This window comes from Ruegeria sp. K3 (assembly GCF_056531845.1).
In genome coordinates this window covers 57,672-514,551 of record NZ_JBQFMM010000001.1, presented here as the reverse complement: position 1 = coordinate 514,551, position 456,880 = coordinate 57,672, and the positions used below count along the sequence as shown (strand labels likewise).

The following is a 456,880-nucleotide window of genomic DNA, read 5'->3' as shown; positions in this document are numbered from 1 at the left end:
GTCAGGATGCGCTCGTAATTCCTGAACCCGACATCTTTGACCTCGCGCCCGATCCGGTTGGCCTTGTAGTTGGTAAAGCTCAGTTGGATGGTCCAGATCAAAGGGAAGATATTGATCGCCAGCAGTAGAAATATCGTTGGGGAGATGAATATCCAGGCGATCGCGCGGTCGGATAACCCCCGAATTTTTCGCGCAACTCGCTCGGGCGTTGCCTGCGCAACGCGATCTACGGTCCTGTCAGACATCTCTTTGCCAGTTCTTGTTGGTTTAGGACTCACGGGTGAAGGTAGAGCGGGTTTGCACCCGCTCCTGCCTGTGTCCGGACTAAAGCTTGCCTTCGTCTTCGAAGACTTCCGTCCAATCTTCGATCAGAAGATCAAGCGCTTCTTGAGCTGTGCCTTGGTCGGCAACCACGTAGTCGTGGATGCGCTTCTGCATTGCCAGCAGCAGTTCCGCGTAGGCAGGCTCTTGCCAGAAATCCTGCACCCCGGCCATTGCTTCCAGGAAGTCACCGGCGAACGGTTGGCTGTCTACGAAACCAGGATCTTCCAGCACTGAATTATGTGCTGAGTAGCCGCCTAGTTCCCACCATTTGGCCTGAACTTCTGGCTGCGCGAACCACTTAATGTACTCAAGCGCGGCGTCCTGTTTGTCAGAGTAGCTGACAACAGAGATACCTTGTCCGCCCAGTGTCGAGCCTGCCTGATTTTGTGGTGGGTTCACGAAGAAGTCGATCTTGTCACCACCGGTATTGGGATCGGCATAGAGACCTGGGAAGAACGCGAACCAGTTCATAGCCATGGCGACCTGACCGGACTTAAAGGCGTCCAAGCTCTCTCCCATGTAGGAGTTTGTGTATCCTGGGGGTGTCGCTGTTTTGTAGAATTCTTTGTAAAACTCTAGCGCTTCGACTGCTTCGGGCGAGTTTACGGCACCCTCCATATCGTAGGATCCTGGTGTGTTTTCATATTTGAAGCCCCACGGATAGAGTGCTCCGGTCACACCCATGGTGATCCCTTCGGAACCACGCTCAGTAAAGATCGCCGCACCGTAAACCGTCTTTCCATCGATCTCACGACCCTGGAAAAACTGCGCGATTTGCAGCAATTCTTTCTGAGACTGAGGTTCACGCAAATCTTGCCCTGTTGCTTCCTTGTACGCAGCTTGGATGTCCGGATTCTCGAACCAGTCCTTGCGATAGAACCAGCCGTTTGCATCCCCCATTGCGGGCAATGCGTAGTAGTTCGGAGTACCTTTAGGCCATGTCGAATAGGCGTAAACCGTTGCCGGCGCGAAATCGTCCATGCTGATGCTCTCGGCATCGAAGAAATCATTCAGTTTTACATAATGACCGTTTTCAGCGCCCCCGCCGATCCACTGACTATCTCCGATCAACAGGTCGCAGAGCTTCCCGCCGGAGTTCAGCTCGTTCAGCATCCGGTCGGCAAAGTTTGGCCAGGGAACAAATTCGAAGTTCATCGTGTGGCCGGATTCTGCTTCGAATTCTTTTGATAGCTCAACAAGCGCGTTGGCCGGGTCCCATGCAGCCCAACAGAGCGTCAGGTCTTCAGCATTTGCCTTGGTAGAAAGAGTAGTAGCGGCAAGGACTATTGCGCTGGCCGAAGCCAGTTTTGTGTAAGTCATCCATTCCTCCCTTTTTTGCGCCGTCATTCGAGGATGTGCGAATCGCGGCATGTCTATAAGGCTATTTGAGGTACGCACCTCAAGTCCAGAAAATTTTGAGGTTCGTACCTCAAAATCACCGCCAACACATCAACGTATCCCAGTAATAATATGCTTTTACTATATTTTTCTTCTTCTCGATCACTCAGGACCATCAAGCGCAAAGGAAGAAGGAATTCGAAATCAAACGCGCCAATTCTTCAAATCAAGGCACCGACGGTATTGCATTGCCAACCCGAGTCTATCCATGATTGTGCCGAAGCCCAATTCTTGCCGTTCGACCAAGATTCCAATGTAGGATCGCTAGGAGGGCGCTTGCTAGCCCCACCACCCGGATATCTCGACAAGCCAGGACCCCAATTATGAGTAAACTCACCATTGTCCGGATGAACCGCTACCCGATCAAAGGTTTGAGCCCGGAACCACTAAGCACCATAAACCTGCGAGCGGGTGAAGGCATTCCTGGTGACCGCCTATTCGGCTTTGCCCGCTACAACTCCGGTTTCGACCCTCGAGATCCAAAACCATTGAGAAAAGACCGCTTTGTTGTGCTTTTGAACGAAGCAAGACTGGCTGGACTGCAAACCAAATTCGACGCTCAAACTCAATTGCTGGAAATTAAGCACGGAAGGAAAACTCTCCACTTCGATATGAGTGAGCCAAACGGGCAATTGGACGCGGCGAGTTTCCTCAATACCACACTCGACTTAAGAGACCCCGAACCGCCAGTGTTTGTCTCTTCCCATCCGCATCGATTCACAGACGTTTCGGTCGTGTCGCCAAAAATGATGAACGCAATTTCCGTTCTCAACCTAGCGTCTGTTGATGCACTTAGTAGAGAGCTCAATGTGGAAATACACCCGGCAAGGTTTCGTGCAAATATTGAATTGGACGGACCACCTCCATTTTCCGAGTTAGACTCTGTCGGCTCAACCTTGGCCTTTGGCGATGTGAAGCTAAAGATAATTTCGCGAACAAAAAGATGTGCCGCTACCGAAGTTAACCCTCAAACAGCCGAACGAGACCTGAAAATCCCGTTCCTTATTCGAAAACACTTGGGCCACATGGATATGGGCGTGTACGCAGAGGTGCAGGAGAAGGGAACCCTAAACGTGGGCCAACATGGAAAGATAACGCAGTAGAACAAATATGAACCAATCTCAGCTAGGCTCTGGACCCATTGATTTGGATGCAGGTGCTGTCAGACGAATTTTAACCAGTCTCAATTTGACGCAAAATCGTGAACCTATCCGGAACAAAGTTGACGCCACTCGTCAAGAGCGGCGGTTCGCGTCAGCTTGAAGGAGTCTCGGCTGGTGAGGGATCTTTCCTGGTTAAAGTGGTTGTATACGGAGGAATGGTCGGAAGCGAAATTCTGTAAACTTCGAATGCGCCTTAAACCCTGCATCGCGCGCTCGCATTGTTGATACGGCAGGTGCGAGTTCTCGACCCGGTTGTTGAGCCATCTACCCGTCGGTTGTTTTTCGAGCGTGCCCAGCTCTCTGACCGCGACTCTGTATCCGGCGAAGCGATCCGTGACGACGGCTTCCGCTTGGCCGTGTCGATTCATCAATTTCTTTAGAAATTTCAATGCTGCAGCTTTGCTTCGACGTTTGGTGACAACGGCTTCCAGCACTTCGCCCTCATGATCTACGGCCCGCCAGAGGTAATGTTTCTTGCCAATCACCTTCACGAAAACCTCGTCCACCTGCCACCTCCAATTCGAGAATTCACGCAGTTGTTGCACCCGCTTTTGTCTGATCTCAGAGGCGAAGATCGGACCGAACCTGTTCCACCCATATCGGACAGTTTCGTGGCTCACGTCGATGCCTCGCTCGTGCAGCAGATCTTCGACATTCCGAAGCGAGAGCGGGAATCGGATGTATAGCATCACCGCAAGGCGGATGATCTCTGGGCTGGTTTTGAAGTACTTGAAGAGGCAGGTCTGGTCATGCGCAAAAGCTACGCAACACCCCTACCCCGCTTAAGCAAACTTCTTCTGACAAGACCAAACAGAATGCCTTATGAGCTAGCGATGAATAGTCTAATTTCGAGCTTGCCGTAGACTACCTCTTCAGCTTTTTACCCGATGGAAGAAAAGCTGAGCGACGATGATAACACTTGTAAGTCCACCAGTTTTCGCGCTTCAGGTCGGCTTTTGGGTCGAAATAAAATTGGTTCTGAGCTTGCGAAGGGAACCATTACACTCCGGCGAAGAGTATTTGTTTCTTGCGGTCTGCATCCCTTTGACACAAAACGAAATCGTGCTCATGCAAAAAGCCCTGAGGGGAGGACGCAAGTAAAAAATGCCCAAAATCATCTCGCCCTGCGACTAGCGCAACCAAAGTTTTCACGCCATTCTGCTGTTTCATTGAAGGCTTTATGAAACGCAACGCCGCACCAATGCGTCTATCGTCTGTGTTATTGGGCCCGGATGCGTGAAAGAGATGCCCGTGATGCATGGATGCCTGCCCCGCACGCAATTCGGCAGCAACTGCATCTTTTTCGTTCACATCGACTGCGATTTCCTGCCCACGTGATAACAGATTGTTTTCGCTGAAAGTGTCCACGTGAGGCACGATACGGCTTTTGTGGCTGCCAGGAACAAACTTCATACACCCGCTTTGCTCAGACGCTTCTGAAATCGCAACCCAACAGGTAACCTCTTCAGCATCATCCAATCCCCAATAGGTCAAGTCTTGGTGCCACGAGACTATCTTCGATGATCGCGCTTCTTTTACGAAAAGTGCACCGCTCCAAACCATGAGGTCCGGCCCTAACACCGTTGAAGCAGCCTCAATCAGCTTCGGATGGCGAAGTAGTGCATCGAATGATGGTATCAGCCTGTCCGGATAAGAATATAGAAGCTTGAGTTTATCTGGGTCGTCTCTGAGAATGCGCTCAGCTTTCTCAAAATCATTGCGCAGCGCTTGGACCTCAGAAGCTGTCAGGATATCCAGCGGAGCTACGAAACCGTCTCTTTCATAAGTCTTTGCAATATCACTCATTCGTCTATCCATCGTCATTTTCTGGAAACGTTAACTGCACCTTCATTGATTGGGTTCGATCAGACGCGACCTCGAAAGCAGTGATGGCCTCGCCTACCTCGAAGGAATGCGTCACCAACTGGTCGACGTTTATTAGTCCGCTTCGCATCATCTCGACCGCGACTGAGAACTCGGAATGGAAACGGAAAGACCCGCGAAGCACTATCTCTTTTGCAGTCAACGCCTGCATCGGCACAGTCATATCTCCGCCCAGACCAAGCTGAACCAATGTTCCACCCGGTCGCAAGCATGCGACGCCAGAAGCCAGAGCCGATTGAGCCCCGGAACACTCCAGTTGTACATCAACCTGACCCTTGTCGTTTTCAAACTGCTCCAGTTTTTGCGGATCGGTGTAGGTGTTGATGACATCGTCTGCCCCGCATTCACGCGCCAGAGCGAGGGTCTGGTCCGAGATATCCGTCGCCACTATTCTGGCCGCCCCAGAACGACGCGCCGCCAAGATCGTGAGGCAGCCGATTGGACCGCATCCCGTGATAAGAACCGTTTTACCTAAGAGGCTCCCAGCTTGTTTAATCGCGTGCAAACAGACCGCCAAAGGTTCGGCCATAGCGGCCTGCGCAGGACTTAACCCATCTGCTGGAACGCATTGACTGGCTTTCGCTACGAGTTTGCTTTGAAAAGCGCCTTGGATATGCGGGAACGGCATCGCGCTGCCATAGAACTTCATATCAAGACAGTGGTTTTGCTGCCCGTTCAGACAATAACTGCAGGATTGGCAAGGTCGGGATGGAGAAACTGCAACCAGCTGACCTAGGTGTAGCCCCTGCACACTTGATCCAACTTTCACTATTTCCCCGGCGATTTCGTGTCCAAGCACCATCGGCTGACGCAACTTGATCGCACCAAAACCTCCGTGGTTGTAATAATGCAGGTCAGAGCCGCAAATCCCTCCCGCGCGCATGGCAATCAAGACTTCGTCTGGCCCCACGTCGTGCACATCCCGGTTTTCCAACCTCAGATCTTTTGCGGCATGGATAACAACAGCAACACTGGCCGAAGACATTGCACGGACTCCCTATACAGATTGCCAAAAGATACGGATAGTCGGTGCTGTCAACCAAGGGATTTTTGCATGACGCTTGAAATGTTTAGCCTAGAGGGAACACGCGCGCTCGTAACAGGCTCTAGCCAAGGCATCGGATTTGCGTTGGCTCGTGGTTTGGCTGCCGCCGGTGCGCAGGTCGTTTTGAACGGGCGCGATGCCACTAAACTAGCGTCAGCAGCATCCGAGCTGAGCGAAACAGGTGCCTCGGTACGCGAACTTTCGTTCGATGCAACCGATCATGAAGGTGTCCGATCTGCTGTGGACGACTTCGAAGAAAAAGTCGGCCCAATAGACATCCTGATAAACAACGCCGGAATGCAACATAGGACGGAGTTACAGGATTTCCCCGCTGATGCCTTCGAGCGCCTGCTACAGACAAATGTAGCGTCCGTCTTTCACGTCGGTCAGGCTGTGGCACGGCACATGATTGAAAGAAAGTCTGGTAAGATCATTAACATTGCGTCGGTTCAATCCGCATTAGCAAGACCGGGTATTGCGCCTTACACGGCGACAAAAGGCGCCGTGACCAATCTTACAAAAGGAATGGCAACTGATTGGGCTAAGTATGGTCTAAACTGCAATGCCATTGCACCTGGATATTTCGATACACCTTTGAACGCCGCCTTGGTTGCCGACCCAGAGTTTAGCTCATGGCTTGAGAAACGTACCCCGGCCGGTCGCTGGGGCAATGTAGAAGAACTTGTCGGCGCCGCCATTTTCCTTGCCTCCCCTGCATCCAGTTTCGTCAATGGTCATACTCTCTATGTCGATGGTGGAATAACGGCGTCACTTTGATCTGCAGCTTCCAATCGTCTGCTAAGTAAGACTGACTTAGATATCGTTCATAGCGCCGACGCCAAGGCAATTACCACAACAACCATTAATGAAGCGGCCATCGCAATATTGATCCTTTGATGCGATCTCTCGCTTAAATCAAGGCTACCCAGCTTTGCGCCAGCACCCAGCCAGATCATGTGCACTGGCACCCAAATCATATTGAATACTACGATTTTTATGACGACCTCCCAAACGGGCGCATCGGGCAAAAAGGCAAACCCTGAAAACAATGCTGTGCCGACCACGTAAGCCTTGGGATTGATGAACTGAAGTGTCAGACCGTTCGCAAAACCAAGCGGCGAAACCGCAGGGGAAAATCCGACCTTTGAGCCGGCGCTGGCAATACGCCAGGCGAGAAATACCAAATACCCGACAGAGGCGAATAGCAACAAAGTTCTAAGCACCGGTACAGCCAAAGCAACCGCAGCGACTCCAGAGACAACTAACATCATGTTGATGAAACCGCCCAGCATCAGACCAGCCACAAAGGCGAGTCCAGCTCGAAAACCAAATGCTGATCCAATACCCGCGGTTGTTAGAACACCCGGGCCCGGCGTAATCAGCAGAAAGAAAACCGCGACAGCAAACTCAAACACTTTTCAGATTGGCCTATTACAGATCTCTGCATTCCGGCACAGCTGTGATCACCGATCCGTCCTTATGGTGTTGCAGCAGATTGTCGACAGTCAGGTCACCCATTGCTGCACGCGTCTCAAAAGTCGCGCTACCAGCGTGAGGGAGCAGAACGACATTGGACAACTCGCGCAATGCTTCTGGAACGCGCGGTTCGTCCTCAAAAACATCAAGCCCTGCCCACCCGAGCTCACCATTTTGCAATGCACTAATTAAGGCAGTTTCGTCGACAACCGAACCTCGACTAACGTTTATCAGAGTGCCGCCTGCCCCCAACGCGCGCAACACCTCAGCGTTGACCAGCCTATTGGTCGACGGGCCGCCGGGCGTGATGCATATGAGGACGTCCACATGCTCTGCCATTTCAAACAAATTGTCGAAATATCGGTACGGGACATCCTTTTGATTGCGGGTGTGATATGAGATTTCGGGTGCCCACGGCTCCAACTTATCAACAATCGCCTGACCAATGCGACCAAGACCAAGAATGCCTATTTTTTGATTGTCCGCTGATCGCGTCAGAGGGGCATTACCTTCAACTTCCCATCGCCCGGACCGGACGTAATCATCGTCACGTATGAGCTCTCGATAACATGACAGCAACAGCAGAACGGCGGTGGTTGCGACTTCTTTGTTCAACACATTGGGCGTGTGCGTCACAACAATCCCGCGCTCAGCCGCAGCATTAGCGTCGACGGCGTCGTAGCCGACTCCATAGACGCTGATCATCTTCAGATTACTGAGTGAAATCATTAGGTCATGCGGAACGCCATCATGCCCGTTCGTTACGATATGCGTAATACTTTCCGCTTTGAAATCGTCCAATTGATGAATATTGAACACTGAAGACAGGCGTTCTCGCATCCGTTCAGTGATCCCTCCGATTTGCAACAAGTCAGTCATCTTGGCCGACCTTTTGCCGCTGAACACCAAGCCCATCGATACGAAGCTCCATGACGTCGCCTTTTTTCAGATAAACTGGTTCCGGTTTGATCCCCATTCCAACACCGGGCGGTGTTCCGGTTGAAATGACGTCACCGGGGTGCAGCGTAAAAAGTTGGCTTAGATGCTCAATGATCTCGGCAACGGAAAAGATCATCGTGGCGGTATTCCCGGTTTGCATGCGCTGACCGTTTACATCCAGTGACATACCAAGATTCTGGGGATCCGGCACCTCATCCCGGGTCACTAACCACGGGCCGGTAGGGCCAAATGTGTCGCAGGATTTTCCTTTGGTCCATTGACCTGTCAGTTGCGTTTGAAAATGCCTTTCCGACACGTCGTTTACGATGCAATAGCCCGCAACATATTCGAGTGCGTCGGCCTTGGGAACGTATTTGGCTGTCTTACCAATGACGACGCCCAGTTCGCATTCCCAGTCGGTACGGGTGGATCCCCGCGGCATGACAACATCTTCATAGGCACCAATGACGGCTGAGTTCGCCTTGAAAAAAAGTATCGGATGCTCGGGAATATCTGCGCCGGTTTCTGCAGCATGGTCTGAGTAGTTCAAACCGATGCAAAGAAATTTGCCGATGTCACCGACACACGGCGCGATACGAGGGTCACCCTCTACAATTGGCAGGTTGTTCGGATCCAATGACCGCAGGTTATCAAGCGTTCCGTCATCCAACATATCCCCCGTGATATCATTGATATGAGCGGACAGATCCCGCAATTGACCCTCAGAGTCGACCAGGGCTGGCTTTTCCGAGCCCTTGGCTCCGTAACGAACAAGTTTCATTTCTGTTCCTTTTAGTGGTTATCGCGTGGCATGAAGCCTCGCGCGATATCGCGGTAGTTTTCTGCACCCTTGAGCGTCATACCGCGATCCAACCGATCTACTTTTTCGCGGAATAATTCCTGCCAGGGGGATTGGTTGGGCGGGGTTGAATAACCACCCTTTGCCTCCAGATCGCGGGCGCGTTCATGCAGTTCTTCAAGCGAAACCAGCATATCTGCTGTGCCTTTTCCAAGATCGATGCGCAGTCGGTCGCCATTTCGCACCAAGGCCAACCCACCACCCTCTGCAGCTTCGGGTGAGGCATTCAGGATAGACGGACTTCCTGATGTACCGGATTGCCGTCCATCACCGATGCAAGGAAGGGCTTCTATGCCCTGTTTCAACAAATGTGCGGGCGGCCGCATGTTCACGACCTCTGCAGCACCAGGGTATCCTTTTGGTCCCGCTCCGCGCATAATCAGTATACAGTTTGCGTCGATGTTTTCTGCAGGATCATCGATCCGATGGTGAAAGTCCTCAGGCCCATCAAACACAACCGCCCTGCCCTCAAATGCATCAGGATCATCCGGGTTCGACAGGTAGGTCTCTCGAAATGCCTTTGAGATCACAGATGTTTTCATAATCGCACTCTCGAACAGGTTGCCCGAGAGATTGATGAACCCCGCCTGTTGCTTAACCGGGCTACTGACAGGCTTGATTACGTCGCTATTCTGAGACCGGCGCGTCGAGCAGTTATCGCCCATCGTCTTACCGTTCACCGTTATCGCATCGGGATGCGGCAGCAATCCAGCATCAAGAAGCTCTCCGACAACGGCGGGTACACCTCCGGCCTGTTGGTAATCTTCGCCCAAATACTCACCCGCAGGCTGCATGTTAACCAACAGTGGAACGTCGTGGCCAAGTTTCTGCCAGTCATCGTTGGTCAACGGAACACCAAGATGCCGAGCGATTGCATTCAGGTGGATCGGCGCATTCGTCGATCCACCAATCGCAGAGTTGATAACAATCGCATTCTCAAAAGCCTGACGTGTCATCACATCGCTGGGGCGTAGATCCTCCCAGACCATGTCCACAATGCGTTTACCCGTTTCATAACTGATTTGACCGCGCTCTCTATACGGGGCTGGAATGGCTGCTGATCCGGGCAATTGCATACCCAAGGCCTCAGCAAGCGAATTCATGGTCGTTGCTGTTCCCATCGTATTGCAATAACCCACCGAAGGTGCTGCGGCGGCTGCGATTTCCATGAACTCATCGGTGTCAATTTCGTCAGCCGCAAGGTCTTCGCGCGCTTTCCAAATAACCGTTCCCGATCCAGCGCGCTCACCTTTCCACCAGCCGTTGAGCATGGGACCGACCGACAGGGCGATCGCTGGGATGTTGACGGTCGCAGCGGCCATAAGAAGCGCGGGCGTGGTCTTGTCGCAACCAATGTTCAGAACAACGCCATCAATCGGATACCCGAATAGACTTTCAACCAAGGACAGATAAGCCAGGTTGCGGTCGAGTGACGCCGTTGGCCGTTTACCTGTCTCTTGTATCGGGTGGACCGGTATTTCAATGCACGTTCCCCCGGCGGCGATGATTCCATCGCGAACACGTTTGGACAATTCGATATGATGCCGATTACAGGGGCTCAAATCACTGCCGGTCTGAGCAATGCCAATGATCGGTTTGCCTGATTGCAGTTCCTCACGGGTCAATCCGTAATTCAGGTATCTTTCCAGATACAATGCAGTCATCTCAAGGTTCTCAGAATTCATGAACCACTTGCGAGATCGCAAATCGTTTTTTGATACTTTTGTCATTGGCCTGACCAACCCCCGTCAATTATGTGCGTGTGTCCTGTGGTGAATGCACTTTCATCGCTCGCCAGATAGACGACCAATGCAGCAATCTCTTCTGCTTTCGCTACACGCCCCATAGGCTGACGCGCCACAAATTGTGCAAGGGCCTCTTCTCTGCTGCCCAATTGCTCTCCCAACGCATCTACGCGGTCACGCCAACTGGGACTGTCGACTGTTCCCGGACAAATGCAATTGCACCGGATTCCTTTTGTTATGAAGTCCACGGCCACCGATTTCGTCAGCCCGACAACAGCGGCTTTTGTCGTTCCATATACAAAACGATTTGGCGCACCGATTATGGAACCCAGCGCGGAAGACATATTGATTATCGAGCCTCCTCCGCGCTCTAGCATTCCCGGCAATACAGCCTTTGTCGTGCGCACCATTGAGCGCACATTAAGGTCCATGGCAAAATCCCACTCTTCATCGGTTGCATCCAGAATAGTTCCGTGATGCACGAACCCTGCGCAGTTGAACAAAACGTCCGGCTTCGCTCGCGCGACCCCATGATGAATGCTGTCATTATTCGTCACATCCATCTCGAAAATTTCGAGATTTTCGAGATTCTGACCGCGAATCAAATTTAGTTTTTTGGGGCTAATATCCGTCGCATAGACTTTTGCACCCTCTCTTGCCATTGCAATTGCGCTTGCAAGTCCGATCCCCTGTGCGGCGGCTGTGACCAGGACGCTTTTTCCCTTAAGTCTTTCTGACATATAAATATTCCGACCTCAAAAGTGGCGACTGGACAAGTGTTACGTCGTCCCACAGATCAACCGAGAAGCAAAGAAACCTTGGCGGATTTGCAACGACTTCTGGCATGTGGGCCCAGAGCCGTTAGCGTATGACAGAGATTTTGGTTTGGCCATAACCATGCGTGGCGCACCTTCGGAAGGACAGTAGATGATGAGCAAGCAGTTCAAAGTGGCTCTGTTGGGAACCGGCCTGATGGGAGCTCCTATGGCGCGGAATATTTTGCGCGCCGAGTTTCCGCTCACTGTATGGAACCGCAGCTTGAAAAAGGCAAAACCGTTGACAGCAGAAGGCGCGACATTGGTGGAAACTGCCCCGCTGGCGGTTTCGGGTGCAGACGTAATAATAACCATGCTCTCGGATGGATACGCGACCGGCGCGCTACTTGCTGACGAGGCTTTCCGCGAGCAACTCAATCCGGGGATGATATGGATTGATATGTCGAGCGCCAAACCCGAACACGCAAGAGAGCAATCCGCGCAGCTTTCCTCGATGGGGGTGCTGCATCTGGACGCCCCGGTTTCCGGTGGCACCAAAGGTGCCGAAGCTGGCACCCTTGCGATCATGGTCGGTGGCGATCAGGACGTTATGGAGCGCGTGCGACCGGTTCTGACAGCAATGGGCCGGCCTGTACATGTTGGCCCAAGTGGTTCTGGTCAATTGTGCAAATTGGCCAATCAAACAATTGTCGCTGTAACAATATCGGCAGTCGCCGAGGCGACTCTACTGGCTCAGCAAGGTGGTGCGGACCCCACCGCGTTGAGGGCCGCACTGAAGGGGGGCTTTGCGGATAGTATTATCTTGCAACAACATGGCGAACGCATGTCTGATGGAAATTTTGCACCCGGAGGTTTGTCTAAGTTTCAACTAAAGGATTTGGACAACACGCTGGAGGAAGCACGAAGCCTTGGCGTTGAGCTACCTAGCACCCGATCTGTGCGCGACCGTTTCGAATATCTGATAGACGAAATGGATGGGGCCGAACTGGATCATTCAGCTTTGTATCTAGAACTCAAAAAACGGAACGGAATGCTGTGACGCGGATCCTGATTATAGGCGGCGGAGGAATGCTGGGCCAGAAACTGGCCCATCGCGTGTCGACCCAAGAAACCTTTGGAGCCGATGCCCAAGTCTCACTGTTCGATCTCTCGTTCCCGCCCGACAGTGCGGCAGGTAATCAAATTGTGGGGAACTTGACTGCGTCAGGCATAGCTAAGTCTTTTGCTACGCAGCGGCCAGACGTCATTTTTCATCTTGCAGCTATCGTTTCAGGCCAAGCTGAAACAGACTTTGCGTTGGGTTGGGATGTAAACCTTATGGCAACGTGGGCACTGCTGAACGCACTTAAGGATGAACACGAGGCATCAGGAAACGAGTACACACCTCGTCTGGTTTTTGCCTCGTCCATAGCAGTTTTTGGGTCACCATTCCCCGAAAAGATAAGCGATGAGTTCCTCTCGGCACCTTTGACAAGTTACGGAGCGCAGAAAGCGGCGGCTGAATTGATGATCACGGATTTCAGCAGGAAAGGATATATCGACGGTATTTCCTTGCGCTTGCCCACTTTGTGTGTGCGCCCGGGCAAAGCCAACGCTGCTGCTTCGTCCTTCTTTTCAGGTATAATCCGAGAGCCATTGAATGGGGATGAGGCTGTCTTGCCAGTTGCCGAAACTGTTCGTCACTGGCACGCCAGCCCCCGCGCCGCTGCGACTTTTTTGACCCACGCAGCAACAATGGACACGCAGCTTTTGAATGACAGACGCGCATTGAACATGCCTGGCGTAAGTTGCACCGTCGCCGAACAAATCGAAGCTCTGCGCAACGTGGCAGGTCAAGAAGCGGTTGGCCTAATCAGGCGAGAACCCGACGAGGCAATCGAACGAATAGTCAAGAATTGGCCGCGCGACTTTCAAACAGATCGCGCTCTGGAGTTGGGGTTCGAAGCGGAATCAAGCTTCGACGATATAATTCAGGTGTATTTGGAAGACGATTTTCGGCTTTAGTCGCCCATCGTCTTTCCAGTTAGATGGCGTTCCAGATGGTCGTGAATTTTCTCTCGTGTTAACTGCTCATCCCCTGACAATGCTGCTTCAAGTATATCGGCATGGTGTCTTATGTTCTGAGAAATGAATTCAAAGTTCCGGTCTGCCACCATCAACTGCTGTCTGAATTGCGCATAAACTCGGCTATGCATTTGTTTTAAGGTTTCCGAGCCACAGGCAGAAATAAGTGTTTGGTGAAATTCCTTTTCCGAGGCAAACCATATCTCGATAAGGCCGCTCGGGTCGTCTGTGGCGTGAATGCGTTTTTCGATATGGCTGAGTTTGTGATGTGCGGCCGTCAATCTTGCTTCCCAATCCACCCCGCCCTTACGGATCGACATTGCGGTGCCTTCGGCCTCCAACAGAACACGGACATGCGTCAATTCGATAAGCTTCTGCGGCGAACGCATTGGCACGCGGAAACCTTTTTGTTCCTGAAAGTCCACCAAACCAACAGCGGCCAAACGAAAAAGGACTTCACGAACGGCGCTCGCAGAACAGCCATACACTTTACGAAGTTCTTCAGCCCGCACCTTCGCTCCATGCTCGAATCCATTAGAGATCAGGCGCATCTTAAGATCTTGATAAATATCTATTTCGTCGTTCATTCCAGTATGCACCTTCAAGTTTTGTCCAAGTAGCGTCCTAACCTTATTTTCGAATTATCGCAAGAATCTCGAAATTTTTAGAAATTTCAATTTTTTCTTGTTGCATTCGATTCGTCGGCTTAACGTTTACCTGCGCGACAGCAAAGGAGGCGGCAAGATCTTCCACACCGCGCACGCTCAACGTCTGGGAGGACAATATGAAAATAGTCAAGACAGCGGCCCTGGCGGCCGTAGCCACGACAATGGCAGCCGGTTTCGCGATGGCTGAAACAACGAAGCTTAGAATTCAAACCCATTTTTCGCCCGAAACTCTGTCAGGCCAGATGGCTGCAAAATTCGTTGAAGACATTCAGGAAATGTCGAACGGCGAAATCGAAGTCGAAATGTTCTATTCCTCTTCGGTGGTCAAATCAGTTGAAACCTTCGATGCCGCAGCTACAGGAATTCTGGATTGCGACATGACGGGCGGCGGCTATCAGACCGGTAAAAACCCGGCCTTCCAGTTTGCGGGCGACCTGCTCGGCGGATATCAGAACCCATATCAGCAAATGGCTTGGCTTCTTCATGGCGGCGGAAGAGAAGCTGTAAATGATCTATACAACGGCTACGACATGGAATTCATCGGATGGTGGATTCCCGGGCCAGAGTCGCTGTCTTCGACCAAGCCGATTGCAAAAGTGGAAGACTTCAAAGATTGGAAGTTCCGCTCGCCTCCAGGCCTTGCTACCAAGGTGTTCGCGGAACTTGGTGCTTCTCCGATCGTGATGGACTTCAACGAAATCTTCACGGCTTTGGAAACCGGTATCATTGATGGTGCGGATGCTGCGAACCTGACGAACAATGTGGGCCTCGGTCTGTACGAGATCGCAGGCCACACAAACTATCCCGGTTTCCACTCGATGCCTGCAGATCACCTAGCTTGTCGCAAAGACGTCTGGGAAGCGATGCCCGCGCATCACAAGAAGATCATGGAAGTCGCAATGGATAGCCTGGCATTGCACAATGCCACAATCAATGAAGTGCAGAACGCTCAGACTGCAAAAGACCTGAAGGCAAAAGGCGTTCAGTTGTACGAATGGTCGCCTGAAGACCTGGCAGCGTATCGCGCGGCCGTTCAGGTCGGTTGGACGGAGTTCGCAACGACACCTGAAGCACAGGCGCTTTTGGAAAGCCACATCAACTTCCTGCGTGACCTGGGCGCAATGCAGTAATCAGGCTTCGATCGAACTACGACACACGGAAAGGCCGCACTTGCGGCCTCTCCGGATCGGCGCCGGGATCCAGAACTTCATGAAAATCACCAGAATAATAAGTCATGTACTGCAGTACGACATGCCGGAAGTTCTGGGCTACTCGCAACAGTATTATGACAAGCGTACAACCCATCTGGTCGAGATTCAGACAGATGAAGGGGTAACCGGTTGGGGGGAGTGCTTTGGTCCCGGAAACGTAGCCATTGCGAACAAATCCATCGTGGAAAAGGTAATCCAACCAATGGTCCTTGGCATGGACCCTTTGGACAAAGACGTGATCTGGCACAAGGTGTACAATCTTTTGCGAGACCATGGCCAAAGCGGAATGCCAATACAGGCTTTGTCTGGGGTGGACATCGCACTTTGGGACATCTCCGGCAAAATCTCTGGCCTCCCCCTCCATAAGCTTGTCGGCGGGGCTCATCGCGCAAGCGTTCCTTGCTACGGCTACGGCATGATGCTCCGGGATGAACCGATTTCTAGTCTTGCAAGCCGTTTTGAGGATGAAGCCGCAAAGATCAAGTCAATGGGATTTACCGCCACCAAAATGAAAACGGGCTTTGGCCCGAAGCCTGATGTGAAACTGTGCGAAGCAGTAAGACGCGGAGTTGGTGACGACTTTCCTTTTATGGTCGATGCAAACCATGCCTATACGACTTCAGACGCGTTCTTTGTCGGTCGGGCGCTGGAAGAACTGGACGCATATTGGTACGAAGAACCGGTCGCGCCAGAAGACATTGACGGATACCGCGAACTGCGCACTTCGCTTAAAGTAAACATCTCGGGCGGAGAGGCGGTATTCAATCGCTGGGCATGGCGCAATCTTCTTGAAAACCGTGGCATCGATATCGCGCAGCCAGAGGTTTGTGCTTTGGGCGGTGTTTCAGAGTATCTCAGGGTACTGTCTCTATGCCACGCACATTTCACTCCGGTCGTAAATCACGTCTGGGGTAGCGCCATCGCCGTCGCAACTAATCTGCATTTACTAGCGGCCATGCCCGCAATTCCAGGCGGCTTGCATCCATGGGAGCCGATGCTGGAGTTCGACACAACGGACAACAAGTTTCGGGACGATCTGCTGACCGAACCGCTGGAAATTCAAAATCAGGTCAAGGCCAACAACGGCCGTGTCACGATCCCGACTGGCCCCGGATTGGGTGTCGAGCCGGACCGAGACTTTATCGATCACTACAGGATCGAAGGATAGGGACGAGGGTTACGCGATGCACAAGAACTCAGGCGGACTAATTGAATGGCTCATACCGTTGGCCTTCGTCGCAACAGCCAGCTGGCTTGTTTGGCATCTTCCCGCATTCCTATTGGACTGGCTGCCTTACACCTCTGAATCCCTCAAAAGTCAGGTAACTGAAATATATCTGCGCAGCGACGTTACGCCCGAATTGTCTGGCGCATTCGGGGGGTATGTCGACATCATCGACATGGCCGCGCTCGTCCTTCTACCGTTTCTTGCAGTGATTGGTACCAAGACCGTGCGCCCGGCGACGATGGAGTTCGAAGGCTCGACGGTTATGGACCGTTTCGCCCTGTTCATAGGTCGAGTGACGATGATGATGATAGCAATCATGACTGTCGTCATGCTCTACGAAGTCTTCATGCGTTATATCCTGGAGAAGCCGACCGAGTGGGCCAACGAAATGACACTCTGGTTCGCCAGCTTTGTGTTTTTAATGTCTGGCTACTACGCCATGCAGCAACGCAGTCACATTCGAATATTCCTGATGTACGACGCAGTTCCACGTTGGCTTCAGCGCGTTTTTGATACGGTTTCGACTATACTGATCGTGCTATTTGCCTTCTTTCTTGTCTACGGCAGCTACAAACAGGTGTTCGTCAATAAGCTCTACAAATGGGAGCTTTATGGCTCTGCCTTCAATCCTCCGATCCCGGCGACGTTGCAGCCGATGGTGCTGATAGTGATTACGCTCGTCGCAATGCAAGCAATTTTGAACTTGGTCGCGGATTGGAACAAAGAACCGGAAATCCACACAGATGAACCGGACGAAGACGAAATTGAAATGATCAAACGGGCGGTGGGACAAGACTGATGGACATTGGAACAATCTCACTCATCCTGATGGTCGCCCTGATTGTGCTTCTGGCGATCGGGATGCCCTTGGGTCTGGCCTCGGCTTCGCTTGCGGTTCTGGTTCTTGTGCTCAAGTTCGAACCGACACTGCTTTTAAACCCGTTTTCATTCGGCGACGGGATTCTCACCGGTCGGCCAGGGACTGGGCCGCTCTATATCCTGGCGCAGAAGATATACGGGCTCTTAACGGACTACGTGCTCATATCCGTGCCATTGTTTATCTTCATGGCGTCGCTGCTAGAGCGGTCCGGGATCGCGCGCGACATGTATTCGTCGCTGAATGTCTGGCTGTCCAGAACACGCGGCGGCATCGCGATCGTGACCTCGATCATGGCGGTGATCATGGCTGCCATGTCCGGCATCATCGGCGGTGAGGTTGTCCTGCTGGGCCTTATCGCCCTGCCCCAGATGCTGCGCCTGGGCTACGATCAGAATCTCGCGATCGGCGTCATCTGCGCCTCAGGGTCTCTGGGCACCATGATCCCTCCTTCGATCGTTCTGATCATCTATGGGCTGATCACCGAAACCTCGATCAAGTCGCTGTTCACCGCGTCTTTCATTCCCGGCTTCATGCTGGCCTCGATGATCATCCTGTACATCATCATCCGCACGCGGTTGAATCCTCATCACGCTCCGCTGCCGGAACCGGACCCAAACGACCCAGAACCGGCCGAAAAACGCAAATTGTTTGGGGCCTTCATGAGCATCGTTGTCGCCGGATTTTCCACCGTTCTGTTTATCCGGGCCGCGTTTTTCGAGCTCTCAGGCTCGAACGCTGCCAGCCAGGGTGAGCCCGCGAGGCTGGGAACGGCTGACTACCTGCCCTGGTTTGCCGGCATCACGATCGTCGCCCTTCTGCTGATTTTCTTCGTCTTTGGCAGACAGCGCGCAAAAATCGGTTGGGAAATGGGCAAGGGTCTCGTCGCGCCGCTGGTTGTAATCGGCGTCGTGCTCGGCTCGATCTATGGCGGGATCACAGGGATCACTGAGGCTGCTGGCATGGGCGCCTTCGCCGTCCTGATCATCGCCATCCTACGAGGCGAAGGATCGTTCGAGCTGGTTTGGGACAGCTTGATGCGGACACTAAAATCCACAGGCACCATCATCTGGGTTACGATCGGGGCCGCCGCGCTGGCGGGTGCCTACACCATTGCTGGAGGGCCCCAATACGTGGCCGACCTGATCGTCGGCCAGGAGCTGCCGACCATGTTGGTCATTCTGGTAATGATGCTGATCTTGCTGTTCATGGGCGCATTCATGGATTGGGTCGGCATCGTACTGTTGATCATTCCGGTCTTTCTGCCGATCGTCCTGCGCCTTCCTATCGAGGAAATCGGAGTCTTTGGCCAGTTGGAGCCGAGTCATGTCGCCATCTGGTTCGGCGTCGTGTTCTGTATGAACATGCAGGTCAGCTTCCTCTCGCCCCCTTTCGGCCCGGCCGCGTTCTACCTGAAGTCAGTGGCCCCGCCGCATATCAGCCTAACGGATATCTTCCGCGGCTTCCTGCCATTCATCGGGATCCAGTTGCTGGCGCTTTCCGTTCTTCTGATCTGGCCTGGCATCATCGCGCTGCTGTTGTGAGGTTGCACCCATGCTGACACAAGATCAGATTGGCAAGTTCCAGACCGATGGATACCTCGTGGTTGAGGATGTAATTCCCGGCGATGTCCTGGGTCGGGTGCAAGCGGAATACTCGGATGTCCTGAACCGGCTCTATGACTGTTGGTACGAAAAAGGGCTGGTCAAGGACGAGCCGTCCGGAATGACCTTCTGGGACAAACTTCTGTCCGCCTATCAGGCCGGATGCGACTATTTCCAGCCGCTGGACATCTCGCTGCCCGGCGATCGGATCATGGCGGACACACCGTTCCATATTGGGCCCGCAGTGTTCGACTTGCTGACGGCCCGTCCCATGCTTGACATCGTCGAGCAGCTGATCGGGCCAGAGTTGGTGAGCAATCCAATCCAGCACGTTCGGCTGAAGCCCCCTGCCCTGAAGCTGTCCAAGGACGAGGTGCGCGCGCACATCACCGCAACGGACTGGCATCAGGATCGAGCGGTTGCGCTGGAGGATGCTGATCAGACCGACATGGTCACGGTGTGGATTGCCGTCAACGATGCAACCGTCGAAAACGGCTGCCTGCAAGTGCTGCCGAAGGCACCGGACCAAACCATCCTGCCGCATTGTGCCCGGACGCAGACAGGCATTGCTGACGGGTTCATTGATGAAGGCCGCGCCGTACCCCTTCCTGTCAAGGCCGGCGGGATAATCCTGTTTCACCCTTTGACGCCACACGCTTCGCTGATCAATAAAACGGACCGGTTCCGCTGGTCGTTCGACATCCGCTTTAGTGCAGCAGGCCAACCGACCGGTCGAGATCATTTCCCCAGCTTCATCGCGAGGTCCAGATCGCGCCCCGAAACCGAGCTGCGAGATTGGCGCGTCTGCAAGTCCAATTGGGAGGCGGCACGAGCAAGACTGTCTGGCAAGCCGCATATAGATATTCACCGGTGGTCATCGGACTCACCGTTCTGCGCCTAGCTGCTGCCGCCAGGAAAGCTGATTATGACTTTTGTACGTTTAGATCGAACGGATAGCGTGGTGGTTGCAACTCGGCACCTGGAGGCCGGCAGTATGGTCGAGGATGTCACGACCAATGCGCGCATCCCCTCGGGGCACAAGGTCGCCACGCGGAATCTTGCACTCGGCGATCCGGTCAGAAAGTACGCCCAGATCATCGGCTACGCCACCCAACCGATTGAACCCGGCGACCATGTGCACACCCACAATGTCGAGTTCCGCAACACCAGCGTGAACTACGAGTTTGCGACGGATCACAGACCCACGAAACCCGCCAACTCGGTCGATACGTTTATGGGCTACCACCGGGATAGCGGTCGGGTCGGCACGCGCAACTACATCGCGGTTCTGACCACCGTGAACTGTTCGGCAACTGCGGCCCGCATGATCGCCAATCACTTCACGCCGGACAAGCTGGCCGAGTTTCCGAACGTCGACGGCGTGGTGGCCTTTGTCCACGGAACGGGCTGCGGAATGGCCGATTCCGGCGACGGTTTTGAAGCCCTTCAACGGGTCATGTGGGGGTTTGCAAAACACCCCAACCACGCTGCCGTTCTGATGGTCGGTCTAGGCTGCGAGATGAACCAGATCGACTGGCTGCTGGACGCGTATGGGCTGAAGCAAAGTCCCACCTTCCAGACGATGAACATCCAGAACGTCGCCGGATTGCGTCGGACCGTGGAAATGGGCATCAACAAGATCAAAAAGATGCTTCCCATTGCCAATGAGGCGAGGCGCAGCGAAGCCCCGGCGTCCGAACTGATGGTTGCGCTGCAATGCGGTGGCTCGGACGCTTGGTCCGGCGTGACCGCGAACCCGGCGCTCGGACATGCCTGCGACCTGTTGGTTGCGCAAGGCGGCACAGGTGTCCTTGCGGAAACACCCGAAATTTACGGAGCCGAACACCTTTTGACCCGCCGCGCCCTTAGTCGCACAACTGGGGAAAAACTGATCGGACTGATCGATTGGTGGCAGGACTATACCGCTCGCAATCACGGTTCGATGGACAACAACCCAAGCCCCGGCAACAAGCAAGGGGGTCTGACGACCATCCTAGAGAAGTCGCTGGGGGCAGCGGCGAAGGGCGGCACCACCCCTTTGACCGGTGTATTCAAATACGCCGAACCCATCACCGCCAAAGGCTTCACCTTCATGGACAGCCCCGGATATGACCCGGCCTCGGTGACCGGGCAGATCGCGGCTGGGTGCAACCTTGTGTGCTTCACCACGGGACGCGGCTCTGCATTTGGGTCCAAACCGGCACCCACGCTGAAAATCGCTACCAACTCTGAATTGGCAGCACGCATGCCCGAAGACATGGACGTGGATGCGGGCGACATTCTGACCAAAGGCGCCAGCGTCGAAGAAAAAGGACAGGAAATATACCGACGGCTGCTCCAAGTCGCCTCTGGCGCGCGGACCAAGTCCGAGGCGCAGGGCTTGGGTGACTACGAATTTGTTCCCTGGCAAATCGGAGCGGTGATGTGAAACGGATCCTTGTAGCCGGCGGCGGATTAATCGGTATCCGCCACGTCCGCGCCGTGATTGAGCATCCCGGCTGCATGTTGGTCGGGTTGGCCGATCCAGATGGCTCGATCCAGATCGACGCGCCGCGTTTTGCTAGTATGGACGAGGTGCAGGACCCGGTAGATGGCGTCATCATCGCCACTCCGACCCGCCTGCATGCCGAACATGGCATTCTGGCCGCATCCCGCGGTTGGCACATGCTGATCGAAAAGCCGGTTGCCGCGTCGGTCGATGATGCACTGCGCCTGAAGACGGCCGTTCGCCAGGCCAATGTCCGCAGTCTTGTAGGCCACCATCGGCGGTATCATACAATCTTGCAACACCTGAAGGAGGTGATCGCGCAAGGTACGATCGGACAAGTCATCAATGTCTCGTTGCTGTGGGCCATGCGCAAACCCGACAGCTATTTTGAACAGAACTGGCGGACTTCCGATGGCAGCCCAGTCATGATCAATCTGGTGCATGATATCGATGTCCTGCGCTTTGTGATCGGAGAAATCTCGGATGTCGTCGCCCTGCCCGGAGCGCCCATCCGCGGATCGGAACGGATAGAAAGCGGGGCTGTCGCGATCGCATTCGAAAACGGCGCGACGGGCACTATCAGCTTTGCCGATACCGCACCCAGCCCCTGGGGGTTTGAGGCCGGAACCGGCGAAAACCCGAACATCGGCACGACCCATCAGGACATGATCTGGATCACGGGAACCAGTGGCGCTGTGAGCTTTCCCTCCATGACCCTGTGGCGCGGACAGGATTGGGGCACTGCGGCCCAAAAAGACCAACTTACACGACCAGAACAACAACGCGCACCGCTGGAGGTGCAGCTGGATCACTTCCTTGACGTGATCGATGGCGCTCCTCCACTGATTGACGTCGAGGATGCAGCCCGAACGCTCGAGGTCACATCACGGATTGAACAGGGGCTAAAGGCGCGAACGACTCGAGCGCAGGCGCCGGCCTGATGGACATGCGGCCCGGCCAAATGCCGGACCACCCAAAAACCAATGATTATCCACCGGGCAATATGAGCATAAAAAAAGCAAAGCCGCCCGCAACAAACACAAGAATAAAAACCAGACACATTCACGGAAAGGGAAACCAATGAGCAAACCATCAATCGGGTTTATCGGCTTGGGATTAATGGGCGGAGCCATGGTGAGCCGACTGTTGGACCAAGGATATTCGGTCGCTGTATTGGGAAACCGCGACCGCACGTACCTGGACGCCGCGATTGACCGAGGCGCCCGCGAGATGCGAAACGCCCAAGAACTGGCTCAGGCCAGCGACATCGTGATGCTGTGCATGGGCACCTCCGAACAGGTCGAGAGCCGAATGCACGGTGCAGATGGAGTGATTGCGGGATTGAAGTCCGGCGCGATTGTCATCGACTTTGGCACCTCGCTTCCTGGCAGCACACGCGCCTTGGCCGAGGAGGTTGCCGCAGCTGACGGAAGCTATCTTGATGCACCGCTTGGCCGGACACCTTCACACGCGCTAGAAGGCAAGCTCAACATTATGACGTCTGGCGACAAGGCTGCCTTTGACAAGGCCGAGCCGACACTGAAAGATTTGGGCGAAAACGTTTTTTACCTTGGCCCCGTTGGGTCCGGGCACACGATCAAGCTGATCAACAACTTCTTCGGAATGACCGTTGCGAACGCGATGGCCGAAGCCTTTGCCATGGCTGACATCACCGGTGTTGACCGCAAGCAGCTGTATGATGTGATGGCCGCAGGGCCGCTGCATTCCGGAATGATGGATTTCGTCAAAGCCTATGGCGTTGAGAGCGACCCAAATCAGCTGGCATTTGCCATCAAGAACGCGGCAAAAGACCTCGGGTATTATGACCGAATGGCGCGCGAGGCGGGCGTTACCAGCGTGATGTCGCAGGGCGCGCTTTCGGCGCTGAATGACGCCCGCGACCACGGTCAGGCGGATGACATGGTAAGCCAGATGGTTGACTACTACGTTAAGCGTTTCAACACTTGATCGATGGCCGTCTCCGCCAACCCCACCGCTGACCTGCCGCGCCTTGGCATTGTGCTGATGTTGATGGCGTGGCTGTTCTTTTCGTTGGTTGACCTTGGGGCCAAGTGGTTGGCGTTGGCCGGAGTGCCGGCATTTCAGTTGGCGTTCATGCGCTATGCGGGGCACTTCGTGATCTCAGTGGGCGTGATCGCCAAGGGCGGGATAGAGGCCGGTCGGTTCAAGACTGACCATCCATGGCAGGTGATAAGCCGGGCCTTGCTGCTGATCTCGGCGACCGTTTTCAATTTTTATGCCCTACGGTTTTTGCCACTGACCGTTGTGTCGGCAATCATGTTCTCAAGCCCGGTCATCGTGTGCTTTCTGTCCGTCTTTGTATTGAAAGAAAGCGTGGGCCCATGGCGTTGGGCGGCTATCATCCTGGGCTTTCTGGGGGTGTTGGTTGTCGTACGGCCGTTTGGTTCGGCCTTTCATCCGACCATGCTGCTGATCGTATATAATGCCACCGCTTTGGCCTTGTACTCGATCATGACGCGCAGGCTGTCCGGGGTCGTTGCCGTGGACACTATGCAGTTCTACCTCGGGCTTACCGGTACGGTGGTCCTGTTGCCGTTCGCCATCTGGTTTTGGGTCCAGCCAGAAAACACGTGGAGCCTGATTGTACTGATCGGCCTTGGTGTGTTTGGCTGGTGCGGGCATCAACTGCTGACGAACGCGCATCGGTTTGGAACGGCGAACCAGTTGATGCCATTCACCTATTCGTTCCTAATCTACGTGGCAATCTGGGGTTATCTGTTCTTTGACACGGTACCGGACGCATTCACGTTGGCGGGGGCTGCGCTGATCATGGCTGCCGGTCTCATCATCTGGAAAAGAGAAAAGAAATGACGCGAATTGCCTGCATCGGCGAAGCAATGATCGAATTGTCCATGCTGGAAACCGGCGCGAAGGTGGGCGTCGCGGGGGATACGCTGAACACTGCCATCTACATGCACCGTGCCGCGCCTGACCTGCAGGTGGAGTATGTGACATGTCTAGGCGACGATCCGTTCTCAAGGCGTATCGTGGACTTCATCGCCAGTCATGGCATCGGAACATCAGGCATCCGTATCATTCCGGACGCCTCTCCGGGACTATACGCGATCACGACATCTGCGGACGGTGAACGCAGCTTTACCTATTGGCGCAGCGAGGCAGCCGCCCGTCAGCTTTTTGCCGATCACGACTTCAGCCCGCTGAACGGTTACGACGTGCTGTACTTGTCAGGGATTTCCGTGGCCATTCTTCCGCATGCAGTCAGGCTTGCGCTTCTGGACTGGCTCGAAGGCTCTTCCGTCCGGTTGGTATATGACAGCAACTTTCGTCCGCGTCTTTGGGACAGCTTCCAACACGCTCGGCAGATTAACCAACGGCTTTGGCAACGTGCAGACATTGCCCTGCCGTCCATTGACGACGAGATGGCATTGTTCGGGGAAAGCGCGGACCAGGTGGCTGCACGCTTTGCCGATCATCACGGTGTTGGTGCGTTGAAACGCGGAGAGAATGGCCCTTTATCCATCGGGCAGAACACTGACCAAACCTATGAACCTGCCGAAAACGTGCTGGATACGACAGCGGCGGGCGACAGTTTCAACGGTGGGTACCTCGCGGCCTTGCTGATGGGAAAATCACAGGCCGAGGCCCTGATGGCTGGACACAATCTGGCTTCCACCGTTGTTCAGTTCCGCGGCGCGATCATTCCCGGATAAGTGGCGCGAGATCCTCAGCACCAACGAGACCCAAAAGCGGCACTACCGGGTCCGGCTGCTTGACGGCCTTGGCAATTTCCGACGCGCAAGGATCGTTCAGCGCCCTGCCCTTTGCGATCTCGGACATGCAATAGGAGATCCAGGCCCGCATCCCTGCAATCACCGCCTGAGAGCCGGTCTCACGGAGTGTGGGAACAAACCGATACGGCAGCTTCTGGCTGCCATCCATCGCGATTTGGTCCAGACGATGCGCCAGCTCGGGGTTTTCAAAGCGGCGCAACAAAGCCTCGGCATAATCCGGAACCTGTGCTTGCAGTGCAGCGGGCAGCGTTGCGCCCGCATCCTTCATCAACTCAGAAACCAGCGGGCGCAAAACCGGGTCTCGAACCGCTTCGTGGACGTAGGTCATGCCCCGCTCCAACCCGGCATAAGCCAACAGGGAATGGGCACCGTTCAACATGCGCAGCTTTCGCATCTCGTGCGGGGCTACGTCATCGACCAGTTGCACTCCCGGCCAATCCGGGTGCGGACCGGAGAAACTGTCTTCGATCACCCACTCCGAGAACGCCTCGGTCGGAACAGCCATAGGATCGCCGCTGATTGCGCGAACGGCGTCCGTGGTAGCCGGGGTGATCCGGTCGACCATCGCGTTGGGAAAGCGAACAGAGTCCCAATTCACGTCCAGACCGGCTGCTTCCGCAAAATCGGCAACTGCCGTTTCGAGCGTCTTGCCGTTTTCCATGCGATTGTCACAACTTAGTACCGTTACTGGCTTGCGCCGTTCCGCAAGGCCATAAGCTAAAAACCCGATCAGCGTCGCAGGCTCTTGCCCTGCCAGATCGGCGGCAATCGCCGGGTCCTGAAGGTTCAGCTTGCCCGCGGCGTCCAAGTGATAACCTTTCTCGGTTACGGTTGCCGAAATGATCTCGGCATCCGCCATCACATCGAATATCTCTGCGCGATCCTTGGGCGCGACCAGAACCTCACGCAGAGCTTTGATGCGCCGGACTCCCTGCCCCTGTACGCACAAATCGTACTCGAAACCCTGTCGGGCCAATCCATCCCGAACCGAGGATGAACGCAGGCTGACGCCGACAACGTCCCATCCGCCCGCTTGATCCGTGTAATCCAGCAAATGCGCCCGGGCAAAGTTTCCAAGGCCGAAATGAAGAATTGTACCCATTTACCTTTGCAACCCGTAAACCTGTTTCGCCAGATCGACCGCCAGCAATCGCGCCAGATGCTCGGCACTGTCCCGATCGAAATAGCCGCGCGCAACTTGCTCGGCCAGATGAATCGCCACACCCCGTCGCCACAGGTCGTGACGTGCAGGAATGGACAGGAAAGCCCGCGTGTCGTCATTGAAACCGGCCAGATTGTAATATCCGGCCGTTTCAACGACCTGATCGAAATACCGCGCAATCCCGGCTGGGCTGTCGTAGAACCACCAAGGCGGCCCGATCCGAAGGCACGGCCAATGTCCCGCCATCGGGGCCAGTTCGCGGGCATAGGTGCTTTCGTCCAGTGTGAACAGAATGATGCGCAGTTCCGCCGAGTTACCGACCCGGTTCAACAGCGCCTCAAGGCCCGTGACCCAATCCATCGCGATTGGAATGTCGGCCCCCTTGTCCCGTCCAAAGTCCCGCAGTACCGCGTGGTTCGTGTTGCGCTTGCTGCCAGCATGTATCTGCATTGTCAGACCATCATCGACAGACATCTGCGCCATTTCGATCAGCATATGCCCATAGAACCGGCGAGCATCCTGTTCGGTACCTTCCCGCCGTCTCAGCCGCTGGTACAGCGCATCCGGGTCGTCCAGCCACTCGGTCATTATGCGTTCGATACCGTGGTCGGTGGCAGTACATCCCAGCTGGATGAAATAAGCCCGCCGCATTCGCAGCGCGTTGAGGTAGCCAACATAGCTGTCCAGATCGCAGTCTGTCAGCTCGGCCAACTTATTCAGGTTCTGTACGAACTCCGGGTCCGCCCCATCCAAAACCCCGTCTGGGCGGAACGTCGGAACAACCCGCCCGCCCCAACCGCTTGTTCGAATCTCCCGATGCTCAGCCAGGCCGTCGAGAGCCGAATCTGTGGTGGCCAGAACCTCGATCCCAAACCTGTCGAACAAAGCCCTCGGGCGAAATTCGGGACGCGTCAGCTTTTCTGAGATCTCATCATAAATCAGGTCAGCCGTGCGAGAAGACAACGCCTCAGACACGCCCAGCGTTTCGTGCAGCACGTAGCTTATCCAGATCCGGGATGGCGTTCCCAGAAACAGATGCCAGTGTTCGGCAAAGGTGCGAAAAACGGCGCGGGGATCCTTCTTTCGCCCCTCTTCCCCAACGCCAAGTTCGGACAAGGGAACGCCCTGCGAATAGAGCATACGGAATACGTAATGGTCGGGAACCACAAGCAGCTCTGCCGGGTTGGGAAACGGCTCATCGGTTGCAAACCACCCCGGATCGCAGTGACCATGCGGAGACACGATTGGCAGGTCCTTGATGCCCAAGTACAGGTTTTCTGCCATGCCATTCAAATTGCCAGTCAATTCTGCCTCCGATACTGCTGCCCGCAATTGTTAACACAGTTTTTAATGGTTGCATCTTTCCCGTTCGAACCCGCAGACTGACCGTGTGATCCGGGGGAATGAATGAATATTGCGCTGATTGGTTTGGGGATGGTTTCGGGCACGCATGTCGCTGCCATTCAAGCATCGGATCAAGGCCTCAGTCTTGCCGGCGTCCTCGGGCGCAACTCTGAAAAAGCAGCTGGGTTCGCGCGGCGAAACGGCACCCGCGCATTCGGCTCGATCGAGGAAATCGCAGACGACCCAAACGTCGACTTTGCGATCATCGCAACACCGCCCGATCAGCGCTCAGAGTTGGTTCGGGTTCTTTCGAGCGCTTCGAAACCGATCCTGATGGAAAAGCCCATCGAGAGAACGCTGGGCGCCGCGACGGCCATCGTCGAGCAGTGCGAGGTATCCGGTGTGCCGCTGGGCATAGTCTTTCAGCACCGCGCCCGCGCCGCCTCGCAGGCGCTGAAATCAGCCATTGAACAGGGTGAGCTGGGCGCGATCGCCACGGTGGAGATCCGTGTCCCCTGGTGGCGCGATCAGAGCTACTATGACGAGCCGGGTCGCGGCACTTATGCGCGCGACGGAGGCGGTGTCATGATCTCGCAGGCAATCCACACGCTTGACCTTGCGATGTGGCTGCTGGGGCCGATCTCGGACATTCAAGCCATGATGAGAAAAACTCCGTTACACGATCTCGAAGCTGAGGATTGGGCAGGTACAATCTTTGAAATGGATAACGGCGCAGTGGGCACTATGATGGCGACTACTGCCGAATATCCCGGGGCCGCTGAGTCCATTACCATCCAAGGCACACGCGCCAAAGCGCATCTGGAGTCAGGTGTCCTGACCTTAACGACTTTCGATGGTCATAAATCCACGGTTGGCGAAACGTCCGCCACAGGCGGAGGGGCCGATCCCATGGCGTTCACCCATGCTTGGCATCAGGCGGTCATCGAGGATTTCGCCAAGGCTGTTGCCGATGGCACGCTGCCCATGGCCACCGGACGCAGTGCCCTTTTGACCCACGCCGTCATAGACGCGATGCAGATCGCCAATCGAACCGGCCAGAAAACACGAGTCATCTCATGAGCCTGACCTGCGTCGCCCTTGGCCTGGACCACCGCCATATCTATGGCATGACGGAAAACATGCGTAAAATCGGCGTGGACTGCGTTGGCTACTGGACACAAGGCGATCCGGAAACGCTTCCGGGCTACGTCAAAAGGTTTCCCGATATTCCGCGGCTGGCCCGACTGGAAGACGCCCTAACCAGTGGGGCGGATCTGGCGCTGATTTCGGCGATACCGGCAGATAGGGCCGCGTTGACGATCCGCGCCATGCAAAACGGCATGGATGTCATGAGCGACAAGCCGGGCTGCACGACGTTCGAGCAACTCGACCAGATCAAGCGAGCGGTCGCCGACACCGGTCGAATCTGGTCGGTGAATTTTTCCGAACGATTTGAAACGCCCGTCAGCACCCGGGCGACCGAGTTGGTCGAGTCCGGTGCCATCGGGCGCGTGATCCAGACGGTTGGGCTTGGCCCGCACCGATTGAACCGGACAACCCGGCCGGATTGGTTTTTTCAGCGTGACCGCTATGGCGGCATTCTGACCGACATCGCCTCGCATCAAATCGATCAGTTCTTGCATTACACAGGTTCGAAAACCGCAGAAATCACGAACGCTTATGTGGCGAACTACGCAAACCCCAAAGATCCCGGATTGCAGGATTTCGGAGAACTCAATCTAAGAAGCGAGAATGGCACCGGGTACATCCGGGTTGACTGGTTCACGCCGGATGCCTTGCCAAACTGGGGGGATGGTCGTCTGACGATCCTCGGAACCGAAGGATATATCGAGTTGCGGAAATACGTCGATGTGGGTGGGGCCTCAGGGACAGACCATCTGATCCTCGTCAATGGTGAAACCTGCCAAAAGATCGACGCAGCCGACGCCAGCCTTCCCTACTTCGCGCGCCTGGCCGATGACATCCGCAACCGGACCGAAACCGCGATGACACAGACCCACTGCTTTACGGTCATGGAACTGGCACTGCACGCGCAGGAAGTGGCGGAACGCAGATGATCAACGTTGCGATCCTTGGCGCAGGTATCGGTGCGCAACATCTGGACGCTCTGGAACGGCTTGACCGCACCTTCCGCGTAGCCGCCGTGGTCGACCAGAATACGGACCGGATCGAACAGATACGGCAGAACTCGGATTTTCGAGCACTAACCAACATTCAGGACGCTCTGGATGATCCGGCGATTGATGTCATCGACATCTGCCTACCGCCGCATCTGCATGTACCAACCACGCTTGCGGCACTGGCCGCAGGAAAACACGTTGTCTGCGAAAAGCCTCTTGCGACCTCGATGCAAGATGTGGATCGGATCACGGCAGCCACACGCAGCGCGGGCAAGCAGGTGTTTCCGGTGTTTCAATACCGGTGGGGGCCGTCACTGGCCCAACTGCGCCACCTGCAACGCGCAGGCCTGACCGGAGCGGTCCAAACTGCCGCGCTTGAGACCCATTGGTCCCGCGGGGCAGACTATTACGCGGTGCCGTGGCGGGGAACATGGGCCGGTGAACGCGGCGGCGCAGTGCTGGGCCATGCCATCCACAACCATGATCTGCTGACTCATATCGCGGGTGATATCGCCTGGGTGTCTGCAATGGCCACAACGCGGGTAAACCCGATCGAGACCGAAGACTGTGCCGCGATCTGCTTTGGCATGACTTCCGGAGCTTTGTGCACAAGCAATATCACCCTGGGCGCCGCCACGGACGAAACCCGCCTGCGGCTCGTCTTTGAAAAGGTGACCGCCACCTCTGGCAACGAACCCTATGCCCCAGGTCAAACGCCCTGGACATTCGTCGCGCGGGACCCTGTGTATCAAGCCGCTATCGACGAGGCCCTTGCAGCCGCCACTGACGAGCCAACAGGTTTCGAAGGGTTCTTTACCGAAGTCGGCAGGGCGCTGCGGTCCGAGGCAAATTCGGCCGTTACGCTGAAGGATGGCGCTGCATCCATCGGCCTTGTGACAGCGATTTATCACGCGGCGCGCACCGGGCAGCGCGTTGCTCTTCCCATCAGTTCCGATCACCCGCTGTATGAAGGATGGCTGCCATGAAACAATGCTGGCGTTGGTTCGGACCCGATGATCCGATCGCCCTTGCCGCTCTCCATCAAGTCGGGGTTCAGGGCATCGTCACCGCGCTGCATCACATCCCGCCGGGACAGCCCTGGGACGAACCAAGCATCGCCGATCGGCAAGCAGTTCTGGCTACTGCCGGGTACAGTTGGGACGTTGTCGAAAGCCTGCCCGTTTCCGAGGCGATCAAAACACAGTCCGCAGACATGGCTGAACATCTGCAGGCGTATAAGTCCAGCCTCAGGTCCCTGTCCGCCCGTGGCATCAAAATCGTTTGCTACAACTTCATGCCAATCCTGGATTGGACGCGCACCGCCCTTCGCGCACCGCAGCCGCACGGCGGAACGGCCATGCTGTTCGACCTGACCGATTTTGCTGCTTTCGACATACATATTCTTGAACGTCCGGGCGCGTCCGAAGACTATTCCAGCGTCGTCCAGCAAACGGCCAAGGATCGCTTCTTGCGCATGTCGGATGAATCCAAGGCCCAGTTGCAACACAATGTCACTGCGGGGTTGCCCGGCGCCAACGATCAGTGGAGCGTGCAGGACGTGCGCGCTTTGTTGCAGACCTATGCACATATCGACCGTGACCGGCTTCGCGCAAACCTGATCGACTTCCTGTCAGAAGTCGCCCCAGTCGCCCAAGAACTGGAACTACGCTTGTGCTGTCATCCAGATGATCCGCCGTTCTCGTTGCTTGGTCTGCCGCGGATCATGTCCAGTACCGATGACTACGGCGCCGTTCTGGATGCGGTTGATTTGTTGGCGAACGGCGCAACGTTGTGTACCGGATCGCTGGGAGTGTCTCCCGAATTTGATGGGCCGGACTTCGTGCGCAGGCATGGCGACCGAATTCACTTTGTCCATCTGCGGAATACCCAACGCATCGCCGGGTCAGACAGCCAGAAGCCGGACTTCTTTGAGGCCTCGCATCTGGAGGGCGACACCGACATGGTCGGCACAATTCGCGAAATGATGAACGAACAGCGCCGCCGCAAATCCCAAGGGCGTCGCGACTGGCAAATTCCGATGCGGCCCGACCACGGACAAGAACTGCTGAGCGATCTGGGCGGACACAGTACTCCCGGCTATCCGTTGATCGGGCGTATGCGCGGGCTTGCGGAACTGCGCGGCATCATGGCGGCGTTCTCGTAACGCGTCGGATCAGGCGGTTTCTTTTCGCCCGCAACACTTCTTTGCTTGCCTGAGCGCCGCATTCTTCGTTTACTTACGTTACGTAAACGGGCAGCGGGGTGTCTTCCGGACTCGCCCGACGTCTGTTCAAGACGCGTGAAACTCCCGCGAAAACCGATGCGATTAGGCATCATTTTTAGAAACGCCTGCCATACAGCAACGGCGAAATATCGGGAGGAGCCCAAATGAATACTGTAGGCGTAATAGGTCTTGGCGACATGGGCAGCGGCCTTGCCAAGAACCTGATCAAGAATGGCTTCGAAACATCAGGTTTCGACCTGAGCGAGACGCGCATGACGGCATTTGCTGACATGGGCGGCCGGCCCAAGGACAGCGTGGGACAGGTCGGTCGACACGCCTCCAGTGTGTTTGTCATGGTGATGAACGGAGATCAGGCCCGCGATGTCATTCTGGGTGAAAACGGGCTGGTTGCGAACATGGCCAAAGGCGGAACGGTCGTCCTGTCGGCGACCATTACCCCGGCCGAAGCCCGCGCCATCGGGCAGGATATGGAAGGCTCGGGGATTAACTTAATCGACACGCCGGTCTCAGGTGGGTTTCCCGGCGCGCAGAACGGCACATTGACGATGATGGCTGCCGGTGCTGCGGATGTGCTGGACCGAAATGCAGAAGTCATGCAGGCAGTGTCGGCAACAATTCATCGGGTCGGCGAAAACGTCGGCGACGGGCAAACCGTGAAAGCCTGCCTGCAATCCCTGATCGGATCGATCTTTTCCGCCACATTCGAGGCTGCAGCCCTGGCGGCCAAAGCCGGTGTCAGCGGTCAGGCATTACTTGATGTGTTCTCCTCATCCAGCGCGGGGTGCGGCGTCGTGAATTCCGCCCTTGAAAACATCATTGATCGCAAGTTCGAGGCCACCGGCAGCCATATCGCAACCATGCACAAGGACATGACGATCTCGCTGGCACTGGCCGGTGCGTTGGGCGTTCCAATGCACACAGCATCATCCGCTATGCAGATCTTTCACGCAGGAAAAACCAAATACCCGAATGGTGACAACTGGGTGTGTACTCGCGTCATCGAAGAAATCGTTGACGCAGAATTGCATCGCTGAGGGGACCGGACATGAAACTAGGTGTGATTTGCGACGGCATTTCCCGCGATTTGCTGCATGCCGTTGACGTGATGGACGAATTCGGTCTGGACTATGCAGAGCTTCAATTCGTTGGCGATGCGGAGGTCGGGGATCATTCCCCGCAGCAAATTGCCGAGATCGACGCGCTTTTGCGCGACCGGGGCAAGCCTGTGTCATGTCTGTCGCGCCATATCTTTGCGGGGATGACAGCTGCCAATAGGCCCGGCGACGACCTCCACACTCGGCATATGGACGCCTTGAAACGCGTAATCGACATGGCGCATGTTGTTGGGTCTCCGCTGGTTCGGATCATGACCCAACGAAAAGAGCAGATACTGTGGGGAAAAAACGGCGCCGAGAAGTGGAACGTAGCGCATGGGGTATGGGACTCGATGCCGCCGCTGATCGCGCCGGCGGTTGAACTGGCAAGAGCTGAGGGCGTGACGCTTGTCGTGGAAACCGGAAACGGCACGCTGGTCAATTCCAACTATACAGCCCGCAAGCTGATTGACGAGTTGGACGCAAAAGACTCTTTGAAAGTGCTGTGGGACCCCGGAAACAACTGCTGGTGCCATGAACTGGCATATCCGGACGGTTATGAAGAACTGCGCGGCGGCTATCTGGGTCACATTCACATCAAGGACGTGAAGGTCGACACGCCACGGGCAACGCTGGAAGTGCGCCGCATGGGGGAAGGTCAGCTTGCGCCTTTGTTCCAACCCATCGCGGACGCGCTTAGATCCGACGGCTATGATGGCGTCATTTCTTTCGAAAGCGTTTATCACCCCGACAACGGGAATTTCGAAGATGGTTTTCGTCTGTGTGTGGACCAGTTCAAAAGCCTGTTTGCATAAAAATGTAGTCAATATGCGTTCAAAATCAAAATCTTGACCCCCATTGCTGAATGCCAAGTGAGATGTAGAAAGCTGGGCGCGCTCGCGTGAAATCAAGGAAAGGGCCTGCTGGATGAAACAACAGTTTTTTGACCTGTCCATTGAAACGCCGGGCAAATCCCTCATCGACATCAGCGGGATCGTTCAGCGTGCGGTGTCCGAACACGAATTTGTCTCGGGCCTGCTGACCCTTTGGTGCGTCCACACCGGTGCCGCGCTATTGGTGCAGGCCAATGCCGATCCCGATGTGCTCAAGGATATCGAGACGTTCTTCGAGAAACTCGTACCCAAGTCACCAGGCAAGTATCACCACCGCCCGACCGAGGACGACAACGCTCCATCGCATCTGCGGGCGCTGTTGACGCAAACTCAGGTATCGATCCCGGTCGAACACGGGCAGCTTCCGCTGGGTCGCGTACAAAGCCTGTACCTGTTCGAACATCGGGAAGCACCCAAGGCACGCCGATTGAAGGTGCACTACATCGGGACGTGATGCCTTGGATCACATGGAGCGTTGGCAGTGCTAACGCCCCATCCAGCCCCCGTCGACTACAACGATTTCACCGTTGACGAAGTCCGACGCAGCGGAGGCCAGAAAGACCACCGGTCCCGCAAAATCAACAGGCGTACCCCAACGGCCTTGGGGTGTTCGTTCCAGGATCGACTTCGACCGGACCGGATCATCCCGCAGGGCTTGGGTGTTGTCGGTCGCGATGTAGCCAGGCGCGATCGCATTCACGTTTACGCCCTGCCCGGCCCATTCGTTGGCCAAGGCTTTGGTCAGCTGTCCAATCCCGCCTTTCGAGGCCGCATAGCCCGGAACGGTGATGCCGCCCTGAAAAGTAAGCAGCGATGCCGTGAAAATGATCTTCCCCGAGCCGCGCGCCAGCATGTCCTTGCCGATCTCGCGTGACAGAACGAACTGCGAGGACAGGTTCACCTCCATCACTTCGTCCCACCAGTCGTCCGGGTGTTCGGCGGCGGGTTTGCGTTTGATCGTGCCGGCATTGTTGACAAGTATATCAGGGGTTTGTCCGTCGGCCCTCAACTGATCAATGAACCCATGCAGCGCGGCGCGATCCGAAAAGTCGCATTGGTAGGCCCGGAAATTGCGTCCCATCGCCGTCACGGCTTTTTCGACATCCGAGCCAGACAGCTCGAGCGAGGCGGACACTCCGATGATATTGGCTCCGGCCGATGCCAATGCTTCGGCCATACCGCGCCCGATACCGCGTTTGCACCCGGTCACAAGGGCCGTCTTTCCCGTCAGGTCGAAACTTTGCAAAACACTCATGAACGCGGTCCTACTTCGATCAGGCTTTTCATTGCGGTTGGGCTGCGATCCAGTGCTTCGAACGCGGCCTGGATGTCTGCCAGAGGGCTGACGTCCGTGATCACAACATCCGCGTCCACTCCGCCCGAAGCGACAACTGCAATGGCTTTCTCGTAATCCTCTGGCTCATAGACCCGAGCACCGATCAGTCGCAGCTCTCGCCAGAAGAACTGGAACAGGTCGATCTGGGGCTTTTGAGCATGGATCGCGACCATTACGATCCGGGCCCGAGTCGCGGCAACGGCGGTCATTGCATCGACACCGGGCTGCGTTCCTGACACCTCGAAAACCACATCTGCCCCTTTGTCGCCCGTGCGCGCGTTGATTGTGGACACCAGATCGGTTTCGATTGGGTTGATCGTGTCAAAGCCAAGTTTTTCAGCAATCGCAAGACGGTTCGGATTCACTTCGGAAATCACGACATTTCCACCCGCGTCCCGCGCAACCATGGCAACCAGGATGCCAATCGGGCCGCCGCCGATAACGACAACGTCCTCTCCAGGTTGCAGGTCAGACAGCCGCACATCGTGGCAGGCAACGGCAACCGGCTCGATCAGCGCCGCGTGATCCATGCGCAAGTCATCCGGCAGAACGTGCAACGTGTGGGCCGGAACAGTCCAGATCTCTTGCATCGCGCCATCGGTGTCGAGGCCGAGAAACTTGAGATTCTGACAGATATGCTGATGCCCCCGCTTGCAAGCTGGGCATTCTCCGCAGTGATCAAGCGGTCGGACAACGACCTTCTGGCCGGGTTCGACCGTATCGACGCCCTCGCCCACCGCTTCGACCACACCTGACATCTCATGCCCAATAACCCGGTTCAGGCCGACGCGGGCATCCATGTTGCCGTGGTAGACGTGCATATCCGTCCCACAAATCCCACAATAGGCAACACGAATGGCAGCCTCGCCGGGACCCGGATCTGTCGCTTGGGCTTGCTCTACTGCAAAGCTCTTATCGCCCCTGTAGTATGCGGCAGTGATCGTCTGGGTCGTCATCTATGCATCTCCTTGTGTTCCGCATTCAATTTGTCCCAGTCGAATTCCACTCCGGTTCCCGGGGTATCCGGGGCCACGGCCAGACAGTCTTCGACAACTAGTGGACGGGTCGTGTACTGGTCTATCGGGAATGAGTGTACTTCTAGCCAGCCTGCGTTGGGTTGCGCAGAAACAAGGCTGACGTGCAGCTCCTGCATCCCATGACTGCAAACCGGAATGCCGTGCTGTGCGCTTAGCGCGGCCACGCGCAGCCAGCCGGTGATTCCACCGCAGTTTGAGGCATCGGGCTGGATAAAACTCAGTTTCGCGTCATCAAAGGCGTATTCAAATTCGTGTATGGTGTGCAGGTTTTCACCCATGGCAAGGGGAACGCCCGTCGCTTCGACAATTCGGCCATAACCTTTGTAGTCGTCTGGAATTGTCGGTTCCTCGAACCACAGGATATCGCAGTCGGCGAACCCTCTGGCAGCGACGATGGCCTGTTCGACACTCATAGAGTAATTCGCATCGACCATGAAGAACCGGTCCGGCCCCAGCATCTCGCGCACCGCCCGGGCACGTGCAAGATCGTAGGCCAGGTCTGGTTGACCGACCTTGATCTTGACTGCGTTGAACCCACGCGCAAGGTACCCTTCGGTCTGACGCAGCAGTTTCTCCAACGAGAAATTCAGGTCGATCCCGCCGGCATAGGCCTTGCACCTTTTCGACGCTCCACCGGCCATCTGCCACAAAGGCGCATTCTGCGTTCTGCCGCGAATATCCCACAGTGCAATATCTACGGCCGAGATGGCAAACGAGGCGATCCCGCCCCGTGCGACGTAGTGCACGTGCCACTGCATGGTATCGTACAGGCTTTCGATCTGTTCGGCGTCTTGTCCAACAAGGAACGGTGCCAGGTCATGCTGGATCATCGCCAAGATGGCATGGCCACCCTTGCCCCCGGTATAGGTATACCCGACCCCCTCGACCCCATCCGAGGTTTGAATGGTGACAGTGATCAATTGAAAAAACGTGTGATCCCCATGTTTGGCATCGACTAGGACTTCGGCGAGCGGAACGTTGAACAGCCGCGCTGATACACTTTCTATGCGATTCATTAACCTAAGACCTTCTGCTGCCTGGCAATAACCCGAGACTGTAGAAGGATGACCGCAAATAGAAAGCCTCCACGTATGACCATTTGCCAATAGGCACTGAAACTGATGGTGCCCTGACCGTTTTCAAAGTTTAGAACGTTGAAGACCAGCCCCAGCAACAGCGCGCCAGCGACCGTCGCAGGGATCGATCCCATCCCACCCGTCAACAAAGTGCCGCCTACAACCACAGAAGCGATGGCTGACAATTCCCATCCGATGCCTTCAAGGGGTTGCCCAGCTCCAAAACCCGAGGCCAGAAAGACTCCAGCTAGCCCCGCACAGCCACCCGACAGCAGGTAGACAAAAGCCTTGGCGCGATTGACCTTCAGACCCATGAGGTTCGAGGCATCCTCGCTGCCACCGATCGCCAAGACGGTCCGCCCGATGGTTGTTCTTTCCAGCACCAGCCAAAGTGCCAGAGTCAGTCCGGCCACGATGACGATCGCCCATGGAAACAGACCAAAGGCCTGCCCCATGCCAAGCTTGGTGAAGTTCGACCCCCAATCGACCGAAATTGTCTGGGCGCCCGAAATCACCAATGCGCCGCCTTTTGCGGCCAGCATGGTGGCCAGCGTGGCGATGAAGGGCGGGATCCGAAGGATGATTATGCAAAAGGCGTTGATCGCCCCGAAACCAACCCCGGCAAGAACGGCCCCCGGCAACGCAACCTGAATCCCATACGGGCTGAGATAGGCCGCAACAACCGAGGTAAACGCCGCCACGGATCCGACCGACAGATCAATCCCGCCGGTCATGATCACAAAACACATGCCCAGCGCAATCGCGATGAACATCGCGTTGTAATTCAGGAAAGACGAGAAATTGTAGGCGCTGCCAAAGTTGTCATAGCGCATCAGCCCGAACAGAATCAAAGCCAGCAGTGCGATCCACACCGTCACCGAGGCCGAATTACGTCGAAGGTATTTTCGAAGGTCAAAAGCCGTTTCATCCAACATCGATTAAACCCTCCGAAACTGCTGGACCCAAACGGCCAGGATAATGATGACGGCCTTGGCGATCAGTGCAACTTCGTCCTCTACCCCGTTGGCCAACAATGTATATTTGACCAACTGGATGATGACGGCACCCAGTATGGCACCAAAGATCGGCGCTCGCCCGCCTTGCAAAAGAGCCCCGCCAACAACCGCGGCCGCGATGGCATCAAGCTCCATCAGATTGCCGTTGCGCGCGGCGTCCGAGGCCGAGTTGATTGCAACCACGATCAAACCGGCTAGGCCCGCAAGCACCGCGCAGATGACATAGGCCCCGATCTTGACCCGTCGGACGGGACCACCCGACAGATAGGCCGCACGTTCATTGCCCCCTATGGCCAACAGGTAACGGCCCCATGTGGTTCTGGTGATCACCCAAAACAGCACACAGGCAATGGCCAGCGCCAGCCAGCCCTGGAACGGCAAACCAAGCACTTTACCAGTTCCAAGATAACTGAATGATGGGTTTGAAAACGTCTGCAGGTTCCCGTTCGTCAAGACTTGGGCAATACCGCGACCAGAGATGAAGAGAATGAGCGTCGCAACAATGGGCTGCACGTTCAACACGGCAACCATCACGCCGTTGAATACCCCGCATAGCCCCGCAATGAACAGCGGCAGGACAATGGCCAAAGTGACGCCTAGCATCGGATTGGCAGCGCCCAGATCCGACAGAAAGATCAGCGGAGCAAGCGCCCCCGCCAGCGCCATGACCGCCCCAACCGACAGATCGATCCCACCCGTGGCGATTACCAGCGTCATCCCCATGGCCACGATGGCGATCGTAGCGACCTGGCTGATATTTACGAACAGGGTTTGCAGTTGCAGGAAATTAGGTGTGAAAAACGCGTTGAATACTAATAGGGCGACCAACGCGGCGATGCCGCCGTGAAAGCGGAAGGGCATTGATGCGACCCGTTGCGGCAACTTCATTGCGCGGTCCATGAACCAGTTCCTTCTTCATGATGCGCAAGCGCGCGCACCAGTATGTTCTCGGTGACCCCGGGGTTGGTCAGTTCCTTGACCGAGCGTCCCTCGTGCATGACAACGATGCGGTCAGCGCCTTCCACCAGTTCTTCGAATTCCGAACTGATGAGGACGACACCAAACCCCTTCTCGACATAAGACCGAATGAACGATTGGATCTCTCGCTTGGCGCCAACATCCACGCCTCGGGTCGGCTCGTCGAGTATCAGGATGTCGGGCTGCGTCGCCAGCCAACGGGCAAGCAGCACCTTTTGCTGGTTGCCACCGGACAGTTCTCGAATGGGTTGGTCCATATGCGCCGCCTTGATGCCCAGATCGTCGATAAAGGCCTGAACGATCTCGCGCTCGCGGGCAAAGTCGATCTGACCACGGCTGGCCAGTTTCGGCAGCAGGGCCAGCGTCATGTTCTCGCGCACAGACATGTCTGGAACGATCCCTTCGGCCTTGCGATCTTCGGTCAGAAAGCCGACGCCGTTTGCGATCGCGTCACCCGGTCCGGACGGTTGACCGACCGTGCCATGCAACTCGATTGCGCCGCTGCGTTTCCCGTCCACTCCGAACAAAGCGCGCGCCGCCTCGGTCCGGCCAGAGCCCAGCAATCCGCCCAGCCCAACGATTTCCCCGCGGTGGAGCGTGAGGTCGAAATGCGTCAGCCGCGGGCCTGTTGAAACAGAGTCCGCCCGCAAAACGATATCGCCTTTCTTGGCCTTGGCACCTGCGAAGTCCGTCAAACCGTCTGCCGCGATCTCATCCTTGTTGCGGCCCAGCATGTCCGCGATCATTTCCAGTTTGGTCGTGTCCTGGACGTTACGCGTGCTGACGGTGCGCCCATCTCGCATCGTTGTGACTCGATCGCATATTTGGAACAGCTCATCGATGAAATGCGAAACATAAAGAACAGACACGCCCTGTTTCTTCAACTCGCGCACAACACCGAACAGCACCTCGACTTCGCTGGCATCCAGCGACGACGTAGGTTCGTCCATGATGACAAGTTTCGCATCCAGCGAAACAGCCCGCGCAATTGCAACCAACTGCTGGATCGCTGTCGAGAAATTTCCTAGCGGCTCGGTCACGTCGATATCTATGCCAAAGCGCGTAAGCACCTCGCGTGCGCGCCTGTTGCCCTCGCGCCAGTCGACCAGAAAGCCGAGACGTTTGGGCTCGTACCCCATGATGATGTTTTCAGTCACTGACCGCAGCGGTACCAGGTTGAGCTCTTGATAGATGGTGGCAATTCCGGATTCCTGCGCTTCGCGCGGAGTGGAGATGCGGCTCGGCACACCCGCCAGATGAACGTCGCCGGCATCCCGATCGTAAACTCCGGTCAGAACCTTGATCATCGTCGATTTTCCGGCACCGTTCTGGCCGATCAGCGCATGAACCTCGCCGGGCGCGATTTCCAGGTTGGCCTGGCTAAGTGCCGGTACGCCGGCAAACGACTTTTCAATTCCCGACATCGAGACGAGCGCATTCATGAGATGTCTTCCTCCGATTGCTTGCAGGCGGCGCCGACCACAGGCCAGCACCACCCACCAGGGAGAATCAATAGGCTTCGTCGATGTGATCGGCCGCATTGTCCTTGGTAAAGATGCGATCTTCGACTTTCACCCATTCCGGGATCGTCTCGCCAGCTGCGTATTTATTCATGACTTCACAAGCCAGAGGTCCGAAGAAGGGCGAGCTTTCCACCGTCACCCCCATCTTGCCATCGATAATAGCCTGAAGTGCATCGCGTGTCCCGTCGATCGAAACGATGGTCACGTCCTCGCCGGGCTTGCGGCCGGCCAGTTCCAGAGCCTGGATCGCACCGATCGCCATCTCGTCATTGTGGGCGTAGACCACGTTCACATCGGGGTGCGCCTGCAGCAGGGTTTCCATCACCTGACGACCCAGGTCGCGCGCAAAGTCACCGGTCTGAGAAGCCACGATCTCAAAGCGGTCATCCGCTGCAATCGCGTCGTCGAAACCTTTTTTGCGGTCATTTGCAGGTGAAGAACCAGTCGTGCCCTCCAACTGGACGATGACGCCATTGTCGCCGTCGAAATTCTCCATCAGCCACTGTGCGGCCCGGTTGCCTTGATCAATGAAATCCGACCCAAGGAACGCCACAAAATGCTCGCCCGGCTTGGCAACGGCCGGATCAACCGAGCGGTCCACCAAAAAGGTCGGGATTCCCGCTGCACGGGCCTTCATAACGGCTGGGATCAACGGCTTTTCTTCCCGCGGGGGCAGGAACAGAACGTCGATGCCTTGGGCGATCATGCTGTCCACATCCGCAACCTGCTTTGCCGCAGATCCGGCTGCATCCGTCGCGATAAGGTCCCAGCCGCAGGCCTCGGCCGTATCATGGAATGATTTTGTCTCGGCAATGCGCCACGGATTGTTCGACTCCATCTGCGCAAAGCCGACCTTGTAGCGATCTTTCTGCTCAAGCGGTGGCAGATCCTGCGCTATCGCAGTCGTGCCCAACAGCGCACCCGCGACAACCGTCGAGATCAAAAGAGTTCTGCGTTTCATGGTTATTCCTCCTCCATTGGTGCGGTCGCCTCCGTTTTGACCGCGAGTTTTAGGTCATGCCCAATTCATGTAAGTCGTCTGTTTCCTCAGATAGCCATCGAAGCCATATGCGCCGTCTTCGCCCCCAACCCCGGATAAACCCCAACCGGTGTGAAATCCCTGTACGGCCTCACCATTGGAGCGGTTCAGGTACAATTCGCCGAACTTCAAACGGCTCGGGGCCTCCATCAATCGCCGGTGCGATGCCGTAAAGAGATAGGCAGACAGCCCGAATGATGTGTCATTCGCTACGTCTATCGCCTGATCAAAATCATCGACTCGCATGGCTGTCGCCACAGGGCCAAATACCTCCTCTTGCATCGCGGCATTGCCGTTGTCGGAGACCTCGAGAACCGTCGGGGACATCCAGTGTCCTTTGCGGTGCGCGCTGTCCAACAGGGGCCCGCCTTCCAGATGGACCGTGGCACCTTCCGTGATGCTGCGCTTAATGATTTCGTCGACCTTGGACATCTCGGCCTTGCTGACTTTGGGACCCAGATCGCAGTCCTCCATCGGATCTCCGATCGACAATGCGCGGGCTGCTGTCACGAATTTTTCCAAGAACTGATCCGCAATACCGCGATGCAGATACATACGCTCGTTGCAGGTGCAAATCTGGCCGCAATTGGCAAACCGGGCGGAAATGGCGGCCGAAACAGCAGCGTCAATATCCGCATCCTCCATCACGATGAACGGAGCCTTACCGCCAAGCTCGAGCCGAACAACCTTGATCCGGTCGGCCGCGGCGCGAAAAATCTCTTTACCGGCTCGCGTGCTGCCGGTCATTGTGATCAGTGAGGTATCGGGGTGTTCGACCAACCGCTGCCCTACCACCGGCCCCTTGCCTGTCAGAACATTCAGAACACCGGGCGGAAACCCGACCTTTTCGGCAAGCTCGGCGATCGCGAGACCGGACAGCGGCGTGATTTCGTGCCCCAACAGAACAACAGTATTGCCCGCGACCAGCGCAGGCCCGACTTTCCTGGCGGCCAATGCCAACGGATAGTTCCAGGCCGTCAACGCAACAACAACGCCATAAGGATGACGCCGGATCTGGATTTCCTCGGACTTGTTGTCCGATGCCACTATGTCACCTGAAATCCTCCGGGCCTCCTCAGCCGCATGGCAAAGAAAGGTAACAGCGGCATCAACTTCACTTCGGGCCTGCGTGATCGGCTTGCCCTGCTCGACCGTGATCAGAGCGGCCAGACGCCCGGCGTCAATCCGGATGGCTTCGGCCAACCGCTGAACCAGTCGCGCCCGCTCGATCGCCGGGCGCGAGGACCACGAGCCAAAAGCACGATGGGCCGCCTCGACGGCCGCATCCGCATGAGCGGCACCGCCATCTGGAACTTGCGCAACGATCTCTTCATTTGCAGGGTTCTCGACACCAACCGTGTCCGCGTCAGAGTCGGTAAAGCGGCCATCGATGAACATCGAATGCCGAACCACTTGACCCAACTCCCCCACCACAGACCGCAATTTCGCCTCCCGCGTTTGCTCGGTCAGACCACATTGGCGACCGCACTGCCGATCAAAACACTAATAATATTATTTCGTCAACACTAATATTAATTACTATTCACTAATATTAGTTGCGTGTCCTCCGCATAGTCGATAAAAAGGAAGCGAACAAAAAGGTTGAGCAATGAACGATCAAGCGAACAAGGCCGGGCAGCACAGGGGCGTGGGACGAGTCGCGGGCCGGCAGCGCATAACGATGCATGATATTGCACGCGTCGCCGGGTGCTCACAGACGACAGTATCGCTGGTTCTAAACAAGAACGATTCCGTCAAAATCTCCGAGGACACAAAGCAAAGAGTCCTGGATGCCGCCAACACGCTTGGATACGCCATGCCCTCTCAACTCAGGAAACCCCAGGACAGCGCGCCTCGACCCTCGGCGTTAGACGGCACCATCGCTTTTGTCGTGGACGATCTGGCGTCGAGCCCCGAAATGGTAAACGCGTTTAATGGCGTGAAACAGGCCGTTCGGGACACGGGAAATCTTGTATTGCTGGCAGAAACCCAAAACGACCCCGAGGTCGAACCCAGAACGCTTAGGTATTTCCTCGACCAACAGGTTGCGGGCATCATTTACGCAACCGTTTTCACCCGGCGGGTGGTCGTTCCGGAAATACTCAGGCAGACCGCAACCCCGGTTCTGCTGCTGAACTGCTTTTGCGACGACCTCTCTTTTCCTGCGGTGATCCCCGGCGAAGTCGCTGCTGGACATACGGCGACCAACGCCCTGATCAAGGCGGGGCACAAACGAATTGCCACCATCACCGGCGAGCCGTTCATGGAATGCGCCGCAGGGCGAACGACCGGGTACAGAAACGCCCTTGCTTCCGCCGACATCCCATTTGACGAGGATTTGGTCATCGAGGGCAACTGGCTGCCCAGCGCAGGCTATGCTGCCACGCGCGAATTGATGGACCTGCCCTCTCCGCCAACCGCCATTTTCTGTCAGAATGACCGAATGGCAATCGGCTGCTATGAGGCGCTCAAGGAACTTGGCCTATCCATCCCCGAAGACATCTCGGTCATCGGATTTGACGATGACGAAACCGCGCGACACCTGTCGCCCCCCCTGACCTCGATGATCCTTCCAACTAGGGCGATGGGACGCTGGGTCATCGAACAGTTGTTCCACGGTCCGACGGATGGTCAGCGACACCCTCTCGTGAAGCTTGAATGCGAACTGGTGGAGCGCGACTCGATCAGCGAACCCAAACGCCGGGCCTGAAGGCGAACTCATGACGGAAACCTTCGATCATATCGTCATCGGCGGCGGCTCTGCCGGCGCAGCCGCTGCAGCGAGACTGGTCAACCAGGGCAAGTGCAGGGTTCTGGTGCTGGAGGCCGGGCATTCGCACCGCCATCCGTTGCTGGACATGCCGCCGGGTATCTTCAAGATGATCAACGGGTCCAAGTTCATGACCTACCACCAGACCGAACCGCAGGACCACCTGGACGGCCGCGTGCATGACATTCCGCAGGCCAACGTACTGGGTGGCGGGTCGTCTGTGAATGCCCAGGTCTATATGCGTGGCCGCCCTTCTGATTATGACGCGTGGGACGACCTGCTACGAGAGACCAACGACAGAGTCGGCTGGGGATGGGATGATGTGCTGCCCTACTTCCGTAGAATGGAAGACAATAACAGGCTTCACAATGACCTGCATGGCAGCAACGGTCCGGTGCAGGTCTCGGATCCGGGGCATATCGACGACATGTCACGTTGGTTCGTTCAGTCGGTCCAGGCCCTTGGCGAACCATTCAACACGGATTTCAACGGCGCAACGCAGCGCGGTGTCGGTTTCTATCAGTTCACCAATCGCGCCGGCAAGCGCAGTTCGTCAGCCTATGCGTTTCTCGCCCCTCTCGAGACGAACCCGAACTTGACCATCCAGCTTGGCGCAACGGTCAGCAAAGTCATCATCGAAAACGACAAGGCCGTCGGCGTGCAGTATCGAGACAAAAGCGGAGCCCACACGGTCCGGTGCGATGGTGAAGTTATCGTTGCGGCGGGCGCTCTGGTGACGCCAAAAATCCTAATGCTATCAGGCATCGGACCTGATGCACATCTTGCCGATCACGGTATTCCCGTGATCTGCCCATTGCCTGGGGTTGGCCAGAACCTGATCGACCACCCCGAAGTTCCAATTACCGCCTTTGCCAACGGTCCCTACGGATACTTCAAACAAGGTGAGGGCTGGCGGATGCTTCGCAACGGCATCCAGTTCAAACTGTTCGGCAGCGGACCGGTGACTTCCGCCGGCGTCGAAGCCGGCGCGTTTGTCAATCCGTCGTCTCCTGATGGAGAACCAACCATTCAAGCTTTTTGCGTGCCAATTGTTTATCTGGATCGCGACGCTCTGGACGAGGTGCAGGATGACTTTGGCCTGACCGTTACGACCGTCGTAGTCAAACCGAAATCACGCGGAGAGGTCCGGCTTCGCTCGGCCGATCCTCACACCATGCCATTGGTCTCGCCCAACCTTCTGAAGCATGAAGACGACATGCAGGAGATGATCCGGGGGCAGCGGTTCTTTCGCCGGGCATTCACGTCGGGCCCGCTTGCTCAAAGGGTTCGCGAAATCGTCATTCCCACGGCGGACGACGACCAGACGCTACGAGCACATTGCAAGCGATTCGTAAAAACCAACTATCACCCGGCGGGCACTGCCAAAATGGGCCGGGACGGCGACGGAATGGCCGTGCTGGACGCCAGAATGCGCGTGCGCGGAATCGAGAGCTTGCGGGTGTGCGACATGTCAGCCGTGCCCGACATCAACGCCGGCAATACAAACGCACCTGCCATGATGCTGGGCGAACGATGCGCCGACCTGATCCTCGGCATCGGATCAGCCCGCGAGATACGCAATTCCTAACCTGAGCTGCGGCGTCGCCCGTCATTGATCCTATTTCTAACGCAGAATATGGCGTCGCCCTGCCCGACCCACCGAAAATAGACTACCCTGCCTCAATGCGCAGAACGTGGCCAAAGGTCATGGCGCGGACGGAAAACGCCTTACAGAAAATCGTCCCGCCTGGGCGTGAAGCAATCGATCAACTCTCCGGCAGCCAGGCAAACACAACCATGGCTTACACCGGACGGAATGATCAGGCTGTCACCGGGTTCCAACGCTCGCTCCTGATCTCCGATGACAAAGTTGAACCGCCCGGACCGCACAAATGTCGACTGCACATGCGGATGGTCGTGCAACACGCCTTCGGCACCTTCTTCAAACCGGAATGAAACCATCATGAGGTCTTCATTATCCGCCAAAACCTGGCGCGTGACACCTGATGCAGGTGATACAATCGGATAGCTCTTGGTCATAATGCGAGGTCCTTAGTCAGTTGGCGGCGTTCAATTTACTCGAAATACTCGGCATGTTTCGAGTGAACCTCCTCGATGGTCTTGTCGATGCGGCCCAAATGACGGCGTATCGTCTCGGTCGCAGTCGCCTCGTCGCGGTCTGCTAGCGCTTTTGCCAGCTCAACATGATCCCGAACCAGAATGTCGGCCTCGCTCTCGCGCCCTAGGCTCAAAACGCACAGGCGATCGATCTTTCTTTTGCATTCCTGAATCGTATTGAAGGCCAGCGGGTTGCCGCTCAACTCACAAATCAGCCGGTGAAAGTCATAGTCGAGCTGATGGAACTTTTCGGCTTCGTTCCTTGAAACGACGTCTTTCTGCTGCTTGAGATTGTCCTCCAGCAGCTTCGAATATTCGGGCTTCCAGTTCCGACATGCAGCGCGCACCACTTCCAACTCGACCGAGAGGCGAACAAAGCGCGCATGACCGATCCGTTCCATGGAAAAACTACGTACCCGCGTGGCTTTCTGTGGTCGGATCAGCAGCAAATCCTGCGCCTCAAGCCTGTTGAAAGCATCGCGGACCGGCTGCCTCGACACTTCGAACTTTTTTGCAATATCTGCTTCGGACAGTTTTGTTCCCGGCAGAATTTCCAGTGAAACGATCGCCTCGTACAAACTCTCATATACGATGTCAGTGGTTGTGCGCCGCTCGATTTTATCCGTAATACTTTGCATTTCCTGCCTTTTTCTGCGCGTAACCAACACCGGCGGCATTCTGGGCCACTAGACCTCTCCCTCCGATACTCCTCAATGTATCTCCAGCCAATCCATTTAGCACGGGCCGTGCGAAGCCTTTTGTGGCTCCCAAACAAATTTGTTGACAATACTAGTATCCTAGTCGACTACAATAGGCAACACCGCTGAATGCTCGTTAAGGCTCAAGGACCAAAACGGGCACACTGACTGGATGACCGGGGACCCAAGGGGACAAGAAAATGACCGAATTGAACGCTGAACAGATTGGCCCGAACTTGGAACTGGCAGGGAAGGTTGCGATCGTGACCGGCGGCGGACGGGACATTGGCCGTGCCTGCGTCATGAAACTGGCCAAGGCTGGAGCGTCGATCGCGATCAACTATCACAGCTCATCTTCGGGTGCGGAATCGGCGGTTCAGAAAATAACGGCTGCCGGAGGTAAGGCGATTGCCATACAGGGCGACATGACCTCCGGTGCGGATGTGGAAAGGCTGATCTCGGAGACTATTGCGACATTCGGACCTCGGATCGACATTCTTGCCCACGTGACCGGCGGATTGCTGGCCCGGAAGACCCTGTCTGAGATGGATATGGAACATTGGCGCCATGTCATGGACCTGAACACCACTTCTTTTGCCCGCACTGTTCAGGCCGTGTTGCCGCATATGAAAAAAGGCGGCGCGATCATCGGGTTTGCGAGTCAGGCGGGGCGTGACGGGGGTGGCCCAGGCGCGGTCGCCTATGCGGCCTCGAAGGGTGCGGTCATGACGATGACGCGTGGATTGGCCAAAGAACTGGGGCCGGACATCCGGGTAAATTCGGTTTGCCCGGGCATGATCGACACCGATTTTCACAATGTCTTCACAAAAAGCGAAGTGCGGACCAACGTGGCCGGCGCCACGCCGCTTAAACGCGAAGGCACATCTGAGGATGTCGCCAATCTGGTCGCCTATCTGGCCTCAGACGCCGCTGCTTTCATTACGGGCGCGAACATCGACATCAACGGAGGCCTGCTCTTTTCATAACCGGCCTTCGCCGGGCATCGAGTCAACTGTCTGTTTTCTAGGGAGGAAAATATGAATATCAAACTGACTAAAACGCTGATGAGTGCCGCGACCGTGGTCGCAATTACCGGGAGCGCATCCTTCGCAGAGGATTGGCGCGGGTGGAATATCCACGTGGATGGTTACCCAAACACCATCGCGATGGACAAATTCGCAGAACTCATTACGGAAAAAACTGGCGGTGAAATCAGCCTTCAAATGTTCCATGGGGGCACGCTGGGCAGTCAGCCCGACGCTGTTGAACAGGTCCGCGCAGGCGCATTGGAAGTCGGCAACTTTAACCTGGGCCCAATTGGCCCGATTGTCGCCGAGGCCAATGTTGTATCGTTGCCCTTTATATTCAAGGACGTCCCGCACATGTTCCGCGTCTTGGACAGTGAGGGTGGCGAGGCAATTGCGGCGGGCATGGCAGCCAAAGGCTTGACACCTCTTGCGTGGTATGACGCTGGCGCTCGCTCCTTCTACAACGGAACAAAGGCAATCAACGCACCTGCCGATGTTGAGGGAATGAAAGTTCGGGTCATGAATAATGACCTCTTTACAGGCATGATTTCTGAGCTTGGTGGCAACCCATCACCAATGGCGTTTGCCGAAGTTTATCAGGCCCTGAAAACCGGTGTCGTCGATGGTGCCGAAAACAACTGGCCATCATACGAGTCAACTGGCCACTTCGAAGTTGCCGGTTTCTATTCGCTGTCTCAGCACCTGATCATACCCGAATGTATCTGCATTAATACCGACACGTTCAACGCACTGTCACCTGAGATGCAGGCCGCGGTTCGAGAGGCAGCTCAGGAATCTGCAGAACTTCAGCGGCAATTGTGGGCCGAGCGCGAAGCAGCCAGCCGTACAGCCGTCGAAGAAGCTGGTGTGGTCGTGAATGAAGTGGCAGACAAAGCCCCGTTCCAAGCGGCTATGGGCCCGGTTTACGAAGCCTACTTTGCTACGAACCCCGATTTACGCCCGCTTGTCGAGACTATCCAGGCGACGGACTGATTTAGCTACATTGGGTCTGATATTGTCCGGTCCCGCACATGCGGGTCCGGACGCCTGATCAAGAGTTGTGAGCCAATGAGTTATACTTCCCTGCCCCCGACATCTGTGCGCAAGATGATCCAGATCCTGGACTGGATCGCCGACTTGTGCCGGGTTTTGACCGGTGTCGCACTGGTTGTCATCACGGTCATATTCGGATGGCTAGTATTTGGTCGCTATGTTCTGAATGCGACGCCGACCTGGGTCGAGCAAGTCGCCTTGCTTCTCGTCATGACAATTGCGTTTCTCGGTGCGGCAGTAGGCGTACACGATAACACGCACTTGTCCGTGTCTCTCGTGCGTTCCGCAGTTCCTCCACGTGTGAGGACCATTTTGGTTATCTGCTCAGACGTGCTTATGGCTGGGTTCGGCGCCTTGATGCTGTGGTTCGGAGCTCGACTTACGATCTTTAAGTGGGGATCGCTAATCCCATTGATTCAAGTCCCCGAAGGCTTGCGTTCATTGCCTCTCACAATTGGCGGAGGACTCATATTACTCTTTTCCGTTGGTCATCTAATCCGCCTCTATGTCGGTTTTGACGAGCGCAATGACAGCATCGAATAGAGGCGAATGATGGGAATACTTCTGTTGCTTGGCGTGTTCGCCCTCTGCGTTCTGATCGGAACGCCTGTAGCATTCGCGCTTGGAATAGCGGCCATTTCGGCATTTTGGTTCGAAGGCTTACCCTTGATGATCGGATTTCAGCGGATCGTCTCCGGGATCAATGTATTCTCGTTGATGGCGATCCCGTTCTTCATTTTTGCAGGTGAACTGATGTTCCACGGCGGGATAGCCATGCGTCTAGTCAGGTTTGCTTCAGCCGCTGTCGGGGCCGTGCGCGGCGGCTTAGGAATTGTGAACGTGTTTTCTTCGATGCTTTTTGGGGGGATTTCAGGATCGGCCATCGCAGACATTTCCGCACTGGGGTCTATCTTGGTTCCTGTGATGAAAGAGAAAGGTTACGATACAGATTACGCCGTAAACGTGACCGTCACGTCCTCGATTGCCGGTATAATTATTCCACCCAGTCACAATATGATCATTTTCGCGATCGCAGCCGGGGGTGGAATATCGATCTCGAAGCTGTTTCTTGCAGGCGTTGTTCCAGGAGTTTTAATGTGCCTTTGCCTTGCTGTGGCGGCGTACCTTGTAGCGGTGCGCAGAGGTTATCAAGCTGAGACTTTCCCGGGTTGGCCAGCGCTCGTAGTGAGCTTCTTCAGTGCAATTCCAGGACTTTTGACGGCTGTGATTATCGTCGGCGGTGTGTTGTCGGGTATTTTCACCGTTACGGAGTCCGGAGCTTTTGGGGCCATTTACGCATTCGTGGTCACACTGATCGTCTACAGAAGCATAACGTGGGAAAACTTTTGTATTGCCGTCGCTTCTGCTGTGCGCACGACGGCGATGGTAATGATATTAATCGCATGCGCTGGTGCGTTTGCCTACATGCTGACCTTTTACAGAGTTCCGGACAGAACCGTAGATCTGCTTACTGGGTTGACAGAAAATCCGATACTCATCCTGCTGATGGTAAATGCGGTTTTGTTGTTGCTTGGAATGATTATGGATATGGCAGCGCTAATTCTGATCTGCACACCCATTTTTCTACCCGTTGCCAACAGCCTTGGGATTGATCCGCTGCAATTCGGGATGATCTTGCTCGTGAATTTGGGATTAGGATTGTGCACACCACCGGTCGGATCGTGCCTGTTTGTCGGTTGCGCCGTGGGTAAATTGCCAATGGAGAAAGCCGTGCGAACAATATGGCCCTTCTACTTGGCAATTCTCTTCGCATTAATGCTTATCACTTTTGTACCCGCGATTTCACTAACACTGCCAAGCTTGGTTGGGTGAATAAAGTACATTCAAGTTTAAAGGCAGACACTTGAAGCTAAGCTTGTGTTCGAGTTTCTTTCTTAATGAAAAAAGGAAGCTGACATGTCGCAAAAACCCAAAGTGAATGCTCCCGTCGAGCAGATCAGTGTTTTTGATGTCTGCGGTGGCGAAATAGAGATTGGTCGGCCCAAAGATCGATGGACGATGCTTTTCGTCTATCGCGGGCGTCACTGTCCCAGATGCAAGCGATTTCTCAATAAATTGAACACCATGCTGGCTGATTGGAGCAGCGTCATGGATGTGGTGGTCGTTTCTGCCGACTCTAAAGAAAAGGCTTTGGCCGACAAGGAAGAGTTCGGTTGGACATTTAATTTGGGCTTTGGATTGACCGAAACGCAGATGCGATCACTTGGCCTCTACGTGTCGGCCCCTCTTTCAGAGGCTGAGACAACGACACTGTTTGCAGAGCCCGGCGCATTCGGAATTCGGCCAGATGGCAGTTTGATGTTGGTCGACATTTCGAATGCCCCTGCTGCGCGCCCGGATCTTGAAGAATTGCTAGACGGAATGAAGTTCAATATCGAAAACAACCGCCCGACTCGGGGAACAGTTTTATAACTGCAATTACCTACTTTGATGCAGGACTGTTCCCAGAAAGCTCTCCGGACGCCACCCGATCGCATCCAACCCCTCCTGCATTTTTGAACTGTTAACCACAAGTGGTGGGCGAAGTACTGTCAACAAAATTTGAACCAGTCTCAGCTTATCCAATAAAGTCGCCCTTTTGGTCATGGGCAAAAGGGACTGATGCTACCGCCTGGTCTGAGCTTCAATGCTGTAATTGACCGGGCGTTGGAGCAATCAAATTCCGGGACCATGCCGCGAAGCTATTGGGATTGGGGGATATGGTCGAGCCAAACCAAAAAGGACTCTTCCCTTATACTCCCGGCACAAACCTTCTCTATGGACTGAATGAAGCCATCGACATGTTGCACGAGGAAGGGCTGGAGAACGTATTCGCTCGGCATTCGCGCCACGGAGCCGCGACTCGGGCTGCCGTGCAAGCATGGGGTCTCGAGGTGCTGTGTGCTCGCCAAGGTCAGGGATCGGGCATCCTGACCGTTGTCAAAGTCCCGGAAGGGCACTCTGCGGACGCCTTCCGCGCGACGGCGCTGGAGCACTATGACATCTCACTTGGAAATGGCCTGTCTAAAGTGGCCGACAAGGTTTTCCGCATAGGTCACCTGGGCGATTTCAACGACCTGATGTTGATGGCCACCCTCTCAGGCGTATAAATGGGGCTCGCCAAGAGTGGCGTGCCGCGCAATAAAGGCGGTACTCAGGCTGCATTGGAATATCTCAAGGCCGCATAGCGCTGGACAACGTCTCTAAAAACGCCACAAGGTCCGTGATCTCCTGTTTCGTCAAATTCAGTTCAGAAAGTATCGCCTCGCCATCGGCGTGAAGCCTTTCCGTATCGATTTCGCTGTAGTGCCGGACCACGGCGTCCAGATCATCCATGCTGCCGTCATGCATGTAGGGGGCGGTTTCGCCCAAACCTCGCAGGCTGGGCGTCCGAAAGATTCCAAAATCAGAATGGCTCCTGCGTACATTTCGCACGGCCCAGGCACCTTTCTTTTCCGGATCGTCGTTCCAGTCGCCGTCCAATGTGTAGGGGCTGGAGAGTAAAATGTTCAATCCTCCGAACCGACCTTGGTCAACCTCGGTTTCATTCAGAAAATATGGCACACCTGCGTCATGGAACTCGTTGTTGGAAAACCTCGGACCGTTGTGGCAAAATACGCATTTTCCGCGCCCTAAAAAGAGCTGAAGACCTCGCTGAGCTGCTTCGGGGTATTCCTTAGCCGCTGCAATATCTCGGCGCTCCAAAGCATCGCGAAAATCGTCAAATATCGTCCGGTCGGTGGCTAAGGTCTCCAAGTAAGCAGAAAGAGCTTTTGCAGTATTTACCAGAAAAAGTTCAGGGCTTTGATCCTGGAGGTGACCAAATATGGCTTCAAAATCATCAATGTAGGTACTTTCAGAGATAGCTATCTTTAGGCTTTCGGCACTATGCGCCATCTCTTGTTCTTCGATGATCGGATGCAGGCTAGCTGCCCAAAGATTATCGCTTTTGCCGCCCCAACCATACCAGCGCAGCCCGGCAAGGTTTCGCAGTGATGGTGTGTTTCGATTTAACAAATCACGACCGAGTGCCCGCGCCTCCGGCGTCGTAAATGCCTGATCAGGATCATGACAACTTGCACAGGAAAATGCACCATCGACTGATAACACCGGATCGTTGAATAAAGCCTGTCCGAGCTTGATTGCCGTGGCGTCTTTGGAAAACCTATTGCTTGGATCCGACTGGAAGGATGGTGGCCACGGCCCAAAGGACAACGTCTGTTCAATTTCGTCTTCGGTCAACAAGACATCTGCACGTACTGCCCCGGTCAGAAAAATTAGCGCAGCTGTCATCCACAGCTTCATTTCAGCGCAATTTCTGACGTGTAGAAAACCGATTGGCCACTGACGTCGACATCGATTTGCAGCTCCCACAAACCCGGCATGTGAAACAACATATCATCAATTCGGAACACTCCGCCGTCCAATGCGGTAACCTTGGGAGTATAGTTCATACCATGTTGATGAGCGGGCATGATTGCATCCACACCCATTTGGCCCACAGCAGTTTCACTACAAACTGAAACCAACACCGAAAACGGTTGGGCCAACGGAAATTCGTCGACCGTCAGATAAACCTTGGGTGCGTTTTGAACTTCCGAATTCATGCGTTGCCCCGTCGCTTCACAAGCAACCGCCGCGCTGGACCATATAAGAAACCAAGCAGCGCAGTGGGTCATTCTGATACCAGCAAACGTTCTGCGTTAGCAAAGGCAATGTTGTCTGCGATCTGGTCCGGCAGCAAATCCAACCATTCACGCGAAAAATCGGCATGAGGGCCTACGTAGTACCAACGTTCAGGTGCGAACGTATCCGTACCGACCATGAACCTATCGGGATGGGCTTGGAACGCAGCCCTCCAATCCGGGTCGACACGGCCTCGCGAAACCATGTCCGAACGAAATGCCAGATCGGCCCATAGCCCGGGATAGATGTCTAGCGCATCGACCACACTGGCTGGATCGTCAAACCCAGAATGGGCCCACAATACCCGAGCTTCCGGCCATGTTTCGAAGATCAAATCAACGGCCTCGCGATCACCATGGTGGTGCAGGATTAGGTTCCGCTCTTTCGCCAGTGCAATCATACGCTGGATGACCGGCGTCTTGATGTCATCTCCGTAAGCGTGAAACTCGCCGATGGCCTCGTAGTTGTTTTTTGCCAGGTTTGTTTCCAGATACTCGATTACAGTTTCATCGTGCATCCAGGTGTTGATCTCACCGCGACGACGATAAGGGCGAAGCGCCGGAACAACGATGTCCGGTGCCACGGCCAACAATAGCTGAGTGCCATTGTCATCCGAGCTGGAAATCAGCGCTTTACGCACGCCTGCATCTCGAAGGATTTCGGCCACCTGTTCAGGCGGAACCAGTTTGACGGCATCGTGGCTGTAGTGAATATGTGCGTCAAAGATCGGTCGCTGTTCTGCGACGGCGGTACTGCAAAATAACGCTGCACTTAAAATGGAGATATGTTTCAGCACCTCAAGCCTCCTCAATATCATTCAGACCCTGGCAAGCGTCACGTCGAAATTCACGTGCAAGAAAGGTTCGGCAATCTTACCAGAAAGCTCCATGCCATCGGGAAATTCTGATGCAGGTCGTTCAACATATGTCATTACCAGATCGTCCCGAACGCCAAAGACAGTATCCTGATCTAAATAGGGATCATTGTCCGGAAAAATCTCCGTCACAAGTGAGCGATACCCGGGGGCTTTGACGATAAAGTGCAAGTGTGAGGGCCTCCATGGATGGCGGCCACAAGCGCGCAGAATATCACCAACTGGCCCGTCAGACGGCACGGTGTATTCAACTGGCTTAACTGTGGTGAACGCATATCTGCCATCATCGCCAACTGACATCAGCCCGTGGAAAGAATAGGTGTCCTGTTCTTCATCCTGACTGGCGTAGAGGCCGTTGGGTGCCGTTTGCCAGATATCCAGTTCTGCCCCGGCAATCGGATGACCTTCGGTATCGCGGATCACGCCCTCTGCAAGTAGAACCGGCCCGCCGTAGTGACGCTTCATATCGCCACCGATTGGCAGCGGGGGGGCGCCCGAGACGTGAAATGGACCTAAAACGGACGAACTGGTCGCATCGGCACTGGAATGCAGCATATCAACCAATGACGACAGGCCCAACACGTCCGAGGCTAGCACGAATTCATGCCTATCCTCGGTTTCCACCGCAGCGCAGCCTTCCAGAAACGCAATCCCGGCCCGCCACTCGTCATGCGTCAGGTTGGTTTCCCGCGCAAAGTCGTGGAGGTGTTTGACCAGGGAGCCCATGATTTCACGCATCCGTGGATCAGTATCTTTTGACAGGTACCCCATGAAGACGTCGGTGATATTGTCTTTGGTGACAGAGCGCATCTTGTCCTCCTTAAATCAGGGCAAGGCTGAGGATCGGGAACTCGATCAGAATGAACAGAACGATCAGCATCACGAACGCAAAGGGAAGTGCGCCCATGAACACGTCCTTAAGTGATATGCGGTCATCGTTAATCGTGGATTTGATAACGAAGCAGGATATACCCAAAGGTGGTGTCAAAAGACCGATTTCAGCCCCGACCACGGTGATAATGCCAAACCAGATCAGCGACATATCAAGCGCTTCGGCCATGGGCAGGAACAGCGGTACCACAATCAGAATGATCGACGCGGTGTCGAGCAATGTTCCCAGAAATAGCATCAACAGAACATAGAGCAGCATGATCGACCAGAAAGATGCGGAATTCCCCGCAAGCAGATCCTGTAGTTGATTGGGCAGCCCGGCCAGCCCCAGCATGCGGCTGTAGATTGAAGCGGCCGTGATCAGGAACAGGATCGCGGCTGTGATGTGACCGGTTTCCAGCAACGCGTCCCAGAATGCGCGTGGAGACATCGACTTACGGGCAACCGCGATGATTAGCGCAACGAGAGCTCCGGCGGCCCCTGCTTCTACGGCAGTCAACCAACCTGTGTAGATACCACCAAGGACGATGGTAATGATGAACAGTGTCGGCAGTGTTTTGGAGGCTATCTCGCGCCCTGACATCCACTCGGTGTCTTCGACAACGCGGCCACCGACGAATGCTGGGGTGAAACGACCCATAACCCAAATCGCGCCTACATAAGCGATCGCCAGCATGATCCCCGGAATAACCCCCGCAAGGAACATGTCCCCTACAGATTGCTCGGCGACAAAGGAATAGATGATCAGCATCGCCGAGGGCGGGATGATCATCCCCAAAACCGAAGACCCGGCGACCACGCCAACAGCAAACCGTGGGTTATAAGCCTGCGCCATCATCTGCGGGACCGAGACCTTGGTGAACACGGATGCGGAGGCTATTGACGACCCAGTCACTGCGGCAAAGACGGCGTTGGCTCCAACGGTTGCCATACCGATACCGCCTTTGACCTTGCGAAATCGCATGGTCATGACTTCGTAGATGTCCCTGCCCAACCCGGCTTTTGAGACAATTAGCCCCATGAAAGTAAACAATGGGATGGTTGCAAAGCTGTATTCCATCGCGCTGTCGCCAACCGCCACTTTCAGCAGGTTGAGCGCCAGCGTGAAATTGTCCCGCATCAGCCAGATCGACACGAACGAGACCACGCCCAATGCGATCGGAATGTAGACGCCTGCGTAAATCAGAAAGACGATGGCAACGACCGAGATCAGGCCAATCTCAATCGGCGTCATTCTGCGGCCTCGTCATGTTCAGGTGCACGAATTAGATGCGGGCGGTCCTGCGCCGTGACAACCTTGAGCAGGAAGATCACGCAGGCAAGCGCAGTACCGCACGCGATGACCAGTTTGACCGGCCACCATGGCAGAGTGAAAAGACCCGGAACTCCGAAGTAGTCCTGTGTCTCCCACATATGCAGGAACTCGGGAAAGGTTACATAAGCAATCAGACCCATGAAGATTGCGGAGATGGCATTGATAATGCGCCTCAAGTTGGCCGTTAGCCCAGGACGGCGGTGGTGTAGCAGGTTCAGAAACCCGTCCGAGCGCGTCAGCCGATCCACTCTGACTACGTCGGCCAGCTGCAAAAAAACGATCATCACGACCGAAAATTGCACTATTTCATATGTGCCACGCAGAGGTGCCGAAAACAGACCGCGCGCAATGACGTCGACATTCAGAATGACCACCAACGCAAGGACGACAAGCGTACCCAATGCGTTGGCGGCGATAGCAAGCGAATTGGCGACCCGCGACAAGCCAGCAACTGCGGTCTTCAGCATGAAAGGCCCCTTTCGTGGATCGCCAGACTGTTACTCGGCCGTCCAGTCACGCACTCCGGTAAAACCGGCGTCCTGCAGCTTGCCGAGATAAGCGGCCAGTATCGCGTCGCCTTGTTCACCGTTCTCATTCAGTGTGGCTGCCCATTCCTGTGCTACATTTGGCATTGCGTTGGCCCAGGCCGCTCGGTCTTCGTCCGAAACTTCGACAATCGTCCCGCCGGCTTCGGTGTATGCGTCCCTTGAGGCCGCAGCCCGGTCCATAGCGATGCCGGCCACATGATCACGGTAGTCAATTGCGACGGCCTGCAGAACGCCTTTGACTTCATCCGGCAACTTTGCCCAATAGTCAGAATTCACCGTGATCGTCTTGGAGTTCACGGCACCCAAGTCAGCTTTGAGCATGTAGGGAGCCACTTCGGCGATCTTGAAGGTCTTGGCTGCTTCAGGCCACAGCATCGCACAATCAACAAGGCCGGTTTGCAGCATATTGTAGAAATCGGTCAGGCCACCACGAACCCCCGCTGCATCTTTGATACCTTCGAGATATCGGAGGTTCAGTCCCGCCCCTGCCACTTTTCGGCCTTCCAGATCAGAAACAGCCGAGACCGGCTCTGTACAAAAAACCTGATAGGTATCGAGTACTACGCCGGTCGCCAGATAGACTTGGTTCTGTGCAGCGAACTCATTTTGCATCGCTGGGTATTCGCGCGCGATCTCATCCACGGCTTTGGCTACCGCGCGAGAGTCCGATGACACGAAGGGGGTCGACCCCGATATCCCCTGACTGGGCAACTTGGACGAATGGAAGATAGTTGTGACAATGCCGATGTCGCCAAGGCCAAGCTGGATCCCTTCCAGGACGCCCTTCGGCTTTACGATCGAGCCACCGTAGTTCTCTTGCCAGTTCATCTTGTAGTTGCCAGAATCGGCCAGCCGCTTGTCCACTTCCGGAATGAAGAAGTTGGTGAATTCTTTCACCCACAACGCACGGTCGGGATAGCCATCAATTACGACGGCTGAGATGGTCTCTTCTGCCGCGAGGGGCATCGCCATGACGCCTGCCAGAGCAGCGCCCACTAGGCTGCGTTTGGTCCAATTTTTCATTTCTCTCCTCCCAGAAAGTCGGGTCCTGTCGATTTTTATTTGTTGGTTTTGACCCAGTTTACGGTCAGGTCCGTGCCTGCCGCTTTGAACAGTTTTGCGATGGCGCAATATTTGGCTGTCTCCTCGCCCACGCGTGTCAGCTCCTCCTGACTGGCGGGCGTATCGCAATTCACAGTGAGTCCGATTTCGGGAAACGGAACATCGATCTCCTCCTCCATCAGGACACCGCGTCGATCCAGCCTGCATTTCGCGTCGATTGTCACGGTGCCAAGATCAATTCCCAAACGGTGCGCATTCTTGTGCCCGATGACATTCGTACAGGCGATCAAAGCAGCCATTGCGGTTTCGGTCGGAGACGGGCCAAGATTTGTTCCGCCTCGCTCCACGGGCTCGTCGATAATCACGTCCAGATCGCGAATTGGGATCTCGGTCCGCGCGTGTGTCGGGCATTGAGCTGTCGTACGGTAGGTTACGACAGGTTTGACTTTCATCGCCACAGGGTCACCTCCTCATGCATAAGAGCAAACCTTTTCGAATGAGAAGCGAGGCAGCTTGTGAAACAATCCTGTTTCGTCTGCGTAGCCCAGATTGCAAAGAAAGTTCGACTTGAGCGTCGTACCCGCGAAGAATTCCTCGTCGACGATCTTGTTTGAAAAGCCAGACATGGCGCCGACGTCCAACCCGACAGCCCGGGCCGCGATCATAAAGTAAGCGCCCTGAAGCGTTCCATTGCGAAACGCTGTATCGGCTACATATTCGGGATTATTTTCGAAAAGTGACCGTCGATCTTCGTGCGGGAAAAGAAAAGGTAATTCCTTCCAGAAGTCCATGTCATAAGCAATGATCGCAGTGACCGGCGCATCCATCATCTTTGGCACGTTCTTCGGCTTTAACGACTTGGCTAGGCGCTGTTTACCTTCCGCGCTTTTAACGAAAACGAAGCGGGCGGGCAGCGTGTTCATGCTGGTCGCGCCGTTGATCGTGATGTCGTAGATCTCTTCAAGCAATTCGTTAGAAACAGCCTTGTCGGTCCAGGCGTAATGAGATCTGGATTCGCGGAGGATCAGGGCAATTGCGTCGTCTGAAAGACGTGAGATGCGCTCGCGCAGATCGCGATGATCTTGCTGCGCCTTTGCGCGAAGTGCCTCCAGCTCTGCCCCGGCTGGTGCGCTCATGCCGCGGCCACCTTAGTCTCGGCGTCCTTTTCGTCGATGACGGGGCTGGCGCATATGCCGATGCCCTCAATTTCGACCTCGACGGTTTCACCCGGCTTCAACCAACGTGGATTGGGCTTTTTGGCGTGACCAACACCCGGCGGCGTACCCAACGCAATCAGATCACCGGGTTCGAGAGTGGTATATTCCGAGATCGTGGCGATGACCTGAGGGACCCCCCAGATCATGTTGGCGGTGTTCGAGCTTTGCAGGATTTCGTCCCCCACTCGGCTTTCGATTTTCAGGCCGGATGCTCCCTCCGGCAAGTCTTCCGGCGTTACGGTGAAAGGGCCGATCGCGCCTGTGTCATCGAAGTTTTTGCCGGGCGTCCATTGAACGGTTTTACGCTGATAATCCCGCAGCGACCCGTCGTTAAACACGGTGTAGCCGAAGACATAATCCAGTGCGTCCTCTTCCGAGATATGACGGCCGCGTTTTCCAACGATCAGCATAAGCTCGGCTTCGTAGTCGAGTTTCTCGGAACAGGTCGGCCGCACCATAGGGTGCCCTGCCGCCATGATCGAATTCTTCCCGCGCATAAACAGCGTCGGATACTCCGGGATATCATACCCGCCTTCTTTGATGTGGTCCGTGTAGTTCAACCCCATGCAAATGATCGTTCCGGGAGCGGCAACGGGCAATGCAGGAGTGATGGAAGACACGGGCACACTGTCTGCGGCGTCAATTTTGCCGGAAAGTGAGTCGGCCAGTTCAGGCTCGGCTATCAAACCCATCAAATCCGAACCGATTGCAGGATGTAAAGCCGTTAGATTCACTGCATTTTCGCCGTTTACAGCAAAAACCGCTGTGCCATCCAAAGTCTCTCCCACCAGGTATTTCATTTTCACCATCCATGTCAGTTCACTTGATTTTTGCCGACTATTTTGCAATATGTCAAATAATATCGATATTTTTGGAGGCAGCAAATGGTTGCTTGGGCAGACTACAAATCAGAAGCAAAAAGCCGCGGTGCTCTTGCTTTGGAGCTTTACGTCGCGCTGAGCACGCCAGCCAAATCGCCCGAAGATGTAAAGGCGTCACTGCCAGATCACTTGGCGTATCAGACGCAGCTGGAACGTCTGGGGCAGCTGGCTTTTGCAGGCCCCATGTCGGATGAAACTGGCGAGCATATGCAGGGGATGGGACTGATCATCTATCGCGCCGACAGCCTTGAAGCCGCCCGGAAGCTGGCCGAAGACGATCCTATACACAAAAGTGGCGCACGTAGTTTTGTACTTCGGCGCTGGATGATCAACGAAGGCTCGCTGAACCTTTCGGTTGGCCTATCGACTGGAACGAGTGCCCTCAGTTAAGAGCACTCAAGAGTATTTGCCGCGAAATAGGAACAGTCGGATATGGACGCCATGCTTGATACTGAGGGCAAAGAGACATCAGCCACTCATGGAGCGTATCGAAGGCTACGCGAAATGATCCTGACCGGAGAATTACCTCCGGGCCAAAAACTCAAGATCGAGCAACTTCGCGGGCTTTTGGACACTGGCGCTAGTCCGGTTCGCGAAGCGCTTAGCCTTTTGACTTCGGACATGTTGGTCGAGCGGATTGATCAGCGCGGATTTCGGGCAGCGCCAGTCAGCAAGTGTAACTTCGAAGAAATACTCCTGTTGCGATGCAACCTCGAGGAAACAGCGCTGCGCGCTTCCATCGTCAATGCAGACGGAGCTTGGGAGGACAGGCTAGTCTTGCGTCATCACCATATGAAAAAGGCCAGTCAAAAAGGTGCGCCTGACTTCGAAGACGCCCACAAAGCGTTTCATATGGCCTTGTTGGAAAATGCAAAACTGCCGTTGCTGCTACGGTATTGCTCGCAGCTTTATGACCTCAACATTCGCTACCGTTATCTGGCAGCGGGAGGGTCGAGTTACAAAAAGCGCGATATCGCTGCCGAACACCAGCAAATCCTAGATGCCGCACTCGATCACGACGCAGACAGCGCGACCCAGCACTTGCTCAACCACTACCGCCGAACGGGTGAGTACCTGAGCAGTCAGATGGAGTCCTGAAATGCAGCGGAACTGGTTTCTGGGCGATCTGTTAAATCAGTTGTTCGACCGTCCCGGCAAAAGGCGCGGCAATGACGACAATCGATCTATTGTAGAGCTTTGTGAGGCCTTGTTGTCTGCAGAAGGCGAAGTATCGGGCTTTACCCTCGCTTCCACGATCCTTGATCGCTACCAGACTTTAAACGATTCCGAGAAATTTCAATTTTTTGCCTATTTGAATGATCAACTTGAGCTGGACGCGGATCAGCTTGCCGAAACGGCAAGTCTCTACGCCAAGGAGCGAAGTGCCGATTTATATCAAAAGCTTAGTGAAGTCGCGGAACCCAAACGGCAAGAGTTTTTGCGCCGATTAAACCAACCATCAGGTGCGACTCAAGAACTCGTAGCAATGCGCGTTGACCTGTTGCGCTTTCTCAGATCCAACCCCGAGTTCAAGCGAACAGATATTGATTTCGTCCATTTGCTGCGAAGCTGGTTCAATCGGGGGTTTCTTGTCCTCAAACAAATCAGTTGGGATACCCCTGCCCGCGTTCTAGACAAGATCGTTGCCTACGAGGCGGTTCATCAGATCAACGATCTGGACGATCTGCGACGCAGGCTCTACCCGCCTGATCGTCGTTGCTTTGCGTTCTTCCATCCTTCGATGCCAGATGAACCTCTGATTTTTGTCGAAGTTGCTCTGACGGCTGAAGTTCCAGACGCTATTGATGCGCTTTTGTCCGAAGGTCGAGAACCGATCCAAGCTGAACAGGCAAAGGTCGCGGCGTTCTATTCCATTTCAAATTGCCAAAAGGGTTTAATGGGTATCAGCTTTGGGAATCTGTTGATCAAACAGGTTGTGACCGAGCTGTCGAGAGAGCTCCAGGGGATTGATACTTTTGTGACCTTATCACCAATACCGGGGCTTAATCGTTGGTTGGCGGGCGAGACAGAACACCCTGAGCACGGCTATGCCGCCGAGGCCGTGCTTGCGGCAACAACATCGCCACAAGATTTGCGCGCGATGGCCGCGCGATATTTGATGTTCGCCAAGCGTGAAGATGGGATGCCGCTTGATCCCGTGGCCCGCTTTCACCTCGGCAATGGTGCCGAGTTGCACGAACTGCACGCCGAAGCCGATTTGTCGCCGAACGGACGATCACAATCCGGCGGTGCGATGGTCAACTATCTTTACGATTTGAACAAGACAGAACGTCATCACGAAGAATTCGCAACACATGCGACAATCGAAGCCTCGCGTTCAGTTCGTGCGGCCTCAACCGCCGCGATTGCGGCCAAGCCAAGGGAACATACAGAGTGACCAATACCCTCTACGATAGTTTGTTTGCCCAACATGAGGGTAACGAGGCTCCGTTCCTGCAGCTCGATGATGGCCAAGTGGTGTCCTATGACTCGTTTTTGAAGCGCGCGGCGCAGATCGCACGTGTTTTGCAAAGCAACGGAGTTTCACCTGGCGATCGCATCGTTGTGCAAGCGCCAAAGCTCGCCGATACGATTGCGCTCTACGCGGCGGCGGTTCAGGCAGGTGCTGTTTACCTGCCGCTGAATACGGCTTACACGTTGGCAGAGTTGGACTATTTCATTTCTGATGCCCAACCAGCGATGATCGTTTGCGACAGCAAAGACGAACTTGAAATCGGAAAACGGGCGGCTCGGTCTGGGGCAAAGCTGCGGACACTCGGCGGCGTTTCCGCTAGCCTGAGCAGCGAGGCCGACGCACAACCTTGTGTATTCGAGACCTTGGATCGCGCTCCGGACGATCTTGCCGCATTGCTTTATACATCAGGCACCACAGGCCGTTCCAAAGGCGCAATGCTGAGCCATCAAAACCTGTTGTCCAACGCCCAAGTTCTTGTTGATCTGTGGGGCATCACAAACGACGATCGCTTGATTCACGCGCTGCCGATCTTTCACACGCACGGGCTTTTCGTGGCAATGAATACGTCACTACTCGCCGGTTCCAGAGTTCGACTGATGGAAAAGTTCGACCTCGGCGCCATCCTGGATGAGTTGCCTCAGTCGACCCTTTTGATGGGGGTCCCCACTTTTTATACCAGACTATTGGCAGACGACCGGTTCACCGAAGAAATCACCGGGAACATGCGCCTGTTCGTTTCCGGCTCCGCCCCCCTGCTTGCCGAAACCCATCAAGCATTCGAAACGCGCACTAGCCACCAGATCCTTGAGCGCTACGGAATGACCGAGACGAACATGAACAGCTCTAATCCTTATAGTGGCGAACGACGTGCGGGAACTGTTGGTATGGCGTTGCCTGGCATCGAAGTGATCGTGACAAACCCGGATACCGGGGAACCGCTGCCTCAGGGCGAGGTTGGAATGATCGAAGTACGCGGCCCCAACGTGTTCAAAGGTTATTGGCAGATGCCCGACAAAACCGCTGAAGAGTTGCGGGACAATGGATTCTTCATCACCGGCGATCTGGGTCAATATAGTAAGGATAGCTACCTGTCGATTGTAGGTCGGTCAAAAGACCTGATCATCACCGGCGGTTACAACGTCTACCCAAAAGAAATTGAAGATGTCCTGAACGACATTGATGGTATTTTGGAATCGGCGGTGTTCGGCACTCCCGACAACGATTTCGGCGAAGCAATCATCGCCGCACTGGTGGCTGAGCCCGGCGCACAACCGGACATGGAACAGATAGCGAGGACCGTCGAAGACAGGCTGTCACGCTTCAAACATCCACGCCGCTACGAGCTCGTCTCGGAACTGCCGCGCAATACAATGGGAAAAGTTCAAAAAAATGTGCTGCGCGAACGGCACGCGCAAAAGGAGCCATTGGAAGTGTCTCAAAAGACGTACCGCGAACCTCAATCAAAAAAGGACTCCTTAATCGGATAGTACCCCACCCTTCGGACGACCAAACTCAACAGGAGATTTACTATGACCCGCATGACGGCCAGAGATTTCGACCAGGAGCTTTTGGACCTGTACGACTTTTACGCGCACGGCAAAATCACCAAGCGCCAATTCCTGGATCGTGCTGGCAAATTTGCAGTTGGCGGCTTATCCGCCGTCGCGTTGCTCAACATGCTTAGCCCAAACTATGCCCTTGCTCAGCAGGTATCCTTCAACGATCCCGATATCCAAGCGGACTATATTACTTACCCTTCACCTAATGGAACCGGCGATGTCCGGGGCTATCTGGTTCGGCCTGCGGGCGTGGAAGATCCCCTACCCGCAGTTCTGGTGATTCACGAAAACCGCGGCTTGAATCCCTACATCGAGGACGTGGCGCGCAGATTGGCGAAAGCTGGATTTATGGCGCTGGCCCCCGACGGGTTGACCTCGGTCGGTGGATACCCGGGCAACGACACCGATGGGCGCGAACTGCAAAAGACAGTGGACCGAGTCGAGTTGATGAACGATTTCTTCAACGGGTTCGAATACCTGATGAATCGGGAAGATTGCACAGGCAAGGTCGGCGCGGTAGGCTTTTGCTATGGCGGCGGCGTCGTCAGTGCAATAGCCGTGGCCTACCCCGAACTTGCTGCAGGTGTGCCGTTCTATGGTCGTCAGCCAGCAGCAGAGGATGTGGCCAAAATTCAGGCACCGTTATTGATCCAGATGGGAGAGCTTGATGAACGTATCAACGCAGGCTGGCCAGATTTTGAGTCCGCTCTGCAGGCCAATGAAAAAGTATACGAGGCCTATATCTACGAAAATGCCAATCACGGCTTTCACAACGACAGCACGCCACGCTATGACGAGGAGATGGCGAACCTAGCCTGGGACCGAACAATTGATTGGTTCAACACATATCTGAAGTAGTACGAACCCCGCGCAGCCAACGTCGCCAGCCAGCGACACGCAGGCTGGACGCTGCTGCCCGTGCCATACAACGATAATGGTGTGGGTACTGCCAGACAAACTCGGACCAGTTTCAGCAAGGTCAGAAGAGCGGCGCTTTGTCCGGCACTAAGATCACAGGGTCGGGCGGGGTCTTGCTTGCGCTCCACGGGCCTTGCAAAGTCTGGTTGCGAATATCCGCTATGGGCCTTTAGTTCGAACCCCATTTTCAGCTTTGCTTGTGATCTCTCCGAATGATTTTGACCTTGCTAGCGTGAAGAACCCCTTTTTCCAGATGGTTAAGAACCGGTCATTTTGTCGCTTTCGACATCACGAAACTGTTGCACCAGGTAATCCACGAATGCTCGGGTTTTCGGGGCTAGATTGCGCCTGTCAGCAAACATCACCACGATATCAGTGCTCGGTGGTGCGTATTCCGGCATAACATGGACGAGTTCGCCGGACTGAAACTTGCAGTTCGCGATGTAAAAGGGTAGCCGCGCTATCCCTATACCAGCCAGTACCGCTCGAAAAACGACATCGGTGCTGTTTCCCTCAAAACTGCCCGTTGCTTCAAATTTTTCGCCGACCTTTGGTTCGATACTGTTCCAAGCGTTCCGTTGGCTTCTTCCAGCAACTCTCAGGCAATTGTGTTCAGCCAACTCGGCAAAACTCGTCGGGGTTCCTGAACGCTCAAGGTATTCAGGTGAGGCGCATAGCACCCTGCGACTCTGCATAATGCGTCTGATGACCATATCTGGGTTCTTGCGTTGTTCAGCAAAGCAGATCGCCGCATCGAACCCTTCGCTCCGAAGATCAATCTCTCGGTCGGTCAAATCCAAGGACACATTAACTTCAGGGTTCTCTTCCATGAATTTCGGCAGAGCAGGGATCAGCTGTGCCTTACCAAAGGCAACCGTGGATGCGATTCTGAGCACTCCGCGTGGGATACCATCAAAGTTATGGATCATCGCCTCGGCTTCTTTGAATTTGTCAGCCATCGCTTTGCATTTTTCGTAGAACGCTTGGCCTTCCAACGTCGGGGAGATACCTGTTCTGGTGCGATTCAGTAGGCGGTAGTGCACCTGATCTTCAAGCAATCCGATCTGCTTGCTTACAGCCGAGGGGGTCTGCCCCATTGATCGTGCAGCCGCAGATATGCTTCCCTGCTCGACAACTGTCGTAAAGATTAGCATTTGCGCAGAAATATCCATGTCATGACCCTTGCTGTTCCAATCTGACATGGGGCCTATGCCAAATTGCCAAATTGTGAGCGCTACCAAACACACGTATCTCTGCATTGCAGCATAAATACTGCATTGCAGCAACGGACGAGGCAATATCATGACAATTACTCGATCAAACAGCGGGCTGGATGTCATTTTCGAAGCTGGCCGCACGTTCTTTCATCAAAAAATAGACACGATGCGAAAGGCACAGGCCAATCGCAGGGTTTACCGCGCGACGTATTATGAGCTCTCGGTGCTATCTGACCGCGACTTAACAGATCTGGGTATTCCGCGCAGTAGCATCAAAAAACTTGCTATGGAGGCTGCGTATGGCTGCTAACACTCAAGCTGCTGGTGCAGATCGCGGTCACGTTATCGCCTTATCAATCAGCTTCTTGGGGTGGGTTGGATCCACTACAAATGCTGCCTTGAAGGCACTGCAAATGGCTCGGATGCTCTCCACGCTTTCGAGTATGAACGACCATCAGCTCGCTCAGATCGGAATTTCGCGATCCGATATCCCGGAATATGCCGCGAAATTGATGGCTGATTAATAGAGCGGAGGCCCTCAGGGCAGAAGCTCACACGAAATTTGCTGGTTCTCGCTCCTCCCAGAGTTAGCCAGCATAAGCGGCGGCGAAAAAGCCAACAGGGAGCGCCAACGCAAAGGGCCAGCATTTTCACCTCCTCCCGAAAATGCTGGCCCAAACCACCCTGCCAAGCAGGAGCCGCGAAAGATGAGAGGCAGGAGAACATCACGAGATCCGCTCGTCCGTCATCTCCGTTTTGGCGACAAAATTTACATTTGTGACCAATACATAAATTAGCTGTCCAGATGCGATGGGCTCGGTTTTGCGGAGCTGTAAACGGAAGTGGCAGCTTGAACTCCGCATAGAACGTTCCGGGTTAAGACAAAATCGCATATGGGCCGTGTTTTGCAGGCAGGTAAGGGGCCTTGCGGAGCTACGCGGTGTCTTTCATACATAAATGTGGAAGATCTAGGCAGCGACCGCTGTTAAAGCTGAACGACCGAGCCCCTGGGATTTGCAGTGCTTTGTTTAGAGATATGTTCGCAATGGCGGAAAAAAGAGATTTCAGCACTACCCGGATAAGGTTAACTGCGGCGGCCAAACAGTCCCGCAGGTCGCCCGGAACATCATCTGCGTCAACTTGAAACTTGAGTGCGGGGGTTGCGGTTGATCCCCCAACCCGATGACGCGTGATCGAAATCAAAACGTGTGCTCATGCTATAACTGGGCATGGGCTATTTGCATCGCGATCTGCTCGTTGCTTGAGAGCCGAACCTGGGACAAAACGGTCAAGATTGAAATGAGTGCGGAAGCGAGCAAACTTAACCCTTTCTAGCCGACTTGACACTTCGGGTCCTTCATCTCTAAATTTACTACAAGTTTCCGCGCGACATGTTGAAAATTGGTGTGAGGCAAGAATTGAAACGCAAAATCCGAAACATGGAAGAATTTGCGGCCATCAGCGGGATCTCCCGACCTACCGTTTCAAAATACTTCAACGATCCAGAAAGCGTGCGTGTTTCCACAAGAGACAAGATCGAAGCAGCACTGGAAGAGTATGAGTATCATCCGAATGTATTCGCGATGAACCAAAACCGGCGCACGACCAAGAACATTGGAGTTGTAGTCCCCAATCTGGCTGACCCATTCTTTTCCGAGATCGGCAGACGCGTAGAGCTTGCGTGCATAGAGGCCGGCTACAGCCCGATTTTACTTAGTTCACACGGCAATCCTGAAATGGAGCGAGACAACCTTAATTCACTCAAATCCCTGAAACCTGCTGGCGTCTTATTGGCACCTTTTGGCAGGCTGTCAGACAAAGACGCCGTTAAAGCATTTGATGCCGAGATTCCAGTCGTCTTGTTTGATGCCAACATGCAAAATGTAGGACGAGCATTTGTTGGCACCGATCACTTTCAGAGCGTCAATTTGATGGTCGAGTACCTTTGCCGCAGCGGTGAACCTCCCTGTTTTTTCGAAATGAAAAAACCGCTCAACCCCAACGCCAATAAGCATAGGCAAGCCTATATCGAAAGTATGGAGCGGCACGGTCAGACACCGAATATATTTCAAGTGAACGGAGAAGGCTGGGACTTCGAAGAAATTGGGAAAGTCCAGGGTGGCCGGCTCTTGTCTGAGGGGGCATTCAAGACCAACACGATCCTATGTAGCAATGATCGCTTTGCCATCGGTCTTTTGTCAGCGGCTTATGGCCTTGGCTTTAAAGTTGGTCATGGTCCGGAATGCAATCTCCGGATTGCAGGCCACGACGATCACCCGTTTTCAAGGTTCACATGCCCCCCTCTGACAACGATCGCACAGGATTATGAAGGTATCGCGAATTGGTCGGTGTCCACATTGTTTGCATTGTTTGAAAAGGGAGAAGTCCCGCCGGAAAGACAGGAAAAACTGTTCGAGGGCCGTCTGATCATGCGGGAGTCGGCATAAGAAACCACTAATCTCGCAGTCAGCCTAAAATTTACGCGCGTAAATTTATAATTGACTTCGCGTTGTGATTTTGACTAAGGTCGAAGTCATCATCCAACGAGGAGGAGAATTAGGATGTCATTCAAACAAGCTCTATATGCGGCGACGGCAATGACACTCGTCACTGCAAGTGGCGCACTAGCAGAGAATCTTGTCATCGCCACCGTGAACAATGGCGACATGATTCGCATGCAGGGGTTGACTCAGGACTTCACTGATAAGACTGGCCACACGGTCGAGTGGGTCACATTGGAAGAAAACGTATTGCGCCAGCGTGTCACCACGGACATCGCCGCCAAGGGTGGTTCTTTCGACATCATGACCATCGGCATGTACGAGACTCCGATCTGGGGTGCCAATGGATGGCTGGTCTCGCTTGACGACCTTTCAGCTGAGTATGACGCTGATGATATCCTGCCAGCCATGCGAGCCGGTCTGAGCCACGATGGTACCCTATATGCAGCGCCATTTTATGGCGAGAGTTCGATGATCATGTACCGCACCGACCTGATGGAGAAGGCCGGTCTGGAAATGCCTGAGGCACCAACCTGGCAATTCATTCGCGAAGCTGCCGCAGCAATGACCGACCGTGACAATGACATCAATGGTATCTGCCTGCGCGGAAAGGCGGGCTGGGGTGAAGGTGGTGCGTTTATCACCGTAACCGGCAACTCCTTCGGTGCGCGCTGGTTTGACGAAGACTGGAATGCCCAGTTCGATCAGCCAGAGTGGAAAGAGGCGCTGACCTTCTTTGTCGAAATGATGCAGGAATCCGGCCCGACGGGCTATGCGACCAACGGCTTCAATGAAAACCTGAACCTTTTCCAGCAGGGCAAGTGCGGCATGTGGATTGACGCCACCGTTGCGGCTTCGTTTGTGACCAATCCTGATGACTCAACTGTCGCCGACAAGGTTGGTTTCGCGCTAGCGCCGAATAGTGAAGGTGTCGACAGGAAAGCAAACTGGCTCTGGGCATGGGCGCTGGCAGTTCCTGCCGGAACTCAAAAGGAAGCCGCAGCAAAGGCATTCATCGAATGGGCAACGTCAAAAGACTATATTGAACTTGTCGCCGAAAACGAAGGTTGGGCTAACGTACCGCCGGGTGCACGAACATCGCTGTATGAAAACCCCAACTATCAGGCAGTTCCCTTTGCCCAGAAGACGCTGGACTCAATTCTAGCGGCAGACCCCACAAATCCGACGGTTAAGCCGGTTCCCTACGTTGGCGTCCAGTTTGTGGCAATTCCGGAATTTGCGGGCATCGCTACCGAAGTGAGCCAGGAGTTCTCGGCTGTCTATGCCGGTCAGCAAACCGTTGATGAGGCGCTCGCCAAAGCTCAGGCACTTACAAACGACGCTATGGAAGCAGCTGGCTACCGCTGAGCATTCCCTTGGTCTCGGGCAACACTCTTCTCCCAAGTGTTGCCCGAGACGCCATCAATTCTCAAAAACTTTGCACTGTTTAAGATAGCCTTATGGCAATCAACAGAGGAGGTATGCCCGATGGCTACTAAACACTCCCGATCAGCGGCGCGGCTTATGATGGCCCCAGCGGTCATCTTGCTCCTCGGCTGGATGCTCGTTCCATTGATCATGACGCTCATTTTCTCGTTCAAACAATACCTGCCGCTGCGTGGCGGAGACCTTGGGTGGGTCGGCTTCGAAAACTATGTTCGCTTTGTCAGCTCCAGCGCGTTCTGGCCGTCGGTGATCGCCACGTTGACCATCGTTGGCGGGGTCCTTTTGATCACAGTAATCTTTGGCGTATTGCTGGCAATATTGCTGAACCAGCCAATGTGGGGCCAAGGTGTCGTCCGCATTCTGGTCATCGCACCATTCTTTGTTATGCCGACGGTTTCAGCTTTGGTTTGGAAGAACATGTTCATGGACCCGGTAAACGGTCTGTTTGCCCATCTGTGGCGCTTTTTCGGGGCTGAGCCGATCGCGTGGCTGTCTGAGGCTTCACTGCCTTCAATCGTCATGATCGTTTCCTGGCAATGGTTGCCGTTCGCAACGCTTATCCTGTTGACGGCAATCCAGTCTCTGGACGGTGAACAATTGGAAGCAGCAGAAATGGATGGTGCTCCGCCGCTGAAGCGGTTTGGTTACATCACTCTGCCACATCTCAGCCGTGCGATTACGATCGTGGTTCTTATCCAGACGATCTTCCTGCTGGCAATCTTTGCAGAAATATTTGTCACGACCGGAGGCGCGTTTGGCACCCGTACTCTGACCTATCTGATTTTCCAACGTGTTCTTGAAAGTCAGAATGTTGGCCTCGGTTCCGCTGGTGGTGTCTATGCAATCATTCTCGCCAACATCGTTGCGATCTTCCTGATGCGCATCGTCGGCAAGAACCTGGACGCGTGAGGAGGAAAAGATGGCCCGCGCAGTAACTCAACAACGTAAGATCATCAACACAGCCGCCGCTTGGGGTGTTGGACTGCTGATCTTTTTTCCGATCCTCTGGACTGTCCTGACCAGCTTCAAAACCGAAGCTACCGCAATCGCAGACCCTCCGGTGTTCCTGGCATTTGACTGGACGCTTGAAAACTACTCTGCGGTGATGGAGCGGTCCAACTACGCCCGGTTCCTTTGGAACTCGATCATCATCGCCGGGGGTTCGACAATATTGGGTATCATCGTGGCGGTCCCCGCGGCCTGGTCGATGGCTTTCGTTCCTTCCAATCGCACCAAGGACATTCTCCTCTGGATGCTGTCCACTAAAATGCTACCGGCGGTTGGTGTTCTGTACCCGATCTACCTGATCTGCATCAAACTTGGCATCCTCGACAGCCGAGGCGCGCTGGTCATCATCCTCATGCTGATGAACCTGCCGATCATCGTCTGGATGCTGTACACATACTTCAAGGAAATCCCAGGTGAGATCCTTGAAGCGGCCCGAATGGACGGTGCGACGCTGAAAGAGGAAATCCTTCACGTTCTCACACCGATGGCAGTTCCCGGCATAGCTTCGACCTTGCTGCTGAACTTCATTCTGGCCTGGAACGAGGCGTTTTGGACACTGAACCTTACAGCAGCCAATGCGGCTCCGCTGACGGCCTTCATTGCTAGCTACTCCAGCCCCGAAGGCCTGTTCTTTGCCAAACTCAGTGCAGCATCAACCATGGCCATTGCGCCAATCCTCATCCTTGGCTGGTTCAGCCAGAAACAACTTGTCAGCGGCCTGACCTTCGGCGCCGTCAAATAAGGAACTTGACCAATGGGACAAATTAAACTCAACCAAGTGACCAAAAGCTTCGGCGACGTTCAAGTCATTCCGCCTCTGGACCTCACGATTGGAGACGGCGAGTTCACGGTTTTTGTTGGACCTTCGGGTTGCGGTAAATCCACACTGCTGCGCCTGATTGCGGGACTCGAAGACATCACTACGGGTCATATCGAAATTGATGGCTCGGATGCAACGGATGTGCCTCCTGCCAAGCGCGGTTTGGCAATGGTTTTCCAGTCTTACGCTCTGTACCCGCATATGTCGGTGCGCAAAAACATCGCGTTCCCGATGAAAATGGCAGGGATCGATGAAGATGAACAAAACCGCCGGATTGAAGGAGCCGCAAAGGCGCTAAACCTCACCGATTATCTGGATCGGCGTCCGGGGCAATTGTCGGGCGGTCAGCGTCAGCGCGTTGCTATTGGCCGGGCAATTGTTCGGGAACCGGCGGCATTCCTTTTCGACGAACCGCTGTCCAACCTCGACGCGGCCCTGCGTGTTGGTATGCGGCTTGAAATCAGTGAACTTCACGAACGGCTCAAGACGACAATGATCTACGTGACCCACGACCAGGTTGAAGCCATGACCATGGCGGACAAGATCGTCGTTTTGCGGGCTGGCGTGATCGAACAGGTGGGGTCACCGCTAGAGCTCTATCACAGTCCACGTAACGAATTTGTCGCGGGGTTCATAGGGTCTCCGAAAATGAACCTGATCTCAGGTGCTGAGGCCGAGAAAAACGGGGCAACCACAATCGGCATTCGTCCTGAACACACAGATGTCAGCATGACTGATGGAATGTGGAAAGGCGTCGTTGGTGTGGCGGAGCACCTGGGATCGGACACCTTCATTCACGTCCATGACACGGGTCTTGCTGACATGGTCACCGTGCGGATTACAGGTGACATTCAGGCCAAGCACGGCGACACGATCTACCTGACACCGCAAATGGACAAGTTGCACAAGTTCGACGCTCAAGGTCTAAGGATCGAATAATGCAACTGGCTGGAAAAACAGCCCTGATCACAGGTGCCGCCCGAGGAATCGGGCGGGCCTTTGCCGAAGCCTACGTCAGTGAAGGCGCTCGAGTCGCCATCGCCGACATCAATATTGATGGCGCTCGCCAAAGCGCTGCCGCACTTGGAGAAAATGCAATCGCGGTGGCTATGGATGTGACCGACCAGGCCAGCATCGACAACGCTGTGGGCAATACAATAGGGGAGTTCGGGCATATAGACATTCTGGTCAATAACGCAGCACTTTTCACAGCAGCCCCGATTGTTGAAATCGAACGCGCCGACTATCAGCGCGCTTTTGACATCAATGTAGCGGGTACTCTCTTTACGACGCAGGCCGTAGCGCGGTGCATGATTGAGCGCGGGAAAGGTGGCAAGATCATCAACATGGCAAGTCAAGCCGGACGGCGCGGTGAGCCGTTGGTTGCAGTCTATTGCGCGACAAAAGCGGCGGTCATCAGCCTGACTCAGTCGGCGGGTCTGAACCTGATCAAGCACGGCATAAACGTGAACGCGATTTCTCCGGGTGTCGTCGACGGCGAGCACTGGGACGGCGTGGATGCGTTCTTTGCCAAGTACGAAGACAAGGCACCCGGACAAAAGAAACAGGAAGTTGATGCCGCCGTGCCCTACGGACGCATGGGCACACCGGACGATTTGACCGGAATGGCTGTTTTTCTGGCAAGTGATGCGGCGAACTACATCGTCGCACAAACTTACAACGTGGATGGTGGGCAATGGATGAGCTGATCTCCCTATCGAATTCAACACTCGATCAACTGACCGTCGAACGCCCAAGATATGACCGTGCCGCATTGAAACCTGGCATTGTTCATGTAGGGGTCGGCAATTTTCACCGTGCGCATCAGGCTTGGTACCTGCATCGTTTGATGCAGCAAGGCAAAGCCAAAGATTGGGCAATCATCGGTGCTGGCGTACGCCCTTATGATGCGATTATGCGCGATAAATTGCTCGCCCAGAATTGCCTTACAACCTTGATCGAACTCGACCCGGAAAAAATCTCTGCCGAGGTCATAGGATCCATGATCGACTACTTGCCTATTGAAGATGACAATGGGGCGCTAGTTCGCATGATGTCGAATCCTACGATTCGCGTCGTAACTATGACGGTCACAGAAAGTGGGTACTACATCGATCCAGTCAACAAGGAGTTTGACTCCAACCACCCCGACGTTCTTCACGACGCTAAAAACCCGCTGAAACCCCGCACCGTATTTGGAGCCATGGTGGCTGCGCTTGGTCAGCGACGTGATGCAGGGCATATGCCTTTTACTGGGCTCAGCTGCGATAACCTGCAAGGTAACGGTGACGTCCTTCGGCAAACTGTCATTTCGTTGGCTCGAATGACCAACCCTGAACTTGCCGATTGGATCGACGCCAATGCGTCCTTTCCAAATTCGATGGTAGACTGCATCGCCCCCGCGACCGGTCCAAGCGAACTGGCACTCGCCATAGACTTTGGCATTGATGACGCCGCGGTCGTCACGCACGAAGCCTATCGTCAGTGGGTGATAGAAGACAGTTTCTGCGCAGGGCGCCCCGACTTGGACAATGTTGGCGCAATTTTCACTGACGATGTTCATGCGTTTGAAACTATGAAAATTCGCGTCCTCAATGCTGGGCATCAAGTTCTCGCAAATGCCGGAGAGATCCTGGGGCTTCAGACGATTTCCGAATGCATGAAGCACAGGCAGCTTTCGCAGTTTTTTGGCAAAGTTCAAAGAACCGAAATAGCACCAACAGTTGCACCCGTATCCGGAAAAAGCCCGGAAGAGTATATAAGCCTAATTGAAAGTAGGTTCTCAAATCCACGAATTGTGGACACAACCCGACGAGTGGCTTTCGACGGCTCGGCGCGCCATACGGGATTCGTTATGCCGATCATTCGAGACCAGCTAAAGGCAAGTCGCTCTATTGTCGGCCTAGCCCTCGTCGAAGCTCTTTGGGCCCGCATGTGTGCAGGCAAGCGCGAAGATGGTAGTGTGATCGAGGCTAACGATCCCGTTTGGGGCAAACTGTCTGAGGCCGCGCTTGCCGCGAAATCAAATCCGGTCGCATGGCTCGAACAATCCTGGATTTATGGCGATTTACAGAACGCTAAGGAGTTCTCAGATGCGTTCTCTGAGTGGCTCAACCTTATTTGGAAGGATGGATGTGAAGCAGCCCTTATTGAGTACGTTGAAGAAGTGTGAGTCGGACCAGTCATTTTGTGGCGAATACTTTTGTTACAAGACAAAAGTCGATCGGGTAGCACTGTCAGCCGCTTGAGTTACAGATGTGTCTGAGCTGATATGAATTAGCTCATGCAAAGCACACATGCTTCAACCGCGAAGCCCAAAGTCGGGAGAATAACGTGAAACCAGAGCAATTGAGAATGGCCCGTCACGTGCTTGGGCTCTCTATGAAAGAATTTGCGGATTTGACGCGCGTTTCTCATATGACAGTGCATCGATTTGAAGCTGGAAAAAAAGGCGTAAACCACGCAATGATTGAAGCAATGCGCACCACGCTGGAGGATGAAGGCGTTCAATTTCTAAAACATGGCAGCACGTCTGACGGTATAGGCGTCGCCATCAAATCCAATTCAGCGTAAACGGGGCAGCCACTCTAACATGAAACCAGAAATCCTCAGACATCTCACTTACTCACTCGGTAAAGATGCCGAGCACGCGTCGATCTATGACTGGCGTATGGCGGTTTCGCTTACACTTCGCGATCGCATCGTTGACCCCTGGTTTGAAAGCACGCGCGAGACGTATCAGTCTGGTGCGAAACGCGTTTATTACCTATCGATGGAGTTTTTGATCGGCAGGCTGGTCGAAGACATGACTGCAAACCTAGGACTTACAGAAAAGGTCAGGCAGGCCCTTGAGGATCTTGGTCAGGATATTTCCGTCGTTTTTAACGACGAACCTGATGCCGCTTTGGGTAATGGCGGCCTTGGTCGGTTGGCGGCCTGTTTCATGGATTCCCTCGCCACCCTTGGAATACCTGCCTACGGCTATGGTATTCGCTATGAACATGGGTTGTTCGAGCAGAGCTTTGTCGATGGACGGCAGGTTGAAAAAGCAGAAACCTGGCTGAACCAGCGATTTGCATGGGAATTCGTGCGTCCCGAGGCCTGCTATCGTATCTCATTTGGTGGCTATGTTAGCCATCATGACGGTCAAGCTGAATGGCATCCCGCTGACACCGTTCAGGCGCAGGCTTTTGACACGCCAGTGGTTGGATGGAAAGGCGCGTGGGGCAATACTCTGAGGCTTTGGTCGGCCCGGCCAGAGAATGAGTTCGATCTGGAGAGCTTTAATCGGGGCGATTATCTGGCGGCCAGCCGGTCCGAGGCTCTGGCACGTACGATTTCGCGCGTTCTGTATCCGGACGATACGACCGATGCAGGCAAGGAACTGCGACTTAAGCAAGAATATTTCTTTACCGCCGCATCGATCATGGACTTGCTGCGCCGGTTCCTGAGCGATCATGGCGACATTCGCGAATTGCCGAATGCGGTAGCCATTCAGCTTAACGATACGCATCCGGCGATTGCGGGACCCGAACTGGTACGCCTTTTGGTTGATGAGCATGATTTGCCTCTGGACGAGGCGATTTCTCTCGCCCGCCGGTGCCTTGGATATACCAACCACACGCTGTTGCCAGAAGCACTGGAACGCTGGCACGAAGGGTTGCTAGGCCGCGTCCTTCCGCGACATTTGGAGATCATTCGGGCCATTGATGAGCAACAGCAGCAGGAGTTTCCCGGCAGCCCGCGCGTCCTGAAACACGGCGAAGTCCATATGGGCGAGCTGGCCTTTATCATGGCGCATAAAGTCAACGGCGTCTCAGCGTTGCATACTGATCTGGTAAAGGAAACAGTCTTTGCCGATCTGAACCGCATTCATCCGGCACGTATCATCAATCAAACCAATGGCATCACACCCCGCCGCTGGTTACACACCTGCAACCCTGTTCTGAGCGATCTGATCACTCGCGAAATCGGTGATGGTTGGGTTGCGGATTTGGAGCAGCTAAAACAGCTCAAGCACCGCGCCGGAGATCGCGGCTTCCTCAGCGACTTCAGCGCCGCAAAACGACACAACAAGGAAAAGTTGTCGAACTGGGTCGCTGCCAAATGTGGTGTCTCGGTTGATCCTGACGCGATCTTCGACGTCCAGATCAAGCGCATTCACGAATACAAGCGCCAGCTTATGAATATTCTGGAAACTGTCGCCCTGTGGAACGAGATGCGGGACAATCCAAGAGTCGAATGGACACCTCGGGTAAAGTTTTTTGGAGGCAAAGCTGCGCCGGGTTACCACGTTGCCAAGCAAATTGTGCGGCTGATCAACGATGTGGCAAAAGTCATCAACACCGATCCTGTCACGGGTAATCTTCTGAAGGTTGTTTATCCCGCCAACTACAACGTTACGATGGCTGAAAACCTGATCCCTGCCGCAGATTTGTCCGAGCAGATTTCGACCGCAGGGAAAGAAGCCTCAGGCACCGGAAACATGAAATTTGCACTAAACGGCGCGTTGACGATCGGCACGCTGGACGGCGCGAATGTCGAAATCCGCGAACATGTGGGGTCGGACAATTTTTTCCTGTTCGGCTTGACAGCACAGGAGGTCATGGAGCGTCGCAGGGTGCATGACTATGCGCGCGCCGCAATTGCAGACAGCCCACGGTTGGAGCGTGTATTGGGGCAGATTTTTGAGGGGCTGTTTTCGCCTGAGGAAGCGGGGCGCTATCACTCTCTGATCGGAACGCTATACGATCACGACTACTTTCTGGTCACCTGCGATTTCGACAGTTATTTCGATTCTCAGCGCCGCACCGACATTGCATATCGCAACAGTCAGAATTGGGCCGCGATGGCGCTGCAGAATACGGCCAGCATGGGATGGTTTTCGTCAGACCGTACAATCAGAGGATATGCCCGCGACATCTGGCAGGCGGATAGTGTTCTGATCAAACCCCTGGGCAAGTCGGCATGAGGAGCGACCTGATCCAAGCCGAGGATAGGGCTGCCATCGCTCAGGGCGAGCATGGTGACCCGTTCTCGGTCCTTGGGCTGCATGAAGTCGATGGACGGTTGGTGATCCGGTGCTTTCACCCCGAAGCGGACACGGTCGAGGTTGTGGATCAGAAAACCGGGCGGAAGCTCTGCGCGCTGTCGCGAGTCGACGCGGAAAGCGGTGTTTTTGTTGGTGCCGTCCCGCATAGGAAAAAACGGTTCCCTTACCTGCTACGCCTAACACACCACAGCGATAGCTGGACAGAACAAGACCCATACGCGTTTGGCCCTGTTCTTGGCGAAATTGATGAATATCTCTTGGCAGAGGGTACACACGGTCAGTTGTGGCGCGCGCTTGGGGCGCATGTGACGTCGCACGAAGGCAGCATTGGCGTGCATTTCGCAGTCTGGGCACCAAACGCGAGGCGGGTGTCGGTTATCGGTGACTTCAACGGCTGGGATGGACGGCGAAACGTGATGCGGCGACGTGGTGCAACCGGCGTTCACGAGATTTTCATGCCTGGATTGGGCGACGGTACAGCATACAAGTTCGAAATCGTGGGGTCCGACGGACATCTGATGCCGGAAAAGGCCGACCCAGTCGGGTTTGGGTCTGAATTACCGCCCAAAACGGCCTCGGTCGTGCGCGATCTCGGGAAATTCGACTGGTCGGATGCTGATTGGATGGCTAATCGTGGTCAACACCAACGCGTGGATAAACCGATTTCCATCTACGAGGTACATCTGGAAAGTTGGCGGCGCGTTCCTGAGGCTGGCAACCGGTCGCTGGACTATCAGGAACTTGCAACCGATCTTGTGGTTTATGCCAGCGACATGGGCTTCACCCATATCGAACTCACACCGATCTCGGAATATCCGTTCGGTGGGTCTTGGGGGTATCAGCCTGTCGGGCTGTTTGCGCCTACGGCGCGATTTGGAACACCTAATGATTTTCGGGCGCTGGTGGATGCTTGCCATCAGGCCGACATGGGCTTGATCATCGACTGGGTGCCAGGCCACTTCCCCTCCGATCCGCACGGGCTGGGTCGGTTCGATGGGTCTGCTTTGTACGAACATCTCGACCCGAAGGAAGGATATCACCCAGACTGGAACACGCTGGTCTACAACTACGGCCGGGCAGAAGTATCCAGCTATCTGATCGCGAACGCAAAATTTTGGATGGAAGAATACCATATCGATGGGCTTCGCGTCGATGCGGTGGCCTCGATGCTGTATCGCGATTATTCGCGGAAAGAGGGCGAATGGGTGCCAAACATCCATGGTGGGCGTGAAAACCTGGAGGCCATCGGCTTCTTGAGACAGATGAACGAAGCAGTTTATGCAGCGCATCCCGACGCGATGACAATTGCCGAAGAATCCACAGCATTCCCGGGTGTCTGCGCCAGGACATCGGAGGGCGGGCTGGGCTTTGGTTTCAAATGGAACATGGGGTGGATGAACGACACCTTGCGGTACATGGCCGAAAATCCTGTGAACCGGAAGTACCACCACGACAAAATGACATTCGGGTTGCACTATGCGTTTTCCGAGAACTTTGTGCTGCCCCTCAGTCATGATGAAGTCGTTCATGGCAAAGGGTCTTTGCTGGACAGAATGCCCGGTGATGATTGGCAGCGCTTAGCCAATCTGCGGGCCTACTACGGCTTCATGTGGGGGCATCCTGGCAAGAAGCTGTTGTTCATGGGGGGCGAGTTTGCGCAGGTTGCCGAATGGAACCACGAACAAAGTTTGGACTGGCACCTGTTGGAGCACCCCAGCCACGCAGGTGTCCAACGGTTGGTGCGCGATCTCAATATGCTCTATCGTGAGACGCCCGCTCTTTACCAACAAGACACGCGTGCGGAAGGGTTCCGTTGGATCGACGGCGGCAACGCCAGCGACTCGGTGTTCTCTTGGGTTCGCTATGGCACCGATGACGGCCCGCCGGTGTTGGTGGTCGCCAATTTCACCCCTGTAACCCGGACGGAATTCCGCGTTGGTGTGCCGGTCGCGGGCTATTGGGCAGAACGATTGAACACAGATTCCACATATTACGGCGGCAGCAATCAGGGCAACGGAGACGGGCTGAATTCCGAGCCAGTCGCAGCGCATGGCTGTGACCAGTCTGTTGTGATGACCGTTCCGCCACTTGCCACCGTTTTCTTTGAATTGAGGCACGAATAGACCGGAACCAATAGTGGGAGGACACCCGTTGAAACAAGATCGTCGCAGATTGGCCAACCAGACCATGGCCTATGTTCTTGCGGGTGGCAGGGGGAGCCGTCTGAAGGAAATGACCGATGTCCGCGCGAAACCAGCGGTCTATTTCGGCGGCAAAACGCGGATCGTAGACTTTGCTTTGTCCAACGCGGTGAACTCGGGTATCCGGCGGATCGGCGTTGCGACCCAATACAAGGCTCACAGCCTGATCCGGCACCTGCAACGGGGTTGGAGCTTTTTCCGGGCAGAGCGTAACGAGTCTCTGGACATCCTGCCCGCATCTCAACAGCTGGATGAGGATAACTGGTACAAAGGCACCGCAGATGCCGTTACCCAGAATATAAACATCTTGCGCGGATATGGACCGAAATACATTTTGGTGCTGGCTGGCGATCATATTTACAAGCAGGATTACTCGCTGATGATTGAGCAGCATGTTCAATCCGGCGCGAAGGTGACGGTGGGCTGTATTGAGGTGCCGCGCGAAGAAGCCAAAGGCTTTGGTGTCATGGATGTCGACGAGACGGACAAAGTACTAAGCTTTGTTGAAAAGCCTGCGGATCCGCCCCCGATGCCCGGTCAGGCGGACATGTCACTGGCCAGCATGGGTATTTACGTGTTCGAGGCAGAATATCTCTATGACATCCTTGAAGCAGACGCGAATTCGGAGACATCCAGCCATGACTTTGGCAAGGACATCATCCCGACTATCGTAGCCGAAGGCGGCGCAATGGCGCACCCCTTCAGCCGGTCTTGTGTCATGTCTGGGCTTGAGGACAAACCCTATTGGCGCGATGTAGGCACGATTGACGCCTATTGGCAGGCCAATATCGACCTGACCGATTTCAAACCGGGTCTGGATATCTACGCCACAGACTGGCCTATCTGGACCTATTCCGAACTGACGCCGCCGGCGAAGTTCATTCACAACGAGGAAGGGCGCCGCGGCCAGGCTGTTTCGTCGATGGTGTCAGGCGGCTGTATTATCTCAGGCTCGTCACTGTATCAGTGCTTGCTGTTCACCGGGGTAAAAACACACTCCTTTTCGCAACTGGAAGGCGCTGTCGCCCTGCCATATTGCGAGGTCGGGCGTCGGGCTTACCTGAAGAACGTTGTGATTGATAGGGGTGTCAAAATTCCACCCGGTCTGATTGTTGGAGAAGACCCAAAACTTGACGCCAAACGGTTCAGACGCACAGAAGGCGGTGTCTGCCTTATTACCCAAGCGATGATCGACCAACTGGACATGTGATATGAAAGTACTGATGGCCGCCTCAGAATGCGCGCCGTTCATTAAGACTGGAGGACTGGCGGATGTGGTCGGCGCGCTGCCTGCTGCGCTGTCCGGTCATGGCATCGACTGTCGCATTCTGTTGCCGGCCTATCCGTCGTTGCAGCCTTTGCTCAGCGACGGGCGGCAGGTTGCCAAGTTCAGTGATCTGCCTGGCGGCTATGGACAGCTTGTTCTGGTCTCTGTCCAAGGTATTGACCTGCTTCTATTGGATGCTCCGCAATTGTTTGATCGTCCCGGCTTGCCTTACACGGATCCCGATGGCGCGGATTGGGCGGACAATCATCTGCGCTTTGGCGCGCTGGCACAGGCGTCGGCGCGGGTGGGTCTTGACGGTGTCGACGGTTGGCAGCCGGACATCATCCACGCACATGACTGGCAGGCCGCTCTGACCCCTGTTTATCTCAAACAATCCGGTCAAGACGCGCCCAAATCGGTTTTGACCATTCACAACATTGCCTTTCAGGGCCGGTTCGGCCCGCATGCCCTGTCAGATTTAGGACTGCGCGGTGACTGGTTTCATCCCGAAGCGCTGGAATTTCACGGTGATCTTGCGTTTCTGAAGGGTGGGTTGATGTTTGCAGACCGGATCACGACGGTCAGCCCTACCTATGCCCGGGAAATCCTCACGCCGCAGTATGGAATGGGTTTGGACGGCGTTCTACAGTCCAGAACAGCGATACTTAGCGGTATTCTGAATGGCATAGACACCGGCACATGGGACCCCTTGAGCGATCCAGCACTGGCCCGAGGTTACAATGCACGAAGCCTGGGGCGAAAGGCTGACAGCCGCGCAAGTATCGCAGACCGTGTTGGACTTGATCCCGATTCCAGGGGTCCGCTGTTCTGTGTCATCAGTCGGTTGACTGAGCAGAAAGGTCTGGATGTGCTGATTGACACCGTTCCGCACATCGTCGAACGCGGCGGCCAACTGGCTGTTTTGGGCTCTGGCGAAACTGCACTCGAACAGGCTTTTGTGGACGCCGGCCAGCGCTTTGCCGGTTCAGTAGGGGCCGTGATCGGATATGACGAGGCCTTTGCCCATCTGCTACAAGGCGGATCTGACGCCATTCTGATCCCGTCGCGGTTTGAACCTTGCGGTTTGACCCAGCTTTATGGGCTGCGATACGGTACTTTGCCCATCGTCGCGCGTACCGGGGGATTGGCTGACACGGTGATTGACGCAAATGTCGCAGCACTGAACGCCGAATGTGCGACCGGATTTGTGTTTGATAACGTTACGAAAACCGGCGTTGAGGCTGTGCTTGATCGTGTTTTTGGCTGCTTTGACGACAAGAAGACGTGGCAGATGATGCAACGCGCGGCGATGCGCCAAGCTGTTGGATGGGATCGGTCGGCGCGGGAGTATGCCGAATTGTACAAGAGTTTGTCTGTATGAAGGATGTTGGACCTACACAACTGATAATTCGACAAGGGAACCCATCGCGGCTCGGTGCTCATTTCGACGGTGAAGGCGTGAATTTTGCCCTGTTCTCCGAGCACGCATTGCGCGTCAATCTGTGTCTTTTCGCAGAGGATGGCCGAACCGAGCTCACCCGACTGGCTTTGCCCGAACGCAATGGAGCCATCTGGCATGGTTACGTGCCGGGCCTGAAACCCGGAGCACTTTATGGCTACCGCGTGGAAGGCCCTTTTGCACCCGAGCGGGGTCACAGGTTCAACGCCAACAAGCTGCTTTTGGACCCTTATACGCGCGAACTGCACGGAACCGTCACCCATGATCCGGCAATCCTGGGTTACCTGCCCAATTCTCCCTACGGTGATCTGTCTTTCAGTGAAGTCGACAGCGCGCCTTTTGTGCCCAAATCCGTCGTCTCTAGTCCTGACAGTTTCACCTCGGACGCGGTGACGCTGGGACGGCGTTGGAACGGCACTTTCATTTATGAGACGCATGTCAGAGGGGTGACCATGTTGCACCCTGACATTCCTGACCATGTGAAGGGCACCTATGAAGGGATGTCGTCACAGCCGGTTCTGGATCATCTGATGCGATTGGGTGTGACGGCTGTTGAAATCCTGCCTATCCACGCCTTCACCTCTGAAGGTGCGCTGCGCGCGCGATCCATGCGGAACTATTGGGGGTACAATACTCTGGGCTTCTTTGCGCCCGAACCGCGCTATTTCGGGCCATCCGGCGTGTTCGGGTTTCGCGCTATGGTCGAGCGGTTTCATGCCGCCGGTATCGAGGTCATACTGGATGTGGTCTACAACCACTCCGCCGAAAGTGACCATCTCGGCCCGACGCTTAGTTTTCGCGGGATCGACAACGCGTCTTATTACCTGCTGCTGGATGGCCAACCGCGCTACTATGTGAACGACACCGGCACCGGAAATACACTTCAGGTAAAGCACCCGTTTGTGCTTCGGATGGTGATGGACAGCCTGCGGTTCTGGGTGCAGAGCATGGGGGTCGACGGTTTCCGCTTTGACTTAGCAACGACTCTGGCGCGCGAGGCGCATGGGTTTGAAGCAAGCGGCGGGTTCCTGGATGCCTTGCGCCAGGACCCTGTACTAGCAGGTGCAAAACTGATTGCAGAGCCTTGGGATGTCGGTCCGGGAGGCTATCAACTGGGACGGTTCCCGCCCGAGTTTTCGGAATGGAATGACCGTTACCGAGACACGGTGCGCAAGTTCTGGCGCGGCGACAGCCATTCGGCGCAGGACATGGGCTCGGCCTTATTGGGGTCAGCGGAATTATTCGATACCAAGGGTCGTCAGGCCTGGTCTTCAGTAAACTTCGTGGCCTCTCACGACGGCTTCACGTTGGCAGATACGACCCGGTACCTGCAGCGCCATAATGCAGCCAATGGTGAAGACAATCGCGATGGCCATCACAGCAACTACAGCGACAATTTCGGCATGGAGGGAGCCTGCGACGATCCCGAAGTGAAAGCCGCGCGCCTCCAAAGGATGCGAAATTTCCTGGCCACTGTCTTCTTGTCACAAGGCACCCCTATGCTGTTGGCCGGTGACGAGGGCGGCAATTCTCAGAATGGCAACAACAACGCGTATTGCCAGGACAACCCAGTAAGTTGGATCGACTGGACCACACTTGACAGCGATTTGATCGCGTTTACCGCGGCACTGTCGCGTTTCCGGTGCAATCATCCCGTACTCAATCAAAATCGATTCCTGCATGGTGCCCAACGGACAGACGGATATCCGGATGTCGAGTGGCGTGCCATGGACGGATCGCCACTGAACTGGCGCGATCCGGGACTGTCCAGCCTTTGTCTGATCCTGCGCGGTTGCGCCGAATGCGTGGCGGGCGACACTATCTTCGATGTGGTGATGCTGGCCTTCAACCGGGAAAATGAGGCGCTGGAGTTGCGGTTGCCGTCCGGCGGAGACAGAGTCTGGCAGCGAGAAATTGACACGTCGGTTTCTCATCAGTCGGCCAGCAAGATCACGACTTCAACGACGATCATTCCGGCACACTCGGTAGCCGCCTTTGTCTTAGAAGAACGGTCAGTGGAATGATGGGCAGCGACGACAGACTGCGTCAACTAGCGCAGGATTGCGGCATCCATCTGGGGTACAACGCCTGGGATGGAACGCGTTTATCATCGGATCCACCGACCCTGAAGGCTCTGCTCCGCGCGATGGACATAGATGTAGATACGGACAGCGCCGTTTCCGAGGCCTTACGGGCGGGTCAGGCCGAACAGGCAGCACGAGCGTTACCTATTGAACAGGTCATTCTGGCCGACCTGCCGTTTGAATTGGCACTGTCTCAGCCCAGCGAATGGCATGTGCTGGATAACAAAGGACACGAGGTTCAGGCGGGGCGCGGAGAAACAAGCCTGACGCTTCAACCTCTGCCTGTTGGATATTTTACGTTGGTTGTGCATAGCCCTGGTCGCTGCGAAGAAGTGTTTCTGTTGAGCCGACCGATACATGCGCCGACAATCGCAGACCTGACAGGACGCACGAAGGGATGGGGTGTATCGGGCGCAGTGTACTCGTTGCGGTCCCGATCAAACGGCGGGTTGGGAAACTACGACGACCTGGGCCATGCGATGTCTGTCATGGGGCAATCGGGTGCGATGTATTTTGGCATTAATCCGGTCCATGCGCTGGGATGGGCGGTAGGTGACACCAAAAGCCCTTATTCGCCTAGTCACCGCGGGTTTCTGAATATCGATCACATTGCAACAGGCACCCGGCTTGCATCTGTTTCGGACCGGGCGTTGATCGATTACCCGGCTTTTCGCATAAAACACCGCCTCGCATTGGACGCGGAGTTTCAGCGATTTCAGCAAAGCGCTGCAGCGACGGAGCACAAAGAATTTCAGGCTTTTTGCCGCGCCGAAGGTCTGGAACTGGCCCGGTTCGCCACGTTTGAAAGCATCAGCGAAATGCATGGCGGCAACTTTCGCAATTGGCCTATCCATTTAAGCCAACCTGAAAGAACAAAACCGACGCCCCGGAACGAATTCCATGCGTGGCTGCAATGGAGGGCCTATACTCAGCTCGAGGTCGCGCAAGCGACCGCAATTCGGTCCGGGATGGCTTTAGGTCTTTTCTTGGACCTTGCGGTTGGAGCGCGTCCCGACGGTGCCGAAGTTTGGATGCACCAGGATCTGATTGCACGCGGCGTCTCAATCGGGGCACCGCCAGATCAGCTCAGTCCTGCTGGGCAATCCTGGACATTAGCGGCCTACGCACCAAATAAGTTGTCGAAAAACCGCTACGAACCCGTGCGGACACTGCTGAGAAAACTGATGTCCCAGGCTGGGATTGTCCGGATTGACCATGTTCTTGGCCTGATGCGCAGCTTCTGGGTACCTGAGGATGGAAGCCCGGGTGGGTATATCTCGCAACCGTTCGACGTGTTGCTTGCGGTGGTGGCCATAGAGGCCTGGTGCAATCACTGCTGCGTTGTGGGCGAGGATCTGGGATTGGTGCCCGCCGGGTTCCGCGAGCGCCTGAATGAGTCCGGCCTCTACAGTTACGCGGTTTGGCAATTTGAAGGGACACGAGATGGCGCATTGAGGTCGGCGCAGGATTTGCGCCCTTTCAGTATGGCTTGTTTCAGTACACATGATACGCCGACGATCCAAGGCTTCTGGCGCGGGCGCGATATCGAATGGTGGCGCACCATCGGTTGGCTGTCCCGGGACAGGGCGATGGCATTGCACGCCGCGCGGGCCGTCCAGCGGAATTCACTGCGCCGTCATTGCGCCATCCCGCCGGAAGCAAGTTTGGAAGATATCCGCGGCGCGGTGCATTCAGAGCTGGGAAAGAGCCCGGCGGAACTGGTGACGGTGCAACTGGACGACTTGTTGGGCAGCGAGCAGGCCCAGAACCTACCCGGAACAATTGACGAGCACCCCAATTGGAGGCGTCCGGCACGCGTGTCTGTAGAGGAACTAGCTGCCGTTCAAAGTCTGAAAGACGTACGTAATTCGATGGAACCGGCGCGGGTAGTCCCCGCCACCGTTCAACAGAAGGAAACTGATCCATGCCTTTCGTAGTGTTTCCCTGCACCCCCTTTGCGGGTCAGAAACCCGGCACCTCGGGACTGCGCAAAAAGACGCGGGTGTTTATGGAACCCGGATATCTGGAGAGCTATGTGCAGTCGATTTTCAATGCCATTGGCGGCGCGCAAGGCAAGACTTTTGTCATCGGTGGCGACGGCAGGTTTTTTAACGCCGAGACCATCCAGATCATCTTGCGCATGGCCGCAGCCAATGGCGCTGTTCGTGCGATTGTCGGACAGAATGGCCTGTTGTCAACGCCTGCCGCGTCCAATCTGATCCGCAAGCACGGGGCCGATGGCGGCTTTATTCTGTCCGCCAGTCACAACCCCGGCGGCATCGACGCCGATTTCGGGCTGAAATTCAACGGTGCCAATGGCGGCCCGGCCTCCGAGAGCCTGACGGAAGAATTCTTTGCCCAGTCACGGAGCATGACCGAGTATCGCTCGCTTGAGTCCGGGGACATCGATCTGGGAGGGGTCGGCGTTTCAAGGCTTGAAGATATGGGCGTGGAGATCGTCGATCCGGTGGCCGATTACACAGAACTGATGCGTGATATTTTCGATTTCGGCCGGATCAGAGATTTGCTGTCCGGCGGGTTCACCCTTCGTTTTGACGCAATGCATGCGGTCACGGGACCCTATGCGACCGCCATACTTGAAGATGAACTGGGTGCCCCAAAGGGATCAGTCCTGAACGCTGTGCCATCGGTCGATTTTGGCAAAGGGCATCCCGACCCAAACCCGATCTGGGCCAAACCGCTTGTCGATCTGGTCCTATCTCCTGGTGGTCCGGACTTTGCTGCCGCGTCAGATGGGGATGGGGATCGCAACATGATCTTAGGGAAAGGGATCTATGTCACCCCGTCCGACAGTCTCGCCGTGCTGGCCGCCAACGCCCACCTCGTCCCGGGCTACGGCAAGGGGCTCGCCGGGATCGCTAGATCGATGCCCACCAGCGCAGCGGTCGATCGTGTTGCCGAAAAGTTGGGACTAGATTGTTATGAAACGCCAACAGGATGGAAGTTTTTCGGCAACTTGCTCGACGCGGGCTGCATCACGCTGTGCGGAGAGGAAAGTGCCGGTACTGGCTCGGATCACGTGCGCGAGAAGGACGGATTGTGGGCCGTTCTACTGTGGCTGAACATTCTTGCCGAACGTCGGGTCTCGGTCCGCGAAATCATGGAAGATCACTGGCGGACTTATGGCCGCAACTATTATTCGCGGCATGACTACGAGGCCGTTGACAACGCCAAAGCCGAGAAAATGATCGCCGATTTGACTGATCGGTTACCTGAACTTCCTGGCAGTAGCACCGGCAATCTTGTTGTCGCGACTGCGGACAATTTTTCCTACGAAGACCCGGTCGATGGTTCGATAAGCAAGAACCAAGGAGTGCGCATTACTTTCGAGAATGGCTGTCGAGGCGTGATCCGCCTTTCGGGTACAGGAACGGACGGTGCCACAGTTCGTATCTATTTGGAGCAGTTCACACCCGTTGGAGGAGATATGCATATGGATACCCAGTCAGCATTGCAAGAAATCACAGAAGCAATGGCTCGAATAACTAAAATCCCCGAAATCTGCGACCGCCAGACGCCAGACGTCATAACATAACAGCTACAAGGGTGCTGCCAGACTAAGTCCAACCAGTCTTAGTTTGACGCCAAATCCGCAAATTTACGTGGAACAATGCTGACGCCACTCAGCCAGAGCGGCGGAACAAGTCTGCTTGAAGATTACTCGGCTGCTAAATGATCTTTCCTGATTGAAGTAGTTGTAGACGGAAGAAAGGATGGAGGCGAATTTCTGTAAACTTCGCATAAGCTTGAATCGCTGCATGGCGCGTTCGCGTCGTCGGAAAGGAAGGTGTGAATTCTCGACGCGGTTGTTAAGCCACCTGCCCGTCATCTGCTTTTCCGTCGCATCGATATCTCTGGGCGCGGCTCGGCATGACGCGAAACGATCCGTTATAATTTCATCCACTACACCGTGTCTCTTCATCAATTTCTTGAGGAATCTCAGTGCTGCAACTTTGTTTCGGCGTTTGGTAACAACGGCTTCCAACACCTCGCCTTTGTGATCCACGGTACTCCAAAGGTAATGCCGCCTTCCATTGATTTTCACAAAGACCTCATCTGAATGCCATATAAATTTCGAGAATGCTCGCAATTACTGAACACGCTTTCTTCGGATCACTGACGCGAAAATTGGACCAAAACGGTTCCACCAATATCGGACAGTCTCGTGACTCACGTTGATCCCGCGTTCGTGCAGAAGGTCTTCAACATTCCGAAGCGAAAGCGGAAAACGGATTTAAAGCATCACCATAAAGCGGATGATCTCGGAGCTGGTTTTGAAGTACTTGAAGAAGGCAGGTTTGGCCATGGCCAAAAGCTACGCAACCGTCCCGCCCCGCTCAAGCAAAGCTCTTCTGACAAGACTCTTCTCATCTGTGAACGATGGTAGCTCAAAGCCAGCCTACATAACTGAGCTTTACAGATCCCGAGTTGTGCAACAATACAGCCCTTAGCGAAGGCTATACCAGATTTCCATTCGGGCTGGCGACATAAGCTGTTTAAGCGAATAATTTGCTGTGACCAAGGCCTTAAACGGGCGTTTGTTTCAATTTTGGAAAGCGGTCTAAATGGCCTCGAACTTAGTATCAGGGCCAAGAGCTGGCGAAGCACTTAATTCAGAATATCGGCGGTTGCTCCTATTAAGTTCAGCACTTCGTACGTCTCACGATTTACTTCGTATACGTAATCTCCGGCTCTCACGTAATAACCTTTGCGCCTTAGTCCCCAGCGGCCGGGATCATCGATGCGAACGTACCCATTATAGATGTAATCGCCACGTCGATATTTCTTAGCCTGCCCAGGCGGCACACAAGGGATCGCCTTTTTCGCCAAGCCAGGTGGACAATGTCCGGCTTTGGATTTCACTAGGATTGGCGCAGTTGCACCAGCTCGGCTAACCTGCCCAACGCTATGGCTCCACAAGCTGTGATTTGCGTTCGTAGATGATGCGCCCTGCGCCAACAGGGCCACCGCCAATACTCCAACGGCTATGTTCATTCCCTGCATCCTTCTTAGCTGTGCGGTCTACATATGCCCTTGAACGGGCATTGGCGAGTTCATCAGCAATGAGTGGCTTTCCACTACGAAGGTAGACCAGCGCTTCCACAGTAGCTGAGTAAAAAGCTTCTCATTTGAGCACGCACTTACGGCACCCCATCCGGCAGCTCTTAACCCGTCAATCAACCCATTCATTCCTTTGTCTTTATTTCGCGAACAACATTAACCGAACGTGAACAATGTATTCTCAGAGTGTTCAACCAAGCTAATGCATAGTGATCGGGTTGGATCGAACGAAAGGTGTATCGTTTGATCGCTGACAAGGGGAAACGCATGATCAAGTCTGCCTTTGTGACTGAAGAGTCCAGCACAACAGCTGTGATGCAAACCTCCGGCAAGATTGCCGAAGAGCGTTTGTTAACCACGACCAAGTCGAGCAGTGGTCGCTTCCCTCCTATCGAAAGTGCATTAACACAGATCGTCAAAAACAAGCGGCTTTCCGAGGCACATAACAACGTCTGAAGGCAGTTCAGCAGACCCCCACACAATTCCCGATATCTGTCCAAAATATTGGAATTGAAAACTGAACCCCGCTCCATGTTGGAGCGGGGTATCTTTTTCTGCGTGGTCGATGTGAGGCTCGTAGCCATCGATTTAAAGGCTCGGCTTCACATTATGCGGGCCAGCCATTTCCCGCCTCTGTGAAGCGTATGGCTGGCCCAGCATTCAGTGCTTCCGTGAGTGGTCAGTACTGCGTGTATCGTGAGGCGAATAAGCTGTTGCCTGTTCTTACAGACCCAGGAGCGACTTTACCTCCTGCTCAACGGCATCCGTGACGGGTTTGTTGGCAGCAGCTTCCAAGGCTTTCCGCTCGGTCAACCGCTGCACTTCAACCAGATCAGCCAGTTCCCGCACTTCCTCAGTCGCTTCTTCGTATTCGACGGCGGCCTGTCTTTCATCGTTCAGGTCTTGGGCTTCTTCTACCGAACTCTCTAAATCTGCGCGGGCTTGATCAAGTTGTTCCTCAATCTCAGGATCAGTTCCACCTGCCTCCTCCAGCGCCTGTTCAAGTTCTTCGACCCTCTCTTGGTTCTCCTGCACATCATCCAACGCAGTTCGCAGGTCTTCCTCGATTTCGGGTATAGTCCGCTCCGGCGGCTCCAGTCCGGCAAGTTCTTCCAACTGCTCCGCAAGTTCCTCACGCAACGGTTCGCCAGCCAAAACGGTATCGCGATAGTAGGCAATTCGACCGACGCGAGAATTGGGCGCTGCGTTCGCCAGTGCGGTTGCGCTGGCGTTGGCTGCGTTCAGGGCCCCCAACTCGGACGGATGGGCACCAAGAAGCGCAGCCATCCTGTTGCCTTTGGTCCGGACGGCCGGACGTATAGATTCTTCAACGATCACGGTTTTTGAAGGCTTTTTGTACGTCCGGGGCTTTTGCTTGCCGCCACCAGTCGTTGACCCTTTCCTGGAGGTGGTAACCGTTCTCGATTTACTTTTTCCGCTGAAGATGTCCTTCAATGAAATGCGACCGCCATTGCCGAATACAGACCGCGAAGCCTTGGACTTCGAGTTGCCGTTGTTGGATTTTCCTGCAGTCCGGCCAGCTTGACCTTTGTCAGCGCCCTTCTTTCCGCCTTTGTTGCTGGCAGAGCTATGGTCGCCGCGGTCTCCTTTTCCAGAGTTGCCCTTGCCGCCGCTGTTACCCTTTCCACCGCCGTTGCCGTTGTCACCGCCTTTACCATTTCCTCCACCGTTGCCTTTTCCTTCTTTTGCAAAGGCAACATCCGGCACGGCGACGGTGGCTATGATGGCGGTTGAACCCAGCAACGCGATTGCCAGGGTCGATGCTTTGAGCAGTCCCAAACTGGTGGTTTTCATATCGACCTCCTCGGTGGAAATCAGCGGGTAGCAGTTTTCTGAAACAACTCGCTGTGTTCTATCGTCTCGATTCGCGCCCGAATCTCATATGCCTGTTCCCATTTAACTTGAGAGCGCTTGAACGCAGGGCTAACTGCTTGTTCATCATCGGTTCATGTCGAAAAGCGTAGTCTATAGCCGCAAAATACGAGGACATTCATGCGTGCGAAGGTGATCTTGATGATTGCGAGCTTGCTTGTTGCTTTGCCCGTTGGGCAGGCGACTGCGCAGACGCGCGAGCTCAGGCAAGGTGAACTTCGCAAGGCCACTCTGAATGGCGACACCATTCGGTTGAAACGCGTTATCAAAGGTGTCGAGAAAGCCTATGGCGGCACTCCAGTTGATGCGCGGGCGTTTCAAGCTGATCAGATATACTATCGCATCCTTGTCAAAAAGCCTGATGGAAAGATTGTCAGTGTCATTGTAGATGCGCAGACCGGAACGGTCGTTTCCAATCGATCCAGCGTGGGCCGCCAAATATCGAAAGCTGCCCGTTCTACCCCTGCCAAAGCAAACAACGGTCGCAATTCCGACGGCAACCGTGGTACCGCTGCGAGCCGCGGAAACAACGGCAACGGCGGTGGAAATGGCAACGCTGGCGGCAATGGCGGTGGAAATGGCAACGGCGGTGGAAACGGCAACGGTGGCGGCAATGGTGGTGGTAACGGCGGCGGTAATAGCGGTGGAAACGGCGGCGGCAATGGTGGCGGAAACGGCGGTGGTAACGGTGGCGGCAATTCTGGCGGGAACGGCAAAGGTAACGGAAAAAAATAGTGCTTAAACCAAAGCCATTGTGACTGTAGCATTTGAATATGAGAGTACTTCTGGCCGAAGATGAGCCGCAGCTAAGCGCGCAGATCAAAAAGCTTCTAAGCGCAGAAGGCCGCGTAGTGGATGTGGCCGATAACGGGACGGACGCGCTTCATTTGGGGGCGACTGAACCATATGACATGATCATTCTCGATATTGGGTTACCGGAACGCGACGGCATCTCTGTTCTGCGCGAATGGCGCGGTGCGGGGGTAAAAACGCCTGTGTTGATCCTGACGGCCCGCGATGGGTGGAGCGAGCGCGTGGATGGCCTTGATGCCGGTGCCGATGACTACATGACCAAGCCGTTTCACATGCCCGAGTTGGCCGCACGTGTGCGCGCAATCCTGCGCAGGCAAAGCGGTCAGATGAACCCCGTGATCGAAATGGGCGATGTCACGCTCGATACGCGAAACGGGCGTGTCAGTGTTGGCGGCATTCCTGTTGATCTGACCGCGCAAGAGATCGCGGTTCTGACCTACCTTGCCCACAACATGGGACGCATGGTGTCTCGTACTGAGTTGTCAGAGCACATCTATGAATATGATGGCGACCGGGACTCGAACACCATCGCCGTATTCATAACCCGGCTGCGTAAGAAACTCGGCCCTGACCTAATAACAACGGTCAGAGGACGCGGCTATATGATCGATACCGCCTGATGTTATCGCTGCGCCAACGCGCGTTGCTTGGCGGCCTCGCCACAGGTGCGCTTTCTGTCGGCGTTGGAACTTTGGTTGTTTTTTCCTACATCAATGCGCGCGTTCTTGAGCAGTTCGACGAGACGCTGCGCAATAGACATACGCAGCTGGTCGTCGGGTTGAGCGCGACGACGGACAGCCCCGAGGCCTTACGTGATCTCATGTTCGACCCGGCCTATGGAACGCCGTTTTCAGGCAGATACTGGCAGGTGACCGATGCAAACGGGGTTACATTCACATCGGCCTCACTCTTTGACGAAACTATTTCTGAACCTGCGCGTGTGAGTGATGAGACCCTCGTTTGGAACACCACAGGTCCGGACAGCGAGGCCGTTCGCAGCGCTTATCAGAAAATCACCTTCGAAGACGGAACAGAATGGAGCGTGACGGTCGCCGAAAGCAGGCTTGAACTGATCAGCGAACGTCGCGCCGCGCAGAACAACTTGCTTCCAGTATTTGGGCTGGTCGGTCTGATTGGAGTTGCGGGTTCGCTGCTGTTGATGTCAGCAATTGTCGGTCCTCTCAGGAAATTACGCGCAGATGTGGCGCATCGTTGGGACAAGGGGGATGATCTTAGGCCGAAAGACTATCCGGAAGAGGTTTCGCCACTTGTCGAAGACCTCAATCAACTTCTGCACAGAAATCGCGAGATTGTGGCCGGCTCGCGGCGGCAAGCGGCGGACCTGGCGCATGCGCTGAAAACACCGACAGCAATCCTCAGAAATGAACTGAAAAGCTTGTCGGAAACCGGAGCTGATACCACTCAGGCAGAAGAGGCATTGGGTCGGATCGATGCCCAGCTTGGCCGCTCTCTCGCACGTATGCGTGCGACCAATACTGGAGAATTGACACATTCAAAAACCGATCTTTCGAACTCGGTCGGGAGATTGTCCAGACTATTTTCGGTCATGGCAGAGCGCGAGGGGAAATCACTTACTTCAGATCACGACGCCGGTCTCTGGGTGCGAATGGACACTCAGGACGTAGAAGAAGTGATTGGTAACCTTCTCGACAACGCTCTCAAATGGTGCCAAACAACAGTTCAGATCACCGCAAAGCGTGTTGAAGAGGGCATTCAGATCTGCATTGAGGATGACGGGCCTGGTATTCCTGAAATTGCACGTGAAGGAGTGCTTCGTTCGGGAGGTCGTTTAGACACTTCTGTCAGTGGCACCGGTTTGGGTTTGGCAATAGCCGTTGATCTGCTGAATGCATATGGATGCAAACTGACACTAGATACATCCCAAAAACTCGGCGGCTTGGCTTGCCAAATTCTGATTTCAAAATAAACACAATTGCACATAGGCACACATCAGCCGTTGAGTTCAGTCAATCGAATTGCAATTTTTTTTCAGATTATGGGTTCGAACAGTCTTTGGCTTTGACCGTGCTGGGAATAGCGGCAGCATGAACCGCGACCGCGGCATGGCAGCTCGATGTAGCGTAACCGCTTTGAGCTGCAGCCTTCACTTTGCAAAGTCCGCTTTCTGCGCAATGCGGCCATTATTCCACGACGCAGCATTCGCTACAAAGGGCTCACAGCGGTCATTCGACAAGTTCAGATGAACGACCGCAGTGCGGACGAAGCCACCGCTGGCCGTAGTACTGCGCCTTTGTTCCGCACGAACGACCGCCTAGCGGACAAAGCTAACCGCATTTGAGATAACTTTTGCCCGTCTCAATCCATGATCTTCTTACAGATCCAGTGCTGGAATGATCCCACATTGTTGCTGTCAGACGAATTTTAACCAGTCTCAGTTTGCCGCGGAGACCGTGAACTTATCCAGAACAAAGTTCGCGCCACTCGGCGAGAGCGGCGGTGCGCGACAGCTTGAAGGTGTCTCGGCAGGCTAGAGATCTTTCCTGATTGAAGTGGTTGTAAACGGAGGAATAGACGGAGGCGAATTTCTGTAACCTTCGCACGCGCCTGAACCGTTGGTTGGCGCGTCCTCTTGGTCGGAACGGCAGGTGCGAGTTCTCGACGCGGTTGTTGAGCCATCTACCCGTCGGTTGTTTTTCGAGCGCGCCCAGCTCTCTGACCGCGACTTTGTATCCGGTGAAGCGATCCGTGACGACGGCTTCCGCATGGCCGTGTCGATTCATCAATTTCTTTAGAAATTTCAATGCTGCAGCTTTGTTTCGACGTTTGGTGACAACGGCTTCTAGCACCTCACCTTCTTCATCGATAGCCCACCAAAGATAATGCCGCTTGCCATTCACCTTCACAATAACCTCGTCAACCTACCACTTCCATTTGGAATATGCTTTCAATTGCTAAACACGCTTCCGCCTTATCTCAGCAGCAAATGTCGGGCCAAACCTGTTCCATCAATATCGGAGGGTTTCGTGGCTCACGTCGATCCCTCGCTCGTGCAGCAGAACTTCGACATTCCGAAACGAAAGCGGGAAGCGGATGTACAGCATCACCGCAAGGCGGATGATCTCGGGACTAGATTTAAACTGTTTGAAGGAGGCAGGTCTGGTCATCTGCAAAAGCTACACAACCGCCCTGCCCGCCTCAAGCCAAGTTCTTCTGACAAGATGTAAAAAAGGTTTGTAATAATATCTACCTATTGATAGGTAGATTTCATGAAGCACAAACCCCGACGGAGGTACTCAGATGAAGATATATGATGTCGAAGGTTTCCCGAACCCTGCCCGTGTTCGTATTGCGCTGGCTGAAAAAGGCGCGACAGACAAAGTTGAATTCATCCCTGTGGATGTGATGGGCGGCGAACATCGCACGCCTGAGTTCAAAGCCAAAAACCCCGATGCAGAGGTGCCTTGTCTGGAACTGGAAGATGGTTCACACATCGCTCAATGCAACGCGATCACTGAATATATCGACGCAACCTTCGATGGCCCATCATTGACCGGCGTGACTGCGCAAGAGCGCGCCCGAATCTCGATGATGAACCTGCGCGCGGAAAACGGTCTGTTGAATGCGGTCGGCACCTACTTCCACCATGCCACACCTGGCCTCGGCCCGGACCTCGAAACCTATCAATGCGCCGAATGGGGCAACAAACAGAAAGAGGTTGCCGGAAACACCATGGCCTATCTGGATGCGGTATTAGCCGAAAACGAATACTTGGCTGGAGACACATTCTCGGTGGCTGATATCACCGCCTTTGCAGGATTGGCGTTCGCCGATTTTGCCAAAGTTGAAATTCCTGAAACCCTGACCAACCTGCAAGCTTGGCGTGCTAAGATGGCGGCCCGTCCATCTATCGCCGGCTAAGCGAGAACTGCCATTTAAGTTGAAAGGACCCCTCCCATGGAACTCAACTCGGACTTCTCTTCGCGTGTCGTTGTTCACTCTGATCAGCTTGAGTGGCAGGCCTCGCCCATGAAGGGTGTGGACCGGCGCATGCTGGACCGAATTGGTGGCGAAGTCGCCCGCGCCACCACCATTGTGCGCTATGCACCAGGCAGCAAGTTTTCGGCCCACACCCATACAGGCGGTGAAGAGTTCATCGTTCTGGACGGCGTCTTTCAGGATGAGCATGGCGATTTCCCGGAAGGCACCTATGTGCGCAATCCGCCCACAACCGGGCACACGCCCGGCTCAGAACCCGGCTGCACGATCTTCGTCAAACTCTGGCAGTTCGACATGGAGGACCGCAATCAGTTCCGCAAAACCATGGCCGACGAACTGGCCGCACCCGTGAACGGGGTCGCCACCGCGACACTGCACAAGGATGACCGCGAGGTTGTCACTTACAGCCATGTTGATGCAGGCACCGAGATTACTTCGAATGCGCCGGGTGGTATCGAGCTGTTAATGATTGGCGGATCGCTGACCTCAGGCGGTGACGTTCTGAAAAAGAACGACTGGCTACGCCTGCCTGAGGGTGAAGCGCTGTCGGCTATGGCTGGCCCAGACGGGGCGAAGGTCTGGATGAAGACTGGCCACCTGCCCTTTGCACAGCCACCGGTGGTTTAATTCATGAGTAGCAAGAAACCTCTGGCGATTGTCGCCGGTGCGGGAGCTGGCCTTGGCCAGTCCCTTCTCGCGCGGTTTCAGGCAGGTGGCATGACGGCCATTGGTCTTGGACGGACGCAGCCGCAGGAAACGATCGCGCCGTTTCATCAGGTCGATCTGTCCGATCCGAGTGCGGTTGCGCCAGTGATTTCTGAATTGATCGCTACGCATGGCCCGCCGAAGATCGTGGTGCACAATACGGCTGAGCTGGTGATCGCGCCATTCCCCGAAACCGCATTGGAAGACTATCAGAGAACGTGGACATCAATGGTGCAATCTTTGGTCCTGCTGGGGCAATGTGTTCTGCAACCGATGGTGCGCGGCGGTGGTGGCGCGCTGATCGTTTCCGGGGCCACAGCGTCGCTACGCGGCGGCCCACGGTTTTCCGCTTTTGCGTCGGCTAAGTTCGCCCTGCGCGGGCTGACACAATCGCTGGCACGTGAATATCAACCGGCTGGCGTACATATCTCGCACGTCGTTTTGGACGGGATCATCGATACACACCGCTCGCGGGATTTGCACTCGCTGGATCCGTCGAAGATGATGAAACCGGACGAGATTGCCGAGGCCTACTGGCAGTTAGCCCATCAACCGCAATCCACCTGGACCCATGAGCTGGACCTGCGCCCGGCATCTGAGGGGTTCTGAGCGATGCAGACGCAAACTCTGATCATTGGCGCAGGCCTTTCTGGCCTCTGCCTTGCGCGACAGCTACAGGCACGAAACCATGACTACCTGCTGGTCGAAGCGCGGGGTCGTCCGGGTGGACGTATCTTGACGGAAAGGCTGGAGGGTGGGTACTTCGACATGGGTCCCGCCTGGTTCTGGCCCGGTCAGCCGCGTATTGCAGCGTTAATAAAGCGGCTCGGACTGGAGTGGTTCGAGCAATATTCAACAGGCGCTCTCAGCTTTGAAAACGAGATCGGCCAGGTCGAGCGCGATCGCGGGTTTGCCTCGATGCAAGGATCTTATCGCTTGAAAGGTGGTCTGGGCGCCCTCACTGATGCGCTTGCCGCTGAGATACCGCCGAAGCGGCTCATCTTATCCGCGCCTATCGTCGGGTTAGAGAAGTCTGCGTCTGGGATCACCGCGACCGCTCAAACTGGGCAGGTCATTCATGCTCAGGAAATCGTACTGGCCCTCCCTCCTCGCGTGGCGAGCAAGATCGCGTTCTCACCTGCTTTACCAGATGAAGCTTTAGCGGCAATGACTGGGATCGCGACTTGGATGGCCGGTCAGGCCAAAGTCATCGCTGTCTATGATACCCCGTTCTGGCGCACGGCCGGGCTGTCCGGTGACGCGATGAGCCGCAGGGGGCCGATGGTGGAAATACACGACGCCTCCCCTGCCGAGGGCGGACCTTACGCGTTGTTCGGCTTTATCGGCTTACCCCCGCGCACCCGTAGCAACGAAGAACGGCTGCGGCAGTTGCTCAAAGAGCAACTGTCCAGGCTGTTCGGCGCCGAAGCTGCGGAGCCAAAGACACTCTTTGTCAAAGATTGGGCCTTTGACCTGTTCACCTCTATCGAAGCGGATCAACAGCCGTTATACGCTCATCCGCAATACGGGCTGCCCCATGCGATGACCCGTCTGTGGGATGGCCGACTAATCTTTGGCGGGACCGAAGTTGCACCACAGTTCGGGGGCTATATCGAAGGCGCCCTGGAGTCTGCGGAAAACGCGCTGGCCCTGATCATGACGGAAAAGGTTTGAGCACGTATGACGAGTGATACCAAGACGGCCCTTCTGGATGTTGCCGAACACGCTGCGCGCGCGAGGGGGTTTGACGGGTTCAGCTATGCCGATCTGGCAGAGGCGGTGGGTATTCGCAAGGCGTCAATCCACTATCATTTCCCGACCAAAGCGGCGCTGTCGGCGGCACTCATGGGTCGCTATCATGAGACCCTGCAGGCAGAGTGCAACCGCATCCGGGTAGAACACAAAACCGGGGCCGAGCAATTGCTGGCCCTGATCGACCTCTACCGGGATGCACTCAATGACGGGAAAACCTTGTGCCTCTGCGTGTCGCTTATCAGCAGCCGTGAAAGCCTTTCGGATGACGTGATCCAAAAGATCAAAAAATTCCGCGCCATGATGGTTACCCAAATCGAAGAGATCCTGAAGCTTGGCCAAGAGGACAAGTCAATCACCGGTATCACCGATCCGATCTCGGAGTCCCGTGCGATACTGGCCCTTTTGGAAGGCGCGCATCTGACCGCGCGCGCAGAAGAGAATGTGAATACCTTCGATGAGGCTTTGGGCGTTTTAAAGTCCCGCTGTTGACCTTCGCCCCGACACATCGGATCGTTGCCGCAAGCAATTCATTTGATATTCGGAGCTTCCATTATGCCCAAAGTCATTCTGATCACCGGCACGTCGACCGGCCTTGGTGTTCAAATCGCCGTACAAGCGGCCCAATCGGGCCATACTGTCTACGCTACTATGCGAAACCTCGCCAAGCGCGGCATCTTGGATGCGGCCGCCTCTGACGCTGGCGTCAATTTCAACGTGCTTGAGCTGGACGTGCAGAACAGCGCCAGCGTAAACGCCGCGGTCGATCAGATCATCGCGAACGAGGGGCGGATCGATAAGCTGATCAACAATGCGGGTGCTGGATTTGTTCGTACAACCGAACAAGCCAGCGAAGAAGACGTCGCTTGGGTCATGGATGTGAATTTCATGGGTGTCGTGCGCTGCACAAAAGCGGTGATGCCACACATGCGCGCAGCACGCTCGGGCCATGTCATCACAATCTCATCCGTAGGCGGCCTAGTGGGTCAGCCGTTCAACGAGATCTACTGCGCCGCAAAGTTCGCGGTTGAGGGGTACACTGAGGCTTTGGCCAGCTACGTCACGCCCAATTTCGGTATCCATTTCTCGACAGTTGAACCGGGCGGTATTCAATCCGAGTTTGCGACCAATGTGCTTAAACATGTCGAGGCCACGGGCGGGATGCTTGAGGATGAGTATCTACCTATTCTCCAGAAGTATATCGGCGGCGCTCAGGCGCGAATGGATGGCAGCGATATCTATCAAACTTCGGAACAAGTGGCATCAGTTGTCATGGGCGTGATTGAAGCCTCAGACCCGCCGATCCGCGTTCGCACTTCAAACTGGGGTGAGGCGTTTACTCGCCTGAAAACCGAAGCAGACCCGGATGGAAAAAAGCAACAAGCAGCCGTGATTGAGCAGTTCCTAAGCTGAGAGCTATTTGTGCGATGCTGCCCGGAAAGTGGCAGTCATGCTTCGGTTGCCGCAGGTTTCCATGCTACACCACCGGCGACGTCCGCTCTTTGAGATGACGCGAAACACCAACACGTATTTAGCATGTACTCATTTCCTGATCCGTTTCAGATCTGTCTTTGTAAGCAGAGTCGCGAAGCTTTGCGCGACCAGCGCAATGGCCGTGTTTTTTATGCAAGACTCTGGGTCTGAATGTCATCATGACGACACCAGAAGAACATGACAAAGAAACTGCTGTCGTTCAGGGGCTCACGCACCTCATAGCCAAAGTACTGCTGAGAATGGGACCGCTGCCGACGCGCATGACAACGAAGAGCTTCGACTTGTTGTCTGAGGCGATTTCCATGGTTCAGAACGATGCGCCAGAAGTATTCGAAGCGACTGAGAAGGCCAATCCCTACGCCGAGACCGTGCGACGACAGTATTTCGATTTGGCCGCGAGTCTGAGTGTGGAGCTGGAAGCAGCATTGATTACACCGCCGACAATAAAAGCGGACATTGATGCAGCAGCTTCCTAGGTCGGCTTCGTCAGCGAGGCTGCCTTTCGTATTCGTTTTACAGAACGGCCATCGCTCAACCAGAGATCGCTTGACATAAAACCGCTTCAGCAATGTTCGCGGTTTATTATGGCGCTGCAATTCGAGCGATGGTTGCAAAAATCGGTCAAACTGGGAACTCTGCTGGTTTCAGCGCCAAGCTTTATCGCAACTAACTTCATGGAGTCGCCTGGCGCTCTTTTTCTGGCCAGAATTCATCCACCACGACATATGCGATAATTACAAAGAAAGCGGCGCTGGCGACCTGCAATACGCGAGTGATGCTCTTGACGTCAGCCTCGTCTGAAAACGGCGCAACCGAACCGCCATATACAATCAGAGCTGTTGTAATAGCGGAACCGGCGGCGGCGGCGAGCGGGAATTCTGACTTTCCAAGTGCTCCGAGTGTTAGGCAAAAGAAAAAACACAGTAGAATGGGGGTTAGAATGACCGGAGCTATTACGTTTATTTCATAGCATATGATGGAGATTGCCGCCCCAAGTAGATTTGCCGTCAGCATTGCTTTTGCAACTGCTTTGCCTGCAGCAGGCATTGCCGCAAGTTGCTGGCTCAGCAGGGCGACAAAAAACAGAACCAACAAAGCAGAAGCGCCGGAAATAAAGAACGCCATAGCAAAGGGCACTGTGACAAGAGACATCCTGACTATTCGGCGATGTGAGTCGAAGTCCGGCGATGCTGCAGCTTTCTTTTGAGGTGCCGTTTGAGGTGCCGCGGGTATCAACACGAACATCAGCGTCGATACGAAGCCAGCAAACAGCAGGTTCAACGGGATCCAATACACAAGCACCAAAGCCAGATCCTGTGATTGCAGCACCAAATTCGGAATCATCAACGCCCCCATGAGAGCGATGACACCCGGCAATACTCCGGCACCGGAAACTGACCAAATGAAAGACAGGATTATTCCAATGGCCACCAGAATGAGAAACACAAGAGGATAAGGTGAGAAGATTGACGACAAAAGGAATGAAATGAACATCAATCCAATCGAGAAGACAAACAGCTTACCAAATGCTGCCATAGGTAGTGCCGCAGGTGCTTGAAGGAAAAGGGCAGTGAACACCGCCCCAACAACGGCAAGGGGCCACCCAAGAAATAGGCCCAATGCAAAGACACCCGTAACACCCAGCGCAAGCCGGGTGACAGAGCTCTGATCCTCAGTACGCATAGGAGAAGATTGAAACTACGCGGATGTAGGCGCGGCCTACGAGGTTCAGCAACGAGTTGTCGCTTAGATACATGATCACATCGGCCTGCCCGTTCAGTTGAAAGCGAAGATCGTCTTCGGCACTTCCAGCTTCATAGCCGGGTAAAACAATCCTGACCGGAAACCTTTCAGGCTCCCGCAAAAATCCCTTGGTGCTTGGCGGGCTCGCCAATTGCCCCGGCTCATCACCGCCACTCAAAGAAACAGCAGCACTAAAGCTCTCAATGACGCCCGGAACAATCTTACCTGGATGCATATCCAACACCACATCAACCGGAGACCCTATTGAAGCTCTTCCCAGATTGTTCTCGGTAAAATACGCCTCTATCCAGACGTCGGTTGCATCCAGAAACGTCAAAAGATCCTGACCGGATCGCGCATACGTTCCGGGGGCAATCAGCAGATTAGAAATGACACCTGTCGCCGGAGCACGCAGTTCGGTCCATTCAAGGTTCAGTTCCGCATCCGCCAAGGCCGCCAATGCGCGCTGGATTTTCGGGTTTTCAATCCCATCGTCACCAAGCCTTTGCTTCGCTTTTTCCAAATCAGCTTTTGCGTTCTCAAAGTTTGCCTCAGATTCTGCCAGTTGTCCTCGTGCATCATCGGCCTTTGAGACGGCAATCAACCCTTTCTTTTCAAGCGCAAATACACGTTCCGTCTGAATGCGCATCGTATCCAGATCGCTCTGCGCCCTTGCGAGTTTGGCTTGTGCCGCACTTACCTCTGCCGAAGACGCACCCACCTCTTGGGTCGCCGCTTCAAGATCAGCTTCCGCCTTTGAACGCTCGATTTCGTAGGGTCTGGAATCTATTCGAACCAGAACATCACCTGCCGAAACGACTTGGCCGTTTTCTACCAAAACTTCCGTTACCGTTCCGGTTACCTGAGGCACGATTTGGGTGGCCACAGCTTTTACTCTGGCGTTCCCGGTAAATGGCGTTTTTCGATCAGCGACCAGATACCAGACAAGAAAAATCAGAATGACAGCCAGGGTTGTCCATATCGTTTTCCTCATTTCGCCGCACCTTCAACAGTGCCCTCGGCTTCAGGTGAGGTATCAATCCAAACCTTGAACAGCTCATAGAAGACAGCAAAGAGAACCGGCCCCATAAAAACGCCGATCAAACCGTACGCCATCATACCTCCGAGAACACCGATGAGGATGACCAGCATGGGAGTCTCAAGGCCTTTTGAGATGAACACGGGTCTTAGGAAACTGTCCATTATCATGACGGGAACGGCCAATATGGTGAAGATCAAAGCAGTTCCGCCGGACATGGAACTCCAAGCGTAGATAATAACGGGTATCAGAACCAGTCCGGGCCCGATTTGGATAATCGAGAGTATGAGGCAGACAAATGCCAGTGTGGCGGCCGAAGAAATCCCAAACAAAGCCAGCAGTATCCAAACGAAAACAGCCTGAATGGCTGCTACGCCAATCACGCCTTTTGTAACGTTCCGGATCGTTGCACCTGCCAGTGTCACGAATTCACCGCCGCGTGGTGCAAAGACACGGTTGGCAAAGCGCTGAAGACCCTGGACCAAATTTGGCCCCGGGCTGAACAATGCCCCCATAATCAATACGGACAGAGCTAAGCCAAGAAGCCCGATACCAATGCCCAGCACCTTTCCGAAGAGCGATTTGGTTATCTCAAGGATTTGCGCGCCGTATTTTGCAAGCGCGCCGTCAAGATTGCGCTCAAACATTCCCCAGACATCGGAGATTTTATTTCCAACCAACGGCAATTCCTTGAGGCCCTCGGGCGCAGGGGGGATTTTCAATTCACCCTTGTCTGCTTGTTCCGCGAATTCAGACCCAAGTTCTGCGGCTCCAGATACCGCAGTTGCGACTGGCCCGAGGGTCAGAACAAGGCCCAACAAAACCAAGATCGTTGTGGCAAGCTTTTTCCGCCCTCCTAGCTTGGATTGTAGCCAATCAAATGCCGGGTAAAGCGCAACGCAGAGGATCGTCGCCCAGATGACTATGCTTGCAAGCGGAGCCACCATTACCAGGGCGCTGTAAAGGAACAATCCGAGAAAGAGCAATCGTATCGCGAGGTCGACAATCTTCGCGTCCTGGGTCTTTTCCATTCCATCCCTCCACTATCTGTTTTCCAAACAATACACTCAAAAAACGTAATATGTATATTTTTTGAGTTTTCGGCGCTCATCTATCAGTTTGAAGGTACGAGTGAATCCGAGGCACGGCTTCAGATGCGCGGTCGCACTGATACCTGCGCATGAACTCAAATTGCCTTAATTTGGGATAATCTATTTGTCCGTTTTTTCGTCGTCTTGGGATAAGATTGTATGTGCCACTGTGGTCGCCGCAGTCACGAAAACACCCAAGCCTACAATGATATATACCATTGTGAAGATTTTCCCCGCCGCAGTTTCAGGTGAGAAGTCACCGAACCCTACGGTCGAAATTGTCACTACGGAAAAGTAGATCGAGTCTAGCCAACTCCAACCTTCGACAAAGTGGTAGAAGACTGAGGCCCATAAAATCATTCCGACTGTGAAGGCAAGAAGGCTTTTCACTCTACCGTCCTTGAAAGCGACGCCTATCCCACGTGTTAATCTAGTTAGCGAATTCATTGTGTCCCCGTCGTTTGAAGAATTCACATATAACAGTAATTAGATGGATGTGGGAAATTGAAGCATTTTAACCGCGTCCAGTTTAATTGGGGTGTCCAGGCGCAGTAGTCAAAGCTAATGCAATGTGCTCGTTTATGAAACGTTAAACGCGTTTCAAGCCAGCTATTTTGAAACTGGGTCAGCAGCACATCCTAAATTTGGTCCTTTAACCGTTTCTTGGTCGCCCGACCAATTCCGCAAGAGAAGTCGGCTAAATGGTCAAGGTCATTTAGGGTTCAGCAAAATAAGAAGCCACATATTCCATTAACATGATGCTTTAATGGTCTAGTCTGCCCAAGAAAGGAATCAGAACCTTAGGAGAAAAGCGTGCGGTTCATCACAAGAGGTGTAATGGTTTGTTGCGCTGTCGCGTTCGTCGCGGTTGTTGTGGCATGGCTTTTCCTGTCCTCTGCGTTGTTTTCTTCTGTCAGAACCACTTTTGTTGAAAACCTGATCTCGAAGAAACTTGGTCAGGACGTGTTAATAGAAGATGAAGTGCGTCTAGGCCTTGGTCGGCAACTGCAGGTATCCGCAGCGGGATTGGTACTACCCGGCGCGATCAAGACCGAAGCGAACCTGGCAGCAATCGACAAACTTGAGTTCAAAATTTCCGCCCGCGACCTTTGGAACAGCAAATTGTCGCTGAGTGAGCTTTCTCTCTCGGGTGTTCACCTCAACTTGATCACGGACAAAGACGGTGTCGGAAACTGGCAGCCCACTTCCCAAACGGGCGCTAAAGCCGGGGATCCGGCCAAACCTGCAAACCTGTCTGTTGCTGGAATCCTAACGGACCACAAAATTGACCTGACCGATGTCACCGTTCTTTACCAGAACGATCTAAACGGGCTTGGTCTGGATCTGCAGCTTCTTGAGCTGAATCTAAAGCGTGATACGGAAACCGACGTTGTGACCGCGGTTGGGGCTGGTTCACTAAATGGAGAGAAGTTTGATCTGAACGCGAGCATTCCCGCGGACGACCCGTTTCAGGTCGCTGTGAATTTCGAACAGATTGCGATTGCCGCCGAAGAAGTCCCTCAAGAGAACGGGCTACAAGTGAATACGACCATAGAGGTTGCCGAACTTGGTCAGCTTCTTGATATCCTGAAACTCAATCGCGTTCTGGAGGGTTCAGGAAGCATTGGTGCAACATTCAAATCAGTCGACGGCGTAGCCCGGATTGATGACCTGGCTGTATTGACTGAATTGGATGGTGGGCAAAGCCTTTCGCTGACGGGACAAATCGGAGAGTTGGGAAACCCAGAAGACGTATCCCTGAAAACCCGCATTCGGTTGTACCCTGAAGATGCTGAACCCGGCCCAGCCGCGTCGCGGTATGATCTAAAACTAATAGCAGTTGACATGGTTATCGATAGCGTACCCGGGCAGGTCCCGCAGCGACAAATGGTCATTGAAACCAACGGGTTCACATTGGATACCTCTGGTGAAGGGCCGCCCCCGATTAAGTTTTCCGAGCTTTCCAGAACACCCGAAGGCGCCTTGAGTGTTGGAAACATCAATTTGAGAATTGGGAACCCTGCTGATCCATTTATCATTTTGAACGGTTCGGTCGAAGACGCGTTGCAATTACAAGGCATATTGGCCGATGGGTTAATGGATATACCCGCAAGCAGCTTGATCTCACCAGAGCTTCTGGGACCGGATGATCAACTTGGTCGATTTTCTGGTAACTTTCATTTGAACGGCGACATCAACCAGCTTTCGCTGACAAATTTGGATGGCCAGACAAGCGAAACGGAACTTTGGAACCTTGAGGTGCATGGCTCTGTAAAAAATGTGCTCAAATTCGAGAACCTGGATTTGGCAATTCAAGTAGAAGTCCCCTCCGGAGCGGACCTATTAGAAGCCCTATCGCTTGAACGGGTGGAAACTGGACAGGCTAACTTTGAAATTGGCCTTGCCAGCGAAGGAACCGATTGGGATGCGAATGCCAAAGTCAAGGTTGCCGACTCTGTCCTGCAAATTGTGGCCGATCTTGATGATGCAACGAGTGATCCTGTACTGCAGGGTTCCATAGAGAGTGACTTGATAAAGATAGATCAGATCCGAACCATCGTTCAGGCCGCTGCACAATTGAGGAAAATAGGCGGTCTAGACCCCGACGAGGAAGACTTCATTGAAGAATCCGGCGACACTAGTCCTCTAACAGATGTAACGCTTAAACCTATTGGGCGTTCAATTCTCTTGTCCGGTGTGGATATGGATGTCGACGTTGACCTTCGGCACATAGAGGGTGCCAAAGGCATAAGCAGTTTGCAGAGTGAACTGACGCTCAACGAAAATGAACTCAAGGCCGGACCTTTGAATTTTGAATACGGAGGTGCTCATTTCGATGTCAGCGGACAAATGGATCTATCGAACGACGCGCATCTGCTCACGCTGACCGGCACAGCAGGCGGCTGGCAGCTGGATGAAATTCTTCACAACCTGAACTTCAAAAAGGGCGCAAGCGGTACCATCTATGCGGATTTTTCGGTGACCGGCGGAACCGATTCACCTAAGCATTTTGCCAACAGCATGAACGGCAATGCCACGGTCTCAATGCGTGACGGCTCGATCGAGACCCAGCTTTTGGATCTGGCAGGGCTAGGGATACTACCTTGGGTGTTTACCAAAGAGAAACAAAAGATTGCTCCGATCGTATGTTTGCGTGCACCGATTAGTATTTCAAATGGAAGTATTTCGACGAAACAAACCACATTGGAAACAGATCATGTCCAAGTTGTCGTCTTTGGCGGTGTTAATGTGGCGGGGAAGGTTTTGGACCTAAATCTGCAGCCCCGCAAGATTGGCGAACCGCTTTCGAAGAGTCCCTGGCCCGTGACCTTGAAGGGCCCACTAGCAAAGCCGAAGATCAAGGTCAAAGACGGTCCCAAGCGACTGAAACGATCGGATGGTGCGGACAAAATGCCGGCAAAAAGAAAACTTTGCGTTCCGGATATTCTACAACTGCAGTAGTGGCGAAGGCAGTCGATATAAGAACACAAATAAAGTTCAAAAGGAATGACATCGCTTTCTGGATGCGATCTTTGCTTTGGGTTTTCTCTCGAAATATTCCACACTTTAGGCGAATGGAAACTCTCTTAGAGTTCAGCCGACATGATGGAAGGACTTTGAGACGCAAATGGAAAAACGTGTGCACTATTGAAATGGCAGCTAAAGTAAAATCAATAGTGCTGTCAGACTAATTCGAACCAATCTCAGTTTGCCGCGAAAACCGCAAACCTATCCGGAACAAAGTTGACGCCACTCGCTAAGAGCGTCGGTGAGGATCAGCTTGAAGGTGTCTCGGCTGGCTAGTGATCTTTCCTGGTTGGAGTGGTTGTAGACTGAGGAATAGACGGAGGCGAAATTCTGTAGCCTAAGGCAAATGACGGCATTGTGCGCAAACAAACCGTTTTTGGGTCAGCCCAGCGAACGGCTAACTGACCGACAAAGCCATAAGCGAATTGATGATACAAAGCGTGAAAGCCCCTGCGGGATTGTGGGGGCTTTTGTCTGGCCAGTTTGCAACCACCTCAGAACCCAGTACTGCTTTTCGGACCAGAGCGGAATTCAAATGACTTTATCGGCATGATCCATGCGCATTTGAAGCAATTTTTTGACGAACCAGACCCTTCCAACACTTTTAGAACAAGGCGCCACGTAACAATGGCCTGTATTGCCTTTGGTTATTCTTTGTCTTTCGTGGTTTGCCTCAAAACCAAGCGCGTGGAGGTGCGAGCATGTTGTGCCGGCGTAACTCCATCCTGCAGCCATAGCAATACAGTGTCCGCCACTTGTTCGCCAAACTCAGAGACGCCGCAGTGTACCGTCGACAGTGCTGGCCAGCATTCCGAGGCTTCCTTGATGTCGTCGAAACCAACGATCTGAAACTCCGTGCCAATCTTAACCTGAGTTTCATGGCAGGCATTAATCATCCCGAAAGCAACAAGGTCATTAAAGCAAACTGCCGCGTCGCACTCCGGATGCTCCTTGAAAAGGCTGATCGTTGCTTCATGCCCAAATGACCGACTGGATTTCCCTGTCTTCACAATAGGCTGCAAGCCATTGCGCTTCATTGCACCAATGTAGCCAGACAGTCTTTCCTGAGTGACTTCAGCGCCATCCAGGCCTCCGATAAAGGCGATGTTCCTCGCGCCTGTGTCGATCAGGTACTGCGTCGCCGCGCGCCCACCCTCTGAATAGTCGGGGGCGATAAAGGGAAATCTGGCCGTTTCGCTGTCAACTTGCCGCAAGACCTGCATCAAAGGGATGCCGGCTCGCTCGACCGCGGACAAGGTGTTCGAGACATCGCCATAAGCAGGCGATAGGATCAAGGCGGAAACCCCATGCTCCAGCATCGCGCCCACCACCTGGTCCTGAAGCTCGGGGTCTTCGTTTGTATTGGCCACAACGACTGCATAGCCTCGCGCCCCCAGTGCCATCTGCAAGGAAGTCGCAAACTCAGTGAAAAATGGGTTGGTCAGGTCGTTGATTACCAAACCAATAAGCGCCGTTCCCGTGGATCGCAGATTTGCCGCCGACCGGTTGTAGACATACCCAATTTCTTTCATCGCAGCATGAACCAGCTTGCGCGTATCCTGCTTCACCTGCGGACTACCCTGCAGCACTAGGCTTACAGTCGATTTGGAAACACCCGCCGAGTTGGCGACATCTATGATCGTGGGTCTGCGCATTCAGGCTATTGTTCAACTCCATGCAGGCTGAGAAGCGTGGTCATCCGTGCTTTAGCCAGTTCCGGGTCCGAGAGCAAACCGGCCTGATCCGCAAGTTTGAAGACTTGCGCGAAGTGGCAGATATCGCGGCTGGATTGGAACCCGCCCGGCATGATGAAATGAGACTGCGACCCGTTTAGCCACGCCAGATATGCGATCCCTCCTTTGTAGAACCGGGTCGGAGCCTTGAATATCTCTCGGCTGAGGGGAACGGTCGGAGCGAACAACGCGTTGTAGAGATCCATGTTTCCCATCGCCAGCGCTTCAAGCGCCTGACTGGCGGCGGGGGCAATAGCGGCAAAAATTCCAAGTAGTGCATGGGAAAAATGTGTGCCATCCCCGGCAATTAGGTCCGCATAGTTAAAGTCATCGCCGGTGTACAGACGCACGCCTTCAGGCAGCCGCGCCCGGAAGGCTTCTTCGTGCGCTTGATCCAACAGAGAAATTTTGATCCCGTCCACTTTGGCCGGATTCTCATTGATCAAAGACAGGACGAAATTGCTGGCGGTGTCTACGTCCGAACTACCCCAATAGCCAGTCAGAGCGGGGTCGAACATGTCGCCCAGCCAATGCAGGATCACCGGCTGAGCCGCGCCATCGATCAACGCGCGATAGACGTCATGATAGGTATCGGGGCCAGCGTTGATCGCCGGGAAAGCGCGCGAGGCCATCAGGATCAATTGGCCACCGGCAGCCTCAATCGCTTCGGCCTGATGTTCGTAAGCCGACAGGATTTCGCCAGCGGTGTTCAATGCGCTCAGCGGCAGGTGGTCTGTCCCTGCCCCACAGGCCACGCGGGGTGACATTGGGTGCGTCTTTGCTGCCGCCATGGTGCGCTGAATCAGCTCCAACGCAGTCGCCCAATCGACGCCCATCCCCCGCTGAGCAGTGTCCATCGCCTCGGCCAGACCCAGCCCCTGATCCCAGAGCCCTTGTCGGAAACGCAACGTTGCGTCCCAATCCACCGCCGGACGGCCATCCCAGGGGTCGCGTTCCGTCAGCGGGTCCGAGACCACATGCGCCGCTGCAAACGCCGTGCGCGTCAGAGGCACCTGCGGCTTGCGCGGTACTAACGGCGTTCCGGTCAGCGCATAGGGTTCCAGCTGCCCCTCAGGGTTTGGCAAAATCAATTTCACTGTCTCAAACCTCCAAATCCAGAACCAGAATGCCGTCGATGCCACCCACGGCGTTCTCGACCAGTTGCGCGCCCAGCGCTTTGTGCGTTTCGTTGTTCTGATAGGCCTCCAGCACGCCCCAATCGTTGAAGTCGATCACGAATCCATGCATGTATCCGCGTTCGATCTGCTCGGGGCTCTCACTGCGGCCCCCGGTAAACCCGCTGGCCCCGGGAAGGGCCTTGGACACGTCCTCGAGACCTTTGTAGATGGCTCCGATTGTCTCCTCGGTCACGTCGGCGCGGAATTTGGTCAGTACGATATGGCGGATCATTTTTAGAAACCCTGATCTTGTTTGATCATGTCGGAAGCTTTTTCTCCGATCATGATTGTAGGTGCATTGGTGTTCGATGAATTGACCGTCGGCATAATCGACGCATCCGCGACGCGAAGCCCTTCGACCCCATTGAACAGCAGGCGCGGGTCCAGAACGGCTTCGGCATCGCTGCCCATACGACAGGTACCAGCGCAGTGGTGCGATGTTTTGGAGTGTACACAGATAAAATCGAAATAATCCTGCTCGGTCCGCACGTCCGGGCCCGGCAAACGTTCTGCCAAGATGTACGGCTTCAGCGCATCCTGAGCGAGGATCTTCTGCACCAGCTTCAGACCCCGAATGGACATCTCGCGATCGTAGGGATCCGCCAGATAGTTGGGATCTATAAGCGGCATCATCGCGGGGTCAGAGCTTTGCAACCGGACGGTTCCGCGTGATCTGGGTCTCAGAAAACAGGCGTTCAGTGTAACCCCACCGTTGGGCATCGCCTCGACCCCTGCCTCAATGCCGGTACCAAGCCCCAGATGCATCTGAAGATCCGGCGAACGCGCATCCGGGTCTACGTACCAGAACCCACCCGTTTCGAACAGGCTGGACGCGACCGGTCCCTTGCGGGTGAAAAGGTATTGCAGGCCTGCAAAAGCTGAAAGGTGCAGCTTAGCGAAACGGTCGTAGGTGTGCGGGCCGGTCACTTCGCAGATGGAATATAAATCCAGATGGTCCTGCAAATTCGCGCCCACCTGCGGCTGATGAAAAACCGCGTCGATGCCAAGGCTGTCCAAATGATCCGCCGGGCCAATTCCCGACAGTTGCAACAAGCGCGGCGAACCGATGGCACCTGAGGACAGAATGACCTCTTTCGCGGCGGAGATCTTGTCCCCGTTCATCATCTCGACACCAGTCGCCCTGCCCTTGTCCACCAAAATGCGGCGGACCTGTGCGCCAGTGCGCACGGTCAGGTTCGGGCGGCTGCGGTTCGGCGCGATAAACGCCATCGCAGCAGAGGATCGTCGCGCATTGCGCTGGGTCAGCTGATAATACCCCGCTCCATCTTGTTTGGTCCCATTCACATCGCGTGTTTCAGGAATCCCCACTTCCCCAGCGGCCTTGATATAGGCATCGCAGATTGGCAAAGGGGCTGAGGGCATGGACACGCCCAGCGGTCCGCCCTTGCCGTGAAATTCGTCGTCGTAGGTGTCGTTGTCTTCGGACTTTTTGAAATAGGGCAGCACGTCGGCATAGCTCCACCCCTCGCAGCCCATTTGCCTCCAGTCATCGTAATCCTGAGCTGCACCCCGCGCGTAGATTTGCGCGTTGATCGCAGACCCGCCGCCGATCACCTTGGCCTGGGTGTAGTTGAAGACCTTGTTCTGCATGTGCTTTTGCGGAACCGTGGACCAGCCCCAACTGCCGATACCCTTGGTCATCTTCGCAAACCCGGCTGGTAGGTGAAAGAATGGGTGACGATCGGTGGCGCCGGCCTCTAGCAACAGCACATTCGCCGATGGTTCTTCGGAAAGACGCGCAGCGATCACCGAGCCTGCCGAGCCTCCCCCAACGACAATGAAATCATATCCTTCAGACATTCTTGTGTGCCCTGACTTACAGACGTGAAATCGACAAGCCGCCATCCACCGGGATGGCGGCACCGTTCGCAAAGTGCATGTGCCCTTGAACCAGTGGGACGACAACTGACCCAATATCCTCGGGCTCACCCCAGCGTGCCGCGGGAACAAGACCGCCCTCGATACGGTCGGTATACTTGTCGTGCACGCCCGCCGTCATCTCGGTCGCGATGATTCCCGGTCGCAGCTCAAAGACACCGATGCCTTCGGGGGCCAAGCGTACTGCGAACAACTGAGCCATCATCGCTGCGGCCGCCTTGGACACGCAGTAATCGGCGCGTTCGATCGATACCATTGTCGCGCTGACAGAGGTGACAAAGGTGATCGAACGATAGGTATCTTGCGTCTGCTCCAACATGCGCCGGGCCACCTCTTGCGCCAGAAAAAACGCGCCACGCAGGTTGATGCTCTGCACGAAATCCCAATTCTCGGGCTTCAGGTCCAGCATGTCACCACGCACTGGCGCCCCTACGCCTGCGTTGTTTATAAACGCGGTGATCGGGCCCAAATCGGCTTCGATCTGATCCAGTAGCGCCGGAACGTGATCAATGTCGGACACGTCGTGCTGCACATAAATTGCGCTTGGGCCAAGCTCTGCCAAAGTCGCCTCAACGACCGGTTTGTAGGGCGCCGAGCGAGAGGCTATTGCGACCTTGTACCCTGCGGCGATCAAGGCGCGCGCCACCCCGAGTCCAATGCCCTGTTGTCCTCCGGTCACCAATGCTGTTCCGGTCATGCGGCAAACTCCGTTTCAATAATGTGACGACCTGCCCGGAGTGCGAGTGCGGCTATAGTAAGAGCCGGATTCACTGCCGCAGATGTCGGAAGAACTGACGCGTCGGCGATGAACAGGTTCTTATGGTCGTGGCTGCGGCAGAACGTGTCGACGACACTGCTTGCCGGGTCATTACCCATCCGCGCTGTGCCGCATTGATGCGACGGAGTGCGCCGATCAAATGGTCGCGACAGTACCACAGGAAACCCCGCCTGCTTCAGATGCGCCTTTAGCCGCGCAACCAAGGCCTCGTGCGCCGCCCAATTCGAGCGTTTCCAGTCCAGCGTGATTTGGTCTCCTTCGACCGTCACCCGGCTGTCTGGGTTCGGCAGGTCTTCGGACATGGCATAGAAATCAAAGCTGCGATTGGCGATTAGCGCTGCAATTGGCCTCGGCAGGCTGGTTTGCGACGAAAGGATCGGCCCGGTGATCTTTCCCAGCATCTGAATATTGCCCAATGGCAAACCACCCTGCCCGCCGCTGTTGTAATAGTCGTTAAACATCAACGTTTTCTGATAGACCGCCCTATTTCGACGCAGCGGATGAAGGGCCAGCACCGCCGAACAATTGTGGTTCATAAAGTTCCGTCCGACCTGATCGGACCGATTGGCAAGACCGGTTGGACAATTGTCGTTCGCGGACTGCAGCAACAGTGCCGAGGACTGTACCGCACCTGCTGCAAGCACGATGACCTGCGCATGCAGGGTACCGTGACCATCAACTTCGACACTTGTGACACGACCAACGGCATCAGCCTTCAATTTTCGGACACGCGCGTCAGTTAAAAGCTCGACATTCCTATGCTTCAATGCCTCGGCGAGGGCACAGGTTTCGGCGTCCATTTTGCCGCCGCATGTATTGGGAAACGCATCCCAAGTTGTTTGCCCAGCCCGCAACCAGGTTTCAATATCCACGCCCAACGGCACTGAGGATGGCGTCAGGCCTGCGTGGCTTAGCCGGTTCCTCAGGTCTGCAATATCAACCTCATCCGGCACAGGTGGGTGCGGGTAACCCCTACTGTGCGGCGGTTCGGTGGGGTCCTCTTTGGTGGTCCCACGTGCGTCGTAAAGCTGTTCCGCGGTGGTGTAATCCGCCTCAAGCTCTTCATAGGGCATGGGCCAGCCGCGCGAGTAACCACCCATATGCTGACGCGGCTCAAAATCCTCTTTCCGATAGCGTATCAAAGCTGCGCCGTAGAACTTAGAATTTCCACCAACGCAGTAGTAGTTTCCGGGGTTAAAAGGTTTGCCTGCTCCATCTAGCCATGTTTCATCGGGGCGAAAGTGCCCATTGGCAAAGATCGCTTTTGGGTCTCGATCCTGCGGTGAGGGCTGCAACCGCTTTCCTCGTTCAAGGATCAGAATGCGACGACCGGACGGAGCCAACGCCGCAGCCAGCGTTGCCCCCCCGATACCCGTCCCAATGATTATGACGTCAGCTCGATTCATGGAAGAATCCGCATCTCGCTTTCGGGATCAAAAGCCACGGCCTTTTCCATGTTCACTGCAAAGTTGAAATCCTGACCCGGTGCCACTTCGGCATCCGAACGCATACGCGCGATCACATCTCGTCCACCCAATTGCATCGAGACGAAGGTGTCCGATCCAGCGGGCTCCGTCACCACGATACGGTTGGCCATCTGCGCGATGTTCGACGACTTTCGATCCGCGCCATCCATATCGGTGATAGTCTCTGGGCGGATTCCCAACAAGATCTCGCGCCCATCCCATGCGGCCAAGTTGTCCTGGCTGAACGGAAGTTGCGCCATAGATCCGTCGTGAACGGCGACCTCTGCATGAGGGTGGCCATTCAAAACCGTAACCTTGGCCGGTACCACGTTCATCGCAGGCGAGCCCATGAATGTTGCAACGAAGATATTCGCAGGCGTGTCATAGATTTCCTGCGGCGTACCCAGCTGTTGGACATAACCGCCGTTCATCACGGCGATCCGGCTTGAAAGCGTCATCGCCTCGATCTGGTCATGCGTCACATAGACGATGGTGGTCCCGAGATTTTGATGCAGCTTCTTGATCTCGGTTCGCATGTCGACGCGAAGCTTGGCATCGAGGTTCGAGAGCGGTTCATCGAACAGAAAGACATCAGGGTTCCGTACTAACGCGCGACCCATTGCAACCCGCTGGCGCTGACCACCCGACAACTGACCGGGCTTACGATCCAGCAACTGCTCGATCTGTAAGAGCTTGGCAACTTCTTGCATCGCTTTGTCGCGTTCAGGCTTGGGCACACCATGCATCTCAAGACCGAAAGTGATGTTCTGCCCGACCGTCATATTGGGATACAAAGCATAGCTTTGGAAAACCATGGCAATGTTGCGGCTGGACGGGTGCACCCCGTTCATCACCTGATCCTTGATGCGGATTTCGCCGCTGGTGATCTCTTCCAGCCCCGCGATCATGTTCAGCAGAGTGGATTTGCCACAGCCCGAGGGGCCAACCAGAACCAGGAACTCTCCTTCCTGCACCGAGATGTCGACTTTGTGCAGAACCTCGACCGCCCCGTAGGATTTGGTCGCGTTGTCTATGTCTAGAAAACCCATGAGGTCTTATCCTTTCACCGAACCCGCCATCAGGCCGCGGACGAAGTATCGACCGGCCACGATGTAGACGAGCAGAGTTGGCATGGCCGCCAGAATGGCGCCTGCAAAATGAACGTTGTATTCCTTCACACCGGTTGATGACTGCACCAGATTGTTCAGTGCCACCGTCATCGGTTGGCTGTTGGCATCGGCAAAGGACGCGCCGAACAGAAAGTCATTCCAGATGTTGGTGAACTGCCAGATGATCGAAACCACGGCGATCGGCCCGGAACTCGGCAGAAGAATGCGCCAGAAAATCTGGAAGAACCCGGCGCCATCAATCTGCGCCGCGCGGATCAGCTCGGTCGGGAACACAGCGTAGTAGTTGCGGAAGTACAGCGTGGTAAAGCCAATCCCGTAGACAACGTGGACAAGTGCAAGACCCCAGGTGGTGCCTGCCAGCCCGATTATGCCCAACATCCGTGCCATCGGGATAAGAACAATCTGGAACGGGATGAAGCAGGCGAACAGCATCAGACCGAATAAGATGGTGTCGTACTTGAAGCGCCATTTGGTCAGCACATAGCCGTTCAACGCCCCAAGAATGGTCGAGACGATCACCGCCGGAACCACCATCTTGATCGAGTTCCAGAAGTAGGGCTTCAGCCCTGTCGGATCGACGCCGATCTGCGCCGAAGACCACGCCTTGAGCCACGGCTCAATCGTGAATACCTGCGGCAGGTTCATCATGCCGCCGCCGGTGATCTCTTCCAATGGCTTCACCGAGTTCACCAGCATGACATAAAGCGGCAGCAGGTAGAACAGACCGAACAGAAGCAGCACCAGATATATCAACGTGCGCGTAACGCGGCCCGTTCGGATTGCGGTATCCTGAGTAGCTTGAGACATCAGCGTTTCTCCCGCAATTCGGCGTAAAGATACGGGATCATGATCGCGGCAATGGTCATCAGCATGATCGTGGCCGAGGCCGCACCGATCCCCATCTGGTTTCGCGTGAACGTGTAAGAATACATGAAGGTCGCGGGTAGTTCTGTGGCGCGACCGGGGCCACCCCCGGTCAGGGCGATGACAAGGTCAAAGGTCTTGATCGCCAGATGGCTGAGGATCACGAAGGCCGACAAGAAGGCTGGTCGTAGTTGCGGGATAATGATCCGGCGATAGAGGTTCCAGTTCGACGCGCCGTCCATCTGCGCAGCCCGCAGAATTTCATTGTCGATCCCACGCAGGCCAGCCAGAAACATTGCCATCACGAAGCCGCTCGTCTGCCAGACGGCTGCTAGAACAACTGTGTAGATGGCGTAGTCGCGATTCTTAATCCAGTCGAATTCAAAACTGGTCCAACCCCATGTGTGCATCACGTTTTCCAAGCCGATGCCGGGATCCAGAAACCATTTCCACGCGGTGCCGGTGACGATGAAGCTCAGCGCCATCGGGTACAGGTAGATCGGGCGCAGCAGCCCCTCACCGCGGATTTTTTGGTCGAGGAAAATTGCAAGACCCAGCCCAAAGCATGTGCAGATCACGATATACAGGCTGGCGTAGATGCCCATATTGATCAGTGATGTTTCCCAATGGCTCAGCCGCCACAGCTTGTCGTAATTTTCCCACCCGACCCAACCAAAGGTCGGCAGAATGCGGCTGTCAGTAAAGGACAGGTAGACCGAAAACAGAATGAAACCGTAGACAAAGACCGTCATCATCGCGATCGATGGAGACAGGACTAGCTTGGGAATCCAGTTCTGAAGGCGTGTCTTGAAATCCGCGTCGGCTGAACCAGCCATGGCGCGCCCTCCTCGTTCGAGTAGTTGTAGGTCGGAGCGATTGCGCCCACTTGGTGACAGGGCGGCCAACCTGCCGCCCCATCGGGAGGATCACGTTAAGATCACTTGGCGATCGAAACTGCGTCGACCAGTTCGACTACAGCTGTCTCGCTGTCATACTCACCGTTGAAATGGGCTGTGACGACGTCATAAACCGCGTTCTTCACCGATGCCGGCGCGGCATGGCCGTGCGCCATCGAGCCAAACAAGTTACCCGACGAAGCCGCTGCTGCCAGATCCTTCATGCCCTGTTGGCCACAAGCATCCAGATCACTACCGTCCACGTCAGTACGAGCCGGGACAGAGCCCTTCACCTTGTTGAAGGCAATCTGGAAGGATGGCGACAGGATCGCGCTGGCCAGAGCGGCCTGTTCAGCCGATACCGAACCGCCCTGATCGAACATCATGAACTGGTCAGCATTGAAGGTGACCTGATCCTGAGTACCCGGGAAGCGGAAGCACAGGAAATCCTCACCCGGCACTTTGCCCGCGTTCAGGAACTCGCCCTTGGCCCAATCCCCCATCATCTGGAAACCGGCTTCACCGTTGATGACCATCGCTGTCGCCAGGTTCCAGTCTCGGCCCGAGAAATTCTCATCCACGTTGTCGCGAATGAATGCCATACGGTCGAACGCTTCTTTCATGGCGTCGCCGCCAAGTGTTTCCTCGTCCAGGTCAACGAATGCTGCTTTGTAGCCATCGGGTCCAAGTGTCGACATCGCCACCGCATCGAAAATGGTCGCATCCTGCCAGGCTTGACCACCATGCGCGATCGGAGTGACTCCGGCGGCTTTCAATGCCTCAACCGCTGCGACGAATTCGTCCCAGTTGGTGGGCTGTGCAAGGCCGTTAGCGTCCAGCACCGCTTTGTTGGCCCAGACCCAGTTAGTGGAGTGCACATTGACTGGTGCCGAGACCCACTTGCCGTCATGCTTGGCAAAGGCTTTCAGAGCATCTGGAACGACATCATCCCAACCTTCCTTGGCGGCCACTTCGTTCAGATCGGCCAGCGCACCCTGATTGGCCCAATCGATAATGTCAAAGCCCAGGGCCTGAACGGCTGTTGGTGCGTTGCCAGCAGTGACGCGCGCCCGCAGAACGGTCATCGCCTGCTCACCACCACCGCCCGCTACTGGCATGTCGGTCCAGCCGATTCCTTGCCCGGACAGGTCGTCCTTGAGAACATTCAACGCTGCGGCCTCACCACCTGAAGTCCACCAGTGCAAAACTTCCACGTCTTCAGCATGCGCAAGGCTGGTCGTGCACAATAGACCGGCTACAAACAGCGATTTTGTCTTCATAAATTTACGCATTCTTGTTTCCTCCCTTAATGCGTTCTTCTTATACGGGACCAATCCGGTGCCCGGCTTTAGTCTTGCGGAACCCATGGCGCTCGGTTGTTGCCGATGCGCATGACCACTGATTTCACTTCGAAGAATTCCTCGAACCCGTAACGTCCGATTTCCCGCCCCTGCCCGGATTGCTTGAACCCACCGAATGCAACCTCGGGGAACCCGTCCATCCAGGTGTTGGTCCAGACCGTTCCCGTTTCTGCACGACGGGCGAATTCGAGGCAGGTGTGAACGTTTTCGCTCCAGACCCCTGCCGACAGACCGTAAGCGCTATCATTGGTTAGCGCGATTGCTTCGTCCAGTGTTTTGAACGTCAAAACAGACAGAACTGGTCCGAATACCTCATCCCGGGCTATTGGCATGTCGGGCGAGACATCAGAAATCACCGTCGGCTGGTAGAACTGAGCGCCCAAGCCTTCGACCTCCAGCGGCTCACCACCCAGATCAATAGTTGCACCCGAAGCCTGCGCCTGCTTGACGTACGCGTCGATTTTTGAGTTGTGCTCGGACGTTACGATAGCACCAACCTGCGTCGTCTGGTCCAGAGGATCGCCGAATTTGACTTTGCGCGACAGGGCAACGACACGCTCACGGAAATCGTCGGCTATGTCTTCGTGCACAATGATGCGACTGCTTGAATTGCAGCACTGGCCAACATTGAAATAGACACCAAACACAACCGCATCAGCGGCTGCATTTAGATCGGCGTCGGGAAAGATGACCTGAGGGTTCTTGCCCCCAAGCTCAAGCGCGACTTTCTTGAGTGTATCCGATGCTACTGCGCTGATCGTCTTGCCCACAGCCGTTGAGCCCGTAAAGCTGATCATGTCCACGCTGTCATGGCTCGACATCACACTGCCAACGGGAACTCCGTAGCCCAGAACGATATTGCATACACCGGCGGGCAATCCAGCTTCGACCAGCAACTCGCCCAGCATCAAGGTTGTCGACGGTGTCATCTCAGACGGCTTCACAACAACGGTGCAACCAGCCGCCAACGCGAAGGGCAGCTTCTGACTGAGAATCCAGAAGGGGAAGTTCCACGGCGTAATGATGGACACGACACCGATGGGTTCCTTCAGCACGACACCCATCATGTCTGCGCCAAGAGTGTTGTGGCTGTCGCCGTGTGTGCTGCGAGCCAATGAGGCCGCATAGCGCCAAAGGTCTGCTGCACCGCCGACCTCGCCCTTGGATTGGCTGATCGGCTTACCGCTTTCCAGCGTTTCGATCAGTGCGATCCGGTCGACATTCTGCTCAATCAGGTCGGCAACCTTCAGCAAAACGGTGGCCCGTTCTTTGCCTGATGCCCGGCTCCAATCACCGTTGTCGAACACCTTGCGCGCCGCCTGGATCGCGGCCTCGGCTTCAGCCTCGCCACCCAAGGCCGAACGGCTGACGATGTGCCCGTGCGAGGGCGAGCGCCGTTCGAACGTCTCACCAGACGCGCTATTCTGCCACCTGCCATCGATGAGATGCCGACCTTCGAACAACGGCGGCAACTCGAACGGGATGGCAGGGTTGATGGTGATATCTTTCATATTGTCAAAGGCCCGAAAATGTGGGGTTACGTTTTTCCATGAATGCGGCAACGCCTTCTTCGCGGTCCGCTGAGGCGGCAATCGCTGCGCTACCAAGGGTTTCGACCACGGCATGAGTGTCTTCACCGACCGCTGCATGGATCATGTTTTTTGAGATTTCGGTGGCGCGAGGCGAAAGGTCGCTAAGTTCGGCGGTGATCTCAAGCGCGCGCGCCAGAACGTCGTCAGTCACCTCGGTCGCATAGCCCAAGGCCACGGCGCGGTCAGCACCAATACGACGCCCAAAGAGTGCCATCTCTTTCACCGCAGCCTCGGGAAGCAGCCGGGTCAACCGCTGCGTCCCCGACCAGCCCGGCACGATCCCAACCCGAGCTTCAGGTAAAGCCAGCGTTGCACGCGGAGTTATCAAGCGCAGATCGCAGCAACTGGCCAACTCCAGACCGCCGCCGAAGGCGTGACCGTTGATCGCAGCGATAGTCGGTTTGCCGATCCGTGCCAACCGATCAAAGATTCTGTGTCCGTCTCGGACCCAGTGACGCGCAAACTCGGCGGGGCTCAGACCACCCCATGCTTCAATATCGGCTCCGCAACAGAACGCTTTTTCTCCTGCGCCAGTCAGAACAAGCGCACGAATGGACGCGTCACGCTCGACCTCTCGCAAGCGAGCCTCCAACGCATCCAGCATGTCTACGGTCAGAGCATTGAGCTTGGGCACGTTGTCCAATGTAAGTACGGCTGTCGGACCCTCGATATGAAACCCAAGTTTGCTCACAGGGTCATCCCCATCGGGCCTAAAGCGAACAGAGATTTGGGCATCTGAACCGCATTTTCCGCGACTTTGACGCGACCACCCGATGCTTCGACAATATCGCGCTGCGCCTCGATGCCGGGCATGATTTCCGTAGCAACCAGACCCTGATCCGTAAGGCGAATGACGCAGCGCTCCGTCACATACAGAACGTCCTGACCGGTTTCCCGGGCACGGCGACCTGAAAATGTGACGTGTTCAACCTGATCCACCATCTTGGTGAACTTGCCCGGGGCATTCACCCGGATACCGTCCTCTGCGAGGTCGATCTTAGCGCCGGCTTCGAACCAGCCCGAGAATACGATCTTTCTGGCGCGTGCCGTGATGTCGACGAACCCACCACATCCTGCGGTCAGGTAGGGCTTCTTACCCAGTTTGGAGACGTTCACATTGCCTTCGACATCAACCTCGAGGAACGAGAGGAACGACATATCGAAGCCGCCGCCCTGGAAATAAATGAACTGCTGTGGGGACGGCACGAAAGCATGTGCGTTGGACGCGCAGCCAAAGGCAAATCCGGTCAATGGGACGCCTCCAACGGCCCCTTGCTCAATCGCCCATGTCACAGCCTGAGGATGCCCCTCTTCCAACAAAACACGCGGGACCATAGCGCTGATTCCAAAGCCCAAGTTGGCGCTCATGCCGCTGCGGAGTTCTTGGGCGGCGCGACGCGCGATGACCTTTTCGACGCCATGCTCGGCCAGTGAAAAGCTGTCCCAAGGGCGCATGATCTGGCCAGAAATCGCAGGATCATAAGACGTTTCAGTCGTTTGCATCTGCTCCGGGTCTTCAACGATCAGGTCGACCAGATGCCCCGGCACGCGCACTTCATGGGGGCGCAGGCTTCCGGCGGCAGTCACACGTTGAACCTGTGCGATCACGATCCCACCGTGGTTGCGGACGCAGATCGCTTGCTCTAGCCCGCCCAAATAAGCGCCTTCATGCTCATAGGTCAGGTTTCCGAACTCATCCGCTGTGGTAGCGCGCAAAATACATACGTTCGGGTTGATGTTTGGGAAGTGCAGCCAGGTCTGACCGTCGAACTCTCTCCGGTTCACGATGGGCGTTGCCGCGCCACGCGCATTCATCGCGCACCCTTCGCGGACAGGGTCCACGAAGGTTTCAAGCCCGACTTGCGTCAGAACACCAGGCCGATGCGCTGCGGCCTCGCGATGCATGTCGAACAGAATTCCCGACGGCACGTTATATGCGGCGACCCGATCCTCGACGATCATTTTCCAGATTTCCGGCATCTCAAGGCTGGAAGGGCCCGACGGGTAAGATCCGGCAAGAACGCGGCTTAGCAATCCATCCTGCGCCAGATAATCCATGCCCTTCACGCCATACATATCACCGGCGGCTATAGGGTGCAGCGTTGTAATGTTGCGCGGATGCCCCTCTGTGCGAAACCGTTCTCCAAGTGCCTTCAGCACGAGGTTAGGGCACCCGAGCGCAGAGGACGACGACACGGTGACAACCGCATTGTCTGGGATACGAGAAACGGCCTCGGAAACGGAAACAAGCTTGGTCATCAGAAACCGCCATAATCTATGTTGATACGTTCACCCGACGCTGCGGCCTCACGAACGCTCAGCGCGATTGACAGCGATTTCACTCCGTCAGGTCCGTCGGCAGCAGGACGGCCTTGTCCCGCCGCTGCGGAGACAAATTCCGAAACGCCTTGAACATAGAGAGAGTGGTCCGAAAACGGAATCTCTTCGCTTCCGGCTTCAGTCACCAGTTTTATTGCCCCAACAGGGCGCTGCGTCATGACGCCATCCGCAAAAATCGAGCCCTTGGTCCCGTGCACTTGCAGGCCCGACCCGGCAAAGGGGTGCGTAAAGCTTTCGTGCGTCGTGACCATCGCCCCCGATGGCATCGTCCACACGGACATGCACGAGTCTTCGACCCCCTGCCCCATCCCAGAGCTGGCCATTTGCGCGACGACGGAAATCGGGTCCTCATTGAGCAGGAACCGCGTGACATCCGCATCATGAACGACGATGTCGGGGATCACGCCGCCGCCGGCATCTGCTGAGTTAATGCGCCACCCCTGCAGGTTCCCGGGCAAATGTACCGCGTGATGTATACGCAGCGAAAGAACGTCGCCGACGCGACCGTCTGCAATGAGATCACGAATGGCACGATGGCTGCCAGAGCATCGCAGGTGGTGATTTGTACCAAAAGTCACGCCAGCCGCTTCGGCTGCGCGCACCATTTCGACAGCTTCCGCTTGCGTCATCCCGAGCGGCTTTTCACATAGAACATGCTTACCAGCCGAAATGGCTGCAATTGCCTGACCGTGGTGTTTCTCATTGGTCGAGGAGACGTAGACAGCCTGAACGTTCTCGTCAGTCAGGGCAGCGCCCAAGTCTGTGGTTGCGTTGGGAATTCCGTGTTCCCTCGCCCAGCTTTTAACCCGCTCAGGAGAATTGCTGACGACCCAGGTCACGTCGTTACCTGTCTGCTGGCGCACTGCAACCAACATGTATTGCGAAGCTATTGTGCTCGCTCCGACAAATGCCCAATTCATCCATTTTCTCCAAAATTGGAAGGTTCCAAAATCTTTAATGGAACGTTCCAATTTTTACAAGAGAATTTCCTTAGCGTGCCCTAAGTATAAGAAATAAAGCAGTAAATTAGACATCAACCGCTGTGTTGAATAGGGGCGTCGGGAATCGACAGATGTTAAAGTGTCGTCACGCCCAAACTGAGTCGCTGAGGTCCGCTTTGCGCCACTTGCCTCACTGCGTCAAGGCAACCCCTTCAACCGTCACCCGGTGCATAAGGCGTCGAAAACCGTGGTAGTCGTTGATTGCCTTGTGCCACGTGGCTCGGTTATCCCAAATGGCGATATCCCCTGTCTGCCAACGGAGGCGGCATTGGAATTCGAGCTGCTTACAATGATCATAGAGCATCCCAAGCACAGCTGCAAACTCATCTGAGCTCAACCCCTTGATTTCGGTGGTAAACACAGGATTGACGAACAGCCCTCGCCTGCCGCTCAGCGGATGCGTGATTACAACGGGGTGCAAAGCGTCTTGCGTGGCAGCTTCGGCATTACCCAGCCTGCCGCTTTTAGCGGCCTCCGAATCCACGATGCCGGCGCCAAAGACATGGCGAGAGGAATGCACCGCCCATAGGCCATCCAGAAAACCACGCATCGTGGGCGACAAAGCCTCATAGGCAGCAGCCATCGACACAAACAGCGTGTCGCCCCCGTGCGGCGGGACTTCCAAGGCGTGCAGAATTGAGCCCATGGCCGGTTCCTGATCATAGGAGTGGTCTGTATGCCAGCCCTCTCCCACAGCCTCTTTCTGATCCTCCTCTTTCAAAACCGTGGCAATCTCGGGATGGCCGTCGACCGGTTTGAAAAAGCGGTTCACGTTGATCGGGCCGAACCTTCGCGCAAAGGACAGATGCTCTTGCGGGCTAACGCTTTGGTCCCTCAGAACGATTACGGAATACTCTGCAAAGGCCGAATTGATCGCATCGAATTGATCTTCGCGCCGGATGTCCGCCCCGACGATTTCCGCGCCCAATCCACCGGTGAGAGGTTTTACTTCCATGCGCCTTCCTCCCTGCTTCTCTCAGTCTAAAGAACGAGGAATATCACTTCAACGCTATCGGCGCTACTTCATACAATTCCAATGGAAGATCGTCCGGATCACTGAAAAAGGTAAACCGACGTCCGGTGTGTTCATCGACACGGATGTCCTCGACGGAAACACCCTTCTGTTCCAGACTGCCTTTCAACGTCTCGATGTCATCTACAACAAACGCAAGATGCCGCAGACCCAGCGCTTCGGGGCGGGACGCGCGTTTGGGCGGGTTGGGAAAGGAAAACAACTCGATCTGAGAACCATCCGGCAACGCCAAATCCAGCTTCCAGGATTGCCGCTCTGCCCTGAAGTTTTCCGCAATTATCTTCAACCCAAGCGTTTCTGAATAAAACGCCTTGGACCGTTCATAATCCGAACAAATGACTGCAGCATGGTGGATTGCTTTCAGACCGCCCACAGACTCGTTCCCTTTTAAAATCAAATGGTTTGGTCCAGCTCTTGAGGCAATTCTTCGCTCCACTTTCGAAGCTCATTAAGAAAACCAAGCGCTGTCTGGCCAAAATCGGTCACCGAGTATTGCACGGAAACAGGGGATGTATCCATTACCTGCCGATGCACCAGGCCCCGTTCCTCAAGTTGACGCAACCGTTCGGTGATCATCTTCTTGCTGGCCCCTCCGATCATACGCGACAGGTCGTTGAAGCGCACCGGGCCATCCTTAAGGTGCCACAAGATCGATCCGGTCCATTTTCCGCCAATGATCCGCATACCGCGTTCGATTGCACACGGCTCCAGACAGGCCTCCGAGACCCGTCGACGCCCCTTTGCATCCTCGTCAATCCGCGCTCGCATTACCGCCCTTTCACCCAGGCAACTAGGTTACTAAAAGTATACTAGTTGATTTCTTACACCCGCACAATCAAATGCTCTCTGAACCCGACCAGAGTCAAGGGTTCAAAATTTGCACTTATTGGATATAGACATGAGCAAAATCCTGATCGTGAACGGCACCCAGCCCTACGAATTCGCCCCCGGACAATTGAACGCCAGCCTGACCGAACACGCGCGTAACACGTTGGCCGCAATGGGCCACGAAGTGCGCGTGACCACCGTTGCCGATGGCTATGACGCCAATGCTGAGGTCGAGGCGCACCTTTGGGCCGACACAGTCATCATGCAGTTCCCGGTGAACTGGATGGGAGTTCCATGGGTTTTCAAGAAATACATGGATGAGGTGTACACCGCCGGTATGGATGGGCGGCTAAGTACCGGTGATGGTCGGACGGCTGACGCGCCGAAGGCCAATTATGGGATGGGAGGCGCGCTGAACGACAAGACGTACATGCTTTCGGTGACGTTCAACGCGCCAAAAGAGGCGTTCGGCGCCGTGACCGAACCGTTCTTTGCCGGTGACAGCGTTGATGACCTTTTGCGCCCGATACACCTGACCGCAAAGTTCCTCAACTTGAAGCCATTGCCGACGTTTGCGGCATTTGACGTAATGAAGAACCCGGAAATCGAAACTGATTTCGCCCGATTTAAGTTGCATCTTAAGACAGCATTTACAGAGGTTGAACATGTCCCAGCCTGATATTCATCTCTACACCTCGGGTACGATGAACGGTTACAAGCCGGTCATCTTCTTGGAAGAGGCAGGTGTCCCCTATGACCTGTCTCACATCAACTTTTCCGAGCAGGAACAAAAAGCGCCGGATTATCTGGCGCTGAACCCAAACGGAAAAATCCCAAAAATCGAAGACCGCTCGGATGGGCGAGCGATCTTCGAATCCGGTGCGACACTGTGGCACCTGACTGAAAAATATTGGAAATTCCTATCACCGGACCCGGTCAAACGGTCCGAGGTCATGCAGTGGATGTTCTTTCACGTCGGCCATATCGGCCCGATGATGGGACATGTGTCTTCCACCTATCACCTGACGGTGGGAACAAGAGAAGAGTCATGACCAAGACTAGCGATGTCGCCGATCTCGCCGCCATGGATCGATCGGATCTGGTCACGATTTGGCAACAACTGTTTGATTAAGCCGCCCCCACCATGCTCAGCCAACCCTTCCTGCGCCGCTTCATTGCCTTTGAGATGCAGTCCCGCTATCGTGGCGGGCTGTCGCGGCAGGTGAAAGCCACGCTGGAAAAAAGGTTCTGAGAAGAGACCCCGACCTACCTGCCCTGCCCTTAAACCCGGCGGGCGCCTACAGCGCGAGTGGAATGGCACGACCCATGTAGTGGACGTTACAGAAGACGGCTTCACTTGGAGCGGTCGGTCCTATCGCTCGCTCTCGGCCATCGCCCGAGAGATTACCGGCGCGCATTGGTCAGGGCCGCGTTTCTTCGGGCTCACCGGAAAGATCGCCAAATGAGCCTTCGCCATAAAATCCGATCCGCCATCTACAGGTGCTAGTCCTCAGAAGATGATCTGGACCAGGACTTCAATTCACTGGACGCGCGATATGAGGCCTGCGTGGCTTATGTCTCCAGCCAGCGACACGAAAGTTGGACCCGATTGCCAGGGCGCTACGATGATGGCGGGCTGTCCGGAGGCAAACTCGAGCGCCCCGCCCTTCAAGTCTTCTTGAAGAGATAGATGTAGGGCGCATCGACATGGTTGTGGTCTACAAGATCGACCGGCTGACCCGGTCGCTTGCCGACTTCTCTAAGCTGGGCGAACGGCTTGAACGGACGAGCTGTTCTTTTGTGTCCGTCACACAAGCATTCAACACCTCATCTTCCATGGGGCAACGGGCACTCAATGTGCTGTTGTCCTTCACTCAGTTTGAACGGGAAGTCACCGCCGAACGTATTCGCGACAAAATCGCGGCGTCGAAGAAAAAGGGGCTCTGGATGGGTGGCAACCTACCACTTGGCTATGATCGCAACCCGATCCAAAAACAAGAACGCCGGTGGTGAATGAAGACGAGGCAATAACCGTCCGGCGACTCTTCAGTCTTTACGACGAGCCGGGTTGCCTGCGCAAAGTAGTGGAACGGGCAACGGCAGAAGGGCTGCGGTCAAAACGGGTTGTTCGGACAGATGGCAGCGTGAAGGGGAGTTGTCCACTGTCACGTGGCCAGATCTATTACCTGCAGCGCAACCCGGTTTATCTCGGAAAAATCCGCCACAAGGGTAAGATCTGGGACGGACAACACCCGGTGATCATCGACCAAAGCGTTTAAGAACGGATGCAGGAAAAAATGCGCAAAGCGTCGCAGCGATCCCGTGCAGACCCTGCGCCCGATACGCGCCAACGTACCACTGACTCCGGCTCCTGGCTCAACGGTCTGCTGCAGGACGAAACTGGTGATCGCTTGACGCCAACCCACACCACGCGCAAAGGTCGACGGTTGCGCTATTACGTCTCCAATCGGTTGATCTCGGGTGGCAAGGATATCTCGGGCTGGCGACTGCCCGGCCGTGCGCTGGAACACGCTGTCATGGATGTCATCGTCAGACATCTGAAAGACGCCACCGCCGCGCACCAGGTGCTGGCGCAACCGGAGGCCGGGTCAGCGGAGGCAGTGCAGACTTCAATCACGGTTTTAGTAACCCGACTCCAACGCCAAGCCGGTCAGGCCGGTGCAGATATTCTGGCCAGCAGCAGAATTGTAAGAGGACAGATCGACCTCGAGTTGAACCTTAGAACTCTGGCGCGCACATTTGGCATTGTTGCGGACCATCTGCACCCGGATCTCACACACATCAGCACATCCTTCGATCTGCGCCGCCGCGGCGTTGAGGTCAAGGTCATCGCCGGAGATATGGCACCCCAACCCGATCCCCGCCTCCGGTCCATGTTGATCCGCGCCCATGGCTGGACCCGTGATCTGAAAGCCGGAGTTCAACTGATGGAAATTGCGCGGCGCGAAAGCTTCTCAGGCGCCTTTGTCCGTACCCGCGCTCAGCTCGCATTTCTCTCTCCGAAGATTCAAGTCGCGCTTCTCAACGGCACCCAGCCGCCCGAACTTACACTCAAGCGTCTGGTCAGCGTGACCCACCCACTTGATTGGTCCTAACAGGAACGCCTGTTCGGCTTCTGACATCTCCAGATCCTGCGTCCCTGATACAGACTTCGCCCTCCCTGATCCGGCGGAACAATTCCCCGTTCGCACGAGAAAACTACCTGCTCCACCTTTTAGGGAATTTGCAACATTAACCCCCTGTAAGACATTCAGTTCTGACAGGTGAAATTACTGAACTCAGACCCGTTTCACAAAAATTCCCTTTGAATTGCCGGATATCAGGAAAACCCCACCCAAAGCGATCCCACCAAAATGCGGCACTGAGACTGGGGCCTGAATCGTGATCCGAGTGTACGATCTGCTCCGACTCTGATTGAAAGCGCATGCGTCAACTCGCGGGAATTGCGGAACAATTCCGGGTCAAAAAACACAACTGAAGTGAGACAGGGAAGTGAGACAGGTATGAGTGGCGGGGAGACAGGGATTCGAACCCTGGGAACGCTCTCACGTTCAACGGTTTTCAAGACCGCCGCATTCGACCACTCTGCCACCTCCCCGCGTGAGGCTGGGTCTATGACGAGTTGAGCGCGGTGGCAAGCCATAAAGCGGGAAATCTTGCCGAAGCGAATGTAGCAGTCTTTCCATGGCCCGATGCCCGCGCTATGATCTGCGGGAAAGACCGCACAAGACTGGCAACAAGAACCAGCAATGACGCGGTGGGGCGCGGCCGAAATGGCCTTGTCAGGCAAGGGATTGAGAAAATGGAGCGAGCTACGGGCACACGCTTTGGGCCACAACGGCTGGCAATTTTGGTCGTGACCATGGCAGCATTGGCTGGATGCGAAGAAGGGCTACTTACAACAGAGGACCCGCCTGAGGATACGGCCGCCGAAGATGCGGACAACACAAACCGGTTCGAACTGTTCCCCGAAGCTGCCGCGACCAATCAGCGCGATGTTGAAGCCCCCGAGGTTTTTCAGGTCACCGAAGCAGGTTTGTGGGACGGGCGGCCATCGCTGGGTGGTATCTGGGTGGCGCATCCCGATGTGACTCAACCCGAGCGGGTGCTGATCAAGAATACAGCCAACAACAAATCGGTAACGGGTGCCCTGTTCCGCCGTGAGCGGAATTTGCCGGGACCCGCGCTGCAGGTCTCGTCATCCGCTGCCGAGCAATTGGGAATGCTGGCTGGTGCTCCAACCAGGGTGCAGGTTGTCGCATTGCGACGTGAGGCTATTGAAGAACCCCCTGCACCTGTCGCCGCGGAACCTGCCGAAGAGACAGATAGTGCAGAGAGTTCGGAAACAACCGACACCGCAGAAGCGTCGGAAACGGGCGCTGCTGAAAAGCCTCAAAAGCGGAAATGGTGGCAGAAAAAGCCAAGCACCGAAGCAGCGACCGGAGCTGCGGTCGTTGCCGGGGCCGCCGTTGTTGCATCGTCGGATGAAGATGCGCCCAGTGCAGAAGCCCCGACCAATGCAGAAGCACCGACCAGTGAATTGGCCGCGAATGAGGCACCAGCCCCAGAGAAACCGGCCAAACGCAAATGGTGGCAGAAAAAGCCAAGCGACGAGACTGCAGTCGCAGCAGCTGGCGCAGCAACCGCAGCTGCTGCCGGGACCGAATCCCCTTCGTCAGAAACACAGACGGCAGCATTGTCGGATCCCGAACTGACGGCACCGGCTGAAAAACCGGCCAAGCGCAAGTGGTGGCAAAAGAAAGACCCTAACGCAATCACCGAAACGCCTCTGGACCCGATTGCCGGAGCGGCAGCGGCCATCGAGGCCTCTGAACCAACGGCGGCGGCACCAGCGACGGCGAGTGCTGCGGCGACAAGTGGGTTGGCAAAACCTTTTGTTCAGGCGGGCACATTCAGCGTAGAATCCAACGCCAAGAGCGCGGCGGACAAGATCCGGCGCAATGGCATGGCTGCCGAAGTCATGGAACTGAAAAGCGAGGACAAGTCGGTCTGGCGCGTTTTGGTTGGACCCGTTGCAACCCGCGCGGAACGCCGGGCGATGTTGAACGATGTGAAAGACCTTGGGTTTACCGATGCTTTCACGGCGAAGAACTGATCAAACAGGAGGCCCATGATGCTTTCCGCTTTGCGATCCACCACACTGGCCCTCGGGTTGGCGCTGTTGGCACTGCCCGCCCATGCCTTCGACACCACCGCGCGTGCGGCTTATGTGATGGACCAGAAAACCGGCACTGTGCTGTTGTCTAAAGACGCCGATCAGCCTCTGCCTCCAGCGTCCATGTCGAAACTCATGACGCTTTATGTGGCGTTTGAAGCCTTGCGCGATGGCCGTTTGACGCTGGACGAAACTTTGCCCGTCTCGGAGCATGCGATGAGCTATGGCGGCTCGACCATGTTCCTGAACACGCAGGATCGTGTCCGGGTCGAGGATCTTTTGCGCGGGATCATCGTGCTTTCGGGCAATGACGCCTGTGTCGTGATCGCCGAAGCGCTCAGCCCCGACGGAAGCGAAGCCGGATTCGCCCGTTTCATGACTCAGCGGGCGCAGCAGATGGGCATGAACAACTCGAACTTTGCCAATTCCAACGGCTGGCCTGCTGCTGGGCACATGATGTCAGTGCACGATCTGGCAGTTCTGGCCGACCGGCTGATCACCGATTTCCCCGAGTACTATCCCCTGTTTGCCGAAGAAGAGTTCGAATTCGATGGCCGAGCGCCCTCGAACGCGCGGAACCGCAATCCGCTGCTGAAGCTGGATATCGGGGCCGATGGCCTCAAGACGGGCCATACTCAAGAGGCAGGATATGGTTTGGTCGGTTCTGCCAAACAAGGCGACCGACGGGTTGTCTTTGTTCTTTCAGGGCTCGACAGCACCGCCAAGCGCGCAGAGGAGGCTGAGGCCGTGGTTAACTGGTCGTTTCGAAATTTTGTCGAGAGGACAGTTGCCAAATCAGAAGAACCGGTAGCCCAGGCCAAGCTTTGGATGGGGGCGGAAAAGACTGTGGGATTGGTGCCCGAGGGTGATCTGACCCTGCTGTTCCCCGTTTTGGGCGACAAGGACATCAAGGCCGAGGTTGTCTATGACGGCCCTATCAACGCACCGGTCAGCAAAGGCCAGCAATTGGCCGAGCTGGTGATCCAACCCGAAGGATTGCCCGAAATCCGCCGCCCGCTGGTGGCGGAAAAGGATGTTCCCTTGGGCGGGTTTGTCGTGCGTATGTTGACCGTGGGTGGCATCGTTCTGAAAGAAGTGATCAACACCCCGCTGGAGCAAATGTGACAGCGCGCGGAACGTTTCTGACCTTCGAAGGCATTGACGGATCAGGCAAGTCCACGCAGGCGCGCCTGCTGGCCGAGCACTTGCGGCATCAAGGCCGCGACGTCGTTCTGACGCGCGAGCCCGGCGGATCGGACGGGGCAGAAGAAATTCGCAGCCTTGTGCTGCAGGGTGATCCGGACCGCTGGTCGGCCGAGACCGAGATCCTGCTGTTCACCGCTGCCCGGCGCGATCATCTTGAGCGCACGATTGAACCCGCGTTGGCAGAGGGCAAGGTTGTGATCTGCGATCGCTTTGCCGACAGTACCCGGATGTATCAAGGTCTGTCGCGCGGCGATCTGCGGGGTTTGGTGGATCAGTTGCACAGCTTGATGATCCGGCGAGAGCCAGATATGACCTTGCTGATCGATATGGACCCGGAAACCGGTCTGTTGCGCGCCAAAGGTCGTCAGGGCACCGAAGAACGATTCGAAGATTTCGGTTTGGATCTTCAACAACAGATGCGGGCAGGTTTTCTGGGTCTGGCCCAAGAATTCTCTGACCGTTTCCACGTGGTCGACGGCAATCGGGACATGGACAGCGTTGCGCGGGATGTGACAGATATTGTCATGGCGTCCCTGCAATTGAGCTGACATGAGCGACGATATCCAAACACCGGATCAGGCCCCTGGTGCCCCGCATCCGCGCGAAACTCTCAAGCTGTTCGGACAGGATGCGGCCCAAGAGGCGTTTTTAACCGCGTATAACTCGGACCGGCTGCACCACGGCTGGTTGCTAACGGGGCCGCGCGGCGTGGGCAAGGCTACCCTTGCCTGGCGCATTGCACAGTTTTTGTTGGCCACACCTCCGGCAGATGAAGGCGGGTTGTTTGGTGCCCCTCCTGCGCCTGAGACGTTGGACATCGACCCGGGCCACCCTGTCGCACACCGTATCCAGGCGGGGGCCGAGCCCGGCCTTGCCGCAATCACCCGGTCCGTCAACGATCAGGGACGGTTGCGCAACGAAATTGTTGTCGATGACATCCGCAAACTGGGCAAGTTCTTCGGCCTGTCCTCTGCCGATGGTGGTCGCCGGGTTGTTATCGTCGATTCAGCGGATGAAATGAATGTCAGCGCCGCCAATGCGCTGCTGAAAATGCTCGAAGAACCCCCAGCGCGCACGACGCTGCTGCTGGTTTCACACCAACCTTCGCGCCTGCTGCCGACCATCCGTTCGCGTTGCCGCACGCTGCGGCTTTCACCTCTTGGCGCAGATGACATGCAGGCCGCGCTAGCGCAGACCGGCACAGAAATCCCTAGTCGGGCCGAGCATCTGGCAGCCCTCGCCGCCGGTTCAGTGGGTGATGCCGTCCGCTTGATCAATCTCGGCGGGCTAGAGCTTTATGCCGAGCTGATTGCAATTCTGGGCTCCCTTCCCCGGCTCGACCGCCAGCGCGCCCTGAAACTGGCAGAAGCGGCAGCTCAGCGGGGGGCTGCCGAACGGTTTGACCTGCTGCTTTCACTGATCGACGTTGCGCTCTCGCGTTTGGCGCTGACAGGTGCAAAAGGTGCCGCCTCCATACCCGAGGCCGCCCCGAATGAGGCTGAAACTCTGTCGCGCCTCTCTAACTCGCAGCACAAGGCCCGCCAATGGGCGGAAGTCGCCGCGCTCATCACGGCGCGCGCGCGGCATGGGCAGGCGGTGAACCTTGACCCTGCCTCGCTTGTCCTAGATACGGTGTTCAAGATACAGGAAACCGCCGGTCACAGCTGATGAGCCTCACCCCCGAAATTACCGACAGCCACTGCCATCTGGATTTCCCTGATTTCGACGGTCAGTTGGATGATATCGTCGCCCGCGCTGCCGAGGCTGGCGTGACCCGCATGGTGACCATCTGCACCCGGCTGCGCAACGAACCCGCTGTGCGCGCCATCGCCGAGGCTCACTCCCCAGTCTTCTACGCTGCAGGCACCCACCCGATGAGCGCCGCTGATGAGCCGATGGCCTCGGTCGATGAGCTGGTCGCATTGGCTAAGCATCCCAAGTTCGTGGGCATTGGGGAAAGCGGGCTTGATTATCACTACACGGCCGAGTCGGCAGATGTTCAGAAACAATCGCTGCGCATCCATATCGAGGCCGCCCAGCGCACCGGCCTGCCTCTGATCATCCACGCGCGCGCTGCTGATGACGACATGGCCCGCATTCTGACCGAAGAGCATCTTAATACCCCCTATTCCTGTGTCATGCATTGCTTTTCTTCGTCGGCAGAACTGGCCCGGGCCGCGCTTGATCTGGGCTTTTACCTGTCCATGTCCGGCATTGCGGCCTTCCCAAGAAGCCAGGAACTGCGCGATATCTTCGCTTCGGCACCTGTTGACCGAATTCTGGTCGAAACCGATGCGCCCTATCTTGCCCCCCCACCATATCGCGGTAAACGGAATGAGCCCGCCTATACGGCACACACCGCCCGTAAAGGGGCTGAGGTCTTCGGATTGGATTACGCAGATTTCGCCGCACAAACGCAGGCCAATTTTGACCGGCTCTTCACCAAAGCCGCCACATACAAGGCGGCTGCATGAGCGAGCTGCGCCTGACAATTCTGGGCTGCGGGTCATCCGGTGGCGTCCCCCGTCTCGGGGGGCATTGGGGCGATTGTGATCCGGAAAACCCGAAAAACCAGCGGCGGCGATGCTCGTTACTGGTCGAACGGGACGGGCCGGACGGGACTACGTCGGTTCTGATCGACACCTCACCGGATATGCGTAGCCAATTGCTGGACACCGGGACTGGGCGATTGGATGGTGTCGTCTATACGCATTCCCACGCGGACCACATGAATGGGATCGACGATCTGCGGATGATCGTTTTCAATATGAAAACCCGCGTCCCCGTCTGGGCCGATGGTGACACGCAGAACGATCTGCTCAGCCGGTTTGGCTATGCCTTCGTTCAGCCCGAGGGATCGCCCTATCCGCCCATACTCGACCTCAAGACAATCAATGGGCCGTTCGAAATTCCCGGCCCAGGCGGCACGATCTCGCTTCGGCCACTTCGCGTGAACCACGGATCGATTGATGCGCTTGGCTTCAGAATGGGAAACATCGTCTATCTGCCTGATGTAGCAGAGCTTTATGATGAGAGCATGACTGAACTAGCGAATCTGGACTGCCTGATTATTGACGCTCTGCGTCGTTCCCCGCATCCGACACATGCCCATCTGGAAAAGACGCTGGAGTGGATCGACCAATTGAAACCAAAACGCGCCGTTTTGACCAACATGCATATCGATCTGGATTATGCGACGGTCGATGCGGAAACACCGGATCATATCACGCCTGCCTATGATGGCATGGTGATCCGGCACGCCCTGTAAGGCATGCTGCTGCACGCGCTTACGATACCCGGTATGGCGCCGCCATGTTACAAAGCCTGATTGATGTCATCCTGCCGGTGTTTCTGGTCATCGGTGCCGGATACACGGCGACGAGGTTCGGCTATTTTCGCGAAACCCATATCGATGGGTTAATGAGTTTCACGCAGAACTTTGCCATTCCCTGCCTACTGTTTCTCGCCATTGCCAATCTCGATCTCGGCACCAGCTTCGATCCTCGGCTTTTGGTCAGTTTCTATTCAGCAGCTGGTCTGTGTTTTGTCGCTGGTATGATCGGTGCGCGCCTGATCTTCGGACGAGCGTGGGAGGATTCGGTTGCTATTGGATTTTGCTGTCTGTTTTCAAACTCGGTCCTCTTGGGGTTGCCTATTACCGAGCGCGCCTATGGGGTCGAAAATCTAGTTGGCAACTTCACAATCATCGCGTTCCACTCACCCTTTTGCTATTGCCTCGGCATCACGGTGATGGAGGTGCTTCGAAACCGCGGCAACGGCGGAGTGCGGATGTTGAAATCCGTGCTGTCGGCCATGTTCAAGAATGCACTCATTCTTGGGATCTCGTTGGGGTTTGTCGTAAACCTCACTGGACTGGCCATACCCGGAGTTGTGGACGAAGCCTTGAACCTGATCACCCGCGCGGCCTTGCCCGGTGCCCTGTTCGCGCTGGGGGGCGTGCTGGTTAAGTACCGACCCGAGGGCGATCTGCGTACCATTATTTTCGTCTGCTGTATCTCATTGATGCTGCACCCGAGCCTGGTTTGGTTCTTCGGGTCATCTCTGGCGTTGCCGCAAGACCTGTTCCGCTCGGGCGTTCTTACCGCAGCGATGGCGCCGGGGATCAATAGCTACATCTTCGCAAACATGTACGGACATGCCAAACGTGTGGCCGCGTCGTCGGTTCTGATCGGAACGACCGCGTCAATATTGACGGTCTGGTTGTGGCTGACTCTACTGGGATGACGAAATTGCCAACACCGCATTGACTCTGCCCACCAGCAATACATCTATCGCAGAACCTATCCGGAGCCCTGCATGACACACGCCGTTATCGTCGCCCATGGCCAACCCTCGGACCCTGCACCTGCAGAAGCTGCGCTAGCAGCCTTTGCGCGAGAGGTAGATGAGTTATGTCAACGGGTTTCGGTATCGTCGGCCACATTGGCAGCCCCGCAGGCGTTGGAAAATTGCCTTGATGGATTGACCAGCGACACGGTTATCTACCCCTTATTCATGGCGCGCGGCTGGTTTGTCACCAGCGCTCTGCCTAAGCGGGTTGGCCAGCGTTCTGTCACGATTCTGGACCCCATGGGTATCGATCCCGAACTGCCTTCCCTGATTACAGCGGCCATACATCAGGAACTGACGAACAGGGTTTGGAGCGCGGCGGACACAGATCTTGTGATCGCTGCACATGGCTCGGGCCGCAGCGCCAATCCGGCCATTGTCGCAAAGGGTTTCGCCGAGAATCTGGGTCGGCTTACCGCGTTCAATAGCATTCGCACCGGGTTCGTTGAGCAAACCCCATCAATTGCGGACGCCGCCACCGGGTGCGGTGGCAAGGCGCTGTGCCTGCCGTTTTTTGCCTGCACCGGAGGCCATGTTTTGGAAGATGTGCCCGAGGAACTTGCCCGCGCCAGCTTTCACGGACACGTAATGCCCGTGATTTCAGAGCTTCCTCAGGTCAAACGACACATCGCGGCGGTGTTGGATACACAGTAGCGAAGCAATGGGGGGCCACCTGCAGTCAACCGGATTGCTGCGCATCCGATAGCTCGCAATAGAAACGGTGGCAGGATCGCCCGCTTCGTTTCGCGGCGTATAGGGCCAGATCGGCGGCATGCAGAATATCCTCGGCCTTGGGCACCTCAAATTGTGTTGAGAGTGCCGTGCCAATGCTCGCCGATATCCGGCAGGTTGCCCCATCAAACTGCATAGGCTTGCACAGGCGTGAAATCAGGCGCCCTGCTATACCATCAAGCTTTGTACGATCGTTCATGCCCTTAAAAATCAAGACAAACTCATCACCCCCGACTCGGGCAACCGTGTCGTCGCTGCGTGTGACGTCCAGCATGATCTTTGCGGCTTGCTGCAGAACATAGTCCCCTGCAGCATGCCCCAATCGATCATTGACCGATTTGAAGAAATCCAGATCCAGATGCATCATTGCAAAACTCGATTTCGACGAAATCAAATGCCCCAGAATATGATCCATCGCACGTCGATTTTTCAGCCCGGTCAACGTGTCCGTATAGGCTTGTTCTTCTGCCGCCAGCATCGCACCTTGCAGACGCAAGTTCAGTGAGCGTGACGCTTCCATCGCGGCAGAATTTGCCTCGACCAGATACAACAATTCTATGGCCAGATCAGTGCCCGGGAAATCGGTGCTGGTCAGAGAATAGTCGCGTACCGCATCCAGTATCGAAATTCCAAACGACAGGTTGATGACCGCCCCGCTTCCGCCAGGAAACGGCGCAATCAGACCTTTGAACGCAGTCTGCGGCCGGTCTTGCAACCTGAGGTGTAGCTTTCGGTCCGGCACCATCATCAGCGCAGCTACTGTCGTGATTGAGCGAGGGCGCACCAGTTCAAAGACATCCAGAAAGCTTCGGCCGACCATAGGCCGATCCGGACGTAGCTTCTGCAGAGTTGGTCCAACCTGCCCGATCCGCCCCATGTCATCTACAAGGACGAACATCGGACATAAGGTGTCCAGCAACTGTCCAAGATCTGCGGTCTTGATCATGATTTACGTGCCCCAAGATCAAAGTGACGCCCTTCGGCAAACGCGCTTTCGATCAATGTGATTGAAATCAACTCAGCCCCGTTTTGGCACCCTTCATTGGACAGGATCACCAACGCCCCATAGTCATCCGCCATGGCTCGTAGTACACCTGTCATGACGCTGGAATACCCCGGCAAATCAGGAGTACAGTGCAGGTGATATTCCCCGGGCGAGTGTTCCTGCAGTTCCAAATCCGGCAATCTCAGATCGGACACAGCGAGGCGGACGCGATCCGACAGATCATCAAGCGAATGCAGAAACTCCAAATAGGTGACCCCGCCAAAACGCAATAGCCTGCGTAGATCTTCCATGTTCGAGTGTGAGACCAGATAAGTGCCCAAATCCTCAAGAAATTCGGATTTTGGGCGGTTCAAGTCAGCGCACAAAGCGTCGAGCACTCGGGTCGATATCTCCGCGTCATAGATCAACATCGCCTCGAACTCGTCAAATCCCAGCCCGGCCGTATGAGTCGCGCGCAACCAGCATTGACGCCCGTAGGTGGCGCAGACAAAGGATTGGATCGCCCTGTTGATCAGCCCGTGCATGAGTCGCCTCAGATTGAAAGACACTCTCAAGTGATCGCAGAAAACTTAACAAAAACCCAAAATCCGATACGGGATTATGAGAATCCGATCTAATCCCAAACTGAGGGGCGGATTGGGCAGCGATCAGAAATCGGTCGGCGCACCGCCTTCGGCCTTGCGGCGCTCAACAAACTCGGCCAGCTCCTCGCGGATCGCCTCATCCATCTTCGGGGCTTCGAAATTGTTCACGATCTCCTTGAACATCCGATGGGCACGTTCCGCAGTCCAGATACCACCAGCTGCTTCCCAGGCTTCGAAGTTTTTCCAGTCACTCAGGAACGGCTGATAAAATGCGGTGGTATAGCGATCTTGCGTATGTTGGATGCCAAAGAAATGCCCGTCGTTTCCAACAGACCGGATCGCTTCAAGGGCGATGTCATCCGGGCCCGTTGCTGTCAGTTCCGGCTGCATATACCGCTGAATCTGCTGCAGGATTTCGCAATCCATGATGAATTTCTCGGGGCTTGCGATAAGGCCTCCTTCAAGCCAGCCTGCCGCATGATATACCATGTTGGTGCCTGACTGCACCGCCGCCCAAAGGGAATTCGAGGTTTCCCAAACCGACTGCCCATCGGGCACATTTGCCGCGCAAACGCCCGAGGACCGCATAGGCAAGCCATAATACCGTGCCATCTGCCCAGTCATCTGGGTCGAGCGCATGTATTCCGGTGTCCCGAATGCAGGCGCACCGGATTTCATATCGACATTCGAAGTAAAGGTCCCGATCACGCATGGAATACCCGGGCGAACGTACTGAAACAACGCAATCGCGCACAGCGCTTCGGCAAGCGATTGTGCCACTGCGCCAGCCATCGTCACAGGGGCCATCGCCCCGGCCAGAGTGAAAGGCGTCACGACAATTGCCTGCCCACGCCGCGCAAGCCGCAGGCAGCCATCGATCATTGGATGGTCGTGTTTCAACGGTGAGGTCGAGTTGATGTTAGTGTACATGCGGGGCGTGGCCTCGAATTCCTCGTGGCTCAGGCCACCCGCGATACGCACCATCTCCATCACGTCTTCGACGCGCTCTTTCCCCAGCGAATAGGCATGCATTGCCTTGTCGGTCAGGGTCAGCTTGTCATAAAGCACATCAAGGTGCCGTATGCTGGCGTGGATATCGACCGGCTCAACCGGATATCCACCTGCAAAGTGGATACAGTTGAAGTATTGCGTCAGCTTCAGCAGGTGCTGACACATCCGCCGGGTGCCGGGCACTTTTTTTCCGATTTCCATGTCCCAATAATTTGGTGGGGATGAAACATTGCCGAACAGAATGGTCCTGCCACCAATCTCGATCTGATGCTCCGGGTTGCGCGGCGTGATGGTAAATTTGCTGGGCGCCTTGCCCACCATTTCCATCACGAAATCCCGGTCCATACGGACGTTGTCGCCGGAAATTGTACAGCCCGCCTTGCGCAGGATCCCGATGGCTTCTTGATTGTAGAACTCGATGCCGATCTCTTCGAGAATCCGCATGGCACCTTCGTGAACCGCTTCGATCCCCTCGGGTCCCAACGGCTCGATTGGCTTGTCGATGTTTGTGGGCGGGTTCCAGGGCATCTGCTCGATCACCGCCGCGCCGCGCCTCGCGGCTGCGCCCGCGCGTCCACCACCGCGACGTTTGCGTGTCTTGCTCTCAGCCATCACCATCCTCCGCGCTTTCACTCCTATGAAAGCCCCGAAGATTCAGTATCGCCGTTCTGTCTGCGACAAGAGTTGTCGGTTTTATTATCCAACCCGGCGATTTGGAACCGAGGTTATTCGGTTTTCGACAACCAGCCGGGAATGTGCCCGATGTTGGGCAAGACGACATCCGCCAGCGGTTCGAGTGTTTTGGCCGTCGCCATGCCGGTCAGAACCCCGATGGTGACCATCCCCGCGGCGCGTCCCGCCTCTAGATCGTGAAGACTGTCACCAACCATCGCAACACGAGATGGCGCGACCTCGACATGCTGAGCAAAGGCCAATAGCTGCCCCGGACCTGGCTTGTAACCATGTCCGCTGTCATATCCGGCTACAAAATCAAAATGGTCTCGCACACCAACGGACTGCAGGTGCTGCAGGGCCGGCATTTCAGCATCGTTCGTCGCAACGCCCAGTTTCAGCCCGGCGCGCCGCAGCTCGGCAAGGAATGGTGCCAAGGGAACGGCTTGGATCTGCTCTGCGTTCGCTGACGCCCGGTTGAGTGTTTCGATCAGATGCCCCAGAGTTACCTCAGGCAAATGCGGTGTCAGAGCTGCAGCAACTTCATCGACCGTTCCGGCGATGACTACGCTATTCGGGTCGTAGCTCTCTTGTTCAAAATCAAATCCGATGGCCTTCCCCAACTCGGTCGCGCGCTGCACATCTCCATCAGAGAGCTGCAGCATCGCGATACGCCCGAACGCACCCCAAGTGGCTGCAAAATCAAAAAGAGTACCGTCCTTGTCGAACACCAGGGCGTCGATTGCCATGAAACAAATTTCCTTTGGGTTAGGTCCAGTGCATATCCGAAATTCCGGACAACGCGGCACGGGCTTGACCCGGCTCTTCGTAGGGCACGGAATTGGCGTCACAAAAAGCGATCACCCATGAATCGTCAAGCAGCAGAAAGTCCAACACAGACCCAAGAAATTCAGCCTCACCCGCACGGTCGCGCAAATCTTGTTCCGAGGCACCTGTCGCCCCAAGGAAAACGGGCAGCAACTCATCATTTCCCACCAGCCAGCCCAGCACATTCAGGGCCAGAGTTTCAGCGGAATTGGCGGAGATCGGCATAAACTGGCCTCGGACACTGTGTTGGAAAGGGTTTGTTAACCAGACTCATAAACACTTTAGCAACGCATGCAATCAAACGGTGAATGGCTATGTCTGTACAAGGCACCATACTCGTCCTCGACGGTGTTTCGACCAATCGCATAATGCTCAAGGTTCAGTTGACGGCCGCCTGGTACCATGTCGTGCAGGGTGAGAAACTGGCCGGGCTTGGTGCATTGCTGCGGCGGACACGGCCTGATCTGGTTCTTACAGCGCAAACTCTGCCCGACGGAAGCGCTGCGGATGTTAAGAAAGTGATGGCGGCAGATCCTGCTCTGATCGATGTGCCGATTGTTGCGATTGCACCGCAAAACGACAAAGCAGCGCGTTTGAAGGCACTGTCGGACGGGCTGGATGATGTGCTTGGCTATCCGTTCAAGGATACACTTCTATTGGCCCGCGTGCGCAGCTTGTTACGTACGCGCGCCGAACGGCAGGAATTAAACATCGAAGGTTCGGCCCAAACCATTGGCTTTGGCGAGGCGCCACAGGTGCTGATCGCCCCGCCATCGACGGCAGAGATCGCGATCCTGACGCAAACAGTTCGAACCAGCGCGTTGTGGAGTAATGCTCTGACCCATCAAACCCGGCATCGTGTGACCGGCCATACTCTGCCTGATCTCAAAGGCATCCTGTCCGGAACGATCCCGGACGCGATTATTGTTGAGCTTGCACCGAATAGCTCGGGGCGGAACCTACTGGCAGATCTTCGGTCGCGCGGTGCGACACGAAATACGGTGCTGATCGGTGTGTTGCCGGATGATAATCCCGCACTTGCGGCCGAGGCGCTGGACCGAGGTGCTGATGCGGTCTGCATGGGCGGGTTTCAGACAGATGAGATATGCTTGCGGCTTGAAACTTTGATCGCCCGCAAGACCCGAGACGACAGATTGCGAGCGACATTGCGCAGGGATTTGGCCGAATCCCTGATCGATCCGCTGACCGGACTGTTCAATCGCCGCTATGCGATGCGCGCGCTGGACCAGATCGCGCATCAGGCCCCAGAAACGGAAAACGGATTCGCCGTGATGCTGGCCGATCTGGACCACTTCAAGGCAATCAATGACCGTTACGGTCACGCCGCGGGGGATTTGGTTCTGACCGAAACCGCGAAAAGGCTGCGAGTCGTGATAGGAAAAACCGGTTTTGTCGCGCGTATCGGCGGCGAAGAGTTCATGATCGGGCTACCGAATACCTCAACCAACCAAGCGCTGAAGCAAGCGAAACAGATTTGTGAAACAATTTGCGAAAAACCTTTTCAGCTGCCGGATCGTCCGGCCCCAGTACCCGTAACGATCAGCGTGGGGGTGAAATTATGTACCCCGCCCGAACTCTCTCATCCAGGCGAAACAGACCCGGTTGGTCGATTGATCAGCTCGGCGGACAAAGCACTTTATGCCGCCAAAAAAGCGGGCCGCAACCAGGTACAGATTCGGCAAAGCGCAGCATGACTAGTCAGTCCCGTTTTTTTTGTTTGCGCGGGCCGCGTTTAACCACGTCCTCCAGCCGGTCCGCGTAAGCGGCACGTTGGTCATCATTCATGGCCGAGATCTGGGCCAGCCATTGCTGATGAAGCGCAGTCTGCAGATCAGCAGTTGCCTTCGACTGCTGTGCCAAAAGACTCGCAACCGCTGCGGGATCGAAGGGCACGGCCCTGAGCACTTGACTGAGAGCAGTAAAATCCTGCTTGCGCCGATGTGATCCTTTTCCGCGCAGGTCCGACAACTCACCCCTCAGAGCCTTTCGATCCGACTTTGGCAGCGCATAATACAGCGCCGGGCCAAATCCCGGAGGCGCATCGGCATGAGCGCTTCCTTTAAAGCGCAATGCCGCACCCAAAATGACTCCGACAATCAGCAGATTCAAAGCAAGAGAGACAACCAGCAATATCGGCATCCATTTGCGTTTGGGTGCGGGATGATCGCTCATTCTGCGTCCTCCAGATAGTTTTCGTCTAAATTCAGATCGGCCATCAGATAGGTCGTCTCTTGTGAGATGAAGTAGTCAACAGGGTCCGGCAAGAAGGCCGGAGCGGAGAACCCGATCCAGACGCCAGCTGCGCTTGCGGCCACAAGACCGCTCAACCCTTGCCACCCCCCGATAACGCCTATCTTTTGCCGCCATGTCCGCCGCTGCGGTCGTGCGGTTCGGGCCAGACGTATGGCTTCGGCATCCGTTTCGATGCGAACAGCCAGATCGTCGGGAAGCACATCCCGCGCCGCACGCGCCTGTGCAAACAGATGGTCGAGTTCGTTATCTTGATCAGCCATGTTCGTACCCCAGTTCATCCCGACGCCCCGCCAGTATCGCGGTAAGAGATCGTTTGCCACGCGCGGTCAGGCTTTCAACCGCCTCGACCGAAATATCCATGATCCCCGCGATTTCGGGATTGGACAATTCTTCGATGTGCCGCAGAACCACAGCCTGCCGCTGCCGGTCCGGCAAATGCTCCAATGCAGCCTGCAACGCGTCCTTGCGGGCACTCTCCTGCATCTGGTCGACCACACTGGCAGTCTCATCTTCGGGTTCGGCCACATTGTCCAACGCTTGAGGCCGCTTTTTCCGGCGCAAGTCCACACATAGATTCAGTGTTACGCGATAGAGCCAGGTCGATAACTGCGCCTGCCCCGGCACCCAGTCAGGTGCCATCTTCCAAAGGCGCATCATCGCTTCTTGCGTCACGTCCTCTGCTTCGGCTGGGTTTCCCAGCATTCGCAAAGCCACGGAATAACTTCGCGGCCCCAACCGCCCGGTCAGCAGGCGGGCCGCCGTAGCATCGCCATCAGAAAACCGGCCCAGCAACTCTTCGTCGCTGGGCTCGGGCATGGCAGGTGTTCCGCCATGCTCGATGTCGGGATAAGAGGTCAGATCCTCCATCCCGTATCAGTTGTTGTCGGTGTCCGACTTCTGATGCCGCTTGTGTTTCCGGCCCATTTTGTCTTTTGCATCCGCGTATTCCTGCTCTGAGATCGAACCGTTGCCGTCGGCATCGATGCGCTCGAACATCTTGGAGGCGCGGCGCGGTTTCGGCAATTCATCTTCGCTAAGGAAACCATCCGCATTTGCGTCGTGCTTTTCGAACATCTTGGTGACACGCTCGTTGGCCTTGGTCTGCGCCGCAGCCTGCATTTCTTCGACGCTCAGTTGGCCGTCGCCATCTGTATCGGCAGCGGTGTATTTCTGGTTGCGATGTGTCTCGATCTCGGCCTGAGTCACCTGCCCGTCCCCGTCGGCATCCAGTTCCTGAAATGTCGCACGCGGGCCCTTGGCCAAAGCGGAAGTGCCGGTCACAGTAACTGCAGCTACGACGATTGCCGAAATGAAGCTTTTGGTTTTCATTACATAGTTCCCTGAATTTGGCGGCCATTTGCCGCTGTTGATACCTATTCAAACGCGGCTTGGGCGGGTTTCCGTCGCTTCCGGCACAACTTTTTTTGCTTTATTTGAAACGCCAATAGAAAATGATACGCTAAGCAGCAGCGCCACAAAGCGACGCACCCCCCTTTTCCGTTGGGTTTGATCCTGCCTATATGCCTCCAGGAAAGATGCGCGAGATACATATGATTGACCAAACTATTGACAGTTCGCTCGAAGAAGACCGCCCAACAAAACCCGCATTGATCCGAGGGTTCCGGTGCAAATGCCCGAATTGCGGTGAGGGTGCGCTGTTGCACAGCTATCTCAAGGTGAATGACACCTGTTCGGAATGCGGGCAGGAATTGTTCCATCATCGCGCTGATGACGGCCCGGCCTACCTGACGATCCTGCTGGTGGGGCACCTTCTGGCACCCGCCCTTCATGTCTCTTACGTGCAGTGGCGTCCCGATCCATGGACCATGGCGATTGCATTCTCGATCGGATGCGTCGCGCTGTCCCTGTTCCTTCTGCCCCGTCTCAAAGGGGCCGTGGTCGCCTATCAATGGGCGCGGCGGATGCACGGGTTTGGCAAGGCCGGATGACGGCGGATAAAACCGCAATCCGGGATGCTGCTACCGTAATCGTATTGCGTGATCGGTTCACAGACCCGTCGATCCTGATGGGCCAACGCGGTGCCAAGGCTGCGTTCATGCCGAACAAATTCGTGTTCCCGGGCGGCGCGGTTGATGCTTCCGATGCGGGCATCTCGCTCAGCACGCCATTGCCCGATCTATGCACCGATCGCCTGTCACAACAATCAGCGCCAAACTTGCAGACCTCTCTGGCTGTCGCGGCGATCCGAGAGTTGTGGGAAGAAACCGGGCTTATTCTGGGGCAACAAGGGGATTGGCAAGGCGCGATCCCGGCCGATTGGCAAAGCTTTGCGGCGATGGGCTACCTGCCGTCTGCAGAAGCACTGCAATTTGTCTTTCGCGCAGTCACACCACCGGGACGACCCCGCCGGTTCGACGCCAGGTTCTTTCTGGTCGATGCGGACGCGATTCAGGGGGATCTTGACGACTTCACCCATGCCTCGGACGAGCTATCGCATTTGCAATGGGTCAAGATCAGCCAAGCGCGGGAGTACGACCTGCCCTTCATCACCGAAGTTGTTCTGGCCGAAGTCGCCGCCCGTGCAGAGGACCAGAACCCGCCTGAAACCGTTCCCTTCTTTCTCAACAACGAAGAGGCCAGCCTTTTCCTGCAGCTTCGGGGCTATCCGATGCCCTATGCAGATTAACGCATTCGGCTAACAACCACTGTTACCTCGGGTTTCTTGCCGATCTCGGCCTGCGCGGTCTGACGTGCGATCCGGCGCAACCCTTCTTCCAGTTTGTCGTCATCACGCAGCGTCTTTGCGCCCGCACGCATCAGGAACTGGTTCAGGTCCTCTTCCAGCACCTCAATCAGCCCCGCGCGGGATGATCCCGTTTCGGGCAGGCCCATCGTATCGCACCACGGCTCACCCAGCGGTTCGTCTTCTTCGTCCAATATCACGGTGATGATGATATGGCCGTTCAGCGCCATCCGAATCCGGTCGCGCACCACGCCGTCCAAGGCGCCGATTTTGACTGTACCATCCAGATAGGTCCGGCCAGTCTCGATATAATCCGCCACTTTGGGCGCATTCCCAGTCAGATCCAGCATAGTGCCGTTAACAGCGAGAATCCCAGTGCGACCACCCGTTTCGGCCAGTTTGGCATGCTCACGCAAGTGGCGGTGTTCGCCATGCATCGGGATGACCATCTGCGGATCGATCAGAGCGTGAACCTTCTCAAGATCAGGCCGGTTGGCGTGACCCGAGACGTGATACAGACCAGAGCTGTCATCGACCACATCCACGCCCTTCTCACTGAGCTGGTTCATGATGCGGATCACGCCACGTTCATTGCCGGGAATAGTCTTGGACGAGAACAGAAACAGATCGCCCTCTTTCGCTTCTAGCCCGCGATACTTACCGCGCGCCAGTTGGGCGCTGGCTGCGCGGCGTTCGCCTTGGCTGCCAGTCACAATCAACATCAGGTTCGCGCGCGGCACGTCGACGGCCTCTTCGGCGCTGATAACTTTTGGAAAATCGGTCAGGATGCCGGTCTCGGTCGCCGCCTCGATCATACGCCGCATCGCGCGACCCAGCAGAACGACCGAACGGCCGGCTTTCTGTCCCGCCTCTGCCAGCGTTTTCACGCGTGCCACGTTCGAGGCAAACGTGGTTGCGATGACCATGCCGCTGGCCTCTTGAACCAGACGGGTGATCTCGGGGCCGACTTCGGATTCCGAACGCCCGGGATGGCTTGAGAACACATTGGTACTGTCACAGACCAACGCTTTGACGCCGGGCTTTGCCACCTCGGCCCACAGATCGGGATCGAATGGTTCGCCCACGACCGGGTTGGAATCGAGCTTGAAATCCCCCGTATGCACCACGCGTCCGGCAGGCGAGTCGATAACGAGCCCTGCACTTTCAGGGATGGAATGCGAAACCGGCAGGAAACCAACGGTAAACGGGCCAGCCTTGATCTGTTCGGGCCATGGAGACGCAGTTTGCACCGCCTCGGTCGGGTGGCCGCGTTCTTCCATCTTGCGACGCGCGATATTGGCGGTAAAAGCGCGCGCGTAGACCGGCGCGCCCAAAGCCTCATAACAGTGGGCCACCGCCCCGACATGATCTTCGTGCGCGTGGGTGACAAAAACTGCTTCCAGCTGATCGGCACGCTCTTTCAGCCAGGTGATGTCTGCAAAGATCAGATCCACGCCGGGCGAGGTGTCCATGTCCGGGAAGGCAACGCCAAGATCCACAAGGATCAACCGCTCTTGGCCCGGCTTACCGTAACCATAGACATAGGCATTCATGCCGATTTCGCCTGCACCGCCCAGCGGCAGATAGATCAGTCGTTCACTGCTCATGTTGAGCCATTTTCCTTGTTATAGCGATGTATCACGGTCAACCCGTGCATCGTCAGATCATCCTCGATAGCGTCAAAACCCACGTCAGCCTGATCAAAAAGAGGCGCCAGACCCCCGGTACCGACGACTTTCATCGCCATTCCGTATTCAGCTTTCACGCGCGAGATCAGCCCTTCGATCAGGCCGGAATATCCCCAATACACGCCGGACTGGATACAGCCAACCGTGTTTGTTCCAATCACTTTTTCGGGCCTCGTGATGTCGATATGCGGCAACGCCGCTGCACCCTGATGCAGTGCCTCAAGGCTCAGGTTCACGCCAGGGGCGATGATACCACCGACGTAGGCGCCGTCGGCTGCGACCACGTCGAAATTCGTGGCCGTCCCAAAGTCAACCACAACCACATTGCCGCCATGGCGGTCGAACGCCGCCGCCGCGTTGGCCAACCGGTCCGGACCGGGCACGGTGCCTTCGTCCACGCGCGGATTGACCGGCAGCAGGCAATCTGGCTTGCCAACAACAATCGGCCGGCATCCAAAAAAGCGATCAGCAAAGACCCGCAGGTTGAACACCACGCGTGGCACGGTTGAGGCGATGATCACATCCGAGATATCAGCTTCGATACCGTAGTGTTTCACCAAGGTTGAATACCAGGTGAAATAGGCATCCGCTGTGCGGGCATGATGAGTTGAGGTGCGCAGGGTGCACAGAAACTTTTCGCCATCCCAGATCGAGAAAACGGTGTTGGTATTGCCGCAATCAATCGCCAGAAGCATCCCGCGCCCCTTTCAGAAGTACACATCCGCAGCCGGAATGCTGACCCGGCCCTTGGCGGTGTTTAGGACAAGGCTGCCACCCACGTCTACCGTTTCGAAGGTTCCAACCGTTTCGGACGTGGCTGTACGAGCGGTTATGACTTCGCCCAACCGCGCTGCTCGGGATAGCCAGGCGGTGCGGATCGGTTCGAACCCGTAGGTCATGAACTGGGTCTCATAATGCGCATAAGCTACCGCCAGTTCGGTCAGAAAATCCTCGGGGGTGGTGAGCGCGCCGGTTTCCGAGAGCAGAGAAACCGGTCGCACCGCTCCGGCTTCGACGCGATCAGTGCCCGGTGCCTCGGACAGGTTCACCCCAACCCCTATCGCCAGATGTGACACGCCCCGGCCCTGCCCCGTGCTTTCTAGCAGGATACCCGCTAGTTTTCCGCCGTTGAGCAGCACGTCATTGGGCCATTTCAGTGCCAAACCTACTGCGCGCCCTGTTACCGCCACACAGGCATCATACAGGGCGAGCGCTGCGACAAAACTTCGAAGCGCCGCCTGTTCCGGATCACCCGGCGGGCGCATCAGCAAAGTCGCTGCCAGATTACCTTTGGGGTTGGCCCAGGCTCGCCCGCGCCGACCACGCGCGGCGGTCTGATGATGTGCCATGATCCAGACCGGACCGGTCGCTGTTGGCGCAAGCCGCACCGCCTCATTCAGAGTACTGTCGACTTCTTTCAGTATATGCAGGCCATATCCCTGCGGCCATTCGCTCATGTCAAAAAGGCCCGGTCGCGCGAGACCGAGCCTCGGTTGTTCGAAACGCGGCAGTATCAGTTGACAAGCGTCGCCGCAGCAGCTGCAGCTGCCCCTTCCACACCGAACTGATAAAATACGCCAATCAACATCAGAGCCGCAGAGCCCATCAGCGCTGCCCACAAAACCGGGGTCGAGCGGATCTCGATCGGGTCTTCATTCTCCGCCCCGAAATACATGTAGAACACGATCCGCAGATAGTAGAACGCACCAATGACCGAGGCGATGGCCGAGACGATCACCAGCCCGAACAGGTCGGCATCGATACCCGCTTGCCAGACGCCGAACTTGGCGAAGAAGCCCAGCATCGGTGGCACGCCCGCCAGACTGAACATCAAGATCAGGACCGCCAGAGCTTTGCCCGGATCGCGCTTCGAGAACTGACGTAGCGCATCAATATCAGTGACCGGTTTGCCATCACGCTCCATCATCAGGATGAATGCGAAGGTTCCGATATTCATCGTCACATAGATGGCCAGATACATCAGCATTGCCTTGATGCCCATCTCGGTCCCGGCGGCCAGTCCGATCAGAGCATATCCCATATGGGCAATCGACGAAAACGCCATCAGCCGCTTGATGTCACGCTGCCCAATGGCCGCAACCGCGCCCAGCAGCATCGACAGGACCGAAAGCAGCACGATCACTTGCTGCCAATCCTTGATCACGCCTCCGAAGGCATCATGCATCAGGCGCGCGAACAGGGCCATCGCAGCCACTTTCGGAGCGGTGGCGAAGAACGCGGTAATCGGGGTCGGAGACCCTTCATACACATCCGGCGTCCACATGTGGAACGGCACGGCCGAGACCTTGAAGGCCAGACCCGAGATCATGAACACCAGGCCAAACAGGAGGCCAATCGAGACATCTCCATGATGCACCGTTTGGATGATGCCCGAAAACAGCGTGGTGCCAGTGAAGCCGTAAACCAGCGACGCACCATAGAGCAGCAAGCCAGAACTCAACGCGCCCAGCACGAAGTATTTCAGACCGGCTTCGGTGGATTTGGCACTGTCGCGCCGCAAGGCGGCGACGACGTAAAGTGACAGCGACTGCAGCTCAAGCCCCATATAAAGCGACATCAGATCGCCTGCGCTAACCATCATCATCATGCCTACAGCCGCAAGTGCGACCAGCAGAGGATATTCAAAGCGCAGCAGATCGCGGCGCGCCATATATTCCTGGCTCATCAGCAATACCGCAGCGGCAGACAGCAGAATCGCAACCTTTGCAAATCGAGCAAAGCCGTCATCCACAAACATGCCGTTGAAGGCCACGTTAGTACCTTCGCCATTCATCGCAATCCAGATTGCCAACACCGCCATCAGACCTGAAGTGGCCCAGACCAGCATGGGAGCCAGAGCATCCTTGGTGGTGTAGACAGCCCCGATCAGCGCCGCCATCGCATAAATTGCCAGAACAATTTCCGGCAGGATGATTGTCAGATCAGCCTGGATCATGTCTCCAAAGCCCCCTTAATGCGAAGCGGCTGTCTGGGTTGCGGCTTCAGCCGCGGCCAGAGCCGTGTCATAGTTCGAGATTAGCGCTGCGGTGGATTGCCCGATCACATCGGTCACCAGCGAGGGATAAACCCCAAGCAGAATGGTCATCACGATCAGCGGCGCGAAGATCAGCCGCTCGCGCGAGCTCATGTCTGTGATGGCCTTGAGGCTTTCCTTGATCAGATCTCCAAAGACTACCCGGCGATAGAGCCATAGCGCATAGCCCGCCGAGAAGATCACACCGGTTGCAGCCACAGCCGTCACCCAGGTGTTGACCTGGAATGAGCCCATCAGGGTCAGGAATTCCCCGATGAAGCCCGATGTACCAGGCAAGCCGACATTGGCCATGGTGAACAGCATGAAGACCAGAGCGTAAGCCGGCATCCGGATGACCAAACCGCCATACGCCTCGATATCGCGGGTGTGCATCCGGTCATAGATCACGCCAACACACAGGAAGAGCGCTGCGGAAATGAACCCATGACTGAGCATCTGGAAGATCGCGCCATCAATGCCCTGCTGGTTCGCTGCAAAGATACCCATGGTCACAAAGCCCATATGCGCGACCGAGGAATAGGCGATCAGCTTCTTCATATCCTCCTGCACCAGCGCGACCAGAGAGGTGTAGACAACAGCAATCGCCGACATCCACAGCACCACATCGGTCATCACCGCAGACCCCACCGGGAACATCGGCAGGCTGAAGCGCAGGAAGCCATAGCCGCCCATCTTCAACAGGATCGCCGCCAGCACGACCGAACCTGCCGTCGGCGCCTGAACGTGCGCATCCGGCAGCCAGGTATGCACCGGCCACATCGGCATCTTCACCGCGAACGACGCGAAGAAGGCCAGGAACATCAGCGTCTGCATGCCGCCGACGATATAGATGCCCAGTACGCTGAACCCTTCGGACGAGAACTGATGGCTCATCAGCGCCTCGATATCCGTGGTGCCCGCATCCGCATACATCGCAACCATCGCCACCAGCATCAGCACCGAGCCGAGGAAGGTGTATAGGAAGAACTTGAAGCTCGCATAGATGCGGTCCTTGCCACCCCAGATACCGATGATCAGGAACATCGGGATCAGGCCCGCCTCGAAGAACAGGTAAAACAGCACGAGATCCAGCGCCATGAACACGCCCAGCATCAGCGTTTCCAGCAGCAGGAATGCGATCATGTATTCCTTGACCCGGTCCGTGACCTGCCAGCTGGCCAGAATGGTCAGCGGCATGATGAAGGTGGTCAGCAGCACGAAAAGAACGCTGATCCCATCGACACCCATCTTGTACTTCAGGCCCAGCAGCCACTCGCCCTCTTCCACCATCTGGAAGCCGGTGTTGGACGGATCAAAGCCGGTATAGATGCCGATTGAGACCAGAAAGGTCACGGTTGTGGCAACCAGCGCAACCCATTTGGCGTTGCGCTGCGCGGCTACGTCCTCGCCATGCAGAAACAGGGCCAGAATGCCTGCTGCGATGGCGGGGATGAAGGTGACAATAGATAGGATATTGTCCATTAGTTTGCGCCTCCGCCGATCGACATCCAGGTGACAAGAGCGGCGATGCCCAAAACCATCCAGAAGGCGTAAGTAAAGATGTAACCCGTCTGAGCTTTGCCTGCGAGGCGGGTAAAGAAGGGCACGACGCCCATCGAAACCCCGTTCAGGAAGCCATCAATCGTGTTGCCGTCACCGCGTTTCCACAGGAACCGACCCAGCGCAATGGTAGGTTTGACAAAGATCGCGTCGTAGATCTCGTCAAAGTACCACTTATTCTTGAGAAACAGGTACAGCGGCCGCTGGTTCGCCGCCAGACGAGCGGGCAGCGACGTGTTCACGATGTAGAACCAATAGGCGACGACAAAACCCAGCAGCATAGCAACAAAAGGCGATACTTTGACCCATTTCGGAGCCTCATGCGCATCGTTCAGGACATTGTTGTCAGGTGCCATATACAGCGCGCCTTCGCCTGGCTCACCGCCAAAGCTGGCATGCTTTTTGTCCGCCTTGTAGCCACCCTCGCCTTTATCAGCCTTCGCGTCGCCTTGGTCGTCATCTGCCTTGGCCTCACCATGAGATGCGTCTGCGGCAACTTCGCCATGACCGCCAGTCTCTTCCGCCAGCGGAATACCGTAGAACTTGGCCACTTTATCGGTGTAGCCGAAGAACTGGTTGTACCACAGCATCCCCGAGAACGCCGCGCCCAGAGACAGTACCCCCAGCGGGACCAGCATGACCATCGGACTTTCATGCGCGTGCTCATGCGTATGCTTGTCGCCACGCGGCTCGCCATAGAAGGTTAGGAATATCAAACGCCAGCTGTAGAATGAGGTGAACACCGCTGCGATCACCAACATCCAGAAGGCATAACCTGTGCCACCTACAAAGGCGCTTTCGATGATGGCATCCTTCGACAGAAACCCGGCGAAGCCAAACGTGGTCAGCGGGATGCCCACACCGGTAATGGCCAGCGTGCCGATCATCATCGCCCAGAACGTATAGGGGATTTTCTTCCGCAGACCGCCGTACTCGGTCATCTCTTGCTCATGATGCATCGCATGGATCACTGAACCAGCACCAAGGAACAGCAGCGCCTTGAAGAACGCGTGCGTCAGCAGATGGAACATCGCGGCTGAGTACATGCCAACGCCGGCGGCGACAAACATGTAACCCAATTGCGAACAGGTCGAATACGCAATGACCCGCTTGATATCGGTCTGCACTAAGCCCACGGTTGCTGCGAAAAACGCAGTCGAAGCGCCAAGGAAGGCTATGAACCCGGTGGCCCCCGGTGCGAACTCCATCAGCGGCGACATACGGCAGACCAGGAACACACCTGCGGTAACCATGGTCGCAGCGTGGATCAGCGCGGACACAGGGGTCGGACCTTCCATCGCATCCGGCAGCCAGGTGTGTAGTATCAACTGCGCCGATTTACCCATCGCGCCGATGAACAGCAGTACACAGATCACCTCGATCGCGGTCCACTCACCCCAGAGGAAGCTCAGTTTTTCCTCCGCCAATGCCGGGGCCGATGCGAATATGTCTGAGAAATTGATGCTGTCGGTCAGGAAGAACAGCGCGAAGATCCCAAGCGCAAAGCCGAAATCGCCCACTCGGTTCACGATGAACGCTTTCATCGCCGCTGCATTGGCGCTGGGCTTGCGATAATAAAACCCGATCAGCAGGTACGAGGCGACACCCACGCCTTCCCAGCCAAAGAACATCTGAACCAGATTGTCCGCCGTCACCAGCATCAGCATGGCGAAGGTGAAGAACGACAGATAGGCAAAGAAACGCGGCTTATAGCTTTCGCCTTCACGCCATTGCGGGTCGTGATCCATGTAGCCGAACGAATACAAGTGAACCAGCGCCGAAACGGTCGTCACCACGATCAGCATGATCGCCGTCAGACGGTCCAGACGAATGGCCCAGCTTGTCGACAGCGAACCACTTTCGATCCAGCGCATGATCTCAATCTGCTGGGTGTGGCCATCAAATGAAAGGAAGACGATCCAGCTGAGCAGGCAGGCCAGAAACAGCAGGCCCGTTGCGGTCCACATGGCGGCTTTCTCACCAATGAAGCGCCAGCCAAAACCGCAGATCAACGCACCCACGAGCGGGGCAAAGAGGATGGTGGTTTCCATATTCTCTTACCCCTTCATCATATTGACGTCTTCAACCGCGATGGTGCCACGGTTGCGGAAGAAGCAGACCAGAATGGCAAGACCAATCGCCGCCTCAGCCGCCGCAACTGTCAACACGAACAGCGTAAAGACCTGCCCGACCAGATCGCCGAGGAAACTAGAGAACGCAACGAGGTTGATATTCACCGCCAGCAGCATCAACTCGATGCTCATCAGCAGGATGATGACGTTTTTGCGGTTCAGAAAGAGACCGAAGATGCCGATGACGAATAGCGTCGCCGCGACCGTAAGATAGTGTTCAAGTCCGATCATCGTCTCAAAGTCCCTGCCCCGGTTTCACGTCCTTCAACTCCATCGCTTTGGCCGGGTCGCGCATCATCTGGCCGATGATGTCCTGACGCTTGATGTCCTGACGGTGGCGCAGTGTCAGCACAATGGCACCGATCATGGCCACCAGCAGGATCAGGCCCGCCAGTTGGAACAGAAGGAAGTATTGATCGTATAGAATGACGCCGAGCGCCTCAGTGTTGTGGCGGTCGCTCGGTACCGGCTGCGCCAGATTGGCGGCGGCACCCTGCGCGCTGTCCCATGCTCCGATGGCCATGACGAACTGCATCAGGATCACCAATCCGATCAACAGCGCCAGCGGCATGTAGCGCGCCATCTCGGCCTTCAGCTCGGCAAAGTCCACATCCAGCATCATCACCACGAAGAGGAACAGAACCGCGACCGCGCCGACGTAAACGATAATCAGCAGCATCGCCACGAACTCGGCCCCCAGCAGCACGAACAGGCCCGCCGAGGACAGAAAGGACAGGATCAGCCACAGCACCGAATGCACCGGCTGGCGGCTGATCACCGTGAACAGCCCGCCGGTGATGGCGCTGATGGCAAACAGATAGAAGGCAAAGACGGTCATTGATCCTCATCCTCGTTATCACCCATGACCTCTTGCGCCAGATCCAGCGCACGGGTCATGGCCGGGATGCCGGCAAAGACCGACATCTGACCGATCGTTTCCACGATCTCTTGTTTCTTCGCGCCAGCTTCCAGCGCGTGGCGCACGGTCTGACGCACCGCCGAGTCTGCCTGAGCGCCCTGACAGGTCAGCCCGGCCAGCGTAAGCAGCAGGCGTGTCTTGGCATCCAGCCCGTCCTTGTTGACGGTATTGCCGAACATCATCTCCATGACCTCTTTCGGCATGGTCGGCCACAACGCCTCAAACCCTTTGGGCGAGAAATTCTCCATCGCCGGGTTCATCGCCTTGGCCATGTCCTGAGCTTGCTTCATCATCAGCTCGAACGGATTTGTCGGACTGTCACTCATCTGTACGGCGCGTCCATTTCCAGATTGCGAGCAATTTCGGCTTCCCAGCGTTCGCCGTTATCCAGCAGTTTCTGCTTGTCGTAGAACAACTCTTCCCGGGTTTCGGTGGCGAATTCGAAATTCGGGCCCTCGACGATGGCATCAACCGGACATGCCTCCTGGCAGAAACCGCAATAGATGCATTTGGTCATGTCGATGTCATAGCGCGTGGTGCGGCGGCTTCCGTCTTCGCGCGGCTCGGCATCGATGGTGATGGCTTGTGCAGGACAGATCGCTTCGCACAGTTTGCAGGCGATGCAGCGTTCCTCACCGTTCGGATAACGGCGCAGGGCATGTTCACCCCGGAACCGCGGGGACAAGGGCCCCTTTTCATGCGGGTAGTTCACGGTGGCTTTTGGGGCGAAGAAGTATTTCAAGCCCAATTTCATTCCGACCCAGAAGTCCTGCAGCAGGAAATATTTGGCGGCGCGGGTGTAGTCGATTTGAGTCATATCAGCCTCCTACGCTCCAACGGGCAAACGCGCCCCAGAACCAGTCGAATTTCGCCGCGAAGGCCACGAAGACGACCCAGACGAGGCTGAACGGCAAGAACACTTTCCAACCCAGGCGCATCAACTGGTCATAGCGGTAGCGGGGTGTGATCGCCTTGACCATCGCGAAGATGAAGAAGAAGAACGCCATCTTGGCAACCATCCACAATACGCCGTCAGGCAGGCCTGGGATCGGGGACAGCCAGCCGCCAAAGAACAGCAGTGTGGTCAGAGCACACATCAGGAAGATGGCGATGTATTCACCGGCCATGAAAAGCAGGAAAGGCGTGGCCGAGTATTCGACCTGATAGCCTGCAACCAGTTCCGATTCCGCCTCGGGCAGATCGAAGGGTGGCCGGTTGGTTTCAGCCAATGCCGAGATGAAAAACAGGAACACCATCGGGAAATGCGGCAGCCAGTACCAGCCGAAGAACCCGAACGAGCCATCCTGTGCGCGGACGATATCACCAAAGTTCATCGAACCGGTCGAGATGATGATGCCGATGATGATCAGACCGATGGATACCTCGTATGAAATCATCTGCGCGGCAGAGCGCAGCGACCCAAGGAATGGATACTTTGAGTTCGACGCCCAACCACCCATAATCACGCCATAAACCTCAAGCGATGAGACTGCGAAGACATAGAGGATGGCGACGTTGATGTCCGACAGGACCCAGCCATCGTTGAACGGGATCACCGCCCAGGCGATCATCGCGAGGACAAAACTGGTCAATGGTGCGAGGATAAACACTGTACGGTCGGCACCTGCGGGAATGACGACCTCTTTCACCACATATTTCAGTGCGTCCGCCACCGATTGCAGCAGGCCGTATACGCCGACAACGTTGGGGCCGCGACGCATCTGGACGGCGGCCCAGATCTTGCGGTCGCCGTAAACGAGGAACAACAGCGAGATCATCACGAACGCAACAACAGCAAGCACTTGCGCCAGAATGATGATGGCTATTCCGCCTGGGGTGTTAAAGAAGTCAGCCATTGGTCCTCACACCGTGGGTATTTTGGTTTCCGCGTGCGATGCAAAGGCCAGATGCCTGCGCAATCTGCGGCTGGGTCGGCGCGTTGGTGTAAACAGCATCTGCCGTCTGTACGCCACCCTTAATCTTCAATTTCACACGCAAATCCGGCGCGGCTATCTGCCACCCGGGCACCGCGTACGTCTGCGATATGAAACGTTTCTGGTTCATTCAGCCGCAATCTTCTCAGTCTTGCGGGTCTGCGCCTGTGCCGATAGTTCGGCCATCAATTGCGAGGCGCGGGCAATCGGGTTGGTCAGGTAGAAATCCTTGATTGCATTGCGGAAGCTGGCTTCACCCAATTTTCCGGCTTGTAGCGCCACTGCTTCATTCTCAATCACCTCATCAATGCGCGCCAGATGCGGAACAGATTCGAGCAAGGAGGTGCGCAATTGAGCCAATGTATCGTAGGGCAGAGTAGCCCCCAGCTCGGCAGATAACGCCCTTAGGATTGCCCAGTTTTCCTTGGCCTCTCCCGGTGCAAAGCCTGCGCGCATGGCGAGTTGAGGACGCCCTTCGGTGTTCACGAACAGACCGTTTTCTTCTGTGTAAGCCGCCCCCGGCAGGATCACATCTGCGCGGTGCGCGCCACGATCGCCGTGACTACCCTGATAGATCACAAAAGCACCCTCGCCGATCTCGACCTCATCGGCACCGAGGTTATAGATCACATCGGCCGCGTTGACCGCCTCCATGCCACTTTCGTTGGTCGCATCCACATCCATCGCACCCACGCGCGATGCTGCGGTGTGCAGAACGATCAGCCCACTTTCGGTATTTCTTGCAATGGCTTGCGCGGCGGCCAGAACGGCAGAGCCATCGGCCTCCTGCAGCGCGCCCTGCCCGACGATGACAAGAGAGCGCTTGCTCTTGATCTCATCGTCACCACCCATATCAACGACGGTCTGCAGCGCGGCACGGTCGCCGCCTAAATGGTGATACTCATAGGTCAGATCGACGGCAGGCCCGACCAGGGCCACCTCGGCACCGTGTGCCCAGGCCTTGCGGATACGAGCATTCAAAACCGGAGCCTCGTCACGCGGGTTGGTCCCGATCAACAGGATACGTTCAGCCGCATCAATATCTTCGATTGCCGCGGTCCCGGCATAGGCTGCTCGGTTACCCGCAGGCAGTTTGGCGCCGTCGGTGCGGCACTCAACGATACCGCCTTGCCCTTCGATCATCTGTTTCAGCGCATAGATGGCCTCAACCGAAGCCAGATCACCTACGATCCCAGCCGGTTTCTCGGCCCCCTTAAGAACCTCAGCAGCTTTGTTCAGTGCTTCTGGCCATGTGGCAGGACGCAGCTTGCCGTTTTCGCGCACATAAGGCCTGTCCAGTCGCTGACGCCGTAAGCCGTCCCAGACAAAGCGGGTCTTGTCGCTGATCCATTCCTCGTTCACACCGTCATGGTTGCGCGGCAGAAAGCGCATCACTTCACGCCCTTTGGTATCTACACGGATGCTTGAGCCCAAAGCGTCCATCACGTCGATACTCTCGGTTTTGGTCAGTTCCCAAGGGCGAGCGGTGAATGCATATGGCTTCGAGGTCAACGCCCCTACCGGGCACAGATCGATGATGTTGCCCTGCAGGTTCGAATCCAGCGTCTGGTTCAGGTACGAGGTGATCTCGGCATCTTCGCCGCGTCCGGTCTGACCCATCTGGGTGATCCCGGCGACCTCTGTGGTGAAGCGCACGCAACGAGTACAACTGATGCAGCGAGTCATCGCGGTGCCAACCAGCGGACCAAGGTCCAGATCATCCACGGCACGCTTGGCTTCTTTGAAGCGCGTCCCTGACAGACCATAGGCCATGGCCTGATCCTGCAGGTCACACTCACCGCCCTGATCGCAGATCGGGCAATCCAGCGGGTGGTTGATCAGCAGAAACTCCATCACCCCTTCGCGGGCCTTCTTGACCATGGGCGAGTTCGTCTTGACCACCGGTGCCTGCCCTTCCGGACCCGGACGCAGATCGCGCACCTGCATCGCGCAGGAGGCCGCCGGTTTCGGCGGGCCGCCCACGACCTCGACCAGACACATCCGGCAGTTCCCGGCAATCGACAGACGCTCGTGATAGCAAAAGCGCGGCACCTCGACCCCGGCCTGCTCGCAGGCCTGGATCAGTGTCATCGCGCCATCGACTTCGATTTCCTGCCCGTCGATATTGACTTTGCGGAGGTCAGACATCGCTAGTTCGCCCTCAAATACACGCCTATGGCGCTGTTTCTTTCAATCTCTTTCCGCCCTAACGTGCAGAAAGAATTGGGATTTTCATACGACACGCCGTTTTGGATCAGATACGCCTCACCCTTGGCGCGCATCCTGTCTTTTTCGGCATCCGAGTCCACATAGGCGCGGATTTCCTTGTCCGAATATCCCAATTTGTTCGCCTTGGACCGCAGATCCCACATCACCCCAATCGCCTTAAGTCGACGCCCGCTGATCGACGGACAGTACTCCGAAATCTCATTTGCGATCGCGATGTAGTAGAGTTCGTTGTCGATCTCTTTGACATCCCTCAAGGGTGGTTTGGCTTCGGCCATTACAGGCATCGAAATCGCGCAAATCGCGGCCAGAAGTCGTACAACGGTCATGACATTTCCTTTCGTCTTGGGATTCCCAAGACGGCGGTCAGCCGGGCTGCTATGCAATAACAGCCCATGGGTTTTGCCGTGATATGCGATACGGTGGCTCATGGTCGCTGACAGCTTCCGGCATATGTGAGCTTATCGTTTTCGATCCGTAGATTTTGCGGCTCGGTCTCCGGCCCAACCTTCCATACAATTCTGGACGATCCAAAATTCTGAATGCAGAATTTTGTGCCCTCATAACGGCCTGCTTCGCGTGCGCCTTCCAATGACTGCGAAACGCCATTCACAGTCACAGTGAAATCGGTAGGTGTCGTCTTCTTATCCACGTGTTTAGCGTTGGCGTTGAAGAAAATGCCGTCAAACGCCACGCGGGTCGCCCTCGATTTCGCTGTACCGCAGGCAGATACAAGTAAGCTTCCCACCAATACCATTGTCATTACGAATACGCGTTTCGCCATCATGACCACTCCTGTTTCGTGGCTGGCGCTTGTGGCATCCGCTGATGCGCAGGAGAAAGCGTATGAATCAACATCCCGTTCACTCCGCCGCGACCTGTACGCAACGATTGTCGCGCCACTTGCTGGCCTGTTTCAATTCTGCCCACCCAAAGGCATGCTCGCTGGGTCCTTCCGAGCGCAGCTTTTCCAGACGATCCAGCGCTTCGGCCAAACTGGGGCAATGCCCTTCCCGCACCCACCACATGACAAAATGTTGTTCGCCAAGGATTTCGAACCACTCTTGCCGACGCTCGTAGAACTGTTTGTGGATAGTCCCCCAAACAAATTTCTCAAGGCTGGCGACGTCTTCCCAAACCGTCAGGTTCGCGACGAATTGCGGATCATCCCCGATGCTGTTTTCGGTGTTGCCTGTTCCCGGTTCTCCGGACCCTTCCATCATCCAGACAAAGCCGGACATCCGCTTGCCAAGCCCGTTGACGCGATCCAGGTTGGCCATGAATTCAGCCACGCGCGGATCGTCTGTTGGCGCCAACAAACGGCCGACATTCAACTCGGCCAGATGATATCCTTCGGGCTGGATCAAAACGCGGCCACCAACGCAATAAGGCCAAGAATGAACATGCAGGCCCATCCAACCACATAAGCAACAGACCGGACCCCGCTATGCGGCTTGCCGATCCCGCGCAGGTGAATCACCAACATAACAACCCGCGCCAGCAGCGCTATTGAGGCCAGCAGGTTCACCCAGAACGGGCTGGCCCCCAACAGGATCGCCGCGACTGTAACAGTCAAAAAGGCAGGCAGAGTTTCAGTGCCGTTCAGATAAGCGCGGTTCAAACGATAGGCCCTGTCCGAATAATCCTGATCCGGAGTGGCCCCCGGTGCCAGCCCCTTGCCCGCTTTTGCAAGCGCCGAGAACGGCGACATGAACAGAACGATCAGGGTAAAGATCACCAAAGCGGCGATCGCGTGGGAATATTCGGCATAGACTTCCATCGATTTTACTCCGCTGCCATCGCACCCATGCGGCCCGATTTCTGGGCCTTGATGCGGTCCTCTATTTCTTCTCGGAAATTGCGGATCAGACCTTGGATCGGCCAAGCGGCGGCATCGCCAAGGGCGCAGATTGTGTGGCCTTCAACCTGTTTGGTGACGTCAAACAGCATGTCGATCTCTTCCAGTTCGGCTTCACCGCGTACAAGACGGTCCATCACGCGCATCATCCAACCAGTGCCTTCACGACATGGCGTACACTGGCCGCAACTTTCGTGCTTGTAGAACTTCGACAACCGCCAGATTGCCTTGATGATGTCGGTGGACCTGTCCATCACGATGACCGCTGCCGTGCCCAGACCCGAACCCAGTTCTCCGCGCAGATAGTCAAAATCCATGATCGCGTCGCGCATGTTCTCACCGCGCACGCATGGCACCGAAGACCCGCCGGGTATTACCGCCAGCAGATTGTCCCAGCCGCCACGAATGCCGCCGCAATGGGTTTCAATCAGCTCTTCGAAGGAGATCGACATCGCCTCTTCGACGACACAGGGGTTGTTCACATGGCCCGAGATCGCAAACAGCTTGGTGCCCGCGTTGTTCTGACGGCCAAAGCCTGCGAACCAGTCGGCACCACGCCGCAGAATCGTGGGCACAACGGCAATCGATTCCACATTGTTCACCGTGGTCGGGCAGCCATAAAGACCCGCTCCCGCCGGAAACGGAGGCTTCATGCGCGGCATACCCTTCTTGCCCTCAAGGCTTTCGATCAGAGCAGTTTCCTCGCCGCAGATATAAGCCCCAGCGCCGTGATGCAGGAACAGGTCGAAATCCCAGCCGGAACCAGCAGCATTCTTCCCGAGCAGACCCGCGTCATAGGCTTCGTCAATCGCGGCCTGCAGAGCCTCACGCTCGCGGATGTATTCGCCGCGCAGGTAGATGTAGCAAGTATGCGCGTTCATTGCGAAAGACGCGATCAGGCACCCCTCGATCAGCGTGTGCGGATCATGACGCATAATCTCGCGGTCTTTGCACGTCCCGGGTTCGGATTCATCCGCGTTCACCACCAGATAAGCCGGGCGACCATCGCTTTCCTTGGGCATGAAAGACCATTTCAGACCGGTCGGGAAACCCGCACCACCACGGCCGCGCAGACCTGAGTCTTTCATTGTCTGGATGATCCAGTCGCGGCCTTTCTCGATCAGGCCAGCGGTGCCGTCCCAATGCCCGCGGGCCTGCGCGCCTTTCAACGTGCGCTCATGCATCCCGTAGATGTTGGTAAAGATCCTGTCCTGATCCTTCAGCATCGCGTGTTACCTTTGGCTGTCCTGACGCATGCGCCAGAGTTGAAATATGTTGACGCCCGCATAGATGAATCCTGCCAAAGCGGCAAAATCAAACAGCAGCGCATAACGCCCCGGCAATCCGATTGCAGGGCCAATGAACAAGGTCATTCCAAGCCAAATCACCATCGTCACCGCAATGACGATGCCGATATGTCGGCCCTTGCGGGCAATGGCCAGTTCCTTGTCCGTATCCATCTTGTCCTGATGCCCTAGGCGGGCACTCGTTTAATCTTCGTAAGTGCCGTCTTCTTTGGCACGTTTGGCAAACTCGGTTTCTTCACCTGCAGCCAGTTTCGCGGCTTGTTCGATCCACCCGTCCCGCTCGATCCGGCCTTTGAATTTCAGCCGTGCATCGACCCAGGCCACCTGCTCAGGCGTCCATGCAGCGATCTGGTCATAATGATAAAAGCCCAGCCCGTTCAGGGTTTCTTCCAGCTTCGGACCAACGCCCTTGAGCATCTTGAGATCATCCGGCTTGCCACCCCGCGCTTCTTTCAGCGTTTCCGGCTGATCCTCTTTCGCTGCTTTCGCTTCTGCGGCCTGTTTCACAGCAGGTTTCGCGGGGGTCGGCGCTTTGGGTGGCTTCGGCGCGGCTTTGGTCGCTGCTGCTTTGCCATCCTTGCCCAGCCACGGGGTCAGGATCGGAACCTCGGTCCCGTCGATGCGCTTGACGGTATCACCCAGATCGCTCGCTAGCTGGACGCTGGCGTTATACTGCGTTCTGCCGCTGTCATATTCTGTCAGGCTTGTCAGCCCTTTGAGGGGTTCCGCCGCATAGCGCCCGTTCTGAGGACCCGGAGTCGGCACTTTGCCCGCCACCAGATCATCGAGAATCTTGCCAAAGCTCTCGGTCGTCAGATCTTCGTAATAATCCTTACCGATCTGCGCCATCGGGGCATTGGTGCAAGATCCGAGGCATTCCACCTCTTCCCAGCTCAGCTTACCGTCAGCAGACAGTTCATGCGGCTTGGTCGCGATCTTTTCCTTGCAGACCGCAATCAGATCCTCGGCCCCGCAGATCATGCAGGATGTCGTGCCGCACACCTGAATATGTGCCACCGATCCAACCGGCTGCAGCTGGAACATGAAGTAGAACGACGCGACCTCAAGCACGCGGATATAGGCCATACCCAGCATGTCGGCGACGGATTCAATCGCCGGACGGCTCAGCCAGCCCTCTTGTTCTTGCGCACGCCACAGCAGCGGGATCACCGCGCTGGCCTGACGGCCTTCGGGGTATTTGGTGATCTGCGCTTCGGCCCATTGCTGGTTGGCAGCGGTAAAGGCAAAGCTTTCGGGTTGTTCGGGGTGAAGACGGCGGAGCATTAGCGGTCAATCTCTCCAAATACGACGTCCATGGTGCCGATGATGGCGGCGACGTCGGCCAGTTGGTGTCCTCCGGCAACGTGGTCCATGGCTTGCAGGTGCAGGAAACCCGGCGCGCGGAGTTTGGCGCGGTAGGGCTTGTTGGTGCCGTCGGCGACCAAATAGACGCCGAACTCGCCCTTGGGGGCTTCGACAGCGGCATAGACCTCGCCCGCAGGGACGTGGAAGCCTTCGGTATAGAGCTTGAAGTGATGGATCAGACTTTCCATCGAGGTCTTCATGTCCGAACGTTTCGGCGGGGTGATCTTGCCGCGTGCCAGAACGTCACCGGGGCAGTCACGGATTTTGGCGATGGCCTGACGGATGATCAGCAGCGACTGGCGCATCTCTTCCATGCGGACGAGATAGCGGTCATAGCAGTCGCCGTTTTTGCCGACGGGGATCTGAAACTCGAACTCGTCATAGCACTCATAGGGCTGCGCGCGACGCAGGTCCCAGGCCAGACCCGATCCACGCACCATCACGCCCGAGAAGCCGTATTTCTGAATGTCATCCTCGGTTACGACGCCGATATCGGCGTTGCGCTGTTTGAAGATGCGGTTTTCGGTCAGCAGTCCGTCAATGTCGTCCAGAACGGCAGGGAATTCATGGCTCCACGCCTCGATATCATCCAGCAATTCCGGCGGCAGATCTTGGTGGACACCGCCGGGGCGGAAATAGGCGGCGTGCAGGCGCGCGCCGCAAGCCCGCTCATAGAACACCATCAACTTCTCGCGTTCCTCGAACCCCCACAAAGGTGGGGTCAGCGCGCCCACATCCATCGCCTGCGTGGTCACGTTCAGCAGGTGGTTCAGGATGCGGCCGATCTCGGAATACAGCACCCGGATCAGCGATCCGCGACGCGGTACTTCAACACCGGTCAGTTTTTCGATGGCCAGACACCAGGCATGTTCCTGGTTCATCGGTGCCACGTAATCAAGACGGTCGAAATACGGCAGATTCTGCAGATACGTCCGGCTTTCCATCAGCTTTTCGGTACCACGGTGCAATAGGCCGATATGCGGGTCGCAACGTTCGACGATCTCGCCGTCCAGCTCAAGCACAAGTCGCAGAACTCCGTGCGCCGCAGGGTGTTGCGGGCCGAAGTTAATGTTGAAGTTGCGGATCTTCTGTTCTCCGCTCAGCGCGTCCGTGCTGCCGTCATCGTATCTTGAGCCGTCCATCAACGCCCTCGTTTCTTCTTCGCTTCGGCCCGTACCCGGACCTTTTCCGCCTCAGCTGCCTTGGCAGCGGCCCCAGCCAGCAGAACCCCAAGCGCCCCAAACGCAATCAGTTCCCCCAGACCCATCAGCGGCGCTCCATCTCTTGCAGTTTCATGGCCATGATCCAAATCAGGATCAGCGTTCCAATCGGGATGACGCAGGCTACGACCCAGTATTTCTCGATCCCGAAATGCGGTAGCAGTTTCAGCATCGGGATAATCGTGGCAACCGTGACGGCAATCCAGATCAGGAACTCCATGACTTACGACTCCTGTTTTTCATCCCCCGGAAGAATGTAGTTCGCACCTTCCCACGGGGACATGAAATCAAATTGACGGTATTCCTGAACCAATGAGACCGGTTCGTAGACCACGCGCTTTTGCGCTTCGTCATAGCGGACTTCAGTATAGCCAGTGGTCGGGAAATCCTTGCGCAGCGGATAGCCGCGGAAACCATAATCCGTAAGGATGCGTCGCAAGTCTGGATGACCTGAGAACAGGATGCCGAACATGTCGAACACCTCGCGCTCGAACCAATTGGCAGAGGGGTGCACGTCCACGACTGAAGGCACCATGTCATCTTCTCGGATCGAGACTCGCAAGCGAATGCGCTGGTTCTGATACATTGACAGGAAGTGGTAGACCACATCGAACCGCTTGGCCCGTTCGGGGTAGTCGACGCCGGTGATGTCAACCAGGGTCGAGAACTGGCAGGTCCGGTCACTTTTGAGAAACTCAATGAATTCCACCAGATTCGAAGGAGCCACATCGACGTTCAGCTCACCATGGGTGACATCCCAAGACAGAACGCAATCGGCCCGTTTCAGTTCCAGCTGCGCGCCGAGTTCTTTGAGTGCTTCGCTCATCTGCCCTCTCCCTTAGCGCACAATGGTGCCGGTGCGGCGGATTTTGCGTTGCAACTGCATCAGACCGTAAAGCAGCGCCTCGGCGGTGGGGGGGCAACCGGGGACATAGATATCCACCGGAACCACGCGGTCACAGCCGCGCACCACGGAATAGGAATAGTGGTAATACCCACCGCCATTCGCGCAGGACCCCATCGAGATCACATAGCGCGGCTCGGGCATCTGGTCATAAACCTTGCGCAGCGCCGGGGCCATCTTGTTGGTCAGCGTTCCAGCGACGATCATCACATCAGACTGGCGCGGAGACGCACGAGGCGCGATGCCGAACCGTTCCGCGTCATACCGTGGCATCGACGTGTGCATCATCTCTACCGCGCAGCAGGCCAGACCAAAGGTCATCCAGTGCAAGCTACCGGTCCGCGCCCAGTTGATGATGTCTTCGGTCGAGGTCAGCAGAAACCCCTTGTCCTGCAGTTCCGCGTTCAGGGCCTGGGTGGCGACTTCCTTGTCGACGCCGGCGGTGTTTGCGCCCGTCATCACTCCCATTCCAGGGCCCCTTTCTTCCATTCATAGGCAAAGCCGATGGTCAGCACCGCCAGGAACACCATCATCGACCAGAACCCAACATCGCTGATGTCTTTGAAGCCAACGGCCCAGGGGAACAGGAAGGCGATTTCCAGATCGAAGATGATGAAGAGAATCGCGACCAAATAGAATCGGACGTCGAATTTCATCCGCGCATCGTCGAATGCGTTGAAGCCACATTCATAGGCGCTGACCTTTTCGGGGTCGGGATTGCGGACAGCCAGGACCACAGAAGCCAGAATCAGTACGATTCCAAGGCCCACGGCAACGGCCAGAAACACCAGAATCGGGAGGTACTCCCGCAGCAGGTCTTCCACGTATAGCTCCTTTCCTGCGCAAGTCCCGAAAGGGTGCGCCGTCAATTGGCGATTTGACTGGACATTCTCTATCCCTGTGGGGTCAGAGGGTCAACCGAACAGAAACGCGCAGGTCGGCATTGTTACAATCATCCAGCGGGCTATTGCGGAGAATACTTCTGGAACAAAGCGATCGGCTAAACCTAACTAATCCATGTAGGTTTTCGTTTGTCGAAAAAGGCGCCGATTCCCTCTTGCGCCTCATCAGTTTCCCAACGCGCGACAAGCTGTCGAATGGTGTGGTCAATCACCGCGTCATCAATTCGCGGCCCAAGTGACTGGATCAGCTGCTTGGCCGAAGACACCGCACCGGGTGCACAGGACAGATAGGGTTGCACCTCAGCTTCGACCGCCTCGGCCAACGCCACAGCGGGCACCGCGCGGGTCAACAGGCCCAGTTCGACCGCTTCCGCCGCTTCGAACAGGCGGGCAGACATAAAGACGCGCCGCGACCGTGCTTCGCCCATTCGGGCAATGACATAGGGTCCAATCGTCGCCGGGATCAGGCCAAGCCGCGTCTCGGTCAGACCCATCTTCAGGCTTTCCACACCGATCGCCACATCGCAGACCGAGGCCATCCCGACACCTCCACCAAACGCGTTTCCCTGCAACGCGCCGATCAAGGGTTTGGGCAGCGTATTTAAGGCATTCAGCATCTCAGCCAGCTTGCGCGCTTCGGCAAAACGCGTCTCGGGATCGGCAGCCATCTGCGCCTGCATCCAACCCAGATCTCCCCCGGCGCAAAAGCTCTTGCCCGAGGCGGCCAGAACCACCACCCGCACCGCATCATCATTTGCCAATTGCCCAGCGGCCTGGGTTAGCTCTGCAATCATCTGAGCCGACAGTGCGTTGTGCTTCTCGGGTCGATCCAGCGTCAGAGTGGCCACGCCACGCGCGTCTGTGTTCAGCGTAATGGTCTCGAACATATCTTATTCCGCCCGCATTGCCCGCGCCATGCGCGCCGCCTGTTCCAGAACCGGCACATCCAGACCGGTCTCATATCCCAACCGTTCCAGATGTGCGGTCACGGCTTCGGTTGCGACATTACCGGCCGCACCCGGCGCATAAGGGCAACCACCCAGCCCGCCCACGGCGGTATCAAATACCCGCACACCCAAGGCAAGCGAAGCGTCTATGTTGTCGATTGCCCGCCCGTTGGTGTCATGAAAATGTCCTGCAAGTCGGGTAACCGGCACTCGTTCGCGCACGGCCAGCAGCATATGAGCAATCTTGTCCGGCGTTCCCTGCCCAATTGTGTCCCCCAGCGAAATCTCATAGCAGCCATGGGCAAACAGCGCGTCCGCTACCTCGGCCACCTTCTCGGGCGGGGTCGGGCCGTCATAGGGACAGTCGGTCACGCACGAGACATAGCCCCGGACGGGCAGATCAATATGTCGTGCTGCTTCGAGAATGGGCACAAAGCGTTCGATGGATTCGGCAATCGTTGCGTTTATGTTCGCTTTCGAGAACCCCTCGGACGCCGAAGCAAACACCGCGATCTCATCTGCCTTGGCTGCCAACGCGTCCTCATACCCGCGCATATTCGGCGTCAGCGCAGCGTACCGCACGCCTTCGGTCCGTGTGATTCCAGCCATAACTTCACCGCTGCCCGCCATTTGCGGGACCCATTTCGGTGAGACAAAACTGGCAACTTCGATCCGGTTGAAACCGGCCCGGCTGAGGCAATCGACCAAGGCGACCTTCTCGGCCACCGGGATCTCGCGCTGTTCGTTCTGCAGGCCGTCGCGTGGCCCGACCTCGAATATTTCGACCCGTTCTTTCATCAGCGCATCCCTTCCCGGTTTCTTATCGTTTCAATTGCGGATGGCCCGACTGTGCCACGCAATCCGCGGGCCGAACAGATCAATCCTCGGCCAACCGAACCAACGCTGCACCGGCCTCGACCTGTGCACCTGCCTCGGCCAACACTTCCGCGACCACCCCATCTCGGGCGGCCAACAAAGAATGCTCCATCTTCATCGCTTCCAGAATGGCCAGCCGGTCGCCCTCTTTCACCTCCTGTCCCGCCGAGGCGAAGACGGCCTTGACCAGCCCGGGCATCGGCGCCTCGATCACGTTGGTGTCACCTGCAGCACTTGCATCGCGATCCAGAGGATCGATAACGTCAAACACCTGCCCGTAATCGTCGAACACGGTGACCTGAGATCCTGCGATGGCGACGTTGGGCATTGGCTTTCCGTCAATAATCCAACCGCCATTTCGCTGCGCAATCACCTGCGCGCCGTTAACAGTCCAAACCTGCCGATGCGGGTTTTCAACCTGCACGTCCAAATCAATGACCTCTCCGTCGCGCATTAGCTGCACAGCCCGGTGCAATGCCCCCCAAAGGGTGAAGCCTGTCTCAGAGGCAGTCTCTATCAGGCCCAGCGCCGTCATCGCCGCAGCCACCGTTGACGCATGACCTGAATCAGCGACCTCTACCAGAGCCTCAAGATCTCGCCCGATCAGCCCGGTATCCACGTCGCCCGACGCAAACCCGCTGTGCCGCGTCAGAGCACCAAGGAAGGCGAGATTTGTGACAGTCCCGGCGACCTCGGTCTGGCGCAAGGTCCGGTGGAGATTTTCCAAAGCGACCGCGCGTGTCGGGCCATGCACCACGACCTTGGCGATCATAGGGTCGTACCATGGGCTGATCGTATCCCCGGCGCGCACGCCACTGTCGGCACGGCAGCCTTCCGGGAACTGTAGATGAGTCAGCGTACCCGTCGCAGGCAGAAAGCCTTTGGGCACATCTTCGGCATAAAGCCTCGCCTCAAAGGAATGTCCGCGGATCGACAAATCGCCCTGCCGCTTCGGCAGGCTTTCACCCGCTGCTACGCGCAACTGCCATTCGACCAGATCAACGCCGGTAATGGCCTCGGTCACCGGGTGCTCGACTTGCAGGCGCGTGTTCATCTCCATGAACCAGAACCGATCCGGGCGCAGCCCGTCCGAGGCATCGACGATGAACTCAACCGTCCCTGCACCTTTGTAGCCAATCGCCTCAGCCGCGCGCACGCCCGCCTGCCCCATCGCCTCACGCATCTCGGCAGTCATTCCAGGGGCTGGGGCCTCTTCGATCACTTTCTGATGTCGCCGCTGCAACGAGCAGTCGCGTTCAAACAGATGCACCGCATGGGTGCCATCGCCGAACACCTGCACCTCGATATGGCGGGGCTTGGCGACGAATTTCTCGACAAGTACAGCATCATTACCGAACGCCGTCTTTGCCTCACCGCGCGCGCTGTCCAATGCAGCCGAGAACTCCTCGGGCGCCTCGACCAGCCGCATCCCCTTGCCACCACCACCTGCAACGGCCTTGATCAAAATGGGATACCCGATTGTGTCTGCCGCGCCAGCCAGATGTTCAGGGTCCTGATTGTCGCCATGATAGCCGGGGACGACGGGAACTCCTGCGTCCTCCATCAATACCTTGGCTGCATCCTTAAGGCCCATCTTGCGGATCGCGTCCGCCGATGGCCCGATGAAGGTCAGACCTGCAGCCTCGACTGCATCCACAAAATCCGGGTTTTCGGACAAGAACCCATAACCAGGATGGATCGCCTGCGCTCCTGTATCTAGCGCCGCCTGAATGATCACATCACCCTTCAGATAGCTTTCGGCTGGGGCCGCGCCACCAATATGCACCGCTTCATCCGCCATTTGCGCATGCTTGGCCGATGCATCAGCATCCGAATACACAGCCACACAATATACGCCCATCTTCTGAGCAGTTTCCATGACCCGGCAGGCGATCTCGCCGCGGTTGGCAATCAGGATTTTGTTAAACATAGCTTACCCCTTAACCGCCAGATCTTCGACAAGGCGGAAGCGTTCGCACAGCAATTCCATCTCGGGATCGAACCCGCCATTGCGTTCGAAATACCGGCGATGATCCCCTCGCCATCCCTCAAGCGTTTCATTCTCACCCTCGGCCAACGCAAAGTCTTCGGTCACATCGCAATATCGGCAGGTCGAGACCTCGACCGTTTCGATCACCAAAGCGGGGCGATCATCCCATTCCAGCGCAATATCCTGACGCCCAACGACCGGGGTATCAGCACTGCCTTCTGGGTAGTCTCGCAAAGCACCACATGTCGCTGTTTTTCGGCCCTCCCGCACGAGGGCCAGCAGTTCGGCACTCAGCTGGGCATTGTCGCCAAACTTGAAGGTCTGGGCACCCGGGTAGCGAGCCATCACTTGCTTTAGACTACGGTTCATGTTGCCCCCTCAACTGTTTGAATAGTCGTATTGTGGAGCGACCTTGCTTCCGGCATCGGTAAATCTGTCAGAATACCTCCGTACGGAGAGACCTCTTTGCCGGTAAGACAAGCACGATTGCGAATCCCAGGCGCACCGATTGCGAGAACCGTCGCTTCACCTAGTTCTGTTTCAAACCGATCGCCTTCCAATGGCTCTCCGACTACGGCCGTTAGCCAAAGTACGGTTCCCTTTCCGGATATGGAGAACACATCCTCAATCTTGGCAGAGAACGCCATCATCACATCCTGAACACGCCGAAACGTGTCTCCTCGATCGGGGCGTTTAGCGCGGCGCTCAGCGATAGGGCCAGCACGTCGCGGCTTTTGCGCGGGTCGATGATGCCGTCATCCCAGAGCCGGGCCGAAGCGTAAAGCGGGTGGGATTGTTCTTCGAACATGCCCAGCGTCGGGCGCTTGAATTCAGCTTCTTCCTCAGCCGACCATGTGCCGCCCTGTCGTTCGATCCCGTCGCGTTTGACAGTCGCTAGGACACCTGCAGCTTGCTCGCCCCCCATCACTGAGATACGCGAATTCGGCCAAGTCCACAGGAACCGAGGCTGATAGGCGCGTCCTGCCATGCCGTAGTTTCCAGCTCCGAAGGACCCTCCGACAAGCATTGTGATCTTTGGAACGCTCGTCGTCGCCACCGCCGTCACCATCTTGGCCCCGTGCCGCGCGATGCCTTCGTTTTCGTATTTGCGGCCGACCATGAAGCCGGTGATGTTCTGCAGGAAGACCAGCGGGGTTTTGCGCTGCGAGCACAGTTCGACAAAATGCGCACCCTTCTGCGCGGCCTCAGAAAACAACACACCGTTGTTGGCAATGATCCCGACCGGGCAACCTTTGACATGGGCAAAACCGGTCACCAGCGTCTCACCAAATCGCGGTTTGAACTCGTCGAACCGAGAGCCATCGACCAGCCGCGCAATCACCTCGCGGATATCATAGGGCGTCCGCAGATCGGCCGGAACTACGCCCAAAATTTCCTCGGGATCATAGGCAGGCTCTTCCGGTGTTTCGAACTGTAGGCCAGGCTTCAGCCCGGCACCCCCCAACGACCCGACGGCCCGCCGAGCCAAGGCCAACGCATGCGCATCATCCTCGGCCAGATAATCCGCCACACCGGACAGGCGCGTATGCACATCGCCGCCACCCAGATCTTCGGCTGTCACAACCTCCCCCGTCGCAGCCTTGACCAAAGGCGGTCCGGCCAAAAAGATCGTCCCCTGCTCTTTCACGATGATCGTCACGTCGGACATCGCCGGAACGTAAGCCCCGCCCGCCGTACACGACCCCATTACAACGGCGATCTGAGCAATCCCCTTCGCGCTCATCCGCGCCTGATTATAGAAGATGCGGCCAAAGTGATCGCGGTCGGGGAAAACCTCATCCTGATTGGGCAGGTTCGCACCGCCACTGTCGACCAGATAGATGCAGGGCAGATGATTTTCCTCGGCAATCTCCTGCGCGCGGAGGTGTTTCTTGACCGTCATCGGATAATAGGTGCCGCCCTTTACTGTGGCGTCATTGCACACCACCATGACCTCGCGCCCTTGCACCCGGCCAATCCCGGCGATCACCCCAGCACAGGGCGCGGCATCCCCATACATCCCATGCGCCGCCGTCGCGCCGATTTCCAAGAACGGAGAACCCGGATCGAGCAGGTTCGCCACCCGACGACGCGGCAGCATCTTGCCCCGCGATTCATGCCGCGTCCGCGATTTTTCACCGCCACCCATGCGGGCCGCTTCGGCGGCATCCGCAATATGTGCCAGCGCATCCAGATGTGCGGCTCGGTTCGCCTTAAACCCCTCAGAGGTTGGTATGGCTTTGGATTTTATTTTCATTCCATCTTCCCCAAGTCGCGCAATTCCACAGCGCGTTCAGCGGTTTCGGTCAGCAGGCAATTTGCGGCAACAATCGAGCGTATCGTTCCATCAGACCATATGCCGTAGGCTAGAGCACATTCAGCATCCCGAAATCCGATCCATGCGCGTTGAGCATCTCGCAACTGGTCCGAAAGTTCGGGACTTTGTTCAGCCAGTTCTGCTCGACGCTGTTTATACTGTTCGTTTAGAAATGAATCCCAAATTTGGGTTTCGGCTTGAATACACTCGGTGATGCCAAGGGTTGTTTCATTTCCCGGTATAGTTTGGCAGGCATTGGCAGCTGTACCGAGACATGATGACAAGCTATCGCCATGCTGCGTCTGAGAAAAACATTGTTGAATATACGACTGGTCTACCCAAGCGCCCTGAGCGGAAACAAGCGATGGTACTAGCATCGCAGCAAATGCAATTCGCATCATGTAATTGCCTCCCCTGCAGCCCGCGCCTTCAATTCCTTCCGGATCACCTTTCCCGTCACCGTCATCGGCAACTCTTCCAGAAAGGACACCTCACGCGGATAGGAATACTGCGCCAAACGGTCCTTAACCCAATTCTGCAACTCAGCGCCCGACGCCTCAGCCCCCGGCTTCAATACCACATAGGCCTTCACGATCTCGGTCCGCAGCTCATCGGGCTTGCCGACCACGCCCACCGTTGCCACTGACGGATGGGTCAGCAGGCAATCCTCGATCTCAGCCGGGCCAATCCGGTATCCTGCCGAGGTAATCACGTCATCATCACGACCGACAAAGCGCAGATAATCGCCCTCCCACACGCCACGGTCACCGGTGATCAGCCAATCACCTCGGAATTTCTCAGCCGTTGCTTGCGGATTATTCCAGTATTCCAGCAGCATTGAGGCCGAACCGCGCCGGATGGCGACGTCACCTTCCTCCGTCGTCGGTTGGCCATGATCGTCAATTACCGCCACCTCATGACCCGGCAACGGTTTACCGATACAGCCGGGGCGAACGGAGAAGTCCTCGGCGCAGGAGGATACGACCATGTTACACTCGGTCTGGCCATAAAACTCGTTGATCGTCAGACCAAACGCCTGCTGGCCCCAAGCCAACATCTCCGCGCCCAAAGGCTCGCCCCCAGACGCCACCGACCGCAATCCCGGTATCGACTGATCCGCAGCTTTGAGCATCCGTAAAGCCGTCGGTGGAAAGAAGACGTTCCGCACCCCCGCCCGCGCGATCACATCGGCGCAGGCCTGTGGGGTGAATTTGTCCAACCGCGTGGCGACCACCGGAACGCCCAGCGCAAGCCCGGGCATCAGAACGTCGAACAAACCGCCGATCCACGCCCAGTCTGCTGGCGTCCACAGGCAATCCCCATCGCGCAAGTGATTGTGGCTGATCGAGACGCCCGGCAGGTGGCCCGTCAGCACGCGATGGCCGTGCAGCGCACCCTTGGGGCTGCCAGTAGTGCCGGACGTGTAGATTAGGACTGCCGGATCCTCGGGGCCGGTATCAGCAAAGGGCACCGGTTCCCCTTCCTGCCTAATCTCATCAACCAAAAGCGGTTGGGCCAATTCACCCAGTAACGCAGACCCTTCCGCATCGGTCAAAACGATCCGCGCACCTGCATCTCTGACACGCGACGCCAGCGCATCGTGCTTGAACAGCTTGAACAGCGGCACCGAAATCGCGCCGATCTTCCAGATCGCCAGATGCGCGGCGGCACACCACGGCGACTGGCTGAGCAAGACGCCAACCCGGTCTCCTGGCTGGACCCGAGCTATCAACGCGCGAGCGATGCCATCAACCATAAGCTCCAGTTCGCCAAATGTTACCACGCTCGGATCGCCCCGGGTCAGATCCAGCAAAGCAACCCGATCGGATTGTTGCGACAGGCATTGCTGCGCCATGTTCAGCCGATAAGGCATCGCCCAGCTTTGGTCGCCGCGCAAACCCGGTATGCGCTCAGCGGGATGCATGCTGATTTTCCCTTATTTCATTAGCGGTTGCAGCTAGCCTCCCCGCTTCAGCAATTTCCGGAGTTTGATGCAGATCAGAGCATTTCTGCGCCGCGGCATCCAAAACCTCGGCATCAACGCAAGCAAAGGCACGAATATGACAAAGAAACTCGCCGCTTTGACCCTTTCTACCGCACTTGTCGCTCTGGCTGCCCCAGCCTTCGCCCAATCCCAAGGCGATTGGACAGTCGGTGTTGGTGTCGGCTATCTGGACCCCAAATCCGACAATGGGACTCTGGCCGGGTTCGACGCCGAAATCGACTCGGACACCCGTCCGATTTTCACCGTCGAATACTTCGTTCAGGACAATCTCGGGATCGAGCTCTTGGCCTCGACCCCCTACAAGCATGACGTCACTCTCGGTGGCAGCGTTGACGCGGGCAGCGTCAAGCATCTTCCGCCTACTCTGTCGCTGAACTATCACTTCCCGACCAATAGCGCGTGGAAGCCCTATGTCGGCGCCGGTCTGAACTACACCATCTTCTTCGAGGAAGACTCGCCTTTGGGCGATCTCGATCTGGACAACTCCTTCGGCGTTTCTCTGCAGGCCGGTCTGGATTACATGGTCACGGAAAAAGGCGCGGTGCGTCTGAACGTGCGCTGGTTCGACATCGACTCGGACGTCAAACTTGACGGCAACGACATCGGCACCGCCGAAATCGACCCGTTCCTGATTGGCCTGTCCTACGTTCATCGTTTCTGATCCAATCGCAAAAAGCCCCGTGGTTCAATGAACTGCGGGGTTTTCCATCACAACATCTCGTTCATCATTTCGCGCCCAATCAGCATGCGGCGGATTTCGCTGGTGCCCGCGCCGATCTCCATCAGCTTTGCATCTCGGAAAATCCGGCTGACTGGCGAATCCGACAGGAATCCGGCACCACCCAACGCCTGAACGGCTTGATGCGCCTGCACCATCGCCTGTTCCGAGGCATATAGGCAGCACGCTGCAGCATCCTGACGGGTTACATCCCCGCGGTCGCATGCCTTGGCAACTTCGTAGACATAGGCCCGCGCCGAATTCATCGCTGTGTACATATCCGCGATCTTGCCTTGCATGAGCTGGAAGCTCCCGATCGGTTTTCCGAACTGCTTACGCTCGGCCAGATAGGGCATCACTTCATCCAAGCAGGCGGCCATGATCCCGGTTCCAATACCCGCAAGAACCACACGCTCATAGTCCAGACCGGACATCAGAACGGCTACACCCCGCCCTTCTTCGCCCAGAACATTCTCGAACGGCACTTCAACATCTTCAAAGATCAACTCAGCGGTGTTCGAGCCGCGCATGCCAAGCTTGTCGAAATGAGGCGAAGTCGAAAACCCGGTCATCTCTTTCTCGATCAGAAAAGCCGTGATCCCCTTTGACCCGGCGTCCGGATCGGTCTTGGCATAGACGACCAGAGTGTCTGCATCCGGCCCGTTGGTGATCCAATATTTGTTGCCATTCAGCCGATAGTGATCGTTTCGCTTTTCTGCACGTAGCTTCATGGAAACCACATCCGACCCAGCCGAGGGCTCGGACATAGCCAACGCCCCGACGTGTTCACCCGAAATCAGACCGGGCAGATATTTTTTCTTCTGCTCTTCTGTTCCGTTCAACTTGATCTGGTTCACGCACAAGTTCGAATGCGCCCCGTAGGACAAAGATACCGAGGCCGAGGCGCGCGCCACTTCCTCAACTGCCACCGTATGCGCCAGATAGGACATACCGGCCCCGCCATATTCTTCAGGGACTGTAACGCCCAACAAACCAAGCTCACCCATCTCTTTCCACAGCTCATTCGGAAAGGCATTGGACGCGTCGATCTCGGCCGCCATCGGCTTGACCCGTTCCTGAGCCCAGCGGTGCACCATCTCACGCAGGGCGTTCACGTCCTCGCCCAGATCGAATTGCATTGTGGCCATAAACATGCAGGGCTCCTCCGATTGCATTAATGAACAAGCGTTCAATAATCAGATAGCAGCGTTTCCTCCTCGGGTCAATGACGACACGCAGGCCAACGCAAAACGCCGCCCGGCAAGGGGCGGCGTTTTCAGATAAATCGAGCGTGCGCTGAGAGCGCACTCCGCTGGACTATGACTGATAGACAGCGCTGACTTCAGCCCGGATAATGCGCGCAATTTGGGCACAATCCTCTAGCGAGAAGGTCAGCGGAACGCGCATATCCATGATCCCGGCCAATATCCGATCACTGACCGGCATCGGGGCGCTGTCGGCATAACGCCAACTGTCATAGCGTGATGTAAATCCCGACGGTTCAGCCCCCCCGAACCACTTCAGTTCAACCCCGCGCGCGGCGCAGCGCTGGATTACCTCGGCAATGCGCTCGGGTGTCCAGTCCAGCAACAGGAATTGTATCGATGAACCGACATAGGTCTCAGCATCAGGCCGCTCCACCATCGTCAAACCCGGCGTTTCACGCAGGCCATGCTCAATCACAACATAGCGTTCATTCCAACGCTGTACCTGCCGATCAAGATCACGCAACTGCGGACGTAAGATCGCTGCACGCAAATTATCCATCCGACCCGAGACATTGGGGGTTGTGTATTTGATCTGCTCGAACACCTCCGGCCCGGGCGCGGCCAGATGGCGTTCATACAGCATATATGAGCCAGAGAGCATCGTTGCCTTGGCCGCCAGCTTCGGATCATCCGTGATCAGCAACCCGCCCTCGCCCGAATTGACATGTTTATAGGTCTGGCACGAGTAACATCCGATGGCCCCCTGCCGCCCAGACAGCTGCCCGCGCCAGGCGGCACCCATGGTATGGGCGCAATCTTCGATCACGATCACACCCGCCGTATCACACGTCTGCATCATGCGATCCATATCGCATAGATGCCCTCGCATGTGGCTCAGCATCAACACCTTCGCCTGATCCAGCTTGGCCTCAAGATCATCCAGATCGATGGTCAGGGCTTCGGTCACACCAACAAAGACCGGCTTTGCCCCAACCGACGCGATCGCCCCGGGCACCGGGGCCAGAGTGAACGCGTTGGTCAAAACCGGATCGCCCGACTTAACCCCCACCGCCCGCAGAGCTGTGGCCAGAGCGTAGCCACCCGACGAGACCGCCAGACAGTATTTCGCTCCCATCTGGGCGGCGAATTCCTGCTCCAACAAAGCCGTCTCGCTCAACTCGCCAGGGGCAACATTGTAGCGGTGCAAACGACCATGGCGCAAAACGGCCAAGGCAGCCTCGATCGCCTCTTCGGGAATGGGTTCTTGCTGGGTGAAATTACCTGTGAATGTCTCAGTCATGAATCCGTTTTTATGCTGAGTGTTAAGCGGGTCAAGGGATCAGGCCGCCGCTCCGATCAAATCGGAGACCAGTTTCGGTAAATCATCAAAATGATGCAACAACGCCTCGGGCTCCAGCGCAGCCATCTCATCGCCCGACGGGCCGAATGTCACCAGTACCGACGGCACTCCCGCAGCCCGCGCCGTATTTCGGTCGGTATCTGAGTCGCCGATCAATACGCAGTGGTCAGGGTGCCCTCCGGCGCGACGCGCTGCTTCGCGTAACGGTTCAGGGTCGGGTTTCCGCACCGGTAATGTGTCTGCACCGATCAGTGAAGCAAAGTGATCACGGACACCCATCCGGGTCAGCAGCAAATCAGCCAGGCCTTCGGGCTTGTTGGTGCAAATCCCCACGCCATAACCTGCATCTTTCAGTGTTTCGACGGCTTCAAGCGCACCGGGATAGAAATAGGTATGCGTATCGATCGCCTGCCCATAGACGTCCAAAAAGACCGGATAATAGGCTTCGACAACATCCGCATCATAGGCGCCGACCCGCTTCAATCCATGGGACAACATCAAGCGTGCACCGCGTACCGATACCGCCGCATCAAGCTCGGGCGACAGAACATCCCCATGACCCATCTCGCGAAAACAATGGTTTGCAGCGGCCAGCAAATCACCAGATGTATCCGCCAAAGTTCCATCCAGATCAAAGATTACCGTTCGCATGCTCACCTCCTGAACCGGCGGGATTCCGCCATGTCGTGTTGCAAACGGCAATCTTCTTTGATGGCTGAACCGCTTGCGCCTTTGCCCACAGCGGATAAAACGGGCGGCGACAAAACAAAAGAGAAAACGATTTCATGAGCACTGCCCTTGTCATTCTTGCCGCCGGAAAAGGCACAAGGATGAACTCTGATATTCCCAAAGTCCTGCATCCGATCGCTCAGGCTCCAATGCTGGTTCACGCCATGCGGGCCGGTGCTGTCCTGTCGCCCGAGCGCACGGTGATTGTTACCGGCCACGGTGCGGAAGCAGTCGCGCGTGTGGCTGAAGCCGAAGATGAAAACGCCAGCATTGCGGTGCAGGAAGAACAACTTGGCACCGCCCACGCGGTTGCGCAGGCGCGTGCAGCGCTGGAGGGCTTTCAGGGGGATGTGGTCGTCCTCTATGGTGATACCCCGTTTCTACAGCCCGACACCCTGCAGCGGATGATCGAAGCGCGCGCAAAAAACGATCTGGTCATTCTAGGATTCGAAGCTGCAGACCCCGCCCGTTATGGCCGCCTTGTGATGAACGGAGATGCCTTGGAGCGGATCGTCGAGTTCAAGGATGCCACAGATGAAGAGCGCACTATAACCTTCTGTAACTCAGGACTTTTGGCATGCGATTCCGAGACCTTGTTCTCACTGATCGATGCAGTTGGCAATGATAACGCCTCGGGTGAATACTATCTGACCGACGTAGTCGAGATCGCCCGCAGCCAAGGGCTGTCCGTAACTGCGGTTGCCTGCGACGAAGCTCAGACGCTGGGCATCAATTCGCGCACTGACCTGGCGGCTGCTGATGCGGTGTTTCAGGTGCAAGCACGGTCTGCATTGCTGGATCTGGGGGTCACTCTGATGGCCCCTGAAACCGTGTATCTGGCCGCAGATACCGTCATTGGCCGCGACACGGTCATTGAACCCAATGTGGTTTTCGGCCCCGGAGTGACCGTGGAAAGCGGCGCAACGATCCGGGCGTTTTCACATCTCGAAGGCTGCCATGTAAGCCGAGGTTCGGTGGTCGGACCCTATGCCCGGCTGCGTCCGGGTACAGAGCTGGCTGAAAACGCCAAAATTGGCAACTTTGTCGAGATCAAAAATGCCGAAATCGCCGAAGGCGCAAAGGTGAATCACCTTAGCTATATCGGCGACGCTTCGGTCGGGGTGGCGACCAATATCGGCGCGGGAACTATCACATGTAACTATGATGGCGTGATGAAGCATAAAACAACCATCGGGGAAAACGTGTTCATTGGATCGAACACGATGCTGGTGGCCCCGGTCACTCTGGGTGATGGCGCGATGACCGCCACGGGGACCGTAGTGACCAAGGATATTGAGCCAGACGCATTGGCCGTAGCGCGTTCCAAGCAGGAAAACAAACCCGGCTATGCGCGTAAATTGTTTGAAATGTTGAAGGCGAAGAAGGCTCGCCGCGACAAAGGAGCCTGAGTTATGTGTGGAATTGTTGGTGTTCTGGGCAGTCACGAAGCTGCCCCTATCCTGGTCGAAGCACTGAAGCGGCTTGAGTATCGCGGTTATGACAGCGCCGGTATCGCGACTGTGAACGATGGAGCTTTGGGCCGTCGGAGGGCTGTCGGCAAGTTGGTGAACCTAAGCGACCTTCTGGTTCACAACCCCCTTCCAGGTAAATCCGGTATCGGTCACACACGCTGGGCCACCCATGGTGCCCCATCGGTTAACAATGCACATCCGCACAAGGCCGGGCCTGTCGCCGTAGTGCACAACGGCATCGTTGAAAACTATCGTGAACTGCGGGCCGAACTGGCCGATAATGGGGTCGGTTTCGTGACGGATACCGACACTGAAACCGTCGCCCTGATGACGGAACGCTACATGTCCGAAGGGCTGTCTCCGGTCGACGCCGCGTTTAAAACCATTGATCGACTCAAAGGTGCATTTGCGCTCGCCTTTCTGTTCGACGGTCAAGAAGACCTGATTGTTGCGGCGCGCAAGGGCTCGCCCCTTGCAATTGGTCACGGCGATGGTGAGATGTTTGTTGGGTCTGATGCGATCGCGCTGGCCCCCCTGACGGATCGCATCACCTATCTTGAGGAAGGCGATCGGGCGGTTCTGACCCGCACTTCGCTTGAGATTCGAACCGAATCGGGAGAGCTTGCCAACCGCGAAATACGGCAAATTCAAATCGATCAGACCCGTGCCGACAAAGGCGGCCACAAGCATTATATGGCCAAGGAAATTGCCGAGCAGCCTGTTGTGGTGGCCGAAGCCATCCGCTCGTATCTTCCGACCGGAGGCGATCAGGTTGTATTGCCCGGCGACGGTCTGGATTTCACCAAGCTGGACCGTCTGACCATGGTGGCCTGCGGCACGGCATTCTATGCTTGCCTGACGGCAAAATACTGGTTCGAACAGCTGGCCAAGATGCCGGTTGAAGTCGATATCGCCAGCGAGTTCCGCTATCGCGAACCTCCGATCTCGGACCGGACGTTGGCGCTGTTTGTAAGCCAGTCGGGCGAAACCGCCGACACGCTTGCTGCCCTGCGCTATTGCGAGGGCAAGGCGGACAAGATTGTCTCGGTCGTGAATGTCGCGGAAAGCTCGATTGCGCGCGAAAGCGATGTGGCGTTGCCGATCCATGCGGGTGTTGAGATCGGTGTTGCCTCGACCAAGGCGTTCACCTGCCAGCTTAGCGTGTTGCTCATGCTTGCCCTTAAGGCCGCTGCAGATCGAGGCACGCTTAGCGATGAAGAGATCGCCGATCACGCGGCCGCCCTTCGCGGTTTGCCGACTGTTCTGAATGCTGCGCTGGATCAGAACGACGCTATTCGCCAATCCGCCCAACGCCTGTCCGAAGCGCGCGACGTGCTGTTCCTGGGCCGTGGCCTCATGTACCCGCTGGCGATGGAAGGCGCGCTGAAACTCAAGGAAATCAGCTATATCCACGCCGAAGGCTATGCCTCGGGTGAGTTGAAGCACGGCCCCATCGCCTTGATCGACAAGCATATGCCGGTTGTTGTCATGGCACCGCGCGACGCAGTTTTCGACAAGACAGTTTCGAACATGCAGGAGGTGATGGCGCGCAAGGGCAAGGTTATCCTCGTCTCCGACGATGATGGAATCGCTGAGGCAGAAGATGGAGTTTGGAGTACGATCCGTATGCCACATGTGCACACCAGCCTTGCCCCGATTCTCTATTCGGTGCCCGCGCAATTGCTAGCCTACCACACGGCGGTGGCCAAAGGCACAGATGTTGATCAGCCCCGTAATCTGGCAAAATCCGTCACGGTTGAGTGATCGGGCATGCAAGCCTATCTGGATCAGATCAAAGCCCATGCCGATCCCGAACGCGCAGAACAGGTGGCGGCCTACCATAAGGTAGACCGCACCTATCTGGGCGTTCCGAACCCGGTTTTGAATGATCTGACCAAGGCTTGGCGGCGCGAACTTGAAGTCATCGACCGCATCGCTGTCGCCGATGGCTTATGGCAGACCAACATTCATGAAGCGCGGGTCGCGGCAGCAAAGCTGCTGACCCAAGCCCGTATCCGACCGGATGACGCGATGTGGGACCTGCTGCAAAGCTGGCTACCGGATTTTGACGCCTGGGCAGTGGCCGATCATGCCTGTATGGCGATGCAAAAGCGCCTGTCGGCTGATCCAACCCGGCTGGATCAGGTCGAACGCTGGACCACGTCGGGCCACATGTGGACCAAACGCGCCGCGCTGGTCGCCACCCTGCCCTGGACCAAACAGAATCATCCCAAAACGGAAGACCTGGCATGCCGCGACCGTATACTCGGCTGGGCTGCTACGTATGTCCTCGATCGGGAATGGTTTATCCAGAAGGCCATCGCATGGTGGCTGCGCGAATTGTCAAAGCATGATCCAGAGCGCGTAGTCGCGTTTCTGGAAACGCACGGCGCAAACATGAAACCCTTTGCCCGCAAAGAGGCTGGGAAATACCTGCGCGCTCAGTCGGAATAGACTTCCAGTTCCACCAACTCGTCATATGGCACCAACAACGCGCGCATGGCTTCAAGCGACAGCCGTCCGCCACCGCCTTCGGGGCCTGGTGCGGGAACAAGCGTGACATAGGCCTGCGCACCCGTGCGCGGCACAACCACGCGGCCGTTGATTTCAGTTTGCACCAGAGGCGTCTGCAACCAGCGCCCCGGTGTGTTGGGATCGCCCAGCCCGGCAACGGTCGTTTTGGCGCCAGACCACCCTGCGGCAGCCACAGGTTCAGGAGTTACCTCCGTCGCCTCTGCTGTAACGGGTTCAGCCGCCGTCTCGTTGGATGAACTTCCGAACACCCGATCCGTCGTGGACCGAACGGCATCGCAACCGGCAACGAGGCTAAAAGCTAAAACCAAAACATATTTCATAACACAAAACCTAGAGCGCTGCGCCTAACTGTACCAGTCCAAAACGCAGATGGCACTTGCCGCGAACATGCCTCCGCTTTACCTATGAGCCATGACAGCTCCGCTTATAGACCCGTTTGCCCGCGCCATCACCTATCTTCGCGTCTCCGTTACGGATCGCTGCGATTTCCGCTGCGTCTACTGCATGTCCGAAGATATGAAGTTTCTTCCCAAGAAAGACCTTCTGACTCTGGAAGAGTTGGATCGTATGTGCACGACTTTCGTCAATTTGGGCGTCGAGAAATTGCGCATCACCGGGGGCGAACCTCTGGTTAGGCGAAACATCATGTCATTCTTCAACAGCATGACCCGACATCTGGACAGCGGCGCCCTGAAGGAGTTGACGCTGACAACCAACGGATCACAATTGCACCGATTTGCGGATGATCTTTACGCAGCGGGCGTGCGGCGCGTGAATGTATCGCTCGATACGCTGGATGAAGACAAATTTGCCAAGGTCACCCGATGGGGCCGCCTGAAACAGGTGCTGAACGGCATTGACGCAGCACAAAAGGCTGGCCTGCGGATCAAGATCAACGCTGTCGCTCTGAAAGGGTTCAACGAGCCCGAGCTACCCAAGATCACCGAATGGTGTGCCGAACGTGATATGGATCTGACCTGGATCGAGGTGATGCCCATGGGCGACATAGGCAACGAAGACCGGCTGGATCAGTATTGGTCGCTCAAAGACGTCCGCAAGGAATATCAGAACCACTATACGGTCACTGATCTGGCCGAACGGACAGGTGGTCCGGCGCGGTATGTCAGGCTTGAGGAGACCGGTCAAAAGATCGGTTTCATAACGCCACTCAGCCATAACTTCTGCGAAAGCTGCAACCGCGTGCGCCTGACCTGCACTGGTGAGATCTACATGTGCCTTGGCCAGGAAGATATGGCTGATCTGCGCGCGCCCTTGCGCGATCATCCCGATACCGAGAAACCGTTGGAAGACGCGATCCGCGCAGCCATCAATCTCAAGCCCAAGGGCCATGATTTCGACTATTCCCGGCAAGCCGTCGACGGTCAGATGAGCCGCCACATGAGTCATACGGGCGGCTGAGATGCCCGATAGATCCGCGCAGCCGACGCTGCTGTACAAACTGTACTGCGGTCTCATATCTATTGCCGAACCCCTGATTTGGCGGAAAGTACGCAACAAACTGCACGCTGCGGGTGTTCCCGAAAGCCGCCAGCAAGAACGGCTTGGCCACGCCAGTTTGCCGCGCCCACATGGGCAGCTGATCTGGTTTCACGCGGCCAGTGTGGGTGAAAGCCTATCGGTTCTAAGCCTGATCAACCGTCTGGGGCAGCGCCTGCCGAATGCTGAGTTTCTCATCACCTCAGGCACCCCGACCTCGGCGACGTTGATTGCCAAGCGCTTACCTGCGCGGACGCGCCACCAGTATCCGCCATTGGACAGCGCCGCTCCGGTGCGCGAGTTTCTGGACCACTGGAAACCCGATGCAGGCATCTTTGTAGAAAGTGAAATCTGGCCCCGGCTGATCGTAGAGGCCGCCAATCGCGCCACGCCACTGGCGCTCTTGAATGCCCGGCTATCTGACAAATCAGTGGATAGTTGGAACAAGCGCCCGAACACGGCGCGCTTCATTCTGGATCATTTCAAGGTATTTCTGACCCAGAACGACAAAACCGCCGCTAATCTGATCGCAATTGGTGCCGACGCGGATCGCGTACAGCCCGGCACCAACCTCAAGGCCATGTCTGACCCGCTGCCCGTAAATCAGGATGTCCTGACCAAAACCCAAGCGCAGATAGATGGTCGCCCGCTATGGATTGCCAGTTCGACCCATGCAGGGGAAGAAGAAACGGTTCTGGCAGCCCACAAAGCGTTGCTACAGCGCTGGCCCGACCTGCTATTGCTGCTGATCCCTCGCCATCCGGAGCGTGGAGACGACGTTGCTAAATTGGTGAGTGATGCTGGTCTTTCGCATGCACGACGCAGCGCTGACCAACAGATAGCATCAGACATACAGGTCTATGTCGCGGATACATTGGGTGAAACTGGAACCTGGTACGCCCTCTGCCCCATCGTTTTCCTAGGGGGATCGCTGAAAGAGATCGGCGGCCATAACCCGTTTGAACCGGTTCAGGCGGGGGCTGCGGTGATCACCGGCCCTGGTTATTTCAATTTTGCCGAGACATTTGAGCCGCTCATCAAAACGGGCGGCGCCGTCCGGATCAACTCGGCCAACGCATTGTCAGATGCTGTCACCCTCTGGCTGTCGGACAAAGCCGAACTGCACACCGCTCGAATGGCAGCCGATGCCTGCGTGAAAACACAGAGTTCGGCGTTGGATGCGGTGATCGAAACGCTCTGCTCCCGCCTGTCTCTCGGCTGACAAAACACACCGATCCCTCGTCATCTGGCTAAAAATACCTCGGGGGTGTGGGGGCAGAGCCCCCACCCTTCCGATCAAGCAGCAGGCATCCGCTGCTCAACAATCTCGGCCCACCAACTACACCCGGCAGGAATGGCCTCGTCGTTGAAATTATACTCGGGATGATGAACCATGGCCGTATCGCCATTGCCCACCAGAATATAAGCCCCCGGACGCTCTTCGAGCATAAAGGCAAAATCCTCACCCCCCATGACAAGGGGCGCCTCGTCACAGCTGCCCGAGACCGATTTCGCCACCTCGGCCGCGAAATCGGTCTGCTCGTCACTGTTCACCATCACCGGATAGCCACGAATATAGGTCACATCCGCCGTGCCACCAAAGGTCGCTGCAACTCCTGCGCAAATCTCGTTGATCCGTTTCTCGGCAAGATCGCGCATCTCTTTGCTCATGGTGCGTACGGTGCCTTTGATCTGCACCGTTTGCGGGATCACGTTGAACGCCTTCGAAGAAGTCTCGAACGACGTCACCGATACCACCACCTGATCAATCGGATCAGCATTACGCGAGGCAATCGTCTGCAGCGCCAGAACCGCCTGCGCCGTCATCACGGTTGTATCCACGGTCTCCTGCGGTTTCGCGGCGTGGCCACCGCGTCCTTCAAAGGTGATGTCGAACTGATCGGTCGCGGCAAAGAACGAACCCGGACGGATCGAGAAACTGCCGACCGGACGGCCCGGCCAGTTGTGCATGCCGTAGACTTCCTGAATATTCCAGCGCGCCATCATGCCGTCTTCGCACATTTCGCGACCACCGCCGCCACCTTCTTCAGCGGGCTGGAAGATGACCACTACAGTGCCGTCAAAATTACGCGTTTCCGAAAGGTATTTCGCCGCCCCGAGCAGCATCGCCGTATGTCCATCATGGCCACAAGCATGCATCGCCCCATCGGTTTTCGAGGCGTAATTCAACCCCGTCGCCTCGTGAATCGGCAGCGCATCCATATCAGCACGCAGACCGATGACTTTGCCACTCGAGTCTGATTTGCCCTTGATCACACCGACAACCCCGGTGCGACCGATCCCGGTAACGACCTCGTCGCAGCCGAACTCTTTCAGTTTGTCCGCGACCAAAGCACTGGTGCGGTGGGTTTCAAACAGAATCTCGGGGTTTTCATGAATATCCCGTCGCCATTCGGTGATTTCGGCCTGCAATTCGGCAAAGCGGTTCTTAACTGGCATGTCTTCTCTCTCCTAATTCAAGCCGCCGGCATCCGGCGCTCGACCATTTCGGCAAACCATGAGCATCCCATCGGGATGATCTCATCGTTGAAATTGTATTCAGGGTGGTGCAGCCCAGCGCTGTCGCCATTGCCCAGCACGATGAAGGCCCCGGGGCGTTCTTCCAGCATGAACGAGAAATCCTCGCCCCCCATCACCATCGGCGCTTCATCACAGCTGCCACCTACGGAAATGGCGGCCTCAGCGGCAAATTCCGTCTGTTCTTCGGCGTTGATCGTCACCGGAACTCCACGCGTGTAGGAGACTTTGACAGTGCCACCGAAGGTTTCAGCAATACCCTCAGCCACCTCGCGTAGCCGCGTCTCGATCAGGTCGCGCATTTCGTTCGAATGCGTTCGTACAGTACCGCGCACCTGCGCCGATTGAGGGATCACATTGAACGCTTTGGATGAGGTCTCGACCGAAGTCACAGACAGAACCGCCTGTAAAATAGGGTCCGCGTTACGCGACACGATGGTCTGAAGTGCCACGATCAGTTGCGACAACATCACTGTAGTATCAATTGTTTCATGCGGTTTCGCCGCGTGGCCGCCTCGACCTTCCAGATGAATGTCGAACTCATCCGCAGCCGCCAGCAGCGGGCCAGACCGGATCGCGAACTGCCCCGTCGGCACACCTGGCACATTGTGCATGGCATAGACTTCCTGAATGCCGAACCGATCCATCAGACCGTCTTTGCACATCGCCTCGGCCCCATTGCCGCCTTCTTCCGCTGGTTGGAAAATCACAATGGCCGTGCCGTCGAAGTTCCGCGTCTCAGACAAGTATTTCGCCGCGCCCAACACCATCGCCGTATGGCCATCATGGCCACAGGCATGCATGGCGCCATCGGTTTTCGAGGCATAATCAAGGCCCGTCTGCTCCTGCATCGGAAGCGCGTCCATATCGGCACGCAGGCCGATCACACGACCCTGCGTGTCGGTCTTGCCCTTGATCACGCCAACAACACCGGTGCGGCCAATGCCCGTCACAACCTCATCGCAACCGAACTCTTTCAGCTTTTCAGCCACCAAGGCGCTGGTGCGGTGGGTGTCATAGAGGATCTCAGGATGTTGATGAATATCCCGCCGCCAACCGGTGATTTCTTCGTGCATTTCGGCAAGTCGGTTCTTGATTGGCATCTGATCCTCCCAAATCAGGCGACGGGTAATCGTCGTTCCACCAGCTCGGCAAACCAGCTGCAACCGGCGGGAATGGCGTCGTCGTCGAAGTTGTATTCCGGGTGATGGCACATGGCCGTGTCCCCGTTTCCGATAAAGATGTAGGCTCCGGGCCGTTCTTCAAGCATGTAAGCAAAATCTTCTGACGGCATGATTGGATCGGTGCTGTCATTGACCTTGCCTGCCACGGCCTGCGCGGCCTCAGCAGCATAGATGGTTTCATCGTCCGAATTCACCGTCACCGGATAGCCCGGTGTCCACGTCATCTTAGCCGAAGCTCCAAAGGCCGAGGCAGTGTCCTCGGCGATCCGGCGCACGCGTTCTTCAGCGACCTTTCGATATTCTGGGTCAAGTGTACGAACAGTTCCCCGCAACCGCACCGTATGGGCAATCACATTCGAGGCCACACTATCGGTTTCAAAGGTCCCGACGGTCAGCACCACCCTTTTGATAGGATCCACGGTACGCGACACCACTGATTGCAAAGCTACAACAATGTGCGACGCAATCAGCGTTGTATCCAGCGCCTCATGCGGGGCGGCAGCATGACCGCCTTTACCCGTTACAACAATTTCGAATTCATCCGAAGAAGCCAGCAATGCGCCTGGTCGAATGGCAAACTCACCAACCGGCATCCCGGGCATGTTGTGCATGCCGTAGACTTCCTGAATACCCCAGCGCTCCATCAGCCCGTCCTGACACATGGCCAGACCACCTGCCCCGCCTTCTTCGGCAGGCTGGAAAATCAACACAACGGTACCGTCAAAATTCCTCGTCTCAGCCAGATACTGCGCCGCGCCCAACAGCATCGAGGTATGACCGTCATGACCACAGGCATGCATCTTACCAGAAACCGTCGAAGCATAGTCCAGCCCCGTCGCCTCTTCTATGGGCAGCGCGTCCATGTCGGCACGCAGCCCGATAACACGGCCTAGCGTATCCTGACGTCCCTTGATGACGGCAACCACGCCAGTCTTGCCGATGCCGGGCGTGATGTCATCCACACCGAACTCCTTCAGTCGGTCGACCACAAACCCTGCCGTTTCCTCAACATCATACATCAGCTCGGGATGCATATGCAGGTGACGACGCCATTTGGTGATCTCGCCATGCATTTCGGCGAGCCGGTTCTTGACGGGCATCTTTAACCTCTCCTTTGAGATGTTATTCGCAGAGCCTCTTTACCAGACGCTCCATAAATTTTTGACCTGCGTTGAATTGAGAAATCGTAATGAACTCATTCGGCTGATGGGCCTGCGCGATATCACCTGGGCCGCAGATAACAGCGGAATAACCGGCTTCCTGAAACTGCCCCGCCTCAGTGCCATAGCTTACCACATGTGTCGCATTGTCACCGGTGAGCGCGCGCACCAGCGTCTCGGCCTCGCCATCTTCTTCAGGCACAAGACCTGGGATCGAAAAATGCTCGGACAGCTCGATCCGGGCGTCGGGATGAACCGCTTGCATCCGCGCCTCGACCTCACGAACCCTATCGAAATAGGCCTTCTGCCAGACCGATTTTTTATCGTCCGGAACGGTGCGGAAATCCATCATAAAGCGACAGTCTTTGGCGGTGATATTATGCGCGGTTCCGCCTTCAATCATTCCCACGTGGCAGGTTGTCCAAGGGGGGTCGAAGACCGCTGCAATATCCGAAGGTTGTGCCGCCATGCTCTCGGCATTGCGCTGGTTGGCCCAATTGATCAGCGGCGCGGCCTCCATAATTGCGTTGACACCCGTATGCATGATCGAGCTATGCACCTCAAAGCCAACGATATGAGTGTCATAGCCGAATCCGCCCTTATGGCCAGTAACGGCCTGCATCATCGAAGGTTCACCCACAATCACAGCCGAGCCCTTGGGTAATACGTCCTGCATGCGAGCGATCATTGGCGGCGCGCCGGTGCATCCGACCTCTTCATCAAAGCTCAGCGCCAGTTGAAGCGGACGTTTGATACCTGAATGATGTGCCTCGACCAAAGCCCAGATCGCCAGCGCGTCAAAGCCCTTCATGTCGCAGGTGCCACGCCCGAAATACTTGCCATCTTTCTCGGTCACGACAAATGGATCGGTGTCCCAAGGCTGGCCATCGATGGGAACAACATCAGTGTGACCTGATAGAACAATCGCGCCCTCTTCCCACGAGCCGACATGTGCGAACAGAGCCGCCTTATGCGGCTGATCCGGATCAGGCCAACGATGCGGTTCGATCCCGTGGCTTTGCAGATACGCCTCGACCCAATCCACCAACGGTAAATTCGTATCGCGACTGACAGTCGGGAATGAGATCAGCTTAGTCATGATCTCTAGCGGAGACAGGCGCTCAGCCATGAGGGTCAATATCCGCTGTCAGTGGTCAAAACAAAATGGCCCGGTTCAACCTCGTTGTATTGCGAGGGTTCGGGCGCGTATCCAATCGGATGAATTGGCGACGGAATCGGTTTGAAGTTCAAGTCTTTTTCCGACTTGCGCTTGTTCGGATCGGCTATCGGAACCGCCTTCATCAGCGCCTGCGTATAAGGGTGCTGTGGGTTCTCAAACACCCGAGCACGCGAACCCAGTTCGACAATGCGGCCCAGATACATCACACCGACATGGTGACTGACCCTCTCGACCACCGCCATGTCATGGCTGATGAACAGATAGCTTAGGCCAAGTTCCGATTGCAGCTCCATCATCAGATTCAGCACCTGCGCCTGAACCGAGACGTCCAGCGCCGAAACAGCCTCATCCGCGATGATTAGCTTGGGATTCAGCGCCAGTGCTCGCGCAATCGCAATCCGTTGCCGCTGACCACCCGACATCTCATGCGGGAAGCGGCGCATGAAGCTGCGCGGCAGTTGCACCTTGTCGAACAGTTGCGCTACCCGGTCCTGCAGTTCTGACCCCGAGGCAACCCCATAGTTCCGCATCGGTTCAGCGACCTGATCAACCAACTGCATCTGAGGGTTCAGCGAGGCGAACGGATCCTGAAAGATCATCTGCATGTCCAGCCGCGCTTTGCGCAGGCCGGCCTGGTCCAGCTTCATGATGTCGACACCGTCCAGATCAACCTCACCCGCCATCGGCTCCACCAATCGCAGGATCGAGCGCCCTGCCGACGACTTGCCACACCCAGATTCGCCAACGAGGCTGAGAGTCTGCCCCCGGTTCAGCGTGAACGAGACATCTTCGACTGCATGCACGTTCGAGATGGTCCGACGCAGCAATCCGCCTTTCACCGCAAATCGCGTGGTCAGGTTCTTGACCGTCAGCAACACTTCGTTCGTACCCGGGATCGGAGCGATCTTCTGGCCTTCCTCACCCAGCAGTTTCATTGGCTCGGGCGCGGCTTTACCCTGCATCTCGCCCAATTTCGGAACCGCCGCCAGCAACGCCTTGGTGTAATCGTGCTGCGGGTTTTCGAAGATTTCTTTGACGGTGCCTTCCTCGACCTTGTTGCCGCGGAACATAACCACCACGCGGTCCGCCATCTGCGCGACCACAGCCATGTCATGGGTGATAAACATTACTGCCGTTCCGGTCTCGCGCTTCAGGCGGTCCATCAGCGCCAGAATCTCGGCCTGGATGGTCACATCCAGCGCGGTGGTGGGCTCGTCCGCAATCAGCAGGCGAGGCTCACACGCCATGGCCATGGCGATCACCACACGCTGGCGCATGCCACCGGACAGTTCATGCGGATATTGCTTTAAACGTCGCTCGGGCTCGGGGATGCGCACCTGACGCAATAGTTCTAGCGCGCGCTCTTCGGCCTGCGCTTTGTTCATGTCCTTGTGGATTCGCAATCCTTCGGTGAGCTGCCGTCCGACGGTGAAAACCGGGTTCAAGGCCGTCATCGGCTCCTGAAAGATCATTCCGATCTCATTTCCGCGAATCTGCTTCATCAGATCTTGATCGGCGTGGGACAGATCCATTTCCTCGCCGCCGCGGCGATCGAAAAGCAGTTGTCCGCCAGCAATTTCACCGCCGCCGAACTCGACCAAGCGCATCAGCGATAGAGATGAGACTGATTTGCCCGACCCCGATTCGCCCACGATACAGACGGTTTCGCCTGGGTTAACCTCGAACGAGACGTCCTCGACGCCCACCACTGGGCCATCTTTAGTTTGAAATTCGACCCGCAGTTTTTTGATCTGGGCAATTGGCTGATCCAGCACGCGCGCTCTCCCCTTGGCGGCTTTTCGGATTGGGTGCCAAACGCTAAGGCGGGCAGATGTGAAAAGTCAAACCGATAGGTCAAATTTCGCAAGGCAAGGCTTGCAATTTTCCAAAACTCTGTTTCGATACGCCGCGTAACCGTTCTGGGGAGAGGTCTGAATACACGAAGGCGATACAGTCGTTTCCGTTTGATTCCAAATCCTTATCCCTTTTGACGGCCACGCCTAACCCGCGGGCATCGCGGAGATAATCGAGACACGTATGTGTCCAACATGGAGTGTATGATGAAAATCAAAACCCTTTTGCTTGGTGCGATTGCAAGCACGGCAATAGCCCCGATGGCCATGGCCGAGCGTGGATCGGACGGCAATGTCAGCATCATTTACTGGCAAGCCCCATCGATCCTGAACCCGTTCCTTTCGGGTGGCACCAAGGATGTGGAATCCGCGTCGCTAGTGATTGAGCCGCTCGCCCGGTACAATCAAGATGGCGAAATGGTTCCGTTCCTGGCATCCGAAATTCCGACAGTTGCAAATGGTGGCGTCAGCGAAGACCTGACCTCGATCACTTGGAAAATCGCGCCGGGAATCACCTGGTCAGACGGCACGCCATTCACCTCCGCTGATGTTGTGTTCACTGCAAACTATTGCATGGACCCAGAAGGCGGTTGTGCGCAGGTGACCAAATTTGAAGGTGTCACCAATGTCGAAGCTGTCGATGATCTGACCGTCAAAGTCACATTCGATGCGCCGACCCCGTTCCCTTACGGCCCGTTCGTGGGTGGTGAGAGCCCGATCATCCAGGCGGCACAGTTCGCGGATTGCATGGGAGCCAAAGCGCCCGAATGCACCGAGCAGAACTTTAACCCGATCGGCACAGGCCCATTTGTTGTCACCGAGTTCAAGCCAAATGACGTGATCACTTTCAAGGCCAATGATAACTACCGTGACCCGGCAAAGCCTGCGTTCGCAACGGTGACATTCAAAGGCGGTGGCGATGCAACTGCTGCTGGTCGTGCGGTCATGGAAACCGGCGAATTTGACTATGCCTGGAACTTGCAGCTTGCGCCTGAAGTGATCGCGCAGATGCAGGAAGGCGGCAAAGGTACTCCGGTCGCAGGCTTCGGCCCGCTGGTGGAACGCATCATGCTGAACCAGACCAACCCGTCGCCAGATCTGCCGGAGGGCGAGCGTTCGACTGCAAAGCATCCGCACCCGTTCCTGCAGGACCCTGCTGTTTACAAGGCCATGTCGCTGGCCATCGACCGGCCGCTGCTGGTTGAAATCGGCTACGGTCAGGCCGGTAAGGTTACCTGCAACTGGGTACCTGCGCCTGCCGCGGTGAATTCCGACACATTCAGCTGCGATACTCAGGATATAGAAGGTGCCAAGAAGCTTCTGGATGACGCGGGTATCGTTGATTCCGATGGCGATGGCATCCGTGAAAAAGACGGTGTACCGCTGAAGATTGTCTACCAGACCTCTACCAACGCAGTTCGCCAGGACTTCCAGGCGCTGATCAAAGAATGGTGGAGCCAAATCGGTATCGAAACTGAGCTGCGCAACATCAATGCTTCGGTCTTCTTTGGTGGTGATCCGGGTTCGCCTGACACCTTCCAGAAGTTCTATGCCGACGTTGAAATGTATGCCAACACCTTCAACGGCACTGACCCGCAGTCCTATCTGGGCAACGGCCTGTGCGACAAGGCACCCAAGCCTGAAAGCCAGTGGCAGGGCGAGAACATCAGCCGTTTCTGCAACGAAGAGTTCGACAAGCTGCATGGCAAACTGGCCGAAACCGCAGGTGCGGATGAGCGCGCTCAGATCGCGCGTCAGCTGAACGACATCATGGTTGAAAATGGCGGCATGATCCCGCTGGTGCACCGTGGTCGTCTGTCGGCACACGCCAACACGCTGGGTGGCGTTGTCCTGAACGTTTGGGACAGCGAGCTGTGGAACATTGCGGACTGGTACCGCAAGACCGGTTCCTAAGCGTTAATCTTGCAAAACCGCGCCCCGACCCATATCGGGGCGCGGTCATTTGCAGACCACTCCAACAAGAAGACGCATATAAAGGCGCCTCTTAATGCTCAACTTTACCATCAGACGACTGGTGCTGGCCGTTCCCACGCTACTGTTCATCAGCCTCGTCATCTTCCTGCTCCTCGAACTCGCACCCGGCGATCCGATGGCGCAGGTTCCACTTACCGTCCCCCCCGAAGTCAAAGAGAAGATGCGCGAGGCACTGGGCCTCGGTCAGCCGATGCATATCCGGTTCTGGAAATGGATCGTGCAGTTCTTCTGGATCGAACCGCAGGTTCTGGTCGACTCGATCTTTGGTACAACCTTCTCCGAAGGTGACCTGCGCGTGATTTCGTGGCAGACCCGCTCACCCGTCATGGACATCGTCGTTCAGCGCATCCCGCAGACCCTGTGGGTTGTTGGCACCGCTTATGTAGTCGCCATCCTGATCGCCCTGCCCATCGGTATCTATTCGGCCTATCGCCAGTATTCCTGGTTCGACCAAATGGGCACATTCGTGTCGATGGTCGGCTTCTCGGTACCGCCGTTCTTCTCGGGCGTATTGGTGATCGTGATCTTCTCAGTCCAGCTTGGGTGGTTCCCGTCGATCTATGACACTACCCATGCGGTCAACAGCTGGGACAGCTTTGTTGTACAGCTGAAACAGATGATCATGCCGGTCATGGTTCTGGCTCTGCAGATCACCGCGCAGCTCAGCCGATTCATGCGCGCCTCGATGCTGGACAACCTTAATCAGGATTATGTCCGCACCGCCCGCGCCAAGGGCCTCAGCGAATACACGGTCGTCATGGTCCACGTCCTGCGCAACTCGATGATCCCTGTGGTCACCGTTATCGCGCTGGGTATTCCGGCCATCTTCGGCGGAGCGATCATTACCGAGCAGGTGTTCAAAGTGAACGGCATCGGCCAGTTGCTGATCGGGGCTATTCAGGCCAATGACTTGCCGATGGTCCAAACCCTGACCTTCATATTTGCCGTGCTGATCGTCCTGTTCAATCTGATCGCCGACGTTCTCTATGGCATTCTGGACCCGAGGATTCGTTATGACTGATCATGATCGTACCGATACACTGGTCCCGGACGAAGGGCTTGCGCCCGCCTCGACAGCGCTGCCAACCACCGATGTGATGGAAGAACTGGCCACCCCACCGCGGAGCCAATGGCGCGATGTCTGGGATCAGTTCAAGACCCACAAAGGCGCGATGATCGGAGCGATTCTGTTCATCTTCATCGTCGCAGGCGTCTATCTGGGCCCATACTTATGGAGCATCGACCCTACTCAGATCGACATCCGTTCGCGCAATCAGGGCCCCAGTTGGGCGCATCCCTTTGGCACCGACCAGTTGGGCCGCGATATCCTAGCTCGCATGATGTCAGGCGGTCAGACATCGGTGTCAGTCGGCATCACCGCGATGCTGTTGGCGCTGTTTCTAGGCTCGTTCATCGGTGTTCTGGCCGGGTTTTTCAAACGGCTGGATGGCCCACTGATGCGCCTGACGGATCTGTTCTTGGCCTTGCCGTTGCTACCGCTGCTGCTGGTCATGATGCTGCTCTTCCGCGAGCCGCTATCTGCTGCCTTCGGGTTAGAGCGTGGAATCTTCATCCTGATCGTCTGCGCCATCGGCATCACCTCATGGATGCCCACAGCGCGGATCGTGCGCGGCGATGTGCTGGCGATCAAAGAGCGTGAGTTCGTTCTGGCCGCCCGGTCCATCGGCACCAGCAATGGCCAGATCATCACCCGGCACATCCTGCCGAATGTTCTGTCTCCGATCATGGTCTCGGCCACGCTGGGGATTGCAACTGCGATCATCACCGAAAGCGCGCTTTCCTTCCTCGGCCTCGGATTTCCGCCGGACTTCCCGACATGGGGTCGGCTGCTCTTCGATGGCGTCGACTATCTGCAGCAATACCCCGAGCGCGTGTTCTGGCCCGGACTGGCGATCTCACTAACCGTCCTCAGTGTAAATTATCTGGGTGACGGCCTGCGCGATGCGCTGGATCCACGTATTCGCGGACGTTAAGCGAACTTAGTCGGCGCGCTTCAGCGCGCCGGCCAATACGATGATCAGAACGGCCAGCGGTAAAAGAACTGCAAAGGCAAATCTCAGCGTCATCAACTCGGCCAGAAATCCGATCAGAGGCGGCCCAATCAATAAACCTCCGTATCCCAAAGTCGCGACGCTTGCGATCGCCTGTCCGGGCGGGACATGCGGGTCGTTGGCCGCGCGGCTAAAGGCCAGAGGCATGATTACCGCATAGCCCACTCCCATCAGAGCAAAACCCGCCAAAGCCAATCCTGCCCCTCCCGCCGATACCACGCCAAACACGCCCAGCGCGGCGCAAACGCCGCCAAATCGTGCTGTTGCAACAGGCCCGAAACGCGCGATCACCACCCCGCCCGCAAGCCGGAACGCAACCATCGTGACCGAGAAGACCGCATAGCCCAACGCCGCGATACTCTCAGCCGCACCGGTGACATCGCGCAGGAAGATCGCACTCCAATCCGCAACAGCCCCTTCGCCCAAAGCGCCGCACAGCGCTGTGAAACCCACAAGGATCAGGGCACCCGATGGCAAGGCGAACACCGATCCAGGTTTCGAAGCCGATCGTTTCGAAGTCCAGCGTACCCAAGACAAAACAAGCGCAAGCGCGACGACAACGCCACCCGCTAGCAGAAAATGTTGCAACACCGACAGCCCCATCTGTACGGCACCGTATCCGCTGAGCGCCCCCAGCCCGGCTCCAAGGCTCCACATCGCGTGAAAGGACGACATGACCGGCTTGTCATAGGCCTGTTCGACCTCTGCCGCCCAAGCGTTCATCGCAACATCCATCGAGCCATGGAAGGCTCCGAATACAAACAGAAACGCCGCAAGCGACCAGAACCCGCCGGCGAGAGCCAAAAGGATCAGGGAAGAGGTGTAGAGAACCGCGATCACCCGCGTGATCGCCACTGCCCCAAACTTGTCGGTCAAACGGCCTGTGATCGGAAACGAACACACGGCCCCTGCAGCCATGAACAGCAAACCAAGCCCTAGCGCCTCGTGCGTCAGATCCAGCCTGTCCCGAACCGCAGGTATGCGCGATGCCCAGATGCCGAACAGCGCACCGTTCAGGATAAACATGGCGGCCACAGCCCGCCACGCCGCAACAATACCGATCACAGGGAACCCTCATAAAATCTACCAAACGCCACCCGTTCTACAGATCATTCGTCGCCCGGCATAGACCGCTTATTCAATTCGCTTCCGGATCTGGCGCACCCCGAACCAAACGGCAAGGATGACAGGCACGGTCACAATTGCCGTCAGCATCCCTTTGCTAATCCCGGCCTGCGTCAGTGGGTAGAGCAAGTAGCTGACCAGAGACACCGCATAGTAGCTGATCGCCACCACAGATAATCCCTCGACTGTGTGCTGCAATCTAAGGGCCAGATCAGCACGCCGGTCCATGCTTTCCAGCAGAGCCTGATTTTGAGCGCTGCGTTCGACATCGACACGGGTACGCAACAGGTCGCCGGCGCGAATAGCCCTGTCGGACAAGGCCTGCAAACGTCGCTCTGTTGATTTAACCGTCCGCATCGCGGGGTCATAGCGACGCATCATGAAATCGGCAAAACTCTGACGTCCATTGAATCTTTGTTCACGCAACACTTCGATGCGCTGATTGACAATCGCCTCATAGGCACCCGTGGCGCCGAATCGAAAAGAACACCGTGCCGAAAGTGTCTCAAGCTCGATCGAGGTAGACAGAAGATCCGGCAACAATTCGTCCGGGTGGGCTGTTTCGTCGGACATCTGCCCCATCAGGCGGGTCAATTGACCATCCAGTTCGCCGATGCGCGGCATCAGTTGCTTGACCCTCGCAAATCCCAGCATCGACATTGCCTTGTAGGTCTCAATCTCGCACAGCCGCTGAACGATCCGCCCGGTCCGACGCCGCCCGGTGCCTTTCTTGACAAACATCGCAAGCCGCATATGCCCCGCCGGATCAATTCGGAAATCACAAGCGCAGATCGCAGCATCATCCAGCACCCGCGCCACCGCCAGGCTTTCCGGCTCGAACCACTGAGCCAGCGAAGCCTTTGCCGCCTCATCTCCCTCGTACTCGACAACGCGAATTAAGGCCGATGTCACGCGCTGCCCCGGGCTCGCCATCAACCAATCTGGAGGAAACACCTCAAAGTCTGCCGGATTGAATGCACGTTCACTGACGTTCGGAGTGATCGCGGTATAGGTCACAAACTCGGTATGTTGTTCCCATTTCAGCCAATGACGCCCGATCTGACCCGCGTAGTGAGTGGCTTCTGGCTGAGGGTGCTGCGCGCCGTGGCGATCCAGCAGATTGATCAGGTGGGCCATATCCTCGCCACGATCGCGCGTAACCGCTTCTTTGGGCTTCTTGATCGCCAGAAACACAACCGTGCTGGGTAAGGGTGCAACCGGAAATGGGCGTGCATGCAGTTCATTGGCCAGCGTATAGCGAAGCGGATGATTGTCTATGGGCGTCATGTAAGGCTCCGGTGTATCACCGGCACTATAAGGCAGACCGACACAACATCAATTGTTTATTTATTTCAATTACTTACAAGGATACAACGGTATACAATACCGCTATCTTATTGATTCGGCTCCCATAGCTCGATGGGATTGCCTTCAGGATCGTGGATGCGGGCGAATTTCCCGACCTCGCTGTCCCACTCCGGGTTCGTCTCGACGGTGATTCCGGCGATCTTTAATTGGTCGATCAACGCGCTCAGGTCATCGACACGAAAATTGATCATCCATTGCTGCTCGGAGCGGCCGAAATACTCGGTGTCCTGCGCAAAGGGTGCGAACACCGTATATCCTTCCCGCTGCTTCCAGGGCACAGGATCGTAGTGATTGACGCCCAAATGCTTCTCATACCAAGCACTCAACGCCTGCGGATCACGGGCCCGAAAGAATATCCCGCCAATTCCATTTACCTTCTGCATGGTCTGCCTCCTACTATCCCGAGCACTCGCCAAGTTTAACACGGCCCGCTTGCTTCATATGGCTAAAAAACCTTGAGGGGGTTGGAGGCAAGCCCCCATCTCATCACAAAAGAAAAGGGCGCCCTCAGGCGCCCTTTGCAATCAGATTGTCCCGTCTGATCAATCGATCATGGGCAACAGCTTGTCGAGCGAAGCCTTGGCGTCGCCATAGAACATGCGGGTGTTCTCCTTGAAGAACAGCGGGTTCTCGATGCCCGAATAGCCGGTGCCCTGACCACGCTTGGACACAAACACCTGCTTGGCTTTCCAGCATTCCAACACCGGCATCCCGGCGATGGGGCTGTTCGGGTCTTCCTGCGCCGCAGGGTTCACGATATCGTTCGAGCCAATCACGATCGCCACATCCGTATCCGGGAAGTCGTCGTTGATCTCGTCCATCTCAAGAACAATGTCATACGGTACCTTCGCCTCGGCCAGCAGCACGTTCATGTGGCCCGGCAGACGACCGGCAACGGGGTGGATCGCAAAGCGCACCTCTTTGCCTTTAGCGCGCAGCTTGCGGACCAGTTCAGAGACCGACTGCTGCGCCTGCGCCACGGCCATGCCGTAGCCAGGGATGATGACGATACTATCTGCATCATTCAGCGCCGCCGCGACACCATCTGCCTCGATGGCGATCTGTTCACCCTCAACAGCCATCTGTTCACCCTGCGGGCCACCAAAGCCGCCCAGAATTACGCTGACAAAGTGACGGTTCATCGCCTTACACATGATGTAGGACAGGATTGCACCAGACGAGCCCACCAATGCACCAACCACGATCAGCAGGTCGTTGCCTAGCGAGAAGCCGATGGCCGCAGCCGCCCAACCCGAATAGCTGTTCAGCATCGACACAACCACCGGCATGTCGGCCCCGCCGATGCCCATGATCAGGTGATAGCCGATGAACAGCGCTGCCAGCGTCATCAGGAACAGCGGGAAGAAACCGCCCGAATTGGTGTACCAGATCAGGCAGATGAACGACAAAGCAGCCGCACCCGCGTTCAGAGCATGACCGCCCGGAAGCTTGGTCGCCGCCGAGGTCACCTTGCCCGCCAACTTGCCATAAGCCACGACCGATCCAGTAAAGGTGATCGCACCGATGAAGATACCGAGGAACAGCTCAACATGCAGGATCGCCAGTTCGGCCGCGGTCTTCTTCGCGATCAGCTTGGCGAACGCCCCCAGATCGGACAGGTCCGCCTGAGACGCACTGTCAGCAATCGCCATGACTTGCGCCACATTGCCGATCTCGAAATGGGCATTGAATCCCACGAACACAGCCGCGAGACCCACCAGCGAATGCATCGCGGCCACAAGCTGCGGCATCTCGGTCATCTGCACGCGTTGCGCCACGTACTGACCGATCAGACCACCGCCCGCGATCAGCAGCAACGACAGTAGCCACAGGCCTGAACCCGGACCAACCAGCGTGGCAAAAACCGCCAGCGCCATACCAACAATGCCATACCAGACCGCCCGCTTGGCGCTTTCCTGGTTCGACAATCCACCCAGAGACAGGATGAAAAGGACAGCCGCAACGACATAGGCGGCAGTAGTGAAGCCAAATTCCATGTGCCCGGCCTCCTTAAGATTTCTGGAACATGGCGAGCATACGCCGGGTTACGAGGAAGCCGCCGAAGATGTTGATTCCGGCCATGAAGACCGACAGCGCCGCCAGCAGAATGACCAGGAAAGATCCCGATCCGATCTGCATTAAGGCCCCAACGATAATGATCGACGAGATCGCGTTGGTGATCGCCATCAGTGGTGTGTGCAGGCTGTGGCTCACATTCCAGATCACCTGGAAGCCCACAAAGATCGCCAGCACAAAGACGATGAAATGCTGCATGAAGCTGGCCGGAGCGATCAACCCCACCAGCAACATCAACGCACCGCCGACGCCCAGCAACGTGAACTGTTGCTTGGTCTGCGCTTTGAAGGCCGCGATTTCCTGCGCCCTTTTCTCTTCCGGTGTCAGTTCCTTGACCTCGGCCTTAGGCTGTGCCGCAATCGCCTGCACCTTGGGCGGAGGTGGCGGGAAGGTGATCTCGCCCTCATGGGTCACGGTCGCGCCACGGATCACGTCATCTTCCATGTCGTGATTGACCTTGCCGTCCTTCTCGGGTGTCAGGTCAGCCATCATGTGACGGATATTGGTCGCGTACAGAGACGATGACTGCGCCGCCATCCGGCTGGGGAAGTCGGTATAGCCGATAATGGTCACGCCATTGTCGGTCACGATCTTCTCATCCGGCACCGTCAGTTTACAGTTACCGCCCTTTTCCGCTGCAAGGTCAACGATGACCGAACCCGGCTTCATGCTCTCGACCATATCTTTGGTCCAAAGCTCAGGTGCCTCACGGTTGGGGATCAGCGCCGTGGTGATGACGATGTCCATCTCGGGCGCCAGTTCCCGGAACTTGGCAAGCTGGGCGTTGCGGAATTCTTCCGACTGGACCGATGCGTAGCCGCCAGTCGATGCACCGTCCTGCTGTTCTTCCTCAAAATCCAGATAGACGAACTCAGCCCCCATGGATTCGACCTGCTCGGCCACTTCGGGGCGCACGTCGAACGCATAGGTGATCGCACCCAGCGAGGTTGAGGTCCCAATCGCGGCCAGACCAGCCACACCAGCACCAACGATCAGCACCTTGGCAGGCGGCACCTTACCGGCCGCCGTCACCTGACCGGTGAAGAAACGGCCAAAGTTGTTGCCTGCCTCGATCACAGCACGGTACCCGGCGATATTGGCCATCGAAGACAGCGCGTCCATCTTCTGCGCGCGCGAGATACGCGGGACCATCTCCATCGCGATCACGGTCGCGCCCTTGGATTTGGCGGCCTCCATCCCATCTTCATTCCCAGCCGGGTTAAAGAAGGAAATCAGGGTCTTATCCTTGGTCAGACGCTTCAGTTCGGTGGCATCGGGCTGACGCACCTTGGCAATAATATCCGCCGCCTTCCAAAGCGAGGCGGCGGTCTTCATGACCTCAACGCCTGCGGCTTCATAAGCGGCGTCCGAAAACCCCGCAGCAGCGCCTGCACCCTTTTCGATCAGGCACTCATAGCCCAGTTTCTGCAACTGCACAGCCGAGTCCGGAGTCATCGCGACCCGGTTCTCGCCCTTGTACGTTTCCTTTGGCGTCCCAATTTTCACCAGTCGGTTCCCCCTAATTTTTGATTCAGGCCAGGTGGGTGTTCAGCATAGAATGACAAGCAGACATGTATCCTGCGCAAGATTATTTCGCAAGCGCAGCAATTATGACGCTGTGTCATGATGACCACACCCTTATATCCAGCGCCGGGTCTTGCGTTCATACCGGGCGAAATCGGCGCGGAATGTGCGGCGCAGACGGTCTTCCTCGGGTATGATAAAGCGGCGTTCCAGCACCCAGACAAAAACCGGGATCAGCACCAGCGACAACACCGCGTCAAAACGCAGGATCAGCCCGGTCAGGATCAACACATCACCCACATAGATTGGATTGCGGCTGCGCTTGTAAATTCCGGTCTGCACCATGGTCGAGGGTGTTTCGTGCGGAAAGACCGTGGTTTTGTGCCGGCGGAACTCGATCACCGCCATCACGGCCAGAATGATACCGCCACCGATCAGTATGCCGCTGAGCAGATCTGTCACCGCCCCATCCAGAGACAACCCCAGCGGCAACACGCGGGCCTGGACCCAGGCGAGCAAGGCAAAGCCCACAAGCCAAACAGGTGGTATGTCGATAAGGCGCATGGCTGTCCCTTCACGCGGCGACACATGGTGGCAGATGTCGCTTCTGATCGCTCTCCTATCGTTTTCTGACCGCATTGGCAAAAGCGCAGGGTGTCGCATCGACCCAGGGCGCTGGACAACCCGCACCAATAGACAGACACAACGGGATCAGATAGCCAGTTACAACCTGACTGTTTCAGAAAGACAAAGCCTCGCCATGACCGATTTCGCCAAAACCAAATCCATGTTTCACCTGCCCGAGGGCGTTCTTTATCTCGACGGTAACTCTCTGGGCCCGTTGCCGAAATCAGCCGGTGACCGTGTCGGAAGCATGATGAAGGACGAATGGGGTCAGTTGCTGATCACCGGCTGGAACAAAGCCGGGTGGATGGGTATGCCGACCGGCCTGGGGGATCGGATCGGACGGCTGATCGGGGCAGAGCCCGGCAGCGTCGTGGTGGGCGACACTCTGTCGATCAAGGTTTATCAGGCGGTCGCCTCAGCGCTGGAACTGAACCCGACCCGCAAGCTGGTCCTGTCGGACAACGGCAACTTCCCGTCGGATCTTTACATGGCAGATGGGCTGTTGCGATCACTGGGGACGGATTACGAACTGCGCGTGGTCGATCCCGAAAACGTCGCTGCACATATCACCGAAGAGGTCGCCGTTCTGATGCTGACCGAGGTCGATTATCGTTCCGGCCGTATGCATGACATGAAGGCTTTGACCGAACTGGCCCACGCGAACGGTGTCGTGACCGTCTGGGACCTTGCCCATTCTGCGGGGGCAATCCCGGTCGATCTGTCCGGTTGCAACGCGGATTTCGCTGTTGGCTGCACTTATAAGTACCTCAATGGCGGTCCCGGTGCGCCAGCGTTCGTCTATGTCGCTCCGCGTCTGTCGGATCGCGTGCGCCCGGCGCTTTCGGGCTGGTTGGGGCATGAAGCCCCCTTTGCCTTCGATCTCGACTATCGCCCCGGCGCGGGAATCGAGAGGATGCGGGTCGGAACCCCTCCGGTCATTCAGATGGCAGCGCTGTCGGCAGCGATGGATATCTGGGACATGGCTGAAATGGCCGATGTGCGCGCCAAGTCAATCGAATTGACCGAATTGTTCATTACCCGGGTTGAGGCTACCTGCCCGGGATTGACACTCGCAAGCCCCCGCGATCCAGCCCAGCGCGGAAGTCAAGTATCGTTTCATTTTGATGAAGGATACGCTGCCATGCAGGCTTTGATCGCGCGTGGCGTGATCGGCGATTTCCGAGCGCCCGATATCATGCGGTTTGGCTTCACACCGCTATATGTCGATGAAGGGGATGTAGAACAGGCCGCCCAAATTCTAGCCGATATCATAACCAACAAGCTGTGGGACAAGCCGGAATACAAGATCCGTCAGCGCGTCACCTGACCTCAAGCGCCGCGCCCAAAAGCGTGGCCAATTGCGAGATACCCTGCTCAAACTCTTCAGCGCTGGAGGCTGTCATCTTGACACCCTTCAGCGATGTGGTGATTGTCTTTGCGGCCTCATCCGGGCCGACGGGCAAATGCGCACGACCCGCCGCATCCTCACGCCGCAACCAATCCGCGTAAAGACGGGTCAGTTTGGCCTCACCCTCTTGAACGATGTCTGTCGACATGGATTTGGTCGCGTCCAACATTTCAAGCCCATGGGGTGATGCCAAGATTTCAGCCATCCCACTGGATTGCACCTCGATCGCCCGCGCAAGAATCTCAGGCAAAGGACCTTCGTTGGCCAAGGCCTCGGTGACCAGGGTGACCTTCTCGCCATAATAGAACTGCGTCAGTTCGCGAACGATGGCCTCTTTATTCTTGAAATGAAGATAGACCGCAGGCCGGGACATCCCTGCCCCTTTGGCAATGTCATCCATCGAAGTTTTCTTAAACCCATAGGTCGCAAAGGCCTGAAATGCCGATTTCAGAATGGCCGCTGTCTTGGAATCTTCACTTACACTCGTCATGCGAGAACCTCTGACACTTCTTGTACATTTTGTCAATTGACAAACTGACACTTTTCATTAATTATGTCAGAAACCAGCCAAAGCTAAGAGAGGTGCGCCATGACGACGGCCCTTAAGATCAACGGAAAGACCCATCAGGTTGATCTGCCTGATGATGTGCCCTTGTTATGGGTTCTGCGTGATGAGGTCGGACTAACCGGTACCAAGTTCGGCTGTGGTGTGGCTGCCTGCGGCGCCTGCACCGTTCATATTGATGGTGAGGCCGTGCGGTCCTGCCAGGTAGCGCTCTCGGATGTTTGGGGTGATGTCACCACGATCGAGGGGCTTGGCACGCCTGACGCCATGGCAACGATCCAGAAGGCCTGGGTTGACCACCAAGTGGCCCAATGTGGTTACTGCCAGTCGGGCCAGATCATGCAGGCCGCATCGCTACTGGCTGAAAACCCGGCCCCAACGGACGAAGACATCGACGATGCGATGCAAGGCAACCTTTGCCGCTGTGGCACCTATCCTCGCATCCGCGCGGCCATCCACGATGCCGCTGCCAAGTTGAAGGAGGCTTGAGCCATGGGACGTATCGGTAAAATCGTTCGCCGCACATTCCTGATCGGATCTGCCGCCATCGTAGGTGGAGTGGCCTTCGGTGCCTACTACGTCACGCGTCCAGCTGCGAACCCGCTGAAACCGCGTGACGGGGAAACCGCGCTTAGCCCCTTTGTTCTGATCGACCAGCAGGGCGTGACCCTGTTCGCGCCCCGCGCTGAAATGGGTCAGGGCGTTATGACCACCTGGGCAGCACTGATCGCCGAGGAGCTGGATGTTGAGCTGGACGAAATCCGTGTGCTGCACGGACCTGCTGCTGCCGCCTATTACAACCATGCTCTTATGGGGGAAAGCCTGCCACGCAAGGGCTATGACATCTCGGATTTCCAGCACAATCTGGGTGAGGCACTGGGTGTTCTGGGCAAAACGTTAAGCCTGCAGGTTACCGGCGGCTCAACCTCGATGAAAGACGGGTTCGAACGGATGCGGATGGCTGGCGCTACTGCGCGCGAAACCTTGAAGCAGGCTGCCGCGGACCAACTGGGGGTCGATCGCGATCAACTCATGACCGAAAATGGTGCTGTGTTTGCCCCGGATGGCACGCGCATTCCCTATAGCGAACTGGCCGAGGCCGCAGGCCAGATCGAACCGCCCGAGGTTTCCCTGCGTGATCCGTCCGAATGGCGTTTGCTCGGCAAATCCCTGCCCCGCGTCGACATTCCGGGCAAATCCACCGGCACCGCCACCTTTGGCATCGACGTGCGCCCCGAGGGCCTGAAATTCGCCTCGGTCCGCATGAACCCCAAGCTGGGCGGGGCAATGAACGGCTTTGACGCCAGTGCTGCAGAAGCCATGCCCGGCGTTGAAAAGATCGTCGATCTGGGCACGGGCGTCGCGGTGATTGCCAACAACACTTGGCTTGCCATGCAGGCGGTCGAGGCGATTGACGTGGATTGGGGCGATGCCCCCTATCCGCCCGATACTGATGCGGTATTCGCGCAAATTGCCAAGGCGTTTGATGACGCCCCGAACTCGACCATGCGCGATGAAGGCGATGTCGAAACGCTTCCTGAAGGTGCCACCGAGATTACGGCAGAATATACCGTGCCCTATCTGGCCCACGCCACAATGGAACCGATGAACGCCACGGCGCTCTATACCAGTAACAAGCTGGACCTGTGGTGCGGCAATCAGGCCCCGACCCTGATCCAGATCCGCGCAGCCAACACCGCCGGTCTAGATACCGAAGCGGTTGAGATTCACACCACCTATCTGGGCGGCGGTTTCGGCCGCCGGGGCGAGTTGGATTTCGGCGAGATCGCCACTAAGGTCGCCATGGCCATTCCAGGCACCCCTGTGCAAACGACGTGGAGCCGCGAAGAGGATATGCGTCACGATTTCTACCGCCCCGGCGCGATGGCGCGCATGCGGGGGGCAGTGAAGGATGGCAAGGCCGTTCTGATCGACGGTAAGGTTGCTTCGCAATCCCCGACCCACCAAGCGGTCGAACGTGTGACGGGTTTCTCTGGCGGCGGCCCCGACAAGGTTCTGGTCGAAGGCTTTTTCAACCAGCCCTACGCGGTGCCGAACTACAGAATGAGTGGTCACGTTGCCGATTTGGCTGTACCGGTTGGTTTCTGGCGCTCGGTCGGCAACAGCCACAATGCCTTCTTCCACGAGACCTTCCTGGATGAAATGGCCCATGCCGCCGGGCGCGACCCGCTGGAGTTCCGGCTGGAGTTGGCAAGGTCCGAGTTCGCCCCGGCTGCGGGGTGCCTGGAGGCCGTGAAAGAGATGTCAGGCTGGACCGGCAAAACCCCCGATGGTGTCGGTCGTGGCGTGGCAATGGCCTACAGCTTTGGCACCCCTGTCGCACAGGTCATCGAAGTGGTGGACGAAGACGGCACCATCCGCATCAACAAGGCCTGGATCGCCTGCGATGTCGGCTTGGCTTTGGATCCGGCGACGGTCGAGGCGCAGATGATCGGCGGCATGATCTACGGATTGTCTGCCGCCGTTCAAGAAGAGATCACCTTTGCCGATGGTGAGGTCGAACAGTATAATTTCCCGGATTATGATGCGTTAAGGATGCAAAGCACACCGATCACGGAAGTCCGGATACTCGAGACCAACAAACATCTGGGCGGTGTCGGTGAACCGGGGACACCGCCGTCGATGCCCGCTTTGGGCAACGCGCTGTTCGACCTGACCGGCCAACGCGCGCGCAGCTTGCCGCTGAACAAGCAGTTCGACTTGCTCGTATGATCAATTTGCGCCGACCCGGCTATGGGTCGGCGCTCGCTCTTTCTGATGGCCTTAGAAGTTGACAGAGAGAAAGATTGCAGCTTCCGTCGCTTCAAAATCACTTTCGAACATGTCGAGATATCCGATTGAAGCCTCCAGAAACACCGTCTTGCTTGTGCGTCCTCTCACACCCAAACGGGTTGACCAAACAACATCATTGTCAGTGTTTGCAACTGTTCCACCCCCTAAGTTCTCGCGTTCAAACCAATAGGTCGCGCTGAGCGATGCATAAGGTGAAATGACAGAGCTGCCATTGAAGAACGGACGACTTACTTCGACCTCGGGCGTTAGGGCACTGTATTTTGCTTCTTGGATTTCACCAATAAACTCGGCTGGATTTCCCAGATACGTCCCGGTGAGATCGTAATCCTCGGCACTGTAATTATAGTAATCAAACGAGATCGACGGACGAATTAAGTAAGCTCCAGCCTCATATTGTCCGATTGCCTCGAGATTCGCGCGCCAACGGGTGCGATCAAAATCACCGCTCAGCTCCAGCACATCCACATCCGTGGAGAAGCGACCGATCGTGGCGAGACCGTTTAGAACCCACCTCTCAGACATCCGCCAGGCGAAATAGGGTCCGATCGCGAATCCCGAAGTATCCTGAGAAAACTGCCCCTGAAAGCCGTCCAGCTGAGTGTTTTCGTATTCAAGCTGCAAACCAAGCACGAGGTTTTCTTGGACAAGACGGTCGATCCCAATTTCGAAAAAGCTGTCGTTCACATCCAGTTCGCTGTTTCCACGGGTGTCTTCAATGTCTGTGTAGGTGAAATTGGTCCATACATTCCAAACAGATTCTGGCCCAAACTCGCGCCCCTCCGTCAGCGGAGGGCCGACAACCGGATCGCACAAGGCAGGGTCAAGCTTACCCGTCGCATCCGCCACGCAGGCTTGGTCATCGCCCGAAGGTCGCCCCCTTACGTAGAGCGGATTAACGGGTCGACCTGTCTCGCCTATGTTGCCAATTCCACCGCCCGACCCTCCGGAACCGCCACCAGAGCCACCACCGGATCCGCCCGAGCCGCCGCCGCCGCCGAAGCCACCCCCGGAACCGCCGCCTCCAAAGCCGCCCCCGCCTCCGAATCCGCCACCTGATCCACCCGAGCCGCCGCCCCCAGAGCCACCGCCAGAGCCACCGCCGGATCCACCCGAGCCGCCTCCGTTTCCTCCCCCGCCGCCACCATTGCCACCACCCCAACCCGGCAGCGTCCAATCTCTTTTTTGGTTTTGCGTATCGATCAGACAGTCGCGCCCATTTGGTGCCCCTCCGCGTTTGAACAGACGATGAACGCCCCCTGATCCATTAGATACGAAGGGAGACAAGCTTAGATGAACTCCGGGCCGAGATCGGCTCCAGGTATCAACGGTCGTGTTGCCCTGTGCAGCTTCCAGACGAAAAGCACCGCTTTCCGTCTGCGATAACCACAATGAGGATGAAGAGTCAGGTGTTCGTCCGATGTAAAGCAGGTCTCCGGCCGAGCTGCATTGTTGCGCATGCCCAGCAGTTCCCAGGACCGCCAAAAAAAGTGCCGCAGGAACGAATTCTCTTAAACCGCGAGGGTACTTTCCTGAAAAGCTGTGCATGAACTGCTCCGAACCCAGTCGGATTTGAATATGGCCAAGGGTATCTCGGCGCAAATTCGCGGTTCAGGGAAGATATCCAATTATCTTTTTATTCGAATGTTGCCGGCAAACCTTAGAACGATCCATCGGCAGATTAGCGTGACTAAGCAGACTGCCGGATCGCCCCGACCGTTTTCGCGTTTTTCCAATCGTATACGGCGCGACCAAATTCCTTGAACAATGGCCGCGAAACCGGGTCATTCGCCGCGTCCCATTCAGGGTGCCATTGGACCGAAAGGGTAAAGCCGGGGGCATCCTCGACATAGATCGCCTCGGGCGTGCCATCAGGCGCGTGGCCATCGATCACCACATTCTCGCCCAGCGTCTTGATCCCTTGTCCGTGTAACGTATTGGTCATCACTTCGGCCGCGCCCAGCAGGCGGTGGAACACACCACCTTCGGTTAGCGACACGACATGGCGCAGAGCAAACTTCTCCTCCAAAGTGCCGTCGGGTGGCATCCGGTGGTTCTGACGCCCCGGGAGGTCACGAATCTCAGGGTAGAGCGTACCACCCAAGGCGACGTTTACTTCTTGAAACCCGCGACAAATCCCAAAGAACGGCTGACCCCGCTCGGCACAGGCCCGGATCAGAGGCAGCGTGATTGCATCCCGCGCGCGGTCAAACTCACCATGCGCCTCGGTTGCGGGCTCGCCATATTCTTCGGGGTGAACGTTCGGACGGCCGCCGGTCAGCAGGAAGCCGTCGCAAACCTCGAGCAACTCATCAACCGCTACATAACGCGGGTCGGCGGGGATCAGTAGCGGCAGACAGTCAGACACGTTCGAGACCGCCTCGGAATTCATCGTTCCGCCCGCATGGGTCGGATACTGATCATTCATCAGATAAGAGTTGCCGATTATTCCAACGACGGGGCGCGCCATTCCAAGTCCCTTGTATCGCTCAATCCCTGCAAAACCTATCGGCAGGTTTGGCCGCGCGCAACGGCACAGACCCTGCATGGTAGCGCAAGCGCGTGTTCAGCGACGCACATCCCTGATGAAGTTCGATAAAGGGGTCAGATCTCGCCCGTCAACCCAGCGGCTTCGATACCTGCCAACGCGGCCGCTGCGTCATTATCCGAAGTGTCGCCGGTTACACCCACGGCACCGATCACCGCGCCCTTGCGGTCAAGCAGCAGCACACCGCCAGGAACCGGAACAACCTGACCGCCATAAACCCCGTTCACGGCCGCCATGAAATAGGCCTGCCCTTCGGCCCGCTGCATCTGCGCGGTCCCCGCCATACCTAGCATTACCGATCCGTAAGCCTTGCCATGTGCGATTGCAAAACGCCCCGGCGCAGCACCGTCTTCGCGTTCGAACGCGATCACGTGACCGCCGGCGTCCAGGACAACAACCGAGAGCGGTTTCAGCTCCATCTCGCGCCCTTTTTCCAGAGCTTTCCGAATGATGGTCCGCGCTTTGCGCAATGAAATGTTCATGCCCGATCCTTTTCATCTGGCCAAAAATACCTTCGGGGGAGCAGGAGGGGGCAGACAGCCCCCTCGTACCTGCCGTTGCCCCTAACTCAAACTTGCCTTCAGTTCCAGGCGACGGGCGTGCAGCACAGGCTCGGTATAACCCGAGGGCTGCACCCGCCCCCGGAACACCAGATCACAAGCCGCCTGAAACGCCACCCCTTCAAAACCCGGTGCCATGGGCCTGTAGGCCGGGTCTCCTTCGTTCTGACGGTCCACTACCGCGGCCATTTTCTGCATCGCCGCCATCACCTGTTCCTGACTGACCACATCGTGATGCAACCAGTTGGCCAGCGCCTGCGAAGAAATCCGACAGGTCGCGCGGTCCTCCATCAGTCCTATGTCGTTGATATCCGGAACTTTCGAGCAGCCAACACCCTGATCAATCCAGCGCACAACATAACCCAAGATTCCTTGTGCGTTGTTTTCGATCTCACGGGTGATCTCACCAGCGCTGAGATTACGACCGCCCAGCAGAGGTATGGTCAGCAGATCATTCAACGTACCACGAGCCCCATCAGCAGCCAATTCATCCTGGCGCGCCAACACATCGATCTTGTGATAGTGGGTTGCATGAAGCGTTGCCGCAGTAGGTGACGGCACCCAGGCGCAGGTTGCACCGGATTGCGGGTGGCCGATCTTGGTCGCCAGCATGTCCGCCATCCGATCGGGCATGGCCCACATACCCTTGCCAATTTGCGCTCTGCCTTTCAGGCCGCAGACCAGTCCGATATCCACATTGCGATCCTCGTAAGACGCAATCCATGGCGTATCCTTGATATCGCCCTTCGGCAGCATCGGGCCTGCTTCCATAGAAGTATGAATCTCATCCCCCGTCCGATCCAGGAATCCGGTATTGATAAAGGCCACGCGCGATTTTGCGGCCCGGATGCATTCCTTGAGGTTGGCCGATGTGCGCCGCTCTTCATCCATAATGCCCAGCTTCACCGTATTGCGCGGCAGGCCCAGGATGTCCTCGACCATGTCGAAAATCTCGACCGAAAACGCCACCTCCTCGGGCCCGTGCATCTTGGGTTTGACCACATAGACCGACCCCTTGACCGAGTTCCCGCCCTCGCGCTTCAGGTCATGCATGGCGATCAGCGTTGTGCAGAGCGCGTCCATCAAACCTTCACCAATCTCGCGCCCTTCGGCATCCAGCACTGCGGGGTTCGTCATTAGATGGCCCACATTTCGCACCAGCATCAGCGACCGACCTTTCAGAGTGGCTGGCGTGCCATTCGGAGCCATGTAGGCCAAATCCCCAGCAAGCTTGCGCGTGAAGGTTGTGCCGCCTTTCGTAACCTCTTCGGTCAGGTTGCCGGCCATCAAGCCAAGCCAGTTTCCATAGGCCAACACCTTGTCGGTCGCGTCGACACAAGCAACAGAATCCTCGCAATCCATGATGGTCGAAAGCGCGGATTCCAAACGGACATCAGAAATACCTGCAGGATCGGTGGCGCCAATTGTGCTATGCGCATCAATCTTGACTTGAATGTGCAACCCGTTGTTGCGCAGCAGTACAAACTCCGGTGCTTCAGCTGCGCCAGCGTAGCCTGCGAACTGAGACGGGTCGGCGAGCTTCGGCATCAGCGCACCGTCCTTAACGCTTAACCCGGAGACCTCCGCCCAGGACCCGTCGGACAGCGGCACAGCTTTATCTAAGAACGCCTTGGCCCAGGCGATGACCCGCGCACCGCGCCCGGCGTCATAAGCCTTGCCTGTCGGCAGATCGCCTAACGCATCTGTTCCATAAAGCGCATCATATAAACTGCCCCAGCGCGCATTTGCGGCATTCAACGCAAAGCGCGCGTTGGTGATCGGCACTACCAATTGCGGTCCGGGGATTAGCGCGATTTCAGGGTCGACATTGGCTGTCTCGATCTCGAAATCGTCGCCTTCCTCTACCAGATACCCAATCTCACGCAGAAAAGACTGATATTCAGCCGCGTCAATGGGCAACCCCCGCCGCGCCGCGTGCCAGCCATCGATCCGGCCCTGAATGTCAGCCCGCTTGTCCAGCAGCGCACGGTTTTTCGGCCCAAGCTCATTGGCCAAGAGCGCCAGACCCGCCCAGAAATCAATTGCCGAAACTTCCGTGCCCGGCAGCGCCTTCTGTTCGATGAAATCCACCAGAACCGGGTCAATCTGCAGCCCGTTGCGGGTCTCTCTGCTGCTCATATTCCGAATCCCCTACGATTGTGTGCCATTGTATGCGCTCCTCAATTAGGGCGTTCGTTTCCGATAGGCAACTTCTGTCCCGACATGAGGGGCATTTGACCCAGCGCGAACCGTCTCAAATGAACAGCGGCAATGGCACATCGGTTGCAGCGTCCGCGCGAAGCCCATAACGTCGCGCCAGATTCCCAGTCGATGAGGCCCCCGATGCGCGACGCCGCCCCCACAACGATTTATCTGAAAGACTACACTCCGTTCGGGTTTCTAGTGGACAGTGTGCATCTGACCTTCGATCTGGCCGCACACGCCACTCGCGTCACTTCCCGCATCGCCTTCCGCCCGAACCCCGAAGCGACCGACCGCACGTTTTTTCTGCATGGCGAAGAGCTAAAGCTGATCCGTGCTGCAATTGATGGCGACGTGATCACGCCTGAGGTGACCACCGAAGGCCTCACCGCACCGGTTCCAGACGCGCCTTTCGTGTGGGAGGCCGTGGTCGAGATCGATCCCGGCAATAACACCGCGCTTGAGGGGCTGTATATGTCGAACGGCATGTATTGCACCCAATGCGAGGCCGAAGGGTTTCGCAAGATCACCTATTACCCCGACCGCCCGGATGTGATGTCTACCTTTACGGTGCGCATCAATGGCGACCTTCCCGTGCTGCTATCGAACGGCAACCCTTCGGGCAAAGGCGAGGGCTGGGCTGAATGGGTCGATCCATGGCCAAAACCCGCCTATCTGTTCGCGCTGGTCGCCGGAGAGCTGATCGCCCATCCCGGCCAGTTTACCACCAAATCCGGTCGCGACGTCGAACTAAATCTCTGGGTCCGCCCCGGCGATGAAGGCAAATGCGCCTTTGGCATGGAAGCCCTTAAGAAGTCAATGAAATGGGATGAGGATGTCTATGGCCGCGAATACGATCTGGACGTGTTCAACATCGTGGCCGTGGACGATTTCAACATGGGCGCAATGGAGAACAAGGGGCTGAACATCTTCAACTCCTCCGCCGTTCTTGCCAGCCCTGAAACCTCGACCGACATGAATTTCGAACGGATCGAGGCGATCATCGCACATGAGTACTTCCACAACTGGACCGGCAACCGCATCACTTGCCGTGACTGGTTCCAGCTGTGCCTGAAAGAGGGCCTGACTGTGTTCCGCGACGCGCAGTTCACTTCGGATATGCGCTCGGCTCCTGTGAAACGTATCCATGATGCCATCGACCTGCGCGCGCGGCAATTCCCCGAAGATAACGGGCCACTTTCACACCCGGTCCGGCCCGAGAGTTTTCAGGAAATCAACAACTTCTACACCTCAACCGTCTATGAAAAAGGCGCCGAGGTGATCGGGATGCTGAAACGGCTGGTCGGGGATGAGGCCTACAGCAAAGCACTGGACCTGTACTTCGATCGCCACGACGGGCAGGCCTGCACGATCGAAGATTGGCTGAAAGTATTCGAAGACACTACGGGCCGCGACCTGACCCAGTTCAAACGTTGGTACAGCCAATCCGGTAACCCCCGTGTCTCAGTTGCCGACGATTGGACCGATGGCACCTATACCCTGACGCTGCGCCAACGGACCGAGCCGACGCCGGGGCAAGAAGACAAGCAACCTCAGGTCATCCCTATCGCTGTGGGTCTGCTTGGCCCGAACGGGGACGAGATACGTACGACCGAAGTGCTGGAACTGACCGAAGCCGAGCAGAGTTTTACCTTTACCGGTCTCGCGGCCAAACCTGTGCCCTCGATCCTGCGTGATTTCTCGGCCCCTGTGATCCTTGAACATGAGATCAGCAATGCCGAACGCGCCTTCCTTCTGGCTCATGACACCGACCCGTTCAACCGCTGGCAGGCAGGGCGGTCGCTAGCCGAGGACACCCTGCTGCGCATGATCACCGATGAGGCAACGCCTGATACCGACTACCTTGACGGCTTGCTGGCAGTGCTACGGAATGAGGCGCTGGACCCGGCCTACCGGGCACTGATGCTGGGTCTGCCGACGCAATCGGAACTGGCCGCAACACTATTTGACAAGGGCATCACCCCCGACCCGATGGCGATCTGGCGAGCGGTGGAGACTTTGCGTCAAGCCACGGCGCAACACGTTCAAGACCTGCTCCCCCGTCTGAACAGTGAAACGCTGGTGGACGCGCCTTATCAGCCGGACGCTGAACAATCAGGCAAACGCGCCTTGGGCAGCGCGGCGCTTGCGCTGACCTCGAGACTGGATGGAGGTGCCAAGGCCGCAGAGCAATATGCACGTGCTGACAACATGACCCTACAGTTGGCCGCGTTGTCTTGTCTGCTACGCGCGGGCAAAGGCGAACGTGAGCTGGCCGCCTTCTATGATCAATGGCAGCATGACCGGCTGGTCATGGACAAGTGGTTCGCCATGCAGGTCTTGATGACCGGACCGGAAAAATCGGTTGAGACCGCGCGCAGGTTGACCGAGCATGCTGATTTCAATTGGAAGAACCCAAATCGTTTCCGCGCCTTGATGGGATCCCTGGCAGGCAACCACGCAGGCTTCCACCAAGCGAACGGAGCAGGTTACGCGCTGCTGGCAGACTGGTTGATCCGACTTGATCCAGTAAACCCGCAGACCACCGCCAGGATGTGCAGCGTGTTCCAAACTTGGAAACGCTATGACGCCGACCGTCAGGCCTTAATACTTGCACAACTGAATCGCATTGCCGGCACGCCGAACCTGTCCCGGGACACGACCGAAATGGTCACGCGCATCTTGGGCGCATGACCGCGTTTACGTTCACTCGACAGAACCGAAATCAGCGAACGGTTCTGATCCTGATCGGCGTTTACGCGATGTTGATCGCTTTGATGATCCTGCTGAACGCGGTCTGGTGGCTGATGGCGCTTCTGGCCCTGACTACCCTGCCCGCGCTGTGGGATGTCATCAAGGACACCAGCGCAGGTATGGAGCTGACCGATGAAACCCTGCGTTGGCACACCGGCCAACGTCAGGGACAACTCAAGCTGTCCGAGGTGGATCGATTCCGGTTTGACACGCGGTGGGATTTCTCGGTGCGCGTCTCAGCGGTTCTGAAATCCGACAAACGCGTGCGTTTACCCGATGAATCACTGCCACCACACAAGCAATTCGAAATGGTCCTGAATCAGGCGGGATTCGCGGTCGAACGACATCATTTTAGAGTTTTCTGAAACGATTCATGGAGTCTGGGCCACATTGGCACCTGAATCACGGGCTCTCCGCGACGCAGTCTTGATTTGAGCAGATTTTTTGGCAAACTGGACGGGTTACAAGTTTGTTCCAGTTCGAGTTTTGCCATGTTTTGGTCTTTGAAGGCTTTTGCCGCCCGTATTGTCGGTTCTTCTGATCCCACCCCTACACCTCTGCCTGCGTCCGTCGCCGATGCTACTGCATGGCTTGTCGCCTCGGGGCAGTTGAATATCCCAATCGCAGAATCAGATGAAAATGATGCGATCGGGCATCAGGTGATCGAACGTGGCCGCCATCTGGCGCGGCAGGATATGTGGGCAGAACTGTCGCTGGAGATGCGCGCTGCAGATGAGGGGCGCAAGGCTACCCCTTGCGGGCAGCCGATCTCCGAGCTGTTGGCATTTGGGGCCCGGTCCGATGTGGTTTTGGCGGCCGAGCACGCGCTGTCGGACGGCAAAGCACTGTCAGACTATGATCTGCTGGGCGGGATCTCGGAATTGGAAGGCGAGATTCAGAACCATCCCGATGATCCGATGATCACGCTTGTGGTTGCCTTGGCCCATATCGATTTGGCGTGGGCCTGGCGCGGGACGGCGCACCCGGACACGCTGCCGGCGCTGCACCAATCCCGTTGTGCCGCGCATTTCGACCGGGCTGCTGCGCTGCTTCCGAAATGCCGCGCTGCGCTGCCCGACAGTCCGGCGATTGCTGCAGCGGATTGCGCCTTGCTGGCAGGACACATTGATCCGCGCACCCGCGTTGCTGATAAATACGAGGCCCTGATCACGCTGGATCCCCAGAACCATCGCCACATGCGCGCGATGGGCAGCCACCTGCTGCCACGCTGGTTCGGCAGCTATGAACAGCTTGAGGTGCAAGCCTTGCGAAACGCCGCACGGACCCAGAAAAATTGGGGTGCGGGTGGGTATACCTGGGTGCAATTCGACGCCATCGCGCTGGATGACGAGGCCTGCGCGCGGGTAGATGTCGAGTACTTCCTTGAAGGTTTGCGCGATATCGTTGCACGTCGTCCGGATCAGCAGACAATCAACCTGCTGGCGGCCTATTGCTCGGTCACATTGCAGAACAGAATGGGCCAGAACCCGCGCGCCGATATCGCCCGCAAACAGATTTGCGAGGCCGCAAACTGGCTGATCCGCGATCACATGACCGAACTGCATCCGCTGATCTGGGCCCACGCGGCAAACGGGTTCAACAACAGCCTTCGCGTAAACTCGGCCGAGCGTTTTGCCGCCCGTGGCCGCCGCGATGCGCTGAAGGCAATCGCCAATCTGTTGCGGGATGAGTTGCGCAGTGGGCAGAGTGTGACCTTTACACCGTCAGGGCTGCAGTTCTCGGGGAACTAAAGCGCCATTGCCCCTTGCCCCTTTGGCGCGCCGGGCCTAATACGCAGGCTTAGACTTCTGCGGAAATGAGGCGCGCCATGCTCGACCTGACATACGAAATGCCCAAACCCAAAACCATTGCCGGGGCCAAGCACGATTGGGAACTGGTGATCGGGATGGAGGTGCACGCTCAGGTCTCGTCCAACGCCAAACTATTCTCGGGCGCGTCGACCCAATTCGGGGCCGAGCCGAATTCGAACGTGGCGTTTGTGGACGCCGCAATGCCGGGGATGCTGCCGGTGATCAACGAGTATTGCGTTGAACAGGCCGTGCGCACCGGGCTGGGTCTGAAAGCGGATATCAACCTGAAATCGGCCTTTGACCGCAAGAACTATTTCTACCCCGACCTGCCGCAGGGCTACCAAATTTCCCAGCTTTATCAGCCTATTGTGGGTGAAGGTGAAGTGCTGGTTGAGATGGGCGACGGTACCGCGCGCATGGTCCGCATCGAACGCATCCACATGGAGCAAGACGCGGGCAAATCGATCCACGACATGGATCCGCATATGTCCTTTGTCGACCTGAACCGGACCGGCGTCTGCCTGATGGAGATCGTTTCGCGCCCCGATATTCGTGGACCAGAAGAGGCCGCGGCTTACATCGCCAAGTTGCGTCAGATCATGCGCTATCTGGGCACCTGCGACGGTAACATGCAGAACGGCAACCTGCGGGCAGACGTAAACGTCTCGATCTGTTTGCCGGGTGCTTACGAGAAGTATCAGGAAACACAGGACTTTTCGCATCTGGGCACACGCTGCGAGATCAAGAACATGAACTCAATGCGCTTTATCCAGCAAGCGATCGAGGTCGAAGCCCGCCGTCAGATTGCCATCGTCGAAGGCGGCGGTACCATCGATCAGGAAACCCGTCTGTACGACCCGGACAAGGGCGAGACACGCTCGATGCGGTCGAAGGAAGAGGCGCATGATTATCGCTACTTCCCGGACCCTGATCTGCTGCCGCTGGAGATCGAACAGGCGTGGGTGGATGACATCGCCGCCAATCTACCCGAGCTGCCAGACGATAAAAAAGCTCGTTTTATCAGTGCGTTCGGCCTGACCGACTATGACGCATCGGTGCTGACCGCCGAGGTGGAATCGGCTGCTTATTTCGAAGAGGTCGCCAAGGGGCGCAGCGGCAAGCTGGCCGCGAACTGGGTCATCAACGAACTGTTTGGTCGCCTAAAAAAAGAAGACCACGACATCACCGAGTCTCCGGTGTCTCCGGCTCAGTTGGCGGGTATCATTGATCTGATTTCGTCGGATGCCATCTCGGGCAAGATCGCCAAGGATCTGTTCGAAATCGTCTATACCGAAGGCGGTGACCCGGCGCAGATCGTTGAAGACCGCGGCATGAAACAGGTGACAGATACCGGCGCGATTGAGGCCGCTTTGGACGAGATCATCGCCGCCAATCCGGCGCAGGTTGAGAAGGCCAAGGTGAACCCGAAACTGGCCGGATGGTTCGTCGGTCAGGTGATGAAGGCCACCGGCGGCAAGGCCAACCCGAAGGCCGTTAACGAATTGGTCAGCAAGAAGCTGGGTTCGTAAATCTTCCGAGTTGTACAAACCCCGGACAGGGGTTTGTTCGACTTGTACATAACGAAAACTTAATTTCAGAGTGCTCAAATCGGGCAAGCCATCGGCTTGACTCCCTGCCCGAATGCGCATTCTCATCTCGCCAAGTCAGAGAGGTGAGCATCAATGAAAAATCGTTTCGATCAGGAACTGGAAACCCGGCTGGTGCGCTATGCCGCCATCGACAGCCAGAGCGATGAGACCTCGCCATCGACCCCCAGCACCGAAATCCAGTTCGACATGCTGAACCTGCTGAAGCAAGAGCTTACCGAAATCGGTGCGCAGGATGTTGAGATGACTGGTGACAGCGTCGTGGTGGCAACCATCCCCGGTACGGCCGAAGGGCCGACCATCGGGTTTCTGGCGCATGTCGACACCGCGCCTCAGTTCAACGCAACCGGGGTCAAGCCGCGGGTGATCAAGGGGTATAATGGCGGCGAGATTACATTCCCCGATGACCCCGATCTGGTGCTTTCGCCCGAAGAACACCCCTATCTGGCCGAGAAGATCGGGCATGACCTGATAACCGCCTCAGGCACCACGCTACTGGGGGCTGATGACAAGGCGGGCGTTTCGATCCTGATGACGATGGCGCGATACCTGCTGGAGAACAAGGACGTGCACCATGGTCCGATTCGTATCGCCTTTACCCCGGATGAAGAGATCGGGCGCGGTGTTACCGAACAGCTGCCCAAAGATCTGGGCGCGGATTTCGCCTATACGCTGGACGGACAGGAACTGGGTGAAATCGAATACGAAAGCTTCTCAGCAGACCGCGCGGTGATCAAGATCACCGGTGTTTCGATCCACCCCGGACTGGCCAAGGACAAAATGGTAAACGCGGCGCATCTGGCTGCAAAGATCGTGCAGACCCTACCTCAGGCAACGATGACGCCCGAGGTGACGGATGGGCGCCAGGGGTTCATCCATGTCACCGATATGAACGGCGGCTCGTCCGAGATGGAGATAAAACTGATCCTGCGCGATTTCGAGATGGATGCGCTGGAAGCCCAGCGCGAGATCGTCCGACAAGTCTGCGCCGCCGTACAGGCCACCGAGCCGCGTGCGACCATCACCTGCGACATCTCCCATCAGTATCGCAACATGCGCTATTGGCTGGAAAATGACATGACGCCAGTTGATCTGGCCCGCGAGGCCTGCCGTGAACAAGGGATCGAGCCGGTCTCGGTGCCGATCCGGGGTGGCACCGACGGCTCGCGCCTGACCGAATTTGGCACACCGACACCTAATATCTTCACAGGCATGCAATGCATACACGGCCCGTTGGAATGGATTTCGGTTCAGGACATGGCGGTCGCAACCGAAACGTGCCTGTCGCTGGTCAGCAAGGCAGCGCGAGGCTAAAGCAACAGTGCGGGCTGAATTTCGCCAATGCGTGATCTTGGCTTTCGCCCGCCTGTCAAAATGTTAATTTGCCCCGACACGGCAATCAGGACCAGTTGATGCAGCGCTACGAATACAAAGTTGTCCCCGCTCCGCAAAAGGGCACCAAGGCGAAGGGCGTGAAAACGCCCGAGGGCCGGTTTGCCACCTCGATCGAGCAACTGCTGAACCAGATGGGACAGGATGGCTGGGAGTATCAGCGCGCCGAATTGCTGCCCAGCGAAGAACGTTCGGGGCTGACCGGGTCAACCACCAACTGGCGCAACGTGTTGGTTTTCCGCCGGGCTCTGGCGTTGGAAAAACCTGAACAGCCCGAACTCGTCGAAGAGGACACCGCCCCAACCGCGCGCGAAGTCCCGGGACCCGAAGAGGTTCTGGCCAAAACTCCTGCCGCCCCTGCCCCAATCTCGGAAGAGCCCGAAGACCCGCCCTTGTCTTTGAAACCTTCGGACGAAGTGGCGGATGACGAAGTGCGCCCCGAGCAAGCACGCCCAGCCGAGCCGTGATTGGATAACAATCAATCGAAGGATACCGCGTGAAGGGGCAAGGCCCTTATACCCTGCCCCATAACGGTTATGCTTTCTCTGTTCCGACCCGCGAACCCCATCGGCGAGAAACGACGCAGTAATGGGATTGCTGCTGAGCCAGTTGACCTTGAATTTGGCACATCCAGGAAGCTAGGCGCGCAACCGCCAGACAGGGCAACTAAATGACCTGCGAAACCAATATTTGCGGAGCCAAAAACGAGCTTGGGGTAAGAGGGTTTATTGCAAGGTTGTCAATTGCAAGCTGATTGCCCTGCATACATCCCAGCGCCTGCACCTGCTGCAGTCGCGAGTGTCTTGCCTGTACCGCCACCGAACCGATTTCCAACCACTCCCCCAAGGGCAGCGCCACCAAGGATTCCCGCAGCGCAGCGGGCGTCTTGCTGTACCTGCGCCTGAGTTGGCGTCGTCGGAGCCCCGCAAGCAGCCAAGAGCAGTGAGGTCGCAAGCGCACAGGTTGTCAGTGCTTTGTTCATCTCGATTGCCTCTCAAATACCAAATAGTTATCTGAGTAAGTGGCTCTGGCGCGTCTAGCGTACAAGAGATCAGCGTCTGTTTGATTCGAGATTAATCAAAACTTAATAAAGAAGACTAAGGGTCGAGCGCTTAATACGATATTTGCTGGTTTCCGATGGTTGCGGGTGCCGGGTTCCTGGTAAACCCCGACATTGGACGGCCGCGTTTTTATTGTAGAAAACGGGCGATGAGCGCGGAGCATCACAGTAAGATTTGACGCACAATAAAGCGCGACTACTGAATCTTCTGTTCCCCTATATTTGCCCCCAAGACCACATAGGTCGCGAGCCAGATCGAGCAAATATACATAGATATCTGAAGAGATGGTGCCCCCACACGGACTCGAACCGCGGACCTACTGATTACAAATCAGTTGCTCTACCAGCTGAGCTATAGGGGCACTGGGTGTCGATTAATATCTCGGAACAGGGACTGCAAGCCCGAAATTTCGGGTCATCTTAACTTTGTGCTGGTTTGCCTTAGGATAACAGTAATATCAGGCCTCATCCGAATTTGACTGCACCGGGGACAGGTTGTAACCCAGGCGTCGATCCCGACCGAGGTAAGGACAATTCCGATATGCAGATGGTCATCCAAGCCGGAGCGCACTTTACCGACCATGATCACTTGCTCAATCTACTGCAGGCGAATGCGGATCTGGTTGCGGGAAATCATACCGCCTTCTGGGGGCTTCGTCCGTTCAGAAAGATCTTTCGACCTGCGCTGAAACCCTCTGCCGACCGGCCATCACATCAGGATACACTGGCGCGATTTCATAAACTGTTCCCCAACGGGCAACAGGTGGATCGGGCGATCCTGTCGAGCGCGCTGTATCTGGGAGAGCGGGCTTCGATCATCATGGACGGGCAGTTCTACGCCAATGCCGGGCAGCGGATGGCTTATCTGGAACAACTGTTCAGCGACTCGACGGTGGAACTGCTCGTAGGTCTGCGCAACCCCGGCAGCTTTATTCCAAAGGTGCTGATGTTGCTATCGGCACCGGAACGCGCGCATATTCTGTCGACCACCGACCTGAGCTGCCTGAGTTGGCTTGCGATGATCGAAGACATTCGCGATCTAGCACCAGATGTCAAAATCACCTTGTGGAGCAATGAGGATTCGCCGCTGATCTGCGGCGACATCGCGCGCGCGCTAGTGGGGCTACCCGAGGACACGCCGCTGGAACAGGAATACGCGCTGCTGTCCTCACTTGTCTCAGACATGGGCAAACAGGAGATTCAGAGCTTGTTAGAGCATCAAGCGGCCCCCAATGATCCCGTGCTCAGGGGCAGGCTGGCGCAGGTGTTTCAGCAGCATGCGCTGACGGATGAAATCGAAGAAGAGGTGGAGCTGCCTGGCTGGAACGAAGATATCGTTACCGCCTTTACCGAGCTTTATGAGCAGGATCTGGCACGGCTGCAGACCATGCCAGATATACGTTTTCTGAACCCGTAAGCGGCTGGCGCTACATGCCCAGCGCTTCCTTGTACATTTCCAGTACCGCCTCTTCCTCGGCGATGTCGTCCTTGTCGCGCTTGCGAAGAGCGACGACCTTGCGCATGACCTTGGTGTCGTAGCCGCGGGCCTTGGCCTCGGCCATGACCTCTTTCTGCTGGTCAGCGATATCTTTCTTTTCGGCCTCAAGACGCTCGAACCGTTCGACGAACTGGCGCAGCTCGCCTGCGGTCACTCGGTAGTTGGCTGCGGCCTGATCTTCGGTGATGTCTTCCATCTGCGTCTCTCCCAAGGGCTGAAAATAAGGTGCCGGATACATCGGCACTGACCCGACCGCAAGCGTGCATTCTGCACGGCGGGCTTGTCTGACCTGCGCCGATCCGATAAGCGCGGTCACGGATTCAAAGGGTGAGCGTAAACAACCATGTTCGACATTATCGTCTGGGGCGGGGCCGCCCTGTCTGTGGCCGGGCTGGTCGGTCTGGTCTGGTGCATCCTGCAAGTGATGAAAGCGCGCAAAGCCAACCTGACGGATGACGAGTTGCGCGCTGCAGTTCAGGGTGTTCTGCCTTGGAATCTGGCGTCGCTTTTCCTGTCGGTACTTGGGCTGATGATGGTTATCCTGGGCATTTCGCTGAGATAACCAGATCGATCAGATCGGCATATTGTCGAACCGCGCCTCAAGCACGTCTTCGCATAGCGCAGCATCCAGCCGACGCAAGCGCGATGGGATATGAACCCCCTGCGCGCGCATTTTATCCAGAACCATGCTGACATGTGGCTGAAGCTCTAGCCGGGTCTCAAGACACGCACCATTCAGCTTTTGTTCAAGCCGTTCCGCTTCGGTAAAAAGATCCTGAGCAGTCATTTCCTTCCTCCCATATGGTGCCAATGTGCCTGATATAGGTAACGAGTTTAAGACGAGCACGAGACCGGAACAAAACATCGCGAATTCTTGCCTATTCAGGCAAAAAACCGTCAATATGTCCGTGGTCGCCTAAAGCATACGCTCAAATTGCGGAGATTGCTTTGACAGACATCAACTCGTGATTAGGGGCTTTAAACATATTCCACTATTGTTATATGTATGCAAGCTGAACGGAGGAACCCATGACGCCCAGTGTGAAAGCTTTTTTCGACCCGCAGACCTTCACCGTCTCATACGTTGTGCAGGAACCTCAGGGGCAGGCCTGCGCCATCATCGACAGTGTACTGGATTTCGATCACGCCTCGGGGCGGACCGACACCAGCTCGGCCGACCAGATTGTCGACTATGTGACGGCACAGGGACTGAAGGTGGAATGGATTCTGGAAAGCCATGTCCATGCCGACCACCTGTCAGCAGCCCCTTACCTACAGGAAAAGCTGGGTGGTCAGATCGGGATTGGCGAGAATATCGTGGTCGTTCAGGACACGTTCGGCAAGGTCTTCAACGAAGGCACCGAGTTTCAGCGTGATGGCAGCCAGTTCGATGCACTGTTTGCCGAAGGGTCCAGCTTTCACATCGGCCAGATGCGCGGGGACGTTTTGCACACGCCAGGCCATACGCCAGCCTGCATGACCTACGTGATCGGCGATGCGGCGTTTGTGGGCGATACGCTGTTCATGCCGGATTTCGGAACTGCCCGATGCGATTTTCCCGGCGGGTCATCGGCGGACCTGTATGCCTCGATCCAGAAAATCCTGTCTCTGCCTGACGAGACGCGGATTTTTGTAGGCCATGATTACAAAGCGCCTGGTCGCGATGAATACGCCTGGGAGACCACGGTTGGCGAACAGAAGGCGCTGAACGTTCATATCGGTCAGGGCCGCAGCGTCGAAGAATTTGTCGAGATGCGCGATGCGCGGGATGCAACCCTTGCGATGCCGCGCCTGATTTTGCCCTCGCTGCAGGTCAATATGCGGGCCGGTCAGATGCCACCAGCGGATGAGCAGGGCGACGTTTTCATGAAAATCCCAGTCAATAAGCTTTGATACGAGGGCAGATGAGACAATGAATATCGAATGGATTTCGGGTCTGGCTGGTGGTCTGCTGATCGGGCTAGGTGCCAGCGTTTATCTGCTGTGTAATGGGCGGATCATGGGGGCGAGCGGCATATTGGGCGGGCTGCTGGAACGCAGCGACCGGAGCGTAATGACTGAACGCCTGGCTTTCGTCGCGGGCTTGATCGTGATGCCCTTATTGCTGCGCCCATTGATTGCGCCGCAGGCCGAGACCCATTTGACCCCGGATCTGGCGATCGTGATCCTTGCTGGGCTGCTGGTGGGGGCTGGAACACGGATCGCCAATGGCTGCACGTCGGGTCACGGCGTTTGTGGGATTTCTCGCTTCTCGTTGCGCGGGATCGTCGCAACGGTGTTCTACATCCTTGCAGGTGGCCTGACGGTTGCGCTGTTTCGCCATGCTTTGGGGGTGATCTAATGCGCGCAGTGTTTGCTTTTCTCGCCGGATCGCTGTTCGGCATCGGGCTTTTGATCTCAGGCATGACCGACACCACCAAGGTGCAGGGGTGGCTGGATGTGTTCGGCAATTGGGACCCGACGCTCGCCTTTGTCATGGGCGGGGCGATCCTGCCGATGCTGGTGGCGTGGCGATTGACACGGAACAGGGTCCCTGTTGTGGGCGGACAATTCCCCACCCCGCCCCGTGTTGAACTGGATCGCCGTCTGATCGTCGGGTCGGTCCTGTTCGGCGTCGGTTGGGGATTGGCGGGTTTGTGCCCGGGCCCGGCGATGGCCTCGCTTGGATATGGGGGCGTTGGCGGGATTGTGTTCCTGATTGCGATGATCGCAGGCATGTTTGCGGCACCAAAGCTGGGTGCGCAACTGGACAGGATCGCCGACGCAGCCTAAGCAATTGCCATGGAGATTCGACCGATAACCCCCCGCTACGCCGTCTCACCTCAGATCTCGGTGGAGGACGTGCCAGCCATTGCCGAGGCCGGTTTCGTCAAGGTGATCTGCAACCGTCCCAATACCGAAGTTCCGCCGGATCAGCAGTCAGACGCCATCGGTCAAGCCGTTCGCGAGGCCGGGATGGAATATGAGGTTCTGGAGTTGACACACCAGACGATGACACCGGAAAACGTGGCGCTGCAACGCGATCTGGCCGAAAGCTGCAGCGGGCCGGTTCTGGCCTATTGCGCCTCTGGCACACGATGTTCGGTGGTCTGGGCGCTGGGACAGTGCGATCGGCTAAGCACGGATGAAATCCTCGATGCGACCGGAAAAGCGGGCTATGCGCTCGACGGGTTACGCCCGGCATTGGAACAGCTGCGAGGGCGCGGATAAGCCTCTTAGTCGCGGCCATTGCCTTCGGGCGCTGGTAGACCGGCGAGGTGCGAGATTTCCGTGACACGCTGTTCGGAACTGGCAGGCAACAAGTCGTCGGGTTCCAGGAGGGAATCCTCGGTCGTCAGATCATGCGCTACAATATCGTCATCAAGCGGGGACGACATCTCGTCATCCGGGGCCGAGGGCGTCAAGCTTGATTTGCTGGCCAGAAATCCGGCGCAGTCCTTGGCGGGCAACGCAGTAGGAGGGCCTTGTTCGTTGATCCGTACCGCACGCATTCCGCCGCACTGACCCAGACGTCCGATGGCGGTTCGGGCACGATCGATTGACAGAACTTCAACCCGATCCACCCGCGCGCCTTGCAGCGACAGGACATCCCCGACGGACAATTCCGAAAGCGCTGTCAACGGCAAAGACAGGCGGCAGATCACGGTGTTCAGCTCAGCCCGAATTACCCCGGATGCCTGATCCAGATTCACCCCCGATTGGGTGATATCCGCAACCTGTTCCTGATCCGAGAGCGGGCGCTCGGGCAGCAGGATACAGACCTCGCCCTGACGCGGACCACCGGCAAGTTCGACCGTCAGATCAAACATGCGATAGACCTCATCCACCAGCGCCAGGTTCAGTGCGCGCCGACCCTCGGCGCGTGAGGTGAACTCATACCCGGACAGGCTGGCCATGTCTGCCGGGGACTCAACCAGTTTCAGCGCCCGGCTCAGCATATCCTCGATCAGAGGGGCGACCATGGCAGCGTCGGTGTCGGTAAACGCACGCTCGGGTGGTGGGTCAGAGGTGACCATGGCAATCGTTTGCTGCTGGACGATGGCAGAGACGCAACCCGGGTCCAGACAGGCCGCGGCCAGGCCGCCCTGATCCGAGGTAAACAGCAGCATCAACCACCCCTCATTCAGCCGGTCGGCTATATCTTCCTGCGCACGTACGGCCTGCTTTGCCCCGATGACCGACAGCGCCAGCCCCATGCTTTCGCCGGAGGCGCGTGCCAACCCCAGCCGCAAGGCGCGCAGGACCGAGCGGGGCGTGTCGGCACCGCATTGCCCCGCTGAAAGCTTTCGTGCCAGTGCTGATGTGGTCATGGCCCCGTTCCGCCGTTTGTCGATGCGATGACAATTTGTCTAACCCGGCGGAGGTTACGAATGTCTTTATGACGCCCTCATTGCGCGGCCTGACGAAAAGCCAGCGGAAGGCTGACGCGGAAGGCCGCCCCTCCCTGCCCCGGCAGATAGGCAACTTCGCCGCCCAGGCGCTGCATAATCTCTCGGCAGATCGCCAGCCCCAACCCTGCCCCGCCTGCCTTGTCCGAGCCGACGCGGGCAAATTTCTCGAATACCATCGATTGCGCCTCGGCCGGGATACCACCGCCGTTGTCGATGAAATCGATTACCACCTGCCCGCCGACATCATGGGCCGAGATGGTCAGTACCGGTTCAATGGCGTCGCAATATTTCTGGGCGTTGGAAATCAGGTTGATGAACACCTGTCCCAGCCGGTCGAGATCCGTGTGCAGCGGGATACGTTCGCTTGCGCGCACCCGCCGCACGCCAATCTTACGATCACTGCCCGCCAGCGCGCTTGAAACGGCGCGGTCCAGAACTTCGCTTAGGGTGGCTTCGCCCATGTTCAGGCTAACCTGGCCGCTTTCCAGCACGCTAAGGTCGAGCAGATCATCTAGTAGCCGGGTCAGACGCAGCGATTCATCATGTATGATCGCAGCATAACGGATTTGTTCCTCGGCACTGAGGCCATCGGTGTCGCGCATAATTTCAGAAAACGCCCGAATCGAGGTCATGGGCGTGCGCAATTCGTGGCTGACCTGGCTAAGAAACGCGTCTTTCTGTTTCGAGACTTGCGTAAGCTTGGCATTCGCCTCGCGCAATTGCCGCGCTGTGCGGCTGAGCTCAGTCGATTTCGCCTCAAGCTGGCTGGAATATTCCAACATCTGCGCGGACTCGTCGGCAACGGCCAACAGGTCTTCGACAGACACAGACGCCCCGCCAACGATCTGACCGATCATCGCATGCGCGGTTGCGGCCCCGACCGAGCCGCTGAGTTCGCGTTCCAGCCGTTCCAGAAACTGCGGCGTGGGCTCGGGCAGTCGTCCGGGGCGACCATTCTGGCGCTCGGCTTCGGCTTGAAAGAACTCTTGCGCGGGAATAGTGCCCAGAATCCGCTGGGTCATGATCATCAGGTCTTCGCTTTGCGCAACCGAACCGGTCCAGCCACGGGCTGAAACCGAATGGTCAAATACATTTACGAATTGCGCACCCTGAAGGCGTTCCAGCGGGCTGGGGAAGCTGAGCATCGAGGCGACACAGAAGGCGATTGTATTCAGCGACAGCGACCACATGACCGTATGCACCATCGGGTCGATCCCTTCGATCCCGAACAACGCCTGCGGGCGCAGCCAGCCCCAGCCGAAGGGTCCGTTTTCAATCACTGATGCCGGGACAATGCCGCCACCCATGCCAGGCAGCAGCAGTGTGTAAATCCAGAGAAAGAACCCGACGCTGAGCCCGACCAACGCCCCAGTTCGGGTCGCGCCGCGCCAGAACAGGCCGCCCACCAGTGCGGGCAGAATCTGGGAAATCCCGGCAAAGGCCACCAGCCCGATCGAGGTCAGGGCAGCCCCGCCCCCCGAAAGCTGGAAGTAGAAATAGCCCAACGCCATGATCGCCGCGATCGAGACGCGCCGCGCCATCAGCACGACTGTTCGCACATCACCAGAGACCGACGCGGTGCCTTCCTGCGTATTCAGCCAGATCGGCATGACCACATGGTTCGAGACCATGGTTGACAGCGCCATCGCGGTAACGATCACCATTGATGTGGCCGAGGAAAACCCGCCGATGAACGACAGCATCGCCAACCAGTCATTACCCTGCGACAGCGGCACGGTCAGCACAAACAGGTCGGGGTTCGAGCCTTCGGGCATCAGGTCCAACCCAACGACGGCGATGGGCACGACAAACAAGCTCATCAGCAGCAGGTAGAGCGGAAAGGCCCAGGCGGCGGTGCGCAGGTGGCTCTCATCGTCGTTCTCGACCACCATGACCTGAAACATCCGTGGCAGGCAGACAAAGGCCGCTGCCGAAAGGAAAATGAAAGTGGTCCAGCGCCCAGCATCCACATGCCATTGGCCAATTTCCGAGGCATCGATCTGATCCATCATCGGCCCCAAGCCGCCAGCGACGCCCCAGACAACAAAGATGCCAACGGCCAGAAGGGCGAAGAGTTTCACCACAGATTCCAACGCAATAGCGGTAACAACGCCGTGGTGGCGCTCATTGGCATCCAGATTGCGCGTCCCGAAGAGGATCGCAAAGACGGCCAAGCCCGCCGCGACCCAGAACACACTGGAGCCTTCGCGATAGAGACCTGAGGGATCGGCCTCGGCAAAGATCGAAAAGGACAGTGTGATCGACTGCAATTGCAGCGCGATATAAGGCGTGCCGCCCAACACCGCCAGAATGGTCACGCAGACCGCCAGTGTGTTGGACTTGCCGTATCGTGACGAGATCAGGTCAGCGATCGACGTCACGCGCTGGCTGCGTCCGATGCGCACGAGTTTGCGCAGGCCCCACCACCAGCTGATCATCACCAGTGTAGGACCCAGATAGATGGTTACGAATTCAAGCCCAGAACGCGCGGCGTTGCCAACCGCGCCATAAAACGTCCATGCAGTGCAATAGATCGACAGTGACAGGGTGTAGATCAGCGGGGAACGCAACCATTTCCCGCCGCCACGCGCAGCCAGCCGGTCCGCTGCGAAGGCGACGCCGAACAGAAGAACCACATAGCCCAGACAGACCAGAATCAGGACATTCAGGGTTGCCATGTCTCGGCCTCGGGCTCGGCAGTCTCGCGCGCGGTCATGCGTTTGGCGACGAAGCCGAAGATCACGCTGATCAGGATCAGAACACCCCAGCACGCAAAGATGTAGAACATGGCCGTCGACAGCGACAGAGCCTCGGCGCCTGCGCTATCATCCGGCCATAGAAGCGGCAGCGCGAGCATTGCGGCACCTAGAAACGGCAGCAGCCGCGCTGCATCCGCCAGCCTGCGCCGACGATAGCTTTGCCGTTCCAGAAACAGGGACGGACGAACTGGCGAGGGCCGATCTTTGCCGTCGCCCGCGGAGCTCATAACTGAGACGCCTGCGCATGCAGGTCGCGCACCGCTGTCAGGACTTCGGTGTTCGAAAACGGCTTGGTCATGAATCGGCTGACCCCTGCCTGCTCGGCCATTTCACGATCGCGGGATTGCCCGCGCGCGGTCAGCATCAAAACCGGCAACGCCTTCATATCATCATGTTCGCGCAGATCACGCAGCACATCCATCCCGCTTTTTCCCGGCAACATCACATCCAGAATCACCAGATTGGGCCGCGCGGACAGAATCACCTGCACCGCATCCGTTCCCTCGGCATGGGTTTCAACCTGCCACCCCTCGCGTGTCAGCAGAAACCGGATCGCCTCGGTGATGTTGGGCTCATCCTCGATCAACAGAACCTTGCGGCTCATATTTGCATATCCTCCCCATGACGGATTGCACGTCCGGCCACCCGTCCAGCCCAGATTAAGCGCTGTGTCACGAAACTGTCAAAACCCTTCGCTCAGGATCGATGGCTCGCGCCGCGCGCTGCATTCGCGTTTCGGGCATATCCGACAACTGGCTCCGGCTTGCGCCGCGTTTTCCGCAGGCTGCACCGTGTCTTCGACCGGCAGCACCAGCATGACCGAACGATAGACCGGCTCGGCCCCGAATTCCTTAGCTGGCTGAGGGGTTGCGATTGCAAAACACTCAAACTCAGCAGCGGTTCGACCAAGCTGAACGACCCGTTTCCGGATCGGGACCAAGGGCCGATTCAAGGCGGTGAACAAGGGCCAGAGCGGACAGGCCTCGCCATGGCGCGGCAGGGCAAACCCCGGCGCGGGTTTAAAAAACAGAACGCTGCCGGAGGCGTCGCAAATCACCAAGCCAGCCGGACGCGCCAGCGTGCCTTCAGGCAGAAAGGCCAACCGTCGCAGCACCGTAGCAAGGTCCACTGAAAACACCGTCGCCAACGCCAGAGGATCGGGGTTTGCTGCATCCAGCGCGGCACACACCTGATCCAGCGGCATAGCGCGCGCGTCGGCGGCATAAAGGTCCAGCAACCCCGAGGCCACAGTGTTGGCTGCAGCGGAATCGAGCCCATCCAGCGGCACTTCGGTCAATTGCCCGCCGGCTTCGAGTTCCGGGAAATGATATCCTTGCTCGGCAAAAAACGCCTCGACCGCGTCCAGTGGGATACCGCGCAGATCGCGCTGCCCGTCACTGTCATCCAGATAGGTCACCAGCGCTTTGGAGCTTTCGGCCAGTCGTTCGGCATCCTGATGCAAGTTGCGATGGAACCGGTCGCGCCATTCCGGTTCGATCTCTCCCGGTTCAGCCAAGATTGCAGCTGTTGAGCGGATGGCGGCGGCGGTCGACAGCACCTCGTGCATTGAGGCCGCCAGATGCGGGTCATGGGTCAGTCGGTCGGAAAGAACTTCGACAGTGCGCTCCAGCGACACTACGCGGCGATGCATCTGCGCCAGAACACCCGACCAACCGGGAAAGCGGCCGGCGAATTCTTCCAGCCCGTCCACCTCGGCCTTTTGGCCGACTGCATCCGCCGCGGCCTCGCGCAGAGCGGCGATGAGCGTCTCTTCGATCCCTTGAGTCAGCAGCGACGGCTCGACGGACAAAGCCGCCGCGATATCGACAAGCAGTTTGCCCCCAATGCGGCGGCGGTTGTGCTCGATCAGGTTCAGATACGATGCCGAAATCCCCACCTGCCGCGCCAGTTCCGCCTGTCGCAGCCCAGAGATTTGCCGTCTTTCGCGTATCCGGCTGCCGGTCAGCGTGTCGCGCATGGCGTTTATGTCCTTGGCTACTGCGGCTGCATTTTCAGATTAACTAAGTAATTATTATCTGTTGCCGACTAATTTTCAAAGAAGATTTACAACTTTGACAACGGCCAGAGAAAGAAACCCACCCTTTCCTGCCGCCCACCCTTCTCTTTCGACGCAATACCCGTCACCATAAGAACATGAGCGATCCCGCCTTTGAATACGCCCCCATCGGCCTTGTTGAGCTTGAGAACCGGATCATCCGACGGTGCAATCTGCAATTTGCGCGGACCTTTGGCGGGAATGAGGTTGACTATCGCAACATGCCCCTGCTGCATCTTTATCCTTCGGTCGCCGATTGGGAACGGATCGGCGCGCGTAGTCTGCAGGTGATGCGCGATACAGGCTATTACACAGACGAACGGGTGATGCGGCGACGCGACGGTGACCTGTTCTGGTGCCGCGCGCGGGGGCGTTCGCTGACGCCAGACGATCCGTTCCGGCACGGGATATGGAGCTTTTCGGACATCTCGGAAGAGCGCCCCTTGGTGCAATTGACAACCCGCGAACGCGAAGTGGCCATCCTGTCATGCCGGGGTTTATCCGCAAAGGAAATTGGCGTTGAACTTGGGCTAAGTTACCGCACGATCGAGGCCTATCGCGCCCGCCTTTTGGAAAAATACGGAGCCCGCAAGCTACCAGAACTGGTCGCAAAATTGTCAGGAACGCCGCTGTAATCGCGACAGCCCTCGTAATTCGCGCAAAAACCCCCATTTGGCAGGCTTAGACGGCGCTTTTCATGGCCGTCTGCATGGCTTATAACCCTGCGTAATCAAACCAAGCCCGCAGCAAACAGACGGGCATAGGGGAACCTTCGAGGACACTCATGACAGATACCAAACACGAAGCGGATGTCGCGTTTATCAAGGCACTGGCCGAACTGCTGCGCGAGAATGACCTGACCGAATTGCAGGTCAAGCGCGAATATGGCGAGGAAGACAGCCTGAATGTCCGTGTCAGCCGCATGTCGCAGACCGTGGCCGCTCCGGTTCAGGTTGCGGTTCCTGCGGCTGCACCGGTTGCCGCACCTGCTGCCGCGCCGGCCGCTGCCGAAGCGCCCGCTGCCGTGGATGATCCCGCCAGCCATCCAGGCGCTGTGACCTCGCCCATGGTAGGCACGGTTTACATGCAACCGGAACCGGGCGCGCCTGCGTTTATCTCGGTCGGTGCATCGGTCTCGGAAGGTGACACGCTATTGATTGTCGAAGCCATGAAGACAATGAACCACATCCACGCACCCAAGTCGGGCACCATCAAACGCATTCTAGTCGGCGATGGTGATGCTGTGGAATTCGGCACGCCTCTGGTCATCGTTGAGTAAGGCGGGCCCATGTTCGACAAAATCCTGATTGCCAACCGAGGCGAGATCGCCCTGCGTGTGATCCGTGCTGCGCGCGAGATGGGGATCAAGACGGTTGCCGTGCACTCCACCGCCGACAGCGATGCGATGCATGTGCGCATGGCGGACGAATCGGTCTGCATCGGCCCCCCGCCCAGCCCGCAAAGCTATCTGTCCGTGCCCGCGATCATCTCGGCCTGTGAAATCACCGGCGCGCAGGCGATCCATCCCGGCTATGGCTTCCTGTCCGAGAATGCCGAGTTCGTGCAGATCGTCGAAGATCACGGCATTACCTTCATCGGACCCACCGCCGAACATATTCGTGTCATGGGTGACAAGATCACCGCCAAGGACACGATGAAGGAACTGGGTGTACCTTGCGTTCCGGGTTCTGACGGCGGTGTGCCAACGCTGGCCGACGCCAAGCGCATTGGTGAAGAGTTCGGCTATCCCGTCATCATCAAGGCAACCGCCGGTGGCGGCGGTCGCGGCATGAAGGTGGCACAAAACGCCGATGAGATGGAAAGCGCCTTCATGACCGCACGCGCCGAGGGCAAGGCCGCCTTTGGCAATGACGAGGTCTATATCGAGAAATATCTGACAACCCCGCGCCATATCGAGATTCAGGTCTTCGGCGATGGCAAGGGAAAGGCAGTGCATTTGGGCGAACGCGACTGTTCGCTGCAGCGCCGCCACCAGAAGGTGTTCGAAGAAGCCCCCGGCCCCAGTATCACGCCGGAAGAACGCGCCAAGATCGGTAAGATCTGTGCCGATGCGGTCGCCAAGATCAACTATATCGGCGCAGGCACCATCGAGTTCCTCTATGAAAATGGCGAGTTCTACTTCATCGAGATGAACACGCGTCTACAGGTGGAACACCCCGTGACCGAAGGCATCTTCGGCGTCGATCTGGTGCGCGAACAAATCCGCGTCGCCGCTGGTGAGGACATGTCGTTCGGTCAGGACGATCTTGAGATCAATGGCCACGCCATCGAGGTTCGCATCAACGCGGAAAAACTGCCGAACTTCTCGCCCTGCCCGGGCAAGATTACGGCCTATCACGCGCCAGGTGGTCTGGGCGTGCGGATGGATTCCGCGCTCTATGACGGCTATTCGATCCCGCCATATTACGACTCGTTGATCGCCAAACTGATCGTTCAGGGCCGTGACCGGGCTGAAGCTTTGGCCCGTCTGGAACGTGCTTTGGGCGAGTTGATCGTCGACGGTATCGACACCACCGTGCCGCTGTTCCACGCGCTGCTGCAGGAACCTGACCTGCACAGCGGCGAGTACAACATCCACTGGCTGGAGCACTGGCTTGCGGAGAACATGGCCTAATCTGACCAAAGGGCCGAAGGACAACCCCCCTTCGGCCCCGAGGCACCCGGCATGAGCCTTTCCCCTGAACTTCTGCTCCATGGCTATTCCATCGGCATTTTTCCGATGGCTGAGCATCGCGACGACCCCGAGTTGTTCTGGGTCGACCCGAAGTTTCGCGGCGTGTTCCCTCTGGATGGGTTCCACATCTCCCGCAGCCTAGCGCGGCGTATCCGGACCTGTGGGTTTTCGGTAAGCATCAATCGCGATTTTGCGGGCGTCGTGGATGGCTGCGCCGACCGATCGGATACCTGGATCAATCCCGAACTGCGCCATCTGTATCAGGAACTACACCGGACCGGCCGCGCGCATTCCCTCGAAGTCTGGGACGGCGCTTCACTGATTGGCGGCGTTTACGGCGTAGTCCTCGGCGCGGCCTTTTTTGGCGAAAGCATGTTCTCGCGTCGCACGGACGCATCGAAGATTGCACTTGCCTATCTGGTGGATCGACTGCGCCAAACCGGGTTCACGCTGTTCGATACGCAGTTTCTGACGGCGCATCTGGCCTCGTTGGGCGCGATCGAGATCCCGCGTGCGGTTTATCATAGCGAATTGAAACAAGCGCTTGACCTGAAAGCAGATTTCACCGCTGATCTGCAGCAGACCCCTCAGGGTGTGATACAACGTATCACCCAGACATCGTAGCGGGCGTGATCCAACGCGTTCAGCGCGGGTGAGGTCGCAATCATCCAGCCATCAAACAGCTGCTGCGCCTTACCCTGTTCCCAGATGGTCAGATAGGCAAAGGCGTCACCTGTCGGGTTGTCGGCTGGATAGCGACAATCACCCAGCGCGACATCCAGACCAAAGACCGACGTGGTCTCGCCGTTCTGCATTTCGATGTCCACCGTCTGCCCGCTGACCTTGTCCAACCCGCGCAACATTGCGCCAGGGCCGGATTCGACCTTTTGCTGCGCAGCAGCTCCGGTTGCGGTGACTATCAGAGCCACCAGTGCAGGGCGGATCATTCGCTTCCGTCCCCGGCCACGAATTTGACCAGCAACGAGATCAGGCTGACCGCGCCTTGCGTATCGGTAATCTCATCACCCGCCTCAAAATAGAACGGGGAACCGCCCGGCATAACCTCAACAAAGTTGCCACCCAGCAAGCCTTCGGAAGAAATCACAGCGGCGCTATCGTCTGGAATAAGAATACCATCTGCCACGGAAAATCGGGTGTCCGCGCGGTACGTATCAGAGTTTAGCGTAACGCCGGTCACCGTCCCAATCTTGACCCCGGCAAGGCGTACATCCGTGCCAACGCCCACACCTTCGAGCGAGCGGAAAGACGCGCCCAGCTCGTATCCTGCGCCGGATTGAGACAGGCCTGTGGATTGGCTGGCGTAGACACCGAACGCAATGGCGCAGGCCAGCACGGCACCGCCGACGATAACTTCGGTCTTCGTATGAGTAGACATCAGGCCTCGCTTATTCCGGGCTCCACGCCTCGTAATCGCTACGTTCAACCGGATCGGCACGACGCAGAGAACCGGCAGGTGCATAGGCCAGCGCGGTGCCGGTCAGATTCTCCTGATGCGGTTTTTCCCAGGACTTGTGCGCCAGAGGTTTATCGGTAGGCGGTTCATCCCATGTGCGGTGCAGCCAGCCATGCCAATCGGGATCGATCCGGCTGGCCTCGGCTTCGCCATTGAAAATCACCCAGCGCTTGCTGTCGTCGGCATTGCGATAGAACACGTTGCCCTCGTCGTCCTCACCGACCTTGATCCCCTTGCGCGCAGTGTAGAACTGCGTGTTCAGGGTGGCCCCGTTCCACCAGGTCACGGCCCGCAAAAGACTGTTCAGGATTCCCATCGGCTGCCTCCGGCATTTCTGTCACCGAAGATATGGACCAAAGGCACGCTAAGGTCCAGTACTGCCAGCGCTACCTGCGTCATTCCGGCAGGATAGCGGTGACTTCAATTTCAATCCGGTATTTCGGATCGATCAATCCGCATTCGATCATCGTCGCTGCAGGAGGGTTCGCACCAAAGGTTTCGGCCAGAATGGGCCAGCAAGGTTCAAATTCGGTTCGATCCGGCAGCATATAAGTGATGCGCACGACATCAGAGAATGAAGCACCCGCCTCGGCCAGCGCGTTTTCGATGATAGACAGCGCCGAGCGGCATTGCTCCACGACCGTTTCACCTTGCCCAACGGTTCCCGCAACATGAACCCAACCACCCGCGACAACCGCGCGGCAATAGCCAACCTTGGCTTCAAACTCACCACCCGAAGAGATACGTCTTACTGTCATCGTGTCCTCAAACGAAAACGGCGCGGACATTGCCGCGCCGTGTGTGCATTAATCTATGCGGTTCAACCCGCCGAAGCCGATTCCGCCGCGTCTGCGTAGATGATCAAAGGCTGAGAGTCCGACGTCACAGCCTCTTCGTTGACCACAACTTCGGTCACGTTCTTCATGCCCGGCAGTTCGAACATTGTATCCAGCAGGATGTCTTCCAGGATAGAACGCAGACCACGTGCACCGGTTTTACGCTCGATCGCTTTCTTGGCGATCGCCTTCAGCGCATCATCGGTAAAGGCCAGTTCCGCATCTTCCAACTCAAACAACCGCTGGTATTGCTTGACCAGAGCGTTCTTCGGGCTGGTCAGGATGGTGACCAAAGCGTCTTCGTCCAGATCTTCCAGCGTCGCCAGAACCGGCAGTCGGCCGACGAATTCGGGGATCAGGCCAAATTTCAGCAGGTCTTCGGGTTCCAGATCCTTGAAGATCTCGCCCACGCCGCGCTCGTCATTGTCACGCACGTCGGCACCAAAGCCCATGGCCGAGCCTTTGCCACGCTGTGCAATGATCTTGTCTAGTCCGGCGAATGCACCGCCACAGATGAACAGGATGTTCGTGGTATCCACCTGCAGGAATTCCTGCTGCGGATGTTTGCGCCCACCCTGCGGCGGAACGCTGGCCACGGTGCCTTCCATCAGTTTCAGCAGGGCCTGCTGAACGCCCTCGCCCGATACATCGCGGGTGATCGAAGGGTTTTCAGACTTGCGGGTGATCTTATCGACCTCGTCAATATAGACGATGCCGCGCTGTGCGCGTTCGACATTGTATTCGCTGGCCTGCAGCAGTTTGAGGATGATGTTTTCAACATCTTCACCCACATAACCGGCTTCGGTAAGCGTGGTCGCGTCCGCCATCGTAAACGGCACGTCCAGAATCCGCGCCAGCGTTTGCGCCAGCAGGGTTTTGCCGCAGCCGGTGGGGCCAATCAGCAAGATGTTGGATTTTGCCAGTTCTATATCGCTGCCCGCTTTCTGGGCATGATTGAGACGCTTGTAGTGGTTATGTACCGCAACCGACAGCACCCGCTTGGCGGTGGCCTGACCGATCACATAATCATCCAGCACTTCGCAGATATCCTTGGGCGTTGGCACACCGTCCGAGGATTTCAGACCGCTGGCCTTGGTTTCCTCGCGAATGATATCCATGCACAGCTCGACACACTCATCGCAGATGAACACGGTCGGGCCTGCGATCAGCTTACGCACCTCATGCTGGCTTTTGCCGCAAAAGCTGCAATAGAGCGTGTTCTTGCCGTCACCGCCTGAATTCGTCGCCATGCTTTACCCCTCGGGCTCCGTCTCAGCGGCCCCTCTCAAGGGCCGCGCTTGCCGTATATGCCTGCAGCTTAGGCCAGCGTTCTGGCAGCTACAATCTCAAAATCATCCCTCACGCCGGACGCGCGCGGATTTGAACCTAGGCCTCGTCACCATCCATCTTGGCGCGGTTCTCGACGATCTCGTCGATATGGCCCCAATCCTTGGCCTCTTCCGGGCTCATGAAATTGTCACGATCCAGCGCCTTTTCAACCGCCTTTTTGGTCTGCCCGGTATGGCGCACATAGATGTCATACAGGCGATCTTTCAGCTTTTGCGTCTCGGCCGCGTGGATCATGATGTCGCTCGCCTGGCCCTGATAACCGCCGCTGGGCTGGTGCACCATGATCCGGCTGTTAGGCAGCGAAAAGCGCATTCCCTTCTCGCCCCCGGCCAGCAGAACCGAACCCATCGACGCCGCCTGACCGATCACCAATGTGGAACATTTCGGCTTGATATACTGCATTGTGTCGTAAATCGACAAACCACTGGTGACCACGCCACCGGGAGAGTTGATGTAGATCGAGATTTCCTTGTTCGGATTTTCCGCCTCAAGGTGCAGCAGCTGAGCGACCACCAAATGGCTCATACCGTCATGGATGGGGCCGTTGATGAAAATGATCCGCTCTTTCAGAAGGCGCGAGAAGATGTCGTATGCGCGCTCGCCCCGGCTGGTCTGCTCGACGACCATGGGGACGAGTGTGTTCATATATGTATCAACTGGATCGAACATTCGGAACCTGCCTGTTTTGCGATGGATCGGGACATTACCCGAAGAGTAGTTACCCGAGTCTTAGTGCCGCCACAGGGGGGCTGCAAGGGGGGCCGAACGTTCCCACGAATTCCGTCTACCTGCACAACCCGAATGCACACGCCGCTACAGGTCGGTTGACGGATTGCGCGGAAACGTGCTGGTTACATCACGCTATTTTGATCCATGCATATGGAAATACATGCCTGGAAATTGTACCAAGAGTTCTCGCTGCGGATGCGGCGCCGGTCAGGCGTCGGGATTCGGCGGCACTAACGAGGGAATACGATCATGGCTTTTCCGCAAATGACCGAGGATATGTCACCCGGCGACCTTGACCGGATGGTTGAAAACGCAACGCGCGCGTCGAACTTTCTGAAAGCCATAAGCCACGAAGGGCGTTTGATGATCCTGTGTCACCTCGTCTCGGGCGAGAAATCCGTTACTGAACTGGAACAATTGCTATCGGCCCGCCAAGCCGCCGTTTCTCAGCAACTGTCGCGGCTCAGACTTGAGGGGCTGGTTGTTCCTCGTCGCGAAGGCAAGGCGATATATTACCGGCTGGCAGATGATCGACCAGCCCGAATACTGGAAGTGGTGTACGAACTGTTTTGCGCTCAGGATGCGACCTGAGCCTAGTATTTAGCCCTTCGAAATCGGCCATGCAAAACCTGTAGCTATGGCCCGGGAAAGCTGCTAGTCAATTCGAAACAAGCACTTATGGAGCAACCGATGATCCGCGCAATTCTGATTGGCCTGGCCCTGTTCACCTTGACCGCATGCGAAACCGCAAAGGGCGCTGGCAAAGATATCGAAAACGCCGGAGATGCCATCCAGAACGCGGCCGAGGACGTTCAGGAAAACATCTGATCGTGACGGGATGTTGCGTTCAGGCAACGCTTACACGCAATATGTAGTTGCCACACCGACCCAACCCGAGTAGTGTGCCGGTACAGGTGCATAGACGCGGCATTGCATTTCTGACACTTTGACGGGGTTCTTTTGCGCAAGCGAAAGAACCCCGTTCTGGTCCGGAGGGTGGTGCGTGGTAGCCTGTATGAACCTTGGGTTCTCAAAAAGGAAAAGGCGTCAGGTGCTCAGACGCGGTCTTTGCATGCATCCTTGCGGACACTCCTGACGCCTTGCCGGTCCGTTCCGCCCGAGGGGCTTCCCGGTCCAGTTGCCTCGGCCCCCGAAGGGACTTTGGCCACTGCCACACGCGCTATGTCGCGTCGCAGTCCGCGCGGACCTTCTGAGAGGCTGAGCATTTAACCCGAACCGAAGCCCAGACCACCTGCTCCACCACCGGTAAGCCATTGCAACTACAAACAAATCCTAAAATCCGCCTTCGCTGCTGCGGCCCCCTTGGCCCTTGCGTCCCGCCCCTGTTCCGAAGATCAGAAGCAGTAACCAGACTGTTACATCAGCGTCATGATCCGGCAAGAAAATAGCACTGCAGCATAAAAATTAGACGGGGATAAGCTGTTGATATCCGCCGGGAGAGCCATGTGGATAACCCGAGAATTCGCGTCATCGCGCAGGCTTGGAGATGGAAAAAGTCAAATATGGATCTCGGGCCAGAATTCGCTTGGTTTCTGCACCTGCGAAGGTCCCGTGCGCTGAATTAGGGGGGGTATTGTCCGAGTTGTACAACACTCAAGCCCCCAATCTTTCGAATCGTACAACCGGAGATTCGCCTATGCGCCTGACCATTTCTCAAGCCCGCGCCCGTTTGGGCGAACTGGCCACCTTGTCGCAAGACCCCCGGCAAGTGATCGTGCTGACCCGTTATGGCAAACCGATCGCCGCACTGGTGTCGATGAACGAGGCGCAGCGGATTTGGGAGTTAATGGATGATGACACCATCGGACGCAAACACCCGCTCAGCGGGCTGCGCGGGTGGTGGTCGAAGGGGCGTGGTATTCCGGGGATGGAACCTGGGCCGGACGGTTCTTACCTCACCGCGCGCGACGCCGCGCTGAAGGTCCGCGAGATCCAGATGACCCGAGCCGAGGAACGCCGCATTCTCAAACGCGGGGGTCTGGACCCTGTCGCGGGCGGCGAGATCGCCGCCCGGCCCGTCGCCTCCCTGTGGAGACTGTTGTTTATGAGAAGCGCTCCGACCTGACCGGGGTACCTACTACTCCTGCCGCAGTCACAAATCTCAGCGGCATTAACCCCCTTTAACATCCGATCGGGCCGGAAACGCTTCAGTTCACCTGACGTTCCAGAACGGTGCTGTAGGTCGTTCCGTTCCGCAGGCTACGGAAATCGGCAAAGATCTTGCCATCCTCGTACCGCGCATCGATCAACGCATTGGCGCCAATCACCAGCGGGGAAGTTTCAACGATGCCGATCGAGCCAGACCCATCGAGGCTGATGGTTCCGGTGGCCTCGTATTCATTCCATTCAGTGTCGCCCTCACGGCGCCATTTGCTGGGGCCCCAGAAGACATTGTCTTCCTGCATCTGGACGTCGAGCATCCATTCGGCCTGATTAAAGCGGGGCTGATCCCCCTTGTAATAATGGCTGGGCTGCACGGTCGTATAACTTCCCAACCACGTGCCGCGCAGATCCGGTGTGGTATCGGCCAGTGCTGCGGTTCCGAGGGCGAGGGACGTGGCCAGAGCGGCGGCTCCGGCGGTCATATATCTGGTCATGGGGATCTCCTCCTGAAAGCGACCCTTTGGAGTTCAAAAGCGAACATCCTTGCTGTGGCATACAGATTGGGCGGAGGTGCGCCGGTTACAACTTACCTAAGGGAAACTTCATGAACCGGTAATGTTTGCGTCAGGCCCAGGCCAGCGCGGTGCCGAGGATGACCAGACCGATACCTGCCGCCTCGCGATACGAGAAGTTCTCGCCGAACAGAAAGAATGAGGCGATGGCGATCAGAACCACCTCGGCCCCCAGAATGCCGGTATAGATGATGCCCAGCCGTTCCTCGCGCAGCGCGGCGAGTTCCAGCGTGGCCCCGGCCAGCAGGGTCGCGACGATCAGTAGACCAAGACCCACGCCGGGGAGTTTCCACCAGAACTTCATCGCGATCATGGCAACGGAATAAAGGCCTGCTGATCCAAAAGCGATAAGGGGAACAAGCGATGTAGACACAAGGGCCTCCTGCAAAGGTTGCCGTTAGGTCAACTGTAGCAGATGGGCTGATTTAGGGCTGTGAGGTGGGTCACAGTTTCAGGTTCCATTCTCGCTTTTCTTCTTGTGTTTTTTTGCCCCCGAACTTGCAGTGATGGGTCGACCTGTTCAAAATTCAATTATTCATATGCGACTGGGGAGGGGTGCAATGACAACACTTTGCGAAATAGGTCAAACCGGAGTGCGAATCCCACGAATTGGCTTTGGATCAACCGGTATAGGCAACATTCCACAGATTTACGGTTACGAAGTTGATGAGAATAGGGCGCGCGAGACCATACGTGCCATACTTGCCCGGCCCGACGGTTTTATCGACACCGCCCGAGGCTATGCGTTGGGGCGTAGCGAGGAGCGCATCGGGAGTGTCATCCGTGAACTCGGTGGCTGGCCGAAAGGCCGCGTTCTGTCCACAAAAGTAGACCGTGACATGGAAACGAATGTTTTCGACGCCGCCCAAGCGCGGCGGTCCTTTGAACAAAGCCTCAAGGCTCTTGAGGTAGATCGCGTAGACATCCTTCATCTGCACGACCCGGAATACGCTGGTGACGTAACTGAGATTACCCGCAGCGGAGGTGCGCTGGACGAATTATTCAAAATTAAAGAGGAAGGATTGGCAACTGCAGTTGGTCTGGCGGGCGGGCAGTTGGATGTGTTGATGCCAATGCTGCGCGAACGGGATTTCGACGTGGTGATGACTCACAACCGGCACACGCTTGTAAACATGAATGCGGCGCCGCTGATCGAACTGGCCAACTCGAAGGACGTTACGGTGTTGAACGCAGCGCCTTACGCCGGCGGAATCTTGGCCAGAGGCAGCGCAATCCATCATTTCTACGTCTATCGGCCAGCAACAGAAGAAACGCTCGCACCTGTGCGCGCGGTTGAGGAAATCTGTGCCCGCTATGACGTGCCCTTAGGCGCCTTAGCGCTGCAATTCTCGATGCGGGACGCAAAAATTGCGTCAACGGTGTGTGGAGTGACTTGGCCACAGCATGTGAGACAAACACTCGAATGGGCGGATTGGGATATCCCAAGAGCGGTTTGGAGTGAACTCGCGGAACTTGGTCAGAGTGACGCTGATCCTGAGGCCGTATAGAACCGATCAACGGAGAGGAAGGACAGCCTTAGCTGTCCATCTTCAACGCTGAAATAAACGCCTCCTGCGGGATATCCACTTTCCCGAACTGGCGCATCTTCTTCTTACCCGCCTTCTGCTTGTCCAGCAGTTTGCGTTTCCGCGTGGCGTCGCCTCCGTAGCATTTGGCGGTCACGTCCTTGCGCAGGGCCGAGAGGGTCTCGCGGGCGATGACCTTGCCTCCGATGGCGGCCTGGATCGGGATTTTGAACATGTGGCGCGGGATCAGGTCCTTGAGCTTTTCGCACATCGCCCGGCCCCGCATCTCGGCCCGGTCGCGGTGAACCATGGTCGACAGCGCGTCGACCGGTTCGTCATTCACCAGCACCGACATCTTGACCAGATTATCCTCGGTATAACCGGTCATCTGATAGTCGAACGAGGCATAGCCCTTGGTCACCGATTTCAGGCGGTCGTAGAAGTCAAAGACGACCTCGTTCAGCGGCAGGTCATAGACGACCATGGCGCGGGTGCCCGCATAGGTCAGGTCCAACTGGATGCCGCGGCGGTCCTGGCAGAGTTTCAGCACGTCGCCGAGGTATTCGTCGGGCACCAGAATGGTCGCCTTGATGCGCGGTTCCTCGATATGGTCGACCTTGGACGGATCAGGCATGTCGGCGGGGTTGTGCAGCTCGATCATCTCGCCGTCTTTCATGTAGACGTGATAGATCACCGACGGCGCGGTGGTGATGAGCTCGATATCATATTCGCGTTCGATGCGGTCTCGGATGACCTCAAGGTGCAGCAGGCCAAGGAAGCCGCAGCGGAAGCCAAAGCCAAGCGCGGCCGAGGTTTCCATTTCAAAGCTGAAGCTGGCGTCGTTCAGCGCCAGCTTGTCGATCGCATCGCGCAGGTCTTCGAATTCGGAACTGTCGACGGGGAAGAGGCCGCAGAACACCACCGGCTGCGCGGGTTTGAATCCCGTCAGGGCCTCTTCGGTGCCGTTGCGGTCATTGGTGATGGTGTCGCCGACGCGGGTGTCGCGGACCTGTTTGATTGAGGCGGTGAGAAAGCCGATCTCACCGGGGCCAAGCGAGTCGACCATCTCCATCTCGGGCCGGAAGACACCAACGCGGTCGACATGGTGCAGGGTGTTGTTCGACATGAACTTGACCCGCATGCCCTTTTTCAGCGTGCCGTCCATGATGCGGACCAGAACGATGACGCCGAGATAGGCGTCGTACCATGAATCCACCAGCATCGCCTTGAGCGGCGCGTCGAGATTGCCCTGCGGCGCGGGCAGCTGCTGCACAATGGCCTCAAGTGTTTCGTGGATGCCCTGCCCCGTCTTGGCACTGACCTGAATGGCGTCGGTCGCGTCGATGCCGATCACATCCTCAATCTGCTCCGCGACGCGGTCACAATCGGACGCTGGCAGGTCGATCTTGTTGAGCACCGGCACGATCTCATGATCGGCGTCGATGGCCTGATAGACATTCGCCAGCGTCTGAGCCTCAACCCCTTGGGTCGAGTCCACGACCAGCAGCGAGCCCTCGACCGCACGCATGGACCGGCTGACCTCATAGGCAAAGTCCACGTGGCCGGGCGTGTCGATCAGGTTCAGCACATAAGCCTCGCCATTGTCGGCGGTATAGTCGATGCGAACCGTGTTGGCCTTGATGGTGATGCCGCGTTCACGCTCGATATCCATGCTGTCGAGCAGCTGTTCCTTCATGTCGCGATCCTTAACCGTTCCGGTCTCTTGGATGAGCCGGTCAGCAAGGGTGGATTTGCCATGGTCGATATGCGCGACGATGGAGAAATTGCGGATATGAGCGAGGTCTGTCATGGGTTGGGGATATGCGTCGGAAATGGGCTGTGGTCAAGGTGGGACGAAGCCCCAGCGAAACCCTTTGATTGCGAGGCCTCTGACCGTTCAGAGCAACCTGTTTTTGACCAACTCCGCGTTCATCCAATGCGTATCACTCTGCACGTGACCCTCGCGCACGTATTTCGCGTGGTGAGTGGGCATGTCTTCTTCGTTAAACGCTGCAGTTGTGCGAACGACAAAACCCTCCTGAGTATCCAGATCCAGGCCCGCGATCACATCTGCCAGAACCTTAACAGAGAACCGTCCGCGATAGAGTTCGGGAACGGCAGCAATCCCCAGCTCGAGAAAGCGTGAAAGCGTCGCGTCCCACGATTGCACGCGCTTTGCCTTGATCCAGGCGAAGCCCAGGAAATAAGTCGGCAACGCCGAGTACGCTATCGAGTGGCGCGCAAACAGATATTCACCGACTATGCGCTCATCTTCGTCAAGCTGTGGCGAAATTCCGGTAGCGAAGGCCTTCATCCAATCTCGGGACGGGTGGTAACGCGCGTCAATACTGCGGGGGTGGCAGCCCTGACTATGAATCGTTGTATTCTCACCGTCCAGTTTTTCGGTGAAGACGACCTCATCAGCCGAAGCCAGTTTATCAACGCTGGACATGATCTTATCATCGCTGGTCGCCCCGGGAGACTCCGGCAGATGGAAGTGCGCCCGTATTTCTTAAGCATAGTGGTCTCATGAAAGAGATTTAAACAATGTCTGGCTAGAAAACGCGACATCCCAGCCGCGTGCAATCACTTTTTCGAACCACCCAATTGATCCCGAATCCACTTTGATTCATACTCCGCCGCAGACCGAGAGGGGCATAAGACCCGTCCGGGCAGGCAAAAAACGAGGCTCGAGTATGAAACAGTTCCTCTTAATCGCATTTTGTGCGGCATCGCTGACGTCGGTGGCCCACACAGTGGACGCGGCGCAGATCAAGCGGGCGTGTCTGGCATCAGACCGTGAAGCGGCGACGCGGGCGCGGTGCCGGTGTATTCAGCGCGTGGCGGATCAGGCGCTGACGCGTAGTGATCAGAAGACCGTCGCCAAGTGGTTCACCAACCCGCATCAGGCGCAGGAGTTGAAGATGTCGCAGACCGCGCGCGATGATGCGCTGTGGGATCGGTATCAGAACTTTGGCCAGATGGCGCAAGCGATCTGCAACTGAGCCCTGTCAATCCTTGACCTGATGCCCGCTGCGCCTCAGAAATGGCGCAGCGAAAGGTATGTGCGATGGTGATGAAAGGGCTGACCCTGCGGGGCCTTGAAGTGTTCGAGGCGCTGGCGCGGACCGGATCGGTGGCGCAGGCGGCCGAGATCACGGGGCTCAGCCAGCCCTCGGTTTCCCAGCAGTTGCGCAATCTGGAAAAGGCTTTGGGCACCGATCTGGTGGATCACGGGCGGCGACCGATGCGACTGACGCAGGCCGGCCGCAGTTTCCTGGCGCGGGCCGAGGCAGTGCTGGCCGAGTTGCAGATGGCGCAAGGCGAACTGGCAGTGATGGATCTGGGGCATCTGACCACCCTGTCCATCGGCTTGATCGACGATTTCGACAACGACCTGACGCCGCGATTGGCGACGTTGCTGGCCGACAGTCTGACCCGGTCGAAATTCAAGCTGATCACGCTGCCCAGCCTGGACCTGTTTGCCGAGCTGGAAGCGCAGCGCCTGCACATGGCGGTCTCGGCCCATTCTGGCGAGGTGCTGGAGGGCGTGGTCGAATATCCGCTGGTGCAGGATCCGTTCATTCTGGTCGCGCCTAAGGGCGTTGCGCAACCAGTGCAGGATCTGCCCTTTCTGCGCTATGCCCGCGAGCAGTTGATCAGCCGTCAGATCGAAAGCCATCTGGCCCGGCAGCAGCTGGAGTTCGAGGAACGGTTCGAAATCGGCTCACACCTCGCGCTGATGGCGATGGTTGCGCGCGGCCTCGGCTGGGCGATTACCACGCCGCTGGGCTATATGCGCGCCGCCCGCTTCCACGACGGGATGGAGGCGCACCCTGCCCCGTTCGGTGAGTTCGCACGCACCATTTCCTTGTTTACACGGACCGACTGGTCCGATCAGGTACCTCAGGAGGTGGCCGACATGATCCGACGCCTGATGCGCAGCCAGATCGTTGATCCAGCGATTGCGCAATTGCCGTGGTTAGCTGGTCAGTTGAAGGTGGTGGGGTGAACCGGAAAGTGAGCATCCAGGCTCTTTTATTTGAGCCATGCGTGATCCGTCCTGCAAACCAAAAGACGTTTGATGAGCGTTAGCATGTCCGGAATAAAGGCTGTCCTTACCTGCTGAATTCAGCTTCTACTAACGCCTCGTAGGCGTCCAGTTCAGCCTCTTTGACAACGTCGCGATCAGCCAGCACTTCCAGAGCCATAAGTGCGACATCGGGGCTTTGAAACACTGCGTCCGCCAGGATCGCAAGATGTTTCAAGCTTTCTGTCGGTGAGTCCTCCAGTGCGAAGAACCTTTTCAGGAACACGGCGTCGCCATCAATGGCCTGATTGCGCATAGCGCGCATCTTCAGGCGGGACGAGGCACGGGTCTTGACCGCCATAGACTTTAGAAAAAGAAACTTGTGGAAATGAAATCCCTGCGCAGACAACTCACTCATTTGTGAGTCAAGCAGTGGCTGACCCTTGTAAAGCGGAACCATGGCGATTTCGGATATCACAGCGACCGCATTCTTGAGTTTTTCGCGCGCATTCCTGAATACGTCCAATTCTCCGCCCTGCACGTCAATCTTCAGCAGATCGAACTCTGGCAGCTCTTTCAGGTCGTCCAGCCGATGGGTGGTTATTGGTACAACTTCTTCGACCCGCATTTGCCTGGGCCACCTTCCCATAACTCTGATGAAGTCGGGGTTGGGCTCGAATAGCGAAGTGAAGCCACTTCCCTTGCAAACATGAAGGCGCTCACTTCCTCCTCTGCCGATCGCATAAGGAAGATAGGTTTCATTTTCTCCTCCCTCTTCAGAGAGCCGTGCAAATGCATCTTGCTGTGGTTCGAAACCCCAGACATCGCATATGCGGTTCTTCAGGAGGGTTGAATATGGGGTAGCGCCAAGAGGATTGGCACCCACATCCACCACCCGCGTCAGTCTTTCCGGTGACAGAACTTCGTGCAGGAACAGCGCGCGCTCGTCGTTCATTTTTTGTCACTAACCTTTGGGGTATTCAGCTGGTTAAACGTGCCTGTGATCATATGTCTAACTCACTTGGATTAGCTGGCTGTAGTCGCTCTTGGAGCTTGGAGATTTATGTGTGCTGATGACAGCCTCGTGCGTGCATCAGGAATTTGTATCATTCCATCAAATGACCATTGGGGATCGGACTACTATTCCATGCACTTAATGCGACTATCTGCATAGGCACAAGGGTTTGCGCTAAGAAGGCAGATGATTTGACCCCTGTCGCTGATTGCGATGCAGCCTGCGGAGGCCGAATAAACGTTGGTTTTGGGCTCAAACATGCTGTCGCTCTGGATTGATTGAATACGCAAGGCAAAACTACCGCTGAGCCCGTACATGCGCATCCAGCCCCGCCACGGCCTCTTCGATCAGGTCCAGAGCACCGTCGAAATCCCGGGTGTAGTACGGGTCAGGCACATGGTCGGCACCGGTATGGGGGGCGAAATCGGTCAACAGGCGGACCGGGGTGTCGTTGCCGTCCGGGCGCAAATCTTCGATGTTCGCGATGTTTTCTGCGTCCATTCCGATGATCAGGTCGAAGTGGTTGAAATCCTCGGCCACGAACTGGCGCGCGCGTAGGTCGCTGAGGTCGATATCACGCGCGCGGGCGGCCTTTTGCATTGGGCCGTAAGGCGGGTCTCCGATATGCCAGCCCGAGGTTCCGGCGCTGTCGGTCTGGTAATGCGGGGCGCGGGCGCGAAAAGCGCCCTCGGCGGCGGGGGATCGGCAGATATTGCCCAGGCAGACGAAAAGGATACGGTGTGTCATAAGAGTGGTTTAGCGCGTGGGGCGGATATGGAAAAGATCGTCATTCTGACCGGGGCCGGGATTTCCGCCGAAAGCGGGTTGGGCACGTTCCGCGATGAAGGGGGCCTGTGGGCGCAGCACCGGATCGAGGATGTGGCCACGCCCGAGGGCTTTGCCCGCAATCCGTCGCTGGTGCATCAGTTTTACAATGCCCGCCGAGTACAGGCCGCCAAGGCGCAGCCCAACGCGGCGCATCAGGCGCTGGCCCGGTTGCAGCAGGGCTGGCCTGGAGAGGTGATCCTTGTCACCCAGAATGTCGACAGCCTGCACGAGGCAGGAGGGGCCGCGCATGTGCTCCATATGCATGGCACCTTGGCTGGGGCTTTGTGTGCGGGGTGCGGATATCGTTGGGCTTCGCCACCCGAAATGGATGTGGGTGAGCCCTGCCCGTCCTGTCACCAGCCCTCGGCCCGGCCCGACGTGGTATGGTTCGGCGAGATGCCATATTTCATGGATGAGATCTACGACCATCTGATGGAAGCATCGCTGTTCGCCTCGATCGGCACCTCGGGGCAGGTTTATCCGGCGGCAGGGTTTGTACAAGAGGCGCGGGCCGTGGGCGCGCGGACGATCGAATTGAACCTTGAGCCATCCGCCGGAATATTTGATGAAACCCGGCTGGGGCCAGCCTCGGAGGCAGTACCGCGCTGGGTCGATGAGCTGTTGGCGCGAGGCAGCACGCGATAGGGGCAGACAGCGGCGCGTCTTCCCGTCTATGGTGCAGAAAACGCAAACCCGAGTGAGTGACATGACCGATCTACCGCCCAAAGACGGAGAAATCCTTGACGACAGCAGTATCGACGCGCGCGATACGTTAAGTACCAATCTGGCCAGCCTGTGGTGGACCTTTCTGCTGCGTGGAATTCTCGCGGGTCTGATCGGGATTGCAGCGCTGTTCTGGCCGACCAGCAGCATCTCATTATTGCTGCGATTGGTAGGGGCGCTGCTGATTCTGGATGGCGCGCTGACCTGGCTGGGTTTTGGGCGGCGCGGGCTGATCGGAGGCGTCGGTATCGGTGCCGCGCTGATCGGTTTGGTGTTGCTGATCTGGCCACAGGGCGTGGCCTGGCTGGCGTTCACCCTCATGGGGGCGATGGCGCTGTTCGTTGCGATCGGCTCGTTCATGGCGCTGCCGCAAATGCATCCACAAGACCCCGAGCGCGCAACGGTGCGTAATTCAGGTATCTTCGCACTCATCGTCGGGCTGGTGCTGATCTTCTGGCCCGGCAGCGGCATGGTGGCGTTGGGCTGGGCAATTGCCTTCTTCGCGCTGACCTCGGCGGTGGTGATGTTCTTTCTGGCGGCACGGTTCAAAAAAGCGGGCGATCGATTGGAGATGAAAACCGTCAACAGATGACGCAACAGGCCGGGCATTGCCCGGCCTGTCGTATGGATGATGGCTGTACCACAGCCTTAAGACAGGCGTTAGTTCGAATGGCCGCCTTTGTCCTGGCGCTCAAGATCGACCGGGATCTCGACCGCGACCTCTCCAGCATTTTCGAAGATCAGAGTGACGGGAACGGTTCCGCCCTGTTCGAAAGGCGCGGTCAGGCCCATGAACATGACGTGATCACCGCCGCGTTTCAGCATGTGGGTTTCGCCCGCCGGAATGGCGAAGCCTTCCTTCACATGCACCATCTTGGCGACACCGTTTTCGTCAACCTTATGAGTGTGCAGTTCCACTCGGGCAGCCGCATCCGAGGTCACGCCGATCAGGCGGTCATCGGTATCGCCTTGATTCTGGATCATCATAAAGGCGGCACCCGCCTTCGCGGTTTTGCCCGAAGACCGTGCATAAGGGTCTTCGACCGAGATGGTATCGGCAGCCAGCGCCGCACCGGTCAGCGAAAAGGTAGTCAGGACTGCAAGCAGGCTGGATTTGAGGGTCATTATGCCTCTCCTTGGTAACTGTCTGATAGAGTTTGGAAACTGGAATCAGGCAGAAACCGGCGGGGCACGAGCTGGGTGTCGCGGCAGCGGCGCGGCAATCAGATGCTGGGAAAGGAGCGACGGCGCGGGGAGCGCGCGCGGCGGGGCCGGAGGTACGGCAACCGAGGCTTCATGGATCGCGCCCAGCAGGTTGAGCGCATAGTCAGGGCAGTATTGCGGTGCGCGGGTCGGTTGGCCGTCTTCGTCCATATAGACGACGACCGGTCCGCTGCCGGTGCACAAAACCATCTGCCCGACCGCGCGCTCCATACCCCGCGACACGGCCAGTCCCTGCCCGGTGAGGATCACCATCAAGGACAGCGTATAAGGCAGAAATGTGCGGAAAAAGCCTGTCATGTCAGCTTGGTATATACGCCGCCCACTGAACCGGCTTCAAGCGCAAAGCAGTGGCTGAGACAGTATGGCCTAGCTCAGCTTTTCGGCGGCCTGAACGCCTCGGCATTCATCCCCGTATGCAGTCGGTTTACCCGGCGCTGCATCCGGGTGCAGCGGATCACGGCTTTTGCAATTGATCGTGGCAGTAAAAACAGAAAATTCTTTGCTTTGAGTGACATGGTAACCCCCTCAACATGAATATGCATAAACATATGCGATATTCAGCAGGCGTTCTGTGAACAACGTCACGAAGCGGGGCGTTTTATTACCATTTCAGAGACAATCATTCGCACAGGGGCAGCGAATGCAAAAAAGAAAAGCCCCACACCGCAGGGTGCAGGGCTGAATTCTAGCGTGAGAAAGCGCTTAGGCCGAGGCTTGCGCCTTGGCGATTTCTTTCTTCACTTTCAGGGCGTTCGCCGACAGCTCGTCATCCTTGGCTTTGGCCAGGAACGCGTCCAGACCACCGCGGTGGTCGACCGAGCGCAGGGCAGCTGCCGAGATGCGCAGCTTGACGCCACGACCCAGAGTTTCCGACTGCAGGGTAACGTCGTTCAGGTTGGGCAGAAAACGGCGACGAGTTCTGTTTTTGGCGTGGCTGACATTGTTGCCAGTCATCGGGCCTTTTCCGGTCAGTTCGCAACGGCGCGACATGGTTTCTTCCTTTGTTTCTGGAGGCCGGGTACAAGACCCGCGGCCAAATCACAAGGGGCGCAACCCGAAGTCGCGCCCGAAAACTGGTTGGATGCGTTTAGTGGGAATCGCGCGAAGGGTCAAGACGGCTGCGGCGAAATCTTTGCACCCGAGTTGAATTCATTTGAGGTCAAGATCGGGGACATCCGCAACAGCGGCTTGTTATTCTTCAAATGCCGCGTGATCAACTGCGCTTGCAGCCGCCCGCCGGGGATCATGCGGGCCGGGTCGGCGCGGTAGTCAAGGTCTGTCAGTTCGGGAAAAATCTCGAATATCTCGCGACGCGACGCGGCGCTCAGCATTTTCAGCGCTTCGGGGCCGGTATAGAGGCTTTCGGTTGGCGCATCCTCGGCAAAGATCACCTGATGGCGGTCGAACAGCAGGTGGTAATACTCGACGCTTTCCACGCTTTCATCAATGTAGATATCCGGCATTGCAGTGAGTTTGATGGCCGGAATCAGAACCTCGGTCGTGCCGAACATGCGTTGGGCGATCTTTGAGTGCACCAGCATCCGATGCTGGCGCGAGACCAGCAGATCGCGATGCGGCAGCCCCTCGCCCAATGCCCCTGCAAGGATACGCACAGGCCAGAGTCTGGGGTTGGCTTCAAGCTGGAAGCGATCAAATTCGCGCCGCCCGATCCAACGGATCGGGTGCAGGCCCTGCCCCAGCGTGGGGATCAGGTCACCGGTGCACAGCGACTGGATGGGGGTCTGGCCCTGCTGCGTCGTGATCAATGTATCGCGCGTGAAACAGGGCATACCCGACCCGTTCTCGAACGCTGAATACGTGACGGTGATGCCTGAAGGCAGGGTAAATGTGCCGCTAGAGACTGAGTAACCAACCCCGTCTTCGACCGTAATCACCCCGAAAGTATCGTCCGTGATAACAGTGCCCTCAGGGAGGTTCAGCGTGTCGGTTCCGCTGCCGCCGCGAATGTCACCCGACACCGTGGTGCTGGTGAAATTCAGCGTGTCATTACCGGCACCAAGCCGGATATCGCCGACGGTTGACCCCCTGATATCAACCGTATCCGCATCGGACCCGCTAGCGATGCGCCCGCCAACCGTGCTGTTGGTGACAATGATCGTGTCGGTGCCTGCATTGCCCAGGACATTGTTGGCAATGGTGCTATTGGTGATGGTGATATCGTCATCGCCGCCACGGCCACGGATACCGGTCACCGGAGGCGTCGCCGGGTTTCCGTTCAGAGTACCGTTGTCATTTGTGACATCGATATCGTCGTCGCCGTTGGTACCATTGATATTAGGCATTCTGACGTGTCCCGTTCCTCGGAGAATCCGGGCACGATCCGAGCTGACCAAGCCCTTTCTCAACCCGGTTCAAACGCAGTGACTTACACTCAAACACAACAATAAATGTAGCTTTAATAAACGATTAGCGGTCAGCGCACCAGCCGCGCACGCATCATAACGCCAGAGCGTTACGCGTCGGACAGCCCGGAGAGGATTTGTTCGGCCGCCGCCGATGGGCTGAGGTGGCCCGCACTGACCTGAGCGCCAAGATCGCTCATCCGACTGCGCATCTGTGGCGTTTCGAGACGCGCAAGCAATGCGTGGCGTACCTCTTGCTCGAACCAGTATTGTGCCTGTGTGGCGCGGTTCGATACCCAATGCCCGGCTTCGCGCCGCCAGGTTGTCAGGGCCTGCATCTCGTCCCAGGCCTGTTCCAGCCCATGCTCTTCAACCGCTGAAACGGTCATGGCCTTGGGAAACCCTTCGGGGTCCTGCGGGCGTTTGCGCAGCAGACGCAGCGCGCCCGCGTAATCGGCGCAGGTGCGGGTGGCAGTCGCTTTCAGGTCGCCATCGGCCTTGTTGATCAGGATCATGTCGGCCATCTCCATGATGCCGCGCTTGACGCCCTGCAACTCATCTCCGCCCGCCGGGGCCAGCAGCAGCAGGAACAGGTCAGACATCTCGGCCACAACGGTTTCCGATTGGCCCACACCCACGGTTTCAATCAGCACGACGTCAAAACCAGCCGCCTCACAAAGTGCAATCGCTTCGCGTGTGCGGCGCGCCACGCCACCAAGATGGCTCTGGCTGGGGGACGGGCGGATAAAGGCGTCTTTCTCGCGGCTCAGCCTTTCCATGCGGGTCTTATCGCCCAGGATCGAGCCCCCCGAACGGGCCGAGCTGGGGTCAACTGCAAGAACCGCAACACGCAGCCCCTGCCCCGTCAGCATCATGCCGAAGCTTTCGATAAAGGTCGATTTGCCCACACCCGGCGTGCCCGACAGGCCGATCCGCAAAGCCTGGCGTCCGGCGCCGCTCAATTGATCCAGCAGCGCGGTTGCCTGCGCTCGATGATCTTCACGCCCGCTTTCGACCAGTGTGATCGCACGGGCCAATGCCCTGCGCTCTCCGTTCAAGATCCTGTCGCCAAGCTCGGCAATGTTCATCGGTAAGTCCCCGGCTGGAATTTGCCCTAGATGAGGGGGTGTGACCCGGTTTGTCCAGCCCCAACCGGAGCCGAGTTTGGCGACGCTGGACCTTGGCCGAGGCTTTGGCGATAAGGCGATATGACCCGGTTGCCCATTGATGACGCCATTCCCGATCTTCTGAACGCCTTGCGAACGCATGGGCGCGCGGTGCTGCAGGCGCCGCCGGGTGCGGGCAAGACAACCCGCGTGCCGCTTGAGATGCTACAGGCCGGTCTGTGCGAGGGCCGGATCGTCATGCTGGAGCCCCGGCGGCTGGCCGCCCGCGCCGCCGCCGAACGCATGGCCGAGACGCTGGGTGAACCCGTGGGCCAGACCGTGGGCTATCGTGTCCGTGGAGACGTGAAAGTTTCAAAGGCGACGCGCATCGAGGTTGTGACCGAAGGTATCCTGACACGGATGCTGCAATCCGAACCTGACCTGCCCGGCGTAGGTGCTGTGATATTCGATGAATTCCACGAACGGTCCCTGAACGCCGATCTTGGGCTTGCACTGTGCCTTGAGGTGACTGGAGCGTTGCGCGATGACCTGATCTTGCTGGCGATGTCCGCGACGCTGGATGCTGAACCGGTGGGCCAGCTGATGAACGCGCCTCTGGTGACATCCGAAGGGCGCAGCTATCCGGTCGAGACCCGCTGGTTGGACCGGCCTTTGGCGCCGCAGGCGCGGCGACTGGACGCGCTGATCGATCTGGTGGTGCGAGCCGAACGGGAAACCAAAGGGGGCATGCTGGTGTTCCTGCCCGGTGAAGGTGAAATTCGGCGGGCCGAGGCGGCTTTGGCCAGCCGTCTACCCGACTCCTGTTTAGTGCGGCCTTTGTTCGGAGCACTGCCCTTTGCCGCCCAGCGCGCGGCGATTGCGCCGGTTAAGCAAGGTCGCAAGGTGGTTCTGGCGACGTCGATTGCCGAAACCTCGCTGACTATTCCCGATATCCGCGTGGTGGTCGATATGGGGCAAGCCCGGCGGGCACGGTTCGATCCCGGATCAGGCATGTCGCAGCTGGTGACCGAGCGGGTGACGCGGGCCGAAGCGACGCAGCGCGCAGGCCGTGCGGGGCGTGTGGCCGAAGGTGTCTGCTATCGGTTGTGGTCCAAGGGCGAAGAAGGTGCACTAGCCGCCTACCCGCCTGCCGAGATCGAGGCAGCCGATCTGACCGGGCTGGCGTTGGAATTGTCGCTCTGGGGCGCAGAACCGGGTGATCTTGCGTTTCTGACCGCGCCGCCCGAAGGCACGCTGGCTGAGGCGCGCGCGTTGCTGGCGATGCTGGGTGCCCTGGATGGCAAAGGCCGGATCACCGAACATGGGCGGGCGCTGGCGGCGCTGCCGCTGCATCCTCGGCTGGGGCATATGTTGCTGCACGCAGGACCTGAGGCTGCGGCACTGGCGGCGCTGATGGCGGAACGCGATCCGCTAAGGGGCGCTCCGGTCGATCTGTCTTTGAGGCTTGAGGTGCTGCGGGACGTGCGCGCGTTTCAGCGCAATCGGGTCTGGCAGGTCAACATGGGCGCGCTGGATCGGATCAAGGGCGAAGCAAAGCGGTTGCGCGCGCAATCTAAGGATGCGGGCGGTCTGAGCCCGGCAGCGATGGCGGCGCTGGCCTATCCCGATCGCATCGGACAGCGACGCAAGGGAGATGTCCCGCGTTATGTCCTGTCGGGTGGCAAAGGCGTCGTGCTGGAAGCCGGTGATACGCTGGCAGGTGCGCCATATCTCGTGGTGACGGATACGGATGGGAACCCGCGTGAGGCGCGTGTGCGCATGGCAGCGCAGATTTCCGAGGGGGAAATTCGCGATCTATTCGGCGATCAGATCGCGTGGGTCGACAGCTGCGACTGGTCGAAACGCGAACGCCGTGTCGTGGCGCGCAGGCAAGAGCGGTTCGGAGCGATCACGCTGGACGACCGCATCTGGAAAGATGTCCCCGAGGATGCATTGGCGCAGGCGATGTTGGACGGGGTGCGCGATCTGGGTGTGCGGCTGAACGGGGCCGCAGCGCGATTGGCCGCTCGGGTCGAGTTGATCCGCGCGGAAGGCGCTGATTTGCCGGACTTCTCGGAAACCGGGCTGATGGATACGCTGGAAGACTGGCTGCTGCCGATGCTCTCGGGCGTGCGCAATGCCGATGACTGGAAGCGGTTCGACCTGCTGCCCGCGCTGCGCGCCCGGCTGGACTGGGACCAGATGCAGGAACTGGATCGGCGGGCGCCGGGCTCGTTTGTGACTCCGTTGGGCCGCAAGCTGCCAATTGACTATGGCGGTGCGGTGCCCGAAATCTCGGTTCGGCTACAAGAGGTATTTGGCGTTACGCAACATCCGGTGGTTGGGGGCGAGCCTTTGAAGATCACGCTGCTGTCACCGGCCCAGCGACCGATCCAGATCACCCGTGATCTGCCCGGATTCTGGGCCGGGTCTTATGCGGATGTGCGCAAGGACATGCGGGCGCAGTACCCAAAACATCCCTGGCCCGAAGATCCAACTCAGGCGGATCCAACGCTGCGCGCGAAGCGGCGCAAAGGCTAAGTTGATCAGGTGGGCGTTGATAAGCCTCATTGGCGGAAACGGCGGAAAGCGCACAAATTGCTGCAAAAATACACGAAACACTGAAAGTTCAGGCCATATTTTGCGGTTATCCGAGGGCGGTATTGTTAACTCAGCAATACATGATTATGTAACTTCTTCGAATTACAAAAAGAATACGCCCGAGCAGGCCTGACATGACGACATGGATACGCAACATCTGGGAAGAGGTCGCGCGACCGCTGATCCAGCGCCCAAGCCGGGTGCAGGTTGCTGCGTTGTGTACCCGCAAGGCAGGTCCCGGTGACGACGTTTTGTTAATCACCAGTCGGGGCACCGGACGCTGGATTATCCCCAAAGGCTGGCCCATTGATGGGCTCAACGGGCCGGAAACCGCATTGCGGGAAGCCTGGGAAGAGGCTGGGGTGCGTGCAACGGAGGTGCAGAAAGATCCCGTTGGTCATTACTCATACGACAAAAGGTTGGATGACGGCACGGCGTTGCCGGTTATCACCAGCGTTTATCGGATCGAGGCGACCGGACTGGCGGATGTATTCCCCGAGTCCGATCAGCGTAAGCGCTGCTGGGTGTCCCCGAAGGTGGCCGCCGAACGCGTGCAAGAGCCGGAATTGCGCGACTTGCTACTGCAATTGTAACAATATTGTAAAAAACTGATGACAAAGGTTGCCGCGCCCATTGGAACCGTTTAGCGGCGGGCATCATTCAAAACAGCCGTTGTGAACCGATGTCAGACCACCCCACTAAAGCCCGTTGGCACGCACTGGACCGTGACCTACAGCGTATCTCGCGCGTTGAGCACGCCAATGCCCAAGTATCGCGTCCTCTGTTGGCCCCCGGAATTGCACTGGCCTTTATCGCGCTGGCAGGTTTGGCTGCAGCGCTTCTGTTCGGACGGGCCGATGGTGGTGTGATCGTTGTCGCAGCTGCGGCATTCGGCGCTTACATGGCGATCAATATCGGTGCCAACGACGTGGCCAACAATATGGGCCCGGCAGTGGGGGCCAATGCTCTGACCATGGGCGGAGCCATCCTAATTGCCGCCATCGCAGAAAGCGCCGGCGCGTTGCTGGCAGGGGGGGATGTGGTTTCGACCATCTCTAAGGGCATCATCGATCCGATGTCGGTGCAGAACAGCAATGTGTTCATCTGGGCGATGATGGCGGCCCTGATATCGTCGGCACTGTGGGTCAATCTTGCTACCTGGGTCGGGGCACCGGTTTCGACCACGCATTCGGTGGTCGGCGGCGTGATGGGTGCCGGCATTGCTGCGGCGGGCCTAAGTGCGGTGAGCTGGGGCACGATGAGCGCGATTGCCGCCAGTTGGGTGATCTCACCCGTTTTGGGGGGGATGATTGCAGCCGCCTTTCTGGCATTGATCAAACACAAGATCCAGTATCAGGACGACAAGATCGCGGCAGCGCGGCGCTGGGTGCCCATTCTGGTTGCCGTGATGGCAGGGGCGTTTGCCACCTACTTGTCGGTCAAAGGCCTGAAGCGGATCGTCAAAATTGATCTTCAATTTGCCCTTTTGATCGGTCTGACCTTTGGCGGCCTGGTCTGGGCTGCGACGGTACCGTGGGTCAAGCGCAAGTCTGAAGGGTTGGAGAACCGGACCCGGTCGTTGAAGACATTGTTTGGTCTGCCTCTGGTGATTTCGGCCACATTTTTGAGCTTTGCGCATGGGGCCAATGATGTGGCCAATGCGGTGGGTCCATTGGCGGCGATCGTGCATGCGGCCGAGTTCGGAGATTTTGCCACGAAAGTATCGATCCCGACATGGGTCATGGTGATCGGCGCGTTTGGCATCTCGTTCGGCCTATTCCTGTTCGGTCCCAAGCTGATCCGTATGGTCGGCAGCCAGATCACCAAGCTGAACCCGATGCGGGCGTTCTGTGTCGCGCTATCGGCGGCGATCACGGTCATCGTCGCCAGTTGGCTGGGTCTGCCGGTCAGTTCGACTCATATCGCGGTTGGGGCCGTCTTTGGTGTTGGCTTCTATCGGGAGTGGCATGCAGAACGGCGGTGGAAATACTCGAACCGCCAGCGACCGGCAGAGCTGCGACTGGCGCGCGAGGAACGGCGGCGGCGCAAGCTGGTGCGGCGGTCGCATTTCATGACCATCGTGGCGGCCTGGGTGATCACGGTACCGGCAGCGGCAGTGATGTCGGCGCTAATTTTCTGGGTTTTGACTGCGTTCGCTTGATCGGATTTTGCGAGGCTCTGCCTCGCGCTCCGAGGTATTTTAGGCCAGATGAAGAGACGGATCAGGTTATGATCTGGTCGACTGTGAGCGGCGTGTCCGGTGATTGGTGGATGAGTTGAGAGACTCGGCTATTGATCGGGGTTGGGATCGCGTACTGTTGGCCGAGTTTGATGATTTCGCCCTGTAGACTGTCGATTTCGGTCGGGCGACTCGCCGTCAGATCATAAGCCATCGAGGTGCGCGCGTTTGGATCGATGGTCAGCATTTTTGCCGCAATTCGTGTAAAAATTGGCGTTGGCAGACGTAGAATGTGCGGTGTCATCCATGCGGGTAGTGGCGTTGTAGAGGTGGCCTCGATCTCGGCGACTTTCAAAACACGCTGCGCCTCGGCCATCTGATCAGCCATCAGGCGACGCCAGTTTCGGTCGAGCAGTTGGTTTTGCAAGGTCAGGCCGGACAATGCGTTCAATGCATTGTTGAGGTTGATCACCAGCTTACCCCATTGCACCGCCTCGATCTGGTCGCTTTCGCTGACGGGTAGATATGGGGCGCTTAGGCGTTCAGCCAGAGACCGGGAGCCACGCTCGATGACGATCTCACCCGATGTGGCACGGTGATAGGTTGCCGGGCCCGTCGGCACCACGTTGAAGGGCACCATTCCAGCCCGAACGTCGCGTCCGGGAAGAGCGGTGCGCAGGGTGCGGGCGTTCTCGAGCCCATTCTGCCAAGACAGAACCGGGGCCGTTTCCGTGGCGTGTGCGGCGATCAGCGCTGCCATCTCGGCGGTCGCGCCTGTTTTTACCGTGACGATGACCAACTCGGCATCCCCGAGACAGGCAGGGTCTTCGCTGAGCGTGAGTTGTACGGCGGCGACGTGACGATGCAGGTTCGAGAAATCTGTCACCGTCAGCCCTTGTCCCCGGATGGCGTTCAGCACCCGCGCGCGACCCAGCAGCGTCACGCTGTGTCCCGCTGCGGCCAGCAATGCGCCGCAAAAGCAGCCAATGCTGCCTGCACCGGCGATGACAATATTCATGGCTAACCTCCGCTGTCCCTGCAAGGATCGCCGGGATCGTTCAACGGAGCCAGCGTGACGTTAGGTCAGACGCGGCCGCGTCTGGGTCGGGTGCGTTCGAGGTCTTCCGAGATCGGAATGAACTCCTGATCATCACCGGGCGGCAGGTGGAAGGCGCCGTTCGCCCAGTCGGCAGTTTTCCATTCGCGTGTGGCCGTTTCTATCTTCTCCCTCGAGGAGGAGACGAAGTTCCACCAGATGTAGCGATCTTCGTTCAGGGTTGCACCGCCCAGCAACAACAGCCGCGCACCCAGTGGTCCGGCCTTCACGGACAGGTGATCGCCGGGGCGGAAGACCATCATGCGACCCGCCTCGAAGCTGTCGCCTGCGATCTCGACCGAGCCTGTGGTGACATAGACACCGCGATCCTCGTGATTGTCGGGCAGCGGGAAGGAGGCACCCGGTTCGAGCTGGACGTCGAGATAAAAGGTCTCGGACAGCATGGTGACCGGGCTGGTTTCGCCATAGGCGGAACCAAGGATCAGGCGGGCGCTGACGCCTGCATCCTGAATATGGGGCAACGCGCCCTGTTTGTGGTGTTCGAAATCGGGGGCCATATCTTCGTGCGTTTCGGGTAAGGCGATCCAAGTCTGGATGCCAAACAGGCTGTGTTTCTTGCCGCGTGTTTGGTCACTGGTACGTTCGGAATGGGTCACACCACGCCCAGCGACCATCCAGTTGACCTCGCCGGGATAGATCATCTGATGCGTGCCGAGACTGTCGCGGTGTTCAAACTCGCCCTGATATAAATAGGTCACGGTACCCAATCCGATATGGGGATGCGGCCGTACGTCAATGCCGCCTTCGGTGATAAATTCGGCCGGACCCATTTGGTCGAAGAAGATGAAGGGTCCGACCAGTTGCCGTTTGACCGAGGGTAGCGCGCGGCGCACCTCGAACCCGCCCAGATCACGGGCACGGGGGATGATCAGGCTGTCTAGCGCCGGGTTCTCGGACCGGCAGTCGGGGGTATGGGTCGGATTCCAGCTCATTCTCGCTCTCCCTTGGGTCAGGATCTGGCTTGGGCTTCAATATGTTTGATAATGTGGAATATAGTATGATTTGATATCGGGCATAGCGCATGAGTGCACATATACAGTGCACGATGGGCGGAAACGGCGGCAACGCTCACGTGACGGTGATGAAATGACCCGATCTTCAGACCAGCTTAACTCGGCTTTCGCAACAAACGTGCTAGATTGAGTGTCAGGCCAGACACCATGCCCGTTATCGAAAGGAGCCCTCGCGATGTCGCACGTTCTTCTTACCCGCCGCAGCGCGTTGGTTACGGCGGGCTGTTTTGCAGCGCTAGGCACGGCCGGGCTGACCACGCCCGCGCGGGCGCAGGGCGTTGCACCGACCCCGTCCATGCGGGGCGGATCGAACAACTATCGCCCCGGCGCCCCTATTGTGCAGCGCATCGGCGGCGGAGGTTTCTGGATGACCGGCACCGTACGCCGCGCAGGCGACGGAGCCCCCTTGCCCGGACAGCGTATCCAGATCTGGGCGCATACGACCGAGGGGCACGAGCGCGACCAGCGCAGCCATGGGGCGACGCTGACGGATGCGAACGGTGAATTTCGGCTTGAGATGCCACAAATCGTGCCCGCCTTTGGCCAACCGCACGGGCATCTGGCCTATGACAGCGGCGAATTCGAAACGGTTTTCCTACGCCCGGTGATGTCGAGCGCGAAGGATAAAACGCTTGCCGCGCATTTCGTCTTGCAGCCTGCCTGATACGTGTTGAGGCGCATACTGATCTGGGCAGCGTTGATTGTCGCCCTTCTGGTGCCGGTTATCGCGGCAGCATTCAGCCCTTATCTGGCGTGGCGCGAGCCGATCTACATCCTAGCCGGGTTTGCGGGCATCGTCGGGATGTGCCTTCTGCTGATGCAACCCTTGCTGGCCGGACGCTGGTTGCCTGGGCTTTCACCTGTGCGCAGCCGCTTATGGCACAGGCGGTGCGGTCTGGCCCTTGTCGCAGCGATCGTAATCCATGTGGGCGGTTTGTGGATCACGAGCCCGCCGGATGTCGTGGACGCGCTTCTATTCGTATCAGCCACACCCTTTTCCGTCTGGGGTGTGATCGCGATGTGGACGGGTTTTGCTGCAGCAACGATGGGTGTTCTGCGGCTACGCCTGAACCTGCGATTTCGGCTCTGGCGTCTGGGTCACGCCGGACTGGCAGTGGTGACCATACTGGGCAGTGTCGTACACGCCCTGATGATCGAGGGCACGATGGAGATCATGACCAAGATCGCATTGTGTGTGCTGGTAGTTCTGGCGTGCGTCGCTACGCTCGCCAGATTACGGATCTGGGATGTGACCCGACGCGTTTAAACATCCCATACGCATGCCGGGGCCGAATCAGGCCGACAAGCGTTTGGCATAGGTCGCGCGATCTATTTCAACATCCCGCACGGTGATACTGCCGACTGAGGGAGCAGATGTAGCCAGAACATTCAGAATGATCGCGTTCAACTCGGCGCGCGTCGCCTCATCACGGCCCTGCAGCAACAAGAGCGTGGCATGAATGAACGTCTGCGGTTCGGTCCCGATGCAGAAATACGGAAACGAGGTGGCACGGATTTTGAGTGTTGGGGCATCGAATTCTTCATGCACGGCGAGCACGGAATAGAGCTGCTCACAGATGGCTTGAAAATCATGAGTTTTTTCGAGCCCGGCAGAGAATTCCAGAGTGATGTGTGGCATTGGTTGCTCCGAGATTTGAGAGAGCCATCTATGGCTCTCCCAGATTGCTGTCGGCCTCAGACGCCCAGACACCAGCGCATCACGGCTTTTTGCGCATGCAGGCGGTTTTCGGCCTCGTCAAAGATCACCGAGTTCGGGCCGTCCATGACCTCGGATGTGGCCTCTTCTTCGCGGTGCGCAGGCAGGCAGTGCATGAACAACGCGTCTGGCTTGGCATGCGACATCAGCTCGGCGTTGACCTGATAGGGCCGCAGCATGTTGTGGCGGCGCTCCTTCGCGGATTGAGAATCGTGCATTGAGACCCAGGTGTCGGCGACCACGAGGTCGGCCTCTTCAACAGCTTTGTGCGGGTCCCGTTCGATCACGATTTTCGAGCCCTTCTGGCGTGCAAGCCCCATGAATTCTTCTTCTGGATCCAGCTGCGCCGGGCCGGTGAATGTCAGGTCGAAACCGAATTGACCGGCGGCATGCAGAAATGAAGCGCAGACATTGTTGCCGTCGCCGGTCCAGACGACCTTTTTTCCTGCGATGGGGCCGCGATGCTCTTCATAGGTCAGCACATCGGCCATGATCTGGCAGGGATGTGTACGATCGGTCAGACCATTGATGACGGGAACGTCCGAGTATTCGGACATCTCGGTCAGGATGGTTTCATCAAAGGTTCGGATCATGATCATGTCGACATAGCGCGACAGGACCCGGGCGGTGTCGGCGATGGTCTCGCCATGGCCCAGCTGCATGTCCTTGCCGGACAGTACCATAGTCTGCCCGCCCATTTGGCGCACGCCAACATCGAAGGACACGCGGGTCCGCGTTGATGGCTTTTCAAAGATCAGCGCAACCATGCGGCCTGCCAGAGGCTGCTCATCGTCGGGGGCGGCTTTGGGACGCCCAAGGCGCGCCTGTTTCATCGCGCTGGCCTGATCGATCATGTTCCGCAGATCACCTGCGTCAGTTTTGTGGATATCAAGGAAGTGGTTCATTTTAATTCACTTTTCAATCAGGCGAGTTCAGGCCGAAGCCATTGCGTTTTCGACTTGTGCCGCAGTTTTCTCGAGGCGGATCAGGGCTTGTGCGATGTCATCCTCGGTGAGGGTCAGCGGCGGCAGTAGGCGGATCACGTTATCTGCGGCGGGGACCGTTATGACCTCGTTGTCATAGCCAGCGTTGACCACGTCGATATTGGCGGGTTTGCATTTCAGGCCAAGCATCAAACCTGAGCCGCGCACCTCCTCGAATACTTCGGGGTGGTCCGCGATCAGGCCTTCGAGCTTCTGACGCAGCAGGCCTGCCTTGCGATTCACACCTTCGAGGAAGGCCGGAGTAGCGACCTGATCAATCACCGCGCAGCCAACGGCACAGCCCAAGGGGTTGCCGCCATAGGTCGAGCCGTGGGTGCCTGCCGTCATGCCGCTGGCGGCCTCTTCGGTGGCCAGAACCGCACCCAGAGGAAAACCGCCGCCGATGCCTTTGGCGACCATCATGATATCCGGCGTGATGCCGGCCCATTCATGTGCAAAGAGTTTGCCGGTCCGCCCAACGCCGCATTGGACTTCATCGAGGATCAGCAAAAGGCCGTTATCATCGCAAATCTGGCGCAAGGCTTTCAGCTCTGCATCCGGAACGGGGCGGATGCCGCCTTCGCCCTGAACCGGTTCGATCAGGATGGCTGCCGTGGTGTCGGTGATGGCGTTGGTGACACCGTCGAGGTCTCCGAATGTCAGATGGACAAAGCCTGGCAGCAGCGGGCCGAAACCTTTGGTCATTTTCTCGGACCCGGCGGCGGCGATACCCGCCGATGACCGGCCATGGAATGAGCCGTCGAAAGTGATGATCTCGACCTTCTCGGGCTGACCTTTGTCATAGAAATACTTGCGGGCCATTTTGACGGCCAATTCGCAGGATTCGGTGCCCGAATTGGTGAAGAACACCGTATCGGCAAAGGTGTGTTCCACCAGCTTGTCCGCCAGTGCCTGCTGTTGCGGGATGTTATAGAGGTTTGAAACATGCCACAGCGCATGCGCCTGTTCCGTCAGGGCCGCCACCAGCGCCGGATGCGCATGACCCAGCGCGTTTACCGCTATGCCCGCGCCCAGATCCAGAAAACGTCGGCCATCCGACTCGGTCAGCCAGGCGCCTTCGCCCTTCACGAATGTCAGGGGCGCGCGGTTATAGGTCGGCAGAACGGACGGGATCATCGGATCATCCTTTTCGAATAGCTTGAGCCCTGTGAGTGATACACTGGGGCCATGGTCGTCAACTGATTTGGTGGGGTTTGCGCGGATTTGGACAGCGCAAATGGATCAAACGGGCCGATTATGCGGTCAGGCGTCGGCGTCGGAGGCGCAGGGTATGTGCGGTATTGATCATGTGAGGCCGTATAGCGGGGTGCACCGGGTCTGAAAACCCCGTTTTTGCGATCGGGGCAAAAATCATTCTGAGACCGGGATTTACCGCTTGTCATTTACCCGACGCTGGCGCACGGCTGAACCATGACACCGATACGTCAGAATCCTGCCCTTGCGGCCCTGCTGATCCTTGCGGCCAGCGCCCTTCTCGCAGGGACCACATTGCTGGCGAAAGCACTGGGGACGGATGTGCTTGGCCCTGCCCTGCATCCGATGCAGATCAGCCATGGACGGTTTCTGTTTGCCTTTCTGGTAATCGTGACAGCCGTCGGCATCATGCGCCCCCGCCTGAGCCGCCCGCATTGGGGTCTGCATATCGGACGGACAAGCTTTGGCTGGCTGGGGATCACGCTGATGTTTGCATCCGTTGCTTTCATACCGATTGCGGATGCGACGGCGATCTCGTTCCTGAACCCGGTCTTTGCCATGATGTTGGCGATCCCGCTGCTGAAAGAAGGTGTCGGCCCGTGGCGCTGGTTAGCCGCCTTCGTAGCCTTGATCGGTGCTTTGGTTCTGTTGCGTCCAACGCCCGCTAGCTTTCAACCCGCTGCATTACTGGCCCTGACCGCAGCAGTGATAATTGGAATGGAACTGATCTTTATCAAAAAGCTCTCGGGCCGAGAAATACCGATCCAGATTCTGCTGATCAACAATGCGATGGGTCTGACCATTGCGACAGTCGCGGTAAGTTTCGTTTTCCAGATGCCGACGCCTCAGCAATGGGCGGCGCTGGCTTCGATTGGTGTGCTAATGGCCTGTGCGCAGGCTTGTTTCGTCAACGGAATGGCGCGGGCGGATGCCTCTTTTGTGGCACCGATCAGCTACGCCACCCTGATCTTCGCTGCCGTCTACGATTTCGCGGTATTCAAGGTGATACCGGATGGGATCAGCCTGATCGGCTCGGCCATCATCCTGACCGGAGGTCTGATTCTGGTCTGGCGCGAGGCGATACACCGTCAGGCCTTGAGCCGGTAGCCGGTGCGCAACATCTGCCAGGTCAATCCTCCAACCAACAATGTCGCGCTGGCGCAGATCGCCATGCCCAACCAAGGAGAGTTGTCGGACACGCCGATCATCCCATAGCGCAACCCGTCAATCAGATAGAAGACCGGGTTCGCATGGCTTAGCCGATTGAGCACTGGCGGTAGCGCCTGTACAGAATAGAAAGTGCCGGACAAGAAAGCCAAAGGCGTGACGATGAAGTTGGTGATCGCCGCCATCTGGTCAAACTTGTTGGCAAAAATCCCGGCAAAAAGCCCAAGCGCGCCCATGAACGCGCCACCTAAAACCACGAATATCAGTGCGATCAGCGGGTTCTGCGGCACGATGCCCAGAACCAACGCCAGAGCGATTGCGACAACAAGGGCGATCAGGATTCCGCGGGCGATGCCTCCGGCCAGATAACCCAACAGGATTTCCAGCGGCGATAGCGGCGGCATCAGCGTATCGACGATATTGCCCTGAACCTTGGCGATCACCATCGATGACGATGTATTGGCAAAGGCGTTCTGAATCACGGTCATCATCATGATGCCCGGTGCCAGAAAGGTCAGAAACGGCACCCCCATCACATCCGGTCGGCTGGGACCAATGGCAATGTTGAAGATCAGCAGGAACAGGCCTGCCGTCACCAGCGGTGCCAGCAGGGTCTGCGTCCACACGGCCAGAAAGCGCAGGGTTTCGCGCTGCGCCAGTGTATAGAGGCCCATCCAATTCACCGCGCCAAAGCGGCGTGCGTCGTGATCCATGAGATTATGCATGCTCTGCCCCATACCTGATTCGAAGACCGCTTGTAACTCGGGCCGCAGTGTTTAGAATAGGGCGCTGAGATGATTTCCCAAGGCGGCCCGAATCCGGGGCCGCTTTCCGCTTTTGAAAGGCAAATGATGTCCTGGACTGACGAGCGTGTAGAGCTGCTGAAAAAGATGTGGGGCGAGGGCCAGTCGGCCAGCCAGATCGCCAAGGAACTGGGCGGCGTGACCCGCAATGCGGTGATCGGCAAGGTGCACCGTCTGGGTCTGTCGAATCGCGCCACCGGTGCAAGCCCGGCAAAGGCCGAGCCTAAGGAAAAACCGGCCCCCGCGCCCAAGGCCGAGGCCAAACCGAAACCGACACCCAAGACTGAACCGGCCCGTCCGGTGCCAGCCCCCGAGGCCAAACCGGTCACCCCGGCCCGTCGCCAGATCATACCCGCCGGCCAGCCGCTGCCTCCGCAACCGTCGGCCAATGAGATCAGCCCCGAGGCTTTGGCCAAGGTCAACGAGATTGAAAAGAAGGCCAAGAAGCTGTCTTTGATGGAGCTGACCGAAAAGACCTGCAAATGGCCTGTCGGCGACCCCGCGACCGAGGATTTCTGGTTCTGCGGCCTGCCCGTCGAGGCAGGCAAACCCTATTGCGAAGCGCATGTGGGCGTGGCGTTCCAGCCGATGAGCTCGCGCAGAGATCGTCGGCGGTAATTCTTAGACATGACAGCGGGGGTTGGCCTTGGTTGGCCAACGCCCTATCAACATTAGTCTGCAGAACGGGTGCTTTCCGTATAGTCGGATAGCAATGATCGGGCGTGTTGAGCGTGGCGCGACAACAGCTGTTTCTGACGCGCGTTGTCCGGCACCAGATAACTGGTATCCGAGAGGCCCCCGGTCGAAATGCCCGAAAACAATACAGTAAGTTCCTCGACCATTGCAGGAGGGAGTGAATTCAACGCTTCCTGTCCCATCAGCAAGCTCTCGGTCGGGGCACCCTCGGCGATAATCACTTCGTGCGTCGCCAGGACCAGATGGAAATACGTGACGCTGTCTACGGTTTCATCGACATAAATCCCCGGCAGATCGGTCAGCCTTATCGCGGCGACCAGAACCTCAGAACGACCGAACATGCGTTTCACAATCGCCGAGGACACCAGCATGCGATGCTGACGCGAGACAAGCAGATCACGTCGGGGCAGGCCTTGTCCAAGTGCGCCCGCGCAAATTCGCACTGGATAGAGTTTCGGATTGCGGCGCAACTCGCGCGCAGTGAGTGAACGGCGCAAGATCTGCAGCAAAGGCTGGTTGCCACCCCGCGCCAGCAAAAGCAACTGGCCAGGCTTCAGATCTTCTACCGGCACCGGACCCAAATCAGTGGATACGAGTGTGCCCGCAGTCAGACAGGGGATGCTGCCCGGGGTGGGATCGGTATTGACTGTATATGTGCCGCCATTGTCGGTCGAAATCAGGGAATCGCCAGCGCCGGCCTGCCCGATGACTGTGGATTGCATACCATTGGCCGGGCCAGTGTTCGCAGTGATCGGGCCGGGACTTGGAGGATCGCTGAAAGAATTAAACTGATAAACCGTTGTCCCTTCGGAAAGCGAGATACCATTGGTTTTACCCAATCCGTTAAATGTCCCGGAACTTGTCGTGTCGATGACATAGATATCGCGACCGGCAACCGTTGTCGGCGTGATACCGGCCAGAGTATTGGTGGTTCGGATCGAGCCATTGCTCAAATAGATCGTCACGACCAACCCCGAGACATCCGTACCAGCGTCAACCGCGACCTCAATAAAATCCAGGGTCGGGCCACCTAAGTATTTGAGCTCAGAAAAGTATGGATCCGGCATAAATCACATGTCTTTCGATGATGCTAAGACGTCCACCCGGCACTGACGGGACAGAAATGCTGTGGCTGCTGTTGATACAACTTTCATAGGAAGGCAAGCTGTTGCTTCTGTTACTGCGCCGGATGCGAAGGCAGATTTGGCATCGGCACCCATCGGGGTAGTTCCTCGGGCGAAACCGAGACATGCAGTTTCTCTGACCGGTCACGCCCTACTTTGCGATGCTTGCGCAGCAGGAAAATCTTACCCCAGCCACGCCAGGTGCCCACGGATTGCGCATGCGGATCGGTAGGGAAACGGTCGTGCCAACCTTCGGGCAGGGGCAGGCCGTGCAGCTCGGCCTTGTCCAGCATCCAGATCAGGGAGATGTTGCTGAGGGGGCGGGCCTCTTCGAACCCGTTCAGCTGGCCGCCAACATCGCCGTGGGTGCCGCGGAACCAAACCTGCTCGATGTGGCCTTTGAAGTCAGGCGTGCATTTCCACAGCACCGGCTCGAACACTTCGCGGGTCTCGTCCAGCGCCATGGCGTGATAGCCGTGGCGGGTGGCAGGGCCAAGCTGGTGGTTGTGGAAGGCATGGCGTTCCTCGGCCCAGCGCCAGAGCAGCGGAAGGCGCAGGCCCAGCGCCTTGACCGTGTCCCAGACGCCGACCATCTCGATGGCGACATCCTCGTGACAGAACTCCCGACGAAAGACCGCCGCCGCTTCGCCATTGGCGTTACATTCATAGTGTCGATAGGCCTGTTTGATATTGCGGACAGTGGCGTGTTCGGCCTTGAGCAACCCGATAGCATCGATCACGCCCGCAAGGCTGCGGACCCCGTATGCGCCGCGCGAATAGCCGATGAAAAAGATCTTGTCGCCGGGTTTGTAACGCGAAGCCAAATAACCATAGGCCCGACGAATCTGACGGTTGATACCCCGCCCCATCATCACGTCCATAGTGGACTTCCAGCTTTCCCACTGCACGCCGGATTCGTAGAAAACCGAAACCTGGCTGCCCATCTCGCAGCACAGGCGCAGAGTCTGGCCCGCGTGGGTTTCCCGCCCTGCTTCAAGCGTCGACATGGTGCCGTCAAGAATGATGACATGGCTGACAGGTTCGCGGTGGCGCGTTTCGGCCGAGTGCTCGGACCGCAGAGGCCGTCCGAGCCATCCCAGTACCTTTCTACTCAGCCGCGACAGAACCATGCGTCAACAATTCCCAAACTTTGTGAGGTGTGAAAGGCATATCCGCCTGCCGCACCCCGTGATCCCAGAGCGCATCCTGTACCGCGTTAGCCACTGCGGCCAGTGCGCCCACGGTGCCTGCCTCGCCACAGCCTTTCATCCCCATCGGGTTGGCGGTTGACGGAACCGGCGCCGAGGTAAACTCTATCATGGGTATCTCAGCAGCGCGGGGCAAGGCGTAGTCCATGAACGAAGCCGTGAGCAGTTGCCCCTCGGCATCATGAACAACATGCTCGGTCAGTGCTTGACCGATACCCTGAACCACGCCGCCATGCACCTGCCCCTCGGCCAGCATCGGGTTGATAAGATTGCCGAAATCCTCCACCACCGTGTAGCGGTCGACCCATGTTTCACCAGTGAAAGAATCGATAACGACTTCGGCAACATGTGCGCCGTTTGGATAGCTGCGTGCATCTAGCGTGGCGCGGGCTTCGTGCTGCAACAGATCGGCGCGCCCGTCTGCGCGCGCCATCTCGGCCGCCTCGGTCAGCGTGGGGGTCAGGTTGGACCCGGGTGCGCGGAAGGTTTCATGGTCGAAGGTCACATCGATTTCCTCGATACCCATCTTATCCGCAAGATAGGGCGTGAATGCGGCGATCATCGTATCAACTGTGACCAGTGTCGCGTTGCTTTGGGTCGTGACCGAGCGTGAACCGCCAGTCCCGCCGCCCTGCGCCAGCCTGTCCGTGTCGCCTTGCACAACATTGATCAGGTGCGAAGGAATCCCTGTCTGGTCCGATAGGAACTGGGCATAGACGGTCTCGTGCCCTTGCCCATTGGACTGAGTGCCGACATAGAGGTTCACCGTTCCGTCCTCGCAAAACTCGATCTTCGCGCCTTCGGAAGGGTCTCCCAAAATACTTTCGATATAGTAACAAAGCCCCTGACCCCGGATCAGACCGTTTTCGGCATCCGCCGCCTTGCGGGCCTCGAAGCCCGTAGTCTGTTCGGCGGCGCGGCTGAGGACCATGTTGAACTCACCCACATCATAGGTTTCGCCGGTTGCGGTCTTATAGGGGAAGGCTTCGGGTCGGATGAAATTCTTGCGCCGCAACTCCCACGGATCAATCCCCATCTCACGCGCAGCACGGTCCATGACGCGTTCCAGCACATAGATCGCCTCGGGTCGCCCGGCACCGCGATAGGCGTCGACCTGCGTGGTGTTGGTGAAGAATCCTTCGACCCGCAAGTAGGTGGTCTGAACATCGTAGACACCCATCAAAACCTTACTGAACAGGTTGGTCTGGATCGCCTGCGCGAAATGGCTGTTATAAGCGCCAAGGTTGATCTTGCTGTGAACCCGATAGGCGGTGATCTTGTGATCGGCATCAAAGGCGAGCTCCGCCAGTGAGGTCAGGTCGCGGCCGTGGTGATCGGACAACATCGCTTCGGACCGGTCCGACATCCAGTGCACCGGCTGGCCCAGTTTCATGGCAGCAACGGCAACGGTGAAATATTCGGGATAAGGCATCGCCTTCATACCAAATCCGCCGCCGACATCTGGCGTAGTAACACGGATCGCCTCGGGGTCCAGTTTCAGCTTTTGTGCCAGTTGCGCTTTCATCCCCCAGACACCCTGCCCGCCATACGAGAAATGCATACGGCCACCCGACCAATCGGCCTGACAGCCACGCGGTTCGATCGAACTCACGATGACCCGGTTGTCATGCACGTTCAGCGCGACGGTGCGCGCCGCTGCCTGAAAGGCGGCATTGGTCGCCTTCTCATCACCCAAGCCCCAGTCAAAGGCGCGGTTGTCGGGGGCTTGTGGATGCAAAGGTTCGCCACCCGCAGCGACATCCATCTTGACCGGCAGGTCTTCGGTTTCCATCCAGATCAATTCGGCTGCATCGCGGGCCTGTAACAACGAGTCGGCAATGACGACCGCAACGGGTTCTCCGACGAAACGCGCGCGGTCCTTGGCCAGCATGTTCCGCTCGGACGCAGCGCCTTGACTGCCGTCGCGGTTGGCGACTGTAGTCGCGTTCATCACCGTATCGATCCCGGCAGCAGTCAGATCTTCCAGCGTCATGACCAAGCGCACCCCATCCGCTGTACGTGCATCTTCAAGGTCCAGCGACGTGATCGTGGCATGCGCCACCGGGCTGCGAAAGAATGCTGCGAACAGCGCATTCTCGGGCACAGAATCGTCCATGTATTGCCCCTGCCCGGTCAGAAACCGCTGGTCCTCGGTCCGTTTGATGGGCTGGCTTTTGCCGAATTTTTCCATGAGATGATCCTCTGGCTGCCTGAATGCGCGACCCTAGCGTGAAGCAGGACCTTGTCCAGTGGCTGAGAAAATTAACTCCGCACGGTCTGAAAGCGACATTCATGTCTGGAAACAGCGTTGCGCGCCGATCTGGGCCGCGCCTAGGCTGAACCTAAATTCAGTCGAGTGGAGGTTTCCATGCCCAAAGAAATCAAGCTGACGAATGGCCGATTGGACAGCCAAAGTGCCGAGGCCTATTGGGATGATGGGTTTATATTTCCGATCCCCGTGTTCTCTGCCGCAGAAGCCGCCGGGTACCGTGCCGAGTTGGAAGATGTCGAGGCCAGCTGGCGCGAGGCTGACCTGCCGCTACCCCTGAACATGTACAAACGCATCAACGCGCATGTGGTGATGCCATTCGCCACTCGCATCGCGTTGGACCCGCGCGTTTTGGACGTTGTCGAAGGTGTTTTGGGCCCAGACCTGCTGTTGTGGTCGGCTGAGCTGTTCATCAAGGAACCGCGCACGACGCAAGTGGTGGGCATGCATCAGGACCTGACCTATTGGGGCATGGGTGAAACCTCGGACCAGTTGACCGCCTGGATCGCCCTATCCCCTGCGACGGTTGAGAGTGGCTGCATGGATTTCGTGAAGGCCAGCCACAAGAACCCGATCCTGCCGCATAATGATACGTTTTCCGACAACAACCTTCTGTCGCGTGGGCAAGAGGTAGCAGTCGATGTCGCGGAGGAAGACAAAACCCATATCGAGTTGCAGCCCGGCCAGATGTCGCTGCACCATGGGCTGACCATTCACGGGTCAGGGCCGAACGTATCTGATGATCGTCGAATTGGCCTGGCTATCCGTTATCTCAACCCCAATGCGCAGCAAAAAGTGGCGGATCGCGACTATGCCATTCTGGCGCGGGGCGAGGACCGGGTGGGGAATTTCATCCATATCCCTGAGCCGACCGAGCTGTTTGCTCCTGAGGCGCTGGACCTGCACGCGCGCATCCGCAGCGATCAGGCCAAGGCGATGGGGCAAGGGGCCAGCGAAAAGCTGGATCTTTATGCGCCCGCCCCATCAAATCCCGGCTGATCATTGCAGGACCGCCGCGCAGGGCCTTCCCCTTCCTGCGTCCATTCGCTATTGCAGGCGCTGACCCGATATTGTTGACGCAGGACGCATCCCATGGCGATGGAAAAGACATTCAACGCGGCCGAGGCCGAGGCCCGCATCTATCAGGCCTGGGAAGCGGCCGGAGCCTTCAAGGCAGGCGCGAACAAATCGCGCGACGAGAGCTTTACCATCATGATACCGCCACCGAACGTGACGGGTGCGCTGCATGTGGGCCACGCGTTCAACAACACACTGCAGGATATTCTGACCCGCTGGCACCGGATGCGCGGGTTCGACACGCTATGGCAGCCCGGTCAGGATCACGCTGGTATCGCCACGCAAATGCAGGTGGAAAAGATGTTGGCCAACACCCAGCAGCCGGGACGTCGTGAGCTGGGACGTGAGGCGTTTCTGGACAAGGTCTGGGAATGGAAGGGCGAATACGGCGGCACGATCATTGAGCAGCTCAAGCGTTTGGGCTCCAGCTGCGACTGGTCGCGTAATGCTTTCACCATGGCTGGTGCGCCGCGTGACCCGCGCACGGGCCACGAAAATTCTGCGAATTTTCACGACGCGGTGATCAAGGTCTTTGTCGACATGTACGAAAAGGGCCTGATCTATCGCGGCAAGCGGCTGGTCAATTGGGACCCGCATTTCGAGACCGCAATTTCGGACCTTGAGGTCGAGAATATCGAAGTTGCAGGCCACATGTGGCACTTCAAATACCCGCTGGCGGGCGGCGAGACCTATACCTACGTCGAGAAAGATGAGGACGGGAATATCGTGCTGGAGGAAGAGCGCGACTATATCTCGATCGCCACGACTCGCCCCGAAACCATGCTCGGCGACGGCGCAGTTGCGGTTCACCCATCGGATGAGCGCTATGCGCCCATCGTCGGAAAACTCTGCGAAATCCCGGTTGGCCCGAAAGAGCATCGCCGTCAGATCCCGATCATCACCGATGATTACCCTGATCCAGATTTCGGCTCGGGCGCGGTGAAAATCACCGGTGCACATGACTTCAACGACAATATGGTCGCCAAGCGCGGCGGCATTCCAATGTATCGCCTGATGGACACCAAAGGCGCAATGCGCGCCGATGGTGCGCCTTATGCCGAAGAGGCGGACAAGGCGCAGGAATACGCGCGCGGGCGTGAGTTCACCGAGAACGAGATCGACGCGATCAACCTGATCCCTGATCATCTGCGCGGCCTCGACCGGTTCGAGGCACGTGCGAAGGTGGTTGAGGAGATCACTGCAGACGGTCTGGCTGTCATGACTCGCGCCGATGATCCACGTCTGGGTTCGACCGCTTTAACGCCGGAACACGAAGGCGCGGACAAGCTGGTGCCGCTGGTCGAAAGCAAACCGATCATGCAGCCCTTCGGCGACCGCTCGAAAGTCGTCATCGAGCCGATGTTCACCGACCAATGGTTCGTCGACGCCGCCAAGGTCGTCGGCCCTGCGCTGGACGCGGTCAAGGACGGCACGGTCAAGATCATCCCCGAGTCGGGCGAGAAGACCTATTACCATTGGCTGGAAAACATCGAGCCGTGGTGCATCTCGCGCCAGCTGTGGTGGGGGCATCAGATACCTGTTTGGTATGGCCTCGATCTCTCGGCTGAGAATTTCAAGGACGACGAAAACGACGGCGACCTTGATTTGGTCGAATTGGGTCGTTTGCTGAACGAAGGTGGCATGCTGCATCGTGGCAATGTCATGGAATGCGCGGCAAGCCTTGAGGCCGTTACAGAGAAATTCCTCGACGACAATGCCAATATACCCAGCCCGCTGAGCCACGCGACGGTCATCGAAGTTGCCGATAAGCAGGAAGCGATCCATCAGTTCGCCGAAAGCCTTGCCCTATACGCAGTCGAACAAGACCCGACCAAGCTGGTCTACCCGGTCTGGCGCGACCCCGACGTGCTCGACACATGGTTCTCTTCCGGCCTCTGGCCTATCGGCACGCTGGGCTGGCCCGAAAAGACCGAAGAGTTAGAGCGCTATTTCCCAACCGATGTGTTGATCACCGGCTTTGACATCCTGTTCTTCTGGGTCGCGCGGATGATGATGATGCAACTGGCCGTAGTGAACGAGATCCCGTTCCACACCGTCTATCTGCACCAGCTCGTCCGCGACGAGAAGGGCAAGAAGATGTCCAAAACCACCGGCAACGTGATCGATCCGCTGGAGATCGTGGACGAATTCGGTGCTGACGCGCTGCGCTTTACCAATGCCTCGATGGCGGCTATTGGCGGGGTACTGAAACTGTCGCGCGAGCGCATCACAGGTTACCGTAACTTCGGCACCAAACTGTGGAACGCCGTCCGCTTTGCCGAGATGAATGAGGTCTTCACCGACGCTGTCCCGCAACTGGACGTGGCTGACCTGAAACCCAAAGCCGCCGTGAACCGCTGGATCATCGGTGAAACCGCCCGTGTGCGGGAAGAGGTCGACGCGGCGCTGGAAAGCTATCGTTTCAACGACGCGGCCAACGGGCTCTACGCCTTTGTCTGGGGCAAGGTCTGCGACTGGTACGTGGAACTCTCTAAACCCTTGCTGCAAGGCGACGACACCGAGGCACAGGCCGAGACCCGCGCCACCATGCGCTGGGTTCTGGATCAGTGCATGGTTCTGCTGCACCCGATCATGCCTTTCATCACCGAAGAGCTGTGGGGCCTGACCGGTAAGCGTGCCAAAATGGTTGTACACGCAGATTGGCCGACCTATGCGGCTGCCGACCTGATCGACGCGGATGCGGATCGAGAAATGAACTGGGTGATCTCGGTGATCGAAAACACCCGCTCGGCCCGCGCGCAGATGCGAGTTCCTGCTGGCCTCTACGTGCCGATGCTGGTGACTGAGATTGACGCGCACGGCCAAGCGGCATGGGACCGCAACGAAGCGCTGATCAAACGTCTGGCGCGGATCGACAGCCTGACCAAGGCGGTTGAACTGCCCAAGGGCACGATCTCGATTGCCGCCCCCGGTGCCTCCTTTGGCCTGCCACTGGCGGACATCATCGACATTGGTGCGGAAAAGGAACGGCTGGAAAAAGCCAAAGGCAAGTTGGCCAAGGAACTCGGCGGTCTGCGCGGGCGCCTGAACAACCCGAAATTCGTGGCATCGGCCCCGGAAGAGGTTGTTGCGGAAGCCAAAGCTAACCTTGCCGCCCGCGAAGAAGAAGAAGCCAAGCTAAACGAAGCTCTCGCCCGTTTGGCTGAAATCGCCTGATCTTTTTCCTGCTGCTGATATATTGAAATCGAACCTCACCACCCAACCGGCGGTGAGGTTTTTCTTTACCCTCAGAGCTTTCCCCTTGTTCACGCCACGCCCCGCTTGTTAGCACTTCGACGACACAACCTGGCGAGGCACTGACGATGCGATCTTTCCCTCCGATGCAGACCGTCTCAACCGGGTTGGTTGTGGCCATTGTCGGGTTCTTCAGCTCGTTTCCCATCGTACTGCAAGGGTTGGGCGCGATGGGAGCTTCATCGCAGGAAGCCGCCTCGGGTCTGATGAGTGCGGCGATTGCCATGGGGCTTGCAGCCATCGTCCTCAGCCTGCGGTACAAAATGCCGATCAGCGTTGCGTGGTCGACCCCGGGGGCCGCTCTGTTAGCCGTCTCGGCCACCCCGGTCGAGGGATTTTCAGGCGCGATTGGTGCGTTCCTGTGCGCCGGAGCATTAACGGTTCTGGCAGGGCTGTGGAAGCCGCTGGGACGATTGGCAGCAGCAATTCCCACAACACTGGCGCAAGCAATGCTGGCAGGCGTGCTCTTGCCACTATGCCTTGTGCCCTTCCAGGCGGCGGTCGAGATTCCATGGCAGGCGTTGCCGGTGATCCTGACGTGGTTTGTCGCGGGCCGTTTCAATCGGTTGATCGCGGTTCCGGCAGCTGTGGTCGCGGCGGCTATCATTGTGTCGCTGAACGCAGGAGATGCCCAATTGATGCCGGATCGTTTGATCGCGGCTCCGATCTGGACCATGCCATCATTCTCGGTCGCGTCGGCCATCGGGATCGGCGTACCGCTGTTTATCGTCACGATGGCGACACAGAATATCCCCGGCGTCGCGGTGATGCGCAGCTTTGGCTTTGATCCTGTTCCCGGCCGGTTGTTTTCATCCGTCGGTGGCGCAAGCATGCTTTCGGCCCCTTTCGGGGCGCCCGCAACCTGCCTGGCCGCAATCACCGCAGCGATGTGTTCCAACGAGGAAAGCCACCCCGATCCGGCGCAGCGTTATTGGTCGGCAATCATGGGTGGCGTGTTCTACTGCCTCTTCGGTATCTTTGCCGTGGCGATCACCAGTTTTGCCGCCCATGCCGACCCGCTGCTTATGGGCACTCTGGCAGGTGTGGCCCTGATCGGGGTCCTGGCCAATGCCATGCATGCCGCGCTGGACGTCCCTGTCGAGCGCGAAGCGGCTATTTTGACACTGGCCATTACGGCCTCTGGCATAACGGTTTTTGGGTTGGGCGCGGCAGTCTGGGGGCTGTTGGCTGGGGGTATCGCATATCTGGCAACAAACCGAGTGCGCTGAGCCCTTTCATCAGAACCCCTCAGGCGGTAAAATAAGCGCATGTTCGGATCGCTTGGAAAACTGATTGAACGCCAGATCAAAAAGGCGCAGGCCGAAGGCCAACTGCAGGGTCTTGAAGGCGAAGGTGCCCCGTTGCCCGACCGCTCGGGCGAGGCACAAGGCGATCCCGTCATTGCTGCGGGTCATCGGATAATGGCGCAGGCCGGAGTTCTGCCCGAGGAGTTCGACATCAAGAAACAGCTCGACGCCGCCCGCAAGGAGTTTGCAGCGCTGACTGACAATCAGGACCGCAGGGCAGCAATGAAAAAGATTGCTGATCTTGAGATGCGATACAACATGGCCCGCGATGCACGGCGCGCATTCATGCGGTGATCATTTGAACTCGGGCTTTCGGCCCTGCATCTGTGCCATGACAACTTCCATTTGATCCGACTTACCGATCAGGTCGACCTGTTCGGTAGACTCGGCCAACAGCACATCAGCACGGTCACGGGTTTCGGCCACATCAATCAACCGTTTGGCGGCGCGGATGGCGGACGGGCTTTTACCCGCGATGTCCTCGGCCAGCGCCAGCGCTTCGGTCAGGGGATCATCCGACAGTTTGGTAACAAGCCCCCAATCTGCTGCCTGTGGCGCTCCGATAGGGCGGGCGGTATAGGTCAGCAGGCGCAGCACGTCCGAGCGCACGAGCTCTGGCAGCAGAACCATGCCGCCCATGTCGGGGATAATGCCCCATTTCATCTCCATCACTGCCAGCTTGGCTTCGGGATGCGCGATGCGGATGTCAGCACCCAGCGCAATCTGTAGCCCACCGCCATAGGCGACGCCTTGAATAGCGCAGATCACCGGCACCGGGACGCGCCGCCAGATCAAGGCAAGTTCCTGCATTTCGTTGGCATCTTCGTGGCTGCGGGTCATCAGCCATTCGCTTGGGTCTGTGTGCGCCATGCTGGCAAAGCTGGCCATATCGAGCCCAGCGCAAAAGCTTTTGCCTTCCCCCGATAGCACCACGGCGCGAATGTCGGCTGCGGCGACCTCTTGACCGGCCGAAAGGATCGCCTTGATCATCGCATCGTCCAGCGCGTTCATCTTGTCGCCACGGGTCAGCGTGACACGTGCGATGTGGTCTTTGTATTCGATGGATACGCGGGACATGGGACCTCCGGGGCGTGTTTTGTTGTGTAAACATGCCAGCAAGACGCCAGCAGCGCCACAGCGACGTCAGGGCAAACCGCACATCCGAAGCCTCCTTTGAACTTCTGGCAAGGCTTGCCCCACCTGATCGGTTGCGCTTATCTGCGGCCATGACTGGTCCTCGTTATACCCCGCTTGCCCTCACGCTGCCCGCGACCGTGCCTTTTGTCGGCCCCGAAACGCAGGAGCGCCAACGTGGCGCGCCCTTCGTGGCCCGGATCGGTGCGAATGAAAGCGTGTTTGGCCCGTCCCCGCGCGCCATCGATGCAATGCAACGGGCCGCAGGCGAGATATGGATGTATGGCGATCCCGAGAATTACGAACTACGCCATGCGCTGGCGGTACATCATGGGGTTGCGCCTGAAAATATCGTGGTTGGCGAAGGCATTGACGGGTTGCTGGGCTATCTGGTGCGCCTGTTGGTTGGTCACGGCGATGCAGTTGTGACTTCGGATGGAGCTTATCCGACTTTCAATTACCACGTGGCCGGGTTTGGTGGGGTATTGCACAAGGTCCCCTACCGCGACGATCACGAGGACCCGACGGCACTGTTCGCCAAAGCGGCGGAGGTAGACGCCAAGTTGGTCTATCTGGCCAACCCGGACAACCCGATGGGAACATGGCATTCAGGTGAGGATATCGTGTCCGCTCTGGAGGCTTTGCCAGAGGGCTGTTTGGTGGTTCTTGACGAGGCATATGTCGAATGCGCGCCCGAAGGGACCGCTGCACCTGTCGCTGCTGATGATTCACGTGTGATCCGGATGCGAACGTTTTCCAAGGTTTATGGCATGGCCGGGGCGCGGGTAGGCTATGCTATCGGCTCATCCGAGTTGATTGCGAGCTTCAACAAAGTGCGCAACCATTTCGGCATGAACCGAGCCGCGCAGGCAGGGGCATTGGCCGCGCTAAAAGATGAAGATTGGCTGACGCATGTGCAGCAAAGGATTGCCGGGTCCCGGAACCGCATCGAAGAGATTTCACGGTCGAATGGTCTGCTGCCTTTGCCGTCTGCGACAAACTTTGTGGCGATTGATTGTGGGCGCGATGGGGTGTTTGCCAAGGCCGTGTTGGACGCGCACGTTGAACAAGGCGTGTTCGTGCGGATGCCATTTGCCGCGCCCCAGAACCGGTGCATTCGGGTCAGCTGCGGAGGTGAGGCGGAAATGGCGGCGTTTGAAGCTGCTCTGCCCACGGCCTTAGCAAAAGCCCGAGCCTCGTAAAGGGGGCTGTCTGCCCCCTATCGCACCCAAGTGCGATTTCCCCGAAGGTATTTTAGGCCAGATGAAGAGGCGGATCGGGCTTATCCGGCCAGCGTCGCGGCGGCGGCTTCGAGCGCACCCTGACCACGGGGGATATCGAGCGCAGCCATAGCGGTTTCGACGCCACCCAGCATGGCCATGACCATTTGAGCGTTTACGTGCCCCATGTGGCCAAGGCGGAAGCAGCCATCCCAATCCTCCATTCCCAGACCGATGCCCAGCGTCAGACCCAGTTGGGTTTCGGTATAGCTGCGCAGCGGCGTGCCGCGCCCCTCGGTCAGGCGGAGGGCAGTGACCGCGTGGCTGCGATGGGCCGGGTCGGCGACGTTGAAATGCAGCGCGCCACCTTGCGCCCAGATTTCACAGGCGGCCCAGATGGCCGTTGCCAGGTGTTCGTGGCGGGCCCAGACCTGTTCGATCCCTTCGCCATGGATCAGGTCGAGCGCAGCGCGCAGGCCATACAGGTGGTGGGTTGGCGCGGTGCCGTTGAAATACTGATAGAACAGATCTGGATTGGCGCGTGGTTGCCAGTCCCAATAATGCGAGACGCGGGGCATTGTGGCGCGCTTGGCTTGCGCCTTGTCGTTGAAGAAGACAAAGCCGGTGCCCGCCGGGGTCATAAGCCCCTTTTGGCAAGCCGTGACAGTGACGTCGACACCCCAGGCATCCATCTCGAACCGGTCGCAGCCCATCGACGCGATGCAGTCAGCCATCAGCAAGGCTGGGTGGTCAATGTCGTCGAGCAACGCTCGCAAGGCCGTGATATCGTTGCGGATCGATGTGGACGTATCGACGTGGACTGCAAGGACCGCTTTGATCTTGTGGCTTGTATCGTTACGCAGGGCCTCGGCGATGCGGTCAAGATCCCAGGGCGAGGACATTCCGAAATCGATCAGGTCAACCTTAGCGCCGATTCCTTCGGCCATCTCGGCCCAACCGTGGGTGAATCGGCCAGAGGCCGGGGCAAGCACGGTTTCACCGGGTGCAATGACGTTGGAAAGCGCAGCCTCCCATGTACCGTGACCATTGGCGATATAGATGGCAACGTTGTGCTGGGTTCCAGCAACGCGTTTCAAGTCTCGGGTGAGCGCGGGCATCATCTCGATCAATTCGCCGTCATAGATATTGGGCGACGGACGGTGCATCGCCTGCAGCACCGTATCGGGCATGACCGAAGGGCCGGGGATGGCCAGATACTCGCGCCCATGCGCGAGGGAGGTTTGGTTTGTCATGAGGGCAACCTGTTTGAATTGAGGCCTACCCTAGCGTCTTGCCCTGCGGCGTCAATCCAGCAGACTGGCGGCCTCGCGGGCAAGTGTTTCGATCCCGGACCAATCACCGTTTTGAACCATCTGCTTGGGCGCGACCCAGCTGCCGCCGGCGCAGACAACATTCGACAGTGACAGGTAATCGAGGGCATTTGACGGCGATACGCCACCAGTTGGGCAGAAGGTGATCTGCGGTAGCGGTGCGCCGATGGCTTTTAGGGCGGGAGCCCCTCCTGAGGCCTCGGCGGGGAAGAATTTCAGCATGTCATAGCCCTTTTCCAGCAGAGCCATGGCTTCGCTTGCAGTAGCCGCACCGGGGAGAAGGGGCAGACCTTCGGCTTCGCAGGCGGCGATCAGGGCATCAGTCGCACCGGGCGAGACGCCGAACTGAGCGCCAGCCTCTTTGGCAGCGCGGACATCTTCGGGCGTGACCAGTGTACCCGCCCCGACAACACCGCCGGGGACGTTGGCCATGGCGCGGATCGCGTCGAGCGCGGCGGGAGTGCGCAAGGTGACTTCAAGCGCCGGGAGGCCACCGGCGACCAAAGCTTCGGCCAACGGGCGCGCATGGGCCGCGTCGTCGACGACCAGGACTGGAACAATCGGGGCCAGCGCGCAGATCTCGCGGGTGCGTTGGGTTTTGGACATTGGGTTACACTCCGAAAATGCTGGCGCCGGTGTCGGCTGAGCCGACATTCTGACGGAAGGCGCCGAAGAGGTCACGGCCAACACCGTGTTGGTTTGCCGTAAGGTCGGCGGTGGCCGGATTGCGGTCGAGAACACCGGGGGTCAGGATTTCCAACTCGCCCTTGACCGCATCAACGCGCAACAGGTCACCGTCTTGCAGATAGGCGATCGGTCCACCATCCAGCGCCTCGGGGCAGACATGGATGGCGGCGGGCACTTTGCCGGATGCGCCCGACATACGGCCATCGGTGACCAGAGCCACCTTCTGCCCCCTGCCCTGCAGGATCGACAGGATCGGCGTCAGCGAATGAAGTTCAGGCATACCGTTGGCTTTTGGCCCTTGGAAGCGAACAACAACGATGACGTCATCGGTGAATTCTCCGGCTTTGAAAGCGGCTTTAACGGCGTTCTGGTCGTGGAATACACGCACGGGCGCTTCGACCACTTGGTGTTCAGGTGCTACAGCCGACACCTTCATGACCCCTGTGCCCAGATTGCCCGTCAAGCGAGAGAGCCCGCCCGTGGGTTGGAACGGGTCTTTGGCCGGGCGAACGATCTTTTCGTTCAGACTGTGGCCCGCGCCCTCTTCCCAGACCAACTCGCCGTCTTTCAGCTTGGGTTCTTTGGTGTAGTTGTGCAGGCCCTGCCCCGCGACAGTCAGCGTATCGGGGTGCAGCAAGCCATCTTCCAGCAGCGTACCGATGGCGAAGCCCAGGCCACCCGCAGCGTGGAAGTGGTTCACGTCTGCCAGACCGTTGGGATAGACGCGCGCGACCAAAGGCACGACAGCGGAGATGTCGGAAAAATCCTCCCAGTCCAGCACGATACCACCGGCACGCGCCATGGCGATCAGGTGGATCAGTAGGTTGGTGGAACCGCCGGTGGCCATCAGGCCGACGATGCCATTGACGAAAGCGCGCTCGTCAAGGATCTGGCAGACCGGTGTGTAGTGATTGCCCAGCGCGCTGAGAGACAGGGCGCGGCGCGCGCCTTCCTCGGTCAGGGCATCGCGCAGGGGGGTGTTGGGGTTGATGAAGCTGGACCCTGGCAGGTGCAGGCCCATGAATTCCATCAGCATCTGGTTGGTGTTGGCAGTTCCGTAGAAGGTGCAGGTGCCGGGGCCGTGATATGCGGCCATTTCGGCCTTCATCAGCTCTTCGCGGCCCACCTCTCCGGCGGCGAATTTCTGGCGGACCTTGGCCTTTTCGTCATTCGGCAGGCCACTGGTCATCGGACCTGCAGGCAGGAAGACGGCAGGAAGATGCCCAAAGGCTTGCGCGCCGATGATCAGGCCGGGCACGATCTTGTCACAGACGCCCAGGAAAACGGCGGCGTCATAAGTGTTGTGGCTTAGCGCCACTCCGGTCGCCAGCGCGATCACATCGCGCGAGAACAGCGAGAGTTCCATCCCCGCCTCGCCTTGCGTGACGCCGTCGCACATGGCTGGCACTCCGCCTGCAACCTGCGCTGTGCCGCCTGCTGCGCGGATCGCATCGCGGATCAGGGCCGGGTAGCGTTCGAAAGGCTGATGGGCCGAGAGCATATCGTTATAGGCGGTAACGATCCCCAGATTGCCAGCCGTGCCGGAGGCCATGGAGTCCTGATCTTCGCCCGCCCCGGCATAGGCGTGGGCCTGCCCGCTGCAGGACAGGTGCGCACGCGCAGGGCCCTTGGATTTGGCCTGCTCCATTCGTTCAAGATGCGGACCACGCAGATCGGCGCTGCGGTCGATGATGCGTTTGGTGACGTCGGATATAACTGTGTTGACCATGATTACCCTCCGATCTGACGCCAGCGGCGCCCATCGCGATGCATCAGCATCAATGCTTCTTCGGGCCCCGAACTGCCCTGATCGTATTTCGCGGGCTTATCGCCACGCTCTTCCCAGCCGTGAATGATGGGATCGACCCAGGCCCATGCGGCCTCGGCTTCATCCCCGCGCATGAACAAAGTCTGGTCGCCGCGGATGACATCCATGATCAAGCGTTCATAGGCATCCGGGGATTGGCCGTGGTCGCCCAGCGCATCAGCGAAACTCATGTCGAGTGCAACGTCGGACAGGCGGAACCCGCCCTGCCCCGGTTCCTTGATGGTGGTGCGGAGCGTGATGCCTTCGTCCGGTTGCAGGCGGATCACCAGCACGTTGCCATGCAATGGGCCGACATTCGGAAAAATCGTATGCGGCGGGTCGCGGAAGAACACTGCAATCTCGGATTCACGTGCGCGCAGGCGCTTGCCGGTCCGCAGATAAAACGGGACACCGGCCCAGCGCCAGTTGCCGATATGCGCCTTCAGCGCAATGAAGCTTTCGGTACGGCTGGCGGGGTTGCCGACGTGATCCAGATAGCCATCGCCCCCTTTTTCGGTGCGGTACTGACCACGAGCGATATCCTTGGGTTCCACCGGCTCCAGCGCTTCGATCACTTTGACTTTCTCATCGCGCACCGCGTTGGGTGAGAATTTCGAAGGCGGTTCCATCGCTGTCAGGCACAGCAATTGAACCAGATGGTTCTGGATCATGTCCCGCATCGCGCCGGACTGATCATAATAAGCACCGCGCCCTTCGACGCCCACGGTTTCGGCCACGGTGATCTGGACGTTATCAACATGAGTGGCGTTCCAGAGCGGTTCGAAAAGCGAATTGGCAAAGCGCAGCGCCATCAGGTTCTGCACGGTTTCCTTGCCCAGATAATGATCGATCCGGTAAATCTGATGTTCTTCAAAACAGGCCCGCAGCCCTTCGTTCAACGCTTTGGCTGATGCCAGATCGTGACCAAAGGGTTTCTCGACCACGATACGACTGTCAGGTGTGGACAGGCCGTGCTCGTTCAGACGTTGGGCGATGCCCGAGAAAAGGCTTGGGCCTACTGACAGATAGAAAGCGCGTACCACATCCGGTCGCAGCGTTTTCGCAAGGTCAGACCAACCCGCATCGCCAAGCGCATCTACCGGAACATACTCGACGCGGGACAGAAAGCGATCAAGCGTATCCTTTTTAAAACCCGGCGCAAACTCTTGCATCGACGCACGCAGCTGTTCACGGAACCCGTCGCTGTCAATGTCGGATCGGGCGGTTCCAATGATGCGCGCATTCTCAGGCATCTGGCCGACTTCGAAGCGATGATAGAGGCCCGGCAGGATTTTACGCTGCGCCAAATCGCCCGTCGCGCCGAACAACACAAGGTCGAACGGATCTACCGGAATTACGCGTGAGACCATTGCAAGGCTCCTTTCGAATTCCCCGCCAGCATAAGCGAGGTTTCAGCCCGGGATTAAAACGCATGTGCGTCATTAGCTATGTTATCGCTAACATTCACCGGCTGAATAGAAAACCTGAGCGCAAAAATCAAGCGCGGATTTGCAGCTGGCATCGCGGAAGATCAGTCAGGACTGCGTCCGCAGCCAGTCCATCACCGCCGGACGCACGGATTGTTCCCCACGATGGCGGGCATCGGCGATAATTTTACGCACATCCTGAAGGTTCGACCGCAACAACAGGCTTTTGACCGGCCCGATTGAGGCCGGGCGCATCGAAAGGGTACGGATGCCCATGGCCGCGAGACACAGCGCCTCGACCGGGCGACCGGCATCTTCGCCACAGAAGCTGAGCGGTGTGTCCGAGATCGAGCATCTCTCAACGATACGTTCAATGAAACTCAGAAAGCTGACATTCAGCGTATCGTAGCGACGGCGAACCAGTTCATTTTCGCGGTCGGCGGCGAAGAAAAACTGTTTCAGGTCGTTCCCACCGATCGAGATAAAGCCGACTTCGTCAAAGAACTTCTGCGGCGCAAAGGCAAGTGAAGGCGTTTCCAGCATCGCCCCCACTTCGAGCGATTCAGGCAGAACATGGCCCAGACGCCGTTCACGCTCGATCGTTTTCTTGACCTCCCAGCGCGCCTCACGGAATTCGTCAGCCTGCGCGACAAACGGGAACATGATCGTCAGGGGGCGGCCATCGGCGGCCCGGATCAGCGCCTGCAACTGCATCCGCATCACGCCGCGCTTGTCCAGACCCACCCGGATCGCCCGCCAGCCCAGCGCAGGGTTCGGTTCTTCCACATGCTTCATATAGGGCAGAACTTTGTCTGACCCGATATCGAGTGTACGGAACACCACACGCTTTTCGCCCGCAGCATCCAGAACCCGTTTGTATTGCGTTACCAGCTCGGATCGCTTGGGCATCTGATTGCGGATCAGAAACTGCAGTTCGGTGCGGAACAGGCCCACGCCCTCGGCACCAGAATTGCTAAGTGAGGGCAGATCGGCCATCAGGCCCGCATTCATCACCATGTTGATTCGCGCACCATCCTGAGTAACGGTGGGCGTTTCACGGATCGAGGCGTAGCGCTCCTGCGCTTTGGCCTCCATCGCGATTTTGTCACGGAACGCACTGACGACGGTGTCTTCGGGGCGCAGATGAACGACACCGCTATCGCCATCAACCAGAATGTGATCGCCGTTCAGGGCTTCGGTGGTGATGCGGCCTACATGCACCACCAGTGGGATCGCCAACGCGCGCGCCACGATAGTGGCATGGCTTCCGACCGAGCCTTCTTCCAACACGATCCCTTTGAGAGAACGGCCATATTCCAGCAGATCACCGGGGCCGATATTTCGCGCAATTAGGATCGGATCGGGCGGCAGGTCAGCCCCATTTCCGTTACCCTGTCCAGTCAAAATTCGCAGCAACCGATTGCTGAGGTCGTCCAGATCGGCCAACCGTTCACGTAAATACGGATCGGTAACCTGCCCCATGCGAGCCCGCGCCTGAGATTGTTCTTTCTCGACCGCCGCCTCTGCGCTGAGACCAAGAGCGATGTCCTCCTCCATCCGGCGCATCCAACCCTTGGAGTTGGCGAACATCCGGTAGGCTTCCAGAACCTGCAACTGCTCTTTGTCGCCGCCCTGAGAAATCTCAAGCATCTTGTCGACGCCGACGCGTAGCTCTTCAACGGCCTCGGTCAGCCGCTCACGCTCACGATGCGGGTCTTCGGCAATGGGATTGGTGACAACAACACGAGGTTCATGCAGCCAGACATGGCCTTCAGCAGATCCCTCCTGCGCCGGGCCACCGGTAAGTTGCACCGATTGCTGGTGCAGCGGTGACAAGGCCGCGCCTTCGCCGACGAACGCGCCCAGTTCGGCCATTTCGGCCAGAACCATCGCGACAACTTCCAGCGCATAAACCTCATCCGCCGAAAACTCGCGCGCGTCCCGGGACTGAACCACCAGCACGCCCAGTTTCTGACCCAGACGCTGTACCGGCACACCAAGAAAGGACGAATACCGTTCCTCGCCGGTTTCCGGCATGTACCGAAAGCCCTTGGCCGAGGGCGCGTTCGCCGTATTCACCACCTTGCCAGATTTGGCAACGCGACCAACCAGCCCTTCGCCCATACGCATCCGCGTCTTGTGCACCGCTTCTGGGGACAGACCTTCGGTGGCGCACAGTTCAAGCGTATCCTCATCCCGAAACAGGTAGATCGAGCAAACTTCACGACCGGTACTGTCGGCGATCAGGTGCGTGATCCGGTCAAGACGTTCCTGACCGGCGGCTTCGCTCGCCATTTCTTCGCGCAGCCGTCCCAGCAACTTGCGAGATTCTGTTTCCGTGCCTTCCGCCATGGCCCACCCACGTTACGGTTTCAGACAGGACACTTGGCTGAAAGCTCAGGCCGCCTTGTCCAGTTCAAAGGCATCATGCAGTGCCTGAACCGCAAGTTCCATGTATTTCCTGTCGATCAGGACGGAAATTTTAATCTCGGAGGTTGTAATGACCTTGATGTTAATCCCCTCATCCGAGAGAATCTTGAACATCTTGGCCGCAACACCGGATTGCGAGCGCATACCGATCCCGACAACTGAGACCTTGCAAACATCCTCATCCGCAACCAGTTCGGCGTAGTTCAGCTCACCCTGATCCTTGATCGCCAGCAATGCCTTTTCGGCGCGGGAGACCTGATTGGTCGGACAGGAGAAAGTCATGTCGGTGCGCCCTTCGTCCGAGATATTCTGGACGATCATGTCCACGTTCACGCCCTCGTCGCTGAGCGCGGTAAAGATGATCGAGGCGATGCCGGGGCGGTCCGCCACGGAAACGACGGTCATCTTGGCTTCGTCGCGGGAATAGGCCACACCGGCCACAACATTGGATTCCATGATATCCTCCTCGTCGCAGACCAGTGTACCGGCCTCGTCGGATTGTTCCTCAAAGCTTGAAAGAACGCGCAGTTTCACCTTGTAGCGCATCGCCAGCTCGACCGAGCGGGTTTGAAGCACTTTGGCCCCCAGCGAGGCCAGTTCGAGCATTTCCTCGAACGAGATTTTGTCCAGCTTGCGCGCCTTTTCACAGATGCGCGGGTCGGTCGTATAGACACCGTCCACATCCGTATAGATGTCGCAGCGCTCGGCTTCGAAAGCGGCAGCAAAAGCCACGGCGGTGGTGTCCGAACCGCCCCGACCCAGCGTGGTGATGCGACCTTCGGGGCTGATGCCCTGGAAGCCCGCGACCACCGCAACGCGCATCCCTTCGCCGAATTTCTGGTTGATATTCTCGGGCGGGATTTCTTCGATCCGGGCCGCTGAATGGGCACCGTTGGTGATCAGCGGCACCTGCCAACCCTGCCAGCTGCGCGCCGGGATGTCCATTTCCTGCAGGGTCAGCGCCATCAGGCCAGCTGTAACGTTTTCACCAGAGGAGACAACGGCATCATATTCGCGCGCGTCATAGAGCGGAGAGATTTCATCGACCCAGCCCACCAGCTCGTTGGTCTTGCCGGACATCGCCGAAACGATGACGATGACGTCATAGCCTTTGGCTACCTCGACACCAACCCGTTTGGCAGCACGGCGGATCCGGTCCAGATTGGCGACCGATGTGCCGCCGAATTTCATCACGAGTACGGGCATGGGGGCTAGTGTCTCCGCGCCTTGAATTTCTGATCCCGTGCCTCTTATGCGAGGGGGGGCGCAAGGGCAAGTGGGCAAAGTCTGCACCGCAGTGCTTTACTTTGGTCGCGCGTGGTGTAAGCGTTCGGTCAAAGTCTTATTCCACGAGGATTTCAATGTTCCGCTTTGCCCTTGCCCTAAGCCTGGTTTCGACTGCCGCAAATGCCCAAGTGGCCACCCTATCGGGAACGGATGGCGAGAACTCATTAGGCACCGTTCCATGCGCTGCATTGGCAGGTGATACACTGGCCAGTTGTCCGGCCGAATTGCGGAAGCGCGAAGATGGAACGGCGACGTTGGCGGTTCAGTTGAACACTGGCGAGGTCCGGCGGATTTACTTCACCAAAGGCGTGCCGGATTCCAGCAGTTCGACATCGAAACTGACCTATGAGACACGCGGTGATATCATGGTGATCTTCATTGATCCCGGTGAAGTCTACGAAATCCCCAAGGCGGCCCTGAACTCTCAGTAAGGGTGCGCCCGACCATCCCAGGTTTCAAAACAACCGGTAGTATCGAGCGAGAGAGCCGCAAATCGCTCGATCAAGCCGTTTGCCGCCTGATCGACCGTGATCTCTGCTGCAGATCCGCCCATGTCCGTCTGCACCCAGCCCGGATGGTAGATTCCCACCGCAATGCCATCCGCCTGTAGGTCAGTCGCTAGGTTGCGGCCCAAATTCAGCGCCGCCGCCTTTGACGCACGGTAGATATAGCTGCCACCCGGCGCGCGCGTATGTGACGCCATCTGAGACGAAACGATGGCGATCCGGCCCCGCGCGGTACACAGGTTCGGCAACAAGGACTGGATGGTAAGAAACACGCCTGTCACGTTGGCGGCGAAGCTTTGCGCCCACATCTCGGCGGGATAGCCACTAATGTCGTGTCCTTTGTCCAGATAAACGCCCGCATTGCAGATCAGCAGGTCAATCTGGCGGCCTCGCAGTTGCTCGGCCATTGCAGCGTGCTGTTCTGGGTCCGTGACATCCAGCACGATATCTGCGCTACCGTCCCGGGCAGTTCCGGTCACTTCATGACCTTCTGCACGATACTGATCCGCAATGGATTTCCCGATCCCTCGGTTCGTGCCCGTAATAACGATGTGCATGGGTCAGTTGGTCTTGCGGCTAGGAACAAACGGCAACGGTGCGACCGGCACGCCGTCTTCAATCAGCGATTGCGCCTCTTCGGGCTTGGCCTCACCATAGATCGCGCGCTCGGGCGCATCCCCCAGATGGATTTTGCGGGCTTCTTTGGCGAAATCCTTGCCCACATAGTCCGAGTTTTCCTCGACCTTTCGACGCAGTTCGCTGAGGACCTCAGCGATCTCGGGCGAAGGTGTTGCCATGCTGATCTCATCCGCAGAAGGCTGCGCTGGTGCAACCTCGGTCACCGCCTTGCGCGCAGGCCGGACACGCGGTGTCATCACCGCCTTTTCCACCTTGTCGCAGCCGCATACCGCGCAGGTTACCAACCCGGCCGCTGACAGTTTGTCAAAGCCGGCTGCGGATTGAAACCAACTGTCAAAGCTGTGGTCATTGCTGCATTTCAATGCGTATTGAATCATATCACATCCAAAGTCCGGTTGGCGAATAGATACCGACCAACATGGCAATATCAAGTCTTGATCTTGGCCCGCTATTGCCGATGCAACCCGAATCCGCCCAAAAGCGCAGCGAGATCGGGCGACGACACCTTCAACGATGCCTTTTTGGGCGAAACCCATTTGCGCCTGCGCTCACCCGCTTCGGGAAACTGCGCCTCCAATCGCTGCACATGCAGCGGAAACACATCAACTAGACACAGCGCCGATGGCTTGCCAGGCCGGTTCTTGATATAGGCAAACCGACCAAGGCTTTCGCTTCCGCACTGCCCCAAAACACCAGCCTCTTCCCAGGCCTCGCGGGCGGCTGTTTCAGACGGGGTCAGCCCGTTGATCAACCACCCCTTCGGGATGATCCAGCGCCGCGCCCTGCGCGTTGTGATCAACAAAATCTCTGGCAGGTCATCATTGGTTCGATAGCAAAGCGCAGCGGATTGAGCATAAACAGGCAGCGCCCCGGAAAGGGAGAGGTTTTCCGCCGAAAGCCCGGCAATCGCATCAATACTGCGTCCGTCAAACACGGTTCATATCCACTGCTCGCTCCGCTTATGTTGCGGTTTATAAAGTGATATTTAACATATCCGGCAAAGTCTGCCAAGCTTTACGGGAAAGCGCCCTTATTAAGAGCCATCCGCCCCGACAAGCGCCGCACCAGCTCGTCATGAGGTATGTCGGCATCAATCGCCAATCGACGCAGCCCAAAATGCACATGCGCGATCTGCTGGTAGTAGCGGGTATAGACAAAATTTGTACCGCCCCCGGCAAGCGCCCCAAGCAACGGTACAGACTGCGCCGCCAGCTTCTGGCCCAGCACTACGGACAGGCGCGGCGCCACCATCGCAATGAGGCGTTGCATGGTCGGTCCGGTCAGGGTCATGCGCATTGAGAAAAAGCCCAGATCAGCCCCGTCATCCTCGGCCAAAGGACCTGCGGCTGACAACACTCGGATCGAGTCGAATTTCACGTTCTCGGCGGTCGGATCAAATCCTTCCCGCATCGCTGCGCCTTGGATCGCGCGCAGCATCATGGCGGTTGTCGCGGGCAGCTCGACAAGTGCTGTGGAAACTCCACCCAGACCTCCGGCTGCGCCCATGGCAGTAGTCAAGGCTGTGTTGACCCATGGTTTCTGGTCCGGCACGGCACGCCGAGAGCCTTCGGCCGCATGCATGGCAAGCCAAAGCGCCTGTTCGGTTGCTTCGGTCAGACCTTCTCGCACCGGCTTAGGTAACTGATCCAATAAGGATTCCGCCGAACCACCAAGCTTGTTCAGCAGATTCACTCCTGCGCCACCTGCCGCACCGTACAGCTGCGCAAGCCGATCAAGCTCGGCCTCGGGATCGAGTTTTTCGACAAGAACCACGTCCTGCATCTGTGCCCTCCTGTCCTGAAAACATCGGGACTTTGCAGCGGGTTTTCAATGGGTCAACGGGTCCAGCGACTAACAAGCCCCTGAATTTCGGACCAAACTCCGGGGGTCAATTCCAAACCCAGTATGCGATCAGGGTTGGTGGGCGGGGGCATTTCGACACCCGTCAGCGGGGTGAACCCGAACCGGGCATAATAGGGCGCATCGCCCACAAGCATGACGCGATCCCACCCTTTGGCGCGCCCGGCCTCTACCCCCTGATGGATCAGATATCCGCCCAACCCTTCGCCTTGATGGGTCGGGTGGACCGCCACTGGACCTAGCAGCAGCGCGTCATGTTCACCCACATGCACGGGCCAAAACCGGATTGCACCAGCCAGAATGCCCTGCCCATCGCGCGCGACCTGCGACAGGCCAGCGACAGGCGGCACGTCATCGCGCAGACGATAAGACGACAACGCCTCGCGCCCCGGAGCAAAGCACAGGTCATAGAGCGCTTCGACCTCCCACCAGTCTTCCGGCTCTTCCGGCCTGATCTTGAATTGCTGCACGCGCGCCCTCTTATCCTTGCTGGAAATCGCCCTAGCACTTCGATAGGCCTTGGGCAAACGCTTGGAGTCCATATGTTCTATCGCCCCGAAGACGGCCACGGCCTGCCACACAACCCCTTCAACGCCATCATAACCCCACGCCCGATCGGCTGGATTTCGACGCGCGATGCTGACGGGATCAACAACCTGGCCCCGTATTCCTTCTTCAATGGTGTCGCTTATACACCGCCCCAGGTGATGTTCGCCTCAACCGGCTCCAAACACGATCAGGATGGCGGCAAGGACAGCATCGCCAATATCGAGGCCACGAAGGTATTCTGCGTCAACGTGGTGGCCCATGCGCATCGCGACGCAATGAATGCCAGCTCAGAGGGTTTGGAAAAGCACGTCGACGAGTTCACACATGCTGGGCTGACACCCGTTGAATGCGAAACCATAAATTGCTCTCGGGTCGAGGGAGCGCCCGCAGCGCTGGAATGCAAACTTACCCAGATCGTAACTCTGCCGGGTGAGTCCAATCGGGTGGTGTTCGGAGAGGTCACTGGTGTGCACCTGCACGATGACCACATCCGTGACGGCAAATTTGACGTGACCTCATTCAACCCGCTCGCGCGGTTGGGTTATCGGGACTATTCTGTGGTGACAGAATTGTTCAGCCTTTCACGCCCGGATGACTAATGCCACTGCCTGATCCTACACGCAGATATCCGATTGTTCTGCCCGACGGCTCTAGCCACAACGGAACAGTGTTTCTGTCTCAGGCCATCGATCATCCCCGCTTTGAGGCCGGAGCTTACACTTATGCTTCGGATTTCGATGCGCCGAAGGACTGGGCGCAGCGGCTTGCACCGTATCTGTTTCCCTTTTCAGAAGAAAAGCTGATGCTGGGCAAGTTCTGCCAAATCGCTCATGGAGTAAGGTTTATCACTGCCTCCGCAAATCACGCGACCGATGGCTTGACCTGCTTTCCATTTCCAATCTTCGATCCGGATCGCATGTCAGGCTACCAGCCTGATACACGTGATACCGTTATCGGGCACGATGTCTGGATCGGTTACGGAGCTTTGATTTTACCCGGAGCGCAGATCGGAAATGGCGCGATTGTTGGCGCAGGCTCGGTCGTGCGGGGTCAGGTTCCACCCTATGCAGTCGTTACCGGAAATCCGGCAAAAGTCCGGCGCTATCGTTTTGATCACGATGTGATTGAAAGGCTGCAAGACTTGCGATGGTGGGATTGGCCCGCAGAAACAATCACTCGGGCCGAAGATGCCTTGCTTTCAGGCAATATCGATGCGTTGGAGCGCATTGCTTCTGAGATATAAGGCGGCCAATCCGGCCGCCCTTTCGCGTATTCAGTGCCCGCCCAGAATACCGGTGCGGACCGAATAATCCACAGCCAGTTCGTAATCCGGGTCATCATCGCTGTCGACCATCAGATGGCCGGCCTTGTTCAGCAGTGTATGACAGTCACGGCTCAGGTGCCGCAGCATGACGCGTTTGCCAGCCGCTTCGTATTTGGCGGCGATGTTTTCGATAGCCTGCAGCGCGGATTGGTCCACGACACGGCTGGCTGCAAAGTCGATGATGACGGTCTCGGGGTCGTTTGTTACGTCGAACAGCTCCACGAAGCCCTCGGACGAGCCAAAGAACAGCGGGCCCTGAATTTCATAGACCTTCGCCCCTTCTTCCGTTTCCGAGTCGCGCGTAACCGCGTGGATGCGTTTGGCGTTATTCCATGCATAAGCCAGGGCAGAGACAATCACACCTACCACAACAGCCACCGCAAGGTCTTCCATCACGGTGACGACTGTCACCAGTACGATCACGAACGCATCCATCAAAGGCACCTTGCGCATGATCTTCAGCGAATTCCAGGCGAAGGTTCCGATCACCACCATGAACATCACACCGACAAGTGCGGCCAGTGGAATCTGCTCGATCAGAGGCGAACCCACGAGGATGAAGAGCAACAGAAATAGCGCTGCAGCGATACCTGCGATACGCGTGCGCCCGCCTGACTTCACGTTGATCATCGACTGACCGATCATCGCACAACCGCCCATACCGCCGAAGAAGCCAGTGACCACGTTCGCTGTGCCTTGCGCGATACATTCCTGCGAGGCACCACCGCGCTTGCCGGTAATCTCACCCACAAGGTTCAGCGTCAGCAGGGATTCAATCAGACCGATTGCGGCAAGGATCAGGGCATAGGGCAGGATGATTTCAAAGGTCTCCCAGTTCAGCGGCACCATAGGTATATGGAAGCTGGGCAGGCCGCCTTCGATCGAAGCCAGATCACCGACACGCGGGACGTCCAGCCCAATGCCAATGACCAAAGCAGCGACAACAAAAATCCCGGCCAGAGGCGCTGGGATGACGCGGGTGATGCGGGGCATGATCCAGATCACAGCCATGGTCAGAGAAACCAGACCCAGCATTGTGTAGAGCTGTAGGCCTGAAAGCCACTCGCCACCGCCCATGCCGTGGCCGGTATTTTCCATGGTTCCGGGCACTTTGAATTGCCCCAGCTGCGCCAGAAAGATCACAATCGCCAGGCCGTTCACAAAGCCCAGCATCACCGGATGCGGCACAAGTCGGATGAACCGGCCCCAATGCATCGCACCTGCGATGATCTGCATAATCCCCATCAGCACCACCGTTGCGAACAGGTATTCGACCCCGTGTTGTGCGACCAGTGCGACCATGACAACCGCAAGCGCCCCGGTCGCGCCCGAGATCATGCCGGGGCGACCACCGATCAACGCAGTGATCAGACCGACCAGAAACGCCGCGTAAAGCCCGACCAGAGGGTGCACCCCGGCGACAAAGGCAAAGGCCACGGCTTCGGGGACCAGCGCCAAGGCGACGGTGAGACCGGACAGCAGTTCGATCCGCAGGCGGGAAAAGGTCAATCCCTCATCCGGGACCCAGCGCAAATCGGGTTTGGCTATACGATTGGCAAAGCTTGCCAGCATGGCTCGGGGCATGGATCGGTCCTGTTGGTCGGTTTTGTTCGCGCGAAAGGGGCCTTCTAGCGGTCAAACCGGTCTTGAGATACCGCGCCAGGCGGGACCCTGATATGCGCCCTGCGCATAGCTTGACCCAAGCACACACAAACCGTTGAACCCACTTGTCAAATGAAGCTGTGGCCCGCAGAACTCACACAGCAGGAATTTTCAATGGAGAGCACTCGTGACCCAAACAATAATCGCCGTCATTGGAGGATCGGGCATTTATGACATCGATGGTCTGGAGAATGCCGAGTGGGTCACAGTAGAAACGCCATGGGGCGATCCGTCGGATCAGATCCTGACCGGGTCGCTGGATGGGGTCGAAATGGCCTTCTTGCCGCGTCACGGTCGCGGACATGTGCACTCGCCGACCGAGGTGCCCTATCGCGCCAATATCGACGCGTTGAAACGGCTTGGCGTAACGGATGTAATCTCAGTCTCGGCCTGCGGGTCGTTCCGCGAACATATGGCGCCGGGTGATTTCGTGATCGTGGATCAGTTCATCGATCGAACATTTGCCCGTGAAAAGAGCTTTTTCGGGACTGGCTGCGTCGCCCATGTCAGTGTTGCGCATCCGACCTGCCCGCGCCTGTCGGACGCTTGTGAGACTGCTGGCAAGACGGCTGGTATCACCATCCACCGAGGTGGAACCTATCTGGCGATGGAAGGACCGCAATTCTCGTCATTGGCGGAATCCAAATTATATCGCGAACAATGGGGGTGCGACGTGATCGGCATGACCAACATGCCCGAAGCGAAACTCGCCCGCGAGGCCGAGCTTTGTTATGCCTCAATTGCCATGGTCACCGACTATGACAGCTGGCACCCTGATCACGGTGAAGTCGACGTGGCCGCCATCATCGCCACGCTGACCGGTAATGCGGAAAAAGGCCGGGCATTGGTCAAAGGTCTACCCACTCTGCTGGGGACCGACCGTGCGCCCTGCCCGCATGGCTGCGACCGGGCGCTGGAGTATGCCATCCTGACCGCGCCTGAAAAGCGCGATCCGGAATTGTTGGCCAAGCTGGATGCTGTGGCTGGGCGGGTGTTATGAACTCAGTTCTGAGACAGGTTCTTTTGCACCTCGTCCCATAGGCCATGCGACCACAAATCGTTGTGGGTACCGTCGGGGATCACGTAAATCTGCGCGGTATCGGACATCTCGGCCAGAGCTTTTCCGTGATGCAGTGGAATAGTTTCATCCTCGGTGCCGTGAAAAATCAACGTCGGCACCGAGATCTGTTCGATAAGATCACGTGTGGCGAACTGATCCCTCATCAAGGCTGAGACCGGCAGGAAAGGATAGCGTTCCGCCGCGACATCAACGGTTGCAGTGAACGGGGCCTCAAGCACCAGAAGTTCTGCATCGGGACGCTCGGCTGCCACAGCGGCAGCAATGCCGGTGCCGAGGCTCTGACCGTGCAGCACCACAGCTTCGCCCTGACCCGCCAGCCTGTCATAGAGCTGAACTCCATCAGAGATCAGCGCCAGTTCCGAGGGCTCGCCTTCGCTGCCCGGAAAGCCGCGATAGCTGGGGGCAAGCAGCCCGTAGCCCGAGTTGAGGATTTCGCGCAGCCGTTCAGCACGGTCCCCCAGATTGCCGCTTTGGCCGTGGAAGAATAGGACGGTCGGTGCATCCGGGATTGCAGCGGGTGCAGCCCAGACCGTCAGGGCAGTACCATCAGCCATTGTCAGCGACAGCGCATCAACATCCGACAACCCCACCGAAGCCGGATCCGGTAACGTACCTTCGGGTTTGTACAGCAGAGATTGCTGGTTGAAAAACATGTATCCGAGGACGCCCGCATACAAGATCGCCCCGGCCAACAGCAGTCCTACCAAGATGCTTTTGAGGCGCTCGACACCGGATCTGGCGCGGCCGGTATCGGCCTCAGCGTGTTGGGTTTGAACCATGGCTCCCTCCTTTGGGTCGCATTGCGAGAGTGGGGTACATTGGAGGCGTTTCAAGATGCATAAGCCAAGCTTCATCCAATCTTAAACCTGTTGCGGCAATCCCAGATCGCATTGCACGCCTGAATTCCCTGCCCCATGTCCTCGGTATTTAGGCGACCCCGGCTTCGCAAATCCGAACGCCAACCCGTTGGAGCCGGTGTTTCACCACGAGAATGGCCCGCAAAGCCTTGACCAATACGTCGTGCCAAGGCTTGGTGTGGGAAACACTCTAATAGGATACTCCATGTCCATTGAAATCTGGCTGGCCTTTGTGGCCGCTTCGACTGCGCTGCTGCTGATCCCAGGCCCGACCGTGTTGCTGGTGCTTAGCTATGCGCTGTCGAAAGGACGCAGTGTGGCGGTTGCCTCGGCCACTGGGGTCGCATTGGGGGATTTGGTGGCGATGACCGCGTCGCTGCTGGGGCTGGGGGCGCTGGTGCTGGCCTCTGCCACACTGTTTACCGTGCTGAAATGGGTTGGGGCAGCCTATCTGGTCTGGCTGGGTGTAAAACTCCTGCGCAGCGCACCGTCGGGCGGGCTGCAAGCAATTGAAACCGAACGTGACGTGACCGCCCGCAGTGTTTTTGGCCATGCCGCTGCAGTCACCGCGCTGAACCCGAAATCCATTGCCTTCTTCATCGCTTTCGTACCGCAATTCTTGCGTCCAGCCGAGCCTTTGGGTCCGCAATTCGCGATCCTGATCGCAACATTTGTGGGTCTCGCGGGGTTGAACGCGCTGGCCTACGCGCTGCTGGCGGACAAGCTGCGCCGGATGATCGGACGCGCGAATGTCATCACGACCATGACCCGGTTCGGAGGGTTGACCCTGATCGGAATGGGCATCGCCACAGCGGTTCTGCGCCGCCCGGCGTGATTTCAGTTTTCAGCGTTTTCCTTCATGAACCCCCGGATAAACCGGCGAATTTCGCGGGCGGCGGAGGTGTCCAGATCCCTGCACAACTCGACGAATGCATCGCGCTCATCCTTGTCGAGACGCAAAATCAACTGACTGTTTTTCTTGGTAGATTTCTTTCCATCTTTCTTGGTCACACGTCCAGTCCCCGTCCTGCCCTTGATTCTAAGCGCGATGCATTGTATATACATAGAATATAAAATGTAGATATCGCGCACATAACAGCAAAAGTGAGATTAAAGCAATGAACCTTCATGTCGCGCAAGCCATTCTTCTTCGGGATCAACGCAACTGGCGCAAGCCGCACCTGTCCTGGCTTCCGAACGCGCTGTATCGCTACTACGGCCTGCCTAACGCCATGCGCGGCCGCAGCAAGTAGCCGCAGGGGCCAGAGTTCTCTTGCATGACCCCACCTTATGGGCGAAATACCCCGCGCGTGTTTGATGCCAAAGGGGTGGCCCATGTCCAGAAACAAAACGGTCAAGGATTACATTCGGACCATCGTCGATTTCCCGCATGAAGGGATCATGTTCCGCGATGTCACCACCCTGTTTGCCGACCCGCGTGGGTTCCGCATGGCAATCGACCAGATGTTGCACCCTTACGCCGGTGAGCGAATCGACAAAGTTGTGGGCCTTGAGGCGCGCGGCTTTATTCTGGGCGGTGCGATTGCCCACCAGCTGAGCGTTGGATTCGTGCCGATCCGCAAAAAGGGCAAACTGCCCGGCACCACGATCAGCCAGGACTACAAGCTGGAATATGGCGAGGCGATCGTCGAAATTCACGATGACGCCATCCAGCCGGGTGAGAAGATCCTGGTCGTTGATGATCTTCTGGCTACCGGAGGCACCGCCGCCGCGGGGATCAAGCTGATCGAACGGCTGGGCGGCGAGATCATCTCATGCGCGTTCATCATCGATCTGCCCGAATTGGGTGGTCGCAAAGCGCTGGAAGATTTGGGCATGGACGTGCACGTTCTGTGCGAGTTCGAAGGGCTCTGATCTCCACAAACTTCACAAACTCGTGACTGGAAATCGCGTGCGCCGCAGGCTTAGCGCGATTGGGGTCACATTCAAGAAACAGTTGCCTCTGGATTCTGTGATCTTGTCGCGACCTGACTGCGTACCCCGAATGATGCCACCTAAGGCATTCTCAACAAGGGAAATCATGTCATGTTGCGCAAATTCGCTGTTGCTGGAGTTGCCAGTTTTCTGTTGACCACCTCTGCTTTGGCAGATGGGCACGCCAAGGATATCGTCGATACTGCGGTGGGCGCGGGCAGTTTTGAAACGCTCGTCGCTGCCGTTCAGGCCGCCGAACTGGTTGAAACGCTGAAAGGCGAAGGGCCGTTCACCGTTTTCGCCCCAACGGATGAGGCTTTTGCAGCGCTGCCCGAGGGCACGGTCGAAAATCTTCTGAAGCCCGAAAACAAGGACCAGTTGGTCGCAGTGCTGACCTATCACGTTGTCCCGGGCAAAGTGATGTCGGGTGATCTGTCCGATGACATGACCGCCGCCACCGTGCAGGGCGGAGATATCACCATCGATCTCGACAATGGCGTCATGGTGAATGATGCCAACGTTGTGCAAGCCGATATCGAAGCCGAGAACGGCGTGATCCATGTGATCGACAAGGTCATTCTGCCCGCGTCGTAAAGAACCGCAGCGCCCCGGTATACGTCCGGGGCGCGTCTATTAGGCCAGAACCACCCCGGGGTTCATAATCCCCTGAGGATCAAGCGCTGTTTTAATCGCCCTCATGGCCTGCAACTTGACCGGATCACCATAGCGTTCCAGATCATCTGTCTTGAGCCTACCAACACCGTGTTCGGCGCTGACCGATCCACCAAATTCTTGAACCAGATCATGTACCGCGCGTTTGACCGCGCCCCGCTGTGCGACAAACTCCGCCTTATCTTGCCCGGCAGGTGGAAACACGTTATAGTGCAGATTACCGTCGCCCAGATGTCCAAAGCAGTTCACGCGAAACGGCCCCTGCCCAGCCACCACATCCGCACCGCGCCGAATGAACTCTGGAATGCGGGAAATCGGGACCGAGATATCATGGCTGGAAACTGACCCGATCAGCCGGTTGGCCTCGGGGATGCGCTCGCGCACGGCCCAGAGATCTGACCGCTGTGCTTCGCTCTGCGCGATGACCGCATCGCGGACCAGATCGCGCTCATCAGCGGCGACATAAATCGCCTCAAGCATGTCCGAAGGGTCTTGGCCGACAGACAGGCCCAGCTCGATCAACACACTCCATTCCGGTTTTGCCGCAAAGGGTTGCCGCACGTCGGGCAAAACCTCGGTCAGGAATTTGAGTCCCTGCCCATGGATCAACTCAAACGTACTGACCGCTTCCCCCACTTGATCCCGCGCCACTGACAACAGATCAATGGCAGCCTCGGGTGAGGAGACCTGAAACATTGCGGTTCCAACGCCCCTGGGTCGCGGGAACAGCTTCAACGCCGCCGCCGTAATTATGCCAAGTGTCCCTTCGGACCCGATCATCAGGTTACGCAGGTCATAACCGGTGTTGTCCTTACGCAACCGGCTAAGCCCATGCCAGATCTCACCACTGGGCAATACCACCTCAAGCCCCAGGCACAGATCGCGCGCATTGCCATAGCGCAGCACATTCACGCCACCCGCATTGGTGGCCAGATTGCCGCCAATCCGGCAAGAACCCTGCGCAGCCAGCGACAGGGGAAATAGACGGTCCGCATCTTCAGCGGCGGCCTGGACGTCGGCCAGAATCGCACCGGCCTCGGCCACAAGTATGTTCTCGGTGGGGTAAGTCGCCCGTATCGCCGTCATCCGTTCCAGGGAAACGATCAAAGGGACAGGACCATCCGGATAAACCTGCCCTCCTACCAGACCGGTGCCGCCGCCATAAGGGACAACAGGCACCCGAGCGTCTGCGGCCAATTGCACCAGAGCCGACACATCTTCCACAGTGCGTGGCAAGGCAAGCAAACCGGGCTGCCCGACAAACCGCTGACGCGGCTCTTCAAGGTAACGATCTGCAATCGGGCGCAAAACGTCAGCACCCAATTGGGCTCTGATTGCTTCGGCAAGGCGGCTGTCTGCAGGGTTCAGTTTCATGGCTCTTCCCTGCCAAAGGCCACGGGCCGCGACAAGCCCTATTCCAGCTCTATCAGGTACTGAGGCTCCAGCACCACAACCGTCGGCCTGTCGGGCAGCGTGCGCAACGAGACGACAATCTCGGACACCCCATCCCGTTCAACCGGGAATTCATCCCGAATATCCACCAAAAACCGCTGGATCGAAAAGTCCGAGAACCAATGCATCGGGATAATGACCGAGCTTTTGAGGCGTTTCAGAACCTGAACCATCTCGGGCAAGGGCATCGTGGTGCCTCCGTCCACCGCCGCCATGACCACATCCAGCCGACCCAGTGCAGCGAATTGTTCATCCGACGGAATGTGATGCAGATGCCCCAGATGGCCGATGCACAACCCCTCGACCTCGAACACAAAGATCGAGTTTCCGCGATCTTCAATACCGCCATAGGCCGAACGGATATCGGTCGACACATTGCGAATCAGCATCTCACCCAGATCAAGATGGTGCTCGATGCCTTCGCCGAACTCGCCCCAGCCCGGCAAGACATACGGGATGGCCGGATCGGGATGGGCAGTCCAGTGGGTGCTGTGCGCATGGTTCATTGTGACCACGTCAGGAATTAGCGCAGCGCCGCCGATAAAACCGGTGAAATCGGTCACCGCGTTCAGCCCGCCCTGTGTCTGGATCAGAAACGATGCATGCGCGACATAGCTGATACGAACCGAAAACTCGGGCACGGGATCCTGCCACGCCGCTTTGTGAAGATATTCAATCCCCGGTGCCGCATCTGCGATGGCGATGCAGTGACTAGGCCGCCGCTCCTGCGCCACAGCCCCGCCTGCAATCATCATCAGTCCCGCAACAAACCGCCACATAGGGCAAGTGTAGCGCAATGGGCCAACAAGTCATGCCCTTGTTGATCTGGCCACGGATATCTCCAGGACAGGAGGCTTGCCATGCCTGGCGGCAGAGCCCTCTAGCCTGCCTCAGTCTTGCCCCGACGATCGGACCTTAGGCTGGCATACAGAACATGTGTTCGCCAGCGCCCATTGATCTGCAGATAAGACTGCGCCACGCCTTCGTATTTGAAGCCTGAGCTTTCCAGCAGACCGCGAGAGGCCTTGTTCTCAGGCAAACACGCGGCCTCGATCCGGCTTAAATCAAGACGGGTGAAGGCGTGATGAACAACGGCGCCAATTGCTTCGCGCATGAACCCCTGACGCGCAAAGGCTTGCCCGGTCCAATAACCCAAGGTGCCAGCCTGCGCCGGACCACGGCGAACATTGTCCAACGTGATCGCCCCCAGCAGAATATTGTCTGTGCGACGAAACAGGAACAGAGGTATCGCCGTTCCACTCGCGACTGAGCGCTGGGCCCAATAGACCCGGTTGGTAAACGACTTTCGGCTCAGATGGTCCTTGGCCCAAACCGGCTCCCACGGCACCAGATAGTCCTTTGAAGCACGCCGCAAGGCGGTCCAGTCGTTGAAGTCGGAATGCATGGGCGGGCGCAGCGTCAAGCGCTCGGTTTCGAGTTTCAGCTTGCGTCTGCCTAACAGCATCAAGCCGCGCGCCTCTCCTGTAAGTCAGCCAGTGACGGTGCACCCGAGACCGGGCCATAAAGCGCCAGCGCGGCCGGGGCTTTGACTGCCATGTCTTCGGCAAAGGCACGCACGTCCTCGGTGCTGACCGCATCGATCTTGGCCACGGTGTCCTCAAGCGAGGGCACACGTCCCCAGATCTGCACCAGTCGCGCCAGACGTTCGGCCCGGTTCGATGGGCTTTCCAGCCCCATCAGCATCCCGGCCTTCATCTGGGCCCGCGCACGGGCAACCTCTTCTGCGCTCATGTCTTCGGCAGCGCGCTTCATCTCGTCGATGGTAATCGTCGCCAATTCGCCCACCTGATCGGCCGAGGTGCCTGCGTAAATCGTTGTCGTACCGGTATCCGCATAAGCACCGGTCTGAGCAAAGATCGTATAACAAAGCCCGCGAGTTTCGCGCACTTCCTGAAACAGGCGCGAGGACATGCCTCCACCCAGAGCGGTCGAGTAAATCTGGGCCGTATAGATCGCATCATCGCGATAGCCCGGACTTTCCAGCGCCAGCGCGAAATGCGCCTGCTCCAGTTCTTTCTCCTGCCGCGCCTCACCACCAGTGAACCGCGCAGCGTCGGGGATCAGACCCTTGCGCGGCTGCAGGTGGCCGAACATCTCTTCGGCCAGTTTCATCAGCGCATCGTGGTCCACAGCTCCAGCTGCAGACAGGATCATCTGTTCCGGCCCGTAGTGTTCGGCCACGAAACCAGACAAGTCCTCGCGGGAAAACGCACTGACGCGCTCGGTCGGGCCCAGAATGGTGCGGCCAAGGGGTTGGTCGTGATAGCTCTGCTCTTGCAGCCAGTCAAAGATTACATCGTCCGGCGTATCATAGGCCTGACCGATTTCCTGCAGGATCACGCCGCGCTCGACCTCGATCTCGCGCGGGTCGAATACCGGGTTCAGGACGATGTCGCCGATGACATCCATGGCCAGCGCCACATCGTCCTTCAATACGCGTGCATAATAGGCCGTAACTTCGCGCGAGGTATAGGCGTTGATGTACCCGCCCACATCCTCGATCGCTTCGGCGATTTGCAGCGCAGAACGCCGCTGGGTTCCCTTGAACGCCATATGCTCAAGGAAATGCGCGATACCGTTCTGCTCGATCCGCTCGTGCCGCCCACCGGCGGTTACCCAGATGCCGATGGCCGCAGATTGCAGCCCCGGCATATGTTCACTGACGACACGAAATCCGTTCTTCAGTTGGTCCTGTCTGACTGTCACTCAGCAATATGCCTTCTGATATGATCCTCAAGGGCACCCAGATCGTTCGCAACGCGGGTCACCCGTTCCGGACGTTCATACAGATCAGACATGCGGGATGGAAGAGGCGGATGTTCGCCGCTTGCCTTCTCGACGGCTGCCGGGAACTTCGCGGGATGCGCGGTTGCGAGCGTGATCATGGGCACATCGGCAGCGCGGTGGTCTTCAGCCACTTTGATCCCAACGGCGGTGTGCGGACAAACCAACTCGGCGCTGTGGACCATCGTGCGCCTGATCGTCTCAAGCGTCTCGTCCTCAGAAACGCGGCCCGAGTCAAAGCTTTCTCGCAGAGCCTCCATCGCGCCTTGGCTGACATTGAAGCCTCCGCTCTTGAGTTCGTCCATCAACTGAGCGACTGCGCCGCCATCTTCGCCATAGGCGTAGTACAGTGCACGTTCAAAGTTCGAGCTAACCTGAATATCCATCGACGGGCTGATCGAAGGGATCGTGTCACCCTTGAAATACCCCTCGCCTGAGAGGCAACGGTGCAGGATGTCGTTCTGGTTGGTCGCCACCACCAGACGATCGATGGGCAGCCCCATACGTTTGGCCAGATAGCCTGCGAAGATATCGCCGAAATTCCCTGTCGGCACGGTAAAGCTGACCTTGCGATGTGGCGCGCCGAGGCTGACGGCGGCGGAGAAATAGTAAACGATCTGTGCCAACACGCGGGCGAAGTTGATCGAATTGACGCCTGCAAGTTTCACACCGTCGCGGAAATCAAAGTCGTTGAACATGTCTTTGAGCGCTGCCTGACAGTCATCGAAATCGCCGTCTACCGCCAAAGCGTGCACATTACTGTCTGCAGGCGTAGTCATCTGACGGCGCTGCACTTCTGAAACACGGCCATGCGGGAACAGGATGAACACATCCACCGCATCCAGGCCACGGAACGCTTCGATTGCGGCAGAACCGGTGTCACCGCTCGTCGCGCCGACAATGGTAACGCGATCTTCGCGCCGTTTGAGCGCGACCTGGAACAGCTGGCCGATTAGCTGCATGGCAAAATCTTTGAAGGCCAGTGTGGGTCCGTGAAACAGCTCCAGCAGAAAATGGTTCTCGTTCAGCTGCTTCAAGGGCGCGCGGGCGTCATGGCCGAAGCCCTCATAAGCGCGCGCTATGATATCTTTGAACTCATCATCAGAGAACGAGCCACTCACATAGGGCCACATCACGCGGAATGCGATTTCTTCGTAGGACAAGCCAGCCAACGCAGCAATTTCGTCCTGCGACATCACCGGAATTTCAGCGGGCAAGTACAGACCACCATCACGGGCCAGTCCGGTCAGCATCGCCTCTTCAAAGGTCAGTTCGGGCGCCTGCCCGCGGGTTGAGATGTATTTCATGTCGCGTCACTTTCGGAATTGGCACGGCTGCGCCACAGGAAGTATCCGGTCATTGCGGCCCAGACCAGAGCAAGACCAAACCAGATGATTGCATATTGCAAATGATCGTTGGGGATGCCCGCCGTATCCACCGGCATTGGCGTTACATTCGGATCGGTTTCCGAGCGGGCAATCAGCAACACCGGCTCAGCCCCCAGCGCGGCGGCCAGACTGGGCACATCACGGGCGAACCAGATGTTGCCGTCAATATCTGCGTCAGGCGTGTAGCCATCAACTTCATCGGGCCAGTGCAGGTTGCCGGTGATTTCCATCGGGCCAGTCAGGCGAACAGCCTGCTTGGCTGTGGTCGGCACAAAGCCGCGATCCACCAGAATAGTCCGGTCGTCGGTGGCAAAGGACTGGATGATCCGATACCCCGGCCCCACCTGCTTGACCGAAACCAAAACGTGGATCTCGCCCGGTTCGATCTCGCCTGTGACCGTCACCGGCAGGTATTTGTCCGCATCTTCGGACACCTGCAATGGCAAGGCGACAGGATCGGCAGCGATGCGGCTTTCGATCTCGGCCAGCACCTCCTGTTTCCAGGTCAGCCGCTGCAGTTGCCAAGTGCCCAGCGACAGCAGCAGGCCCAGACCGGCAAAGCCGAAGATCAGCAGAAACAGAATGCGACGCATATTGGGATCAGACCTTGTTGCGTGAACCGGCGCCTTGTTAAGGGGCACGTGAACCGAAGTGCAACCATGTAATTGTATGGGGCGCAATCTTGCGCCCCTGATTGAGAAAAAGCCGCCCCGTGGGGCGGCTTTTGCAATTGGATCACCTGCGTGGCGTTACATCAGCGGGGCCTGACCCCAGATGTAGACGGCGAAAAACAGGAACAGCCAGACGACGTCAACGAAGTGCCAGTACCAAGCGGCAGCCTCGAAACCGACGTGTTTCTCGGGCGTAAAGTCCCCCTTCAGGGCGCGGATCAGACAGACCGACAGGAAGATGGTGCCGATAATCACATGCGCGCCGTGGAAACCGGTTGCCATGAAGAAGTTCGAATAGAACTGATCGCCACCGAACTCCCAACCCTCATGGGCCAGTAACTCATAGTATTCAAACGCCTGAAGCGCAGTAAAGGCGATGCCCAGAACGATACCAATGGCCAGACCATTGATCAGCGCCTTGCGGTCATTGTCATGAACAAGCGCGTGGTGGGCCCAAGTAATCGCACAACCTGACAGCAACAGGACCAAAGTGTTGATCAGTGGCAGGTGGAACGGATCAACGGCGTGGATATCCGGCTGGATGTATTCAGTACCGGCATAGTCGTACATCGGATACATGCGATGTTTGAAGAACGACCAGAACCAGGCGAAGAAGAACATCACCTCGGACATCACGAACAGGATAAAGCCGTAGCGCAGGCCAATACGCACGACCGGCGTATGATCGCCCTGACGGCTTTCGACCACGACTTCGGACCACCATGCAAACATGGTATAAAGAACCCCGACCAGCCCCATCCAGAAGATCCACGGGGTGATCCCGTGCATCCAAAGAACGGCCCCGAACAGCATCACAAATCCGCTTACCGCGCCGATCAGTGGCCAGATTGACGGGTTCAGAATGTGGTAATCATGGTCTTTTGCGTGTGCCATCAGCGTCCCTCACCTACAGGCGTTAGTTCTTGTTTGTCTCAGCCTGCACGTCAAGGGCGGCAAAGCCCTCGGGCAGGTCAATTTCGTAGAATGTATACGACAGAGTGATCGTATGCACATACTTGGCTTCCAAATCTTCGACCATTTCCGGGTCGACGAAGAAAGTCACCGGCATCTCAACCCGCTCTCCGGGCTGCAGAACCTGCTCTTCAAAGCAGAAACAGGCAATTTTCTGGAAATATCCACCGGCAGAATACGGGGCGACATTGTACGACGCCTGCCCCGCAATCGGGCGGTCGGTTGGATTATAGGCTTCATAGAAGGCCAGGCCAGTCTCACCAATGCGGACTTCCATCTCGCGCTCGACCGGCTTGAATTCCCAGGCCATGTCTTTGGCTTTTGAGGCGTCAAAGCGCACGGTGATGGTGCGGTCCAGAATCTCGTCAGGAGCAACTTCGGCCACGCCGGTGGTCCCACCAAACCCGGTGACCCGGCAGAACCAGTCATAAAAAGGCACAGCAGCCCAAGCGAGGCTGCCCATCAGGACAACCACACCAACCGTCTGCGCAACAGTTTTCTGAGGACCGGTCAGCGCCATCAGTTCTGCACCTCCTGTGGTGCCATATTGAAATCAGTGCCCGAGACCTTCACGATCGTCAGTCCAAAGATGATCACGATGAACGCGGCCAGTGTCAGGCCCACGCCCAGATTGCGGCTGAACCGGCGCTGATGCAGTTCGTGGCTTTTACGCAAGCTCATGACCAGCCCCCTAGCCCATAGGGTTTCAGTAGCGCTTCGGCCAGAATCGCGCCAAAATGCAGGAAGAGGTACAGCAGCGACAGCTTGAAGAAACTGCGCTCGACCTTGAAATTGTCGGCTTCGGAATCGTCTTCGTTTCGACGGGAAATCTGCCACGCACCGCGCAGGAACAAGCCGTTCAGAACCAGTGCGACCACCAGATAGATCGGGCCTCCGATATCCGAGAACGCAGTACCCACCGCCAGCACCGCCAGCAGCGCGGTATAGACAAGAATGTGCCAGCGTGTGGCGCGTCGACCGTGCGTGACGGTCAGCATCGGCACGCCTGCGTCGTCGTAGTCCGAGCGCATAAACAGCGCCAAAGCCCAGAAATGCGGCGGCGTCCACATGAATGTTAGGGCGAACATCAACCACGGCTCAAGCGTCATCGAACCTGTGGCCGCGACCCATCCGATCACCGGAGGGAACGCCCCTGCGGCACCACCGATCACGATATTCTGCGGTGTCGAACGCTTTAGCCACATCGTATAGACGACGACATAGAAGAATATGGTAAAGGCCAGAAACGCCCCGGCGAACCAGTTGGTTGCCAGACCCAGCATAATGACGGACAGGCCAGACAGAGCCAGTCCCAACGCCAGTGCCTCACCCTCTTCAACCTTGCCGGACGGGATCGGGCGGCCTTTGGTGCGCTTCATCACGCGGTCGATATCCGCGTCCCACCACATGTTCAGTGCGCCGGATGCACCACCACCAATAGCAATGAACAGGATGGCGCAGAAGCCAACAAACGGATGTATCGGAACCGGAGCCGCAAGCAGTCCGACCAAAGCCGTGAATACGACCAGCGACATCACGCGCGGCTTCAGCAGGGCGAAATAATCGCCAAAGCTGGCCTCGTCCGCGCGGGTTTGCGCAGAGACGGTGCTGGCATTAAAGCTTGCGTCGCTCATATCCGGTCCTTGTCGGGGCAAAAGCTGCGCGATTTCCGCGCAGCCCGCATGTGTTTACCTAGGCCGCAAAGGGCTTAGTTCGAGGCCACTTGGAAGGAAGCAGGCTGACCTGCATATTCTTCAAGCGCACCCTGCAGCCACTGTTCATATGCCTCTTCGCTGACCACTTTGACGGTGATTGGCATATAGGCATGGTCTTTACCGCACAGCTCAGAGCACTGTCCGAAATAGACGCCTTCCTTGTCTGCTTCGAACCACAGTTCGGCCAGACGACCAGGAACGCCGTCCTGCTTCACGCCGAACGAAGGAATGGTCCAGGAATGGATCACGTCCGATGCGGTAACCTGCATCACGACAATCTTGCCGACCGGAACAACGACCGCGGTGTCGGTGGCGAGCAGCCATTCGTCTTCGCCATAGCCTGCATCGGCCAGCTTCGCCCGCATCGCATCGTCCAGAACAAACGGTGTTACGTCGGCATCCGCCGGGCGCGCGCCCTCGTCGAGGGTGGCCGGGTGGCCCAGGAGATAGCTATCGAAGGCAAAGTCATGATCGACATATTCGTAGGTCCAGTACCACTGGTTCCCCACGACTTTGATGGTGATGTCGCCTTCGGGAATCTCTTGTTGCTTGAAAAGAACCGGCAGCGAGAAAGCCCCGATGAAGACCAGAATCAGGATCGGGCCCAAAGTCCAGGCAATCTCAACCGGAGTGTAATGCGAGAACCGAGCCGGGTTCGGGTTTACGCGCTGGTTGTAGCGTACGATGCAGTAAACCAGCAGACCCGCAACAAACACACAGATCGCGGTGATGATCACCAGAATCATGTTGTCCAGCGACTGAATCCCTTCAGCAAGGCTGGTGGCAGCAGGCTGGAACCCCATGCCGCCGTCAACCGGCTTGCCAATAATCTCAAGCTCCTGAGCCATGGCGGGAAGGCTGGAGAGGGCCGTAGCAAGCCCGGAAAGCATCAAAGCATTCTTCATTTTCTGTCCTGATCGTTTGATCTTTGCGTCTCTCGCGAAAAGGTGTGAATCGGTCGCACCTCTCCCGTTGTCTTTGGCCGCGTTAAAAACCATATTCCGTCGGGTAGATAAAGCAAAATGCTTGCGTCAAACAGACGCTATTTTTGATCTGGATCAAACCCGAAAGGTCACAACTGATGACTCAGGCCCCGTTTCGCCCGTTTGAAAGCGTTCTTCCCAAGGATGAAGCGCTTGCTGTACTGAAGGCTGCAACCGATGGCGCCGAGGATGGGGAACTGTTCGTAGAACGGCGCAAATCCGAATCTTTGGTGTTTGATGACGGTCGATTGCGCACGGCCTCTTACGACGCTTCCGAGGGATTCGGTCTTCGCGCGGTGCAGGGTGAAGTGGCTGGATACGCGCATTCAACGGATGTTTCGATTCCCTCTCTGAAGCGCGCAGCCGAAACCGCACGGTTGGCGGTCGGCGATGGTGGTGGGACGCTGGCCGGGCCACCACGTGCCACCAATACCAGGTTATATACCGATGAAGACCCGATCGAATCCGCCGCCTTCCCGGTCAAAATCGAGACACTGCGCGAGATAGACGCTTTTACCCGTGGTCTGGATTCCCGGGTTGTGCAAGTCAGCGCCACGATTGCCGCTGAAGTGCAGGAGGTCGAGATTCTTCGCCCCGATGGTGTGCAGGTGCGCGATATACGCCCGATGACCCGCCTGAACATCTCGGTTATCGTAGAACAGAACGGCAGGCGCGAAAGCGGTTCTGCAGGAGGTGGTGGACGTGTTGGGCTGGATGGCTTGATCGATCCCTCAGACTGGCAAGATAAGGCGCGTGAGGCTCTGCGGATCGCGATGGTCAATCTGGATGCCGTCCATGCCCCTGCCGGCGTGATGGAAGTCGCGTTGGGCCCCGGTTGGCCCGGTATTCTGTTGCACGAGGCCATCGGCCACGGGCTTGAAGGTGATTTCAACCGCAAGGGCAGTTCCGCTTTTGCCGGGCTGATGGGGCAGCAGATCGCTTCGAAAGGTGTAACAGTCGTGGATGATGGGACGATTGCAGACCGACGCGGTTCGATATCAGTGGATGACGAGGGTACACCCAGTTCGCGTACAGTTCTGATCGAGGATGGAATCCTCACCGGATATATGCAGGACCGCCAGAACGCACGCCTGATGGGCGTTGCTCCAACCGGGAACGGCCGGCGTCAAAGCTATGCCCATAAACCGATGCCGCGCATGACCAACACAATCATGTTGGGTGGCGATGCCGATCCGGCCTCGTTGGTGGCAGATATCAAAGACGGCATCTGGGCTGTGGGCTTCGGCGGTGGCCAGGTCGACATCACCAACGGCAAGTTCGTGTTCTCCTGCACCGAGGCATATCGTGTCGAGAACGGCAAGATCGGCGCTCCGGTCAAAGGCGCGACGCTGATTGGCGACGGCCCCTCGGCGCTAAAACGCATTCGGGGACTGGGCAATGACATGGCGCTGGATCCCGGCATGGGCACATGTGGCAAGGATGGGCAATGGGTGCCGGTCGGTGTCGGCCAACCTACCGTTTTGATGGATGGGCTGACTGTGGGCGGCTCTGCCACCTGAGTCAGCTCAAAAGAAGAATCAAGGCGCGAAGGGTTAACACACTACCCTTCGCGTCAAATCAAAAACTCATCCATGGACTATGTGTGCCAAGAAAATTCGCACGAATTTTCTCTTTTTCTTTCAATGAGATAATCACCTCTCCGAGGGATGGGTTCGAAAAATACCGATCTAATTTTCTAAGATTCACAGGCTGTTAACCCGCTGCACCGTAAACCAGTTTTGCAATCAGGCGGAGCATCGGATGACCGAAGAGCAGCTTTCTTCCAATCACCCCCCACTCCCACCCACCACGGAAGAGGACCGGTTTTCCTGGCTCCGTCTGTTGCGCTCACGCAAAGTAGGGCCGGCAACATTCCGGCGCTTATTGCGCGAACATGGCTCGGCGCAGAACGCGCTGGCCGCGTTGCCGGAAATGGCGCGCGCTGCCGGGATCGAGGATTATGAAATCTGCCCGCCCGGCGTAATTGAGGCGGAGCTCAAGGCCGCAAAGGTCGCCAAAGCGCGGCTTTTGTGCCTTGGGGCCGCCGATTACCCTTACGCGTTATGTGACCTTTCGGATGCGCCCCCGATGCTTTGGGCAATCGGCGATCCGTCGATCTTGAAACGCCGGGCAATTGCCATGGTCGGGGCACGGAACTGTTCTTCGCTGGGCGCGCGCATGGCGCGGGCGTTGGCGACGGATCTGGGTAAGCAAGACTATGTCGTGGTCTCGGGGCTTGCCCGCGGCATTGACACCTCGGCGCACCTCGCCACGTTGGCGACCGGTACTGTGGCAGTGTTAGCAGGTGGGGTAGATGTGATTTATCCGGCCGAAAATGCCGATCTTGCGCGAGATATCGCAGAAACCGGTCTTCGCCTATCTGAACAACCGATGGGCACAACACCTCAGGCACGACATTTTCCGCGCCGCAATCGCATTATCTCGGGTCTGGCGCAGGCAGTGGTCGTTGTCGAGGCCGCGGCGAAATCCGGCAGCTTGATCACCGCGCGGGACGCCCTGGACCAAGGGCGCGAGGTTCTGGCCGTGCCCGGCCATCCCTTTGACGCCCGCGCGGCAGGATGCAATCTGCTGATCCGAGACGGGGCTATACTCGTCCGCAATGCAGAAGACGTGATTGATGCTTTGCCCAAGCAACAGCTACAATCCTCCGCCAAACAAATCCTACCCCTTGGACCCGAGGCAGACACAGCCGAAATCACGCCCCAAGCCTTGCACGAGGCGATTCTGACTCGACTTGGCCCATCTCCGATCGCGGAAGACCAGTTGATCCGGGACATCGCGGCATCTGCGGGCGAAGTCGGCCCTGTGTTGGTCGATCTGGAGCTTGAGGGCAAGATTCAGCGGCAACCAGGCGGCCTGCTGTCACTTTGCGCCTAAGCTATCGAACGGATTCGACACCGGATTTCGCGAGCGGTGCGGCCAGAACCGGCTTGAATTCAGAGTATTTTTAGTAGTGAAAACGAACGCATTGACAATTCGATCTTGCCCCACACATTTTGCACGGTCATACAAAGCGCAAAATCCGTCGAGCGAGGATTCCTCTTAAATGCCCGTAGTTGTTGTAGAATCTCCGGCCAAAGCAAAAACGATCAATAAGTATCTTGGCCCCGACTACACCGTTTTGGCCTCATATGGCCATGTGCGGGACCTGCCGCCGAAGGATGGGTCGGTCGATCCCGAGCATGAATTTTCAATGAAATGGGAGGTCGGCAATGACAGCCGTAAGCATGTCAAGGCGATCGCCGACGCTCTGAAAGAAGACAACGCACTGATCCTCGCGACCGACCCTGATCGAGAAGGCGAGGCAATCAGCTGGCACCTCCAAGAAGCGCTGACCAAGCGGCGTTCGATCAAGAAGGACACGCCAGTCAGCCGTGTGACGTTCAACGCGATCACCAAGGACGCCGTGACCGAGGCGATGCAGAACCCGCGTGAGGTCGATATGCCGCTGGTCGAGGCCTATCTGGCCCGCCGCGCGCTGGACTATCTGGTAGGGTTCAACCTGTCACCCGTTCTGTGGCGCAAGTTGCCGGGTGCCCGTTCAGCGGGGCGCGTGCAATCGGTCTGCCTGCGCCTCATCGTTGAACGCGAGATGGAGATCGAAGCCTTCAAGCCGGTCGAATACTGGTCGGTCAAAGCTGTGTTCGAGACGCCTCGGGGCCAGACCTACGAGGCGCGTCTAGTCACGCTGGCAGGCAAGAAACTGGACAAGCACGATCTAGCGAATGCAACGCAAGCCGAACTGGCGGTTCAGGCGATCACCAGCCGTGATCTGAGCGTGACATCGGTCGAGGCCAAGCCTGCCGCGCGCAACCCCTCTGCCCCGTTCATGACGTCGACCTTACAGCAAGAAGCCAGCCGCAAGTTCGGCATGGGCGCACGCCATGCGATGCAGGTGGCCCAGCGGCTGTATGAGGCCGGATACATTACCTACATGCGAACCGACGGTATCGACATGGCCCCCGAGGCCGTGGCGGCAGCGCGCGATGCAATCGCCGACCGTTATGGTGCGGAATACGTGCCAGACAGCCCGCGCATGTACAAAAACAAGGCCAAAAACGCTCAGGAAGCACACGAGTGTATTCGCCCGACAGATATGTCGCGCGATGCCAAGGCGCTGAAGGTGACCGATGAGGATCAGCGCAAGCTTTATGATCTGATCTGGAAACGCACCATTGCCTGTCAGATGGCTGCCGCACGGCTTGAACGCACGACTGTTGAGATTACCAGCACGGACGGCCAGGTTGGCCTGCGCGCCACTGGTCAGGTGGTGCTGTTCGATGGCTTCATGCGCGTTTACGAAGAAGGCCGCGATGACGTGGTCGACGATGACGACAAGCGCTTGCCACAGATCATGCAGGGCGATCCCGCACGTTTTGCCAAGACCTCGCTGCGTGATCAGTTTGCCAAGGCCACCGCCGACTCGGAAAAGGCCGCCATTCTGGCCGAGAACGAATCCGTTCTGGCGCTGCAGCACCACACCCAACCCCCCCCGCGCTATACAGAGGCCACGCTGGTCAAACGGATGGAAGAGCTGGGGATCGGGCGTCCGTCGACCTATGCCTCGATTGTCACCACGATTCAGGATCGTGAATATGTACGTAAAGACAAGAATCGGCTGATCCCCGAAGAAAAGGGCCGGATCGTCACCATCTTCCTGCTGAATTTCTTTCGCCAGTATGTGGGCTACGAGTTCACCGCCAATCTGGAAGAAGAGCTTGACGACGTCAGCGCAGGTGAACGCGACTACAAGGATCTGCTGGGCAAGTTCTGGCGCGATTTCTCTGCCGCGATTGGTGAGACATCGGAGCTGCGTATCTCGGAAGTGCTGGACAAGCTGGACGAAGCGCTGGCACCGCAGCTGTATCCGCCGCGTGAAGATGGCTCGGACCCGCGCATTTGCCCGAAATGCGGTGTTGGCCAGTTACATCTGAAAACTTCGCGCACCGGCGGGTTTGTCGGTTGTGGCAACTATCCTGAGTGCACTTATACCCGTCCGATCGCTGGTGAGGGCGCGGAAGGTGACGAGCGTTTGCTGGGCGAAGATGGGGGCGATGAGATCTGGCTGAAATCCGGTCGCTTTGGGCCATATGTCCAGCGTGGAGAGCCCACGCCTGAGAACAAGAAGCCTCCTCGTGCGTCCCTGCCCCGTGGCTGGAGCAAAGACGACATGGGTCTGGAGAAAGCGCTGACTCTTCTGTCCTTGCCCCGTCAGATCGGCGAGCACCCCGAAGGCGGCATGATCAGTTCGAACTTTGGTCGCTTTGGACCTTATCTAATGCATCAGTTGGCCGACGAGGCAAAGCCCGTCTACGCCAACCTCAAAGACCCGAACGATGTGTTTGAGATCGGCATGAACCGCGCCGTCGAACTGTTGGCCGAAAAACGCGCCAATCCAGGTCGCGGACGTCGGGCGGCCGCGAAGCCGCTGAAAGAGCTGGGCGACCATCCCGATGGCGGCGCGATACAGGTACTGGACGGGCGCTATGGACCGTATGTGAAATGGGAAAAGGTCAACGCGACGATCCCCAAAGACATCAAGCCCGAGGATGTGACCCAGGAAATGGCCATCGAACTGGTCAATGAACGCGCGGCCAAGAAAGGCACAAAGAAAAAGGCAGCCCCCAAGAAGAAAGCTGCTGCCAAGAAGACCACCAAGAAAGCAAGTTAGGTAGAAATACCACCTGCCCCTTGGATTCGTTGACTTCCCCGTGACGTGGCGGCACAAATCGGCCCAACATCATGTCATTGGGGGAGTTTTCCATGAAGAAAATCTATGACAATGCCGATGAGGCGCTCGATGGGGTGATATCGGACGGCATGCTGATCGCTGCGGGCGGCTTTGGGCTGTGCGGTATCCCGGAAATGCTGCTTGAAGCAATCAAGGCCTCAGGCGCGAAGGATCTGACATTTGCCTCGAATAACGCAGGTGTGGATGATTTTGGCATCGGCATCCTGCTGCAGACTAAGCAGGTCAAAAAGATGATCAGCTCTTACGTTGGGGAAAACGCCGAATTCATGCGCCAGTATCTGAGTGGAGAACTGGAGCTGGAATTCAATCCACAAGGCACACTGGCCGAGCGGATGCGGGCCGGTGGCGCTGGCATCCCCGGGTTTTACACCAAGACGGGCGTAGGAACGGTGATCGCGGAAGGCAAAGAGCACAAGGACTTCAACGGCGAGACCTATATCATGGAGGAAGGCATCTTCGCCGACCTCGCGATCGTAAAGGCGTGGAAAGCCGATGACACCGGGAACCTCGTGTTCCGCAAGACCGCCCGCAACTTTAACGTGCCCGCAGCGACTTGCGGCAAGATTTGTGTGGCTGAGGTTGAAGAAATCGTCCCGCGCGGCTCGCTGGACCCGGATGGCATCCACCTGCCCGGCATCTATGTGCATCGCATTATCCAAGGCAGCCACGAAAAGCGCATCGAACAGCGCACCACCCGCAAGAAGGAGGACGCATAATGCCCTGGGATCGCAATCAGATGGCCGCACGTGCGGCAGAAGAGCTGGAAGACGGCATGTATGTGAACCTCGGCATCGGTATTCCGACGCTGGTGGCGAACTATGTAGGGGACAAGGACATCACCCTACAGTCCGAAAACGGTATGCTGGGCATGGGGCCTTTCCCGTTTGAGGGCGAGGAAGACGCTGACCTGATCAACGCAGGCAAGCAGACGATTACCGAACTGTCCCGCACCTCTTACTTCGATAGCGCGACCTCGTTCGCCATGATCCGAGGCGGTAAGATCGCTGCTGCGATTTTGGGTGCGATGGAAGTGGACGAGAAAGGAGACCTGGCCAACTGGATGATCCCCGGCAAGCTGGTCAAAGGTATGGGCGGTGCGATGGATCTGGTCGCTGGCGTTGGTCGCGTGATTGTAGTGATGGATCACACCAACAAGCATGGTGATTCAAAAGTGCTGAAGGAATGCACGCTGCCTCTGACTGGCCAGGGCGTTGTGGATCGCATCATCACCAATCTGGGTGTTCTGGATGTCGTCGAAGGTGGCCTGAAGATCGTCGAACTGGCCGATGGCGTCAGCGAGGACGAGATGCGAGGAGCGACTCAGGCAACAATCGTAGATTGACCTCAGGCCAATGAATCATAAGGCCCGCTGCGACGCGGGCCTATTTTAGTTCGAAGTCTGAAAAATGCAGGGGTCCGAAACGAACTGCGGTGTCGTCGTACAAAGAGCACTCGCGACCTGAAACGCGGCTAGAACCTTGGGTACGTAGTCTCTGGTCTCGGCATAAGGTGGCACACCGCTATGCTTGCGCACGGCCCCTTCGCCCGCATTGTAGCCTGCCAATACGAGAATCGGGTCATTGTCGAACTCGTTCATAAGCCAATGCAAGTATTTGACCCCACCTTCGATATTCTGTTCAGGTTTCAGGCTGTCCTCTACCCCAAAACGTTCGGCGGTAGCTGGCATCAATTGCATCAAGCCCTGCGCCCCGGCAGAACTGACAGCCTGTGTGCGGCCCGCAGATTCTACTGAGATCACGGCTAGGACAAGTGCGGGTGAGACATTTGTCCCTACGGTCGAACGTAGAATATCCACCCCTCGCTTTTCTGCGATGTCTTGCAAGGTCTGCAGACGCGGCGCCGCGACACCCGTGGCAGTAAGCGCTTGAACGGCCTCTCTCAGCCTACCTGCGCTGGCCTGCGCTAGATCGGGGGATACCCGGCTCCAGAATGCTTTATAGGAGCCAACTGGCTTGGTCGCTCCCGCAATCTTCTGAGGAACCGATGGGGGCGGCTTTGCGATAGCGGCAATCTCAGGCACTTCCAGCTTGGCGCCAGTGCTGGGGGCTGATGGTGATGCTGCATGTTGTTCGGGCGTGATCTGAATCGTCACACGCGGACGTGTCCCCGGTTTAGGGGCCTTTATGCGCTTATAGACGCCGCGCGGCTCGGTTTCGGTTGCAGTGACAGGAATTGCACCCGTCATCAGAAACACCGCTGCACCGGCGCATAATACTGCGTCCCGGAAATACATTTGCCTGCCTCGATTTCTTATCTTTTGAAGCATTTTGAACATCATAACGGCCCGCAACACCAGAAAAACCAAGCGAATTGGGGCAATTTCGCCTCAATTGCCGCCATTTTGCATCGCCCACACAATTGAAGTGCAAAAAATATTCTATTTTTCTTATTTACTTTCAGTCTGTTACCAAATTCACCAACGAAAAATTAGGCTTTTAGCAAAAAAATATTGGTTTGGCCCAATTCCTGCCACGCACAGAGGTCAAACATATATGCATACCGAGACGATCGGGAGCGGACTGAGAGAGAAAGCTCTGAAAGACGCCGAGGTTAATTACTTTTTGATCCTTTAGGAGGGACGTAACATGATCAAGTTCATCAAGAACTTCCGCAAAGACGAAGACGGCGCCGTAACTGTAGACTGGGTCGTTCTGACCGCAGCCGTTGTTGGCCTGGCAGCCGTTGCTTACAACCAGATCTACAACGGCGCCAGCAACTTGGCGGGCGACATTGATACTGCTCTGTCCGGCGTTACTGTGACCACTCCGGACCCAGACGGCAACTAATCCAGTCTTGGTATAGAGTAACAAATGGGGGCCATGTCTTTATTCAAAGGCGTGGCCCCTATTATTTTCAATGAAATCGCTTTGGCGTGAACCAATGTTGTACAAAATTAAGAGATACAAAGCCGATGAAACCGGCGCGATTACAGTGGACTGGGTCGTTCTGACTGCTGCTGTCATTGGTCTTGCGACATTAATGTACAGTATCCTTAGTCAATCTCTTTCAACTTCAGGGCAGCCAATCAGAAATGTCGAAGTTGAAGAGATGGATTTCAATTGAAGTATCGCGCTGGCACGTTATCCAACCACCATTATCGTGCACATATACATATTTTTGCAAAATAATCGTGTGATTGTCCGCTTTTTCGACACAATTGAATAATATCTTGGACCCTGAAACGATGTGACTTCCAGAGTCGCGGTCTACGGAAAATAATGAGGGACAAATGCGAGCTGTTTTTGGACTTGTTCTTATCATCGGGGTCGCTTTGGCCGGTGGTGCTGTCTATATGGCACGCGAGTACATTACGGACAACCAGGCCAAACTCGCGAACGAACGCAAGTTGCGCGAAGAGGCGCTTGCCAATGCGCAGGCGGGCATTGTCCCGACAGTAGGCGTTTTGGTTTCGAATCGCTCCTTCAAATACGGCGAACGTTTGAACCAGGAAGATATCCGCGTCGTTCAGTGGCCAGAGGATGCGATTCCCGAGGGTGCCTTTGTGGACATGACAACCCTATTCCCGGAAATCAAAAACAATGAACGATTCGTTCTCCGCGCGATGGAGAAAGACGAAGCGATTATGGAAGTCAAAGTCACCAATCCAGGCGAGACTGCTGGCCTCAGGTCACAATTGCCCAAGGGAATGCGCGCATTTGCGATAAGCGTTGATGTGGCATCTGGCGTATCGGGCTTTTTGCGCCCAGGCGATACGGTGGACGTGTATTGGACCGGCTCATTACGTGGCACCAGCGATTCTGGCCGCGGTGAGATTACTCGTTTGGTACTGACGAACATCGAATTGGTCGCTGTTGATCAGTCGGCGGGTCTGGATGTGACCGGCACAACCATTGCTCGCACGGTCACAGTTGCAGCGACGCCACAACAGATCGCCGCTTTGGCACAGGCTCAGAACACGGGTCGCATGTCGCTGGCACTGGTTGGCGCTCAAGATGACAAGGTGGCAGAGGTGGTTGAAGTCGATCAGCAGTCTTTGCTTGGCATTGAAGAGAGGGCCCCGGCCCCCGTCGCGGCTCCGGAGAAGGTCTGCACAATCCGCACCCGTCGTGGCGGCGAGACGGTAGAGACCCCAATTCCCTGCACAAACTAACTAATTTTCAGACCTTTACGAGACAAAGACCGCGCATTTTGCGCGGTCTCTTTCTTTGTGTTGTTGCGCATAATCCACATAAGGAACCTTCCAGAAACCATTGATTATTGCAATAAATCTGGTTCTGTCGCAGGGTTTCATAGCATAGGGCATAAGACCCAAAAAAAATCGAGTGGTGATCGGAGAGGCAGGTCACATGACAATACGTTCCTGGATCAGCGCAACCCTGCTGGGGTTGTCGTTAGTTGTGAGCCCAATCGGCGATGCCGCTTGGGCCCAAAATCTTCGCGTGGTTAAAAAGGGTACGGCGGAAACGCTGGATGTCCCCGTAAATCGCGCAATCGTGGTGGAAAGCGAACAACCGTTCGCAGACATCAGCATTGCCAATGCAGGCATAGCGGATATTTCGACCCTGTCGGACCGCACTATCTATGTTCTCGGTCGGGCACCGGGTACAACCACCCTGACAATGTTCGACGGCGCGGGTAATCTGATTACCAACGTGCGTGTGCGTGTTTCCCCTGATGTTTCGGAATTCAAAGAACGCTTGCGTCAGATTCTTCCCAGTGAGCGAATCGAGGTTCGGACCGCCAATGATGGGATCGTCTTGTCGGGAACAGTTTCCAGCAGTGCCAAACTGGCGCGTGCGCTTGAGTTGGCAGAACGGTATGCCCCTGAACGTGTATCGAACCTGATGAATGTCGGTGGCGTGCAGCAGGTCATGCTGAAAGTGCGCTTTGCGGAAATGAACCGCTCTGTAGCCAAAAACTTGTCGGCATCCTTGGGCTTTGGCGGTGGCGACACCACTGCGGGCTTCAATACCTTGAATAACCAGGGCGCACTGAACAACGCACTGGCGAACAACATCCCGTTTGTTCAGACAAATTCCGGTGCCATTCTATTCGGTTTCGGCGCGGGTTCGACGCAGGTTCGACTGCTTTTGGAAGCCCTTGAAACCAAGGGTTTGGTTCGCAGCTTGGCAGAACCGAATCTTTCTGCACTGTCTGGCCAAGAAGCGGAGTTCCTTGCCGGTGGCGAGGTGCCAATCCCAGTACCCCAAGGCGACGGTGTCGTTGCGATCGAGTATCGTCAGTTTGGCGTACAGCTCCTGTTTGTTCCGCGCGTCGTCGATGGCAACCTGATCAACCTGGAACTGGGTGCATCAGTATCGAGCATCGACCAGAGTGCGAACTTCACGATCAACGGCGACAATGTTCCCAGCTTCATCACGCGTCAAACACGGACAACCATCGAGTTGCGCGACGGTGAGAGCTTTGCCATTGCAGGCCTAATCCAGGATGATTTCACGGATCTGAACAGCCAGGTTCCCTGGCTTGGCGATGTGCCCGTATTGGGCGCGTTGTTCAGGAGCGCTCAGTATCAGCGTGAGCAGAGCGAATTGATCATCATCATTACCGCGCATCTGGTGTCGCCCACTCGTGGCGAGGCGCTTGCCCTGCCGACCGATCGCGTGAAACCGCCCAGCGAGTTCGATCTGTTCGTAAACGGCAAGATCTCTCGGACTGAACGCGCCGGAAATGGTGCAGCCTCTGAAGTTGCCAATCAGGATTTTGGCACCTCTTACGGCTACGTGCTGGACTGATAGAGAGGATAGAACCAATGGAAAAGTGGATCATCACACTGGGTCTTTCGGTTGCTGTCGCCGGTTGTACACGCGAGGCCGGGTACGAAATCGATCAGGGCACGTTTGGTAACGCTACACTGAACAACATTCAGGTCATGAATGGTGAGTTGACGTATGGCCAAATCCTCGCGCGGCGTTTCGCTGCCGAGGTGCCAACACAGATCAACTTTGCCTTCGATAGCGCGCAATTGGACGCTTCGGCGCAACGAATCCTGTTGCAGCAGGCGGCCTGGATCAAACAGTTCCCCGAGGCGCGGTTCCGTGTCTATGGGCACACGGATGCTGTTGGCTCTGACGCATACAACAAGCGATTGGGCCAGCGCCGCGCCAATGCAGCTGTTGCATTCCTGACACGACAGGGCATTTCGCGTTCACGGTTGGAAGCCGTTGTTTCCTTTGGAAAATCCAGACCATTGGTTGCCACCCAAGACCGGGATCGACGCAATAGGCGGACGGTGACCGAGGTATCCGGCTTCTTTGACCGGCATCCAAATATTCTCGATGGAAAGTATGCGGACGTGATCTATCGCGAATACATCTCAAGCGCGATCCCGCAGAGCTACATCCAAAGGCAAGAAGACGCCAGCGGCGGCGAATAATAAACAGGAGATGGGCGACATTGTCGCCCATTTCCCTACAATTGGTTCTTTTGCGCCCAATTCTCGCCCAACTTCCAAGCCACTTTGTGAACAATTGGGTGACCTGCGGCCAAAATCGACCGCATCGGGCGACAGCATACCAGAACTGAATCTTCTCGCGTTCAAATGGTTTGCTCAGCCCTCTCGATGAGGATTGTGTTAATGACAAGCGCGACGCCGCAAGACGATAATAACGCCATTTTGGCCTGCACGATCAGCCGTGATGTCCAGAACTTCGACCTTTTGATCGAGGATATGGAAGCTGCGCTGGGCGAACGCTGGGGTGATCTTGGATTTGCCGAAGCGCTTGCGTTCTTTAGCCAACCCGAAGCCAAGACGCTTCAATTTGTAGCGCTGGCGCTGGACGGCGATGACGAAGACAACCTGACACTGATGGGTGAGATCATCACTCAGGCCAAGGAAAAAGGCATTAAGGTTGTCTTGATCGCCGAGGATGTCACCCCTGCCGCATTGCATCAGCTGCTACGCAGAGGTGCGGACGAGTTTGTCCCCTACCCGCTTCCCGAAAATGAACTTCAGGAGGCCATCGATCGTATGCAACAACCCGATCCGGTTGTGGCACCACAAGCAGCGCCTATTGCGACGAACGGCTCCTCGAAAGAAGGGGCGCTTTTTGTCGTGCAGGGTCTAGCAGGTGGAGTTGGTTCTACAACCATGGCGGTCAATCTGGCATGGGAACTTGCAACGGTTTCAGCCAAAGAAGCCCCGAAAGTGTGCCTGATCGATCTAGATCTGCAATACGGCACAGTTTCGACCTATTTGGATCTGCCTCGTCATGAAGCCGTGTTCGAAATGCTCTCAGACACGGATTCGATGGACGAAGACTCTTTCGGACAAGCGCTCCAGACGTTTGAAGAGAAGCTGCAAGTTCTAACGGCACCATCTGACATGGTGCCGCTGGACATCATCACGCCTGAGGACATTCAGCGTGTGATCGACACCGCACGCGCGAATTTTGATTATGTCGTCATAGACATGCCAAAAACACTTGTTCACTGGTCAGAAACGGTTCTGCAGGCCGCCCATGTCTATTTTGCCTTGCTCGAGCTGGATATGCGCTCGGCCCAGAATGCATTGCGTCTGAAACGGGCACTGCAGGCCGAGGAATTACCCTTCAACAAACTGCGGTTTGCTATGAATCGGGCTCCGAAATTTACTGATCTCAACGGTAAAAGCCGGGTTAAACGTATGGGCGAAAGTCTGGGTATTTCCATTGATTTGCTTCTGCCCGATGGCGGCAAACCCGTCATGCAAAGCGGCGACCACGGTTTACCGCTGGCAAATTCAGCGGCCAAGAACCCACTGCGCCGGGAAATCGCCAAATTGGCTCAATCGCTTCATAGCCTTGGCAGCAGTGACGCCGAAGCCGCATAACTCAAAGGGGAGCTGCCGTGTTTTCAAGATACAAAAAACAGCCTTCGGCACAGCCGGTTGAAACCCAGGCGTCGAAAGTCGAAGCCCCGGCAGCAGCAGCTGCGGCACCAACTGCCAACGCAATTGCGCGCAAGCCGGTCAAGAAAAAGGCAGCAGAAGTTGTTGGAAACGACAAGGAACGCAAGCGCAAGGAACGGCTGGGCGAAATCAAGCTTGAGCTGCACCGCGAGCTTCTTGAAAACCTGAACCTCGCAGCCCTTGAAAAAGCCGAAGAATCCGAACTGCGGACAGAAATCAGCGCGATTGCCAGCGAAGTTCTGGAAGCCCGCAACATCGTTCTGAACCGTGAAGACCGCAGCCAGCTAAACAAAGAGCTTTATGACGAGGTCACCGGTCTCGGGCCGCTGGAAGCGCTGCTACAAGACGACTCGGTCAACGATATTCTGGTCAACGGCCCCCAGCAGATTTTTGTCGAACGGGCCGGTAAGCTTGAGATCAGCGACATCACGTTCAAAGACGAAAAGCACCTGATGCGGATCATCGACAAGATCGTTTCTGCCGTTGGTCGCCGTGTCGATGAATCCAACCCGTATGTTGACGCCCGCTTGGCTGATGGCTCACGTTTCAATGCGATGGTGCCGCCGATCGCGGTGGATGGTTCGCTTGTTTCCATTCGTAAGTTTAAGAAAGACAAGCTCGGCATCGACGATCTGGTCAATTTCGGTGCGTTTACCGAAGAAATGGCAGCCTATCTGCAAGCCGCCGTGTCGACTCGTCTGAATATCATTGTTTCGGGCGGTACCGGTTCCGGTAAAACGACAACGCTGAACGCGCTGTCGAGCTTTATCGACGACGCCGAGCGCATTCTGACCATTGAGGATACGGCGGAACTTCAGCTGCAGCAGACACATGTTGGCCGGATGGAAAGCCGCCCGCCCAACGTTGAAGGCAAAGGCGAGGTCAGTCCGCGCGATTGTTTGAAAAACGCCCTGCGGATGCGCCCCGACCGCATCATCGTGGGCGAGACCCGTGGCGCCGAAGTGATCGATATGCTGCAGGCCATGAATACCGGCCACGACGGATCAATGACCACGATCCACGCGAACTCGGCCCGTGACGGTATCTCGCGTCTTGAAAACATGATCGCCATGGCGGGGATCGAAATGCCGATCAAAGCGGTCCGCAGCCAGATCTCGTCGGCTGTGAATCTGATCGTTCAGGCCAGCCGTCTGCAGGATGGTTCGCGCCGGATGACATCAATCACCGAAATTACCGGCATGGAAGGTGACGTCATCTCGATGCAGGAAATATTTAAATTTCAACGTGTTGGCCTGACCCCAGACAACAAGATCATCGGTCATTTCACCGCCACAGGTGTGCGCAGCCACTATTCCGAGCGCTTCCGTCTGTGGGGCTTCGATCTGCCCGCCTCGATCTACGATCCAACCACGATGTAGGAGAACCAAGATATGCAACTGCCTGTCGAGGCGCTCATCTACATCGTGATTTTCGTCGGGGTCTTTGCCCTGGTCGAAGGTATCTATCTCGTCGCATTCGGAAAATCGATCAGCCTGAACAGCCGCGTCAATCGCAGGCTGGACATGATCGATAAGGGCGTCGGGCGCGAGCAAGTACTGGAGCAGCTGCGCAAGGAAATGCAGCAGCACATGAAGTCGCAGAGCATACCGCTCTACTCGCTATTGGCAGACAAGGCGCAGAAGGCGGCGATCGCCTTCTCTCCTCGGCAGTTGATTGTGATCATGGCACTGGTTTCAGGGCTGGCTTTTGTAGGTTTGAGCGTAGGAACAGCTACCGAACCGACGCTTCGGGCGGCTCTATCGGTCGCGATCGGGGTCGGAGCGGTGTACGCTTGGGTCAATAACAAAGCCAATAAACGTATGGCCTTGATTGAAGAACAATTGCCCGACGCGGTGGAACTGATGGTTCGGTCACTTCGCGTCGGAAACCCATTTGTTTCTTCGATCCAAATCGTTGCTAACGAGGTCGAGGACCCCCTTGCGACAGAGTTCGGTGTTATCTCGGATGAATCCGCTTATGGCCGGGATGTCGGTGAAGCACTCAAGGATATGGCAGAGCGGCTGGACATGCAGGATTTACGGTTTTTGGCCGTCGCCGTTTCGATCCAGCAGCAATCGGGGGGGAACCTTGCCGATATTTTGGCCGGATTGGCCAAGGTGATCCGCGCACGTTTCCGACTGTTCCGCCGGGTGAACGCCATCACCGCAGAAGCCAAATGGTCGGGCAAATTCCTGTCGGGCTTCCCGGTCGCCTGTCTGCTGTTCATCATGGTCAAAGATCCGAACTATTACGACGCCGTGATAGACGATCCGCTTTTCATTCCGGCATGTTTCTTCGTCGGCATCACGCTGACCTTGAACCTGATCGTCATGCGTATCCTGACCGACATTAAGGTTTAAGAGGCCCAAAGATGGAATTTTTGAACCAGATCAATGAACTGTTGAAGCAGAACTTGGGTGAATTCGGTCCGCTGATTGTCGTGGGTGTTTTGGGATTGTTCATGATCCTTGTCACAATCCCGCTGATGCTGAACCAGCCGGAGGACCCACTAAAGAAGTTGCAGCGGTCAAATTCACCGCCCAAAAACAATAAAAAAGAGAAGAAAGAACGGCTCAGAACCGCCAGCCGAAACGAGCAGCTTGAAAAATTTGCCAATTTCCTCGAACCAAAGAATGAGGAAGAGTATACCGCTGTTCAGCTTAAGCTACGGCAAGCCGGCTACCAGTCCAAGGACGCGGTTCGTTTCTATCACTTCGCTCAGTTCGCATTGGGCATAATCGGAATACTGATCGGCGTCTCACTGGTTACCGTGTTTGCCGGCGATCAGGAAATTGACTCAACACAAATCCTCATACGCGTACTTGGACCTGGTACTGCGGGATACTTCGTGCCTAGATACTGGATCACGCGGCGCGTAGAGGAACGCAAGGAAGCGATCGTAAAAGGTTTTCCTGATACGCTCGATCTGATGTTGGTATGCGTCGAGGCCGGGCAGTCCCTGGATCAGGCCATTGTAAGGGTCGCGTCCGAGATGAAAGCATCTTACCCAGACATCGCGCTTGAGTTCGAGGTTGTCGCCTACGAAATGAAAGCGGGTAAAGAAAAAGACACCGTTTTGCGCGACTTCGCGACGCGATGCGGCGTTCAGGACGTTAGCGCGTTCGTCACCGTGATGATCCAATCGGCGACATTCGGGACATCCATTGCCGAAGCGTTGCGGGTTTATGCCGATGAAATGCGTGACAAACGCGTGATGCGCGCCGAAGAGGCAGCGAATAAGTTGCCAACCAAAATGACGCTTGCGACAATGATGTTGACCGTCCCTCCTCTGCTGGTCATCCTTGTTGGACCTTCGGCAAAAGGTATTATGGAGTTTGGAAACCGATAACGCCTTCCCGCTTCTTCGCTGGGTTGCCAAATCAGGTTGTTGGCACCTTCGTATGACAATTCCGGCCGCCATGGTTTTCACCATGGTGGCCTCTTGCACTGAAACAGGCGCGACAGACGATCCGTTTGCCCCTGGCGTCGATCCTGATGGGCCTGCGGTAGATGAGGTGACGGTCGGAAACCGATTGATGGCGGCGGGCGAATATGAGCTTGCACTTGAATCCTTCACCCGTGCCGCGTTGCAACAGGGTATGACCCCGCAAATCCTGACTTCGCTTGGGACAGCTAATTTGGGATTGCGCCGGATTGGCCAAGCTGAACCGCTATTGCGTCGTGCTGTCGAGGACGATCCCGAGTGGCCTGTGGCATGGAACAACCTGGGTGTCTTCTTGGTGGAAACGGGCGAATATGCCGAAGCCGCGCAGATGTTCCGCAGAGCCTATGCGCTGGACAATGGCGAAAGTGACGCAATCCGCGACAATCTGCGGTTAGCACTCGCAAAAATGGAAAATCCTGTTAATAATACCCCACAAGAACAAGAATTTGAACTGGAGCAGCGCGGCAACGGGCAATTTGTTCTGCGTAAAATCCAGTAATAGAGGCAGAGCAGTAAAGGACGCACAAAAATGCGCCAACCCTTCTTGATTCCGACGATGCTGGCGTGCGGGCTGGTTTTGGCCGCCTGCGCAAAGGAAACCGAAGAGGAAAAGGTTGAACGTACTTTTCAGGAAGTGAACGTTATCGACGAGACCAACCTGAATGACGTGATGCTGAATGCGGCCGATCCCAATGAGGCGGTGACCTATTTCCAAAGTGCGGCCGCCAAGAACCCCGACCGCATCGACCTGCAACGAGGACTAGCGATCACGCTGACCCGTGCAAAGCGCAGCACTGAAGCTTCCGCCGCGTGGAAACGTGTGCTGAGCATGAAAGGGGCCAACAACGCCGACCGTGTCGAATACGCTGATGCTCAGATTCGCAGCGGCAACTGGGATGGCGCAAAGGCGACATTGGACAAGATCCCCCCTACATATGAAACCTTTAAACGGTATCGGCTTGAAGCGCTGGTGGCAGATGCCAAAAAAGACTGGAATCGCGCCGACCATTACTACGAAACCGCGGTGGGCCTGACGACCCGCCCTGCCGGAGTCATGAACAACTGGGGCTATTCCAAACTAACGCGCGGGCAATATGCGGAAGCCGAGCGGCTGTTTACCGACGCCATTAGGCAGGACAATTCTATGTTCACCGCCAAGAACAACCTTGTTCTGGCGCGCAGCGCGCAAGGCAACTACAGCGTCCCTGTTGTCCCAATGACGCAGACCGAACGGGCGAAACTGTTGAACACCATGGCCATTTCAGCCGTGAAACAGGGGAATATCAACCTGGCCAAGAACCTCTATCGCGAGGCGATTTCCACCCACCCGCAGCATTATGACGAGGCGGTCCGCTCGCTTCGGGCCCTTGAGGACGCCTGATCCATGATCATACCAGCGGCAGCGGCGGCCTGGTTTCTACCTTTTGTTCTGCCGATCTGTTTCTACGTTGCCTTTACGGATATGCGTGAGATGCGGATCAAGAACCACGCTGTCGTCGCGCTGGCGGTTGTTTATCTCATCGTCGGGCTTATCGCATTGCCACCGTGGTCCGGTCCGTGGATCCCCGGCAACATCGGGCCGTTAACCCTGACCCTGCCTGTCTACGGATGGCAGCTGCTTCACATGGTTGTCGTTCTTGTTATCGGCATCGTGCTAAATGCAGCTGGTGTGATGGGGGCCGGAGACGCGAAGTTCTGTGCCGCAGCCGCAGCGTTTGTCTGGGTCGGTGACCTGATGTGGGTCATGGTGATTCTGACGGCAACTCTGCTGGGAGCGTTCTTTGCCCACCGGTTGGCGAAATACACCCGGCTGCGCCAGATCGCACCACATTGGGAAAGCTGGGATCGCGGCAAACAGTTCCCTATGGGTCTGACGCTGGCTGGCAGCCTCGTTGTTTATTTGATTTTGGGCATAATCCACGGATCGTGAACAATCATCAGCGCGCCTTGCCCGCGCCTTTGTCCTGCCACAAATCCGCGCCAAATTCTTCCAAAGCGGCCCCGCAAGGGCCTTTTGCGTGATTTTTGGATGGACGAGCCCCGCTCATGAATATGCAGACCTCCTCTGTGATTGCCCCCCCTGCCCCTAAAGGCCTGGGAGAAATGCAACTTCCGCTGGTGATGATGCGGGACATTCTGTTGAAGACCGTCTTTCGCAAGAACGTGGATACGGTCAGCGAAATTGCGGGTGCCATCTGTCTGCCCGGGTCCGTGACACAGGAACTAGTTGATATCGCACGCGAGCAGAAACTGCTTGAAGCGACCGGGACTCTGAACGCCAACTCCGGCAATGAAATGGGCTATCAGCTGACCGATGCAGGCAAGGCCCGGGCGCTGGACGCGTTGAGCCAGTCTGAGTATTTCGGCGCGATGCCCGTGCCGCTCGATGTTTACCGCGAGCAGGTCAAGCGCCAGTCGATCCGCAACATTCAAGTCACCCGCGACCAGCTAACCGGCGCGATGGGCCATCTTGTTCTGCCCGACAGCCTGCTGGATCATCTGGGCCCGGCGGTCAGCGCCGGTCGCTCAATTCTGATGTATGGCCCTCCGGGCAATGGTAAATCCTCGATCTCGAACGGCATTCGTGATGCTTTGGGGGACAACGTCTATGTTCCGCGCGCAATCGAATATGCCGGTCAGGTGATTACGGTCTACGACCCGATCGTGCACACCGCGATCGAGCAAGAAGAGGACGATCCCAACAGTCTGCGCCGTCGCAAGCGGTTCGACACTCGCTATGTTCAATGCGAACGTCCCACCGTTGTGACTGGTGGTGAACTGTCACTGAGCATGCTGGATTTGGTCTACAACCCCACCGCGCGTACCTATCAGGCGCCTTTGCAGCTGAAATCCACCGGCGGCATCTTCATCGTGGACGACCTTGGACGTCAGGCAGAGCCCCCTCAGGCCCTGATCAACCGCTGGATTGTTCCGCTTGAAGAAAGCAAGGATATCCTTGGCCTGCAATCGGGTGAGAAGTTCGAAGTACCATTCGACACGCTGGTTATATTTTCGACCAACTTCCACCCGAATGAGATTTTCGACCAAGCGGCCCTGCGCCGGATTTTCTTCAAGATCAAAATCGACGGCCCGAACCAAGAGAACTTCCTGAAGATCTTTGCCATGGTCGCCCGCAAGCGCGGTATGCCACTAGACGAGGCGGCGCTAGTGCATTTGCTGAAGGTCAAATACCCGACCATCAACAACATCTACGCAAACTATCAGCCGATCTTCCTGATCGACCAGATGATCTCAATCTGCGAGTTTGAGGGTATCCCGTATCAGATGAGTCCGGACCTGATCGACCGAGCCTGGGCCAACATGTTCGTGAAGGAAGAAAAGATCATTCACTGATCCCCTGGTCCTGGTTTCCATGGCCTGAGGGCTGCGCTAGGTTCGTCGGATGGTGCAGATTCCTCCGGCAATCCAAAACTGGTTTTCGAACAAAGGCTGGTCGATTCATCCGCATCAGCAAGAAATGTTTGAGCGGGCGAATGATCCCGCGACCCTTCTTATCGCTCCAACTGGTGGCGGCAAAACCATGGCCGGTTTTCTACCTTCCCTGGCCGAGTTGGCCGAAGGGCAGCATGACGGATTGCACACGCTTTATGTGTCTCCTCTCAAGGCGCTGGCAGCGGATATCAGGCGCAATCTGCGCGTTCCCGTCGAGGAAATCGGCCTGCCAATTCGGATCGAAGATCGCACCGGCGACACATCGGCCACGCAGAAGAAACGCCAGCGCGCCGATCCTCCACATATCCTGCTGACCACGCCCGAAAGTCTGGCGTTACTTACTTCATACGAAGATGCTCCGCGCATGTTTGCTGGGGTCCAGCGCATTGTTGTCGACGAAATACATGCACTTGCAGAAAGCAAACGGGGGGATCAATTGATGCTGGCGCTCGCACGATTGCAGACACTCTGCCCCGATCTGCGCCGCGTAGGCTTGTCCGCCACGGTTGAAGACCCCGAAGGCATCGCACGATTTCTAGCCCGCAATCCCAATCCTTGCCGAGTTATTCAGGCTGATCCCGGCCCTGACCCCGATATCTCGATGCTGCAAACACAAGAGATGCCGCCATGGTCGGGCGGTGGCGCAGCCTATTCCATCCCCGCTGTGATGGAGCAGATCAAAAAGCACAAGACGACACTTATCTTTCACAATACTCGGGCGCAGGCCGAGATTTTCTTTCACAACCTCTGGCTCGCCAACGACGACGCTCTGCCCATTGGTATTCACCACGGCAGTCTGGATCGGCAACAACGCGAACGGGTCGAGGCTGCGATGGTCAGGGGTGATCTGAGGGCAATTGTCTGCACCGGCAGCCTCGATCTGGGGATCGACTGGGGCGATGTGGATCTGGTGATCCAGATCGGCGCGCCGAAGAACGTCAAGCGGCTGGTGCAGCGGATCGGGCGCGCAAATCACCGCTACAATGCCCCTTCCAAAGCTATTCTCGTCCCAGCCAACCGGTTCGAAGTGGTCGAATGTGTTGCTGCACTGGAAGCTGTGCAAGAACATGATCTGGATGGCGACCCCCGCGGGCCAGGACCCAGGGACGTTTTGTGCCAGCATATTCTGATCGCCGCCGCAGCGGGACCCTTTGATGCAGATGCACTCTACGCCGAAATGACGGCTGCCGGGCCTTATGCGCAGATCACCCGTGCTGAATTCGATGCCTGTTTGGAATTCTGCGCCACCGGTGGATATGCCCTGCGAGCCTATGATCGGTGGCAGAGGCTTCAGCAGCGCCCGGATGGAGCGTGGCAATTGCGCGACCCGAGGGCGGCACAGCGTATCCGCATGAACCTTGGCACGATTCAGGACACCGACACGCTGAAGGTTCGGCTTAAGCGTAATCGCGGGGGCAAGCCTCTGGGTGAGGTAGAGGAGGGATTCGCGGCCTCGCTAACCCCCGGTGATACCTTTCTGATCGGTGGTCAGATCGTCCGCTATGAGGGTCTGCGAGAGATGGTGGTCGAGGTCAGCCGCCGCGCTGACCGCAAGCCCAAGATCGCGACCTTTTCGGGCACCAAGTTCGCCACGTCCACCCAGCTGAGCGACCGAATCCTACGGATGTTCGCACAGCCGGATTGGCCTCAACTGCCCGGACATACTGCCGAATGGCTGGGTCTTCAGCGCGAGATATCACGCCTGCCGCAAAGTGACCGCCTGTTGATTGAGAGCTTCCCTGACAGGGGGCGCGAGCATCTATGCGTCTACGGATTTGCCGGCCGCAATGCGCAACAGACGCTGGGCTTGCTGTTGACCAAACGCATGGAGGAAACCGGCCTTGCGCCGCTGGGATTTGTAGCCACTGACTATGCCACCTTAATCTGGGGGCTGGATGCGGTGACCGATCCGCGCCCACTATTTCAGTTGGACGCGCTACGAGAAGGATTGGAGACTTGGCTGGCGGGTAACGCCGTGATGAAACGCACATTTCGTGCTTCGGCCACAATCGCGGGGTTGATCGAACGCAACACTGGTGGGCAGCGCAAGAGTGGTCGGCAGGCGACATTTTCGTCAGATATCCTCTATGACACCTTGCTGAAATACGATCCTGACCATCTGCTGATGCAAATCACCCGCGAAGAGGCCATGCGCGGGTTGGTCGATTTCGGACGGATCGAAGCCATGGTCGCCCGGATCGGAGACCGGATTGACCTGCTGCGGCTAGACCGCGTCTCACCCCTGGCGGCGCCTCTGTTCCTCGAAGTTGGCAAAGTCCCCGTCAAGGGCGAAGCCGAGGAACGCCTGCTTGCGGAAGAAAGTGCCCGGTTACTGCAGGCCGCCGGATTGCAACCGGCATAAACCACTTGCGCAATCCGCAAAATCGTATGAAGAACGGATCATGAACAAGATCGCGTTTTCATTTTCCGGCCAAGACCTGACTGCGCTTGGGTCGGGCGCACTATGGTGGCCGGAACAGGGCTTGCTCTGTGTTTCTGATCTGCATTTAGGAAAATCCGAACGGATCGCCCGCAGGGGCGGCCCGACCTTGCCGCCGTATGACAGCCGCGAAACATTGACCCGATTGGCAAGTGATCTTGCCCGTACCGGTGCCACGACGGTCATCTGTTTGGGGGACAGCTTTGACGATCTCGATGCCTCGGGCGCGTTGGCTGCTGAGGATAGGCAACAGATCACCGCCATGCAGGCTGGTCGACGTTGGATCTGGATCGAGGGGAACCATGACCCCGGCCCGGTAGAAATGGGCGGCACACATCTGTCCGAGTGGGCTTGCCACGATCTGATTTTTCGCCATATCGCCCAGCAAAACAGCGCAGGTGAAATCTCGGGCCACTACCACCCCAAAGTTAACCTGAATGCCCGAGGGCGCTCGATCACCCGCCCGGCTTTTTTGCTGGATCAATCACGTCTGATCCTTCCAGCTTATGGCGCTTACACTGGGGGGTTGCGCAGTTCAGCAGAGGCTCTGAGCGGCATCATGGCACCGGATGCGCGGGCAATTCTGACCGGTGCGCAGCCTCAACTCATCCCGATGCCCAGATAGGTTCTAGAGCAACCCGTCGTCCACGAGCTGTTGCTTGTATTTCCTGCTGACAGGAACCTGATCGCCGTTGCTGAGGTACAAAAAGGATTTTCCCTTTTCTTTTTCGACCCCAACAATCGCCGAATCCACGACCCAGTGAGAACGGTGCGTACAATGGCCTTGTACCGGCTCCATCTCGGCAATCGCGTCGGTAAAGCGCGAGCGGATTGTAAACGTGCCATCGGACGTGACCACGTCGACATAGTGATCGCGCACGGTTAAGCGATAAACCTGCCCCTCGAAAGTGGCGGGCAAACGATTGAAAAGACGTGGTCTGGGTTCGAATACCGGTGCTGCAGTTTCTTCCCGTTGACGCACCAGAAAAAGTCCGGTGGCGAAGAGAAGACCATAAGGGGCGACTTTCAATATGCCCGGTGCCATCAATCCATTTAGCGTGAACAGAACCCAGGTCAGCAACCACAGCGACGGGGCAAACAATGTCAGGATCAACAGGACGAAGGCAAAATCACGCACCAGCAATCCTGATCGATTGAGCCGTTCGCGTACCAACTTTCCAGCCGACCAAGTCGCTGCAAGCGCGAGCAGCATAACACCTGTCCAGAACACCATCCGCTGACTGAATGGCAGTGTCATATCCCGAAAGGGGGCAAAGGAATACGCCAATAAAGGAATAAAAACGAGGCCCGCCACTACCCGTTGAAGGCTTATTAACGAGAGGATCGGACTCAGCTTCATCATACCAGGTAACGCACCTCGCCAAAGGTAAAACCATGAAACACGAACAGACAGGATTATAACCCCTTAAACGGCTGGAATAGAAGGATTATCACCGACCGACGCTAGGTCAAGTCAAGATGTAGTTATACAAATATCCTAATCTAATGAAAAAGGCCGGAGAGCTTTTCGCTCTCCGGCCAATTCAATCATGGACGTTGCACCCGGATTGAACACCGAGGCTGCTATTAAGCAGTCAGACCTTCAGGTTCAGGCAAGCCGTTTGCGCGGCAAGCCGCGGTGAGCGTGTTCGCAAGAAGGCAGGCGATCGTCATAGGGCCAACTCCGCCGGGAACAGGGGTAATCGCACCAGCGCGTTCTGCCGCAGTTGCGTAGTCAACGTCGCCAACCAGCTTGTTCTTGCCGTCGCGTTCGATCCGGTTGATGCCGACATCGATCACGGTTGCGCCTTCCTTGATCCAGTCACCCGGAACCATCTCGGGGCGACCAACTGCGGCGACCACAATATCAGCACGGCGCACAACATCGGGAAGGTCTTTGGTGCGGCTATGCGCGATGGTCACGGTGCAACTGTCGCCCAGAAGCAACTGCGCCATCGGCTTACCCACGATGTTCGACCGACCGATCACTACAGCATCCATGCCGGACAAAGAGCCGTGGTGATCGCGCAACATCATCAGACAGCCCAGCGGAGTGCACGGCACCATTGACTTCTGACCTGTTCCCAGCAGGCCCACATTCGAGATGTGGAACCCGTCCACATCCTTTGCCGGATCGATCGAGTTGATCACCAGATCTTCGTTCAGATGCTTGGGCAGCGGCAGTTGCACCAGAATGCCGTGCACCGCAGGGTCATTGTTCAGTTTGTCAATCAGCGCCAGCAGGTCCGCCTCGGACGTGTCCACATCCAGCTTGTGCTCGTACGAGTTCATGCCGACCTCGACGGTCATCTTGCCCTTAGAACGGACATAGACCTGACTGGCCGGGTCTTCACCTACCAGAACCACCGCCAGACCGGGGGTGATGCCGTTCTCTTCTTTCAGCTTTGCAACCTGGTCAGCCACCTGTGCGCGCACTTTGGCGGCAAAGGCCTTTCCGTCGATAACCTGCGCTACCATTCTTTGATCCCTTCTTTCACAAAACGGATCGGGCGCACTAGGCGCCCGTTTCTTCAGTCTGGGCCGAGCACGCGTTCTTCGCGGGCAATCGACCAATCAATCAGTATACGCCAGAGCTTTTCGGCAAGATCGGGGTCCATACCCAACTCATCCGAGCTCTTGCGGACGCGCTGCACCACATCTTCGACACGTTCCGGGATGCGGGCGGGCAGGCCCTCGCCGGGTTTCAGCTGCGACGCGCGGTCGATATAGGTTGCGCGCGTTACCAGCAATCCAATCAATTGGCGGTCCAGCTTGTCGATCTGAGGCCGCAATTCCTGCATCGAATGACAGTCTTGCGGAGGTATCAGAGTGGGCATTTTGGTCTCCTGCGGCCCGGGGATATCCCCGGACCACGAGATGTCTTATTTGAGCGCTTAGAACAAGCCCTCGATCTCACCTGCGTCGTTAAGGCAGATGGTTTCGGCTGCCGGTTTGCGCGGCAGACCGGGCATGGTCATGATCTCACCACAGACAACGACGATGAAACCAGCACCGGCGCTCAGGCGCACCTCACGCACCGGAACCGAATGGCCGGTGGGCGCGCCACGCAGGGTTGGGTCGGTCGAGAACGAATACTGTGTTTTCGCCATGCAGACCGGCAGGTTGCCATAGCCCGCTTCTTCCCATTCGCGCAGTTGGTTGCGGATCTTGTTGTCGGCCAGAACTTCGTCGGCGCGATAGATACGCTTGGCGATAGTTTCGATCTTCTCGAACAGCGGCATGTCGTCTGGGTAGATCGGTGAGAAGTTCGCGGCGCCGTTTTCGACGATTTCGACAACTTTTTCGGCCAGAGGCGCAGAGCCATCCGAACCCAGTTCCCAGTGACGCGACAGGATCGCCTCAACACCATGCTCGCCGCAGTAGTCCTTGACCGCCTGAACTTCGTCATCGGTGTCGGTGACGAAGTGGTTGATCGCGACGACAACCGGAACACCGAAGGATTTGACGTTTTCGATGTGGCGACCCAGGTTGGCGCAACCTGATTTCACAGCGTCAACGTTTTCCGCACCCAAGTCAGCCTTGGCCACACCGCCATTCATTTTCATCGCGCGCACGGTGGCAACCAGTACCACTGCCGACGGAGCAATACCCGCCTTGCGGCACTTAATGTTCATGAACTTCTCGGCACCGAGGTCAGCACCAAATCCCGCTTCGGTGACAACATAGTCGGCCACTTTCAGAGCGGTTTTGGTTGCGATAACCGAGTTACAGCCGTGCGCGATGTTTGCAAACGGGCCGCCGTGGACGAAGGCCGGGTTGTTTTCCAGCGTCTGCACCAGGTTCGGCTGCATCGCGTCTTTCAACAGAACGGTCATTGCACCTTCTGCCTTGATATCGCGGCAGTAAACCGGGGTCTTGTCGCGGCGGTAAGCAACGATGATGTCGCCCAGACGCTTCTCCAGATCTTTCAAGTCGTTTGCCAAGCAGAGGATCGCCATGACTTCGGACGCCACGGTGATGTCAAAGCCTGCTTCACGCGGGAAACCATTCGACACGCCGCCCAGAGACGCCGTGATCTGACGCAGAGCACGGTCGTTCATGTCGACGACGCGGCGCCATGCAACGCGGCGTGTGTCGATTTCCTGCTCGTTACCCCAATAGATATGGTTGTCGATCATCGCCGACAGCAGCGAGTGGGCCGAGGTGATGGCGTGGAAGTCACCTGTGAAGTGCAGGTTCATTTCTTCCATCGGAACAACCTGCGCGTAACCGCCACCTGCGGCGCCGCCCTTCATACCGAAGTTCGGGCCAAGCGAAGCTTCGCGGATACAGATCATCGCGTTCTTTCCGATGCGGTTCAAGCCGTCGCCCAGACCTACGGTGGTGGTGGTCTTGCCTTCACCTGCGGGGGTTGGGTTGATCGCGGTCACCAGGATCAGCTTGCCGTCTTCGCGGTCCTGTACCGAGTTGATGAAGTCCTGGCTGACTTTGGCCTTGTCATGGCCGTAAGGCAGCAGATCATCGCTGGAGATACCCAGCTTCGCGCCGATTTCCTGAATCGGCTTTTTGTTCGCCTCGCGGGCAATCTCAATGTCGGATTTGTAGCTCATTGGGCAGGGTCCCTGATTGAATTCCGTGCAAAACCGACGCACGGGCGTCGGCGCTGCGCAACATATACTGATGTACACAACACTGATGGCTAAGGATTCCGACATTTTCATGCCGCGAAACGGCGTTGCGAGAAATCGTAATGCGCAAATCGGAAACGGATTGAACCTATGGGTTCCAAAGGGGCTGATCCGGCACAAACAATTGCATCTTGTCGCCGCGTTTCAGAGCTCCCGGGCGTTCGACCCAAGCCGTTATCCCGCGTCGCCCTTTGGCCGCAGGTTTGAATGCCGCCCCGTAACCGGTGTGATCCGCCTCGATCTCGCGGCCCGGAAGAACGCAGGGGGCGTTTTCCATGTCCACAGTGATCGTCAACCCGCTCTCGGCCTTCAACCGCGACGACGGAGGGATATGAGAGAAATCGGGAATGCCCTTTAGGACAATCGAAGCCCCAAGGTAAGACGGATCAAGCGTTGCCAACTCCATCTCAGCCGCAATATCACCCAATTCCTCTGCCGACAGCACTGACAGTTGCCGCACATTCCGGATCTCGGTGCCCTTTTGATAGAGATTCGCTACCCGAACACAGGACGCCCGATTGAGCCCCTGATGCCGTTCCCCCTGAACGCCATCAAAATTCAGATCCAAAGCGTTGACAGGCTTGGCCCGCAAAGACTGGCCTGCTGGAACATAGCCCAGCCATACCACCTTGGCTGAATATTCTGTTTCACGCAAGAATGGCATGAGGCGCCCCCTTCAATGACAGGTTAGCAGGCATAATGCCCAGCAACGCCCTGATGAAAAGAGAAAACCCGGAGGCTGGCTCCGGGTTTTGCAATTATGCAGTGGGTTCTGGTTCCATCCCGCCATCTGGCGGCGATTTCTTGGACTTGGTCTTCGGGATGGCAGTTACGCTGGGGGCGTTGCCCTCATCGGGGCTGTCACCCTCATCATCGCTTTCGGTGGGCGGTTCGCCATTCATGACGCGCTTGATCTCCTCGCCGGTCAGGGTCTCATACTCAAGCAGGCCTTGCGCCAGTCGCTCCCATTCCTCGTTCTTGTCGGTCAGGATCTTGTGCGCGCGTTCATAGCCTTGCTGGATCAGGCGCTTTACCTCTTCTTCGATCAGCTCTTTGGTATGGGCCGATACCGAGAACCCGGCGGTGTTGCCCTGATAGCCTTCATGCGCCTCGGCATAGTCGATGTTGCCGACCTTGTCGGACATGCCCCAGCGCATCACCATGGCGCGCGCCAACTGGCTGGCCTGCATGATATCGCCCGCAGGGCCATTCGAGACGTGGTCCTCACCATACTTGATCACTTCAGCGGCTTTACCGGCCATGGTCATGGCCAGCTTCTGCTCACACTCATCGCGATGATAGTTCAGACGATCCATTTCGGGCAGCGACACAACCATACCCAGCGCTCCACCGCGCGGAATGATGGTCGCTTTATAGACCGGATCGCACAGCGGCAGTTCCAGACCCACAACGGCATGGCCGGCCTCGTGATAGGCGGTTTTTTCCTTCTGGTCCTGCGTCAGCACCATCGAACGGCGCTCAGCCCCCATCATCACCTTGTCTTTGGCGTTCTCAAAGTCCTCCATGGTGACAAAGCGACGACCGACGCGGGCGGCCATCAATGCGGCCTCGTTCACGAGGTTCGCCAGATCAGCACCCGAAAAGCCCGGCGTGCCGCGCGCGATGATGCGCAGATCGACATCGGGACCCAGAGGCGTCTTGCGCGCGTGAACGCCCAGAATTTTTTCACGGCCTTTGATGTCGGGGTTGCCGACGGTCACGTTACGGTCAAACCGGCCCGGACGCAGCAGCGCGGGGTCCAGAACGTCCTTCCGGTTGGTGGCAGCCAGAATGATCACGCCTTCATTGGCCTCGAAACCGTCCATCTCAACCAGCAGCTGGTTGAGGGTCTGTTCGCGTTCGTCGTTTCCGCCGCCATAGCCAGCACCACGATGGCGCCCCACGGCGTCAATTTCATCGATGAAGACGATACAAGGCGCGTTCTTCTTGGCTTGCTCGAACATGTCACGCACACGCGATGCACCAACACCAACGAACATTTCAACGAAATCGGAACCCGAGATCGTAAAGAACGGCACACCTGCCTCGCCCGCAATCGCACGGGCAAGCAGCGTCTTACCAGTGCCCGGAGGGCCCACAAGCAGCGCGCCTTTGGGAATCTTACCGCCCAAACGCGAAAATTTCTGCGGGTTGCGCAGGAATTCCACGATCTCTTCCAGCTCTTCCTTGGCCTCGTCGATGCCCGCAACGTCGTCGAACGTCACCCGGCCATGCTTTTCGGTCAGCATCTTGGCCTTGGACTTGCCAAAACCCATCGCACCACCTTTGCCGCCACCCTGCATCCGGTTCATAAAATAGACCCAGACACCGATCAGCAGCAGGAAAGGCAGCAGCGTGATCAGGAACGACTGGAAACCCGATTGCTGCTGTTTTTCAGCACGTACGGGGATGTTCTTGTCGATCAGCAGCTTCGTCACCTCGGCATCGGTGGGTTTGATGGTGACAAAGTCCTGATTCTCATTCGTGCGATAGCGGATCTGTTCGCCATCCAGCGTGACGCTGGTGACGTCTCCGGCGTCCACGGCGCTGACGAATTCGGAATAGGTGCGTTCATTGTTCTGAAGCGACCCGCTGGGTCCACTGAATAGGTTGAACAGTGCCAGGATCAGCAGAAACAGAACGACCCAGAAGGCGATGTTGCGAGCGTTGCCCAAGGAAAATCTCCCGAAAGGTTTCGGCAGGTGGGGACCTGCCGGGGTTGTTCCTTAAAATAGAGAGGATTGTGGCAGGTTCAATGAGATAAAATCACCGCATCGAAGTCGGACCTTTCTGGAAGCAGTTCGGCGCGCCATTCGTTTGCAAAACCGACCAGGGGTGCAGCCAATAGAGTGCCTTCGGCCCAAACCGAGGGCGTCGACAACACTGCAGCGCGAGGTTTGCCCACAGAGCGCCAGTTTTCCAGCTGCAATATACCATCCTCACCAAGCGCCCGGATTTCCGCAACTTCAGTTTTTGGCCCGGACATAATCCAACGCCTGTCCCAAGGTTCTGAGGGGCGCGCGTGCTGATTGCTGACGGCGTTTAGCTCTCTGCAAATCCAAGTTTTTTTGCCTTCCGGGGTAAAAATACAGCCCCTAAGGGTGGCCGTCTGAGCAGACGATATCGAATCCAACACTTGATCCACCGCTTTGTGTCGTGGCGGATACTCTCCCCCTGCGATCCATGAAACAGACGCGGTCACAAGCCGACGACGGATTTCTTCGGGCAGAGTTTCGAAACCTTCGCGATCAATGCAAAGATCGCCATCCGTCACCGTCATGCACCGGAAAGCGGATTCTTGCGCGTATTGCGCCAATGCTTCACGCGCTTGCGCCATATTTTCAGCGACCCGTGATAATGACTCTGCCGTGATCCCGATTTGATTTAATCCGGAAAGTGCCTGGCGGGCTTTGATCCGGTCAAAACGAGAGTCCTGATTCGACGGATCATCAATCCACGAAATACCTTGCGCAGTCAGATATTCCCGAAGATCGGAGCGTGTCGTGGACAGCAATGGGCGCAGCAATGTGACCAGACCTTCTTTTCGCGATAGAGCCATGGCCGAAAGCCCCGAAACGCCCGAAGCACGGGCCAGCCGCATCAGTACCGTTTCAGCCTGATCATCCTCCGTGTGGCCCAGCGCAACTGCCTCTAGGCCCTTCGATTCGGCCCACGCGACCAGCAACCGGTATCTCGCACGCCGCGCCTGATCCTGCAGATTTCCGGATCCATCCCACCCCTGCCATTTCAGCGTTTCATGAGGAATGCCTAAGCGCTGCGCCAGGGTTGCGACAGCCAAGGCCTCTGACGCAGATTCAGCTCGCAGGCCGTGATCAACGGTCGCCGCAAACAGCTCGATCTGCTCTTGTCGCGCGATATCAACAAGTAATCGCAACAGGGCAGTCGAATCACTGCCCCCTGATACCGCCACCCCCAGACGGCGCGGCAGTGGATCGGGCAGACCTGCCCGCAAATTGGCCCGAAGCGTATCGGCGTCAGAGGTCAAGAACAGCCCAGCGTTGCCATTTCCTGTGTGGCCGAAGCAGCTGGTGCCGATGCCGGAAACCGAACGCCAACTTCGCCGAGAGTGATGCAAGCCTGATCGGTTTGGCCCAGCTGTCCAAGCGCTGCGCCCAACTCAAACAACGCCTCGGGTGCCAGAGGCCCTTCGGAGTCGCCCGTGAAGCTGGCCAGAAAGGCGCGCGCCGCTTCGCGTGTATCGCCCACCCCTTTCAGCGCCTGCCCGCGCCGCAGGTTGGCTTGGCTCGCCAGCGGGCTGCCCGGATAGGACTGGTCGAATTGCGCAAACAGATCGGCCGCGGTCTGGAAATCTCCATCCACCAGGGCCTGCGAAGCGGCATCAAAATCCGCTTGTTCACCGACTGCAAGCTCACCCTGATCAGTGACCGTGGGTTGCGTAGGGTTGGGGGTGGGTGCCACAGCCACATCGGTCGATGTCTCACCACCCAGCGTTGAGGTTTCACCCAACGCGCTCAGATCACCGCCTTCAAGTTCAACCAGACGAAACTCCAAATCACCGATACGGTTGGTGCCATCGGTCACGACATTCTGCACCCTTTGGTTCAACTGCTCGGTCTGGCGTGTCAGGCGCTGCAATTCTGCCTCGATCGCATCAACGCGCTCAAGCACGGAACTGCCAGACAGGTTTGGCGCGGGGGACCCAGTGGTTGAAAACTCGCGCTTGAGACGCTGAATTTCCACATGCAGCACGGTTAATTCCTGACGGATATCCGCCAGCGTCTGCTGATCCTGTGCCTGTGCCATACCAGCGACGGTCACGACCGCCGCCAGAACCAAACCTGCAATTCGCATCATCTTACCCCAAGGTTGAACCGGTCAGCACCGTCACCGCGCGGCGGTTTTTCGAATAGCAATCCTCGGTGCTGCAAATTTCGATCGGGCGTTCCTTGCCATAGCTGACGGTGGTCAACCGGTTGCCTGCCACCCCGCGTGAGATCAGATACTCCCGCGCCGCATTGGCCCGACGAGCTCCAAGCGCAAGGTTGTATTCGCGCGTGCCCTGCTCGTCCGCATGGCCTTCGATATTGGCGACAAAATCCGGATTGGCGAGCAGCCAATCGGCCTGCCCTTGCAGAATCGTCTGCGCCTGCGGGCTGAGCGTGGACTGATCGACCGCGAACAGAACCCGGTCACCAACTGTCTGCTGGAAATAAGCCGGTGAGCGCGGATCACTGGGTGAGCCCGGAACCAGCGCGCCGCTGCCACCAGCGCCGCCACCAAGAGCCGACGGATCATTATTGGAACAGGCCGCAATCAGGGTCAGCGCCCCAATTGCCGCGACTTTGCTCAACAGTTTCATCTCAAGTGCCTCGTGTTTCGTTGTTTATTGCCGCGCTTCTATCACATTGCGGGTTTGTTGTGAACTTTACCTGCTGTCAGTTCCGATCAATTCTGCAGTGGCCCCCAAGACGGGTCGCTACCGCCATCCGGCGTTCTAACAGGACGCAAGTTACGGCCCGAAATATCCACAGAGTAAAGCGTCGATCGACCGCTTGCCCCCTGCGTTTCGCGGGTGAACATGATGACCCGCCCGTTTGGCGACCATGTGGGACCTTCGTCCAGGAACGAGGCGGTCAAAAGGCGCTCTTCGCTGCCATCCGTGCGCATAACACCGATGTGGAAGCGACCTTTGTTCTGCTTGGTAAAGGCAATCAAGTCACCACGCGGAGACCAGACCGGCGTGCCATAGCGGCCTTGCCCAAAACTGATCCGCGTTGCCTCGCCTCCGTTGGCGGGCATGATGTAAAGCTGCGGGGTGCCGGATCGGTCGCTTTCGAACACAATCCGGCTGCCATCCGGCGCATAGCTGGGGGCAGTTTCAATTGCCGGCGTGTTGGTCAGCCGCACGCTCTGGCCCGAGGCCAGATCCATTTTCCACAAATCCGTGTTTCCGCCTTGGGTCAACGAGTAAACAATTGAACGACCATCCGGAGAGAAGCGCGGTGAGAAACTCATGGTGCCTTCCTGCGTTTTCAACTCTTGCCGCTTCACGCGGCCGACATCCAGAACGTAAATACGCGGCTGACCGGTCTCGTAGCTGGTATAGAGCAACTGGTCGCCCGCCGGTGAGAACCGAGGCGCCAGAACAATCGCTGCGCTGTCGGTCAGATACTGCACATTAGCGCCGTCGTAATCCATTATGGCCAACCGTTTGCGCCGTTGATCCTTTGGGCCGCTCTCCGACACAAACGCGACACGGCTGTCGAAATAGGCGCCCTCTCCCGTGATCCGGGTATAAACCTGATCCGCGACCTTATGCGCCATGCGCCTCCAACCGTCGGTTGTTCCTGCAAACTGCAACCCGTTGCCGAGTTCCTGTCCCGAGAAGACATCCCAGACCCGGAACCGAACCGTCAGGCGCTTGCCCGACACGTTGACCGCCCCTGTCACCAGTGCTTGAGCGTTGATCGCCTTCCAATCAGCGAACTGTACCGGCGCATCGAAACTGCTGACGCGGCTGATATATGCATCCGACGAGATTTCACGAAACAGGCCCGTTCCGGTCAGGTCAGACACGACCACCCGCGAGATATCTTGTGCATATTGTGCCGCCGAGGGACCGTCAGGCACAAAGCTTGGCACGGCAAACGGCATTGGTTCGATGATCCCTTCATCGATTTCCAGACGCAGCGGGCCACTTTGGGCGTAGGCCGAGGTCGAAAGAAGGGTCAGGCCAATTAAGAGGCTGGTCAGAAGTTTCATCATTTGATCCGCATCCTCTCGGGATTGAATGTAATCTCAATATCCTGCCATTGATCGTATTTGTCAGCAGGTAGGTCATATCCTTTAGACCCACAGCGCAAAATTGCGCGGCGCGCAGCTTCGTAGGCTTGTTTTGCTGATGCGGCCGAGCCGCCTGTACTGTCGAGTAGCTGCAAACTGCCGCCAACCACTTTGCCATCTCTGGTTAACGAAAACCCGACAACAACCACAGTTTCCAGCGCATCCGTCGACAGGGACCCGACATTCCAACACCGCGACACCGCAACCCGCATCGCGTCTTTTTCACCGCTAGTCAGTGGTGGGCCCGAAGGTTCGGTGCCATTGCCCAATGCTTCGGCCAGGGCGTCATTGATCGCTTGCTCGTTTTGCGCAGGCTCAGTCGGCGCGGGCTCGGGCGTTTCTGCAACCTCGGGCTCTGGCTGGGGTGCCGGCCGGTTCGGGCGCACGCGCGGACGAGGAGAAGTTCGCGGGGCCGGATCTTCGACTTCTTCCGCCTCGGTCACGATCTCGGGAGCGGCCTCTTCTGGTGCCGTTTGATCCTGCTGTTCTTGTTGGATTTCCGCCCCTTCATCCAGCGAAACCGGAGGGGTTTCAATTTCATCCGGCTTGGCCTCGGGCGGAGGAGGAGCAATCTGCTCGGGCGCGATCTTATCCGCTGGGCTTGGTTCTGCCTCTGGGCCTGGAGGCGCAGGAAGCGCCGCCAGCTCAGGCTCGGGCTCTTCAAGCGTTGGAGGCTGTTCTATCAGTTCGGGTTCAGGTGGGATTTCCACTGTTTCTGGTTCTGGTTCCGGTTCCGGATCCGGTTCGGGTTGAGCAACCTGCTCAGGTTCGGGCGTATCTTCCGGCGTCGGGTCCAGTATTTCGATCTCATCAGGTTCTGCAGGCTGTTGCAGTTCAGCCGGGTCAGTCGGCACCTCGGGTGCCTCGCGTTGCGCGGTCATGGCCGCAAACTGCTCAGCCGAGATCACCGAGACATCCTGTACAGCCATCGGCATCGGCTCGGACCGGAAGGTCCCGCCGATCAGCGCCCAGCCAATCAGACTGACATGCGCAATTGCCGAAATCTTGGTGCCGGTATCCACCGCGCAGCCTCACTCTCACCCTTCGTCCAGCGTTGGCCCGCCGGTATCGGTCACAAGGCCTACGTTGGAAAACCCACCCGCGTTCAAAGCGCCCATGACCTGCATCACTTGCGCGTAGGGAATCGCGCCGTCAGCACGCAAGAACACACGGTCGCTGCTGCGCTCAGCTGCGATCGCGCGCAGCTTACCGATCAGTTCTTCGCGCAGCACATCCGTGGTCTGGATCTGCACGCGCCCATCTGCGGTCAGGGTCACAGTCAGCGGCTCTTCGTTGTCACCGGGTAAGGCACTTGCGGCAGTCTTGGGCAGATCGACAGGTACGCCGACGGTCAACAATGGGGCCGCCACCATAAAGATGATCAGCAACACCAGCATGACATCAACAAAGGGCGTTACGTTGATCTCGGCCATCGGTTGGGCGCGCCCGCGCCGCCGTCCGCGCCTGCGTCCGTTCCCGCCCGAGCTTTGCTGAACTGCCGCACCCATCGTCAGCTATCCAACTGACGCGACAGGATAGTGGCGAATTCATCGGCAAAGGCCTCGTAGCCGCCGACGATGCGGTCACTGTCTGCGCTGAGTTTATTATAGAATATCACCGCCGGGATCGCGGCCAGCAAGCCAAGACCGGTGGCCAGCAACGCCTCGGCAATACCCGGGGCCACAACGGCGAGGTTTGTGTTCTGCTGCTCGGCAATCTCGATAAAGGCATTCATGATGCCCCAAACGGTGCCAAACAGGCCGATAAACGGCGCTGTCGATCCGACAGTGGCCAGAATGGGCAACCCTTTTTGCAGCCCCTCAGCCTCTTTCGCGATCGCCACGTCCATCGAGCGATCGATCCGCGCCGTCGCCCCTGCGATCAAGCCGCCATCGGTGCGGTGCGAGCGTCGCCACTCGATCATCCCCGCCGCGAAAATCTTCTCGGAACTGCCATCGGGCTGGGTTCCGATCTGCTCGAACAGCTCATCCAGCGGATTGCCAGACCAGAAGCTTTCATCGAATACCTGCGCCTCGCGCCGCGCGGCTCGGTAGTTGATCAGTTTCTGAATGATAATGCCCCAGGACCAGATGGATGCACCGATCAGCATCAACATCACCAGTTTGACGATAAAGGTCGCGCGGGCATACAGCCCCCACATGGAGAAATCGATCTCCTGCGCCAGCGCCAGCGTTTCAGCTTCCATGAACCTGCTCTTTGTTTTGCCTGATGGCCATTTGGCCTTGTTTTGCCAAACGCTAACGCAGATGGAGATGAAAAGCCAACAGAACCACCCCGGAGGCTGAAAATGTTACATCAATGCGCGAATCTCTGCCGGAAGACGAACGGGCTTACCTTGCGCATTCATGCAGACAGCCGTTACCTCGGCGCGGAAAATCTCGGTCTCGCCACGCTTGACCAATTGCGACATTGTCAACCGAGCGCCCGATAGCGAAACCATCTCGGTCTCGACCATCAGCTCGTCTTCAAACCTAGCGGCGGCGAGATAATCCGCCTCGATCCGCCGCACGACCCAGACAATGCCTGCGTCCCGCATTGCGTTCTGATCATTACCCAGTTTACGCACCCAGTCCGACCGGGCGCGTTCGATGAATCTCAGATAATTTGCGTGATAGACCACGCCTCCCATGTCGGTGTCTTCGTAATAAACACGGACCGGGTAGTGATGCTTCATTGCGACGGCTCCAATCTGGCGAACAAGCGCAGCGCATGAGAGGGATCCTGCGCGGCACCGGGCAGAACAGGATCGTAGGCGGCGCGGATCAAGGCCGCAATATCAGGCCGCAAGATCGTCGCGTCACCAGCAATCGCCAGAGGTGAGGCGCTGCGAAAAGCTGTGTCGGACCAAAGCAGGATCGTTTGCACGACCTGGTTTAGCGCGAGCGTTTCTGCCGGCACTTTCGACAGCTCTTTGTCCATGCGCAAAAACACAAATGCCGCGCGGATGGCGCCGTCTTCTTCGAACCGGAAAATGCGATACTGATTGGCATCGGCAGCCACCAGCCGGTCGACCAGTGGGGCCAGATCCGGGATCAGGCGATCCAGATCGGGCACGTCCAACAATTCCTGCCACTCACGGAAGAAGAACACCATGCAATTGGCACCCAGTTCGGGATCCGTCTCGGCCATCTTGTGATTTGCCAGAGTGACAACCGCCTCGAACGCACCTTTTACGGTCGACAGCGTTTCATCCTCGACACCAAACACGATGGGCACGATGGGTCTGCCCCAGCGCGCAAACAGAAACTCACCGCTATCGCGTGTGAACAGCGCCTCAATCTCATCGGGTGTCACGCCCCAGTCCTTCTTCTCGATTTAGATACGACTGCCTGAGGCTTAAAATCTAATGCGCCCCACTTCAACCAAACAGATCGCTCTGTCCTTTGGGTGCAGCCATCCCCAGATGCGTCCATGCCTTTTGCGCCAGCATCCGTCCGCGCGGAGTGCGCTGGATCAGGCCTTGCTGCAGGAGATAAGGCTCGATCACCTCTTCCAGCGAATCCCGGCTTTCAGACAACGCCGCCGAGAGTGTTTCAATCCCCACTGGCCCGCCCGCATAGTTCTCGGCAATCAGCTTCAAATACCGACGGTCGGCCCCGTCCAGACCAAGGTTATCGACCCCCAGCCGGGTCAGTGACCCATCCGCCAAGTCGCGCGTAATCCGCCCATCGCCTTCAACAATGGCAAAATCCACTACGCGTCTGAGCAGACGACCGGCGATCCGTGGCGTTCCACGAGACCTGCGCGCGATCTCACGCGCGCCTTCGTCATCCGCAGGTGCGCCCAGTTTGCGGGCATTGCGGGTGACGATCTCGTGCAACTCGTCGACCGTATAGAACTGCAGCCGGGTCGGGATGCCAAACCGATCGCGCAACGGCGTGGTCAGCAACCCCATCCGCGTTGTCGCCCCGACCAGCGTAAATGGCTGCAGCTCGATCCGTACAGTCCGCGCCGCCGGACCTTCACCAATGACAAGATCCAGCTCGAAATCCTCCATCGCGGGGTACAACACCTCTTCGACCGCCGGGTTCAGACGGTGAATCTCGTCGATGAACAAGACATCCCGCGATTCCAGATTGGTCAGAATCGCCGCCAAATCCCCCGCCTTGGCCAGAACCGGCCCCGAGGTCATGCGGAAATTCACTCCCAACTCGCGCGCCATGATCTGCGCAAGCGTGGTCTTACCCAATCCAGGTGGACCATGGAACAGCGTGTGATCCATCGCCTCACCGCGTTGGCGGGCCGACTGGATGAAGATGCGTAGGTTGGCCCGCGCCTCGGCCTGACCAATGAATTCATCCAGCCCCTGCGGGCGCAGGGCGCGGTCATTGTCCTCGGGCATCGGTTCGGGTCGCAGGGCGGGATCAGCGTCTACCATTCAGTTACCCTTTCACTCAGCCCTTGGGGGCCAGTAGCTTCAGCGCGGCGCGTATCAGATCGGCCTCGCCCGCATCTGGCATATTAGCCGCTGCCTCGGCCACGGCCGATGCCGCCTCGGACGGTCCATAGCCCAGATTGCCCAACGCCGACAGCGCATCCGCAGAAGCAGCGGCAGCGCCCGAGGCCGGTTTGGCCACCCGTTTCGGAACAGGCGCAGGCTTGGTCGTCTCAACCACTTCAAGTGCCGGGCCATCCATCGCTTCGGTCACCGTGCCGCCCATCGCCATCACACCCGGGGCCTTGTCCTTGAGGTCAAGAACGATCCGTTGCGCGGTCTTGGGGCCGACACCCTTTGCGGCCTTCACGGCCCCCCAGTCGCCCAAGGCAATCGCGCGGCTGACACCATCGGGCCCCAGCGCACTAAGAATGGCCAGCGATACCTTCGCACCCACACCCTGAACCGAGCACAGCAGACGGTGCCATTCCTTCTCGACCAAGGACAGAAAACCATAAAGCTGCATCAGGTCTTCGCGCACGACCATATCGGTGTAGATTGACATTGCCTCACCCACCCCCGGCAGGGCCGCCATGGTCCGGTCCGAGCAATAGACGATATAGCCGACCCCCCGCACGTCGATCAGAACGTGATCCGCCGCGCGGTAATCCAGCCGTCCAGTGAGCTTGCCGATCATGCGCGTACCTCTTTCATCCGTGCCTGCGGTGCGGCGCCATAGTAAGAATGGCAGATGGCAATCGCCAATGCATCCGCAGCATCCGCCCCTTTGGGGGAACAACCGGGCAGTTGGAGTTTGACCATATGCAGAACCTGCTCTTTTTCGGCGTGGCCGACGCCCACCACAGTTTTCTTGACGCGGTTGGGGGCGTACTCGCCAACCGGCAAACCCGCCTGCGCAAGCGTCAGAAGCGCAACACCACGCGCCTGACCCAGTTTCAGTGTACCGGCCCCATCTTTGTTGACGAAGGTCTGTTCAATTGCCGCCTGATCTGGATTGTGCTCGGCGATGACTTCGACGATTTGATTGTGTAGCGACAGCAGCCTTTCCCCCAGATCATCACCATCGGATTTGCACAATCCATTCGCAACGTGGCTCAGGCGGCTGCCATGCGATTCGATGACGCCCCATCCCAAGGTTCTAAGCCCTGGATCAATGCCCAGAATTCGCATGTTTTGTCTCGGCCTGCTCGGGTTTGTGTGATCTTTTTTCATCGACTAGCACGAAGCGTGAACATTTTCCAAGGAAATCAACTCAGGGTCCAAAACCGACATCCATGTCGCCTCTGGTTCCTCGCGGCCTGTTTGCGACCGGGTTAGGTTCGTTTTCGACGCTTTTCCGATCGAACTTTAACCAATGATTTAAGGGGTTTTCATCAATTTCGAGCGTTGCAAAAAATGCATAGGACACATGCAATTTCTGAGCTTGCGCACGGCGAAACTCATCACTAGATGCCGCTCAGATCGCAAGATCAGAGTTTAACACAAACCAGAAGGAAACAGGATATGGCTGCACTGGATACCACCCGCACCACCACTGGCTCATTCGGCCTCGTCGGCCGTATCGGCGCACTTTTTGCATCGGTTGTAAACGCCGTTGTTGAATGGAATGACGCCCGCGCAACCCGTAACGCGCTGAACGGTCTTTCTGACCGCGAACTGGACGATATCGGACTATGCCGCGGCGACATCGACGTTGTCGCCGAAGGCCGCCGTTACTGAGATAACGGACTACCGCATACGCCCCTTCCTCCTCCCTGTGGGGCAAACAGAAACACCGCACGCCGTGAGGCATGCGGTGTTTTTATTAGGAGGGTGCAAGATATCCGATTAGAACCATACCTTGTTCAGTTGGCTCGAGAAAAACGCGGTCACCGGATCGGCCTGCATGATCCAGGCGCCAGCTTTCTCAACCGGCGTGCCCTGATTCAGGCTTTCAACACGCGTTTCGTACGCAGTCGGGCCAAGATGGGACAGTAAAAAGGCCTTGAATGCAAAGAAGCCAATCAGACACAGCAACAAAACCCTCGCTGAAACTGCTGAACGCATACGCTGTGGTTTCATCACCACCAGCCCGTCTGAGCGCAACGTGGCACGATAGCCGCGGCTGAGTTTCTGATGCTTTTTGTTCAAACGCGAGATGCGTTGATCGAATTCGAGTTGTTTTCCTGTCATGGCAGCCTCCGATAACCGCCCCCCGAGTGCATTGAAAGACGGTAATTAGAGAATGCGACAAAAACGTGGCAAAAATCCACAAAACTCCCGTAAATGGCCTAAATTCAGCCCTGTTTGCTTAAGATTAGCGTCGCCCACTCACCAATTCGATCCTGGCGAACCAGATTGAAGCCGTTTTGGAGATAAACCGAGATCACGTCATCGGCCTGTTCATTGAGGATTCCCGATAGAATCGCTTGTCCACCCCCCCGCAGGTTCGCCGAAATTTCAGGCGAAAGGGCCACGAGCGGACCTTTTAGGATATTGGCGAATATCAGATCGTAAGGCGCATGCGCCTTCAGATCCGGGTGATCGAAACCTGCCGCTTCAACGCATTTAACCGCACCCGCCATACCGTTCGCCCGAAGGTTGGCCTCGGCCACGTCGACGGCAACCTCATCAATGTCGCTGGCGACAATCTGGCCCTCCCAGACCCGCGCTGCGGCCATCGCCAATACGGCGGTGCCACAGCCGATATCGGCAACCTTACTGGCCGTGAACCCAACATCCAGAAGATGGTCCAAAGCCTTGAGGCAACCAAGCGTTGTCCCATGGTGCCCCGTGCCAAAGGCCATCGCAGCTTCGATCAGCAGCGGAATGCGGCCCTCGGGCAGTTTGTCGGCATCATGGCTTCCATAGACAAAAAACCGACCGGCCTCGACCGGGGCTAGTTCGCGGCGGACATGGGCGACCCAATCCGTTTCGGGCAGTTCCGAGACCACAAAGGGCTTGGCCACGAACGCGGCGGCCAGAACCGCCAGCGCGGTTTCATCCGGGGTTTCGGTAAAATAGCCGCCGACTTCCCACAGGCCCGAGCCATCCTCGACCTCGAACACGCCGACGCCGGTTGGTTCCGGGTCCAGCCGTTCCATCGCCTCGCCCAATCCTTCGGCGGTTTTCTTGCCGGTCAAAGTGGTCAGAGCAGTGAATGTTGGCATGGGGGCCTCCTGTTTCGATCGAAACAGCGCCTAGGGGCACCGACCGCCAAGGTCAAGCGGAGTCGCTTATTCGGCGGGCGCGGGGGCGTATTTCGACAGGATGGTTTCGTTGCCCGGTTCCGGATGACGCGGGATCAGTAATGACAGCAGAAGCGAGATGATCGCCATTGCAGCGGCCAAACCAAACACTGCGCCGGGCGAAACGACCCATAGCAGACCTAAAAGTGCTGGCAGGAAAACAGCGGCGATATGATTTATGGTAAATGCCACCGCCGCAGTGGGCGCAATATCCGCCGGGTCGGCGATCTTCTGGAAATAAGTTTTCAAAGCCAACGCCAGAGCAAACAGCACATGGTCGATCACATAGAGGATCGCCGCCAGCAGCACGCCCCAGCTAAACCAGTAGATGCCGCCATAGGCTGCGAAAACGATGGCGAGCCCGGCATATTCAAAGATCAGAGTGCGGCGTTCGCCAAACCGCGCGACTGCCTTGCCCAGCAGCGGAGCCGCCATCATGTTGATCATAAGGTTGATCAGGTAAAGGCTGGTCAGTTCGTGTACTTCAAAGCCGAATTTCTCGACCATCATGAAACCGGCGAACACGACAAAAATCTGCCGCCGCGCGCCCGCCATGAACTGTAATGCATAATACAGCCAGTAGCGGCGACGTAGGATCAGCTTCTTGGTCTGCGGCGTCGGTGCGTCGAATTGCGGGTAAGCAATCAAGCAAAACACTGCCAGCAAAGTTGTCGCGCCGCCTGCCGCCATGAACACGAAGTTATAGGACAGGTCGAAGCGGTCCCATGTCAGGACGATCAAGCCATAGACCACAGCCGTCGCAGCCGAGCCCATAGCCACCAGCCAGCCAAGCACCTGCGGCGCACGGTCTTTAGGCAGCCATTGCAGCTGCAGTGACTGGTTCACCGTCTCATAGTAGTGAAACCCGATCGAGCTGAACAGCGTCACAAACAGCAACCCGCCAAGGCTGGGAAACCAGGCCGTCACCGCCGTCGCCACGCCCAACATCATCAATGAGATCATGGCCAGTACTTGCTCGCGGATGAAAATGATCACCGCAATCACGCCAACGGCCAGGAAGCCCGGAATCTCGCGTACCGTGTGCAAAAGCCCGATATCCGCCCCGTCGAAGTTCGCCGCCTCGATGACGAAATTGTTCAGCAATGCACTCCACGCGTTGAACGCGATCGGCATGGTCAACGCCATCACGAACAAGAGCGTCATAGGTCGGCGCCAGAGCGGAAGACTCTGCGCCTCAGACAAGGGCATGGGTTTCAGCATGAGGATGCTCTACGCCCATTTGTACTTTTTGGCGAGGGGAAAGCGGCCGGCGCACAGCGGCTCTGCACTGATGCAGGGGTCAGTAGAAGCTTTGCGGATCGATATCCACGGTCAGGCGGATATCGCCTTTCAACTTCAACGGGGCGATCCAGCGGGCTATGGCGTCCTGAATAGGCGCACCTTTCGGGGCTTTGACTAGCAGCCGGACGCGGTGACGCCCGCGTATGCGCGCGATCGGGGCTGGAGCAGGGCCAAATACCTGAGCACCAACATCGCGCAACGGCGCATCGTTGCGCGCCATGGCGTTGCCGATGTCGAAGACCGGCCCGACCTCGGGGCCAGACAGGACAATCCCGGCCATTCGACCATAAGGCGGCACCCCGGCGGCCTGACGCCCGGCGGCTTCAGCCTTCCAGAACCCTTCTTCATCGCCCGATAGAATCGCCCGGATCACCGGATGTTCCGGCTGGAATGTCTGCAACAACGCCTGCCCCGGTTTTTCCGCACGACCTGCCCGGCCCGCTACCTGCCGCATCAATTGAAAAGTTCGTTCCGCCGCGCGCAGGTCAGCACCATGCAGGCTAAGGTCCGCATCGATCACCCCAACCAGTGTCAGCTTTGGAAAATTATGTCCTTTGGCCACGAGTTGCGTCCCGATAACGATATCCGCATCGCCTTCGGCAATCTCTTCGATCTTGGCCTTCAGGGCACGAGCCGAACCAAACAGATCAGAGCTGAGCATAGCGATTTTGGCTTCAGGGAACGCCGCCTCGGCTTCTTCTGCCAGCCGTTCAATCCCGGGTCCGACCGGTGCCAGTTTACCCTCGACCCCGCAGGATGGGCAGGCCTCTGGCATTGGCTTGGTCTCACCACATTGATGGCACATCAGACGCTTGAGGAACCGATGTTCAACCATTCGCGCGTCGCAATGATCGCAGGCAATCTGCTCCCCGCACGCCCGGCATAGTGTCACGGGCGCATAGCCACGGCGGTTGATGAACAGCAGTGACTGCTCTTCGTGTTCGATACGCTGTTGCACCGCCTGCCGCAGCGAGGGGGAAATCCAAGTCCCGGCCTGCATCTGCTCGGCGCGCATGTCGATCGGCTTCATTTCGGGCAGGACTGCTGCACCAAAACGCGAGGTCAGGTCCAGCCGTTCGTATTTACCCGCCTCGGCATTGGCCCAGCTTTCCAGTGAAGGCGTCGCGCTGGCCAGAATCACCCGCGCTCCGCAGGTGGCCGAACGCAGAACGGCCATATCCCGCGCACTATAATGCACCCCATCTTCTTGCTTGTACGAGGTGTCGTGTTCTTCATCGACAACTACGAGACCAAGATCGCGAAATGGAAGAAACAGTGCTGACCGGGCCCCAACGACCAGTTGCGCATCACCCTGACCGACCATCCGCCAAACCCGGCGACGTTCAGTCATGGTCGCGCCCGAATGCCATTCCGCCGGACGCGCACCAAATCGCGCCTCGACACGGGTCAGAAATTCAGCCGTCAGCGCGATCTCGGGCAGCAAGACCAGTGCTTGCCGCCCTACGCGCAGGGCCTCGGCGACCGCCTCAAGATAAACTTCGGTCTTGCCCGAACCCGTCACTCCCTTCAGAAGAGTCGTTCCATAATCTCCCGTCCGTTGCCCGGTCTGAAGCCGCATCACGGCCTCCGCCTGATCCTCGGTCAGGTCCTTTCCCGGCAATTCTGGATCAAGATGAGGATAAGGAAGATCACGCGGGCTGTCCTCTTCACGCACAGCGTTCTGTTTGACCAACCCCTTGATGACCGAAGATGTGACCCCCGCTTGCTCGGCCAGTTCCTTCAGCGTAAAAGCCAAGCCGCCATAGTCTCGCAAAACTTCAAGTACCCGCATTCGTGCGTCGGTCATTCGGTCCGGTTGACCACCGCCCAAACGATAAACCTTGCGCATCGAGGGCGGATCGCCCAACCCCGGCGCGCGCGTTGCTAGCCGCAGCATCGCAGGCATCGGCGTCAGGGTGTAGTCAGCCACTTTCCCCAGAAACACCCGCATTTCTTCACGCATCGGCGCGACCTCAAGCACCCGGTTCACCGATCGCGCCTTGGCCAGATCAAAACCACCCTGCCCCGGCCCCCAAACCACACCCAAGACTTTGCGCGGGCCCAAAGGCACCTCGACAAACGCCCCAAGAAAGCACCCGCCCTCGGGCGCTTTGTAATCCAACGTCCGGTCCAGCGGCTGCGTGGTCAGCACCGCAACCAGCTCTCCTTCGTCGAAAAATCCGTTAGCGCTCACGGTATATCCTTCGCAGGGGGTTCCAGCATGGGTCTCTTTGAGGTAAAGCCATCCGCGACCAAGGCCAACCCATCAAAGGACTGCCCTCATGAAATTCTTCGTAGACACCGCCGAGATCGACGCCATCGCCGAACTGAACGATCTGGGCATGGTGGACGGCGTAACCACCAATCCCTCGCTGATCCTGAAATCGGGCCGCGACATTCTGGAAGTCACCAAAGAGATCTGTGATCTGGTCGACGGCCCCGTCTCGGCCGAAGTTGTCGCCACCGAGGCCGAAGACATGATCGCCGAAGGCCGTAAGCTGGCCAAGATCGCGCCCAACATCGCAGTCAAAGTACCGCTGACATGGGCTGGTTTGAAAACCTGTAAAACACTGACCGACGAAGGCCAGATGGTCAACGTGACCCTGTGCTTCTCGACCAATCAGGCGATTCTGGCGGCCAAAGCGGGCGCAACCTTCATCTCGCCGTTCATCGGACGTCTGGATGATATCAACCTCGATGGCATGGACCTGATCGCAGATATTCGCCAAGTTTATGACAATTACGGGTTCGAGACCGAAATCCTCGCCGCCTCGATCCGCACCGTAAACCACGTGACCGACAGTGCCCGCATCGGGGCTGACGTGATTACAGCACCTCCGGGCGTGATCAAAAAACTGGCCGACCACCCGCTGACCGACAAAGGCCTTGAAACTTTCCTGGCCGACTGGGCCAAGACAGGTCAGAAAATCCTCTGATCCCAAGCATTGCCGCGCGGTGCCATCAGGCACCGCGCCCGGCCCAACGGCAAAAGCTGATCTTTGATCAGCGCCGGGCAGGCGGGAGCGCCCGCCACAGCAGCGATGAAATTCGCCTTTCGCGTGCATTTTTCCCAAGGCAAATCCAGCAACCCATGTTATAAGCCCGCCAAACAAAAAAACGACCGGACGGGACATGAGCAGCGATCCTAAACTCAAGGACAATCTCCGCGCCGCAATTCTGGCTGAGCCTGACGCCGTGCTGGATGACAAAGACCTGATGCAGGCCTTGGTGGCTGCAAATGAGCAGGCGCGTGGTGACAACGTTATCGACCTGCGCGGTATCGCCATGCAGCGGCTTGAGGCGCGTCTTGACCGCCTTGAGGACACTCATCGCTCAGTCATCGCAGCGGCGTATGAGAACTTGGCGGGCACCAATCAGGTGCATCGCGCCATTCTTCGCCTGTTGGAGCCCACCGTGTTCGAGGATTTCCTGCGCGCGCTAGGCAATGACGTGGCCGAAATCCTGCGTGTCGATCACATCACTCTGGTCCTCGAAACAACCGTCGTACGTGATGATCCGGTGGTGAACCAGCTCGGCGGCGTGTTGACTGTGGCTGAGCCCGGCTTTATCGATAGCTATCTAACCGCTGACCGCAACGGTCAGCCGCGCGAGGTTACCTTGCGCGAAATCCGCCATCCCAATCCGCAAGTTTACGGTAAACAAGCCGATCAGCTACGATCCGAGGCCTGCCTGAAACTCGATCTTGGCACTGGCCGCCTACCCGGCATGATTGTCATGGGCGCGCGCGACCCGAGGCATTTCTCACCTCAGCTTGGAACTGATCTTCTTGCCTTCTTTGCCGGCGTGTTCGAACGCTCTATGCGCCACTGGCTGTCGTGAGCCTGATTTCCCCAGCCTGCCGCGATGCTCTGCAGCATTGGCTGGACAGTCTGGGGGCGCTGGCGGGGCGGTCTGAAAATACGCTCGACGCCTATCGCGGCGACGTGACAGAATTCCTGTCCTTCATGACCTTGCATCACAGCGAGCGCCAAGGGCTGGCCGCGCTGGAACGCATCAGCGTTTCTGACATGCGGGCCTGGATGGCAGAGCAGCGAAATTCTGATGTCGGCGCGCGATCTCTGGCGCGCAAGCTTTCAGCCGTCAAAACCTTCTATCGCTGGTTGGCCGAACGCGAAGGGTTCGAACCTACTGCGGTGCTGTCCACCCGAGCGCCTAAATTTACCAAGAAACTGCCCCGACCCCTGGCCGAAGATGCCGCGCGCGCAATGATCGACACGGTCGAGCTACAATCCTCATCGGACTGGGTCGCTGCACGGGATGTTGCAGTTGTGACGCTCCTCTACGGGTGCGGGTTGCGGATTTCCGAGGCGTTGTCTTTGACCGGTGTGGACGCTCCTCTGCCAGAAACGCTGCGCATATCGGGTAAGGGCGATAAGGAAAGAATCGTACCGGTCTTGCCTGCCGCTCGGGCTTCGGTGGATCGCTATCTTCACCTTTGCCCACATCCGCAATCCCCTGATAAGGCGTTGTTCCGAGGTGTCAGGGGCGGCCCGCTAAACCCCGGAATCATTCAGGCTGTGGTCGCCAAGGCACGGACGCAACTTGGCCTTCCCGCAACAGCCACCCCGCACGCGATGCGCCACAGCTTTGCCACCCATCTGTTGTCTGCGGGCGGCGACCTGCGCGCGATCCAAGAGCTTTTGGGTCACGCCTCGCTTTCAACCACGCAGACCTATACCGCAGTCGATACGGCCCGGTTGATGGAAGTCTATAACCGCACGCACCCAAAAGCCTGAAGCAAAGACCCTTTTTGCTTTGCATCTGCGCCTTGCTTCCGTCATGACACCACCATGACACTCAGATTCAAAGCGCTTTCCGTTCATCTCTTCACCGCCACAGGTGCCGTTTTCGCAATGCTCGCCATGTTGGCAGCAGTCGAAGAGAAATGGAGCCTGATGTATCTTTGGCTCGTTGTCTCGTTCATCGTCGATGGCATCGATGGCCCGCTGGCGCGGCACTATCACGTTAAGAAGAACGCACCCGAGTTTGACGGAGTCTTGCTGGACCTGATCATCGACTATCTGACCTATGTTTTCATCCCTGCCTTTGCCCTGTTCAAATCGGGTCTGATGGACGGTTGGACCGGCTGGTTTGCAATCATCGTCATCACCTTTGCAAGCGCGATGTACTTTGCGGATACCCGCATGAAAACCAAGGATAATTCCTTCTCTGGCTTTCCAGGCTGCTGGAACATGTTCGTCATTGTGATCTTCGCCCTGGAGCCCAACTTCTGGGTCATCCTGCTGCTGGTCACCTTGCTGTCTGTCGCAATGTTCCTGCCGCTGAAATTCATTCACCCAGTCCGGACCGAGCGTTGGCGCACCCTGTCATTGCCTATGGCTTTTGCGTGGACATTCTTTGCAGGCTGGGCCGCCTGGGTCGACTTTCACCCCGAAAGCTGGGCCCATTGGGGGCTGGTGATCACCAGCTTGTATTTGGTCTCGGCCGGTATTGCGCAGCAGATCATTCCGCCGCGCAAGGCCCGGGATTACAAGACTTCCTGAACCTCGAACTCAGTCCCGTTATGGGTAAACACGTCACCCTCTTGCAGGCCAACCATAGCCAGATAGATCGGGCTTTGGGTCGAAATGCCCATGTAGGTTTTGCCGTCCACTTCAAATCGAGTCGTTGAGACACATACGACGAAGCGGCGATTGTTGAACTTGATTACGGCGCCGGGCTGCACCGTATCCGTGAGGCCAAAATCGGTGTTCTCGATCACGTCAATCTTGGCGTGATGCGCATGAACAGGCGCATCAAAGGCGGCCGCCAGATCTGCATTCTCGCGCGAGGCAGCGATGTCGTCCTTGTCATGCCCTTCTCGGTCATCCAACTGCGAGTCCTTAAGGAAGGCATCATAATGTGCCTGTGCGGTTGCCAATTCCTGTTCTTCCAAAGACATCAGATGGTCAATGATGGCTTTCTTGCGTGCGGCGGGGTCTGTCTGGCCGGTCATTCAATTCGGTCCTTCAAATTCACTATTCGATATAGGTTGGGGCCGTGCCGCTCCGATTGCAACAGATAAGTACCGATCAGATCAACAGGCTGGCAGCACCTTCGTGACGCAGCAGAGCCACTTTGGTCTCAACACCGCCGTGGCCTGAAAACCCAACCATCTTCCCATCTGCACCCAAAACCCGGTGACAGGGAATAATGATGGGGATGGGATTTCCTCCGCATCCGCGCCCAACCGCTTGCGCCGAGTAGCCAAGGTCGTTAGCCAACTCGCCATAGGTGCGCGTATCACCAAATGGGATAGCATACATTGCATCGCACACCTGACGCTGAAATTCCGATCCCTTGATCCGGTAGGGCAGTTCGAACTGCTGCAAACGCCCTTCGTCATAGGCACGCAACTGCGCCGCCGCTTCTCGCAGAACCGGGGTGGCTAGACCTTCGTCACGGCCATTCCAGACAAGACGCGTGATGGCGCCGCTGGTCTCTTCGACACCAAGGCAACCAAACTTAGTTTCTACGGCGATCATCGGCATAAGAGAACGGTTGCAGATGTTTCACCACACCTGCAACCCGAATCCTGACGATCCGCCTCTTCATCTGGCCAAAAATACCTCGGAGCGCGAGGCAGAGCCTCGCATCAGCGATCTCTTTCTCGCGCTCCGTTCGAATGTCAGCTCAGCGCCTCGTTACAGCGCCCGCATACGCCCGGATGGGCGTGCAGCCCAACATCAGGAAGGATTTTCCAGCAGCGCTGGCATTTGTCGCCTTGGGCTTTTTCGAACACTACAGCTACGCCCTCGATTTCCGGCACACGGAACGCCTCAGCCGGGGCCGGATCGCCTGTGACGGCCAGACCAGAAGTGATGCACATGTCATCCACGTCGAAAGTCGCAAGCAGATCGCGGGTTTCCTGATCTTCGACATGCACGATCGGTGCGGCCTCAAGGCTGGATCCGATCACCTTGTCCTGCCGCTGAATTTCCAGCGCTGCGGTCACGGCGCGGCGCACGCGGCGGACTTTGGCCATGCTGGCTTCCAGGTCTTCATGGCGCCAATCAGCGGGCGTTTCAGGGAAATCCATTAAATGGACCGAACTATCATCGGCCGGGAACCGTTCCAGCCAGACCTCTTCCATAGTGAAGACCAGAACTGGGGCCAGCCATGTGGTCAGACGGTGGAATAGGATATCCAGCACAGTCCGCGCGGCACGGCGGCGTAGGCTGTCACCGTCGCAATAAAGCGCGTCTTTGCGGACATCGAAATAGAACGATGACAGATCAACCGTGGCGAATGTGAATACGGCGCTGAATACACCCTGGAAGTCAAATGCTGCATAACCTTTGCGCACCTGCTCATCCAGATCGGCCAGTCGGCTTAACACCCAGCGTTCCAGGCGCGGCATATCTTCAGGCGCAACCCGATCCGCTTCGGTGAAGTCCGCCAGCGAGCCCAGCATGAACCGCATGGTATTGCGCAGGCGGCGATAGCTGTCGGCTGTCCCTTTCAGGATCTCCGGTCCGATCCGCTGGTCGGCGGTGTAATCGGTCTGAGCCACCCACAAGCGCAGGATATCGGCGCCGTATTGTTTAACGACCTCTTCCGGCACGATGGTGTTGCCCAGCGATTTGGACATCTTGTTGCCCTTGGAATCCAGCGTAAATCCGTGGGTCACTACGTTGCGGTATGGTGCACGCCCCTTGGTGCCGCAAGCCTGCAGCATCGACGAATGGAACCACCCGCGGTGCTGGTCGGTGCCTTCCATATAGACGTCAGCGATACCGTCCGCGGTCCCGTCCTCACGATCACGCAGCACAAAGGCATGGGTCGAGCCAGAGTCGAACCACACATCCAGCACGTCGAACACCTGATCGTAGTCGTCGGGGTTCGCGATACCGTCGAGGATCTTCTCCTTGAACCCGTCCGTGTACCAGACGTCTGCGCCATCCTTCTCAAACGCGGCTTTGATGCGGGCATTGAGTTCGTCATTGCGCAGCAGGTAGTCCGCATCGGTCGGCAATGCCCCCTTCTTGGTGAAGCAGGTCAGCGGCACGCCCCAGGCGCGTTGGCGCGACAGGACCCAGTCCGGGCGTGCTTCGATCATGGAATACAGACGGTTGCGGCCGGTCTGCGGCGTCCATTTCACCAGTTCATCAATCGAGCGCAGAGCACGTTCACGGATGGAGTCGCCCATCTCGCCCATGCCGTCCTCCAGCTTGCGGTCGACCGAGGCAAACCACTGCGGCGTGTTGCGGTAGATGATCGGCGCCTTCGAGCGCCACGAATGCGGATAGCTGTGCTTGATCTTGCCGCGCGCCAGCAGCCCGCCGACCTCGGCCAGCTTGTCGATCACGGCCTTGTTGGCATCACCCTCACCGCCCTTACGAGACAGGATGTATTTGCCACCAAAGAACGGCAGATCAGCGCGGAAGCTGCCATCATCCATCACGTTATAGGTGATGACCTGCTCCAGCATGCCCAGATCGCGATAAAGCTCGAATTCCTCCATCCCGTGCGAAGGTGCACAGTGGACAAAACCGGTCCCTTCGGTGTCGGTCACGAACTCCGCGGCGCGGAAATCGCGAATGTCGTCCCATTCGCCGTTGCCGCCCTCGGCCCCGGCCAGCGGGTGGGTCAGCTGGATCTTGGCCAGATCTTCCTGCGTTACATCGCACAGACGGCGATACATCGTGTCATCCAGACGCGCGCGCGCAAACACATCTGCGGCGCGGTCATCGGCCAGCAGATAACGTTCGCCAATCCGTGCCCAGCATTCCTCGGGGCGACCTGTAACCTCGTAGAGACCGTAGGAGATGTCCTCACCGTACACCACGGCCTTGTTCGACGGCATGGTCCATGGGGTCGTCGTCCAGATCACCACATAAGCATTGTCCAGCGTCACATCGCCGGTGTTCACGACCTTGAACTTCACCCAGATGGTGAAGCTTTCCTTGTCGTGATACTCGACCTCGGCTTCGGCCAGCGCGGTCTTTTCGATGGGGGACCACATCACGGGTTTCGAGCCCTGATAAAGCGTCCCGTTCATCAGGAACTTCATGAACTCATCCGCGATCACGGCTTCGGCGCGATAGTCCATGGTGATGTAAGGATCGGGCCAGTTACCGGTGATACCCAGACGTTTGAACTCTTCACGCTGGATGTCGATCCAGCCTTCGGCAAACTTGCGGCATTCCTGACGGAAGTCGACGATGTTCACCTCGTCCTTGTTCTTGCCTTTCTTGCGGTACTGTTCCTCGATCTTCCACTCGATCGGCAGGCCGTGACAGTCCCAGCCGGGCACATAACGCGAGTCAAAGCCCATCATCTGATGGGACCGAACGATCATGTCCTTGATGGTCTTGTTCAGTGCGTGGCCGATATGCAGGTGGCCGTTCGCGTAAGGAGGGCCGTCATGCAGGGTAAAAGGCTTGCGGCCCTCTTTCTCGCGAAGGCGGTCATAGACGCCGATCTTTTCCCAGCGGTCCAGCCATGCTGGCTCGCGCTTGGGCAGGCCTGCACGCATGGGGAATTCGGTTTTCGGCAGGTTCAGCGTGTCTTTGTAGTCAGGTGTTTCGGCGCACATTTGGGGCGTCCTCAGGATGTTCTGGTCGTGTATGGATCGAAGCGGTCAGTGCGATAACTCAAGCACCTTTGCCCGGCGTCTCGCGATATCAGAGCGCCGGGGATATAATTCGAATAATGATGGCCAGCCAGTCAAACATGGCCGCGCTTATAGGACGCCTGCTCTCAATGGTCCAGAGGTTCCGGGTCTTGCGACGAATGGCGCAGCTTGGCCCAGCGATTGAGCCATGCGAGACCCGCCAGTGCGAGACCGAGCGCCAACAGCGAAAACACCCGGATCAGCCCGCCCAATCCGGCAATATCGATCAGAAACACCTTGGCCACCGCGAGGCCAATCACGGCCAAACCGGCCTTACGCATCAAATCGGACCGGCGGGCCAGCGACTGGTAGAACAACCCTGCGCCGACCACCAACAAGGTGATGGTGTATGAATAAAGCTCGGGCTGGGTGACGCCGTTGCCTTCATACATGCCACTCGCCCCCTGCCAGACATGACGGATTGTAAGCCCCAGCCAAAAAGCGATCAGGGCACCGGCGACCCCATAACTGATCTGCTTCAGTAGCACGGGCTGCGTCACGACGCGCCAAGCCGAGAAGCCGATGGCCAGCGCAGGCAACAGATAGGCCACTGCCAACGTGTTCAGCACCGGCGGGCCGAGCACGGGTTCGGCAAATGGGTCGAGCAACGGGTTAGCCTCAGACAAAGCCTGAACCAGACGCATCATGCCGTGTGCCGCAAAGAACGCCGCGAGCGCGTAACGCGCGTAGTTCAGCTTACCGCCAAGCTCGAACCGCTGTATTTGTGCAAAAGCCAGCAGCAGCCAGATCACCGCCAGCAGCCCCAGCCCCCAATGGCTGTCTGTCGCGCCGCCTTCTCCGAAGCTTTCCAGCCAGCGCAGCAACAAGAGCGATAGCAGTATTCCCGCCGTTGCCCAGGCCGCGCTTTCAAGCAGCAATGAGGCAATCGGGCGGTCCAAGGACCTTAGCAACGCCCACCCCATGATGAACCCGGCAACCGCCACTGCATAGACCAAGGTCATTTCGATCAAAGGCGCGGTTTCGGCCCAATCGAGCCCCGGGTCGAGCACCAGCCGTACGGTCACCGTGAACACACCCGCCCAAATGAACCAACTCATCGGAGCCAGAACAAATCGCCGGTCCAGCGCCGCGGCCACAACAATCATGGCGACAAGTGCTACGGTCAATGCGGCGGAACTGAGTACGATGATGCAGGCAAAGCTAAGGCACGATAGCGCAGACAGAGTTGCCAGGGCAGGCCGCATCCGTTTCTCACCATCGGCCCGCGCAAACCGTTCGGCCAAAACCACCATCATCGCGCCTATTGCGATTGCGTGTAAGGCCCACGCATAAGCTCCGATCACGTTTGCAGGCTGCCAACCGACTTCAAGCGCGATCGCCAGCGTCGGAGCATATAGGGCTGCACCCCCGGCCCAGACCACAGCGTAGCGCCCGGCGTGGAAGGACCGCCACGCAGCGAGCACGCTGATCAAGGCCCCGAGGGCAACCAATAGCGTGACTACCCAAGGATAATCGGCCTCGGCCGTTTCCACGTATGTGTCGGCAAAGCCGCGCCACACGGAGCCACCGTCCAACCCGTGCAGCAGAACAAACCAGATCAGACCCATCGCAGGCAGCGCCGTCACATCCTGCAGCGCACGCGCAGCTTTTGTCCAAAGGATCAGCGCCAGTATCAAAGCGGTAAACAGAGCAACGCCCAGCCAAAACTCACCGCTTGAATCCGACCAATGCAGCGACAGGATGATGGAACTGGTGAGAACTGCACCAAAGGCAATTCGGGTTGGAAACTCGGGCCATGGATCCCCTTTCCGTCGCCGAATGACTTCAGCAATCATCGGGCCGGTGTGTTCGGGCCAGATACTGCGCACGGGTATCGCCATCGCAATAAGCGCCAGTGCTGTCACACAGGTCAGATACCCCGGTTCCGTGGAGGGGGAAGACAGCACCAGCAAAAACGCCGCCCCGTATGCACCTACTAGTGTCAAAATGGAAATCCATGCCCAACGCCTGACGGTATCGATACCCAAGCCCAAAATGGCGATAATAAAGAAATAACCATAAAGCCAACTGGGATCGTCCGATGCGCCTCCAACCATAAAGGGCGCGGCAAAGGCTCCGATTAGGCCTACGGCGGCCAGCAGCGGCCCGTGGAACCATCCCAAGACCAACGCAAACAGAGCGATGATAACGAGACCGGCCAGAGCGGCCTCGGGGCCGATCAGATCATAAAGCTGGCGCGCGGCAAGGACGCCACCAAACAAGGTCACCAGACCCGCGCCCGAGAAGACCGATGGTAGATAAGCGGTCGACGCGTCCTCGTCATCGCCGAAGCGGCGGCGGATCACTTCACCTGACCCAATCAGCAGAAGGCCAAAGATCAGTTCTGCGGCGACCCGCGCGGTGGGTGGCAACAGCCCGTTCTCAACCCCGTACTGAACCAGAAAAATCCCCGCCAACGCCAGTGACAACGCCGAAACCGCGTAGAACCAGTTTTCACGCATCCAAGCGCCCAGCGCGGCGATCTTTTCCTCACGAAAAACGATGGTGGCAGGAGGATCGGCGGCCTCAACGGCCTGCGGCGCATCCGATGGGCTTTCGTCATAGGTAGATGAGGTTCTCGCCGCGGCCCAGGGATCAGGCTTGGTTTGCGTCGTCGTCGGCTCCGGCCTTGATGCCTGGGAGGTTTCGGCGCCGCTTTCTGGTATTTGCCTGGCCAATTGCCGCTCAAGCTGTTCGACGCGCTTACGCAACCGCGATTGACCAATCAGCAAAGCGATGATCGAAACAGGAATGGCCAGAACGATCAGACCAACGAGGACAAGCAAGGATTCCAACCGAAACCTCCGGGATGCGATGCGCCAAACGTACCGTGCAGACAGGCTGGTTTATAGTCTGGAAATCCGCATGGATACCGCCTGCTGCACAGGTAATCGGCCTAGAAAAGCAGGATGTGAGGGCGTGCCAGCATCAGCCAAGGGATCGCCAGCACTGCGGCAAAGGCCGGAATACCGCAAACGAACCATGTGCGGAACAGTTTGTAGTACTTGCTTGGCAAGGTCGCACCAGCCAGATCAGCCTTCCTTGCATAATCCCTCAGCCGAATCTGAATCCAAACCACCGGTAGCCAGAACAGGCCAGTCAGTATGTAAAGCAGCAGTGATATCGCGATCCAACCCTCCGACAGCGACCAGCCCAGTCGCCGGGCCAGCAACACGATTCCCGCCGTATGAGCAATCACCCGTGCATCTGCCGTGCGGTGCGCCATCAGCATGAAAATGGCGATCCCCGCGCAAGTGCCCAATAGAACGCATGCTCCGATCACGTGAAGCCAACGCAAGATCAGATCCGGGTCCATCAGCGGCTCTCCAACATGGGTCGCGCGATCAGTGATAGCATCAAAGCCGGTGCTATCTTGACCAACGGTCCCAAAGGGTCGAGCCACAGTTCAGGCACCGTCAATCCGCCGCCGACTTGAAATCACGTAGATCCCCCGAGATCAGCGCAATATCCGAAAGGGCCCGTTCAGCCGTCTTCCGGCTGCGCACAAGACCCTTCACACAGGCACCATCCGCATGCAGCGACCCACCCACCGCAGCGCCGATGAAGCCATAAGCGCCCCGCACCTAAACAGTTTTCTCAGGACGGTCCGTAGCCACGAGGTGCCTCGCATTAGTTTACAACACCTTAGCGGATCAGATTCTGAGGACCAGCCTGATCATCCCGCCCGCGACAACAGCACCATTCAGGGGTGAAACAACGAGCCAACCCAGAAAGCGATGGCTGCCGCGGCACCCCCGATCAGCAGGGTTTCTCCGCCTGATCGCCACCACGGGGCAAGCGACCACCGGCTTTTCATCGCGCCAATGGCAAAGAACACGCCCGCAGTCATCCAGGCCGATACCGTGAACGCATTTGCAACGGATAAGAGGAACGGCAACAACGGAATCATCCCCGCGATCAGAAAGGCGAAGAACGTCGCCATCGCGGCTTTGAGGGGATGCGGGTCGACGCTGCCCAGCCCGTACTCGCCCTCGATCATCAGGTCGACCCAATTGTCGTGATTCGAAGTGATTTCAGCCGTCGCGTCATCCAGAACGCTGCCTGAAAGGCCTTTTTGTGCGAGGATTTCGCGCACCTCCTTTCGCTCGCCATCCGGGTACAACTTGATATGCCGTTCCTCGATGGCTCGAATACGGTGGATGTTATCGAGCTCGGCCTTGGTTCCCGAGTAGTTGCCCGCCGCCATCGAGAAACCATCCGCCAGCACGTTGGCCAGCCCAAGTGCCACGATGACAAAAGGCGATAAACCTGCCCCGGCAACCCCGGCAACGATCGCGAATGTCGTGACTGAGCCATCGATGCCGCCATAAACCACATCGCGCAGAACCCCACGACCCGGAGGCGCATTGATCCGTTCGAAAATCTCTTGCTGGCTGTGGCCGTGTTCGGTCATGGCTGGCTCCGTCCTGTTTATGCAGGACAGGTTCAGGCACGGCCTTGCGCCAGATCAAGTCCTGGAGAACAACCCGCTGAGCGCGCGTTTGATCATGCCACGGGTCGAGGGCTGGTGGCGTTTCGAGAAAGGCAAAGGTCGACAGACCTCCATCGCAGCGACACCCACGCGGGCGGTGAGCGCGCCGTTGACCAGCCCCTCACCGAACCGGCGCGACAATTTGCTGAGAACCGAGCCGCCCAAAATCGGCTCCAGAAGATCATCCCCCACTGCCACCGCGCCAGTTGCAATCAGATGCACGAATACGGCGCGGGTTAGGCGCCAACTGCCCAAGAAACCTGCGCGACCGCCATAGATTTCCGCAATCCGCCGGATCATGCGCAATGAACTTGCCAGCGCCGTCGCTACATCCGCCAGAGCAAGCGGGACCAGAGCGGTCACGGTCGCGACCTGCCGCGCTGCGGCCTCGACCTCGCGGCTGGCGGCAGCATCCAGCGGGGCCAGAATCTCGTCTTCGGCCAAGCTCAGCAGGGTTGCCGCATCGAATTGCTCTCCCATGCGTTCGGTCAAACGGTCGCGACCCCAGCGTGTTTCATCGCGTCCCTTATAGAACGCAATCAGCCGTGTGGTTACAGCGCGGGCTTGCGACAAGTCCTCATCTGTTAAAGCTGTGTCCGCCGCGCGCCGCAGCCCGTCGACGCGAGACAGACGGCTGATTGCGGCCAACTCGCGCAGTGCAATGATCAGGACGACCAGCAACAGCGCAGCGATCAGACCGGTGACGATCCAACCCAGAATTGGTGCGCGTTCCAGCAGAGAGATGGCAAAATCCCATGCGGCGACCGAGACCACCGCCCCCACAACGGCTAATGCCAACCCCCAGAACCAACGCGCCAAAACCGAAGGTTTCCGCGCTGCAAACCGCACCGCTGACTGCATCGCCTGCCCCTGCGGAGGCGCGATGTCCGGAACAGGAGGCGCGGTCGAGACATCAACTGCCGAGGCATCGTCTTCCAGATCAATCAAAACGGGGCCTTTAGCCATCGACCAACTCCTCGCGCGTCCAAACATATCTGATGTCGGGCAGGTTTTCGTCATTTTCGGACCCATCGCCGCGTGCGACCTCAACAAAGCCGTTGCGCTCATAGAACCGGCATGCGGAAGGATTGGCCTGAAACGCATACAAGTTGAGCGTGGGACGCTGTGTTTTGGCACGATCCAGCAATTGCTGCCCGATCCCCTGCCCGCGCGCCGAGGCCGCCAGATAGAGCGACTGCACTTCGTCCCCATTCAACGCCAGAAATCCGGCCACCTGCCCCTGCATTTCGGCCACCGTGACCCAGCCGAGATCAATCATCCTGCCGCAAAACGCAATGGTCTCGGCCTCAGAATGCAGTTCAGGCATCCAGTCGTTTTCGCGGGCGAACCCATGCAGAATAGCGCCTGTGGTTCCGGCATCGGTACTGCGAGCAGAACGAAGGATCACGTTCACAGCCGGTCTCCGATCAGAAACTGCGCAGCCCGGTCCAGCCGAATATGTGGCGGACCATCACCAGGATTCAGGGTCAAATGTGCGGGTGCAAAGGCCATATTGCCATAGTCGTCGCCCAGCCATCCCTCGGCCCCATTGCGCGCGGGGCCCAGCAGATGGGCAGGGTCCTCTGGCAAATCACCGGGGTAAAAGGCCGCCTGCTTACCGCTGTCTAGCAGAGTGCCGCGCACGCATGGCAGTTCTACGCCGTTATGGCTGCGCATCTCTTCCGTCGTTGTCCGAAGTGAAGCCAACGATAAGGCCGCAGTTTCAGCCCCGGCAAAGCTGGCGCGGTCGCGGGCCTCACGGGTCAGGGCCTCAATGATCGCGGTCAGGCGCGGGTGCTGCAGATGGTGCAGATGGTCCGCTTTGGTGGCCGCAAACAGAATACGCTCGACCCGCTTGCCAAGCAGCAGCCTGTTGAGCCATGCGTTGCGACCGGGGCGGAAGGCCGACAGGATATCGGCCATCGCGCGGCGCATATCCTCGACCGCTTGCGGGCCTTTATGGATTGCCCCCAACGCATCTACCAGAACGATCTGCCGGTCGATCCGGGCAAAGTGGTCGCGAAAGAAAGGTTTGACCACACGCGATTTGTACGCCTCGTACCGCCGCTCCATCTCGCGGTGTAGTGAACCCCGAATTGACACCCCCGACACCGGGAGCGGCGCGAATGTCAGCACAGGAGACCCGGCCAGATCGCCCGGCAGAAGAAACCGACCGGGAGTGCAGTCATAGAAACCGGCATCACGCGCGGCATTAAGGTAATCGGTGAAGCTGCGGGCGAGGTCCTGCGCCTGCGGCTCATCATGTGGCGCGGTTGGGTCGGTCGCCTGAACCTTTGCCATAAATGCCCCTGCTTGTGGGCGATTGGATATGTGTTCCAGCGTGTCCCGCGACCAATCTTCATAGGATTTGTCCAGTAGGGCCAGATCCAGCAGCCACTCACCCGGATAGTCCACAATGTCCAGATGCAATGTTCGGGGGCCCTGCAATCCCGAAAGCAGACCTGCGGGCTGGACTTTGAAGGACAGGCGTAACTCGGAAACAGCACGCGTGCTGTCCGGCCAGTGCGGCGCTGGTCCGGTCAGCGCGGACAGATGGGATTCGAAATCGAACCGGGGCACGGTGTCGTCGGGTTGCGGCTGCAGATAGCTGGCGGTGACACGCCCCTCTTGCTGCGCCACAAGACCGGTCATGCGGCCCCGATCCAGCAGGTTGGCGACCAGTGATGTGATGAACACTGTCTTACCCGACCGCGCCAATCCCGTGACGCCCAGCCGGATGACCGGTTCGAAGAATGTCTCGGACACACGGTCACCCACGGATTCGACGCCGCGCACCAGACTGTCTGCCAATGATGAGATGACCAAGCTGTCGCCCCGCAATTATCGTTTTGCCCAAGATAGGTAGCGGTTGCGGCACTTGCCAGAGCTTTCGCCCCCTTGCCCGTCCGACCAAGGCGCGATACCAGCGCGCCATGCCCAGATACGCGCTGCAAGTCGAATACCAAGGGGAACCGTTTGCCGGATGGCAGCGGCAGAAAGAACTGCCGTCGGTTCAGGGCGCGATCGAACTCGCCCTGTCGCGGATCGAACCCGGAGACCACACCATCGCCGCCGCCGGTCGTACCGACGCGGGGGTTCACGCGCTAGGACAAGTGGCGCATTGCGATCTGGTCAAAGAATGGGACCCGTTCCGCCTGTCCGAGGCGTTGAATTATCACCTCAAGCCGCAGCCCGTTGCCATCGTGCAAGCTACACGGGTGGATGATGACTGGCACGCGCGGTTTTCGGCGCTTGAGCGCCAATATCTGTTCCGCATCCTGATGCGTCGCGCACCTGCAACCCACGACAAGGGGCAGGTCTGGCAGATCAATCATTCTCTGGACGTCGCGGCGATGCAAGCCGGGGCGGATATGCTGATCGGGCGGCATGACTTCACCACCTTCCGGTCCTCCATCTGTCAGGCCGCCAGCCCGGTCAAGACACTGGATGAGTTGCGGGTGGAACAGGTTCAGGGCTTCTCGGGGGCCGAAATCCACTTCCATGTTCGCGCCCGATCGTTCCTGCACAATCAGGTACGTAGCTTTGTTGGCACGTTGGAGCGCGTGGGGGCCGGAGCTTGGACGCCCGAAGACGTTCGCGATGCGCTTGAGGCGGTTGACCGTGCGGCCTGTGGACCGGTTTGCCCGCCGCAAGGGTTGTATCTGGCACGGGTCGGATATCCCGAACCGGTGTTTGGCTAAGTCTACAAGGCCCGCAGTAGCAGCCCGCTTGCAATCACGGCGATGATAAGACCCGCAACCAGTTCGATGGTCGGGGCCAGTACCGATGCAAAGCGCGTAGCCGAGGCTGAGGCCAGCAACCCGCCGCGCAACCCAAAGGATGTCCAACCGACCAAAGTGGTGACGGTTGCGGTGCCTAAAGCCATGGCGAATGCGCCTGCGATGCCGACCATTGCGATACCCATCTGCCATGTCAGGATCAGCACAAACAACGCGCCCGTACAGGGGCGTGCGGCTATACCAGCGATCAGGATCAACGCCTCGCGAAAGCTGCCGACCTGAGCGACCTCATCGGCCGTCGGGCCGTGGCGGTGGCCGCAGTCAGCGCAAACCTCGTGGTCGTGATGATGGTGGTCGTGATCATGCGCATGGTGATGGTGGTCGTGCGCTTGAGAGGCTTGGTTTTTGTGACGCCGCGCAAAACTGCGGATGGCGCGGAAAACCAGCCACAGGCCTATAGCGGCAATTGCGCCGTAGCTGATCGGTGCCATGACCTGTTCGGTCGTGCCTACAAGCGACTCGCGTGACATCTGGAATACCAATACCCCGGCATAAACCAGCACAACCGCCGTCACTGCTTGCCCTAGGCTCGATAGGACACTGATTGCAGAAAGTCGCCAAAACGCAACGCGACGGCCAAGCCCATATCCTCCGATCAGAACCTTGCCATGGCCCGGTCCGATGGCATGAAAAAACCCATATGCAAAACAGACCGTCAGTAGCGTTGCCACAGCTTCGGGCTGCTCGGCGCGTGCTGCGCGAAGGGCGCGGGCGATCTGGTTCTGGAATTCGCGTTGCTCTCCGGCAGCCCAAGCGGCCAGATGGTCAAAACCACCGCTGCCCCAGAACCACAGCAGCACCCCGCAGGCGATGGCAACGGGAACGATCAGGTATTTGGACATGAAAGCCGGATCTCGGTTGCGAATTTCTCACCGACCAGAGGGATATCGTTTTCTTCAAGGTCATACTCGGCATCCAGCGTCAGCAAAAAAGCCTGCATCTGGGCCAGTTCGTTGTCGATATCCGGATCGCTGCGTTCGATATTACAGATCGTGGGGCCTGAAACCAGAACCGGGCGGGTCACTTCGTATGCGGTATAAAAGCTCTCATCAAAGGCTTTGATCGACAGTGCATCCGCGGGAACGGGGTTTCCTTCGATCGCGCGCAGATGTGTGGTCACGATGCGGGCATCCTCGGTCGTGGCCTGCGGCTCAAGCGGCCCAGAGAGCGGGATCACATTTTCGCCCATGCGGATGACCAGATCGCCATTGTAACCTTCGACCCACTGCGCGTCGAAGCCACTTAGAAACTGCTCTTCAGCCTCGGTCAGCACGCCATCTGCATCCTGATCCAGTCGCATGTCTTCGAGAACCAGCAATGAATAGAACTCATCATAGGCCCAGGTCACACGCACATGGGTCAGGTTGCCTGCGTCATCGACCATGAACTCTAGCCCCGTGTCGATAAAGACATGGGGATGAGCCAGAGCCGGTGTCGGCAGAAGGCAGGTCAAGGAGAAGGCAAGCCAGCGCATGTTGCAAAGATAGAATGCGCAGCGGGTATCGGCAATCCGACTAAACACTAGGCTGCAGAATCCCGCCATTTACTCCGGCGGGAACAAGACCAATGTCTGCAAAGCCGTCCCAACTGGCCCCTGTGTATCAAAAAGAACTGACTGCGACATACCGATCCCCGAGGGTTGCCAGTGCGAGATCGAGTCAGAGGCCAGCCAGTCCGAGACAGGCTCGCGGTGGACTTGCACAGTCAGGTCGGTATTCATGAAACCCATCTCAGATGTGGGCGCGTTCCACGATATGCCATTGCCGCAATCTGCAAGCGGGCAGAGCGCTTGGATCGGCGATGGGTCCTCTCCTTCCAGCAAGGCAGGTGTGCGCATCCAGACGGTTTTCGGACCTGCCCCTTGGTTGCCATCAGCGGGATAGCCGATCTGGGAGTGATGGGCAAAACCGGGCAACTGATGGCGCATCTCACCGATCGGGAACGGGCCATCGACCATATCTTCGACCCTGGGCGCGGGCAGTTTGACATTAGGCACGGCCCCAAGGTCTTTGCGCACCATATGCATGGTTGTGGCGGTGGCGCAAAGCGTGTCGTCCAGATCATGTACGGTGACCCGTGTGGTCGCCAGCGTCTTGGTATGGCGTGTCGTCTCTGCCGCGACTCGCAAACCAGCCAGAGGCAATGGACGCAGCAGATCGACGGTCAACCGGGTCAACATCTTCTCAGGGCCGACTTCGGTTTCTGCCGCCCGCACGATCAATCCGCTGACTGGCCCAGCATGGCAATGATCGGCCGACCAAGGCCCGCGCGCGGGGTCATTTCCGACAAACACACCCTGCGCATTTTGGTGGAAATACGCCTGCCCCAACACATCCGATGTCATTGTGGTTCTGTCGCCTCAGACTTTTTCCTGCGTGTATTTCTTCAACTCGACGCGAGCGACCTGACGGCGATGCACTGCGTCAGGCCCATCCGCCAGACGCAGGGTGCGCACATGGGTCCATGCATTTGCCAAGGGCGTATCCTGACTGATCCCCTGTGCGCCGAACATTTGCACGGCCTCATCGATCACCTTCAGCGCGACCTTGGGGGCAACGACCTTGATCTGGCTGATCCATGGGGCCGCCGCCCGTGCATCGCCCTGATCCATGTACCAGGCGGCCTTGAGGCACAGCAAACGGGCCATTTCGATCTCCATCCGACATTCGGCGATGATGTCGTAGTTTGCCCCCAGCTGCGCCAGTTTCTTCCCAAACGCCTGGCGCTGTAGTGAACGCTTGCACATCTGCTCCAGCGCAGACTCGGCCTGACCAATCGCGCGCATGCAATGGTGAATACGGCCCGGCCCCAAGCGCCCCTGCGCGATCTCGAACCCGCGCCCTTCGCCCAGTAGAATGTTTTCGGCCGGGACCCGAACTTCTGTGAAACGGATGTGCATGTGACCATGGGGCGCATCGTCGTGGCCATAGACCTCCATCGGGCGCAATACCTCAATACCCGGCGCGTCTGCTGGGACCACGATCATCGACTGGCGCTGGTGCTTTGGCAGATCGTCCCCGCCGGTTTTGACCATCACGATATAGACCTTGCAACGCGGATCGCCCGCCCCAGACGACCACCATTTCTCGCCGTTCAGAACATATTCGGCCCCGTCCCTCACGCAGGACATCGAAATGTTGGTGGCATCTGATGAGGCCACATCGGGTTCGGTCATCAGATAAGCCGAGCGAATCTGCCCCTCAAGCAACGGCTTCAACCATTGTTCTTTCATTGCGCCCGATCCGTAGCGTTCAAACACCTCCATATTCCCTGTATCGGGCGCGGAGCAGTTGAAAACTTCGGCTCCCAAGGGCGTCTTGCCCATCTCCTCGGCGAAATAGGCGTATTCAACTGTACTGAGGCCAAAACCTTTGTCGCTGTCTGTCAGCCAGAAGTTCCAAAGCCCCGCCGCCTTGGCCTTGGCTTTCAGCCCCTCGAGAATCTCGGCCTGTCGCTCGGTATATTTCCAACGATCGCCTTTATTGATTTCTGCCTGATACTCATCTTCAAGCGGCATGACCTCGTCGTGAATCATATCTCTCACCCGCTGTAACAGGGCGCGGTTTTCCTCACGCAATCCAAAAGTCATGGTCATGTCTATTCCTTCCCTGTGGCGCAATGCGGGTCGTTGGCTTTGGTCCGAGGATGGCTTAGTGGCCATGAGGGTGTCCAGCTAAGTGACGGAACGTCATTCACGCAAATTGAGCCCGGTCCAGCATCAATGCGATACCCAGCAGGGGGCCTGCAGTCAGATTAGCTGGAGCAAATCACAAGGGTGCAGCTGTGCTAGTTCGGGTGCTGGCCAAGGCAACGGCCTTTAAGGTGTCAGGATCCAGTTCCCATCAGCGGTCTTGCAGCGGCGCGTTCTGATATCGCGGGCCTGTGCAGTACCTTCAGGCTGCACAAAGTGCTGAAGTATCACACAATTGCCCTGAACGCTTTGCACGCGGATTGTCCCCTTCGAGCCGGTGTCCTGATTGAGCCAAGCCCTCTCCTGCCCCACGGATGGAGTGCCCGTCGACAGCAACGCGTTTGAGGTGTCGTTCAACACCTCAAAGTCAGCGGGGCTCAACCCCATCTCCGCGATGATTCGGGAAAGTGGTTTAGCCTGTGCTATTCCACCCACCCCCAGAAAAAGTGCAGCAACCAGCGCTGTGTAAACAAAGGCTTTCATCAAAGGGCCTCGCCGATTTGAATGACTTTCACGTCCATAGATATACCTCTATGCGTGTGCGGCCAAGCCCCACTTGGCCACCTTCAAATTATCCCGAACAAACCTTTCGCAAGGCGGGCGCTAGGTCCGCCCGTGAGATCGCCTCATATTGTGCCCAGACGAAGCAGAGGCATTTGATGACACATCCTAAATATTATGCACCGACAGGCGGACATCCGGGGCAAGAGCAACTGTTGACCGACCGTGCCATGTTCACCGATGCCTATGCGGTAATCCCCAAGGGCACGATGCGCGACATCGTCACCAGCTTTCTGCCTTTCTGGGAGAATACACGTCTTTGGGTCTTATCCCGGCCTTTGAGTGGTTTTGCCGAGACATTCTCGCAATACATAATGGAGGTGCAGCCCGGCGGTGGCAGCGATACGCCTGAAACCGACCCAAATGCGCAAGGGGTGATCTTCGTGGTCGAGGGCAGCGTTACGCTGACCCTGAACGAAGCGGATCATGTTCTTGAGATCGGTGGATATGCCTATATCCCCCCGGGCAGCGACTGGGCGCTGCACAACCATGGCGATTCAGTTGCCCGGTTCCATTGGGTGCGCAAGGCTTATGATGCAGTGCCCGGCCTGCCCGCCCCTGACCCGATCATCACCAATGAACGCGACGTGGTACCCAACGAAATGCCTGGCACCGAAGGCCGCTGGTCTACCACCCGCTTCACCGATCCGCAGGACCTGCGTCACGATATGCATGTCAACATCGTCAATTTCGAACCCGGTGGCGTGATTCCCTTTGCCGAAACCCATGTGATGGAACACGGCCTTTATGTGCTTGAAGGCAAGGCTGTTTACCGGCTCAATCAGGATTGGGTCGAGGTCGAGGCCGGTGACTACATGTGGCTGCGCGCTTTCTGCCCACAGGCCTGTTACGCAGGCGGACCGGGACGGTTTCGCTATCTGTTGTACAAGGATGTGAATAGGCACATGCCGTTGTCTGTACCGTCTAGGTAGCTGACGATCGGGGCTTTACCGGGTCAAGTTCAGGTAAAGGGGTTCACAGAATCGCTGGAATCTGATGAAATCAAATGAGTTTTCAGCACTGGAGATTGTTCGATGTTACTGCGCGGTACGATGATTGCACTGGTTGCCACCCTTGGCCTTTCGGCGTTCAACGCCGCCCCGGTCGCAGCCAAGGAAGAAACCAAATCCGTTTTCGTCATGAGCCGCACATGGGCGGTGACGCAGGTCTCGGACGCGCCTGTGGTTTATCGGGCGACGCGGGATAATAACAATCTGAACCCCTTTGGCCCGCCGCCACGTCTTCGCACCATCCAGGCAATGGCCGCGATACAGAAGGCGACTGGCTGCAAGGCGATCTATTCCAGCATGTATCAGAACATTTCGGGCCAGTTCTTTTCGCAGGTCAGCTGCAACTGAAATTGGTACAATACTTTGATTGAGATCGCCTGATCTGCCTGCCATAGCTTGCGCATGAAACTCGCGATCAACGGATTCGGCCGTATCGGCCGCACCATTCTGCGTCAGGTCTTAAGCCTGCCGCAGCATTCGGATGTAGAACTAGTGCTGATCAACGATATCGCACCGCTGGAAACATGCGCATACCTGTTCAAATATGACAGCACGTTTGGCCCCTATCAGGGTTCGGTCACGACCGAAGGTGAAGCACTGAATATCGATGGCCGCGTTATTCTGATGTCTCACAGCGCCGATTTGGCACAGGTCGATCTGTCCGGCGTCGATGTCATGCTCGATTGCACCGGCATCGCGCGAACATCCGACGTGGCCAGCCGGGGCTTGACTGCTGGGGCGGATAAAGTGTTGATTTCCGGCCCTTCACCCGCTGCCGAAGTCACACTGGTGCTGGGGGCAAACGAAGATCAATTGGGCAGCGCACGGATCGTTTCAAATGCATCCTGCACCACCAATGGTCTGGCACCGCTCGTCAAGCTGATTGATGAAATCGGCGGGCTTGTGTCCGGGCACATGACCACCATCCACTGCTATACAAACAGCCAGCCGATGGTCGATGCGCCACGCGGGGATCTAGCCCGATCGCGCGCCGGGGCATTGTCGATGGTGCCCACGACCTCGAGCGCGACGCATTTGATTGATATCGTCTTGCCAGACCTGGCCGGTCGTGTGTCGGGGGCCGCGGTGCGTGTTCCGACGGCCAGCGTATCTGCCATTGATCTTGTCGCCACGCTCGAACGTGGCATGAGCCCAGATCAATTCGAACAAGCGTTTCGCGACGCGGTCGCAGCTTCTGCCGTGCTGGGATGGACCGATCTGCCCTTGGTGTCATCTGATTTGCGGTCCCGCCCTGAGTCACTGGTGGTGGCGGGGCCCGAGACGCGCATGATTGGAGAGAGGCAGATCAGGGTTTTTGGCTGGTACGACAATGAATGGGGGTTTTCAGCCCGTATGCTGGATGTCGCGCGCCTGATGGCAAACGCCGGGTAATCCGCAGCGCTGAAGCACGCTGCGGATTACTTCAAGACTTCAATCGTGAGGTAGGCTACCCGCCCCGTGACCGGCCATACCCCCTGAAACCTCTTCAGTCGATTCTTCGGCCAATTCTTCTGGCAGGACCAAATTCAGTACAATGGCGATCAGCGCTGCGGGCAGCAGGCCGCTGGTCATCAGGATACGAAGTGTATCAGGTAGGTGCTGAACCGCGCCGGGTTCCAGCTGCAACCCAAGACCGATCGACAGCGAAATCGCAAAGATCACCATGTTGCGACGGTTCCAATCCACGTCTGACAGCATCGAGATACCTGCCGCGACCACCATGCCGAACATGACGATCACACCACCGCCCAGCACTTCGATAGGCACGGTGCGGATAATTGCCCCGACTTTTGGAACAAGGCCACACAGGATCAGGAAGATAGCTCCACAGGTCACGACATGGCGGCTCATGACGCCCGTCATCGCAATCAAACCGACATTCTGGCTGAAGGACGTATTGGGAAACCCGCCAAACATACCGGCAATCGCTGTTCCGAAACCATCTGCATAAGTCGCGCCCGCGATTTCCTTGTCGGTTGCTTCGCGACCTGCACCACCTTTGGTGATTCCCGATACGTCACCGACGGTCTCGATGGCCGAGACGAAAGACATGAGACAAAAGCCGATCACGGCGGCCAGAGAGAACTCAAACCCATATTTAAACGGCACGGGCAGAGCAAAGGCAGAGGCACGTGACCAACTTGTGCCAATGGCCTCGAACGTCACCATCCCGACCATCAGGGCATAGACGTAGCCGATGGCCAAACCAACCAGTACGGCAGACACCGACAGCATACCGCGTGCAAAGAACTTGAGGCCAAGCGTCACAACAACCACAACCAAAGCTGCCGACCAGTTAAGCAGCGATCCGTATTCCGGGGTGCCAATCGCAGGCACGCCACCGGCCGCGTATTGAATACCGACCTTGACCAGCGCCAAACCGATCATTGTTACGACAAGTCCGGTGACCAGCGGCGGAAGCGCAAACCGTATCTTGCCTATGAAGAGGCCAAGAAAGGCATGAAACAAGCCCCCGACCAGGACGCCGCAAAACAGCGCCCCTAAGGCATCCACGCCTTTTCCGGCGACCAGAGGGATCATGATGGGTAAAAACGCAAAGCTCGTTCCTTGTACAATCGGCAGAGCCGCTCCAACCGGGCCAATCGTGATAGTCTGCAGCAGGGTCGCCAGCCCTGCAAACAGCATCGACATCTGGATCAGGTACAGCAGTTCGGGAAAATCTGGGGAGTTCGACCCAAATCCAAACCCGGCAGCACCCGCCACGATGATGGCCGGTGTCACGTTCGAGACGAACATCGCCAAAACGTGCTGAATGCCCAGCGGTATCGCCTTGTGCAAGGCGGGTGTGAAGTTCGGGTCCCGAAGCTGTTCGGGCGTCCCTATCGAAGTTTCAGCCATGATCTCATTGTCCTCCCTAAGATCCAATGGGGTTCTTACCGCTTCTCTGGCGGCTTCGGTTCTGGTTTCAGTGGTTGACCACCTCGTACGGTGTGCTGAACCAGTATTCCTCCAAGTTCGGGCCTTCCCCGATCCGATCAACGACTGCGAACAGACCGGGTCCATGCAAGGGTGTCAGGACTCCGTGCCATGTTCCCCGGTGATAGTTCACCGCCTGTCCTGGCTGTGTAATGAACGCGCGAGGACGACCCGGTTGCCCCTCCTCATCCGGGGCGACGATCACGAGAAAGGGCTGGTGAGTCATCGGAATGAACGCCTGGCTGCCGTCGGGATGACGCTCAACCATCGCTAGCTGATAAGGCAGTTCGCGTGGGTTTGCATTGAACAGGCTGATGCCCGCTTGGGCATCACCGAAATCCAGCCTTGCCCGATCATGATACCGCCCGCACTGGCCCTGGTTGATGATCTTGTCGGCCTCACCTGACACATCAATCAGATCACCAAACGGTGCGAAAGCTTCGGCCGAGATCGGTTCAGCGACAATCCGCGTCATGAGGGCAGCACAACGCGAAGACGGAACTCGGCAATCCGCTCGACCTGTCGGCAGGCCTCGGCGAACTCGGTTTCGCGATCCTGTTCGATGCGCCGTTCGAATGCGTTTAGGATCGAAGCCTTGTTGTGGTCCCGTACGGCAATGATGAACGGAAAACCGAATTTTTTCGTATAGCGCTGGTTCAGTTCGGTGAAGGTGGCGCGTTCCTCATCCGTCAGCGCATCAAGCCCTGCCGAGGCTTGCTCGGACGTGCTTTCCTGTGTCAGCCGCTTAGCCTGCGCCAGTTTGCCGGCCAGATCAGGGTGGGCTGTCAAAACGCCCAACCGTTCCTCGGTTGAGGCGGACCGGAACATGCGGGTCAAAGCACTGTGTAATCCGCCTGCCGTGTCATGCGCCGCGCCCAATTCCAGATCATAGGCGCGCTCGGCGATCCAAGCGGAATGCTCGAAGATACCTCCATACGCAGAGACGAATTCTTCGCGGCCCATTTGCGAGGGTTGTGGACGCTCAGCCGCCGGGTGCTTTTCGGCCCAATGCTCGGCAATCTGCAATCGCGTCGCGAACCACACGTCCGAGAACCCGCGCGCGTAATCCAGAAACCGTTTCAGCGCCATGACGCGTCCCGGTCGCCCGATCAGGCGACAGTGCAAACCGATCGACAGCATCTTGGGTGCACCAGCCTCACCTTCGGCATAAAGCGCGTCGAAACTGTCTTTCAGATAAGAATAGAACTGATCCCCGGCGTTGAACCCCTGTGGCGTCGCAAAGCGCATGTCGTTGCAATCCAGCGTGTAGGGAACAATCAACTGATCCCGACCACCGGTTTGCATCCAGTAGGGTAGATCGTCTGCATAGGTATCGGCAACATAAGCAAAGCCACCTTCCTCGGCGACCAGACGCACGGTGTTGTCCGAACAGCGCCCAGTGTACCAGCCGCGCGGGCGATCCCCTACGACTTCGGCATGCAGACGGATCGCTTCGGCGATCTGGGCCCGTTCTTCCGCCTCGGGCATATCCTTGTGCTCGACCCATTTCAGGCCATGGCTGGCAATCTCCCACCCTGCCGATTTCATCGCCGCAACCTGATCTGGCGAACGCGCTAACGCGGTAGCCACACCATAAACGGTGATCGGTAGGTCTTTCATCAAGCGATGCAGGCGCCAGAACCCCGACCGCGAGCCGTATTCATAGATCGATTCCATGTTCCAATGACGCTGGCCCGGCCACTGCGCCGCCCCAACGATCTCGGACAAGAACGCCTCGGACGCAGCGTCCCCGTGCAGAACACAGTTTTCGCCACCTTCTTCGTAGTTCAACACAATCTGCACAGCCAGTTTTGCACCGCCGGGCCATGCGGCGTCAGGTGGGTTGGCTCCGTATCCGATCATATCGCGGGGGTAACGAGGCGGCTGCATAGGGTCTTCCAGTCCGATTAGGTGTTTTGACAGCTTTACCGCAGAAACGGTCCATTGATTATCAAATCAATCCGAACACTGTTTCCAGTTCTTTCGGCATTTCAACCATTTTGTGGTTTGGCCCAGACTGTGGCACACCAAAAGAAACACATAGGAGAGACCCTTGGCTGGCTATCTGACAACCCACGTTCTCGACACGGCGCGCGGCTGCCCCGCTGAGGGGTTGAAAATCGCGCTCTACAAAGTGTCAGGGAACTCGCACCTTAAACTGGTCGAGATGGAAACCAACGCGGATGGCCGAACCAATAGCCCGATCTTACCGCAGGACGACTTTAAAACCGGCACTTATGAGCTGATATTCTTCGCCGGAGATTACCTGCGCGCGACGGGTCAGGATGGCGATGATCCTCTGTTTCTGGATCAGGTGCCGATCCGCTTTGGCATGTCCGATGCGGACGCGCACTACCACGTTCCGCTGCTGTTGTCCCCCTACGGCTATTCGACTTACCGGGGCAGCTAGCCCTAGACTTCGGCGCTTCGAACCACTTTGCCGATCCGGTCAATCATGAAATCCATAAACAGCCGCGCCTTCGGGTCCTGATGGCGGCGATGCGTATAAAGGCAGGCCATTTGCACGGGAACCGGAGGCGTCTTCATCGCCACCGGGATCAGCCTCCCCGCCTTCAAATGCTCTGACACCTCAAAAACGGGTTTCATGGCAATACCTTGCCCAGACAGCGCCCAATCGGTCAAAACATCACCATCGTCACATTCATACCTGCCCGAGACAGCAAATCGTTTCGGGCCATCGGGTGTTTCCAGCATCCACTGAAACTCTGCCGCGCCGGGGAAGCGCAGGTTCAAGCATTCATGCTTGCCTGAAATCAGATCGGATCCAGCTTCGGGCATCCCACATCGGCTCACGTAATCAGGGGCCGCGCATAGCACACGCTGACAATCCGCAATCTTGCGAATGCGCAATGTGCTGTCTTCGGGCTGACCGATGAAAAAAGCCAGATCCAAGCCTTCGGTGGTCAGATCAACCGAGCGGTCTGTCAGTCTTAGGCGCACATCAATCTCAGGGTATTCTGACAGAAAATCAGGTACATGAGGCGCCAATAACCGGCGCCCGACACCTAAAGGCGCGGCAACAAACAGAGACCCGCGGGGGGCTTCGGTCAGATGCGTGACCTGGGCCTCTGCCTCATCAACTGCATCCAGAACCGCAACCGCGCCGGGGTAGAACGCCCGCCCCTGTTCCGTTGGTGTCAGGTTCCGAGTTGTGCGCTGAAACAGGCGTACTCCCAGATGATCCTCCAACTGCGAAATTCGCGCCGACGTCACCGCAGGTGAAATTCTCATATCCCGCCCGGCGGCTGACATGCTGCCCAAGTCATAGACCCGGACAAAGGTTCGAATGTTGTCGAGATAGGACATCTTATCGTTTTTTTTGATACAGTTTGACAATATACGGGAATACCGAAGAAAAGCCCGTTTGCCTAGTGTGGCGCAACGCAATCGGAGACATAAGCATGTACGACTTCGCCGTTTTCTGGGATTGGATTGGTTTTGGCGTGCGCTGGTTGCACGTTATCACCGCGATTGCCTGGATCGGATCATCCTTCTACTTCATCGCGCTGGATCTTGGTTTGAACCGCGATATCCCCGGACCGGCGGACGGCGAGGAATGGCAAGTCCATGGCGGAGGATTCTATCACATCCAGAAATATCTCGTCGCTCCGGAGCGTATGCCCGACCACCTGACCTGGTTTAAATGGGAAAGCTATGCCACATGGCTCAGCGGTGCCGCGCTACTGATGATCGTCTACTGGGTAGGCGGAGAGCTCTATCTGATCGATGCCCAAAAGGCGGATCTGGCGCTATGGCAAGGCATATTGATCTCGGCTGCCTCGCTGACTGTCGGTTGGCTGGTCTACGATTTTCTTTGCAAGTCGGGATTGGGCGAGCGTCCGACATTGCTGATGGTTCTTCTGTTCGTGCTGCTGGTGATTATGGGCTGGGGATATAACCAGATATTCACCGGTCGCGCGATGATGCTGCATCTGGGGGCTTTCACGGCCACAATCATGACCGCAAATGTGTTCTTCATCATCATGCCAAACCAGCGCATTGTGGTGGACGACCTAAAGAACGGGCGCACACCTGATCCGAAATACGGCAAGATCGCCAAGCTGCGTTCGACCCACAACAACTATCTGACATTGCCGGTCGTGTTTCTGATGTTGTCGAACCACTATCCGCTGGCTTTTGCGACCGAGTACAATTGGATCATCGCCGCGCTGGTCTTCCTGATGGGTGTCACAATCCGGCACTATTTCAACACCCGCCACGCGCGCGCTGGAAACCCAACCTGGACTTGGCTGGTAACGGCTTTGCTGTTCATGACCATCATGTGGTTGTCGACCGCTTCGATGAACGACCCGTTGGAAGAGGCCGAAGCACGGCAACTAACGCCCTACGAACAGAAATTCGCATCAGCGGATGGCTTTCAAGAAGCACAGGACATAGTTCTGGGTCGCTGTTCTATGTGCCACGCGCGCGAGCCTGTCTGGGAAGGCATCCTGTGGGCACCCAAAGGTGTCCTGCTGGAAACCGAAGCCGACATTGCACAGAACGCGCAACAGATTTATCTGCAATCCGGCGTCACACATGCCATGCCTCCCGCGAACGTGACCTATATGGAACCTGAAGACCGGGATGCGATTGTTCGCTGGTTCCGAAATGCCGGTCTGTAGCGGATTGGCACACGAGTTTGCCAATAAAAACACCTGAACTTTGTTTAGTTCTTCCCCTAAGCGCCGTCAGATGCTCTAAATGAATTCAACACGCCGCATTCGTTTTGTTTCGCGGCCATAGCGATTTCGACTTGGGGCAGTTGGAGCCAGACAATGACAGGGAGCAGACCGCGCAGCGATCTGAGAGGCTGGCTTTTTGGTGCGATTGTGGCCTTGCCCCCCAATCTTGCTACCGCGCTAGAAACGACCCTATCCGCCCCTGGTGCATCTGAAGATCTGGTCGACCGCTTGGAAGAGACTTCATCCATCTTCACCTCGGAATCGCGTGGTCTTGATACGTCACTGGAAATACTGTCGGCAGCTTTGTCCGATTACCGCACCATCGTTCAGATCATGTACGATGAAGGCTATTTCAGCCCCGTCGTCAGCATCAAGCTTGACGGGCAGGAAGCCGCCAAAATCAATTCGCTGAACGTTCCAGCCCAATTCAAACGGGCGACTATCCTTGTCACACCGGGACGGAAGTTCAAGTTCGGAACGGCTGTCGTGCAACCGCTGGCACCGGGCACGGAACTGCCCGAAGAGTTCGCCACGGGCAAGACCGCGACCACCGGAGCGATCCAACAGGCGGCTTCGGCCGGGGTGCAGGGCTGGCGCGATACAGGCCATGCCAAGGCGGAAGTGGAAGATCAGAAAGTAATAGCGCGCCATGCGCAGGCACGGCTGGACGCGACAATTGATCTGGCTCCGGGGCCAAGGCTGCGGTTCGGTAAAATGATCATTCAGGGCGATACAAATGTCCGCCATCGATCGATCGAGAAAGTCGCAGGCTTCCCGTCGGGTGAGGTTTATTCGCCTGAACAGGTCCAAAAGGTTGGCACCCGCCTGCGGCGCACCGGCACATTCGCTACGGTTTCGCTCAAGGAAAAAGATGAGCCGAACCCGGATGGCACGCTGGATTTCGACGCAACTTTCGAAGACCTGCCACCGCGCCGCCTAACCTTCGGGGCCGAGATTGCTTCGCGCGACGGGGTTGATCTTACCGCTACGTGGACCCATCGAAACGTCTTCCGGCGAGCCGAAAGGCTGCGGTTCGAGGCGGCAATCCGCAATATCGGCGGTGCCGAGGATATCGATGGACGTATTGGTCTGCGGCTGGATCAACCTGATCGTCTGGGCCCTGACGACAATACATTCTGGAGCGCGCTGTTGGAGCGGCGCAATACCGAAAACTACAACGTCACCGTCGCCTCGCTTGCCTATGGTGCACGCCGCACATTCTCTGACCGCCTCTACGCCGAAGCCTCGGCAGGTTTCCAATGGTCGGACGCAGATGACGCCTATGGCGATGGGCGCAAGTTTCGATACTTCATTCTTCCGTTCCGGTCAGAATGGGATCAACGCGACAGCAAGGTCAGCGCGACGCGCGGTTATTATCTAGACTCGCAAGTCATGCCCTTTGTCGGGTTCTCCGGGTCGGATACCGGCCTGAGAATGTTCTTTGACGGTCGCGCCTATAACGATCTGGGCACCGCCGGTCGGCTGGTGTTGGCAGGCCGGGTGCAGTTGGGATCGGTCCTCGGACCTCCGGCAGATGGTGTGACACCAGATTTCCTGTTCTTCTCGGGTGGTGCCGGTACAGTACGGGGTCAGCCATTTGAAAGCCTAGGTATCCCCGTCGGGGATGGTGTCGCCGGTGGCAAATCTTTTCTGGGGCTCTCAGCCGAGGTCCGAGGCAAAGTCACTGACGCAATCTCGTTGGTTGGGTTTTATGACTACGGTGTAGTCGACACGTCCTCATTCATCGGCAGCGGCGCGGAAGAGCATTCTGGCGCGGGCCTTGGAATCCGTTATGATCTGGGCGGCTTCGGGCCCTTGCGCTTTGACCTTGCGGTGCCGGTTCAGGGCGATACGGGTGACGGGCTGCAATTCTACCTCGGGATCGGGCAGGCCTTTTGATGCGTCGCGTTGTATATCCCCTGTTGCTAAGTTCAGCAGCGATCACCGTTCCCATCGCGGCGACCGCTCAGGAAGAGGGCGGCAGCATGATCGAGCAGTTTCTGCAAGATACCCTGTCCGGTGATGATCAGAATGTGCGGGTGATCGGCCTTGAAGGTGCCTTAAGTTCGCGTGCGACGATTCAGGAAATCACAGTCGCCGATGACGACGGCGTCTGGCTCACCATTAAAAACGCTGAATTGGACTGGAACCGATTGGCACTGCTGCGCGGTCGGTTCTCGGTCAACACACTATCGGCGCAGGAAATCGATATCGCCCGCGCACCCGGTACAACAACAAAGGACGCACCGCCCCCTTCAGCCGAAACCCAACCCTTCCAGCTACCTGAGCTTCCGGTTTCGATTGAAATCGGAGAGCTGCGTGTCGATGACCTTTCTTTAGGTGAGCCGATGATCGGCGTCGCTGCCGAGCTTGCCGTGAACGGCAACCTATCGCTGGCTGATGGAACACTGGATACTACGCTGGATATCGACCGACTGGACCGCGCCGGGGACACGATTGATCTGAAAGCAGGCTTTCAGAACGACAGCCGCCAGATCGATCTGGACTTGACCGTAGCCGAAGCCTCAGGCGGTCTGATCGCAACGGCCCTGTCCATCCCCGATGCCCCGCCGCTTGAGCTGACTGCAAAAGGCTCGGGGCCGATAACGGATTTTAATGCTGATATCGGTCTAAGCAGCGATCAGCAGCTTCGCGTGTCCGGTCAGGTACGACTGCGCACAGCCGAAGAGAGTGGCAACGCCTCCGATGGAATCGCGTTTACTGCCGATGTCGGAGGCGACCTGACGCCGTTTCTGGCCGAAGAGATGGACACGTTCTTCGGTACCGACACACGGCTGTTCGTAGATGGGCGCACCCATTCTGACGGGGCGCTGGATGTATCGGATATCGAGATTACCTCGGAAGCGCTGGACCTCAAAAGCGAACTCAGCCTTGCTTCGGGCGGTGTTTTGAAACTGGTCGCCCTGCAAGGCCGTATCACGCCGCCCGAAGGTGACAAGGTCGTCCTGCCCGTCAGCGGCGGCGATACGTCAATCGGCGCGGCGCAGATTTCGGCCTTGTACAATACCGAGAATGGCAATCTCTGGGACCTGAGCCTGACGACCAACAAGATTGAAACCCCCAACCTGAACCTCGATCATGCACGGATCAGCGGGCAAGGCACGCTAGATCAATCCAGTGGGCTGTCGGTCGATGGCGATCTGCAGGCTGTGTTGGATGGCATTGATCTGACAGATGCCGCACTGAATGCCGCCGTCGGAAATCAGATCACACTGGATGGACAGTTCGAGTACGGCAGCGACCAGACATTGCAATTGTCCGGGGTCGAACTGGTCGGCAGCGACTATACCCTAGACGCTGATGCGTTGATCAGCGGGCTTGCGACCGGGTTGCAGGTTGATGGCACGGCGCTGCTGCAGGCAACCGACCTGTCGCGTTTCTCGGACCTGGCTCAGCTTCAACTTGGTGGCGAAGCTTCGATACAGGTGGTTGGAAAGGGCTCGCCACTGGAACGCAGCTTTGACGGCAAGGTCACGGTGAATGGGCGTGATCTGGTGACCGGGCGTGACGATATTGATCCAATGATCACGGGTGAAACCGAAATCGTTCTGGATGCCAAACGCGACACCGAAGGGGTAACAATTCGCGATTTCACCGTGAATGGCGACGCTCTGACAGCGCAGGCCAGCGGCACGGTCACGACGCCAAATGGCAATCTGACAATTGACGGTCAGGCCAGCGTGAACGCCCCCGATCTGGCGGTGTTCTCAGGCATCGCACAGCGTGATCTGGCGGGCGCATTACAGGCCCGGCTGGATGGCAAAGGCACCGTACAGACGTTGGAATTCGACGGCCAAGCCAGCGTGATCGGAACAAATATCGAAACCGGGATGAGCGAGTTCGACCCGCTGTTGAAAGGCCGGACGTCAATCAATCTGGACGGTGCGCATTTGGGCAACCAAATCGTTATTCGAAACGCCACGGTCAAAAGTGCTGCTATTACTGCTGAGGTAGGCGCAACCATCGATGACCCCACCGGAAACATCGCGGTGGATGGAAGCGCCAAGCTGAACGCCCCCGACCTGTCTTTGTTCTCCGGCCTCGCCGGGCTTGATCTGGCCGGGTCGATTGATGCCGACGTCACCGGTCGGGCCGCGCAAAGCAGCAAGGCCTTTGATATCAAAGGCAACCTGAGCGCAGACGACCTTGCCACGGGTATCCAAGCCGTAGATGCGTTGGTACAGGGACGAACCACGCTGAACGTGGATGCCGCCAACGATGATCAGGGGCTGAACATCCGCACTTTCAGTCTGAACGGAACCGCGCTGACCGCAGATGCATCGGGCCGATTGGATCGGGAGGCCGGTGGCCTCGATTTCTCGGCCATGCTGGACGACATCGGCCGTCTATCTTCGACATTGTCCGGGCCGCTCACGCTGGATGGCAACGTCGCCCCTACAGGGTCCGGTTTGGAAGGCAATGCGCGCCTGCAGGGACCAGATAGCTCGTACGCCAATTTAACCGGAACTGTAGAAACCGGTGGCACCGCGGATCTAAATTTTGACGCCCGCCTGAATCGGGTCGAACGTTTTGTGCCCGATTTCCCCGGAACCGTCGCCGCCAGTGGTACCGCCCGCCGCGAAGATGGGATGTGGACCATCGACGCAAAGGCTAATGGCCCGGCCGATATCAATTCAACGGTTGCCGGGACCTTTAACGAAACCAGCGGCGAAGCGGACCTGAAGATGCAGGGCGGTGTCAACATCGGTATCGCCAATGCATTTATCTCTCCCAACAATCTGGCCGGTACTGCCCGGTTCGACCTGGCCCTGAAAGGGGCACCTGCGCTGGATGCGCTTAGCGGAACGATTTCAACATCCGGCGCGTCGATGGCCTTGCCCGATGTGGGACAGACAATCACTGGCATCGGGGGTTCCGTAAACATCGCGCAAAGCCGCGCCACGATTGCACTGCAGGGTGGGTTACGAGCGGGCGGAGGGTTTACCGTCAACGGCCCGATTGATCTGACGCCACCCTTCAACGCCCAGATAACCACAGCGCTCAACAATCTCGTGCTGACAGACAAGCTGCTCTATGAGACCACATTGAACGGTCAGATCGCCCTGACCGGGGCATTGGCCGGTAACAGTTCGCTGGCCGGGCAGATCAACTTTGGCGAAACCAACATCAATCTTGCAGCCGCCGCAGGAGCAGTCGGCGCAGCACCAATTCCGACGATCCAACACCTGAACGAAAGCCGTGCCGGTTTCGTAACGCGGGAACGCGCCAATCTGGTGGAAACCGAGGATGAGACTAAAAGCAACTCGCGCATGACGCTCGACATCGGATTGCTTGCACCCAAGGCAGTTTTTGTCCGAGGACGCGGCGTGAACGCGGAACTGGGCGGTCGCATACAAATTGGTGGAACTACAACTTCTGTTGTGCCGTCAGGCCAGATTGAGCTTATCCGCGGTAATATCGATATCCTTGGTCGCCGCCTTGCGCTGACTAAAGGTGTGGTCACCCTGCAGGGTGACCTGACGCCATATATCGAGTTTGAATCGTCCTCCAGCACCTCGGACGGCACCGCAACGATCGAGATCGCCGGGCCGCTGGACTCACCCGAGGTCGACGTATTCTCCGATCCAGAGCGCCCGACCGAGGAAGCGCTGGCCATGTTGTTATTCGGCAACCGCTTCTCGGAGCTGTCGCCTTTTGTGATCGCCCAGATGGCGGCCTCACTTGCCCAACTCAGCGGCGCGGGCGGGGATACTACCAAAGGGGTGCGCGAGGCCACGGGCCTGGACACTATCGACCTAGGCGCAACTGAGGGCGGCGGGGGCAGCCTTGGTGCGGGCGCATATCTAAGCGACAATCTCTACACCGATTTCACCGTCAATACCGAAGGTGACACCGAGGTGAACTTGAACCTCGACGTCACCGACAGCTTCACGGTTCGCGGCACGGTGGATGGCCGGGGCGAGACGGGTTTGGGTATCTTTTTCGAACGCGACTACTGAAAAAACAGGCGACCCCAAAGGGCCGCCTTTTTTTCAGTTGATTGAAGACTATTCCGCCGCGACGGCGTCTGCGATCTTTTCGACGCGAATTGCCGAGAACTTGAACTCGGGGATCTTGCCATAAGGATCGATGGCCGAGTTGGTCAGGATATTCGCCGCCGCCTCGACATAGGCGAACGGGATGAACACCATATCTTCGGCAATCGCCCGGTCGGCCCGCACCATGATTTCAATCGAACCGCGGCGAGTAGTCAGACGGATCATATCGCCCGGCTCAATTCCCATCAGTTTCAATGTACGCGGGTTCATCGAGCAGTTCGCTTCAGGTTCCACGGCATCCAGAACGTTGGACCGGCGGGTCATCGACCCGGTATGCCAATGCTCCAGCTGGCGCCCAGTGGTGGCGATCATCGGGTATTCATCATCCGGGGCCTCATCCGGTGGGATGACACTGGCTGGCGTGAACCGGGCGCGACCATCCGCACGTGGGAAACCATCGCCGAACACAATCGCCTGACCTGGGTCTGTCTCGGACAGTGACGGGTAAGTGATCGTCTCCGTCTCAAGCCGTTCCCACGTAATGTTGTCGAGCGAATTCATCGTCAGCTTCATCTCAGCAAAGACCTGAGAAACATCGGAATAATCCCAGTTCAAACCGATCCGCTGCGCCAGCTCAACGGTGATCTTCCAATCCTCGCGCGCCTCACCCGGAGGGGTCACGGCGGGCCGCACACGCTGTACCTGACGGTTGGTGTTCGACACGGTGCCGTTCTTCTCATAGAGCGCTGAGGCGGGCAGAATGATGTCGGCATAGTTCGCCGTTTCGGTCAGGAAGATATCCTGCACGATCATCAGTTCCAGCTTGGCCAGTGCGTCGCGCGCGTGATTCACATCGGGGTCGGACATGGCAGGGTTTTCCCCCTGGATGTACATACCCTTGATGTTGCCCGCATAAGCCTGATCGATGATCTCGGTGACGGTCAGCCCCTTCTCGTTCGAGAAGTCGCGGTCGTCATTCCAGACGTTAGTGAACTTGGCCCGAATGCCGTCGTCGGTAACGGACTGATAGTCCGGCAGGAACATCGGGATCAGGCCCGCGTCTGAGGCACCTTGTACGTTGTTCTGCCCGCGCAGAGGGTGAAGACCTGCACCGGGTTTACCAACATTGCCGGTCATCAGAGCCAACGAGATCAAGCAGCGCGAGTTGTCGGTGCCATGGATGTGCTGGCTGACACCCATACCCCAGAAAATCAGACCGGCCTTGGCTTGCGCAAAGGTGCGCGCCACTCGGCGCAGTTGATCCGGTTCGATGCCACAGATCGGCGACATAGCCTCAGGCGTGAACTGGCGAAGGTGTTCTTTTTCGGCTTCCCAGTTTTCGGTCCAGCGGTGGATGTACTGGCTGTCATAGAGCTCTTCTTCCACGATCACGTTCATGATCGCGTTCAGCATCGAAACATCCGCACCGGGACGGAATTGAAGCATCTCATCAGCAAACTTACGCATCCCAACGCCGCGCGGGTCCATAACTATCAGCTTGCCACCACGTTTGGTGAACTGCTTGAAGTAGGTCGCAGCGACAGGGTGGTTTTCAATCGGGTTGGCCCCGATGATGATCGCCACATCCGCGTTTTCGATCTCGTTGAAGGTCGCGGTCACAGCACCCGAGCCCACATTCTCAATCAGGGCCGCAACAGATGACGCGTGGCACAGACGGGTGCAGTGGTCGACGTTGTTGTGGCGGAAGCCCTGACGGATGAACTTCTGGAACAGATAGGCTTCTTCGTTGGTGCACTTGGCCGAGCCGAAGCCTGCAACGCTGCGTGGGTCTTTGTCGCGCAAGTCTATCAGCTTGGTCGCGGCCAAATCCATCGCCTCTTCCCACGTTGCTTCACGGAAATGGGTATCCAGGTTGCCGGGATCGACGTTCAATCCCTTGGCTGGAGCATCCTCGCGACGGATCAGCGGCTTGGTCAGGCGATGCGGATGGTGAATGTAGTCAAAGCCAAAGCGGCCTTTGACGCACAGACGACCTTCGTTTGCAGGGCCGTTGATGCCCTCGACATACTTCACCTTGCCGTCTTTGACCTTGAGCGAAACCTTACAGCCCACGCCGCAGAACGGGCAGACGCTTTCCGTTTCCGAGTCGTAGTCCTTGCTGTCGCCTCGCTGCTGGTCATCCAGTACGGTTGCTGGCATCAAAGCACCGGTCGGGCAGGCCTGCACGCATTCACCACAAGCCACACAGGTCGAAGCACCCATCGGGTCGTTCTGGTCGAACACCACCTGCGCTGTGTGGCCACGACCGGCCATACCAATCACGTCGTTGACCTGCACGTCGCGGCAGGCCCGGACGCAGAGGTTGCAGTTGATGCAAGCGTCCAGATTGACGCGCATCGCAACGTGGCTGTCATCCAACAGCGGGATTTTCTCGGCCTCTTTCGCCGGGAAACGGCTGTCGCTGACATGGTTCAGCTTGGCCATATCCCAGAAGTGGCTGGAGGTGTCGTGCGCTTCCTCAGGCTGATCCGCGACCAACAGCTCCATGACCATCGCGCGCGATTTCTCGGCCCGGTCGCTGTCGGTCTTAACCACCATGCCGTCGGCTGCCGGACGGATGCACGAGGCGACCAGCGTGCGCTCGCCTTCTACCTCGACCATGCAGGCACGGCAATTGCCGTCGGGTTTGTAACCGGGTTGCGGCTTGTGACACAGGTGAGGGATAGTGAACCCCTGCCCCTTTGCGGCTTCCCAGATGGTCCAGCCCTCGGGCACGGTGACATCTTCGCCATTCAGGTTGAAGGTGACGGTCTTGTTTGGGCTTGCATCAAGCATGGCTGTCTCCCTCAGATTTCGTCAGCGAAATGTTTCATGACCAGGCGGATCGGGTTCGGGGCCGCCTGCCCCAGACCGCAGATCGAGGCATCGCCCATGACCTGACACAGGTCTTCCAGCAGTTCCTGATCCCATTTGTCGGCTTGCATCAGCTTGACCGCCTTTTCGCAGCCTGCACGGCAGGGCGTGCACTGGCCGCAGCTTTCGTCTTCGAAGAAGCGCAGCATGTTCAGTGCCGCATCGCGGGCGGTGTCCTGATCGGACAGAACCACAACCGCAGCGGACCCGATGAAGGTGCCATGCGGTTGCAACGTGTCGAAATCCAGCGGGATGTCATCCATCGATGCAGGCAACAGACCCGAGGATGGACCACCCGGCTGATAAGCCTTGAAGGTCTGGCCCCCGGCCATGCCTCCGGCAGCCTCGATCACGTCCAGAATGGTCGAGCCAGCGGGCAGAAGGTAAACGCCCGGCTTTGCGACACGACCCGAGACCGAATAGCTACGCAAACCCTTGCGACCGTTCATTTCGGTGCTGTTAAGGCATTCAGGCCCTTCACGGCAAACTTTGGTCACCCAATAGAGCGTCTCGACATTGTGCACCAAGGTCGGGCGGTTAAAGACCCCAACCTGCGCCACGAACGGAGGGCGGTGACGCGGCAGGCCTTTCTTACCTTCGATCGACTCGATCATCGCGGATTCTTCGCCGCAGATGTAAGCGCCAGCACCACGGCGCAGGTCGATATAGCCTTCTTCGACGATCCCGGCTTGTTCGAGCGCGGTAATCTCACGACGCAGGATTTCCAGAACTGCCGGGTATTCGTCGCGCATATAGATAAAGCAGGTCTCTGCCTCGACGGCCCAAGCGGCGATCAGCATCCCTTCGAGGAAGACATGCGGCGTGCGCTCAAGATAGTAGCGGTCCTTGAATGTCCCGGGCTCGCCCTCATCGCCGTTGACAGCCAGATAACGCGGGCCTTCATTCATGCGAACAAAGCCCCATTTCTTGCCCGACGGGAAGCCAGCGCCGCCCAGACCACGCAGGCCCGAGGACAGTACGTCTTCCTGCACCTTCTCCCAATCGCCGCCCTCGCGCAGCTCTTTCAGTTTGGCGTAGCCACCTTCGGCCTCATAGGCCGCGAAGGTTTCGTAGTCGGGCAGGTGCGCATGGGTGTCATCGGCAACAATAGCGGCCCGCACTTTTTCGGGGGTCGCGTGGTCGATGTGGTTGTGACCGATCTCCAGCACTGGAGCGGTGTCGCAGCGTCCCATGCAGGGCGCACGGACAACGCGGACCTGCGAGGCATCCAAACCGTCTTCCAGCGCTTTTTGCAGCTGCTGGGCACCTGCCATTTCGCAGGACAGCGAATCGCACACACGGATCGTCAACGCCGGAGGAGGCGTTTCACCCTCTTTCACTACATCGAAATGGGCATAGAAGGTTGCGGTTTCGTAAATCTCAGCCTGCCCGATCCGCATCTCAACCGCCAGAGCGGCGATGTGGTCGGCGCTGATATGGCCGTGTGCGTCCTGAATCAAATGCAGAAATTCAATCAGCAGGTCGCGACGTCGCGGGCGGTCACCCAACAGTCGTGCAATTTCCGCTTGTGCCTCGTCCGAGAATTGACGGCCTTTGGGCGTGTGCCGCCCCTTGCCTTTACCTGACTTCCAGACGCCCTTTGGCGCGCCTGATGGCTTGGTGTCTAATGGTGCCATGATGCCCTCCGATTGAGGCCCCGTGTCTCATCAGATTAGCATATCGTCAAATCGCATATTTCAATCGCACGATAACGACAGTTTATCACCGCAAAGACGCCATCACTGTGCGTAAGGCCGCGACCGTGGGCAATTCCGGGTCGCGAGTGAGCGTGGCCAGACAAATCGGCTTGCTCACCACGGGTTCGATCAGGGACAGAACCCTTGTGTCCTTCAGGTCGCCCAGCGCCCGCACCAGCACGCGTGGAATCACGGTGGCCGCTAGCCCCTCGCGTGCCATGACCATCGAGGCAGTGAATCCGCTGGTCTCGGCCACAATATCCGGGTGCAAGCCCTGTTCGGCGAATATCCGATCCAGAATCCGCCGGTTCTGCATCTGTGGTTCCAGCAGGCTCAGGGGAAACTCGGCCACGCGGGCCCATGGGATCGGGCCTGTCTCATCGGTCATATGCGAGGGGACCAATAGGACATAGGTTTCTTCGTACAAGCGCTGCACTTGCCGTAGATCGGTACCGATACTGTCGCCATAAGTGATGCCAGCATCCAGACTTCCTTCGTCCAACCGGTGCTGAATGGCTGTTGCAGACATTGTTTCAATCCGGGTCACGATACGTGGATGCGCATCGCGCAACCGCTTCGTAAGACGCCCGGTGAAGGCAATCGCGGTAGGGATTACACCCAAAATAAGCGTGCCGGTGATCTCACCCTTTGCAGCGAGCACCTGTTGTTCCAAAGCCTTGGTGTCGTCGAGAATGCGCCGCGCGCGCTGGACAATCATCTCGCCCTCTTCGGTCAGCCCCTGAAATCTGTTTGCGCGGCGAACGATGGAGACACCCAGCCGATCCTCCAGGTTTCGGATTCGCATCGAGAACGCAGGCTGTGAAATCCCGCATTCCTCGGCTGCCTTGGCGAAATGACGATGCCGCGCCAATGCGCTGAGCAATTGCAGGTCGCGGATTTCGATCATCTAGAGCTGTCTCAAGTATCAGGTCAAAATCCAAACTAACCACATTTCTGCACGAGAGAAATGTGTGAGATGCGAGCATCGTCAATTTGTTGGCTGCCAAAGGATCGGCGCTTCAGATACATGCAATACTCGGGTGGTTGAGCCTGCCGAACTGCTGTTCCAGCCCAAATGAAACTAACAGGATCGCATCTTGCCACCTGAGCGGTTTTGACACTTCGCCATAACGCGCGATATGCCGGTTCAACAACAACATAGAACCGAATTATTCCATGAACCTTACGAGAAACCAAATTGAGGACTTCTTGTTGCGTGAATGCGTCGATTTTGATCCTCTCGATTCCAAAGAAGGTGGTGAGGTTGTTCAATGCTGGCATCAGACATTCGCCGGGAACGTAAAGAAATCAACCGGTTCCTGGATTCACAATCGCTTTCGCTGGCATGGTTTCAGTTACGGGTTTCAAATCGCGCGGGCGGGCGATGACGCTTTAAATGCCTATAAGAATCAGTGGCCTGCCGCGTATGTTATCTTTGATGAAGATATCAAATGGTCGTATCGCTGCGTCTCAGAAACATATCCAGATTTCACATCTTTTGGCGCGGATATCTACGTAGCCCACCACAACATGAAGTGGACAATGGCATTCACGCACGAGCAACCCGATATCGGCCCGTTCTTCGCAGAAAATCCGAGGTTATAAGCTGAGCAGTGACTGCTTTGGTGGCTTCTCAGGTGTTGAACAAAAAGTGCATCACATCGCCATCCTTGACGATGTAGCCTTTTCCTTCGGCCCGCATCTTACCCGCCTCTTTGGCACCCTGTTCGCCATTGGCGGCGATGTAGTCGTCATAGGCGATAGTCTCGGCACGGATGAAACCCTTCTCAAAGTCTCCGTGGATGACACCTGCGGCCTGTGGTGCGGCGGTGCCGGTGCGGATGGTCCAGGCCCGGGCCTCTTTCGGGCCGACGGTGAAATAGGTTTCCAGCTTGAGCAGGTCGTAACCGGCACGGATCAGACGGTCGAGGCCGGGCTCTTCCAGACCCATTTCCTCTAAGAACATCTGTGCCTCGTCGTCTTCCAGAAGGCTGATCTCTTCCTCGATCTTGGCACTGATAATGACATGAGCATTACCTTGCGCGGCAGCCATCTCAGCGACTTTGGCAGAGTACTCGTTGCCTTCGGCGGCCTCTTCTTCGGACACGTTGCAGACATAAAGCACCGGCTTGGTTGTCAGAAGTTGCAGCATTTTCCATGCCTTGGCGTCTTCATCAGACACTTCAACCAGACGCGCTGGCTTGCCGTTTTCCAGCATCTCCTGCGCCTCGGCCAGCAGGCGGTCCTGCTGTTGCGCTTCTTTGTCATTGCCCTTCAGCTTGCGCACCAGATTGGCGCGACGCTTTTCGATGCTTTCCAGATCGGCCAGCATCAGCTCGGTCTCGATCGTATCGGCATCGGCCACCGGATCAACGCGGCCATCCACATGGGTCACGTCACCATCTTCGAAACAACGCAGCACATGGGCAATCGCGTCAGTCTCGCGGATGTTTGCCAGAAACTGGTTGCCCAGCCCCTCGCCTTTCGAGGCCCCTTTCACCAGACCAGCGATATCCACAAAGGTCATGCGCGTCGGGATGATCTGTTTCGAGGACGCAATCGCCGCCAGTTTATCCAGCCGGTCATCAGGAACGGCGACATCCCCCACATTGGGTTCGATGGTGCAGAACGGGAAATTCGCCGCCTGAGCTGCCGCAGTTTTGGTCAGTGCGTTGAAGAGAGTCGACTTGCCAACATTCGGCAAACCCACGATTCCCATTTTAAAGCCCATGACGGCCTCCTGATACCATTCGAGCGCCGCTTCTAGGCAGGTCCGGTGCAATGCGCAAGGCAAAGTGCCTGAACACTGCCGCGAGTCTATTCTGCCACATCACAAAATCGACATCGATTTGTGTTCTTGCGTCCATTGAAAACATGCACCTACATTCCTCAATAAAACCAATACCAACGAACGACGGACATAGTAGGTAAAAATGAAATCCCTTGTTATTCTGGCTTTTGCGCTGACAGCCGCTACTGCAGCACAAGCCCAATCCATCATTTTCGGAGCAGGCTACGCAGATTATTCCAGCGCTGAGAGCGAAGATCAGGCAATTGTTTCGCTGGAATACCAGCATCGCTCTTTCTACGAAGCGACCCGTTTCAGCGCCACCTGGGGTGCGTCCCTGTCTGTTGATACCGACGGTGACACGCATGTTGGCGCGGGCCTGATCGGGCTTTACACTTTTGCGGACCGTTGGTTCATCGAGGGCAGTGTCATGCCGGGATACTATAGTGAATCCAACGAACTGAATGATCTGGGCGGCAGTTTTCAGATACGTAGCTTACTGGGCCTTGGCTATACGCTGGAAAGCGGCAACAAACTGTCTGCCGCTATCACTCATATATCCAACGCCAGCACGCAGGAAGACAACCCAGGCGTAAACGCACTTTTGCTGAGATACCATTACGCCTTCTGATCGGAAGCCCACCAAGCGGGATTGATTTTCAGCGAAAGTTTCTGCACATCAGGTCCAAACCCGAGTGCAAGGATTTCCGATGACCCGTATTGACGCCAAATTCGACGCCCTGCAAAAGCAAGGCAAAAAGGCATTTGTAGCTTATGTCATGGCCGGGGATCCCGACTACGACACATCGCTGGAGGTCGTGAAGGGTTTGCCCGGCGCAGGTGTCGACGTCATCGAGTTGGGCCTGCCCTTTACCGATCCGATGGCCGATGGCCCGACCATTCAGGCTGCTGGCCAACGGGCGTTGGATGGTGGAATGACATTGCAACGCACTCTGGATTTGGCCCGCGCCTTTCGTGAATCCGATGACACCACACCGATCGTGCTGATGGGATATTACAATCCGATCTACAGCCGAGGTGTCGAGAAATTCCTGGCAGATGCAAAATCAGCGGGGATCGACGGGCTGATCGTCGTCGACCTGCCCCCCGAAGAGGACGAAGAGCTTTGTCTGCCCGCGCAAGCTGCCGGGCTGAACTTCATCCGCTTGGCGACGCCGACGACCGATGACCAACGCTTGCCTCGCGTACTGCAAAACACATCCGGCTTTGTGTATTATGTATCGATTACCGGCATAACCGGTGCCGCCGAAGCGCAGGCAACCGATGTTGGGCCCGAGGTCGCTCGGATCAAAGCTGCAACTGATTTGCCTGTGATCGTCGGTTTCGGGATCAATACGCCAGAAAAGTCTCGAAACATCGCGAGTGTATCCGATGGCGCGGTAGTTGGATCTGCCATTGTCAGCCAGATCGGTTCCGGAAAACCGGTGACCGAGGTTCTGGATTTTGTCAAAACACTGTCAGATGGCGCACACTCCGCCTAACAATTTCTTTCCATTTTCAGATGGTTCTTCACCGCAGCAGGCGCGCCGCCTACTGCGGTGTTTTTAGTTTTGGCCACGCGGCAACCAACTGCAGAAAGCGGGCATTGCAGTGTTTCAAAATAATTGGTAAAGAAACTTAACCAATCCTGCGAGAGCCTGATCAATGCCAGTCATTACTAATATCGAAGACCTCAAACGGATCTATGAGCGTCGCGTACCCCGCATGTTTTTTGACTATGCAGAAAGCGGCAGCTGGACCGAACAAACCTTCCGCGAGAATACGTCGGATTTCGAAGATATCCGCCTGCGCCAACGGGTCGCCGTAGACATGACAGGGCGCTCGACCGCATCGCAGATGATCGGGCAGGATGTATCCATGCCCGTTGCATTGGCTCCGGTAGGCCTGACAGGAATGCAGCACGCGGATGGTGAGATCAAAGCGGCCAAAGCCGCCGAAGCCTTTGGTGTACCCTTCACACTGTCGACCATGTCGATCAATTCGATCGAAGATGTTGCTGAAAACACTTCGGCCCCTTTCTGGTTTCAGCTCTACACTATGAAAGATCAGGACTATGTCGGGCGACTTATCCAGCGCGCGAAGGATGCGAAATGCTCGGCCCTTGTCATTACACTTGATCTGCAAATCCTTGGCCAACGACACAAGGACCTGAAGAATGGCCTATCTGCGCCGCCAAAGCTGACCCCAAAGACCATCGCCAACCTGATGACAAAATGGGCCTGGGGCATCGAGATGCTAGGTGCCAAGCGCCGAGAATTCGGGAATATCGTCGGTCATGTCGATAGCATCACAGATACGCGCTCGCTGGGCACATGGACCGCCGAGCAATTCGATCCCAGCCTCGACTGGGGCAAAGTCGAGAAACTGATGGAACAATGGGGCGGCAAGGTGATCCTCAAGGGCATACTCGATGCCGAGGATGCCAAAATGGCTGCCAAGCTGGGCGCAGATGCAATTGTTGTCTCAAACCATGGTGGACGGCAGCTGGATGGTGCGCTCAGCTCGATCCGGGTTCTGCCCGAGATCATGGATGCCGTCGGCAGTGATGTCGAAGTGCATCTGGATAGCGGCATCCGTTCAGGGCAAGACGTGCTGAAAGCTCTGGCGCTTGGGGCCAAAGGCACCTTTATTGGTCGCGCCTTTGTCTATGGGCTGGGTGCAATGGGTCAGAAAGGCGTGACAACGGCATTGGAAGTGATCCAGAAAGAGCTCGATACAACGATGGCACTTTGCGGTGAACGTAACGTAGCCGATCTTGGGCGCCACAATCTTCTGGTCCCCGAAGACTTTGGCGGTCGCTGGCAGGCTTGATCCTGCGCCTCCCACGTAGATGGAGACGCCGCATGGCCGCCCATTGAGCGTCTCGTTCAAGGTACTTGCAGCCAGATGAAGCAGAGGATCCGTCCTTCATCTGGCCGTAAATACCTCGGAGCGCGAGGCAGAGCCTCGCAAAATTTCTCGGGCTACAAAAAGCCCTTTCCAAACCAACTGAATCAAGCTAAGGACGCGGCTTCACGCGGGCATACAGCCTTGGAGGATGCCCGCCCTAACATTGGAGAATTATCATGGCTGGAGAGATTCCTGATCTCGTAGCTCTGGAACGGACGGGGACAGGCAAGGGCGCCGCTCGTCAAGCACGCCGCGATGGCATGGTTCCGGGCATTGTTTTTGGTGGCGACAAAGAGCCGCTGCCGATCCAGATCCCGTTCAACGTACTGTTCAAGCGCCTGAAAGCAGGCCGGTTCAAGTCGACCCTGTGGAACCTGAAAGTCGAAGGTCACGAAGACGTGCGCGTCATCTGCCGCGATGTCCAGCGTGACGTTGTCAAAGACCTGCCGACCCACCTGGACCTGATGCGCCTGCGTCGGACCACCAAGATCGCGCTGTTCATCCCCGTTGAATTCATCAACGAAGAAGAAGCCCCCGGTATCAAAAAAGGTGGCGTTCTGACCGTTGTCCGCCCCGAGGTTGAACTGCTCTGCACAGCCGGTGACATTCCTGAGAAGATCACTGTTGATCTTACTGGCATGGAAATCAACGACGTTGTCACCATCTCTTCGGTTGTGCTGCCCGAAGGCACCAAGCCCACCATCGATCGTGACTTCGTGATCGCCAACGTCTCGGCACCCACCGGTCTGTCGACCAGCGACGACGAAGAGGGTGATGAGGAAGAAGTGGCTGCAGATGAAGTTGAAGTCATCGGCCAGGAAGAAGAATAAATCCGGATCAAATCCAGATTTGAAACGGGGCGCCTTCTGGGGCCCCGTTTTCTTTTGCGTGTACGGGGCTGGAAAACATCCCCTGATCCATGCAATGAGATAACGACGCGAGACTGTAAGGGACAAAGCGATGAAACTGTTTGTCGGTTTGGGAAATCCGGGATCAAAATACGCTCGCAACCGGCACAATATCGGCTTCATGGCGTTAGAGCGCATTGCCCAAGATCACGGGTTTGGTCCATGGAAGTCCAAGTTCCAGGCGGAAATTGCCGAAGGACGTCTAGGCGGCCAGAAAGTGCTGCTAGTCAAGCCGCAAACCTTCATGAACCGCTCTGGCCAGTCAGTGGGAGAGGCAATGCGCTTCTACAAGCTCGACTCGACGGACGTGACCGTCTTCCATGATGAGCTGGACTTGGCACCCGGTAAAGTGCGCGTTAAGGCAGGCGGTGGCCACGCAGGCCATAACGGGTTGCGGTCGATCCACGACCATATCAGCCCGGCCTATGATCGCGTGCGGCTGGGTATCGGTCATCCGGGCCGCAAAGAAATGGTCTCGCCTTATGTTCTAAGCGACTTTGCAAAGGCGGATGCGGACTGGCTGGATGACGTGCTGCGCGGCGTCTCGGACGGTGCCACTTATCTTGCCGATGACGAAAGCGGGAAATTCATGAATGCCGTTGCACTGCGCACTGCTCCACCCAGATCATCGAAGCAGCCCACTAAACCTGAAACGCCCCCCAAAGCTGCCGCCGAAGCCGTTTCAGCGCCCGATGAGCGTTCGGCCATGCAAAAGCTGCTGGATAAATTCAGATAATCATTCCGCAACGTTGCGCTTGCGCAAAGCCTCAGGCCAAAGTCCAATGTCAGAGGCAAAGGGAGGTGACGAATGAAAACAGCGCTCAGATGGCTGCTGCGTATCCTGTTGACCTTGGCATTGGCAGCGGCGGTTGTCGGATTTTGGAAACGCGAGGAAATCCAGCGCCTGATGGCGGTGAATTCGCTGTTTTCAGAAGAAAAGATCGTCCACAACTTTTCGAATATGGACGAAGCCTTTCTGACGGTCACTCTGCCGCGTGGCAATGGCCCGACCTGGGAGCTGCCGTATGGGCCTGGCTTCGATCTTCCCGATGGAACAGACCAGTGGATCGAAGATCGCTCGGTAACATCCCTGTTGGTGATGCAGGACGGAGAAATTCGTTTCGAAGAATACTATCTGGGCACCGGGCCGGATGATCGCAGGATCTCCTGGTCAATTGCTAAAAGCTATTTGTCTGCCTTGTTCGGTATTTTGCTGGATGAAGGCGCGATCAATTCGCTCGACGATCCGGTTGTGCAATACGCACCCGACCTCAAGGGCAGCGCCTATGAGACCGCCACGATCCGCAACGTGTTGAACATGGCCAGCGGCGTGACCTTTGACGAGGATTATCTGGACTATAATTCCGACATCAATCGCATGGGCCGCGTCGTGGCGCTGGGAGGTGAACTGGACGACTTCGCGGCTTCGTTGAAGGACAGTTTCGTCGCGCCGGGTGAAACGTGGCAATATGTGTCGATCGATACTCATGTGATCGGAATGGTCATCCGGGGGGCAACAGGACGCAGCGTTGCAGAGTTACTGACCGAGAAAGTGATCACACCGCTGGGATTGGAGCGAGAAGGCTACTACATCACCGATGGAGCAGGCGTTGCATTTGTTCTGGGTGGTCTCAACTTCACAACGCGCGATTTTGCCCGGTTCGGGCAGTTGATTTTGCAGGATGGCGAACGCGATGGACGGCAGATTGTACCCGCGGATTGGATCGACGCCGCTACTTGGCCAAGCGCACCGACCGAACCGGGCAAGATAGGGTATGGCTATCAATGGTGGATCCCGATCGGTGCCCATGAAGGTGAATTCATGGCGCGGGGCGTGTATGGGCAGTACATTTACTTCGACCAGCCACGTGGTGTTCTGATTGTCACGACGGGCGCAGACCGGAAGTTCCGCGATCCCGGTGTCGGTGAGCAAAACATAGAAATGTTCCGCAAAATTGCGCGAAGCCTGTAAGATACCATCATGCAGAAGCAAGACAGCATCAATGTTCTGGGCGGCGTGCTCGCGCCTTGCTCGCGCACACCGTTAACCGGTTTCTTTCGCGATGGCGCCTGCAACACCTGCCCCGAGGATCAGGGAAGCCATACGGTTTGCGCCGTGATGACGGCCGAATTTCTGGCCTATTCAAAATATGTCGGAAACGATCTTAGCACGCCCCGGCCCGAATTCGATTTTCCCGGGCTCAAACCCGGTGATCGCTGGTGCTTGTGTGCGGGGCGCTTTTTGCAAGCCCATGACGAGGGATGCGCGCCCAAGGTGCACCTTGAAGCCACGCACCAGAGGGCGCTGGATATCGTACCTCTCCATATTCTAAAAATGCAGCGCGCTGAAGACGAGCACTAGATGGCGATCGCCCGATATCCGCGAGACGTGCGCGACGGCGGCCCGGTTGGAAAGCCATGCTCGGCCTGCAGATCCCAGCCCGAACGCGCGAGCATCTCCGCCACAATATCCGGTCGATAGGTTCGGTGCCGCCATTGGAACCAGATGATCGCATTACACCAATGTGGCTTGCTGACTACCAACCAAAGCGTTGCACCCGGTTCAGCCAGATCGCGCATGCGGCGCAAAGCATCTATCGGATCAACGCAATGCTCCAGAACATGCGCAGCCAACAGGCAGTCAAAACGGGATGCCGGATGGAACTCTTCCAAGCGCGATTGGACAGTCTCGGCGTTTCCACCGCGCCGTTGCAACGCTGACCCTGCCAGTTGCAGCATTCGGGCCGAAGGTTCCAAAAGCGTCACATGCCCTTCGCGCCGGATCACGGCGCGTGCTTCGGCAAAGGCTCCCGTACCGCACCCGATATCCAGTGCGTTACGGCCCAATTCGACCTGCGGGTCCGAGGACAGAAAACCCAGATAGGCATCGAAATACCCCAGCAGACGCATCTTGTCTGCCCAGCTCGGGGCGGCCTGATCGTATTTCTGGTCAAGTCGGTCGGGTCCGGCCTTTGAGGAAACACTGCACATGCAATGCAAACTGGCACAGTTCCTCAAAGGCGCAAAGCCTGTTAGGCCTAATCAGTCCGCTGCGCGACCTTCGGTATCCGACATATCAAAGTTCAGGTACCGTGCGACGGTCTGCACATCTTTATCCCCCCGGCCACACATATTCATGCAGATCAGGTGGTCCTTGGGCAATTCCGGCGCGATTTTCATAACATGCGCCAGCGCATGGCAGGGCTCCAGCGCAGGGATGATACCTTCGGTGGCGCAGCACAACTGGAACGCTTCAAGCGCTTCTTTATCCGTGATCGAGACATAGTTGGCGCGACCGATGTCGTGCAGCCAGGAATGCTCGGGGCCAATGCCCGGATAGTCCAGACCGGCCGAGATCGAATAGCCTTCGAGAATCTGCCCATCATCATCCTGCAGCAGATAAGTGCGGTTGCCGTGCAGCACGCCCGGACGACCTCCGGTCAATGAGGCGCAATGCTCCATCTTCTCGTTAACCCCCTTGCCGCCCGCTTCAACACCGATGATATTCACATCCTTGTCGTCGAGGAACGGGTAGAACAGGCCCATCGCATTCGAACCACCTCCGATGGCGGCGATGATGGTGTCGGGCAAACGGCCCTCGGCCTTTTGCATCTGTTCCTTGGCTTCCTTGCCGATGATCGACTGGAAGTCGCGTACCATCGCCGGGTAAGGATGCGGGCCAGCAACGGTGCCGATGCAGTAAAAGGTATCGCGCACATTGGTCACCCAGTCGCGCAGAGCGTCGTTCATCGCATCTTTCAGCGTACCCCTGCCGGATGTCACCGGGATCACTTCGGCTCCCAACAGGCGCATACGGAACACGTTCGGGGCCTGGCGCTGAACGTCATGGGCACCCATGTAGACAATGCACTTCAGGCCGAATTTGGCGCAGACGGTGGCTGTGGCCACGCCGTGCTGCCCTGCCCCGGTCTCGGCGATGATCCGGGTCTTTCCCATGCGCCGCGCCAGAATGATCTGGCCCAGCACATTGTTGATCTTATGCGCGCCCGTGTGGTTCAGTTCGTCACGCTTCAAGTAAATCTTTGCGCCGCCCAGATGTTCGGTCAGGCGTTCCGCGTAGTAGAGCGGCGAAGGGCGACCCACGTAGTTTGCCCACAGATCGTCCATCTCGGCCCAAAATGTGGGGTCATCCTTGGCCTTGTCATATTCCTCTTCCAGTGACAGGATCAGCGGCATCAGCGTTTCGCTGACAAAGCGCCCGCCGAAGATGCCAAAGCGGCCTTGTTCATCGGGGCCGGACATGAAGGAATTAAAAAGATCGTTGGCCATGGAAGTCTCCCTCGTCGTACCCGATGTTCATAGGAGGTGATGGAGTGATTTGCCATCGCAAAACGTATCATTCCGCCGCCTGAGCGCACTGTTCCCACACCTGAAGTGCCTGAACTCGACTTGGAACAGCAATGCAGGGAAATTGACAGAACACATTGATATCGGCCAGACGGGTCGACGCGCGTACTACACGGCGATGAGGGCCGGAATATGCGAATGTCAGCATAGCTTCGACATCATGCCAGACTGTGTATGAAAAATAACAGCCTTGACGCACAAATACCTCGGCATGCAGGCACAGCGCGTCACCGAGTGCCTGCCGCAAGGATTGATGAGCGCGCCAGAAGAACTCGGGCCCGTGATACCATCGTTTAAGTGAAACTCCGCCGATCACTGCCAGCATGCTCTCCCCCATTTTGAGGAGATACGCAGGTTCGTGCAGATCAGATCAACTTGCCGCGTCGATAAAGGCGCGGATCAGCCCGGCATCCTTTACACCCGGAGAGCTTTCGACGCCGGATGAGACATCCACCTGCTGTGCGCCGGTCATTCGCACCGCTTCTGCAACATTGTCAGGGGTCAGACCTCCGGCCAGCATCCATGGCCTACGCCAGTATTTACGACCTGCCAGCAGGCGCCAATCAAAAGACAAACCGTTACCACCAGGCAGTTCCGCGTTTCGCGGTGGCTTTGCGTCGATCAACAGCTGATCCGCCACATCTGAATAGAGATCGATGGCCGCGAGGTCTTCGGCCTCGGCCACACCAATGGCCTTCATTACTGGCAGGCCGAAGTGGTCTCGCACTTGCTGCACACGCTCAGGACTTTCTTTGCCATGCAGTTGCAACATATCCAGAGGCACGATCGAAAGAATGTGGTCCAAATCCTCGTCCGTCGCATTCACTGTCAGCGCCACCTTGGCGACGCCCGCAGGCACCTCCTGTGCCAATGTCGCAGCTGTCTGGGGCTCAACATGCCGCGGGGATTTGGGGAAAAACACAAAGCCAACATAACCCGCGCACGCATCCACAGCAGCGCGCACGTGGTCAGGGGCGGTCAGGCCACAGATTTTAACTCGGATATCAGCGGGCATCGTAGGGCCTCAGCTTGCCTCATCCAGAATGGCCAGCACATCATCCTGACCTTCATTCTGCTTTTTCTTGAGCTTCTTAACTTCACGCTCAAGCTTGCGCACTTCGCCTTGCTTCACGGTCACATCCTTGCGGTGCTTATGCTCGCGCAGCCATTCCCACAGGAAGCCGATGACTAGGCCGGCAACAACCCCACCCAGCACGACCAGAAACAGCGGCAAGGAGGTTGACAGGTTGAACCCCAGCAACTCGGACAAAGCATCCGGCATAAGCTTAAGTTCAACAATTTGGCGATTGGCCAGCGAAACCGAGACCAGAACGATCCCCAATGCAGCCAGAAAAGCATAACGAATGTAGCGCATCATGAGGCTAGGCTTTACCGTTCAAACGGTCCCTTAGCAACTTGCCAGTTTTGAAAAATGGAACACATTTTTCTTCAACCTGCACAGTTTCACCGGTGCGGGGATTGCGGCCTACACGTGCGTCACGCTTTTTCACCGAAAACGCGCCGAAACCGCGCAGCTCTACGCGGTCGCCGCGTGCCATGGCGTCGGTCACTTCTTCAAAAACGGTATTCACGATCCGCTCGACGTCGCGTTGATAGAGATGCGGGTTTTCGTCGGCAATTTTCTGAATCAATTCTGAACGGATCATACGCAATACCCTCCCAGGCGGACGATGTGACAAGCCTATAGTTCTGACAGTATAGGAAAAAACCCGGATCGGGGGAACGGATACTCTGCCAGCAAAGGCGGCATTTTGCGACAATCTCACGCGAATTTTTGCCCGTTGGCCTGATTTCCACACTTCATGCGCGAACGATAGGCAAATTAAGCCGACTATTTGGAAGATATTGATTCGCAACAAAAACGGCCCCGCACCATGGTGCGAGGCCGAATTTCATGTTTGGGATACGCCCCGGACTTAGTCGCCCGACTTCAGTGCTGCACCCAGGATATCGCCCAGCGACGCGCCCGAGTCGGAAGAACCGTACTGTTCCACGGCCTCTTTCTCTTCGGCGATCTCGCGTGCCTTGATCGACAGGCCCAGACGGCGGGTCTTGCTGTCGACGTTGGTGACGCGGACGTCGACCTTGTCGCCGACCGAGAAACGCTCGGGGCGCTGCTCAGCACGGTCACGCGACAGGTCCGAACGACGGATGAACGACTTCATGCCTTCGTACTCGACCTCGATGCCGCCATCTTCGATCGCGGTCACTTCGACGGTGATGACCGAACCACGCTTCACGCCGCCCACGGCTTCGGCGAACTTGTCACCGCCCAGGGCTTTGATCGACAGCGAGATACGCTCTTTCTCAACGTCAACTTCCGAGACGACGGCCGAAACCATGTCGCCTTTGCGGTAGTTCTGGATCGCATCTTCGCCACGCTCGTCCCAGGACAGGTCGGACAGGTGAACCATGCCGTCGATGTCGCCTTCGAGGCCAATGAACAGACCGAATTCGGTGATGTTCTTGACTTCGCCTTCGACCTCGGTGCCCTCGGGGTGCGTTTCTGCAAACACTTCCCATGGGTTGCGCTGGGTCTGCTTCAGGCCCAGAGATACGCGACGCTTGGCGCCGTCGATTTCCAGAACCATGACGTCGACTTCCTGGCTGGTCGAAACGATCTTGCCGGGGTGGACGTTTTTCTTGGTCCAGGACATCTCGGACACGTGCACCAGACCTTCGACACCGGCTTCCAGCTCGACGAACGCGCCGTAGTCGGTGATATTGGTGACGCGACCCTGATGGACCGAGCCCAACGGGTATTTCGCAGCAACCAGATCCCACGGATCTTCCTGCAGCTGCTTCATGCCCAGGCTGATGCGGTGGGTCTCTTTGTTGATTTTGATGACCTGAACCTTGATGGTTTCGCCGATCGTCAGGATCTCGGACGGGTGGTTCACACGGCGCCATGCCATGTCGGTGACGTGCAGCAGGCCGTCAACGCCGCCCAGGTCAACAAATGCACCGTATTCGGTGATGTTTTTGACGACACCCTCGACGGTCTGACCTTCGGACAGGTTGCCGATGACTTCGGCACGCTGTTCGGCACGCGATTCTTCCAGGATAGCGCGACGCGAAACAACGATGTTGCCACGGCGGCGGTCCATTTTCAGAATTTGGAACGGCTGCTTCAGACCCATCAGCGGGCCAGCGTCGCGCACGGGGCGAACGTCAACCTGCGAGCCGGGCAGGAACGCAACTGCGCCACCCAGATCGACGGTGAAGCCACCTTTGACGCGACCAAAGATTGCACCTTCGACGCGCTGGTCGTCGGCATATGCTTTTTCCAGACGGTCCCATGCCTCTTCACGGCGGGCCATCTCGCGCGAGATGACGGCTTCGCCACGGGCGTTTTCTGCGGCGCGCAGGTACACTTCGACCTCGTCGCCTACAGCGATTTCAGGGGCTTCGCCGGGATTTGCGAATTCTTTCAGATCAACGCGGCCTTCCATTTTGTAGCCTACGTCGATGATGGCTTGGCCGGCTTCGATCGCCAGAACCTTGCCTTTGACAACAGAACCCTCTTCGGGCGTGTCCATTTCGAAGCTTTCATTCAGGAGGGCTTCGAATTCCTCCATGGATGCGTTAGCCATGTGGCGTTGTTTTCCTTTACATAACGTTTTTGCTGGCCGAGCGGTTGTCTCCGCCGGTCTTGTTTCATGATGCCTGAATGCGTGATCCAGAACGCGCCCGAGCTAACAAACACAAAGGGCCGAGGTAACCCGGCCCTGCTCAGATACGTCATCCGGACGTTAACCGCCCTTGTTCAGACAGCGCGCGTATAGGCGGATTCCGTGTCATGTGCAAGAGCAAAGCCCTCAAACACTGGCCAATCCCACAAAATCCGAATATCAGGTCCGGGCATCGAAGCAAACGCGATCCGATCCCCGGCCTTCTTTGTCAGTTCTGCCGAATGATACCATGCGGCGCTAGAACAGTTGCAGATCCTTCTTGCCGCTTTGAATCTCAGCGAGGTTTGGCATGTTCTCAATCACCACGGGTGCCGGTTTCGCGCCCGGCATTGCGACAGTCGGCTGCCCCATTGCGGCCTTGCCAAAGGCAGGCTTCTCCAACTCGCCCCGGATATCTCGCAGCAGGGTTTTGTGATCCGGCATGGTCTTGAGGATCTGTGCAAGGTCCATTTTTGCCCCCTTCCACCACTGGAACCAAATCGGTTTCTTCAGCGGTCGCAGACGATCACGGATACCTTCGCCATACCCCGTATCATACACCTGTTTGCCCAGAAGAACCGTCTGATAGACGCGGAAATTGAACAGCGTCGCAAACTCGATATCGTGTTCCATCGGCAGACGATGCTGCCACAGCTCAAGGTTCTCGGCCAACCGATCCGGAATCTTCATCTCGGTGCGGGCGTCGATCCAATATTGATCATCGGTGCGGTTACCCAACCGGTAGTGCAGGCAGATAAAATCCAGTACCTCGTCATAAAGCTTGTTCATCTGCCGGTTATATCGGTTGCGCAGCGCGGGCTCGATATCGCGGGTCGGCAGATGCTCGGCAAACCAGCGGATCGCGTGATCGATCATGTGGATCGCGGTACTTTCAAGCGGTTCGATAAATCCACCAGACAAACCGATCGCCAAGCAGTTCTTAACCCAGGCATTGCGGACACGACCAACACGCATGGGGATCACGCGCGGTGTCAGCCCCTTGCCGCTGTCGCCCAACCACTCAAGATATTCGTCCGCCGCCTGATCATCGGTCCGATGCGCGGATGAATACACATATCCCGTACCTACACGATTGTAGAGCGGCACACGCCACGTCCAACCCGCACCAAGCGCGGTCGAGCGTGTAACGCTTTCGATCTTTTCGGGGTTAGGGTGCTCGATCTGCAAGGCCATGGCACGGTCGTTGGGCAAGTAGTCCGAGTAATCCATGAACGGCTCGCCCAACGCTTGATTGATGATCAACCCCCGGAAACCCGTGCAATCTATGACCATCTCAATGTCATGGCGTCCCTTGCGCTCTAACATCAGGTGGCTGACATTGCCCTGCTCGTCCAATTCGACCGATTGCACTTCGTCTTGAATATGCTCTACGCCTCGCTTGGCGCAGACCTTTGTTAGCATGCCCGCAAACTTCACGGCATCCAAATGATAAGCATAGCCAAACCGCTGTTCGAACTCAGGTGCACCCAACGGGCGCGCACCCTTGCACAACCGGGCCAGATCATCATGCGGTGAGATTGACTGCGTGAAATCCCGATCCCCGTTACCAAAACGCAGAAAATACTCGGCAGCCTCCAACCCCTCCAGCAATTGACCATGGGCAAACGGGTTTACGTAGTCTATCCGATTGCCCTTGGCGTCGTTGTTCCAATTGCAGAACTTAACTCCCAACTTGAACGATGCGTTGGTTTCGCGGAAGAAATCCCGCTCTGATATGCCCGCCTGACGGAGCGTGACCGGCATACGCGGCACCGTCGCTTCACCGACACCCACAGTCGAGATGTTGGGGCTTTCGATCAAGCAAATGCGTGGGCGATCCTTGGGTGCTGACGTGCGGGAGAACACCATGTCCAGGATGAGCGCAGTCATCCAACCCGCCGTACCACCACCCACGATGGTGATCTTACGCAAACGATTATTCATATTTTTTGTCCCTGTTGGCTTGGGATTTTGTAGCTGCCTCCCCTTTTTTTGAGTGTTGGGGATTTAACAGCAGCTTTCCCTTATTTAGCTGTGGGAAGACTATAACAGCTTTCAAGCATCCAGCTAGAGCCTATGACACCCATGGTCGCAGGCACATTCGTCATCAGAATTCAGGCTATGCGCCTACTTTGGACAAGTGTCAGATTTCCTCACCCTTCTTCAGAAGTTCTTCGATCAGCTCACGCTGCAGATCATGGCTGTCGCCCCCTCCGAATTCCGCCGCGCCACCGGTGTACAATGTGCCATAGGTGTTGGCGATATTCACAGTCTGGGCCAGACCCGAGATCAACTGATCCCTTTGCAACAGCGAAAGCGGGTGAATGAACGCAGCCCATAAGGTGCCATTTGCGATCGCATAGCGCGCATCCAGCGTGCTGTCGAAATTTGCCTGCATCATCCGTTGCAAATCGGCTGGCGACAAATCCGCAGCACTGCCGATCGCGACCATCGCCCGCATGCGGTCAGCATTGGTATCGGTGACAACCAGCAACGTCACATCAGATATCGTCAACTCAAACCCCGGCCCGATCGGCTGCGCCTGGGGGTCCAGTGCGAAGATGATTTTTCCCAGACGCTCGTAAGTCATCGGAGGTTCGGCCTCGGGCACCGGCGCGTCTGATTGCTGCGCAGCTACGCTACCTGCAAGAAAGAACAAAAACAGGGTTAGTCTGATCATGGGCCACTCCTACGGTTGTCCAACAAGCTTAGGCGGCCATCGGACAGGTGGCCAAACAAAGCTATGTGAACAGTTTTTGCAAAACGCTCTGATCTTTGGACGATCTGCAAAATCTCATGACCAATCTGCGATTACCCGTCCGAATAACCTTTTCTAACTTAGTTACATCGGCTTGGGGCGGACCCGAGCCTTGAACCAAAAAGGGAAAGGACCCCTACTATGAAATCGCTCGCACTTACTGCATTAGCCGCAACTCTGGCCCTGGCAACTCCGGCTTTTGCCGCAGACGAAATCAACGTCTCCAAAGGCCTGTCGGCGGCTGGTGCACCCCTGGCAGCCCATGGCGTCGATCTGGTCGCGCTTGTCAACAATGGCAATCCGGTCGAAGGCTTCGCCAATCATTCGGCGACTTATGACGGCGCATCCTATTACTTCACCAGCGCGGAAAACCTTGAAGCGTTCGAGGCCAATCCGACGGCTTACTTGCCCCAGCACGGTGGCTATTGTTCGTTCGGGGTGTCTGTTGGCAAAAAGTTCGACGGCGACCCGGATCAGTACCTAATCGCAGACGGCAAGCTGTATCTGTTCCTGAATGCTGATACCCGCGCTGCTTTCCTGAAAGACGTCACCGGCACCGCTAAAACCGCAGATGACCAGTGGACCAATATCAAGAGCATCGCAGTTGGTGAATTGTAGTTAACGGACACCTGTCCGCGGCCATTTCAGGCTGCGGGCAGGTTCTGTTCAATTGTTTCGAGCGCCCGTGCCAGCGCGGCCTCAATGCTCAGGTTTGACGTGTCAAGCTGCACGGCGTCATCTGCAGGTTTCATCGGTGCAGTGCTGCGATCCGCGTCACGTGCGTCACGCTCTTTGACATCCGCGAGCACCTGTTCGCGTGACACGTCCGAACCTTTGGCCGAAAGCTCAAGATATCGCCGTTCCGCCCGGACTTCGGGGCTGGCGGTGACAAACAGTTTGACCTCAGCGTTTGGGCAAATCACGGTTCCAATATCGCGCCCGTCCAGCACGGCGCCTCCGGCGCGACGGGCAAACCCCCGCTGAAAATCAACGAGTGCACTTCGAACTTCAGGAATGACCGCAACTTTCGAGGCCGCTTGTGCGATCTCAGCCGTACGCAGATCACCCTGCTGCAATTCTTCTGCTGTCAGGGACCCTGCCGCTGCAACCGGTTCGTCACCTTGCAGCATACGACGCCCCACCGCGCGATAGAGAAGACCGGTATCCAGATGCGCAAACCCGAAATGCGCAGCAACGCCCTTGGAAATCGTCCCCTTGCCCGCCGCCGCAGGGCCGTCGATAGCTACGGTGAATCTCATGTACGCTCGACCTTGGCACCGAGCGCGGCCATCAAAGGCTCAAAAATCGGGAACGACGTTGCGATCGGTCCGCCGTCATCCACCGAAACCGCCTTTTTAGCCCCCATCCCCATGACCATGAACGACATGGCAATGCGGTGGTCCAAGAAGCTTTCGCAGGTCCCACCACCGGGCACACCGCCGATGCCGAGACCGTCGACTGACCACCATTCGTCACCTTCGTTCACGGTCACACCGTTGGCGCGCAGGCCACGGGCCATTGCGTCGATCCGGTCACTTTCCTTGACGCGCAGTTCTTTCACGCCGCCCATCATTGTTGTGCCCGTCGCATTTGCGGCCACAACAGACAGCACCGGGTATTCATCGATCATCGACGCCGCGCGCGCGGGCGGGACGTTGATCCCCTCCATGTTGGGCGAGTATTTTGCACGCAGATCGGCAACCGGCTCACCCCCTTCTTCGCGCTCGTTTTCGTAGGTCAGATCGGCACCCATTTCGCGCAGCGTGGTGAACAGGCCTGCGCGGGTCGGGTTCAGGCCGATACCGGGGACCAACACGTCCGAGCCCGGTGTGATCAGTGCGGCACAGACCGGGAAGGCCGCACTGGACGGGTCGCGCGGCACGGCGATGACTTGTGGCTTCAGCTCGGGCCGACCGGTCAACGTGATAACGCGCCCTTCATCCGTGTCCTCGACCGTGATTTCGGCACCAAAGCCCGCAAGCATCCGTTCGGAATGATCGCGGGTCGCTTCCTTCTCGATCACGATGGTCTTGCCGGGAGCGTTCAGCCCTGCCAGCAGAACGGCGGATTTCACCTGCGCCGAAGGCACAGGCACCTCATAGCGCACCGGGGTGGGGTCCGCAGCTCCGACAATGGTCATCGGCAGACGTCCACCGTCTCGGCCGACAGATTGCGTTCCGAACAGCGCCAGCGGATCGGTGACCCGCGCCATCGGACGTTTGTTCAGGCTCGCATCTCCGGTGAAGGTCGCTGTGATCGGAGAAGTCGCCATCGCCCCCATGATCAGGCGCACGCCAGTGCCCGAATTGCCACAATCGATTACCTGATCTGGTTCGGAAAAACCACCAACGCCCACGCCATGCACCGACCATTCGCCACCGCCATGATCCGTTACTTCGGCCCCAAAGGCACGCATGGCCTTAGCGGTGTCCAATACGTCCTCGCCTTCCAGCAGGCCCGATATCTTGGTTTCTCCCACAGCCATTGCCCCCAGGATCAGGGACCGGTGCGAGATCGACTTGTCCCCGGGCACCTCTGCGGTGCCTGTCAGCGGGCCGCAAGGCTGCGAAGTCATCGGGATGGGCGTGCCGTGTCCGGACATGGGGGCTCCTGTTTTCGCTATCAGTCCTCAGGCCGATTAGCGAATTGGGGCCGGTTGGTCCAGCGACAATCAGTCTTTGCGGCAGAAGGTCAGGTAATGGGGTGTACGGCCTTCGCGCAGCGCCTTCTGTTCGTAGCGCGTGGAAATCCAGTCATCCCACGGCTCACGCCAGTCGGCGGGGCGCTCGGCCAGCCATTCGAAGCCCGCCCGCGGCAACTCTTCCAGCGTTTGGCGCACATAGTCAGGGATGTCTGTTGCAACGCGAAAAATTGCGCCCGGCTTTAACGCGCGCGCCAAAGGCTCCAGATGTTCAGGTGTGACAAACCGGCGTCGGTGATGCCGGGTCTTAGGCCAGGGATCGGGATAGAGCAGAAAAGCGCGCGATATGCTGGCTTCAGGCAAAACGTCGAACAAGTCTCGCGCGTCCCCGGGATGTACGGCAAGGTTTTCAACACCGGCCTGACGGATTTTACCCAACAGCATCGCAACACCATTGATATAGGGTTCGGCTCCGATGATGCCGATATCCGGGTTTTGCTGAGCCTGATGCACCAGATGCTCGCCGCCGCCAAAGCCGACCTCAAGCCAGACAGGCTTGCCTCTGAATAGACCATCGAGATCGAGCGGATCGCGTTCAGGATTACCGTCCCAATCCACCGCACCGGGGGACAAGGCGGCAAGATCTTCCGACAGATAAGTCTTTTGACTGGGCTTCAGGGTTTTGCCCTTAAAGCGGCCATAAAAATTTCTGCGCGGGCGTTGTGGGGTCTTTGTACTCATGGCGCAGCCCTTACTGCGGGGCTGAAATTGTTGCAAGTGGTCGCCGACTTGCAAAAAACGCGCCGAAACCGGCGCGTTTTACTAATTGTTGATCAGACCGCCTGTTTCAGCGCTTCTACCAGATCGGTGCGCTCCCAGCTAAATCCGCCGTCCGCATCGGGTTCGCGACCAAAGTGGCCATAAGCAGCGGTCCTCTGATAAATCGGCTTGTTGAGTTGCAGATGTTGGCGAATTCCGCGCGGAGTCAGGTCCATCACCTGCCCAACTGCTTTTTCGATCACCGCATCGGCAATCTGGCCAGTTCCGTGCGTGTCAGCATAGATCGATAGCGGCTTTGACACCCCAATCGCATAGCTCAACTGAATGGTGCAGCGCTCTGCCATCCCTGCAGCAACGACATTCTTGGCCAGATAACGCGCCGCATAAGCCGCCGAGCGGTCCACCTTGGTTGGGTCTTTGCCCGAGAATGCACCACCGCCGTGAGGGGCCGCGCCGCCATACGTATCGACGATGATCTTGCGACCGGTCAGACCCGCATCACCATCCGGACCGCCGATGACGAACTTGCCGGTGGGGTTCACGTGCCACTCGGTCTCGGCGGTCAGCCAGCCGTCGGGCAGGGTTTCGCGGATGTAAGGCTCAACAATGGCGCGGATATCATCCGAGGTCAGCGCCGCATCCAGATGCTGCGTCGACAGCACGATCGAGCTGACACCGACAGGGGTGCCGTCACGGTAAACCACCGACAACTGCGATTTCGCATCCGGGCCCAAGGCAGGTTCACTACCATTTTTGCGGACTTCGGCAAGTCGGCGAAGGATGGCATGCGAGTATTGGATCGGCGCAGGCATAAGCGCTGGCGTCTCGGTCGTGGCATAGCCGAACATGATGCCCTGATCGCCCGCGCCTTCGTCTTTGTTATCGGCAGCATCCACGCCCTGCGCGATATGGGCCGACTGCTCATGCAAAAGGTTGGTCACTTCGACGGTTTCGTGGTGAAACTTGTCCTGCTCGTAACCGATATCTTTGATACATGCCCGCGCGATATCGTCGATATGCGCCATATAATCATGCAACTTGTCCTGATCCGACAGACCCACTTCACCGCCGATTACCACGCGATCCGTGGTGGCAAAAGTTTCGCAGGCAACGCGGGCCTCGGGTTCTTCGCGCAGGAATGCGTCTAGTACTGCATCGGAAATACGATCGCAGACCTTATCCGGGTGTCCTTCGGAAACGGATTCCGAAGTAAAAGTATAATTCTGTCGGGACATGAATGTGCTCCATTAAGTTTACCCCACCACGTCAGGAAGCCGTTGTGACAGGCGTGCGACCGAATACGCTTAGCGTTTGACAGGGTCAATCGGAATTTGGTCGTTTACGCGCCGGGTGTGTCGCCATAGCAGCGCGAATAGCACCAATAGAGCTACTAATACCGGACTATCACCAATTCGGGAATAAACGGTCGGAGTTTGTGGGCGCGGCAATTCGGCGTCGATAAACCCCGCCTGCCCAAGCGCCAGCGCCTCGGTGATCTGCCCCGCTGGGTCAATCATTGCCGAAACTCCGGTATTGGCCGAGCGCAACATCGGCAGGCCTTGTTCGATTGCACGCATCTGCGCCTGGGCGAGGTGCTGATACGGGCCGGAACGCGTTCCGAACCAAGCGTCGTTTGTAATCTGCAAAAGAAAATCCGCACGATCCGGCGCGGATAAAATATCCTGCGTGAAAACCGCCTCGTAGCAGATCAGCGGCAGCGCCTTGCCCAGCACGCCTACATCCATCAATGCGGCACCCGGTCCCGCGCTAAAGCCATTCCCTGTGGTTGCGGCCATCCCGTAGATGCCGAACCTTGCCATCACTTCACCAAATGGCACATATTCCCCAAAGGGCACCAAGTGATGTTTATCGTATAGCCCGTCTTGCTGACCCTCCTCATTTAGATAGATCATCGAGTTATAAATCTGCTGCCCATCTGCACGCTGAATGCCCAGGATCACCGGGGTGCCCTGTGCCGCTTCGCCAATGGCTGAAAGATAGGGCTGTGCGCTGCCCAGCCATGCCGGGACCGAGGTTTCCGGCCAGACGATCAGGTCCGGGCGGGGCTCGGCCGCTGTGAATTCAAGTTGGCGTGCGAAAAACACTGACGCATAGGCAGGATCCCATTTCTGGTCCTGGGGTGCATTGGGTTGAATCAGCCGCACGATATGACCAGAGGGCATGACTGGAGGTCGGTTCGCTGCATAGATCAAAGCCAATACCGCACAGCCTGCGGTCAACGCGATCGGTACAACGATGCCGCTTCGGGTACGATTGCTGAACAAGGCTGCGCCCAATGGCACTGTGGCAAGCAGTGTCAGCGCTCCCAATCCATAAGGGCCGAAAAGTGACAGAGTCTGGGCAAATGGCGTATCTACCCAAATCTGCGCGATGCCTGCCCAAGGAAATCCGGTCAGAATGTAGCCACGCGCAAACTCGACCAGCGCCAGCGTTACAGACAGCAATGCCCCCTGCAAGACGGGCGCTCCACCGATGCGTTTCGAAACTCCGAAGGCCAACGCCCAGAACAAGGCCAACCCGCCCGACAAGAAGATCAGAGCAAAAGGGGCCATCCACGCATGGCGTTGGACATCAACCAGAAACGGCTCGATAATCCAGCTTAATGCGTGCGCAAAATAGCCCGTTGCGAAGACCCAACCCAGCAAAACCGCTCGACGATTTGTCTCAGTGCTCAGATACAACGGCGCTATCAGCACCAGCGACAGCAAGCTTATTGGCCAATATCCCAATGGTGCCTGACCACTGGCCGCTGCGACACCCAACAGCGCCGCCAGCACCAACCGCAGCCAAAAGGGCCACCCCTCGGCAGGGTTCATGCAACAATATCCGGCAGCATGACACGCAACCGTTTTATGCGGCGCGGGTCTGCGTCAATGACCTCGAACTCGGGCCCTTCGGGGTGGCATACAACCTCACCACGCGCCGGAACCCGCCCCGAGAGCATGAAGACCAAACCGCCCAATGTGTCGATCTCTTCTTCGTCTACATCTTCGTGGCTGGTCAGAGAGCGGCCAATCTCGGCCTCGAACTCTTCAAGTGGTACACGCGCCTGAACCACGTAGCAGCCGGGTTTCTCTTGTATCCATAGCTGATCTTCGTCGGCATCATGTTCGTCGGCGATTTCTCCGACAACCTGTTCAATCAGATCTTCGATAGTCAGCAAACCATCGACTCCACCGTATTCATCGATCACCAGAGCCATATGGCGACGTTCTGTCTGCATCTTGGTCAGCAAAACGCCAATTGGCATCGATGGTGGCACGAACAGCAATGTCCGCAGCATCGACCTCAGATCGAACTCGGAAGAGTTGCCGTTAAAGCCATGAGTCAGCGCAAAGTCCCTGAGATGCACAAACCCCAATGGCGTATCCAAAGTGCCATCGTAAACCGGAATGCGTGACAAGCCGCTGTCGCGGAAAATCTGGACAAGTTCGTCTTTCGGGGTTGTCGAGGGGACCGATACGATTTCGGCTGTTGGGATCGCAACATCTTCGACCCGCATTCTGCGCAGGTTGATCATGCCCCTTGGCTGAGCGCTGACGACCTCTGCCCCGTTTAGCTGGCTGGTCTCTTCGCCCTGAGAAGAAAATACGTCGATGAGTCGAGAAAAAAGCCCGCCTCTTTCGTCGCTGTCATTGCTGCTGTTCTGAGAATGCGCGCCATGCGCCGCCCTAGAACTGCCGTCTGTTTCGCCCATTATCCTGTTCCAAATGATCGGGCAAAGGTGCCCATGTCATACATTATATGGGTCATCTATACCCAGTTTGCCAAGTATCTCGACCTCGACCCTTTCCATCAAAGTGGCGTCGAGGTCACGAATGTGATCATACCCCAGCAAATGTAGTGTACCGTGAACGATCAGATGCGTCACGTGATCGTCGGTGCTTTTGCCGGCTTCAGCTGCTTCGCGCGCGCAGGTGTCATAAGAGATCGCAATGTCGCCCAGCACGATTTCGCCAATAAAGTCAGGTTGCGGAGCCGGCGGAGTGTCTCCCGCCCGATCCGGGGCCAGCTCTTCGGCAGGCCAGCTGAGGACGTTGGTCGGCGTGGATTTTTCACGAAATTCAGCATTCAATTCAGCGATCCGTGCATCATCGCAGCCCAGCAAGCTGATTTCGCATTGATCCGCCTCAAGATCGCAATACTCCAGAACAGCAGCAATTGCGCGCGTGGCCAAAGGCTCCAGCCCGCGCCAGCGATCATCCTCAAGCGTGATTTCCAGATTCATACCTTTGGCTCCGAGCCCAGCTTCAATCGGCGCCTTGAAAGTTAACCGGTTTCGCGCCCCGCATCGGCCTCATACGCCTCGATAATGGCGGCGACAAGCGGATGGCGGACGACATCTTTCGAGGTGAAATAGTTGAAGCTGATATTCGGGATCGTTTTCAGCAACCGTTCGGCATCCTTGAGACCCGACTGCACACCGCGCGGCAGATCAACCTGAGACCGGTCGCCGGTGATAACCATCCGGCTACCTTCACCAAGCCGAGTCAGGAACATCTTCATCTGCATCGTTGTGGCATTCTGCGCCTCGTCCAGCACCACAAATGCATTTGCCAGCGTACGACCGCGCATGAAGGCAAGCGGAGCAATCTCGATCCGCTTTTCTTCGATCAGCTTGGCAAGTTGTTTTCCGGGCAGGAAATCATTCAGCGCGTCATAAAGCGGCTGCATGTAGGGATCGACCTTATCCTTCATGTCACCGGGCAGGTAACCGAGCTTTTCACCGGCCTCGACCGCCGGACGGCTGAGAATGATGCGGTCAACGTGCCCGCCAATGAACATGGACACCCCGACCGCAACGGCCAGATAGGTTTTGCCGGTGCCAGCGGGACCAATGCCAAAGGCCAGTTCGTTGTTGAACAGCGACTGCACATAGGCCTTCTGGGCGTCGGTGCGCGGCTCGACCAGTTTTTTGCGTGTCTTGATCTCGACCGTGCCACCCTTGAACATCTCAAGCTGGTCACCATCGCGCGTGCCAGTTCCGACCTCGGAATTGCCCATGCGCAACTCGCGGTCGACATCTGCGGCTTCCACATCACGCCCACCTTCGAGCCGTGTATAGAGGGCCTGTAGAACCTCAATCGCCTGCTTTTGCGAATCCTCGTCGCCCAGCACGACAAGCTGATTGCCGCGTCGCACAATCTGCACCGAGAGCTTCTGTTCGATATCGGTCAAGTTGCGGTCATACTCTCCGCACAAATCGATCAATAATCTGTTGTCTGGAAATTCAACAAGCGCCTCACGCTGGGGCATGTCATCTTGCGGTGGGGTCAGGGCACCGATGGCCAATCCGTTCTCCTGTCTTGGCGGTTCACCTTGAGCGTAGACAAACTGAAGAGGTAGACGCAAGCGGCAGTTTCAAAATTTGCACACCTCATGACAAATGCGCCGATGAACGCTGAAACAGCCAACTTTAAACGCCAATCGCGCGGATATCAGAATGTATAGTTCAAACCGATCCGCAGTCCGCGATAGCTTGGCGTCGATTTGGTCGAGAATGACGGACCCAGTTCGACCGTTTTTGATTCGAACTGCAGATACTCGATCTCGCCGGTGATCGACCAATTTTCGTTCAGTTTGTGTTCAGCGCCCAAGCTGGCCGAGAAACCTTGTCGGCGGTCCTCGCTCTCAAATCGGCTTGTCCCGCTTGCATCAGTTAGTGAGCCTGACGTGGTGATATCGCCGCGGACATAACCCAGAGTCACGAAATAGAGGACACTGCCGCTGCGGTTGGTAAGCCCGTTCCGCAGGCGGATGGACAATACATCCGAGATCGCGGATCTGCCGCTGACCTCTGCCCCACCGGATCGGGACGAGGTGATGTCATCGAGCGTGCCAAAGTCATAGCCGACTTCCAGCCCATACACATAGTCGCGCCCACCTCTGGCTGGCAGAATGCCGCGCCAGCCACCGCGAAAACCTGCGAAATTTCCGCTTGGCTTAAGGTCGCCCGCAGCAAACGTGTCTCCGTCGTTCACGCGCAGGCCAAACTCGTCCGAACCGCCCGAGGCATGTCCGGCGCTGACCCCCAGATAGAACGCATTGACGTCGCGCGCGAAACGCTGAGACGAGATTACGTCGGGCTCAGTGACTTCCCCGACGACATCGCCGGCCAAAGTCGGGGCAGCGCAAGATAGAAACACGACAGTCGCCGACAAAACACGGGAAAGGTTTACACTCGGAAAACGTATCCAGCTCACTACTCGTACCCTCCGCAAAGGCGGGCCGTCAGGCGGGGTCGGTGCGTTTGTCGACACCCAAAATTCGGCCCAGAAAAATCTAGCCTTCCTCGGAACATAGTTCCAAGCCATAAATCAAGGGTTAAATTTCAAGGCGAAAACCCTTTGCGGGCCAGCCACAAGGGATCAGACCAACTCACCACCCAGCGAGTTCGCGCCAGACGATTTTATCCTTACCTTACGTAAGTCGCCGCTCGCGATATCAGCGTCCGCGACGTGAACCGCATGCAGATACTCGGATTTTCCAACCATCTGGCCCGGTTGCCGCCCAGGCTTTTCAAACAGGACATTAACTGTCTTTCCGACCATCGAGTCCTGAATCTCGCGCTGGTGGCGCGTGATCAACCCTTGCAAGCGCTGCAGGCGTGCATCCGCCACTTCGGCCTCGACCTGTGGCCGTTCTGCTGCAGGTGTGCCGGGTCGCGTCGAGTATTTGAAGGAATAGGCGTAGCCGTATTTGACCTCTTCGACCAAATCCAGAGTGGCCTGAAAATCCTCTTCCGTCTCTTCCGGGAAGCCCACGATGAAATCGCCGGACATCAGAATATCGGGGCGCGCTTCTCGGATACGCTCGATCAATCGCAGATAGCTTTCAGCCGTATGGCTGCGGTTCATCCGCTTCAGAATTTTGTCCGACCCCGACTGCACCGGCAAATGCAGATATGGCATCAACTTCTCACAGGTGCCATGCGCTTCGATCAGCGCATCATCCATGTCGTTCGGGTGCGAGGTGGTAAAGCGTATGCGCTCTAGCCCGTCGACCTTGTTCAATTCCCAGATCAGACCGGCAAGGGTCATGTCTCCGTCCGGTCCAGCCCCGTGATAGGCATTGACGTTCTGCCCCAGCAGCGTGATCTCACGCACACCGCGTTCAACCAGATCGCGGGCCTCACGCAGGATGCGATCTGCCGGGCGGCTGACCTCGGCCCCGCGTGTATAGGGCACAACGCAGAAGGCACAGAACTTGTCACACCCCTCCTGCACGGTCAGGAATGCCGTCGGTCCGCGCTTGGCCTTGGGGCGGTTCTTGAGCTTTTCGAATTTGTCTTCTTCGGGGAACTCGGTATCCAGCGCCTTTTCACCCGCGCGCGTCTTCGCCTCCATCTCGGGCAGGCGATGATAGCTTTGCGGCCCCACCACCAGATCGACAAGCGGCTGGCGACGGATGATTTCCTCGCCTTCGGCCTGAGCGACGCAACCTGCGACACCGATTTTAAGTTCCGGCTTTTCCGCCTTGAGGCCCTTGAAACGGCCCAGTTCGGAATAGACTTTCTCAGCTGCCTTTTCTCGAATGTGGCAGGTATTGAGCAGGATCATATCCGCATCATCGGGCGATTTGGTCTCGACATAGCCCTGTCCGCCCAGCGCTTCGGCCATGCGTTCGCTGTCATAGACGTTCATCTGACAGCCATAGGTCTTGATAAACAGCTTTTTCGGTTCAGACATGGGTTGGCCTTTTCAGTCGCTGGGTCGGCGTCGTCTATACGTATCGAACGCCGCTTGCAATGCTGGCGCAATTACCCGAATTTGGCGGGAATTTCCAGCAAGGCGGCAACGAAACCAACGATGCAGTACGAATCCCTTGATCACCTTCTGAATTCCGATCGGTCGATCCTGAGCAAGGGACCCGTGGCACTGATATTTGCCGAAGATGATGTCGAGCTAGAAGGGACGCTGCACCATCATTTGAAGCTGGGGTTCAAATCCGTGATCACATTCCTACCCCAGGAATTCACGCTGGATGAAGCGCTGGAGGAAAGGGTTCATCGAGTGACGATGACCTGCGCGCCCAGAACCGTCGTATTTGAGGCCGTCAATCGGATCATTCAGGCGGCTCAAGGCACATGGGTATACTACTGCTACAACTCTGAATATCTGTTCTACCCTTTCTGCGAGACCCGCTCGGTCGGAGAGTTACTGGCCTTCCATTCTGAAGAACGGCGCCAGGCCATGCTGACCCATGTGATCGATCTTTATGCGAATGATCTGACGGCCTATCCAAACGGAGTGGCCCCCGATCACGCAATGCTGGACAAGACCGGATACTACGCCCACACGCGGCATGACGCATCTGGCAAGCCGCTAGAGCGGCAACTGGATATGTCCGGTGGTCTGCGCTGGCGGTTCGAAGATCATATCCCGTATGAACGACGCCGGATCGATCGGATTTCGCTGTTCAAAGCAAAACCCGATCTGAAACTTCTGCCTGATCACACTTTCAATGAGCCGGAATACAACACCTACGCCTGCCCATGGCACAACAACCTGACCGCCGCGATCTGTTCGTTCCGGGCGGCCAAAGCATTGAAGACGAACGCTGGATCGACGTTTGATATCTCCAACTTCTGCTGGAACCATTCAACTCCGTTCGAGTGGGACTCGCGCCAATTGCTGGATCTGGGCCTGATCGAATCGGGCCAGTGGTTCTAGGTTCTAACGCTGTAACAGAACTGGGAACCAGTCCTCGCGCAGCCGCTGCCCCGGCACCATTTCATGTCCCGGAAATGGCGGCGAAGTCCGGCCTGGACGCTCGACATAACGTGCATCATCACCAACCAATCGCAGCGAAAATGCCCTGCGTCGGCTATCGGAAGTATTGCCTCGGGCCCCGTGTAGCGTGCGATAGTTGAAGGCCACTGCGTCACCGGGCTCCATTTCAAATTCTACAATCTTCATCCCTTCGGCATCTGGGTCCGGAATCGGCATGTACTGGCCCTCGTCAGGGAAGAAACCTTCTTCCGAGACCCAGCGGGTAGGTAGCACTTCTTTTTCCCAGCGGTGCGAACCGGCAACGCAGCGCAAGGTCGCTTGTTTCACCGGATCCAACGGTGACCAGAAGCTGATATTCTGTTGACCATCCACAAAATAGTATGGCCCATCCTGATGCCACGGCGTTGCCATCGAGGTTCCGGGTTCCTTCACCAGAACATGGTCATGGAACATCTGCACAGATTGCGACTGCATGAGGTCGGCCGCTACTTCAGCAGCAGGAGATTTTTCGATCACTTCACGAAACTGCGGGATACGGGACCAGTTGCAATAGTCGTCAAAAAAACGGCCGGTTTCGCCATCTTTCCTGTTCTCCGAAGCATAAGGACCCGGCTCGGCCATATTCGCGGCAACCCCGGCCCGTAGGGTTTCAATATGATCGGCGAACAGGCCTTTGACCAACACAACGCCGTCCGTCTGGAAGTTGTCGATCATGGCCTGAGAAACAAGAGGGTGAGTCATCGCGGTCTCCTTAGATTTGTCGCCCGATCTGCGCATGAATAAGACATCTGTTCAAATCATATCTTTCAAATTAGGTATTAACTCTATGTTATACCTCACTCTGCGCCAGTACGAATATGTTTGCGCCATCGGCCGGCATGGCAGCCTGTCTGCTGCGGCACAACGCCTAAATGTCTCGCAACCTGCCTTGTCCAATGCGCTGACCCGGGTCGAAACACGTTTGGGATATCCACTGTTTGCCCGAAGACGGGGTGCCGCGATGGCGCTGACCCCGCAGGGCCGCAAATTCATCGAAGAGGCCGAGGCCTTGTTGAAGCGAGCTGCGCTTTTGGAACAGTCAAAGCAGCCGATAACCGGCGAGCGCCGATTGCGCCTGGGATGCTTTGTCGATCTGGCACCCTTTCTTCTGGCCCAATCTCTGCACCGCCTGCAAGAAGCTTTGCCCGACGTCGTCCTGACACACGGGGTTGAGACGTTCGAAGGCCTGATTTCCGGCCTGATCGATGGCAGATACGATTTTGCACTCACCTATGACCTCGGCATGGATGCCGGTTTTTCCTGCAAGAAGTTGTTCGACAGCACCCCACACGCACTGCTTTCACCTGATCATACACTGGCGGCGGCCAAGCAGCTAACCCTGACCGAGCTAGCGTCATATCCACTGATTCTGTCTAAAGAGGGTTTGTCTGCACAGCATGTACTCGCGCTTTTCAGACGCAAAGGTCTGAACCCCACAATCTCGCACCGAGCGGAATCATTGGAGCTTTCGCGCAGTCTGGCCGCTCATGGGGAAGGCATCGGGATAAGCTATACCAGCCCTAAAAACGGCTTCAGTTATGATCAGGTCCGCGTGATAAGCCTGCCGATCACCGATCCAGATGCAACCGAATCTGTTGTATTGGCACGGCATGGCACGGGGCCGACAGATCCAATGATCATGCAGGCTGAGCATGCGTTGGTTACGTTGTTATGTAAGGATTAGAGGTTACTTCTTCCGCAGGCGGATCACCACATCGACCGATGCGATTTCGACGCCTTCAGGAGCTTCCGGCAATTGTTGGATCACCAATTGGTCGGATGGTGCATCGCTCAGACGGCTTTCGTCTTCCCAATAGAAATGCGGATGGTCATGCGTGTTGGTGTCGAAATAGCTTTTGGACCCGTCAACAGTGATCTCTTGAAGCACCCCGGCATCGCAAAACGCCCGCAATGTGTTGTATACGGTCGCCAGCGAAACCGCGTCACCTTTGGCTTTTGCGGATTCAAACAGGCTTTCCGCTGTCACATGACGATGCAGACCGTCGCCCACAAGCAATTCGGCCAAAGCAACCCTTTGGCGCGTGGGGCGCAAACCTGCGTCAACCAACCAATTTGCAGCGATCTCACGGCTCTGAGGTGTCATGAATCCGATACCTGTGTTTTGCTGCCCTTAATATAAGTGCGCCCTGCCTGCAATTTCAAATGAAATTCATTCGCAAAGAATATTGTAGTCACAACAAGATATGGAGTGCTGGTCTTGCAGGACCTTGCATACGGGTGATAGACGAGGCCAGATGTAATAAACGGACCCAGGCAGGAGAGGCGGCAGAATGGCCCAATTCCCGAGCAGTTTTGACAAGGACGATCTGCTGAAATGCGCCCGCGGCGAACTATTTGGCCCTGGCAACGCGCAGTTGCCGGCTCCGCCGATGTTGATGATGGACCGCATTACCGAGATTTCCGGCGACGGTGGAGCGCATGGCAAGGGTCATGTGCTGGCCGAATTTGATATCACACCTGACCTTTGGTTCTTTGACTGCCATTTCCCCGGCAATCCGATCATGCCCGGCTGTCTGGGCCTGGACGGTTTGTGGCAACTGACCGGCTTCAACCTCGGCTGGCGCGGCTGGCAAGGACGTGGCATGGCCGTTGGCGTCGGAGAGGTCAAGTTGACCGGCATGGTGCGCCCGGACCGGAAGATGCTGACCTATAAGATTGATTTCAAAAAGGCGATCCAGACGCGCCGCCTGACCATGGGTGTGGCAGATGGCATCGTCGAAGCCGATGGCGAATTGATATACGACGTCAAGGATATGAAGGTCGTTCTGTCAGACGCCTGAGCCTGACCGGCCGCAATAAGGAGTACGCACATGCGTCGAGTAGTCGTCACCGGTCTGGGGGTTGTGTCCTCGATCGGGAACAATGCCGAAGAGGTGCTCGCCTCGCTCAAAGCAGGCAAATCCGGCATCGTAGCAAGCGAACAGATGGTCGAGCACGGCTTTCGCAGCCAAATCGCCGGTTCGCTGAAAATCGATGTGGCCGATCACGTGGACAAGCGGACCCTGCGGTTCATGGGTCCGGGTGCTGCCTATGCCCATATCGCGATGAATCAGGCCATCGCGGACGCCGGGCTGACCGAAGATCAGGTGGTCAATCCGCGCACAGGTCTGGTGGCCGGTTCGGGTGGACCATCGACCAGCGCGATGTTGACCGCGCACCAAACCGTGCTGAAAACCGGCGCAACCAAACGGATCGGCCCGTTTGCAGTGCCAAAGTGCATGTGTTCTACGATTTCTGCGAACTTGGCGACCGCGTTCAAAATCAAAGGTATCAACTACTCGATCACCTCGGCCTGCTCGACCTCGCTGCACTGCATCGGCAATGCGGCTGAACAGATCATGCTGGGAAAGCAGGATGTGATGTTCGCAGGTGGAGGAGAAGAGCTGGACTGGACCCTGTCCTGCCTGTTCGACGCGATGGGTGCGATGTCGTCCAAGTACAACGACACACCTGATAAAGCCTCGCGCGCATTCGATCAGAACCGCGACGGATTTGTGATTTCCGGCGGTGGCGGCATCGTGGTTCTGGAAGACCTCGAGCATGCGCTGGCGCGCGGTGCGAAAATCTATGCCGAAGTAACCGGCTATGCCGCGACATCTGATGGGCACGACATGGTGGCACCATCCGGCGAAGGCGGCGAGCGCGCGATGCGTCTGGCGCTGTCGACCGTGCCCGAAGGCCGCAAGGTCGGCTATATCAATGCCCACGGCACCTCGACCCCAGTGGGCGACGTCGGAGAAGTCGAAGCCGTACGCCGTATCTTTGGTGAAGGCAGTGTGCCTCCGATTTCATCGACAAAATCGATGACCGGTCACGCGCAAGGCGCAGCGGGGGCGCTTGAGGCGATCTTCTGCCTGCTCATGCTGGAACATGATTTCATTACTCCGTCGATCAATGTCGACACACTTGCCGACGGCATCCTGCCCGGTGAAATTGCAACTCAAGTGGTTGAAAACGCAGGCTTGGACAGCGTGATGACCAATAGCTTCGGCTTTGGCGGCACCAACGGATCCATGGTTCTGTCGAAGTATAACGGGTGAACAAGATGTCGGATATTCTCAAGGGTAAACGCGGCCTGATCATGGGCGTGGCTAATGACCGCTCTATCGCGTGGGGCATCGCCAAAGCCATGCACGAAGCGGGCGCTGAGCTGGCTTTCACCTATCAGGGCGAGGCGTTTGGCAAACGGCTTGAACCGCTGGCCCAAAGCTTGGGCAGCGACTTCATGGTCGATGCGGATGTGACCGATGATGATTCACTGGATCGCGCGTTTGGCGAGTTGTCCGCCCGCTGGCCAACAATAGATTTTGTTGTCCACGCTATCGCTTATTCGGACAAGTCCGAACTGACCGGTCGATTCTTGAACACCACGCGGGCAAACTTCAAACACTCGCTGGATGTGTCGGCCTATTCGTTCATCGAAGTTGCCCGTCGCGCCTATCCGCTGATGAAGGACAATGGCGGCACATTGTTGACCCTGACCTATCAGGGATCGAACAAGGTTGTGCCAAACTACAATGTCATGGGCGTCGCCAAGGCTGCGCTGGAATCGGCGACGCGCTATCTGGCGAACGATCTGGGCCCCGAGGGTATTCGCGTGAACGCCATCTCGCCCGGCCCGATGAAAACATTGGCGGGTGCGGCTATTGGTGGTGCACGCAAGACCTACAAGTTCTGCGACCAGAACGCACCGATGCGTTCGAATGCCACGCTGGAGGCCGTCGGAGGCACCGCCGTGTATCTTGCGTCCGACGCCGGCAGCTATACTTCGGGTGAGATCATCCGTGTCGATGGCGGGTATCATATTCTGGGCATGCCTCAGCCAGAGGCCATGTGACCATATCTTTCCCTGCGGCTGCCAAGATTTGAACATCTTTGCCCCGCAGGGATTACGATATGAGCAAACTTGAACAGATCCTTGCGAGCAACGCGCGCTCGCCAGCTTTGAAACGCAAATCAGGAAGCGGACGTGCGCGTCTTTTGCTGCTGATTCTCACATCGCTGCTGATTGCCTTTGTGTTTCTGACCCAACCGCCCGTGCGCGATGCGATTGAGCCGTTGTTGTCACATATCCCGGGCCTTTGATCCAATCAGCATCAGTTGATCGAAACGATTTCGATATCGAAGACCAGATCTTGCCCCGCTAGTGGATGATTTGCATCCAAGGTCACTGTCGCCTCATCTACCTCGACGACAGTCACTGGCAATGCCTGACCGTCAGGAGTTTGCATCTGTAACTGCGTGCCGGGTTCAAGCGGAATGTCATCCGGGATGCCTTCACGCGGGATCTGCTGCCGCATGCCCGGATTGATCGGGCCATAGGCGTCAACGCAATCGATCTCGACACGCTTTTTCTCGCCAATCTCCATGCCCGGCAGGGCAGCGTCCAGACCGGGTATGATCTGCCCGGAACCAACCGCAAACTCCAACGGATCGCGCCCCTCGGAACTGTCGAAGACTTTGCCGTCCAGCAGAGTTCCGGTGTAGTGGATGCGAACCGTGTCGCCTTGTTTGATTGCGGTCATGATGGCCTCCGGCCTGAAAAGAAATGAACGGCGCAGCCTAGAGGCTGACACAGCATTGTAAACCCTGCCCTCTTTAACCCCGGAACCGGTTGTGATTACCTGCGCCCGATCAGGGGAGGACCGGATGGCTATCACCACGTGTGTATTCGACGCTTATGGTACTCTGTTTGACGTGGCCGCCGCCGCCAGGCAGGCCGCAACAGAGCCCGGATTTGAAGCGTTGGCTAGCAAATGGCCCGAGTTGGCCAATCACTGGCGTCTGAAGCAACTGCAATATACATGGTTGCGTGCTGTCGCTGATGCGCATTGTGACTTTTGGGATGTCACGCAAGATGGGCTGGATTGGGCCTTGGAAGCGGTAGGCCTTCAGGGGGATAACACCCTTCGGCAGCGTCTGCTCGATTTGTATTGGGAGTTGCAGGCCTATCCCGAGGTCCCCGATATGTTGAAGGCGCTGAAGGCCGGTGGGTTGCAGACCGCCATCTTGTCCAACGGTTCACCCCCGATGCTGAACGGGGCGGTGCAGTCTGCCGGGATCGGTGATGTGCTGAATGATGTTCTGTCGGTCGAAAGCGTGGGGGTCTTCAAACCCCATGCCAGCGTATACGATCTGGTGCAGAACCGCTTCGGCTGCGCGCGCGATGAAGTGCTGTTCGTCAGCTCAAACGGGTGGGACGCTGCCGGGGCAAGCGGCTATGGATTTGTCACAGCTTGGGTCAACCGCGCTGGCGAACCAATGGATCGCCTGCCGTGGAAACCTGCACATGTGCTGCCGGACCTGACGACGATCCCGCAATTGGCAGGACTTTGATGGCATATTTCACCACCTCGGACGGCAAACGCCTGTACTATGAAGATACTGGCACGGGCCATCCTCTGCTTTGCTTGGCTGGCTTGACGCGCAACTGCCGCGACTTTTCATTTCTTGCGCCACATATGCGTGATCTTCGTATGATTGCGATGGATTATCGCGGGCGCGGCAAGTCCGATTTTGATGCGAACTACATGAATTACAACATCCTGCGCGAGGGGCTGGATGCGATTGAACTGCTGGATCATCTGGGCTTGGAAAAGGTGACCCTGTTGGGCACGTCACGCGGGGGGCTGGTCGCGATGGCCTTGGCCGCCAGCCATCCTGACCGTCTGGCAGGTGTGATATTAAATGACGTTGGTCCGGTAATCGAACCCGCCGGCATTGCCAAGATCATGGACTATGTCGGCAATTCCCCAAGTTCACAAACCTATGATGAGGCTGCGCAGGTCCTGCACGCGATGATGGCATCACAGTTCCCCGGCGTCGCTCAAGATGTCTGGAGACAGCAGGTAGAACATCAGTACATCCAGACGGATACCGGGTTAGAACTGCGTTATGACCCGGCGCTAAGACAAGCGTTGATCGAGCAGGCTGCCATCACCCCGGCACCGGACCTGTGGCCTTTGTTCGACGCCCTGCGTACGATCCCCACCGGTGTGATCAGCGGCGCAAACTCTGACCTTTTAAGCGCGGCCACAGTGCAAATGATGCACGCACACCACCCCGAATTGATCTCGACCGAAGTGCCGGGCCGAGGACATGTCCCGTTCCTGAACGAGCCTCAATCCCTAGACCTGATCCGCAAGATACTGGACGCCAAATGAGCAACATAGACATGATCGAAGCCGCCGCCGAGCGGCTGAAAGGTCACGTGCGCGAGACGCCACTTCTGTCATCGCCTTTCCTGGATGAAATCGCGGGTCGCCGCGTGCTGATCAAACCCGAATGCCTGCAACACACCGGCAGCTTCAAATTTCGCGGCGCGTGGTCAGCTATTTCGGCATTGGATGAGGCGGCGCGCAACCGGGGCGTCATCGCCTATTCCTCGGGCAATCACGCACAGGGTGTTGCCTATGCAGCGGCTCAACATGGAATCTCGTCCGTCATCGTCATGCCCTCGGATGCGCCGAAGCTGAAGATTGAAAACACCCGCGCGCTGGGCGGTGAGGTCGTCCTTTATGACCGCGCCAGCGAAAGCCGCGAAGACATCGGCGAGGCATTGGCTGCCGAGCGCGGTTTGACCTTGATCCGGCCTTATGACGAACCGCAAGTGATCGCTGGCCAGGGAACAACGGGACTGGAGCTGGCACGTCAGGCACGGGCGCTGGGCGTGACCGAAGGTGACGTTCTGATCTGCTGTGGCGGCGGCGGGCTGACATCTGGTATCGCGCTGGCGTTAGAGCGTCACGCGCCCGGTCTGCGCCCTCGTCCATGCGAGCCTGAAGGGTTCGAAGACGTGAAACGCTCGCTGGCAAGCGGGACGATCCAAAGCAACGACGCTACTTCGGGAAACATCTGCGACGCAATCCTGACGCCACAGCCGGGGCAGATAACCTTTCCCATCCTGCAGCGGCTTTGCGGCCCTGGTCTGTCGGTATCTGAACAGGAATCCCTACGCGCCATGGCCTTTGCGTTTCTGCGTCTGAAGATCGTGCTGGAACCCGGAGGAGCGGTTTCGCTGGCCTCTGCCCTGTTTCGCAAGGATCAGATTGATGGGAATGCAGTGATCGTAGTCGCCTCGGGCGGCAACGTGGATCCGCAGATCTTTAAACGGGCGTTGGAATTCCTTACCTGACAATTGCTTACAGCCGGTGCAAAATCCGGTCGTAGTCGTTTTAACCGACACCCTGAGCAGACGGGGACGCTAAACATGCATATCGCTGACCTCAAAGATGTTCGGATACACTACCGAATTGATGGCGACGCCGCTGGCGCCCCCATCGTGTTTGCTAATTCACTGGGCACGGATATGCGGCTGTGGGACCCGATATTGTCGCTACTGCCCAAAGGCCTGCGCATCATTAGGTACGACAAACGCGGGCACGGATTGTCAACAGCACCCTCAGCGCCCTATTCCATGGGAAATCTGGTGCGCGACGCCGAGCAATTGCTGGATTATCTAGAGGTCAAGGATTGCGTATTCGTGGGTCTGTCCGTCGGTGGCATGATTGCGCAGGGACTGGCGGTCAAGCGTATGGATCAGATCCGCGCGCTGGTGCTGTCGAATACGGCCGCCAAGATCGCCACTCCCAAGATGTGGCAGCAGCGTATGGATGCTGTCCATAAAGGCGGGATCGAGGCACTGGCGGACGCCACTATGGATCGGTGGTTCTCGAAATCATTTCGGGCCAGCGCCGAGATGACGCTTTGGCGCAACATGATGGTCCGACAACCGGTCGATGGCTATCTGGGCTGTTGCGCTGCAATCTCTGGCACCGATTTCTATACGCCAACCAGCGGATTGCGCCTGCCGACCTTGGGGATTGCGGGCAGCGAAGACGGCTCAACCCCGCCAGATCTGGTGCGCGAAACGGTCGATCTGATCCCTGGCTCGCGCTTTGCGCTAATCCGAAAGGCAGGCCACCTGCCCTGCGTCGAGCGCCCTCAGGACTTTGCCCAACTGATCGGTGATTTTCTGACCGAGATCGGACATATTTGAAGGAGGGATTGTTGGCAGATTTCTTGCTTGTACATGGCTCGTGGCACGGTGCCTGGTGCTGGCGCGATCTGATCCCGGAATTGACCACATTCGGACATACCGCCCGCGCCATCGATATGCCAAGCCACGGCTCGGACCCGACGCCTATCCGCGATGTAACCCTTGGAACGTGCAGAGATGCCGTGCTGAAGGCTTCGACACCAAAGACCATCATCTTAGGGCACTCGTGGGGTGGATATCCCGTAAGTGCGGCTGCCGAGACCGACCCGAACGCCATGCGTGGTGTGATTTATCTAAGTGCCTATGTTCCGAAATCCGGGCTATCTATGGTCGAAATGCGCAAACGAGCCCCACGCCAACTGATCGGAAATGCCGTCGAAGTATCCGGCGACGGGTTGTCGTATTCGGTGGTTCCGGATCAGGTGCACGACCTGCTTTATCACGACTGCGCGCGCGAGGTGGTTGCCTATGCATTTGCGCGCCTGTGCCCCCAGGCGATCGCACCGCAGACTACCCCCCTAGACGTCGGCGATAACTTCGCGCGCGTTCCAAAAGGGTACATCAGAACCACCGATGACCGAATCGTTCCGACCGAATATCAGGCCGAGATGGCGGGCTGTGCGGACCCTGATATGCACCTCACGATAGACAGCTCTCACTCGCCGTTTTTTTCGCATCCTGAGCATCTTGCCGGGTTGATGCACCAGATCTCGCAACGAATGTAAGCAGCCCCTATGGATGTACCATCCCGATACGCGGTGAACCAACCCAATTGGTTGTCGTAAATCGAACAGATGATCAGCGCGAGGCGTTTTGATATGCGGTTTCTTTTGCGTCTAGCCAGCATTGGCATAACAACGACACCTCCGTGACGGTTTCCACCTTGCAGGCCGCGCCGGGACGGGTCACCGTGATCCTGTTAGGAAGCGGGAAAAACTCATGCAAACCATCAAAGCAGCTGTATGCCGAGCCTTCGGCGAACCTCTGGTCATCGAAGACATCCTGATTGCACCGCCCGGCATGGGCGAGGTCGAGGTCACGCTGGATGCGGTCGCGATTTGTCATTCGGACATTTCCTTTGCAAGCGGCGCGTGGGGCGGCCACTTGCCCGCGGTTTACGGGCACGAAGCGGCTGGCATCGTTTCTGCTGTTGGCGAAGGCGCAGGGGATTTCAAACTTGGTGATCCCGTTGTGGTAACCTTGATCCGCGCCTGCGGGTCCTGCCCGTCCTGTGCCGGTGGCATGCCCACCATTTGTGAAACACCTTATGACACCGTGAAAGGTCCGCTGCAGACTGTAGACGGTGATGCGCTGGAACAGGCCATGGCATGCGGGGCCTTTGCCGAAAAGGTAGTTGTCAGCCACCGACAAATCGTCCGCATTCCCGAAACGCTGCCCAGGGACCTTGCCAGCCTGCTGTCCTGCGGGGTGATCACCGGTGTTGGTGCAGCAGTCAACGCCGCCCAGCTTCGCCCCGGGCAGGACGTGGTTGTCATCGGCGCCGGGGGCGTCGGCTTGAACGCAATCCAAGGCGCACGTATTGCCGGAGCTCGCCGTATCGTTGCGGTCGATATGACACAGGATAAGCTGGATATCGCAATGGAGTTCGGCGCGACCCATGGTGTTTTGGCCAGCCAGAAAGAGCCGTGGAAAGCCGCCTACAAGGCGTTGGGCGGACGTGGCGCAGACGCCGTCTTGATTACTGTTGGTGCAATCCCGGCCTATGATCAGGCCCCGCGTTACCTTGGTCGGGGCGGCAAGGCGATCATGATCGGGATGCCCCATTCTGGTGACATGTCCAGCTACGAACCCGTCGTGCTGGCCGCGCTTGGCCAGGGCATGGTGGGCTCAAAAATGGGCGATGTAGTGATCCAGCGCGACATCCCGTGGATGATCGATCTGTATGAACAGGGGCGGCTGAAACTGGACGAGTTGATCTCGGGTCGCTGGACCCTGTCGCAGATCAATGAGGCCATCGAAGACACCAAGTCCGGTGCGGCCAAACGCAATGTAATCTTGTTTGATCGCGACTGAACCCCGCAAAAGGAACACCCGATGAAACTGCAAGATCTCGATGTCATTGTCACCGCGCCTCCGGCACCGGGTTGGGGTGGGCGCTATTGGATTTTGGTCAAGGTCACCACGGATACGGGCGTGATCGGTTGGGGGGAATGCTACGCGTCCTCGGTTGGTCCCGAAGCCATGACCCATGTCATTCGCGATGTATTCGAACGGCACATGCAGGGCGAAAACCCCGAGAATATCGAGTTGATGTTCCGCCGCGCCTATTCCAGCGGCTTCACTCAGCGACCAGACCTGACCGTCATGGGTGCGTTCTCGGGGCTCGAAATCGCCTGCTGGGACATTTTGGGCAAGGATCGTGATCGTCCGGTCTATGCGCTGCTGGGTGGGCGGATGAACGACCGTATCCGGGCGTACACCTATCTCTACCCACTTCCTCAGCATAACCTGACGGACTTCTGGACTTCACCTGAGCAGGCCGGAGAAAGTGCTGCTGAAATGGTCCGGCGCGGCTATACCGCCGTCAAGTTTGATCCCGCCGGGCCTTATACGATCCGCGGTGGACACATGCCCGCGATGTCCGATATCTCTATGTCGATAGCGTTTTGCAAAGCGATCCGTGAGGCAGTTGGAGACAAGGCCGATCTGCTGTTCGGCACTCATGGCCAGTTCAACACAGCCGGAGCTATACGTCTGGGCCAAGCGCTGGAACCCTTTTCGCCGCTGTGGTTCGAAGAACCCACACCCCCCGACATGATCGAGGATATGGCCCGTGTGGCGCGCAATGTCCGTATCCCTGTCGCAACCGGTGAACGGATGACAACCAAAGCGGAATTTGGCGCGGTCCTGCGCGCCGGGGCCGCCGAAATCCTTCAGCCTGCGTTGGGACGCGCTGGCGGTATATGGGAGATGAAGAAAGTCGCCGCAATGGCCGAGGTTTTCAACGCCCAGATGGCACCCCATCTGTATGCGGGACCGATCGAGTGGGCGGCGAATATTCATCTGGCGGCGTCGATCCCGAACCTGCTGCTGCTTGAAAGCATCGAGACCCCATTCCACGATCAACTGATAAAGGGAAGCATCCGCGTCGAGAAGGGGTTCGTCACTCCTCCGACCGAGCCCGGCCTTGGTATCGAGGTCGATGAAGGCCTTGCCCGAGCCCATCCCTACAAAGGTGACGGGCTGCACCTACAGATGCAGGAAACCCCATGTGACTATGCAAATGGGAATGCGTTTCAAGGCGGTGCACCCGCAACCGAAGGGTAACAATCGACAGGCGAGCAAGCCGATCAGTTCGAGACATACCCCGCGATGACCTGCAACAGTTTAAAGGCTGTGGCTGCATCGTTCTCGACGACCGCCAGAAATTCCTCCTCACCGATCCGTAGGCAGGACAGTTCCGTTTCAGCCACCATGCTCAACGCCCGAGGCTCTTTTCGGATCAACCCCAGCTCTCCCACCAACGCGCCCGCACCAACCGTTGTGATCAGTTGATCGGCCTCGCCCGAACGCGGCAGGTACAATCCTGCCTCGCCCTCAAGGATGACATAGGCGCCATCGGTTGGCTGATCATCCTTCAGAAACACCACCTGGCCAGGTTTCGCTTCGAACCAGCGCGCACCAAAGGCCAGCAGTCGAAGCTGGCGACGGTCGAGCCCAGAGAACAACGGGGTCTGCTCAAGCGCACGCAATTTGCGTACCAGATCGGCAGACGCCGCACCGTCGCCGTCGACGTCGGTTGGGCCTTCACCCGTCACGACCCGGCCCTGACGGATTTCAACATACATGTCGAAAACATCTGGATTTTCGAACGCATCATTTAGATAGATTACAGTAGTTTCGGGCAGCAATTCACGCAGATTTTTATAAACTGCGACCTGTGTCTCCATATCATAGCTGGCAAGCGCGGTTTCCAGGATCAGAATATCCGGCTTTTTGATCGCAGCGCGGGTAAAGGCCAGCGGTTCGGCAAATACCGCAGGCAAGTTCTGGCCGCCAATCGAGACCGGAACATCATAGATCAGTTCCACCACCATCGGTCGCGCCCCGTTCTCGGCCAGAACATCGACGATCAGTTTGCGCGCCTCGTCGGTCCGCGCACCGCCGATCTGGCTGACCTTGCCAAACAGTGCGTTTTCCATGACCGTCAAACCGGGTGCAAAGGCATCTTCATCCAACGGGACGAATACATCGTGCAACGGTTCCAGCAATTTGGCCGAGTGGCTGTGGCGAAGCTCAAGAATGCGGTTCTTCAGCTCATCCGAAAACGCCGGGCCAATCTGCTCGGCCGAGATCACAAATGGCACCGAAAGCAAGCTAGCCAATTGTTCGTCATCCAGCCCGTTTGCGCCTTCTTTGCGGGTTTGCTCGACCAATTCAACCGCGGCCTCGTAGGTCTGGGCCTCAAGCCCCAGCTTGCGAAACAAAGGATGATCTGTTCCATCAAGCCCAAATATCTGGCGCAGCATCTCAATTACGTCGCGTGTCAGGCTGATCAGGGTTTCATCCAACCCCAACTCGCGCAACTGGCCCAGAAACACGGTCTGCTGTGCCAGCAATTGCCGTGTCACTGGAACACAAGGGGTGGCAAACAACAGGTTCTCAGCAACGGGTAGCGCAGGGTTATACGCGCAGCGATCGAAAATCAGCGCCTGCTGATCAAGCCCGGCCTCGCGCACCGCCTTCTGCACCCGAGGGCGCAATTCGACCAGCTTTGCTGCCAGTTCCGGGCGCTCATTCGCATCAAACACCTGCTCGGCACCGCGCTGAAACAACGCAGCGCCCGAGCCCATGCCATCGATCAGTTTCAGCCACCAATCGCGCAGCCGTGCTGTATCGTCAAAGCCTGCCGATCCTGGATCTAGCCATTCGACGTGGAATGGATCAGCACTGTTACCTGCCCTCAGCGTCTCGGGGAAATCCGGATCCTCCGTGGACTTGGACAATGGATGTGACCGCATCGGCATCATCACATTTTCACCCAACGTGCCCTGAAACATTATGGGGCGCGAGGTTGCTAGACCTATTCGTCGGGCAACAACGCTTTGATGCAGGCCAGCCATATTGATGCCGCCGATTTCAATACGGCCAGAGGTTGGCAGTATCTCGCGGGTCAGCAACTCGGTCAGCGCATGGCGATCTTCCTCGCTGGTGGCCGAAATGCCGACCGTTTTACCTGCTGGGAACGTCAGGTCCAGATCATCCAAAACCTGATTGCCGTCGATATCACGAACCGAGACCTGATTCAGTACGATATCGCCATTCAGATGCGGACGATCCGCTGGCTCTCCGTCAAACAGGGCCTCATCAATCATTCCATCCGGTGCGAAACGATCAATCACAACATCCCATCGCAGCGACATGTCCTGCGTTTGATTATAATAGGTCAGCAGTTCCTTCCAGGGCGAACTCAAGTCTTTGTAAGCCGCCAGCGCAGCCACCAGAGCACCCAGCGAAACAGATCCCTGCAACACCAGCAGGCCACCGACAAGGTAGAACATGAATGGCGTCAGCTGCGATATGAAGTTGTTGATGAACTTCATAAAGAACTTCTTCTGATAGATCTCAAAGCGGATGGCGAACAGCCGCCCCAGTTGGTCCGAGATCATCGCCCTCCGATATCGCCAACCGCCATTGGCCCGTAGGGTCGAGGCTCCGGCAGCGTTCTCGCCGATCTGGGCAGCCAAAACGCGGACCTCTTGAATGCGCTTCTTGTTCAGAAGATTGATCTGGCGTTGCAATCGCGGGATCAGCCAGGCCTGCAGCGGGATCAACGCCACCGCGGCCAGTCCGAACCAAACGCTTTGGAGGAACAGAAAGGACAGGATCGTGATCATTTGTCCGGCCTGCAGCACGGGCTGACTGATCGCATCCCCCATCAGCCCACCCATCGGTTCGCTTTCAGCGGTTATCATCGAGACCATTTCGCCCTGACTGACCCGCTCAAAATATGGTTGTGGGAAGCGAAGCGCGCGGTTGATCAACTGATAGCGAAAGCGACGCAGCATACGCTCGCTCAGTACACCCTTCATGGTGTTGATACGCATCTTCATGAGCCCGTGCGCCAGCACCGCAGCCAGAAAGGCAAAGCACAGGATCATCAGAAAAGTGGTCTGCGTCAGGCTATAACCCCAGACATCGACAATCTGACTTGTCGCGCCGATTGCGTCATTGATGATGCGCTTGGGCAGCTCCAACGTCAGGTAAAGCAAAGGAAACAAGGTCGACGTCACGGCCAGCAAAATCAACTGGTCGCGCTTCGAGTATTTCCAGATGAACTGAAAGATCGATCGTTCTATTGAACCCGCCCCTACTAACGATCCGCCGCTCAAATCACTGATTTTGGCGTTAATACAACGGGCCGAATTTACCGCAATCGTATCCTCGGAAGCAAATGAATTTCCGATTTGCGCCTAATTTGCGTTGTGTGAACAAGTTCATTTGCGCGTTTCGCGTTTACCCCCTAATCTCCTGATTCAGGACGATATCGGGAGGATTCATTTGCCTGCCAGCTTTGGCGCTGTGTTTCTGTTGCTGTGCCTGCTTCAGATCAAACACATGTTCGCCGACTATTATTTACAGACGCCCAAGATGCTTTCCGGGCGAGGCACGTATTTCCACATGGGGCGCGCGCAACATGCTGCTGTGCATGTTGTGGGTTCGGTCGTGATTTTCGCGCTCTTTCGCGCCCCGATTGAATTCATACTGATCATCGCTGCGTTGGAATGGATCGTGCATTTTCACATCGACTTTGCCAAAGCCAACTATTCTGACCGCAAACAGTTGCAACCCAATCAGGCCGCTTTTTGGCGTGCCGCTGGTCTGGATCAGTTGTTTCACAACCTTACTTATATTGGCATGGCCTGGGCTTGGGTGGCTTTCGCGGCTTAAGCTTCAGGGTACCACCGGTCGGTTCCGCTTGATCGTCCGCAGCACGACATTCGTTTGCGCGCTGGCGACGGCGGGCAATCGAAACAAGAAATCTTCCAGAAACGTGTTGTAAGCAGACAGATTCCTGCACAAGACACGCAGATGATAATCCGCCTGACCTGTCGTGGCGTAGCATTCCTGCACTTCGGGGCTGATCTCGACGGCCCGGATGAAGTCGACAATCTTGTCCGGGTCATGCCGGGTCAGGTGAACATGCACGATTGCTTCGAACGTCAACCCCATCTCGGCAGGGTTCACCAAAGCGCCGTACCGTTCGATCACCCCAGCCTCTTCCAGCGCGCGCACCCTGCGCCACAGGGCTGAGGCTGACATGCCGACAGCATCTGCCAATTCGGCGTTTGAAACCCGGCTGTCATTTTGAAGCAGCGTCAGAATGCGGCGGTCCCGATCATCAAGAGTGGCCATCTTGGAATGATTCATCCGTAATTTTAACTAAATCTGGTGAATCCTATCATATTTTGCAGAACACTCACAAACTCTGAAACAGAAATTCACCTGCGGGGGGTTAAAATAACCGAACACCAAGGACAAAAACCCATGGACGCGCAGCAATGAGCCACCACGAACCCTCCCCCCGCACCTATCGGCTTGAAGACCGCTATACCCTGACGCAGGGCCGGGTTTTTCTAACAGGCACGCAAGCCTTGGCGCGCATTATGATGGACCAGGCCCGACGCGATCGTCAGGCCGGGCTGAACACGGCGGGGTTTGTCTCGGGCTATCGCGGATCGCCACTGGGCGGGCTGGATCTTGAGCTATGGCGCGCAAAGGACCGGCTGAAGACGGATCGCATCACGTTTATGCCCGCCGTGAACGAAGACCTCGGCGCAACGGCGGTTCTGGGTGCGCAACAGGCCATTTTGGACCCGCATTGCGAGGTCGAGGGCATCTTTTCGATGTGGTACGGTAAAGGCCCTGGTGTCGACCGATCAGGCGATGCATTGAAACATGGAAACGCATATGGGTCTGCGCCAAAAGGTGGCGTGCTAGTCGTGGCAGGCGATGATCATGGTTGCGTCAGTTCTTCGATGCCGCATCAGTCGGATGTGGCCTTCATGTCGTGGTTCATGCCGACATTGAACCCAGCCTCGGTCGAGGAATATTTGGAATTCGGCGAGTACGGGTTCGCACTGTCCCGTTTCTCAGGCACCTGGGTCGGGTTCAAGGCGGTCTCGGAAACGGTCGAAAGCGCACGGTCCGTCGATCTGCACCCGGATCGCAGCTTTTCCCTGCCGCAGATCGACTTGCCCGAACGCGGCTTGCACGTCCGCACCGCCGATTTGCCCTCGCCCGAGATCGAGACCCGCATCCAACACAAGTTGCGCGCCGTTCGGGCCTTTGCCGAAGAAAACCCCATCGACCGGCGTATTTATGACATCGACAACGCGAAGTTCGGCTTCGTGACCACCGGCAAGGGGCACCTCGATCTCATGGAGGCGCTGCGTTTGCTGGACCTTGATGAAGCCGCCTGTCGCCGCTTGGGGATCGACATCTACAAGGTTGGCATGGTCTGGCCGCTGGCCCGTCGCAACGCGTTGCGCTTTGTGAAAGGCAAGGCCGAGGTTCTGGTCGTCGAGGAAAAGCGCGGCATCATCGAAAGCCAGTTCAAAGAATACTTCTATGACTGGCCCGGCGACAAACCCCATAAGATGGTAGGTAAATATGACAGCCATGGCGAACCGCTGATCCCATGGACCGGGGAACTCAGCCCTTTGATGCTGGCCCCTATTGTTGCCGCCCGACTTAACACGTTCTTCCCTGAAGAAAACTTGCCTGCCAAAGCGCGTGCACTGACCGAGACGGAACCTCCCGTGATCAATGTCCCGGGCGCAACACGGACACCCTATTTCTGCTCGGGCTGCCCGCACAATACATCAACTAAAGTTCCCGAAGGCTCTACCGCTGCCAGCGGCATTGGTTGTCATGTAATGGCATCTTGGATGGATCGCGAGACGGTCGGCTATGCACAGATGGGAGGCGAAGGCGTACCCCATGTGGTGGCCTCACAATTCAATGGCGGCAAGCATATCTTCCAGAACCTTGGCGAAGGGACGTGGTACCATTCGGGATCACTCGCGATCCGTCAGGCCGTCGCGGCAGGGACAAATATCACCTATAAAATCCTCTACAATGATGCGGTCGCAATGACCGGAGGGCAGCCGGTGGATGGGCCCGTCAGCGTGGCAGGTATTGCGCAAACCTGCCGGGCCGAGGGGGTTGAGCGGATCGCGCTGGTCTCGGACGACATTGCCAAGTTCAGCCGATCCGATTTCCCGGCAGGCACTACGTTCCACGACCGGGCAAAGATGGACAGCCTGCAACGCGAATTGCGCGACATTCCCGGTGTTACGGTCCTGATCTACGAACAGACCTGCGCCACCGAGAAACGCCGCCGCCGCAAGCGTGGGACAATGGAGGACCCCTCAACGTTCGTCTGGATCAACGATCTGGTCTGCGAAGGCTGCGGCGACTGCTCGGTCGCGTCGAATTGCCTAAGCGTTGAGCCGCGCGAAACCCCGCTGGGGCGCAAGCGCAAGATCAACTTAAGTTCGTGCAACAAGGATTTTTCGTGCCTGAACGGATTCTGCCCAAGTTTCGTGACCGTTGCAGGCGCAACCCGGCGAAAGCGGGCCATAGATCTGGACCTCGACGCGCTTGAGGCAGACCTGCCAGACCCAAAGCTTCCGTCTTTGGACACACCGTTTGATCTGCTTGTGACAGGCGTGGGTGGCACTGGGGTTGTCACGGTTGGGGCCTTGATCACTATGGCCGCGCACCTGGAAGGCAAAGGTGCCTCGGTCCTGGATTTCACCGGATTTGCGCAGAAATTCGGCACGGTACTCAGTTACATCCGCCTTGGCGCAGCTCCGGATGCGCTTAACCAAGTACGCATAGATCAAGGCGCTGCGGATGCGGTGATTGGCTGTGATGTGGTGGTGAGTTCGGCCCCCAAAGCCTCAGCTCATTTTGCCCGCGGGACACGCGTTGTGCTGAACAGGGCTGAGATGCCCACCGGCGATCTTGTCCTGCGTCGCGATGCCCAATTGCGGGTCGATAAGCGGGAACAGGCGATCGCAGATGTGGTTGGGGTGGACAATCTCGCCAGCCTTGACGCAAATGCAATAGCTGAGGCGCTACTGGGGGATTCCGTCTTCGCCAACGTCATTTTGCTGGGTTATGCATGGCAAAACGAGCTGGTTCCGGTATCGCACCTTGCATTGGCTCAGGCCATTTTGCTGAACGGTGTTGCCGTCGAAAAAAACCGGCTGGCCTTTGCTCTTGGGCGTTGTCTGGCGGCTGACCCCGACCGCATTCACGGGCTGGCACTACCCGAAGAGACAAACGGCACCTTGGATCAGGTGATTGCGCGTCGGGTGGCGTTTTTGACAGATTATCAGGATGCCGCATATGCGGATCGCTATGCGCAACAGATTGAAGCAATCCGCGCGTCGAACCCGAAAATATCCGACGATCTTCTAGAATCCGTAGCCCGTAACCTGTTCCGCTTCATGGCCTATAAGGACGAGTTCGAAGTGGCCCGGCTGCAAACGTCCCAAAACTTCGACAACGAACTGAAGCAACAGTTCGAGGGAGATTTCAAAACCAGTTACCACTTCGCCCCGCCAATGCTCAGCTGGCGCAAGGACGAACGGGGCCGCCCCCTCAAGTTTGCACTGGGTCCATGGATGCGCCCGGTTCTGCGGGGACTGTCCCGTCTACGTGGTTTGCGTGGCTCGGTCCTGAACCCCTTCGGCCGTCACTCCGAAGCGCGACTGCATCGAGGTATCCTAAACTGGTACCAATCGCTGTTGGACATGTATCTGACAAACCCCTCCGCCCATTCCGAGACCGAGTGGCTGGACGTGCTGTCAGCTGCGGACCAGATACGCGGTTTCGGTCCAGTACGGGAAGAAAGCTATGAGAACGCGCGCGCGATGGCGCGTTAACCAAGCACCGAGAAACTGCTATCGGTATTGACCGGTCGCTTGCGGGAATAGAAACCGGTGTCGATTGTGCGCCCAATGCAAGGCAGTTCAAACTGCATCGGCTTGTCGTCATGATCCGCACCGCCTTCAACGTAGTCAATCAGTTCAGCCATCATTTTGCCCGCAATCGGCGCGTTCTTGTATTGGTTTCCGCTGGTGCCGCAGGCCATGTAAAACCCCGGCAGGCTGGACTTGTCATAGATCGGAATCCAGTCAGTCGAGGCATCATACAAATCCACCACCCCACGGGTTCTGGAGGGTATCCCCAAGCTAGGGACCCGTTGGGCATAACGCATGGCCTGCGTGGTCCATTGATCCGTAAAATCGTGGTTATAGCTTACATCATCTTCGCACCATTGATGCGGATCACAAGCCGGATCCTCGGAGCCGATCAGAATATGATTGCCATGTTCTGGACGGCAATACAGCGCGATATCACTATCCGAGACAATTGTTCCTTGCGTTTCGAAATCAAATCCTTCGGGCGCGGGTACATGCACCACCTCCTGCCGCAGCGGGCGGGTTTGAATAGTCATGTCACCCAGAACCCCGGCCATTTCGTTGACAAGCGCTGACCCGGGACCGGCAACATTCACCACCACTTTGGCGTGGATTTCTTCACCAGAGGCAAGTCTGACACCTGCGACGCGCCACTGCTGCAACAGGATTTCGCGCACGTCTGCGCCCGTTCGCACTTCGGCACCATGCAGCTTGGCGGCATCCATCAGGTTTTGCGCCGACAAGGCCGGATCGGTCACATAGCCTGCTTTCGGCCAGAACACTGCGCCCTGAATCCGATCTCCGTTCGGTTGGCCGAACTCCGGATCATCCATGCGCCGCGCCGGGGCAAAGCTGTCCAGAGAATAGATCGGCAGACGTTCGGTAATCCGCTCGGGTGTCCATTCTTCAAACGGACAATCCAGTTCGGCGCTGTACTTCTTATGTTTCTCAAGAAATCCATTGGCCTCGGTCTTGACGACCAAACAACCGGTCTCACGAAACTGCGCCAAATCGGCTGTGTCGGGCAAGCCCAGATAGTTCGCCCAATCACGCCAATAGTGATAACCTTCCCAGGCGAACGCGGTTCCATCGAGGGTCGAATAATGCATCCGAATTATCGCGCAAGAGCCTGCGGTCGAGCCATGCCCAACCTGCGCATAGCGATCCAACGACAGAGTTTTCCAACCGGCCTTGGACATCTCGAACGCGATGGCGGCGCCGATCACACCGGTGCCAATGATGATTGCGTCAGGTTGGTTCATGTCCTGCCCCTTCCCAGAAACGTTTCGCATACGCGCTGAATTCGGTGATTTCCTCGGGTCGCGGTTCGACCCCTGTAAAAACATAAAGGTAGTGTGGAACCATCGACAGCCTGATCGCCAATGGTTCGTTTAACTGCGCCAGATCATATCCGATCTGCATATAATATAGCACCCGCGCCCGCGTCTCTGCCTCGGTCTCATCATAGTTGAACCGGATGAACATCGCGCGCAGCGCGGCCAGGCGACGGGCATCGGACTGGTCCAGCATACGCCGCACCTTTCCCGATCTTCGTGCCCAATCCCGCACAGCAAAATCAAGCGCCGTATCAAATAGTTCGGTATTCACAACGCAGCGCTGCACATTGCACACCGCAGCAGTGATCGTTTCAGCAGGCAATTCGGATTGCGCGATCAAGGCCGCCGTATTTGTCGCCTGCCATCGCGCCAGCAGCGCATCCAGCAATTCCTGCCGCGACTTGAAGTACCAGTAGAATGATGAGCGCGAGACCGCCATCCGCTCGGCAAGGTTCATGACTTTCACCTGCTCGACCCCGTCCGAAATCAGGACGTCCATGGCCACGTTCAGCCAATCATCGCGCGTGACCTTGACGTTACCAATCAGTGGCTCAGCTTCGGGATCGTCCCGGTGCAGGATGGGTTTGGTGTTCATTCAACTCTCCGGCGGTGCGCCGCCCTCTTCTGTACGGCGCGCTATGAAATCCTTCAACGCACCAAGGCGATCCGTATCTGATGCCGGTGCTTTGAAATTTGCCAGGATTTCCTTCCATACACCGGTCGCGCGATGGTTGGCGTCGATCGCGCCACGCTCGGTCCAGGTGCCAAAATTTGCGTAATCATGCAGGTGCGGCTCATAAAATGCGGTATTATAGCGCTCCATCGTCTGACTCGTGGCGAAGAAATGTCCGCTGGGTTCAACCTCGCTCAGCGCAGTATCAAACCCGATCTCTGCACCATTGGCCTGTGCCCCTGCACAAAGCTCGGCCACCATGTTCAACACCTCGGCATCGCAGATCATCTTCTCGAAAGATACGGTCAGGCCACCTTCGAGCCATCCGGCCGAATGAATGATGACCGTCGCCCCGGCCATCAGGCAGCCCCACAGGCCGAACTGGTTTTCATTGGCGGCCTGAACGTCGTTGATATTTGCCGCAGACCCCGCCGCAGACCGCCAGGGCAGGCCCAGATGCCGGGCCAACTGGCCCGCCGCCAAAGACGCCTGAAAATGCGAGGGTGTCCCGAATGCAGGCGCCCCTGATTTCATGTCGACATTGCTGGTAAAGGTCCCATAGCACACCGGCGCACCGGGGTTGGTAAGCTGGGTCAGCGTCAAGGCCGCAAGTGCCTCGGCATGGGACAGCGTGATGGCCCCGGCCACCGTGATCGGAGCCATTGCGCCCATCAGGGTAAAGGGTGTGATGATCGACATCTGACCATGGCGCGCAAAGTCGATCAGCCCCTGAGCCATCGGAATATCCAGCGTCCGCGGGCTGTTGGTGTTGATAATCGTGTAACAATGGGCGTTAGCGCGGAACTCCTTGTCAGACAGACCTCGCGCCGTTGAGAGCATCTCGAAGCAGTCCATCACTTGCGGCGTGCCCCGCGAGAAGAAGAACGGGAACTTATCCGTCAGCTCCATCTGCGCTTGTGTGGTGAAATAGTGCCGCACATTGGTTGGCACGTCCTGCGGTTCGACCTGCGGTGAGATCATCTGGAAGACATCAAAGTGATGAGTGAGCTCTAGGAACTCCAGATAATCCTGCCCACTCGCTGGCCGCCGACCGCGTTCCAGATCGGTCGCGTTTGGAGCGCCAGCCCCGGGTTGGAACACCAAAGAGCCCAGCTCCAAAGTGAAATCCCGGTGCCGCGCGCCCGCCCGGCAGCCGATGGATTTCGGAGCTGAGGCCACCGCAGCCTCAACCATATCCCGCCCGATGAAGACCATTTCGCTGTCTTCATCCACGCGGGCGCCACCCTGCGCGTAGATTCGCCGCGCTTCGGGCAATAGAACTTTCACGCCCAACTCTTCCAGTGTGCGCAATGCGGTGTCGTGCATATCTGCAATCTGATCCGTCGGGAACACTTCCATCTGTGGAAACGGATTGCGCAACTGGCGATAATTCACCTCGCGACTAGATTGCGGGGCGGCATCGGTCCCGCGCCCGCGCCGTCGGCGTCTTTGGCCCAAGTCCGACATGGTCAACCTCGCATCGCTTTGCCCAGCGGGTCATAGGGCGACGGCGCAATCACGCGGGCCGGGCGTTCGACACCGACCACATGCACCGACAACTCGGTGTCTGGTTCAGCCTTGTCGCGGTCGACCAAAGCCATGGCCAGCGACTTGCCCGTGTAGTGGCCATAGCCACCCGAAGTCACAAATCCAACGCGCTCATCCCCAGCCCAGATCGGTTCATACCCACTGGCATCTGCGTCCAGCGCATCAACCTCAAGCGTCACTTGAACTTGCGCCGGACCGTTGCCATCGCGTTCAGCCAGCGCAGCCTCTTTGCCAACGAAATCCTTGTTCCAGTCGATCCAGCGATCCATTCCGGTCATGCCTGGCGTGTAAAGCTGAGTGAACTCTGCAGACCAGATACCAAAGCTCTTCTCAAGCCGCGTCGACAGCATCGCGTTGAATCCGCATTCGCGGATACCGTCCCCGGCCCCGGCCTCTAGCAGCATCCGGCGCAGTTTGATATGGTCGCCATAGCGGCAGTTTATCTCATACCCTTTTTCGCCCGTCACAGACATACGCGCCACACGGGCACGCACCAGACCGATATCAAAGTCGCCGCAGCCCATGAATTTCAGGCCCGAGATATCCTGTTCGGCCAGTTTCTCGACCACAGCCTGCGATTTCGGTCCAACCACGGCAAAACCGCAATATTCCTCGCCCAGATCGCGGATATTCACGGCGTCCATCATGTGATCATTGAACCAGCGCATATGCCATGCGCGCAGATAATAGCTGCCCATGATCCACCAGGTCCCGTCGCCCCAGTTCAGCACGGTCAGATCACCCTTGAGGCGACCGTTCTCACCCAGCATTGGAGCCAGTTTGGCACGCCCCGGTGCAGGCAGTTTCGACGCCATGATCCTGTCCAGCCAAGCCTCGGCATTTGGCCCAGTGACCTCGAAGCGCGAAAAGCCCGAGATATCCAGTAGTCCCACGCCTTCGCGGATGGTTTTGCACTCCTCAGCCACGATGTCGTGCGCATTCGAGCGTTTCAGCGTCGGCGTCTCTTCAAAGCCCTTGGGCGCAAAGTAAAGCGGCACTTCCAGATCCCAACTGACGCCCCATTTGCACCCCGCCTCGGTCATTGCATCATGGGCTGGGGCCATCTTCAGCGGGCGACCTGCGGGCAGTTGCTCGTTCGGGTAAGTCATCACGAAACGACGAGAATAGAACTGACCGGTTGTTTCGCGGATGTAGCGTTTGTTCTGAGCGAAATCGCCATAGCGCGCCACGTCCATAGGCCATGCGTCGGCCTCAGGCTCGCCATGGATCATCCATTCGGCAAGCGTCTTACCAACGCCGCCACCCTGCAGGAATCCGGCCATCACCGCACAAGCTGACCAATAGCCACGCTTGCCCGGGACCGGACCGACCAGCGGGTTGCCATCGGGTGAGAAGGTGAACGCGCCGTTCACCCATGTTTTGATGCCAACATTCTGGATCGACGGGTACCGTTCAAAGCCCAGCGTCAGCTCGTTCTCGATCCGGTCGAGCTGTTCCTGGAACAATTCTTCACCGTAATTCCACGGCGCACCGTCCATAGCCCAGTGCTCGTGATCGACCTCGTAGATGCCCACCAGAATGCCCTTCTGGTCCTGTCGCATATAGGTGAAGCCTTCAAGATCAACCGTCATCGGCATCTCGAAATCCGCCTCGGCCACCTCAGGCACCGTATCGGTGATCAGATAATGGTGTTTCAGCGGCGAAACCGGCAGTTCCACTCCGGCCATGCGCCCCACCTGTTTGGCCCAGAGGCCAGCTGCGTTGACCACATGTTCACAAGTGATAGTGCCTTTGTCGGTCACAACTTCCCAACCATCCGCAGTCTGCGTCAGGCTTTCGACCTTGGTTTCTTCGTAGTATTCCGCGCCGCGTTTCTTGGCCGCTGTTGCATAAGCCTGAACCGTACCGGTTGTATCGATGTAACCTTCGCGATCCGCCCACATCGCGCCCAGCACGCCGTCGGTGGACATGATCGGGCAGCGTTTCTGCGCCTCCTCTGGCGACAAAAGCTCACAGTCGTCGATGCCGATAGACTGGAAAATGCGGTAGTTGGCCTGCAGCCACTCCCACCGTTCGGGTGTGCCCGCCAGCGTCAGTCCACCGGTCATGTGCAGGCCGATATTCTGGCCCGACTCTTTTTCGATCTCGCTGAGCAGATCAATCGTATAGGCCTGCAGCGACGCCATGTTCGGATCTGCGTTCAGCGCATGGATGCCTCCCGCCGCGTGCCACGAAGACCCCGAGGCCAAACGCCGCCTCTCCAGCATGACCACATCTGACCAGCCAAACTTGGCGAGATGGTACAGAACCGAGGCGCCGACAACGCCGCCACCGATGACTACGACACGATACTGAGATTTCATCCTGCGCTCCCCTGCATGACTCGCAAAGGACGCTAGAGGCACTGTTCACTTCTGTCTAGACATTTCTGTACAGTTCGAGGGACAGCACCCGGATCAGCTTAAAGCCGGGCGCTCGGGCGTGTCTGAACGGCATCAAACCAGGCGCGTGTGGCCGTGTTCTCTTCTGGGATACGCATCTTGATGACACGTGCGAAATCGACAAACACAAATGTGGTGATATCGGCCAGTGAAAACATTTCACCCGCAACGAAACCGCTCACTTGCAGACGGGCCTCAAGAAAATCGAAGAAGGCACGCACCCGCTCAGCCCCCCGCTGCGCTAGTTCAGGGATTTGCGCGTGGTTTGCAGGCCCGGTGATCGCGCGGTCTTTGAACGAAGGATGGGTGTTTCGCAAAGTTTCCGCGATTGGTGCGCCACATTGTTGTTCGGCGATGGCATTCCACATCAGAATTTCGCCTTTTTCATCCGGCGTTTGCCCCATCAAGGCAGGTTCCGGAAAGCGCGCCTCGAGATAGGCGGCGATGCCAAGATTTTCTGTGAGCGTGGTACCTTCATCCGTAACAAGCACAGGAATCGTTGCACCGGGGTTCACGGTCCGGAAGGCATCACTAAACTGTTCACCCTTGGCGATTGAGATATCACGAGTGTCAATCTTCAGCCCCTTTTCCGCGATAAACATCCGGGCACGGCGCGGGCTTGGCGCGGTCGAGCAATCGTAGAACAGCATTTTTGACGGTCCCCTCCAAAGCTTCACGCCTCGGACGTTAGACCGGGCCAGCACTAAAGCGCGAGTCGGATCACACAGTGACCCTACGGCAGATCAACGCCGATAGATGAAACAGCGCCCGTCGACCGCCCCTTCTGGCAGCGGCACCTCGGTCAGTGTTTCGAAATACATTCGATCGCTGGAAACCATCAGTCCGCCCCGCGCCAGAAGCGGTTCGATCAAAGGTGAGACGAGGCGGGCAAACGCATCATTCTTTTGCCGGTTGTGTCCCCCAAGATCGGCATGGATCAGACTGGCCGACGCGCCAAATCGTGTGACCGAAGCAGGCAATGTTTCGCGCACATCACCGAGAATCACCAGATCATCGGGCGGTGTCGAATCGGGATGAGACGCAACGGCCCGTTCAAAAACATAAACAGGACGGTCCTGAATGTGCTTAACCATGTGGTGATATGTGCGCCCATTTCCCAATCCCAGCTCAAAAACCGGACCAGGCTGCCCAGTGGTCTGCGCGATAGCAAAGTCCAGACAAGCGCGTTGCGAGACCATTCGGTCAATGAACAGATCCAATCGGCTTTGTTGCTCGGACACGGGGCACCTCTTTCAAAATCATTCGACACCAGTCGGGGGGCGATTGCGCCTTTGATGGCAAAAACTCAAGACTTTGTGTAGCCATACGGCCCGAGTTTCACGATTCCGCGACAATTCGGGTGAAGAAGGTGTTTGACTACGCCGCCCCAACCGCGCGAAACTGCTCAAAAAAGACAGGGAGTTCACAAAGCCGATGTTTTCTAGCGGCCAGACGGGTGGAAAACCCGCATGAGTGCGTTGTTGTCCGTTCGGGATCTCAGCATCGGCTTCGGCACGGGTCCATCCGTTGTCCAAGATGTCAGCTTCGAGGTCGAACCCGGGCAGACACTTGCATTGGTTGGAGAATCCGGTTCGGGCAAAACGATTTCCTGTCGCGCTGCACTGCGTATTCTGCCGCGTACCGCCCAGATCCGTAGCGGAACGATCACGCTGAACGATTCCAAAGGCACCGCTAATCTGATCGAACTGAGTGAAAGACAGATGCGTGGTATTCGCGGCAATCGGGTTTCTATGATTTTTCAGGAACCGATGCGATCTCTGTCACCGCTTCACAAAATCGGAAATCAGGTCAGCGAAGTTCTTTGGTTGCATCGCGGCGCATCCGATGCACAGGCCCGCAAAGAAGTTCTGACCCAGTTTGAGAGGGTTGGTTTCCCCGACCCTGCCCGCGCCTACGACAGCTATCCGTTCGAGCTGTCTGGCGGCATGCGCCAGCGCGCCATGATTGCCATGGCCATGGTGTCCAAGCCTGAATTGCTCATCGCGGACGAGCCGACAACAGCGCTGGATGTTACCACCCAAGCGCAGGTTCTTGGGCTGATCAAAGAGCTGCAGCGCGAAACCGGTATGGCGCTGATCCTTGTCACCCATGACCTGGGTGTAGTTGCTAACATGGCCGAGCGGGTGGTCGTCATGCACAAAGGCCGCGTGATGGAAGCTGGCCCGGCAGCACCAATTCTGAATGATCCGGCGCACCCCTATACGCAGCAGCTGTTCGACGCTGCGCCTGAGATACCCGATCAGGATGCCGTCGGCATACCGATGCCCGACGAGGACCTAATTCTGCAGATGACCGGGGTCTCAAAGACCTACACGATGCGATCGAGCAAAGGTTGGAAAGCCGACAAACTGATCCATGCCTGCCGGGGCGTAGATATGAAGCTGGCGCGCGGCAAGACGCTTGCAATCGTTGGCGAAAGCGGGTCTGGCAAGACAACCGCCGCCAGAATCGCTCTGGGCGCTGAACTGCCCGACCCGGGCGGCGAAGTTCTGTTCAGAACAACAAGGGATTCCGAACCGATAACGGTTCACAGTATG

General features: G+C 57.2%; 445 protein-coding genes, 2 tRNA genes, 6 pseudogenes and 1 riboswitch (2 of these 454 only partly in view). Of the genes and pseudogenes, 193 read left to right on the top strand and 260 right to left on the bottom strand.

Features of this window, described 5'->3' with window-relative positions; translation table 11 throughout:
• Both ACR0MP_RS02525 and ACR0MP_RS02520 read right to left on the bottom strand, forming a co-directional pair.
• Positions 1–245: the 5' end (the start) of a carbohydrate ABC transporter permease gene (locus ACR0MP_RS02525; RefSeq protein WP_170403466.1), read on the bottom strand. It extends 703 nt beyond the left edge of the window; 245 of the gene's 948 nt are visible here — the first part of the coding sequence; it begins with the start codon at positions 243–245; its stop codon lies off the left edge, out of view.
• A gap of 79 nt (positions 246–324) precedes the next feature.
• The gene (locus ACR0MP_RS02520; RefSeq protein ID WP_170399683.1) at positions 325–1,644 is read right to left on the bottom strand and encodes an extracellular solute-binding protein; all 1,320 of its coding nucleotides are present in this window, start codon (positions 1,642–1,644) and stop codon (positions 325–327) included.
• 401 nt (positions 1,645–2,045) lie between these two features.
• Between ACR0MP_RS02520 and ACR0MP_RS02515 the strand changes: the two genes are divergently transcribed.
• Positions 2,046–2,825: an MOSC domain-containing protein gene (locus ACR0MP_RS02515; protein ID WP_170403467.1), complete on the top strand. Its 780-nt coding sequence runs from the start codon at positions 2,046–2,048 to the stop codon at positions 2,823–2,825.
• A gap of 104 nt (positions 2,826–2,929) precedes the next feature.
• Here the strand turns inward: ACR0MP_RS02515 and ACR0MP_RS02510 are convergent, their stop codons facing one another.
• From ACR0MP_RS02510 to ACR0MP_RS02500, 3 genes are all read right to left on the bottom strand, one after another.
• Complete coding sequence (locus tag ACR0MP_RS02510) at positions 2,930–3,574, bottom strand: IS6 family transposase (RefSeq protein WP_480570449.1); 645 nt, start codon at positions 3,572–3,574, stop codon at positions 2,930–2,932.
• A gap of 310 nt (positions 3,575–3,884) precedes the next feature.
• A complete protein-coding gene (locus ACR0MP_RS02505) occupies positions 3,885–4,691 on the bottom strand; it encodes a phytanoyl-CoA dioxygenase family protein (RefSeq protein WP_480570451.1) in 807 nt (268 codons plus the stop codon).
• Between the two features lie 4 nt (positions 4,692–4,695).
• Positions 4,696–5,754: an L-idonate 5-dehydrogenase gene (locus tag ACR0MP_RS02500; RefSeq protein WP_170734704.1), complete on the bottom strand. Its 1,059-nt coding sequence runs from the start codon at positions 5,752–5,754 to the stop codon at positions 4,696–4,698.
• Positions 5,755–5,823: 69 nt separating this feature from the next.
• On the opposite strand from ACR0MP_RS02500, the gene ACR0MP_RS02495 reads away from it, so the two are divergent.
• On the top strand, positions 5,824–6,591 hold the full coding sequence (locus ACR0MP_RS02495) for an SDR family oxidoreductase (RefSeq protein WP_170565707.1): 768 nt from the start codon (positions 5,824–5,826) through the stop codon (positions 6,589–6,591).
• A 47-nt stretch (positions 6,592–6,638) separates the two neighbouring features.
• Here the strand turns inward: ACR0MP_RS02495 and ACR0MP_RS02490 are convergent, their stop codons facing one another.
• Genes ACR0MP_RS02490 through ACR0MP_RS02470 form a run of 5 tightly spaced genes read right to left on the bottom strand, consistent with a single transcriptional unit; the run spans position 6,639 to position 11,573 of the window.
• Positions 6,639–7,229: a LysE family transporter gene (locus tag ACR0MP_RS02490; RefSeq protein ID WP_170609028.1), complete on the bottom strand. Its 591-nt coding sequence runs from the start codon at positions 7,227–7,229 to the stop codon at positions 6,639–6,641.
• A gap of 16 nt (positions 7,230–7,245) precedes the next feature.
• Positions 7,246–8,169: a 2-hydroxyacid dehydrogenase gene (locus ACR0MP_RS02485; RefSeq protein WP_480885731.1), complete on the bottom strand. Its 924-nt coding sequence runs from the start codon at positions 8,167–8,169 to the stop codon at positions 7,246–7,248.
• Positions 8,162–9,010, bottom strand: coding sequence for a fumarylacetoacetate hydrolase family protein (locus ACR0MP_RS02480; protein WP_170403478.1), 849 nt, complete (start codon positions 9,008–9,010; stop codon positions 8,162–8,164). Before ACR0MP_RS02480 ends, ACR0MP_RS02485 begins: the two co-directional genes overlap by 8 nt.
• An 11-nt stretch (positions 9,011–9,021) precedes the next feature.
• On the bottom strand, positions 9,022–10,818 hold the full coding sequence (locus tag ACR0MP_RS02475) for an IlvD/Edd family dehydratase (protein ID WP_170734698.1): 1,797 nt from the start codon (positions 10,816–10,818) through the stop codon (positions 9,022–9,024).
• Entirely contained in the window at positions 10,815–11,573 is a 759-nt protein-coding gene (locus ACR0MP_RS02470; protein ID WP_170396183.1) for an SDR family oxidoreductase, read from the bottom strand. Before ACR0MP_RS02470 ends, ACR0MP_RS02475 begins: the two co-directional genes overlap by 4 nt.
• A gap of 190 nt (positions 11,574–11,763) precedes the next feature.
• On the opposite strand from ACR0MP_RS02470, the gene ACR0MP_RS02465 reads away from it, so the two are divergent.
• A complete protein-coding gene (locus ACR0MP_RS02465; protein ID WP_170403486.1) occupies positions 11,764–12,648 on the top strand; it encodes an NAD(P)-dependent oxidoreductase in 885 nt (294 codons plus the stop codon).
• Complete coding sequence (gene denD, locus ACR0MP_RS02460; RefSeq protein ID WP_170403488.1) at positions 12,645–13,613, top strand: D-erythronate dehydrogenase; 969 nt, start codon at positions 12,645–12,647, stop codon at positions 13,611–13,613. The genes ACR0MP_RS02465 and denD overlap by 4 nt, the downstream gene beginning before the upstream one ends.
• Here the strand turns inward: denD and ACR0MP_RS02455 are convergent.
• A complete protein-coding gene (locus ACR0MP_RS02455) occupies positions 13,610–14,260 on the bottom strand; it encodes a GntR family transcriptional regulator (RefSeq protein ID WP_170403493.1) in 651 nt (216 codons plus the stop codon). The genes denD and ACR0MP_RS02455 overlap by 4 nt on opposite strands.
• A gap of 197 nt (positions 14,261–14,457) precedes the next feature.
• Between ACR0MP_RS02455 and ACR0MP_RS02450 the strand changes: the two genes are divergently transcribed.
• From ACR0MP_RS02450 to ACR0MP_RS02405, 10 genes and pseudogenes are all read left to right on the top strand, one after another.
• On the top strand, positions 14,458–15,471 hold the full coding sequence (locus ACR0MP_RS02450; protein ID WP_170396175.1) for a TRAP transporter substrate-binding protein: 1,014 nt from the start codon (positions 14,458–14,460) through the stop codon (positions 15,469–15,471).
• Positions 15,472–15,550: 79 nt separating this feature from the next.
• A complete protein-coding gene (locus ACR0MP_RS02445) occupies positions 15,551–16,720 on the top strand; it encodes a mandelate racemase/muconate lactonizing enzyme family protein (protein WP_170403496.1) in 1,170 nt (389 codons plus the stop codon).
• A 16-nt stretch (positions 16,721–16,736) separates the two neighbouring features.
• Positions 16,737–17,579, top strand: a complete 843-nt coding sequence (locus ACR0MP_RS02440) for a TRAP transporter small permease subunit (RefSeq protein ID WP_480885728.1) — start codon at positions 16,737–16,739, stop codon at positions 17,577–17,579.
• Positions 17,579–19,201: a TRAP transporter large permease gene (locus tag ACR0MP_RS02435; protein WP_170403499.1), complete on the top strand. Its 1,623-nt coding sequence runs from the start codon at positions 17,579–17,581 to the stop codon at positions 19,199–19,201. The genes ACR0MP_RS02440 and ACR0MP_RS02435 overlap by 1 nt, the downstream gene beginning before the upstream one ends.
• Positions 19,202–19,211: 10 nt before the next feature.
• Entirely contained in the window at positions 19,212–20,162 is a 951-nt protein-coding gene (locus ACR0MP_RS02430) for a phytanoyl-CoA dioxygenase family protein (RefSeq protein ID WP_170663775.1), read from the top strand.
• Positions 20,163–20,186: 24 nt separating this feature from the next.
• Positions 20,187–21,689 (top strand): altronate dehydratase family protein, encoded by a 1,503-nt coding sequence (locus ACR0MP_RS02425; RefSeq protein WP_170396167.1) that lies wholly within the window; start codon positions 20,187–20,189, stop codon positions 21,687–21,689.
• A complete protein-coding gene (locus tag ACR0MP_RS02420; protein WP_170403505.1) occupies positions 21,686–22,690 on the top strand; it encodes a Gfo/Idh/MocA family protein in 1,005 nt (334 codons plus the stop codon). Before ACR0MP_RS02425 ends, ACR0MP_RS02420 begins: the two co-directional genes overlap by 4 nt.
• 94 nt (positions 22,691–22,784) lie before the next feature.
• Positions 22,785–23,717: pseudogene (locus ACR0MP_RS02415) on the top strand (NAD(P)-dependent oxidoreductase); the annotation flags it as partial.
• Between the two features lie 3 nt (positions 23,718–23,720).
• Positions 23,721–24,602 carry a DMT family transporter gene (locus ACR0MP_RS02410; protein ID WP_170396161.1) on the top strand — a complete coding sequence of 294 codons (882 nt, stop codon included), beginning with the start codon at positions 23,721–23,723 and terminating at the stop codon, positions 24,600–24,602.
• Positions 24,599–25,462: a sugar kinase gene (locus ACR0MP_RS02405; RefSeq protein WP_480885725.1), complete on the top strand. Its 864-nt coding sequence runs from the start codon at positions 24,599–24,601 to the stop codon at positions 25,460–25,462. The genes ACR0MP_RS02410 and ACR0MP_RS02405 overlap by 4 nt, the downstream gene beginning before the upstream one ends.
• Here the strand turns inward: ACR0MP_RS02405 and ACR0MP_RS02400 are convergent.
• Entirely contained in the window at positions 25,449–26,645 is a 1,197-nt protein-coding gene (locus tag ACR0MP_RS02400) for a mannitol dehydrogenase family protein (RefSeq protein WP_480885723.1), read from the bottom strand. The two genes, ACR0MP_RS02405 and ACR0MP_RS02400, sit on opposite strands and share 14 nt — an antisense overlap.
• The gene (gene uxaC / locus ACR0MP_RS02395) at positions 26,646–27,989 is read right to left on the bottom strand and encodes a glucuronate isomerase (protein WP_480885883.1); all 1,344 of its coding nucleotides are present in this window, start codon (positions 27,987–27,989) and stop codon (positions 26,646–26,648) included.
• A 123-nt stretch (positions 27,990–28,112) separates the two neighbouring features.
• Here uxaC and ACR0MP_RS02390 point away from each other — a divergent pair, with 123 nt between their 5' ends.
• The 7 genes from ACR0MP_RS02390 (at position 28,113) to ACR0MP_RS02360 (ending at position 34,876) form a co-directional block, all read left to right on the top strand.
• Positions 28,113–29,129: a Gfo/Idh/MocA family protein gene (locus ACR0MP_RS02390; protein ID WP_170403518.1), complete on the top strand. Its 1,017-nt coding sequence runs from the start codon at positions 28,113–28,115 to the stop codon at positions 29,127–29,129.
• On the top strand, positions 29,126–30,127 hold the full coding sequence (locus ACR0MP_RS02385) for a Gfo/Idh/MocA family protein (RefSeq protein ID WP_170403521.1): 1,002 nt from the start codon (positions 29,126–29,128) through the stop codon (positions 30,125–30,127). The genes ACR0MP_RS02390 and ACR0MP_RS02385 overlap by 4 nt, the downstream gene beginning before the upstream one ends.
• Entirely contained in the window at positions 30,124–31,176 is a 1,053-nt protein-coding gene (locus ACR0MP_RS02380) for a Gfo/Idh/MocA family protein (RefSeq protein WP_170403524.1), read from the top strand. The genes ACR0MP_RS02385 and ACR0MP_RS02380 overlap by 4 nt, the downstream gene beginning before the upstream one ends.
• A complete protein-coding gene (uxuA, locus tag ACR0MP_RS02375) occupies positions 31,173–32,354 on the top strand; it encodes a mannonate dehydratase (RefSeq protein WP_480885720.1) in 1,182 nt (393 codons plus the stop codon). The genes ACR0MP_RS02380 and uxuA overlap by 4 nt, the downstream gene beginning before the upstream one ends.
• A 224-nt stretch (positions 32,355–32,578) precedes the next feature.
• Entirely contained in the window at positions 32,579–33,469 is an 891-nt protein-coding gene (locus ACR0MP_RS02370; RefSeq protein ID WP_480885718.1) for an NAD(P)-dependent oxidoreductase, read from the top strand.
• An 11-nt stretch (positions 33,470–33,480) separates the two neighbouring features.
• Positions 33,481–34,344: a sugar phosphate isomerase/epimerase family protein gene (locus ACR0MP_RS02365; RefSeq protein WP_170734680.1), complete on the top strand. Its 864-nt coding sequence runs from the start codon at positions 33,481–33,483 to the stop codon at positions 34,342–34,344.
• Positions 34,345–34,456: 112 nt separating this feature from the next.
• Positions 34,457–34,876, top strand: a complete 420-nt coding sequence (locus ACR0MP_RS02360; protein ID WP_170403536.1) for a secondary thiamine-phosphate synthase enzyme YjbQ — start codon at positions 34,457–34,459, stop codon at positions 34,874–34,876.
• Between the two features lie 30 nt (positions 34,877–34,906).
• Here the strand turns inward: ACR0MP_RS02360 and ACR0MP_RS02355 are convergent, their stop codons facing one another.
• The 8 genes from ACR0MP_RS02355 to ACR0MP_RS02320 form a co-directional block, all read right to left on the bottom strand.
• Positions 34,907–35,677 carry an SDR family oxidoreductase gene (locus ACR0MP_RS02355; RefSeq protein ID WP_170403539.1) on the bottom strand — a complete coding sequence of 257 codons (771 nt, stop codon included), beginning with the start codon at positions 35,675–35,677 and terminating at the stop codon, positions 34,907–34,909.
• Positions 35,674–36,714, bottom strand: a complete 1,041-nt coding sequence (locus tag ACR0MP_RS02350; protein ID WP_170403544.1) for an alcohol dehydrogenase catalytic domain-containing protein — start codon at positions 36,712–36,714, stop codon at positions 35,674–35,676. The genes ACR0MP_RS02355 and ACR0MP_RS02350 overlap by 4 nt, the downstream gene beginning before the upstream one ends.
• On the bottom strand, positions 36,711–37,811 hold the full coding sequence (locus ACR0MP_RS02345; protein ID WP_170403546.1) for a mandelate racemase/muconate lactonizing enzyme family protein: 1,101 nt from the start codon (positions 37,809–37,811) through the stop codon (positions 36,711–36,713). The genes ACR0MP_RS02350 and ACR0MP_RS02345 overlap by 4 nt, the downstream gene beginning before the upstream one ends.
• A complete protein-coding gene (locus ACR0MP_RS02340; RefSeq protein WP_170403549.1) occupies positions 37,811–38,806 on the bottom strand; it encodes an ABC transporter permease in 996 nt (331 codons plus the stop codon). Before ACR0MP_RS02340 ends, ACR0MP_RS02345 begins: the two co-directional genes overlap by 1 nt.
• Positions 38,807–38,809: 3 nt before the next feature.
• Complete coding sequence (locus ACR0MP_RS02335) at positions 38,810–39,787, bottom strand: ABC transporter permease (RefSeq protein ID WP_170403552.1); 978 nt, start codon at positions 39,785–39,787, stop codon at positions 38,810–38,812.
• Positions 39,772–41,307 carry a sugar ABC transporter ATP-binding protein gene (locus tag ACR0MP_RS02330; RefSeq protein WP_480795128.1) on the bottom strand — a complete coding sequence of 512 codons (1,536 nt, stop codon included), beginning with the start codon at positions 41,305–41,307 and terminating at the stop codon, positions 39,772–39,774. The genes ACR0MP_RS02335 and ACR0MP_RS02330 overlap by 16 nt, the downstream gene beginning before the upstream one ends.
• Before the next feature lie 67 nt (positions 41,308–41,374).
• The gene (locus ACR0MP_RS02325) at positions 41,375–42,349 is read right to left on the bottom strand and encodes an ABC transporter substrate-binding protein (RefSeq protein ID WP_170635328.1); all 975 of its coding nucleotides are present in this window, start codon (positions 42,347–42,349) and stop codon (positions 41,375–41,377) included.
• Between the two features lie 54 nt (positions 42,350–42,403).
• A complete protein-coding gene (locus ACR0MP_RS02320; protein ID WP_480885714.1) occupies positions 42,404–43,840 on the bottom strand; it encodes an aldehyde dehydrogenase family protein in 1,437 nt (478 codons plus the stop codon).
• Positions 43,841–44,036: 196 nt separating this feature from the next.
• Here ACR0MP_RS02320 and ACR0MP_RS02315 point away from each other — a divergent pair, with 196 nt between their 5' ends.
• Together ACR0MP_RS02315 and ACR0MP_RS02310 are read left to right on the top strand one after the other, a co-directional pair.
• Positions 44,037–45,137 (top strand): LacI family DNA-binding transcriptional regulator, encoded by a 1,101-nt coding sequence (locus ACR0MP_RS02315; protein ID WP_480503409.1) that lies wholly within the window; start codon positions 44,037–44,039, stop codon positions 45,135–45,137.
• 10 nt (positions 45,138–45,147) lie between these two features.
• Positions 45,148–46,785, top strand: coding sequence for a GMC family oxidoreductase (locus tag ACR0MP_RS02310; RefSeq protein ID WP_480885712.1), 1,638 nt, complete (start codon positions 45,148–45,150; stop codon positions 46,783–46,785).
• 140 nt (positions 46,786–46,925) lie between these two features.
• On the opposite strand, the gene ACR0MP_RS02305 is transcribed toward ACR0MP_RS02310, so the two are convergent.
• On the bottom strand, positions 46,926–47,237 hold the full coding sequence (locus ACR0MP_RS02305; protein WP_170396125.1) for a cupin domain-containing protein: 312 nt from the start codon (positions 47,235–47,237) through the stop codon (positions 46,926–46,928).
• Between the two features lie 35 nt (positions 47,238–47,272).
• A complete protein-coding gene (locus ACR0MP_RS02300; RefSeq protein ID WP_170734665.1) occupies positions 47,273–47,953 on the bottom strand; it encodes a GntR family transcriptional regulator in 681 nt (226 codons plus the stop codon).
• 260 nt (positions 47,954–48,213) lie between these two features.
• Here ACR0MP_RS02300 and ACR0MP_RS02295 point away from each other — a divergent pair, with 260 nt between their 5' ends.
• The 6 genes and pseudogenes from ACR0MP_RS02295 to ACR0MP_RS02270 all read left to right on the top strand — a co-directional run.
• Complete coding sequence (locus ACR0MP_RS02295) at positions 48,214–48,999, top strand: SDR family NAD(P)-dependent oxidoreductase (RefSeq protein ID WP_480885710.1); 786 nt, start codon at positions 48,214–48,216, stop codon at positions 48,997–48,999.
• Positions 49,000–49,050: 51 nt separating this feature from the next.
• Complete coding sequence (locus ACR0MP_RS02290) at positions 49,051–50,034, top strand: TRAP transporter substrate-binding protein (RefSeq protein ID WP_170403565.1); 984 nt, start codon at positions 49,051–49,053, stop codon at positions 50,032–50,034.
• Between the two features lie 75 nt (positions 50,035–50,109).
• The gene (locus ACR0MP_RS02285) at positions 50,110–50,637 is read left to right on the top strand and encodes a TRAP transporter small permease (protein ID WP_170403568.1); all 528 of its coding nucleotides are present in this window, start codon (positions 50,110–50,112) and stop codon (positions 50,635–50,637) included.
• A gap of 9 nt (positions 50,638–50,646) precedes the next feature.
• The gene (locus ACR0MP_RS02280; protein ID WP_170404749.1) at positions 50,647–51,927 is read left to right on the top strand and encodes a TRAP transporter large permease; all 1,281 of its coding nucleotides are present in this window, start codon (positions 50,647–50,649) and stop codon (positions 51,925–51,927) included.
• An 84-nt stretch (positions 51,928–52,011) separates the two neighbouring features.
• Positions 52,012–52,527 (top strand): redoxin domain-containing protein, encoded by a 516-nt coding sequence (locus tag ACR0MP_RS02275; protein WP_170403571.1) that lies wholly within the window; start codon positions 52,012–52,014, stop codon positions 52,525–52,527.
• A 177-nt stretch (positions 52,528–52,704) separates the two neighbouring features.
• Positions 52,705–53,282 (top strand): annotated as a pseudogene (locus tag ACR0MP_RS02270) (pyridoxal-phosphate-dependent aminotransferase family protein); the annotation flags it as partial.
• Here the strand turns inward: ACR0MP_RS02270 and ACR0MP_RS02265 are convergent.
• The 10 genes from ACR0MP_RS02265 to ACR0MP_RS02220 form a co-directional block, all read right to left on the bottom strand.
• Complete coding sequence (locus ACR0MP_RS02265; RefSeq protein WP_170403574.1) at positions 53,269–54,387, bottom strand: cytochrome c peroxidase; 1,119 nt, start codon at positions 54,385–54,387, stop codon at positions 53,269–53,271. The pseudogene ACR0MP_RS02270 and the gene ACR0MP_RS02265 sit on opposite strands and share 14 nt — an antisense overlap.
• Positions 54,388–54,395: 8 nt before the next feature.
• Complete coding sequence (locus tag ACR0MP_RS02260) at positions 54,396–54,701, bottom strand: hypothetical protein (RefSeq protein WP_480885707.1); 306 nt, start codon at positions 54,699–54,701, stop codon at positions 54,396–54,398.
• A gap of 68 nt (positions 54,702–54,769) precedes the next feature.
• Positions 54,770–55,576 carry an amidohydrolase gene (locus tag ACR0MP_RS02255; protein ID WP_170403577.1) on the bottom strand — a complete coding sequence of 269 codons (807 nt, stop codon included), beginning with the start codon at positions 55,574–55,576 and terminating at the stop codon, positions 54,770–54,772.
• Between the two features lie 21 nt (positions 55,577–55,597).
• A complete protein-coding gene (locus tag ACR0MP_RS02250) occupies positions 55,598–56,464 on the bottom strand; it encodes a dioxygenase family protein (protein ID WP_170597623.1) in 867 nt (288 codons plus the stop codon).
• A 10-nt stretch (positions 56,465–56,474) separates the two neighbouring features.
• Positions 56,475–57,779, bottom strand: coding sequence for a TRAP transporter large permease (locus ACR0MP_RS02245; protein WP_170403583.1), 1,305 nt, complete (start codon positions 57,777–57,779; stop codon positions 56,475–56,477).
• Complete coding sequence (locus ACR0MP_RS02240; protein ID WP_170403586.1) at positions 57,776–58,327, bottom strand: TRAP transporter small permease; 552 nt, start codon at positions 58,325–58,327, stop codon at positions 57,776–57,778. The genes ACR0MP_RS02245 and ACR0MP_RS02240 overlap by 4 nt, the downstream gene beginning before the upstream one ends.
• Before the next feature lie 30 nt (positions 58,328–58,357).
• Complete coding sequence (locus tag ACR0MP_RS02235; RefSeq protein WP_170403589.1) at positions 58,358–59,431, bottom strand: C4-dicarboxylate TRAP transporter substrate-binding protein; 1,074 nt, start codon at positions 59,429–59,431, stop codon at positions 58,358–58,360.
• 35 nt (positions 59,432–59,466) lie between these two features.
• Positions 59,467–59,922, bottom strand: coding sequence for an OsmC family protein (locus tag ACR0MP_RS02230; RefSeq protein ID WP_170403592.1), 456 nt, complete (start codon positions 59,920–59,922; stop codon positions 59,467–59,469).
• An 18-nt stretch (positions 59,923–59,940) separates the two neighbouring features.
• Positions 59,941–60,606, bottom strand: coding sequence for a malonic semialdehyde reductase (locus tag ACR0MP_RS02225; RefSeq protein WP_170403594.1), 666 nt, complete (start codon positions 60,604–60,606; stop codon positions 59,941–59,943).
• Complete coding sequence (locus ACR0MP_RS02220; RefSeq protein ID WP_170403597.1) at positions 60,603–61,487, bottom strand: fumarylacetoacetate hydrolase family protein; 885 nt, start codon at positions 61,485–61,487, stop codon at positions 60,603–60,605. Before ACR0MP_RS02220 ends, ACR0MP_RS02225 begins: the two co-directional genes overlap by 4 nt.
• A gap of 84 nt (positions 61,488–61,571) precedes the next feature.
• On the opposite strand from ACR0MP_RS02220, the gene ACR0MP_RS02215 reads away from it, so the two are divergent.
• The 5 genes from ACR0MP_RS02215 to yghX are packed head-to-tail and all read left to right on the top strand — an operon-like array spanning position 61,572 to position 66,461.
• Positions 61,572–61,958 carry a YciI family protein gene (locus tag ACR0MP_RS02215; protein ID WP_170403600.1) on the top strand — a complete coding sequence of 129 codons (387 nt, stop codon included), beginning with the start codon at positions 61,572–61,574 and terminating at the stop codon, positions 61,956–61,958.
• Between the two features lie 51 nt (positions 61,959–62,009).
• Positions 62,010–62,666: a GntR family transcriptional regulator gene (locus ACR0MP_RS02210; protein WP_480885703.1), complete on the top strand. Its 657-nt coding sequence runs from the start codon at positions 62,010–62,012 to the stop codon at positions 62,664–62,666.
• 1 nt (position 62,667) lies between these two features.
• Positions 62,668–63,966, top strand: a complete 1,299-nt coding sequence (locus ACR0MP_RS02205) for a malonyl-CoA decarboxylase (RefSeq protein ID WP_170403606.1) — start codon at positions 62,668–62,670, stop codon at positions 63,964–63,966.
• Positions 63,963–65,531, top strand: a complete 1,569-nt coding sequence (locus ACR0MP_RS02200; RefSeq protein WP_170734661.1) for a malonate--CoA ligase — start codon at positions 63,963–63,965, stop codon at positions 65,529–65,531. Before ACR0MP_RS02205 ends, ACR0MP_RS02200 begins: the two co-directional genes overlap by 4 nt.
• Positions 65,532–65,573: 42 nt before the next feature.
• The gene (gene yghX, locus ACR0MP_RS02195) at positions 65,574–66,461 is read left to right on the top strand and encodes a YghX family hydrolase (protein ID WP_170511706.1); all 888 of its coding nucleotides are present in this window, start codon (positions 65,574–65,576) and stop codon (positions 66,459–66,461) included.
• Positions 66,462–66,778: 317 nt separating this feature from the next.
• On the opposite strand, the gene ACR0MP_RS02190 is transcribed toward yghX, so the two are convergent.
• On the bottom strand, positions 66,779–67,693 hold the full coding sequence (locus tag ACR0MP_RS02190; RefSeq protein ID WP_170403615.1) for a LysR family transcriptional regulator: 915 nt from the start codon (positions 67,691–67,693) through the stop codon (positions 66,779–66,781).
• Between the two features lie 130 nt (positions 67,694–67,823).
• Between ACR0MP_RS02190 and ACR0MP_RS02185 the strand changes: the two genes are divergently transcribed.
• The 17 genes from ACR0MP_RS02185 (at position 67,824) to ACR0MP_RS02105 (ending at position 90,132) form a co-directional block, all read left to right on the top strand.
• Positions 67,824–68,048, top strand: a complete 225-nt coding sequence (locus tag ACR0MP_RS02185; RefSeq protein WP_480885700.1) for a DUF1127 domain-containing protein — start codon at positions 67,824–67,826, stop codon at positions 68,046–68,048.
• Positions 68,038–68,262 carry a YjiS-like domain-containing protein gene (locus ACR0MP_RS02180; RefSeq protein WP_170403620.1) on the top strand — a complete coding sequence of 75 codons (225 nt, stop codon included), beginning with the start codon at positions 68,038–68,040 and terminating at the stop codon, positions 68,260–68,262. The genes ACR0MP_RS02185 and ACR0MP_RS02180 overlap by 11 nt, the downstream gene beginning before the upstream one ends.
• A gap of 894 nt (positions 68,263–69,156) precedes the next feature.
• Entirely contained in the window at positions 69,157–70,185 is a 1,029-nt protein-coding gene (locus ACR0MP_RS02175) for a LacI family DNA-binding transcriptional regulator (protein WP_480893670.1), read from the top strand.
• Positions 70,186–70,299: 114 nt separating this feature from the next.
• A complete protein-coding gene (locus tag ACR0MP_RS02170) occupies positions 70,300–71,607 on the top strand; it encodes an ABC transporter substrate-binding protein (protein WP_170403626.1) in 1,308 nt (435 codons plus the stop codon).
• A 120-nt stretch (positions 71,608–71,727) separates the two neighbouring features.
• Positions 71,728–72,594, top strand: a complete 867-nt coding sequence (locus tag ACR0MP_RS02165) for a carbohydrate ABC transporter permease (RefSeq protein WP_170403629.1) — start codon at positions 71,728–71,730, stop codon at positions 72,592–72,594.
• Positions 72,595–72,604: 10 nt separating this feature from the next.
• Positions 72,605–73,435 (top strand): carbohydrate ABC transporter permease, encoded by an 831-nt coding sequence (locus tag ACR0MP_RS02160; RefSeq protein ID WP_170403632.1) that lies wholly within the window; start codon positions 72,605–72,607, stop codon positions 73,433–73,435.
• 12 nt (positions 73,436–73,447) lie between these two features.
• A complete protein-coding gene (locus tag ACR0MP_RS02155; RefSeq protein ID WP_170383437.1) occupies positions 73,448–74,452 on the top strand; it encodes an ABC transporter ATP-binding protein in 1,005 nt (334 codons plus the stop codon).
• A complete protein-coding gene (locus tag ACR0MP_RS02150; protein WP_480760266.1) occupies positions 74,449–75,222 on the top strand; it encodes an L-iditol 2-dehydrogenase in 774 nt (257 codons plus the stop codon). Before ACR0MP_RS02155 ends, ACR0MP_RS02150 begins: the two co-directional genes overlap by 4 nt.
• Complete coding sequence (locus tag ACR0MP_RS02145) at positions 75,210–76,685, top strand: mannitol dehydrogenase family protein (protein ID WP_480885696.1); 1,476 nt, start codon at positions 75,210–75,212, stop codon at positions 76,683–76,685. Before ACR0MP_RS02150 ends, ACR0MP_RS02145 begins: the two co-directional genes overlap by 13 nt.
• A 161-nt stretch (positions 76,686–76,846) precedes the next feature.
• Positions 76,847–77,086 carry a helix-turn-helix domain-containing protein gene (locus ACR0MP_RS02140; RefSeq protein ID WP_170403641.1) on the top strand — a complete coding sequence of 80 codons (240 nt, stop codon included), beginning with the start codon at positions 76,847–76,849 and terminating at the stop codon, positions 77,084–77,086.
• A 19-nt stretch (positions 77,087–77,105) separates the two neighbouring features.
• Entirely contained in the window at positions 77,106–79,484 is a 2,379-nt protein-coding gene (locus ACR0MP_RS02135) for a glycogen/starch/alpha-glucan phosphorylase (RefSeq protein ID WP_170403644.1), read from the top strand.
• Entirely contained in the window at positions 79,481–81,688 is a 2,208-nt protein-coding gene (gene glgB / locus ACR0MP_RS02130) for a 1,4-alpha-glucan branching protein GlgB (RefSeq protein WP_480885694.1), read from the top strand. Before ACR0MP_RS02135 ends, glgB begins: the two co-directional genes overlap by 4 nt.
• A 28-nt stretch (positions 81,689–81,716) precedes the next feature.
• Positions 81,717–82,976 carry a glucose-1-phosphate adenylyltransferase gene (gene glgC, locus ACR0MP_RS02125; protein WP_170403649.1) on the top strand — a complete coding sequence of 420 codons (1,260 nt, stop codon included), beginning with the start codon at positions 81,717–81,719 and terminating at the stop codon, positions 82,974–82,976.
• Position 82,977: 1 nt separating this feature from the next.
• Complete coding sequence (gene glgA / locus ACR0MP_RS02120) at positions 82,978–84,414, top strand: glycogen synthase GlgA (RefSeq protein ID WP_170403653.1); 1,437 nt, start codon at positions 82,978–82,980, stop codon at positions 84,412–84,414.
• Positions 84,411–86,516 (top strand): glycogen debranching protein GlgX, encoded by a 2,106-nt coding sequence (glgX, locus tag ACR0MP_RS02115; RefSeq protein WP_170734652.1) that lies wholly within the window; start codon positions 84,411–84,413, stop codon positions 86,514–86,516. The genes glgA and glgX overlap by 4 nt, the downstream gene beginning before the upstream one ends.
• Positions 86,513–88,513, top strand: coding sequence for a 4-alpha-glucanotransferase (gene malQ / locus ACR0MP_RS02110; RefSeq protein WP_170403659.1), 2,001 nt, complete (start codon positions 86,513–86,515; stop codon positions 88,511–88,513). The genes glgX and malQ overlap by 4 nt, the downstream gene beginning before the upstream one ends.
• A complete protein-coding gene (locus ACR0MP_RS02105; protein WP_170403662.1) occupies positions 88,501–90,132 on the top strand; it encodes an alpha-D-glucose phosphate-specific phosphoglucomutase in 1,632 nt (543 codons plus the stop codon). Before malQ ends, ACR0MP_RS02105 begins: the two co-directional genes overlap by 13 nt.
• A gap of 63 nt (positions 90,133–90,195) precedes the next feature.
• Here ACR0MP_RS02105 and ACR0MP_RS02100 read toward each other — a convergent pair.
• Positions 90,196–90,903, bottom strand: a pseudogene (locus tag ACR0MP_RS02100) (IS6 family transposase).
• 1,022 nt (positions 90,904–91,925) lie between these two features.
• Here ACR0MP_RS02100 and ACR0MP_RS02095 point away from each other — a divergent pair.
• Positions 91,926–92,114, top strand: coding sequence for a hypothetical protein (locus ACR0MP_RS02095; protein ID WP_480772073.1), 189 nt, complete (start codon positions 91,926–91,928; stop codon positions 92,112–92,114).
• A 267-nt stretch (positions 92,115–92,381) separates the two neighbouring features.
• Here ACR0MP_RS02095 and ACR0MP_RS02090 read toward each other — a convergent pair whose 3' ends face one another.
• Positions 92,382–93,473 (bottom strand): hypothetical protein, encoded by a 1,092-nt coding sequence (locus ACR0MP_RS02090; RefSeq protein ID WP_480885690.1) that lies wholly within the window; start codon positions 93,471–93,473, stop codon positions 92,382–92,384.
• A 219-nt stretch (positions 93,474–93,692) separates the two neighbouring features.
• Between ACR0MP_RS02090 and ACR0MP_RS02085 the strand changes: the two genes are divergently transcribed.
• The 3 genes from ACR0MP_RS02085 to ACR0MP_RS02075 are packed head-to-tail and all read left to right on the top strand — an operon-like array spanning position 93,693 to position 96,312.
• Positions 93,693–94,286, top strand: a complete 594-nt coding sequence (locus ACR0MP_RS02085; RefSeq protein ID WP_480885688.1) for a PepSY domain-containing protein — start codon at positions 93,693–93,695, stop codon at positions 94,284–94,286.
• Between the two features lie 38 nt (positions 94,287–94,324).
• Positions 94,325–94,984: a response regulator transcription factor gene (locus ACR0MP_RS02080; protein ID WP_480885686.1), complete on the top strand. Its 660-nt coding sequence runs from the start codon at positions 94,325–94,327 to the stop codon at positions 94,982–94,984.
• Entirely contained in the window at positions 94,984–96,312 is a 1,329-nt protein-coding gene (locus ACR0MP_RS02075) for an ATP-binding protein (RefSeq protein WP_170403674.1), read from the top strand. Before ACR0MP_RS02080 ends, ACR0MP_RS02075 begins: the two co-directional genes overlap by 1 nt.
• Before the next feature lie 490 nt (positions 96,313–96,802).
• On the opposite strand, the pseudogene ACR0MP_RS02070 reads toward ACR0MP_RS02075, so the two are convergent.
• Positions 96,803–97,510, bottom strand: a pseudogene (locus tag ACR0MP_RS02070) (IS6 family transposase).
• 133 nt (positions 97,511–97,643) lie between these two features.
• On the opposite strand from ACR0MP_RS02070, the gene ACR0MP_RS02065 reads away from it, so the two are divergent.
• The 6 genes from ACR0MP_RS02065 to ACR0MP_RS02040 all read left to right on the top strand — a co-directional run bounded on the left by ACR0MP_RS02065 (position 97,644) and on the right by ACR0MP_RS02040 (position 102,212).
• Positions 97,644–98,264, top strand: coding sequence for a glutathione S-transferase (locus tag ACR0MP_RS02065; RefSeq protein WP_170734645.1), 621 nt, complete (start codon positions 97,644–97,646; stop codon positions 98,262–98,264).
• 36 nt (positions 98,265–98,300) lie between these two features.
• Positions 98,301–98,969 carry a cupin domain-containing protein gene (locus ACR0MP_RS02060; RefSeq protein ID WP_170399734.1) on the top strand — a complete coding sequence of 223 codons (669 nt, stop codon included), beginning with the start codon at positions 98,301–98,303 and terminating at the stop codon, positions 98,967–98,969.
• Between the two features lie 3 nt (positions 98,970–98,972).
• Positions 98,973–99,656, top strand: coding sequence for an SDR family NAD(P)-dependent oxidoreductase (locus ACR0MP_RS02055; protein ID WP_170403677.1), 684 nt, complete (start codon positions 98,973–98,975; stop codon positions 99,654–99,656).
• Positions 99,657–99,659: 3 nt separating this feature from the next.
• The gene (locus ACR0MP_RS02050; protein ID WP_170403680.1) at positions 99,660–100,721 is read left to right on the top strand and encodes an NAD(P)/FAD-dependent oxidoreductase; all 1,062 of its coding nucleotides are present in this window, start codon (positions 99,660–99,662) and stop codon (positions 100,719–100,721) included.
• A gap of 6 nt (positions 100,722–100,727) precedes the next feature.
• Positions 100,728–101,291 carry a TetR/AcrR family transcriptional regulator gene (locus tag ACR0MP_RS02045; RefSeq protein ID WP_170403683.1) on the top strand — a complete coding sequence of 188 codons (564 nt, stop codon included), beginning with the start codon at positions 100,728–100,730 and terminating at the stop codon, positions 101,289–101,291.
• A gap of 63 nt (positions 101,292–101,354) precedes the next feature.
• Positions 101,355–102,212, top strand: coding sequence for an SDR family oxidoreductase (locus ACR0MP_RS02040; protein WP_170734637.1), 858 nt, complete (start codon positions 101,355–101,357; stop codon positions 102,210–102,212).
• Between the two features lie 3 nt (positions 102,213–102,215).
• Here the strand turns inward: ACR0MP_RS02040 and ACR0MP_RS02035 are convergent, their stop codons facing one another.
• Positions 102,216–102,320: a CGNR zinc finger domain-containing protein gene (locus ACR0MP_RS02035; protein ID WP_480760263.1), complete on the bottom strand. Its 105-nt coding sequence runs from the start codon at positions 102,318–102,320 to the stop codon at positions 102,216–102,218.
• 131 nt (positions 102,321–102,451) lie between these two features.
• On the opposite strand from ACR0MP_RS02035, the gene ACR0MP_RS02030 reads away from it, so the two are divergent.
• On the top strand, positions 102,452–102,769 hold the full coding sequence (locus ACR0MP_RS02030; RefSeq protein ID WP_480758758.1) for a hypothetical protein: 318 nt from the start codon (positions 102,452–102,454) through the stop codon (positions 102,767–102,769).
• Positions 102,770–102,965: 196 nt separating this feature from the next.
• On the opposite strand, the gene ACR0MP_RS02025 is transcribed toward ACR0MP_RS02030, so the two are convergent.
• From ACR0MP_RS02025 to ACR0MP_RS02010, 4 genes are all read right to left on the bottom strand, one after another.
• Positions 102,966–103,976, bottom strand: a complete 1,011-nt coding sequence (locus tag ACR0MP_RS02025) for a DUF2955 domain-containing protein (RefSeq protein ID WP_170746932.1) — start codon at positions 103,974–103,976, stop codon at positions 102,966–102,968.
• The gene (locus ACR0MP_RS02020) at positions 103,966–105,030 is read right to left on the bottom strand and encodes an HlyD family secretion protein (protein WP_170403695.1); all 1,065 of its coding nucleotides are present in this window, start codon (positions 105,028–105,030) and stop codon (positions 103,966–103,968) included. Before ACR0MP_RS02020 ends, ACR0MP_RS02025 begins: the two co-directional genes overlap by 11 nt.
• The gene (locus ACR0MP_RS02015; RefSeq protein ID WP_480587853.1) at positions 105,027–106,106 is read right to left on the bottom strand and encodes an AI-2E family transporter; all 1,080 of its coding nucleotides are present in this window, start codon (positions 106,104–106,106) and stop codon (positions 105,027–105,029) included. Before ACR0MP_RS02015 ends, ACR0MP_RS02020 begins: the two co-directional genes overlap by 4 nt.
• Positions 106,107–106,286: 180 nt before the next feature.
• Positions 106,287–106,526, bottom strand: a complete 240-nt coding sequence (locus ACR0MP_RS02010; RefSeq protein WP_480893683.1) for a potassium channel family protein — start codon at positions 106,524–106,526, stop codon at positions 106,287–106,289.
• Between the two features lie 453 nt (positions 106,527–106,979).
• On the opposite strand from ACR0MP_RS02010, the gene ACR0MP_RS02005 reads away from it, so the two are divergent.
• Positions 106,980–109,628 (top strand): AsmA family protein, encoded by a 2,649-nt coding sequence (locus ACR0MP_RS02005; protein ID WP_480885679.1) that lies wholly within the window; start codon positions 106,980–106,982, stop codon positions 109,626–109,628.
• A 267-nt stretch (positions 109,629–109,895) separates the two neighbouring features.
• Here the strand turns inward: ACR0MP_RS02005 and ACR0MP_RS02000 are convergent.
• The 18 genes and pseudogenes from ACR0MP_RS02000 to ACR0MP_RS01915 all read right to left on the bottom strand — a co-directional run.
• Positions 109,896–110,030: pseudogene (locus ACR0MP_RS02000) on the bottom strand (IS6 family transposase); the annotation flags it as partial.
• 311 nt (positions 110,031–110,341) lie between these two features.
• Positions 110,342–111,349, bottom strand: coding sequence for a LacI family DNA-binding transcriptional regulator (locus tag ACR0MP_RS01995; RefSeq protein WP_480885677.1), 1,008 nt, complete (start codon positions 111,347–111,349; stop codon positions 110,342–110,344).
• 5 nt (positions 111,350–111,354) lie between these two features.
• Positions 111,355–112,524, bottom strand: a complete 1,170-nt coding sequence (locus tag ACR0MP_RS01990; protein WP_480885675.1) for a dihydrodipicolinate synthase family protein — start codon at positions 112,522–112,524, stop codon at positions 111,355–111,357.
• 4 nt (positions 112,525–112,528) lie between these two features.
• Positions 112,529–112,837, bottom strand: a complete 309-nt coding sequence (locus ACR0MP_RS01985) for a Dabb family protein (RefSeq protein ID WP_170424020.1) — start codon at positions 112,835–112,837, stop codon at positions 112,529–112,531.
• 2 nt (positions 112,838–112,839) lie between these two features.
• Entirely contained in the window at positions 112,840–114,426 is a 1,587-nt protein-coding gene (locus tag ACR0MP_RS01980; RefSeq protein ID WP_480885673.1) for a GMC family oxidoreductase, read from the bottom strand.
• Between the two features lie 16 nt (positions 114,427–114,442).
• Positions 114,443–115,201 (bottom strand): 3-ketoacyl-ACP reductase, encoded by a 759-nt coding sequence (locus ACR0MP_RS01975; protein WP_480885671.1) that lies wholly within the window; start codon positions 115,199–115,201, stop codon positions 114,443–114,445.
• Positions 115,198–116,688, bottom strand: coding sequence for a GMC oxidoreductase (locus tag ACR0MP_RS01970; protein ID WP_480885669.1), 1,491 nt, complete (start codon positions 116,686–116,688; stop codon positions 115,198–115,200). The genes ACR0MP_RS01975 and ACR0MP_RS01970 overlap by 4 nt, the downstream gene beginning before the upstream one ends.
• The gene (locus tag ACR0MP_RS01965) at positions 116,685–117,797 is read right to left on the bottom strand and encodes an ABC transporter ATP-binding protein (protein WP_480885667.1); all 1,113 of its coding nucleotides are present in this window, start codon (positions 117,795–117,797) and stop codon (positions 116,685–116,687) included. The genes ACR0MP_RS01970 and ACR0MP_RS01965 overlap by 4 nt, the downstream gene beginning before the upstream one ends.
• Before the next feature lie 6 nt (positions 117,798–117,803).
• The gene (locus ACR0MP_RS01960) at positions 117,804–118,685 is read right to left on the bottom strand and encodes a carbohydrate ABC transporter permease (protein WP_068340098.1); all 882 of its coding nucleotides are present in this window, start codon (positions 118,683–118,685) and stop codon (positions 117,804–117,806) included.
• Entirely contained in the window at positions 118,685–119,578 is an 894-nt protein-coding gene (locus ACR0MP_RS01955; RefSeq protein WP_170511643.1) for a carbohydrate ABC transporter permease, read from the bottom strand. The genes ACR0MP_RS01960 and ACR0MP_RS01955 overlap by 1 nt, the downstream gene beginning before the upstream one ends.
• A gap of 101 nt (positions 119,579–119,679) precedes the next feature.
• A complete protein-coding gene (locus tag ACR0MP_RS01950; protein ID WP_170512117.1) occupies positions 119,680–120,918 on the bottom strand; it encodes an ABC transporter substrate-binding protein in 1,239 nt (412 codons plus the stop codon).
• 68 nt (positions 120,919–120,986) lie between these two features.
• Complete coding sequence (locus ACR0MP_RS01945) at positions 120,987–122,510, bottom strand: aldehyde dehydrogenase family protein (RefSeq protein WP_480758734.1); 1,524 nt, start codon at positions 122,508–122,510, stop codon at positions 120,987–120,989.
• Positions 122,511–122,514: 4 nt separating this feature from the next.
• Positions 122,515–123,282 carry an enoyl-CoA hydratase/isomerase family protein gene (locus tag ACR0MP_RS01940; protein WP_170511638.1) on the bottom strand — a complete coding sequence of 256 codons (768 nt, stop codon included), beginning with the start codon at positions 123,280–123,282 and terminating at the stop codon, positions 122,515–122,517.
• A complete protein-coding gene (locus ACR0MP_RS01935; protein WP_480758729.1) occupies positions 123,279–124,850 on the bottom strand; it encodes an acyl CoA:acetate/3-ketoacid CoA transferase in 1,572 nt (523 codons plus the stop codon). The genes ACR0MP_RS01940 and ACR0MP_RS01935 overlap by 4 nt, the downstream gene beginning before the upstream one ends.
• Positions 124,850–125,851, bottom strand: a complete 1,002-nt coding sequence (locus ACR0MP_RS01930) for a Gfo/Idh/MocA family protein (protein WP_480758726.1) — start codon at positions 125,849–125,851, stop codon at positions 124,850–124,852. The genes ACR0MP_RS01935 and ACR0MP_RS01930 overlap by 1 nt, the downstream gene beginning before the upstream one ends.
• Positions 125,852–126,062: 211 nt before the next feature.
• A complete protein-coding gene (locus tag ACR0MP_RS01925) occupies positions 126,063–126,887 on the bottom strand; it encodes a TauD/TfdA dioxygenase family protein (RefSeq protein WP_480885664.1) in 825 nt (274 codons plus the stop codon).
• 43 nt (positions 126,888–126,930) lie between these two features.
• Positions 126,931–127,338 carry an SMU1112c/YaeR family gloxylase I-like metalloprotein gene (gene gloA2, locus ACR0MP_RS01920; RefSeq protein ID WP_480885662.1) on the bottom strand — a complete coding sequence of 136 codons (408 nt, stop codon included), beginning with the start codon at positions 127,336–127,338 and terminating at the stop codon, positions 126,931–126,933.
• A 20-nt stretch (positions 127,339–127,358) separates the two neighbouring features.
• Complete coding sequence (locus ACR0MP_RS01915) at positions 127,359–127,733, bottom strand: winged helix-turn-helix transcriptional regulator (RefSeq protein WP_480885660.1); 375 nt, start codon at positions 127,731–127,733, stop codon at positions 127,359–127,361.
• A 130-nt stretch (positions 127,734–127,863) separates the two neighbouring features.
• On the opposite strand from ACR0MP_RS01915, the gene ACR0MP_RS01910 reads away from it, so the two are divergent.
• The 6 genes and pseudogenes from ACR0MP_RS01910 (at position 127,864) to ACR0MP_RS01885 (ending at position 130,909) form a co-directional block, all read left to right on the top strand.
• Positions 127,864–128,472, top strand: a complete 609-nt coding sequence (locus tag ACR0MP_RS01910) for an NAD(P)H-dependent oxidoreductase (protein WP_480885658.1) — start codon at positions 127,864–127,866, stop codon at positions 128,470–128,472.
• The gene (locus ACR0MP_RS01905; RefSeq protein WP_480885656.1) at positions 128,459–128,845 is read left to right on the top strand and encodes a glutathione S-transferase N-terminal domain-containing protein; all 387 of its coding nucleotides are present in this window, start codon (positions 128,459–128,461) and stop codon (positions 128,843–128,845) included. Before ACR0MP_RS01910 ends, ACR0MP_RS01905 begins: the two co-directional genes overlap by 14 nt.
• A gap of 255 nt (positions 128,846–129,100) precedes the next feature.
• Positions 129,101–129,259, top strand: a pseudogene (locus ACR0MP_RS01900) (DUF2924 domain-containing protein); the annotation flags it as partial.
• A gap of 241 nt (positions 129,260–129,500) precedes the next feature.
• The gene (locus ACR0MP_RS01895) at positions 129,501–129,806 is read left to right on the top strand and encodes a recombinase family protein (RefSeq protein WP_480885654.1); all 306 of its coding nucleotides are present in this window, start codon (positions 129,501–129,503) and stop codon (positions 129,804–129,806) included.
• On the top strand, positions 129,803–130,072 hold the full coding sequence (locus ACR0MP_RS01890) for a recombinase family protein (RefSeq protein WP_480885652.1): 270 nt from the start codon (positions 129,803–129,805) through the stop codon (positions 130,070–130,072). The genes ACR0MP_RS01895 and ACR0MP_RS01890 overlap by 4 nt, the downstream gene beginning before the upstream one ends.
• Before the next feature lie 18 nt (positions 130,073–130,090).
• Positions 130,091–130,909 carry a hypothetical protein gene (locus tag ACR0MP_RS01885; protein WP_480885650.1) on the top strand — a complete coding sequence of 273 codons (819 nt, stop codon included), beginning with the start codon at positions 130,091–130,093 and terminating at the stop codon, positions 130,907–130,909.
• 413 nt (positions 130,910–131,322) lie between these two features.
• On the opposite strand, the gene ACR0MP_RS01880 is transcribed toward ACR0MP_RS01885, so the two are convergent.
• A tRNA-Ser gene (locus ACR0MP_RS01880) sits at positions 131,323–131,412 on the bottom strand.
• A gap of 204 nt (positions 131,413–131,616) precedes the next feature.
• Between ACR0MP_RS01880 and ACR0MP_RS01875 the strand changes: the two genes are divergently transcribed.
• From ACR0MP_RS01875 to ACR0MP_RS01840, 8 genes are all read left to right on the top strand, one after another.
• Positions 131,617–132,930, top strand: coding sequence for an SPOR domain-containing protein (locus ACR0MP_RS01875; RefSeq protein WP_170403913.1), 1,314 nt, complete (start codon positions 131,617–131,619; stop codon positions 132,928–132,930).
• Positions 132,931–132,948: 18 nt separating this feature from the next.
• On the top strand, positions 132,949–134,115 hold the full coding sequence (locus tag ACR0MP_RS01870) for a D-alanyl-D-alanine carboxypeptidase family protein (RefSeq protein ID WP_170396992.1): 1,167 nt from the start codon (positions 132,949–132,951) through the stop codon (positions 134,113–134,115).
• Complete coding sequence (tmk, locus tag ACR0MP_RS01865; protein ID WP_170403915.1) at positions 134,112–134,744, top strand: dTMP kinase; 633 nt, start codon at positions 134,112–134,114, stop codon at positions 134,742–134,744. The genes ACR0MP_RS01870 and tmk overlap by 4 nt, the downstream gene beginning before the upstream one ends.
• A gap of 1 nt (position 134,745) precedes the next feature.
• The gene (locus ACR0MP_RS01860) at positions 134,746–135,864 is read left to right on the top strand and encodes a DNA polymerase III subunit delta' (RefSeq protein WP_170403918.1); all 1,119 of its coding nucleotides are present in this window, start codon (positions 134,746–134,748) and stop codon (positions 135,862–135,864) included.
• Complete coding sequence (locus ACR0MP_RS01855) at positions 135,864–136,670, top strand: TatD family hydrolase (RefSeq protein WP_170403922.1); 807 nt, start codon at positions 135,864–135,866, stop codon at positions 136,668–136,670. Before ACR0MP_RS01860 ends, ACR0MP_RS01855 begins: the two co-directional genes overlap by 1 nt.
• The gene (locus ACR0MP_RS01850) at positions 136,667–137,464 is read left to right on the top strand and encodes an MBL fold metallo-hydrolase (RefSeq protein WP_480885647.1); all 798 of its coding nucleotides are present in this window, start codon (positions 136,667–136,669) and stop codon (positions 137,462–137,464) included. The genes ACR0MP_RS01855 and ACR0MP_RS01850 overlap by 4 nt, the downstream gene beginning before the upstream one ends.
• A 44-nt stretch (positions 137,465–137,508) precedes the next feature.
• Positions 137,509–138,441 (top strand): AEC family transporter, encoded by a 933-nt coding sequence (locus tag ACR0MP_RS01845; RefSeq protein ID WP_170403928.1) that lies wholly within the window; start codon positions 137,509–137,511, stop codon positions 138,439–138,441.
• Positions 138,442–138,513: 72 nt separating this feature from the next.
• Positions 138,514–139,200: a CbiX/SirB N-terminal domain-containing protein gene (locus ACR0MP_RS01840; protein ID WP_480885645.1), complete on the top strand. Its 687-nt coding sequence runs from the start codon at positions 138,514–138,516 to the stop codon at positions 139,198–139,200.
• Positions 139,201–139,225: 25 nt separating this feature from the next.
• On the opposite strand, the gene ACR0MP_RS01835 is transcribed toward ACR0MP_RS01840, so the two are convergent.
• From ACR0MP_RS01835 to ACR0MP_RS01815, 5 genes are all read right to left on the bottom strand, one after another.
• Complete coding sequence (locus ACR0MP_RS01835) at positions 139,226–140,224, bottom strand: diguanylate cyclase domain-containing protein (protein WP_480885643.1); 999 nt, start codon at positions 140,222–140,224, stop codon at positions 139,226–139,228.
• Positions 140,221–140,808, bottom strand: coding sequence for a heme NO-binding domain-containing protein (locus ACR0MP_RS01830; protein WP_170403939.1), 588 nt, complete (start codon positions 140,806–140,808; stop codon positions 140,221–140,223). The genes ACR0MP_RS01835 and ACR0MP_RS01830 overlap by 4 nt, the downstream gene beginning before the upstream one ends.
• A gap of 123 nt (positions 140,809–140,931) precedes the next feature.
• On the bottom strand, positions 140,932–142,491 hold the full coding sequence (locus ACR0MP_RS01825) for a trimethylamine methyltransferase family protein (protein WP_480885640.1): 1,560 nt from the start codon (positions 142,489–142,491) through the stop codon (positions 140,932–140,934).
• A 113-nt stretch (positions 142,492–142,604) separates the two neighbouring features.
• Positions 142,605–143,300, bottom strand: coding sequence for an HAD family hydrolase (locus ACR0MP_RS01820; protein WP_170403945.1), 696 nt, complete (start codon positions 143,298–143,300; stop codon positions 142,605–142,607).
• Between the two features lie 19 nt (positions 143,301–143,319).
• Positions 143,320–143,604, bottom strand: coding sequence for a DUF3572 domain-containing protein (locus ACR0MP_RS01815; RefSeq protein WP_170397013.1), 285 nt, complete (start codon positions 143,602–143,604; stop codon positions 143,320–143,322).
• Between the two features lie 89 nt (positions 143,605–143,693).
• Here ACR0MP_RS01815 and ACR0MP_RS01810 point away from each other — a divergent pair, with 89 nt between their 5' ends.
• Positions 143,694–145,094 (top strand): diguanylate cyclase, encoded by a 1,401-nt coding sequence (locus ACR0MP_RS01810; protein ID WP_170736618.1) that lies wholly within the window; start codon positions 143,694–143,696, stop codon positions 145,092–145,094.
• A 4-nt stretch (positions 145,095–145,098) separates the two neighbouring features.
• Here the strand turns inward: ACR0MP_RS01810 and ACR0MP_RS01805 are convergent, their stop codons facing one another.
• The 4 genes from ACR0MP_RS01805 to ACR0MP_RS01790 are packed head-to-tail and all read right to left on the bottom strand — an operon-like array spanning position 145,099 to position 146,982.
• Positions 145,099–145,572 (bottom strand): periplasmic heavy metal sensor, encoded by a 474-nt coding sequence (locus ACR0MP_RS01805; protein WP_170403951.1) that lies wholly within the window; start codon positions 145,570–145,572, stop codon positions 145,099–145,101.
• Entirely contained in the window at positions 145,569–145,913 is a 345-nt protein-coding gene (locus tag ACR0MP_RS01800; protein ID WP_480885636.1) for a hypothetical protein, read from the bottom strand. The genes ACR0MP_RS01805 and ACR0MP_RS01800 overlap by 4 nt, the downstream gene beginning before the upstream one ends.
• On the bottom strand, positions 145,906–146,520 hold the full coding sequence (locus tag ACR0MP_RS01795; RefSeq protein WP_170403958.1) for an RNA polymerase sigma factor: 615 nt from the start codon (positions 146,518–146,520) through the stop codon (positions 145,906–145,908). The genes ACR0MP_RS01800 and ACR0MP_RS01795 overlap by 8 nt, the downstream gene beginning before the upstream one ends.
• Before the next feature lie 6 nt (positions 146,521–146,526).
• Positions 146,527–146,982 carry an EF-hand domain-containing protein gene (locus tag ACR0MP_RS01790; protein ID WP_480885634.1) on the bottom strand — a complete coding sequence of 152 codons (456 nt, stop codon included), beginning with the start codon at positions 146,980–146,982 and terminating at the stop codon, positions 146,527–146,529.
• Positions 146,983–147,203: 221 nt separating this feature from the next.
• Here ACR0MP_RS01790 and ACR0MP_RS01785 point away from each other — a divergent pair, with 221 nt between their 5' ends.
• On the top strand, positions 147,204–147,602 hold the full coding sequence (locus ACR0MP_RS01785) for a DUF983 domain-containing protein (RefSeq protein WP_170397024.1): 399 nt from the start codon (positions 147,204–147,206) through the stop codon (positions 147,600–147,602).
• On the top strand, positions 147,599–148,300 hold the full coding sequence (locus tag ACR0MP_RS01780) for an NUDIX hydrolase (protein WP_170597068.1): 702 nt from the start codon (positions 147,599–147,601) through the stop codon (positions 148,298–148,300). The genes ACR0MP_RS01785 and ACR0MP_RS01780 overlap by 4 nt, the downstream gene beginning before the upstream one ends.
• Here ACR0MP_RS01780 and ACR0MP_RS01775 read toward each other — a convergent pair.
• From ACR0MP_RS01775 to ACR0MP_RS01620, 32 genes are all read right to left on the bottom strand, one after another.
• The gene (locus tag ACR0MP_RS01775) at positions 148,297–149,964 is read right to left on the bottom strand and encodes a ribonuclease J (RefSeq protein ID WP_223117779.1); all 1,668 of its coding nucleotides are present in this window, start codon (positions 149,962–149,964) and stop codon (positions 148,297–148,299) included. The genes ACR0MP_RS01780 and ACR0MP_RS01775 overlap by 4 nt on opposite strands.
• On the bottom strand, positions 149,961–150,740 hold the full coding sequence (locus ACR0MP_RS01770; RefSeq protein ID WP_170397028.1) for a type III pantothenate kinase: 780 nt from the start codon (positions 150,738–150,740) through the stop codon (positions 149,961–149,963). The genes ACR0MP_RS01775 and ACR0MP_RS01770 overlap by 4 nt, the downstream gene beginning before the upstream one ends.
• Before the next feature lie 12 nt (positions 150,741–150,752).
• Entirely contained in the window at positions 150,753–151,502 is a 750-nt protein-coding gene (locus tag ACR0MP_RS01765) for a biotin--[acetyl-CoA-carboxylase] ligase (RefSeq protein ID WP_170403973.1), read from the bottom strand.
• Positions 151,503–151,558: 56 nt separating this feature from the next.
• The gene (gene nuoN / locus ACR0MP_RS01760) at positions 151,559–153,001 is read right to left on the bottom strand and encodes an NADH-quinone oxidoreductase subunit NuoN (protein ID WP_170397032.1); all 1,443 of its coding nucleotides are present in this window, start codon (positions 152,999–153,001) and stop codon (positions 151,559–151,561) included.
• 15 nt (positions 153,002–153,016) lie between these two features.
• Complete coding sequence (locus ACR0MP_RS01755; RefSeq protein ID WP_480885631.1) at positions 153,017–154,561, bottom strand: NADH-quinone oxidoreductase subunit M; 1,545 nt, start codon at positions 154,559–154,561, stop codon at positions 153,017–153,019.
• Positions 154,561–156,690: an NADH-quinone oxidoreductase subunit L gene (gene nuoL, locus ACR0MP_RS01750; RefSeq protein WP_170403979.1), complete on the bottom strand. Its 2,130-nt coding sequence runs from the start codon at positions 156,688–156,690 to the stop codon at positions 154,561–154,563. Before nuoL ends, ACR0MP_RS01755 begins: the two co-directional genes overlap by 1 nt.
• A gap of 6 nt (positions 156,691–156,696) precedes the next feature.
• Positions 156,697–157,002 carry an NADH-quinone oxidoreductase subunit NuoK gene (gene nuoK / locus ACR0MP_RS01745; RefSeq protein WP_005984024.1) on the bottom strand — a complete coding sequence of 102 codons (306 nt, stop codon included), beginning with the start codon at positions 157,000–157,002 and terminating at the stop codon, positions 156,697–156,699.
• Positions 157,003–157,006: 4 nt separating this feature from the next.
• A complete protein-coding gene (locus ACR0MP_RS01740) occupies positions 157,007–157,609 on the bottom strand; it encodes an NADH-quinone oxidoreductase subunit J (RefSeq protein ID WP_170397038.1) in 603 nt (200 codons plus the stop codon).
• Positions 157,606–158,016, bottom strand: a complete 411-nt coding sequence (locus tag ACR0MP_RS01735) for a carboxymuconolactone decarboxylase family protein (RefSeq protein ID WP_010442761.1) — start codon at positions 158,014–158,016, stop codon at positions 157,606–157,608. Before ACR0MP_RS01735 ends, ACR0MP_RS01740 begins: the two co-directional genes overlap by 4 nt.
• Positions 158,013–158,507 carry an NADH-quinone oxidoreductase subunit NuoI gene (nuoI, locus tag ACR0MP_RS01730; RefSeq protein ID WP_170397042.1) on the bottom strand — a complete coding sequence of 165 codons (495 nt, stop codon included), beginning with the start codon at positions 158,505–158,507 and terminating at the stop codon, positions 158,013–158,015. Before nuoI ends, ACR0MP_RS01735 begins: the two co-directional genes overlap by 4 nt.
• Before the next feature lies 1 nt (position 158,508).
• Entirely contained in the window at positions 158,509–159,546 is a 1,038-nt protein-coding gene (gene nuoH, locus ACR0MP_RS01725; protein WP_170403982.1) for an NADH-quinone oxidoreductase subunit NuoH, read from the bottom strand.
• A 204-nt stretch (positions 159,547–159,750) separates the two neighbouring features.
• Positions 159,751–161,772 carry an NADH-quinone oxidoreductase subunit NuoG gene (gene nuoG, locus ACR0MP_RS01720; protein ID WP_480885629.1) on the bottom strand — a complete coding sequence of 674 codons (2,022 nt, stop codon included), beginning with the start codon at positions 161,770–161,772 and terminating at the stop codon, positions 159,751–159,753.
• A 2-nt stretch (positions 161,773–161,774) separates the two neighbouring features.
• Positions 161,775–162,179, bottom strand: coding sequence for a DUF5333 domain-containing protein (locus tag ACR0MP_RS01715; protein ID WP_255612031.1), 405 nt, complete (start codon positions 162,177–162,179; stop codon positions 161,775–161,777).
• 98 nt (positions 162,180–162,277) lie between these two features.
• Positions 162,278–162,637: a hypothetical protein gene (locus tag ACR0MP_RS01710; protein WP_170403988.1), complete on the bottom strand. Its 360-nt coding sequence runs from the start codon at positions 162,635–162,637 to the stop codon at positions 162,278–162,280.
• Between the two features lie 76 nt (positions 162,638–162,713).
• A complete protein-coding gene (locus ACR0MP_RS01705; protein WP_170403991.1) occupies positions 162,714–163,217 on the bottom strand; it encodes a DUF3291 domain-containing protein in 504 nt (167 codons plus the stop codon).
• The gene (locus ACR0MP_RS01700) at positions 163,214–163,630 is read right to left on the bottom strand and encodes an MAPEG family protein (protein ID WP_170397051.1); all 417 of its coding nucleotides are present in this window, start codon (positions 163,628–163,630) and stop codon (positions 163,214–163,216) included. The genes ACR0MP_RS01705 and ACR0MP_RS01700 overlap by 4 nt, the downstream gene beginning before the upstream one ends.
• A gap of 5 nt (positions 163,631–163,635) precedes the next feature.
• Positions 163,636–164,934 carry an NADH-quinone oxidoreductase subunit NuoF gene (gene nuoF / locus ACR0MP_RS01695; protein ID WP_170403997.1) on the bottom strand — a complete coding sequence of 433 codons (1,299 nt, stop codon included), beginning with the start codon at positions 164,932–164,934 and terminating at the stop codon, positions 163,636–163,638.
• 6 nt (positions 164,935–164,940) lie between these two features.
• Positions 164,941–165,168: a DUF5337 domain-containing protein gene (locus tag ACR0MP_RS01690; RefSeq protein ID WP_170404000.1), complete on the bottom strand. Its 228-nt coding sequence runs from the start codon at positions 165,166–165,168 to the stop codon at positions 164,941–164,943.
• Between the two features lie 30 nt (positions 165,169–165,198).
• Positions 165,199–166,299, bottom strand: a complete 1,101-nt coding sequence (nuoE, locus tag ACR0MP_RS01685; protein ID WP_170404003.1) for an NADH-quinone oxidoreductase subunit NuoE — start codon at positions 166,297–166,299, stop codon at positions 165,199–165,201.
• Complete coding sequence (locus tag ACR0MP_RS01680) at positions 166,299–167,522, bottom strand: NADH-quinone oxidoreductase subunit D (protein ID WP_010442773.1); 1,224 nt, start codon at positions 167,520–167,522, stop codon at positions 166,299–166,301. Before ACR0MP_RS01680 ends, nuoE begins: the two co-directional genes overlap by 1 nt.
• Positions 167,522–167,647, bottom strand: a complete 126-nt coding sequence (locus ACR0MP_RS01675; protein ID WP_480570709.1) for a hypothetical protein — start codon at positions 167,645–167,647, stop codon at positions 167,522–167,524. Before ACR0MP_RS01675 ends, ACR0MP_RS01680 begins: the two co-directional genes overlap by 1 nt.
• Positions 167,647–167,820: a hypothetical protein gene (locus ACR0MP_RS01670; RefSeq protein ID WP_170397057.1), complete on the bottom strand. Its 174-nt coding sequence runs from the start codon at positions 167,818–167,820 to the stop codon at positions 167,647–167,649. Before ACR0MP_RS01670 ends, ACR0MP_RS01675 begins: the two co-directional genes overlap by 1 nt.
• 3 nt (positions 167,821–167,823) lie before the next feature.
• Positions 167,824–168,426 carry an NADH-quinone oxidoreductase subunit C gene (locus ACR0MP_RS01665; protein WP_480885626.1) on the bottom strand — a complete coding sequence of 201 codons (603 nt, stop codon included), beginning with the start codon at positions 168,424–168,426 and terminating at the stop codon, positions 167,824–167,826.
• A 12-nt stretch (positions 168,427–168,438) separates the two neighbouring features.
• Positions 168,439–168,972 (bottom strand): NuoB/complex I 20 kDa subunit family protein, encoded by a 534-nt coding sequence (locus tag ACR0MP_RS01660; protein ID WP_010442777.1) that lies wholly within the window; start codon positions 168,970–168,972, stop codon positions 168,439–168,441.
• Positions 168,963–169,328 (bottom strand): NADH-quinone oxidoreductase subunit A, encoded by a 366-nt coding sequence (locus ACR0MP_RS01655; RefSeq protein WP_170404012.1) that lies wholly within the window; start codon positions 169,326–169,328, stop codon positions 168,963–168,965. The genes ACR0MP_RS01660 and ACR0MP_RS01655 overlap by 10 nt, the downstream gene beginning before the upstream one ends.
• A 182-nt stretch (positions 169,329–169,510) precedes the next feature.
• Complete coding sequence (locus tag ACR0MP_RS01650) at positions 169,511–170,293, bottom strand: crotonase/enoyl-CoA hydratase family protein (protein WP_170404015.1); 783 nt, start codon at positions 170,291–170,293, stop codon at positions 169,511–169,513.
• Positions 170,294–170,296: 3 nt separating this feature from the next.
• Positions 170,297–171,151, bottom strand: a complete 855-nt coding sequence (locus tag ACR0MP_RS01645) for a hydroxymethylglutaryl-CoA lyase (RefSeq protein WP_170397063.1) — start codon at positions 171,149–171,151, stop codon at positions 170,297–170,299.
• Between the two features lie 79 nt (positions 171,152–171,230).
• Positions 171,231–173,159 (bottom strand): acetyl-CoA carboxylase biotin carboxylase subunit, encoded by a 1,929-nt coding sequence (locus ACR0MP_RS01640; protein WP_170404019.1) that lies wholly within the window; start codon positions 173,157–173,159, stop codon positions 171,231–171,233.
• Between the two features lie 3 nt (positions 173,160–173,162).
• Complete coding sequence (locus tag ACR0MP_RS01635) at positions 173,163–173,588, bottom strand: ASCH domain-containing protein (RefSeq protein WP_480885623.1); 426 nt, start codon at positions 173,586–173,588, stop codon at positions 173,163–173,165.
• 280 nt (positions 173,589–173,868) lie between these two features.
• Complete coding sequence (locus tag ACR0MP_RS01630) at positions 173,869–175,476, bottom strand: carboxyl transferase domain-containing protein (protein WP_170404030.1); 1,608 nt, start codon at positions 175,474–175,476, stop codon at positions 173,869–173,871.
• Positions 175,473–175,937 (bottom strand): lysozyme inhibitor LprI family protein, encoded by a 465-nt coding sequence (locus ACR0MP_RS01625; protein WP_170404033.1) that lies wholly within the window; start codon positions 175,935–175,937, stop codon positions 175,473–175,475. Before ACR0MP_RS01625 ends, ACR0MP_RS01630 begins: the two co-directional genes overlap by 4 nt.
• Entirely contained in the window at positions 175,934–177,460 is a 1,527-nt protein-coding gene (locus ACR0MP_RS01620) for an AMP-binding protein (RefSeq protein ID WP_170404036.1), read from the bottom strand. The genes ACR0MP_RS01625 and ACR0MP_RS01620 overlap by 4 nt, the downstream gene beginning before the upstream one ends.
• 136 nt (positions 177,461–177,596) lie before the next feature.
• On the opposite strand from ACR0MP_RS01620, the gene ACR0MP_RS01615 reads away from it, so the two are divergent.
• On the top strand, positions 177,597–178,202 hold the full coding sequence (locus tag ACR0MP_RS01615; RefSeq protein WP_170404039.1) for an OmpW/AlkL family protein: 606 nt from the start codon (positions 177,597–177,599) through the stop codon (positions 178,200–178,202).
• Positions 178,203–178,249: 47 nt separating this feature from the next.
• On the opposite strand, the gene ACR0MP_RS01610 is transcribed toward ACR0MP_RS01615, so the two are convergent.
• From ACR0MP_RS01610 to ACR0MP_RS01600, 3 genes are all read right to left on the bottom strand, one after another.
• Positions 178,250–179,413, bottom strand: a complete 1,164-nt coding sequence (locus ACR0MP_RS01610; protein ID WP_170404042.1) for an isovaleryl-CoA dehydrogenase — start codon at positions 179,411–179,413, stop codon at positions 178,250–178,252.
• A gap of 163 nt (positions 179,414–179,576) precedes the next feature.
• Positions 179,577–180,767 (bottom strand): aminotransferase class I/II-fold pyridoxal phosphate-dependent enzyme, encoded by a 1,191-nt coding sequence (locus ACR0MP_RS01605; RefSeq protein ID WP_170404045.1) that lies wholly within the window; start codon positions 180,765–180,767, stop codon positions 179,577–179,579.
• A gap of 39 nt (positions 180,768–180,806) precedes the next feature.
• Entirely contained in the window at positions 180,807–181,478 is a 672-nt protein-coding gene (locus tag ACR0MP_RS01600; RefSeq protein WP_170404048.1) for an HAD-IA family hydrolase, read from the bottom strand.
• 134 nt (positions 181,479–181,612) lie between these two features.
• Between ACR0MP_RS01600 and glmU the strand changes: the two genes are divergently transcribed.
• The 3 genes from glmU to ACR0MP_RS01585 are packed head-to-tail and all read left to right on the top strand — an operon-like array spanning position 181,613 to position 185,482.
• On the top strand, positions 181,613–182,965 hold the full coding sequence (glmU, locus tag ACR0MP_RS01595; protein WP_480885620.1) for a bifunctional UDP-N-acetylglucosamine diphosphorylase/glucosamine-1-phosphate N-acetyltransferase GlmU: 1,353 nt from the start codon (positions 181,613–181,615) through the stop codon (positions 182,963–182,965).
• Positions 182,966–182,968: 3 nt separating this feature from the next.
• Positions 182,969–184,792: a glutamine--fructose-6-phosphate transaminase (isomerizing) gene (gene glmS, locus ACR0MP_RS01590; protein WP_170736393.1), complete on the top strand. Its 1,824-nt coding sequence runs from the start codon at positions 182,969–182,971 to the stop codon at positions 184,790–184,792.
• 6 nt (positions 184,793–184,798) lie between these two features.
• Positions 184,799–185,482 carry a DNA alkylation repair protein gene (locus ACR0MP_RS01585; protein ID WP_480758636.1) on the top strand — a complete coding sequence of 228 codons (684 nt, stop codon included), beginning with the start codon at positions 184,799–184,801 and terminating at the stop codon, positions 185,480–185,482.
• Here ACR0MP_RS01585 and ACR0MP_RS01580 read toward each other — a convergent pair.
• Positions 185,470–185,883 (bottom strand): hypothetical protein, encoded by a 414-nt coding sequence (locus ACR0MP_RS01580; RefSeq protein WP_170635381.1) that lies wholly within the window; start codon positions 185,881–185,883, stop codon positions 185,470–185,472. The two genes, ACR0MP_RS01585 and ACR0MP_RS01580, sit on opposite strands and share 13 nt — an antisense overlap.
• Positions 185,884–185,974: 91 nt before the next feature.
• On the opposite strand from ACR0MP_RS01580, the gene moaA reads away from it, so the two are divergent.
• Both moaA and ACR0MP_RS01570 read left to right on the top strand, forming a co-directional pair.
• Positions 185,975–186,982 carry a GTP 3',8-cyclase MoaA gene (moaA, locus tag ACR0MP_RS01575; protein WP_170404063.1) on the top strand — a complete coding sequence of 336 codons (1,008 nt, stop codon included), beginning with the start codon at positions 185,975–185,977 and terminating at the stop codon, positions 186,980–186,982.
• A gap of 1 nt (position 186,983) precedes the next feature.
• Positions 186,984–188,282, top strand: a complete 1,299-nt coding sequence (locus tag ACR0MP_RS01570) for a 3-deoxy-D-manno-octulosonic acid transferase (RefSeq protein WP_480885617.1) — start codon at positions 186,984–186,986, stop codon at positions 188,280–188,282.
• A gap of 74 nt (positions 188,283–188,356) precedes the next feature.
• Here the strand turns inward: ACR0MP_RS01570 and ACR0MP_RS01565 are convergent, their stop codons facing one another.
• Genes ACR0MP_RS01565 through ACR0MP_RS01545 form a run of 5 tightly spaced genes read right to left on the bottom strand, consistent with a single transcriptional unit; the run spans position 188,357 to position 194,897 of the window.
• The gene (locus ACR0MP_RS01565) at positions 188,357–189,520 is read right to left on the bottom strand and encodes a M20 aminoacylase family protein (RefSeq protein ID WP_170404069.1); all 1,164 of its coding nucleotides are present in this window, start codon (positions 189,518–189,520) and stop codon (positions 188,357–188,359) included.
• Positions 189,521–189,537: 17 nt separating this feature from the next.
• Positions 189,538–190,701 carry a M20 aminoacylase family protein gene (locus tag ACR0MP_RS01560; protein ID WP_480885615.1) on the bottom strand — a complete coding sequence of 388 codons (1,164 nt, stop codon included), beginning with the start codon at positions 190,699–190,701 and terminating at the stop codon, positions 189,538–189,540.
• A 14-nt stretch (positions 190,702–190,715) separates the two neighbouring features.
• Positions 190,716–191,882, bottom strand: a complete 1,167-nt coding sequence (locus ACR0MP_RS01555; protein WP_170404073.1) for a M20 aminoacylase family protein — start codon at positions 191,880–191,882, stop codon at positions 190,716–190,718.
• A gap of 22 nt (positions 191,883–191,904) precedes the next feature.
• Positions 191,905–193,071: an acetylornithine deacetylase gene (argE, locus tag ACR0MP_RS01550; RefSeq protein WP_170404076.1), complete on the bottom strand. Its 1,167-nt coding sequence runs from the start codon at positions 193,069–193,071 to the stop codon at positions 191,905–191,907.
• A 5-nt stretch (positions 193,072–193,076) separates the two neighbouring features.
• Positions 193,077–194,897, bottom strand: coding sequence for an ABC transporter ATP-binding protein (locus ACR0MP_RS01545; RefSeq protein ID WP_170404079.1), 1,821 nt, complete (start codon positions 194,895–194,897; stop codon positions 193,077–193,079).
• A gap of 285 nt (positions 194,898–195,182) precedes the next feature.
• Between ACR0MP_RS01545 and ACR0MP_RS01540 the strand changes: the two genes are divergently transcribed.
• The 3 genes from ACR0MP_RS01540 to ACR0MP_RS01530 all read left to right on the top strand — a co-directional run bounded on the left by ACR0MP_RS01540 (position 195,183) and on the right by ACR0MP_RS01530 (position 198,964).
• Positions 195,183–196,889 carry a peptide ABC transporter substrate-binding protein gene (locus ACR0MP_RS01540; RefSeq protein WP_480885612.1) on the top strand — a complete coding sequence of 569 codons (1,707 nt, stop codon included), beginning with the start codon at positions 195,183–195,185 and terminating at the stop codon, positions 196,887–196,889.
• 94 nt (positions 196,890–196,983) lie between these two features.
• On the top strand, positions 196,984–197,991 hold the full coding sequence (locus ACR0MP_RS01535; RefSeq protein WP_170404089.1) for an ABC transporter permease: 1,008 nt from the start codon (positions 196,984–196,986) through the stop codon (positions 197,989–197,991).
• Complete coding sequence (locus ACR0MP_RS01530; protein WP_170397109.1) at positions 197,984–198,964, top strand: ABC transporter permease; 981 nt, start codon at positions 197,984–197,986, stop codon at positions 198,962–198,964. The genes ACR0MP_RS01535 and ACR0MP_RS01530 overlap by 8 nt, the downstream gene beginning before the upstream one ends.
• A gap of 6 nt (positions 198,965–198,970) precedes the next feature.
• Here ACR0MP_RS01530 and ACR0MP_RS01525 read toward each other — a convergent pair whose 3' ends face one another.
• The 6 genes from ACR0MP_RS01525 to ACR0MP_RS01500 form a co-directional block, all read right to left on the bottom strand.
• Positions 198,971–200,107 carry an MFS transporter gene (locus tag ACR0MP_RS01525; RefSeq protein ID WP_170404093.1) on the bottom strand — a complete coding sequence of 379 codons (1,137 nt, stop codon included), beginning with the start codon at positions 200,105–200,107 and terminating at the stop codon, positions 198,971–198,973.
• A gap of 69 nt (positions 200,108–200,176) precedes the next feature.
• On the bottom strand, positions 200,177–201,454 hold the full coding sequence (locus tag ACR0MP_RS01520) for a DUF3422 family protein (RefSeq protein WP_170404096.1): 1,278 nt from the start codon (positions 201,452–201,454) through the stop codon (positions 200,177–200,179).
• A 107-nt stretch (positions 201,455–201,561) separates the two neighbouring features.
• Positions 201,562–201,918 (bottom strand): VOC family protein, encoded by a 357-nt coding sequence (locus ACR0MP_RS01515; RefSeq protein WP_170404099.1) that lies wholly within the window; start codon positions 201,916–201,918, stop codon positions 201,562–201,564.
• Between the two features lie 159 nt (positions 201,919–202,077).
• Positions 202,078–203,532, bottom strand: coding sequence for an NAD(P)(+) transhydrogenase (Re/Si-specific) subunit beta (locus tag ACR0MP_RS01510; RefSeq protein ID WP_480754376.1), 1,455 nt, complete (start codon positions 203,530–203,532; stop codon positions 202,078–202,080).
• Positions 203,533–203,545: 13 nt separating this feature from the next.
• Entirely contained in the window at positions 203,546–205,117 is a 1,572-nt protein-coding gene (locus tag ACR0MP_RS01505; RefSeq protein ID WP_170397119.1) for a Re/Si-specific NAD(P)(+) transhydrogenase subunit alpha, read from the bottom strand.
• Positions 205,118–205,249: 132 nt separating this feature from the next.
• Positions 205,250–205,699 (bottom strand): methyltransferase family protein, encoded by a 450-nt coding sequence (locus ACR0MP_RS01500; RefSeq protein WP_170397122.1) that lies wholly within the window; start codon positions 205,697–205,699, stop codon positions 205,250–205,252.
• A gap of 196 nt (positions 205,700–205,895) precedes the next feature.
• Between ACR0MP_RS01500 and kynU the strand changes: the two genes are divergently transcribed.
• A complete protein-coding gene (gene kynU, locus ACR0MP_RS01495) occupies positions 205,896–207,089 on the top strand; it encodes a kynureninase (protein ID WP_170404780.1) in 1,194 nt (397 codons plus the stop codon).
• On the opposite strand, the gene ACR0MP_RS01490 is transcribed toward kynU, so the two are convergent.
• Positions 207,082–207,660: a TetR/AcrR family transcriptional regulator gene (locus ACR0MP_RS01490; protein WP_170404105.1), complete on the bottom strand. Its 579-nt coding sequence runs from the start codon at positions 207,658–207,660 to the stop codon at positions 207,082–207,084. The two genes, kynU and ACR0MP_RS01490, sit on opposite strands and share 8 nt — an antisense overlap.
• A gap of 99 nt (positions 207,661–207,759) precedes the next feature.
• On the opposite strand from ACR0MP_RS01490, the gene ACR0MP_RS01485 reads away from it, so the two are divergent.
• Complete coding sequence (locus tag ACR0MP_RS01485; protein ID WP_170404110.1) at positions 207,760–208,224, top strand: (2Fe-2S)-binding protein; 465 nt, start codon at positions 207,760–207,762, stop codon at positions 208,222–208,224.
• A gap of 3 nt (positions 208,225–208,227) precedes the next feature.
• Positions 208,228–210,468 (top strand): xanthine dehydrogenase family protein molybdopterin-binding subunit, encoded by a 2,241-nt coding sequence (locus tag ACR0MP_RS01480; protein WP_480885608.1) that lies wholly within the window; start codon positions 208,228–208,230, stop codon positions 210,466–210,468.
• Between the two features lie 51 nt (positions 210,469–210,519).
• Here ACR0MP_RS01480 and ACR0MP_RS01475 read toward each other — a convergent pair whose 3' ends face one another.
• The 4 genes from ACR0MP_RS01475 to ACR0MP_RS01460 form a co-directional block, all read right to left on the bottom strand.
• Positions 210,520–211,833, bottom strand: a complete 1,314-nt coding sequence (locus tag ACR0MP_RS01475) for an autotransporter outer membrane beta-barrel domain-containing protein (RefSeq protein ID WP_170404117.1) — start codon at positions 211,831–211,833, stop codon at positions 210,520–210,522.
• A 403-nt stretch (positions 211,834–212,236) separates the two neighbouring features.
• The gene (locus ACR0MP_RS01470; protein WP_170397133.1) at positions 212,237–213,016 is read right to left on the bottom strand and encodes a gamma-glutamyl-gamma-aminobutyrate hydrolase family protein; all 780 of its coding nucleotides are present in this window, start codon (positions 213,014–213,016) and stop codon (positions 212,237–212,239) included.
• Between the two features lie 134 nt (positions 213,017–213,150).
• On the bottom strand, positions 213,151–213,576 hold the full coding sequence (locus ACR0MP_RS01465) for a heme-binding protein (protein ID WP_170404120.1): 426 nt from the start codon (positions 213,574–213,576) through the stop codon (positions 213,151–213,153).
• 81 nt (positions 213,577–213,657) lie between these two features.
• Positions 213,658–215,793 carry a malate synthase G gene (locus ACR0MP_RS01460; RefSeq protein WP_480885606.1) on the bottom strand — a complete coding sequence of 712 codons (2,136 nt, stop codon included), beginning with the start codon at positions 215,791–215,793 and terminating at the stop codon, positions 213,658–213,660.
• A 204-nt stretch (positions 215,794–215,997) separates the two neighbouring features.
• Here ACR0MP_RS01460 and pepN point away from each other — a divergent pair, with 204 nt between their 5' ends.
• The 6 genes from pepN (at position 215,998) to ACR0MP_RS01430 (ending at position 223,887) form a co-directional block, all read left to right on the top strand.
• Positions 215,998–218,550, top strand: a complete 2,553-nt coding sequence (gene pepN, locus ACR0MP_RS01455) for an aminopeptidase N (protein ID WP_480885604.1) — start codon at positions 215,998–216,000, stop codon at positions 218,548–218,550.
• Positions 218,547–218,975, top strand: coding sequence for a hypothetical protein (locus ACR0MP_RS01450; RefSeq protein WP_170397141.1), 429 nt, complete (start codon positions 218,547–218,549; stop codon positions 218,973–218,975). The genes pepN and ACR0MP_RS01450 overlap by 4 nt, the downstream gene beginning before the upstream one ends.
• A gap of 126 nt (positions 218,976–219,101) precedes the next feature.
• Entirely contained in the window at positions 219,102–220,361 is a 1,260-nt protein-coding gene (locus tag ACR0MP_RS01445; RefSeq protein ID WP_170404131.1) for a hypothetical protein, read from the top strand.
• A 77-nt stretch (positions 220,362–220,438) separates the two neighbouring features.
• The gene (gene gatB / locus ACR0MP_RS01440; RefSeq protein ID WP_170404134.1) at positions 220,439–221,950 is read left to right on the top strand and encodes an Asp-tRNA(Asn)/Glu-tRNA(Gln) amidotransferase subunit GatB; all 1,512 of its coding nucleotides are present in this window, start codon (positions 220,439–220,441) and stop codon (positions 221,948–221,950) included.
• 153 nt (positions 221,951–222,103) lie between these two features.
• On the top strand, positions 222,104–223,342 hold the full coding sequence (gene pepT / locus ACR0MP_RS01435) for a peptidase T (protein WP_170404137.1): 1,239 nt from the start codon (positions 222,104–222,106) through the stop codon (positions 223,340–223,342).
• Between the two features lie 98 nt (positions 223,343–223,440).
• The gene (locus tag ACR0MP_RS01430; RefSeq protein ID WP_480885601.1) at positions 223,441–223,887 is read left to right on the top strand and encodes a DUF4177 domain-containing protein; all 447 of its coding nucleotides are present in this window, start codon (positions 223,441–223,443) and stop codon (positions 223,885–223,887) included.
• A 272-nt stretch (positions 223,888–224,159) separates the two neighbouring features.
• Here ACR0MP_RS01430 and ACR0MP_RS01425 read toward each other — a convergent pair whose 3' ends face one another.
• Complete coding sequence (locus ACR0MP_RS01425; RefSeq protein ID WP_170397150.1) at positions 224,160–224,402, bottom strand: glycine zipper 2TM domain-containing protein; 243 nt, start codon at positions 224,400–224,402, stop codon at positions 224,160–224,162.
• Positions 224,403–224,766: 364 nt separating this feature from the next.
• Positions 224,767–224,842, bottom strand: a tRNA-Thr gene (locus ACR0MP_RS01420).
• A gap of 179 nt (positions 224,843–225,021) precedes the next feature.
• On the opposite strand from ACR0MP_RS01420, the gene ACR0MP_RS01415 reads away from it, so the two are divergent.
• Positions 225,022–225,897, top strand: a complete 876-nt coding sequence (locus tag ACR0MP_RS01415) for a hypothetical protein (RefSeq protein WP_480758594.1) — start codon at positions 225,022–225,024, stop codon at positions 225,895–225,897.
• Between the two features lie 10 nt (positions 225,898–225,907).
• Here the strand turns inward: ACR0MP_RS01415 and ACR0MP_RS01410 are convergent, their stop codons facing one another.
• Positions 225,908–226,174, bottom strand: coding sequence for a DUF2312 domain-containing protein (locus tag ACR0MP_RS01410; protein ID WP_170397751.1), 267 nt, complete (start codon positions 226,172–226,174; stop codon positions 225,908–225,910).
• A gap of 147 nt (positions 226,175–226,321) precedes the next feature.
• On the opposite strand from ACR0MP_RS01410, the gene ACR0MP_RS01405 reads away from it, so the two are divergent.
• Complete coding sequence (locus ACR0MP_RS01405) at positions 226,322–226,540, top strand: hypothetical protein (RefSeq protein ID WP_480885599.1); 219 nt, start codon at positions 226,322–226,324, stop codon at positions 226,538–226,540.
• A 9-nt stretch (positions 226,541–226,549) separates the two neighbouring features.
• Here the strand turns inward: ACR0MP_RS01405 and ACR0MP_RS01400 are convergent, their stop codons facing one another.
• Positions 226,550–226,765: a hypothetical protein gene (locus ACR0MP_RS01400; protein ID WP_170397156.1), complete on the bottom strand. Its 216-nt coding sequence runs from the start codon at positions 226,763–226,765 to the stop codon at positions 226,550–226,552.
• 242 nt (positions 226,766–227,007) lie between these two features.
• Between ACR0MP_RS01400 and ACR0MP_RS01395 the strand changes: the two genes are divergently transcribed.
• From ACR0MP_RS01395 to ACR0MP_RS01380, 4 genes are read left to right on the top strand one after another with little or no spacing between them, the layout of a single operon-like run.
• A complete protein-coding gene (locus ACR0MP_RS01395; protein ID WP_170397158.1) occupies positions 227,008–227,871 on the top strand; it encodes an MBL fold metallo-hydrolase in 864 nt (287 codons plus the stop codon).
• A 19-nt stretch (positions 227,872–227,890) separates the two neighbouring features.
• Positions 227,891–228,319, top strand: coding sequence for a YeeE/YedE family protein (locus ACR0MP_RS01390; RefSeq protein WP_170404150.1), 429 nt, complete (start codon positions 227,891–227,893; stop codon positions 228,317–228,319).
• A complete protein-coding gene (locus ACR0MP_RS01385) occupies positions 228,319–228,750 on the top strand; it encodes a DUF6691 family protein (protein WP_170404153.1) in 432 nt (143 codons plus the stop codon). Before ACR0MP_RS01390 ends, ACR0MP_RS01385 begins: the two co-directional genes overlap by 1 nt.
• A 9-nt stretch (positions 228,751–228,759) precedes the next feature.
• Entirely contained in the window at positions 228,760–229,188 is a 429-nt protein-coding gene (locus ACR0MP_RS01380; protein ID WP_170397163.1) for a protein tyrosine phosphatase family protein, read from the top strand.
• A gap of 5 nt (positions 229,189–229,193) precedes the next feature.
• Here the strand turns inward: ACR0MP_RS01380 and ACR0MP_RS01375 are convergent, their stop codons facing one another.
• The 5 genes from ACR0MP_RS01375 to ACR0MP_RS01355 all read right to left on the bottom strand — a co-directional run bounded on the left by ACR0MP_RS01375 (position 229,194) and on the right by ACR0MP_RS01355 (position 235,106).
• Positions 229,194–230,288, bottom strand: a complete 1,095-nt coding sequence (locus ACR0MP_RS01375) for a FliM/FliN family flagellar motor C-terminal domain-containing protein (protein WP_480885596.1) — start codon at positions 230,286–230,288, stop codon at positions 229,194–229,196.
• Between the two features lie 77 nt (positions 230,289–230,365).
• The gene (locus ACR0MP_RS01370) at positions 230,366–233,047 is read right to left on the bottom strand and encodes an ATP-binding protein (RefSeq protein WP_170397168.1); all 2,682 of its coding nucleotides are present in this window, start codon (positions 233,045–233,047) and stop codon (positions 230,366–230,368) included.
• Entirely contained in the window at positions 233,035–233,355 is a 321-nt protein-coding gene (locus ACR0MP_RS01365; protein ID WP_170397170.1) for a hypothetical protein, read from the bottom strand. The genes ACR0MP_RS01370 and ACR0MP_RS01365 overlap by 13 nt, the downstream gene beginning before the upstream one ends.
• A complete protein-coding gene (locus tag ACR0MP_RS01360; RefSeq protein ID WP_170397172.1) occupies positions 233,352–233,732 on the bottom strand; it encodes a response regulator transcription factor in 381 nt (126 codons plus the stop codon). Before ACR0MP_RS01360 ends, ACR0MP_RS01365 begins: the two co-directional genes overlap by 4 nt.
• Before the next feature lie 78 nt (positions 233,733–233,810).
• Complete coding sequence (locus ACR0MP_RS01355) at positions 233,811–235,106, bottom strand: helix-turn-helix transcriptional regulator (protein ID WP_170397174.1); 1,296 nt, start codon at positions 235,104–235,106, stop codon at positions 233,811–233,813.
• Between the two features lie 176 nt (positions 235,107–235,282).
• Between ACR0MP_RS01355 and ACR0MP_RS01350 the strand changes: the two genes are divergently transcribed.
• The 4 genes from ACR0MP_RS01350 to aat all read left to right on the top strand — a co-directional run bounded on the left by ACR0MP_RS01350 (position 235,283) and on the right by aat (position 238,503).
• Positions 235,283–235,819, top strand: coding sequence for a helix-turn-helix transcriptional regulator (locus ACR0MP_RS01350; protein WP_480705498.1), 537 nt, complete (start codon positions 235,283–235,285; stop codon positions 235,817–235,819).
• 149 nt (positions 235,820–235,968) lie between these two features.
• Positions 235,969–236,463: an acetyl-CoA carboxylase biotin carboxyl carrier protein gene (gene accB / locus ACR0MP_RS01345; RefSeq protein WP_170397178.1), complete on the top strand. Its 495-nt coding sequence runs from the start codon at positions 235,969–235,971 to the stop codon at positions 236,461–236,463.
• 9 nt (positions 236,464–236,472) lie between these two features.
• Complete coding sequence (gene accC / locus ACR0MP_RS01340) at positions 236,473–237,819, top strand: acetyl-CoA carboxylase biotin carboxylase subunit (protein WP_170397180.1); 1,347 nt, start codon at positions 236,473–236,475, stop codon at positions 237,817–237,819.
• A gap of 51 nt (positions 237,820–237,870) precedes the next feature.
• Positions 237,871–238,503: a leucyl/phenylalanyl-tRNA--protein transferase gene (gene aat, locus ACR0MP_RS01335; RefSeq protein WP_170404159.1), complete on the top strand. Its 633-nt coding sequence runs from the start codon at positions 237,871–237,873 to the stop codon at positions 238,501–238,503.
• Here aat and ACR0MP_RS01330 read toward each other — a convergent pair.
• From ACR0MP_RS01330 to ACR0MP_RS01305, 6 genes are all read right to left on the bottom strand, one after another.
• On the bottom strand, positions 238,467–238,826 hold the full coding sequence (locus tag ACR0MP_RS01330) for a DUF2155 domain-containing protein (protein WP_170404162.1): 360 nt from the start codon (positions 238,824–238,826) through the stop codon (positions 238,467–238,469). The two genes, aat and ACR0MP_RS01330, sit on opposite strands and share 37 nt — an antisense overlap.
• Positions 238,823–239,275, bottom strand: coding sequence for an outer membrane lipid asymmetry maintenance protein MlaD (mlaD, locus tag ACR0MP_RS01325; protein ID WP_170397186.1), 453 nt, complete (start codon positions 239,273–239,275; stop codon positions 238,823–238,825). The genes ACR0MP_RS01330 and mlaD overlap by 4 nt, the downstream gene beginning before the upstream one ends.
• Positions 239,276–239,285: 10 nt before the next feature.
• Complete coding sequence (locus ACR0MP_RS01320) at positions 239,286–239,669, bottom strand: NADH:ubiquinone oxidoreductase subunit NDUFA12 (protein WP_010443266.1); 384 nt, start codon at positions 239,667–239,669, stop codon at positions 239,286–239,288.
• Positions 239,670–239,748: 79 nt separating this feature from the next.
• On the bottom strand, positions 239,749–240,111 hold the full coding sequence (locus ACR0MP_RS01315; RefSeq protein WP_170397754.1) for a RidA family protein: 363 nt from the start codon (positions 240,109–240,111) through the stop codon (positions 239,749–239,751).
• A 62-nt stretch (positions 240,112–240,173) separates the two neighbouring features.
• Complete coding sequence (clpX, locus tag ACR0MP_RS01310) at positions 240,174–241,439, bottom strand: ATP-dependent Clp protease ATP-binding subunit ClpX (RefSeq protein ID WP_170397188.1); 1,266 nt, start codon at positions 241,437–241,439, stop codon at positions 240,174–240,176.
• A 136-nt stretch (positions 241,440–241,575) separates the two neighbouring features.
• The gene (locus ACR0MP_RS01305; RefSeq protein ID WP_039970058.1) at positions 241,576–242,208 is read right to left on the bottom strand and encodes an ATP-dependent Clp protease proteolytic subunit; all 633 of its coding nucleotides are present in this window, start codon (positions 242,206–242,208) and stop codon (positions 241,576–241,578) included.
• A 309-nt stretch (positions 242,209–242,517) separates the two neighbouring features.
• On the opposite strand from ACR0MP_RS01305, the gene ACR0MP_RS01300 reads away from it, so the two are divergent.
• From ACR0MP_RS01300 to ACR0MP_RS01290, 3 genes are all read left to right on the top strand, one after another.
• Positions 242,518–242,859 (top strand): ArsR/SmtB family transcription factor, encoded by a 342-nt coding sequence (locus ACR0MP_RS01300; protein ID WP_170397190.1) that lies wholly within the window; start codon positions 242,518–242,520, stop codon positions 242,857–242,859.
• 99 nt (positions 242,860–242,958) lie between these two features.
• Complete coding sequence (locus ACR0MP_RS01295) at positions 242,959–243,096, top strand: entericidin A/B family lipoprotein (protein WP_010443271.1); 138 nt, start codon at positions 242,959–242,961, stop codon at positions 243,094–243,096.
• An 829-nt stretch (positions 243,097–243,925) separates the two neighbouring features.
• Positions 243,926–244,354: a type II toxin-antitoxin system Phd/YefM family antitoxin gene (locus tag ACR0MP_RS01290; protein ID WP_170511299.1), complete on the top strand. Its 429-nt coding sequence runs from the start codon at positions 243,926–243,928 to the stop codon at positions 244,352–244,354.
• An 82-nt stretch (positions 244,355–244,436) separates the two neighbouring features.
• Here the strand turns inward: ACR0MP_RS01290 and ACR0MP_RS01285 are convergent, their stop codons facing one another.
• On the bottom strand, positions 244,437–244,886 hold the full coding sequence (locus tag ACR0MP_RS01285; protein ID WP_170404170.1) for a hypothetical protein: 450 nt from the start codon (positions 244,884–244,886) through the stop codon (positions 244,437–244,439).
• A 130-nt stretch (positions 244,887–245,016) separates the two neighbouring features.
• A complete protein-coding gene (locus tag ACR0MP_RS01280; RefSeq protein WP_170397195.1) occupies positions 245,017–245,337 on the bottom strand; it encodes a hypothetical protein in 321 nt (106 codons plus the stop codon).
• 187 nt (positions 245,338–245,524) lie between these two features.
• Here ACR0MP_RS01280 and ACR0MP_RS01275 point away from each other — a divergent pair, with 187 nt between their 5' ends.
• A complete protein-coding gene (locus tag ACR0MP_RS01275) occupies positions 245,525–246,472 on the top strand; it encodes an aldo/keto reductase (RefSeq protein WP_170397197.1) in 948 nt (315 codons plus the stop codon).
• A gap of 28 nt (positions 246,473–246,500) precedes the next feature.
• On the opposite strand, the gene lepA is transcribed toward ACR0MP_RS01275, so the two are convergent.
• Together lepA and ACR0MP_RS01265 are read right to left on the bottom strand one after the other, a co-directional pair.
• Positions 246,501–248,300, bottom strand: coding sequence for a translation elongation factor 4 (gene lepA / locus ACR0MP_RS01270; RefSeq protein ID WP_170397199.1), 1,800 nt, complete (start codon positions 248,298–248,300; stop codon positions 246,501–246,503).
• Positions 248,301–248,387: 87 nt separating this feature from the next.
• Positions 248,388–248,942, bottom strand: coding sequence for an RNA ligase family protein (locus ACR0MP_RS01265; RefSeq protein ID WP_480453898.1), 555 nt, complete (start codon positions 248,940–248,942; stop codon positions 248,388–248,390).
• Positions 248,943–249,186: 244 nt separating this feature from the next.
• Here ACR0MP_RS01265 and ACR0MP_RS01260 point away from each other — a divergent pair, with 244 nt between their 5' ends.
• A complete protein-coding gene (locus ACR0MP_RS01260; protein ID WP_170404173.1) occupies positions 249,187–249,495 on the top strand; it encodes a hypothetical protein in 309 nt (102 codons plus the stop codon).
• A 65-nt stretch (positions 249,496–249,560) separates the two neighbouring features.
• Entirely contained in the window at positions 249,561–250,502 is a 942-nt protein-coding gene (locus ACR0MP_RS01255; protein ID WP_170404783.1) for a LysR family transcriptional regulator, read from the top strand.
• Between the two features lie 106 nt (positions 250,503–250,608).
• Here ACR0MP_RS01255 and ACR0MP_RS01250 read toward each other — a convergent pair whose 3' ends face one another.
• Together ACR0MP_RS01250 and ACR0MP_RS01245 are read right to left on the bottom strand one after the other, a co-directional pair.
• Positions 250,609–251,412, bottom strand: coding sequence for an FkbM family methyltransferase (locus ACR0MP_RS01250; protein WP_170404176.1), 804 nt, complete (start codon positions 251,410–251,412; stop codon positions 250,609–250,611).
• Between the two features lie 420 nt (positions 251,413–251,832).
• Positions 251,833–252,282, bottom strand: coding sequence for a low molecular weight protein-tyrosine-phosphatase (locus tag ACR0MP_RS01245; protein WP_480885591.1), 450 nt, complete (start codon positions 252,280–252,282; stop codon positions 251,833–251,835).
• Positions 252,283–252,309: 27 nt separating this feature from the next.
• Between ACR0MP_RS01245 and ACR0MP_RS01240 the strand changes: the two genes are divergently transcribed.
• Both ACR0MP_RS01240 and ACR0MP_RS01235 read left to right on the top strand, forming a co-directional pair.
• Positions 252,310–253,008, top strand: a complete 699-nt coding sequence (locus ACR0MP_RS01240) for an NAD-dependent deacylase (RefSeq protein WP_170404182.1) — start codon at positions 252,310–252,312, stop codon at positions 253,006–253,008.
• Between the two features lie 61 nt (positions 253,009–253,069).
• Complete coding sequence (locus ACR0MP_RS01235; RefSeq protein ID WP_170397206.1) at positions 253,070–253,678, top strand: HdeD family acid-resistance protein; 609 nt, start codon at positions 253,070–253,072, stop codon at positions 253,676–253,678.
• Positions 253,679–253,746: 68 nt separating this feature from the next.
• Here ACR0MP_RS01235 and ACR0MP_RS01230 read toward each other — a convergent pair whose 3' ends face one another.
• The 5 genes from ACR0MP_RS01230 to meaB all read right to left on the bottom strand — a co-directional run bounded on the left by ACR0MP_RS01230 (position 253,747) and on the right by meaB (position 257,761).
• Positions 253,747–254,211, bottom strand: coding sequence for a copper chaperone PCu(A)C (locus ACR0MP_RS01230; protein WP_170736443.1), 465 nt, complete (start codon positions 254,209–254,211; stop codon positions 253,747–253,749).
• A 45-nt stretch (positions 254,212–254,256) separates the two neighbouring features.
• Positions 254,257–254,607 (bottom strand): glycosyltransferase family protein, encoded by a 351-nt coding sequence (locus ACR0MP_RS01225; RefSeq protein WP_170404192.1) that lies wholly within the window; start codon positions 254,605–254,607, stop codon positions 254,257–254,259.
• Between the two features lie 405 nt (positions 254,608–255,012).
• Positions 255,013–255,300, bottom strand: a complete 288-nt coding sequence (gene rpmB, locus ACR0MP_RS01220; protein ID WP_008756960.1) for a 50S ribosomal protein L28 — start codon at positions 255,298–255,300, stop codon at positions 255,013–255,015.
• A gap of 119 nt (positions 255,301–255,419) precedes the next feature.
• Positions 255,420–256,613, bottom strand: a complete 1,194-nt coding sequence (locus ACR0MP_RS01215; protein WP_170404195.1) for a Hint domain-containing protein — start codon at positions 256,611–256,613, stop codon at positions 255,420–255,422.
• A gap of 170 nt (positions 256,614–256,783) precedes the next feature.
• On the bottom strand, positions 256,784–257,761 hold the full coding sequence (meaB, locus tag ACR0MP_RS01210; RefSeq protein ID WP_170404199.1) for a methylmalonyl Co-A mutase-associated GTPase MeaB: 978 nt from the start codon (positions 257,759–257,761) through the stop codon (positions 256,784–256,786).
• Between the two features lie 120 nt (positions 257,762–257,881).
• On the opposite strand from meaB, the gene hrpB reads away from it, so the two are divergent.
• From hrpB to ACR0MP_RS01195, 3 genes are all read left to right on the top strand, one after another.
• Positions 257,882–260,320 (top strand): ATP-dependent helicase HrpB, encoded by a 2,439-nt coding sequence (gene hrpB, locus ACR0MP_RS01205; protein WP_480885588.1) that lies wholly within the window; start codon positions 257,882–257,884, stop codon positions 260,318–260,320.
• Between the two features lie 194 nt (positions 260,321–260,514).
• Positions 260,515–260,973 (top strand): NUDIX hydrolase, encoded by a 459-nt coding sequence (locus tag ACR0MP_RS01200; protein ID WP_480885586.1) that lies wholly within the window; start codon positions 260,515–260,517, stop codon positions 260,971–260,973.
• Between the two features lie 89 nt (positions 260,974–261,062).
• Positions 261,063–262,541, top strand: a complete 1,479-nt coding sequence (locus ACR0MP_RS01195; RefSeq protein ID WP_170397220.1) for an inorganic phosphate transporter — start codon at positions 261,063–261,065, stop codon at positions 262,539–262,541.
• 61 nt (positions 262,542–262,602) lie between these two features.
• Here the strand turns inward: ACR0MP_RS01195 and ACR0MP_RS01190 are convergent, their stop codons facing one another.
• Positions 262,603–263,577, bottom strand: coding sequence for a 2-dehydropantoate 2-reductase (locus ACR0MP_RS01190; protein ID WP_170736449.1), 975 nt, complete (start codon positions 263,575–263,577; stop codon positions 262,603–262,605).
• A 65-nt stretch (positions 263,578–263,642) separates the two neighbouring features.
• Complete coding sequence (locus ACR0MP_RS01185; protein ID WP_480885583.1) at positions 263,643–264,608, bottom strand: pirin family protein; 966 nt, start codon at positions 264,606–264,608, stop codon at positions 263,643–263,645.
• A gap of 256 nt (positions 264,609–264,864) precedes the next feature.
• On the opposite strand from ACR0MP_RS01185, the gene ACR0MP_RS01180 reads away from it, so the two are divergent.
• A complete protein-coding gene (locus ACR0MP_RS01180) occupies positions 264,865–265,353 on the top strand; it encodes a peptidase associated/transthyretin-like domain-containing protein (RefSeq protein ID WP_170397223.1) in 489 nt (162 codons plus the stop codon).
• A gap of 6 nt (positions 265,354–265,359) precedes the next feature.
• A complete protein-coding gene (locus ACR0MP_RS01175) occupies positions 265,360–265,956 on the top strand; it encodes a ferric reductase-like transmembrane domain-containing protein (RefSeq protein WP_480885879.1) in 597 nt (198 codons plus the stop codon).
• 27 nt (positions 265,957–265,983) lie between these two features.
• On the opposite strand, the gene ACR0MP_RS01170 is transcribed toward ACR0MP_RS01175, so the two are convergent.
• The 3 genes from ACR0MP_RS01170 to ACR0MP_RS01160 are packed head-to-tail and all read right to left on the bottom strand — an operon-like array spanning position 265,984 to position 268,526.
• Positions 265,984–266,328: a 5-carboxymethyl-2-hydroxymuconate Delta-isomerase gene (locus ACR0MP_RS01170; protein ID WP_480885581.1), complete on the bottom strand. Its 345-nt coding sequence runs from the start codon at positions 266,326–266,328 to the stop codon at positions 265,984–265,986.
• Between the two features lie 56 nt (positions 266,329–266,384).
• Complete coding sequence (gene argF, locus ACR0MP_RS01165) at positions 266,385–267,311, bottom strand: ornithine carbamoyltransferase (protein WP_480771627.1); 927 nt, start codon at positions 267,309–267,311, stop codon at positions 266,385–266,387.
• Between the two features lie 27 nt (positions 267,312–267,338).
• Entirely contained in the window at positions 267,339–268,526 is a 1,188-nt protein-coding gene (locus ACR0MP_RS01160; protein WP_480885579.1) for an acetylornithine transaminase, read from the bottom strand.
• Positions 268,527–268,820: 294 nt separating this feature from the next.
• Here ACR0MP_RS01160 and ACR0MP_RS01155 point away from each other — a divergent pair, with 294 nt between their 5' ends.
• Positions 268,821–269,711 (top strand): DMT family transporter, encoded by an 891-nt coding sequence (locus ACR0MP_RS01155; RefSeq protein WP_480885577.1) that lies wholly within the window; start codon positions 268,821–268,823, stop codon positions 269,709–269,711.
• On the opposite strand, the gene ACR0MP_RS01150 is transcribed toward ACR0MP_RS01155, so the two are convergent.
• Complete coding sequence (locus tag ACR0MP_RS01150; protein ID WP_480885575.1) at positions 269,693–270,496, bottom strand: ABC transporter permease; 804 nt, start codon at positions 270,494–270,496, stop codon at positions 269,693–269,695. The two genes, ACR0MP_RS01155 and ACR0MP_RS01150, sit on opposite strands and share 19 nt — an antisense overlap.
• A 126-nt stretch (positions 270,497–270,622) precedes the next feature.
• Here ACR0MP_RS01150 and ACR0MP_RS01145 point away from each other — a divergent pair, with 126 nt between their 5' ends.
• Complete coding sequence (locus ACR0MP_RS01145; protein WP_170397240.1) at positions 270,623–271,192, top strand: GcrA family cell cycle regulator; 570 nt, start codon at positions 270,623–270,625, stop codon at positions 271,190–271,192.
• Between the two features lie 53 nt (positions 271,193–271,245).
• On the opposite strand, the gene ACR0MP_RS01140 is transcribed toward ACR0MP_RS01145, so the two are convergent.
• The 3 genes from ACR0MP_RS01140 to ACR0MP_RS01130 form a co-directional block, all read right to left on the bottom strand.
• Positions 271,246–272,337, bottom strand: a complete 1,092-nt coding sequence (locus tag ACR0MP_RS01140; RefSeq protein ID WP_170404224.1) for a Hint domain-containing protein — start codon at positions 272,335–272,337, stop codon at positions 271,246–271,248.
• 110 nt (positions 272,338–272,447) lie between these two features.
• Complete coding sequence (locus ACR0MP_RS01135) at positions 272,448–273,524, bottom strand: DUF2235 domain-containing protein (protein WP_480885572.1); 1,077 nt, start codon at positions 273,522–273,524, stop codon at positions 272,448–272,450.
• Positions 273,502–275,793, bottom strand: a complete 2,292-nt coding sequence (locus ACR0MP_RS01130) for a xanthine dehydrogenase family protein molybdopterin-binding subunit (RefSeq protein ID WP_480885570.1) — start codon at positions 275,791–275,793, stop codon at positions 273,502–273,504. Before ACR0MP_RS01130 ends, ACR0MP_RS01135 begins: the two co-directional genes overlap by 23 nt.
• Before the next feature lie 177 nt (positions 275,794–275,970).
• Here ACR0MP_RS01130 and ACR0MP_RS01125 point away from each other — a divergent pair, with 177 nt between their 5' ends.
• The 4 genes from ACR0MP_RS01125 (at position 275,971) to ACR0MP_RS01110 (ending at position 281,804) form a co-directional block, all read left to right on the top strand.
• The gene (locus ACR0MP_RS01125; protein WP_170404230.1) at positions 275,971–276,870 is read left to right on the top strand and encodes a phytanoyl-CoA dioxygenase family protein; all 900 of its coding nucleotides are present in this window, start codon (positions 275,971–275,973) and stop codon (positions 276,868–276,870) included.
• A 93-nt stretch (positions 276,871–276,963) separates the two neighbouring features.
• A complete protein-coding gene (locus ACR0MP_RS01120) occupies positions 276,964–280,125 on the top strand; it encodes a valine--tRNA ligase (RefSeq protein ID WP_480885568.1) in 3,162 nt (1,053 codons plus the stop codon).
• Between the two features lie 146 nt (positions 280,126–280,271).
• Positions 280,272–281,432, top strand: a complete 1,161-nt coding sequence (locus tag ACR0MP_RS01115) for a benzoate/H(+) symporter BenE family transporter (protein WP_170736473.1) — start codon at positions 280,272–280,274, stop codon at positions 281,430–281,432.
• A 39-nt stretch (positions 281,433–281,471) separates the two neighbouring features.
• Entirely contained in the window at positions 281,472–281,804 is a 333-nt protein-coding gene (locus ACR0MP_RS01110; protein ID WP_170404239.1) for a DnaJ family domain-containing protein, read from the top strand.
• Here the strand turns inward: ACR0MP_RS01110 and ACR0MP_RS01105 are convergent, their stop codons facing one another.
• Positions 281,805–282,587: a crotonase/enoyl-CoA hydratase family protein gene (locus tag ACR0MP_RS01105; protein ID WP_170564757.1), complete on the bottom strand. Its 783-nt coding sequence runs from the start codon at positions 282,585–282,587 to the stop codon at positions 281,805–281,807.
• 149 nt (positions 282,588–282,736) lie between these two features.
• On the opposite strand from ACR0MP_RS01105, the gene ACR0MP_RS01100 reads away from it, so the two are divergent.
• The gene (locus ACR0MP_RS01100; RefSeq protein WP_170404245.1) at positions 282,737–283,846 is read left to right on the top strand and encodes a pyridoxal phosphate-dependent aminotransferase; all 1,110 of its coding nucleotides are present in this window, start codon (positions 282,737–282,739) and stop codon (positions 283,844–283,846) included.
• 80 nt (positions 283,847–283,926) lie between these two features.
• On the opposite strand, the gene ACR0MP_RS01095 is transcribed toward ACR0MP_RS01100, so the two are convergent.
• The 6 genes from ACR0MP_RS01095 to ACR0MP_RS01070 form a co-directional block, all read right to left on the bottom strand.
• Positions 283,927–285,117 carry an aminotransferase class V-fold PLP-dependent enzyme gene (locus ACR0MP_RS01095; RefSeq protein WP_170404249.1) on the bottom strand — a complete coding sequence of 397 codons (1,191 nt, stop codon included), beginning with the start codon at positions 285,115–285,117 and terminating at the stop codon, positions 283,927–283,929.
• Positions 285,118–285,168: 51 nt separating this feature from the next.
• Positions 285,169–285,801 (bottom strand): bifunctional 4-hydroxy-2-oxoglutarate aldolase/2-dehydro-3-deoxy-phosphogluconate aldolase, encoded by a 633-nt coding sequence (locus tag ACR0MP_RS01090; protein WP_170397269.1) that lies wholly within the window; start codon positions 285,799–285,801, stop codon positions 285,169–285,171.
• 4 nt (positions 285,802–285,805) lie between these two features.
• On the bottom strand, positions 285,806–287,611 hold the full coding sequence (edd, locus tag ACR0MP_RS01085; protein WP_480885564.1) for a phosphogluconate dehydratase: 1,806 nt from the start codon (positions 287,609–287,611) through the stop codon (positions 285,806–285,808).
• Positions 287,612–287,613: 2 nt separating this feature from the next.
• A complete protein-coding gene (gene zwf, locus ACR0MP_RS01080; RefSeq protein ID WP_480885562.1) occupies positions 287,614–289,059 on the bottom strand; it encodes a glucose-6-phosphate dehydrogenase in 1,446 nt (481 codons plus the stop codon).
• Positions 289,060–289,224: 165 nt separating this feature from the next.
• Positions 289,225–291,468 (bottom strand): phosphoenolpyruvate--protein phosphotransferase, encoded by a 2,244-nt coding sequence (ptsP, locus tag ACR0MP_RS01075; RefSeq protein ID WP_170404255.1) that lies wholly within the window; start codon positions 291,466–291,468, stop codon positions 289,225–289,227.
• 45 nt (positions 291,469–291,513) lie between these two features.
• Positions 291,514–292,752, bottom strand: a complete 1,239-nt coding sequence (locus ACR0MP_RS01070; RefSeq protein ID WP_170397275.1) for an aspartate kinase — start codon at positions 292,750–292,752, stop codon at positions 291,514–291,516.
• Between the two features lie 155 nt (positions 292,753–292,907).
• Here ACR0MP_RS01070 and ACR0MP_RS01065 point away from each other — a divergent pair, with 155 nt between their 5' ends.
• Positions 292,908–293,264: a hypothetical protein gene (locus ACR0MP_RS01065; protein ID WP_170397277.1), complete on the top strand. Its 357-nt coding sequence runs from the start codon at positions 292,908–292,910 to the stop codon at positions 293,262–293,264.
• On the opposite strand, the gene ACR0MP_RS01060 is transcribed toward ACR0MP_RS01065, so the two are convergent.
• From ACR0MP_RS01060 to ACR0MP_RS01040, 5 genes are all read right to left on the bottom strand, one after another.
• On the bottom strand, positions 293,258–293,896 hold the full coding sequence (locus ACR0MP_RS01060) for an SDR family NAD(P)-dependent oxidoreductase (protein ID WP_170424264.1): 639 nt from the start codon (positions 293,894–293,896) through the stop codon (positions 293,258–293,260). The two genes, ACR0MP_RS01065 and ACR0MP_RS01060, sit on opposite strands and share 7 nt — an antisense overlap.
• A 3-nt stretch (positions 293,897–293,899) precedes the next feature.
• Positions 293,900–294,355 (bottom strand): DUF1178 family protein, encoded by a 456-nt coding sequence (locus ACR0MP_RS01055; protein ID WP_170736481.1) that lies wholly within the window; start codon positions 294,353–294,355, stop codon positions 293,900–293,902.
• A 71-nt stretch (positions 294,356–294,426) separates the two neighbouring features.
• A complete protein-coding gene (locus ACR0MP_RS01050) occupies positions 294,427–294,912 on the bottom strand; it encodes an NUDIX hydrolase (protein ID WP_170736487.1) in 486 nt (161 codons plus the stop codon).
• 80 nt (positions 294,913–294,992) lie between these two features.
• Positions 294,993–295,760, bottom strand: a complete 768-nt coding sequence (locus ACR0MP_RS01045) for an EcsC family protein (protein WP_170404266.1) — start codon at positions 295,758–295,760, stop codon at positions 294,993–294,995.
• A gap of 53 nt (positions 295,761–295,813) precedes the next feature.
• The gene (locus tag ACR0MP_RS01040; protein ID WP_170397287.1) at positions 295,814–296,308 is read right to left on the bottom strand and encodes a GNAT family N-acetyltransferase; all 495 of its coding nucleotides are present in this window, start codon (positions 296,306–296,308) and stop codon (positions 295,814–295,816) included.
• A gap of 72 nt (positions 296,309–296,380) precedes the next feature.
• Between ACR0MP_RS01040 and ACR0MP_RS01035 the strand changes: the two genes are divergently transcribed.
• Both ACR0MP_RS01035 and ACR0MP_RS01030 read left to right on the top strand, forming a co-directional pair.
• On the top strand, positions 296,381–296,986 hold the full coding sequence (locus ACR0MP_RS01035; protein ID WP_170511439.1) for a flavin reductase family protein: 606 nt from the start codon (positions 296,381–296,383) through the stop codon (positions 296,984–296,986).
• Positions 296,986–297,630, top strand: a complete 645-nt coding sequence (locus tag ACR0MP_RS01030; RefSeq protein WP_170736492.1) for a CatB-related O-acetyltransferase — start codon at positions 296,986–296,988, stop codon at positions 297,628–297,630. The genes ACR0MP_RS01035 and ACR0MP_RS01030 overlap by 1 nt, the downstream gene beginning before the upstream one ends.
• 30 nt (positions 297,631–297,660) lie before the next feature.
• On the opposite strand, the gene ACR0MP_RS01025 is transcribed toward ACR0MP_RS01030, so the two are convergent.
• A complete protein-coding gene (locus ACR0MP_RS01025; RefSeq protein WP_480885559.1) occupies positions 297,661–299,295 on the bottom strand; it encodes a SulP family inorganic anion transporter in 1,635 nt (544 codons plus the stop codon).
• Between the two features lie 205 nt (positions 299,296–299,500).
• Between ACR0MP_RS01025 and ACR0MP_RS01020 the strand changes: the two genes are divergently transcribed.
• Positions 299,501–300,373: an S-methyl-5'-thioadenosine phosphorylase gene (locus ACR0MP_RS01020; RefSeq protein ID WP_170404278.1), complete on the top strand. Its 873-nt coding sequence runs from the start codon at positions 299,501–299,503 to the stop codon at positions 300,371–300,373.
• A gap of 2 nt (positions 300,374–300,375) precedes the next feature.
• Here the strand turns inward: ACR0MP_RS01020 and ACR0MP_RS01015 are convergent, their stop codons facing one another.
• A complete protein-coding gene (locus ACR0MP_RS01015) occupies positions 300,376–301,233 on the bottom strand; it encodes an alpha/beta hydrolase (protein ID WP_170404281.1) in 858 nt (285 codons plus the stop codon).
• 283 nt (positions 301,234–301,516) lie between these two features.
• Between ACR0MP_RS01015 and ACR0MP_RS01010 the strand changes: the two genes are divergently transcribed.
• Entirely contained in the window at positions 301,517–302,146 is a 630-nt protein-coding gene (locus tag ACR0MP_RS01010; protein WP_170397298.1) for a LysE family translocator, read from the top strand.
• 2 nt (positions 302,147–302,148) lie between these two features.
• Here ACR0MP_RS01010 and ACR0MP_RS01005 read toward each other — a convergent pair whose 3' ends face one another.
• Positions 302,149–302,322 (bottom strand): hypothetical protein, encoded by a 174-nt coding sequence (locus ACR0MP_RS01005; protein WP_170404284.1) that lies wholly within the window; start codon positions 302,320–302,322, stop codon positions 302,149–302,151.
• A gap of 107 nt (positions 302,323–302,429) precedes the next feature.
• On the opposite strand from ACR0MP_RS01005, the gene ACR0MP_RS01000 reads away from it, so the two are divergent.
• From ACR0MP_RS01000 to ACR0MP_RS00990, 3 genes are all read left to right on the top strand, one after another.
• The gene (locus ACR0MP_RS01000; protein ID WP_255612018.1) at positions 302,430–302,564 is read left to right on the top strand and encodes a hypothetical protein; all 135 of its coding nucleotides are present in this window, start codon (positions 302,430–302,432) and stop codon (positions 302,562–302,564) included.
• An 82-nt stretch (positions 302,565–302,646) separates the two neighbouring features.
• Entirely contained in the window at positions 302,647–303,186 is a 540-nt protein-coding gene (locus ACR0MP_RS00995; protein ID WP_010441681.1) for an adenine phosphoribosyltransferase, read from the top strand.
• A gap of 171 nt (positions 303,187–303,357) precedes the next feature.
• Positions 303,358–303,840: a fasciclin domain-containing protein gene (locus ACR0MP_RS00990; RefSeq protein WP_170397302.1), complete on the top strand. Its 483-nt coding sequence runs from the start codon at positions 303,358–303,360 to the stop codon at positions 303,838–303,840.
• 39 nt (positions 303,841–303,879) lie between these two features.
• Here the strand turns inward: ACR0MP_RS00990 and ACR0MP_RS00985 are convergent, their stop codons facing one another.
• The 11 genes from ACR0MP_RS00985 to coxB form a co-directional block, all read right to left on the bottom strand.
• The gene (locus ACR0MP_RS00985) at positions 303,880–305,292 is read right to left on the bottom strand and encodes an FAD-binding oxidoreductase (protein WP_480885556.1); all 1,413 of its coding nucleotides are present in this window, start codon (positions 305,290–305,292) and stop codon (positions 303,880–303,882) included.
• Between the two features lie 38 nt (positions 305,293–305,330).
• A complete protein-coding gene (locus ACR0MP_RS00980) occupies positions 305,331–306,122 on the bottom strand; it encodes an MBL fold metallo-hydrolase (RefSeq protein WP_480885877.1) in 792 nt (263 codons plus the stop codon).
• Positions 306,123–306,250: 128 nt separating this feature from the next.
• Positions 306,251–306,835, bottom strand: coding sequence for a GNAT family N-acetyltransferase (locus ACR0MP_RS00975; RefSeq protein ID WP_170397308.1), 585 nt, complete (start codon positions 306,833–306,835; stop codon positions 306,251–306,253).
• Positions 306,835–308,097, bottom strand: coding sequence for a M16 family metallopeptidase (locus ACR0MP_RS00970; protein WP_170736494.1), 1,263 nt, complete (start codon positions 308,095–308,097; stop codon positions 306,835–306,837). The genes ACR0MP_RS00975 and ACR0MP_RS00970 overlap by 1 nt, the downstream gene beginning before the upstream one ends.
• A complete protein-coding gene (thrC, locus tag ACR0MP_RS00965; RefSeq protein WP_170404296.1) occupies positions 308,094–309,482 on the bottom strand; it encodes a threonine synthase in 1,389 nt (462 codons plus the stop codon). Before thrC ends, ACR0MP_RS00970 begins: the two co-directional genes overlap by 4 nt.
• The gene (locus tag ACR0MP_RS00960) at positions 309,479–310,156 is read right to left on the bottom strand and encodes an SURF1 family protein (RefSeq protein ID WP_170511377.1); all 678 of its coding nucleotides are present in this window, start codon (positions 310,154–310,156) and stop codon (positions 309,479–309,481) included. Before ACR0MP_RS00960 ends, thrC begins: the two co-directional genes overlap by 4 nt.
• Positions 310,157–310,312: 156 nt before the next feature.
• The gene (locus ACR0MP_RS00955; RefSeq protein ID WP_170397316.1) at positions 310,313–311,128 is read right to left on the bottom strand and encodes a cytochrome c oxidase subunit 3; all 816 of its coding nucleotides are present in this window, start codon (positions 311,126–311,128) and stop codon (positions 310,313–310,315) included.
• A 22-nt stretch (positions 311,129–311,150) separates the two neighbouring features.
• Positions 311,151–311,726: a cytochrome c oxidase assembly protein gene (locus ACR0MP_RS00950; protein ID WP_170404304.1), complete on the bottom strand. Its 576-nt coding sequence runs from the start codon at positions 311,724–311,726 to the stop codon at positions 311,151–311,153.
• Entirely contained in the window at positions 311,726–311,887 is a 162-nt protein-coding gene (locus ACR0MP_RS00945) for a hypothetical protein (RefSeq protein ID WP_010441671.1), read from the bottom strand. The genes ACR0MP_RS00950 and ACR0MP_RS00945 overlap by 1 nt, the downstream gene beginning before the upstream one ends.
• Complete coding sequence (gene cyoE, locus ACR0MP_RS00940) at positions 311,884–312,840, bottom strand: heme o synthase (protein ID WP_170404307.1); 957 nt, start codon at positions 312,838–312,840, stop codon at positions 311,884–311,886. The genes ACR0MP_RS00945 and cyoE overlap by 4 nt, the downstream gene beginning before the upstream one ends.
• Before the next feature lie 74 nt (positions 312,841–312,914).
• Positions 312,915–313,826, bottom strand: coding sequence for a cytochrome c oxidase subunit II (coxB, locus tag ACR0MP_RS00935; protein WP_170404310.1), 912 nt, complete (start codon positions 313,824–313,826; stop codon positions 312,915–312,917).
• A 176-nt stretch (positions 313,827–314,002) separates the two neighbouring features.
• On the opposite strand from coxB, the gene tldD reads away from it, so the two are divergent.
• The 5 genes from tldD (at position 314,003) to ACR0MP_RS00910 (ending at position 321,019) form a co-directional block, all read left to right on the top strand.
• Positions 314,003–315,424 carry a metalloprotease TldD gene (gene tldD / locus ACR0MP_RS00930; protein WP_480885552.1) on the top strand — a complete coding sequence of 474 codons (1,422 nt, stop codon included), beginning with the start codon at positions 314,003–314,005 and terminating at the stop codon, positions 315,422–315,424.
• Between the two features lie 241 nt (positions 315,425–315,665).
• Positions 315,666–316,802, top strand: a complete 1,137-nt coding sequence (gene dprA, locus ACR0MP_RS00925; RefSeq protein ID WP_480758476.1) for a DNA-processing protein DprA — start codon at positions 315,666–315,668, stop codon at positions 316,800–316,802.
• 169 nt (positions 316,803–316,971) lie between these two features.
• Positions 316,972–319,596, top strand: coding sequence for a type I DNA topoisomerase (gene topA, locus ACR0MP_RS00920; RefSeq protein WP_223117678.1), 2,625 nt, complete (start codon positions 316,972–316,974; stop codon positions 319,594–319,596).
• Between the two features lie 92 nt (positions 319,597–319,688).
• Positions 319,689–320,393 (top strand): CoA transferase subunit A, encoded by a 705-nt coding sequence (locus ACR0MP_RS00915; protein WP_170404323.1) that lies wholly within the window; start codon positions 319,689–319,691, stop codon positions 320,391–320,393.
• Positions 320,393–321,019 carry a 3-oxoacid CoA-transferase subunit B gene (locus ACR0MP_RS00910; protein ID WP_170397333.1) on the top strand — a complete coding sequence of 209 codons (627 nt, stop codon included), beginning with the start codon at positions 320,393–320,395 and terminating at the stop codon, positions 321,017–321,019. Before ACR0MP_RS00915 ends, ACR0MP_RS00910 begins: the two co-directional genes overlap by 1 nt.
• A 45-nt stretch (positions 321,020–321,064) precedes the next feature.
• Here the strand turns inward: ACR0MP_RS00910 and ACR0MP_RS00905 are convergent, their stop codons facing one another.
• Positions 321,065–321,883 carry a lytic transglycosylase domain-containing protein gene (locus tag ACR0MP_RS00905; RefSeq protein ID WP_480893663.1) on the bottom strand — a complete coding sequence of 273 codons (819 nt, stop codon included), beginning with the start codon at positions 321,881–321,883 and terminating at the stop codon, positions 321,065–321,067.
• A 400-nt stretch (positions 321,884–322,283) separates the two neighbouring features.
• Here ACR0MP_RS00905 and ACR0MP_RS00900 point away from each other — a divergent pair, with 400 nt between their 5' ends.
• The 14 genes from ACR0MP_RS00900 (at position 322,284) to pdeM (ending at position 337,528) form a co-directional block, all read left to right on the top strand.
• A complete protein-coding gene (locus ACR0MP_RS00900) occupies positions 322,284–322,484 on the top strand; it encodes a hypothetical protein (protein WP_170404329.1) in 201 nt (66 codons plus the stop codon).
• 443 nt (positions 322,485–322,927) lie between these two features.
• Positions 322,928–323,809 carry a Flp pilus assembly protein CpaB gene (gene cpaB / locus ACR0MP_RS00895; protein ID WP_170404333.1) on the top strand — a complete coding sequence of 294 codons (882 nt, stop codon included), beginning with the start codon at positions 322,928–322,930 and terminating at the stop codon, positions 323,807–323,809.
• 196 nt (positions 323,810–324,005) lie between these two features.
• Complete coding sequence (locus ACR0MP_RS00890) at positions 324,006–325,412, top strand: type II and III secretion system protein family protein (RefSeq protein WP_170404336.1); 1,407 nt, start codon at positions 324,006–324,008, stop codon at positions 325,410–325,412.
• 17 nt (positions 325,413–325,429) lie between these two features.
• Positions 325,430–326,053, top strand: a complete 624-nt coding sequence (locus ACR0MP_RS00885; RefSeq protein ID WP_170404339.1) for an OmpA family protein — start codon at positions 325,430–325,432, stop codon at positions 326,051–326,053.
• Between the two features lie 201 nt (positions 326,054–326,254).
• A complete protein-coding gene (locus tag ACR0MP_RS00880; RefSeq protein WP_170404342.1) occupies positions 326,255–327,487 on the top strand; it encodes an AAA family ATPase in 1,233 nt (410 codons plus the stop codon).
• A 17-nt stretch (positions 327,488–327,504) separates the two neighbouring features.
• Complete coding sequence (locus tag ACR0MP_RS00875; RefSeq protein WP_170404345.1) at positions 327,505–328,944, top strand: TadA family conjugal transfer-associated ATPase; 1,440 nt, start codon at positions 327,505–327,507, stop codon at positions 328,942–328,944.
• A 12-nt stretch (positions 328,945–328,956) separates the two neighbouring features.
• On the top strand, positions 328,957–329,925 hold the full coding sequence (locus tag ACR0MP_RS00870) for a type II secretion system F family protein (RefSeq protein WP_170397358.1): 969 nt from the start codon (positions 328,957–328,959) through the stop codon (positions 329,923–329,925).
• Between the two features lie 11 nt (positions 329,926–329,936).
• A complete protein-coding gene (locus tag ACR0MP_RS00865; RefSeq protein WP_480885546.1) occupies positions 329,937–330,914 on the top strand; it encodes a type II secretion system F family protein in 978 nt (325 codons plus the stop codon).
• Between the two features lie 52 nt (positions 330,915–330,966).
• Positions 330,967–331,509 (top strand): tetratricopeptide repeat protein, encoded by a 543-nt coding sequence (locus ACR0MP_RS00860; RefSeq protein WP_480503818.1) that lies wholly within the window; start codon positions 330,967–330,969, stop codon positions 331,507–331,509.
• A 30-nt stretch (positions 331,510–331,539) separates the two neighbouring features.
• A complete protein-coding gene (locus ACR0MP_RS00855; protein ID WP_170397362.1) occupies positions 331,540–332,391 on the top strand; it encodes a tetratricopeptide repeat protein in 852 nt (283 codons plus the stop codon).
• A 3-nt stretch (positions 332,392–332,394) separates the two neighbouring features.
• Positions 332,395–332,940: a prepilin peptidase gene (locus ACR0MP_RS00850; RefSeq protein ID WP_170404351.1), complete on the top strand. Its 546-nt coding sequence runs from the start codon at positions 332,395–332,397 to the stop codon at positions 332,938–332,940.
• A gap of 116 nt (positions 332,941–333,056) precedes the next feature.
• The gene (locus tag ACR0MP_RS00845; protein WP_170397365.1) at positions 333,057–334,364 is read left to right on the top strand and encodes an ATPase; all 1,308 of its coding nucleotides are present in this window, start codon (positions 333,057–333,059) and stop codon (positions 334,362–334,364) included.
• 49 nt (positions 334,365–334,413) lie between these two features.
• Positions 334,414–336,825: a ligase-associated DNA damage response DEXH box helicase gene (locus ACR0MP_RS00840; RefSeq protein ID WP_480885543.1), complete on the top strand. Its 2,412-nt coding sequence runs from the start codon at positions 334,414–334,416 to the stop codon at positions 336,823–336,825.
• Between the two features lie 40 nt (positions 336,826–336,865).
• Positions 336,866–337,528, top strand: a complete 663-nt coding sequence (gene pdeM / locus ACR0MP_RS00835) for a ligase-associated DNA damage response endonuclease PdeM (RefSeq protein WP_170404357.1) — start codon at positions 336,866–336,868, stop codon at positions 337,526–337,528.
• A gap of 3 nt (positions 337,529–337,531) precedes the next feature.
• On the opposite strand, the gene ACR0MP_RS00830 is transcribed toward pdeM, so the two are convergent.
• The 18 genes from ACR0MP_RS00830 to ruvC all read right to left on the bottom strand — a co-directional run bounded on the left by ACR0MP_RS00830 (position 337,532) and on the right by ruvC (position 353,964).
• Positions 337,532–338,266, bottom strand: coding sequence for a LytTR family DNA-binding domain-containing protein (locus ACR0MP_RS00830; RefSeq protein ID WP_480893661.1), 735 nt, complete (start codon positions 338,264–338,266; stop codon positions 337,532–337,534).
• A 224-nt stretch (positions 338,267–338,490) separates the two neighbouring features.
• Positions 338,491–339,381, bottom strand: coding sequence for a bifunctional methylenetetrahydrofolate dehydrogenase/methenyltetrahydrofolate cyclohydrolase FolD (gene folD / locus ACR0MP_RS00825; RefSeq protein ID WP_170397373.1), 891 nt, complete (start codon positions 339,379–339,381; stop codon positions 338,491–338,493).
• 53 nt (positions 339,382–339,434) lie between these two features.
• Positions 339,435–339,740 carry a chorismate mutase gene (locus ACR0MP_RS00820; protein WP_170404363.1) on the bottom strand — a complete coding sequence of 102 codons (306 nt, stop codon included), beginning with the start codon at positions 339,738–339,740 and terminating at the stop codon, positions 339,435–339,437.
• Positions 339,741–339,797: 57 nt separating this feature from the next.
• Positions 339,798–341,474, bottom strand: coding sequence for a formate--tetrahydrofolate ligase (locus ACR0MP_RS00815; protein ID WP_170404366.1), 1,677 nt, complete (start codon positions 341,472–341,474; stop codon positions 339,798–339,800).
• Positions 341,475–341,640: 166 nt separating this feature from the next.
• Positions 341,641–342,216 carry an MOSC domain-containing protein gene (locus ACR0MP_RS00810; RefSeq protein WP_480885539.1) on the bottom strand — a complete coding sequence of 192 codons (576 nt, stop codon included), beginning with the start codon at positions 342,214–342,216 and terminating at the stop codon, positions 341,641–341,643.
• Between the two features lie 94 nt (positions 342,217–342,310).
• The gene (ftsH, locus tag ACR0MP_RS00805) at positions 342,311–344,227 is read right to left on the bottom strand and encodes an ATP-dependent zinc metalloprotease FtsH (protein WP_170397380.1); all 1,917 of its coding nucleotides are present in this window, start codon (positions 344,225–344,227) and stop codon (positions 342,311–342,313) included.
• A 77-nt stretch (positions 344,228–344,304) separates the two neighbouring features.
• A complete protein-coding gene (gene tilS / locus ACR0MP_RS00800) occupies positions 344,305–345,558 on the bottom strand; it encodes a tRNA lysidine(34) synthetase TilS (protein WP_480885537.1) in 1,254 nt (417 codons plus the stop codon).
• Complete coding sequence (gene ybgF / locus ACR0MP_RS00795) at positions 345,555–346,385, bottom strand: tol-pal system protein YbgF (RefSeq protein WP_170404791.1); 831 nt, start codon at positions 346,383–346,385, stop codon at positions 345,555–345,557. The genes tilS and ybgF overlap by 4 nt, the downstream gene beginning before the upstream one ends.
• 4 nt (positions 346,386–346,389) lie before the next feature.
• A complete protein-coding gene (gene pal, locus ACR0MP_RS00790; protein WP_170397385.1) occupies positions 346,390–346,893 on the bottom strand; it encodes a peptidoglycan-associated lipoprotein Pal in 504 nt (167 codons plus the stop codon).
• Positions 346,894–346,979: 86 nt separating this feature from the next.
• Positions 346,980–348,299, bottom strand: a complete 1,320-nt coding sequence (gene tolB / locus ACR0MP_RS00785; RefSeq protein WP_170404374.1) for a Tol-Pal system beta propeller repeat protein TolB — start codon at positions 348,297–348,299, stop codon at positions 346,980–346,982.
• Complete coding sequence (locus tag ACR0MP_RS00780) at positions 348,296–349,399, bottom strand: energy transducer TonB (protein ID WP_480885534.1); 1,104 nt, start codon at positions 349,397–349,399, stop codon at positions 348,296–348,298. Before ACR0MP_RS00780 ends, tolB begins: the two co-directional genes overlap by 4 nt.
• 15 nt (positions 349,400–349,414) lie before the next feature.
• Positions 349,415–349,885 (bottom strand): protein TolR, encoded by a 471-nt coding sequence (tolR, locus tag ACR0MP_RS00775; protein WP_170424320.1) that lies wholly within the window; start codon positions 349,883–349,885, stop codon positions 349,415–349,417.
• A gap of 2 nt (positions 349,886–349,887) precedes the next feature.
• Positions 349,888–350,583 carry a protein TolQ gene (tolQ, locus tag ACR0MP_RS00770; RefSeq protein WP_170397391.1) on the bottom strand — a complete coding sequence of 232 codons (696 nt, stop codon included), beginning with the start codon at positions 350,581–350,583 and terminating at the stop codon, positions 349,888–349,890.
• A gap of 105 nt (positions 350,584–350,688) precedes the next feature.
• Positions 350,689–351,072 (bottom strand): tol-pal system-associated acyl-CoA thioesterase, encoded by a 384-nt coding sequence (gene ybgC, locus ACR0MP_RS00765; RefSeq protein WP_170404386.1) that lies wholly within the window; start codon positions 351,070–351,072, stop codon positions 350,689–350,691.
• Positions 351,069–351,692 (bottom strand): hypothetical protein, encoded by a 624-nt coding sequence (locus tag ACR0MP_RS00760; protein WP_170636437.1) that lies wholly within the window; start codon positions 351,690–351,692, stop codon positions 351,069–351,071. The genes ybgC and ACR0MP_RS00760 overlap by 4 nt, the downstream gene beginning before the upstream one ends.
• A 64-nt stretch (positions 351,693–351,756) precedes the next feature.
• Positions 351,757–352,776 (bottom strand): Holliday junction branch migration DNA helicase RuvB, encoded by a 1,020-nt coding sequence (ruvB, locus tag ACR0MP_RS00755; protein ID WP_170397397.1) that lies wholly within the window; start codon positions 352,774–352,776, stop codon positions 351,757–351,759.
• Between the two features lie 16 nt (positions 352,777–352,792).
• Entirely contained in the window at positions 352,793–353,470 is a 678-nt protein-coding gene (gene ruvA / locus ACR0MP_RS00750; protein ID WP_170404392.1) for a Holliday junction branch migration protein RuvA, read from the bottom strand.
• Positions 353,467–353,964: a crossover junction endodeoxyribonuclease RuvC gene (gene ruvC / locus ACR0MP_RS00745; RefSeq protein WP_170404395.1), complete on the bottom strand. Its 498-nt coding sequence runs from the start codon at positions 353,962–353,964 to the stop codon at positions 353,467–353,469. The genes ruvA and ruvC overlap by 4 nt, the downstream gene beginning before the upstream one ends.
• Positions 353,965–354,297: 333 nt before the next feature.
• Here ruvC and ACR0MP_RS00740 point away from each other — a divergent pair, with 333 nt between their 5' ends.
• On the top strand, positions 354,298–354,513 hold the full coding sequence (locus ACR0MP_RS00740; protein WP_170397404.1) for a DUF1127 domain-containing protein: 216 nt from the start codon (positions 354,298–354,300) through the stop codon (positions 354,511–354,513).
• 108 nt (positions 354,514–354,621) lie between these two features.
• On the opposite strand, the gene ACR0MP_RS00735 is transcribed toward ACR0MP_RS00740, so the two are convergent.
• From ACR0MP_RS00735 to ACR0MP_RS00720, 4 genes are all read right to left on the bottom strand, one after another.
• Entirely contained in the window at positions 354,622–354,966 is a 345-nt protein-coding gene (locus tag ACR0MP_RS00735) for a hypothetical protein (RefSeq protein ID WP_170404398.1), read from the bottom strand.
• 104 nt (positions 354,967–355,070) lie between these two features.
• Positions 355,071–355,943, bottom strand: coding sequence for a 50S ribosomal protein L11 methyltransferase (locus ACR0MP_RS00730; protein ID WP_170404401.1), 873 nt, complete (start codon positions 355,941–355,943; stop codon positions 355,071–355,073).
• A gap of 66 nt (positions 355,944–356,009) precedes the next feature.
• Entirely contained in the window at positions 356,010–357,242 is a 1,233-nt protein-coding gene (locus tag ACR0MP_RS00725) for an MFS transporter (protein WP_170404404.1), read from the bottom strand.
• Between the two features lie 79 nt (positions 357,243–357,321).
• Positions 357,322–359,517: a primosomal protein N' gene (locus ACR0MP_RS00720; RefSeq protein ID WP_170404407.1), complete on the bottom strand. Its 2,196-nt coding sequence runs from the start codon at positions 359,515–359,517 to the stop codon at positions 357,322–357,324.
• An 88-nt stretch (positions 359,518–359,605) separates the two neighbouring features.
• On the opposite strand from ACR0MP_RS00720, the gene fsa reads away from it, so the two are divergent.
• From fsa to ACR0MP_RS00700, 4 genes are all read left to right on the top strand, one after another.
• The gene (gene fsa, locus ACR0MP_RS00715; protein ID WP_170404410.1) at positions 359,606–360,259 is read left to right on the top strand and encodes a fructose-6-phosphate aldolase; all 654 of its coding nucleotides are present in this window, start codon (positions 359,606–359,608) and stop codon (positions 360,257–360,259) included.
• A 196-nt stretch (positions 360,260–360,455) separates the two neighbouring features.
• Positions 360,456–361,163 (top strand): DUF484 family protein, encoded by a 708-nt coding sequence (locus ACR0MP_RS00710; RefSeq protein WP_170397417.1) that lies wholly within the window; start codon positions 360,456–360,458, stop codon positions 361,161–361,163.
• Positions 361,160–362,080 (top strand): tyrosine recombinase XerC, encoded by a 921-nt coding sequence (locus ACR0MP_RS00705; RefSeq protein WP_170636439.1) that lies wholly within the window; start codon positions 361,160–361,162, stop codon positions 362,078–362,080. Before ACR0MP_RS00710 ends, ACR0MP_RS00705 begins: the two co-directional genes overlap by 4 nt.
• A gap of 54 nt (positions 362,081–362,134) precedes the next feature.
• On the top strand, positions 362,135–362,848 hold the full coding sequence (locus ACR0MP_RS00700; RefSeq protein WP_170397421.1) for a CDP-alcohol phosphatidyltransferase family protein: 714 nt from the start codon (positions 362,135–362,137) through the stop codon (positions 362,846–362,848).
• Here the strand turns inward: ACR0MP_RS00700 and ACR0MP_RS00695 are convergent.
• The 11 genes from ACR0MP_RS00695 to ACR0MP_RS00645 form a co-directional block, all read right to left on the bottom strand.
• Complete coding sequence (locus ACR0MP_RS00695) at positions 362,833–363,300, bottom strand: hypothetical protein (protein ID WP_170397423.1); 468 nt, start codon at positions 363,298–363,300, stop codon at positions 362,833–362,835. The two genes, ACR0MP_RS00700 and ACR0MP_RS00695, sit on opposite strands and share 16 nt — an antisense overlap.
• 76 nt (positions 363,301–363,376) lie before the next feature.
• Positions 363,377–363,835, bottom strand: a complete 459-nt coding sequence (locus ACR0MP_RS00690) for a methylated-DNA--[protein]-cysteine S-methyltransferase (RefSeq protein ID WP_170404416.1) — start codon at positions 363,833–363,835, stop codon at positions 363,377–363,379.
• Between the two features lie 137 nt (positions 363,836–363,972).
• Positions 363,973–366,882 carry an isoleucine--tRNA ligase gene (ileS, locus tag ACR0MP_RS00685; RefSeq protein ID WP_170404419.1) on the bottom strand — a complete coding sequence of 970 codons (2,910 nt, stop codon included), beginning with the start codon at positions 366,880–366,882 and terminating at the stop codon, positions 363,973–363,975.
• Positions 366,883–367,046: 164 nt separating this feature from the next.
• Complete coding sequence (locus tag ACR0MP_RS00680; RefSeq protein ID WP_480885529.1) at positions 367,047–369,755, bottom strand: DUF2339 domain-containing protein; 2,709 nt, start codon at positions 369,753–369,755, stop codon at positions 367,047–367,049.
• Positions 369,756–369,856: 101 nt separating this feature from the next.
• The gene (locus ACR0MP_RS00675) at positions 369,857–370,276 is read right to left on the bottom strand and encodes a DUF2269 domain-containing protein (RefSeq protein ID WP_170404425.1); all 420 of its coding nucleotides are present in this window, start codon (positions 370,274–370,276) and stop codon (positions 369,857–369,859) included.
• Positions 370,276–370,374, bottom strand: a complete 99-nt coding sequence (locus ACR0MP_RS00670) for a hypothetical protein (RefSeq protein ID WP_480758414.1) — start codon at positions 370,372–370,374, stop codon at positions 370,276–370,278. The genes ACR0MP_RS00675 and ACR0MP_RS00670 overlap by 1 nt, the downstream gene beginning before the upstream one ends.
• Positions 370,375–370,376: 2 nt before the next feature.
• Positions 370,377–370,544: a hypothetical protein gene (locus tag ACR0MP_RS00665; RefSeq protein ID WP_480885527.1), complete on the bottom strand. Its 168-nt coding sequence runs from the start codon at positions 370,542–370,544 to the stop codon at positions 370,377–370,379.
• A 119-nt stretch (positions 370,545–370,663) separates the two neighbouring features.
• Positions 370,664–371,374 (bottom strand): VIT1/CCC1 transporter family protein, encoded by a 711-nt coding sequence (locus ACR0MP_RS00660; protein WP_170404431.1) that lies wholly within the window; start codon positions 371,372–371,374, stop codon positions 370,664–370,666.
• Positions 371,375–371,428: 54 nt separating this feature from the next.
• The gene (locus ACR0MP_RS00655) at positions 371,429–372,418 is read right to left on the bottom strand and encodes a YcjF family protein (protein WP_170404434.1); all 990 of its coding nucleotides are present in this window, start codon (positions 372,416–372,418) and stop codon (positions 371,429–371,431) included.
• On the bottom strand, positions 372,411–372,866 hold the full coding sequence (locus tag ACR0MP_RS00650; protein ID WP_480885525.1) for an N-acetyltransferase family protein: 456 nt from the start codon (positions 372,864–372,866) through the stop codon (positions 372,411–372,413). The genes ACR0MP_RS00655 and ACR0MP_RS00650 overlap by 8 nt, the downstream gene beginning before the upstream one ends.
• Positions 372,863–374,278 (bottom strand): YcjX family GTP-binding protein, encoded by a 1,416-nt coding sequence (locus ACR0MP_RS00645; RefSeq protein WP_170404440.1) that lies wholly within the window; start codon positions 374,276–374,278, stop codon positions 372,863–372,865. Before ACR0MP_RS00645 ends, ACR0MP_RS00650 begins: the two co-directional genes overlap by 4 nt.
• A 107-nt stretch (positions 374,279–374,385) precedes the next feature.
• Between ACR0MP_RS00645 and truA the strand changes: the two genes are divergently transcribed.
• On the top strand, positions 374,386–375,153 hold the full coding sequence (truA, locus tag ACR0MP_RS00640) for a tRNA pseudouridine(38-40) synthase TruA (protein WP_170404443.1): 768 nt from the start codon (positions 374,386–374,388) through the stop codon (positions 375,151–375,153).
• Positions 375,154–375,155: 2 nt separating this feature from the next.
• Here the strand turns inward: truA and ACR0MP_RS00635 are convergent, their stop codons facing one another.
• The 5 genes from ACR0MP_RS00635 to ACR0MP_RS00615 all read right to left on the bottom strand — a co-directional run bounded on the left by ACR0MP_RS00635 (position 375,156) and on the right by ACR0MP_RS00615 (position 379,426).
• On the bottom strand, positions 375,156–376,094 hold the full coding sequence (locus tag ACR0MP_RS00635) for a HoxN/HupN/NixA family nickel/cobalt transporter (protein WP_170626488.1): 939 nt from the start codon (positions 376,092–376,094) through the stop codon (positions 375,156–375,158).
• Positions 376,079–376,726, bottom strand: coding sequence for a DUF1007 family protein (locus ACR0MP_RS00630; RefSeq protein ID WP_170511362.1), 648 nt, complete (start codon positions 376,724–376,726; stop codon positions 376,079–376,081). The genes ACR0MP_RS00635 and ACR0MP_RS00630 overlap by 16 nt, the downstream gene beginning before the upstream one ends.
• Positions 376,727–376,795: 69 nt before the next feature.
• On the bottom strand, positions 376,796–377,596 hold the full coding sequence (locus tag ACR0MP_RS00625; protein WP_170404452.1) for a thioesterase family protein: 801 nt from the start codon (positions 377,594–377,596) through the stop codon (positions 376,796–376,798).
• Positions 377,597–377,611: 15 nt separating this feature from the next.
• A complete protein-coding gene (locus tag ACR0MP_RS00620; RefSeq protein WP_480885522.1) occupies positions 377,612–378,847 on the bottom strand; it encodes an acyl-CoA dehydrogenase family protein in 1,236 nt (411 codons plus the stop codon).
• A 222-nt stretch (positions 378,848–379,069) separates the two neighbouring features.
• On the bottom strand, positions 379,070–379,426 hold the full coding sequence (locus ACR0MP_RS00615; RefSeq protein ID WP_170736532.1) for a hypothetical protein: 357 nt from the start codon (positions 379,424–379,426) through the stop codon (positions 379,070–379,072).
• Positions 379,427–379,602: 176 nt separating this feature from the next.
• Here ACR0MP_RS00615 and ACR0MP_RS00610 point away from each other — a divergent pair, with 176 nt between their 5' ends.
• The 3 genes from ACR0MP_RS00610 (at position 379,603) to ACR0MP_RS00600 (ending at position 381,906) form a co-directional block, all read left to right on the top strand.
• Positions 379,603–380,436, top strand: coding sequence for a bifunctional allantoicase/(S)-ureidoglycine aminohydrolase (locus tag ACR0MP_RS00610; RefSeq protein WP_170736534.1), 834 nt, complete (start codon positions 379,603–379,605; stop codon positions 380,434–380,436).
• A gap of 102 nt (positions 380,437–380,538) precedes the next feature.
• Positions 380,539–380,862 carry a hypothetical protein gene (locus ACR0MP_RS00605; protein WP_170397457.1) on the top strand — a complete coding sequence of 108 codons (324 nt, stop codon included), beginning with the start codon at positions 380,539–380,541 and terminating at the stop codon, positions 380,860–380,862.
• A 54-nt stretch (positions 380,863–380,916) separates the two neighbouring features.
• Positions 380,917–381,906 carry a type I glyceraldehyde-3-phosphate dehydrogenase gene (locus ACR0MP_RS00600; RefSeq protein ID WP_480885519.1) on the top strand — a complete coding sequence of 330 codons (990 nt, stop codon included), beginning with the start codon at positions 380,917–380,919 and terminating at the stop codon, positions 381,904–381,906.
• Positions 381,907–381,945: 39 nt separating this feature from the next.
• Here ACR0MP_RS00600 and ACR0MP_RS00595 read toward each other — a convergent pair whose 3' ends face one another.
• From ACR0MP_RS00595 to puuE, 3 genes are all read right to left on the bottom strand, one after another.
• Complete coding sequence (locus ACR0MP_RS00595; RefSeq protein WP_170424357.1) at positions 381,946–383,373, bottom strand: nucleobase:cation symporter-2 family protein; 1,428 nt, start codon at positions 383,371–383,373, stop codon at positions 381,946–381,948.
• 67 nt (positions 383,374–383,440) lie between these two features.
• Positions 383,441–383,926, bottom strand: a complete 486-nt coding sequence (locus ACR0MP_RS00590; protein WP_170736538.1) for an ureidoglycolate lyase — start codon at positions 383,924–383,926, stop codon at positions 383,441–383,443.
• Positions 383,923–385,341 (bottom strand): allantoinase PuuE, encoded by a 1,419-nt coding sequence (gene puuE, locus ACR0MP_RS00585; RefSeq protein WP_480885517.1) that lies wholly within the window; start codon positions 385,339–385,341, stop codon positions 383,923–383,925. Before puuE ends, ACR0MP_RS00590 begins: the two co-directional genes overlap by 4 nt.
• A gap of 163 nt (positions 385,342–385,504) precedes the next feature.
• On the opposite strand from puuE, the gene uraH reads away from it, so the two are divergent.
• Positions 385,505–385,861, top strand: coding sequence for a hydroxyisourate hydrolase (gene uraH / locus ACR0MP_RS00580; protein ID WP_170736543.1), 357 nt, complete (start codon positions 385,505–385,507; stop codon positions 385,859–385,861).
• Positions 385,862–385,863: 2 nt separating this feature from the next.
• Here uraH and ACR0MP_RS00575 read toward each other — a convergent pair whose 3' ends face one another.
• Positions 385,864–386,778, bottom strand: coding sequence for a LysR family transcriptional regulator (locus tag ACR0MP_RS00575; protein ID WP_170511345.1), 915 nt, complete (start codon positions 386,776–386,778; stop codon positions 385,864–385,866).
• Positions 386,779–386,873: 95 nt separating this feature from the next.
• Between ACR0MP_RS00575 and ACR0MP_RS00570 the strand changes: the two genes are divergently transcribed.
• The 3 genes from ACR0MP_RS00570 to ACR0MP_RS00560 all read left to right on the top strand — a co-directional run bounded on the left by ACR0MP_RS00570 (position 386,874) and on the right by ACR0MP_RS00560 (position 394,138).
• Complete coding sequence (locus tag ACR0MP_RS00570; RefSeq protein WP_170404482.1) at positions 386,874–388,097, top strand: urate hydroxylase PuuD; 1,224 nt, start codon at positions 386,874–386,876, stop codon at positions 388,095–388,097.
• 153 nt (positions 388,098–388,250) lie between these two features.
• Complete coding sequence (locus tag ACR0MP_RS00565) at positions 388,251–390,056, top strand: autotransporter assembly complex protein TamA (RefSeq protein WP_480885514.1); 1,806 nt, start codon at positions 388,251–388,253, stop codon at positions 390,054–390,056.
• Positions 390,056–394,138, top strand: a complete 4,083-nt coding sequence (locus ACR0MP_RS00560; RefSeq protein ID WP_480885512.1) for a translocation/assembly module TamB domain-containing protein — start codon at positions 390,056–390,058, stop codon at positions 394,136–394,138. Before ACR0MP_RS00565 ends, ACR0MP_RS00560 begins: the two co-directional genes overlap by 1 nt.
• Before the next feature lie 48 nt (positions 394,139–394,186).
• Here ACR0MP_RS00560 and fdhF read toward each other — a convergent pair whose 3' ends face one another.
• From fdhF to ACR0MP_RS00545, 3 genes are all read right to left on the bottom strand, one after another.
• Complete coding sequence (gene fdhF, locus ACR0MP_RS00555) at positions 394,187–396,973, bottom strand: formate dehydrogenase subunit alpha (RefSeq protein ID WP_170404492.1); 2,787 nt, start codon at positions 396,971–396,973, stop codon at positions 394,187–394,189.
• 11 nt (positions 396,974–396,984) lie between these two features.
• Positions 396,985–398,688 carry an NAD(P)H-dependent oxidoreductase subunit E gene (locus tag ACR0MP_RS00550; protein WP_170404495.1) on the bottom strand — a complete coding sequence of 568 codons (1,704 nt, stop codon included), beginning with the start codon at positions 398,686–398,688 and terminating at the stop codon, positions 396,985–396,987.
• Between the two features lie 85 nt (positions 398,689–398,773).
• Positions 398,774–399,655, bottom strand: coding sequence for a LysR family transcriptional regulator (locus ACR0MP_RS00545; RefSeq protein WP_170404498.1), 882 nt, complete (start codon positions 399,653–399,655; stop codon positions 398,774–398,776).
• Between the two features lie 269 nt (positions 399,656–399,924).
• On the opposite strand from ACR0MP_RS00545, the gene ACR0MP_RS00540 reads away from it, so the two are divergent.
• On the top strand, positions 399,925–400,353 hold the full coding sequence (locus tag ACR0MP_RS00540; protein ID WP_170404500.1) for a DUF4275 family protein: 429 nt from the start codon (positions 399,925–399,927) through the stop codon (positions 400,351–400,353).
• Positions 400,354–400,381: 28 nt separating this feature from the next.
• Here the strand turns inward: ACR0MP_RS00540 and ychF are convergent, their stop codons facing one another.
• A complete protein-coding gene (gene ychF, locus ACR0MP_RS00535; RefSeq protein WP_170397486.1) occupies positions 400,382–401,479 on the bottom strand; it encodes a redox-regulated ATPase YchF in 1,098 nt (365 codons plus the stop codon).
• 202 nt (positions 401,480–401,681) lie between these two features.
• Here ychF and ACR0MP_RS00530 point away from each other — a divergent pair, with 202 nt between their 5' ends.
• The 7 genes from ACR0MP_RS00530 to ACR0MP_RS00500 all read left to right on the top strand — a co-directional run bounded on the left by ACR0MP_RS00530 (position 401,682) and on the right by ACR0MP_RS00500 (position 407,716).
• A complete protein-coding gene (locus tag ACR0MP_RS00530) occupies positions 401,682–402,167 on the top strand; it encodes an acyloxyacyl hydrolase (RefSeq protein ID WP_170404502.1) in 486 nt (161 codons plus the stop codon).
• Positions 402,168–402,246: 79 nt separating this feature from the next.
• Positions 402,247–403,038 carry a tryptophan synthase subunit alpha gene (gene trpA, locus ACR0MP_RS00525; RefSeq protein WP_170404505.1) on the top strand — a complete coding sequence of 264 codons (792 nt, stop codon included), beginning with the start codon at positions 402,247–402,249 and terminating at the stop codon, positions 403,036–403,038.
• 163 nt (positions 403,039–403,201) lie between these two features.
• The gene (locus tag ACR0MP_RS00520; RefSeq protein ID WP_170397492.1) at positions 403,202–404,368 is read left to right on the top strand and encodes an alpha-hydroxy acid oxidase; all 1,167 of its coding nucleotides are present in this window, start codon (positions 403,202–403,204) and stop codon (positions 404,366–404,368) included.
• Between the two features lie 254 nt (positions 404,369–404,622).
• Positions 404,623–405,276, top strand: a complete 654-nt coding sequence (locus ACR0MP_RS00515; RefSeq protein ID WP_170397494.1) for a 50S ribosomal protein L25/general stress protein Ctc — start codon at positions 404,623–404,625, stop codon at positions 405,274–405,276.
• 130 nt (positions 405,277–405,406) lie between these two features.
• Positions 405,407–406,090, top strand: a complete 684-nt coding sequence (gene pth, locus ACR0MP_RS00510; protein ID WP_170511466.1) for an aminoacyl-tRNA hydrolase — start codon at positions 405,407–405,409, stop codon at positions 406,088–406,090.
• A 72-nt stretch (positions 406,091–406,162) separates the two neighbouring features.
• Positions 406,163–407,326, top strand: a complete 1,164-nt coding sequence (locus ACR0MP_RS00505; RefSeq protein WP_170511468.1) for a serine hydrolase domain-containing protein — start codon at positions 406,163–406,165, stop codon at positions 407,324–407,326.
• 9 nt (positions 407,327–407,335) lie between these two features.
• The gene (locus tag ACR0MP_RS00500) at positions 407,336–407,716 is read left to right on the top strand and encodes a DUF2237 domain-containing protein (RefSeq protein WP_170511469.1); all 381 of its coding nucleotides are present in this window, start codon (positions 407,336–407,338) and stop codon (positions 407,714–407,716) included.
• On the opposite strand, the gene ACR0MP_RS00495 is transcribed toward ACR0MP_RS00500, so the two are convergent.
• From ACR0MP_RS00495 to ACR0MP_RS00455, 9 genes are all read right to left on the bottom strand, one after another.
• The gene (locus tag ACR0MP_RS00495) at positions 407,713–408,345 is read right to left on the bottom strand and encodes a class I SAM-dependent methyltransferase (RefSeq protein WP_170404514.1); all 633 of its coding nucleotides are present in this window, start codon (positions 408,343–408,345) and stop codon (positions 407,713–407,715) included. The genes ACR0MP_RS00500 and ACR0MP_RS00495 overlap by 4 nt on opposite strands.
• Before the next feature lie 51 nt (positions 408,346–408,396).
• On the bottom strand, positions 408,397–409,644 hold the full coding sequence (trpB, locus tag ACR0MP_RS00490; protein WP_170397508.1) for a tryptophan synthase subunit beta: 1,248 nt from the start codon (positions 409,642–409,644) through the stop codon (positions 408,397–408,399).
• Between the two features lie 67 nt (positions 409,645–409,711).
• On the bottom strand, positions 409,712–410,047 hold the full coding sequence (locus ACR0MP_RS00485; protein ID WP_480885508.1) for a hypothetical protein: 336 nt from the start codon (positions 410,045–410,047) through the stop codon (positions 409,712–409,714).
• A 45-nt stretch (positions 410,048–410,092) separates the two neighbouring features.
• Positions 410,093–410,737, bottom strand: coding sequence for a phosphoribosylanthranilate isomerase (locus ACR0MP_RS00480; protein ID WP_480885507.1), 645 nt, complete (start codon positions 410,735–410,737; stop codon positions 410,093–410,095).
• Positions 410,738–410,746: 9 nt separating this feature from the next.
• Positions 410,747–411,097 (bottom strand): LapA family protein, encoded by a 351-nt coding sequence (locus ACR0MP_RS00475; RefSeq protein ID WP_170397774.1) that lies wholly within the window; start codon positions 411,095–411,097, stop codon positions 410,747–410,749.
• 7 nt (positions 411,098–411,104) lie between these two features.
• The gene (gene ihfB, locus ACR0MP_RS00470; RefSeq protein ID WP_050603110.1) at positions 411,105–411,389 is read right to left on the bottom strand and encodes an integration host factor subunit beta; all 285 of its coding nucleotides are present in this window, start codon (positions 411,387–411,389) and stop codon (positions 411,105–411,107) included.
• 270 nt (positions 411,390–411,659) lie between these two features.
• On the bottom strand, positions 411,660–413,336 hold the full coding sequence (rpsA, locus tag ACR0MP_RS00465; protein WP_039532111.1) for a 30S ribosomal protein S1: 1,677 nt from the start codon (positions 413,334–413,336) through the stop codon (positions 411,660–411,662).
• 336 nt (positions 413,337–413,672) lie between these two features.
• Positions 413,673–415,358: a tryptophan halogenase family protein gene (locus ACR0MP_RS00460; RefSeq protein WP_170404526.1), complete on the bottom strand. Its 1,686-nt coding sequence runs from the start codon at positions 415,356–415,358 to the stop codon at positions 413,673–413,675.
• A 199-nt stretch (positions 415,359–415,557) separates the two neighbouring features.
• A complete protein-coding gene (locus ACR0MP_RS00455; RefSeq protein ID WP_480885506.1) occupies positions 415,558–416,094 on the bottom strand; it encodes a hypothetical protein in 537 nt (178 codons plus the stop codon).
• Positions 416,095–416,313: 219 nt separating this feature from the next.
• On the opposite strand from ACR0MP_RS00455, the gene ACR0MP_RS00450 reads away from it, so the two are divergent.
• On the top strand, positions 416,314–416,790 hold the full coding sequence (locus tag ACR0MP_RS00450; RefSeq protein WP_170736563.1) for a YHS domain-containing (seleno)protein: 477 nt from the start codon (positions 416,314–416,316) through the stop codon (positions 416,788–416,790).
• Positions 416,791–416,816: 26 nt separating this feature from the next.
• Here the strand turns inward: ACR0MP_RS00450 and cmk are convergent, their stop codons facing one another.
• The 10 genes from cmk to miaB all read right to left on the bottom strand — a co-directional run bounded on the left by cmk (position 416,817) and on the right by miaB (position 427,302).
• Complete coding sequence (gene cmk / locus ACR0MP_RS00445) at positions 416,817–417,431, bottom strand: (d)CMP kinase (protein WP_170736565.1); 615 nt, start codon at positions 417,429–417,431, stop codon at positions 416,817–416,819.
• Positions 417,428–418,774 (bottom strand): 3-phosphoshikimate 1-carboxyvinyltransferase, encoded by a 1,347-nt coding sequence (gene aroA / locus ACR0MP_RS00440; protein WP_480758371.1) that lies wholly within the window; start codon positions 418,772–418,774, stop codon positions 417,428–417,430. Before aroA ends, cmk begins: the two co-directional genes overlap by 4 nt.
• Before the next feature lie 69 nt (positions 418,775–418,843).
• On the bottom strand, positions 418,844–419,554 hold the full coding sequence (gene trmB / locus ACR0MP_RS00435) for a tRNA (guanosine(46)-N7)-methyltransferase TrmB (protein ID WP_480885505.1): 711 nt from the start codon (positions 419,552–419,554) through the stop codon (positions 418,844–418,846).
• A gap of 92 nt (positions 419,555–419,646) precedes the next feature.
• Positions 419,647–420,828: a methionine adenosyltransferase gene (metK, locus tag ACR0MP_RS00430; protein ID WP_170404546.1), complete on the bottom strand. Its 1,182-nt coding sequence runs from the start codon at positions 420,826–420,828 to the stop codon at positions 419,647–419,649.
• 5 nt (positions 420,829–420,833) lie between these two features.
• Positions 420,834–420,882, bottom strand: a riboswitch (SAM-SAH riboswitch).
• 15 nt (positions 420,883–420,897) lie between these two features.
• A complete protein-coding gene (lnt, locus tag ACR0MP_RS00425; protein ID WP_480885503.1) occupies positions 420,898–422,430 on the bottom strand; it encodes an apolipoprotein N-acyltransferase in 1,533 nt (510 codons plus the stop codon).
• Positions 422,427–423,311 carry a hemolysin family protein gene (locus tag ACR0MP_RS00420; protein ID WP_170397541.1) on the bottom strand — a complete coding sequence of 295 codons (885 nt, stop codon included), beginning with the start codon at positions 423,309–423,311 and terminating at the stop codon, positions 422,427–422,429. Before ACR0MP_RS00420 ends, lnt begins: the two co-directional genes overlap by 4 nt.
• A 36-nt stretch (positions 423,312–423,347) precedes the next feature.
• Positions 423,348–423,842, bottom strand: coding sequence for an rRNA maturation RNase YbeY (gene ybeY / locus ACR0MP_RS00415; protein WP_480885501.1), 495 nt, complete (start codon positions 423,840–423,842; stop codon positions 423,348–423,350).
• A 41-nt stretch (positions 423,843–423,883) separates the two neighbouring features.
• Positions 423,884–424,906, bottom strand: a complete 1,023-nt coding sequence (locus ACR0MP_RS00410) for a PhoH family protein (RefSeq protein WP_170404555.1) — start codon at positions 424,904–424,906, stop codon at positions 423,884–423,886.
• Positions 424,907–425,052: 146 nt separating this feature from the next.
• The gene (locus tag ACR0MP_RS00405) at positions 425,053–425,817 is read right to left on the bottom strand and encodes an outer membrane beta-barrel protein (protein WP_170404558.1); all 765 of its coding nucleotides are present in this window, start codon (positions 425,815–425,817) and stop codon (positions 425,053–425,055) included.
• Positions 425,818–425,982: 165 nt separating this feature from the next.
• Positions 425,983–427,302, bottom strand: coding sequence for a tRNA (N6-isopentenyl adenosine(37)-C2)-methylthiotransferase MiaB (gene miaB / locus ACR0MP_RS00400; RefSeq protein WP_170404560.1), 1,320 nt, complete (start codon positions 427,300–427,302; stop codon positions 425,983–425,985).
• Between the two features lie 120 nt (positions 427,303–427,422).
• On the opposite strand from miaB, the gene ACR0MP_RS00395 reads away from it, so the two are divergent.
• Positions 427,423–428,286, top strand: coding sequence for a hypothetical protein (locus tag ACR0MP_RS00395; protein ID WP_480885498.1), 864 nt, complete (start codon positions 427,423–427,425; stop codon positions 428,284–428,286).
• A gap of 3 nt (positions 428,287–428,289) precedes the next feature.
• Here the strand turns inward: ACR0MP_RS00395 and ACR0MP_RS00390 are convergent, their stop codons facing one another.
• Positions 428,290–429,087 (bottom strand): phytanoyl-CoA dioxygenase family protein, encoded by a 798-nt coding sequence (locus tag ACR0MP_RS00390; RefSeq protein WP_170397571.1) that lies wholly within the window; start codon positions 429,085–429,087, stop codon positions 428,290–428,292.
• An 85-nt stretch (positions 429,088–429,172) separates the two neighbouring features.
• Between ACR0MP_RS00390 and ACR0MP_RS00385 the strand changes: the two genes are divergently transcribed.
• The gene (locus tag ACR0MP_RS00385; protein ID WP_170404567.1) at positions 429,173–430,069 is read left to right on the top strand and encodes a LysR family transcriptional regulator; all 897 of its coding nucleotides are present in this window, start codon (positions 429,173–429,175) and stop codon (positions 430,067–430,069) included.
• A 3-nt stretch (positions 430,070–430,072) separates the two neighbouring features.
• Here the strand turns inward: ACR0MP_RS00385 and irrA are convergent, their stop codons facing one another.
• Positions 430,073–430,489: an iron response transcriptional regulator IrrA gene (gene irrA, locus ACR0MP_RS00380; protein WP_170397577.1), complete on the bottom strand. Its 417-nt coding sequence runs from the start codon at positions 430,487–430,489 to the stop codon at positions 430,073–430,075.
• A gap of 187 nt (positions 430,490–430,676) precedes the next feature.
• Between irrA and fabA the strand changes: the two genes are divergently transcribed.
• Genes fabA through ACR0MP_RS00360 form a run of 4 tightly spaced genes read left to right on the top strand, consistent with a single transcriptional unit; the run spans position 430,677 to position 433,491 of the window.
• Positions 430,677–431,186 (top strand): bifunctional 3-hydroxydecanoyl-ACP dehydratase/trans-2-decenoyl-ACP isomerase, encoded by a 510-nt coding sequence (fabA, locus tag ACR0MP_RS00375; RefSeq protein WP_039538618.1) that lies wholly within the window; start codon positions 430,677–430,679, stop codon positions 431,184–431,186.
• Between the two features lie 30 nt (positions 431,187–431,216).
• Positions 431,217–432,446: a beta-ketoacyl-ACP synthase I gene (gene fabB / locus ACR0MP_RS00370; protein WP_170397584.1), complete on the top strand. Its 1,230-nt coding sequence runs from the start codon at positions 431,217–431,219 to the stop codon at positions 432,444–432,446.
• A 5-nt stretch (positions 432,447–432,451) separates the two neighbouring features.
• Positions 432,452–433,243 (top strand): enoyl-ACP reductase FabI, encoded by a 792-nt coding sequence (locus ACR0MP_RS00365; RefSeq protein WP_170397587.1) that lies wholly within the window; start codon positions 432,452–432,454, stop codon positions 433,241–433,243.
• A 59-nt stretch (positions 433,244–433,302) separates the two neighbouring features.
• Positions 433,303–433,491, top strand: coding sequence for a hypothetical protein (locus tag ACR0MP_RS00360; protein ID WP_170511296.1), 189 nt, complete (start codon positions 433,303–433,305; stop codon positions 433,489–433,491).
• 11 nt (positions 433,492–433,502) lie between these two features.
• Here the strand turns inward: ACR0MP_RS00360 and ACR0MP_RS00355 are convergent, their stop codons facing one another.
• Positions 433,503–433,931, bottom strand: coding sequence for an FKBP-type peptidyl-prolyl cis-trans isomerase (locus ACR0MP_RS00355; protein ID WP_170397592.1), 429 nt, complete (start codon positions 433,929–433,931; stop codon positions 433,503–433,505).
• Between the two features lie 124 nt (positions 433,932–434,055).
• Here ACR0MP_RS00355 and ACR0MP_RS00350 point away from each other — a divergent pair, with 124 nt between their 5' ends.
• The 7 genes from ACR0MP_RS00350 to ACR0MP_RS00320 all read left to right on the top strand — a co-directional run bounded on the left by ACR0MP_RS00350 (position 434,056) and on the right by ACR0MP_RS00320 (position 440,692).
• A complete protein-coding gene (locus ACR0MP_RS00350; protein ID WP_170511492.1) occupies positions 434,056–434,742 on the top strand; it encodes a haloacid dehalogenase type II in 687 nt (228 codons plus the stop codon).
• Positions 434,742–435,569, top strand: a complete 828-nt coding sequence (locus ACR0MP_RS00345) for an alpha/beta fold hydrolase (protein WP_480885495.1) — start codon at positions 434,742–434,744, stop codon at positions 435,567–435,569. Before ACR0MP_RS00350 ends, ACR0MP_RS00345 begins: the two co-directional genes overlap by 1 nt.
• A complete protein-coding gene (locus ACR0MP_RS00340) occupies positions 435,566–436,540 on the top strand; it encodes a threonine/serine dehydratase family protein (RefSeq protein WP_170736574.1) in 975 nt (324 codons plus the stop codon). Before ACR0MP_RS00345 ends, ACR0MP_RS00340 begins: the two co-directional genes overlap by 4 nt.
• 75 nt (positions 436,541–436,615) lie before the next feature.
• Positions 436,616–437,404: a 3-oxoadipate enol-lactonase gene (gene pcaD, locus ACR0MP_RS00335; RefSeq protein ID WP_170404576.1), complete on the top strand. Its 789-nt coding sequence runs from the start codon at positions 436,616–436,618 to the stop codon at positions 437,402–437,404.
• A gap of 11 nt (positions 437,405–437,415) precedes the next feature.
• On the top strand, positions 437,416–438,129 hold the full coding sequence (locus ACR0MP_RS00330; protein WP_170397608.1) for an alpha/beta fold hydrolase: 714 nt from the start codon (positions 437,416–437,418) through the stop codon (positions 438,127–438,129).
• Between the two features lie 214 nt (positions 438,130–438,343).
• Positions 438,344–439,438: a Zn-dependent alcohol dehydrogenase gene (locus ACR0MP_RS00325; RefSeq protein ID WP_480885493.1), complete on the top strand. Its 1,095-nt coding sequence runs from the start codon at positions 438,344–438,346 to the stop codon at positions 439,436–439,438.
• 21 nt (positions 439,439–439,459) lie between these two features.
• Positions 439,460–440,692 (top strand): mandelate racemase/muconate lactonizing enzyme family protein, encoded by a 1,233-nt coding sequence (locus ACR0MP_RS00320; RefSeq protein ID WP_170404582.1) that lies wholly within the window; start codon positions 439,460–439,462, stop codon positions 440,690–440,692.
• Between the two features lie 23 nt (positions 440,693–440,715).
• Here the strand turns inward: ACR0MP_RS00320 and ACR0MP_RS00315 are convergent, their stop codons facing one another.
• Positions 440,716–443,757 (bottom strand): ABC transporter transmembrane domain-containing protein, encoded by a 3,042-nt coding sequence (locus tag ACR0MP_RS00315; RefSeq protein WP_170404585.1) that lies wholly within the window; start codon positions 443,755–443,757, stop codon positions 440,716–440,718.
• Between the two features lie 169 nt (positions 443,758–443,926).
• Here ACR0MP_RS00315 and ACR0MP_RS00310 point away from each other — a divergent pair, with 169 nt between their 5' ends.
• The gene (locus ACR0MP_RS00310; protein ID WP_170397621.1) at positions 443,927–444,316 is read left to right on the top strand and encodes a DUF3307 domain-containing protein; all 390 of its coding nucleotides are present in this window, start codon (positions 443,927–443,929) and stop codon (positions 444,314–444,316) included.
• A 3-nt stretch (positions 444,317–444,319) separates the two neighbouring features.
• On the opposite strand, the gene ACR0MP_RS00305 is transcribed toward ACR0MP_RS00310, so the two are convergent.
• Positions 444,320–444,781, bottom strand: a complete 462-nt coding sequence (locus ACR0MP_RS00305) for an Lrp/AsnC family transcriptional regulator (RefSeq protein ID WP_170733307.1) — start codon at positions 444,779–444,781, stop codon at positions 444,320–444,322.
• 146 nt (positions 444,782–444,927) lie between these two features.
• Here ACR0MP_RS00305 and ACR0MP_RS00300 point away from each other — a divergent pair, with 146 nt between their 5' ends.
• Positions 444,928–448,323, top strand: coding sequence for an indolepyruvate ferredoxin oxidoreductase family protein (locus tag ACR0MP_RS00300; RefSeq protein ID WP_480885490.1), 3,396 nt, complete (start codon positions 444,928–444,930; stop codon positions 448,321–448,323).
• Here ACR0MP_RS00300 and ACR0MP_RS00295 read toward each other — a convergent pair.
• From ACR0MP_RS00295 to ACR0MP_RS00270, 6 genes are all read right to left on the bottom strand, one after another.
• On the bottom strand, positions 448,320–449,624 hold the full coding sequence (locus ACR0MP_RS00295; RefSeq protein WP_480885488.1) for an NAD(P)/FAD-dependent oxidoreductase: 1,305 nt from the start codon (positions 449,622–449,624) through the stop codon (positions 448,320–448,322). The two genes, ACR0MP_RS00300 and ACR0MP_RS00295, sit on opposite strands and share 4 nt — an antisense overlap.
• Entirely contained in the window at positions 449,611–450,294 is a 684-nt protein-coding gene (locus tag ACR0MP_RS00290; RefSeq protein ID WP_170397633.1) for a TetR/AcrR family transcriptional regulator, read from the bottom strand. The genes ACR0MP_RS00295 and ACR0MP_RS00290 overlap by 14 nt, the downstream gene beginning before the upstream one ends.
• A complete protein-coding gene (locus ACR0MP_RS00285) occupies positions 450,295–451,839 on the bottom strand; it encodes a trimethylamine methyltransferase family protein (RefSeq protein ID WP_480885486.1) in 1,545 nt (514 codons plus the stop codon).
• Between the two features lie 2 nt (positions 451,840–451,841).
• A complete protein-coding gene (locus tag ACR0MP_RS00280; RefSeq protein ID WP_480885484.1) occupies positions 451,842–454,244 on the bottom strand; it encodes a GcvT family protein in 2,403 nt (800 codons plus the stop codon).
• A gap of 98 nt (positions 454,245–454,342) precedes the next feature.
• Positions 454,343–454,972 carry a glutathione S-transferase gene (locus ACR0MP_RS00275; RefSeq protein WP_170404609.1) on the bottom strand — a complete coding sequence of 210 codons (630 nt, stop codon included), beginning with the start codon at positions 454,970–454,972 and terminating at the stop codon, positions 454,343–454,345.
• Between the two features lie 93 nt (positions 454,973–455,065).
• A complete protein-coding gene (locus ACR0MP_RS00270; protein WP_170404613.1) occupies positions 455,066–455,563 on the bottom strand; it encodes a class I SAM-dependent methyltransferase in 498 nt (165 codons plus the stop codon).
• 228 nt (positions 455,564–455,791) lie between these two features.
• Here ACR0MP_RS00270 and ACR0MP_RS00265 point away from each other — a divergent pair, with 228 nt between their 5' ends.
• Positions 455,792–456,880, top strand: the 5' portion of a protein-coding gene (locus tag ACR0MP_RS00265) for an ABC transporter ATP-binding protein (RefSeq protein ID WP_170404616.1). It continues 684 nt past the right edge of the window; only the first 1,089 of its 1,773 coding nucleotides appear in the window; the start codon lies at positions 455,792–455,794; its stop codon lies beyond the right edge, outside the window.

Excerpts from the sequence above, each read along its gene's own strand:
- ACR0MP_RS02520 (WP_170399683.1), bottom strand. The coding sequence starts at position 1,644 with ATGACTTACACAAAACTGGCTTCGGCCAGCGCAATAGTCCTTGCCGCT.
- ACR0MP_RS02515 (WP_170403467.1), top strand. The coding sequence starts at position 2,046 with ATGAGTAAACTCACCATTGTCCGGATGAACCGCTACCCGATCAAAGGT.
- ACR0MP_RS02510 (WP_480570449.1), bottom strand. The coding sequence starts at position 3,574 with ATGCTATACATCCGATTCCCGCTCTCGCTTCGGAATGTCGAAGATCTG.
- ACR0MP_RS02505 (WP_480570451.1), bottom strand. The coding sequence starts at position 4,691 with ATGAGTGATATTGCAAAGACTTATGAAAGAGACGGTTTCGTAGCTCCG.
- ACR0MP_RS02500 (WP_170734704.1), bottom strand. The coding sequence starts at position 5,754 with ATGTCTTCGGCCAGTGTTGCTGTTGTTATCCATGCCGCAAAAGATCTG.
- ACR0MP_RS02495 (WP_170565707.1), top strand. The coding sequence starts at position 5,824 with ATGACGCTTGAAATGTTTAGCCTAGAGGGAACACGCGCGCTCGTAACA.
- ACR0MP_RS02485 (WP_480885731.1), bottom strand. The coding sequence starts at position 8,169 with ATGACTGACTTGTTGCAAATCGGAGGGATCACTGAACGGATGCGAGAA.
- ACR0MP_RS02480 (WP_170403478.1), bottom strand. The coding sequence starts at position 9,010 with ATGAAACTTGTTCGTTACGGAGCCAAGGGCTCGGAAAAGCCAGCCCTG.
- ACR0MP_RS02475 (WP_170734698.1), bottom strand. The coding sequence starts at position 10,818 with ATGACAAAAGTATCAAAAAACGATTTGCGATCTCGCAAGTGGTTCATG.
- ACR0MP_RS02470 (WP_170396183.1), bottom strand. The coding sequence starts at position 11,573 with ATGTCAGAAAGACTTAAGGGAAAAAGCGTCCTGGTCACAGCCGCCGCA.
- ACR0MP_RS02465 (WP_170403486.1), top strand. The coding sequence starts at position 11,764 with ATGAGCAAGCAGTTCAAAGTGGCTCTGTTGGGAACCGGCCTGATGGGA.
- ACR0MP_RS02455 (WP_170403493.1), bottom strand. The coding sequence starts at position 14,260 with ATGAACGACGAAATAGATATTTATCAAGATCTTAAGATGCGCCTGATC.
- ACR0MP_RS02450 (WP_170396175.1), top strand. The coding sequence starts at position 14,458 with ATGAAAATAGTCAAGACAGCGGCCCTGGCGGCCGTAGCCACGACAATG.
- ACR0MP_RS02445 (WP_170403496.1), top strand. The coding sequence starts at position 15,551 with ATGAAAATCACCAGAATAATAAGTCATGTACTGCAGTACGACATGCCG.
- ACR0MP_RS02440 (WP_480885728.1), top strand. The coding sequence starts at position 16,737 with ATGCACAAGAACTCAGGCGGACTAATTGAATGGCTCATACCGTTGGCC.
- ACR0MP_RS02435 (WP_170403499.1), top strand. The coding sequence starts at position 17,579 with ATGGACATTGGAACAATCTCACTCATCCTGATGGTCGCCCTGATTGTG.
- ACR0MP_RS02430 (WP_170663775.1), top strand. The coding sequence starts at position 19,212 with ATGCTGACACAAGATCAGATTGGCAAGTTCCAGACCGATGGATACCTC.
- ACR0MP_RS02425 (WP_170396167.1), top strand. The coding sequence starts at position 20,187 with ATGACTTTTGTACGTTTAGATCGAACGGATAGCGTGGTGGTTGCAACT.
- ACR0MP_RS02410 (WP_170396161.1), top strand. The coding sequence starts at position 23,721 with ATGGCCGTCTCCGCCAACCCCACCGCTGACCTGCCGCGCCTTGGCATT.
- ACR0MP_RS02405 (WP_480885725.1), top strand. The coding sequence starts at position 24,599 with ATGACGCGAATTGCCTGCATCGGCGAAGCAATGATCGAATTGTCCATG.
- ACR0MP_RS02400 (WP_480885723.1), bottom strand. The coding sequence starts at position 26,645 with ATGGGTACAATTCTTCATTTCGGCCTTGGAAACTTTGCCCGGGCGCAT.
- uxaC (WP_480885883.1), bottom strand. The coding sequence starts at position 27,989 with ATGGCAGAAAACCTGTACTTGGGCATCAAGGACCTGCCAATCGTGTCT.
- ACR0MP_RS02390 (WP_170403518.1), top strand. The coding sequence starts at position 28,113 with ATGAATATTGCGCTGATTGGTTTGGGGATGGTTTCGGGCACGCATGTC.
- ACR0MP_RS02385 (WP_170403521.1), top strand. The coding sequence starts at position 29,126 with ATGAGCCTGACCTGCGTCGCCCTTGGCCTGGACCACCGCCATATCTAT.
- ACR0MP_RS02380 (WP_170403524.1), top strand. The coding sequence starts at position 30,124 with ATGATCAACGTTGCGATCCTTGGCGCAGGTATCGGTGCGCAACATCTG.
- uxuA (WP_480885720.1), top strand. The coding sequence starts at position 31,173 with ATGAAACAATGCTGGCGTTGGTTCGGACCCGATGATCCGATCGCCCTT.
- ACR0MP_RS02370 (WP_480885718.1), top strand. The coding sequence starts at position 32,579 with ATGAATACTGTAGGCGTAATAGGTCTTGGCGACATGGGCAGCGGCCTT.
- ACR0MP_RS02365 (WP_170734680.1), top strand. The coding sequence starts at position 33,481 with ATGAAACTAGGTGTGATTTGCGACGGCATTTCCCGCGATTTGCTGCAT.
- ACR0MP_RS02360 (WP_170403536.1), top strand. The coding sequence starts at position 34,457 with ATGAAACAACAGTTTTTTGACCTGTCCATTGAAACGCCGGGCAAATCC.
- ACR0MP_RS02355 (WP_170403539.1), bottom strand. The coding sequence starts at position 35,677 with ATGAGTGTTTTGCAAAGTTTCGACCTGACGGGAAAGACGGCCCTTGTG.
- ACR0MP_RS02350 (WP_170403544.1), bottom strand. The coding sequence starts at position 36,714 with ATGACGACCCAGACGATCACTGCCGCATACTACAGGGGCGATAAGAGC.
- ACR0MP_RS02345 (WP_170403546.1), bottom strand. The coding sequence starts at position 37,811 with ATGAATCGCATAGAAAGTGTATCAGCGCGGCTGTTCAACGTTCCGCTC.
- ACR0MP_RS02340 (WP_170403549.1), bottom strand. The coding sequence starts at position 38,806 with ATGTTGGATGAAACGGCTTTTGACCTTCGAAAATACCTTCGACGTAAT.
- ACR0MP_RS02335 (WP_170403552.1), bottom strand. The coding sequence starts at position 39,787 with ATGGACCGCGCAATGAAGTTGCCGCAACGGGTCGCATCAATGCCCTTC.
- ACR0MP_RS02330 (WP_480795128.1), bottom strand. The coding sequence starts at position 41,307 with ATGAATGCGCTCGTCTCGATGTCGGGAATTGAAAAGTCGTTTGCCGGC.
- ACR0MP_RS02325 (WP_170635328.1), bottom strand. The coding sequence starts at position 42,349 with ATGAAACGCAGAACTCTTTTGATCTCGACGGTTGTCGCGGGTGCGCTG.
- ACR0MP_RS02315 (WP_480503409.1), top strand. The coding sequence starts at position 44,037 with ATGAACGATCAAGCGAACAAGGCCGGGCAGCACAGGGGCGTGGGACGA.
- ACR0MP_RS02310 (WP_480885712.1), top strand. The coding sequence starts at position 45,148 with ATGACGGAAACCTTCGATCATATCGTCATCGGCGGCGGCTCTGCCGGC.
- ACR0MP_RS02305 (WP_170396125.1), bottom strand. The coding sequence starts at position 47,237 with ATGACCAAGAGCTATCCGATTGTATCACCTGCATCAGGTGTCACGCGC.
- ACR0MP_RS02300 (WP_170734665.1), bottom strand. The coding sequence starts at position 47,953 with ATGCAAAGTATTACGGATAAAATCGAGCGGCGCACAACCACTGACATC.
- ACR0MP_RS02295 (WP_480885710.1), top strand. The coding sequence starts at position 48,214 with ATGACCGAATTGAACGCTGAACAGATTGGCCCGAACTTGGAACTGGCA.
- ACR0MP_RS02290 (WP_170403565.1), top strand. The coding sequence starts at position 49,051 with ATGAATATCAAACTGACTAAAACGCTGATGAGTGCCGCGACCGTGGTC.
- ACR0MP_RS02285 (WP_170403568.1), top strand. The coding sequence starts at position 50,110 with ATGAGTTATACTTCCCTGCCCCCGACATCTGTGCGCAAGATGATCCAG.
- ACR0MP_RS02280 (WP_170404749.1), top strand. The coding sequence starts at position 50,647 with ATGGGAATACTTCTGTTGCTTGGCGTGTTCGCCCTCTGCGTTCTGATC.
- ACR0MP_RS02275 (WP_170403571.1), top strand. The coding sequence starts at position 52,012 with ATGTCGCAAAAACCCAAAGTGAATGCTCCCGTCGAGCAGATCAGTGTT.
- ACR0MP_RS02265 (WP_170403574.1), bottom strand. The coding sequence starts at position 54,387 with ATGACAGCTGCGCTAATTTTTCTGACCGGGGCAGTACGTGCAGATGTC.
- ACR0MP_RS02260 (WP_480885707.1), bottom strand. The coding sequence starts at position 54,701 with ATGAATTCGGAAGTTCAAAACGCACCCAAGGTTTATCTGACGGTCGAC.
- ACR0MP_RS02250 (WP_170597623.1), bottom strand. The coding sequence starts at position 56,464 with ATGCGCTCTGTCACCAAAGACAATATCACCGACGTCTTCATGGGGTAC.
- ACR0MP_RS02245 (WP_170403583.1), bottom strand. The coding sequence starts at position 57,779 with ATGACGCCGATTGAGATTGGCCTGATCTCGGTCGTTGCCATCGTCTTT.
- ACR0MP_RS02240 (WP_170403586.1), bottom strand. The coding sequence starts at position 58,327 with ATGCTGAAGACCGCAGTTGCTGGCTTGTCGCGGGTCGCCAATTCGCTT.
- ACR0MP_RS02235 (WP_170403589.1), bottom strand. The coding sequence starts at position 59,431 with ATGAAAAATTGGACCAAACGCAGCCTAGTGGGCGCTGCTCTGGCAGGC.
- ACR0MP_RS02230 (WP_170403592.1), bottom strand. The coding sequence starts at position 59,922 with ATGAAAGTCAAACCTGTCGTAACCTACCGTACGACAGCTCAATGCCCG.
- ACR0MP_RS02225 (WP_170403594.1), bottom strand. The coding sequence starts at position 60,606 with ATGAGCGCACCAGCCGGGGCAGAGCTGGAGGCACTTCGCGCAAAGGCG.
- ACR0MP_RS02220 (WP_170403597.1), bottom strand. The coding sequence starts at position 61,487 with ATGAAATACCTGGTGGGAGAGACTTTGGATGGCACAGCGGTTTTTGCT.
- ACR0MP_RS02215 (WP_170403600.1), top strand. The coding sequence starts at position 61,572 with ATGGTTGCTTGGGCAGACTACAAATCAGAAGCAAAAAGCCGCGGTGCT.
- ACR0MP_RS02210 (WP_480885703.1), top strand. The coding sequence starts at position 62,010 with ATGCTTGATACTGAGGGCAAAGAGACATCAGCCACTCATGGAGCGTAT.
- ACR0MP_RS02205 (WP_170403606.1), top strand. The coding sequence starts at position 62,668 with ATGCAGCGGAACTGGTTTCTGGGCGATCTGTTAAATCAGTTGTTCGAC.
- yghX (WP_170511706.1), top strand. The coding sequence starts at position 65,574 with ATGACCCGCATGACGGCCAGAGATTTCGACCAGGAGCTTTTGGACCTG.
- ACR0MP_RS02190 (WP_170403615.1), bottom strand. The coding sequence starts at position 67,693 with ATGGATATTTCTGCGCAAATGCTAATCTTTACGACAGTTGTCGAGCAG.
- ACR0MP_RS02185 (WP_480885700.1), top strand. The coding sequence starts at position 67,824 with ATGACAATTACTCGATCAAACAGCGGGCTGGATGTCATTTTCGAAGCT.
- ACR0MP_RS02180 (WP_170403620.1), top strand. The coding sequence starts at position 68,038 with ATGGCTGCTAACACTCAAGCTGCTGGTGCAGATCGCGGTCACGTTATC.
- ACR0MP_RS02170 (WP_170403626.1), top strand. The coding sequence starts at position 70,300 with ATGTCATTCAAACAAGCTCTATATGCGGCGACGGCAATGACACTCGTC.
- ACR0MP_RS02165 (WP_170403629.1), top strand. The coding sequence starts at position 71,728 with ATGGCTACTAAACACTCCCGATCAGCGGCGCGGCTTATGATGGCCCCA.
- ACR0MP_RS02160 (WP_170403632.1), top strand. The coding sequence starts at position 72,605 with ATGGCCCGCGCAGTAACTCAACAACGTAAGATCATCAACACAGCCGCC.
- ACR0MP_RS02155 (WP_170383437.1), top strand. The coding sequence starts at position 73,448 with ATGGGACAAATTAAACTCAACCAAGTGACCAAAAGCTTCGGCGACGTT.
- ACR0MP_RS02145 (WP_480885696.1), top strand. The coding sequence starts at position 75,210 with ATGGATGAGCTGATCTCCCTATCGAATTCAACACTCGATCAACTGACC.
- ACR0MP_RS02135 (WP_170403644.1), top strand. The coding sequence starts at position 77,106 with ATGAAACCAGAAATCCTCAGACATCTCACTTACTCACTCGGTAAAGAT.
- glgB (WP_480885694.1), top strand. The coding sequence starts at position 79,481 with ATGAGGAGCGACCTGATCCAAGCCGAGGATAGGGCTGCCATCGCTCAG.
- glgA (WP_170403653.1), top strand. The coding sequence starts at position 82,978 with ATGAAAGTACTGATGGCCGCCTCAGAATGCGCGCCGTTCATTAAGACT.
- glgX (WP_170734652.1), top strand. The coding sequence starts at position 84,411 with ATGAAGGATGTTGGACCTACACAACTGATAATTCGACAAGGGAACCCA.
- malQ (WP_170403659.1), top strand. The coding sequence starts at position 86,513 with ATGATGGGCAGCGACGACAGACTGCGTCAACTAGCGCAGGATTGCGGC.
- ACR0MP_RS02105 (WP_170403662.1), top strand. The coding sequence starts at position 88,501 with ATGCCTTTCGTAGTGTTTCCCTGCACCCCCTTTGCGGGTCAGAAACCC.
- ACR0MP_RS02095 (WP_480772073.1), top strand. The coding sequence starts at position 91,926 with ATGATCAAGTCTGCCTTTGTGACTGAAGAGTCCAGCACAACAGCTGTG.
- ACR0MP_RS02090 (WP_480885690.1), bottom strand. The coding sequence starts at position 93,473 with ATGAAAACCACCAGTTTGGGACTGCTCAAAGCATCGACCCTGGCAATC.
- ACR0MP_RS02085 (WP_480885688.1), top strand. The coding sequence starts at position 93,693 with ATGATTGCGAGCTTGCTTGTTGCTTTGCCCGTTGGGCAGGCGACTGCG.
- ACR0MP_RS02080 (WP_480885686.1), top strand. The coding sequence starts at position 94,325 with ATGAGAGTACTTCTGGCCGAAGATGAGCCGCAGCTAAGCGCGCAGATC.
- ACR0MP_RS02075 (WP_170403674.1), top strand. The coding sequence starts at position 94,984 with ATGTTATCGCTGCGCCAACGCGCGTTGCTTGGCGGCCTCGCCACAGGT.
- ACR0MP_RS02065 (WP_170734645.1), top strand. The coding sequence starts at position 97,644 with ATGAAGATATATGATGTCGAAGGTTTCCCGAACCCTGCCCGTGTTCGT.
- ACR0MP_RS02060 (WP_170399734.1), top strand. The coding sequence starts at position 98,301 with ATGGAACTCAACTCGGACTTCTCTTCGCGTGTCGTTGTTCACTCTGAT.
- ACR0MP_RS02055 (WP_170403677.1), top strand. The coding sequence starts at position 98,973 with ATGAGTAGCAAGAAACCTCTGGCGATTGTCGCCGGTGCGGGAGCTGGC.
- ACR0MP_RS02050 (WP_170403680.1), top strand. The coding sequence starts at position 99,660 with ATGCAGACGCAAACTCTGATCATTGGCGCAGGCCTTTCTGGCCTCTGC.
- ACR0MP_RS02045 (WP_170403683.1), top strand. The coding sequence starts at position 100,728 with ATGACGAGTGATACCAAGACGGCCCTTCTGGATGTTGCCGAACACGCT.
- ACR0MP_RS02040 (WP_170734637.1), top strand. The coding sequence starts at position 101,355 with ATGCCCAAAGTCATTCTGATCACCGGCACGTCGACCGGCCTTGGTGTT.
- ACR0MP_RS02030 (WP_480758758.1), top strand. The coding sequence starts at position 102,452 with ATGACGACACCAGAAGAACATGACAAAGAAACTGCTGTCGTTCAGGGG.
- ACR0MP_RS02025 (WP_170746932.1), bottom strand. The coding sequence starts at position 103,976 with ATGCGTACTGAGGATCAGAGCTCTGTCACCCGGCTTGCGCTGGGTGTT.
- ACR0MP_RS02020 (WP_170403695.1), bottom strand. The coding sequence starts at position 105,030 with ATGAGGAAAACGATATGGACAACCCTGGCTGTCATTCTGATTTTTCTT.
- ACR0MP_RS02015 (WP_480587853.1), bottom strand. The coding sequence starts at position 106,106 with ATGGAAAAGACCCAGGACGCGAAGATTGTCGACCTCGCGATACGATTG.
- ACR0MP_RS02010 (WP_480893683.1), bottom strand. The coding sequence starts at position 106,526 with ATGATTTTATGGGCCTCAGTCTTCTACCACTTTGTCGAAGGTTGGAGT.
- ACR0MP_RS01995 (WP_480885677.1), bottom strand. The coding sequence starts at position 111,349 with ATGCGCAGACCCACGATCATAGATGTCGCCAACTCGGCGGGTGTTTCC.
- ACR0MP_RS01985 (WP_170424020.1), bottom strand. The coding sequence starts at position 112,837 with ATGATCCGCCATATCGTACTGACCAAATTCCGCGCCGACGTGACCGAG.
- ACR0MP_RS01980 (WP_480885673.1), bottom strand. The coding sequence starts at position 114,426 with ATGTCTGAAGGATATGATTTCATTGTCGTTGGGGGAGGCTCGGCAGGC.
- ACR0MP_RS01975 (WP_480885671.1), bottom strand. The coding sequence starts at position 115,201 with ATGACCGGAACAGCATTGGTGACCGGAGGACAACAGGGCATTGGACTC.
- ACR0MP_RS01970 (WP_480885669.1), bottom strand. The coding sequence starts at position 116,688 with ATGAATCGAGCTGACGTCATAATCATTGGGACGGGTATCGGGGGGGCA.
- ACR0MP_RS01965 (WP_480885667.1), bottom strand. The coding sequence starts at position 117,797 with ATGGGTTTTCTAGACATAGACAACGCGACCAAATCCTACGGGGCGGTC.
- ACR0MP_RS01960 (WP_068340098.1), bottom strand. The coding sequence starts at position 118,685 with ATGTCTCAAGCTACTCAGGATACCGCAATCCGAACGGGCCGCGTTACG.
- ACR0MP_RS01955 (WP_170511643.1), bottom strand. The coding sequence starts at position 119,578 with ATGGCTGGTTCAGCCGACGCGGATTTCAAGACACGCCTTCAGAACTGG.
- ACR0MP_RS01950 (WP_170512117.1), bottom strand. The coding sequence starts at position 120,918 with ATGAAGACAAAATCGCTGTTTGTAGCCGGTCTATTGTGCACGACCAGC.
- ACR0MP_RS01945 (WP_480758734.1), bottom strand. The coding sequence starts at position 122,510 with ATGAAAGATATCACCATCAACCCTGCCATCCCGTTCGAGTTGCCGCCG.
- ACR0MP_RS01935 (WP_480758729.1), bottom strand. The coding sequence starts at position 124,850 with ATGACCAAGCTTGTTTCCGTTTCCGAGGCCGTTTCTCGTATCCCAGAC.
- ACR0MP_RS01930 (WP_480758726.1), bottom strand. The coding sequence starts at position 125,851 with ATGAATTGGGCATTTGTCGGAGCGAGCACAATAGCTTCGCAATACATG.
- ACR0MP_RS01925 (WP_480885664.1), bottom strand. The coding sequence starts at position 126,887 with ATGGAAGTAAAACCTCTCACCGGTGGATTGGGCGCGGAAATCGTCGGG.
- ACR0MP_RS01915 (WP_480885660.1), bottom strand. The coding sequence starts at position 127,733 with ATGCGAGCGCGGATTGACGAGGATGCAAAGGGGCGTCGACGGGTCTCG.
- ACR0MP_RS01910 (WP_480885658.1), top strand. The coding sequence starts at position 127,864 with ATGAGCAAAATCCTGATCGTGAACGGCACCCAGCCCTACGAATTCGCC.
- ACR0MP_RS01905 (WP_480885656.1), top strand. The coding sequence starts at position 128,459 with ATGTCCCAGCCTGATATTCATCTCTACACCTCGGGTACGATGAACGGT.
- ACR0MP_RS01895 (WP_480885654.1), top strand. The coding sequence starts at position 129,501 with ATGGTTGTGGTCTACAAGATCGACCGGCTGACCCGGTCGCTTGCCGAC.
- ACR0MP_RS01885 (WP_480885650.1), top strand. The coding sequence starts at position 130,091 with ATGCGCAAAGCGTCGCAGCGATCCCGTGCAGACCCTGCGCCCGATACG.
- ACR0MP_RS01875 (WP_170403913.1), top strand. The coding sequence starts at position 131,617 with ATGGAGCGAGCTACGGGCACACGCTTTGGGCCACAACGGCTGGCAATT.
- ACR0MP_RS01870 (WP_170396992.1), top strand. The coding sequence starts at position 132,949 with ATGCTTTCCGCTTTGCGATCCACCACACTGGCCCTCGGGTTGGCGCTG.
- ACR0MP_RS01860 (WP_170403918.1), top strand. The coding sequence starts at position 134,746 with ATGAGCGACGATATCCAAACACCGGATCAGGCCCCTGGTGCCCCGCAT.
- ACR0MP_RS01855 (WP_170403922.1), top strand. The coding sequence starts at position 135,864 with ATGAGCCTCACCCCCGAAATTACCGACAGCCACTGCCATCTGGATTTC.
- ACR0MP_RS01850 (WP_480885647.1), top strand. The coding sequence starts at position 136,667 with ATGAGCGAGCTGCGCCTGACAATTCTGGGCTGCGGGTCATCCGGTGGC.
- ACR0MP_RS01845 (WP_170403928.1), top strand. The coding sequence starts at position 137,509 with ATGTTACAAAGCCTGATTGATGTCATCCTGCCGGTGTTTCTGGTCATC.
- ACR0MP_RS01840 (WP_480885645.1), top strand. The coding sequence starts at position 138,514 with ATGACACACGCCGTTATCGTCGCCCATGGCCAACCCTCGGACCCTGCA.
- ACR0MP_RS01835 (WP_480885643.1), bottom strand. The coding sequence starts at position 140,224 with ATGATCAAGACCGCAGATCTTGGACAGTTGCTGGACACCTTATGTCCG.
- ACR0MP_RS01830 (WP_170403939.1), bottom strand. The coding sequence starts at position 140,808 with ATGCACGGGCTGATCAACAGGGCGATCCAATCCTTTGTCTGCGCCACC.
- ACR0MP_RS01825 (WP_480885640.1), bottom strand. The coding sequence starts at position 142,491 with ATGGCTGAGAGCAAGACACGCAAACGTCGCGGTGGTGGACGCGCGGGC.
- ACR0MP_RS01820 (WP_170403945.1), bottom strand. The coding sequence starts at position 143,300 with ATGGCAATCGACGCCCTGGTGTTCGACAAGGACGGTACTCTTTTTGAT.
- ACR0MP_RS01815 (WP_170397013.1), bottom strand. The coding sequence starts at position 143,604 with ATGCCGATCTCCGCCAATTCCGCTGAAACTCTGGCCCTGAATGTGCTG.
- ACR0MP_RS01810 (WP_170736618.1), top strand. The coding sequence starts at position 143,694 with ATGTCTGTACAAGGCACCATACTCGTCCTCGACGGTGTTTCGACCAAT.
- ACR0MP_RS01805 (WP_170403951.1), bottom strand. The coding sequence starts at position 145,572 with ATGAGCGATCATCCCGCACCCAAACGCAAATGGATGCCGATATTGCTG.
- ACR0MP_RS01800 (WP_480885636.1), bottom strand. The coding sequence starts at position 145,913 with ATGGCTGATCAAGATAACGAACTCGACCATCTGTTTGCACAGGCGCGT.
- ACR0MP_RS01795 (WP_170403958.1), bottom strand. The coding sequence starts at position 146,520 with ATGGAGGATCTGACCTCTTATCCCGACATCGAGCATGGCGGAACACCT.
- ACR0MP_RS01790 (WP_480885634.1), bottom strand. The coding sequence starts at position 146,982 with ATGAAAACCAAAAGCTTCATTTCGGCAATCGTCGTAGCTGCAGTTACT.
- ACR0MP_RS01785 (WP_170397024.1), top strand. The coding sequence starts at position 147,204 with ATGATTGACCAAACTATTGACAGTTCGCTCGAAGAAGACCGCCCAACA.
- ACR0MP_RS01780 (WP_170597068.1), top strand. The coding sequence starts at position 147,599 with ATGACGGCGGATAAAACCGCAATCCGGGATGCTGCTACCGTAATCGTA.
- ACR0MP_RS01775 (WP_223117779.1), bottom strand. The coding sequence starts at position 149,964 with ATGAGCAGTGAACGACTGATCTATCTGCCGCTGGGCGGTGCAGGCGAA.
- ACR0MP_RS01770 (WP_170397028.1), bottom strand. The coding sequence starts at position 150,740 with ATGCTTCTGGCGATTGATTGCGGCAATACCAACACCGTTTTCTCGATC.
- ACR0MP_RS01765 (WP_170403973.1), bottom strand. The coding sequence starts at position 151,502 with ATGAGCGAATGGCCGCAGGGATATGGCCTGCATATACTGAAAGAAGTC.
- nuoN (WP_170397032.1), bottom strand. The coding sequence starts at position 153,001 with ATGATCCAGGCTGATCTGACAATCATCCTGCCGGAAATTGTTCTGGCA.
- ACR0MP_RS01755 (WP_480885631.1), bottom strand. The coding sequence starts at position 154,561 with ATGGACAATATCCTATCTATTGTCACCTTCATCCCCGCCATCGCAGCA.
- nuoL (WP_170403979.1), bottom strand. The coding sequence starts at position 156,690 with ATGGAAACCACCATCCTCTTTGCCCCGCTCGTGGGTGCGTTGATCTGC.
- nuoK (WP_005984024.1), bottom strand. The coding sequence starts at position 157,002 with ATGATCGGACTTGAACACTATCTTACGGTCGCGGCGACGCTATTCGTC.
- ACR0MP_RS01740 (WP_170397038.1), bottom strand. The coding sequence starts at position 157,609 with ATGACCGTCTTTGCCTTCTATCTGTTTGCCATCAGCGCCATCACCGGC.
- ACR0MP_RS01735 (WP_010442761.1), bottom strand. The coding sequence starts at position 158,016 with ATGAGTGACAGTCCGACAAATCCGTTCGAGCTGATGATGAAGCAAGCT.
- nuoI (WP_170397042.1), bottom strand. The coding sequence starts at position 158,507 with ATGACTCAAATCGACTACACCCGCGCCGCCAAATATTTCCTGCTGCAG.
- nuoH (WP_170403982.1), bottom strand. The coding sequence starts at position 159,546 with ATGGCTGACTTCTTTAACACCCCAGGCGGAATAGCCATCATCATTCTG.
- nuoG (WP_480885629.1), bottom strand. The coding sequence starts at position 161,772 with ATGTCTGACCTCCGCAAAGTCAATATCGACGGGCAGGAAATCGAAGTC.
- ACR0MP_RS01715 (WP_255612031.1), bottom strand. The coding sequence starts at position 162,179 with ATGACCGTTGTACGACTTCTGGCCGCGATTTGCGCGATTTCGATGCCT.
- ACR0MP_RS01710 (WP_170403988.1), bottom strand. The coding sequence starts at position 162,637 with ATGATGGCGAAACGCGTATTCGTAATGACAATGGTATTGGTGGGAAGC.
- ACR0MP_RS01700 (WP_170397051.1), bottom strand. The coding sequence starts at position 163,630 with ATGGAAGTCTATGCCGAATATTCCCACGCGATCGCCGCTTTGGTGATC.
- nuoF (WP_170403997.1), bottom strand. The coding sequence starts at position 164,934 with ATGCTGAAGGATCAGGACAGGATCTTTACCAACATCTACGGGATGCAT.
- ACR0MP_RS01690 (WP_170404000.1), bottom strand. The coding sequence starts at position 165,168 with ATGGATACGGACAAGGAACTGGCCATTGCCCGCAAGGGCCGACATATC.
- nuoE (WP_170404003.1), bottom strand. The coding sequence starts at position 166,299 with ATGCTCCGCCGTCTTCACCCCGAACAACCCGAAAGCTTTGCCTTTACC.
- ACR0MP_RS01680 (WP_010442773.1), bottom strand. The coding sequence starts at position 167,522 with ATGGACGGCTCAAGATACGATGACGGCAGCACGGACGCGCTGAGCGGA.
- ACR0MP_RS01675 (WP_480570709.1), bottom strand. The coding sequence starts at position 167,647 with ATGGGTCTGGGGGAACTGATTGCGTTTGGGGCGCTTGGGGTTCTGCTG.
- ACR0MP_RS01670 (WP_170397057.1), bottom strand. The coding sequence starts at position 167,820 with ATGGAGTTCCTGATCTGGATTGCCGTCACGGTTGCCACGATTATCCCG.
- ACR0MP_RS01665 (WP_480885626.1), bottom strand. The coding sequence starts at position 168,426 with ATGAGCGAAGCACTCAAAGAACTCGGCGCGCAGCTGGAACTGAAACGG.
- ACR0MP_RS01660 (WP_010442777.1), bottom strand. The coding sequence starts at position 168,972 with ATGGGAGTGATGACGGGCGCAAACACCGCCGGCGTCGACAAGGAAGTC.
- ACR0MP_RS01650 (WP_170404015.1), bottom strand. The coding sequence starts at position 170,293 with ATGTTCGAGACCATTACGCTGAACACAGACGCGCGTGGCGTGGCCACT.
- ACR0MP_RS01645 (WP_170397063.1), bottom strand. The coding sequence starts at position 171,151 with ATGAAAGAACGGGTCGAAATATTCGAGGTCGGGCCACGCGACGGCCTG.
- ACR0MP_RS01640 (WP_170404019.1), bottom strand. The coding sequence starts at position 173,159 with ATGTTTAACAAAATCCTGATTGCCAACCGCGGCGAGATCGCCTGCCGG.
- ACR0MP_RS01635 (WP_480885623.1), bottom strand. The coding sequence starts at position 173,588 with ATGAACCGTAGTCTAAAGCAAGTGATGGCTCGCTACCCGGGTGCCCAG.
- ACR0MP_RS01630 (WP_170404030.1), bottom strand. The coding sequence starts at position 175,476 with ATGAAAATAAAATCCAAAGCCATACCAACCTCTGAGGGGTTTAAGGCG.
- ACR0MP_RS01625 (WP_170404033.1), bottom strand. The coding sequence starts at position 175,937 with ATGATGCGAATTGCATTTGCTGCGATGCTAGTACCATCGCTTGTTTCC.
- ACR0MP_RS01620 (WP_170404036.1), bottom strand. The coding sequence starts at position 177,460 with ATGCATCCCGCTGAGCGCATACCGGGTTTGCGCGGCGACCAAAGCTGG.
- ACR0MP_RS01615 (WP_170404039.1), top strand. The coding sequence starts at position 177,597 with ATGACAAAGAAACTCGCCGCTTTGACCCTTTCTACCGCACTTGTCGCT.
- ACR0MP_RS01610 (WP_170404042.1), bottom strand. The coding sequence starts at position 179,413 with ATGTTTATGGCCACAATGCAATTCGATCTGGGCGAGGACGTGAACGCC.
- ACR0MP_RS01605 (WP_170404045.1), bottom strand. The coding sequence starts at position 180,767 with ATGACTGAGACATTCACAGGTAATTTCACCCAGCAAGAACCCATTCCC.
- ACR0MP_RS01600 (WP_170404048.1), bottom strand. The coding sequence starts at position 181,478 with ATGCGAACGGTAATCTTTGATCTGGATGGAACTTTGGCGGATACATCT.
- glmU (WP_480885620.1), top strand. The coding sequence starts at position 181,613 with ATGAGCACTGCCCTTGTCATTCTTGCCGCCGGAAAAGGCACAAGGATG.
- glmS (WP_170736393.1), top strand. The coding sequence starts at position 182,969 with ATGTGTGGAATTGTTGGTGTTCTGGGCAGTCACGAAGCTGCCCCTATC.
- ACR0MP_RS01585 (WP_480758636.1), top strand. The coding sequence starts at position 184,799 with ATGCAAGCCTATCTGGATCAGATCAAAGCCCATGCCGATCCCGAACGC.
- ACR0MP_RS01580 (WP_170635381.1), bottom strand. The coding sequence starts at position 185,883 with ATGAAATATGTTTTGGTTTTAGCTTTTAGCCTCGTTGCCGGTTGCGAT.
- moaA (WP_170404063.1), top strand. The coding sequence starts at position 185,975 with ATGACAGCTCCGCTTATAGACCCGTTTGCCCGCGCCATCACCTATCTT.
- ACR0MP_RS01570 (WP_480885617.1), top strand. The coding sequence starts at position 186,984 with ATGCCCGATAGATCCGCGCAGCCGACGCTGCTGTACAAACTGTACTGC.
- ACR0MP_RS01565 (WP_170404069.1), bottom strand. The coding sequence starts at position 189,520 with ATGCCAGTTAAGAACCGCTTTGCCGAATTGCAGGCCGAAATCACCGAA.
- ACR0MP_RS01560 (WP_480885615.1), bottom strand. The coding sequence starts at position 190,701 with ATGCCAATCAAGAACCGACTTGCCGAAATGCACGAAGAAATCACCGGT.
- ACR0MP_RS01555 (WP_170404073.1), bottom strand. The coding sequence starts at position 191,882 with ATGCCCGTCAAGAACCGGCTCGCCGAAATGCATGGCGAGATCACCAAA.
- argE (WP_170404076.1), bottom strand. The coding sequence starts at position 193,071 with ATGGCTGAGCGCCTGTCTCCGCTAGAGATCATGACTAAGCTGATCTCA.
- ACR0MP_RS01540 (WP_480885612.1), top strand. The coding sequence starts at position 195,183 with ATGAAAATCAAAACCCTTTTGCTTGGTGCGATTGCAAGCACGGCAATA.
- ACR0MP_RS01535 (WP_170404089.1), top strand. The coding sequence starts at position 196,984 with ATGCTCAACTTTACCATCAGACGACTGGTGCTGGCCGTTCCCACGCTA.
- ACR0MP_RS01530 (WP_170397109.1), top strand. The coding sequence starts at position 197,984 with ATGACTGATCATGATCGTACCGATACACTGGTCCCGGACGAAGGGCTT.
- ACR0MP_RS01520 (WP_170404096.1), bottom strand. The coding sequence starts at position 201,454 with ATGACGCCCATAGACAATCATCCGCTTCGCTATACGCTGGCCAATGAA.
- ACR0MP_RS01515 (WP_170404099.1), bottom strand. The coding sequence starts at position 201,918 with ATGCAGAAGGTAAATGGAATTGGCGGGATATTCTTTCGGGCCCGTGAT.
- ACR0MP_RS01510 (WP_480754376.1), bottom strand. The coding sequence starts at position 203,532 with ATGGAATTTGGCTTCACTACTGCCGCCTATGTCGTTGCGGCTGTCCTT.
- ACR0MP_RS01500 (WP_170397122.1), bottom strand. The coding sequence starts at position 205,699 with ATGCGCCTTATCGACATACCACCTGTTTGGCTTGTGGGCTTTGCCTTG.
- kynU (WP_170404780.1), top strand. The coding sequence starts at position 205,896 with ATGACCGATTTCGCCAAAACCAAATCCATGTTTCACCTGCCCGAGGGC.
- ACR0MP_RS01490 (WP_170404105.1), bottom strand. The coding sequence starts at position 207,660 with ATGACGAGTGTAAGTGAAGATTCCAAGACAGCGGCCATTCTGAAATCG.
- ACR0MP_RS01485 (WP_170404110.1), top strand. The coding sequence starts at position 207,760 with ATGACGACGGCCCTTAAGATCAACGGAAAGACCCATCAGGTTGATCTG.
- ACR0MP_RS01480 (WP_480885608.1), top strand. The coding sequence starts at position 208,228 with ATGGGACGTATCGGTAAAATCGTTCGCCGCACATTCCTGATCGGATCT.
- ACR0MP_RS01470 (WP_170397133.1), bottom strand. The coding sequence starts at position 213,016 with ATGGCGCGCCCCGTCGTTGGAATAATCGGCAACTCTTATCTGATGAAT.
- ACR0MP_RS01465 (WP_170404120.1), bottom strand. The coding sequence starts at position 213,576 with ATGAACATTTCATTGCGCAAAGCGCGGACCATCATTCGGAAAGCTCTG.
- ACR0MP_RS01460 (WP_480885606.1), bottom strand. The coding sequence starts at position 215,793 with ATGAGCAGCAGAGAGACCCGCAACGGGCTGCAGATTGACCCGGTTCTG.
- pepN (WP_480885604.1), top strand. The coding sequence starts at position 215,998 with ATGCGCGACGCCGCCCCCACAACGATTTATCTGAAAGACTACACTCCG.
- ACR0MP_RS01450 (WP_170397141.1), top strand. The coding sequence starts at position 218,547 with ATGACCGCGTTTACGTTCACTCGACAGAACCGAAATCAGCGAACGGTT.
- ACR0MP_RS01445 (WP_170404131.1), top strand. The coding sequence starts at position 219,102 with ATGTTTTGGTCTTTGAAGGCTTTTGCCGCCCGTATTGTCGGTTCTTCT.
- gatB (WP_170404134.1), top strand. The coding sequence starts at position 220,439 with ATGCTCGACCTGACATACGAAATGCCCAAACCCAAAACCATTGCCGGG.
- pepT (WP_170404137.1), top strand. The coding sequence starts at position 222,104 with ATGAAAAATCGTTTCGATCAGGAACTGGAAACCCGGCTGGTGCGCTAT.
- ACR0MP_RS01430 (WP_480885601.1), top strand. The coding sequence starts at position 223,441 with ATGCAGCGCTACGAATACAAAGTTGTCCCCGCTCCGCAAAAGGGCACC.
- ACR0MP_RS01425 (WP_170397150.1), bottom strand. The coding sequence starts at position 224,402 with ATGAACAAAGCACTGACAACCTGTGCGCTTGCGACCTCACTGCTCTTG.
- ACR0MP_RS01415 (WP_480758594.1), top strand. The coding sequence starts at position 225,022 with ATGCAGATGGTCATCCAAGCCGGAGCGCACTTTACCGACCATGATCAC.
- ACR0MP_RS01410 (WP_170397751.1), bottom strand. The coding sequence starts at position 226,174 with ATGGAAGACATCACCGAAGATCAGGCCGCAGCCAACTACCGAGTGACC.
- ACR0MP_RS01405 (WP_480885599.1), top strand. The coding sequence starts at position 226,322 with ATGTTCGACATTATCGTCTGGGGCGGGGCCGCCCTGTCTGTGGCCGGG.
- ACR0MP_RS01400 (WP_170397156.1), bottom strand. The coding sequence starts at position 226,765 with ATGACTGCTCAGGATCTTTTTACCGAAGCGGAACGGCTTGAACAAAAG.
- ACR0MP_RS01395 (WP_170397158.1), top strand. The coding sequence starts at position 227,008 with ATGACGCCCAGTGTGAAAGCTTTTTTCGACCCGCAGACCTTCACCGTC.
- ACR0MP_RS01390 (WP_170404150.1), top strand. The coding sequence starts at position 227,891 with ATGAATATCGAATGGATTTCGGGTCTGGCTGGTGGTCTGCTGATCGGG.
- ACR0MP_RS01385 (WP_170404153.1), top strand. The coding sequence starts at position 228,319 with ATGCGCGCAGTGTTTGCTTTTCTCGCCGGATCGCTGTTCGGCATCGGG.
- ACR0MP_RS01380 (WP_170397163.1), top strand. The coding sequence starts at position 228,760 with ATGGAGATTCGACCGATAACCCCCCGCTACGCCGTCTCACCTCAGATC.
- ACR0MP_RS01375 (WP_480885596.1), bottom strand. The coding sequence starts at position 230,288 with ATGACCACATCAGCACTGGCACGAAAGCTTTCAGCGGGGCAATGCGGT.
- ACR0MP_RS01370 (WP_170397168.1), bottom strand. The coding sequence starts at position 233,047 with ATGGCAACCCTGAATGTCCTGATTCTGGTCTGTCTGGGCTATGTGGTT.
- ACR0MP_RS01365 (WP_170397170.1), bottom strand. The coding sequence starts at position 233,355 with ATGAGCTCCGCGGGCGACGGCAAAGATCGGCCCTCGCCAGTTCGTCCG.
- ACR0MP_RS01360 (WP_170397172.1), bottom strand. The coding sequence starts at position 233,732 with ATGAGCCGCAAGGTTCTGTTGATCGAGGATGAGCCCAACATCACCGAG.
- ACR0MP_RS01355 (WP_170397174.1), bottom strand. The coding sequence starts at position 235,106 with ATGCGCGACACGCTGACCGGCAGCCGGATACGCGAAAGACGGCAAATC.
- ACR0MP_RS01350 (WP_480705498.1), top strand. The coding sequence starts at position 235,283 with ATGAGCGATCCCGCCTTTGAATACGCCCCCATCGGCCTTGTTGAGCTT.
- accB (WP_170397178.1), top strand. The coding sequence starts at position 235,969 with ATGACAGATACCAAACACGAAGCGGATGTCGCGTTTATCAAGGCACTG.
- accC (WP_170397180.1), top strand. The coding sequence starts at position 236,473 with ATGTTCGACAAAATCCTGATTGCCAACCGAGGCGAGATCGCCCTGCGT.
- aat (WP_170404159.1), top strand. The coding sequence starts at position 237,871 with ATGAGCCTTTCCCCTGAACTTCTGCTCCATGGCTATTCCATCGGCATT.
- ACR0MP_RS01330 (WP_170404162.1), bottom strand. The coding sequence starts at position 238,826 with ATGATCCGCCCTGCACTGGTGGCTCTGATAGTCACCGCAACCGGAGCT.
- mlaD (WP_170397186.1), bottom strand. The coding sequence starts at position 239,275 with ATGTCTACTCATACGAAGACCGAAGTTATCGTCGGCGGTGCCGTGCTG.
- ACR0MP_RS01320 (WP_010443266.1), bottom strand. The coding sequence starts at position 239,669 with ATGGGAATCCTGAACAGTCTTTTGCGGGCCGTGACCTGGTGGAACGGG.
- ACR0MP_RS01315 (WP_170397754.1), bottom strand. The coding sequence starts at position 240,111 with ATGACAGTAAGACGTATCTCTTCGGGTGGTGAGTTTGAAGCCAAGGTT.
- clpX (WP_170397188.1), bottom strand. The coding sequence starts at position 241,439 with ATGGCGACGAATTCAGGCGGTGACGGCAAGAACACGCTCTATTGCAGC.
- ACR0MP_RS01305 (WP_039970058.1), bottom strand. The coding sequence starts at position 242,208 with ATGTTCGATCCAGTTGATACATATATGAACACACTCGTCCCCATGGTC.
- ACR0MP_RS01300 (WP_170397190.1), top strand. The coding sequence starts at position 242,518 with ATGGCTTTTCCGCAAATGACCGAGGATATGTCACCCGGCGACCTTGAC.
- ACR0MP_RS01295 (WP_010443271.1), top strand. The coding sequence starts at position 242,959 with ATGATCCGCGCAATTCTGATTGGCCTGGCCCTGTTCACCTTGACCGCA.
- ACR0MP_RS01290 (WP_170511299.1), top strand. The coding sequence starts at position 243,926 with ATGCGCCTGACCATTTCTCAAGCCCGCGCCCGTTTGGGCGAACTGGCC.
- ACR0MP_RS01285 (WP_170404170.1), bottom strand. The coding sequence starts at position 244,886 with ATGACCAGATATATGACCGCCGGAGCCGCCGCTCTGGCCACGTCCCTC.
- ACR0MP_RS01275 (WP_170397197.1), top strand. The coding sequence starts at position 245,525 with ATGACAACACTTTGCGAAATAGGTCAAACCGGAGTGCGAATCCCACGA.
- lepA (WP_170397199.1), bottom strand. The coding sequence starts at position 248,300 with ATGACAGACCTCGCTCATATCCGCAATTTCTCCATCGTCGCGCATATC.
- ACR0MP_RS01265 (WP_480453898.1), bottom strand. The coding sequence starts at position 248,942 with ATGTCCAGCGTTGATAAACTGGCTTCGGCTGATGAGGTCGTCTTCACC.
- ACR0MP_RS01260 (WP_170404173.1), top strand. The coding sequence starts at position 249,187 with ATGAAACAGTTCCTCTTAATCGCATTTTGTGCGGCATCGCTGACGTCG.
- ACR0MP_RS01255 (WP_170404783.1), top strand. The coding sequence starts at position 249,561 with ATGGTGATGAAAGGGCTGACCCTGCGGGGCCTTGAAGTGTTCGAGGCG.
- ACR0MP_RS01245 (WP_480885591.1), bottom strand. The coding sequence starts at position 252,282 with ATGACACACCGTATCCTTTTCGTCTGCCTGGGCAATATCTGCCGATCC.
- ACR0MP_RS01240 (WP_170404182.1), top strand. The coding sequence starts at position 252,310 with ATGGAAAAGATCGTCATTCTGACCGGGGCCGGGATTTCCGCCGAAAGC.
- ACR0MP_RS01235 (WP_170397206.1), top strand. The coding sequence starts at position 253,070 with ATGACCGATCTACCGCCCAAAGACGGAGAAATCCTTGACGACAGCAGT.
- ACR0MP_RS01230 (WP_170736443.1), bottom strand. The coding sequence starts at position 254,211 with ATGACCCTCAAATCCAGCCTGCTTGCAGTCCTGACTACCTTTTCGCTG.
- ACR0MP_RS01225 (WP_170404192.1), bottom strand. The coding sequence starts at position 254,607 with ATGACAGGCTTTTTCCGCACATTTCTGCCTTATACGCTGTCCTTGATG.
- rpmB (WP_008756960.1), bottom strand. The coding sequence starts at position 255,300 with ATGTCGCGCCGTTGCGAACTGACCGGAAAAGGCCCGATGACTGGCAAC.
- ACR0MP_RS01215 (WP_170404195.1), bottom strand. The coding sequence starts at position 256,613 with ATGCCTAATATCAATGGTACCAACGGCGACGACGATATCGATGTCACA.
- meaB (WP_170404199.1), bottom strand. The coding sequence starts at position 257,761 with ATGAACATTGCCGAGCTTGGCGACAGGATCTTGAACGGAGAGCGCAGG.
- hrpB (WP_480885588.1), top strand. The coding sequence starts at position 257,882 with ATGACCCGGTTGCCCATTGATGACGCCATTCCCGATCTTCTGAACGCC.
- ACR0MP_RS01200 (WP_480885586.1), top strand. The coding sequence starts at position 260,515 with ATGACGACATGGATACGCAACATCTGGGAAGAGGTCGCGCGACCGCTG.
- ACR0MP_RS01195 (WP_170397220.1), top strand. The coding sequence starts at position 261,063 with ATGTCAGACCACCCCACTAAAGCCCGTTGGCACGCACTGGACCGTGAC.
- ACR0MP_RS01190 (WP_170736449.1), bottom strand. The coding sequence starts at position 263,577 with ATGAATATTGTCATCGCCGGTGCAGGCAGCATTGGCTGCTTTTGCGGC.
- ACR0MP_RS01185 (WP_480885583.1), bottom strand. The coding sequence starts at position 264,608 with ATGAGCTGGAATCCGACCCATACCCCCGACTGCCGGTCCGAGAACCCG.
- ACR0MP_RS01180 (WP_170397223.1), top strand. The coding sequence starts at position 264,865 with ATGTCGCACGTTCTTCTTACCCGCCGCAGCGCGTTGGTTACGGCGGGC.
- ACR0MP_RS01170 (WP_480885581.1), bottom strand. The coding sequence starts at position 266,328 with ATGCCACACATCACTCTGGAATTCTCTGCCGGGCTCGAAAAAACTCAT.
- argF (WP_480771627.1), bottom strand. The coding sequence starts at position 267,311 with ATGAACCACTTCCTTGATATCCACAAAACTGACGCAGGTGATCTGCGG.
- ACR0MP_RS01160 (WP_480885579.1), bottom strand. The coding sequence starts at position 268,526 with ATGATCCCGTCCGTTCTGCCGACCTATAACCGCGCGCCCCTGACATTC.
- ACR0MP_RS01155 (WP_480885577.1), top strand. The coding sequence starts at position 268,821 with ATGACACCGATACGTCAGAATCCTGCCCTTGCGGCCCTGCTGATCCTT.
- ACR0MP_RS01150 (WP_480885575.1), bottom strand. The coding sequence starts at position 270,496 with ATGCATAATCTCATGGATCACGACGCACGCCGCTTTGGCGCGGTGAAT.
- ACR0MP_RS01145 (WP_170397240.1), top strand. The coding sequence starts at position 270,623 with ATGTCCTGGACTGACGAGCGTGTAGAGCTGCTGAAAAAGATGTGGGGC.
- ACR0MP_RS01140 (WP_170404224.1), bottom strand. The coding sequence starts at position 272,337 with ATGCCGGATCCATACTTTTCTGAGCTCAAATACTTAGGTGGCCCGACC.
- ACR0MP_RS01135 (WP_480885572.1), bottom strand. The coding sequence starts at position 273,524 with ATGGTTCTGTCGCGGCTGAGTAGAAAGGTACTGGGATGGCTCGGACGG.
- ACR0MP_RS01130 (WP_480885570.1), bottom strand. The coding sequence starts at position 275,793 with ATGGAAAAATTCGGCAAAAGCCAGCCCATCAAACGGACCGAGGACCAG.
- ACR0MP_RS01125 (WP_170404230.1), top strand. The coding sequence starts at position 275,971 with ATGCCCAAAGAAATCAAGCTGACGAATGGCCGATTGGACAGCCAAAGT.
- ACR0MP_RS01120 (WP_480885568.1), top strand. The coding sequence starts at position 276,964 with ATGGCGATGGAAAAGACATTCAACGCGGCCGAGGCCGAGGCCCGCATC.
- ACR0MP_RS01115 (WP_170736473.1), top strand. The coding sequence starts at position 280,272 with ATGCGATCTTTCCCTCCGATGCAGACCGTCTCAACCGGGTTGGTTGTG.
- ACR0MP_RS01110 (WP_170404239.1), top strand. The coding sequence starts at position 281,472 with ATGTTCGGATCGCTTGGAAAACTGATTGAACGCCAGATCAAAAAGGCG.
- ACR0MP_RS01105 (WP_170564757.1), bottom strand. The coding sequence starts at position 282,587 with ATGTCCCGCGTATCCATCGAATACAAAGACCACATCGCACGTGTCACG.
- ACR0MP_RS01100 (WP_170404245.1), top strand. The coding sequence starts at position 282,737 with ATGACTGGTCCTCGTTATACCCCGCTTGCCCTCACGCTGCCCGCGACC.
- ACR0MP_RS01095 (WP_170404249.1), bottom strand. The coding sequence starts at position 285,117 with ATGACAAACCAAACCTCCCTCGCGCATGGGCGCGAGTATCTGGCCATC.
- ACR0MP_RS01090 (WP_170397269.1), bottom strand. The coding sequence starts at position 285,801 with ATGTCCAAAACCCAACGCACCCGCGAGATCTGCGCGCTGGCCCCGATT.
- edd (WP_480885564.1), bottom strand. The coding sequence starts at position 287,611 with ATGGTCAACACAGTTATATCCGACGTCACCAAACGCATCATCGACCGC.
- zwf (WP_480885562.1), bottom strand. The coding sequence starts at position 289,059 with ATGGTCTCACGCGTAATTCCGGTAGATCCGTTCGACCTTGTGTTGTTC.
- ptsP (WP_170404255.1), bottom strand. The coding sequence starts at position 291,468 with ATGGCGGAAGGCACGGAAACAGAATCTCGCAAGTTGCTGGGACGGCTG.
- ACR0MP_RS01070 (WP_170397275.1), bottom strand. The coding sequence starts at position 292,752 with ATGCCCGTACTCGTGATGAAATTCGGCGGCACATCGGTCGCCAATCTG.
- ACR0MP_RS01065 (WP_170397277.1), top strand. The coding sequence starts at position 292,908 with ATGTTCCGCTTTGCCCTTGCCCTAAGCCTGGTTTCGACTGCCGCAAAT.
- ACR0MP_RS01060 (WP_170424264.1), bottom strand. The coding sequence starts at position 293,896 with ATGCACATCGTTATTACGGGCACGAACCGAGGGATCGGGAAATCCATT.
- ACR0MP_RS01055 (WP_170736481.1), bottom strand. The coding sequence starts at position 294,355 with ATGATTCAATACGCATTGAAATGCAGCAATGACCACAGCTTTGACAGT.
- ACR0MP_RS01045 (WP_170404266.1), bottom strand. The coding sequence starts at position 295,760 with ATGCAGGACGTGGTTCTTGTCGAAAAACTCGATCCCGAGGCCGAGCTT.
- ACR0MP_RS01035 (WP_170511439.1), top strand. The coding sequence starts at position 296,381 with ATGTTCTATCGCCCCGAAGACGGCCACGGCCTGCCACACAACCCCTTC.
- ACR0MP_RS01030 (WP_170736492.1), top strand. The coding sequence starts at position 296,986 with ATGCCACTGCCTGATCCTACACGCAGATATCCGATTGTTCTGCCCGAC.
- ACR0MP_RS01025 (WP_480885559.1), bottom strand. The coding sequence starts at position 299,295 with ATGCCCCGAGCCATGCTGGCAAGCTTTGCCAATCGTATAGCCAAACCC.
- ACR0MP_RS01015 (WP_170404281.1), bottom strand. The coding sequence starts at position 301,233 with ATGGTTCAAACCCAACACGCTGAGGCCGATACCGGCCGCGCCAGATCC.
- ACR0MP_RS01010 (WP_170397298.1), top strand. The coding sequence starts at position 301,517 with ATGTCCATTGAAATCTGGCTGGCCTTTGTGGCCGCTTCGACTGCGCTG.
- ACR0MP_RS01000 (WP_255612018.1), top strand. The coding sequence starts at position 302,430 with ATGAACCTTCATGTCGCGCAAGCCATTCTTCTTCGGGATCAACGCAAC.
- ACR0MP_RS00995 (WP_010441681.1), top strand. The coding sequence starts at position 302,647 with ATGTCCAGAAACAAAACGGTCAAGGATTACATTCGGACCATCGTCGAT.
- ACR0MP_RS00990 (WP_170397302.1), top strand. The coding sequence starts at position 303,358 with ATGTTGCGCAAATTCGCTGTTGCTGGAGTTGCCAGTTTTCTGTTGACC.
- ACR0MP_RS00985 (WP_480885556.1), bottom strand. The coding sequence starts at position 305,292 with ATGAAACTGAACCCTGCAGACAGCCGCCTTGCCGAAGCAATCAGAGCC.
- ACR0MP_RS00980 (WP_480885877.1), bottom strand. The coding sequence starts at position 306,122 with ATGATTGCAGGCGGGGCTGTGGCGCAGGAGCGGCGGCCTAGTCACTGC.
- ACR0MP_RS00975 (WP_170397308.1), bottom strand. The coding sequence starts at position 306,835 with ATGCTGTTAGGCAGACGCAAGCTGAAACTCGAAACCGAGCGCTTGACG.
- thrC (WP_170404296.1), bottom strand. The coding sequence starts at position 309,482 with ATGAAATACATCTCAACCCGCGGGCAGGCGCCCGAACTGACCTTTGAA.
- ACR0MP_RS00960 (WP_170511377.1), bottom strand. The coding sequence starts at position 310,156 with ATGCGTCGCATTCTGTTTCTGCTGATCTTCGGCTTTGCCGGTCTGGGC.
- ACR0MP_RS00955 (WP_170397316.1), bottom strand. The coding sequence starts at position 311,128 with ATGGCACACGCAAAAGACCATGATTACCACATTCTGAACCCGTCAATC.
- ACR0MP_RS00950 (WP_170404304.1), bottom strand. The coding sequence starts at position 311,726 with ATGGCGCTGACCGGTCCTCAGAAAACTGTTGCGCAGACGGTTGGTGTG.
- ACR0MP_RS00945 (WP_010441671.1), bottom strand. The coding sequence starts at position 311,887 with ATGAGCTTGCGTAAAAGCCACGAACTGCATCAGCGCCGGTTCAGCCGC.
- cyoE (WP_170404307.1), bottom strand. The coding sequence starts at position 312,840 with ATGAGCGACGCAAGCTTTAATGCCAGCACCGTCTCTGCGCAAACCCGC.
- coxB (WP_170404310.1), bottom strand. The coding sequence starts at position 313,826 with ATGAAGAATGCTTTGATGCTTTCCGGGCTTGCTACGGCCCTCTCCAGC.
- tldD (WP_480885552.1), top strand. The coding sequence starts at position 314,003 with ATGACTCAGGCCCCGTTTCGCCCGTTTGAAAGCGTTCTTCCCAAGGAT.
- dprA (WP_480758476.1), top strand. The coding sequence starts at position 315,666 with ATGACCGAAGAGCAGCTTTCTTCCAATCACCCCCCACTCCCACCCACC.
- topA (WP_223117678.1), top strand. The coding sequence starts at position 316,972 with ATGCCCGTAGTTGTTGTAGAATCTCCGGCCAAAGCAAAAACGATCAAT.
- ACR0MP_RS00915 (WP_170404323.1), top strand. The coding sequence starts at position 319,689 with ATGAAGAAAATCTATGACAATGCCGATGAGGCGCTCGATGGGGTGATA.
- ACR0MP_RS00910 (WP_170397333.1), top strand. The coding sequence starts at position 320,393 with ATGCCCTGGGATCGCAATCAGATGGCCGCACGTGCGGCAGAAGAGCTG.
- ACR0MP_RS00905 (WP_480893663.1), bottom strand. The coding sequence starts at position 321,883 with ATGACGGGTGCAATTCCTGTCACTGCAACCGAAACCGAGCCGCGCGGC.
- ACR0MP_RS00900 (WP_170404329.1), top strand. The coding sequence starts at position 322,284 with ATGATCAAGTTCATCAAGAACTTCCGCAAAGACGAAGACGGCGCCGTA.
- cpaB (WP_170404333.1), top strand. The coding sequence starts at position 322,928 with ATGCGAGCTGTTTTTGGACTTGTTCTTATCATCGGGGTCGCTTTGGCC.
- ACR0MP_RS00890 (WP_170404336.1), top strand. The coding sequence starts at position 324,006 with ATGACAATACGTTCCTGGATCAGCGCAACCCTGCTGGGGTTGTCGTTA.
- ACR0MP_RS00885 (WP_170404339.1), top strand. The coding sequence starts at position 325,430 with ATGGAAAAGTGGATCATCACACTGGGTCTTTCGGTTGCTGTCGCCGGT.
- ACR0MP_RS00880 (WP_170404342.1), top strand. The coding sequence starts at position 326,255 with ATGACAAGCGCGACGCCGCAAGACGATAATAACGCCATTTTGGCCTGC.
- ACR0MP_RS00870 (WP_170397358.1), top strand. The coding sequence starts at position 328,957 with ATGCAACTGCCTGTCGAGGCGCTCATCTACATCGTGATTTTCGTCGGG.
- ACR0MP_RS00865 (WP_480885546.1), top strand. The coding sequence starts at position 329,937 with ATGGAATTTTTGAACCAGATCAATGAACTGTTGAAGCAGAACTTGGGT.
- ACR0MP_RS00860 (WP_480503818.1), top strand. The coding sequence starts at position 330,967 with ATGACAATTCCGGCCGCCATGGTTTTCACCATGGTGGCCTCTTGCACT.
- ACR0MP_RS00855 (WP_170397362.1), top strand. The coding sequence starts at position 331,540 with ATGCGCCAACCCTTCTTGATTCCGACGATGCTGGCGTGCGGGCTGGTT.
- ACR0MP_RS00850 (WP_170404351.1), top strand. The coding sequence starts at position 332,395 with ATGATCATACCAGCGGCAGCGGCGGCCTGGTTTCTACCTTTTGTTCTG.
- ACR0MP_RS00845 (WP_170397365.1), top strand. The coding sequence starts at position 333,057 with ATGAATATGCAGACCTCCTCTGTGATTGCCCCCCCTGCCCCTAAAGGC.
- ACR0MP_RS00840 (WP_480885543.1), top strand. The coding sequence starts at position 334,414 with ATGGTGCAGATTCCTCCGGCAATCCAAAACTGGTTTTCGAACAAAGGC.
- pdeM (WP_170404357.1), top strand. The coding sequence starts at position 336,866 with ATGAACAAGATCGCGTTTTCATTTTCCGGCCAAGACCTGACTGCGCTT.
- ACR0MP_RS00830 (WP_480893661.1), bottom strand. The coding sequence starts at position 338,266 with ATGATGAAGCTGAGTCCGATCCTCTCGTTAATAAGCCTTCAACGGGTA.
- folD (WP_170397373.1), bottom strand. The coding sequence starts at position 339,381 with ATGGTAGCGCAGGTTATCGACGGAAAGGCCTTTGCCGCCAAAGTGCGC.
- ACR0MP_RS00820 (WP_170404363.1), bottom strand. The coding sequence starts at position 339,740 with ATGCCCACTCTGATACCTCCGCAAGACTGTCATTCGATGCAGGAATTG.
- ACR0MP_RS00815 (WP_170404366.1), bottom strand. The coding sequence starts at position 341,474 with ATGAGCTACAAATCCGACATTGAGATTGCCCGCGAGGCGAACAAAAAG.
- ACR0MP_RS00810 (WP_480885539.1), bottom strand. The coding sequence starts at position 342,216 with ATGCCATTCTTGCGTGAAACAGAATATTCAGCCAAGGTGGTATGGCTG.
- ybgF (WP_170404791.1), bottom strand. The coding sequence starts at position 346,385 with ATGCGAATTGCAGGTTTGGTTCTGGCGGCGGTCGTGACCGTCGCTGGT.
- pal (WP_170397385.1), bottom strand. The coding sequence starts at position 346,893 with ATGAAACTGTTGAGCAAAGTCGCGGCAATTGGGGCGCTGACCCTGATT.
- tolB (WP_170404374.1), bottom strand. The coding sequence starts at position 348,299 with ATGATGAAACTTCTGACCAGCCTCTTAATTGGCCTGACCCTTCTTTCG.
- tolR (WP_170424320.1), bottom strand. The coding sequence starts at position 349,885 with ATGGGTGCGGCAGTTCAGCAAAGCTCGGGCGGGAACGGACGCAGGCGC.
- tolQ (WP_170397391.1), bottom strand. The coding sequence starts at position 350,583 with ATGGAAGCTGAAACGCTGGCGCTGGCGCAGGAGATCGATTTCTCCATG.
- ybgC (WP_170404386.1), bottom strand. The coding sequence starts at position 351,072 with ATGAAGCATCACTACCCGGTCCGTGTTTATTACGAAGACACCGACATG.
- ruvB (WP_170397397.1), bottom strand. The coding sequence starts at position 352,776 with ATGGTAGACGCTGATCCCGCCCTGCGACCCGAACCGATGCCCGAGGAC.
- ruvA (WP_170404392.1), bottom strand. The coding sequence starts at position 353,470 with ATGATCGGCAAGCTCACTGGACGGCTGGATTACCGCGCGGCGGATCAC.
- ruvC (WP_170404395.1), bottom strand. The coding sequence starts at position 353,964 with ATGCGAATTCTGGGCATTGATCCAGGGCTTAGAACCTTGGGATGGGGC.
- ACR0MP_RS00740 (WP_170397404.1), top strand. The coding sequence starts at position 354,298 with ATGGCTGCACTGGATACCACCCGCACCACCACTGGCTCATTCGGCCTC.
- ACR0MP_RS00735 (WP_170404398.1), bottom strand. The coding sequence starts at position 354,966 with ATGACAGGAAAACAACTCGAATTCGATCAACGCATCTCGCGTTTGAAC.
- ACR0MP_RS00730 (WP_170404401.1), bottom strand. The coding sequence starts at position 355,943 with ATGCCAACATTCACTGCTCTGACCACTTTGACCGGCAAGAAAACCGCC.
- ACR0MP_RS00725 (WP_170404404.1), bottom strand. The coding sequence starts at position 357,242 with ATGCTGAAACCCATGCCCTTGTCTGAGGCGCAGAGTCTTCCGCTCTGG.
- fsa (WP_170404410.1), top strand. The coding sequence starts at position 359,606 with ATGAAATTCTTCGTAGACACCGCCGAGATCGACGCCATCGCCGAACTG.
- ACR0MP_RS00710 (WP_170397417.1), top strand. The coding sequence starts at position 360,456 with ATGAGCAGCGATCCTAAACTCAAGGACAATCTCCGCGCCGCAATTCTG.
- ACR0MP_RS00700 (WP_170397421.1), top strand. The coding sequence starts at position 362,135 with ATGACACTCAGATTCAAAGCGCTTTCCGTTCATCTCTTCACCGCCACA.
- ACR0MP_RS00695 (WP_170397423.1), bottom strand. The coding sequence starts at position 363,300 with ATGACCGGCCAGACAGACCCCGCCGCACGCAAGAAAGCCATCATTGAC.
- ACR0MP_RS00690 (WP_170404416.1), bottom strand. The coding sequence starts at position 363,835 with ATGCCGATGATCGCCGTAGAAACTAAGTTTGGTTGCCTTGGTGTCGAA.
- ileS (WP_170404419.1), bottom strand. The coding sequence starts at position 366,882 with ATGTGCGCCGAAACACCTGACTACAAAGACACGCTGAACCTGCCGAAA.
- ACR0MP_RS00675 (WP_170404425.1), bottom strand. The coding sequence starts at position 370,276 with ATGGACCCGGATCTGATCTTGCGTTGGCTTCACGTGATCGGAGCATGC.
- ACR0MP_RS00660 (WP_170404431.1), bottom strand. The coding sequence starts at position 371,374 with ATGACCGAACACGGCCACAGCCAGCAAGAGATTTTCGAACGGATCAAT.
- ACR0MP_RS00655 (WP_170404434.1), bottom strand. The coding sequence starts at position 372,418 with ATGGCTAAAGGCCCCGTTTTGATTGATCTGGAAGACGATGCCTCGGCA.
- truA (WP_170404443.1), top strand. The coding sequence starts at position 374,386 with ATGCCCAGATACGCGCTGCAAGTCGAATACCAAGGGGAACCGTTTGCC.
- ACR0MP_RS00635 (WP_170626488.1), bottom strand. The coding sequence starts at position 376,094 with ATGTCCAAATACCTGATCGTTCCCGTTGCCATCGCCTGCGGGGTGCTG.
- ACR0MP_RS00630 (WP_170511362.1), bottom strand. The coding sequence starts at position 376,726 with ATGCGCTGGCTTGCCTTCTCCTTGACCTGCCTTCTGCCGACACCGGCT.
- ACR0MP_RS00625 (WP_170404452.1), bottom strand. The coding sequence starts at position 377,596 with ATGACATCGGATGTGTTGGGGCAGGCGTATTTCCACCAAAATGCGCAG.
- ACR0MP_RS00620 (WP_480885522.1), bottom strand. The coding sequence starts at position 378,847 with ATGACCATGACTTTTGGATTGCGTGAGGAAAACCGCGCCCTGTTACAG.
- ACR0MP_RS00615 (WP_170736532.1), bottom strand. The coding sequence starts at position 379,426 with ATGAAAGCCTTTGTTTACACAGCGCTGGTTGCTGCACTTTTTCTGGGG.
- ACR0MP_RS00610 (WP_170736534.1), top strand. The coding sequence starts at position 379,603 with ATGACACATCCTAAATATTATGCACCGACAGGCGGACATCCGGGGCAA.
- ACR0MP_RS00605 (WP_170397457.1), top strand. The coding sequence starts at position 380,539 with ATGTTACTGCGCGGTACGATGATTGCACTGGTTGCCACCCTTGGCCTT.
- ACR0MP_RS00600 (WP_480885519.1), top strand. The coding sequence starts at position 380,917 with ATGAAACTCGCGATCAACGGATTCGGCCGTATCGGCCGCACCATTCTG.
- ACR0MP_RS00595 (WP_170424357.1), bottom strand. The coding sequence starts at position 383,373 with ATGGCTGAAACTTCGATAGGGACGCCCGAACAGCTTCGGGACCCGAAC.
- ACR0MP_RS00590 (WP_170736538.1), bottom strand. The coding sequence starts at position 383,926 with ATGACGCGGATTGTCGCTGAACCGATCTCGGCCGAAGCTTTCGCACCG.
- puuE (WP_480885517.1), bottom strand. The coding sequence starts at position 385,341 with ATGCAGCCGCCTCGTTACCCCCGCGATATGATCGGATACGGAGCCAAC.
- ACR0MP_RS00575 (WP_170511345.1), bottom strand. The coding sequence starts at position 386,778 with ATGTCCTATCTCGACAACATTCGAACCTTTGTCCGGGTCTATGACTTG.
- ACR0MP_RS00570 (WP_170404482.1), top strand. The coding sequence starts at position 386,874 with ATGTACGACTTCGCCGTTTTCTGGGATTGGATTGGTTTTGGCGTGCGC.
- ACR0MP_RS00565 (WP_480885514.1), top strand. The coding sequence starts at position 388,251 with ATGACAGGGAGCAGACCGCGCAGCGATCTGAGAGGCTGGCTTTTTGGT.
- ACR0MP_RS00560 (WP_480885512.1), top strand. The coding sequence starts at position 390,056 with ATGCGTCGCGTTGTATATCCCCTGTTGCTAAGTTCAGCAGCGATCACC.
- fdhF (WP_170404492.1), bottom strand. The coding sequence starts at position 396,973 with ATGCTTGATGCAAGCCCAAACAAGACCGTCACCTTCAACCTGAATGGC.
- ACR0MP_RS00550 (WP_170404495.1), bottom strand. The coding sequence starts at position 398,688 with ATGGCACCATTAGACACCAAGCCATCAGGCGCGCCAAAGGGCGTCTGG.
- ACR0MP_RS00545 (WP_170404498.1), bottom strand. The coding sequence starts at position 399,655 with ATGATCGAAATCCGCGACCTGCAATTGCTCAGCGCATTGGCGCGGCAT.
- ACR0MP_RS00540 (WP_170404500.1), top strand. The coding sequence starts at position 399,925 with ATGAACCTTACGAGAAACCAAATTGAGGACTTCTTGTTGCGTGAATGC.
- ychF (WP_170397486.1), bottom strand. The coding sequence starts at position 401,479 with ATGGGCTTTAAAATGGGAATCGTGGGTTTGCCGAATGTTGGCAAGTCG.
- ACR0MP_RS00530 (WP_170404502.1), top strand. The coding sequence starts at position 401,682 with ATGAAATCCCTTGTTATTCTGGCTTTTGCGCTGACAGCCGCTACTGCA.
- trpA (WP_170404505.1), top strand. The coding sequence starts at position 402,247 with ATGACCCGTATTGACGCCAAATTCGACGCCCTGCAAAAGCAAGGCAAA.
- ACR0MP_RS00520 (WP_170397492.1), top strand. The coding sequence starts at position 403,202 with ATGCCAGTCATTACTAATATCGAAGACCTCAAACGGATCTATGAGCGT.
- ACR0MP_RS00515 (WP_170397494.1), top strand. The coding sequence starts at position 404,623 with ATGGCTGGAGAGATTCCTGATCTCGTAGCTCTGGAACGGACGGGGACA.
- pth (WP_170511466.1), top strand. The coding sequence starts at position 405,407 with ATGAAACTGTTTGTCGGTTTGGGAAATCCGGGATCAAAATACGCTCGC.
- ACR0MP_RS00505 (WP_170511468.1), top strand. The coding sequence starts at position 406,163 with ATGAAAACAGCGCTCAGATGGCTGCTGCGTATCCTGTTGACCTTGGCA.
- ACR0MP_RS00500 (WP_170511469.1), top strand. The coding sequence starts at position 407,336 with ATGCAGAAGCAAGACAGCATCAATGTTCTGGGCGGCGTGCTCGCGCCT.
- ACR0MP_RS00495 (WP_170404514.1), bottom strand. The coding sequence starts at position 408,345 with ATGTGCAGTGTTTCCTCAAAGGCCGGACCCGACCGACTTGACCAGAAA.
- trpB (WP_170397508.1), bottom strand. The coding sequence starts at position 409,644 with ATGGCCAACGATCTTTTTAATTCCTTCATGTCCGGCCCCGATGAACAA.
- ACR0MP_RS00485 (WP_480885508.1), bottom strand. The coding sequence starts at position 410,047 with ATGCTGGCAGTGATCGGCGGAGTTTCACTTAAACGATGGTATCACGGG.
- ACR0MP_RS00480 (WP_480885507.1), bottom strand. The coding sequence starts at position 410,737 with ATGCCCGCTGATATCCGAGTTAAAATCTGTGGCCTGACCGCCCCTGAC.
- ACR0MP_RS00475 (WP_170397774.1), bottom strand. The coding sequence starts at position 411,097 with ATGCGCTACATTCGTTATGCTTTTCTGGCTGCATTGGGGATCGTTCTG.
- ihfB (WP_050603110.1), bottom strand. The coding sequence starts at position 411,389 with ATGATCCGTTCAGAATTGATTCAGAAAATTGCCGACGAAAACCCGCAT.
- rpsA (WP_039532111.1), bottom strand. The coding sequence starts at position 413,336 with ATGGCTAACGCATCCATGGAGGAATTCGAAGCCCTCCTGAATGAAAGC.
- ACR0MP_RS00460 (WP_170404526.1), bottom strand. The coding sequence starts at position 415,358 with ATGAATAATCGTTTGCGTAAGATCACCATCGTGGGTGGTGGTACGGCG.
- ACR0MP_RS00455 (WP_480885506.1), bottom strand. The coding sequence starts at position 416,094 with ATGATCAGACTAACCCTGTTTTTGTTCTTTCTTGCAGGTAGCGTAGCT.
- ACR0MP_RS00450 (WP_170736563.1), top strand. The coding sequence starts at position 416,314 with ATGAAATCGCTCGCACTTACTGCATTAGCCGCAACTCTGGCCCTGGCA.
- cmk (WP_170736565.1), bottom strand. The coding sequence starts at position 417,431 with ATGAGATTCACCGTAGCTATCGACGGCCCTGCGGCGGCGGGCAAGGGG.
- aroA (WP_480758371.1), bottom strand. The coding sequence starts at position 418,774 with ATGTCCGGACACGGCACGCCCATCCCGATGACTTCGCAGCCTTGCGGC.
- trmB (WP_480885505.1), bottom strand. The coding sequence starts at position 419,554 with ATGAGTACAAAGACCCCACAACGCCCGCGCAGAAATTTTTATGGCCGC.
- metK (WP_170404546.1), bottom strand. The coding sequence starts at position 420,828 with ATGTCCCGACAGAATTATACTTTTACTTCGGAATCCGTTTCCGAAGGA.
- lnt (WP_480885503.1), bottom strand. The coding sequence starts at position 422,430 with ATGAACCCTGCCGAGGGGTGGCCCTTTTGGCTGCGGTTGGTGCTGGCG.
- ACR0MP_RS00420 (WP_170397541.1), bottom strand. The coding sequence starts at position 423,311 with ATGGGCGAAACAGACGGCAGTTCTAGGGCGGCGCATGGCGCGCATTCT.
- ybeY (WP_480885501.1), bottom strand. The coding sequence starts at position 423,842 with ATGAATCTGGAAATCACGCTTGAGGATGATCGCTGGCGCGGGCTGGAG.
- miaB (WP_170404560.1), bottom strand. The coding sequence starts at position 427,302 with ATGTCTGAACCGAAAAAGCTGTTTATCAAGACCTATGGCTGTCAGATG.
- ACR0MP_RS00395 (WP_480885498.1), top strand. The coding sequence starts at position 427,423 with ATGCAGTACGAATCCCTTGATCACCTTCTGAATTCCGATCGGTCGATC.
- ACR0MP_RS00390 (WP_170397571.1), bottom strand. The coding sequence starts at position 429,087 with ATGACTCACCCTCTTGTTTCTCAGGCCATGATCGACAACTTCCAGACG.
- ACR0MP_RS00385 (WP_170404567.1), top strand. The coding sequence starts at position 429,173 with ATGTTATACCTCACTCTGCGCCAGTACGAATATGTTTGCGCCATCGGC.
- irrA (WP_170397577.1), bottom strand. The coding sequence starts at position 430,489 with ATGACACCTCAGAGCCGTGAGATCGCTGCAAATTGGTTGGTTGACGCA.
- fabA (WP_039538618.1), top strand. The coding sequence starts at position 430,677 with ATGGCCCAATTCCCGAGCAGTTTTGACAAGGACGATCTGCTGAAATGC.
- fabB (WP_170397584.1), top strand. The coding sequence starts at position 431,217 with ATGCGTCGAGTAGTCGTCACCGGTCTGGGGGTTGTGTCCTCGATCGGG.
- ACR0MP_RS00365 (WP_170397587.1), top strand. The coding sequence starts at position 432,452 with ATGTCGGATATTCTCAAGGGTAAACGCGGCCTGATCATGGGCGTGGCT.
- ACR0MP_RS00360 (WP_170511296.1), top strand. The coding sequence starts at position 433,303 with ATGAGCAAACTTGAACAGATCCTTGCGAGCAACGCGCGCTCGCCAGCT.
- ACR0MP_RS00355 (WP_170397592.1), bottom strand. The coding sequence starts at position 433,931 with ATGACCGCAATCAAACAAGGCGACACGGTTCGCATCCACTACACCGGA.
- ACR0MP_RS00350 (WP_170511492.1), top strand. The coding sequence starts at position 434,056 with ATGGCTATCACCACGTGTGTATTCGACGCTTATGGTACTCTGTTTGAC.
- ACR0MP_RS00345 (WP_480885495.1), top strand. The coding sequence starts at position 434,742 with ATGGCATATTTCACCACCTCGGACGGCAAACGCCTGTACTATGAAGAT.
- ACR0MP_RS00340 (WP_170736574.1), top strand. The coding sequence starts at position 435,566 with ATGAGCAACATAGACATGATCGAAGCCGCCGCCGAGCGGCTGAAAGGT.
- pcaD (WP_170404576.1), top strand. The coding sequence starts at position 436,616 with ATGCATATCGCTGACCTCAAAGATGTTCGGATACACTACCGAATTGAT.
- ACR0MP_RS00325 (WP_480885493.1), top strand. The coding sequence starts at position 438,344 with ATGCAAACCATCAAAGCAGCTGTATGCCGAGCCTTCGGCGAACCTCTG.
- ACR0MP_RS00320 (WP_170404582.1), top strand. The coding sequence starts at position 439,460 with ATGAAACTGCAAGATCTCGATGTCATTGTCACCGCGCCTCCGGCACCG.
- ACR0MP_RS00305 (WP_170733307.1), bottom strand. The coding sequence starts at position 444,781 with ATGGCCACTCTTGATGATCGGGACCGCCGCATTCTGACGCTGCTTCAA.
- ACR0MP_RS00300 (WP_480885490.1), top strand. The coding sequence starts at position 444,928 with ATGAGCCACCACGAACCCTCCCCCCGCACCTATCGGCTTGAAGACCGC.
- ACR0MP_RS00295 (WP_480885488.1), bottom strand. The coding sequence starts at position 449,624 with ATGAACCAACCTGACGCAATCATCATTGGCACCGGTGTGATCGGCGCC.
- ACR0MP_RS00290 (WP_170397633.1), bottom strand. The coding sequence starts at position 450,294 with ATGAACACCAAACCCATCCTGCACCGGGACGATCCCGAAGCTGAGCCA.
- ACR0MP_RS00285 (WP_480885486.1), bottom strand. The coding sequence starts at position 451,839 with ATGTCGGACTTGGGCCAAAGACGCCGACGGCGCGGGCGCGGGACCGAT.
- ACR0MP_RS00280 (WP_480885484.1), bottom strand. The coding sequence starts at position 454,244 with ATGAAATCTCAGTATCGTGTCGTAGTCATCGGTGGCGGCGTTGTCGGC.
- ACR0MP_RS00275 (WP_170404609.1), bottom strand. The coding sequence starts at position 454,972 with ATGCTGTTCTACGATTGCTCGACCGCGCCAAGCCCGCGCCGTGCCCGG.